This is a genomic window from Alteromonas sp. 009811495, assembly GCF_028865455.1.
In the GTDB taxonomy this organism is placed as follows: domain Bacteria; phylum Pseudomonadota; class Gammaproteobacteria; order Enterobacterales; family Alteromonadaceae; genus Alteromonas.
The window spans coordinates 115,343-576,715 of record NZ_CP113972.1 but is presented as its reverse complement, the minus strand read 5'-3'; the positions used below and the strand labels follow the sequence as shown (position 1 = coordinate 576,715).

At 44.6% G+C, this 461,373-nt stretch carries 418 protein-coding genes, 6 tRNA genes, 4 rRNA genes and 1 riboswitch (2 of these 429 only partly in view); of the genes, 232 read left to right on the top strand and 196 right to left on the bottom strand.

Annotated elements, in window-relative coordinates; all coding sequences use genetic code 11:
* From OZ660_RS02665 to OZ660_RS02560, 22 genes are all read left to right on the top strand, one after another.
* Positions 1-11 carry the final stretch of a hypothetical protein gene (locus OZ660_RS02665; protein WP_274742474.1) on the top strand. Its footprint begins 445 nt before the window's first position, so the window shows 11 of its 456 coding nt (coding positions 446-456); its start codon lies off the left edge, out of view; its stop codon occupies positions 9-11.
* Between the two features lie 140 nt (positions 12-151).
* Positions 152-349, top strand: a complete 198-nt coding sequence (locus tag OZ660_RS02660; RefSeq protein ID WP_274742473.1) for a hypothetical protein — start codon at positions 152-154, stop codon at positions 347-349.
* 484 nt (positions 350-833) lie between these two features.
* Positions 834-1,262 (top strand): hypothetical protein, encoded by a 429-nt coding sequence (locus OZ660_RS02655; RefSeq protein ID WP_274742472.1) that lies wholly within the window; start codon positions 834-836, stop codon positions 1,260-1,262.
* Positions 1,263-1,380: 118 nt separating this feature from the next.
* The gene (locus OZ660_RS02650) at positions 1,381-1,776 is read left to right on the top strand and encodes a hypothetical protein (RefSeq protein WP_274742471.1); all 396 of its coding nucleotides are present in this window, start codon (positions 1,381-1,383) and stop codon (positions 1,774-1,776) included.
* 523 nt (positions 1,777-2,299) lie between these two features.
* On the top strand, positions 2,300-2,647 hold the full coding sequence (locus tag OZ660_RS02645) for a nuclear transport factor 2 family protein (RefSeq protein WP_274742470.1): 348 nt from the start codon (positions 2,300-2,302) through the stop codon (positions 2,645-2,647).
* 1,618 nt (positions 2,648-4,265) lie between these two features.
* Positions 4,266-4,577 (top strand): hypothetical protein, encoded by a 312-nt coding sequence (locus OZ660_RS02640; RefSeq protein WP_274742469.1) that lies wholly within the window; start codon positions 4,266-4,268, stop codon positions 4,575-4,577.
* A 480-nt stretch (positions 4,578-5,057) separates the two neighbouring features.
* The gene (locus OZ660_RS02635; protein ID WP_274742468.1) at positions 5,058-5,468 is read left to right on the top strand and encodes a hypothetical protein; all 411 of its coding nucleotides are present in this window, start codon (positions 5,058-5,060) and stop codon (positions 5,466-5,468) included.
* Positions 5,469-5,591: 123 nt separating this feature from the next.
* Complete coding sequence (locus OZ660_RS02630) at positions 5,592-5,945, top strand: hypothetical protein (RefSeq protein ID WP_274742467.1); 354 nt, start codon at positions 5,592-5,594, stop codon at positions 5,943-5,945.
* A gap of 197 nt (positions 5,946-6,142) precedes the next feature.
* A complete protein-coding gene (locus OZ660_RS02625) occupies positions 6,143-6,808 on the top strand; it encodes a hypothetical protein (RefSeq protein WP_274742466.1) in 666 nt (221 codons plus the stop codon).
* A gap of 623 nt (positions 6,809-7,431) precedes the next feature.
* On the top strand, positions 7,432-7,875 hold the full coding sequence (locus OZ660_RS02620; protein ID WP_274742465.1) for a DUF2513 domain-containing protein: 444 nt from the start codon (positions 7,432-7,434) through the stop codon (positions 7,873-7,875).
* A 138-nt stretch (positions 7,876-8,013) separates the two neighbouring features.
* Positions 8,014-8,592: a hypothetical protein gene (locus tag OZ660_RS02615; RefSeq protein WP_274742464.1), complete on the top strand. Its 579-nt coding sequence runs from the start codon at positions 8,014-8,016 to the stop codon at positions 8,590-8,592.
* Positions 8,593-8,697: 105 nt separating this feature from the next.
* Positions 8,698-9,048, top strand: coding sequence for a hypothetical protein (locus OZ660_RS02610; RefSeq protein ID WP_274742463.1), 351 nt, complete (start codon positions 8,698-8,700; stop codon positions 9,046-9,048).
* A 113-nt stretch (positions 9,049-9,161) separates the two neighbouring features.
* Positions 9,162-9,560 carry a hypothetical protein gene (locus OZ660_RS02605; RefSeq protein WP_274742462.1) on the top strand — a complete coding sequence of 133 codons (399 nt, stop codon included), beginning with the start codon at positions 9,162-9,164 and terminating at the stop codon, positions 9,558-9,560.
* A gap of 567 nt (positions 9,561-10,127) precedes the next feature.
* Positions 10,128-10,442, top strand: coding sequence for an immunity protein Imm33 domain-containing protein (locus OZ660_RS02600; protein WP_226434644.1), 315 nt, complete (start codon positions 10,128-10,130; stop codon positions 10,440-10,442).
* Between the two features lie 801 nt (positions 10,443-11,243).
* Complete coding sequence (locus OZ660_RS02595) at positions 11,244-11,657, top strand: hypothetical protein (protein WP_274742461.1); 414 nt, start codon at positions 11,244-11,246, stop codon at positions 11,655-11,657.
* A gap of 114 nt (positions 11,658-11,771) precedes the next feature.
* Positions 11,772-12,230, top strand: coding sequence for a VOC family protein (locus OZ660_RS02590; protein WP_274742460.1), 459 nt, complete (start codon positions 11,772-11,774; stop codon positions 12,228-12,230).
* Positions 12,231-12,372: 142 nt separating this feature from the next.
* On the top strand, positions 12,373-12,711 hold the full coding sequence (locus OZ660_RS02585; RefSeq protein ID WP_274742459.1) for a nuclear transport factor 2 family protein: 339 nt from the start codon (positions 12,373-12,375) through the stop codon (positions 12,709-12,711).
* 472 nt (positions 12,712-13,183) lie between these two features.
* Positions 13,184-13,474 (top strand): hypothetical protein, encoded by a 291-nt coding sequence (locus tag OZ660_RS02580; RefSeq protein ID WP_274742458.1) that lies wholly within the window; start codon positions 13,184-13,186, stop codon positions 13,472-13,474.
* Between the two features lie 468 nt (positions 13,475-13,942).
* A complete protein-coding gene (locus OZ660_RS02575) occupies positions 13,943-14,350 on the top strand; it encodes a hypothetical protein (RefSeq protein WP_159582028.1) in 408 nt (135 codons plus the stop codon).
* Between the two features lie 618 nt (positions 14,351-14,968).
* The gene (locus tag OZ660_RS02570) at positions 14,969-15,190 is read left to right on the top strand and encodes a hypothetical protein (protein ID WP_274742457.1); all 222 of its coding nucleotides are present in this window, start codon (positions 14,969-14,971) and stop codon (positions 15,188-15,190) included.
* 117 nt (positions 15,191-15,307) lie between these two features.
* On the top strand, positions 15,308-15,655 hold the full coding sequence (locus OZ660_RS02565; RefSeq protein ID WP_274742456.1) for a hypothetical protein: 348 nt from the start codon (positions 15,308-15,310) through the stop codon (positions 15,653-15,655).
* Positions 15,656-15,773: 118 nt separating this feature from the next.
* On the top strand, positions 15,774-16,070 hold the full coding sequence (locus OZ660_RS02560) for a hypothetical protein (RefSeq protein ID WP_274742455.1): 297 nt from the start codon (positions 15,774-15,776) through the stop codon (positions 16,068-16,070).
* A 919-nt stretch (positions 16,071-16,989) separates the two neighbouring features.
* Here OZ660_RS02560 and OZ660_RS02555 read toward each other — a convergent pair.
* Positions 16,990-18,039, bottom strand: a complete 1,050-nt coding sequence (locus OZ660_RS02555) for an IS110 family transposase (protein ID WP_274742431.1) — start codon at positions 18,037-18,039, stop codon at positions 16,990-16,992.
* 526 nt (positions 18,040-18,565) lie between these two features.
* On the opposite strand from OZ660_RS02555, the gene OZ660_RS02550 reads away from it, so the two are divergent.
* The 12 genes from OZ660_RS02550 (at position 18,566) to OZ660_RS02495 (ending at position 27,205) form a co-directional block, all read left to right on the top strand.
* Positions 18,566-19,000 carry a hypothetical protein gene (locus tag OZ660_RS02550; RefSeq protein WP_274742454.1) on the top strand — a complete coding sequence of 145 codons (435 nt, stop codon included), beginning with the start codon at positions 18,566-18,568 and terminating at the stop codon, positions 18,998-19,000.
* 525 nt (positions 19,001-19,525) lie between these two features.
* On the top strand, positions 19,526-19,936 hold the full coding sequence (locus OZ660_RS02545) for a hypothetical protein (RefSeq protein WP_274742453.1): 411 nt from the start codon (positions 19,526-19,528) through the stop codon (positions 19,934-19,936).
* A 115-nt stretch (positions 19,937-20,051) separates the two neighbouring features.
* A complete protein-coding gene (locus tag OZ660_RS02540; protein ID WP_274742452.1) occupies positions 20,052-20,372 on the top strand; it encodes a hypothetical protein in 321 nt (106 codons plus the stop codon).
* A 444-nt stretch (positions 20,373-20,816) separates the two neighbouring features.
* Positions 20,817-21,110 carry a hypothetical protein gene (locus tag OZ660_RS02535; protein ID WP_274742451.1) on the top strand — a complete coding sequence of 98 codons (294 nt, stop codon included), beginning with the start codon at positions 20,817-20,819 and terminating at the stop codon, positions 21,108-21,110.
* 133 nt (positions 21,111-21,243) lie between these two features.
* The gene (locus tag OZ660_RS02530) at positions 21,244-21,585 is read left to right on the top strand and encodes an energy transducer TonB (protein ID WP_274742450.1); all 342 of its coding nucleotides are present in this window, start codon (positions 21,244-21,246) and stop codon (positions 21,583-21,585) included.
* 155 nt (positions 21,586-21,740) lie between these two features.
* Complete coding sequence (locus tag OZ660_RS02525; protein ID WP_274742449.1) at positions 21,741-22,106, top strand: hypothetical protein; 366 nt, start codon at positions 21,741-21,743, stop codon at positions 22,104-22,106.
* A 128-nt stretch (positions 22,107-22,234) separates the two neighbouring features.
* Positions 22,235-22,615 (top strand): hypothetical protein, encoded by a 381-nt coding sequence (locus OZ660_RS02520; protein WP_274742448.1) that lies wholly within the window; start codon positions 22,235-22,237, stop codon positions 22,613-22,615.
* Between the two features lie 104 nt (positions 22,616-22,719).
* Positions 22,720-23,067 (top strand): hypothetical protein, encoded by a 348-nt coding sequence (locus OZ660_RS02515; RefSeq protein ID WP_274742447.1) that lies wholly within the window; start codon positions 22,720-22,722, stop codon positions 23,065-23,067.
* 123 nt (positions 23,068-23,190) lie between these two features.
* Complete coding sequence (locus tag OZ660_RS02510) at positions 23,191-23,526, top strand: hypothetical protein (protein WP_274742446.1); 336 nt, start codon at positions 23,191-23,193, stop codon at positions 23,524-23,526.
* Between the two features lie 1,296 nt (positions 23,527-24,822).
* Positions 24,823-25,128: a hypothetical protein gene (locus OZ660_RS02505; protein ID WP_274742445.1), complete on the top strand. Its 306-nt coding sequence runs from the start codon at positions 24,823-24,825 to the stop codon at positions 25,126-25,128.
* Between the two features lie 1,479 nt (positions 25,129-26,607).
* Positions 26,608-26,820, top strand: coding sequence for a hypothetical protein (locus OZ660_RS02500; RefSeq protein ID WP_274742444.1), 213 nt, complete (start codon positions 26,608-26,610; stop codon positions 26,818-26,820).
* A gap of 115 nt (positions 26,821-26,935) precedes the next feature.
* Positions 26,936-27,205: a hypothetical protein gene (locus OZ660_RS02495; protein WP_274742443.1), complete on the top strand. Its 270-nt coding sequence runs from the start codon at positions 26,936-26,938 to the stop codon at positions 27,203-27,205.
* A gap of 34 nt (positions 27,206-27,239) precedes the next feature.
* Here OZ660_RS02495 and OZ660_RS02490 read toward each other — a convergent pair whose 3' ends face one another.
* Entirely contained in the window at positions 27,240-28,190 is a 951-nt protein-coding gene (locus OZ660_RS02490) for an IS110 family transposase (protein ID WP_274742442.1), read from the bottom strand.
* 800 nt (positions 28,191-28,990) lie between these two features.
* Between OZ660_RS02490 and OZ660_RS02485 the strand changes: the two genes are divergently transcribed.
* The 11 genes from OZ660_RS02485 (at position 28,991) to OZ660_RS02435 (ending at position 35,116) form a co-directional block, all read left to right on the top strand.
* On the top strand, positions 28,991-29,755 hold the full coding sequence (locus tag OZ660_RS02485; RefSeq protein WP_274742441.1) for a DUF4145 domain-containing protein: 765 nt from the start codon (positions 28,991-28,993) through the stop codon (positions 29,753-29,755).
* A gap of 115 nt (positions 29,756-29,870) precedes the next feature.
* Complete coding sequence (locus OZ660_RS02480) at positions 29,871-30,227, top strand: DUF6794 domain-containing protein (RefSeq protein WP_274742440.1); 357 nt, start codon at positions 29,871-29,873, stop codon at positions 30,225-30,227.
* Between the two features lie 103 nt (positions 30,228-30,330).
* Positions 30,331-30,729 carry a hypothetical protein gene (locus tag OZ660_RS02475; protein WP_274742439.1) on the top strand — a complete coding sequence of 133 codons (399 nt, stop codon included), beginning with the start codon at positions 30,331-30,333 and terminating at the stop codon, positions 30,727-30,729.
* A 116-nt stretch (positions 30,730-30,845) separates the two neighbouring features.
* A complete protein-coding gene (locus tag OZ660_RS02470) occupies positions 30,846-31,193 on the top strand; it encodes a nuclear transport factor 2 family protein (protein ID WP_202263409.1) in 348 nt (115 codons plus the stop codon).
* Between the two features lie 107 nt (positions 31,194-31,300).
* The gene (locus OZ660_RS02465) at positions 31,301-31,753 is read left to right on the top strand and encodes a DUF6174 domain-containing protein (RefSeq protein ID WP_274742438.1); all 453 of its coding nucleotides are present in this window, start codon (positions 31,301-31,303) and stop codon (positions 31,751-31,753) included.
* Between the two features lie 539 nt (positions 31,754-32,292).
* The gene (locus OZ660_RS02460; RefSeq protein WP_274742437.1) at positions 32,293-32,817 is read left to right on the top strand and encodes a hypothetical protein; all 525 of its coding nucleotides are present in this window, start codon (positions 32,293-32,295) and stop codon (positions 32,815-32,817) included.
* Positions 32,818-32,918: 101 nt separating this feature from the next.
* Positions 32,919-33,284: a hypothetical protein gene (locus OZ660_RS02455; protein ID WP_274742436.1), complete on the top strand. Its 366-nt coding sequence runs from the start codon at positions 32,919-32,921 to the stop codon at positions 33,282-33,284.
* A gap of 96 nt (positions 33,285-33,380) precedes the next feature.
* On the top strand, positions 33,381-33,722 hold the full coding sequence (locus tag OZ660_RS02450; protein ID WP_274742435.1) for a hypothetical protein: 342 nt from the start codon (positions 33,381-33,383) through the stop codon (positions 33,720-33,722).
* 132 nt (positions 33,723-33,854) lie between these two features.
* Positions 33,855-34,259 (top strand): hypothetical protein, encoded by a 405-nt coding sequence (locus OZ660_RS02445; RefSeq protein WP_274742434.1) that lies wholly within the window; start codon positions 33,855-33,857, stop codon positions 34,257-34,259.
* 133 nt (positions 34,260-34,392) lie between these two features.
* Positions 34,393-34,680, top strand: coding sequence for a hypothetical protein (locus OZ660_RS02440; RefSeq protein ID WP_274742433.1), 288 nt, complete (start codon positions 34,393-34,395; stop codon positions 34,678-34,680).
* Positions 34,681-34,798: 118 nt separating this feature from the next.
* Positions 34,799-35,116 (top strand): ribonuclease E inhibitor RraB, encoded by a 318-nt coding sequence (locus tag OZ660_RS02435; RefSeq protein ID WP_274742432.1) that lies wholly within the window; start codon positions 34,799-34,801, stop codon positions 35,114-35,116.
* Between the two features lie 1,381 nt (positions 35,117-36,497).
* Here OZ660_RS02435 and OZ660_RS02430 read toward each other — a convergent pair.
* The 3 genes from OZ660_RS02430 to OZ660_RS02420 form a co-directional block, all read right to left on the bottom strand.
* Positions 36,498-37,547, bottom strand: coding sequence for an IS110 family transposase (locus OZ660_RS02430; RefSeq protein ID WP_274742431.1), 1,050 nt, complete (start codon positions 37,545-37,547; stop codon positions 36,498-36,500).
* Between the two features lie 186 nt (positions 37,548-37,733).
* Entirely contained in the window at positions 37,734-38,024 is a 291-nt protein-coding gene (locus tag OZ660_RS02425) for a type II toxin-antitoxin system RelE/ParE family toxin (protein WP_202263395.1), read from the bottom strand.
* Positions 38,017-38,238, bottom strand: a complete 222-nt coding sequence (locus tag OZ660_RS02420; protein WP_012518669.1) for a TA system antitoxin ParD family protein — start codon at positions 38,236-38,238, stop codon at positions 38,017-38,019. Before OZ660_RS02420 ends, OZ660_RS02425 begins: the two co-directional genes overlap by 8 nt.
* 238 nt (positions 38,239-38,476) lie before the next feature.
* Between OZ660_RS02420 and OZ660_RS02415 the strand changes: the two genes are divergently transcribed.
* The 17 genes from OZ660_RS02415 to OZ660_RS02335 all read left to right on the top strand — a co-directional run bounded on the left by OZ660_RS02415 (position 38,477) and on the right by OZ660_RS02335 (position 45,976).
* Positions 38,477-38,800: a hypothetical protein gene (locus tag OZ660_RS02415; RefSeq protein WP_274742430.1), complete on the top strand. Its 324-nt coding sequence runs from the start codon at positions 38,477-38,479 to the stop codon at positions 38,798-38,800.
* Between the two features lie 96 nt (positions 38,801-38,896).
* The gene (locus tag OZ660_RS02410) at positions 38,897-39,160 is read left to right on the top strand and encodes a hypothetical protein (protein ID WP_274742429.1); all 264 of its coding nucleotides are present in this window, start codon (positions 38,897-38,899) and stop codon (positions 39,158-39,160) included.
* Between the two features lie 48 nt (positions 39,161-39,208).
* Positions 39,209-39,460: a hypothetical protein gene (locus OZ660_RS02405; RefSeq protein ID WP_274742428.1), complete on the top strand. Its 252-nt coding sequence runs from the start codon at positions 39,209-39,211 to the stop codon at positions 39,458-39,460.
* 244 nt (positions 39,461-39,704) lie between these two features.
* On the top strand, positions 39,705-40,208 hold the full coding sequence (locus OZ660_RS02400; RefSeq protein ID WP_274742427.1) for a hypothetical protein: 504 nt from the start codon (positions 39,705-39,707) through the stop codon (positions 40,206-40,208).
* 71 nt (positions 40,209-40,279) lie between these two features.
* Entirely contained in the window at positions 40,280-40,603 is a 324-nt protein-coding gene (locus OZ660_RS02395) for a hypothetical protein (RefSeq protein WP_274742426.1), read from the top strand.
* Between the two features lie 42 nt (positions 40,604-40,645).
* Positions 40,646-41,059, top strand: a complete 414-nt coding sequence (locus OZ660_RS02390; protein WP_274742425.1) for a GFA family protein — start codon at positions 40,646-40,648, stop codon at positions 41,057-41,059.
* Between the two features lie 112 nt (positions 41,060-41,171).
* Positions 41,172-41,396, top strand: coding sequence for a hypothetical protein (locus OZ660_RS02385; RefSeq protein WP_274742424.1), 225 nt, complete (start codon positions 41,172-41,174; stop codon positions 41,394-41,396).
* 33 nt (positions 41,397-41,429) lie between these two features.
* Positions 41,430-41,564 (top strand): hypothetical protein, encoded by a 135-nt coding sequence (locus tag OZ660_RS02380; protein ID WP_274742423.1) that lies wholly within the window; start codon positions 41,430-41,432, stop codon positions 41,562-41,564.
* Between the two features lie 96 nt (positions 41,565-41,660).
* Complete coding sequence (locus OZ660_RS02375; protein WP_274742422.1) at positions 41,661-42,113, top strand: acyltransferase; 453 nt, start codon at positions 41,661-41,663, stop codon at positions 42,111-42,113.
* A gap of 38 nt (positions 42,114-42,151) precedes the next feature.
* The gene (locus tag OZ660_RS02370; RefSeq protein ID WP_274742421.1) at positions 42,152-42,550 is read left to right on the top strand and encodes an MAPEG family protein; all 399 of its coding nucleotides are present in this window, start codon (positions 42,152-42,154) and stop codon (positions 42,548-42,550) included.
* 79 nt (positions 42,551-42,629) lie between these two features.
* Positions 42,630-43,052: a hypothetical protein gene (locus OZ660_RS02365; protein WP_274742420.1), complete on the top strand. Its 423-nt coding sequence runs from the start codon at positions 42,630-42,632 to the stop codon at positions 43,050-43,052.
* A 130-nt stretch (positions 43,053-43,182) separates the two neighbouring features.
* Positions 43,183-43,614, top strand: coding sequence for a hypothetical protein (locus tag OZ660_RS02360; RefSeq protein WP_202263384.1), 432 nt, complete (start codon positions 43,183-43,185; stop codon positions 43,612-43,614).
* Positions 43,615-43,713: 99 nt separating this feature from the next.
* On the top strand, positions 43,714-44,172 hold the full coding sequence (locus OZ660_RS02355; protein WP_202263383.1) for a helix-turn-helix domain-containing protein: 459 nt from the start codon (positions 43,714-43,716) through the stop codon (positions 44,170-44,172).
* A gap of 134 nt (positions 44,173-44,306) precedes the next feature.
* Entirely contained in the window at positions 44,307-44,741 is a 435-nt protein-coding gene (locus tag OZ660_RS02350) for an energy transducer TonB (protein ID WP_274742419.1), read from the top strand.
* Between the two features lie 40 nt (positions 44,742-44,781).
* Positions 44,782-45,150 (top strand): DUF3703 domain-containing protein, encoded by a 369-nt coding sequence (locus OZ660_RS02345; RefSeq protein ID WP_274742418.1) that lies wholly within the window; start codon positions 44,782-44,784, stop codon positions 45,148-45,150.
* A complete protein-coding gene (locus OZ660_RS02340; RefSeq protein ID WP_274742417.1) occupies positions 45,143-45,607 on the top strand; it encodes a GNAT family N-acetyltransferase in 465 nt (154 codons plus the stop codon). Before OZ660_RS02345 ends, OZ660_RS02340 begins: the two co-directional genes overlap by 8 nt.
* A 39-nt stretch (positions 45,608-45,646) precedes the next feature.
* Complete coding sequence (locus OZ660_RS02335; RefSeq protein WP_159627253.1) at positions 45,647-45,976, top strand: zinc ribbon domain-containing protein YjdM; 330 nt, start codon at positions 45,647-45,649, stop codon at positions 45,974-45,976.
* Here OZ660_RS02335 and OZ660_RS02330 read toward each other — a convergent pair.
* Positions 45,973-46,830 carry a LysR family transcriptional regulator gene (locus OZ660_RS02330; RefSeq protein ID WP_274742416.1) on the bottom strand — a complete coding sequence of 286 codons (858 nt, stop codon included), beginning with the start codon at positions 46,828-46,830 and terminating at the stop codon, positions 45,973-45,975. The two genes, OZ660_RS02335 and OZ660_RS02330, sit on opposite strands and share 4 nt — an antisense overlap.
* A 172-nt stretch (positions 46,831-47,002) precedes the next feature.
* On the opposite strand from OZ660_RS02330, the gene glyA reads away from it, so the two are divergent.
* Positions 47,003-48,265: a serine hydroxymethyltransferase gene (glyA, locus tag OZ660_RS02325; RefSeq protein ID WP_274742415.1), complete on the top strand. Its 1,263-nt coding sequence runs from the start codon at positions 47,003-47,005 to the stop codon at positions 48,263-48,265.
* Here glyA and OZ660_RS02320 read toward each other — a convergent pair.
* The 4 genes from OZ660_RS02320 to OZ660_RS02305 form a co-directional block, all read right to left on the bottom strand.
* Positions 48,258-49,451 carry an NRAMP family divalent metal transporter gene (locus OZ660_RS02320; protein WP_274742414.1) on the bottom strand — a complete coding sequence of 398 codons (1,194 nt, stop codon included), beginning with the start codon at positions 49,449-49,451 and terminating at the stop codon, positions 48,258-48,260. The two genes, glyA and OZ660_RS02320, sit on opposite strands and share 8 nt — an antisense overlap.
* Positions 49,452-49,622: 171 nt before the next feature.
* Positions 49,623-50,942, bottom strand: coding sequence for an alginate export family protein (locus OZ660_RS02315; RefSeq protein WP_274742413.1), 1,320 nt, complete (start codon positions 50,940-50,942; stop codon positions 49,623-49,625).
* An 88-nt stretch (positions 50,943-51,030) separates the two neighbouring features.
* On the bottom strand, positions 51,031-51,828 hold the full coding sequence (locus OZ660_RS02310) for a substrate-binding periplasmic protein (RefSeq protein WP_342455364.1): 798 nt from the start codon (positions 51,826-51,828) through the stop codon (positions 51,031-51,033).
* An 18-nt stretch (positions 51,829-51,846) separates the two neighbouring features.
* Entirely contained in the window at positions 51,847-52,965 is a 1,119-nt protein-coding gene (locus tag OZ660_RS02305; protein ID WP_274742411.1) for a hypothetical protein, read from the bottom strand.
* A gap of 201 nt (positions 52,966-53,166) precedes the next feature.
* Here OZ660_RS02305 and OZ660_RS02300 point away from each other — a divergent pair, with 201 nt between their 5' ends.
* The 4 genes from OZ660_RS02300 (at position 53,167) to OZ660_RS02285 (ending at position 55,105) form a co-directional block, all read left to right on the top strand.
* Entirely contained in the window at positions 53,167-53,439 is a 273-nt protein-coding gene (locus OZ660_RS02300) for a Rho-binding antiterminator (RefSeq protein ID WP_274742410.1), read from the top strand.
* A 63-nt stretch (positions 53,440-53,502) separates the two neighbouring features.
* Entirely contained in the window at positions 53,503-53,889 is a 387-nt protein-coding gene (locus OZ660_RS02295) for a VOC family protein (RefSeq protein ID WP_274742409.1), read from the top strand.
* A gap of 35 nt (positions 53,890-53,924) precedes the next feature.
* Positions 53,925-54,236, top strand: a complete 312-nt coding sequence (locus OZ660_RS02290; protein WP_319003222.1) for a hypothetical protein — start codon at positions 53,925-53,927, stop codon at positions 54,234-54,236.
* A gap of 191 nt (positions 54,237-54,427) precedes the next feature.
* A complete protein-coding gene (locus tag OZ660_RS02285) occupies positions 54,428-55,105 on the top strand; it encodes a YitT family protein (protein ID WP_202263374.1) in 678 nt (225 codons plus the stop codon).
* Positions 55,106-55,559: 454 nt separating this feature from the next.
* Here OZ660_RS02285 and alr read toward each other — a convergent pair whose 3' ends face one another.
* On the bottom strand, positions 55,560-56,636 hold the full coding sequence (gene alr, locus OZ660_RS02280) for an alanine racemase (protein WP_274742408.1): 1,077 nt from the start codon (positions 56,634-56,636) through the stop codon (positions 55,560-55,562).
* Between the two features lie 178 nt (positions 56,637-56,814).
* Between alr and murQ the strand changes: the two genes are divergently transcribed.
* Positions 56,815-57,780: an N-acetylmuramic acid 6-phosphate etherase gene (gene murQ, locus OZ660_RS02275; RefSeq protein WP_274742407.1), complete on the top strand. Its 966-nt coding sequence runs from the start codon at positions 56,815-56,817 to the stop codon at positions 57,778-57,780.
* Positions 57,781-57,784: 4 nt separating this feature from the next.
* A complete protein-coding gene (locus OZ660_RS02270; RefSeq protein ID WP_274743422.1) occupies positions 57,785-59,074 on the top strand; it encodes an exo-beta-N-acetylmuramidase NamZ family protein in 1,290 nt (429 codons plus the stop codon).
* A 149-nt stretch (positions 59,075-59,223) separates the two neighbouring features.
* On the opposite strand, the gene OZ660_RS02265 is transcribed toward OZ660_RS02270, so the two are convergent.
* Together OZ660_RS02265 and OZ660_RS02260 are read right to left on the bottom strand one after the other, a co-directional pair.
* Complete coding sequence (locus tag OZ660_RS02265) at positions 59,224-60,306, bottom strand: mechanosensitive ion channel family protein (RefSeq protein ID WP_274742406.1); 1,083 nt, start codon at positions 60,304-60,306, stop codon at positions 59,224-59,226.
* An 83-nt stretch (positions 60,307-60,389) separates the two neighbouring features.
* Positions 60,390-62,297, bottom strand: coding sequence for a glycoside hydrolase family 3 N-terminal domain-containing protein (locus OZ660_RS02260; protein ID WP_274742405.1), 1,908 nt, complete (start codon positions 62,295-62,297; stop codon positions 60,390-60,392).
* A 303-nt stretch (positions 62,298-62,600) separates the two neighbouring features.
* Between OZ660_RS02260 and OZ660_RS02255 the strand changes: the two genes are divergently transcribed.
* Both OZ660_RS02255 and ggt (OZ660_RS02250) read left to right on the top strand, forming a co-directional pair.
* Positions 62,601-63,977: a Na+/H+ antiporter NhaC family protein gene (locus OZ660_RS02255; protein WP_202263371.1), complete on the top strand. Its 1,377-nt coding sequence runs from the start codon at positions 62,601-62,603 to the stop codon at positions 63,975-63,977.
* A gap of 62 nt (positions 63,978-64,039) precedes the next feature.
* The gene (ggt, locus tag OZ660_RS02250; protein ID WP_274743421.1) at positions 64,040-65,770 is read left to right on the top strand and encodes a gamma-glutamyltransferase; all 1,731 of its coding nucleotides are present in this window, start codon (positions 64,040-64,042) and stop codon (positions 65,768-65,770) included.
* Here ggt (OZ660_RS02250) and OZ660_RS02245 read toward each other — a convergent pair.
* Entirely contained in the window at positions 65,745-66,215 is a 471-nt protein-coding gene (locus OZ660_RS02245; protein WP_274742404.1) for a LabA-like NYN domain-containing protein, read from the bottom strand. The two genes, ggt (OZ660_RS02250) and OZ660_RS02245, sit on opposite strands and share 26 nt — an antisense overlap.
* A 116-nt stretch (positions 66,216-66,331) precedes the next feature.
* Here OZ660_RS02245 and OZ660_RS02240 point away from each other — a divergent pair, with 116 nt between their 5' ends.
* Positions 66,332-67,060 (top strand): PepSY domain-containing protein, encoded by a 729-nt coding sequence (locus OZ660_RS02240; protein ID WP_274742403.1) that lies wholly within the window; start codon positions 66,332-66,334, stop codon positions 67,058-67,060.
* 51 nt (positions 67,061-67,111) lie between these two features.
* Here OZ660_RS02240 and OZ660_RS02235 read toward each other — a convergent pair whose 3' ends face one another.
* From OZ660_RS02235 to OZ660_RS02215, 5 genes are all read right to left on the bottom strand, one after another.
* Positions 67,112-67,528: a VOC family protein gene (locus tag OZ660_RS02235; protein WP_274742402.1), complete on the bottom strand. Its 417-nt coding sequence runs from the start codon at positions 67,526-67,528 to the stop codon at positions 67,112-67,114.
* Between the two features lie 11 nt (positions 67,529-67,539).
* Positions 67,540-68,946, bottom strand: coding sequence for an aldehyde dehydrogenase family protein (locus tag OZ660_RS02230; protein ID WP_159627270.1), 1,407 nt, complete (start codon positions 68,944-68,946; stop codon positions 67,540-67,542).
* A gap of 242 nt (positions 68,947-69,188) precedes the next feature.
* Entirely contained in the window at positions 69,189-70,487 is a 1,299-nt protein-coding gene (locus OZ660_RS02225) for an adenylosuccinate synthase (RefSeq protein ID WP_159627271.1), read from the bottom strand.
* Between the two features lie 225 nt (positions 70,488-70,712).
* A complete protein-coding gene (locus tag OZ660_RS02220; RefSeq protein WP_159627272.1) occupies positions 70,713-70,895 on the bottom strand; it encodes a DUF2065 domain-containing protein in 183 nt (60 codons plus the stop codon).
* Positions 70,896-70,911: 16 nt separating this feature from the next.
* On the bottom strand, positions 70,912-72,087 hold the full coding sequence (locus OZ660_RS02215; RefSeq protein ID WP_274742401.1) for an aminotransferase class V-fold PLP-dependent enzyme: 1,176 nt from the start codon (positions 72,085-72,087) through the stop codon (positions 70,912-70,914).
* A gap of 256 nt (positions 72,088-72,343) precedes the next feature.
* Between OZ660_RS02215 and OZ660_RS02210 the strand changes: the two genes are divergently transcribed.
* Entirely contained in the window at positions 72,344-72,763 is a 420-nt protein-coding gene (locus tag OZ660_RS02210; protein WP_202263364.1) for a hypothetical protein, read from the top strand.
* A gap of 62 nt (positions 72,764-72,825) precedes the next feature.
* On the opposite strand, the gene trxA (OZ660_RS02205) is transcribed toward OZ660_RS02210, so the two are convergent.
* Positions 72,826-73,695 carry a thioredoxin gene (trxA, locus tag OZ660_RS02205; protein ID WP_274742400.1) on the bottom strand — a complete coding sequence of 290 codons (870 nt, stop codon included), beginning with the start codon at positions 73,693-73,695 and terminating at the stop codon, positions 72,826-72,828.
* 231 nt (positions 73,696-73,926) lie between these two features.
* On the opposite strand from trxA (OZ660_RS02205), the gene OZ660_RS02200 reads away from it, so the two are divergent.
* Positions 73,927-74,256: a DUF962 domain-containing protein gene (locus OZ660_RS02200; protein WP_202263362.1), complete on the top strand. Its 330-nt coding sequence runs from the start codon at positions 73,927-73,929 to the stop codon at positions 74,254-74,256.
* Positions 74,257-74,399: 143 nt separating this feature from the next.
* The gene (locus OZ660_RS02195; protein ID WP_274742399.1) at positions 74,400-76,511 is read left to right on the top strand and encodes a S9 family peptidase; all 2,112 of its coding nucleotides are present in this window, start codon (positions 74,400-74,402) and stop codon (positions 76,509-76,511) included.
* 90 nt (positions 76,512-76,601) lie between these two features.
* Here the strand turns inward: OZ660_RS02195 and OZ660_RS02190 are convergent, their stop codons facing one another.
* The 6 genes from OZ660_RS02190 to purE form a co-directional block, all read right to left on the bottom strand.
* Entirely contained in the window at positions 76,602-77,732 is a 1,131-nt protein-coding gene (locus OZ660_RS02190; RefSeq protein ID WP_274742398.1) for a PQQ-dependent sugar dehydrogenase, read from the bottom strand.
* 160 nt (positions 77,733-77,892) lie between these two features.
* The gene (locus OZ660_RS02185) at positions 77,893-78,366 is read right to left on the bottom strand and encodes a Dps family protein (protein ID WP_159627278.1); all 474 of its coding nucleotides are present in this window, start codon (positions 78,364-78,366) and stop codon (positions 77,893-77,895) included.
* 216 nt (positions 78,367-78,582) lie between these two features.
* Complete coding sequence (locus tag OZ660_RS02180; protein ID WP_274742397.1) at positions 78,583-79,119, bottom strand: copper chaperone PCu(A)C; 537 nt, start codon at positions 79,117-79,119, stop codon at positions 78,583-78,585.
* Between the two features lie 73 nt (positions 79,120-79,192).
* Positions 79,193-79,268 (bottom strand) — tRNA-Thr (locus OZ660_RS02175).
* A gap of 61 nt (positions 79,269-79,329) precedes the next feature.
* Complete coding sequence (locus OZ660_RS02170) at positions 79,330-80,466, bottom strand: 5-(carboxyamino)imidazole ribonucleotide synthase (RefSeq protein WP_274742396.1); 1,137 nt, start codon at positions 80,464-80,466, stop codon at positions 79,330-79,332.
* On the bottom strand, positions 80,463-80,957 hold the full coding sequence (gene purE, locus OZ660_RS02165) for a 5-(carboxyamino)imidazole ribonucleotide mutase (protein ID WP_274742395.1): 495 nt from the start codon (positions 80,955-80,957) through the stop codon (positions 80,463-80,465). Before purE ends, OZ660_RS02170 begins: the two co-directional genes overlap by 4 nt.
* A gap of 272 nt (positions 80,958-81,229) precedes the next feature.
* On the opposite strand from purE, the gene nhaA reads away from it, so the two are divergent.
* A complete protein-coding gene (gene nhaA, locus OZ660_RS02160; RefSeq protein WP_274742394.1) occupies positions 81,230-82,510 on the top strand; it encodes a Na+/H+ antiporter NhaA in 1,281 nt (426 codons plus the stop codon).
* Here the strand turns inward: nhaA and OZ660_RS02155 are convergent.
* The 4 genes from OZ660_RS02155 to trxA (OZ660_RS02140) all read right to left on the bottom strand — a co-directional run bounded on the left by OZ660_RS02155 (position 82,472) and on the right by trxA (OZ660_RS02140) (position 88,741).
* The gene (locus tag OZ660_RS02155; RefSeq protein ID WP_274742393.1) at positions 82,472-85,288 is read right to left on the bottom strand and encodes an ATP-binding protein; all 2,817 of its coding nucleotides are present in this window, start codon (positions 85,286-85,288) and stop codon (positions 82,472-82,474) included. The two genes, nhaA and OZ660_RS02155, sit on opposite strands and share 39 nt — an antisense overlap.
* Positions 85,289-85,309: 21 nt before the next feature.
* Positions 85,310-86,608 (bottom strand): amidohydrolase, encoded by a 1,299-nt coding sequence (locus OZ660_RS02150; RefSeq protein ID WP_226433323.1) that lies wholly within the window; start codon positions 86,606-86,608, stop codon positions 85,310-85,312.
* A 270-nt stretch (positions 86,609-86,878) separates the two neighbouring features.
* Complete coding sequence (gene rho / locus OZ660_RS02145) at positions 86,879-88,144, bottom strand: transcription termination factor Rho (protein ID WP_014997165.1); 1,266 nt, start codon at positions 88,142-88,144, stop codon at positions 86,879-86,881.
* Positions 88,145-88,414: 270 nt separating this feature from the next.
* Entirely contained in the window at positions 88,415-88,741 is a 327-nt protein-coding gene (gene trxA / locus OZ660_RS02140) for a thioredoxin TrxA (RefSeq protein ID WP_012517074.1), read from the bottom strand.
* A gap of 100 nt (positions 88,742-88,841) precedes the next feature.
* Between trxA (OZ660_RS02140) and rhlB the strand changes: the two genes are divergently transcribed.
* Together rhlB and OZ660_RS02130 are read left to right on the top strand one after the other, a co-directional pair.
* Positions 88,842-90,128, top strand: coding sequence for an ATP-dependent RNA helicase RhlB (gene rhlB / locus OZ660_RS02135; protein WP_274742392.1), 1,287 nt, complete (start codon positions 88,842-88,844; stop codon positions 90,126-90,128).
* A gap of 27 nt (positions 90,129-90,155) precedes the next feature.
* Positions 90,156-91,667, top strand: coding sequence for a Ppx/GppA phosphatase family protein (locus OZ660_RS02130; RefSeq protein ID WP_274742391.1), 1,512 nt, complete (start codon positions 90,156-90,158; stop codon positions 91,665-91,667).
* Positions 91,668-91,740: 73 nt separating this feature from the next.
* Here the strand turns inward: OZ660_RS02130 and hemB are convergent, their stop codons facing one another.
* The 7 genes from hemB to tatA are packed head-to-tail and all read right to left on the bottom strand — an operon-like array spanning position 91,741 to position 97,274.
* The gene (hemB, locus tag OZ660_RS02125) at positions 91,741-92,742 is read right to left on the bottom strand and encodes a porphobilinogen synthase (protein ID WP_202263352.1); all 1,002 of its coding nucleotides are present in this window, start codon (positions 92,740-92,742) and stop codon (positions 91,741-91,743) included.
* The gene (locus OZ660_RS02120; RefSeq protein WP_274742390.1) at positions 92,739-94,634 is read right to left on the bottom strand and encodes a sensor domain-containing diguanylate cyclase; all 1,896 of its coding nucleotides are present in this window, start codon (positions 94,632-94,634) and stop codon (positions 92,739-92,741) included. The genes hemB and OZ660_RS02120 overlap by 4 nt, the downstream gene beginning before the upstream one ends.
* A 12-nt stretch (positions 94,635-94,646) precedes the next feature.
* A complete protein-coding gene (locus OZ660_RS02115; protein ID WP_274742389.1) occupies positions 94,647-95,423 on the bottom strand; it encodes a TatD family hydrolase in 777 nt (258 codons plus the stop codon).
* On the bottom strand, positions 95,424-95,951 hold the full coding sequence (locus OZ660_RS02110) for a hypothetical protein (protein ID WP_226433329.1): 528 nt from the start codon (positions 95,949-95,951) through the stop codon (positions 95,424-95,426).
* A 25-nt stretch (positions 95,952-95,976) separates the two neighbouring features.
* Positions 95,977-96,735, bottom strand: a complete 759-nt coding sequence (gene tatC / locus OZ660_RS02105; protein ID WP_159627297.1) for a twin-arginine translocase subunit TatC — start codon at positions 96,733-96,735, stop codon at positions 95,977-95,979.
* Positions 96,736-97,035, bottom strand: coding sequence for a Sec-independent protein translocase protein TatB (gene tatB, locus OZ660_RS02100; protein ID WP_202263348.1), 300 nt, complete (start codon positions 97,033-97,035; stop codon positions 96,736-96,738).
* Positions 97,035-97,274 (bottom strand): Sec-independent protein translocase subunit TatA, encoded by a 240-nt coding sequence (gene tatA, locus OZ660_RS02095; protein WP_159627298.1) that lies wholly within the window; start codon positions 97,272-97,274, stop codon positions 97,035-97,037. The genes tatB and tatA overlap by 1 nt, the downstream gene beginning before the upstream one ends.
* 183 nt (positions 97,275-97,457) lie before the next feature.
* Between tatA and OZ660_RS02090 the strand changes: the two genes are divergently transcribed.
* Entirely contained in the window at positions 97,458-98,435 is a 978-nt protein-coding gene (locus tag OZ660_RS02090) for a hypothetical protein (protein WP_274742388.1), read from the top strand.
* Positions 98,436-98,441: 6 nt separating this feature from the next.
* Here OZ660_RS02090 and OZ660_RS02085 read toward each other — a convergent pair whose 3' ends face one another.
* Positions 98,442-100,160, bottom strand: a complete 1,719-nt coding sequence (locus tag OZ660_RS02085) for a cyanophycinase (RefSeq protein ID WP_274742387.1) — start codon at positions 100,158-100,160, stop codon at positions 98,442-98,444.
* A gap of 388 nt (positions 100,161-100,548) precedes the next feature.
* On the opposite strand from OZ660_RS02085, the gene OZ660_RS02080 reads away from it, so the two are divergent.
* The 3 genes from OZ660_RS02080 to iadA all read left to right on the top strand — a co-directional run bounded on the left by OZ660_RS02080 (position 100,549) and on the right by iadA (position 106,196).
* Complete coding sequence (locus tag OZ660_RS02080; RefSeq protein WP_274742386.1) at positions 100,549-103,494, top strand: TonB-dependent receptor domain-containing protein; 2,946 nt, start codon at positions 100,549-100,551, stop codon at positions 103,492-103,494.
* A 74-nt stretch (positions 103,495-103,568) separates the two neighbouring features.
* Entirely contained in the window at positions 103,569-105,029 is a 1,461-nt protein-coding gene (gene yfcC, locus OZ660_RS02075) for a putative basic amino acid antiporter YfcC (protein WP_274743420.1), read from the top strand.
* Positions 105,030-106,196 carry a beta-aspartyl-peptidase gene (gene iadA, locus OZ660_RS02070; protein WP_274742385.1) on the top strand — a complete coding sequence of 389 codons (1,167 nt, stop codon included), beginning with the start codon at positions 105,030-105,032 and terminating at the stop codon, positions 106,194-106,196.
* A gap of 115 nt (positions 106,197-106,311) precedes the next feature.
* Here iadA and ilvN read toward each other — a convergent pair whose 3' ends face one another.
* The 9 genes from ilvN to orn all read right to left on the bottom strand — a co-directional run bounded on the left by ilvN (position 106,312) and on the right by orn (position 115,543).
* Complete coding sequence (ilvN, locus tag OZ660_RS02065) at positions 106,312-106,809, bottom strand: acetolactate synthase small subunit (RefSeq protein ID WP_202263342.1); 498 nt, start codon at positions 106,807-106,809, stop codon at positions 106,312-106,314.
* A complete protein-coding gene (locus OZ660_RS02060) occupies positions 106,809-108,527 on the bottom strand; it encodes an acetolactate synthase 3 large subunit (RefSeq protein WP_274742384.1) in 1,719 nt (572 codons plus the stop codon). The genes ilvN and OZ660_RS02060 overlap by 1 nt, the downstream gene beginning before the upstream one ends.
* A 233-nt stretch (positions 108,528-108,760) precedes the next feature.
* Positions 108,761-109,138 (bottom strand): DUF413 domain-containing protein, encoded by a 378-nt coding sequence (gene maoP, locus OZ660_RS02055; RefSeq protein WP_201283986.1) that lies wholly within the window; start codon positions 109,136-109,138, stop codon positions 108,761-108,763.
* Between the two features lie 199 nt (positions 109,139-109,337).
* Positions 109,338-109,802 carry a hotdog fold domain-containing protein gene (locus OZ660_RS02050; RefSeq protein WP_159627307.1) on the bottom strand — a complete coding sequence of 155 codons (465 nt, stop codon included), beginning with the start codon at positions 109,800-109,802 and terminating at the stop codon, positions 109,338-109,340.
* A gap of 134 nt (positions 109,803-109,936) precedes the next feature.
* Complete coding sequence (locus OZ660_RS02045) at positions 109,937-111,490, bottom strand: tetratricopeptide repeat-containing sulfotransferase family protein (RefSeq protein ID WP_274742383.1); 1,554 nt, start codon at positions 111,488-111,490, stop codon at positions 109,937-109,939.
* A 91-nt stretch (positions 111,491-111,581) separates the two neighbouring features.
* Complete coding sequence (locus OZ660_RS02040) at positions 111,582-114,053, bottom strand: TonB-dependent receptor (RefSeq protein WP_159627309.1); 2,472 nt, start codon at positions 114,051-114,053, stop codon at positions 111,582-111,584.
* A gap of 640 nt (positions 114,054-114,693) precedes the next feature.
* Positions 114,694-114,769: transfer RNA gene (locus OZ660_RS02035), tRNA-Gly, on the bottom strand.
* Positions 114,770-114,820: 51 nt separating this feature from the next.
* Positions 114,821-114,896, bottom strand: a tRNA-Gly gene (locus OZ660_RS02030).
* Between the two features lie 101 nt (positions 114,897-114,997).
* The gene (orn, locus tag OZ660_RS02025) at positions 114,998-115,543 is read right to left on the bottom strand and encodes an oligoribonuclease (protein ID WP_159627310.1); all 546 of its coding nucleotides are present in this window, start codon (positions 115,541-115,543) and stop codon (positions 114,998-115,000) included.
* An 85-nt stretch (positions 115,544-115,628) separates the two neighbouring features.
* Between orn and rsgA the strand changes: the two genes are divergently transcribed.
* The 4 genes from rsgA (at position 115,629) to OZ660_RS02005 (ending at position 119,329) form a co-directional block, all read left to right on the top strand.
* A complete protein-coding gene (gene rsgA / locus OZ660_RS02020) occupies positions 115,629-116,672 on the top strand; it encodes a small ribosomal subunit biogenesis GTPase RsgA (RefSeq protein ID WP_274742382.1) in 1,044 nt (347 codons plus the stop codon).
* Positions 116,673-116,792: 120 nt separating this feature from the next.
* Positions 116,793-117,716 (top strand): archaetidylserine decarboxylase, encoded by a 924-nt coding sequence (gene asd, locus OZ660_RS02015; protein WP_274742381.1) that lies wholly within the window; start codon positions 116,793-116,795, stop codon positions 117,714-117,716.
* Between the two features lie 3 nt (positions 117,717-117,719).
* On the top strand, positions 117,720-118,595 hold the full coding sequence (locus OZ660_RS02010; protein ID WP_274742380.1) for a DMT family transporter: 876 nt from the start codon (positions 117,720-117,722) through the stop codon (positions 118,593-118,595).
* A gap of 11 nt (positions 118,596-118,606) precedes the next feature.
* Positions 118,607-119,329, top strand: coding sequence for a glycerophosphodiester phosphodiesterase (locus tag OZ660_RS02005; RefSeq protein ID WP_274742379.1), 723 nt, complete (start codon positions 118,607-118,609; stop codon positions 119,327-119,329).
* A 32-nt stretch (positions 119,330-119,361) separates the two neighbouring features.
* Here the strand turns inward: OZ660_RS02005 and OZ660_RS02000 are convergent, their stop codons facing one another.
* The 3 genes from OZ660_RS02000 to OZ660_RS01990 form a co-directional block, all read right to left on the bottom strand.
* Positions 119,362-119,790, bottom strand: coding sequence for a MerC domain-containing protein (locus OZ660_RS02000; RefSeq protein ID WP_159627314.1), 429 nt, complete (start codon positions 119,788-119,790; stop codon positions 119,362-119,364).
* Between the two features lie 179 nt (positions 119,791-119,969).
* Entirely contained in the window at positions 119,970-120,755 is a 786-nt protein-coding gene (locus tag OZ660_RS01995) for a divergent polysaccharide deacetylase family protein (RefSeq protein WP_226433341.1), read from the bottom strand.
* 274 nt (positions 120,756-121,029) lie between these two features.
* Positions 121,030-122,139 (bottom strand): murein hydrolase activator EnvC family protein, encoded by a 1,110-nt coding sequence (locus tag OZ660_RS01990; RefSeq protein ID WP_446698960.1) that lies wholly within the window; start codon positions 122,137-122,139, stop codon positions 121,030-121,032.
* Between the two features lie 285 nt (positions 122,140-122,424).
* Here OZ660_RS01990 and OZ660_RS01985 point away from each other — a divergent pair, with 285 nt between their 5' ends.
* The 4 genes from OZ660_RS01985 to gpsA all read left to right on the top strand — a co-directional run bounded on the left by OZ660_RS01985 (position 122,425) and on the right by gpsA (position 124,725).
* Positions 122,425-122,850 (top strand): rhodanese-like domain-containing protein, encoded by a 426-nt coding sequence (locus tag OZ660_RS01985; protein WP_159627317.1) that lies wholly within the window; start codon positions 122,425-122,427, stop codon positions 122,848-122,850.
* 12 nt (positions 122,851-122,862) lie between these two features.
* Positions 122,863-123,123, top strand: a complete 261-nt coding sequence (gene grxC, locus OZ660_RS01980; protein WP_202263336.1) for a glutaredoxin 3 — start codon at positions 122,863-122,865, stop codon at positions 123,121-123,123.
* Positions 123,124-123,185: 62 nt separating this feature from the next.
* Entirely contained in the window at positions 123,186-123,695 is a 510-nt protein-coding gene (secB, locus tag OZ660_RS01975) for a protein-export chaperone SecB (RefSeq protein ID WP_159627319.1), read from the top strand.
* A 10-nt stretch (positions 123,696-123,705) separates the two neighbouring features.
* The gene (gpsA, locus tag OZ660_RS01970; protein WP_274742377.1) at positions 123,706-124,725 is read left to right on the top strand and encodes an NAD(P)H-dependent glycerol-3-phosphate dehydrogenase; all 1,020 of its coding nucleotides are present in this window, start codon (positions 123,706-123,708) and stop codon (positions 124,723-124,725) included.
* 100 nt (positions 124,726-124,825) lie between these two features.
* Here the strand turns inward: gpsA and trmL are convergent, their stop codons facing one another.
* From trmL to OZ660_RS01950, 4 genes are all read right to left on the bottom strand, one after another.
* The gene (gene trmL / locus OZ660_RS01965) at positions 124,826-125,290 is read right to left on the bottom strand and encodes a tRNA (uridine(34)/cytosine(34)/5-carboxymethylaminomethyluridine(34)-2'-O)-methyltransferase TrmL (protein WP_202263334.1); all 465 of its coding nucleotides are present in this window, start codon (positions 125,288-125,290) and stop codon (positions 124,826-124,828) included.
* Between the two features lie 69 nt (positions 125,291-125,359).
* On the bottom strand, positions 125,360-126,328 hold the full coding sequence (locus OZ660_RS01960; RefSeq protein ID WP_274742376.1) for an alpha/beta fold hydrolase: 969 nt from the start codon (positions 126,326-126,328) through the stop codon (positions 125,360-125,362).
* 102 nt (positions 126,329-126,430) lie between these two features.
* Positions 126,431-127,795: an ATP-binding protein gene (locus OZ660_RS01955; RefSeq protein WP_274742375.1), complete on the bottom strand. Its 1,365-nt coding sequence runs from the start codon at positions 127,793-127,795 to the stop codon at positions 126,431-126,433.
* Positions 127,796-127,856: 61 nt separating this feature from the next.
* Entirely contained in the window at positions 127,857-128,603 is a 747-nt protein-coding gene (locus OZ660_RS01950; RefSeq protein WP_202263331.1) for a response regulator transcription factor, read from the bottom strand.
* Positions 128,604-128,799: 196 nt separating this feature from the next.
* On the opposite strand from OZ660_RS01950, the gene OZ660_RS01945 reads away from it, so the two are divergent.
* Entirely contained in the window at positions 128,800-129,627 is an 828-nt protein-coding gene (locus OZ660_RS01945) for a Spy/CpxP family protein refolding chaperone (protein WP_274742374.1), read from the top strand.
* Positions 129,628-129,711: 84 nt separating this feature from the next.
* Here the strand turns inward: OZ660_RS01945 and OZ660_RS01940 are convergent, their stop codons facing one another.
* Positions 129,712-130,122 carry a methylglyoxal synthase gene (locus tag OZ660_RS01940; RefSeq protein WP_159627326.1) on the bottom strand — a complete coding sequence of 137 codons (411 nt, stop codon included), beginning with the start codon at positions 130,120-130,122 and terminating at the stop codon, positions 129,712-129,714.
* A 527-nt stretch (positions 130,123-130,649) separates the two neighbouring features.
* Here OZ660_RS01940 and argC point away from each other — a divergent pair.
* The 8 genes from argC (at position 130,650) to OZ660_RS01900 (ending at position 140,679) form a co-directional block, all read left to right on the top strand.
* Positions 130,650-131,663: an N-acetyl-gamma-glutamyl-phosphate reductase gene (gene argC, locus OZ660_RS01935; RefSeq protein WP_274742373.1), complete on the top strand. Its 1,014-nt coding sequence runs from the start codon at positions 130,650-130,652 to the stop codon at positions 131,661-131,663.
* Positions 131,660-132,466 carry an acetylglutamate kinase gene (argB, locus tag OZ660_RS01930; protein ID WP_274742372.1) on the top strand — a complete coding sequence of 269 codons (807 nt, stop codon included), beginning with the start codon at positions 131,660-131,662 and terminating at the stop codon, positions 132,464-132,466. Before argC ends, argB begins: the two co-directional genes overlap by 4 nt.
* Positions 132,466-133,377 (top strand): ornithine carbamoyltransferase, encoded by a 912-nt coding sequence (locus tag OZ660_RS01925; RefSeq protein WP_274742371.1) that lies wholly within the window; start codon positions 132,466-132,468, stop codon positions 133,375-133,377. Before argB ends, OZ660_RS01925 begins: the two co-directional genes overlap by 1 nt.
* Before the next feature lie 36 nt (positions 133,378-133,413).
* The gene (locus OZ660_RS01920; RefSeq protein WP_274742370.1) at positions 133,414-134,619 is read left to right on the top strand and encodes an argininosuccinate synthase; all 1,206 of its coding nucleotides are present in this window, start codon (positions 133,414-133,416) and stop codon (positions 134,617-134,619) included.
* 35 nt (positions 134,620-134,654) lie between these two features.
* Positions 134,655-136,037 carry an argininosuccinate lyase gene (gene argH, locus OZ660_RS01915; protein ID WP_274742369.1) on the top strand — a complete coding sequence of 461 codons (1,383 nt, stop codon included), beginning with the start codon at positions 134,655-134,657 and terminating at the stop codon, positions 136,035-136,037.
* A 17-nt stretch (positions 136,038-136,054) separates the two neighbouring features.
* Positions 136,055-137,365, top strand: a complete 1,311-nt coding sequence (argA, locus tag OZ660_RS01910) for an amino-acid N-acetyltransferase (RefSeq protein ID WP_202263325.1) — start codon at positions 136,055-136,057, stop codon at positions 137,363-137,365.
* 106 nt (positions 137,366-137,471) lie between these two features.
* Positions 137,472-139,736 carry a bifunctional diguanylate cyclase/phosphodiesterase gene (locus tag OZ660_RS01905; RefSeq protein WP_274742368.1) on the top strand — a complete coding sequence of 755 codons (2,265 nt, stop codon included), beginning with the start codon at positions 137,472-137,474 and terminating at the stop codon, positions 139,734-139,736.
* A 76-nt stretch (positions 139,737-139,812) separates the two neighbouring features.
* Entirely contained in the window at positions 139,813-140,679 is an 867-nt protein-coding gene (locus OZ660_RS01900; protein ID WP_274742367.1) for an alpha/beta hydrolase family protein, read from the top strand.
* 2 nt (positions 140,680-140,681) lie between these two features.
* Here OZ660_RS01900 and OZ660_RS01895 read toward each other — a convergent pair whose 3' ends face one another.
* Both OZ660_RS01895 and OZ660_RS01890 read right to left on the bottom strand, forming a co-directional pair.
* Entirely contained in the window at positions 140,682-141,764 is a 1,083-nt protein-coding gene (locus tag OZ660_RS01895; RefSeq protein ID WP_274742366.1) for a DUF2855 family protein, read from the bottom strand.
* A 23-nt stretch (positions 141,765-141,787) separates the two neighbouring features.
* Entirely contained in the window at positions 141,788-143,206 is a 1,419-nt protein-coding gene (locus OZ660_RS01890; protein ID WP_274742365.1) for an NAD(P)-binding protein, read from the bottom strand.
* Positions 143,207-143,327: 121 nt separating this feature from the next.
* Here OZ660_RS01890 and OZ660_RS01885 point away from each other — a divergent pair, with 121 nt between their 5' ends.
* On the top strand, positions 143,328-143,906 hold the full coding sequence (locus OZ660_RS01885; protein ID WP_274742364.1) for a TetR/AcrR family transcriptional regulator: 579 nt from the start codon (positions 143,328-143,330) through the stop codon (positions 143,904-143,906).
* A gap of 80 nt (positions 143,907-143,986) precedes the next feature.
* Here the strand turns inward: OZ660_RS01885 and yghU are convergent, their stop codons facing one another.
* From yghU to OZ660_RS01865, 4 genes are all read right to left on the bottom strand, one after another.
* Entirely contained in the window at positions 143,987-144,844 is an 858-nt protein-coding gene (yghU, locus tag OZ660_RS01880; protein WP_274742363.1) for a glutathione-dependent disulfide-bond oxidoreductase, read from the bottom strand.
* A 227-nt stretch (positions 144,845-145,071) separates the two neighbouring features.
* A complete protein-coding gene (locus OZ660_RS01875) occupies positions 145,072-146,091 on the bottom strand; it encodes a DUF4382 domain-containing protein (RefSeq protein WP_274742362.1) in 1,020 nt (339 codons plus the stop codon).
* A 329-nt stretch (positions 146,092-146,420) separates the two neighbouring features.
* Positions 146,421-148,112, bottom strand: a complete 1,692-nt coding sequence (locus OZ660_RS01870; RefSeq protein WP_202263317.1) for an NAD-dependent malic enzyme — start codon at positions 148,110-148,112, stop codon at positions 146,421-146,423.
* A gap of 78 nt (positions 148,113-148,190) precedes the next feature.
* Entirely contained in the window at positions 148,191-150,854 is a 2,664-nt protein-coding gene (locus OZ660_RS01865; protein ID WP_274742361.1) for a penicillin-binding protein 1A, read from the bottom strand.
* Between the two features lie 136 nt (positions 150,855-150,990).
* Here OZ660_RS01865 and pilM point away from each other — a divergent pair, with 136 nt between their 5' ends.
* The 9 genes from pilM (at position 150,991) to OZ660_RS01820 (ending at position 160,015) form a co-directional block, all read left to right on the top strand.
* Entirely contained in the window at positions 150,991-152,058 is a 1,068-nt protein-coding gene (gene pilM / locus OZ660_RS01860; protein ID WP_274742360.1) for a type IV pilus assembly protein PilM, read from the top strand.
* Positions 152,046-152,624 (top strand): PilN domain-containing protein, encoded by a 579-nt coding sequence (locus OZ660_RS01855; RefSeq protein WP_274742359.1) that lies wholly within the window; start codon positions 152,046-152,048, stop codon positions 152,622-152,624. The genes pilM and OZ660_RS01855 overlap by 13 nt, the downstream gene beginning before the upstream one ends.
* A 3-nt stretch (positions 152,625-152,627) precedes the next feature.
* Positions 152,628-153,239 carry a type 4a pilus biogenesis protein PilO gene (locus OZ660_RS01850; protein WP_159627339.1) on the top strand — a complete coding sequence of 204 codons (612 nt, stop codon included), beginning with the start codon at positions 152,628-152,630 and terminating at the stop codon, positions 153,237-153,239.
* Positions 153,239-153,763: a pilus assembly protein PilP gene (locus OZ660_RS01845; protein WP_442859679.1), complete on the top strand. Its 525-nt coding sequence runs from the start codon at positions 153,239-153,241 to the stop codon at positions 153,761-153,763. The genes OZ660_RS01850 and OZ660_RS01845 overlap by 1 nt, the downstream gene beginning before the upstream one ends.
* 2 nt (positions 153,764-153,765) lie before the next feature.
* Positions 153,766-155,541 carry a type IV pilus secretin PilQ gene (locus OZ660_RS01840; RefSeq protein WP_274742358.1) on the top strand — a complete coding sequence of 592 codons (1,776 nt, stop codon included), beginning with the start codon at positions 153,766-153,768 and terminating at the stop codon, positions 155,539-155,541.
* Positions 155,542-155,810: 269 nt separating this feature from the next.
* Positions 155,811-156,326: a shikimate kinase AroK gene (gene aroK, locus OZ660_RS01835; protein ID WP_159627341.1), complete on the top strand. Its 516-nt coding sequence runs from the start codon at positions 155,811-155,813 to the stop codon at positions 156,324-156,326.
* A gap of 34 nt (positions 156,327-156,360) precedes the next feature.
* Positions 156,361-157,428, top strand: a complete 1,068-nt coding sequence (aroB, locus tag OZ660_RS01830; RefSeq protein WP_274742357.1) for a 3-dehydroquinate synthase — start codon at positions 156,361-156,363, stop codon at positions 157,426-157,428.
* A gap of 91 nt (positions 157,429-157,519) precedes the next feature.
* On the top strand, positions 157,520-158,938 hold the full coding sequence (locus tag OZ660_RS01825; protein WP_274742356.1) for an SPOR domain-containing protein: 1,419 nt from the start codon (positions 157,520-157,522) through the stop codon (positions 158,936-158,938).
* Positions 158,939-159,124: 186 nt separating this feature from the next.
* Positions 159,125-160,015 (top strand): Dam family site-specific DNA-(adenine-N6)-methyltransferase, encoded by an 891-nt coding sequence (locus OZ660_RS01820; protein WP_202263311.1) that lies wholly within the window; start codon positions 159,125-159,127, stop codon positions 160,013-160,015.
* Between the two features lie 11 nt (positions 160,016-160,026).
* Here OZ660_RS01820 and OZ660_RS01815 read toward each other — a convergent pair whose 3' ends face one another.
* The 3 genes from OZ660_RS01815 to OZ660_RS01805 form a co-directional block, all read right to left on the bottom strand.
* The gene (locus OZ660_RS01815; protein WP_202263310.1) at positions 160,027-160,227 is read right to left on the bottom strand and encodes a DUF2970 domain-containing protein; all 201 of its coding nucleotides are present in this window, start codon (positions 160,225-160,227) and stop codon (positions 160,027-160,029) included.
* Positions 160,228-160,236: 9 nt separating this feature from the next.
* Positions 160,237-160,545, bottom strand: a complete 309-nt coding sequence (locus OZ660_RS01810; protein ID WP_159627346.1) for a hypothetical protein — start codon at positions 160,543-160,545, stop codon at positions 160,237-160,239.
* A gap of 242 nt (positions 160,546-160,787) precedes the next feature.
* Positions 160,788-161,516: a TorF family putative porin gene (locus OZ660_RS01805; protein WP_159627347.1), complete on the bottom strand. Its 729-nt coding sequence runs from the start codon at positions 161,514-161,516 to the stop codon at positions 160,788-160,790.
* A 420-nt stretch (positions 161,517-161,936) separates the two neighbouring features.
* Between OZ660_RS01805 and rpe the strand changes: the two genes are divergently transcribed.
* From rpe to OZ660_RS01765, 8 genes are all read left to right on the top strand, one after another.
* A complete protein-coding gene (rpe, locus tag OZ660_RS01800) occupies positions 161,937-162,614 on the top strand; it encodes a ribulose-phosphate 3-epimerase (RefSeq protein WP_159627348.1) in 678 nt (225 codons plus the stop codon).
* 31 nt (positions 162,615-162,645) lie between these two features.
* Positions 162,646-163,653 carry a tryptophan--tRNA ligase gene (trpS, locus tag OZ660_RS01795; protein ID WP_226434484.1) on the top strand — a complete coding sequence of 336 codons (1,008 nt, stop codon included), beginning with the start codon at positions 162,646-162,648 and terminating at the stop codon, positions 163,651-163,653.
* A 37-nt stretch (positions 163,654-163,690) separates the two neighbouring features.
* The gene (locus OZ660_RS01790; RefSeq protein WP_274742355.1) at positions 163,691-164,284 is read left to right on the top strand and encodes an anthranilate synthase component II; all 594 of its coding nucleotides are present in this window, start codon (positions 163,691-163,693) and stop codon (positions 164,282-164,284) included.
* Positions 164,285-164,473: 189 nt separating this feature from the next.
* Positions 164,474-165,637, top strand: a complete 1,164-nt coding sequence (locus OZ660_RS01785; protein ID WP_274742354.1) for an HDOD domain-containing protein — start codon at positions 164,474-164,476, stop codon at positions 165,635-165,637.
* A 399-nt stretch (positions 165,638-166,036) separates the two neighbouring features.
* The gene (locus OZ660_RS01780) at positions 166,037-167,245 is read left to right on the top strand and encodes an aspartate aminotransferase family protein (protein ID WP_202263306.1); all 1,209 of its coding nucleotides are present in this window, start codon (positions 166,037-166,039) and stop codon (positions 167,243-167,245) included.
* 20 nt (positions 167,246-167,265) lie between these two features.
* Positions 167,266-168,303 carry an arginine N-succinyltransferase gene (astA, locus tag OZ660_RS01775; protein ID WP_202263305.1) on the top strand — a complete coding sequence of 346 codons (1,038 nt, stop codon included), beginning with the start codon at positions 167,266-167,268 and terminating at the stop codon, positions 168,301-168,303.
* A gap of 14 nt (positions 168,304-168,317) precedes the next feature.
* Positions 168,318-169,787 carry a succinylglutamate-semialdehyde dehydrogenase gene (gene astD, locus OZ660_RS01770; protein ID WP_274742353.1) on the top strand — a complete coding sequence of 490 codons (1,470 nt, stop codon included), beginning with the start codon at positions 168,318-168,320 and terminating at the stop codon, positions 169,785-169,787.
* A gap of 99 nt (positions 169,788-169,886) precedes the next feature.
* Positions 169,887-170,693, top strand: a complete 807-nt coding sequence (locus OZ660_RS01765; RefSeq protein WP_202263303.1) for a DUF1338 domain-containing protein — start codon at positions 169,887-169,889, stop codon at positions 170,691-170,693.
* 110 nt (positions 170,694-170,803) lie between these two features.
* Here the strand turns inward: OZ660_RS01765 and OZ660_RS01760 are convergent, their stop codons facing one another.
* The 3 genes from OZ660_RS01760 to parC all read right to left on the bottom strand — a co-directional run bounded on the left by OZ660_RS01760 (position 170,804) and on the right by parC (position 175,944).
* Positions 170,804-172,960 (bottom strand): putative bifunctional diguanylate cyclase/phosphodiesterase, encoded by a 2,157-nt coding sequence (locus OZ660_RS01760; RefSeq protein ID WP_274742352.1) that lies wholly within the window; start codon positions 172,958-172,960, stop codon positions 170,804-170,806.
* Between the two features lie 7 nt (positions 172,961-172,967).
* Positions 172,968-173,507, bottom strand: coding sequence for a heme NO-binding domain-containing protein (locus OZ660_RS01755; RefSeq protein WP_159627357.1), 540 nt, complete (start codon positions 173,505-173,507; stop codon positions 172,968-172,970).
* Between the two features lie 157 nt (positions 173,508-173,664).
* On the bottom strand, positions 173,665-175,944 hold the full coding sequence (gene parC, locus OZ660_RS01750; protein ID WP_274742351.1) for a DNA topoisomerase IV subunit A: 2,280 nt from the start codon (positions 175,942-175,944) through the stop codon (positions 173,665-173,667).
* Positions 175,945-176,447: 503 nt separating this feature from the next.
* Here parC and OZ660_RS01745 point away from each other — a divergent pair.
* On the top strand, positions 176,448-179,576 hold the full coding sequence (locus tag OZ660_RS01745; RefSeq protein ID WP_202263299.1) for a hybrid sensor histidine kinase/response regulator: 3,129 nt from the start codon (positions 176,448-176,450) through the stop codon (positions 179,574-179,576).
* A gap of 5 nt (positions 179,577-179,581) precedes the next feature.
* On the opposite strand, the gene OZ660_RS01740 is transcribed toward OZ660_RS01745, so the two are convergent.
* From OZ660_RS01740 to OZ660_RS01730, 3 genes are all read right to left on the bottom strand, one after another.
* Positions 179,582-180,268, bottom strand: coding sequence for a DUF2982 domain-containing protein (locus OZ660_RS01740; protein WP_202263298.1), 687 nt, complete (start codon positions 180,266-180,268; stop codon positions 179,582-179,584).
* A gap of 189 nt (positions 180,269-180,457) precedes the next feature.
* The gene (locus OZ660_RS01735; RefSeq protein ID WP_274742350.1) at positions 180,458-183,610 is read right to left on the bottom strand and encodes an efflux RND transporter permease subunit; all 3,153 of its coding nucleotides are present in this window, start codon (positions 183,608-183,610) and stop codon (positions 180,458-180,460) included.
* Positions 183,610-184,749 carry an efflux RND transporter periplasmic adaptor subunit gene (locus OZ660_RS01730; RefSeq protein WP_202263296.1) on the bottom strand — a complete coding sequence of 380 codons (1,140 nt, stop codon included), beginning with the start codon at positions 184,747-184,749 and terminating at the stop codon, positions 183,610-183,612. The genes OZ660_RS01735 and OZ660_RS01730 overlap by 1 nt, the downstream gene beginning before the upstream one ends.
* Before the next feature lie 211 nt (positions 184,750-184,960).
* Here OZ660_RS01730 and OZ660_RS01725 point away from each other — a divergent pair, with 211 nt between their 5' ends.
* The 3 genes from OZ660_RS01725 (at position 184,961) to hemL (ending at position 188,051) form a co-directional block, all read left to right on the top strand.
* The gene (locus tag OZ660_RS01725) at positions 184,961-185,608 is read left to right on the top strand and encodes a TetR/AcrR family transcriptional regulator (RefSeq protein WP_274742349.1); all 648 of its coding nucleotides are present in this window, start codon (positions 184,961-184,963) and stop codon (positions 185,606-185,608) included.
* 144 nt (positions 185,609-185,752) lie between these two features.
* Positions 185,753-186,766, top strand: coding sequence for an aspartate carbamoyltransferase (locus tag OZ660_RS01720; protein WP_159627365.1), 1,014 nt, complete (start codon positions 185,753-185,755; stop codon positions 186,764-186,766).
* Positions 186,767-186,770: 4 nt separating this feature from the next.
* The gene (gene hemL, locus OZ660_RS01715; RefSeq protein WP_274742348.1) at positions 186,771-188,051 is read left to right on the top strand and encodes a glutamate-1-semialdehyde 2,1-aminomutase; all 1,281 of its coding nucleotides are present in this window, start codon (positions 186,771-186,773) and stop codon (positions 188,049-188,051) included.
* A 70-nt stretch (positions 188,052-188,121) separates the two neighbouring features.
* On the opposite strand, the gene OZ660_RS01710 is transcribed toward hemL, so the two are convergent.
* From OZ660_RS01710 to glnK, 4 genes are all read right to left on the bottom strand, one after another.
* Positions 188,122-189,048, bottom strand: a complete 927-nt coding sequence (locus OZ660_RS01710) for a Dyp-type peroxidase (protein WP_274742347.1) — start codon at positions 189,046-189,048, stop codon at positions 188,122-188,124.
* A 150-nt stretch (positions 189,049-189,198) separates the two neighbouring features.
* The gene (gene ggt, locus OZ660_RS01705) at positions 189,199-190,890 is read right to left on the bottom strand and encodes a gamma-glutamyltransferase (protein ID WP_274742346.1); all 1,692 of its coding nucleotides are present in this window, start codon (positions 190,888-190,890) and stop codon (positions 189,199-189,201) included.
* Between the two features lie 274 nt (positions 190,891-191,164).
* Positions 191,165-192,412 (bottom strand): ammonium transporter, encoded by a 1,248-nt coding sequence (locus OZ660_RS01700; RefSeq protein ID WP_159627369.1) that lies wholly within the window; start codon positions 192,410-192,412, stop codon positions 191,165-191,167.
* Between the two features lie 32 nt (positions 192,413-192,444).
* A complete protein-coding gene (gene glnK / locus OZ660_RS01695) occupies positions 192,445-192,783 on the bottom strand; it encodes a P-II family nitrogen regulator (protein ID WP_012516988.1) in 339 nt (112 codons plus the stop codon).
* 279 nt (positions 192,784-193,062) lie between these two features.
* On the opposite strand from glnK, the gene OZ660_RS01690 reads away from it, so the two are divergent.
* On the top strand, positions 193,063-193,854 hold the full coding sequence (locus OZ660_RS01690; RefSeq protein WP_274742345.1) for a hypothetical protein: 792 nt from the start codon (positions 193,063-193,065) through the stop codon (positions 193,852-193,854).
* Positions 193,855-193,858: 4 nt separating this feature from the next.
* Here OZ660_RS01690 and OZ660_RS01685 read toward each other — a convergent pair whose 3' ends face one another.
* Both OZ660_RS01685 and OZ660_RS01680 read right to left on the bottom strand, forming a co-directional pair.
* The gene (locus OZ660_RS01685) at positions 193,859-195,412 is read right to left on the bottom strand and encodes a substrate-binding periplasmic protein (RefSeq protein ID WP_274742344.1); all 1,554 of its coding nucleotides are present in this window, start codon (positions 195,410-195,412) and stop codon (positions 193,859-193,861) included.
* 76 nt (positions 195,413-195,488) lie between these two features.
* Positions 195,489-196,208, bottom strand: coding sequence for a helix-turn-helix domain-containing protein (locus OZ660_RS01680; protein WP_274742343.1), 720 nt, complete (start codon positions 196,206-196,208; stop codon positions 195,489-195,491).
* A gap of 146 nt (positions 196,209-196,354) precedes the next feature.
* Here OZ660_RS01680 and OZ660_RS01675 point away from each other — a divergent pair, with 146 nt between their 5' ends.
* Both OZ660_RS01675 and OZ660_RS01670 read left to right on the top strand, forming a co-directional pair.
* Positions 196,355-197,269, top strand: a complete 915-nt coding sequence (locus OZ660_RS01675) for a DUF808 domain-containing protein (RefSeq protein WP_274742342.1) — start codon at positions 196,355-196,357, stop codon at positions 197,267-197,269.
* A gap of 398 nt (positions 197,270-197,667) precedes the next feature.
* Positions 197,668-197,946, top strand: coding sequence for a hypothetical protein (locus OZ660_RS01670; RefSeq protein ID WP_159627373.1), 279 nt, complete (start codon positions 197,668-197,670; stop codon positions 197,944-197,946).
* 281 nt (positions 197,947-198,227) lie between these two features.
* Here the strand turns inward: OZ660_RS01670 and mrcB are convergent, their stop codons facing one another.
* Positions 198,228-200,486, bottom strand: a complete 2,259-nt coding sequence (gene mrcB, locus OZ660_RS01665; protein WP_446698959.1) for a penicillin-binding protein 1B — start codon at positions 200,484-200,486, stop codon at positions 198,228-198,230.
* Positions 200,487-200,824: 338 nt separating this feature from the next.
* Here mrcB and OZ660_RS01660 point away from each other — a divergent pair, with 338 nt between their 5' ends.
* Positions 200,825-202,099: a lytic murein transglycosylase gene (locus OZ660_RS01660; protein WP_274742340.1), complete on the top strand. Its 1,275-nt coding sequence runs from the start codon at positions 200,825-200,827 to the stop codon at positions 202,097-202,099.
* Between the two features lie 22 nt (positions 202,100-202,121).
* Here OZ660_RS01660 and hrpB read toward each other — a convergent pair whose 3' ends face one another.
* The gene (gene hrpB / locus OZ660_RS01655) at positions 202,122-204,728 is read right to left on the bottom strand and encodes an ATP-dependent helicase HrpB (RefSeq protein ID WP_274742339.1); all 2,607 of its coding nucleotides are present in this window, start codon (positions 204,726-204,728) and stop codon (positions 202,122-202,124) included.
* A gap of 99 nt (positions 204,729-204,827) precedes the next feature.
* On the opposite strand from hrpB, the gene thpR reads away from it, so the two are divergent.
* The 3 genes from thpR (at position 204,828) to OZ660_RS01640 (ending at position 206,771) form a co-directional block, all read left to right on the top strand.
* A complete protein-coding gene (gene thpR / locus OZ660_RS01650; protein WP_274742338.1) occupies positions 204,828-205,478 on the top strand; it encodes an RNA 2',3'-cyclic phosphodiesterase in 651 nt (216 codons plus the stop codon).
* Between the two features lie 120 nt (positions 205,479-205,598).
* Positions 205,599-206,453, top strand: a complete 855-nt coding sequence (purU, locus tag OZ660_RS01645) for a formyltetrahydrofolate deformylase (RefSeq protein ID WP_159627378.1) — start codon at positions 205,599-205,601, stop codon at positions 206,451-206,453.
* 87 nt (positions 206,454-206,540) lie between these two features.
* Positions 206,541-206,771, top strand: coding sequence for a hypothetical protein (locus OZ660_RS01640; RefSeq protein ID WP_274742337.1), 231 nt, complete (start codon positions 206,541-206,543; stop codon positions 206,769-206,771).
* Between the two features lie 5 nt (positions 206,772-206,776).
* On the opposite strand, the gene OZ660_RS01635 is transcribed toward OZ660_RS01640, so the two are convergent.
* Positions 206,777-207,295 (bottom strand): YgjV family protein, encoded by a 519-nt coding sequence (locus OZ660_RS01635; RefSeq protein WP_159627380.1) that lies wholly within the window; start codon positions 207,293-207,295, stop codon positions 206,777-206,779.
* Between the two features lie 320 nt (positions 207,296-207,615).
* Between OZ660_RS01635 and OZ660_RS01630 the strand changes: the two genes are divergently transcribed.
* Positions 207,616-209,799, top strand: coding sequence for a M3 family metallopeptidase (locus OZ660_RS01630; RefSeq protein WP_274742336.1), 2,184 nt, complete (start codon positions 207,616-207,618; stop codon positions 209,797-209,799).
* A gap of 290 nt (positions 209,800-210,089) precedes the next feature.
* Positions 210,090-212,000: a methyl-accepting chemotaxis protein gene (locus OZ660_RS01625; protein WP_274742335.1), complete on the top strand. Its 1,911-nt coding sequence runs from the start codon at positions 210,090-210,092 to the stop codon at positions 211,998-212,000.
* Positions 212,001-212,039: 39 nt separating this feature from the next.
* Here the strand turns inward: OZ660_RS01625 and OZ660_RS01620 are convergent, their stop codons facing one another.
* Positions 212,040-212,627 (bottom strand): hypothetical protein, encoded by a 588-nt coding sequence (locus tag OZ660_RS01620; protein WP_274742334.1) that lies wholly within the window; start codon positions 212,625-212,627, stop codon positions 212,040-212,042.
* A 163-nt stretch (positions 212,628-212,790) separates the two neighbouring features.
* On the bottom strand, positions 212,791-213,639 hold the full coding sequence (locus tag OZ660_RS01615) for a hypothetical protein (RefSeq protein WP_274742333.1): 849 nt from the start codon (positions 213,637-213,639) through the stop codon (positions 212,791-212,793).
* A 198-nt stretch (positions 213,640-213,837) separates the two neighbouring features.
* Here OZ660_RS01615 and OZ660_RS01610 point away from each other — a divergent pair, with 198 nt between their 5' ends.
* Complete coding sequence (locus tag OZ660_RS01610; RefSeq protein ID WP_274742332.1) at positions 213,838-215,652, top strand: cation:proton antiporter; 1,815 nt, start codon at positions 213,838-213,840, stop codon at positions 215,650-215,652.
* A 301-nt stretch (positions 215,653-215,953) separates the two neighbouring features.
* On the opposite strand, the gene waaA is transcribed toward OZ660_RS01610, so the two are convergent.
* Positions 215,954-217,264 carry a lipid IV(A) 3-deoxy-D-manno-octulosonic acid transferase gene (waaA, locus tag OZ660_RS01605; protein WP_274742331.1) on the bottom strand — a complete coding sequence of 437 codons (1,311 nt, stop codon included), beginning with the start codon at positions 217,262-217,264 and terminating at the stop codon, positions 215,954-215,956.
* A gap of 106 nt (positions 217,265-217,370) precedes the next feature.
* Between waaA and OZ660_RS01600 the strand changes: the two genes are divergently transcribed.
* Positions 217,371-218,495 carry a glycosyltransferase family 9 protein gene (locus OZ660_RS01600; RefSeq protein WP_274742330.1) on the top strand — a complete coding sequence of 375 codons (1,125 nt, stop codon included), beginning with the start codon at positions 217,371-217,373 and terminating at the stop codon, positions 218,493-218,495.
* Positions 218,492-219,613: a glycosyltransferase family 4 protein gene (locus tag OZ660_RS01595; protein WP_274742329.1), complete on the top strand. Its 1,122-nt coding sequence runs from the start codon at positions 218,492-218,494 to the stop codon at positions 219,611-219,613. Before OZ660_RS01600 ends, OZ660_RS01595 begins: the two co-directional genes overlap by 4 nt.
* Before the next feature lie 55 nt (positions 219,614-219,668).
* Here the strand turns inward: OZ660_RS01595 and rpsQ are convergent, their stop codons facing one another.
* From rpsQ to rpsJ, 11 genes are read right to left on the bottom strand one after another with little or no spacing between them, the layout of a single operon-like run.
* Positions 219,669-219,926 carry a 30S ribosomal protein S17 gene (rpsQ, locus tag OZ660_RS01590; protein ID WP_159627389.1) on the bottom strand — a complete coding sequence of 86 codons (258 nt, stop codon included), beginning with the start codon at positions 219,924-219,926 and terminating at the stop codon, positions 219,669-219,671.
* On the bottom strand, positions 219,926-220,117 hold the full coding sequence (gene rpmC, locus OZ660_RS01585; RefSeq protein WP_012516965.1) for a 50S ribosomal protein L29: 192 nt from the start codon (positions 220,115-220,117) through the stop codon (positions 219,926-219,928). Before rpmC ends, rpsQ begins: the two co-directional genes overlap by 1 nt.
* Positions 220,117-220,527: a 50S ribosomal protein L16 gene (gene rplP, locus OZ660_RS01580; RefSeq protein ID WP_014997065.1), complete on the bottom strand. Its 411-nt coding sequence runs from the start codon at positions 220,525-220,527 to the stop codon at positions 220,117-220,119. The genes rpmC and rplP overlap by 1 nt, the downstream gene beginning before the upstream one ends.
* Positions 220,528-220,529: 2 nt before the next feature.
* Positions 220,530-221,234, bottom strand: a complete 705-nt coding sequence (gene rpsC / locus OZ660_RS01575) for a 30S ribosomal protein S3 (protein ID WP_014947978.1) — start codon at positions 221,232-221,234, stop codon at positions 220,530-220,532.
* A 9-nt stretch (positions 221,235-221,243) separates the two neighbouring features.
* Positions 221,244-221,576 (bottom strand): 50S ribosomal protein L22, encoded by a 333-nt coding sequence (gene rplV, locus OZ660_RS01570; protein ID WP_071816771.1) that lies wholly within the window; start codon positions 221,574-221,576, stop codon positions 221,244-221,246.
* Between the two features lie 11 nt (positions 221,577-221,587).
* Positions 221,588-221,863, bottom strand: a complete 276-nt coding sequence (gene rpsS, locus OZ660_RS01565; protein ID WP_012516961.1) for a 30S ribosomal protein S19 — start codon at positions 221,861-221,863, stop codon at positions 221,588-221,590.
* 15 nt (positions 221,864-221,878) lie between these two features.
* Entirely contained in the window at positions 221,879-222,703 is an 825-nt protein-coding gene (rplB, locus tag OZ660_RS01560; RefSeq protein WP_202263273.1) for a 50S ribosomal protein L2, read from the bottom strand.
* A 14-nt stretch (positions 222,704-222,717) separates the two neighbouring features.
* Positions 222,718-223,017: a 50S ribosomal protein L23 gene (rplW, locus tag OZ660_RS01555; RefSeq protein ID WP_039217760.1), complete on the bottom strand. Its 300-nt coding sequence runs from the start codon at positions 223,015-223,017 to the stop codon at positions 222,718-222,720.
* The gene (gene rplD / locus OZ660_RS01550) at positions 223,014-223,619 is read right to left on the bottom strand and encodes a 50S ribosomal protein L4 (RefSeq protein ID WP_012516958.1); all 606 of its coding nucleotides are present in this window, start codon (positions 223,617-223,619) and stop codon (positions 223,014-223,016) included. Before rplD ends, rplW begins: the two co-directional genes overlap by 4 nt.
* An 18-nt stretch (positions 223,620-223,637) precedes the next feature.
* A complete protein-coding gene (gene rplC, locus OZ660_RS01545; protein ID WP_131093693.1) occupies positions 223,638-224,276 on the bottom strand; it encodes a 50S ribosomal protein L3 in 639 nt (212 codons plus the stop codon).
* 18 nt (positions 224,277-224,294) lie between these two features.
* Positions 224,295-224,606 carry a 30S ribosomal protein S10 gene (rpsJ, locus tag OZ660_RS01540; protein WP_010179497.1) on the bottom strand — a complete coding sequence of 104 codons (312 nt, stop codon included), beginning with the start codon at positions 224,604-224,606 and terminating at the stop codon, positions 224,295-224,297.
* Between the two features lie 559 nt (positions 224,607-225,165).
* Between rpsJ and OZ660_RS01535 the strand changes: the two genes are divergently transcribed.
* Positions 225,166-227,382: a GspE/PulE family protein gene (locus tag OZ660_RS01535; protein ID WP_274742328.1), complete on the top strand. Its 2,217-nt coding sequence runs from the start codon at positions 225,166-225,168 to the stop codon at positions 227,380-227,382.
* Positions 227,383-227,472: 90 nt separating this feature from the next.
* On the opposite strand, the gene acnA is transcribed toward OZ660_RS01535, so the two are convergent.
* Positions 227,473-230,190 (bottom strand): aconitate hydratase AcnA, encoded by a 2,718-nt coding sequence (acnA, locus tag OZ660_RS01530; RefSeq protein WP_274742327.1) that lies wholly within the window; start codon positions 230,188-230,190, stop codon positions 227,473-227,475.
* 277 nt (positions 230,191-230,467) lie between these two features.
* On the opposite strand from acnA, the gene OZ660_RS01525 reads away from it, so the two are divergent.
* Positions 230,468-230,929: a cupin domain-containing protein gene (locus OZ660_RS01525; RefSeq protein WP_159627394.1), complete on the top strand. Its 462-nt coding sequence runs from the start codon at positions 230,468-230,470 to the stop codon at positions 230,927-230,929.
* A gap of 203 nt (positions 230,930-231,132) precedes the next feature.
* Positions 231,133-231,879, top strand: coding sequence for a 2,3-diphosphoglycerate-dependent phosphoglycerate mutase (gene gpmA, locus OZ660_RS01520; protein WP_159627395.1), 747 nt, complete (start codon positions 231,133-231,135; stop codon positions 231,877-231,879).
* Between the two features lie 64 nt (positions 231,880-231,943).
* Here the strand turns inward: gpmA and OZ660_RS01515 are convergent, their stop codons facing one another.
* The 9 genes from OZ660_RS01515 to OZ660_RS01475 all read right to left on the bottom strand — a co-directional run bounded on the left by OZ660_RS01515 (position 231,944) and on the right by OZ660_RS01475 (position 240,332).
* Positions 231,944-232,945: a branched-chain amino acid aminotransferase gene (locus OZ660_RS01515; protein ID WP_274742326.1), complete on the bottom strand. Its 1,002-nt coding sequence runs from the start codon at positions 232,943-232,945 to the stop codon at positions 231,944-231,946.
* Between the two features lie 211 nt (positions 232,946-233,156).
* A complete protein-coding gene (locus tag OZ660_RS01510; RefSeq protein ID WP_274742325.1) occupies positions 233,157-233,690 on the bottom strand; it encodes a PH domain-containing protein in 534 nt (177 codons plus the stop codon).
* A gap of 47 nt (positions 233,691-233,737) precedes the next feature.
* Positions 233,738-234,205 (bottom strand): hypothetical protein, encoded by a 468-nt coding sequence (locus tag OZ660_RS01505; RefSeq protein WP_274742324.1) that lies wholly within the window; start codon positions 234,203-234,205, stop codon positions 233,738-233,740.
* 418 nt (positions 234,206-234,623) lie between these two features.
* Positions 234,624-234,739: ribosomal RNA gene (gene rrf, locus OZ660_RS01500) — 5S ribosomal RNA — on the bottom strand.
* Between the two features lie 140 nt (positions 234,740-234,879).
* Positions 234,880-234,995: ribosomal RNA gene (gene rrf / locus OZ660_RS01495) — 5S ribosomal RNA — on the bottom strand.
* Positions 234,996-235,131: 136 nt separating this feature from the next.
* Positions 235,132-238,005, bottom strand: a 23S ribosomal RNA gene (locus OZ660_RS01490).
* A gap of 562 nt (positions 238,006-238,567) precedes the next feature.
* Positions 238,568-238,644 (bottom strand) — tRNA-Ile (locus OZ660_RS01485).
* 1 nt (position 238,645) lies between these two features.
* Positions 238,646-238,721: transfer RNA gene (locus tag OZ660_RS01480), tRNA-Ala, on the bottom strand.
* A 78-nt stretch (positions 238,722-238,799) separates the two neighbouring features.
* Positions 238,800-240,332, bottom strand: a 16S ribosomal RNA gene (locus OZ660_RS01475).
* Together the 16S, 23S and 5S rRNA genes with 2 tRNA genes alongside form the textbook arrangement of a ribosomal RNA operon.
* Positions 240,333-240,868: 536 nt before the next feature.
* On the opposite strand from OZ660_RS01475, the gene OZ660_RS01470 reads away from it, so the two are divergent.
* A complete protein-coding gene (locus OZ660_RS01470; protein WP_274742323.1) occupies positions 240,869-242,017 on the top strand; it encodes an iron-containing alcohol dehydrogenase in 1,149 nt (382 codons plus the stop codon).
* A gap of 10 nt (positions 242,018-242,027) precedes the next feature.
* Here the strand turns inward: OZ660_RS01470 and OZ660_RS01465 are convergent, their stop codons facing one another.
* The 7 genes from OZ660_RS01465 to OZ660_RS01435 all read right to left on the bottom strand — a co-directional run bounded on the left by OZ660_RS01465 (position 242,028) and on the right by OZ660_RS01435 (position 249,634).
* Positions 242,028-242,792: a 3-keto-disaccharide hydrolase gene (locus OZ660_RS01465; protein ID WP_446698946.1), complete on the bottom strand. Its 765-nt coding sequence runs from the start codon at positions 242,790-242,792 to the stop codon at positions 242,028-242,030.
* Positions 242,793-242,867: 75 nt separating this feature from the next.
* On the bottom strand, positions 242,868-243,485 hold the full coding sequence (locus tag OZ660_RS01460) for a gluconate 2-dehydrogenase subunit 3 family protein (RefSeq protein ID WP_202266676.1): 618 nt from the start codon (positions 243,483-243,485) through the stop codon (positions 242,868-242,870).
* Positions 243,485-245,170, bottom strand: a complete 1,686-nt coding sequence (locus OZ660_RS01455; protein WP_274742322.1) for a GMC oxidoreductase — start codon at positions 245,168-245,170, stop codon at positions 243,485-243,487. Before OZ660_RS01455 ends, OZ660_RS01460 begins: the two co-directional genes overlap by 1 nt.
* Before the next feature lie 44 nt (positions 245,171-245,214).
* Positions 245,215-246,138 carry a hydroxypyruvate isomerase family protein gene (locus OZ660_RS01450; RefSeq protein WP_274742321.1) on the bottom strand — a complete coding sequence of 308 codons (924 nt, stop codon included), beginning with the start codon at positions 246,136-246,138 and terminating at the stop codon, positions 245,215-245,217.
* Entirely contained in the window at positions 246,131-247,348 is a 1,218-nt protein-coding gene (locus OZ660_RS01445; protein ID WP_274742320.1) for a nucleoside permease, read from the bottom strand. Before OZ660_RS01445 ends, OZ660_RS01450 begins: the two co-directional genes overlap by 8 nt.
* Positions 247,349-247,375: 27 nt before the next feature.
* Complete coding sequence (locus OZ660_RS01440) at positions 247,376-248,443, bottom strand: sugar phosphate isomerase/epimerase family protein (RefSeq protein ID WP_274742319.1); 1,068 nt, start codon at positions 248,441-248,443, stop codon at positions 247,376-247,378.
* A 36-nt stretch (positions 248,444-248,479) separates the two neighbouring features.
* Complete coding sequence (locus tag OZ660_RS01435) at positions 248,480-249,634, bottom strand: Gfo/Idh/MocA family protein (protein WP_274742318.1); 1,155 nt, start codon at positions 249,632-249,634, stop codon at positions 248,480-248,482.
* Between the two features lie 298 nt (positions 249,635-249,932).
* Between OZ660_RS01435 and OZ660_RS01430 the strand changes: the two genes are divergently transcribed.
* From OZ660_RS01430 to OZ660_RS01420, 3 genes are all read left to right on the top strand, one after another.
* Positions 249,933-250,940 carry a LacI family DNA-binding transcriptional regulator gene (locus OZ660_RS01430; RefSeq protein ID WP_159628143.1) on the top strand — a complete coding sequence of 336 codons (1,008 nt, stop codon included), beginning with the start codon at positions 249,933-249,935 and terminating at the stop codon, positions 250,938-250,940.
* 43 nt (positions 250,941-250,983) lie between these two features.
* Entirely contained in the window at positions 250,984-251,901 is a 918-nt protein-coding gene (locus OZ660_RS01425; RefSeq protein ID WP_274742317.1) for a sugar phosphate isomerase/epimerase family protein, read from the top strand.
* Between the two features lie 83 nt (positions 251,902-251,984).
* Positions 251,985-252,308 carry a DUF3392 family protein gene (locus OZ660_RS01420; protein WP_274742316.1) on the top strand — a complete coding sequence of 108 codons (324 nt, stop codon included), beginning with the start codon at positions 251,985-251,987 and terminating at the stop codon, positions 252,306-252,308.
* A gap of 11 nt (positions 252,309-252,319) precedes the next feature.
* Here the strand turns inward: OZ660_RS01420 and OZ660_RS01415 are convergent, their stop codons facing one another.
* On the bottom strand, positions 252,320-256,171 hold the full coding sequence (locus OZ660_RS01415) for an ATP-binding protein (RefSeq protein WP_274742315.1): 3,852 nt from the start codon (positions 256,169-256,171) through the stop codon (positions 252,320-252,322).
* A gap of 69 nt (positions 256,172-256,240) precedes the next feature.
* On the opposite strand from OZ660_RS01415, the gene OZ660_RS01410 reads away from it, so the two are divergent.
* Entirely contained in the window at positions 256,241-256,396 is a 156-nt protein-coding gene (locus OZ660_RS01410; RefSeq protein WP_202263264.1) for a hypothetical protein, read from the top strand.
* Positions 256,397-256,399: 3 nt separating this feature from the next.
* On the opposite strand, the gene OZ660_RS01405 is transcribed toward OZ660_RS01410, so the two are convergent.
* Positions 256,400-256,903, bottom strand: coding sequence for an HAD family hydrolase (locus tag OZ660_RS01405; protein ID WP_274742314.1), 504 nt, complete (start codon positions 256,901-256,903; stop codon positions 256,400-256,402).
* A 291-nt stretch (positions 256,904-257,194) separates the two neighbouring features.
* On the opposite strand from OZ660_RS01405, the gene OZ660_RS01400 reads away from it, so the two are divergent.
* Positions 257,195-258,079: a DMT family transporter gene (locus OZ660_RS01400; RefSeq protein ID WP_274742313.1), complete on the top strand. Its 885-nt coding sequence runs from the start codon at positions 257,195-257,197 to the stop codon at positions 258,077-258,079.
* A gap of 135 nt (positions 258,080-258,214) precedes the next feature.
* Entirely contained in the window at positions 258,215-260,008 is a 1,794-nt protein-coding gene (locus tag OZ660_RS01395; protein ID WP_274742312.1) for a GGDEF domain-containing protein, read from the top strand.
* A 10-nt stretch (positions 260,009-260,018) separates the two neighbouring features.
* On the opposite strand, the gene OZ660_RS01390 is transcribed toward OZ660_RS01395, so the two are convergent.
* From OZ660_RS01390 to OZ660_RS01380, 3 genes are all read right to left on the bottom strand, one after another.
* The gene (locus OZ660_RS01390; RefSeq protein WP_274742311.1) at positions 260,019-262,262 is read right to left on the bottom strand and encodes an ATP-binding protein; all 2,244 of its coding nucleotides are present in this window, start codon (positions 262,260-262,262) and stop codon (positions 260,019-260,021) included.
* Positions 262,263-262,335: 73 nt separating this feature from the next.
* The gene (locus tag OZ660_RS01385; protein ID WP_274742310.1) at positions 262,336-263,595 is read right to left on the bottom strand and encodes an acyltransferase family protein; all 1,260 of its coding nucleotides are present in this window, start codon (positions 263,593-263,595) and stop codon (positions 262,336-262,338) included.
* A 45-nt stretch (positions 263,596-263,640) separates the two neighbouring features.
* A complete protein-coding gene (locus OZ660_RS01380) occupies positions 263,641-264,240 on the bottom strand; it encodes a CIA30 family protein (RefSeq protein ID WP_274743418.1) in 600 nt (199 codons plus the stop codon).
* A 274-nt stretch (positions 264,241-264,514) separates the two neighbouring features.
* Between OZ660_RS01380 and OZ660_RS01375 the strand changes: the two genes are divergently transcribed.
* Positions 264,515-266,155 carry an RNA polymerase sigma factor gene (locus OZ660_RS01375; RefSeq protein ID WP_274742309.1) on the top strand — a complete coding sequence of 547 codons (1,641 nt, stop codon included), beginning with the start codon at positions 264,515-264,517 and terminating at the stop codon, positions 266,153-266,155.
* A gap of 2 nt (positions 266,156-266,157) precedes the next feature.
* Here OZ660_RS01375 and OZ660_RS01370 read toward each other — a convergent pair whose 3' ends face one another.
* The 3 genes from OZ660_RS01370 to OZ660_RS01360 all read right to left on the bottom strand — a co-directional run bounded on the left by OZ660_RS01370 (position 266,158) and on the right by OZ660_RS01360 (position 270,024).
* The gene (locus tag OZ660_RS01370; RefSeq protein ID WP_274742308.1) at positions 266,158-267,657 is read right to left on the bottom strand and encodes a trehalase family glycosidase; all 1,500 of its coding nucleotides are present in this window, start codon (positions 267,655-267,657) and stop codon (positions 266,158-266,160) included.
* Positions 267,654-268,919: an MFS transporter gene (locus tag OZ660_RS01365; protein WP_274742307.1), complete on the bottom strand. Its 1,266-nt coding sequence runs from the start codon at positions 268,917-268,919 to the stop codon at positions 267,654-267,656. The genes OZ660_RS01370 and OZ660_RS01365 overlap by 4 nt, the downstream gene beginning before the upstream one ends.
* Before the next feature lie 88 nt (positions 268,920-269,007).
* On the bottom strand, positions 269,008-270,024 hold the full coding sequence (locus tag OZ660_RS01360; protein WP_202263255.1) for a LacI family DNA-binding transcriptional regulator: 1,017 nt from the start codon (positions 270,022-270,024) through the stop codon (positions 269,008-269,010).
* Between the two features lie 299 nt (positions 270,025-270,323).
* Here OZ660_RS01360 and OZ660_RS01355 point away from each other — a divergent pair, with 299 nt between their 5' ends.
* Both OZ660_RS01355 and OZ660_RS01350 read left to right on the top strand, forming a co-directional pair.
* Positions 270,324-272,585, top strand: coding sequence for a TonB-dependent receptor (locus OZ660_RS01355; protein WP_202263254.1), 2,262 nt, complete (start codon positions 270,324-270,326; stop codon positions 272,583-272,585).
* A gap of 194 nt (positions 272,586-272,779) precedes the next feature.
* Positions 272,780-273,451, top strand: a complete 672-nt coding sequence (locus OZ660_RS01350; protein WP_274742306.1) for a haloacid dehalogenase type II — start codon at positions 272,780-272,782, stop codon at positions 273,449-273,451.
* Positions 273,452-273,518: 67 nt separating this feature from the next.
* Here OZ660_RS01350 and OZ660_RS01345 read toward each other — a convergent pair whose 3' ends face one another.
* The 6 genes from OZ660_RS01345 to OZ660_RS01320 all read right to left on the bottom strand — a co-directional run bounded on the left by OZ660_RS01345 (position 273,519) and on the right by OZ660_RS01320 (position 279,397).
* On the bottom strand, positions 273,519-273,779 hold the full coding sequence (locus OZ660_RS01345; RefSeq protein ID WP_202263252.1) for a hypothetical protein: 261 nt from the start codon (positions 273,777-273,779) through the stop codon (positions 273,519-273,521).
* A 543-nt stretch (positions 273,780-274,322) separates the two neighbouring features.
* Positions 274,323-274,826, bottom strand: a complete 504-nt coding sequence (locus OZ660_RS01340) for a chemotaxis protein CheW (protein WP_202263251.1) — start codon at positions 274,824-274,826, stop codon at positions 274,323-274,325.
* On the bottom strand, positions 274,823-276,778 hold the full coding sequence (locus OZ660_RS01335) for a chemotaxis protein CheA (RefSeq protein WP_202263250.1): 1,956 nt from the start codon (positions 276,776-276,778) through the stop codon (positions 274,823-274,825). The genes OZ660_RS01340 and OZ660_RS01335 overlap by 4 nt, the downstream gene beginning before the upstream one ends.
* A gap of 36 nt (positions 276,779-276,814) precedes the next feature.
* Entirely contained in the window at positions 276,815-277,180 is a 366-nt protein-coding gene (locus OZ660_RS01330) for a response regulator (RefSeq protein ID WP_202263249.1), read from the bottom strand.
* 57 nt (positions 277,181-277,237) lie between these two features.
* Positions 277,238-278,404 (bottom strand): methyl-accepting chemotaxis protein, encoded by a 1,167-nt coding sequence (locus tag OZ660_RS01325; protein WP_274742305.1) that lies wholly within the window; start codon positions 278,402-278,404, stop codon positions 277,238-277,240.
* 348 nt (positions 278,405-278,752) lie between these two features.
* The gene (locus tag OZ660_RS01320) at positions 278,753-279,397 is read right to left on the bottom strand and encodes a substrate-binding periplasmic protein (RefSeq protein WP_274742304.1); all 645 of its coding nucleotides are present in this window, start codon (positions 279,395-279,397) and stop codon (positions 278,753-278,755) included.
* A 243-nt stretch (positions 279,398-279,640) separates the two neighbouring features.
* Between OZ660_RS01320 and OZ660_RS01315 the strand changes: the two genes are divergently transcribed.
* Complete coding sequence (locus tag OZ660_RS01315; protein ID WP_202263247.1) at positions 279,641-279,877, top strand: hypothetical protein; 237 nt, start codon at positions 279,641-279,643, stop codon at positions 279,875-279,877.
* Positions 279,878-280,024: 147 nt separating this feature from the next.
* Here the strand turns inward: OZ660_RS01315 and OZ660_RS01310 are convergent.
* The 3 genes from OZ660_RS01310 to mutY form a co-directional block, all read right to left on the bottom strand.
* Positions 280,025-280,100 (bottom strand) — tRNA-Phe (locus OZ660_RS01310).
* Between the two features lie 150 nt (positions 280,101-280,250).
* On the bottom strand, positions 280,251-280,523 hold the full coding sequence (locus OZ660_RS01305) for an oxidative damage protection protein (protein ID WP_159627170.1): 273 nt from the start codon (positions 280,521-280,523) through the stop codon (positions 280,251-280,253).
* 33 nt (positions 280,524-280,556) lie between these two features.
* Complete coding sequence (mutY, locus tag OZ660_RS01300) at positions 280,557-281,615, bottom strand: A/G-specific adenine glycosylase (protein WP_274742303.1); 1,059 nt, start codon at positions 281,613-281,615, stop codon at positions 280,557-280,559.
* Between the two features lie 110 nt (positions 281,616-281,725).
* Here mutY and OZ660_RS01295 point away from each other — a divergent pair, with 110 nt between their 5' ends.
* The 6 genes from OZ660_RS01295 to arcA all read left to right on the top strand — a co-directional run bounded on the left by OZ660_RS01295 (position 281,726) and on the right by arcA (position 288,567).
* A complete protein-coding gene (locus OZ660_RS01295) occupies positions 281,726-282,430 on the top strand; it encodes an alpha/beta fold hydrolase (protein ID WP_274742302.1) in 705 nt (234 codons plus the stop codon).
* Positions 282,431-282,521: 91 nt separating this feature from the next.
* Positions 282,522-283,241, top strand: coding sequence for a tRNA (guanosine(46)-N7)-methyltransferase TrmB (gene trmB, locus OZ660_RS01290; protein WP_274742301.1), 720 nt, complete (start codon positions 282,522-282,524; stop codon positions 283,239-283,241).
* The gene (locus tag OZ660_RS01285; RefSeq protein ID WP_226434115.1) at positions 283,241-284,320 is read left to right on the top strand and encodes a methyltransferase; all 1,080 of its coding nucleotides are present in this window, start codon (positions 283,241-283,243) and stop codon (positions 284,318-284,320) included. Before trmB ends, OZ660_RS01285 begins: the two co-directional genes overlap by 1 nt.
* A 158-nt stretch (positions 284,321-284,478) precedes the next feature.
* Entirely contained in the window at positions 284,479-285,897 is a 1,419-nt protein-coding gene (gene glgA / locus OZ660_RS01280) for a glycogen synthase GlgA (protein ID WP_274742300.1), read from the top strand.
* Between the two features lie 161 nt (positions 285,898-286,058).
* Entirely contained in the window at positions 286,059-287,705 is a 1,647-nt protein-coding gene (locus OZ660_RS01275; RefSeq protein WP_202263242.1) for a sensor histidine kinase, read from the top strand.
* A 154-nt stretch (positions 287,706-287,859) separates the two neighbouring features.
* The gene (gene arcA, locus OZ660_RS01270; RefSeq protein ID WP_014996957.1) at positions 287,860-288,567 is read left to right on the top strand and encodes a two-component system response regulator ArcA; all 708 of its coding nucleotides are present in this window, start codon (positions 287,860-287,862) and stop codon (positions 288,565-288,567) included.
* Between the two features lie 76 nt (positions 288,568-288,643).
* On the opposite strand, the gene OZ660_RS01265 is transcribed toward arcA, so the two are convergent.
* The gene (locus OZ660_RS01265) at positions 288,644-291,784 is read right to left on the bottom strand and encodes a beta-galactosidase (protein ID WP_274742299.1); all 3,141 of its coding nucleotides are present in this window, start codon (positions 291,782-291,784) and stop codon (positions 288,644-288,646) included.
* Positions 291,785-291,889: 105 nt separating this feature from the next.
* Here OZ660_RS01265 and OZ660_RS01260 point away from each other — a divergent pair, with 105 nt between their 5' ends.
* The gene (locus tag OZ660_RS01260) at positions 291,890-292,756 is read left to right on the top strand and encodes an AraC family transcriptional regulator (protein WP_274742298.1); all 867 of its coding nucleotides are present in this window, start codon (positions 291,890-291,892) and stop codon (positions 292,754-292,756) included.
* On the opposite strand, the gene pmbA is transcribed toward OZ660_RS01260, so the two are convergent.
* Positions 292,753-294,084, bottom strand: a complete 1,332-nt coding sequence (pmbA, locus tag OZ660_RS01255) for a metalloprotease PmbA (protein WP_274742297.1) — start codon at positions 294,082-294,084, stop codon at positions 292,753-292,755. The two genes, OZ660_RS01260 and pmbA, sit on opposite strands and share 4 nt — an antisense overlap.
* A gap of 72 nt (positions 294,085-294,156) precedes the next feature.
* On the opposite strand from pmbA, the gene yjgA reads away from it, so the two are divergent.
* From yjgA to OZ660_RS01235, 4 genes are all read left to right on the top strand, one after another.
* Positions 294,157-294,714 carry a ribosome biogenesis factor YjgA gene (yjgA, locus tag OZ660_RS01250; RefSeq protein WP_274742296.1) on the top strand — a complete coding sequence of 186 codons (558 nt, stop codon included), beginning with the start codon at positions 294,157-294,159 and terminating at the stop codon, positions 294,712-294,714.
* Positions 294,715-294,874: 160 nt separating this feature from the next.
* Positions 294,875-297,163 carry an ATP-binding protein gene (locus OZ660_RS01245; protein WP_274742295.1) on the top strand — a complete coding sequence of 763 codons (2,289 nt, stop codon included), beginning with the start codon at positions 294,875-294,877 and terminating at the stop codon, positions 297,161-297,163.
* A gap of 118 nt (positions 297,164-297,281) precedes the next feature.
* Complete coding sequence (locus OZ660_RS01240; protein WP_274742294.1) at positions 297,282-297,713, top strand: hypothetical protein; 432 nt, start codon at positions 297,282-297,284, stop codon at positions 297,711-297,713.
* 50 nt (positions 297,714-297,763) lie between these two features.
* Entirely contained in the window at positions 297,764-299,065 is a 1,302-nt protein-coding gene (locus tag OZ660_RS01235) for an ABC transporter substrate-binding protein (RefSeq protein WP_274742293.1), read from the top strand.
* Here OZ660_RS01235 and tldD read toward each other — a convergent pair.
* The 12 genes from tldD to OZ660_RS01175 all read right to left on the bottom strand — a co-directional run bounded on the left by tldD (position 299,062) and on the right by OZ660_RS01175 (position 313,844).
* The gene (gene tldD, locus OZ660_RS01230) at positions 299,062-300,504 is read right to left on the bottom strand and encodes a metalloprotease TldD (protein WP_202263234.1); all 1,443 of its coding nucleotides are present in this window, start codon (positions 300,502-300,504) and stop codon (positions 299,062-299,064) included. The two genes, OZ660_RS01235 and tldD, sit on opposite strands and share 4 nt — an antisense overlap.
* Complete coding sequence (locus tag OZ660_RS01225) at positions 300,497-301,315, bottom strand: carbon-nitrogen hydrolase family protein (RefSeq protein ID WP_274742292.1); 819 nt, start codon at positions 301,313-301,315, stop codon at positions 300,497-300,499. Before OZ660_RS01225 ends, tldD begins: the two co-directional genes overlap by 8 nt.
* Positions 301,308-305,291, bottom strand: coding sequence for a YhdP family protein (locus OZ660_RS01220; protein WP_274742291.1), 3,984 nt, complete (start codon positions 305,289-305,291; stop codon positions 301,308-301,310). The genes OZ660_RS01225 and OZ660_RS01220 overlap by 8 nt, the downstream gene beginning before the upstream one ends.
* A 26-nt stretch (positions 305,292-305,317) precedes the next feature.
* On the bottom strand, positions 305,318-306,784 hold the full coding sequence (gene rng / locus OZ660_RS01215; RefSeq protein ID WP_159627187.1) for a ribonuclease G: 1,467 nt from the start codon (positions 306,782-306,784) through the stop codon (positions 305,318-305,320).
* A gap of 2 nt (positions 306,785-306,786) precedes the next feature.
* Positions 306,787-307,371: a Maf family protein gene (locus tag OZ660_RS01210; RefSeq protein WP_274742290.1), complete on the bottom strand. Its 585-nt coding sequence runs from the start codon at positions 307,369-307,371 to the stop codon at positions 306,787-306,789.
* 34 nt (positions 307,372-307,405) lie between these two features.
* Positions 307,406-307,882, bottom strand: a complete 477-nt coding sequence (gene mreD, locus OZ660_RS01205; RefSeq protein WP_159627189.1) for a rod shape-determining protein MreD — start codon at positions 307,880-307,882, stop codon at positions 307,406-307,408.
* Entirely contained in the window at positions 307,875-308,747 is an 873-nt protein-coding gene (mreC, locus tag OZ660_RS01200; protein ID WP_202263231.1) for a rod shape-determining protein MreC, read from the bottom strand. The genes mreD and mreC overlap by 8 nt, the downstream gene beginning before the upstream one ends.
* A 37-nt stretch (positions 308,748-308,784) precedes the next feature.
* Positions 308,785-309,828: a rod shape-determining protein gene (locus tag OZ660_RS01195; protein ID WP_014947909.1), complete on the bottom strand. Its 1,044-nt coding sequence runs from the start codon at positions 309,826-309,828 to the stop codon at positions 308,785-308,787.
* A 285-nt stretch (positions 309,829-310,113) separates the two neighbouring features.
* Positions 310,114-310,617 (bottom strand): hypothetical protein, encoded by a 504-nt coding sequence (locus OZ660_RS01190; RefSeq protein ID WP_274742289.1) that lies wholly within the window; start codon positions 310,615-310,617, stop codon positions 310,114-310,116.
* Between the two features lie 91 nt (positions 310,618-310,708).
* Positions 310,709-311,269 carry a histidine phosphatase family protein gene (locus OZ660_RS01185; RefSeq protein WP_226434101.1) on the bottom strand — a complete coding sequence of 187 codons (561 nt, stop codon included), beginning with the start codon at positions 311,267-311,269 and terminating at the stop codon, positions 310,709-310,711.
* 41 nt (positions 311,270-311,310) lie between these two features.
* Positions 311,311-312,843 carry a glycerol-3-phosphate dehydrogenase gene (gene glpD / locus OZ660_RS01180; protein ID WP_274742288.1) on the bottom strand — a complete coding sequence of 511 codons (1,533 nt, stop codon included), beginning with the start codon at positions 312,841-312,843 and terminating at the stop codon, positions 311,311-311,313.
* A gap of 242 nt (positions 312,844-313,085) precedes the next feature.
* Positions 313,086-313,844, bottom strand: coding sequence for a DeoR/GlpR family transcriptional regulator (locus tag OZ660_RS01175; protein ID WP_159627194.1), 759 nt, complete (start codon positions 313,842-313,844; stop codon positions 313,086-313,088).
* 163 nt (positions 313,845-314,007) lie between these two features.
* On the opposite strand from OZ660_RS01175, the gene glpK reads away from it, so the two are divergent.
* The 6 genes from glpK (at position 314,008) to OZ660_RS01145 (ending at position 324,612) form a co-directional block, all read left to right on the top strand.
* Positions 314,008-315,492: a glycerol kinase GlpK gene (gene glpK, locus OZ660_RS01170; RefSeq protein ID WP_274742287.1), complete on the top strand. Its 1,485-nt coding sequence runs from the start codon at positions 314,008-314,010 to the stop codon at positions 315,490-315,492.
* A gap of 306 nt (positions 315,493-315,798) precedes the next feature.
* The gene (locus OZ660_RS01165) at positions 315,799-318,543 is read left to right on the top strand and encodes a TonB-dependent receptor (RefSeq protein ID WP_274742286.1); all 2,745 of its coding nucleotides are present in this window, start codon (positions 315,799-315,801) and stop codon (positions 318,541-318,543) included.
* Between the two features lie 66 nt (positions 318,544-318,609).
* On the top strand, positions 318,610-320,046 hold the full coding sequence (locus tag OZ660_RS01160; RefSeq protein WP_226434097.1) for an SLC5 family protein: 1,437 nt from the start codon (positions 318,610-318,612) through the stop codon (positions 320,044-320,046).
* A 36-nt stretch (positions 320,047-320,082) separates the two neighbouring features.
* Complete coding sequence (locus OZ660_RS01155; protein WP_274742285.1) at positions 320,083-321,630, top strand: tryptophan halogenase family protein; 1,548 nt, start codon at positions 320,083-320,085, stop codon at positions 321,628-321,630.
* A gap of 15 nt (positions 321,631-321,645) precedes the next feature.
* On the top strand, positions 321,646-322,392 hold the full coding sequence (locus OZ660_RS01150) for a SapC family protein (RefSeq protein ID WP_274742284.1): 747 nt from the start codon (positions 321,646-321,648) through the stop codon (positions 322,390-322,392).
* Positions 322,393-322,482: 90 nt separating this feature from the next.
* On the top strand, positions 322,483-324,612 hold the full coding sequence (locus tag OZ660_RS01145) for an alpha-galactosidase (protein ID WP_274742283.1): 2,130 nt from the start codon (positions 322,483-322,485) through the stop codon (positions 324,610-324,612).
* A 57-nt stretch (positions 324,613-324,669) separates the two neighbouring features.
* Here the strand turns inward: OZ660_RS01145 and OZ660_RS01140 are convergent, their stop codons facing one another.
* The 8 genes from OZ660_RS01140 to OZ660_RS01105 all read right to left on the bottom strand — a co-directional run bounded on the left by OZ660_RS01140 (position 324,670) and on the right by OZ660_RS01105 (position 334,618).
* The gene (locus tag OZ660_RS01140; RefSeq protein WP_274742282.1) at positions 324,670-325,758 is read right to left on the bottom strand and encodes a tetratricopeptide repeat protein; all 1,089 of its coding nucleotides are present in this window, start codon (positions 325,756-325,758) and stop codon (positions 324,670-324,672) included.
* 202 nt (positions 325,759-325,960) lie between these two features.
* Positions 325,961-327,244 carry an alpha/beta hydrolase family protein gene (locus tag OZ660_RS01135; protein WP_274742281.1) on the bottom strand — a complete coding sequence of 428 codons (1,284 nt, stop codon included), beginning with the start codon at positions 327,242-327,244 and terminating at the stop codon, positions 325,961-325,963.
* 161 nt (positions 327,245-327,405) lie between these two features.
* Complete coding sequence (locus OZ660_RS01130; RefSeq protein WP_274742280.1) at positions 327,406-328,311, bottom strand: hypothetical protein; 906 nt, start codon at positions 328,309-328,311, stop codon at positions 327,406-327,408.
* A gap of 210 nt (positions 328,312-328,521) precedes the next feature.
* The gene (locus OZ660_RS01125; protein ID WP_202263219.1) at positions 328,522-329,106 is read right to left on the bottom strand and encodes a single-stranded DNA-binding protein; all 585 of its coding nucleotides are present in this window, start codon (positions 329,104-329,106) and stop codon (positions 328,522-328,524) included.
* 230 nt (positions 329,107-329,336) lie between these two features.
* Positions 329,337-330,899, bottom strand: coding sequence for a sodium/sugar symporter (locus tag OZ660_RS01120; RefSeq protein WP_274742279.1), 1,563 nt, complete (start codon positions 330,897-330,899; stop codon positions 329,337-329,339).
* A gap of 337 nt (positions 330,900-331,236) precedes the next feature.
* Positions 331,237-332,376 (bottom strand): galactokinase, encoded by a 1,140-nt coding sequence (gene galK, locus OZ660_RS01115; protein ID WP_274742278.1) that lies wholly within the window; start codon positions 332,374-332,376, stop codon positions 331,237-331,239.
* A complete protein-coding gene (locus OZ660_RS01110; RefSeq protein ID WP_274742277.1) occupies positions 332,369-333,424 on the bottom strand; it encodes a UDP-glucose--hexose-1-phosphate uridylyltransferase in 1,056 nt (351 codons plus the stop codon). Before OZ660_RS01110 ends, galK begins: the two co-directional genes overlap by 8 nt.
* A 168-nt stretch (positions 333,425-333,592) precedes the next feature.
* The gene (locus OZ660_RS01105) at positions 333,593-334,618 is read right to left on the bottom strand and encodes an aldose epimerase family protein (protein ID WP_274742276.1); all 1,026 of its coding nucleotides are present in this window, start codon (positions 334,616-334,618) and stop codon (positions 333,593-333,595) included.
* Positions 334,619-334,913: 295 nt separating this feature from the next.
* Between OZ660_RS01105 and OZ660_RS01100 the strand changes: the two genes are divergently transcribed.
* On the top strand, positions 334,914-335,915 hold the full coding sequence (locus OZ660_RS01100; RefSeq protein WP_159627209.1) for a LacI family DNA-binding transcriptional regulator: 1,002 nt from the start codon (positions 334,914-334,916) through the stop codon (positions 335,913-335,915).
* A 362-nt stretch (positions 335,916-336,277) separates the two neighbouring features.
* On the opposite strand, the gene OZ660_RS01095 is transcribed toward OZ660_RS01100, so the two are convergent.
* A complete protein-coding gene (locus tag OZ660_RS01095; protein ID WP_202263215.1) occupies positions 336,278-337,138 on the bottom strand; it encodes an alpha/beta fold hydrolase in 861 nt (286 codons plus the stop codon).
* Positions 337,139-337,408: 270 nt separating this feature from the next.
* Here OZ660_RS01095 and OZ660_RS01090 point away from each other — a divergent pair, with 270 nt between their 5' ends.
* A complete protein-coding gene (locus OZ660_RS01090) occupies positions 337,409-338,017 on the top strand; it encodes a hypothetical protein (RefSeq protein ID WP_274742275.1) in 609 nt (202 codons plus the stop codon).
* 4 nt (positions 338,018-338,021) lie between these two features.
* Here the strand turns inward: OZ660_RS01090 and OZ660_RS01085 are convergent, their stop codons facing one another.
* The gene (locus OZ660_RS01085; protein WP_274742274.1) at positions 338,022-338,606 is read right to left on the bottom strand and encodes an HAD family hydrolase; all 585 of its coding nucleotides are present in this window, start codon (positions 338,604-338,606) and stop codon (positions 338,022-338,024) included.
* Positions 338,607-338,637: 31 nt separating this feature from the next.
* Complete coding sequence (locus OZ660_RS01080; protein ID WP_274742273.1) at positions 338,638-339,993, bottom strand: MFS transporter; 1,356 nt, start codon at positions 339,991-339,993, stop codon at positions 338,638-338,640.
* A gap of 240 nt (positions 339,994-340,233) precedes the next feature.
* On the opposite strand from OZ660_RS01080, the gene uvrA reads away from it, so the two are divergent.
* Positions 340,234-343,056 carry an excinuclease ABC subunit UvrA gene (gene uvrA, locus OZ660_RS01075; protein ID WP_274742272.1) on the top strand — a complete coding sequence of 941 codons (2,823 nt, stop codon included), beginning with the start codon at positions 340,234-340,236 and terminating at the stop codon, positions 343,054-343,056.
* Positions 343,057-343,214: 158 nt separating this feature from the next.
* Positions 343,215-343,382, top strand: a complete 168-nt coding sequence (locus tag OZ660_RS01070) for a hypothetical protein (protein WP_202263210.1) — start codon at positions 343,215-343,217, stop codon at positions 343,380-343,382.
* A 65-nt stretch (positions 343,383-343,447) separates the two neighbouring features.
* On the opposite strand, the gene OZ660_RS01065 is transcribed toward OZ660_RS01070, so the two are convergent.
* Positions 343,448-344,947 carry an Hsp70 family protein gene (locus tag OZ660_RS01065; protein ID WP_274742271.1) on the bottom strand — a complete coding sequence of 500 codons (1,500 nt, stop codon included), beginning with the start codon at positions 344,945-344,947 and terminating at the stop codon, positions 343,448-343,450.
* 333 nt (positions 344,948-345,280) lie between these two features.
* On the opposite strand from OZ660_RS01065, the gene OZ660_RS01060 reads away from it, so the two are divergent.
* The 20 genes from OZ660_RS01060 (at position 345,281) to OZ660_RS00965 (ending at position 360,519) form a co-directional block, all read left to right on the top strand.
* Positions 345,281-347,437, top strand: a complete 2,157-nt coding sequence (locus OZ660_RS01060; RefSeq protein WP_274742270.1) for a winged helix-turn-helix domain-containing protein — start codon at positions 345,281-345,283, stop codon at positions 347,435-347,437.
* A gap of 366 nt (positions 347,438-347,803) precedes the next feature.
* A complete protein-coding gene (locus tag OZ660_RS01055) occupies positions 347,804-347,992 on the top strand; it encodes a hypothetical protein (protein ID WP_202263208.1) in 189 nt (62 codons plus the stop codon).
* 31 nt (positions 347,993-348,023) lie between these two features.
* Positions 348,024-348,698: a helix-turn-helix transcriptional regulator gene (locus OZ660_RS01050; RefSeq protein ID WP_274742269.1), complete on the top strand. Its 675-nt coding sequence runs from the start codon at positions 348,024-348,026 to the stop codon at positions 348,696-348,698.
* Between the two features lie 35 nt (positions 348,699-348,733).
* Entirely contained in the window at positions 348,734-348,919 is a 186-nt protein-coding gene (locus OZ660_RS01045; RefSeq protein ID WP_274742268.1) for a hypothetical protein, read from the top strand.
* Between the two features lie 38 nt (positions 348,920-348,957).
* Positions 348,958-349,542 carry a hypothetical protein gene (locus OZ660_RS01040; protein WP_274742267.1) on the top strand — a complete coding sequence of 195 codons (585 nt, stop codon included), beginning with the start codon at positions 348,958-348,960 and terminating at the stop codon, positions 349,540-349,542.
* A 527-nt stretch (positions 349,543-350,069) separates the two neighbouring features.
* The gene (locus OZ660_RS01035; RefSeq protein WP_264180795.1) at positions 350,070-350,192 is read left to right on the top strand and encodes a hypothetical protein; all 123 of its coding nucleotides are present in this window, start codon (positions 350,070-350,072) and stop codon (positions 350,190-350,192) included.
* Positions 350,193-350,228: 36 nt separating this feature from the next.
* Entirely contained in the window at positions 350,229-350,354 is a 126-nt protein-coding gene (locus OZ660_RS01030; RefSeq protein ID WP_264180794.1) for a hypothetical protein, read from the top strand.
* Positions 350,355-350,390: 36 nt separating this feature from the next.
* The gene (locus tag OZ660_RS01025; protein ID WP_264180793.1) at positions 350,391-350,516 is read left to right on the top strand and encodes a hypothetical protein; all 126 of its coding nucleotides are present in this window, start codon (positions 350,391-350,393) and stop codon (positions 350,514-350,516) included.
* A 42-nt stretch (positions 350,517-350,558) separates the two neighbouring features.
* Complete coding sequence (locus OZ660_RS01020; RefSeq protein WP_269752172.1) at positions 350,559-350,684, top strand: hypothetical protein; 126 nt, start codon at positions 350,559-350,561, stop codon at positions 350,682-350,684.
* Positions 350,685-350,968: 284 nt separating this feature from the next.
* Positions 350,969-351,889 carry a HEAT repeat domain-containing protein gene (locus OZ660_RS01015; protein ID WP_274742266.1) on the top strand — a complete coding sequence of 307 codons (921 nt, stop codon included), beginning with the start codon at positions 350,969-350,971 and terminating at the stop codon, positions 351,887-351,889.
* A gap of 14 nt (positions 351,890-351,903) precedes the next feature.
* Positions 351,904-352,809 (top strand): hypothetical protein, encoded by a 906-nt coding sequence (locus OZ660_RS01010; RefSeq protein ID WP_274742265.1) that lies wholly within the window; start codon positions 351,904-351,906, stop codon positions 352,807-352,809.
* Positions 352,803-353,507 (top strand): ABC transporter ATP-binding protein, encoded by a 705-nt coding sequence (locus tag OZ660_RS01005; protein ID WP_274742264.1) that lies wholly within the window; start codon positions 352,803-352,805, stop codon positions 353,505-353,507. The genes OZ660_RS01010 and OZ660_RS01005 overlap by 7 nt, the downstream gene beginning before the upstream one ends.
* Positions 353,507-354,634 (top strand): ABC transporter permease, encoded by a 1,128-nt coding sequence (locus tag OZ660_RS01000; RefSeq protein ID WP_202263203.1) that lies wholly within the window; start codon positions 353,507-353,509, stop codon positions 354,632-354,634. Before OZ660_RS01005 ends, OZ660_RS01000 begins: the two co-directional genes overlap by 1 nt.
* A 13-nt stretch (positions 354,635-354,647) precedes the next feature.
* On the top strand, positions 354,648-355,316 hold the full coding sequence (locus OZ660_RS00995; RefSeq protein ID WP_226432574.1) for a hypothetical protein: 669 nt from the start codon (positions 354,648-354,650) through the stop codon (positions 355,314-355,316).
* A gap of 2 nt (positions 355,317-355,318) precedes the next feature.
* Positions 355,319-356,461, top strand: coding sequence for an efflux RND transporter periplasmic adaptor subunit (locus tag OZ660_RS00990; RefSeq protein ID WP_274742263.1), 1,143 nt, complete (start codon positions 355,319-355,321; stop codon positions 356,459-356,461).
* Positions 356,461-357,141, top strand: coding sequence for an ABC transporter ATP-binding protein (locus tag OZ660_RS00985; protein ID WP_274742262.1), 681 nt, complete (start codon positions 356,461-356,463; stop codon positions 357,139-357,141). The genes OZ660_RS00990 and OZ660_RS00985 overlap by 1 nt, the downstream gene beginning before the upstream one ends.
* Positions 357,128-358,354, top strand: a complete 1,227-nt coding sequence (locus OZ660_RS00980; RefSeq protein ID WP_274742261.1) for an ABC transporter permease — start codon at positions 357,128-357,130, stop codon at positions 358,352-358,354. Before OZ660_RS00985 ends, OZ660_RS00980 begins: the two co-directional genes overlap by 14 nt.
* A gap of 21 nt (positions 358,355-358,375) precedes the next feature.
* Complete coding sequence (locus OZ660_RS00975) at positions 358,376-359,203, top strand: SDR family NAD(P)-dependent oxidoreductase (RefSeq protein WP_274742260.1); 828 nt, start codon at positions 358,376-358,378, stop codon at positions 359,201-359,203.
* A 166-nt stretch (positions 359,204-359,369) separates the two neighbouring features.
* A complete protein-coding gene (locus OZ660_RS00970) occupies positions 359,370-359,786 on the top strand; it encodes an acyl-CoA thioesterase (RefSeq protein ID WP_202263197.1) in 417 nt (138 codons plus the stop codon).
* 34 nt (positions 359,787-359,820) lie between these two features.
* The gene (locus tag OZ660_RS00965) at positions 359,821-360,519 is read left to right on the top strand and encodes a 2OG-Fe(II) oxygenase family protein (protein WP_159627231.1); all 699 of its coding nucleotides are present in this window, start codon (positions 359,821-359,823) and stop codon (positions 360,517-360,519) included.
* Between the two features lie 54 nt (positions 360,520-360,573).
* On the opposite strand, the gene OZ660_RS00960 is transcribed toward OZ660_RS00965, so the two are convergent.
* Complete coding sequence (locus OZ660_RS00960; protein ID WP_274742259.1) at positions 360,574-361,788, bottom strand: MFS transporter; 1,215 nt, start codon at positions 361,786-361,788, stop codon at positions 360,574-360,576.
* Positions 361,785-362,699 carry a dihydrodipicolinate synthase family protein gene (locus OZ660_RS00955; RefSeq protein WP_274742258.1) on the bottom strand — a complete coding sequence of 305 codons (915 nt, stop codon included), beginning with the start codon at positions 362,697-362,699 and terminating at the stop codon, positions 361,785-361,787. The genes OZ660_RS00960 and OZ660_RS00955 overlap by 4 nt, the downstream gene beginning before the upstream one ends.
* A 103-nt stretch (positions 362,700-362,802) precedes the next feature.
* Between OZ660_RS00955 and OZ660_RS00950 the strand changes: the two genes are divergently transcribed.
* A complete protein-coding gene (locus OZ660_RS00950) occupies positions 362,803-364,107 on the top strand; it encodes an aminotransferase class I/II-fold pyridoxal phosphate-dependent enzyme (protein WP_274742257.1) in 1,305 nt (434 codons plus the stop codon).
* A 40-nt stretch (positions 364,108-364,147) separates the two neighbouring features.
* Here OZ660_RS00950 and OZ660_RS00945 read toward each other — a convergent pair whose 3' ends face one another.
* The 3 genes from OZ660_RS00945 to OZ660_RS00935 all read right to left on the bottom strand — a co-directional run bounded on the left by OZ660_RS00945 (position 364,148) and on the right by OZ660_RS00935 (position 366,364).
* The gene (locus tag OZ660_RS00945) at positions 364,148-364,633 is read right to left on the bottom strand and encodes a DUF3299 domain-containing protein (RefSeq protein WP_202263192.1); all 486 of its coding nucleotides are present in this window, start codon (positions 364,631-364,633) and stop codon (positions 364,148-364,150) included.
* Positions 364,634-364,723: 90 nt separating this feature from the next.
* Positions 364,724-365,254, bottom strand: coding sequence for an inorganic diphosphatase (ppa, locus tag OZ660_RS00940; RefSeq protein ID WP_202263191.1), 531 nt, complete (start codon positions 365,252-365,254; stop codon positions 364,724-364,726).
* A gap of 135 nt (positions 365,255-365,389) precedes the next feature.
* Positions 365,390-366,364: a class 1 fructose-bisphosphatase gene (locus OZ660_RS00935; RefSeq protein ID WP_274742256.1), complete on the bottom strand. Its 975-nt coding sequence runs from the start codon at positions 366,362-366,364 to the stop codon at positions 365,390-365,392.
* 312 nt (positions 366,365-366,676) lie between these two features.
* Between OZ660_RS00935 and mpl the strand changes: the two genes are divergently transcribed.
* From mpl to OZ660_RS00920, 3 genes are all read left to right on the top strand, one after another.
* Positions 366,677-368,026 carry a UDP-N-acetylmuramate:L-alanyl-gamma-D-glutamyl-meso-diaminopimelate ligase gene (gene mpl, locus OZ660_RS00930; protein ID WP_274742255.1) on the top strand — a complete coding sequence of 450 codons (1,350 nt, stop codon included), beginning with the start codon at positions 366,677-366,679 and terminating at the stop codon, positions 368,024-368,026.
* 75 nt (positions 368,027-368,101) lie between these two features.
* Positions 368,102-368,734, top strand: coding sequence for a flavin prenyltransferase UbiX (locus OZ660_RS00925; protein ID WP_274742254.1), 633 nt, complete (start codon positions 368,102-368,104; stop codon positions 368,732-368,734).
* Between the two features lie 2 nt (positions 368,735-368,736).
* Positions 368,737-369,546, top strand: a complete 810-nt coding sequence (locus tag OZ660_RS00920; RefSeq protein ID WP_202263187.1) for a S1/P1 nuclease — start codon at positions 368,737-368,739, stop codon at positions 369,544-369,546.
* A gap of 89 nt (positions 369,547-369,635) precedes the next feature.
* Here OZ660_RS00920 and rraA read toward each other — a convergent pair whose 3' ends face one another.
* The gene (gene rraA, locus OZ660_RS00915; RefSeq protein ID WP_202263186.1) at positions 369,636-370,121 is read right to left on the bottom strand and encodes a ribonuclease E activity regulator RraA; all 486 of its coding nucleotides are present in this window, start codon (positions 370,119-370,121) and stop codon (positions 369,636-369,638) included.
* A 345-nt stretch (positions 370,122-370,466) separates the two neighbouring features.
* On the opposite strand from rraA, the gene OZ660_RS00910 reads away from it, so the two are divergent.
* From OZ660_RS00910 to OZ660_RS00870, 9 genes are all read left to right on the top strand, one after another.
* Positions 370,467-370,979: a phosphatase PAP2 family protein gene (locus OZ660_RS00910; RefSeq protein WP_202263185.1), complete on the top strand. Its 513-nt coding sequence runs from the start codon at positions 370,467-370,469 to the stop codon at positions 370,977-370,979.
* Between the two features lies 1 nt (position 370,980).
* Positions 370,981-372,048: an MJ1255/VC2487 family glycosyltransferase gene (locus OZ660_RS00905; protein WP_274742253.1), complete on the top strand. Its 1,068-nt coding sequence runs from the start codon at positions 370,981-370,983 to the stop codon at positions 372,046-372,048.
* A 51-nt stretch (positions 372,049-372,099) separates the two neighbouring features.
* A complete protein-coding gene (gene lptM / locus OZ660_RS00900) occupies positions 372,100-372,288 on the top strand; it encodes an LPS translocon maturation chaperone LptM (RefSeq protein ID WP_274742252.1) in 189 nt (62 codons plus the stop codon).
* Entirely contained in the window at positions 372,288-373,538 is a 1,251-nt protein-coding gene (gene lysA, locus OZ660_RS00895) for a diaminopimelate decarboxylase (protein ID WP_202263182.1), read from the top strand. Before lptM ends, lysA begins: the two co-directional genes overlap by 1 nt.
* 35 nt (positions 373,539-373,573) lie before the next feature.
* The gene (dapF, locus tag OZ660_RS00890) at positions 373,574-374,404 is read left to right on the top strand and encodes a diaminopimelate epimerase (protein WP_202263181.1); all 831 of its coding nucleotides are present in this window, start codon (positions 373,574-373,576) and stop codon (positions 374,402-374,404) included.
* Positions 374,401-375,096 (top strand): DUF484 family protein, encoded by a 696-nt coding sequence (locus tag OZ660_RS00885; RefSeq protein ID WP_202263180.1) that lies wholly within the window; start codon positions 374,401-374,403, stop codon positions 375,094-375,096. Before dapF ends, OZ660_RS00885 begins: the two co-directional genes overlap by 4 nt.
* Before the next feature lie 5 nt (positions 375,097-375,101).
* Positions 375,102-376,022, top strand: a complete 921-nt coding sequence (xerC, locus tag OZ660_RS00880; protein ID WP_202263179.1) for a tyrosine recombinase XerC — start codon at positions 375,102-375,104, stop codon at positions 376,020-376,022.
* Between the two features lie 11 nt (positions 376,023-376,033).
* On the top strand, positions 376,034-376,774 hold the full coding sequence (locus tag OZ660_RS00875) for an HAD-IA family hydrolase (RefSeq protein WP_274742251.1): 741 nt from the start codon (positions 376,034-376,036) through the stop codon (positions 376,772-376,774).
* Between the two features lie 163 nt (positions 376,775-376,937).
* Positions 376,938-378,398, top strand: a complete 1,461-nt coding sequence (locus OZ660_RS00870) for a sensor domain-containing diguanylate cyclase (protein WP_274742250.1) — start codon at positions 376,938-376,940, stop codon at positions 378,396-378,398.
* Between the two features lie 27 nt (positions 378,399-378,425).
* Here the strand turns inward: OZ660_RS00870 and cysE are convergent, their stop codons facing one another.
* The gene (gene cysE / locus OZ660_RS00865; protein ID WP_202263176.1) at positions 378,426-379,232 is read right to left on the bottom strand and encodes a serine O-acetyltransferase; all 807 of its coding nucleotides are present in this window, start codon (positions 379,230-379,232) and stop codon (positions 378,426-378,428) included.
* Positions 379,233-379,563: 331 nt separating this feature from the next.
* Between cysE and uvrD the strand changes: the two genes are divergently transcribed.
* Positions 379,564-381,735: a DNA helicase II gene (gene uvrD, locus OZ660_RS00860; protein WP_226432556.1), complete on the top strand. Its 2,172-nt coding sequence runs from the start codon at positions 379,564-379,566 to the stop codon at positions 381,733-381,735.
* A gap of 43 nt (positions 381,736-381,778) precedes the next feature.
* Entirely contained in the window at positions 381,779-383,056 is a 1,278-nt protein-coding gene (locus OZ660_RS00855) for a GGDEF domain-containing response regulator (RefSeq protein ID WP_202263174.1), read from the top strand.
* Here the strand turns inward: OZ660_RS00855 and rarD are convergent, their stop codons facing one another.
* The 3 genes from rarD to OZ660_RS00840 all read right to left on the bottom strand — a co-directional run bounded on the left by rarD (position 383,057) and on the right by OZ660_RS00840 (position 386,108).
* Positions 383,057-383,971 (bottom strand): EamA family transporter RarD, encoded by a 915-nt coding sequence (rarD, locus tag OZ660_RS00850; protein ID WP_226432554.1) that lies wholly within the window; start codon positions 383,969-383,971, stop codon positions 383,057-383,059.
* A gap of 170 nt (positions 383,972-384,141) precedes the next feature.
* Entirely contained in the window at positions 384,142-385,479 is a 1,338-nt protein-coding gene (locus OZ660_RS00845; RefSeq protein ID WP_274742249.1) for a magnesium transporter, read from the bottom strand.
* Between the two features lie 131 nt (positions 385,480-385,610).
* The gene (locus tag OZ660_RS00840; protein ID WP_274742248.1) at positions 385,611-386,108 is read right to left on the bottom strand and encodes a thioesterase family protein; all 498 of its coding nucleotides are present in this window, start codon (positions 386,106-386,108) and stop codon (positions 385,611-385,613) included.
* 278 nt (positions 386,109-386,386) lie between these two features.
* Here OZ660_RS00840 and recQ point away from each other — a divergent pair, with 278 nt between their 5' ends.
* Positions 386,387-388,228: a DNA helicase RecQ gene (recQ, locus tag OZ660_RS00835; RefSeq protein WP_226432551.1), complete on the top strand. Its 1,842-nt coding sequence runs from the start codon at positions 386,387-386,389 to the stop codon at positions 388,226-388,228.
* On the opposite strand, the gene OZ660_RS00830 is transcribed toward recQ, so the two are convergent.
* A complete protein-coding gene (locus tag OZ660_RS00830) occupies positions 388,225-388,893 on the bottom strand; it encodes a glutathione S-transferase (RefSeq protein WP_274742247.1) in 669 nt (222 codons plus the stop codon). The genes recQ and OZ660_RS00830 overlap by 4 nt on opposite strands.
* A gap of 127 nt (positions 388,894-389,020) precedes the next feature.
* Between OZ660_RS00830 and OZ660_RS00825 the strand changes: the two genes are divergently transcribed.
* The 4 genes from OZ660_RS00825 to OZ660_RS00810 all read left to right on the top strand — a co-directional run bounded on the left by OZ660_RS00825 (position 389,021) and on the right by OZ660_RS00810 (position 394,883).
* Positions 389,021-389,338 carry a hypothetical protein gene (locus tag OZ660_RS00825; protein WP_274742246.1) on the top strand — a complete coding sequence of 106 codons (318 nt, stop codon included), beginning with the start codon at positions 389,021-389,023 and terminating at the stop codon, positions 389,336-389,338.
* A 268-nt stretch (positions 389,339-389,606) separates the two neighbouring features.
* Positions 389,607-392,447: an EAL domain-containing protein gene (locus tag OZ660_RS00820; protein ID WP_274742245.1), complete on the top strand. Its 2,841-nt coding sequence runs from the start codon at positions 389,607-389,609 to the stop codon at positions 392,445-392,447.
* A 212-nt stretch (positions 392,448-392,659) separates the two neighbouring features.
* Positions 392,660-393,274, top strand: coding sequence for a GTP cyclohydrolase II (gene ribA, locus OZ660_RS00815; protein ID WP_202263166.1), 615 nt, complete (start codon positions 392,660-392,662; stop codon positions 393,272-393,274).
* Between the two features lie 145 nt (positions 393,275-393,419).
* The gene (locus OZ660_RS00810; RefSeq protein WP_274742244.1) at positions 393,420-394,883 is read left to right on the top strand and encodes a DUF3300 domain-containing protein; all 1,464 of its coding nucleotides are present in this window, start codon (positions 393,420-393,422) and stop codon (positions 394,881-394,883) included.
* Between the two features lie 42 nt (positions 394,884-394,925).
* Here the strand turns inward: OZ660_RS00810 and OZ660_RS00805 are convergent, their stop codons facing one another.
* Entirely contained in the window at positions 394,926-395,801 is an 876-nt protein-coding gene (locus OZ660_RS00805; RefSeq protein WP_274742243.1) for an ATP-grasp domain-containing protein, read from the bottom strand.
* 271 nt (positions 395,802-396,072) lie between these two features.
* Here OZ660_RS00805 and OZ660_RS00800 point away from each other — a divergent pair, with 271 nt between their 5' ends.
* The 3 genes from OZ660_RS00800 to OZ660_RS00790 all read left to right on the top strand — a co-directional run bounded on the left by OZ660_RS00800 (position 396,073) and on the right by OZ660_RS00790 (position 398,982).
* The gene (locus tag OZ660_RS00800; RefSeq protein ID WP_274742242.1) at positions 396,073-397,554 is read left to right on the top strand and encodes a methyl-accepting chemotaxis protein; all 1,482 of its coding nucleotides are present in this window, start codon (positions 396,073-396,075) and stop codon (positions 397,552-397,554) included.
* Entirely contained in the window at positions 397,555-398,082 is a 528-nt protein-coding gene (locus tag OZ660_RS00795) for a DUF6436 domain-containing protein (protein WP_274742241.1), read from the top strand. It abuts the gene before it with no gap.
* A 159-nt stretch (positions 398,083-398,241) separates the two neighbouring features.
* Positions 398,242-398,982 carry a glutaredoxin gene (locus OZ660_RS00790; RefSeq protein ID WP_274742240.1) on the top strand — a complete coding sequence of 247 codons (741 nt, stop codon included), beginning with the start codon at positions 398,242-398,244 and terminating at the stop codon, positions 398,980-398,982.
* A gap of 8 nt (positions 398,983-398,990) precedes the next feature.
* On the opposite strand, the gene OZ660_RS00785 is transcribed toward OZ660_RS00790, so the two are convergent.
* The 6 genes from OZ660_RS00785 to OZ660_RS00760 form a co-directional block, all read right to left on the bottom strand.
* A complete protein-coding gene (locus OZ660_RS00785; protein ID WP_274742239.1) occupies positions 398,991-399,968 on the bottom strand; it encodes a histone deacetylase family protein in 978 nt (325 codons plus the stop codon).
* A complete protein-coding gene (locus tag OZ660_RS00780) occupies positions 399,965-401,806 on the bottom strand; it encodes a bifunctional acetyl-CoA hydrolase/transferase family protein/GNAT family N-acetyltransferase (protein ID WP_202263160.1) in 1,842 nt (613 codons plus the stop codon). Before OZ660_RS00780 ends, OZ660_RS00785 begins: the two co-directional genes overlap by 4 nt.
* Before the next feature lie 120 nt (positions 401,807-401,926).
* Positions 401,927-402,436, bottom strand: a complete 510-nt coding sequence (locus OZ660_RS00775; protein ID WP_202263159.1) for an alpha/beta hydrolase family protein — start codon at positions 402,434-402,436, stop codon at positions 401,927-401,929.
* A 57-nt stretch (positions 402,437-402,493) separates the two neighbouring features.
* Positions 402,494-405,595 (bottom strand): efflux RND transporter permease subunit, encoded by a 3,102-nt coding sequence (locus tag OZ660_RS00770; RefSeq protein ID WP_274742238.1) that lies wholly within the window; start codon positions 405,593-405,595, stop codon positions 402,494-402,496.
* Between the two features lie 21 nt (positions 405,596-405,616).
* Positions 405,617-406,759 carry an efflux RND transporter periplasmic adaptor subunit gene (locus OZ660_RS00765; protein WP_274742237.1) on the bottom strand — a complete coding sequence of 381 codons (1,143 nt, stop codon included), beginning with the start codon at positions 406,757-406,759 and terminating at the stop codon, positions 405,617-405,619.
* Between the two features lie 334 nt (positions 406,760-407,093).
* Complete coding sequence (locus tag OZ660_RS00760) at positions 407,094-407,744, bottom strand: DNA-J related domain-containing protein (RefSeq protein ID WP_274742236.1); 651 nt, start codon at positions 407,742-407,744, stop codon at positions 407,094-407,096.
* Between the two features lie 216 nt (positions 407,745-407,960).
* On the opposite strand from OZ660_RS00760, the gene OZ660_RS00755 reads away from it, so the two are divergent.
* A complete protein-coding gene (locus OZ660_RS00755) occupies positions 407,961-408,677 on the top strand; it encodes a DUF1499 domain-containing protein (RefSeq protein ID WP_274742235.1) in 717 nt (238 codons plus the stop codon).
* A gap of 90 nt (positions 408,678-408,767) precedes the next feature.
* On the opposite strand, the gene OZ660_RS00750 is transcribed toward OZ660_RS00755, so the two are convergent.
* The gene (locus OZ660_RS00750; RefSeq protein WP_202263154.1) at positions 408,768-409,370 is read right to left on the bottom strand and encodes a LysE/ArgO family amino acid transporter; all 603 of its coding nucleotides are present in this window, start codon (positions 409,368-409,370) and stop codon (positions 408,768-408,770) included.
* 192 nt (positions 409,371-409,562) lie between these two features.
* Between OZ660_RS00750 and OZ660_RS00745 the strand changes: the two genes are divergently transcribed.
* Both OZ660_RS00745 and OZ660_RS00740 read left to right on the top strand, forming a co-directional pair.
* Positions 409,563-410,447, top strand: coding sequence for an ArgP/LysG family DNA-binding transcriptional regulator (locus OZ660_RS00745; RefSeq protein WP_274742234.1), 885 nt, complete (start codon positions 409,563-409,565; stop codon positions 410,445-410,447).
* Between the two features lie 152 nt (positions 410,448-410,599).
* Positions 410,600-413,470 carry a M14 family metallopeptidase gene (locus OZ660_RS00740; RefSeq protein ID WP_274742233.1) on the top strand — a complete coding sequence of 957 codons (2,871 nt, stop codon included), beginning with the start codon at positions 410,600-410,602 and terminating at the stop codon, positions 413,468-413,470.
* Positions 413,471-413,510: 40 nt separating this feature from the next.
* Here OZ660_RS00740 and OZ660_RS00735 read toward each other — a convergent pair whose 3' ends face one another.
* Entirely contained in the window at positions 413,511-415,085 is a 1,575-nt protein-coding gene (locus OZ660_RS00735) for a diguanylate cyclase (RefSeq protein ID WP_274742232.1), read from the bottom strand.
* Positions 415,086-415,345: 260 nt separating this feature from the next.
* On the opposite strand from OZ660_RS00735, the gene OZ660_RS00730 reads away from it, so the two are divergent.
* Together OZ660_RS00730 and OZ660_RS00725 are read left to right on the top strand one after the other, a co-directional pair.
* The gene (locus tag OZ660_RS00730) at positions 415,346-415,957 is read left to right on the top strand and encodes a hypothetical protein (RefSeq protein ID WP_274742231.1); all 612 of its coding nucleotides are present in this window, start codon (positions 415,346-415,348) and stop codon (positions 415,955-415,957) included.
* A 218-nt stretch (positions 415,958-416,175) separates the two neighbouring features.
* Positions 416,176-416,643, top strand: a complete 468-nt coding sequence (locus tag OZ660_RS00725; RefSeq protein ID WP_274742230.1) for a hypothetical protein — start codon at positions 416,176-416,178, stop codon at positions 416,641-416,643.
* Here OZ660_RS00725 and OZ660_RS00720 read toward each other — a convergent pair.
* On the bottom strand, positions 416,640-417,995 hold the full coding sequence (locus OZ660_RS00720; protein WP_274742229.1) for a serine hydrolase domain-containing protein: 1,356 nt from the start codon (positions 417,993-417,995) through the stop codon (positions 416,640-416,642). The two genes, OZ660_RS00725 and OZ660_RS00720, sit on opposite strands and share 4 nt — an antisense overlap.
* Positions 417,996-418,195: 200 nt before the next feature.
* On the opposite strand from OZ660_RS00720, the gene OZ660_RS00715 reads away from it, so the two are divergent.
* Positions 418,196-418,957, top strand: coding sequence for a hypothetical protein (locus OZ660_RS00715; RefSeq protein WP_274742228.1), 762 nt, complete (start codon positions 418,196-418,198; stop codon positions 418,955-418,957).
* A 14-nt stretch (positions 418,958-418,971) separates the two neighbouring features.
* Here the strand turns inward: OZ660_RS00715 and OZ660_RS00710 are convergent, their stop codons facing one another.
* The 13 genes from OZ660_RS00710 to gmk form a co-directional block, all read right to left on the bottom strand.
* Complete coding sequence (locus tag OZ660_RS00710) at positions 418,972-420,153, bottom strand: NAD(P)/FAD-dependent oxidoreductase (RefSeq protein ID WP_274742227.1); 1,182 nt, start codon at positions 420,151-420,153, stop codon at positions 418,972-418,974.
* Between the two features lie 3 nt (positions 420,154-420,156).
* On the bottom strand, positions 420,157-421,188 hold the full coding sequence (locus OZ660_RS00705) for an ABC transporter ATP-binding protein (protein WP_226432533.1): 1,032 nt from the start codon (positions 421,186-421,188) through the stop codon (positions 420,157-420,159).
* On the bottom strand, positions 421,188-422,708 hold the full coding sequence (locus OZ660_RS00700) for an ABC transporter permease (RefSeq protein ID WP_274742226.1): 1,521 nt from the start codon (positions 422,706-422,708) through the stop codon (positions 421,188-421,190). Before OZ660_RS00700 ends, OZ660_RS00705 begins: the two co-directional genes overlap by 1 nt.
* Entirely contained in the window at positions 422,705-423,739 is a 1,035-nt protein-coding gene (locus OZ660_RS00695) for an extracellular solute-binding protein (protein WP_274742225.1), read from the bottom strand. Before OZ660_RS00695 ends, OZ660_RS00700 begins: the two co-directional genes overlap by 4 nt.
* A 9-nt stretch (positions 423,740-423,748) precedes the next feature.
* Entirely contained in the window at positions 423,749-424,558 is an 810-nt protein-coding gene (locus OZ660_RS00690; protein WP_274742224.1) for a hypothetical protein, read from the bottom strand.
* Positions 424,559-424,871: 313 nt separating this feature from the next.
* Positions 424,872-425,345, bottom strand: coding sequence for a peroxiredoxin (locus tag OZ660_RS00685; protein ID WP_202263142.1), 474 nt, complete (start codon positions 425,343-425,345; stop codon positions 424,872-424,874).
* Between the two features lie 9 nt (positions 425,346-425,354).
* Complete coding sequence (locus OZ660_RS00680; RefSeq protein ID WP_274743417.1) at positions 425,355-426,143, bottom strand: class I SAM-dependent methyltransferase; 789 nt, start codon at positions 426,141-426,143, stop codon at positions 425,355-425,357.
* Complete coding sequence (gene recG, locus OZ660_RS00675) at positions 426,136-428,208, bottom strand: ATP-dependent DNA helicase RecG (protein ID WP_202263141.1); 2,073 nt, start codon at positions 428,206-428,208, stop codon at positions 426,136-426,138. The genes OZ660_RS00680 and recG overlap by 8 nt, the downstream gene beginning before the upstream one ends.
* A gap of 158 nt (positions 428,209-428,366) precedes the next feature.
* On the bottom strand, positions 428,367-429,074 hold the full coding sequence (trmH, locus tag OZ660_RS00670; protein WP_226432528.1) for a tRNA (guanosine(18)-2'-O)-methyltransferase TrmH: 708 nt from the start codon (positions 429,072-429,074) through the stop codon (positions 428,367-428,369).
* A gap of 3 nt (positions 429,075-429,077) precedes the next feature.
* A complete protein-coding gene (locus tag OZ660_RS00665; protein WP_274742223.1) occupies positions 429,078-429,464 on the bottom strand; it encodes a RidA family protein in 387 nt (128 codons plus the stop codon).
* Between the two features lie 24 nt (positions 429,465-429,488).
* Positions 429,489-431,600, bottom strand: coding sequence for a bifunctional GTP diphosphokinase/guanosine-3',5'-bis pyrophosphate 3'-pyrophosphohydrolase (spoT, locus tag OZ660_RS00660; protein ID WP_274742222.1), 2,112 nt, complete (start codon positions 431,598-431,600; stop codon positions 429,489-429,491).
* 144 nt (positions 431,601-431,744) lie between these two features.
* Positions 431,745-432,017, bottom strand: coding sequence for a DNA-directed RNA polymerase subunit omega (gene rpoZ, locus OZ660_RS00655; RefSeq protein ID WP_014947805.1), 273 nt, complete (start codon positions 432,015-432,017; stop codon positions 431,745-431,747).
* Positions 432,018-432,176: 159 nt separating this feature from the next.
* Positions 432,177-432,818 (bottom strand): guanylate kinase, encoded by a 642-nt coding sequence (gmk, locus tag OZ660_RS00650; protein ID WP_202263135.1) that lies wholly within the window; start codon positions 432,816-432,818, stop codon positions 432,177-432,179.
* Between the two features lie 250 nt (positions 432,819-433,068).
* On the opposite strand from gmk, the gene OZ660_RS00645 reads away from it, so the two are divergent.
* Positions 433,069-433,743 carry an alpha/beta hydrolase gene (locus OZ660_RS00645; RefSeq protein ID WP_274742221.1) on the top strand — a complete coding sequence of 225 codons (675 nt, stop codon included), beginning with the start codon at positions 433,069-433,071 and terminating at the stop codon, positions 433,741-433,743.
* A 6-nt stretch (positions 433,744-433,749) separates the two neighbouring features.
* Here OZ660_RS00645 and OZ660_RS00640 read toward each other — a convergent pair whose 3' ends face one another.
* On the bottom strand, positions 433,750-434,811 hold the full coding sequence (locus OZ660_RS00640) for a GGDEF domain-containing protein (protein WP_274742220.1): 1,062 nt from the start codon (positions 434,809-434,811) through the stop codon (positions 433,750-433,752).
* Between the two features lie 263 nt (positions 434,812-435,074).
* Between OZ660_RS00640 and hemC the strand changes: the two genes are divergently transcribed.
* The 4 genes from hemC to OZ660_RS00620 are packed head-to-tail and all read left to right on the top strand — an operon-like array spanning position 435,075 to position 439,100.
* On the top strand, positions 435,075-436,013 hold the full coding sequence (gene hemC, locus OZ660_RS00635) for a hydroxymethylbilane synthase (protein ID WP_274742219.1): 939 nt from the start codon (positions 435,075-435,077) through the stop codon (positions 436,011-436,013).
* Between the two features lie 10 nt (positions 436,014-436,023).
* On the top strand, positions 436,024-436,764 hold the full coding sequence (locus OZ660_RS00630) for a uroporphyrinogen-III synthase (RefSeq protein ID WP_274742218.1): 741 nt from the start codon (positions 436,024-436,026) through the stop codon (positions 436,762-436,764).
* Positions 436,765-437,925: a uroporphyrinogen-III C-methyltransferase gene (locus tag OZ660_RS00625; protein WP_274742217.1), complete on the top strand. Its 1,161-nt coding sequence runs from the start codon at positions 436,765-436,767 to the stop codon at positions 437,923-437,925.
* Complete coding sequence (locus tag OZ660_RS00620) at positions 437,922-439,100, top strand: heme biosynthesis HemY N-terminal domain-containing protein (RefSeq protein WP_274742216.1); 1,179 nt, start codon at positions 437,922-437,924, stop codon at positions 439,098-439,100. Before OZ660_RS00625 ends, OZ660_RS00620 begins: the two co-directional genes overlap by 4 nt.
* Before the next feature lie 74 nt (positions 439,101-439,174).
* On the opposite strand, the gene OZ660_RS00615 is transcribed toward OZ660_RS00620, so the two are convergent.
* Positions 439,175-440,803: a P-loop ATPase, Sll1717 family gene (locus OZ660_RS00615; RefSeq protein ID WP_274742215.1), complete on the bottom strand. Its 1,629-nt coding sequence runs from the start codon at positions 440,801-440,803 to the stop codon at positions 439,175-439,177.
* A gap of 282 nt (positions 440,804-441,085) precedes the next feature.
* A riboswitch (TPP riboswitch) is annotated at positions 441,086-441,197 on the top strand.
* A 207-nt stretch (positions 441,198-441,404) separates the two neighbouring features.
* On the opposite strand from OZ660_RS00615, the gene thiC reads away from it, so the two are divergent.
* The 8 genes from thiC to OZ660_RS00575 all read left to right on the top strand — a co-directional run bounded on the left by thiC (position 441,405) and on the right by OZ660_RS00575 (position 450,366).
* Complete coding sequence (gene thiC, locus OZ660_RS00610) at positions 441,405-443,303, top strand: phosphomethylpyrimidine synthase ThiC (RefSeq protein ID WP_274742214.1); 1,899 nt, start codon at positions 441,405-441,407, stop codon at positions 443,301-443,303.
* A complete protein-coding gene (thiE, locus tag OZ660_RS00605) occupies positions 443,300-444,844 on the top strand; it encodes a thiamine phosphate synthase (protein WP_274742213.1) in 1,545 nt (514 codons plus the stop codon). Before thiC ends, thiE begins: the two co-directional genes overlap by 4 nt.
* Positions 444,834-445,580 (top strand): HesA/MoeB/ThiF family protein, encoded by a 747-nt coding sequence (locus OZ660_RS00600; RefSeq protein WP_274742212.1) that lies wholly within the window; start codon positions 444,834-444,836, stop codon positions 445,578-445,580. The genes thiE and OZ660_RS00600 overlap by 11 nt, the downstream gene beginning before the upstream one ends.
* Positions 445,577-445,786: a sulfur carrier protein ThiS gene (thiS, locus tag OZ660_RS00595; protein WP_274742211.1), complete on the top strand. Its 210-nt coding sequence runs from the start codon at positions 445,577-445,579 to the stop codon at positions 445,784-445,786. The genes OZ660_RS00600 and thiS overlap by 4 nt, the downstream gene beginning before the upstream one ends.
* Before the next feature lie 4 nt (positions 445,787-445,790).
* Entirely contained in the window at positions 445,791-446,564 is a 774-nt protein-coding gene (locus OZ660_RS00590) for a thiazole synthase (protein ID WP_274742210.1), read from the top strand.
* A gap of 16 nt (positions 446,565-446,580) precedes the next feature.
* A complete protein-coding gene (gene thiH / locus OZ660_RS00585; RefSeq protein ID WP_274742209.1) occupies positions 446,581-447,699 on the top strand; it encodes a 2-iminoacetate synthase ThiH in 1,119 nt (372 codons plus the stop codon).
* Between the two features lie 116 nt (positions 447,700-447,815).
* On the top strand, positions 447,816-448,898 hold the full coding sequence (locus OZ660_RS00580; RefSeq protein ID WP_274742208.1) for a hypothetical protein: 1,083 nt from the start codon (positions 447,816-447,818) through the stop codon (positions 448,896-448,898).
* A gap of 241 nt (positions 448,899-449,139) precedes the next feature.
* A complete protein-coding gene (locus OZ660_RS00575; protein ID WP_274742207.1) occupies positions 449,140-450,366 on the top strand; it encodes a threonine/serine ThrE exporter family protein in 1,227 nt (408 codons plus the stop codon).
* Positions 450,367-450,381: 15 nt separating this feature from the next.
* Here OZ660_RS00575 and OZ660_RS00570 read toward each other — a convergent pair whose 3' ends face one another.
* From OZ660_RS00570 to OZ660_RS00555, 4 genes are all read right to left on the bottom strand, one after another.
* Positions 450,382-451,287 carry a YcjF family protein gene (locus OZ660_RS00570; protein ID WP_274742206.1) on the bottom strand — a complete coding sequence of 302 codons (906 nt, stop codon included), beginning with the start codon at positions 451,285-451,287 and terminating at the stop codon, positions 450,382-450,384.
* 91 nt (positions 451,288-451,378) lie between these two features.
* A complete protein-coding gene (locus OZ660_RS00565) occupies positions 451,379-452,767 on the bottom strand; it encodes a YcjX family protein (RefSeq protein ID WP_274742205.1) in 1,389 nt (462 codons plus the stop codon).
* Between the two features lie 180 nt (positions 452,768-452,947).
* Positions 452,948-453,709: an MBL fold metallo-hydrolase gene (locus OZ660_RS00560; protein ID WP_274742204.1), complete on the bottom strand. Its 762-nt coding sequence runs from the start codon at positions 453,707-453,709 to the stop codon at positions 452,948-452,950.
* 40 nt (positions 453,710-453,749) lie between these two features.
* Positions 453,750-454,673, bottom strand: coding sequence for a LysR family transcriptional regulator (locus OZ660_RS00555; RefSeq protein ID WP_274742203.1), 924 nt, complete (start codon positions 454,671-454,673; stop codon positions 453,750-453,752).
* 176 nt (positions 454,674-454,849) lie between these two features.
* Between OZ660_RS00555 and OZ660_RS00550 the strand changes: the two genes are divergently transcribed.
* On the top strand, positions 454,850-456,070 hold the full coding sequence (locus OZ660_RS00550; RefSeq protein ID WP_274742202.1) for an acyl-CoA dehydrogenase family protein: 1,221 nt from the start codon (positions 454,850-454,852) through the stop codon (positions 456,068-456,070).
* Positions 456,071-456,145: 75 nt separating this feature from the next.
* Here OZ660_RS00550 and OZ660_RS00545 read toward each other — a convergent pair whose 3' ends face one another.
* Positions 456,146-457,051, bottom strand: coding sequence for a hypothetical protein (locus OZ660_RS00545; protein ID WP_274742201.1), 906 nt, complete (start codon positions 457,049-457,051; stop codon positions 456,146-456,148).
* Positions 457,052-457,281: 230 nt separating this feature from the next.
* Positions 457,282-459,375: a TonB-dependent siderophore receptor gene (locus tag OZ660_RS00540; protein WP_274742200.1), complete on the bottom strand. Its 2,094-nt coding sequence runs from the start codon at positions 459,373-459,375 to the stop codon at positions 457,282-457,284.
* A 295-nt stretch (positions 459,376-459,670) separates the two neighbouring features.
* Between OZ660_RS00540 and OZ660_RS00535 the strand changes: the two genes are divergently transcribed.
* Complete coding sequence (locus OZ660_RS00535) at positions 459,671-460,243, top strand: outer membrane beta-barrel protein (RefSeq protein ID WP_232369650.1); 573 nt, start codon at positions 459,671-459,673, stop codon at positions 460,241-460,243.
* Positions 460,244-460,348: 105 nt separating this feature from the next.
* Here the strand turns inward: OZ660_RS00535 and OZ660_RS00530 are convergent, their stop codons facing one another.
* Positions 460,349-461,373 carry the 3' portion of a S41 family peptidase gene (locus OZ660_RS00530; protein ID WP_274742199.1) on the bottom strand. 4 nt of this gene lie beyond the right edge of the window, so 1,025 of the gene's 1,029 nt are visible here — the last part of the coding sequence; its start codon lies beyond the right edge, outside the window — the gene reads right to left on this strand; its stop codon occupies positions 460,349-460,351.

Sequence of the window (461,373 nt, the reverse complement as noted above, 5' to 3'; positions counted from 1 at the left end):
GTAAACAGTAGGTATAACAAACCACTGTAGTCACTCGCTGGCGCTCGTTGGGACACAAACACGCAGGCTCCCTTCGCTTCGCTCCGTATTATAGCCTGCGTATTTATGCCCCTAAGTGGGGCGTTATGTGTAGAAGGGAACTCGAAGAACAATGGATCAAAATAAAGAATTGACCAAGGAAGAATTTGTTTTAATGCTGAAACTGATAAAAAGGCACGCTGAGTTGTCAATGGATCAGTGGGAAACATGGAAAATAGATTCAGAAAAAGGGAAGCTATTTATTGAGTTAAAACTTTCAAATGTTCACGATGAAAATGCTTATTCTGACCTTAGCGAGATGCTCAAATGAAGACTCGTGAAGGTATTTTAAGCACTACACATAACAAGCAAATTATGTCGTGCGCTAGGGCGCACTGGGACGCAAACACGCAGGCGGCTTCGCCATTATCGCCTGCGCGTCCGCGCCCCATATTTGGGTGTTATACACCACCCATTTTTTAGTAAAAATCAGGCCAAAGTTCAGAGCTTTTTTACAACGGCTTTGGAGTTTCGTTTTAGCTTTTTGTCAGCATCGAAGGTAACTTGAAAGTTCTGCTTTTCAACTCACGCCGCTCTCTTTTCTGGCTGCTTGCTAAAGTTAAAATCAAAGGTTGTTTTGTTCGGTACTTTTACTCTATTTTCTTCAACATGCTGGCAGTTAAGAAACGGTTTGTGTATAACAAAAAAATTAAGTCGCCTGCTAGCGCAGGCTGGGACGCATTCACGTGGGCTGCTTCGCATTTTAGCCCACGTGCCTGCGCCCCTTATTTAAAAGTTATGCATCAGGAAGATTCATGGATCGACTGCCTCTTTCACCAGAACCGGATAACCAACATTTGTTATTAAGAATGGCGGCGTCAGACACCTTTAGTCTGGCATTAACTGTGGTTTTGTTTGGAAATGCTCTATCAACAATTCGCCCAGAAAGCATTCTTTGGGGGTTAGCTGGCCTAGTTTGTCTTTACCTTTTCGTAAATGACTGCACAGAAAAAAGTGAAGTCACTGTGTTAATGAAGAATATTTCTTCATTTAGGGCATACTCAATCTTAACCTATATCACAGTTGCTCTCTCAGGCATCATGGTAACTTTTGGTGCTCCTGTAATTTTTAATACCATTATTATTATTCCTGTTGTTACAAATGCATTGATAATTCGGCCATTTGTATTCGCAGACTTATACAAGAAAAACTATACAAGGTTGTTTGGGATCGTTGATGCATAACAAAAAAATAAAGTCACTCGCTGTCGCTCGTTGGGACGCTAACACGCAGGGCCGCTTCGCTATTATGCCCTACGTGCCAGCGCCCCTTATTTAAAAGTTATATGCCAGTAAGCATCTCATGATTTTAAATAAAGAATTAAAACAACTAGAAGAAAAACTAACTCTTCAAAGTTCTTTAGATATAAATCAGGAAGCCAATGAAAACCTGGTTTCATTCGGTTTTAGTAAGCAGGATGCTACTCTAACCACTAAAAGGGATATTGAGTTGTTTTTATCTCGTGCTTTGTCGATATACAGTTCAAGTAATAGTGGTAACGAAAAATTGTTTTACGCATGGCTCGATGAAATGTCGTCACAAATTCGCGTAAGTGCGGTCTCAACAAATCACAATACATTACCATTTAGAACTGAACTAGAGTGTTGTACTTTGGAGGAACTTGCTACTTCTATAAAACGATACGACAGTGGTGCGTTCACTAGTGGTAGTATTAGGATTTTTAAGAGTAGCATATAACAAAACACTAAAGGCACTCGCGCTGCTCGCTGGGACGCTACCACATAGGCTGCGTCACTTCGTTCCTAATTTTAGCCTATGTGTTATCGCCCCTTAGTGGGGTGTTAGGCGTCATTTACTTACAGCATTAAAAAGTGGGTTCAACCGTGACATTCCAGCATCAAGGTTGTTTTGCTAGGTTGTTTTTGCGGCTAGCGCTTGTTGCTGTGTAAACGACTTTAGCAACGCGCTTTTCATCAACATCGAAACGCCAATATTCAGCACCGCTTGCTTTCTAAACTCGCTCTTTTATCCTGCGATGTCCTTAACATCTGGCATTTCGCACAGGGTTGTTTTATCTTAATTTCAATAATTTAAACACGCGGTCTATTTGGTTAGTGGTGACAGCAAAGCTGCGTACTTTCAGTTGTACGCCTAACAAAACGCTGTTGGCACTCCCTTCGGTCGCTGGGACGCTAACACGGGGCCGCTTCGCGATTATGGCCCCATGTTAGCGCCCCAAAGCTTAGCGTTAGGTAGCAGTATGGAATTCGACACTATAAGAAATTTGGAATTAGAGCTAAATGATCTTGCTACCCGAAAAAACAAGCAACGTCTAGAAGCTTTAATAGCCGATGAATTCGAGGAAGTCGGAAAATCAGGCAAGAGGTTTTCTAAATCGGATATTATCAACGAACTGGTCAACGAAGAATCAGTGGCTTTTTCAGCCCACGATTTTAGCTTCGTTGTACTAGCCAAAGACTGTGTTTTGGTTAAGTATCTAACCACAATAAATCAACAAAGTGCATATCGGTGTTCTATATGGAAAAAATCACAAAGCAATTGGCAAATTCAATATCACCAAGGCACTCCGATTAAACATGCTACCTAACAAACGCATTAACACTCGCTGCGCTCGTTAGGGACAAAAACACGTAGGCTCCCTTCGCTTCGCTCTGTATTATAGCCTACGTATTTTTGCCCGTTATGCGGGCGTTATACACCACCCATTTTTTAGTAAAAATCAGGACAAAGTTCAGCACTTTTTTACAACAGCTTTGGGAGTTTGTTTTAGTTTTTAGTAAGCATCAAAGGTGGAGTGACAGTCCTGCTTTTCAACTCAAACCGCCCTCTTCTTGGCAGCAAGTAAAAGTTAAAAACGCTGGTTGTTTTGTTCAGCACTTTTACCCTATTTTCTTCAACATGCTGGCAGTTAAGAAACGGTTTGTGTATAACAAAAAAATTAAGTCGCCTGCTGGCGCAGGCTGGGACGCATTCACGTGGGCTGCTTCGCATTTTAGCCCACGCGCCTGCGCCCCTTATTTAAAAGTTATGGGCACAGTGGATGATCCAGAATAGAATTTTACTTTTGCTTCTATTTTTAATATCGGGATGCTCAAACGAGCCTCAAGAGTTAACTCCTGAAATGCAAAAGCAAGCCACCGAAACTGTACTCGAATATCTGAAACGCAATAATCTGCCAAATGAAAATTTAGAGTTTTCCATTTCAAAGAATAGAGATATAGCAGACTTTTCTTACATGTATCGGGGCGGTGGGCGTTGTATCAATTTCATTGTCAAATGTTATGGTTCCAACTGCAAAGAGCTTCAGAAGTATCCATATGATAGGCATGGGGAAAAGTGCCCATAACAAACGCATTAACACTCGCTGCGCTCGCTAGGGACAAAAACACGTAGGCTCCCTGCGCTTCGCTTGGTATTGTAGCCTACGTATTTTTGCCCGTTATGCGGGCGTTAGGCGTCATTTACTTACAGCATAAAAAAGTGGGTTTAACTGTTACATTCCAGCATCAAGGTTGTTTCGCTAGGTTGTCTTTGCAGCTTGCTTTTTCGGTAGTTTCAACTGCTTTAGCAACGTGCGTTTCATCAACACCGCAAAGCCAACATTCTGCATCACCAGTCTTCTAAACTCGCTCTTTTATCCAGCAATGTCGTTAACATCTGGCATTTCGCACAGGGTTGTTTTATCTTAATTTCAACAATTTAAATAAGTGGCCTTATCGGCTAGTGGTGGCAGCAAAGCTGCGTACTTTCCTTTGTACGCCTAACAAAACGCTGTTGGCACTCCCTCCGGTCGCTGGGACGCTAACACGGGGCCGCTTCGCAATTATGGCCCCATGTTAGCGCCCCAAAGCTTAGCGTTATACACCACCCATTCTTTAGTAAAAGTCAGGCCGAAGTTCAGTGCTTTTTTACAACGGCTTTGGGGGTTCGTTTTGGTTTTCGGTCAGCATCGAAGGCAGCTTGAAAGCACCGCTTTTCAACTCAAGAAGCTCACTTCTTTGGCAGCAAGTAAAAGCTAAAAACGTTGGTTGTTTTATTCAGTACTTTTACCCTATTTTCTTCAACATGCTGGCAGTTAACAAACGGTTTGTGTATAACAAAAAAATTAAGTCGTGCGCTCGCGCGCACTGGGACGCATACACGTGGGCTGCTTCGCATTTTAGCCCACGCGTCTGCGCCCCTTATTTAAAAGTTAGGTGCTCATCGTGAATTCATTTAATAAATCCAAAATGAATATTATAGCCAGGTCCACTAACTACATTGGTCTTCTGGGGGTTCTAGTTTGGGCACTTACTGCATTTGATAATCAACAATTCAGTACAGGAAATAAATCCATATTATTCGCATGGCTAGCAATAATTTTGTTTTTACATTTTCTATTGGGCCTGATAACTAAAGAGATTGCTTTTGGTCAGTTTGTAATTGAACAGTCGAAAACTGAAATTGGCTACATCACTTGCCTTGTTTTAATGGGTCTTTTAAGTTTTGGGTTGGCGTTTCTAGCTTATGCTATATAAAGGTTTTATCGGGCACGCACCTAACAAAAAAATAAAGTCACTCACTTCGTTCGCTGGGACGCATACACGTGGGCGGCTTCGCCATTTTCGCCCACGTGTCTGCGCCCCTTATTTAAAAGTTATACACCACCCTTTATTTAGTAATAATCAGACCTAAGTTCAGTACTTTTTTACAACGGCTTTAGGGGTTCGTTTTAGTTTTCGGTCAGCATCAAAGGTAACTTAAAAGCTCTGCTTTTCAATTCAAGCAGCTCCCTTCTTTGGCAGCTAGTAAGAGTCAGAATCGCTAGTTGTTTTATTCGGTGCTTTTACCCTATTTTCTTCAACATGCTGGTAGTTAACAAACGGTTTGTGTATAACAAAAAAATTAAGTCGTGGGCTAAAGCCCACTGGGACGCTAACACGCAGGGCCGCTTCGCTATTTTGCCCTACGTGTTATCGCCCCTTATTTAAAAGTTATGAGTCACTGAAATTCAACTTATGTATGAAGTATTATTAGAAAAAGGTTTGAGCGAAATACAGTTTGGATTTCGCCCTAGCCAGGTTAAATCAATTTTGGGTACCGAACTCTTTTATGAAGAGTGGATGGGGGGAAACCTAGAAAACTTCCTTTATTACCAAGGGCTTTTAATTGGCTTTAAAGGTGACATTGAAAACTGTCCAACTGAAAATTCATTCGTATGCATGTTTCAAGTAAAAGCCATACACCCCGTAAGTATTTGGGGACAGGAGATTTCTCAAGCAACGAAACAAGAAATTGAATCACTTTTGATAGCTAAAAACATAGAATACGCAACACTCTCAAACGGCAGCATCGAAAGTGCGGATAACAAATTACAATTCAGCTTTAATATCGCTAACACTTTAGATGAGGTGTACTTTGCAAGCTAAGACTCATAACAAAAAAATTAAGACACTCACTTCGTTCGCTGGGACGCATACACGTGGGCTGCTTCGCATTCTAGCCCACGCGCCTGCGCCCCTTATTTAAAAGTTAGTTGCCACAGGGAAATCATGCTTAAGAAAATCTTGAAAAAACTCCAATCCTTTGGAAAACCTGACCCGTCAGCAATAGTTGGCGAATTAATTAAAGCAGACGAGATGTGTAGGTTAGAGCCAGAATTATCCTCTCAATTTCAAATGACTTATGATGAGTATAGGGAAGCTCTAAAAAATGAATATGAGGGGTTAGATATGGCAAATGAAATCGCAAATACCCCTGCAATCGGTGAGCTAACGATAGAGCAGCATGCACGTAAAATAGTTCAGGCATATCACAGTAGCCAAAAACTAGATCCTTGGTACTCTTCAATTATCGAGGGTTCAAAGAGTGCGTCATCAAGGGCGTTTCAAGCTTATGGCAACTAACAAAAAAATTAAGTCACTCACTTCGTTCGCTGGGACGCATACACGTGGGCTGCTTCGCATTTTAGCCCACGCGTCTGCGCCCCTTATTTAAAAGTTATACACCACCCATTTTTTAGTAATAATCAGGCTAAAGTTCAGCACTTTTTTACAACAGCTTTAGGGGTTCGTTTTAGTTTTTGGTCAGCATCGAAGGAAGCTTGAAAACACCGCTTTTCAACTCAAGCAGCTCTCTTCTTTGGCAGCAAGTAAAAGCTAAAAACGTTGGTTGTTTTATTCAGTACTTTTACCCTATTTTCTTCAACATGCTGGCAGTTAAGAAACGGTTTGTGTATAACAAAAAAATTAAGTCGCCTGCTGGCGCAGGCTGGGACGCATACACGTGGGCTGCTTCGCATTGTAGCCCACGCGTCTGCGCCCCTTATTTAAAAGTTAGGCCCTTCGAGAAACTAATGAGTTTAGTGCTTGTAGAAAATGAATATTATGATGGCCCTAGGGTTGGTATCACGTTGTTAAATGAGGCTCCGTTTCGGTTTATTGCGGATTTTAAGCAAGAAGAAGGATATCTAGATACTTTTACTTTATACCCAATTTCTGAATCTGAAATGGAATTGGAAGTAGAACAATGGCGCATATTCGTAGATTGGAACAACGAATATGAAGCGGGAAAAGCATCAGTTGAAACACACCCCGGTCAAGGCGGTATATCGTCTAGATGGGATGAAATCGAGTTATTGCTAGAGCAATCAAGAAAGATTGGAAATACACCATCTTTAAAAGCAACTGCGGAATTTATCAGTAATGGACAAGGCAATAGATATGGCTATGATGGCCCATGCTATAGTGCTGAATGGTCTTTTTTTTAAAACGGGCCTAACAAGGCGCTCAAATCGCAATTGCCTGCGGCAATCGCTGGGACGCAAACGCAATGCGGCTTCGCCATTTTCGCATTGCATTTACGCCCCTTAGCTTAGTGTTAGGTGCTAAAAAGGAATTTATGATGACTCTGATTGATATGCCTAAACCTCTACTAATCCTTGTCATTGTTTATACAGCTTACTCGCTGGTGTCTCTTATGTCCTTTTCAAACATGTATCTCTCTATCATCCTCATTGCGATCATATTTGGTATAAGCGGACGATTTCGCAGCGCACTTGTAGGGCTACGCATATTTGTAGCGCTGCAAATTTTCGTTGCAGCTATTCTGCTTATGTTTCTCGTTGCATTTTCAACCGTCGAGATATCTCAAACTTTCAAACAATTTAATGAACTATCATACGCAGAACTTTTAATTTTCTATTTGTTTTTAGCTTTTCAGTGTTATGTTTCTTACTCTAGAAAAACAAGGATGTATGTTGAACGCACCTAACAAAAAAATTAAGTCACTCACTTCGTTCGTTGGGACGCATACACGTGGGCTGCTTCGCATTGTAGCCCACGCGTATGCGCCCCTTATTTAAAAGTTATACCCTCAAAAGGATATTGAAACATGCGTATTGATTTAGCCTATCTAAAAGAGCTCTTATCAGAGTTCCTAAACGCAGAAACAGCGCATATTAGCGTTGTAAAATTGCAGGACAATGGATTTCCAATTAGTTCCTCAGACAATCCTGAATACTTAGACGAAAAGTTCGTTTTTCATATGCAGATTCTGATGGATAATCGATTAATTTCTGACAGAAATTTACATTTGTCTGGTTTGGATTCAATAGGCATTACAATGGGCATAAGCGGTCCCCCTCTGATCTTCGATAAAGATATTAGGTTAACTCAAGCGGGCCACGATTTTGCCAATGCTTTAGATAAGCAAGAAGTGTTTGAGAAACTTAAAACTGAGTTCAAAGATGCTCCATTTAAAGTAGTTTTTGATGGTAGCCAAAAGTTGCTTCAGCACTATTTTAAGAAAAAATTGAATGATATTTTGGATGAGTAACGGGTATAACAACCCAATTAACTCGCTCACTACGTTCGCTGGGACGCATACACGCGGGCCGGCTTTGCCATTATGCCCCACGTGCCTGCGCCCGTTATTGGAAAGTTAGCTGCCATGTTTTACAGCAAGGATGTTTCTATGAAAAAGCTTATCTTAATTTTTTTCCTAATTGCACACACAGTAGAGGCCCAAACTCTCTATCCAAGCGAACACGACACACCAACTGGCAAAGCCGAGCTAAATTCTTTTTTCGTGCACTGTGATGATGATTGTTATTTTACTATGTTCTTAAAAGTCCAAAGACTAGATTTTGAATCGTCAAATGAATCAGGAGCTATGTATCGAGTTTGGAACGAAAATAGAGACCAGTATATTCTATTCGGTATCGACGCAAATAAAACAGAAAAAGAACCTCAAATTACCATCGTATCTTCGAAGGATGGTAAAAAGCACATTCTAGGAACATCAGAATTGGAGGCTTTTGAAGGATTTAGGTTTGAATGGAAGAATGGATTTTACGAGTTAAAAAACCTAAGAAGTGTTCCCTATGAAAATTATTCAAAAATAGAAGAGAGTGGATTAGGATTCAAAGGGAACTTGGACTTTAAACCACATTCCATCGAATATTTATTTTTAGGAGTCAAGCTTACCCAGTTTGTCGATGCTACTTCCCAGAATATTAATCCTGAATGGAAAAAGGTTGGTAGTGGCAGCTAACAAACAAATTATGTCACTCGCTGCCGCTCGCTGGGACGCAAACACGTGCGCGGCTTCGCCATTATTGCACACGTGTTTGCGCCCCATATTTGGAAGTTATACGCCATGGTGACAAATTCAGATATTTTTAAAGGTGCAACTCTTGGCCCAATAGTAGCCTTTCCGATAATGCTACTTTTCACCATTGACCAAAATGGTTTATTTCAAACTCTAGCCGGCAGTTTCGTATCGGCTAGCCTAAGTTTAATTGTTATTTATCCAATCAACTTCTTATATGGTGTTCCCGTTGCAATTGCTTTAAACAAACTAAATCTATTTAAACCACAGTACTTATGCTTGGCTTCATTGGTTCCAATAATTTTATTTTTTGGTGCAAGTGCAGAATTGATAATTCTCGCTCTTAGTATAAGTTTGTTTAGTTGGTGGGTTGCTCATGGAGCAGGTAATAGCGTATAACAAACCACTCAAGGCACTCGCGCTGCTCGCTGGGACGCTAACACATGGGCTGCGTCACTTCGTTCCTAATTTTAGCCCATATGTTATCGCCCCTTAGTGGGGTGTTAGGCTCTATGTCGATAATAGCTATTTTATTGAGTATTTTATTATTTTTTCCAGCAGCTATTGCAGCCTTTATTTGCGCTATGGCTACTGCTTTTTCAATCCTATCTCCAATATTTATTATTCCTTCCTTATTGGTGAGCGCGCTTGTTTTTTATATTTATTATCGTCAGTTTCAACTTTGTAAAAAACTTGGAAGGAATGAAGTTTTGGATGCAAAAATGAGTTCAAGCCTGATACTTGCAATATCTTGCCTATCTGGAGTTAGCGCAATACTGTATATGTATAGTTACGTTAAAAATCTGGACACTGTGCTTTTTAATCCAGATATTCTTTTTACGGCGGCTTCAATCTCACACACTTTGGCTTCTATTGTTTTGTTGTTAATTTATACAAAGCGAAAAGCCTAACAAAAAACTGTAGTCGTTCGCTGGCGCTCACTGGGACAATAACACGCAGGCTCAGTCGCTACGCTCCAAGTTTAGCCTGCGTGTTATTGCCCCTAAGTTGGGCGTTATGTGCCTTGAGGATCTTAGTTGAAATCGAAAACCATAGTTAAGTATTCAATTATATCAATCACATTCTTAATTGGACTTTATCTAATTATTGACCAAATTTTTATACGTGGTCGTCTAATTGAAACTTATAAAGGTGAAGTTATTTCGGTTTGGGACAACACGGGCATTTCGGGCAGGAATAAGCCCAACATATACCAAGCATCAGTGAGACTGAATAATGGTAATGTAGTCAACATTGTTTGCCGGTGTCCGTGTGTAGTTGGTCAAAAACTAGAAGTCAAAAAGTTTATGCCTTTGATAGGGTGGACTGAAAATTATTACAGCGGCACATAACAAACAAATTATGGCACTCGCTGCCGCTCGTTGGGACGCAAACACGTGCGCGGCTCCGCCATTATTGCACACGTGTTTGCGCCCCATATTTGGAAGTTATGCGTCAGTTAGGCAATGAGGATTTTAATGGAAATATGCCAGAAACTTGGAGTAAAACCCTCCCCGCCAATTTCTGCAACCAAAGTTGGGATTGCTTTAGACACCATTGGCAAACTTCCAATTAATGGCATTAGACACGCTCCAGAAAATGGTACGAACGGTTGGTATTTTTGGTGTGGAGAAACCTTATCGTCCGAGAAAGACTTCTTTTCACCGTTGCACACCGAGCATCTAGATAGGTATCTTCCTCAGGTTATTAAGTATTTGGATTTACCGCCAGGCTATCGGTTCCTAATAGATGATGCCGGCTATGAGGACGTATGGTTTGACAAAGAACTGTGAAACGCATAACAATCGTTTTAAGTCGTGCGCTGGCGCACACTGGGACACAAACACATGGGCTGCTTCGCATTGTAGCCCATGTGTTTGTGCCCCTTAAACGGGCGTTATACACCACCCATTTTTGAGTAAAGGTCAGGTCAAAGTTCAGCGCTTTTTTACAACAGCTTTGGGGGTTCGTTTTAGTTTTCGGTCAGCATCGAAGAAAGCTTGAAAGCCCTGCTATTCAACTCAAGCAGCCCTCTTCTTTGGCAGCAAGTAAAAATTAAAAACATTGGTTGTTTTGTTCGGTACTTTTACCCTATTTTCTTCAACATGCTGGCAGTTAACATACGGTTTGTGTATAACAAAAAAATCAAGTCGCCTGCTGCGCAGGCTGGGACGCATACACGTGGGCTGCTTCGCATTTTAGCCCACGCGCCTGCGCCCCTTATTTAAAAGTTATACACCACCCATTTTTTAGTAAAAATCAGGCCAAAGTTCAGCGCTTTTTTACAACGGCTTTAGGGGTTCGTTTTAGTTTTTGGTTAGCATCAAAGGTAACTTAAAAGTTCTGCTTTTCAACTCAAGCCGCCCTCTTTTCTGGCTACTTGCTAAAGTTAAAATCGCTGGTCGTTTTGCTCAGTGCTTTTACCCTATTTTCTTCAACATGCTGGCAGTTAACACACGGTTTGTGTATAACAAAAAAATTAAGTCGTGCGCTGGCGCGCACTGGGACGCAAACACGTGGGCTGCTTCGCATTTTAGCCCACGCGTCTGCGCTCCTTATTTAAAAGTTATACGCTATAAGCATCAAGGATAGAAATGCAGCTTAAAAAACCTAAGTATTTTCTTATTACTCAAAAATTAGGGCTTAAGTTACCACTAATTTGGTGTGGTTCAGCGTTATTAATCGGCGTGTTTACTCAAGAAATAGCAGCTGCAATCTTCATTTCATTCTCATCTTTTTTCTTAACTTGGCTTATTTGTAAACTTACAGGCTTTTTCTTCAGCTTCCAAGAACACAGCGGCATGCTAAAAAACCAAATTTACGATAACGTTTTAAAAGCAATTTGGTTTATAGCCCTGTTTTGCCTCGTAGTGAATTTCTTTAAATCTCTACTCTTAAAAGCAGGAAGTGAAGCATTCTTGGGCTGTGTATTTTCAATCGTTTATTTTGCCTTTATGCTTTCTACATCAAACCGCTGGGGTATGCACTTCGTTGAAAAACGCGTATAACAAAAAAATTAAGGCACTCACTTCGTTCGCTGGGACGCATACACGTGGGCTGCTTCGCATTTTAGCCCACGCGTCTGCGCCCCTTATTTAAAAGTTATGTGCCAGGGAAAGTTTATGTATAAAGGTTTTAAAGCATTGGTGTTTGCAACGGTCTTTTTTGCGACCCTCTTTTCTAATGCAACTCAAAGTAAGGATGTAAAAATGTCAGGCCCGGCCCAGAATGGTGTGCTCATCTACTCAAGCAACTTGTCCCACCTTGCAGAGTTCTATGAACAACTATTTGGCATGCGTGTTACCAAAGAGACTAAAGATTTTATCAGCTTGGATAGAGATGGATTCAATCTCATTATCCATGTCCCACCTTTCGATATGCCTCAAGACTCCTTTAGCCCAATTAAATTATTTTTGTCTGTTGAAAATATGGAAGCCACAAGAGAAAAAGCAGTCAACTTGGGCGGCAAGGCCTTCGATGGCGAGTGGGCAAATCCAATATTCAAAGTCTCCAACATAGCAGACAGAGAAGGCAATCATATACAGATCAGGGAGTTCAAAAATCCCAACAAAGGCTTATAGGTTGGTTTGTGGTCAAGGCACATAACAAAAAAATTAAGTCACTCACTTCGTTCGCTGGGACGCATACACATGGGCTGCTTCGCATTTTAGCCCACGCGCCTGCGCCCCTTATTTAAAAGTTAGGTGCTTCTAAGGATTGGAAATGAATAATTCAGAAAAATTTAAATCGTATCTTCTTAGCTATCAAAACAAAGATATCGATGCGGTTTCAAAACTCTTTGCACCCGATATTCATTTAAGAGATTGGAAAATCTCTGTTCATGGTAAAGCTATCGCCATATCAGAAACTCAGAAGAATTTTAACAATGCTTCAAGTTTGGAAATCGAAATCTTAAATATTATGGAAAACGAGAACTCAGTCTCTGGAGAGCTCAAGATTATAGTTAACCAGACAGAAGTACTTTACGTTGTAGACGTTGTAACATTCAATAACGCAGGTTTAATTTCATCAATCAGGGCTTACCTTGGCAGGGAAAACTAGGATGTATCTACACGCACCTAACAAAAAAATTAAGGCACTCACTGCGTTCGCTGGGACGCATACACGTGGGCTGCTTCGCATTGTAGCCCACGCGCCTGCGCCCCTTATTTAAAAGTTATACACCACCCATTTTTTAGTAAAAGGTAAGTCAAAGTTCAGCGCTTTTTCACAACAGCTTTGGGGGTTCGTTTTAGTTTTTGGTCAGCATCGAAAGAAGCTTGAAAACTCCGCTTTTCAACTCAAGCCGCCCTCTTCTTTGGCAACGTGCAAAAGTTAAAAACACTGGTTGTTTTGTTCAGTACTTTTACCCTATTTTCTTCAACATGCTGGCAGTTAACAAACGGTTTGTGTATAACAAAAAAATTAAGTCGCCTGCTGGCGCAGGCTGGGACGCATTCACGTGGGCTGCTTCGCATTTTAGCCCACGCGTCTGCGCCCCTTATTTACAAGTTATATGAACAGGAAAAATTGAGTGCAACTCCCATTTTCAACTTTTTTATTTTTAACTCGTTTAGTAGGTTTGTGCTTTATCTTTGTCGGACTAATATTTGGCTATTCGGCGGCAGAGTTACTTATTGACCCAGAAGCTACAGTCATCGTTAATGGCATTGAAAGAAATGACAGGGAAGCTAAAGGCACATTTTTGTTCATGCCCATCATTTTAATTGGCGTTGGCTTTACTCTTTGTAAAATCAAACCTAAAAGCTGGCACAAATATCGTCAGGCTAGGTCAATTTTTTGGTCCTTTTTTCATGGAAAGTAGTTCATATAACAAACCACTCAAGGCTCTCGCTTCGCTCGCTGGGACGCTAACACATGGGCTGCGTCACTCCGTTCCTTATTTTAGCCCATGTGTTATCGCCCCTTAGTGGGGTGTTATACACCACCCATTCTTTAGTAAAAAATAAGTCAAAGTTAGGCGCTTTTTTACAACTGCTTTGGGGGTTCCTTTTGGTTTTCTGAAAGCATCGAAGGTAACTTGAAAGCCTTGCTTTTCAACTCACGCAACTCTCTTCTCTGGCAGCTAGTAAAAGTCAAAATCGCTGGTTGTTTGGCTCGGTACTTTTACTCTATTTTCTTCAACATGCTGGCAGTTAACAAACGGTTTGTGTATAACAAAAAAATTAAGTCGCCTGCTGGCGCAGGCTGGGACGCATACACGTGGGCTGCTTTGCATTTTAGCCCACGCGTCTGCGCCCCTTATTTAAAAGTTATGTGACTCAGGATATTCATGGATAGAAACACTAAAAAAGCACTGAGATGGGATTCTGGTTACAGAACTAAACCAATCAAACCAGACAAAGCTTCCTTTTCAAGTGGCAAGTATTCTATGGCGTATGCTTGCCTCGACTGCAAAACCTCTTTTCAACGTAGCTTTCCTGGTGCTCCATGCGATTATCCATTGCACGGCCAGTGTGTTTCTTGTGGTGGTGTTACTTATAATTTAGGCCGGCATTTCAAAGCACCAAAAAAGTCTGATATCGCCCAATGGAAAAAGGTGGCATACCTCGTCCACCATGGTTTCTATTTTCAAAAAATCAGGCCTATCAAAAATAGCTATTGCAACGTTTCTTACCCTTCAACGTTGGCAGAAGCTAAAGTGTTTGTTAAAAAGTATAAAAAGCATGCTCTTATTTAGGATAAAGTCACATAACAAACAAATTATGGCACTCGCTGCCGCTCGCTGGGACGCAAACATGTGCGCGGCTTCGCCATTTTTGCACACATGTCTGCGCCCCATATTTGGAAGTTATATGACAAAGGTACTTTTGTGTTTCCAGTCTTCTTTTTGATTTCATTTCTTCTTGGAAATTTCATAGGTTTTCGAATTGTTCTCCACCTACTCAAAGTGACTGAAAATGTAAACAAGCGTAGTATGTTACTTACTGGTTTATTTTTAATTACACAGGCTTTTTCAGCTTCAATTACCTATTTGACGGGTTTAGTAGAGCCAGCATCAGTTGTAATATCGATAGTGTTGTTTTCGTTCATTTTAAAGCGCTTTATGGTTTTGAAACTATGGCAAGTTATCTTGATACCCATCGGCGTATCATTAGTCTCTGGGCTTATATTGGCTATCTTGCTAATGTCTACAGTGCAATTATGGGGTGGTTCAAGGGTTTAATCAGCATGTCATATAACAACCCAATCAACACACTCACTTCGTTCGCTGGGACGCATACACGCGGGGCGGCTTCGCCATTATGCCCCACATGTATGCGCCCGTTATTGGAAAGTTATGTGCTACAAGGAATACATGATTAAACTCGATGTTATTGGCATTATAGAAAGAGGCGATGATGCGGGATCTCAAGTCAAAGTAATTGACGACAGTGCAAATACTGGAGGCTTCCTAATAATTACCGGCAAAGATTTAAAAAATCAGCAACTAGAAGCGTTTGATGACTGGGTTCAAAATGAACATGAATTACAAGAATTTTTTAAGCAGTCAGGCTGGCTAATTAGATGGTTATCCTAGGAGCGCACATAACAATCGTTTTAAGTCGTGTGCTGGCGCACACTGGGACACAAACACATGGGCTGCTTCGCATTGTAGCCCATGTGTTTCTGCCCCTTAAACGGGCGTTATGTACTAATGAATATTCGAACATTTTTAGCTTTATTTTTACTTAGCGGCTGTTCAAGCATAGACAACAAGACTAGCTATGGAGTGAACTACGAAGTACCAATTGAAGCATCGTGCCTTGTAGATGTGGTAGCTGAATATAAGCCGTTTAATCCTGTTACAATTCTGAATTCATCTCTGGAATTCACATATTTTGAAAACAGTATTAATTTAAGTCTTCATTCTCAAGACTTAATCGGCGGTTATCAGCTGACTATAGACGGCATGTTTCTAGGCAAGAGTTACCAGCAGTTTGTTCAAGAGGCAGAGCGAACTTCTAAAATTGTCAAACATATCATAAGTCAAGGTTGTACATAGTGAACGCACATAACAAAAAAATTAAGTCGTTCCCTTCGGTCACTGGGACGCATACACGTGGGCTGCTTCGCATCTTAGCCCACGCGTCTGCGCCCCTTATTTAAAAGTTAGGTAACAGATGGATTTGAGTTCAATAGATTTAGCGAAAAAATACCACTCGTTAGAAGACGAAGAATGGGAGAAAAGCGGCGGTACATTTATCATAATCGCTGCTGGTAGGTTTGATTTTAATAATAATGAGTTTAAATCAGCTAACGAGTTACTAACGCATATTGAGCAACAGTCTCCTAAGAATGTATTAGTCCTGTATGACAGCACCACCACTCCATCACTCATTGTATCTGTGGTAGATCTGTGTAAAAAAGCTAATGTAGACAAGTTAGAAATAAAGAGTACCGAGGGATATGGACGCTAAGTTACCTAACAAACAAATTAAGCCGCTCACTGCATTCGCTGGGACGCATACACGTGGGCTGCTTCGCATTTTAGCCCACATGCCTGCGCCCCTTATTTAAAAGTTATATGGCTTCATCAAATGAATAGGACTAATTACAACAATCTCAAACTTAGCGTAAGAATGATGTTCCTGTTCATTACTTTCGTCATCTTCGTTATTAGTGCACTTCCAGTTGCCGGGTTTTATTCTTTTATATCAGAATACCTCAACATAGATCCTGACTTGCCACTGAAAGCCCAAGAAAATTCAACTGAATTTGTTGTATATATGTTAGTCTTTTTTGTGCTTTCGGTATGTCTGTCCGCTATAGTCGTTACATGCTTAATAGCGAAAATATGTGGGTACAATATGCAGCAATGTATCGACTATTTTTACCGTTACGAGAACTTGCCGAAAAACTGGTTAAAGCGTTAGTGGTAGCCATATAACACATATGAGCCTCCGGGCTGTCAATGAAAAAAGATAGCCCCTTGACCACTATTTCAAGATCAATACCGTTGCCTTTTTAGAACTCGTTTACTTCGTCTGTCATGGCTGATGTTAGGCGAGTTGCCTACGTCAAACACATATAGAGGCTCTTGTTGTTGCTCTTTTCAATTCCTTTTGACTGGCAACGGCACTAGACATTCATCGGTTAACCTTCCTCTGTCCTATTCAAATCTAAGTGGCTGCATTGACCAGTTAGTATCAGGTTCAGTGAAGGTGTAAGCAAATTCGTAAAAAGGTAGAGATGCGCAACAGTGGCATGTCTAATCAAACGCAGCAGGTTATGACCTGTTGGTATACTTATCGATGCTGCTTGATGCAGAGTACTGTGCGATAAGTTGATGCTCGTCGTTTAACCAGTTAGACGTTGCAGCTCATGCCACTGTGCGACTTACCCGTTTAAAAAGCGTTCTTCATCGAATACCTGCTGGTTCTTCAACATAAAGTAAGCACATCGCCCGATTTTATGAGCGAGTGCAGATAAGGCCTTCGCCTTGCTCATTCTCTTTTGTAACTTGGCTAGATATCGCTTGGCGTTGTCATTACCTTTAAGGTACAACACCGCTGCTTCGCTAAATGCCCACTTCAAGTGTGCGTTGCCAATCTTATTACCCTGCGTACCATGTGTTTTACCGGCCGACTCTGCTTTGCATTTTACTAACCGTGAATACGAGGCAAACTTCTGAACTGATGGAAACCGTTTAATATCGCCAACTTCATACAAAATGGTCAGGGCTAAAATTTTTCCGATACCTGGAAACGACTTAAGGATATGTAAATCTGTTGCACGGTGTGTTTGTGCCTGAGTCTTCACGTAGTGTTCAATCTTGTAGAGTTCACTCACCATGGTTTCGATAATATTGAGGTTTAAATCCATGCTCTTTTGCACAGCTTCATCGGGAAAAAAGTGATGCATTTTTTCTCGGTCAGGTGAATTTTGCAGATTCAAACGAGACTCCAGCGCAGGTAGATTGTATTGACTGATCGTGCTGGACACGTGCGCTTTCAGTTGCGCACTCATTCTCATTATGTGGGTTCTACGACGAAGCGCATCACGAATTGAGCGGTGCTCTTTTGAGTGGGCATGCGCGAGTGGGAAGTTCCCTCCGCGCATTAGCTTCGCTATTTTTAGTGCATCAATTTTATCGTTCTTCGTTTTACCTGCATGAATCGCTTTCATGTAAAGCGCATGGCCAAGAATAAAGTCAATATTGTGCGCTTCACAAAAGTCAGACACCCAATACCAGCAATGCATGCATTCCACGCCAACAACTACGTTGCCCAGATATGGCCTTAAAAGTGCTAACAGTTTGTCAGGTGAATCATCGATTTTTTCGTGAACGAGAATATTGTTTTCATTATCAATAATGCAGACATAAAGCAGTCTTGTGTGAAGATCGATTCCACAATAGTACGGATGTGTATTAGTATAAAAGTTCATTGAGTTTTCTCCCTTGGTTTGGTCGCCTATTAGGATAAACTCTGTTTATGCTGATAGGGAGGAGGCTCAATGATTATCAAAGCGCTGAACACGTTCCCTTCGGTCACTGGGACAGTAACGCGGCGGCGCTTCGCGATTATGCCGCCACGTCACTGCCCGTTAGCTTAGCGTTATACACCACCCATTTTTTAGTAAAAGCCAAGCCAAAGTTCAGCACTTTTTTACAACGGCTTTGGGGGTTCGTTTTAGTTTTTGGTCAGCATTGAAGGAAGCTTGAAAGCCCTGCTTTTCAACTCAAGCAGCTCTCTTCTCTGGCAGCTAGTAAAAGGTTAAAGCACTGGTTGTTTTGTTCGGTACTTTTACCCCAATTTCTTCAACATGCTGGCAGTTAACAAACGGTTTGTGTATAACAAAAAAATTAAGTCGCCTGCTAGCGCAGGCTGGGACGCATACACGTGGGCTGCTTCGCATTCTAGCCCACGCGTCTGCGCCCCTTATTTAAAAGTTATCTCTCAGGAGGACTGTTTTGAATAGGATATTTTTTCTAATCCTTCTTTTTTGGACATGTGGGGCCATTGCAAACCCAGAACCAACCAGAGTTTCACTTTTAAAACTTATTGCTACACCCGAAAAGTATTCCGGAAAACTTGTAGCTGTAGAAGGATACCTACACGTCAAATTCGAAGACTCTGTTCTCTATCTAACTAAAGATCATGCGGATAGGCTAATGGGCAAGGAAGGACTGTGGGTAAATTACTCAGATGAAATAAGCTTTCTACCCACTAGTGAAAATAATTTAGGTTACTTTGATGCAAAGTGGGTAACTATAATCGGAGTTTTCGAGTTCTCTGGTGAGCAAAACCATGGTCATATGAGTTCTAACTCCGGAACTCTCAACGAGGTTTCAAGGGTTATAGAACAAAGGCAATGGTATGATGGTTCTATTGAAATTGAGAGATAACAAAAAAATTAAGTCACTCACTTCGTTCGTTGGGACGCATACACGTGGGCTGCTTCGCATTATGGCCCACGCGTCTGCGCCCCTTATTTAAAAGTTAGGCGTCATTTACTTACAGCATTAAAAAGTGGGTTCAGCCATGACATTAGAGCATCAAGGTTGTTTCGCTAGGTTGTCTTTGCGGCTGGCTCTTGTTGCTGTTTAAACGACTTTAGCAACGCGCTTTTCATCAACATCGAAACGCCAACATTCAACATTACTTGCCTTCTAAACTCGCTCTTTTATCCAGCATTATCGGTAACATCTGGCTTTTCGAACAGGGTTGTTTTATCTTAATTTCAACAATTTAAATAAGTGGCCTTATCGGCTAGTGGTGGCAGCAAAGCTGCGTACTTTCAGTTGTACGCCTAACAAAACGCTGTTGGCACTCCCTTCGGTCGCTGGGACGCTAACACGGGGCCGCTTCGCGATTATAGCCCCATGTTAGCGCCCCAAAGCTTAGCGTTATGAGTCACTGAAATTCAACTTATGTATGAAGTATTATTAGAAAAAGGCTTGAGCGAAATACAGTTTGGATTTCGCCCTAGCCAGGTTAAATCAATTTTGGGTACCGAACTCTTTTATGAAGAGTGGATGGGAGGAAACCTAGAAAACTTCCTTTATTACCAAGGGCTTTTAATTGGCTTTAAAGGTGATATTGAAAATTGTCCAACTGAAAATTCATTCGTATGCATGTTTCAAGTAAAAACAATACACCCCGTAAGTATTTGGGGACATGAGATTTCTCAAGCAACGAAACAAGAAATTGAATCACTTTTGATAGCTAAAAACATAGAATACGCAACACTCTCAAACGGCAGCATCCAAAGTGCGGATAACAAATTACAATTCAGCTTTAATATCGCAAACACTTTAGATGAGGTGTACTTTGCAAGCTAAGACTCATAACAAAAAAATTAAGACACTCACTTCGTTCGCTGGGACGCATACACGTGGGCTGCTTCGCATTCTAGCCCACGCGCCTGCGCCCCTTATTTAAAAGTTATGTTTGCCGATGAAATTAGCACTTTTAGTTTTAATCCTTGCATTGCTTGCAGCCTGCGTAAACCTACCGGGAGAGAATGTAATAATTGTTTCTGGTACTGTCGGCAGTGAATGCACTTTAAAAGTAAAACCAACTGATGCTAAAGACTATTCCTACCAATTCAGAGAAATAGAAGGAAAATTCTCTGTAGACTACACTGTTGCAAATGCAGTGGATACATATGAAGTTACCGTTCTGTGTGCAGGCAATACTGTTTTGTATAAAACAATCCAGTACCCAAGCCAAGTAGAAATGTTTAATCTAGGTAGTATCGCCAGCACGCAAACATAACAAACCAAGTCAGCGGGACACTAACACGTAGGCTCCCGTCACTTCGTTCCTTATTTTAGCCTACGTGTTATTGCCCCTGCTTGGGGCGTTATACACCACCCATTTTTTAGTAAAAATCAGGCCAAAATTCAGTACCTTTTTACATCGGCTTTGGAGTTTCGTTTTAGCTTTTTGTCAGCATCGAAGGTAACTTGAAAGTTCTGCTTTTCAACTCAAGCCGCCCTCTTCTTTGGCAGCAAGTAAAAGTTTAAAGCACTGGTTGTTTTGTTCGGTGCTTTTACTCTATTTTCTTCAACATGCTGGCAGTTAAGAAACGGTTTGTGTATAACAAAAAAATTAAGTCGCCTGCTAGCGCAGGCTGGGACGCATACACGTGGGCTGCTTCGCATTTTAGCCCACGCGTCTGCGCCCCTTATTTAAAAGTTATAACCCTTAGCGTAAATTATGAACAAAGATGCTCATTTAAAGTTTTTAGCAGATGTCAGATGTGACGTATCTCAACATATGAAGTGGCGAAGAAGGCTGTTTGATAACCCTGACAACACAAAATTTGAAGTATCTCCCGAATCAATCGAAGATCTTTTCCCGACTTTGGCAGAGTGTATTCGCTCTGAAGGTCTACGCTTCATGGTAGAAAAGGAAGATGGAGATAGTGTTAACGCAGTTGTGTTTAAGTTTTATCCGACTTTATATCCAGAGTACGTAAAGGTCTCATTTAACAACCCAGAGGCGAGGTAGTAGTGAGAACGAGTTATAACAAAACGCTCAAGTCGCATCCCGCTGCGCGGGCTGCTGGGACAAAAACACAATGCGGCTCCGCCATTTTCGCATTGTGCTTTTGCCCCTTAGCTTAGTGTTAGGTGCTTTGGTGATGAAGAAAACATCTTTGCTTCTATTAATGTTAACTGTGCCTGTGTGTCATAGTAATAGCGAATCTGCTTTGAATAAGTGCAATGAAAAAGTTATTCCAATTGCACCGTTAGAGCTTGTGTGGCCAGGCTTGCCTGCTGGAGGCGTAACTGAAAACAACATCTCTGAAACAGTGACATTAAAATTTACTGTAAACAATCATGGTCAGCCAATGGACATAGAAGTAATCAATTCAACCTCAAGAGTTTATGACCGTGCGGCCAAACGAACTATTGCCAAAACAATATTTATTTCTCCTTTACAAGAATGTGTTAAATACATGAAGGTAAAATATGAAGATTAGGTTTTGGTGGGTAAAAATGAACAAACACGCACCTAACAACACGCTTAAGTCGTTCGCTGCACTCACTGGGACAATTACGCAATGCGCCTTTGGCATTATCGCATTGCGTAATTGCCCCTTAGCTTAAAGTTATGTGTCAGGAGTAACAATCAAGCATGGAAGAACTTTTTAAAAAATACACAGAGGCTTTTGACGCTTTTAACTCAGAGGTCATAGCGAGCCTTTATCGCCTTCCCTGTGCTATTTCAGACGCAGACGGTACTCAAACATTTACGGATAGACCAGCGCTTATTGAAAAGTTTGCGTTAAATTGTGAATCTATGCGCAACTTTGGCTATCAAAGCGCTCAGTTCAAAATTATGCAAGAGCAGCAACTTGGACAAGACAAAGTAGCAGTTACAATTGCTTGGCGTGTTAACGCAGGCAATTCAAATATAGACTTCCGCACTTTGTATGTCTGTCATTTTATAGACAACAAGTGGTTTATATTCAGCGCAAATGTATATCAAGGTAGTTTTTAAAAGTGCCACATAACAAGCAAATTAAGCCACTCACTTCGTTCGCTGGGACGCATACACGTGGGCTGCTTCGCATTTTAGCCCACGTAAATGCGCCCCTTATTTAAAAGTTATGCGCCACGGAGAATACGATGAACAATCAAGCGCAAATAGGTTTATTGAGTATCTTATTAATCTTGATTCTGTTCTTCGCGCTCGGCATGGACGATAGTCCTGAAAATGCGTTAATCGTTTCAGACGGAGAAAAGAAAGACTGCCCCACATACTGTCACAGAAACGATATCTGCGTGGAAGAATCAATATACATAATCGGCGATAACTTGGTCAGGCGAAAAGGTAGAACTGTATCTCTAGATAAACTCGTTACAATTCTTTCTAACGACCAATGCATTGTAAAAGATATACTTATTTACGCCGAGCCTGAGATTGAATATCAGGTGTCTCTAGAAGTCACTAATCAGTTAAACAAGAGCTTTCCAAATGCAGAGATCACTTGGCGCACTGGCGCATAACAAAAAAATTAAGTCACTCACTTCGTTCGCTGGGACGCATACACGTGGGCTGCTTCGCATTGTAGCCCACGCGTCTGCGCCCCTTATTTAAAAGTTATGTGCTAATGAATATTCGAACATTTTTAGCTTTATTTTTACTTAGCGGCTGTTCAAGCATAGACAACAAGATTAGCTATGGAGTGAACTACGAAGTACCAATTGAAGCATCGTGCCTTGTAGATGTGGTAGCTGAATATAAGCCGTTTAATCCTGTTACAATTCTGAATTCATCTCTGGAATTCACATATTTTGAAAACAGTATTAATTTAAGTCTTCATTCTCAAGACTTAATCGGCGGTTATCAGCTGACTATAGACGGCATGTTTCTAGGCAAGAGTTACCAGCAGTTTGTTCAAGAGGCAGAGCGAACTTCTAAAATTGTCAAACATATCATAAGTCAAGGTTGTACATAGTGAACGCACATAACAAAAAAATTAAGTCGTTCCCTTCGGTCACTGGGACGCATACACGTGGGCTGCTTCGCATTTTAGCCCACGCGCCTACGCCCCTTATTTAAAAGTTAGGTAAACCTGTATATGGAAATTTTGGTTGCTGTAATTAGCTTACTTTTTTTCGGGGTATTCCTCGCTGTAGCTCTAGCGCTATCTAGAGTTCCCGTTTTAGGCAACGCTTTAGATTTCTTTGCAGAATTAGCCAGCGGACCTCGCTTTGTATATCTTGCTTGGCCGTTTCTATTATCAACCGCTTACAGAAAAGAGTTAATTCTCGAGCATAGAAATAGAATTAAGTGGTTAGCTTGGGTAGAGTATTTTTTGGCAACAATTGTGTTTCTTGCAATTTGCGCCATAGGGCTTTTAATCATACACCACAATGTAAAGAGGCTCTTACTGCAAGGTGCTCTTTTTGAGTAGTTTACCTAACAATCGCATAAACTCGCTCGCAAGCTCGCTGGGACAAAAACACGTAGGCTCCCTTCGCTTCGCTCTGTATTATAGCCTACGTATTTTTGCCCGTTATGCGGGCCGTTAGGTGCTACAAGTGAAATGTCAGTGTCAAAGCATGGATATAAGAGTTACTGGCTGGAGAAATGATAGTTACTTCGGTTCAATGCCTGAGATGCAAAGTTATGGGAATGGTTGGCAATCTATTCTCAAATGTTCAACTTGTTCTCAACATTGGCTAGTTGATCACTTCGACAAAGTACAGTCACTATTTGCTTTGAAAATTGACTCTCCAACTGATGTCAGCAAAGATCATCTATTGAGGAAACACATAAGTGCGTTACTTAAAAAGTACAATGGTTATTCAACTAACAATTGTCAATTTGCTGACTGTAATGAATTGACATTAAAAGGAAAGGCTTTTTGCCCTAGATGCTTGATTACAAAGCAAGGGGTCTATGAATAAGCTCGCACCTAACAAAAAAATTAAGTCACTCACTTGGTTCGCTGGGACGCATACACGTGGGCTGCTTCGCATTTTAGCCCACGCGTCTGCGCCCCTTATTTAAAAGTTATACACCACCCATTTTTTAGTAAAAATCAGGCCAAAGTTCAGAACTTTTTACAACAGCTTTAGGGGTTCGTTTTAGTTTTTGGTCAGCATCGAAGGAAGCTTGAAAACTCCGCTTTTCAACTCAAGCAACCCTCTTCTTTGGCAACTAGTAAAAGTTAAAAGCTTTGGTTGTTTTGTTCAGTACTTTTACCCTATTTTCTTCAACATGCTGGCAGTTAACATACGGTTTGTGTATAACAAAAAAATTAAGTCGCCTGCTGCGCAGGCTGGGACGCATACACGTGGGCTGCTTCGCATTGTAGCCCACGCGCCTGCGCCCCTTATTTAAAAGTTATACACCACCCATTATTTGGTAAGTAATAAGTCAGAGTTCAGCGCTTTTTTACAACAGCTTTGGGGGTTCCTTTTAGTTTTTTGGTCAGCATCGAAGGTAACTTGAAAGCGTTGCTTTTCAACTCAAGCAGCTCTCTTCTTTGGCAGCTAGTAAAAGTCAAAAACGGTGGTTGTTCTGTTCGGTTCTTTTACCCTATTTTCTTCAACATGCTGGCAGTTAACATACGGTTTGTGTATAACAAAAAAATTAAGTCGCCTGCTAGCGCAGGCTGGGACGCATTCACGTGGGCTGCTTCGCATTTTAGCCCACGTGCCTGCGCCCCTTATTTAAAAGTTATGTGACCAGGTAACCCAAAGATATGGATTTCACGAATAAACTCATCGGTGGCAATTCGCCATATATTCAGTCACTAAATTACAACCTTTCTAAACGAGAGATTGTTATTCACTTGCTTAGTTCAGCAGATTCTTCAACCGTTTCATTGGTTGTAACATTTCCTAAAATCACAGAATTCAAAGAAAGCTTGGAGGAAATAGATGACCAACTCGTAGACTCCATTATTTGGATAAATTATCTTAGTCAAAATCAAGTTTGCATCAAAACCGAATTACGTGAAATTATGTTCTCAATGGACGGAGTGCCGCATGCAGAGAAAGTCACATAACAAACCACTCAAGGCTCTCGCTTCGCTCGCTGGGACGCTAACACATGGGCTGCGTCACTTCGTTCCTAATTTTAGCCCATGTGTTATCGCCCCTTAGTGGGGTGTTATACACCACCCATTATTTAGTAATAACCAGGCCAAAATTCAGTGCTTTTTTACAACGGCTTTGGGGGTTCCTTTTGGTTTTCTGTAAGCATCGAAGGTAACTTGAAAGGCTTGCTTTTCAACTCAAGCAGCTCTCTTCTCTGGCAGCTAGTAAAAGTCAAAATCGCTGGTTGTTCGGCTCGGTACTTTTACTCTATTTTCTTCAACATGCTGGCAGTTAACAAACGGTTTGTGTATAACAAAAAAATTAAGTCGTGGGCTAAAGCCCACTGGGACGCTAACACGCAGGGCCGCTTCGCTATTATGCCCTACGCGTTATCGCCCCTTATTTAAAAGTTATACACCACCCATTATTTAGTAATAATCAGACCAAAGTTCAGCGCTCTTTTACAACAGCTTTAGGGGTTCGTTTTAGTTTTCAGTCGGCATCGAAGGTAACTTGAAAGCCCAGCTTTTCAACTCAAGCCGCCCTCTTCTTTGGCAGCAAGTAAAAGTTTAAAACACTGGTTGTTTTGTTCGGTGCTTTTACTCTATTTTCTTCAACATGCTGGCAGTTAACAAACGGTTTGTGTATAACAAAAAAATTAAGTCGCCTGCTAGCGCAGGCTGGGACGCATACACGTGGGCTGCTTCGCATTGTAGCCCACGCGTCTGCGCCCCTTATTTAAAAGTTATACACCACCCATTTTTTAGTAAAAAGTAAGCCAAAGTTCAGCACCTTTTTACAACAGCTTTTGGGGTTCGTTTTAGTTTCAGGGAAGCATCGAAGGTAACTTAAAAGTTCTGCTTTCAACTCAAGCCGCCCTCTTCTTTGGCAGCAAGTAAAAGTTAAAAGCGTTGGTTGTTTTGTTCAGTACTTTTACCCTATTTTCTTCAACATGCTGGCAGTTAACATACGGTTTGTGTATAACAAAAAAATTAAGTCGTGGGCTAAAAGCCCACTGGGACGCTAACACGCAGGGCCGCTTCGCTATCATGCCCTACGCGTTATCGCCCCTTATTTAAAAGTTATACACCACCCTTTATTTAGTAATAATAAGGCCAAAGTTCAGTGCTTTTTTACAACGGCTTTGGGGGTTCGTTTTAGTTTTCGGTCGGCATCAAAGGTAACTTGAAAGCCCTGTTTTTCAACTCAAGCAGCTCCCTTCTCTGGCGGCTAAAAAATGCCAAAATCACTGGTTGTTTTATTCAGCACTTTTACTCTATTTTCTTCAACATGCTGGCAGTTAACATACGGTTTGTGTATAACAAAAAAATTAAGTCGTTCCCGTTGGTCACTGGGACGCATACGCGTGGGCTGCTTCGCATTTTAGCCCACGCGCCTGCGCCCCTTATTTGGAAGTTATGTGCCAAATAGAAAAAGGACAATTTGCTATGAATACTATACGGATATTAGGCGTTATTTTAGGCTTAGTCTTGATGTCCCTTTATGGCTATGTATTTCTAACGGTGCATTTAGCTGCACTAGGAAGTGTATTAGGCTTTTTGGTAGGTATTTTGTTTATTCATTTCGGCGTTACAGGTAAAGATTCAGTTCAGTCGCTGTTTAAAAAGTTAACTGGTCGTAATTTTAGCAATGGCACATAACAAAAAAATTAAGTCACTCACTGCGTTCGCTGGGACGCATACACGTGGGCTGCTTCGCATTATAGCCCACGCGTCTGCGCCCCTTATTTAAAAGTTATGTTCCAAAGGTAGGACAATGAAATACCTTATCTTTTTTAGTATGTTTATTTCTCTTCAGTCATATGCATGTGGCAAAGAGAAGGCTTTTAATATTGGCTTGGGCGCAATTATCAGTAAGTATTCCGAGTATAGTGTGAAGAAAGATATTTTCACCATTAAAGATCATGGTCAGATTTGGCTTGTTTTACGAAAACAAGAGGTTTTCAAATCTGAGCCAAAAGAATACCCAAGGGCGGTTGTGCAAAAGGAAACGTGCGGTGTGGAACGAGTACTGTGGTCGAAATGAAACATAACAAACGACTATGGTGTCAACTTAAACATTAAGCCGCTTTTTCTTCCCACATAACGCCATTTCTAACCATTGAGTTTAGTATGACAACCATCTTCCTCACACAGGCAATGATGGCGACTTTCTTAGGCTTACCAGCGGCAACCAACCTCTCATAGGTGGCTTTAAACTTAGCGTTACACTGCATCGCCGACATCATGGCCATAAACAAAACCGTTCGGACTTGGTGACGTCCTCCTTGAGTCACTTGCTTACCTTTGTATCGGCCACTTTCTTTGTTCATGGGGGCTACGCCAACAAGGGCGGCTACCTGTTTGCTATTCATCAAACCAAGTTCTGGTAAATAGCTGATGAGGGCCGCAGCCGACACCTTGCCAATGCCCGGCATACTTTGAACCAGTTCACTTTTTGCCTGGTATTCTGGGCAGCTTTGAATTAAATCGGCTAATTCGTCGTCCATCTTTTGAATTTGCTTTTTTAACACGGTGAGCATTGCCTTTATACTTGATTGAACAGTTTTTGGCATAATTTGAAGGCGGTTTTTCTCACGGGCCTGCATCTCTAAAAGCTGATTTCTGCGGGCTACCGCGTCAGCCATCTTCTGAATGTTCTCGGGTTTTAGTGTCGACAAGGCAGGTTGAATTACCTCACTAAAATGCGCTATCAACGCCGCATCAAGTTTGTCCGTTTTAGCTTTACGGCCAATCGCACCAGCGAAGCGTTTAACATGAACAGGATTGACGACACTAAAAGGTAATGCTGCTTTCGCGCAAGCAGATACAAACGCCATTTCATAGCGGCCTGTCGCTTCAATAACAATGCGCTCAACCGTTAATTGCCTTAACCTTTTTAACGCTTCACCTATCCCTTTCTTGTCGTTGCTTACTTTTAAATATTCCTCCAACGGACGGATATGTATATCGAGATAATCTTTACCTACATCTACACCCACGTTTATGTTTTGCACTACTGATTTTTTCATAATAAGCTAACTCTGGTTTGCTAAATGCGAGCTCGGGGCCCAGTCGACTATTCGAGTATGTTGCTTGGAGCACTGCGTGGTGTTCATGTTTGTTATCGGTCTCTCAATTGAGGAGCCTTCGCTCAATCGAACTGCCACACAGCCAACTTTGGTTGCAGCCAAAGTCTGGGCCTCACTTTACCCATCTTTGAAAAGGAAATGTGGTGTATTTAGGGAAAAATTATCCATACAAAACACTAAAGGCGCTCGCGCTGCTCGCTGAGACGCTAACACATGGGCTGCGTCACTTCGTTCCTAATTTTAGCCCATGTTTCATCGCCCCTTAGTGGGGAGTTATATTTCACCAAGGCAACTTGAGGCTAATGCTTTCCGAAGAAGATAGAAAAGAATTCAATAAGTATGCTGGCAGTGACTGGACCAAGAGGAAAGTCTTTGGCCGAGAAACAAGATTATTCCTTTTGAAGCTTACTCCCTGTATTGCTCTAGCGTACTGGATTTATACTTGGTGGGAAGATGGAGTAATTCCAAGCAGAAAGGGAAATCCGCCAGTACATTATATCCATGAACCAGATATGTTTTTATTGTATTTCTGCAGCGCTAGTTCTGCTTTAGTGCTTTTGGTTTTATATTTAGCTCTAAACTATTTTGCTGCTCTTCGCACTCATTGTTTAAAGTGAAATATAACAAGTCAATTAACGCACTCACTTCGTTCGCTGGGACGCATACACGCAGGGCGGCTTCGCCATTATGCCCTACGTGCCTGCGCCCGTTATTGAAAAGTTAGGTTTTTAGGGAAAGTCATGAGTAAACTTAAGGAAAGCTATACTGAAAATAAGTGCAAGGGGCATATTGTTTATGAGCCTTGTGCATCTTGTGGCAGAGCAACTAGGCATATGGTCATGAGTTCGTTTGATTATGCTGGTAGCGACGAATATGAAGACGGCTCTTATTCCGTAGATTGGTCTAGTTCTCACCAAGTCATTCAATGTCAGGGATGTATGGAAACATCATTTCGTCAGTTGAATTGGTTTTCTGAAGATATGCACCAGATTGGACCTGATGAATATGATGATGGCGAAAGGATTACCCTTTACCCGAAGCGCTCAGGGAACACTCGCCCGATCAAGGACTTTTGGGAAGTTCCTACAAATTTGAGGCGCATTTATAGAGAATCTATCGACTGTTTCAATAACGACTCATTTACCTTAACTGCCGCTGGGCTACGAGCCCTAATTGAGGGGCTTTGCGCTGAACTCATTATAAATGATGGCCCAAAACAAATAACAAAAAAAGATGGTACGACGGAGATTAAACGGCTTACGAATCTTGAAGGGAAAATCTCAGGTCTACATGAAAAAGGTTACCTTACCGAAAAAAGCGCAAATCTTCTTCATGAGCATCGTTTTATGGGAAACGAAGCCGTTCATGAACTCGCGCACCCATCAAGAGAAGAACTTTCTCAAGCAATCGAAATTATTGAGCACACCTTTGACTCTATTTTTGAAATACCTGCTAAAGGAGATGAATTAAAGACGCACAGAGTACGACGAGCAAAAAAAACCTAACAAGCGCATTAACACTCGCTTCGCTCGCTAGGGACAAAAACACGTAGGCTCCCTTCGCTTCGCTCCGTATTATAGCCTACGTATTTTTGCCCGTTATGCGGGTGTTAGGAGCCACATGAAAAATTTAATTATTGGTCTCTTTTTAGTTGTTCTTTTTTCGTGCGCTATGACGGATAGTTCCGCACTTTTATCAGCAAAAGAAACTAATGCATGCCAAGAAGCTGCCAATTCGATTTTTGGAGAATTAGATGAAGCTAGCGTTAAAACATTGCAGGAAACAAAAAAGGAAGAATTAGGAAAGTTTCATTTTTCATGGGGGATGGGTATTAGGAACTCTTTAGGGTTATGGCAAGAAAAATCTGAAATCAGATTGTCATGTGCAAACGAAATTGGCCAAGATGACATTCATGCGGATAATGCTTCAGGCATAATTATGGAAAAGGTATGGGCTCTTGTTAACAATGGCTCCTAACAAAAAAATTAAGGCACTCACTTCGTTCGCTGGGACGCATACACGTGGGCTGCTTCGCATTTTAGCCCACGCGCCTGCGCCCCTTATTTAAAAGTTAGGCTCTATGTCGATAATAGCTAATTTATTGAGTATTTTATTATTTTTTCCAGCAGCTATTGCAGCCTTTATTTGCGCTATGGCTACTGCTTTTTCAATCCTATCTCCAATATTTATTATTCCTTCCTTATTGGTGAGCGCGCTTGTTTTTTATATTTATTATCGTCAGTTTCAACTTTGTAAAAAACTTGGAAGGAATGAAGTTTTGGATGCAAAAATGAGTTCAAGCCTGATACTTGCAATATCTTGCCTATCTGGAGTTAGCGCAATACTGTATATGTATAGTTACATTAAAAATCTGGACACTGTGCTTTTTAATCCAGATATTCTTTTTACGGCGGCTTCAATCTCACACACTTTGGCTTCTATTGTTTTGTTGTTAATTTATACAAAGCGAAAAGCCTAACAAAAAACTGTAGTCGTTCGCTGGCGCTCACTGGGACAATAACACGCAGGCTCAGTCGCTTCGCTCCAAGTTTAGCCTGCGTGTTATTGCCCCTAAGTTGGGCGTTAGGTAGCAGTATGGAATTCGACACTATAAGAAATTTGGAATTAGAGCTAAATGATCTTGCTACCCGAAAAAACAAGCAACGTCTGGAGGTTTTAATAGCCGATGAATTCGAGGAAGTCGGAAAATCAGGCAAGAGGTTTTCTAAATCGGATATTATCAACGAACTGGTCAACGAAGAATCAGTGGCTTTTTCAGCCCATGATTTTAGCTTTGTTGTACTAGCCAAAGACTGTGTTTTGGTTAAGTATCTAACCACAATAAATCAACAAAGTGCATATCGGTGTTCTATATGGAAAAAATCACAAAACAATTGGCAAATTCAATATCACCAAGGCACTCCGATTAAACATGCTACCTAACAAACAAATTATGGCACTCGCTGTCGCTCGCTGGGACGCAAACACGTGCGCGACTTCGCCATTATTGCACACGTGTCTGCGCCCCTTATTTAAAAGTTAGGTTCAAGTTGATTTTTAGTTCTAGAGATTCTTTTTCAATCGTTTTCGTTGGGGGCATTGGACTTCTCATTGTTGGCATTTGGGTAATCTTTCAACCAAACAAAAAACATGCAGATCTAGAAAATGCCAGAGAACTTTGGAATATTAATAAACCTGAGCGATATTCTTACACCTTAACTACAGGGTGCATGTTCATCGAACAACATGAAATAGTTCATAACGAGTATGGACATATAAGCACCCCGTTGGGCGGTGCACCAAAAGCTATGCCTGTTACAATAGAAGATTTATTTACACAGGTGGAAAACGCCAATTTAACAGCTTATAAGGCGCTAACGGAATATCATCCATATTTTGGGTATCCGGTACTTTTCAAAACAGATGGTAGCAAAGAAGTATTTGACGATGAATGTTTTATTCAGGTAACAAATTTCAAGGTCTTAGATAGCTCAGAAACCTAACAAAACACTAAAGGCGCTCGCGCTGCTCGCTGGGACGCTAATACATGGGCTGCGTCACTTCGTTCCTAATTTTAGCCCATGTATTATCGCCCCTTAGTGGGAAGTTATGTTCTTCAAATGGGTTTAGTGGATTGAATAAAAGCAGCAAATTTAAACTTTGGTTATTAGCATTAGTCGTCTGTATCGTTGGCTTTCAGTTTTCTGCGCCAAGCATTATTTTTTATGCTAACCCGTTTTATGTCGGCAGCTTCGTTTGCGCTATAGCAGTATTGATAAATACGCTGAATTACTTCTGTCCACAATGTAAAAGAAACCAGGTTGTGGATTCGTTGAGGCGGTTTAAGCTACCCAATGATACATGCCGCAATTGTGGTTATGCCTTTGGTAAAAATGGTGTTGAGTAACTTCGGTGGCTTAGAACATAACAAGCGCATTAACACTCGCTGCGCTCGCTGGGGACAAAAACACGTGGGCACCCGGCGCTTCGCTTGATATTGTAGCCCACGTGTTTTTGCCCGTTATGCGGGCGTTAGCCACTTATGAAAAAGCCTAAGATTTCTCAAACTAAACGAACTAATAATTTGGCAACGGAAGGTTCCTCTTTACGTCGTTATGCAGACTTTTTACCTAACGCTGCATTTCACGGTGTCATTTTCCTCATTATAGCTATCGCATTTTTTGAGTTTACTTTCCCAACAGCAAAAAACGCATGGTTTGCTGTGGCAACCCTTGTTTTCTCTATGATATTTGGTTTTTTAACGTTTAAGTTGCAGTTTCGTGGAACGCGTGCGGTTGTTTTAAAGTCGGATGAATTTCGTGAACCCTTAAAGAAATATCTTAAGAAGTTAGATTTCATAACTCATTATGACAACAAGGAATTTATCGCTGCTCAATATACAAAACTCGGGCATTATGTGAAAGACGACTTTTATGTCATATATTCAGAAAGTTGTGTTTTATTATTTTGCATCAGTTATCGACCTTTTCCGTTTTCATTGGTGAGATCTAGAAGGATCATCAAGGATGTATTAAGTGAAGTGTCTGTGGCTAACAAACCGCTGTAGTCGGTCGCAAGCTCCCTGGGACAATAACACGTGGGCTCAGTCGCTTCGCTCCAATTTTAGCCCACGTGTTATTGCCCCTAAGCGGGGTGTTAGCAACCACTATGCAGAAATATAGATGTGCGAACTGTAATGAAATCTTCGATGAAAAGAATATCAGAGATATACATTGGAAAATTCATAAAAACGCTATTGGGTGCCCGCACTGTTTAAGTCTTCTCACTGTTCCAAATGAGAAAACTTATCCAAAAAAGTTGATATACAGCACTATATTTAGCGCGGCCATTGCTCTAACTATTTATGGCGTCGTCAGAGTATTGAATGCCAATGATGAATGGCTATTACTCACTTTTCCTTTTCTAGCTTGGACTTTATTTAAGGGAGTAAATATGAGAATTACAGGTTGGAAAAATCTCAATGAAATTCATGAAACTGAGCTGGTTGAGGTGGCTGCTAACAAACCGCTGTAGCCGCTCACTGCGTTCGCTGGGACAAAAACACGCAGGCCCCAGTCGCTTCGCTTCTAAGTTTAGCCTGCGTATTTTTGCCCCTAAGCGGGCTGTTATATGCCAGTGAAAAATTTTAAGTTCCAGCTGTTTTTAATTAGTTTGCTAACTTTGGTCTCATGTTCAAAGGAGACAGGCGTAGAAGAACGAATAGTTTTTTGGAAAAGTGAACTATATAAAATTATTCCTACTGGTACTCCGCAGGAAGAAGCTTTAAATAAACTAAAAGAAATTGATTCAGAAGCATTCGTAAATTTGTTGTCGGGAAATATTTCTTCTAATTTAGAAAATATAGAAAGCAATGGTATCCCCTGCAAAGATTGGGTTTTAATGGCTACAACAGAAATTCAAGACAATGCTGTCATCAAACATTCAATCTCTAGTACCGGGCGTTGTTTATAGAATGGCATATAACAAAAAAATAAAGTCACTCGCTTTCGCTCGTTGGGACGCTAACACGCAGGGCCGCTCCGCTATTATGCCCTGCGCGTTATCGCCCCTTATTTAAAAGTTAGCTCTCAAAGGATTGTTGAAGTGTTGAAGATTTTTTTACTCGTTTTCGTTCTGGCAGCGATAGCTTATTTTATCTATCCAAAGTCACCCGAGGCTCGGGAATGGCTTATATCAAATAACAACAAGCACGCTCTTGCAGGAAATAGATTTGCTAGTACGCAGGACGCTATTAATTTTGTTGAAAACCTGTATAGCATTGGAGCAGTTAAAGTGACTATTCCCAATAGTGCTATCTATGACAGTAACAACCGAATCCAACAAGAAGGCGGCCCTTACGCAGACGCTTTGGAAATATCTTTGCCTAGTACACAAAGCGAAAGGGAGGCAATATTGAATATTGCAAATCAAGAAGCTATTAACCAAGGCATGGTCTTTAATCCCGAAAGTGATGTTATAAACAATAAATTGCTACTATGGTGGGATTGAACAGAAAGCGAGCTAACAAAAAAATTAAGTCGCCTGCTGGCGCAGGCTGGGACGCATACACGTGGGCTGCTTCGCATTATAGCCCACATGTCTGCGCCCCTTATTTAAAAGTTATGTTTACTACAGGATGTAGATGTCTATTTTCACTAAAAAATGCTCACTATGCGGCGTAAATAAATACATTTGTTTTTGGGGCGATATGCCCATGCGCAAATGGAAGCGTCCAGTTTTAGGAATACTAAGTGCTTTGGTATTAGTCGGTGGCGGTTACGCAATCTACGAAACTATTCAAATTGAGGGCGAGCCTGATTTATTTTTTAAACTATTAATGAGCTTTGTTGGCTTCATATTCTTATGGGGTTTAATAAACTCTATTTTTGGCTGTGATCGCTGTGTTGCAAAAACTTTTGGTAGTGCGTAAACATAACAAGCCAATTAAGTGCGGGACTGCTAAAGCTTGGCTCAGGACCGCTACGCTACACAAGTTTAGCCAAGCATTATCAGCCCCTTATTGGGGCGTTATGTGCCAAGGAGGCAAATTGATTTTCCCAGATGATGTTGATGGTGACGTTTTAAGAAGGCTTGAAGAATCTGGATTCGACTTTCAAAAGCCAACCACAATAGATTTTAACGTCGATTTCGACTCTTGGCCTCCTCACCCTGACGCTGTTTCAAAGTTAAAAGAATTCGCTGGTGCAATTGAAATTTACGAACCGGACGGGGAGTATAGCGGTTATATCCTATTTAACATTCACCAAATTCTCTCTTATAAGTTAGTAATAGATACGCAGGAAAATGTTACCTCTCTAGTGGCCGAATATGGTGGGATTTGCGAATCTTGGGGTGTTTTGAGCTAATGGCACATAACAAAAAAAATTAAGCCACTCACTTCGTTCGCTGGGACGCATACACGTGGGCTGCTTCGCATTGTAGCCCACGCGTCTGCGCCCCTTATTTAAAAGTTATAGGCACAATGGATGATCCGGAACAGTTTTTTACTCTTGTTGCTATTTCTAATTTTTGGATGCTCGAACGAACCTCAAGAGTTAACTCCGGAAATGCAAGAGCAAGCCACCGAGACTGTACTTGCATATTTGGAACGCAATAACCTTCCAAATGAGAATCTGGACATTGCCATTCCAAAAAATAGAGACATCGCCGACTATTCTTACATGTATAGGGGCGGTGGACGATGTATTCATTTTATTGTTAAGTGTTATGGACATACCTGCAAAGAGCTTCAGTGGTATCCATATGATAGACATGGAGAAAAGTGCCCATAACAAACCGCTGTAGACGCAAGCGGAGCTTGCTGGGACAAAAACACGTGGGCTGTCCTCGCTTCGCTCGATATTATAGCCCACGTATTTTTGCCCCTAAGTGGGGTGTTATACGCAAAGATGAAGTTTCGTAGAAAAATTTACATTAAAGTTTATCAAGACCGATTTGTGAGTCGAATATTTGGTAATGAGCACGAAGAAATTACTTTGTGCAATGAATTATCAAACTCACGAACTTTGCTCGGTGATTGGAGGACATTAGAAAGCTCTCTGAAGCAGGTGTTGAGTAAGTATTGCCAACTAATTCATAAAATTTATAAGCCAGTTCTTCTCATCCATTTGATTCCAACTTTTGAGGGCGGCTATACAACGTCCGAATTGAGGTTATTTCAAGAGCTAGGTCAGTCAGCAGGTGCTCATTTCTGCTTTATGTGTGAGGATAAGTATGGTCCGTTATCCAATGAGCAAATAAAGGCTGTTTTTCGGGTCCTTTAGCTGTTTGCGTATAACACATATGAGCCTCCGGGCTGTCAATGAAAAAAGATAGCCCCTTGACCACTATTTCAAGATCAATACCGTTGCCTTTTTAGAACTCGTTTACTTCGTCTGTCATGGCTGATGTTAGGCGAGTTGCCTACGTCAAACACATATAGAGGCTCTTGTTGTTGCTCTTTTCAATTCCTTTTGACTGGCAACGGCACTAGACATTCATCGGTTAACCTTCCTCTGTCCTATTCAAATCTAAGTGGCTGCATTGACCAGTTAGTATCAGGTTCAGTGAAGGTGTAAGCAAATTCGTAAAAAGGTAGAGATGCGCAACAGTGGCATGTCTAATCAAACGCAGCAGGTTATGACCTGTTGGTATACTTATCGATGCTGCTTGATGCAGAGTACTGTGCGATAAGTTGATGCTCGTCGTTTAACCAGTTAGACGTTGCAGCTCATGCCACTGTGCGACTTACCCGTTTAAAAAGCGTTCTTCATCGAATACCTGCTGGTTCTTCAACATAAAGTAAGCACATCGCCCGATTTTATGAGCGAGTGCAGATAAGGCCTTCGCCTTGCTCATTCTCTTTTGTAACTTGGCTAGATATCGCTTGGCGTTGTCATTACCTTTAAGGTACAACACCGCTGCTTCGCTAAATGCCCACTTCAAGTGTGCGTTGCCAATCTTATTACCCTGCGTACCATGTGTTTTACCGGCCGACTCTGCTTTGCATTTTACTAACCGTGAATACGAGGCAAACTTCTGAACTGATGGAAACCGTTTAATATCGCCAACTTCATACAAAATGGTCAGGGCTAAAATTTTTCCGATACCTGGAAACGACTTAAGGATATGTAAATCTGTTGCACGGTGTGTTTGTGCCTGAGTCTTCACGTAGTGTTCAATCTTGTAGAGTTCACTCACCATGGTTTCGATAATATTGAGGTTTAAATCCATGCTCTTTTGCACAGCTTCATCGGGAAAAAAGTGATGCATTTTTTCTCGGTCAGGTGAATTTTGCAGATTCAAACGAGACTCCAGCGCAGGTAGATTGTATTGACTGATCGTGCTGGACACGTGCGCTTTCAGTTGCGCACTCATTCTCATTATGTGGGTTCTACGACGAAGCGCATCACGAATTGAGCGGTGCTCTTTTGAGTGGGCATGCGCGAGTGGGAAGTTCCCTCCGCGCATTAGCTTCGCTATTTTTAGTGCATCAATTTTATCGTTCTTCGTTTTACCTGCATGAATCGCTTTCATGTAAAGCGCATGGCCAAGAATAAAGTCAATATTGTGCGCTTCACAAAAGTCAGACACCCAATACCAGCAATGCATGCATTCCACGCCAACAACTACGTTGCCCAGATATGGCCTTAAAAGTGCTAACAGTTTGTCAGGTGAATCATCGATTTTTTCGTGAACGAGAATATTGTTTTCATTATCAATAATGCAGACATAAAGCAGTCTTGTGTGAAGATCGATTCCACAATAGTACGGATGTGTATTAGTATAAAAGTTCATTGAGTTTTCTCCCTTGGTTTGGTCGCCTATTAGGATAAACTCTGTTTATGCTGATAGGGAGGAGGCTCAATGATTATCAAAACGCTTAAGTCGTTTCCTTCGGTCACTGGGGCGATAACACGCAGGGCTGCTTCGCGTTGTAGTCCACGCGTCTGCGCCCCTTATCTAAAAGTTATATACAATTGGTCAGAATAACTTTTTAACATCGCGGTAAAAGTTTTCATGAGAACCAAGAGCTATTAATTCAAGTATTACAGTGCCGTCCTCGTAGCTGTAACCTAATAGGGTTAACTGCTTAACCATCTTGAACTTGTGCACGCGAAGAAAAGCAAGGTCGCCTTTTTTCTGATCACCTAGAAGAGGATCGTCGATCAGTTCCTTTACAGCTTTATCTAAATCTTTTTTCTGATTCTTATGTAACTTCTTTACTGCTCTCTTAAAATTAGCTGTCTGTAAGACACTCGTAATCTTAGCCAAAATCGTATGGCTCCAATTTTCCAGCCTCTTTTTCCGCTTTGGAAATAATTGCCTGTTTCACGAATTCGTATGGTAAATCAGGGTTATCTTCCATCATTTCACCTATTTTTGCCCAGTGCTCAATCTGTTTTGGCATAGTTCGGTTCAGTGCTTTGCCCATAATGGTAGCTTTCTCAACTAGATCTTGGTCTAGTCTTACGCTCGCTGTTGCCATAATATTTCTCCTAATAGTTCATCACGACATTGTAGCAATACGCTACAGGTGTGGCAAATTGCGTATAACAAACGAATCAACACTCGCTGCGCTCGCTAGGGGCAAGAACGCATATGACAAACATATTAAACCGTTCGCAAGCTCGCAAAGAACAAAAATATGTAGGCTACCAGCGCTTCGCTTGATATTGTTGTCAGCGTATTTTGGAGTAAGATTAACTCTTTAGGGAAGTATTAAAATGGAAGTTGTAGCTAAGAAAATTTCTAAGAAATCTTTATTTAAGATTCTTTTCATAGGCGTATTTTTGGGGTTTGCTGTATTTTTTATAGGGTGTGGTATTGGCGCTTTTTTCGGGCTTGAAAGTGTTCGTTGGAATAATGAGCCCGTGTTTGGAGTATCTGGTTTTCTACTTGCTCTCGCAATGTGGCCATTTTTCACTTTTTTCATGTCACTATTCATTTGGCTTTTCTGTATCTTAGGTCTTTGGGTTTACTCATTTTTCAAACCAATTGAAGTAACTTTCAAACAACCTATTCAAGGCAATAATGAACACAGTGTATAGCAAGCCACTATAGGCACTCACTTCCTTCGCTGGGACGCATACACACAGGGCGGTTTCATCCTTTATTGAAAAGTTATGTTACAAGGAAGGCTAAAATTGAACGGATTTAAAATACCACTAAAGTTGGTGGAGGCCTTCGGTCCTTTCGAAGAATTCAAGCAAGATGCTTCTATCGTAAACCTACACCTTAAAGACGGTAGAACGTTTAAAAATGCTCTTTTGGTGTACCCAAACGAACTACTTGCTATCGAAAACCAAGCAACCTTACCATTTGCCATTGAAGAAATTGAATGTATCGAACAAACACCTGACAATTTGCTTATAAGAACGACTAGTAAGTGGCCTTTTTTTACTGCATAGTTTTGCCCATTATGCGGGCCGTTATAAACTTTTTAGGAAAAGAATATCATGAAGATTAAATTAATAGCGGCTCTGCTGTTGTGCGCCTTTTTAAATGGCTGTGCGTCGACTTCTTACAAAGCAGCGAGGGATTTTCTTGACGGCGCTAGCTCAAGCGCTGAATCAAGGCGCATGGAAGAATTGAATAATAAGTATCGCAAAAAAACTGACCATAAAAACGACTTCATTGAAGACACAATGTCTGGTGCACTTACCGCACTTTTCCGAGGTATATTTAGCGCAGATGAAGACAACGATTAAAGCGACGCTTTCTCGTTATGTGTGCAAACAACAAATCAACACTCTCACCGCGTTCGTTGGGGCGCTAACACGCTGAGCCCCTGCGTGTTTTTACTCATACGCAAGCGCCCCTTGATGGAAAGCTATATGCAAAGGAATTATTGTGTCTTCTGAGGATTGGTACAGAAACAAAGTTTGGGATAGCGCAGTTGAAGAGCATTTTTACTCGAAATTGAATCGAGCAAGAACGCAAAGAGAGCAATATTTGGTTATCCAAGCACTTACCTTGGCTGAAAGTCATCCATTGGTAACGCTTCGTTTGATCAACGAATACTTTGAATCAAGAAAGAGTGAGTTCGAAGACCTCCGTGCACTATTGGCTAAAGCAAATGCATTTTTTGCATTGGCTGACTTTGAAAAAAGTGTCGCTACTTACAAAAAGATACTTGATAAAGAAAAAGAATTTCCAAACTACCAAACAGGGGCATACCTTGATTATCCGTATTTGGTGGCAACGCAACGAATTGACAATGAGTTCGCCTGCGCGCTTGATGTGTTGGAAAAAAATGTTGATAGGCTCACCTTTCCAATACAATATTTTAAGTGGCACGCATCTAGAGCATTAATCAATAATGATGGTGTTGAAGCAAAGAAGGCCCTCGATGCAGCCAAAATAAAGAAATCAGTTTTTTGGTTTCACCAAAATGTTGGTTTAGTTGGTAAAGGATATAACAAAACAATTAAACAGCTTTGCAAGATCTGTGTTTAGCAGATAGCAGCTAGACACTGAATTACGCTGCGCGAAACCTTAAAGCTATAAGACCCAAAAGGAAAAGTTAGATGAATACAAAATGGATGATACTAACCCTTGTTACTTTTGCTGTATCTGCCTGCGCCTCAATGACGTGGCATGAAGGCTCTATGATTCAGTATTCTCAAGTTCAAGCGTTAGAAAATAATCAATATCAAATTGAAGTCATGGGTGGCTGGGATCATGACCAAGTAGCTTTAGAGAGAGCAGTGATAAAAAAAGCTAGAACCGAGTGCAACGGTAATGCTGAGATTATATCAAGTCGGATGGGAACTTATTTTTCGGCTAGCCAATATGCATCTGGTGATGCCCCTAAAATACTCAGCAGAGTTCGATGCGTAGACAATAGTTAATAATTAAAAGCTTAGTTTATAAACGACATAAGGGAATTACTCATGTACCAAGGCTCTTGCCTATGCGGCGCAATCTCAGTCGAGCTCAAGGGGCCAATTGAGAGCATTATTCATTGTCACTGCTCCTTATGCCGCAAAAATAGTGGTACTGCATACGCGACCAACGGTTTCATTAACACCGAAGACTTCACCGTACTTGACCCACAAAAAAAGCTTACTTATTTCGAATTCAAAAAGGGGAAATTACGGCACTTCTGCGCGGTGTGTGCTTCTCCGATTTATAGCTCAAACACGGAAAATCCAACAAAGCTTAGAATACGCCTTGGTATTTTAGATTCCGACATTGAAGAAAGGCCTTTATCTCACAATTTTGTTTCATCGAAAGCAAACTGGGACAATCTGGATGCCGACCTACCACGATATGACAGTTTCGAACCAAGCAGAGAGAAAGCTTGAGCTATGCATGTAAGTAACGGTGTTAGCACATAATGTTGAGTCGCAGTCCAGTGCAAACACGCTTGTATTTGTGTACATTTTTGTTTAACTCAAATTGAGAAGGTCTTTTTCAATGGATGATGTATTAGAGGGAATTGGGCGTTTTTTTCTGCAGCTGCTTAAATGGATTTTTGTTGATGCTATTTTGGAATTTTTTATTCGAGGCATTGGATACATTAACCTAAAACTGATTACATTTGGAAAATACCCAAGACAAGGAAGGGATGAAAATTACACAATTGTTATGGGCTTTGTTTCACTTGTCGGTATACTATTTTTGATTGCACTGTCCAATTAACGTCGTGTTTAACTTTTTAAAAAGGAAAGGATTATGACAATCAAGGCGAAAAAAATGCTGGGCTATGCTGTGGTAGCATTACTGCTTGGTGGTTTAGGGCTCTATGCATCAATGGAAGACTACCAAAAGCAGAACATGGTTGCATTATTCAGCCAAACCTTTTCTTGAAGTTAGAAATGCTTGCAACAGCCAGTGCCAAAAAGAGCACAGTGAACAACCCGCTCGAAAATTGAATAAAATTTTATATAAAGGAACGTTATTAAAATGGACTCTAGTGCAATAACGCTTTCACAATACGTTAAAAGACGCACTGGGGTGCCGCTAGGTTCAAAGCATTCAATGAGAAATATGCTTTACCGTGCGTTGGGCGCAAAGTCTTTCCCGTTGTTTTGGCACTATTGGAACCCTATTTGGAGCTATTATTTATCCCGAAATGTAATGAGGCCACTCAATCAAATATTGCCTAACACACTTGCTGTGTTGGTTACATTTCTTGTCAGTGGCGCTTTACATGATGTTGCGGTGTCTCTTGTTAAGCTGAAAGCGATTGTCTTTTTTACACCTTGGTTTGGTTTGATGGGGTTGGTTGTAATTGCCTTTTCTAAATTAGGTATTTCATATGGGCGCGCTGCTTGGTCTATAAGGGCAACACTCAACATGCTAATCATTGTTGTAAGCTTATGCACAACGTACTTAATAGAAGGTATGTATGCTTAAGCTTGTGTTAGAGCTAGGCTATAAGGATAACGTTGCGAATGGATAGCATTCTTCTACCTGTTTATGCGCACCTTACCTGGTGCACCTTGCTTTATGGGTGTCTTACGATTGCAAGAGCGCCAGCCATTTGGGGTTTAGGTTCAAAGCCAGATGGTTCAAATCCATTTGCACACATTCAGCCTAAAATCAGTGCCAATCTTTCTAATCAATTTGAATGGCCCGTTTTCTTTCATATTTTGTGTGTCATTCTGTACTGTTCGAATACGCCGATAAGCGCGATTTTACTTAGTCTCGCTTGGTTATTTGTGTTTGGCCGTGTCGTTCACAGCATAGTGCAAATATGTGGAACGAGCATTCGATTGCGTGGCATAGCATTTATGATCAATTTTGTTGCGGTACTGGCAATGTGGACAGTGTCTTTCCCTGTCTTATTTTGAGTTATTTGGCAAAAAGCAAGCTATGATAATACAAAGTATCGCGTACCGTTTGTCGCTATAACGTCTTAGGAGTATAAAAATGGAATTTGTTAAAAGCAGTGCAGTTGTCAAATATGCAAGTAGCTTGTTGATGGGCGTTTTATTTGCTTTTTTAGCGGTGAATATTATTGGTTTCGGCGCGGCAATTGCCATTCCCAAAGCGCTGTTAACACCGCTGGTTTCTTTATCTAGTACTTTTGGGTTTACACTTGTTAATACCATCACTATCGGAATACCCCTTGCGATAGCGTATGCATTAATCAGCGTATTAGCAAAACAATTTGAAGCTAGCGTAAACCACCTAGTGCTGGTATCTCCTTTTGTATTTTTGATGCTGTCATACCTACCAAGTGTACTTTTGCGTTCACATGATGTGGCGTATAGCCTTTCTTTGTTTATAGCTAACATCGCGCCCACACTATTACTTGCTGTATATCTCGCAAAAAAACAGCGCGGCCTATAGTACCTGTAATAGATTTCACGATTGATGTTTTCACTGTGCAGTAATAGATTTTTGCGGTATGTTTTTACTGCGCTTTGCGCTGCGACAATAGCTAGTTACCAATAATATAATCATTTACAGGGAGTAACCTTTGAAACTATTTACTGTTTTTATCGCACTCTTTTTCTCAGTTTCAGCACTTGCAGAAGGCTTTAAGACTGAAGAAGAAGCACGCCAATTTTCTGATAGATTACTTGATCACTTTGTGGCCGGAGAGTTTGAAGAAGGCTTAAATGCAGCCAAACCTTATTGGCCGCTTCCGCCCGTTGAAGTTGACGGTATGGCAAATCAAATCACACAACAATGGCCAATGATTGCTCAGCGTTTTGGTAAACCCTTGTCTAAAGAGTTTATAAAAAAGGAGCGTATTGGTGATTCGTTTATCCGATTCTATTACCTTCACAAGTTTGAAAAGCATGCTATTTACTGGCAGGTCGATTTTTATAAGCCTGTAGATATCTGGAAAATAAACTCTATGATTTTCTTAGATTCGTTAGATTTTCTATACGAAGAAGATAATTAACCAATAAAACAACACTGTCGTGTATTTGTCGGGCTATTTTCGTGCCCGACATTGTACAAATTCCCCTACTCTCCTAAGTAAGCACACAGGAGGTACGAAATGATTCTCAAACAACTAAGAATTAGCCAACGCTTGTCGCAAGAACAACTTGCACAAATGTCTGGTCTGAATGTCAGAACCATTCAACGTATTGAAAGTGGCGCGAATGCCAGTATTGAGTCTCAGAAATGCCTTGCTGCAGCACTTAATGTGGATATTGATACCCTTAATCAGGAGAGTTTGAAAATGGATAAACGTTCAGATAACTGGAAAGCGTTACCACTTTTCTTAAAAATATGGTTTGCAATTAACTTCTTAAAGTTAAACCCTGCTAGAGCTACCGCAGTGCGTATCGAGGTGACTTGCCACATCTTTGGATTTTGCTTTTGCTGTTTCGGCTTTATTAACGAACCATCGTTAGCTGGAGGGCTTTTGATGTTAGCAACAGCTTACCTATTTACCTTACTTAAATGGCAAGGTGACAAATACCAAATCTGGCATACCACCTTGCAGCAATAAGTTTGAAAAACGAAACCACTTTGCTAAAGTGAATGCTGTGCAGTCTTACCCTTACTACACAACAGTTGAGTGTACGGTATGCGCAGCACGGTTTTTCAAGTTTAGATAATACGCATAAATTCAAGGAGCGAATAATGAAGTATGCCTTTTTAGCATCAGTCTTTACCCTATTGTCATTCAATGTGTACGCCGTAGATGTTTTTGGTGCAGTTGAAATTACACACTTATCGCCTGAGAAAGCAGAGCGTATATGGGAAAGAGAAAAGCAGGTGATGCCGCGCTACCCTAAAGCCATGGCAATGAAAAGTGTTCGTGGATGTAGCGTCTTTAAGTTTGATGTAACAGAAGAAGGTAAAGTAAAAAACCTTGAGCTGGTATCTTCTTTGCCTGAAGCGAAGCACTTCAAACCGGTAAAAAAACTTATCAAGGGATGGGACTGGAAGGTAATTGAAGGTAAAGCTAAGGCGAATGAGCAAAAGCTAGTTAGACTCGATTTTTGTATGAACCGCGAGTCATCTGAAAGTGTTGAAGCACAATGCAAAGCCCAAACACAGCTTGCCTGCGAATAATATAATGTGGCAGCACGCTGTCACTACATGAGAGAACACTATGAGTTCCTTTTCAAAACATATTGCCTTTTCGGTATTACGTGAAGTTGCGGTAGCTAAACAGCTAGAACAACGCAAGCAATACCACGCCGCGTTTATCCACTTGGAAAATGCGCATGTTTTAGGACAGTCATCAACCCGCTGGCACGTTTACACCCATGCCTTAATGTTGAAGTGGGGTATAAAGCAACACAACTTTTCAGAGGTATTCGGTCAAGTTATTCGCATATTGGGCGCAGCAAGCAAAACCGCTTTTGGTTTAGTACCTGCAGGGAACACTGGCGGAAGCAATATTAGCCCGTTTAAGCGCTTACCTATTGCGCCAGCGCTGCAACGAAAAATTACGCGGGCGCAACAACACAGTGACTAAGCTATTCATAAAAATTGATGACCTTTCTGGCGGTGAAGTTATCGCGCTACTTGAAGAACATTTAGCGGATATGTTTGCTACCTCACCACCAGAAAGCGTTCATGCGCTAGATGTACATGCACTAAAAGCTGATAACATTACATTTTTCAGTGGGTGGATAGGTAAAGATTTAGCAGGCTGCGTTGCCATTAAAGCCCTCAATTCTAACGACTGCGAGCTTAAGTCTATGCGAACCTCAAAGACCTTTCGAGGGCAAGGCGTTGCGTCGCAACTATTACTTTTTGCCTTAGAACATGCGAAAATAGCGGGGTTTAGCTCGGTCAGTTTAGAAACAGGCACTCAGGATTATTTTTCTGCCGCCCGTCAACTATACAAAAAATTTCAGTTTGAAGACTGTGGGCCTTTTAGCCATTACACACTAGATCCAAACAGTCACTTTATGACCCGGGCCCTTTAGAAAATTTGGCACTTAGTTGCCACCATCGAGAAATTTATTATGTCGTTACCTCCTTGCCCTCATTGTCAGTCTGAATACGTTTATGAAGATCAAGCTCTGCTTATTTGTCCAGAGTGCGGTCACGAGTGGAACCCAAATGACGTAGAAGAGGAAGTCTCGGCTAACGATGCTAATGGAACGCCGTTGGTTGCTGGCGACAAAATCACGTTGGCTAAAGATCTCAAAGTTAAAGGTAGCTCTCTTATTTTGAAAATTGGGACTAAAGCCGTTATTCGTCACGTTAAAGAAGGTAAAGACCACCAGCTAGATTGCAAAGTGGATGGCGCTGGCGAAATGATGCTAACGGCTCAATTTGTTAAGAAAGCCTAAAAATTAGCAACCTCATTAATGATGGTGTCGGCCAGCAAACTGATGGCTTTTGAAGTCACTTTTTGAGGATTAACCAAACACACCCCCATATGACCGAGTTCTGGCAAGTCAGCTGAACTCGGTAAAATATGTAAACTGGGTGGTACTGAACTTTTTGCCAACACCGTAATACCCAGCCCTTCATTGATTGCCGTTTGGATACCATTCAGATCAGCAATGGTATACACCACCTGCCATGGTTTTTTCGCGGCGCTAAGTAAGTTAATTGCGCGTTTACGATAGGTACATGGATTAGGTGCTGCAATAAGCGGTAACTTATGTGGAATGCTATTTACGAATCGCTGACTGCCCACCCACACCAATTGGTCGGTTGTAATGTAACCATCTTGTTGAGGGTCTGGGGTTTCTTGCAATGATAAAATCAAGTCAAACTGGCTTTTTAGTGGCTCGCTAAGCAAGTCTTTACTTAACGCGCAGTGCACTTCTAACGAGATTTCAGGATAGGTTTGTGTAAATCGACGAATGATCTTTGGCATCAAAATTGTCGAAAACTCGCTTGGGATCCCCAGTCGAATATTGCCGGTCACTTGCGGCTTGCCAAACTCTGCCATGGCTTGATCGTTAAGCGCTACCATTTTCTCGCCATAGGCAAGAAGCTTGCTGCCTGCCACTGTCAGCGACAATTTGTTCTTATCGCGGGAAAACAATTTTTCTCCTACCATTTCTTCTAATTTTTTGATTTGTAGACTGATAGCAGGCTGCGTGCGCTGAAGCTGTTCAGCACATTGTGTGTAGCTACCCGTTTGGGCAATGATCACAAAAGAGCGTAAAAAATCGATGGACAAATTTTTCATAGTCGGCACAAGTTCATCAGGCACACATTTAATAAAGTTATGATGCCATATTTTTTATTAATTTTATTTATTCTTTTTCGACTTCTACTATCGATTTACACAACAAGTAAGGCGTACCGACCACTGTTTCTCTAAAACAAAGGTCAAAGCGCTATAAAAATCGGGAGCAAGAATGAACAACCTAAACCACAACTTGAGCGACATCGACCCAGATATTGCCGAATTTATTGCACAAGAAGATACTCGCCAAGAACATCATATCGAGCTTATCGCATCGGAGAACTATACCAGTCGTGCGGTAATGCAAGCACAAGGAAGCCAACTCACCAATAAATATGCTGAAGGTTACCCTGCCAAGCGTTATTACGGCGGCTGTGAAGCAGTCGATAAGATAGAGCAACTTGCCATTGATAGAGCAAAAGCGTTGTTTGAAGCTGATTATGTGAACGTACAACCCCATTCAGGTTCGCAAGCTAACACTGCCGTTTACATGGCACTGCTAAACCCAGGTGATACCATCCTTGGATTGAGCCTTGATCATGGCGGACATTTAACCCACGGTGCCAAGCCTAACTTTTCAGGCAAGCTGTATAACGCGGTTCAGTACGGGCTTAATACTGAGACAGGCGAAATAGACTACGAGCAAGTACAAGCCTTAGCACACGAACATCAACCCAAAATGATAGTGGCAGGCTTCTCTGCATATTCACGTATTGTTGATTGGCAGCGTTTCAGAGATATTGCCGACAGTGTGGGGGCTTACTTGTTGGTTGATATGGCGCACGTAGCGGGCTTAGTTGCTGCTGGCGTGTACCCGTCACCGATTAATGCGGCGCATGTTGTAACCACCACAACCCATAAAACGCTTCGAGGCCCTCGCGGTGGTCTCATAATGTGTAAAGCGAACCCAGAACTAGAGAAGAAATTTAATTCATTAATCTTCCCTGGAATACAAGGCGGACCGCTGATGCATGTTATTGCGGCAAAAGCTGTGGCACTTAAAGAAGCGATGTCGGCAGAATTCAGAATTTACCAAAAACAAGTGGTAACCAATGCACAAGCAATGGCAAAAGTCTTTATGGAAAGAGGCTTCGAGGTTGTATCAAATGGTACTGACAACCATATGTTTTTACTTAGCCTAATTAATAAAGGGCTTACCGGTAAAGAGGCCGATGCCATACTCAATGGTGTTAATATCACCGTAAATAAGAACACGGTACCAAACGACCCACAATCGCCGTTTGTGACCAGCGGCATTCGCATTGGTACTCCGGCGGTAACATCGCGCAATTTTTCAGAAGATGACTGCATGCAGCTGGCTAACTGGATTTGTGATGTACTTGAATCGCCTAACGATCCATCGGTAGTAGCACGCGTTAAAGACAGCGTAGCGAGTATTACGGCAGCTCGCCCGGTTTACGCTTCAATCAGCTAAACCATTTCCAGCCAATAAAGACCAGCAGAAAGCCAAATAGGTAGATAAGCCCCACATAGCTAAGGGCTTGGACAAACCTACTTGGCGCTGCGTCTTGATGAAGTGCAGTTTGCTGCACCAATTTATGATTGAGCCATGCAAACACAGGCGTGGTAACAAACGCCAATGTCATGGCAAACCCCAACATGGCAAGTAACGCTGATTTAAAGAACATTACAATGACAAAACTGACTAATGCCATAACAAGCAGTACTGGCGTGACTAATGCGTTGCGCGCCTTTTTGTCGTTATTGCGCAACAAGGTGATAGCCTCTGCCACCACGCGTGCGTAACCGTCATACACGGTAAGCGCCGAGCCGAAAATACATAGAAAAGCAACGAGTGCAATTAGCCAGTGCGCCCATTGCCCTATGGTCGATGAATACATGCTGATGAGCTGATGCGAGAACCCGATGCCGCCTGTACTTAGTGGTGCATCACTACCGTATAAAATTAGCGCGCCTAAGCCTAAGAACAACAGCGCAAGCAGTGCTGTAACGCCATAACCTAAATTAAAATCAAACAGCGCTGATTTGGGCGTAACTGCCGTGTTAGTGCATTGGCGCTTTAACCAAAGCGATGTAATTGATGAAATTTCAATAGGCGCTGGCATCCAGCCCATAGTCACAACCAGAAAACCCAAGCTCGCTATAGTGTAAGGTGAAGGCGGGTTTGCTGGCACTTTGGTGCCGTCATAATTAACTAAGGCCACAATGAATACGGCAACCGTTGCTACGACGAGTACACCCATAATCGCTTTAGCAATATTGTCGAGCCCTTCGAAGTGCCCTGCCAATAAAATAGCTAAAATAAGCCCAAGCACTAGTGATGACGACAGCGTGATGGCCATGTCGAAAGGAATAAAGTATGACAATAAGCTGGCTGCAAATAGCAGTAACGCAGCTGAGTTCACGACAGATGCTAGGCTATTTAGCCCTAACGCTAAGCCCAGATAGCGCTTACCCATTTTAAGGTAACCTTGCTGCAGGGTTTGCTTTGTACTAATGGTGTAGCTTACGCCTGCTCTAAAAAAGGGGTATTTGAGTACGTTTACCAAGAGGATCAGTAAAGCCAATTGCCAGCCAAACTTTGCGCCAGCTTGAGTAGATGCCACTAAGTGACTGCCGCCTACAGCGGCTGTTGCCATCAGCACACCAGGGCCCAATAACTTTAACCATGCGATACATCGCGCATACAATGACAACTGAACCCCAGACTCCACCCTAACCTCTTGATGACAATGAAAAAGCCGAATGCCACCTTATCAGGTTAAACGCGAGCAGAAAAGCCGCTATACCTGTGGTGTAGTAGACAATGTCTAAAAGGTGTATAGCGCCCCAGTAAACATAAATGCACTGTTGTCACTGTAGTCTCCTCGTTTAAAGCCATCACCTTTGAAAAGGTAGGCCCCGCCAAGTGACAACCGCAATGAAGGTAAAACCTGATAGCGCCACCGCGCTTCTAACTGATGGCCGATGAAACTATCTACGTTTTGCGGTGCTTTGTTATACCAATACGCCTTGTAGCCCAGCAAAAGGTTATGCTGAGAGCCAAAGGTAGACACGCTTCGAAGCCCAACTGTTTTTAGGTTCCTACGTGGCATCCCTTGATACACATCAGTCGGGCCGAAATCAAAACGCCTGACACCATATAAACTATCGAAGTTTGAAATAGTATCGTCAGTAGTATCGTTATCGCCGCTAATGTAATCAAACTCAGCGCGTAAAAATGTGCTGTCAGTAATCTTCTTTCCCAAATAGCCAAATACCAAGTACGCAGACACATCTTTTTGCGTTATATCATCTGGCGCGGCAGTTTCATGTGCATGCCCTACCTGACCTATCAGTTCGCCGTTCGCTTTCCAGCCGTCTGCGAAAGCAGCGGTATAATCAACCGACAAGGTATATAAATCGCGGTTTCGAGTAGCCAGCGTGTCGCTATCATCTTCTTTAAACCAATAGCTCTGTAGCTTTAGATTTTTGTCCGCAGATGTTGCGTATACGCCAAATAGCTTTCGCTCACTAAAGCTTTTGTCAAACGCTCGCTCGTTGCCATCAATACTTTCGCTATCACCCGGTAATCGTGTTACGGGTAACAAGTACACACCATTGACATTCCAATCGAAAAGCTTGCCCTCGACAACTACACCATCGTAGCTGTTAGTCGCATTGCGGTAGATAGTTTTTGCCAATAATCGGCGGCTGCCATAATCAAGCTCCATACGTCCAGCTTTTATTGCAAATATGGCTAAAGCCTGACTAACGTCATCACTATTGGCTTGCGACACAAACGGTTTGTATGTGGCAAACATCTGAACTGGCTCTAACGTGTTTACCTGATTAGACGATAAAGTAGGGTCATCCTCATCAAGAAACGCACGCGAATCTCTTACCTCAAGTGTGGCGCTGATATTTTTGTAAGACACCTGTGTTGCTAAGATAAGTCGCGTTGATAAACGCTGATTACTTTGCGAACGTTGCTCTCGTTGGGCCGGAAAAATAGGGTTATTCAGTGACTCGTAACGCAATCGAAAAGAGCCCGAGACATCAACGTTAACCTCGTCATTTTTCGCGTATGCATGCAAAGGTAAAAGAAGAGTAAGAAGACAAAGCGGAATAAAACCAAAAGTGCGATGCATTAAATGCCAACTAATTTATACATAATAACAACAGTATATCGTTAATTGATGAATAAACACCGCGCTTTTTTACTCATTTTTACCCACGCTAACGTCGGTCATAGTTCACTTTTTTCTCAGGGTGCTGATAGTACCCTTCCTTCAACAAACGCTTAAAGCGAGTTAACTTTCCATCAAGTGTTAGCTCTTCAAGCCCTTTGTTGAATAACGACAAGATAAGCTGACTGTCGGTATCGCCTTTGGGGACTAATAGGTGGGTGGTTACGGTAGAAATAAATGGCTTAACAAGTGACACTTGTCTGCGCTCGGCGCTGGTAAATTCGCGCTCCAACAAATACCACCCCGTCAATTCATCAATAGGGAACACATCAATTTCACCGGCTATTAGCGCCTCGAGACTCTCTTTATCGCTCTTAAACTTAACAATGTTGTTGTTATTTTTGATAAAAGCCGATAGTTCGTCGTTGTATAAGTAGCCTTCGGTTATGCCCACTTTCTGCGACGCTAAATCATCTAATGTCTGCCAAGTTTTTAAACCAGTGTCAGTGTGAGTATAAAATACCAAGCTCTCAGCACTGATTGGCGCTGAGTGGTGAAACTCCTTTTCGCGTGATCGTACAAAGTTACCATACGACAATGCATCGTAGTCGCCACGCAGTGTTGCCTCTAACGCCTCATCCCATGGTAATGACACAAACTCTACTACTACGCCAGTTTCCAAAAAAGCGTCAGCAATAATATGATTGATATAGCCATCGTGCTGCATATCGGTTGACGTGTAGGGAGCGTATTCTGCAGTGGCTATTTTAAGCTTCATCCATGCATGTGCAGCACTTTGCATAGGCACAAATGCAAGAAACGAGGTCGCAAGTAAAAGTGTTCTTATGATCATGTTGAAATGCCCCTAAAAGTAAATACCAAGGTTAATGTTTAACCGATGGGTTGTTTCTTCTCTACCGTCTAAGTCGAGTCCTACTCCAGGGCCACCTGAAAACCACATATTCTTACCTTGAATGCTATCGACATACACAAACAATTTGCTCCAACCAAAGCTACATCCATTAATCCACTGTGATGAACGCTTGCCTGAGGCTTCCTGCCCTTTAGCTGCGCTAAATTCTGAATAACAAGTGACAGACTCTATATGATCAAACTGATAAGGCACTGAGTAAACGAAGTTTGCTGAATAAGTTTCACCATCGGCGGCTGCCAAGAAAGGAAAAGTGAACGCTGATAGCGCTATACGATCGTCAGCCTGCCCTTCTGGCACAGCTAAGTCGTATTCGTAATCAATATATTGCAACTCTACTTTTACATTTCCCTGAGTATGACGAAGGTGGACCGCGTAAGCGTTCATGTCTCCATCCTCAAGGGTATCTAAGTTAAGAATGTTACCGTATTGATAAGACACTCCGATATCGGTTGTCGCCCCCCGAATAAAGCTGGCTGAATAATTTGCGCGTAAGTTGTATTGACCATCTTCTTGGTTGCGATACTCACCGTCATCGGCAACATCAAATGAATATCGTGAAAACTTCGCTGCGTCGTTGTATTCGTCGTTCATGAAATACGCCGCTTGAAAGTCCCAGTCGCCGCGTTGATGATTTATCTTTATACCCGCGTCGTAGTCATCTTCAAAACCTAGGTAGTAATTGACCGAAAACCAGAAATTATTACTCGCAAAAGGCTGTAGACCAAACGGTGTTTGTGTAATGCCTGCAGTAATGTCTGTGCGCTCGTCGTAATGGTAGGTCAAATCAGCAAAACGTACGGTATTAAAGTCGACATTCTCATACCAGCGGTATTCAGCTTTGTAGCTAAACTTATCGGTATCGCCCGACACACCCAGCTTAAATGACTCAAATTCAAATCCATCTCTAAATTCTGGTAGCTGCCAGTCTTGATGACCGTAGTTAACCCTTGCGTGTCCGGTAAGGTTAAAAGGCAACTCATCTGCCCACGCAGTACTTACCGCGCAGAATGAGAACAAGGCCAAAGCAAATGCGGGGAGTAGCTTTCTCATAACGCTTCCTGTGTTTATTTGAGTGGGAACCCTTTTGTAAAAGCGCACTCTATATCTATCATGGAACGACATAGCTTAAGATGTATGAGCAGTGGTGCAGCTTGTAAAAATTCCCGCTAACGTAGTAGGTTGTACCACACTAGGATTATTCCTTCGGTACTTTGGTTACTGAGCAAACCTTACAAAAAGATCATTTGAAAAATGGAAAAAAGCGAAACTATTGCCTGCCACTTATACGACTATATTGAAATAGCCTGTATGTACCAGCTGCACGTTGCTGCCACGTTGAAAGACGGAAATACCGTGACAGGAAAAGCACTTAATACTGCTATAAAGCAGATACAGGGCGTTGCCCAAGAGTGTTTAATGATAGACACGGCTGACGATAAAGGCATTCACTACATTGTCATTTCCAAACTGACAACCCTTAGTGCAATCACAGAAAATCCACACTTCGACGTAGTACACTTTTAATCGCAGCAACGCTGCGCTAAAGTGCTCACGCTATTTCGCTTCGGTTTATTTTTGAGTATAACTATGACACAACACGTTGCTGCTATTACTTTTTTTGTTGATGATTACGACAGTGCCATTGCGTACTTTACTGACGTAATGCAGTTCACACTAACGGAAGATAAAGTAACCGGTGAAGATAGTCGATTTGTATTGGTTACGCCGCCACAAAGCAGTACCAGTTTACTCCTTGCAAAAGCGAATTCTGAAAAAGAACGCGCTCTCATTGGTTGCCAGGCTGCAGATAAGGTATTTCTTATTTTAAACACCGACGATTTTTGGCGTGATCATAAGCACCTTGAACAAAACGGTGTAACATTTTTAGAAACCCCTAGAGAAGAGGTCTATGGCACCGTCGCCATCTTTAAAGACCGCTATGGCAACAAATGGGATCTTATTCAAAGTGCGTAAGGGATACGGTTTATCTGTTGTAGAGGAGACATCTAGTGCACGCTATGAAGCGCTCAATTATTGCTGATATTGTGGCTGTTGCCGCTATTGCTCTGCTAATCACTACCACGTTTTACTGGATTGAAGCGCGTAAAGAGGTTATCTACTTATGTGACAACTTTACGCCTGGCGTGTCTAAAAAAAGTGTTTTACGCCAGCTAGATACGGCCAATCTTCTCATCTGGGACACCACCTTTATAGCAAATGGTAGCAAGGTTGAAGCGTATAGCCCCCTTCATTTAGGGTATATGCAGTGCAGTGTTCAGTTTAATAAACAAGACATAGTGGTATTCTCGATAGTCGAGTAAAGAGCTGTAACGAACCCTTTTGGTGCAACGTTTACATCACTGCAACACCTCATTCACTGGCGTGCTAAAAGTCGTAAAGGCAAACTTACCATCTGCTCGTGAGCGCCCTTAGTTAACTTTCCCCATTGCTGTAACCCTTTGTGCTGTAAACGTATAATTACGCTGTGTCTTCTTAACGCAAACTTTTTCCTATGCAAAAAATCAAACATAGTGTCATCGAGGATGTTTTCGCCCTGGTAAGCGCAGGCTTGTTTGTTGCGTTTGGCGTGTTTCTTTTTCAATCTCAAGATTTAATGGTAGGCGGTGCCGCGGGACTAGCGCTTTTGGGTACCTATGCCGTAGATATGAATTTCGGATTACTGTTCTTCTTAATTAATCTGCCGTTTTATACCCTAGCGTGGACACAAATTAGTAAACGGTTTACGTTAAACACGTTTATTTCCGTTACCACGGTATCGGTGCTGACTGAACAAATCCCAGCGTTTGTGGACATCAGCCATGTGAACCCATTTTTTGCGGCTGTGTTCGGTGGCATTTTGATTGGGGTCGGTATGCTTATTATGTTTCGTCATAGCTCAAGCTTGGGTGGCGTTGGCATTATGGCGTTCTATTTACAACAACGCTTTAATATTCGCGCAGGTACATTTCAACTTACCGTAGACACCAGTATTTTGCTTTGTGCCCTGTTCTTCATTCAGTGGCATTTGGTGCTTATCTCAATTTTGGCGGCGTTCTGTTTGAATATGGTTATTTCACTTAACCACCGTCCTGAGCGCTATTTTCCCAATCAAGTAGAAAAGCAGCAGGCACAAACAGTGTCACCACAGCATGATAATTTAGAGACCGACATGCACCCTCAAAACGGGTAATGGCGTAACGTCATGTAACTAGCAATGTTGACTAGATGAATAAAAATAAAAAGCCCGATGACACCTAGGTGCATCGGGCTTTTTTGTATCTCTCATTTGTATCTTTTAAACGTCGAAAACCAGTGACTATTGCTTCTTCTGAACGGGTCTAGACGGTCGACTTACTACTCCACGATTTACTCTAGGACGAGAAAACGAAGTACGCATACAAACCTCACTTATGAGTGTTGCTCAGCGCAGTTGAAGGTGAAACATTCACCGCAATCCTGTTACCAAGCATCAACAGTATAGACTCAACTGGTAGGGTTTCGTCTCATTCTTTTGGTGAATAGTGCTTTATAAAATTGTATATAGAGGGAGTGCAAAGTGGCATGCATTACTTAGATCATTGAAGGCTATAGACTTTTACTTTTGTCTGTAGCAACAATGCTTAACAATAATTAATGGTATTAGACTAAAGATATTTCACGATGCGGGGAACGCGCTGAGAAACGCGTGTCATGAGTTCGTAATCGATAGTACCTGCACATTGCGCTACTTCGTCAATGGGCACGTGCTCTCCCCATAACTCAACCATGTCACCAATTTCTACCTTTGGAATGTGCGTAACATCAATGGTGATCATATCCATAGACACTCGCCCCACTAAACTAGCCCGTTGCCCTTTTACCATGACCGGCGTGCCGTTAGGACAATGTCGCGGGTAACCGTCGGCATAGCCAATACCCACTGTCGCTATGCGACTAGGCTTTTCAGCAGTCCATGTTTGCCCATAGCCCACACCTTCACCTTGAGGTACATCTCGTACCGCCAAGATACTTGCTCGCAGTGTCATAGCTGGAAGTAGAGTAATATCGGTAAGTGCCTGCGTAGACACCTTACCGCCATATACGCCAAGACCAAGTCTATTCCAGCGACCATGGCTAGCCTGCCAATTTACGGTTGCGGGGGAGTTCGCTAAGCTCAGTGGTAAATTGAGTGGCAACACCACGCGCTCAAAAGCGCTTAATTGGCGTTTAGTAAATTCATTGTCCACATCGTCGGCACAAGCAAAATGTGTAGCGATAACGGTTTCGTCGCTAAGCAAGTGGCGATAGGTAGTGACAAGCTGAGCCACGTCGTCTAACGCAAAGCCTAGCCGGTGCATACCGCTATCTACTTTAAGCCAAATGTGCGGGCGCCTATCGGCAGGACAAGCCTCAAGCCATGCTAGCTGCGCTTTACTGTGCATAACCAAAATACAGTTATGTTGGTAAGCCATTTGACACTCTTTTGCTTGATGAGCGCCTTCTAATACCACAATAGGGGCTGTGATCCCGGCGTCGCGAAGCGCAATAGCCTCTTCAATTATCGCCACCGCAAATCGCGAAGATACATGCTGAAGAATACGCGCCACATTTACTGCACCATGCCCATAAGCGTCGGCCTTGACCACTGCCATAGATTGGCTAGCAGGCGCAGCGGCCGCAAGTTGCTTAAAGTTATGTAGAAGCGCATCGGCGTGGATAATAGCTTGCGTTTGACGACTCACAGAAAAACACGTTCCTTCAAAGGGTAACTAAACATGATAAACCGAAAGTGTATCATGAGTTGCTTAAAAGCGTGCCTATTCAATTGCCTTCACTGTTAAAGCCGTTATGCGTTATGCTTGGCATCTTCGCGCTAAGGGCTAAACAAGCCACGCATTCAGGACATTAGGGGTTTTATTCATGCCATCGGACTCACCAGCAAACAACTCGCTTCACGCACTTGCCCATTCATTGAATCGCATTGTTTCTGAAGGCAGAAACCCAGATACCCTCGATATTGATACCCTGTCTACTACAGACATTTTGTCGCGTATAAACGCCGAAGACGCCAAAGTGGCCAGTGCAGTGGCCACACAAATTGCGCAAATAGCAAAGGTAGTCGATGCCGCGGCGCACAGTATTCAGCAAGGCGGCCGTCTTATTTATGTTGGCGCTGGCACCAGTGGGCGACTAGGCATACTAGACGCCGTAGAGTGTAGGCCAACATTTAGCGTTCCAGACGATGTGGTAGTGGGGATAATTGCAGGAGGCGAGAGCGCCATACAGCATGCGGTTGAAGGTGCAGAAGATAACGTAGACGCCGGGCAACGTGATTTAGCGCAAATCGCATTAACACGTGCCGATACGGTGGTGGGTATATCTGCGAGTGGGCGAACGCCCTACGTCAGCGGTGCGTTAGCTTATGCTCAGTCTGTTGGGTGCGTAACAGGTGCCATAGCCTGTAGTCCTGATGCCGCTATATTTGAAAAAGCAGATATTACAATTTGTCCTGTGGTTGGCCCTGAAGCATTAACAGGTAGCACACGAATGAAATCGGGTACTGCACAAAAGATGGTACTGAACATGATTAGTACCACCACCATGATAACGCTGGGTAAAACCTACGAAAACTTGATGGTTGATGTGAATGCCAGCAATGAAAAATTGAAAGCTCGCGCATTGCGCATTGTAATGCAAGCCACAGACTGTGATGAAGATACCGCTCAGCAGGCGCTATTGGCATGTGATAACAAAGCCAAAGTAGCCATTTTAATGGTGTTAACTGGCATGAGTGCGAGCGAAGCGCATTCACAGCTACAAGACACCAATGGCTTCCTTCGAAAAGCGGTTCTTTCGTCAAAACAAGCAGCAAAGCAAGGCGAATAGCGTGATGTTGAATAAACACAACATTCGCCAACTTAGATGGGGCTTGTGGGTGTGCTTCACCCTGTTTATTACCGCAAGTTGTAGCAGCAATAACCTCGTTAAAACAACGCACATTGCTAGCACCGCTAAGCCAATAGTCGGTGCTCAGCAGTTTGACACTTACCTGCCCTTACTCACAAACAAACGTGTTGCGTTAGTGGTTAATCAAAGTGCGCTGGTAGAAACTGATACTGAAAATCCACACACCACGGCACAGCCCAACAGGGTGCATTTGCTAGACGCTTTATTACAACAAGGTGTAAACGTGCGCGCGGTTATGTCACCAGAGCATGGTTTTCGTGGTAATAAAGGTGCGGGTGAAAAAGTTGAAAGTGCAGTCGATAGCAAAACTGGCTTACCCATTTACTCGCTGTATGGCAAAACGAAAAAGCCTACCGCAGAAATGTTGCACGGCATTGATACCTTGGTGTTTGATATTCAAGATGTAGGCGTTCGATTTTACACCTATCTAAGCACGCTACATTATGTTTTAGAAGCGGCGCATGAGCAGAATATTGATGTTGTTTTGCTAGATAGGCCCAACCCCAACGGAAGGTTTGTTGACGGACCTGTATTGGAAAGCCCTTTCTCTTCATTCGTGGGCATGCACCCCATACCCGTGTTGCACGGTATGACCCTTGGCGAATTAGCTCAAATGATGTTGGGAGAACAATGGGTCAAGGTTTCCACTCGCAGTACATCATCGCTTACTGTAGTGCCTGTGAAGCATTACTCTAGGTATCAAATGTACTCGCTTCCTGTTGCACCCAGTCCAAACCTACCTAACGATGAGGCCATTCGCTTATACCCCACCTTGTGTTTTTTTGAAGGCACAGATGTCAGTGTAGGTCGCGGTACACACTATCCGTTTCAGCTTATTGGTCACCCCTCTGTGTCGTTAGGTAAAGCACAGGTGCCTGTTGCTGCCAATAACGCAGCCCCTTTCCCTAAGCACAACAATACACTTTTACATGCCAACATACTGATAAATGCACATGACACGCAAACGGCCCCACTGATTGAAGGGCTTAATGTCGAATTTTTGGTTAACACATATCACCACTTTATAACGAGCAATCGAGCGGACAACACCTTTTTCACTCGACCTGATTTTTTCGATAAGTTAGCAGGCACTAACACCTTTCGAATGATGATAGAAGAGGGAAAAACACCCCGTGAAATTCGGGAAAGTTGGCAAGAAAAAGTGGCAATTTTTAAGCAAAAAAGAAAGCCCTATTTGCTTTATCCAGAGTAAGAGTCGCGAAAATTCCACAACGAGAGACGCACAAACCAACCCATGTTAGTGAGTGCTCACAATTATTACTTAAAAGTGTTTCTTTTGGCGTTCAATAACTAAGAAGTTAACACTTACATACCTGAAAGAGCACATTATTAAAAAGGATTCTATTCATCCGACGTATCCCGTTGTGTAACGATACTAGACAACCTAGCTTCCATTTTTGCTTTTCGCGTCTTTAAAGATTCTCTGTCAATACGCTGTGTATTACTGAGCGCTTCATCGATGTCAGCAATAGATTGTATGAGTTGTGATTTCAACGCTTCACGGTTTGCAGCGTCTTCAGCTTTATCGAATATGACGTCTTCTGGCGCCTGAGTTCCTAATGAAGATTCGCTGTGTTTAATGTGATCTTTGCTCTTTGAGATCTCGGGTGTTTTAGCAATCATTTTAAGGCCATCAGGCTGGGGGCGCTGGTTTATAAAACCGGGAGAAACTATTTCTATATCCGCATTGTGTAGTGCGTCTAAAACACACTTATGTAACCTGGAGCGTGCACTCAGTAAACTCTTTACTTCTAGCAGTAGCCCAGACACGCGATAGCTTACCGAAAAGTCGCCTAGCGCAATTACCTGCACAAAAGGCTCTTTAAGCTCTGCGCTATCGGCCGCTTTTAGCAAATGCTGCTCAATGACGCTATGGTGAATATCGTAACCTAGGCTAATTTCAACACTGACTATTGCCCCAGAAGCACGTGTTACCGTTACCGGTGAATTCACCATCAACGTATTAGCAAAGGCGATGAGCTCTCGACTCTCTGTCTGAACTTCTATGTCAAGTAAACCCATTTCTGTTACGCGCCCGCTATAGCCCTCTACTTTGATAAAGTCGCCCACTTTAAATGGGCGATTTACTCTAAGTACAATGCCCGCCATTACATTGCCAACCATTGTCGTGGAAGAGAATGCGATAACCCCAGACACCAGCACACCAATTAGTGCTATTACTTGGTTGCGAGTACTTTCGCTTACGGGCAGCGCCATCGCTATTACTACAGCACCAACAATGGTCAATATAAGCAAGGTTACTTGCCGGGGTAGCTTTTGCTCACTTGTAAGGTGACTTTGTTTACCAAGCAAAACATAGTGAAGCACCGTCAATGTGCCGACCACAAAAACCAGTGCGATACACAGTGGCACGAAAACACGCAGCTCGCTGAGTAGTGAAGCGAATGAATTGGCTGTATCCACTTTTATTGTCCTTTTTGGTGCGCTATTTTGCTTTGTAAGTGTATGTACGTTTTTGAAACTATGCTGCTTTTGTTGCCTGAAGGTTATTGTGCCGACAGGGTTACTGGTGTACGTCCTTGTGCTTGTATTTTCCCCATCATAACGCGAACTAAGGCATCGAATACTTCACTTGTGACACTTTGTCCTTTGAAGTTTCCCTGCGAAGATGCGTCTTGTACATTAATTACGTAACTATAGGTTGCAATCGCAATATCTGTATATGGCCGCACCCGCTCAGCAATATAGGGCATGCGTAGTGGCACAAAAACCACTTTTTTCCCCGTATTTTTTGCGTGCTGCATTATTTCTTGCGCAAAATTATGCACTTGAGATTGCTTGGCTCGCTGCTTGACACTGTGCGAGCTATCTAACCCACCCAACTCATAATTTGCATGAAGTGGAGTAATATCTCCCACAATAACGACGTCAGTGTCGTTTACTAATCGCTTAATCATTGATGCGGTGGGTAACTGAACTAAAGGTATACACGCAAATTGAATTTTAGAAAGCACTTTCCCATTCCCAGCGAAATGCTGGAAAAGCGCATTTTCAAAGGCGATACAGCGAGCTGTATCAGGCATAAGCGCAAGTAACTTTTCACTGTTTAAGGGCAGTTTTTTGTGGCCGTATAGAACCGTAACCGACGCCTCAGAAAGCGCTTTCTTTATCTGTTCACCCTTGCGTGTTAAAGCACTTGCATTGCGTTTATCCAGATTCTCTTGAACTTCATTTAACCACCAAGACATTGGCTTTAACACGAACTGCTGTAATTCGAAGCGCTGCTTTGTTTTAGCAATGCGGTTAAGCGAAGCGTTAAGTGCATTTCTGCTTTCTTTATTAGAAAGTAACGCTTTAGTGACGTTATCAATTAACTGGCTAAACTGACGGATGTCGTTTTGATTTCGAATTGTGTAGGGCATTAACGCAATATCTGCCCCTGCATTAAACGCGTTGCTCATTGCCTCCTCGGGCGTGAAGAATTGCGAAATACCCGCCATATCAAGCGCATCAGTCACGATTAACCCGTTATAACCAAGCTGCGTACGCAATAGCTGCTTGAGGATTTTTTCAGATAGCGTTGCTGGCACAATTTGCTGGTTACCGTGTTTATCAACAAGCGTTGAACTATCTAGGGATGGATATTGAATATGCGCACTCATCACCATCGCGGGTACCGCATTGCTATTAATGATGTTAGCAAACGGAGCGACATCGCCTGCCATGGCTTTCGCTTTGTCATGCATAACCTTAGGTAGCCCACTGTGACTGTCTACATGAGTATCACCGTGCCCCGGAAAGTGTTTAATAGCGCTCAGTACACCAGTTTGTTGCATAGCACCTACAAATGCTTGGCCAAGTGCAGCAACGTGTTGCGGGTTTTCAGAAAAGCTACGCACGTTAATAACGGGGTTTTTCGGTTCACTGTTAACATCTACCGATGGCGCAAAATTAGTATTGATCCCCAACGGCAACAACGCATTGCCAATATGTTGTGCGACATTTTCGGCAAACGCAGTACCGTGTTTTTGAAACGTCGCGCCTATTGCCATATTACCTGCAAATGGTGGTAACACCGAAGGTGGTAAACGCGCCACTCGTCCTCCCTCTTGATCTACCGCGATAAATAGTGGAGGACGCCCTTTTTGAAGCATGTGCTTTTGCATTGAATAATTCAGTGACACTAGTTGTTTAGCGTCTACGATGTTCTCAGCGAATAGGATAATGCCACCGATATTGTGTTTGCTTAAAACGTCGAGTAATTCAGGAGGCATTTCAGTTAGTGGGGTACGACACCGCGTTGATGGCGTATTGTCTTGGCAGAAATAGCGAAAATCGAGAATAATTTTCTGCCCTATCCTGTCTTTTACGGTACGAAGCTCACTATCTGAAAGCTTGAGGTTCTCTATCTTACTTTGGGGTATCGCGTTCTGGGCCACCGCGTTTGGGGACACTGGGCTCTTGAACACTGAATTTTGGGCAAGCGCATTACTGCTAAATATGCATAGTAATGTTGCGGTGAAATAGCACAAACAGTGCGTGAATAATGATGAAAAACGTAAAGAGAATTGCAATGTTGATCTTATCCTTGGTAACACGGCACACAATACGGTACGCTACCATAAATCAATACGTTCCGGCACAACGAACTGCTCGGATAACCCTAAAATGCGCTGGCTTTCTGATATCAAAAATTTAATTAGCGCGTTTAGCCATGCCCGTTTAACAACACACTGATAATAAGATTGGAAAGAAGTATGGATTGGATGTCAGTCATCCCCCCACTAGTGGCAATTGCCGTTGTTTTTTGGAAAAAAGAAGTCATCTTGGCCTTAGCACTTGCCGTGCTGTGCGCTGAAACACTCATTTTGGTGAATGGTGATATTGCTGGTAGCTATATGGCACCTATCAATGCGATTGAGCGCGTTGTAGATACTGCCTCAAGTCCGGGAAACACCAGAGTATTAATTTTCTCTGTATTGGTAGGGGCGCTACTGGCCTTCATTCGAGATTCTGGCGGTGTAACCGCTACGGTCAACTATTTAGTAAATAAAGGGGTTGCTAAAAGTCGTAAACAAGTGGGCGGTTTAACCATGTTTACCGGCATCGCCGTTTTTATCGAGTCAAATTTAAGCGTGCTTACAGCAGGTATATTTGCGCGGGGATTATTCGACCGTTTTGGTATGAGTCGGGCGCGGTTGGCCTATATCATCGATTCAACGAGCGCCCCGGTATGTATATTGATCCTGCTAAATGGCTGGGGTGCTTTTATATTGAGTTTACTTGATGCCTATGAGCTTCCGGCATCGTCTGCCTCCATTTTATGGGGTAGTGTTGCGTTTAACTTCTATGCCATCTTCACACTACTCATTGTGGCTTACACCATTTCAGTAGATAAAGTACACGGCCCCATGCGTGAGGAAGAGCACGCCATGACTCGCACTGAAGTTACACAAAGTGCCGAGCCGGCCACCAAAGCTCGTTTTATGTTAGTGCCCCTTCTAGTGATGGTGCTTAGCATGGTGGGCTTTATGTTTTTTACTGGTAACGGGGTGTTGTCAGAAGGCAGCGGCAGTAAATCAGTACTTTACGCCACTGCGTTAGCAACGGCAGTTGCCTATGCTTTACTGCTTCTACATAAGCGGTTTACGCATCAAGAAGCCGTTGAAATAGGTTTTAAGGGAATGGGTGAACTGCTTCCACTGGTCACTATAGTATTACTGTCGCTAACACTAGGTAACAGTTTAAAAGTGTTAGGTACGGGCGTGTTTGTAGCGGGAATTGTGGGTGAATACCTTCCGCTAGTGCTTATTGTCCCTATGCTGTTTATTGCTGGCGCGATTATGAGTTTCACAACGGGAACCTCATGGGGCACGTTTGCAATATTGATCCCAATTGGTGTTCCACTTATTCAAAGTTTGGGGCTCCCCCCTTCGTTGGTAATTGGCGCGATTTTAGGTGGGGGCATATTTGGCGATCACTGCTCGCCGATTTCCGATACCACAGCGGTATCCTCGCTTGCGGCCGGATGCGACGTGCTAACGCACGTTAAAACTCAATTCCCCTACGCACTGTTTGCTGGTGCACTAACACTTGTCGCCTATTTTATTGCTAGCGTATTAATGATTGGGTAGCAGGTTACCCGCTCAATTTACCAGCTCAATGTCGTTAAAGGAGGTCAGTCATTGTGAAACGGATTAACAGAAATCTAAGGCCACTTTTTGCTTTTTTAGTATTAAGTACCCTTATTGCATGTTCACACTCGCCACAGGAAAAAAGCACTGAAGCCAAAGCGTCAACAGTATCAACGAGTGCTAGTCAACATGCTGTTGCTATGCCTGACAGTTACAGTGCCGATGCTGCAATGCAAGTTCTGCAAGAAGGGGGGAACGCAATAGATGCTGCAATTACCGCGCAGTTTGTTTTAGCGGTAACCCTACCTGAAGCGGGTAATGTGGGCGGTGGCGGCTTTATGACCATCAAGTTTGAAGACACTACTGACTTTCTAGACTATCGCGAGATGGCGCCAGAACGCGCGCATCGGGATATGTATTTAGACAATGAAGGTAACGTTAAGACCTACGAGTTATTATTTGGTGCCAAAGCATCAGGTATTCCAGGCACCGTGGCAGGCATGTGGGCGGCGCATAAGAAGTACGGTACATTGCCCTGGGAGCGGCTTCTAGCACCTGCAGTGGCACTGGCCGAGGACGGCTTTATTGTTCACGAGAAGCTGGCCAATAATATTGAGCGATACATTGCACGCACCACAGAAAAAGGCTTGGTAAGTAACTTCAACGACTACTTTGCGAAAGCTACTGCCAACTCACTGTTTAAGCAGCCCGAACTTGCCAACACCTTAAAAGCCATTCAAACAAAAGGTAAAGATGGATTTTATAAAGGAGAAGTTGCCAAACACATTGTTGACTTTATGCAGCAAAATGGTGGTCTTATCACTTATGATGACTTACTTGCCTATAAGGCAGTATGGCGCAAACCACTTCATCTAAATTGGCAGGGATATGAACTTGTTACCGCTCCCCCTCCTAGCTCAGGCGGTGTCGCTGTTGCTCAATGGATAGGTATGCTTGAGGCATTTAGCCAAACTCATGAATTACCCGCGCAAAACAGCGCCGAGTACATTCACATCATGTCTGAAATTGGCAAACGTGTATTTGCCGATAGAGCCGAATATATGGGAGACCCAGATTTTATTGAGGTTCCGGTGAATGCATTAACTCAACCTGACTACATCGTACGAAGAGCGTTGGACATTCAACCAAAAAGTATTTCTTCTACGGAAAATATCAAACCGGGACTAAAAGAAAGCGAAGATACCACTCACTTTTCCATTATGGATAAATGGGGTAATGCAGTGGCGAATACTACCACCATCAATCTTACTTTTGGTAGCGGCGTTGTTGTAACAGGCGCGGGCTTTTTGCTAAATGATGAAATGGACGATTTTAGTGCCAAGCCGGGCGTACCCAATTTCTTCGGTGCGGTAGGAGGGGATGCGAATGCCATTGAACCATACAAGCGTATGCTATCGTCTATGACGCCCACTTTAGTGACAAAAAATGATGACGTTGTATTGGTAACCGGTTCCCCTGGTGGCACTACCATTATATCGTCGGTTACACAGTCGTTGTTAAATGCATTGCTATACGATATGCACGCAGAAGCCGCCGTGAACGCGCCGCGTTTTCACCACCAGCTCTTACCAAAAGATACTATTCGCATGCACAAGGGGTTTGATGAGCACACTCAACAAGCTTTAACCGAGTTTGGCTATACCCTTGATGAGCGGCGTTTTGGTGATGTACATCTGATAAAGCGCACGCCAAGTGGTATTGAAGCCGCTTCAGAAAAAAGCGGCAGAGGCAAAAGTATCGTGATGCCTACAACAATAGCGCCTCTTCAATAGGCATAAATCGCGACGCTGCTTTTTGTAAACTTTCAGCGGTTAGTGTAGGAACGCCATAAACACTAACCGTTTTTCCTTTCTTTTTGAGAGTGTTCACTAGAATATCAAAATCGCCGTCACCTGATACCAAGATGACCTCGTCAACATCAGTCGCATGTTCAAGTGCATCTACTGTTATACCAACGTCCCAATCACCTTTTGCAGAACCATCACTTCGCTGAATGAAAGGCTTAAGCTTTACGTGAAAACCGATAGCACGCAGAATATTCTGAAACTCTCTTTGCTTGTTATCCCCTTTATCAATGGCATAAGCGAAAGCGAGCTCAATATCAGCTTCATTGCTTACGGCTTGCCAGAAATGGTTGTAGTTGAAATTGCGCTTGTATGCTTGGCGACAGGTGTAATACACATTTTGGACATCAACTAATACTAAGACCTTCTTCACGTGAAGCACGCTCCTGTGATTAACGGGTGTTTCATAATGCCTTTAATAGTTGCGTATTACGAGTCATTCTGCTTGTATAAAGTGTGATAAATAAAAATAAAAATAAGACAATTACAATGAACAAATTTATGCGTGCGCTTCACAATTACCTAGGGCTTATCTTGTGTATACAAATCGCCTTATGGTTTTTAAGTGGCTTGGTAATGGCCTATCTTCCCATAGAAGAAGTAAGAGGAAACCACCTGCGCAGTAAAGTGACTACCCAATGGCATAGCGCTTTAGCCAGCCCATCTAGCATACTTAGCACCCACAGTGAGAGTGCAACGTTATCACTTACCCACAGGCTAGAGGTTCAAGACGGAGCGCTTGTCAGTACGCCGGTTTATCAGGTCAAGGATAAAGACAAGGTTTACCGGTACAATGCGCTAGATGGTAGACAATTGATGTCTATGAGTGAAGACACAATCAAGATGCTCGCACTTGCTCAATATCGCGGGAATGGCAATATTCAATCGAGTGAATTAATAACCACACTTCCGCAAGAAGTGCAGAACCTTACAGCACCGCTATGGCAGACGGTATTTAATGACGAGTTTGACACTCACTTCTACCTTGACCCAAACACGGGGGCCGTGTTGAGAGTGCGCACTGATACATGGCGCCTGTTCGATTTTATGTGGATGCTTCACATTATGGATTATAAAGATCGCAGTAACTTTAATAGCCCGCTGCTTATAGGGTTTTCTGCTAGTGCCCTGCTTTTCACCTTAACAGGCATTGTGCTGCTGTATCATCGTTTCAAACCACGCAGACGACGCAGTATATTTAAACGAGGCGCGTATTAATAAGATTGCGTTGAGGGAAGGAAAAGCGTCCTTCCCTGATGGCAGGTAACGCTAACTAGCAAAAAGCTGCTTAATATCGGCAAAAGCCTTAAATTCTAGGGCATTACCAAAGGGGTCTTTGAAAAACATGGTCGCTTGCTCGCCGGGTTGCCCCTTAAACCGGATATAAGGCGCAATAACAAACTCTATGTTCGACGCTTCTAACTTTTCAGCTAAATGTTGCCAGTCGTCCATTGTAAGAACAACACCAAAGTGAGGGACGGGCACCGCATGATTGTCCACACCATTGTGCGACGGCGGCGAAGGCATTTGCTCTACACAGTGTGTTACCAACTGATGACCAAAAAAGTTCCAGTCTATCCATTGTGTGTCACTACGCCCTTTTTCACACCCCAATAACTCACCATAAAATGCATTAGCGTCATCTAAGTTTGTGACGGGTATTGCAAGATGAAATGGCTGAGGCATAACAACTCCTGTTACAAAAACTTCTTAAGTAACGATAATTTTAACTTTGAAAATGGTGCGTACCTAAAGGGTACATCAAGGGCAAACGATCGTTTCATTACGGTCTTCAAGTGACTGAACGTATCAAAACCGTGACGCCCGTGGTAGCTGCCCATGCCACTGTTACCTACCCCACCAAAAGGAAGTTCAGGGTTAGTCATAAACATCATGGTGTCATTGGTACACACACTACCTGAACTGGTATGGCTTATAATATGGTCGAGCACCTCATCGTTATCACTAAAAGCGTATAGTGCAAGAGGCTTTGGACGGTCATTAACAAAGGCAATGCCCTCATCAATACTGTTTACAGTGATGATTGGGAGGATAGGACCAAAAATTTCCTCTTTCATCACAGGGCTGTCTAGCGAGGGCTCAAGTACTAAAGTTGGTGCCATAGCAGGACGTGACTCGTCCGTATCGCCACCGTAGACAACATTAACGCTATCAAGGTAGCTTTCTAACCGCTTAAAATGACGATGATTAATAATATTGCCGTAATCGCGAGACGCTAAGGCCTCTTTGCCATACTGCTTTTTCAATTCTTTCTTAATGGCATCGATAAGCTTTTGTTCAAAACCTTTTTCTACAATGACATAGTCAGGCGCAATACAAGTTTGCCCTGCATTCATCCACTTGCCCCAAACTAGACGTCTTGCCGTAACCGTTAAGTTGGTATTCTTGTCAACAAAGCATGGGCTTTTACCGCCTAGCTCTAAAGTCACGGGTGTAAGATGACGCGCCGCCGCACTCATCACTATTTTGCCTACGGCTTCACCGCCTGTATAAAAGATATGATCCCATTTGCACGCTAGCAGCGCTGTCGACTCGTCCTTACCCCCTTCAATGACTTCAACACAAGACGCATCCATGTATTGTGGAATTAACTTAGCCACAAGTGCAGATGTTTCTACCGCTAATTCTGACGGTTTAAGCACTGCACAGTTACCTGCTGCAAGTGCGGCAATATAGGGCGCGAGTAAAAGCTGTAACGGGTAGTTCCATGCGCCGATAATTAAGACGGTGCCAAGGGGCTCTGGTTGCTGAAAGCTTTTTCCTGGCCACGCCACCATGGGTGTAGACACTTTACGAGGCTTCACCCATTTATCTAGGTGCTTTAAGGTATGATCGATATCAGATAACAGAAAGCCTTGCTCAGCGACCATCGCTTCGGTTTCGCATTTGCCTAAGTCTTTTTTCAGCGCCTGCAAAATATCATGCTGGTTTTCTTCCAGCATACGCTTTAGGGCCTTAAGCTGAGTTTTGCGCCAATCCAACGATTGTGTTTTGCCAGTAATATAGCTGTTATTCAGCTTTTGCACGGTATCAACAAAACACACACCCGATTCAACTGCATGAAGAGAAGGTCTATTTGGCATAAGAAGGCTCCAATGGCTTAAGCAAGCACGAAACAATTTACTTGGTATCTTATATTAATAGGGATGTTGGCCTTCAACGCAACTAAATTGTTAATTAATGTTTAAGCGCCGTGTTGTTTTGGCCGTAGTTTTCGGCGTAAGACATTGATTTTCTGTAGGGTAAGATCAATAAAGCCCAGCATATGCTGGGCTTTACAAATAATAAAAACAAACCTATTTCGGTCTGCGCGCTTCAACGCCTCTTAGGCGTCGTAAGGATGACGCAATACGATGGTTTCGTTTCTGTCTGGACCTGTTGATACGATATCAATAGGAACACCAGTAAGCTCTTCTAAACGCTTAATATAGTTCTTAGCAGCTTGTGGAAGCCCTTCAAACTCAGTCACACCAAAGGTGTTGTCTGACCAACCTGGCATTTCTTCATATACTGGCGTTACTTTTTCGTAACCGTCAGCGGCCATTGGAGGTACATCTTTTACGTTACCTTCAGCGTCTTTGTAACCAACACAAATTTGTAGGCTTTCTAGGCCATCAAGTACGTCTAGCTTGGTTAAGCAGAAACCTGTGATTGAGTTGATTTGTACCGCTCGCTTCATTGCTACCGCATCAAACCAGCCGGTACGACGCTTACGACCAGTAGTCGCGCCGAACTCATGACCTTTAACACCTAGGTGTTGACCCACTTCACATTCAAGTTCAGTTGGGAAAGGGCCAGAACCTACACGTGTGGTGTATGCTTTCACAATACCAAGTACATAGTCTAGTTTAAGTGGGCCAAAACCAGCACCTGTTGCAACACCACCAACAGTGGTATTAGAAGACGTAACATAAGGGTAGGTACCGTGGTCGATGTCTAAAAGCGTACCTTGTGCACCTTCAAACATAATAGGTAGGCCAGCATTGTGTGCTTTATCTAGCTCGTCAGTTACATCAACAACCATTGCTTTTAGGATGTCAGCAACGTCCATTGCACACTTTAAGGTTTCGTCAAAGTCTACCGCTTCAGCACCATAGTATTGGGTAAGCGTAAAGTTATGTACGTCTAGTACTTCTTTTAGCTTAGCTGCGAAGTCTTCTGCGTTGAATAAGTCGCCAACACGCAGGCCGCGACGGGCTACTTTATCTTCGTAAGCCGGACCAATTCCGCGACCTGTTGTACCAATTGCTTTCGCGCCACGTGCTTTTTCGCGCGCTACATCTAATGCAATGTGATAAGGAAGAATTAACGGACACGCCTCACTGATTTTCAATCGCTCGCGCACAGGAACGCCACGCTCTTCAAGCATGGTAATTTCTTTCATAAGCGCGTCAGGGCTAAGCACAACACCATTACCGATAATACAGGTAACGTTATCGCGAAGGATGCCTGATGGGATTAAGTGAAGAACGGTTTTTTCACCGTCAATTACTAGAGTGTGACCTGCATTGTGCCCGCCTTGGTAGCGAACAACATACTTTGCGCGATCTGTGAGTAGGTCTACGACCTTGCCTTTACCCTCGTCACCCCATTGAGTGCCGAGTACCACAACGTTCTTTGCCATGAATCATATGTGTAAGAAAATTAGGCGGGGATTCTACAAAATTCTTGCGCAAGGATCACCCCCTTTTCGAACAAAAATACAACGAAATCGCTATTATTTTTGAGCATTACATACAGGCCAACTAGCAAGGTCGAGTCCTGTATTTTTTATGCGCGCTGTAAGACATTAATTTTCATAGCATTACCAATCAAAGCCATGAAAAAAGCTGAACACTTGGTCTATTTACTACGTAAAGTACAAAAGTAGCATCACACCGATGATGACAAGCGTGCCGCCTATCTGTCTTAGCTGATTACTCGATTGCTGACTAATCTGCAGTAGATAATTTCGCCACTTGTTAGGGAACAGCAATGGCCCAATACCTTCAATTATGAGTACCAGTGCAAACGCCGGTAATAGCCACTCCATACTTAATCCTTTTTGACTATAGTGCGCTTAACGCGTTCAAGTTAATGTATTCCGGGGTATGGTAAAGACCAAGGCCGAAGCGCAATCGATTACCTCGGGAGTCGGTTAAGATCCCCTTTTCTTTTAAGGCCGCTGAAAGCGCTTGAGTAACCTTGGCATCGGCTAATTCAAACGTAAGAAAGTGGCCACGACAATGTGCATCTTTAACCACCAAGTTAGCCTCGTTCAATACGTCGTGCCCCTGCCGTTTAAGCTCATTGAGAAAATGCTGTTGCATTTGCATTACATAGTCATTGATGGTCGCAACGCTTAAGTTGTTCTCTTCAAACAGGCGCAATACTGCCCGCAGGCGATAAAGTGCTGTGAAATCCATCGTTGCACCGGCAAAGCGCATTCCATCTTGGCTGTATTGCACTGCGTCTTTACCCGCTATTTGACGCGGCTTGTCTAGATCACCAAATTCGGCAAACCATCCTGTATAGGCGGGACGAAGCTTACACCCTGTGGGGATGTGAGCAAAACACGCTCCCTCACCTGCTTGCGCATATTTGTAGCTGCCCGCTAAATAAAATGCGCGATGAGCGATATCACTAAGATCAGTTGGTTTTGCCATAAAGCCGTGATACCCGTCGATGACAACGATGGCATCGTCATTGGCTACGCTGTTTACAACATCATTTAGGTCATTGACGACATAGCCTGAGTTGAAAAACACGTGGCTGAAAAACACAAGGTCGGGATTATGCTGCGCTATTGCCGCTTTAAAGCGTGATGAAAAGGTATCAAATGGCTGAGTCTCTACTGAAATTAGCTCTATTGCGCCTTGCTCTTCCAAACGGCTTGCTTGGCGCTGAAAACTGTGGAATTCGCTATCGGTAGAAACAACTTTTATCGGCTTAGCGGTGTCGAAACAACTCATTATGCGATAAAGCAATTCATGTGTGTTTGGTGCAAACACCACCTGCCCGGGCGCGTTGGTATTTAAAATAGTACTGATGCGCTGTTGCAGTTCCGGCACTAACGTTTCAAAAAAATAGCCCCACTTATGATCGACATATTTAGCACTATCGTCCCAGTACTCAAGCATGGCATCGCGCGTACAATCAGGCCAAAAATAATGACTGTGGCAAGCGTAATGCTGCTTTGTTGTGTTGGCTGAGAGAAACCCCGTATAAAACTGCTGATAAGACATGGACAGCTACCGTGAAAAGAAAAACCGCATAAACCCTATCAAATTTGCGTCGCTCTCGCATAGTGTTGGGCAGCGAAGCGCGTGAGTTTGTCAACGCAAAGTGTAAATTGAACTGACCGCTTTGATGTACAAACAACCCAAAAGGTTTAATTTCTTATACCTATTACTACTGCAAACAACCCAAAGTCTGCTATACAATTACTTAAGGCGTATTAATATGGATACGCAAAGGTCTTTTGGCTTTATAAGGTTAACTATGCGCTTTCCTAAATACGGGAACTATTCTCTTGATATATCAGGCAATATGCTTGAAGTTTTTGCGACCGGCGCATGGAATTTACGCACAACAGAGCTATTTGTTGAAGAGATGCACGACATCGTCTCTAAATTCGATAACCAGCCGTGGGCTGCAATAATGGACGGCAGACGCTGGGTATTGGCCACGCCTGAATGCCAGACATGTCTGGCAGATGCTATTAAAGTCAATATTACGCGAGGCTTGTGCCGCTCAGCCTATGTGCTGGATGCGGGTATGGTAAAGCGCGCCCAATTAGAACGAACTCACCCTGCAAAACAACGAGATTTTGAAGTGGTCGGTTATGAACGAGAGTATTTTGATAAGTACTTTCAGGCGCTCAATTGGTTACACAAAGAAGGCTACTCGCCCATAGAGTGAAACCATTAAAACGTGGGAATAATTAAAAATGGCCTGCAATGCAGGCCATTTTGTATCTTGAATTAGTAAAGCAGGCTGTATACTTTTCGGCGGTATTCCGACTTTAGCGGATCGCCATCGGGCAATGCGTTCATCATGTCCATCATCAGCTTTCGCGCATCGCCAAAACCCAACTCCTTCTTTAATACGCTATACAAAAGTGCTAAGGCGTCTTGGGCCTTGTTGGCTTGCTGTAACTGTACAGCTAAATCAATTTTTAACTGAAGGTCATCAGGGTTAGCCTCAACGGCCGCCATTAATTGTCTAATTTCTGGCGTATCAGCCGCTTGCTCAGCCAGCTCAATTTTACCTGCTAGCGATTTATATCGAGAGTCTTGGTCAACAAGCTTAATTTCCTCAAGCAGTGTCTTAGCCACATCGATTGAACCTGTTTCTATATAACAATCGATAAGCATGTACTTGGCGTTCACGTTATCAGGGTTAAGTGAAAGCGCTTCTTTTGCTGCTGGTAAGGCTTGCGCATAATCACCAGCTTGAATCGCTTTTCCTGCCGTTGCCAGTAAGTCGTCTTCTGGATTTGGTAGGTATTTCGCAAGCATTTCTCGAATTTGTTGTTCAGGCTGTACACCGGCAAATCCGTCTACAGGTTGACCATTTTGTACTACCATTACTGTGGGCAAACTGCGAATACCAAATTGTGCAGCGACTTCTTGCTGCGCTTCACAGTCTACCTTGGCCAAAATCAAATGCTGACCGTACTCGCCAGCCAGCTTTTCTAGTATTGGCATAAGGTCTTTACACGGCTCACACCAGTCAGCCCAAAAGTCGATAAGTACCAACTTCTCTTGTGATGCTTCAACAATAATTTGCTGAAAGTTTTCTACGGTAATATCAACAATGGTTGCCTGATGATTTGCAACGAAATTTTCCATAACACATGCCTTTATATAATGCTCTTCTGGGGTGAAATATGGGGTATCAGTCTATAAAACTCAAGAGCGAGCCAAGATATCCTCACTTTGTCAGCTTCGCGACATTCTGTATAGACCAATAATGTTAATTTGCTGTTAACTAAAGCTATGTAATATATTTATAGATAAGAAAATAACCTGTTTGAACAGAATTCCTTATTAAACCGAAACCTCGCAACTACAAGGTGAACTATGAGTGTTAACAGCGAATCATCGACGCAATTTACGTCTTTCAGCGAGTTTTATCCGTTTTATCTCAAGGAGCACAGCGACGCAACATGCAGAACACTGCACTTTATAGGCTCGTGGCTAGTACTTGGAGTAGTAGCGCTATCTGTTTACACATCAAACTACACACTGCTTTGGCTAGTGCCAGTTGTTGGTTACGGATTTGCTTGGGTAGGGCATTTTTTCTTTGAGAAAAACAAGCCTGCCACCTTTAAATACCCACTTTATAGCTTCATTGGCGATTGGGTCATGTTTAAAGATATTCTGTTGGGCAGAATTAGCCTAAAAGGCTAACGCGTCTTCATACAACATAGTCTGCAACCTATCAGGTATAGCTGCTGCTTCGGCGCACAATCTTTACACAAATAAAAAGAACGCGATAAGGTTAGAAAATAACTATCGCGCTCGTACGCGTGTAAAAAAATAAGGAATGCAATATGTTGACGTCTCGACACGTTTCCCGATGGAGGCTGGTTAAATCCTCTATCGCCCTTTCACTTTTGTTATCTGCTTCTTCAGCAGTAAATGCCTTGCAAGACGCTGACAACACGTCTTCTCCGTCAACCTCTGTTAACCCTTTACAGTACGAAGACACCTTCAATTTAGAGTTCGTTGCCAATCCACAATTCATCAGCGATGACACGGTTATATATAGTCGACAAAGTATGGATATTATGACGGATGGCCGACAAAGTCGTCTGTGGCAAGTTAACATAAAGTCAGGAGAGCACCGCCCGTTTATTGCTGACGACGTCAGTTTGTCGCAAGCAACATTGTCACCCAATGGTAATTACATTGCCTACACCAAGTCAGTGAAAGGGCAAGCGCAACTGCACCTATATTATTTAGATACCAGACAGTCTGTCCGCCTGACCAATCTCACCGAAACACCACGACAAATCACGTGGTCAAACGACAGTAAAACACTTGCCTTTACCTTGTTTGATGAAGCACCACAAAAGCCGATTTTCACTGGTATGCCTGCAAAGCCGAAGGGCGCCAATTGGGCAGAGACTGCGACCTATATTGATGCAACACAATATCGCGGTGATGGCAGGGGCTATCTTCGCGAAGGGTATGATCAAATTTTTGTGCTCCCCATCGAAGGTGGTACACCGCGTAAATTAACATCGGGCAATTTCCCTAGTGGCGGCACACTATCTTTTTCTAATGATAATGAGTGGGTTTATTTTGCCACGCCACACCGTGAAGATTACGCGCTGCATCCGCTTGTTAGTGACATATACAAAGTGAATATTGAAACGCTGGATATTGAACAAGTCACCGCTATTGAAGGCCCAGAAGGTCGACCGTCTATAAGCCCTGATGGTAAGTATCTCGCCTTTACGCAATTGAACGACAGGAAGCTGTCTTATCAAAATAGTGACTTAGTGGTGATGGAATTAGAAAGTGGTGAGGTAACGCGCTTAACCACGTCGCTGGACCGTTCGTTAGGTCAATTTGTATGGCGACAAAATAGCCGAGGCTTAGTATTTTCTTACCCAGATAGCGGCGAAACTAAATTGGCTGCGGTTAATCTAAACGGTGACGTTAAGCCCCTTGATATTGCTATTGGAGGGCAAGCATTTGGACGCCCATATACCTCTGGCGATTTCGCAATAAGTAAAAAAGGTGACATTGTTTACACCACGGCTTCGCGCACGATGCCGGGTGATTTAGCCTTATATCGCAAAGGTAAGCAGGATAGCGTTCTTACCCATCTTAATGATGACGCACTAGGTCATAAGACGCTGGCAAAGGTTGAAGATCTTACGGTTATCTCTTCTTATGATGAGCGCGAAATTGATGCGTGGGTAGCTTATCCTCCCGGATTTGATGCCACTAAGACTTACCCACTCATTTTGGAAATTCACGGCGGGCCACATGCGGCTTATGGGCCTCACTTCGCCATGGAAATTCAATTGATGGCAGCAAAAGGCTACGTAGTGGTGTGGTCAAATCCACGAGGTAGCAGCTCTTATGGAGAAGACTTTGGTAATCTTATTCATCACAACTACCCCTCCAACGACTTCAACGATCTGATGGATGTTGTTGATGCCGTGGTAGCAAAAGGCAATATAGACACCGAAAACTTGTTTATCACAGGGGGTTCTGGTGGCGGTGTCTTGACGGCATGGTCGATTGGCATGACGGACAGATTTGCCGCAGCTGTGGTGGCAAAACCTGTAATAAATTGGGTTAGCTTTGCACTGACTGCTGACGCATACCCTTATTTCAGTCAATATTGGATGGCCGACAAGCCCTGGAACATCGCAGATAAACTGTGGAAGCGCAGCCCCTTGTCACTCGTTGGGGACGTTACAACCCCTACCATGTTACTAACGGGTGAAGCAGACTACCGCACACCAATTAGTGAGTCAGAGCAGTACTATCAAGCACTAAAACTTCAGGGTGTTGACGCTGCTATGGTTCGAATCCCAGGCGCCTCTCACGGCATTGCCAGTCGCCCGTCACGGCTGATTCAGAAAGTCGGAAATATTTTGGCGTGGTTCGAACGCTATGCGACGGCGCCAAAAGAGAAAGATTAAGCATTAGTTAAACGAAATAGCCGGGTTAGATAACCCGGCTATTTTTTGGTTTCTTGTACCCATCCCGCTTGGGCTGGGGTATTTTACGTACTACTTAGAAAGTCTTAATACTTTGCCATTTGGCGCATCTGTCAGTAGGTAAATCGCACCATCTGGGGCGACTTCAACGTCGCGAATACGTGCTTGGTTGTCGCGAACATATTCGAATTGCTCGCCAGGCTTGCCATCTTCAACTTCTATGCGGCGAAGGTGAGTAAACTTCAGTGAGCCTACCAAAATATCGCCTTTCCACTCTTTGAACATGTCACCGTTGTAGAACGTAATACCGCTAGGTGCGATTGACGGATCCCAATAAACCCACGGTTGTTCCATGCCATCCATGTGAGTTTTGTCACTAATGATCTCACCACTGTAATCGATGCCGTAAGTGATGACGGGCCAACCGTAGTTCGCGCCAGCACGAATAATATTGATTTCGTCACCACCTTTAGGCCCGTGTTCCATTGCCCATACGTCGCCAGTTTGTGGGTGGACTGTTACGCCTTGCACATTGCGATGGCCATAGCTAAATACTTCAGGCGCATCACCGTCTGTAAACGGATTATCTGTGGGAACACTTCCATCTCGATTGATGCGCACAATCTTGCCAAAGTGATTATTGGTGTTTTGCGCTTCTTGCATGTATTTATAACGGTCGCCCATGGTAACGTAAAGCTGCTTGTCGGCATCAAATACTAGACGGCAGCCAAAGTGAAAACCGTTGTCTACTATAGAGTCAGCGCTAAAGATGACCTCGACGTTATCTAGACCTGTCGCCGTCAATGTCGCTTTTGCGACACTGCTACTACTCCCCTTTTTACCTTCAACTTCACTTTCTTTGCTGTAACAAAAGTACACCGTGTTGTTGCTGCTAAAATCTGGATCAATGGCAATATCGAGCATGCCGCCTTGATTGTTCGCTACCACAGCAGGCACATTGGCTAAACGCCCTGACAGCTTACCCTCTTTAGACAATCGCTGAATACCACCTGCGCGCTCGGTTACCAGCAAGTCTCCATTAGGTAAGAACGCCATGCCCCACGGATGTTCTAGCCCTTCTGCAAGGGTAGTGACGGTAATGTCTTTATCGGTAACACCATGGTCGTGGTTTTCGTGAGCAAATGCTGATTGCCCAAGCGCTAGCACGCTGGTAGTCAGCAATACAGAAGAAAGTTTTGTCATTAGAAGCCTCGGTTTAATGTGCAGTAGCGCAGCATGGCTACATTCGTATTATTGTAATACGCGCGAGTATACAAAAAAGGGCACAGCTATGCTGTACCCTTTAGATAATTCACCTAACTATCGCGCTAAAAGCGCAGTTTTAGGACGATAAACCGTTACCTTATTTTGGCAACGTTGCACGAAGCATCCATGCCGTTTTCTCATGGACACGCATGCGATCACCAATAAGCGCGGCAGATGATTCATCATCAGCGTCCTGTGCTAATTTCAGTGACGCTCTGCAGGTTTTAACCACTTGCTCATGACCATGAGTAAGTAGACGCACCATTTCAATTGCTTCAGGTACACCCTCTACTTCTTCAATTGAGCTTAGCTCTGCAAACGACTTGTATGTACCTGGCGCTGCTACACCCAATGTACGAATACGCTCTGCAATCTCATCAACCGCCTGGGCAAGCTCAGTATAATGTTCTTCGAACATTAAATGGAGTTCGCGAAACTGCGGCCCTTCGACATTCCAGTGAAAATTATGCGTTTGAAGATAAAGCGTGTACGAATCGGCAAGCAGCTTTTTAAGCCCTTCAGCTACTGCATTACGGTCGCTTTCTGAAATACCAATATCAATCTTGCTCATGTCACACTCCTTAAATTAATTCAGAAAATGAATTAAAAAAACAAAATACAATTCAATTTTAAAATCTACATGAATAGTAACGTAGTTTTTAAGAAAAAGATTTTGCATTTAATTGATTGTGCTCATCGGCTTACTCAATGAAGCGTAGTACAAGCATCACAACGCGCTTCACAATACCCATCAACAGCCCTGTATTTTAATGATGGTGCCTGTCTTTTAATGGTGGTGATGATGACCTGCGTTTTCATCCTTTTTCACCGGTAATACAACGTGTAGTTCACGTTGCTCGTCGAAAGTCAGTGTTAGAGCAACATCACTGCCTTCTTCAAGCCCTTTAGACAGTCCTAACAACATGATGTGATAACCACCTGGCTTGAAAGACACCATGGCATTGCCATCCACGTTCACGCCTTCTGTCATTTCTCGCATTTTCATGACATCGTCTTGCATTTCTGTTGTATGAATTTGTGCATCACTTGCAACAGCACTGTCTACTGAAACCGCCGTCAGGGTAACGGGTTCGTTATTTTGATTATGCAAAGTAAAGTACACGGCCCCCGTTTTTGCCATGGCGAATGTAGCTCGGGCGTATCCGTCCATCACCATAATACCGGTTTGCGATTGATTTGATTCTGCTGATTTAGCGTGCTCATCGTTTTGGTGTTGATGTGCAAATGCAACAGACATTAAAGCTGATACAAAAATTGATGAGACAAGAAAAAGAGATTTAACTAAAGGGGGATACTTTGACATACATAGCGCTCCGATGTGCTTCGAAGTTCAGTGTACGTAATAACGCGATAAGAAAAAAGCGCTAAAAGAAAAATGGTGCCGACTGCCGGAATCGAACTGGCGACCTACTGATTACAAGTCAGTTGCTCTACCAACTGAGCTAAGTCGGCACACTAAATAAAACCGCTGCCTAGACAGCGGATGCGTATTCTAGCGATAAACGCGTTGGTGTCAACCTTTTAATCGCGTTGCTTCACCAACTAATTTTGGAAAGTATTCCAATGGCAAATATTGGCTTAATGCCATCAGCTTCTCACCTAAGCTTTCGTAGCTATTCGTGGTCACGTTAATATGGCCCATCTTGCGCTTCTCGCGCACCGATTTTCCATACCAGTGAAGATGACTGCCATCGATGCTGAGTAACTCGCGAGAAAAACTGCTACACCCAATAATATTCACCATAGCACTAGGACCAATAGCAGATGTGTCGCCTAGTGGTAAGCCGCAAACCGCACGAAGGTGGTTTTCAAATTGACTGGTTACCGCACCCGACTGACTCCAGTGCCCTGAGTTGTGTACACGCGGTGCAAGTTCATTAACAAGAAGTGTTTTGCCAACTTGGAAAAGCTCTACTGCCAATACGCCCACATAGTTCATGCCTTCTGCTAATTTAACAAAAATATCATGAGCTTGAGTTTGTAGCGCGTCATCAACGTCAGTTGCTGGAGCAACTGATACATGTAACTGACCTTGATGATGTAAGTTTTCAGCAAGTGGATAGGTGCGCACATCACCATTGGCGTTACGCACACCAATTAATGAAAGCTCTCTATCAAACGCTACCATTTTCTCGACAACAAGAGGTACGTTCTCAAGATCCAAACCGTGCAGCGCTTTTTTCAGCGCTGGCAAGTCTGTAGCATCGGCTAAACGCCATTGCCCGTAGCCGTCATAGCCATCGCGACTGGCTTTTAGGATCAACTTGCTTCCCAGTTGCGCAACGCAATCGTCAAGCTGATCTAAATGCGTCACAATCTTGTGCTCGCAATTAGCCACGCCCATCGACTCCAATAGCTTTTTCTCACGTACGCGATCCGCACCTACTAATATGCTTTCGATGTTTGGCATAAGCTTGTTTGTTTTCGCGGCGTCTTCTAATAAGCGCTCTGGAACATGCTCAAACTCGACAGTAAGCGCATCGGCACTTTCTAGTGCTTGCTCTAATGATATCTCTAACGGCGTCTTACTTACTGGATGCACAACAGTATCGTTGTTTACGTCTACAGCTTGAACGTCAATACCTAGAGGGCTTCCTGCCAGATACATCATTTGTGCAAGTTGACCTGCACCGTAAACTACTACTCTCATTCATCTAACTCCAGCGTATTACTAGAAGCCAGTACTGTTTCAGTTTGAGATTGTCTAAATGCAATAACGGCATCGCGTACTTTTTCATCGTGCAACGCAACGACCTGAGCGGCCAATAAGCCTGCATTTGCTGCACCAGCTTCTCCTATTGCTAGGGTGCCAACCGCTACGCCTTTTGGCATTTGAACAATAGAGAGTAATGAATCTAGACCGTTAAGGGCTTTTGATTTTACTGGGCAACCAAATACGGGCAAGTGCGTATGTGCAGCAATCATTCCTGGTAAATGGGCTGCACCGCCTGCTCCAGCAATAATTGCGCTAAAACCCGCTTCGGCAGCGCCTTCTGCAAACTCTACTAGCAAATTAGGAGTACGGTGTGCTGACACCACCTTCGCTTCAAATTCAACACCAAACGACTTCAGCATTTTGGCAGCCTGCTGCATAGTAGGCCAGTCTGAAGTTGAACCCATAACAATCGCGATTTTTGCCATCTAGAGATCCTCGGGGTAGGTAAAATGGACGACTTCGGAAAGGCCGCGATTGTAGCGTAAAACGGTTCAAAATCCCACCGCAAAGATTAAGGTAATACATGTGTAAACATAACCGCTAGGCATTTGAAAATTGATCTCAGTGCTACAACATACCCGTATTAACTAAACTTAATGTTAACGGAATAAAGGTCACCTCGCCCGTCGATTGGACTAAGGTGGCGCTGTGCGACTTGTAAGAAGGCGTACGGTCAAATGTGAGAAGAGGTGAAGCGATGTCCAAGCAGCATGAGCCAGATGTCATTGACGAGGTTATTGAAGAAGTGCATGACGTTGTCTCTGACTTTCTAAATAGAGAGGCTGCACCCGGCATTTTGTTGATGGTAGCTACTGTGCTAGCCCTCATTATTGCTAATTCACCTTTAGATACGCTCTATGACCAGCTTATTACCATGCCAGTGCAAATTTCGGCAGGCAGTTGGGCTATCGACAAGCCGCTTTTACTTTGGATAAACGATGGCCTTATGGCCGTTTTCTTTTTTCACGTGGGTTTAGAGCTTAAACGCGAGGTTTGCGAGGGTGAACTCTCTAACCCCAAAAATATTGTATTTCCCGCCGCTGGCGCAGTGGGCGGTATGGTGTTGCCAGCGCTCATTTACGTAAGCATTAATTGGGATAACCCAGTAGCCATTGCTGGGTGGGCCATTCCCGCTGCCACCGACATTGCTTTTGCTTTAGGTATTCTCGCGCTGCTAGGCAGTCGCGTGCCCACCAGCTTGAAGGTGTTTTTGGTGACGCTCGCTATAATCGATGATATTGGCGCTATTGTCATTATTGCTCTTTTTTATACTGAGCACATTACAATAGGGGCACTGCTTATCGCCGCTGGCTGTTTATTGTTGTTGTGGCAAATGAATCGCCGCAACGTCGTGGATATACCTGCCTATGTGCTGGTTGGCATTGTACTTTGGGTTGCCATGTTGAAATCAGGCGTACATGCTACGCTGGCAGGGGTTGTATTAGCTGCGTTTATTCCAATGCGCGACTCAAAGGATCCTTCCTATTCGCCGGTCACTCGATTAGAGCACAGCCTAAATGGCTCTGTGAGTTTCGCCATTCTCCCCATATTTGCCTTTGCCAATGCAGGTATTAGCTTTGGCAATATCAGTCCAGAAGGTATCTTTCACCCCGTAACCTTTGGCATCTTTTTAGGTTTGTTGGTCGGAAAACAAGTGGGTGTTTTTGTTTTCTGTTTCGTTATGGTCAAACTGAAAATGGCAAAGCTGCCTGACGATCTTAATTTTAAGCATATTTACGGTTGCGCATTGCTCTGCGGCGTGGGATTTACCATGAGCTTATTTATCGGCGGTTTAGCGTTTGAACAGACGGGTATTAATCAAATTTTTGATGAGCGCGTAGGTATTCTAGCGGGTTCACTCGTTTCTGCATGTCTTGGATACCTGGTGTTACGACTTGTTAGCGAAGAAAACGCCAATAAAGCCAATGGTGACGTTGCCTCAAACGCTAGCAAGTTCACGGGCAATACAGTCGAATAGCACCGTCTTGCGTATAGGTTTACTCAAATGTGCATTCATGCCTGCAGCTATGCAGGCATTTTTGTCTTCAGCAAAGGCATTGGCCGTTAACGCCACTATTCTGACTTTATCTTTGTTACGCCCTTCTTTTCTAATCAATCGTGAGGCACTCTGTCCGTCCATGACGGGCATTTGGCAATCCATAAGAATAATATCGAAATCGTAGCGCTTTTCAGCTTGTACTGTATCTGCGCCATTACGCGTGCGTAAGCATTTAATGCCCTCTGATGCGAACATATCCATTACTATTTCGGCATTAATATCGTTATCTTCAGCCAGTAACACGCGTAAATCACAAGGCAGAGAAGCAACCTTTTCAGGTTCATTGAACGCAATGCCATTACCCACCTCACAAGGAACGTAAAAGGTAAACGTAGTGCCTTTACCCACTTCACTTTCTACCTGCATGCGGCCGCCGAGCAACTCCACCAAACCTTTTGATATTGCAAGGCCTAGTCCTGTGCCACCAAAATATCGTGTGGTCGATGCATCGGCCTGTTCAAACTTATCGAAGATAAGGTGTAATTTGTTTGCTTCAATACCAATGCCTGTATCTGATACTGCCACATGTAATACCCCCACTTCGTAACTCACGTCTACGGTTATGCCACCGTCGACGGTGAACTTAATTGCGTTACTCAACAAGTTATTTAACACCTGACTGACTTTTCCAGCATCTAAATGAAGTGCTGAAGGTACAGAGGATGAAATTGATAATGCGATATCGAAACCTTTGCTTTGTGCCGTGTGCCTATACAACTCACACGATGCATCGAAAAGCTCCTGAACATTCGTATTCTCTGGGTCTATGAGCATTTTACCCGACTCGATCTTAGACCAGTCTAAAATGCTATCCAAAATCATTAGCAAGTTTACCGCAGAGCGCGAGATCGTGCGCGCTCGCGCCGCCGCATGCTCAGATAAATCATACTCTAGCAGTAGTTCACACGAGCCTATTATTCCATTCATTGGAGTTCTAATTTCATGGCTCATGTTCGCGAGGAACTGTGTTTTCGCAATATTTGCAGCTTCAGCTTCTTTAAGGGCGTGCGCCAAATGCCGTGTTTTTTCCTCGATACGCGCTTCTAGCGATTGGTTTAGCTCGTTTAATTCTACGTTTAAACTTTTTTCGTTTTGACGGGCTTTCTCCAAGTCATTAAATGCATCCACAAGACGTGTTTCTAGACTCATAAACTCATCGTTAAGCGAGGATAGCTCTTGAATATGAAGCGCTCGACGTGGCACCTTTGCTGTATTGGCTTTATTGGGCTCAAACTCAGCAATATAGCGTACTAATCGACGAATAGGTGCGCCAACCATCTTCGCAACGATATAGCCAGTAAAGGTACCAAATGCAGATAAAACAAGCAGCAATACTAGGTCTTTCAATAAGTAGCCACTCATAGAACCAAGCAAAAGACGCTTGTTGAATAAGTAACTGACTTTCCAATCTACATTTGAAAGGTTTCCAGTAAATCTAAGCAGCACTGTCTCTTCGTTCTCGCCAATCACCTCAACTGGACAGTTAGGCTCACAGCCATAAAAAGGCGCTTTACTCAAAGGTTTCATGCCCAGTCCAGGGGACGCATAAATGACTTCGCCTTTTTGATCTTCTATCAACATCGAAAAACCACGTAGGCTAAGTGCGTCAATGCCTTGAAAGCTTTTCAGTGAAAGTGAGCCCTCAATAATACCCTGCGGTGTACCATTGCTATCCATCAAGGGGGCAGATAGTGCGATAATGGGGTCGTTTCCAAACCCTCTACCTTGAAATACATTGGAAAGGAATGGCTGGCCATTTTGCATGACCTCATAAAAATAGGGACGGTAGGCCACATTCGTTAAGCCGCTCACACGTGCCTTGTCCATCATATCTAGGGGGTACGCTTGGGTAATATCGCCTTGCGCATTGGTCACCAAAAACGTTAAAAACTCAGGGTATTCCTTTGCAAGAATTGCCATTTGCGCATTTGCAGCGTCATCTTGGCGCGCTTGAAAAGCGCTACTTGATAGCATTTGCGCCGCACCGGAAATGGCACTTTGGTGACGTCGAATAAAGTCAGACAGCTGATATTCAAGTACTTGAACACGTTGCGTCATATAGCTGTGGATCTGGCGCTCTTGTTGACGTTGGAACATGCTTACCGACAAGTAGATAACAGCCATGGACGCCACAAAAAAACAGCCAGCAAAAAAATAGCCAAACAGAAAATGTAGTGTTACGCGTTCAAAACGATACGATGTCTGTCGCTTTAATCCATGTAGCGCTAAGTAAGCAAAGTGCCCTGTAATAAGGCCAAATACACCGCTCACCCAAGTGACTAATACACCTGAAAATAAAACGTTAACGTTGTCACCATCGTACAGTGAGTGTTCTAGCACAAGTACAGGCAGAAAGACGATAGACCAAAAGCCTGCGCCTATTTTGATGACTTGCTTAAGCGACTTTTTGTAACCGAAAAGCGACAAAACAATTGGCAGTAATGTCAGGCTTTCTTTGCCAACAATACTTCCCTCGGTAAGCCACAGAGGCATACTAATAAGCAGGGCAATAGGAATTGAAACAAAAGGGGAAAAGCGCAGGGCAGCATAAACCGATACACCTACGCCAAATACGGCAATACCACTGCTGTCAAATGGAGCAGGAATCGCATTTAATGCGACGCCCACCAGACAAACAAGCAGTGCTTCTAAGACCAGATGCCACGAAAATGAAAAAGTGAAACGACTATTTTTCAACGCGTGCCTCCGGCCATTAGCTTAGTGCTTAGCCATATAATCTAACGTAAAGTTAGTGAGTAGTTTTACGCCCAACTTCATACCAGAATCGTCGATATAAAACTCTGGTGTGTGGTGAGCAGGGCTGTCCTCTTCAGATACATCAAGTGGCTTTCCACCCACCCACACATAAAGACCAGGCACTTGTTCTTGAAAGAATGAGAAGTCTTCTGCACCTGTCACTGGTTTAGACAAGAGGGTGTTTTCTTCCCCTGCTGTACGCTGCATGGTTGGTAACATTGCCTGCGTTAACTCAGGGTCGTTAAATGTAATCGGGTAATAATAATCTAACGGTAAGGTAAGCTCTGCTTCAGCCCCCATACTTTCTGCAATACCCTTCACTTTTCGCGGTAGGGCCTCGTAAATATGCTCACGCGCAGCTTTGTTCAGTGTGCGAATTGTCCCCACCAATTCAACTTCATTTGGAATAATGTTTGAACGGTTACCACCGTGAATTGAACCAATAGATACCACCGCGGCATCATCAATGACCTTAATTTCACGGCTGACGATAGTTTGGATAGCCATGATCATTTGCGCAGCCGTCACTACAGGGTCAACGCTTTTCCACGGATAAGCACCATGTGCTTGCTTGCCGTGAATAACAATTTTAAAGGGATCGACGGCAGCCATGGTACCGCCAGAATTATAGCGTACTTTACCAACGTCGGTATTAGCGCTGATATGAAGACCAAAAATAGCGTCTACATCAGGGTTCTTTAATACGCCCTCTTTAACCATAACCTCGGCACCACCCTTCTCGCCTGCAGGCGCACCTTCTTCAGCGGGCTGGAAAATGAATTTCACTTTCCCTTTAAGTTCACCCTTAATCTCAGTCAGAATTTTTGCTGCGCCCATAAGCATTGCCATATGCGTGTCATGACCGCAGGCATGCATAACTGGCACTTCTTTACCGTTGTACTCGCCCATTTGCTTAGAACGATACGGTAAGTCATTTTGTTCTTTAACCGGCAGTCCGTCCATGTCAGCACGAAGCGCTACTACAGGGCCTGGTTTGCCTGAATCTAAGATGGCAACTACACCGGTTTTTGCGACACCTGTTTGAACGTCTAACCCTAAGCTACGTAAGTAATTGGCTACATATTCTGCGGTTTTAAATTCGCGATTAGATAACTCAGGAAACTCATGAAAATGATGTCGCCACTTAATAACGTCAGGCTCAACTTTAGATGCTAATGCCTCAACATCAGCGCCGTATGCAAGTGAAGTCGATACAGTGAAAAGCCCTGCAAGGGTAAGCGATAGCAATTTCCGATACATATTATTGTTTCCTCTGATGTTTTGGACAGAGTAGATCATCTTGAAAAAGAAAACATCACTTATCACAGTACATAGCAATTTTTGCCACTAATGGTGGTTATATATTTGCGGTTATTTACCAATGCCAAAATACGCCATTGGCATCTACTTGGGTAGTAGACTGAAGTCTAGGTTAACTTTGTTGTTTTTGTTCTGGCTTTATTCTGCCTTTTTTATAGGTAAAAAAAACGCCACTAAGAAGTGGCGTTTTTTAAAATGTTCAAAAGTGCATTAGCTCTTTTGTCTGCGCATGGCGTCGAAGAACTCATCGTTTGTCTTAGTCATAGACAGCTTACTGATAAGGAATTCCATGGCGTCAATTTCTGACATTTCATGAACAATTTTGCGAAGGATCCACATTTTCTGTAGTTCATCTTGCGCAGTAAGTAACTCTTCACGACGTGTGCCTGAGCGGTTAAAGTCAATAGCTGGGAATACACGCTTTTCCGCAATTTTGCGATTAAGGTGTAATTCCATGTTACCGGTACCTTTAAACTCTTCGTAGATAACTTCATCCATCTTAGAGCCAGTATCGATAAGCGCAGTCGCGATAATTGTTAAGCTACCGCCCTCTTCTACGTTACGTGCTGCACCAAAGAAACGCTTAGGTTTGTGTAGTGCATTAGCGTCTACACCACCAGTAAGTACTTTACCTGATGATGGAATAACCGTGTTGTACGCGCGTGCAAGACGGGTAATTGAGTCAAGCAAGATAACCACGTCTTTTTTGTGCTCAACTAATCGCTTGGCTTTCTCGATAACCATTTCCGCAACCTGAACGTGGCGGCTAGCTGGTTCATCAAACGTTGATGCTACTACTTCGCCTTGTACAAGGCGGTGCATTTCAGTTACTTCTTCTGGACGCTCATCAATAAGCAATACCATTAGCTCACACTCTGGGTGGTTAGCCGCAATCGATTGTGCAATATTTTGAAGAAGCAATGTTTTACCCGCTTTAGGCGGAGCAACGATAAGACCACGCTGACCTTTACCAATGGGTGATGCTAGGTCTAGTACACGTGCGGTGATGTCTTCTGTAGAGCCATTACCACGTTCCATACGCAAACGGTCGGCTGCGTGAAGCGGTGTAAGGTTCTCAAATAAAATTTTATTGCGAGAGTTTTCCGGCTTATCGAAGTTTACTTCGCGGATTTTTAGCAGCGCAAAGTAACGCTCGCTATCTTTTGGCGGACGAATCTTTCCTGCAATAGTGTCACCCGTGCGCAAGTTAAAGCGGCGGATTTGGCTTGGCGATACGTAAATATCGTCTGGCCCTGCAAGATACGATGAGTCAGCTGAACGCAAAAAGCCGAAACCGTCCTGTAATATTTCTAATACCCCATCGCCAAAGATGTCTTCACCGCTTTTCGCGTGTGTCTTTAGGATTGAGAAAATGATGTCTTGTTTTCTGGCGCGTGCCATGTTTTCCAGGCCCATTTCCTCGGCCAGGGCAACCAACTCGCTTATTGGTTTATTCTTTAATTCAGTTAAATTCATACTGGTGGGTCTTTGTGCTTGAACTTCGCTTACAGGACTAATTGTCACTCTGTTCTAGTTTAGATTTGATATCACCCGGATATGGGCGTAAGCAGAATGCTGCTCGGATGAGCGCTGAAGAAAAGTTAGCACTATATTTAATCAACGTCCAGCGTTTTACTGCCGAAATGTTAATTATTTTGTTATTGATAGGCTCGTTCGATTCATGAATGGGCTTAAAACAAAAAAACCGGCGCCATTTTGGCCCCGGTTTCTTCATTGCGCAATTAATTATAGATTTTCGTTAAGAAACTCTGTTAATTGTGCTTTTGATAATGCACCAACTTTTGTTGCAGCAACGTTACCGTTTTTGAAAAGCAGCAATGTAGGAATACCACGAATACCATATTTAGGTGGAGTTTCGTTATTTTCATCGACATTCAACTTGCCAACTGTTAACTTGCCATCAAACTCGGTCGCAACTTCTTCTAAGATAGGTGCGATCATTTTACACGGGCCACACCATTCGGCCCAGAAGTCAACCAGTACAGGACCTTCAGCATTGATAACATCTGCTTCGAATTTATCGTCAGATAACTGGATAATTTTGTCGCTCATTCTTTTCTCCATTTTTGGTCAGTTGCTGATTTGTCTCAGCCCGACCATAAGTGTTATATAGAAACTGTTTTTTAATGCAAGCACTGATAAGCTATAAGCTATGCCTACTCACTTAACTGATACTCATTTTTCTGACCTGCCGATAAACGGCAAGGTTGTTGACGCCTTGGCGGCAGCTAATTTTTCACATTGTACACCAATTCAGGCGCTCGCTCTGCCTCCGTTATTAGACGGTCATGACATAGCAGGCCAGGCACAAACCGGAACCGGTAAAACCATCGCCTTTTTGGTAGCTACATTTCACTATTTGCTAAGCAAAGCAGAAAATGCAGCGAACAGCAAATCAAATGGCCCGCGCGCTATTATTATGGCGCCAACCCGAGAGCTAGCCGTTCAAATTTATAATGACGCCAAATTGCTTAGTGAGCACACTGGATTGTCACTTGGTTTGATTTATGGGGGCGAAGGTTACCAAAGTCAACGGGAAACTTTGGAAGAAGGGGTAGATATTATAATTGGTACGACAGGACGCATACTGGATTACTACAAACAGAATGTGTTTACGCTGAATAATATTCAGGTTGCCGTACTCGATGAAGCCGATCGCATGTTCGATTTAGGCTTTATTAAAGATATCCGTTTCTTATTCCGCCGTATGCCGCCAGCGGCTGAGCGTTTGAGCATGCTTTTCTCTGCGACATTAAGCTATCGCGTACAAGAGTTGGCTTATGAGCATATGAATAACCCGACACACGTTCAAGTAGCGCCAGAACAAACTACTGCGACACGTGTAACGCAAGAGTTATTCTACCCGTCTGATGACGACAAAATGCTACTGCTACTAACGCTACTTGAAGAAGAGTGGCCGGAAAAGGCGATTGTTTTTGCCAATACTAAAAATAGCTGTGAAAAGGTGACCGATTGGCTTACCGCTGATGGCCACCGCGTTGGCCTTTTAAGCGGCGACGTGCCACAGAAGAAACGTCTCGGTATTTTAGAAGATTTCACTAAGGGTAACTTGGATATTTTGGTGGCTACCGACGTTGCGGCACGCGGCCTACATATTGATGCGGTTACCCATGTATTTAACTATGACCTACCCGACGACGCTGAAGATTACGTACATCGCATCGGTCGTACCGGCCGAGCAGGTCAAAGCGGTGTAGCAATTAGTTTTGCTTGTGAAAAATACGCTTTGAATTTACCTTCTATAGAACAATACATTCAAAAAGCGATCCCGGTTACTGATTATGACCGCAGTGCATTGCTTGAAGATGTAACGCCACCAAAGCCACGCAGAAGACGTCCTCCTAATAATAGAAATTCGTCTCGACGTGGTAATGGACGCGGACGCGGCAAGCCGCAACAACGCAGCCACAAGGCGTAAAAGCAGTAAATGAAATAAGAGTGTTATATGCAGGCAGAACTTCAGCACGACGCACAGACCTATGGCGAGTATTACGCCGCCGTTGATTTAGGCTCTAACAGTTTCCATATGGTGATCGTTCATGTGGTTAATGGAAGCGTGCAAATTATAGGGAAAGTAAAACAGAAAGTGCGGTTAGCGGCAGGCTTAGACGACGCGATGGCACTGGATGAAGTTAGCATGGAACGCGGTTGGCAATGCCTGCAAGTGTTTTCAGAACGCTTACAAGATATACCTTCTTCTAATATCAGGATTGTGGCTACTGCGACGCTGCGCTTAGCCACCAATGCCCATGTCTTTATTCGCAAAGCCGAGGAAATCCTCAACCACAAGCTAGACGTTATTAGCGGCGAAGAAGAAGCTCGTCAAATATACTTAGGGGTAGCTTATACGTCGGCAAACCAAGGCAATAGCCTGGTTATTGATATTGGCGGCGCGAGTACAGAAATTATTATCGGCAATGACATGCAACCCATTCACCTAAAAAGTTTGGACATGGGGTGCGTCACCTTTATGGAGCGTTATTTTGAAGGTGGTAACATTACTGCGGATAATTTTTCCAACGCAAAGGCCGCCGCACGGGCATTGATTGACGAGGTCGCCGATGCCTTTTTGTGTTTCGACTGGGAAAACTGCTTAGGCGCTTCGGGCACACCTCAAGCAATAACTGAAATTTTGGTTGCTCAAGGGATCAGTGACGCCATTCGCTTAGATTACCTCTATCACTTAGAAAAACAGTGTGTGGAATGCGAACACATTAAAACTCTGAATATTGACGGCTTAGAAGACAATCGCAAAGCTATTTTTCCTTCGGGCTTAGCGATTCTTATTAGCTTGTTTGAAGCGCTTGAAATCAAACATATGAATATCTCAGGCGGCGCGCTACGCGAGGGTTTGATTTACGGCATGCTCGACAACATTAAAGAGAATGATCGTCGACAGCAAACCCTGAATCAAGCGATGCATCGTTATCATGTAGATACAAAGCACGCCAACAATGTAAGGCAAGTTGCTCTGACGCTTTGCCACCAACTGTGTGCACAGCAAAATATTTGCCATTTGGATACTGAAACCATTTTAGGTGCAGCTGCGCAGTTGCACGAAATTGGGCTTCACATTGAATATAAGCGACATCACGAGCACGGCGAATACATCCTTAGCCATATTGATTTACCCGGCTTTACGCGACTACAACGTGCAGCCATTAGAGATCTTGTTGCTCAGCATCGTTTGAGCGTGGACAAATCGCTGTTTGATAAATATCACGAAGACTATCGCCCCATGCTCAAAGGAATGTTGCGTGTGTTACGCATTGCTGTTGTCCTTTGTCTGCGACGTCAAAACAAGCATATACCAGAAGTGAGTTTGGTCTGTAATGACAGCAATTGGACGCTTACTTTCCCTGAAGGCTGGTTAAAAGCCCATCCTTTGATTAATGCAGAATTGGCAAATGAGTGCTGGCTTCAACATAAAGCTGGCTGCGAACTTATCTGCCAATAACCTAAGTGACTTATCCATAAAAAAGCCGCGAATAATCGCGGCTTTTTTATTGTTCTATAACGTTACAACCATGCTACGACTTAGCGAGTAGCGCCGCTGCTTTTGGCGCGAAATACGTTAATATGCCATCTGCGCCTGCACGCTTAAATGCCAAAAGTGACTCGAGTATAACCGCGTCTTCGTTTAGCCACCCATTAGCAAAAGCGGCTTGGTGCATGGCGTATTCACCACTCACTTGATATGCGAATGTAGGCACTTTAAAGGTTTCTTTACAGCGTCGTACAACATCAAGATATGGCATGCCAGGCTTCACCATTACCATGTCTGCACCTTCGTCGATATCCAGTGCTATTTCATGCAACGCCTCGTCAGTGTTTGCAGGGTCCATCTGATACGTCTTTTTATTGCCACCTTTAATGTTTGCAGCAGATCCGACTGCATCTCTAAAAGGCCCGTAATACGCTGATGCATATTTCGCTGAATACGCCATAATGCAGGTATTTATGTGACCGGCTTCTTCTAGTGCTTTTCGGATACTGCCAATGCGTCCATCCATCATATCTGAGGGGGCCACAATATCGGCGCCAGCGTCGGCATGTGATAATGCTTGCTTAATAAGTACATCGACAGTTTCGTCATTCATCACGTAACCCGATTCGTCTATTAAGCCGTCTTGGCCATGAGAAGTAAAAGGGTCAAGCGCAATATCCGACATTAGCATAACGTCGGGATAGGCCTTTTTAAGCGCGCGCATAGCCTGCTGTGCAAGGCCATCTGGATTAAATGCTTCACTGGCACAATCTGTTTTTAACGACATTGGGGTAACAGGGAAAAGTGCTAGCGTACGAATACCTAGTGCAACCCAATTTGCCGCTTCTTCCAGCAATAAATCAATAGATAGACGCTCTACTCCCGGCATAGAAGGCACGGCTTCTCTTGCGTTTTCGCCAGGTAAAACAAACACGGGATAAATTAAGTCGTCTGCTGTTAAAGTATGTTCTGCGACAAGCCCCCGCAGTGCGTCTTTAGCACGTAATCTGCGCATTCTGCGTAGAGGGAAAGAAGAAGATGTCATAGTTTGTCCTGTAAATAATCGTGTTTTACGTTGTTTCTGCCAGCTGCTTTTGCCTGGTATAACAATTCATCAGCATGCCTGAATAACACTTGTGCGTGATCTTCGTCGCGAATAATGGTGGTTGAAACCCCAGCACTTACGGTTAAGCCTATTTTCTCACCATTGTATAGTAATGGCGAATGTTCAAGGGCATCTCTCATCGATTCTACTACGTGTCGCGCACCTTCAAGATCCGTATTAGGCAATATAATGGCAAATTCTTCACCCCCTATGCGACATAAGTCATCGGTTGGGCGTTGAATAAGTGTCTGAAATAGCCGTGTAACGTGAATTAAACACGCATCACCACCATCATGCCCGTAGCCGTCATTAATTTGTTTAAAGTGGTCTACATCAATAATAGCTAGTGACAACGGAGTTTGCTCTCGTCTACTGCGCCGTCCTTCGGAACGCAGCCGCTTGTCGAAGTGACGACGATTATGAACACCCGTTAGCGGATCTATAGCATTAAGGCGTTCTAGTTCCTGGTTAACTTCCGATAGCTCTCTTAGGGTAATTTCAAGTTCAAGGGTGCGCTCTTCAACCTTGTATTCAAGATCGTCTTGATAACGCTTTTGAACCTCTAGCAAATTCTCTTTAGCAATATTGGCCTGCTTCTCTTGCTCTAGCGCAAACTGCTGTGCAGAAATCAGGTCTTCGCGGCTATGACTGTAATTATTTGCAAGAATAAGTGCCAGTATCAGTGTTTCCACTGCACCGCCAATGATAAGTAGGTTGTTTGATGAAATAGGTAACTCAATCAGATTTACGTTATCTAGGCTGGCACTCAATCCACTAACCAAAAGAAAAGCCCATGCAATTGTAAAATAGCGCGCCACGACAACGCCCTTTATGGCTAACCAAATGCCTAAACCAAGGGTATAAATGACTATGATGCTTAACAGCAGCAAATACACTTTTATCATGAGGTAATAAGGGAATATGAACCCCGCTACAATGTTTACCGCGCAAACCCAAGCTATGCTTTGCGTTATCTTGTCGAGCTTTACACTGAATTCTCTTATAGGAAGGAGACTACGTGTGAACATTGCTGCAAACATAATGGTCGTGCTTGAAAACAAGAGTAGCGCTTTGCTTTGTAGCCACGCATTATCAACCCACACATAGAGGTAACCATAGCCGTGGAGTGTTGCCAGTGTTAAGGCTAAGCTCAGTACGTACCCCGAGTAATAAAGAAACGACGCGTTACGCGCGGCAAACGTCAGAAAGGCGTTACTTACGCCCATCGCCACAAGCACGCCAAAGAAAATACCAAGAGCCAAGTTTCGTGCCGCAGAGTACGTAAGAAACTCTCTTTCTTCCCATATTCGCAGCGGCAGCCTAATTGTTCCTGATGTTTGAACGCGAATAAAAACACGTTGAGATTCAGCACTTAATGGCAGTGGGAACAATGGCGTTATGTGTTTGATAGGACGTAAGGTAATAGACTGGCTATCGCCTGCGGCGTATGTCGCAGCCGGTACAGTACCAATGCTACTAAAAATCCCTACATCGAGATGGTCAATTAACGGGTAATCGATGTGTAGTAAATAGCGTTGCTTATCACTTTCTGTTGGCGGTACAACTAACGAAAACCAGTGAACTTGGCTATTCATGCCTAAATTTACTGGTGAGGAAACGGATTGCCATAACGCGGGGGAAACACGAGTAATTGTTGAAAGGCTATAACTTTGGTCAGATTCGGTAAGATACGTTAACTGGGAAAACTGTGGTGTTTTACTTGCGTGTGGTGAAAGGCTCGACACCACAAAAATAAATGCGATAACGGCAACAAGAGTAATTGCGATAAGCCCAGCGTCATACCTTGGCACCGCTTTCATATTTATTCGCATACAAACCTACATCTACTGGAGTGAAAACAACTCACAAGTATTAGCATAACTGCAATTACGCAATATATCAGTCTCTAACTGCAGATACTCGCCTAATTGATTAGCGATATGAGGTAAAAACGCAGGCTCATTGTTGCGTTTACGCGGCCTTAGCGTTTTCGGAAACAAATAAGGCGCATCGGTTTCAAGCACCAATCTGTTTAGTGGAATGTGCTTGACCGCTTCTCTCAATTCAACGCCGCGCTTGTCATCGCACACCCAGCCTGTAATTCCGATATAAAGGCCCAGTTCGAGATAGTCTTGAACTTGTCTTTCATTACCCGTAAAGCAGTGAGCTATACCGCCTGCGAGTACAGGCATAAATCGGCGCAAAATAGCCATTTGCTGTTCGAAGGCATCGCGTTCGTGAAGATACACTGGCAGCCCAAGCTCCTGAGCAATAGTTAATTGGGTTTCAAAAACAGAAACTTGCGTGTCTCGTGGAGAAAAGTCACGATTAAAGTCTAAGCCACACTCGCCAATAGCAACACATCCTGGTTGCTGGGCAGCGCGCTTTAACAAGTCGTAATGATGCGGCTCTACATCTTTTGCATTGTGGGGGTGTACACCTATTGTGTAACACAAATGCTCTGGATATTGCTGGTAAAGCGCAGAGGCACGCTCCCACTCATTGGGATGAGTAGTAATAACCAGTAATTTAGTGACGCCTGCATCCTTGGCGTTATTGATTACGTCGTCGGCGTCAAATCGACTATCCAGAAGATTGACGCCAGCATCGAACCACGCCATCTACTTAAGGCGCTTCACTTTTATTCGCTTGTTAACACCTTCTACACCCATAAAGAATGCGCCAAGAAAGCCACGATCAATCGTAACCGTTTGGCCAACTTCGATATTAAGGTAGGTATCATCGGTTTGTTGCCACACTGAGCCGTCGCTAAATGTCACTACGTACTTCCCGCGCAAGCTCTTAGAAATATCCGTTATCGTTAACGACACTTCACTTAATTGGTTTGTTGGCTTCTTCTTGTTTTCTAAACCAAATTCGCTGGCCGGATCTGCAGGCGTGTTGGTTTGTGGCGCTTGCGCTACACCTTGTTGGCGAATAGCAGGCAACGGCTGCACTGTGCCCACAAGCTCGTTCGCACCGTCAAACTGGTCTAACGACTTGGCAAGGCGGTCATAGCACACCAAACGTTTAAGACTATTATCGGTACTACGGCATTTTTGTAAGGCTTCTCCCACTGTCTCAGCCTGTGCTGAGAACGCGCCAAAGGCGCATAGCATAGTGATTAGAGAAAGAGCGCGTGTTTTCATTTTTATTCCTTTCTATATATAACTGCTATGTGTTGTCAGGGCGCTGCTCGGGTTCGTCCTCATCAGACTTAGATCGACCTGCATACAAGCCGCCAACAATGACACCCACTTCAAACAATAACCACATGGGAATGGCAAGTAGGGTTTGTGAGATCACATCTGGTGGCGTCAGTAGCATACCTACAACAAAAGCACCTACCACAACATAGGGGCGCTTTGCGCGTAGGGATTTTGCGTCAGTGACCCCAGTCCAACACAATAAAATAATGGCAATCGGTATCTCGAATGAGACACCAAAAGCAAAAAACAGTTTCAGTACAAAATTAAGATAACTGGAAATATCGGTACTTACCGTAACCCCTTCTGGCGCCACACTGTTAAAAAAAGCAAAGGCAATAGGGAAAACCACAAAGTACGCAAAGGCCATACCAGCATAAAACAGCAAGGTACTTGATAACAGTAAAGGTGCGACCAAGCGTTTTTCATTGCGGTATAAACCGGGGGCAACAAATCCCCATACTTGGTACAGCACATAGGGTATTGCAATAAAAAAAGACAGTACCAAGGTGAGTTTGAACGGCGCAAAAAACGGCGACGCCACATCGGTTGCAATCATGGTTGCATTTTCAGGCAAGCTTTCGAGCAAAGGCAGTGCAAGCAACTGATACAAATCTTGCGCGAAGGCAGCCAAACACAAAAACACAACCAACACACTCAAAAGGGCTTTGAGTATGCGACTACGCAGTTCAATCAGGTGAGAAATTAAGTTGTTAGCGTCAGACATCTATTGTTTTTTATAAGGTTCTTGAACCGATTCAGCAGCTTTCTTAAGCTCATCAACACTTTGTTCAAGTTCAGGTGAAAGGTTTTTGAGCCCTTGTTGCTCTGCTTTTTTCAAATTTTCATGCAATTCATGCACTCGCAATTGATGCTCCACTTCTTGCTTAAAGCCAGTGGCAACATTGCGAACGCTTCGAATTGTATTAATAGTCGAGCGCATAGCTCCCGGTAAACGTTCTGGCCCTAAAATCAATAGCGCCAGCACACCGATAACTAGTAGCTCCCAAAAGCCGATATCGAACATTAGGATTTTTCTTTAACGTCACTCGATGTTTTAGCAGATACCGTGTCCGCCGTTGATTTTTCTTCAACTTGCTTGTTCTGCTCAAAGTCTGCGTCTTTGTCGTCTTCAGTTACCGCTTTTTTGAAGCCTTTAATTGCGCCACCTAAATCAGTACCAATACCTTTAAGACGTTTTGTGCCAAACAATAACACTACGATAACCAGTATGATCAGCAGTTGCCAGATACTAATTCCACCCATAAAAATAATCTCCCTTACATCAATTTCCACAGTATGCCATTGCACGGCGATGCTTTCACCTGAATATTTGTGACAACGAATAATCATTGACGTTTTGTTGATGAAGCGCGATGCTCTAGTAGTGAGTTCTACTCTACTCGCAGTCTGGTTTTTATTGCCAATTTAACAAGGAGTTAGTTAGCAATGCTGTGTATTGTGGCCGTTTGTTCTTCATTATTGTTGCTGCCTAATCAGGGTGTGGCTAGCGATAGTGCGTCGGTCAATAATCCAGATTATCAGATAAACAGCGCTCAAAATGAGGCAGAAAAGAATAATCGATGGTTTGATATCTGGCAGCGTAGTTTTACTGATTCAATGGATTTTACGGTCAAACAACTCGATGGCCTTTTTCTCGATGATGACGCGCGCGCGTCCCACAAACAGGCACGCGCTGAAGGCAGAGTTCAGCTTGCATGGGAGCCTCGCATTGGCATGCTCTCCGACACCGATTTGCGATTTAGAATAAGAGTACAACTTCCCGCGCTTGAAGATAGAGTGGATTTGCTGCTCAGCGATAATGAAGATGAAACGCAAGACAATACCATTCGCGCCGCGAGAAATACTGATAACAATGATCGGGACCGTACCACCATTGCACTGCGTTTCAGACCAGAGCAAGATTCACATTACTCTTTTCGTGTGGGCGCAGGTAGACGCGACCAGCTTTATGTAAAGGCCCGCTATCGCGATGCTTTAGCCCTGTCTTCTCAATGGGCAATGCTATATGACAGCGAACTTTACTTTTACTCACGGGACCGCTTAGGCGCAGAGACTGGCGTTGCGTTTCAATACGATGTGAACGAGAAGCACCTTTTCCGCCAGAACAATCGATTTTATTTTAGAGATGATACAAACGACTGGCTTTGGCGACATGAAGTGCACCATCTGTATTCGGTGGATGAACACAATGCGATCGTTCCCCATTTTATGGTTGAAGGACTCAGCCAGCCGAACTATCGCGTTGAAGAAATATACGCAGGAATGCGTTGGCGCAATAATACATTACGCGATTGGCTCTTCTTTGAAGTAGAGCCCTTTGTATTATGGTTACGTAATGAAGACTTCAAGACGTCGTACGGTGTTGCACTGCGCATTGAAGCCTATTACGGGAAAGATACCTAAATACGCTTATGGCTCGAACACCAAAAATGGTACATAGGCATAACCACAATAATTGTTACGCTGAACGACTGACTGCGCGGAACGTTTAAGTACATGAGTTGTGCCAAGGTGCTCCCACGATGTTTCTTCAGCGTTGCGACAAAGACGCATTACCTGCTCCCGCCACACACCGTCAGCGCTACCTTTTTTATTGGCATGGCGCGGTATTGCGTTATCTTGTTTCACTAAGTCGATATTTAGTACCCCTTCGCGAATTGTGCCTTTGCTGCCCGAGGGCACAAAGCTCGCAGAGCCGGCTATTATGCGTTTAGCCTTTTCTTTATATCGCGTTTCTTCTATGCGCCCTTCACTAAGGTCGACAATAAACACGCCACCTTTACCGATAACACTGAAACTAAGTTGATTTGCTTGCGTCTCAGGTTCGACAAGTAATGCGGTTGTTTCATCAACCCCAAAGCCAAATTGTTGCTGACTCTGTGCCGTCGCAGCGATTAGCCTTACTTCTCGGTCGCGCTCTGAAAAATGGGTGTCTAATAGACCGTAACGAAATAAGCCCAATCCACCCACAGGGTTAAGTGTAACGGCATTATCCAAAAGATGATTCTCACAACCACTGCCGTCTTCACAACGCTGGGAGACGGGTGGTACGGCGAAAACCCCACTGGAAAGAACACCTTCTGAGTCGCCACTTGTGAGCATAGGGATAGGTCGTCCATTTGCAAAACCACCAGCCTGAACTGCCGTACCTGCACTTGTGCCGCCGACAACAATGGCATCTGCCTTCCACAATGCTCGAAGATGAGTTAAAAAGGTACTCGGTTCACCGGTAGGTGTTGTAAGTGCGGCAAGGGTTTTACTTTGATCGCCGCCATTAAAAAATAATCCGTCGAGATTAGACAGCGTATCAAGTGCCAATGTTTCATCTAGACACCAAGCCGTTTGTTTTTCAGCACGCTCTGGGTACAAGCGCGCTTTGTCGAATAATGTAAACTGCGCCCTGAAATGGGGTAAGTTTTCACAGCCCTTGCCGCCCATATCGCTTACAAATTTAGCGTGCTGTAAGGCAGGTGTTAATGGTATCCACTCCACATCGATATCTGCGTTACTAAATACCCCTGTGTAGAAATCTACGGCTTCAAATGGGTCCCGGGATGATGCGGTGATCACGCCTACTCTTACTCGCCGCTCAACCCTCTTTTTGCGATGCTTGTCTTTTGCCGCTTGTAGAAAAGCATTGTATACATCAACCGACGCTTTTTCTTTGGTATGCGCAAGGGATACCCGCTCTTTAAGGCGCTCTCCCTTCGAATCTACCTGACTGACTTCTAATGAGTCCAAAAGTAAAAAATAGCTCGCATCCGAGAGGCTGCGAATGTCATCGTTGTGAAACCCTGCATCATTAAGGGCGTCAAACAACGCATTCTTCTTATACTGCGCACCACCCAAAGATGAATAAATATTCGATAATGATGAATACAAAATTTCATCAAATTTACCAAACTCAGTACTGTTCTTTCGGTATCTCGACAGCGACTCTGCATTAACTTCGTAGAGAGCATGTGTTTTCGCGTTAACAAAAACATGATCTGAATCGCAGTTTTTGGCAGACAGACTTGCACATGTCTTAAGCGCACCACCCGCCAAAATCAAATTAGGCGAAGCGAAAGAATAACAAGAAAAAACATATATATAGAAAAAACATGACAACTTAACAGGCAATTTCATGGGCGCCCTGCAGACACTGTTTAAAATGTTCAAAAAAGAGACTTTCATTTAATCCAACGGCGTATTTATTTGATTGACTTTTATTCACCGTAGTGTTAACTAATTATTAATGTCAACGGTTTCGTTAACACCGTTAAACACTATTTTACCCAGACGAAATGCATAATTCGTCACAGCACTGGTTTTATTCGATGATCAAGAAAGCTGCCAATCTTGGCAACTATCGCTATCAAAACTTTTACTTGTCGGAGTGGTTCGACGAGTAGCCTCCAAGCCCTTCAATTAATTGAAGCGGCCTCGCTGCGTCTTGCAGCAAATTTCTCTTTAATCAAGTGTTGAATCGCGCGTAAAGCGGCATCAGACCGTGCGTGTTATGGGAATTACAATAATGAAAAAATCGACGTTACTTCACAGAATCAGTGTGTCTGTTGGCACGCTCAGCTACCTATCTCTTTGTATTGCTGGTGCGGCGTTCGCTCAAGAACCCGTCAATGAAGACGAGACCGTTGAACGCATTCAGGTGACCGGTAGTAATATTCGCGGTGCCAATATGGAGGGCGCGCAGCCACTCACCGTTTTGACTTCAGATGATATTGCTCGCACAGGCGCATCAACCATTTCAGAGCTTATGCGTACGGTGACTCAAGCTCGCGGTGGCGTAGGCACGTTTGATACAACACAAAGTGGCGCAACATCTACATCAACCCCACCAGGGCAAGCGGCTGCGTCGTTGCGCGGAATAGGTCCGTCATCCACACTGACGTTAGTGAATGGGCGTCGAATCGCAGCCAGTTCATTCGCCGCAGGTACAGAGAACTTTGTTGATATCAACAGCATTCCAGCATCAGCGGTAGAGCGTGTTGAAATTCTTGCTACGGGTGCATCGGCAATTTACGGCGCAGACGCTGTGGCAGGCGTTATCAACTATATTCTCAAAGACGATTACGAGGGTCTTGAGCTTTCTACCAACTACGAAAACACCACGAACAGCAACGATCACGGTGTGCTGAATTTTCAAATGTTGTGGGGCAAGAACTTTGAAAACAGCAACCTCACTGCCTTTGTCGATTACTACGACAGAAAAGCAATTCGCGCAGTAGACTTTTCGCAGACCCGCGAGCCTATTTTGCAAAGTAGCTATTCATATCTTGCGAAAGGCCAACCCAACATTTACTTCAACAGCGCCAGAGACGGTAACGAGATGCCAGCACCTAATTGTGCTGACGAGTTAACCATTACCGAGTTTGGCGAAGAAATATGTGCTTACTATGCTAATGAAGATGACTATTTTGAAACGCCACTTGAGACCCTTTCTGGTGGCTTCACCTATACCTATCAAGGTGACAATCTAACCTGGCGTACAGACTTGCTGGCTTCACATACCAAATCAACGTCGTTTTCTACACCAGCGCCTATCAACCAAGTTGATGACGAAGAAGGCGCGTGGATAGGTGTGGACGCCCTTGATGTATTGGACGAGACAACGCGAAATAGCATTTTTGATAACCTATATGTTGACCCTTTTGATACGGTGGCCGGTCGTGAACTTGAGGGTTTCCAATACGACGCACGCTTCTCATCGCCGCGCACCGTTGAAATCGAGACAGATGCCATCCGTTTGGTGACCTCAGTACTAGGATATTTTGGTGACTGGGAATGGGAAGCCGGTGCACTGTATTCTCGCAGTGAATCAGAACAAGTTGCCACGCAAGGTATCTACAACCGTTATTTGTATACCGCAGCCGCCCACGGCGAATTGTGTGAGAATGGCAACATTGCCCAATACAACAGTGATGATGACAGCTTAAGCTGTGCGGGCAGTAACTTACTTTCTGCGTACAACCCATTCTTAGTGGGTGACGCCCAAAACGACGCTATTTTAGGCCTTACTCAAGCACGTCCGACGCGCGATGGTACCAGCGAAGTATTTGGTGTTGATGCTAAAATCAACGGAGAGATTGCTCAATTCAATGGCAACGCCGTTTTACTTGCAGCAGGTGTTGAGTTTAGACGCGAAGAAATTACCGATATGCCTTCCCTTGACTCTCAAGCCCGTGCAGAAAATGATTTTCTTGTCGACGTCTTTGGTTTTGGTTCAAGTGCATCTGCTGCCGATAGAAACCAGATGGGTATTTTTACCGAAGTATTTGTGCCTGTTTCTGACAAGTTCGATATTAGCCTTGCGGGACGTTTTGACGATTACAATGACTTTGGCAGTACCTTCAATCCCAAAGTGGGCTTTACGTATCGACCACTTGATAACCTTGTGCTGCGAGGCTCTTGGTCTACTGCATTTAGAGCACCTTCACTAACCCAAGCTGGCGTACAGCTGCGAACTACCCGTGCCTCGTTTGACTGTAGCGTTAATAGCGCAGTCGCTGATTTATATTGCGAAGGTCAAGGTACGGTGCGCGGGAACAACGTACTTGAGTTAGGCAACCCTGCTCTGCGCGCTGAAGAATCTGAGACGTACTCGTTTGGTTTTGCCTACAGCCCTACTGATAATACGCATATCACGGTAGATTACTGGACATTCGACCACGAAGATATTGTTGATACCAACATGACAGGCGTGCTCAACGAAGCGATTACCGACGCTTCACTGCGCCATTGCGGTGTATTAGACGAAGGTGAAATCGGCATCTCATATCTAGAAGATTTATGTTTGGTCACTGACAGCCAAGGAAACACCATAGAGGATGACGGTGCAAACCTTACTGAGATTTTAGATGCATGGGTGGCCTTTGATGACCCGCGCTTTGCAGAGCTCCCCTTATTCAGAGACCATATCTTATTGCTAGATAACACCGGTACTCAGGAACTTGAAGGTATTGACTGGAACGTTACGCACGACATTAACTTGTCTCGCGGCACCTTAGAGCTGGGGTTGTCTGGTACCCACTATCTTACTTACGATCGCAACAGACCGGGCTCAGATCAGATAGAGTCGCTCGCAGGCACATTCTTGTACCCTGAAACCGTTGCAACCGCCGAGCTTTTCTATGTTGAAGAAGACTGGTATGTCGGTGCTTACGTCTTCTATACTGGCAGCTACGATGATGACATTATCCGCTTGCGAGGTCGCGAAATCGACGAGCTAATAGATATTGGTGCGATTACCGAAGAAAACCAAGAACGAGATGTCAGCAGTTGGACAACGGTAACGCTTAGTGCAGGTTATTACTTTGACAACGCCGACATTCGATTAACTGTGGACAACCTATTTGACCGCGATGCACCAACTGCATATGGTTCTGGAAGAGGCTTTGATGCATATAACCACGACCCATTTGGTACGCGCTACACGCTTGCGTTTAGCTACTATTTTCAATAAGTGACACCAAGGGGGCGTAACGCCCCCTTTCATTCTCGGAGGTAAGGTTGCAACATTCACCTTCAACATCGCGTATGCCAGACGCATTTGTCATCTTGTTTTTTGTTATTCTGATTGCAGGTCTTGTTTCTTGGCTTGTACCTGCAGGTTCATTTGATACAAAAGACATTGTCACATCCTCTGGCGACGTAAAAACGGTATTAGATGCCGATAGTTTTACTTATAGTGAGACACATCACGGATTTGTGTTGTTTGACGGTTCTGGCAATACAACGGGGATCGCTAACTATGCCTTTGATGGTATGGTGTCAGGCGACAAGTGGGGTGCAGCGGTAGGCGTTATTGCCTTTATTCTTATTGTTGGTGGCGCCTTTGGCATTGTTATGCAAACAGGGGCTATCAATAACGGAATAATGGCACTGATAAACCGTTATCAGCACGCCGACAATTTACTGCTACCGGCACTATTTTTATTGTTCTCATTAGGCGGCGCAGTGTTTGGTATGGGTGAGGAAGCCATAGCCTTTTGTATCGTTCTGGTACCCTTAATGACCGCAATGGGCTACAACGGCATTATGGCCGTACTCGTTACCTATGTCGCTACCCAGATAGGTTTTGCTACCAGTTGGATGAATCCATTTTCTGTCGCCATTGCACAAGGCATCGCTGACGTACCTTTGATGTCGGGGCAAGGGTTTCGCATTGCAACGTGGGCGATATTTACTCTAGTTGGACTATTATTCACCCTGCGCTACGCGAAGAAACTAAAAGTAGTAAATACAAATAAACTCGCAAGTGAACACCCACACTCTAACACCATACCGAATGAAAGCGCTGTAGAGCCTGATGATGCGAAAACATCATTTAGTACAGTAGACAAGATCATTCTTGTTGCGTTTTTTGCCTGCATTATTTGGGTTATGTGGGGGGTTATTGTACACGCTTATTACATTCCACAAATTGCTTCACAATTTTTCTGTATGGGCATTATCGTAGGCGCTATTGCATGGTTTGGCGGTCGTATGCGAATGAACGATATTAGTGCCGCCTTCGTAAGTGGTGCCCAATCATTACTGCCAGCGGCGTTAATTGTGGGTATGGCAAAAGGGATTGTGCTGGTGTTAGGTGGCGACGATGTCACCACGCCTTCGGTACTCAATACATTGCTGCATCATACTGGTAGCACGCTGGCGCATACAGGATCAGTCATGAGTGCTTGGTTAATGCTGGTATTTCAAAGTATCTTTAACTTCTTCATTGCTTCAGGCTCAGGGCAAGCCGCCATTACCATGCCGCTTATGGCACCGTTATCCGACTTAGTTGGCGTGACCCGTCAAGTTGCTGTACTGGCATTTCAATTGGGCGATGGCTTAACCAACCTTATTATTCCTACCTCAGCTTCGCTTATTGGCTGCTTAGGCGTAGCTGGTGTTAGCTGGACAACATGGGTAAAATTCATCGCTAAATTTTGTGCATGCCTTTTTTTGCTCGCGTCACTCACTGTTATCACCGCCGTTCTAATAGGTTTCTCTTAAATGCTCACGCTGATTAAAAATGTAGAATGTTATGCACCTTCCCCACAAGGAAGTGTTGATATTCTTATCGCCAACAATGCAATTGCCCATATTGCACCTGACATCTCGCTTACCTCTTCGCTTGTAAACGTTATTGATGGGAGCAATCTTATTGCGCTGCCTGGCTTAGTGGATAGCTTGGTCCATATCTCTGGTGGTGGCGGTGAGGGAGGTTTTCATACCCGTACCCCGCAAATGTCGTTAACTGAAGCAACATTACATGGTGTAACAACGGTGATTGGTGCATTAGGCACCGATGCCACCACTCGCACTTTGCCTGACCTTGTTGCTAAAGCAAAAGGACTGAATATTGAGGGGATTAGTGCGTATTGTTACACCGGTTCGTATCACTTACCTGCCCGTACGATTACTGGCAGTGTTACCGACGATATAGTGCTTATTGATGCAATGATTGGTATAGGCGAAGTGGCGATTGCCGATCACAGAGCTGCCGAACCTACGGTGCAGGCATTGGCCGAAGTAGCGGCGCAAGCGCGCACTGGCGGTATGATTTCAGGTAAGGCGGGCATTGTTTATATCCATACCGGTGATGGGAAACGTCAACTTTCACTTTTACACGATGTGATTAACAATACCGACATACCCGCAAGCCAGTTTTATCCCACTCACATCAACAGAAATCAAGGTTTGCTAGAGGCCGGCATTGCCTGGACGCGCTGTGGCGGTGTTATTGATATGACCACAAGCACCAATGAACAGTTTATTGAAGAAGGCGAAATTCCGGCTGCTGATGCCATAGCATATTGCCTAACAAACGGCGTTACTGCACGGCATTTAAGTATGAGCTCAGATGGTAACGCGAGTTTGCCCGTCTTTGATGATAATGGCATGTTAGTGGGCTTGGAAGTTGGCAAAGTCGGGAGTTTATTCGACGCGTTCAAAGCGCTGGTTTTGGAACATAACGTTTCACTTGAAAACGCCATTCAAGTGGTCAGTACAACACCTGCGCGTATGCTGAAACTTCACCAAAAAGGAAAACTAGAGCCAAATAGCGATGCAGACATCGTGCTATGCAACAAGACAACCTTAGATATTGTTCATGTTATTGCGAAAGGCAAGCACGTTGTGGTCCAGGGTAAGGCCATTGTAAAAGGCACGTTTGAATAATTGTAATTGGAAACGCTAACTGAAACAGGAGAACGCTTAGCGAGGAGCCAGGCATTCTCTAAAAAGCAAAAAAGGGCGTAAACGCCCTTTTTTGTTATTACATACGGATTTGCGCTTAAGGACGAAGTGCTCTATCACCACGGGCTAAACCACATACACCAGTTCGAGAAGACTCAATAATTTCAGCGCATTGCCCCATAGTGGTTGCAAAAGCGTCGAGCTTATCCGTGGTGCCTGTAATTTCAATGGTGTAGTTGTTTGCATTCACATCAACAATGCGCGCGCGAAAAATATCAGCGTTGCGTTTCACTTCAGCGCGTACCGCCTCTGTACGCGTCGCTACTTTAATAAGCATTAGCTCGCGCTCAATGTGAGCACCTTCAGTTAAATCTACCACCTTGAGCACATCAATAAGCTTGTTTACTTGCTTCGTAATCTGCTCAATAACTTTATCATCACCATGTGTAATGATGGTAAGACGCGACAAACTCGCATCATCCGTTGGCGCCACACAAAGCGAGTCGACGTTGTAACCGCGCTGTGAAAATACACCTACAATTCGTGAAAGTGCGCCAGGGGCGTTTTCCATTAATACTGAAATAATACGTTTCATCAGGTTCGCTCCGTCTTGCTCAAGCGCATGTCATCCATTGCGCCATACTTAATTTGCATTGGATATACGTGTTCGTTTTGGTCTACTGCAATGTCCATGAACACTAGGCGATCTGTGTAACTGAAACATTTCTCCATAGCCGCATCTAACTCGTCGAGTTTATCGACTTTAATACCTATATGACCATAAGCCTCTGCCAACTTCACAAAATCAGGCATTGAATCCATATAAGAATGTGAGTGACGGCCCTTGTAAATCATATCTTGCCATTGACGCACCATGCCCAAAGCACGGTTGTTCAACGAAATAATCTTTATGGGTAGGTTGTACTGCAAACAGGTAGACAGTTCTTGAATATTCATTTGAATACTGCCGTCGCCTGTTACGACCACTGACGTTGAATTAGGGTGCGCAAACTGAACGCCCATTGCAGCGGGCAAACCAAAGCCCATCGTGCCTAGACCACCTGAGTTAATCCACTGGCGAGGCTTGTCATACTTATAATAAAGGGCAGCAAACATTTGGTGCTGACCTACATCAGAACTTACGTACGCTTTACCATCGGTGTGCTTGTACAAAGCTTCGATAACGCGCTGTGGCTTAATCACCTCTTCGCCTTGTGCATAGTTAAGGCACTGGCGAGTGCGCCATGTTTCAATCTGCTGCCACCAGTCGGCTAATTTGTCTTTCTGACCAGACAAGTCTTTCTTGTTTACTTGACCGAGAATTTGATCAAGTACTTTATCTACCGAACCCACCACGGGAATGTGCGCGTTTACGGTTTTCGAAATAGACGCTGGGTCTATATCAACGTGAATAATGTCTGCATGAGGACAAAACTTATCGACATTGTTCGTCACACGATCGTCAAATCGCGCGCCCAATGCAATAATGCAGTCTGAATTGTGCATGGTTTTATTGGCTTCAAGCGTACCGTGCATACCCAACATGCCAATAAACTGTTTATGCGTGCCTGGCATTGCTCCTAGCCCCATAAGGGTACAGGTTACGGGAGCATTTAACTTCTCAGCCAATTCAATCACTTTTTCAGAAGCGTCGCATGCCACCGCACCGCCACCTACGTAAAGTACTGGACGCTCCGCTTTGAGCAGTGACTCAACCGCTTTTTTGATTTGCTTAGGGTGGCCCTTTTCGGTTGGGTTGTATGAACGCATAGTCACGTCGCTTGGGAAGACATATGGATGCTCCTCAGCCACGTTTACAATGTCTTTTGGTAAATCAACAACAACTGGGCCCGGACGACCGGTATTTGCAATGTAATATGCCTTGGCAATTGCTTCAGGAATATCCACTGCACGCTTTACTAAGAAACTGTGTTTTACGATAGGACGCGAACACCCCACCATGTCAGTTTCTTGGAATGCATCTTCACCGATGTGCATTGACGGCACTTGTCCCGATAGAATAACCATCGGAATAGAGTCCATGTACGCAGTAGCAATACCGGTAATGGTATTGGTCGCGCCTGGACCTGATGTGACGAGCACTGTGCCGGTTTTGCCAGTTGAACGTGCATAACCATCCGCCATATGGGCGGCTGCCTGTTCATGACGCACGAGGACATGTTTGACATCTTCTTGTGCGAACAACGCATCATAAATGTCTAGTACGGCACCACCTGGGTAACCGAACAAGTGTGTCACTCCTACATCTTTTAGCGCTTCTACCACCATGGCTGCGCCCGACATCATTTTCACAGTGCTTTCTCCTGTAATGGGTTGGGGTTTGTCAGCGTACGTTGACGATGCCCCGACTATAACTAAGGTAATAGGAAGATAAAACACTAAATTACGCAAAAGTGAGATATATATCCCAATATTCGCAATAATTAGGATAAATATTTCGACTTAAGTGTAAATTTGACAAATATTAGGATAATTATTTACACCAAGTTAACAATAGGGAGAAGATGTACTTGGTGTAAGGATGGTTAATCGTCAAGATCGATATCTAGGTCACTGTTATCGCTTATATCGTCGTCATCGTCAACATCTTCTGCTGCCGCTCGTTTTGAACCATAAATACTGGCTGTTTTAGGGCGATTGATACGCGCTTGATACTTAAGCCATGCTTTTTCTTGGGGCGTTGCTGGCTCGCGATGACCAAGGGCTGACTCCAAGTACTGTTGCTCCTCATCAGTCTCTGGCGTTATTTTTCCGTCAACGAGTGCGGCAAATAAACTGCCATGGGTTTGCAACATCTTTGCTTCGTTTATCGAAAAGTCTCCAGAGCGTGCAAACCCGTAAGGATAATTCTTTTTGTCTGCAAAGGGCTTTCTTGTAACTTGTTCTTTGGTGATCACTGACATCTTAACCTCTTCCACAACGAATATGTAATGTAATGAAATAGACTTCTGATCTAGCGCCTTAATCGCTTCACTCGTTATTCTTAGTTGTGTTTTGAAAAACTGTCAAACAGAAAAGCCACCATCGTAAAAACTTAATAAAACCGACGTATTTGTCCTCAATAAAAAGGCCGCTAAAGCGGCCTTCTTTTTTCATTTTTGATTACTTACGCTTTTCGCTCACCCATACGGTTATGGTGCCTTCAACTACCACAGTACCCGATGCATTATATGCTTTAACTGAAATAGGGAGATCACCTGGCTTCCATGCATCATCCGGTACTTCAGCGACGCAACGAATATCAGAATCAGCTTTAGCGGGATACTTCACTTCCATTCCTTTTGGGATCCAACGTAGATGCTTAGGAATTGACGCCTCACACATAAACCCCATCGCCATCTCTAGACCGTTACATATCGCTATAACATGAACAGTACCAATATGATTTTCTACTGCTCTACGTTTTTTAATGTGTACTTCACAAAAGTTGGGCTTTATATCGGTAATGATTGGCGATACGGTTCCAAAATACGGCGCACGGCGCGCGGAATACCAACTAAACAGCTTTTTGCCAAAAGGCAGCTTAATAAATTTGTTGTAGGTATTGAGTACATAGTTTTTTGACATAGTTATCACGCTGACTTAATAAAAGTCTCAAAAAGGTTAGCGAGTGCACTGTGACTTGCAGCGCAGCCAATCTGGTTAGACCAGTTGATTACTACATTAACATAATTGTTACGTTTATACAGCGTAATTAGGTGCTACTTGATGCCCAGTACTGTTTGTAATGATGCCGTATGTTCTTGGTAATGTTTCCACCGGCCAATAGAACGGGTATTAATGGGCTCCCTTACTTGTACTTTACTGGCGGTAGAAACGGGCAGATTGTTATTTTCTACCTCGAGACACTGTTCTTCCCAAGGCAGGTTGCAGAAGTCTAACAACGCTTTCACCTCTTCCTGGGGGTTATGCGCTAGGTCTTCGTAAGTCTGCAAGCGAATGCTGTCTGGATATCGCAGCGCAAAAGTTGAAACCCAGTGCTTAAACTCAAGATAGAGTTGTCCGATTACATCTAAATCATACGCATAGGCGTAATACGGGCTGTTTATAGAAAACAGTTGTCTGAAATTCCCCACGCAAGTATCCATTGGGTTTCGCATTAAACAGATGATCTTCGCATTGGGCAATGCACGTCGAATAAGGTCAATATAAAAGAAATTAAAGGGCAACTTGTCTACCAAGTGCTCACTGCCTTGCCTTAAAAATTGTGTTCGCTCGATATAGGTTTTGCCGATCGCACCTAAGTCGCTCTCATAAGCACTTACAATAGTTGGAGTATCGAGTACGCGTTGACTGTTCGTCCCAGTAACCTGCTTTACTGCGACACCAAAATCTTGTAACTCGCCACCAGAAGCCACTTTGGAATGGTGACTTAAGATTCGTTCGACCAATGTGGTGCCACTTCTTGGCATACCCACTACGAAAATAGGAGCGTCGCTACTTTCATTGCTAGAGGCAGTGGTTGTATCAAGGTGTTGATGCAACTGGGCAAATATAGACCTGTAATCTTTTAATGCGCTTAAACTTCGTTGACGGTGTGGCACTTTAGCATGGGCAAGTGCCTTATAGGCGTTATCATAGTCTTTGATTGCTTCAAACTCTTTTGCCAGCGCGTGGCCAATATGAAGTCTCCCTTCAGCGTTATCTTTAACCTTTTCGGCAAGACCATTCAATCGCGCTAAATGGTTACTTTCTTTATTTACCCCACCTAAATCAGAGAGTGCAAAATGCGCTTGGTAAAAATCTGGCGCGAGCGTAATCGCACGCTCAAAGTGTTTTCTTGCAACATTAAAATGGCCCGCAAATTTCGCGCTTACTGCAAAGTTATAATTGAACTGCGCGTTATCAGGTGCCAACTCAAGGGCTTTTTCGAAATAATTGGCGGCTTTGTCGTGTAAACCCACACGAGATAGCGACACACCTACAGTGTCTAAATCAAGGGCTCGAGATAACGCATCAACAGGGGCGTTCTCGACACATTGTAGCGCTTGACGCATATCACCTTTTAACGCATAGCACTTCGCTAGATAGGCGTAGGTTATTGCTCGTTTCTCTATGCTGTTTGATTTATTAAATAGCGCTATGGCTTTTTCAACTTGCCCGATTTCCACATGAATGATACCTAACAAAAAGTAAGCATGAGCATGTGGACCACTTTGCTGTATAACGTCGACACAGCACTGATGGGCACGCTGATAATCACGTTGAGAAAGATATTTGGCGGCGTCGTCAAGACGGGGATGCGTTGAGTTCATAGCGTTAAATTTTTGCTTTTATAGTAAAAAGGCACTTATACCAGAAGCATAAGCGCCTTTATTATGCGTATAGCTTGTTTAGCTCACTATACTACAGACCGAATTGATACTTAAACATCAAGCCTATAGTACGCGGGGTCAACACATAGTGGCCGTAATTACGCTGAAGCTCAATACCGTTCGGTTGAAGCGTTTCGCTAAATTGGCCTAAACCTATATCGCCTACGTTACGGCGAGTTGAAGTAAACGCATACTTGTCGAATAGGTTGTCGATGTACAAGGTTACCGACCACTCTTCATCTGAAATAGTGGCGTTTAGGTTACTTACTGCATAACCCGGTAATGCTTCGCCATCTTGACGCAGACCTACCGTGGTATACACGTCGCTCTGAGCAGTAATACCGTAGTTAACATTCAACATTTTATCGTCGAACACTTCTTGGCTATAGGTTACACCGAAAGAGAACTGGTGTTCAGCTGTACCCGGTAAGCGATCGCCATCTTTACCGTCGTAGTAATCTTGAAGTGCAGTGCCCTGCTCATCAAAAACACCAAACAAGTAAGGTGCATCGGCCGTTAGTTCAGCTTTGGTATAAGCATAGGTAGCATACGTCGTAATATTGTCACCGATAATAGCGCGCATCGAGAACTCGGCGCCTTTAGACTCCGCACCTTCTGCGTTTACAGTAATTGGCTGCTGGCCATTAATGGTAGCACCCGACACTTGTGGGTCTTGCCAGTCTACGAAAAACAACGCAGTGTTAAGTTGTAATTTGTTTCTAAAGAAACTGGTTTTTACACCTAACTCGTAGTTTTTGGTTGTATCCGCTTCGTACAATTGCTCTTCTTCAAGGGCACATACAATTTGGTTATTTAATTCATCGACATTATCTGGGCAAGCTGCAACACCGTTGGCACCACCAATTCTGAAACCTTCACTTACTGTTAGGTAACCCATGGTACTGTTAGTGAATTGATAGCTAGTGTTGAATTTGAAGAGCGTGCCACTGTCGTTTGCTTCTGTCTCACCATAGTCAAGTACGATAGAGTCAGAGGCTCTGCCTTCAAAGACTGAATTGTACAGTGGTAAATCTACTGCTGAGCGCGAGTACACGTCGTATTCATAAGCACGCAAACCTAGCGTAACATCCCAATCATCGGTAATTTCATACGACACTTCACCGAATAAGGCTTTCTCTGTAACTTCAGATTCATCGACAGAAAAATATTCGAGCGCATCAGGACGATAGTTTCCATCAACTCCCCACACTTCAATGGCATACTTATCAAAGTTTGGCGTAAATTCCTTACTGAAGCCTTCACTCTCTAGATCATAGTAGAAGCCTCCCACAATCCACGACAGTGGACCTGCGGTTTGAGAAACTAAACGTAGCTCTTGAGTAAATACTTCGCGCTCTGATACTTCTTCTGTATAGGCTGAAAAAGCTGGAAATTCTTCGTAGCTATAATCTAAACGAATAAGTAGGTCGGTTTGATCGCGCTGACCGTTGGCTTCGAAGTTTGACAGACCGGTTGCTGATACTAACTCAGCAAAACCTAGATCGGCTTTCATCTCTAAGCTTAGCAACTCATCTTCTTTGTCGCGTGGCTCTTCATAACGATAAGCAGACTCATACTTACCGATTACTTCGCTTAACGGGTTCTCTGACGACAACGCGTCATAGTGCGTAATTGAACGGCCTTCAACTTCTTGTTTTTGATAGAAATAAGTTAAAGTACCATCGAACCAGTCATTCGGTGCCCAGCGAAGAGCAATACGCCCCGTAAGCGTGTCTTCACCATTTGCATCTTCAACACGTTTCAAATTGTTGTTAACAGCGTCTTCATCAGACCAGTCTGGGTCAGGCAATGATACGCCCGCTTCTCTCACTACATAGTTGTAGTCCAAGAAACCGGGGTTACTAAAGTAATTCACCGACGCACGAACACCTAACTCGCCTTCAATAATAGGCGCGTTAAAGACAATGCTGCTCTCGCCGCCAGCTTCGTCACTTTCTCCTACGCTAAATAGGTCGCCAGTCACTTCACCTGACATAAATTCTAGGTCAACATTTTTGGGAATATAACGAATTGCGCCACCAAGTGTACCGGCACCATAAAGCGTGCCCTGAGGACCAATAAGTACTTCGACGCGATCTACGTCAATAAGGCGCATGTTCAAAAACAGTGGGATATCGCCAAAATACGTTGCAACGGTTCCACCATTTGAACCTGGACCAGAAGAGTTAGTGTTAAGGCCTCTAACAATAATTGGCGAGTCGTTACGTCCACCTTGGTCTGTAACCGTAAGACCAGGTACCCAACGCGCAACGGCGTCTAGATCTTCGATGTTTTGTTGATCGAGTACGTCAGAGGTTAATGCTGAAATATTGATAGGCACTTCTTGTAGTGTGCCGCTTCGACGCGTTGCAGTAACTTCAACAGTTTCAATTTGCTTTTCGTCTATTTCAACAGTTTGTGCATACACGTTCGGGCCAGCGCAAGCCGCAAGCACGGCACCAGCGATAGCAGAAAAATGAAAAGGAGCACTTTTCTTATACATTTTTTCTCTCTCTATATTGATGATACTCATGAACCACCAATTACCATTCCATTGGAGAAACAGAATCCTTCTGTAAATTGCGTTTCAAGCGTTGTGAGGTTGATGTCCGGCCCAGCGAGACGCTGATGTTATTATTATTTAATCAACATACCACAAGTATGCTCAGCAGAAAGCATGCCGGAAATTGCCGCGCATTCTAATACAAATGCATATAAAAACCACCCAAAACAGGGTAATTATTCAATATTAGTGAAATTATTCCCAATTTAGGTGCATTAAGGAAGAATATCCGCACTATTGCACCATGATAAAGCACCACGATAGCGCGCAACAAAAAAGGCCTAGAGAAAAGAGTAGTTCAGATATAGAAATAACGCACCAAAAAAGCGCATTGCAAAATGAATAAATAGTCGCATTTTATTCATTTTGGTGAATAGCCACAGAAGCAGAAGATCACCACTTGCACAAGCGCATGAAGAGGTCACACAAATTCAGCTATATTGGTTTATTTTTATGAAATGCTCGAAAATTTGGAGCGGGAAACGAGATTTGCAATTGGCCGACACTCGGTCGCGGGCCCATCGAGGAGTCGCATAGATACAACTGTGTCAGCTTGATACTGAAACGGTGTTTGAAAATTTGGAGCGGGAAACGAGATTCGAACTCGCGACCCCGACCTTGGCAAGGTCGTGCTCTACCAACTGAGCTATTCCCGCATAGAGTCGATGCTTTGCATCTTTTTGACTACTTACATGAGTAAGTGAATTTGGAGCGGGAAACGAGATTCGAACTCGCGACCCCGACCTTGGCAAGGTCGTGCTCTACCAACTGAGCTATTCCCGCAACAAAAGAGGTACTTCGTTTGAAGTGGTGCGCATTTTACAAAAATTTTTGACTAACGCAACCTTTAATTCCACTTTTTTTGCACCTCGATGTTTGAATGCTTAAATCGTAAACACTTTCTCACGATAATAGCGCATTTCTTCAATGGACTCGCGAATATCATCAAGCGCCAAATGCACGCCTTTCTTTTTAAATCCATCTAGAATTTCTGGTTTCCAGCGCTTTGTGAGTTCTTTAATTGTACTTACGTCGATGCTGCGGTAATGAAAGTATTCCTCAAGCTCTGGCATGTATTTCACCATAAAGCGTCGGTCTTGCCCTATTGTATTACCACAAAGTGGTGATTTACCGGCATCAACCCATTGCTCCAAAAATGCGATGGTCTGTTGAGCGGCCTGCGCCTCATTAACGGTGCTTGCTCTACAGCGGTCAGTTAACCCACTTTCTCCGTGTACTCGTGTGCACCATTCATCCATATTGTCTAATACACTGTCTGGTTGATGCACTGCAATTACAGGGCCTTCGGCTAAAATATTCAGTTGTGCATCAGTCACTATGGTGGCTATTTCCATCACTACACAAGTTTCTGGATCAAGCCCGGTCATTTCCATGTCAATCCACACTAGATTGCTATCGTGTTTACTCATTGTGTTCCTCTTTGCGCTACAGACATGGCAACCATGCCCTACAAACGGTATTATTGACATAGTATACGTGAACTAGAAAAGAATCGTGGCGAAAAAACCAAAACTTACACAACGACAAAAACGCCAAGTGGCGGCAAATAGAAGCAAGCGCTTGCGTGAGAAACACGCATCGAAAGGTGCGGTAAACCTTGACGAAAGCGCATTTGAAAGTGGCACGGTTACAGGCCGCTTTGGTAAACATGCTGACGTTGAAGACGCCCAAGGCGTTATATCTCGCTGCCATATTCGTCGTACCGTTGACTCTGTGGTATGTGGTGACAAGGTTCTTTTTAGTAAAGGCGATGATGCGGAGTCTGGCGTAAGTGGCGTTATCGAAATTGTAAAAGACAGACATTCTGTGCTGACTCGCCCAGACTACTACGACGGCATTAAGCCTATTGCTGCCAATATTGACCGCATTATTGTTGTAAGCGCCATACTGCCCTCTCTGTCTTTAAATATTATCGACCGTTACCTAGTAGCTTGTGAAGATATTGGCATAACCCCACTTATTGTTTTAAACAAAGTGGAGCTTTTAAGTGACGATGAACGGGACACCGTTAAGGGCCAACTAAAAACGTATAAAGCGTTAGGCTATGAAGTACTCTTCACTAGCTGTAAAACGGGCGAAGGCATTGATGCGTTAAACGATTATCTTAACGACAACATCAGTGTTTTTGTTGGTCAATCGGGCGTAGGAAAATCTAGTTTAATTAACCAAGTACTACCTGACGCTGATGAATTAACCGGGGAAATTTCTGATAACTCGGGGCTAGGCCAACACACCACAACAGCTGCCAAACTATTGCACTTACCGGCGGGCGGCGATTTAATCGACTCACCAGGGGTGCGCGAATTTGGCCTGTGGCATATTCCTACCGAACGCATTACTTGGGGTTTTAAAGAGTTTAGGGATTATCTTGGCGGCTGTAAGTTCAGAGACTGTAAGCACCTTAACGACCCTGGCTGTTTGCTAAGAGAAGCTGTTGAAGAAGGTAAAATCAGCGCCGAGCGCTTTGAAAGCTACCATAGAATTCTTACAACAATGGAAGAACAACGCCCTAGCCATAGCCAACCACCTGGCGCGTAGCGCGTTCTTTGCTAAACATACGCTGCTTATAGCTAATTTGTCATATCCATAATGTTAAAGTTGCCCGAAGCTTCTTCAGTTGAGGTACAATTGCACGGGTAAAAGAAATGGAGATATTTTGTGTTAGATTGGCTTAAAGTTAATTTACAGTACGTCACCCCGAAGCACTTGCTGTCGCGTCTTGTTGGCAAGCTTGCTGAAGCTGAAATGGGCAGCGTTACCACCTTTTTTATTAAGACGTTTATTAAACAGTACAACGTCGATATGACCGAAGCGCTGTACGAAGACCCTACGCATTACCGCAGCTTTAATGCATTTTTTACGCGCCCTTTAAAACCAGATGCGCGTAGTATTGATGACAATGACAATGTGCTTATCCATGCTGTAGATGGCACGGTAAGCCAGTTTGGTGACATTAACAGCGACAGTATTTTTCAGGCAAAAGGTCATGATTTCAGCCTGACTACTTTATTAGGCGGCAAACCTGAAATTGCAGCGCCGTTTAAAAACGGTAAGTTCGCAACCATCTACCTTGCCCCACGCGATTACCACCGTATTCACATGCCTGTTGAAGGCACGCTAACCGATATGATTTATGTGCCAGGCGAACTGTTTTCAGTAAATCCACTGACGGCGCAAAACATCCCAGGCCTTTTCGCACGTAACGAACGTGTGGTTGCACTTTTTGATACACCGGTGGGTAAAATGGCCATGGTACTTGTGGGTGCCACCATCGTTGCAAGCATTGAAACCGTCTGGTCTGGAACGGTTACGCCACCAGCAGGTAAAAACGTGCAGCATTGGTCTTACGAAAAAGACAGTGAAGCGGCCGTTAAGCTTGAGAAGGGCGCGGAACTTGGACGTTTCAAACTTGGCTCAACCATTGTTGTGTGCTTTGAAAAAGACATGATTGAGTTTGAAGACATGGCGCCTGGCATGGTGACGAGACTGGGTGTCCCAATGGCAAATATGCGCAATGGTTCTGATGATACTGAGGCAGGCGCTCTGTCAAAAGAAGACTCGGCAGAGAACGCTAACAGCTAATTTATGGATGCTGTTAAAAAAAGCCTTATATCGCTTCACTTAACGGTGATTTTACTTGGTGGCACTGCGCTTTTCTCAAAGCTTGTGCCATTAAGTGCTAGCGACATCACGCTTGTGCGCTCTGTATTTGCTTGCATTGCGTTGTTTGCTTTTCTTAAGCTTGCCAGAAATAAAATTACGCTTAATTCAAAAAAAGACTACACCGTAGCAGTGGGATTAGGCGTATTAATGGCGCTTCATTGGGTCACCTACTTTGCCGCCATGCAATATGCAGGGGTATCTGTGGGTATGATAGCGCTATTTACCTTTCCTGTTATTACAGTGCTGATTGAGCCGTTTTTTGAGCGCGTTCGCCTTGTTTGGCAAGACATAGTCTCAACACTAACGGTTATTTTCGGTGTGTATTTAATTGTGCCGGAAACGTCTTTGGAAAATGACATTACCCTTGGGGTGCTTATCGGTATAGCATCTGCCGTGTTGTACTCATTTCGAAATCTCATACATCGCAAGCATTTTAAACACTACAGCGGCGCGCAAGCGATGGCGTGGCAAACCCTTGTGATCGCACTTATTTTGCTTCCCTTTGGCAGCGAAAGTATTACTAACGCTTCCACCGATGCTTGGTTATTGCTGTTACTTTTAGGTACCGTTTTTACTGCACTACCCCATGCATTAATTGCGGCGAGCCTTCGTCATTTGCGCGCAAAAACCTTTTCGCTTATAGCCTGCATGCAACCTTTGTATGGCGTGTTTTTAGCTATTCTGTTACTTGATGAAACTCCCACAATCAGTGCGTTAGTGGGCGGTGTGTTAATTACTTCAGCGTCGGTATATGAAACGCTTAACACGCACAAACTCCATAATAATGCCTCAGACTAAGGCGGCAGACTATGCGTATTTATGCTCATCGCGGTGCCAGTAAACAAGCACCCGAAAACTCGCTAAAAGCGTTTAAACTTGCCTTTGAGCAAGCCGCGGATGGTATAGAGTTTGACGTTTATCAGCACGATAGCGGGATTATCGTATTTCACGATAGAACGCTTATGCGCAGGGCAAACGTTAAAGGCTACCTACTTGAGACCCCCTTCAGCGAATTGTCTACTTTAGATATTGGTGAGGGAGAGCGCATACCTACTCTTATTGACACCCTTAACACGGTGCCACCAACAAAGTGGTGCAACATCGAAATAAAGCACTTAGTTGATGTAAAACGCTGGGTTGAAGATGTAAAAAAAGCGGTGAATGCCAGCCACGTCAATGTGAGTAACCTACTGGTATCGTCATTTAATCATCACTGGCTAAAAGCAATCAAAGCGCTGTGGCCCGAGGTTAAAATTGGCGCGCTGTCGGCAAGTTATGAACTAGATTGCACTGCCAGTGCTCGCGCGCTAAATGCCTACTCGGTCAATATTGCGTTAGATGCCGTTGATAAGTCGTTTGTTGAAACTGTTCTTAATGCAGGGTTTAACGTGTACGTTTATACCGTTGATGAACCTAAGGACATGCTCATGTTAGCAAAATGGGGAGTAACAGGTATTTTTACAAATGTGCCTGATATAGCCAGACAAATATTAAAAGCCAACGGCGAGAGCCGAGAATCTAACGAAGAGTAATCAGCGCATTACCCCGTTGATTGGGACATTGTCTACTTAAACTCTGTTGAGAGGTGTTCCGTAAAAACGGTGTTTTTACAGCATTTACATTGACGGCAAAGGCGCATATTCACCCAATGTCCAGCCACAATCAGCATTGCACCAATGGCAATGGTGAAGGGTTCATACTCATGGCCAAAAATATCTTTAAACCAATAGATTGCGCCGCCACTAAATAGCAGCCCTAGCGGATAAAATTTACCGTGATAACGCAATGCACCGCTTAACAACGCAACTGCACCGACAAGAATTGAAAACGTTAAAATGGTACGTTCGAACCACACTTGCGCAAAAAAGCTGGAACCGATAAGTGGAAGTAACGGTATTAGCACAGGTAATGCAAGACAATGCAACGCACACAAGCTCGACACCCAGATGCCAAGTTTGTCTAGTTTTGTTGGATTCTCTTCAATTGGATTCATTAACTCGTATACCGAATATTGCGCCAGAGACGTTATAATATAACAAACTCAGCAAAATGAAAAATAATCGTACATTAAATTTTGATCTGAGCGAGAAGAAAATAGACTAAACGGTTAGCGTTAATAAGCTCAGTCTCACACCACATCCATGATATAACCCGTAATTACAAGCACTAAGCTCACTCATTAGGTGCAGACGCCGATAAATCCGGTAACCCAGTTGCGGCTAATGCCTGTGATGGTGCGAAGTAATCGGCAACAGAAATGAGGTTGAAACCTTCACTTTCAAGTGCAGGTAAATGTTTTTGCAGAAATGCAATAGTTTGTGGATGGGGGTGACCAATCACCACCACTTGCCCTTTTTTCTTGGCAATCCGCTTCATGCGATTGAATTGCCGTAGTAGAAATTCGTCACTGAGTTCGTGATCAAGAAATACTTGGCGACTGACGCTTGGTACACCAAGACGTGAAGCGACTTGCTCGCCTTTGGTTAACACCGTCGTGCGACTATCGACAAAAAAGAGACCTTGTCGCTTTATCTCTTTCATCAATGTTTCCATTGCCTCTTCTTGGCCGGTAAATGCGCTGCCCATATGATTGTTTACGCCAATGGCGTTAGGCACACTTTTTATTGCTCGGCGCAAAGTATGTGTTATCGCACCAGCATACATGTCAGTCGATAGACCTAGCGGCCCCATATTGAGATCCTTTTGCGACTGCATGGGCATGTGTAACATAACCGCGCGTCCTTCTTGCTCTGCGCGTTTGGCGATATCACTGGCCAGTGGAGTTTGAGGCAATATCGAAAAAGTAATTTCTTTAGGAAGAGAGAAAGCAGCGACGTCGGACGGCCTGTAACCAAGGTCGTCTAATATAATGATGATGTCAGACTTTGCCATTGCTGCGTGGCAAAGTAGCCCGCTTAGCACACACAGCAGACTTGTTATTATAAGACGCAAACGCATCTACAATTATCCATTTATTTATCGTTATTTTTATATCAAACAGTTGGCCGAACACCTTCGCTGATACGCCCCTAATGACACGTATAGCCACCACTTCTGTTTGTACTTAACAACTTGCCTTAGCGCATGGCAATGTTATTTGTTAAGTTACCTTACTAGAGAATACCAATTACTCGGCCAGATTCAACTTATTGAGAATAATAATCAGGTATCAAATGTGCCCCACAGGCAATAAGCGTTATGTTTGCATATAGGGCTGGCGGCGCAGTGCGCGCTAATTAAACCAAGTGCGTGGATTTAATGCTTTACCTTTGTGACGAATCTCAAAATAAAGATTGGGGTATTCTTGCCCACCGCTTCGCCCGACCAGCGCAATACGCTCGCCGCTTCGCACTTCGTCACCCGCTTGTTTGAGAAGTGCTTGGTTGTGGCCATATACGCTCATATAACCATCGCCGTGATCGATAATTGAAACTAAACCAAAACCGCGCAACCAGTCGGCATAAAGTACCTTTCCCGGTGCAATACTATTAACCGGGTCGCCTTCAGCACCATCGATAATGATGCCTTTCCAACGCACTTGGCCTTGGCGACGGTTACCGAACAAATTGCGGATACGACCATCAACCGGCGCTTTCAATTTTCCTTTGAGCTTCGCTAAGCCATCTAAGGAAATCTTCGCTTCTCGCGCGGCGCGCTCAGCGGCAAGTCTTGCGGCTTCTATGGCATCTTTCAGCGCTTTTTCGTCGGCTTGTAACGATGCTATCTTTTGATTTTCGCTGGCGATAGTTTGATTAATTTTCTTTAGCGTTGTCTTTCTGTCGTCTTGACGCGTAATCAATACGGCACGCTGGTTTTCCTGATCTTTTTGTAAATTTACTAATGCTAATGCTTTTTCTTCGAGCGCTTCATTCACCTCTTCAAGGCGTGCAACATTTCCTCGAAAACTTTCAATCTCTTTCTGGCGCGCTTTTGCTACGTACTGATAGTAAGTAATAACACGCTCAAAGGTTCGCGCATCATCTTGGTAGAATAACATTTTGGCATAGTCGTAGTGCCCTGCCATGAACGCGCTCTTTAACTGGCTAGAAAGCAGAGACTGCTGCTTTCGAATGGCCGTTTTTAGCTCGCTTTGTTCCGCTTGCAACTGTGACTGTTCTTGTTCAACATCGTTTAAGGACTGCTTGGTAAGCGCAAGCGCTTTAGCCACTTTAGCAATCTCTAACTCTGAGGCTTTTAGTACATCTTCAAGCTCTTGCGCACTGGCCTTGTTGTTTTCCAGAACTTGTTGTCTTGCGCGGAGTTCAGCTTGAAGCTCGGCCAATTTTTCTCGCTGCGCCGACGGGTCCTCGTCTTGCGCGACAACACTACCACTTACTAGCATCAGCGCAATAACACCTAGCGCCGTTAAAAGTGGAAGCTTTATTCGAAAAAACGTCATTAGCCTTAATGATCCCTAGCGTAAACCGCTATTATCTGAAATTTGCAATTACTAGAGTCAGTGTATCTGAGGGTAAGACAGTTGCCCAGTGCAATTTGGTTGTAATATCAATCATCTAAGCTTATTCACTGCAAGTGTGCTCAATGTAAGCCAGAGTAGACTGGTTTCTCGCCCATTTTTCTATATACTTTGCTCTCTTTTCATGGTCTGTAGACAGGGTTAGAGGTAATGGATCAACTAATTGAATTTGCTGGCAACAATATTGTGCTTGCTGGTATTTGGGTTGCACTGATTGCCATGCTGATATTTAGCTATATCAGTGCTTGGACATCATCGGTTAAAGAGTTAAGTACTCACGAAGCAACACTTCTTATGAACAAAGACGACGCCATTGTGTTAGATACGCGTCCAGCAAAAGAGTTTAAGGCCGGACACATACTCGGTGCTAGGCAGCTAAAACCAGAAGAAGTGCGTGAGAAAAATTTCAAGAAACTTGAAAACAGTAAAGATAAACCCATTATCGTAGTATGCGCTATGGGTAATCAGGCTCGTGGTACAGCAAATGCGATGCTAAAAGAGGGCTTCGCGAATGTGAATGTATTGAAAGGCGGTATGAACGCATGGCAAAGCGCCAGCCTTCCCGTTTCTAAATAACAGGTAACCTTTATGAGCAAAGTAGAACTATACACCAAAGGGCATTGCCCTTATTGCCATCGCGCAAAAGCGTTATTAACGCAAAAAGGTGTAGAATTTATTGAATACCCCATTGATGTTAAACCAGAACTTCGTGACGAAATGATTGAGCGCGCGAACGGCGGTTGGACAGTGCCACAAATTTTCATCGACGATCAGCACGTTGGTGGCTGTGATGACATGATGGCCCTTGAAGCGCAAAGTAAACTTGACCCAATGTTGGGTCTTGCGTAAAGCGTCAGCGCATACAGCAACGCACTACATTAAATTAAAACGACAATTAAATAGGAAATACCATGGCTGACGAGAATCAGACAAATAACGGCGAAGCAGCTGCAGCACAACCTCAACAAGGCCCGCAGTTCAATATTCAACGCATCTACACAAAAGACATTTCTTTTGAATCGCCAAATGCACCGGCTATTTTCACTAAAGAGTGGAAGCCAGAAATTAAACTTGATATCGACACTAGCACCAATAAGCTAGAAGAGAACGTGTTTGAAGTGGTGCTTTCTGTAACAGTAACGGCGTCACTAGGTGAAGAAACCGCGTTCCTATGTGAAGTTCAGCAAGCTGGTATTTTCGCTATTGGTGAAATGCCAGATCAAGCGAAAGCACACACGCTAGGCTCTTTCTGCCCGAACATGCTGTTCCCTTACGCTCGTGAAACTATTTCAAATCTGGTTAACCGTGGTACTTTCCCTCCACTTAACCTAGCGCCAGTAAACTTCGACGCAATCTTCGCAGCTTACATGCAAAAACGCGCTCAGCAAGCACAGGGCGAAGCGCCAAAAATGGACGCCTAATTAGGTGAACATGAAACACGTGAACATGAAGTCGAATTCGGTTTCAGTATTGGGGGCGGGATCTTACGGTACCGCCCTTGCTTTTTGTTTAGCGCGAAACGGTAACCCCACTCTTTTATGGGGGCGGGACGAAAAGCACATTGCTGAAATGGCTGAACGTCGCGAAAATTCGCGATACTTGCCAGGTGCAACCTTTCCTGAAGCACTTTCTGTTAATGCCAATTTAGAAGATGTGGTGTCAGCCAGCCAAGACATCTTGGTGGTCGTGCCCAGCCATGCGTTTAGCGCCATGTTGCACAGCTTAAAGCCACTTTTACAACCACATCAACGCATCATCTGGGCGACAAAAGGTCTTGAGCCTAAAACCGGTCGTTTACTGCGCGATGTGGCAGAAGAAATACTTGGCACACACTATCCTCTTGCAGTGTTATCTGGGCCCACTTTTGCTAAAGAAATGGTGGCTGGATTACCCACGGCAATATCGTTGTCCTCCACTGACGACACATTAAGTGATGAGTTTGCCGCAAAGTTGCATTGTGCAAAGTCATTTAGAGTGTATAAAAACTCAGACTTTACAGGCGTTCAACTAGGCGGGGCGGTTAAAAACGTTATTGCTATAGGTGCGGGCCTTGCTGATGGCCTAGGATTCGGCGCGAACGCTAGAACTGCGTTAATCACTCGCGGATTGGCAGAGTTAACGCGTCTTGGTGTAAAGCTTGGAGCCAACCCTGAAACGTTTATGGGTATGGCCGGACTGGGCGATTTAGTGCTCACCTGTACCGACAACCAGTCGCGAAATCGACGTTTTGGTTTGGCGCTAGGCCAAGGTAAAAGTGTTGAGGTTGCCATTGAAGAAATTGGCCAAGTGGTAGAAGGATATCGCAACACCGAAGAGGTTCATGTGTTATCTGAAAAGGTTGGCGTTGAAATGCCTATTTGCGAGCAAATTTATGCGGTGCTTTATCATGGCAAATCACCTAAAGAGGCAGCATTAGCCTTGCTCGGACGAGACTTGAAACAAGAAGCGTGATTCACAATTTAAAAAAGGCTGCATTTGCAGCCTTTTTTATGAGTAACTGTATTAGCAACGATAGCAGCTAGATTGCCAACTAAAATGGAAACTAGAGCAACTAGCGTGCCCCTTCGTAACCAAATTGGCGCCAACTTTCATACACAAACACTGACACCGCGTTAGATAAGTTCATACTGCGACTATCTGGCAGCATTGGAATACGTACACGCTGCTCTGGCGGTAAGGCTTCGATAACCTCATTGGGTAAACCACGGGTTTCTGGTCCGAATAATAACGCATCACCTTTTTTGTATTGCACGTCACTGTGAAAAGCTTTGCCCTTGGTTGTGCAGGCAAATACTCTGTTAGGCTTAGCATCTTCAAGGTATGCATCTAAATCAGCATGTCGTTTAACATGCGCAAACTCATGATAATCAAGGCCAGCGCGACGAACGCGCTTATCATCCCAATCAAAACCAAGTGGTTCAATTAGGTGCAGAGTAAAACCGCTATTGGCACACAAACGAATGATATTTCCGGTATTAGGTGGAATTTCTGGCTGATAAAGGACGATATCTAACATGCTTAATGAAACCGACTAAGTGAAAAAAGTGGGCGCATAGTACAATACTATGCGCTATAGCAACATGACCTAATTAGCAGATAAGAAATCTAGTACGCGGGCAAGTGTACGCTCTCTGATGTCATCAGATTCAGTAAAGAGTTCGTGATAAGCGCGCGGTATGATTTCTAGTGTTGTATTTGGCATTTGCTGGGCTACACGGCGTTGTCGTTTATTGTCGATAATGCTGTCGCCGTCAGCGCTTAATAATAGGGTTGGCGTTGTAATGGCTCGCGCACTGCTCTCTATGGTATTCATCGCCTCATGCGCCGCTTTTAACCATTCAGTCGTCACACCGCCAAGCTGAATTTCTTGTTCTTCGTCGTAGAGCTCTCTAAATAAGCTGTATCGCGTTTTACTGTGGGTAAGCTTATTCAGTGAATAGGGAAATGCGATATAAGGTGTTTGACCGAAGAAATAGCCCGAGTCTCGCTTCTTCATTCGGTTTACGGCTAACCCAGTTCGAATGAGCCCGTTTGCAAGCCAATTAGGGAGCGCTGGTTTGATGCCAAACATCGGTGAAGCTAACACCGCTCTTGCAAAGAGGTTAGGCATCCGAATAAGTGTCAATGCACCAATTGCGCCCCCCATCGAGTGACACACTAGCTGTAATTCACCCTGTTGTAGCGGCTTTACGATAGTATCGACAAACGTTATTAAGTCATCGACATAGTCATCAAAACTGGCCACATACCCATGCTGAGGATCGTGAGTCATTCGGCCAGAGAGACCTTGCCCCCGATGATCAAGAATAAAAACGGCAAACCCATTTTGGTAAAGGTCGTAGATAAACTCTTTGTACTTTAGGTACGACTCTATACGCCCAGAGCTAATCACTATGGTGGACTTTGGCGACTCTGGAACACAGTACGCGTAGCGAACATTAATGTCATCTTTGCCGGTAAATGCGCCTTCGGTTACATTATCTCGCCAGAAAGGATTTATTTGCGTGGCAAATGTCGTTGCTAAGTTGTGTTCAGATGTGAACGTCCAGTTCATACAGGCACCTACTTTTACCAAAATGAAGAGTGTTTACTCACCGCCACGCGTCAGATTCAAGTAGCATTACTACATCAGTAGTCTAACCTTACTGTCTCTTTACTATTGCTTTTTAAAGGCAAGTGTAACGTGAAGACCACCTTTATTCGCGGGTGCGGCCGTTATCCTTCCATGATGCAACTCCACCGCCGCTTTTGCAATGGATAAACCTAATCCAACGCCACCAGACTCCCGCTCTCGGGCTAAAGAGGCTCTGTAAAATGGTGCAAATATGCGTTCGCATTCCTCTTTTGACAAACCATCGCCATCATCGGTTATGTGAATAAACCAATGTGTTGCATCGGCATTAAAGGATACTTCGGTCAGATAGTGACTATGGCGAATTGCATTACGCAGAACATTTTCAACCGCTCTACATAACATCATACTATCCACACACACGGTATACTCAGGAATCGCTTGTATGAGCAGCTGCTTATTAGAATTTGCTGCCTCAAAATTCGCATCGGTAAACACGTCATTTAGGGCAAGACTAAGCGGCATCGTTTGAAGCGACACTTCTCCAGCCTCGGCACGGCTGAGCGCGAGTAGTTGCCCAATCAGCGCTTCCATTCTGTCAGCCTCACGCTCCACACGCGTTAGCGTTTCAGGGTCTACGTTTTGCTGATGTGCTAACCCCAAAGCCATTTGAAGTCGCGCGAGTGGCGAGCGCAATTCATGCGACACATCGGCGAGAAGACGCTTTTGCGCCCCCCACATCGATTCCAGCTGTTCTGCCATGGTATTAAAGTCGCGGGCAAGTTGCCCTAGCTCGTCTTGTCGGTTAGCGGCCTTGTCAACCCGCGTATGCCAATCACCCCCTGCGAGTTTTTTTACTGAGCCTTGAATATGTAAGATTGGATTAGTCAATGTTCGAGCAAATAGCCAACTCAGTACGGTGGTTGTGACAAGCGCGATAATAAGAAATAACAGCACTGGTGGTGCTTTTCTTTCTGGCATATCGAATTTAGCTGAGAACAGTGCATATCTTTCGCCGTTTCGCTCAAAGAAGACTGGGCCAACGAGTTTGATTGCCCCGCGTTTAATCGCAATGGGAGAGGATTGACTAACCAAGCGCTGCAAATCTCTCTTGTCATTTGCGCGAAGCGGCGGCCCACCAGCAATAGTCAGTTCCTCTGTGGCAATGTTGATTGCAGCTAAGCGTCCGCGCAATCCCCGAGAGCTACGATTGAGTAGTTCTAATAACGATGCATCCGCTAGTCGAGGGCGTGCTAATCGCTGTGATATAGCGTTAAGCTCGGCAACATCACGAGGTTTGACATCAACGACTTCAAGCTCTTCAAAAAACACCCTGCTTCCCCATATGGCAAGAAGTGCTGTGACTATAAACGTCACCCAAAACCATAGGAAAAGCCGCCCCATAATCGCGCGGGCTGGATTTACTCTCTTTAGAACGTTGCTTAGCATGCTAACTACCTTTTTAGCCGCTCAATTATTTGCTGACTGCGTGGGGCTATTATTTGCCACGCTATTCTTTGTTGAGCAGCAACATGTAACCGACACCACGAATGGTTTTTATTTTCTCATCATGCGCCGCACCTGCGATTTTTTTGCGCAAATTACTGACATGCATGTCGATACTGCGGTCGAACGCCTGTAAGGGTTTACCGAGGATCTTAAGGCTAATTTCTTCTTTGGTGACGCGTTTAGCAGCATTTAGCATGAGCAGTCTTAAAATGGAAAATTCAGTAGTAGTCAATGTTAACTCTGTCTCATCAACTTTTGCTGACTGACTACTTGGGCTTAAGAATATGCCATTAATCACAAGATCTTGCTCGATCGCACCTCCGCCAAGCGAAGCAATATTATGTCGACGCACGATGGCTTTAATACGCGCCACTAATTCTCGATGGTTAAAAGGCTTAGGCAGATAATCATCAGCCCCCATTTCTAACCCCAGTATGCGATCGTAATCATCGCCACGAGCCGTAAGCATTAGAACAGGTGTAGTATGACTTGCTCGTAACTTTTTCAGTACGTCGAAGCCGTCCATTTTTGGCATCATTACATCAAGCAATATTAAATCATAATGATGTCCTGATACCGCTTCAGCCAAACCGGCTTCGCCATCATTACAAACCTTAACTTTGTACCCCATACTATTGAGGTAAGTTGAAAGCATATCGGTTAGCTCAATATCATCGTCGATGACTAGCACAGATTGTAATTGATAGTCTGAACTCATAATTTTTAACTCGCTGACTGCCTGATCCATATCAGAACTCTCCACCATTAAAGCGCCTTTGTATGGTTGCTTCACCATTTATTACACTGACACACTTCTACTATAACTTTTCAGACCTTTACAATCTCGATTCGTTACGCCCTTTACATAAGCTTTACGTTACCTTGACTGCATTGTTTTTAAATGGCGTTACTCTTTGTATTGTCCGAACAAAAAGGAGACGACGATGAAAAGAGTATTAATTGCCAGTGCGATTGTTGCCACAATCAGTGTATGTGGCGTGGCATCAGCAAAACACGCTGGCCACGAAATGCGTCATCATGAGCCTGTTCATAATATGATTAAACACTTGCGAGGCCTGTCGCTATCTGATGCGCAGCGCGAGGAAATAAAAGGTTTAGTGAGTACGTTTAAAACTGCTAACCCTCGCCCAGTGTTTGCGGAAAATGATATCCCTGAGTTTGAGTTAGCAACAGCTTCAGAGGCACAGCTCACTGAATTTGTTACACAGAAGATTACCGCAAAAGAGGCGACATTTTTCGCGCTTGCGCAGTTGCGTCACGACATCTTTAATGTGCTTACGTCAGAGCAGCAAGCTTTGATGCTAGCACGAGAAGAAAAGCGCGAAGCCAAACGCGAGTCGCGTATGCAGGCGCGTCAAGAAAGTAACGAAAGGCGTGAGGCCCATTTCGCGAAACGAGGGCAGTCGCACGAGCGCGGCCATCCTATGCCCTTTAGAGGCCTCGATCTCAGTGACGAGCAAAAGGCAACGCTTGCAACACTTAGAGAAGACATGAAGGATGCTATGGCGACACATCGTGAGACCATGCGTAGTTTTAAAGAAGCGCAGCAAGCGTTAATTCGAAGCTCAGCGTTTTCAAAAGATGCATTTGATGCGTTAGTTGCTCAGTATAAAGACGAGCTGGTTAACGCAGGCATCGCAAAAGCAAAACACCATCAAGCGATGTTTGCCGTGTTGACCGAAGCGCAGCAAAGCATACTTAAAGAAAAACGTAAGGAAGAAAGAGCGCTACGCGATATGTTCAGGTCCTAAACGCTAACCTGAATACGTAGTTATGAAAAAGCGTTGATGCTACTCATCAACGCTTTTTGCTTAATTTTTTCTGTTCAAGACCGCTTAAAAATTGGGTTTTACTGGTTTGTAATCCGGTGATAAAAACAAAGGTGATGTTACCACGAGGTCTGCAGTTGCTGGTGTACACGCCACAGGTACATTCCACACAGAGCACAAACGAAGTAATGCTTTTACATCAGGATCGTGCGGTGCGGCATTAAGCGGGTCCCAGAAAAAAAATAACGCATCAAGCTTATTTTCAGCAATAAGCGCCCCAATCTGTTGATCACCACCAAGCGGCCCGCTCTTATAACGCGTCACATCAAGCCCAGTTTCACTTGCAATAAGCCCTCCCGTTGTACCGGTAGCCACCAAATTGCATTGTTTAAGCACGTCAATATGTGTCTTTACCCATGCAAGTAGCTCAGGCTTTTTATGATCATGAGCGACAAGCGCTAGCGTTAATTTACTCATTTTAGTCGAGCCCTACTGTTTGTTCTTTGTCTTTTCTTCGTTTTTTCTTTGTATATGCAAGCGGCACATCCACATGTAGCGCTTTTAATATAAATATTCAGTTTAATAACTTCAACTGTCAACTTCTTGTAATAACTTTAATTGTATTATGCTTATTACTCTTATTGGTCACTCTCGCCCACAGCAAGCAAAATATTTATACATTTATATTGCATAAACATTCAAAATGAATAAACTAGTAGTCGGTTAAAGCATCTAGCCCAATATTTGGGTTAATCGAAATAGGAACTTGTGATGACACAACCAACTCACGCTATTGATTATCTGGTCAACAGCGATAAAGAGTTAACCTCTCCCCTGGCTGGCTACGTGCGGCATAGCGCGCGACGACGCGCATATTCGTCTATGCTTTTGCGTTAGCACACTTTTTACCTTTGTAATGTGGTAGCGGTTAGGCAAAGGAATACGCCCAATCAGTTTACAAAGGTAAAAAGTGATTTTTTTCTTCCTTTATTGAATTTTTAGTTATGTATAACGTTGCAATTATTGGTGCCAGTGGTTACACAGGAGCACAACTTGTCCAGTTGGTGATGCAGCACCCTGCACTCGCACTTAAAGGTACTTATGTATCTGAAAATAGTGCCGATGCAGGTAAGTCCATTGCCCAGCTACATGGCAATCTTGCCCACGTAAATGCGGTACTTACACCTATTTCAGATGAAGCGCTCTTAGAACTGTCACAAAGTGTGGATTTTGTCTTTTTAGCCACACCTCACGAGGCTAGCCATGACTGGATGCCAATTCTGTCGTCAGGACGTGCAAAGGTACTCGATTTATCAGGTGCGTTTAGGTTAAAAGATACTGACGTGTTTGCGCAGTTTTATGGCTTCGCCCACACTCAAGAAGAAAGCCTAAATAAAGCGGTTTATGGCCTTGCCGAATGGTATGCCGGTGATATTGCCAGCGCGAATATAATAGCCGTACCAGGCTGTTACCCTACTGCCAGTTTAAGTGCGCTTAAACCATTAGCAAACAAGCTTCTACTTGATGATAGCGTAAGGCCCGTTATCAATGCCGTTTCGGGTGTATCCGGTGCCGGTAGAAAGGCCAGCCTTACTACCAGTTTTTATGAAGTAAGCCTGCAAGCCTATGGCGTATTAGGACACCGTCACACACCAGAGATAGAAGCCTATCTTGGTTCGCCAGTCATATTTACCCCACATTTAGGTAATTTCAAACGCGGTATTTTGGCCACTGTTACCGTAAAAGTAAAAGCAGGTGTAACCAGTGCTCAACTTGAACAAGCGTACTGTGAAGCCTATGCTGATAAACCTATTGTGCGTTTGCGCGACAGCTTCCCTAAAATTGATGATGTCGCGCACACCCCGTTTGTTGATTTGCATTGGAAGTTAGATGAAACATCGGGATATGCCGTGGTTACCGCAGTAATAGACAACGTCATGAAAGGCGCAGCTTCGCAAGCTATTCAATGCCTAAATATCATGACAGCACAGCCAGTAGAAACAGGGTTAGTACTATGAGCCGTTCACCAATAGTTATTAAAGTTGGCGGTGCATTACTTGATGATGCACCTGCTATGGCCCGCTTATTTTTAAGTGTTAAAGAAGTGCAAACTGCACGCCCTGTTGTTGTAGTACACGGTGGTGGCCCATTGGTTGAAACGCTTATGGCAAGTCTTGGGCTACAAAGTACTAAAATTGATGGCCTACGCGTTACTCCTGATGAACATATGCCATACATCTGTGGCGCATTAGCAGGCTCGGCCAATAAGCAATTGTGCGCCGCCGCCATCGCCAGTGGTTTAACGCCGGTGGGTCTGTCACTACTAGATGGCAATATGGTGGTCTGCGAGCCACTTGCCGATCAATACGGTGCGGTAGGTGTGCCGTCAACCGCAGATGCAGCGTTTCTAAAGAACGTACTCGCGCAGCATACCTTACCTATAATTAGCTCAATCGGTTCAAGCCCCCAAGGCAGATTGCTTAACGTTAATGCCGACCAAGCTGCAACGGTAATCGCTGAGCTTCTAGATGCTGAATTGCTGCTACTCTCTAACGTAGATGGCGTGTTAGACGCGGATAAAATGCTGATACGCGAACTCGATGCACAAAGCATTGCACACTATGCCGGTGAGGGCGTCATCACTGACGGTATGAAAGTGAAAGTCGATGCGGCTCTTGCTTCTGCAAACACCCTTCAACGCCCCGTATTTATTGCCAGCTGGATAGCTGACATTGCCGATATTCTTAACCAAAACACAGGTACACAAATAAGACCTACAAATGCTGCAAATACGAAAGCGCAGCAAGCTGGAGACGTATAATGAAACAGGACCTACTTACCTTTGCAGACTGGACACCAGATGCAATGCAACAGTTGCTGCAACTAGCAGTAGAAATTAAACAAGCACCTGCAAGCTACAGCAATGTACTGGCGGGTAAGTCTGTGGTTGCCCTGTTTGAGAAACCGTCTTTACGCACCCGCGTGAGCTTTGATATTGGTATTAATAAGCTTGGTGGTCACATGGTGTATTTAGATGTGCAATCGGGCAAATTGGCTGGTCGTGAAGATGCTGTTGATACTGCGGCGAACTTAGCCTGCTGGGCCGATGCTATTGTGGCGCGCGTTTTCTCGCACACTACCCTAGAAACCTTTTCTAAGGCCGCGAATGTACCGGTGATCAATGCGCTTTGCGATAAGTATCATCCGTGCCAAGGACTTGCTGACTACCTCACTATGTTTGAACGTTTCGGCAAGACTGAAGGATTAACCATGGCGTACGTGGGTGACGGTAACAACGTGACACATTCTTTGCTGATTGTGGGCGCATTACTTGGCTGTAACCAAGTGGTCGTAACGCCAAAAGGTCACGAAGCTGATGCTGACATTGTGGCGCAAGCGCAAGCTATTGCAAATAAAACCGGTGTATCTATTGTGCAAAGCCATGACTTAAGTGCCGCAAACGGTGCAGATGTCATTTATACCGATACGTGGCTATCTATGGGTGATAACACACCACTTGCAGACATAAAAGAGAAATTTGCACCGTATCAGGTGAATGAAGCGCTGATGGAAGCGACAGGTGCAAGCTACGTAATGCATTGTCAACCCGCCCATCGCGATTTAGAAATTACTGGCTCATTGATTGATAGCGATAAGTCGCTGTTAATGCAGCAAGCCGAAAATAGAATGCATGGCCAGAACGCCATTCTTACTCAATTACTTAGCGCCTAGCAAGACGCATAAAAGACGCTTAAGAGGATTACTTAGATGCAAAACGTTAAAAAAATTGTGCTGGCCTACTCTGGCGGGCTTGATACTTCAGCCATCATTCCATGGCTTAAAGAAAACTATGGCTGCGAAGTTGTCGCGTTTGCGGCAGATGTTGGTCAAGGCGATGAAGAACTTGAGGGCCTTCATGAAAAAGCCATCGCATCGGGCGCAAGTGAGTGCCACATTGTTGACTTGAAAGAAGAGTTTGTTAGTGAGTACATCTTCCCGACCATTACAACTGGCGCGGTATACGAAGGTGAGTACCTGCTTGGCACATCGATGGCGCGTCCAGTGATTGCGAAAGCACAAGTCGAGATTGCTCGTAAAGTAGGTGCTGATGCCCTATGCCATGGATGCACAGGTAAAGGTAACGACCAAGTGCGTTTTGAAAGCACCTTTGCCGCACTTGCTCCTGATCTAACCGTTATTGCACCGTGGCGTGAATGGGATATGGTGAGCCGCGAAGACCTACTTGCCTACCTTGCCGAGCGCAATATTCCAACTACCGCATCAGCAACAAAGATTTACAGCCGCGATGCAAACGCATGGCACATCTCACATGAAGGTGGAGAGCTTGAGGATCCATGGCAAGAGCCTACCAAACAAGTGTGGACCATGACTGTCGACCCTGAAGATGCGCCAGATACCCCAGAGCGTGTAACGCTGTCTTTCAACGAAGGCAAGCTAACCCATGTTGATGGTGAAGCACTGTCTCCGTATCAAGCGTTAGTAAAATTAAATGCCGTAGCTGCCGCGCACGGTGTTGGACGTATCGATATTGTTGAAAACCGTCTTGTCGGCATGAAGTCGCGCGGCTGCTACGAAACCCCAGGGGGCACCGTACTGCTTAAAGCCTATAAAGCCCTTGAGACAATGGTACTGGATAAAGCAGCACTTAAGTACCGCGAGCAAATTGGTCTTGAGTTTTCGCATGTGATGTACGACGGCCGTTGGTTTACTGCGCTTAACGATGCGCTATTAGCCGGTGCAGCTTCGTTTGCTCAGAAAGTCACTGGCGACATCGTGGTTAAGTTATACAAAGGACAAGCAACGGTAACGCAGCGTCGTTCGCCTAACAGCCTTTACTCTGAAGACTTCGCTACCTTTGGTGCCGATGACGTTTACGACCAAAAACACGCTGAAGGTTTTATTCGCCTGTTCAGTCTATCGAGTCGTATTGCGGCGCTTAAAAACCAAGGTTAATGAGTTAGGTATTAAAAGCATTTAAGGAGCATCACATGGCGTTGTGGGGTGGCCGGTTTGAATCCGGTGCAAGTAGTATGTTTAAACAGGTTAACGACTCGCTGCCGTTTGACCAGGTTATGGCAAGCCAAGATATTCAAGGCTCTATAAGCTGGTCGCGCGCTTTGCAAAAAGCAGGTGTACTGACGACTGATGAGCAAGCACAACTTGAAGGCGCACTTAGCGAGTTAAAAGCACAGGCCGAAGCGGGTGAATTAGATTTCAACGCGTCAAGCGAAGAAGATATTCATAGCTTTGTGGAAGCCGCGCTAATTGAGAAGCTTGGTGACATTGGCCGCAAACTTCATACTGGGCGAAGCCGTAACGACCAAGTAGCCACTGACTTTCGTCTGTGGGTACGCGAGCATATTGCCTCACTGCGCGATGATGTACTGGGTGTTATTAAGTCTCTGCTTAATGCCGCAAGCCGTCATCAGGAAGCGATTATTCCGGGTTATACTCACCTACAGCGTGCACAGCCTATTCACTTTGCGCACTGGTGCTTAGCTTACGTAGAAATGCTAAAGCGTGATTTAAGCCGTTTAGATGACTTAAAAGTACGTATGAACCAGTGTCCTCTTGGCTCTGGCGCCTTGGCAGGCACTACCTTCCCCGTAGACCGCCACGCTATTGCTGAGGAGCTTGGTTTCGACTCTCCCTGCCTTAACAGCTTAGATGCCGTGTCTGACAGAGACTTTGTGCTGGAACTTTTGTTTGTAGCAAGTACCAGTATGATGCACTTATCACGCCTTGCTGAAGATATGATTTTTTATAACTCAGGGGAAGCTGGATTTCTTCAATTAGGCGACAGCGTGACGTCTGGTTCATCGCTGATGCCACAAAAGAAAAACCCCGATGCTCTTGAGCTTATGCGCGGTAAATGCGGTCGCGTATTTGGGTCGCTACAAGCCCTACTCGTTACAATGAAAGGCCTTCCCCTTGCCTATAATAAAGATATGCAAGAAGACAAAGAGGGGGCGATTGATACGGTAAATCAATGGCATATTTGTTTGTGTATTGCCAGTGAAGTGCTGGACTCACTACAACTTAACGAAGAGCGCTGCCGTGTCGCTGCTACACAAGGCTTCTCTAACGCAACTGAACTGGCTGACTACCTGGTAGGCAAAGGTGTACCGTTTAGAACAGGTCACGATATTGCAGGGCGTGTAGTGCTTCAAGCCATTGACAAAGGCTGCGCAATTGAAGATTTACCCCTTAGCGATATGCAAGCTATTTGCGACAAGATAGAAGACGATGTTTACCCAGTGCTTCAACTGGAATACGGCGTAAATCAGCGCAATATTCTAGGTGGCACCAGCAAAGAAACCGTGACAAAAGCACTGTATCAAGAGCTGGAAAACTTGGACAAGCAAGGCTAGTAGCAAAGGACACGCAAATGGTATTAGCACATCACGATGGTATTAAGCTGTTTCGCAGTTCGTTACCGTACATTAACGCGCATCAGGGCAAAACTTTTGTGCTAATGTTCGGTGGCGAAGCCATTGAACACCCGAACTTCCCCAATATTATCCACGACATTGCCCTTCTAAATAGTTTGGGCGTGCGCGTTGTGGTAGTACACGGTGCTCGCCCTCAAATTGATCAGCGTGTGGCACTTCGCAATATTGAGGGTCGTTTTGATAGTGGTGTGCGTATTACCGACAAGCAAACTCTTGAGTGCGTAAAAGATGCCGCAGGCTCTGTGCGCTCTCAGGTTGAAGCGTTACTCACCATGGGGTTGCCGAATTCGCCCATGCATGGCTCGCAAATTCGCGTGTGCTCAGGCAACTTGGTAGTGGCAAAGCCTATGGGCGTGCGCAATGGGGTAGATTTTGAAAATACCGGCCTTGTGCGGCGCATTGACACCACCGGCATTAATGACCATCTTAACGACGGTTCTATTGTTCTGCTCTCACCTATGGGCTACTCATCAACAGGTGAAGTGTTTAATCTGTCTCACGAAGATGTGGCAACACAAGCCGCTATAGCACTTAAGGCAGACAAGCTCATTGTGTTTTCCAACTTCGACGGTATTTACAATCGTGAAGGTAGACTACTGCGTACTATCGAGCGCCCGCAGCTAGAGCAGCTTATGATGGCTGGCGACATCACCACAGAGGACACTGTACTTAGCGCACTGACCACCAGCGTCGCAGCCGGTGTTCCTCGTGCTCACTGCATCAGCTTTGAGCAAGACGGAGCTCTGCTACAAGAACTCTTCACTCGCGACGGTACGGGTTCGCTGGTAATGGAGCATCATTATGAGCAACTGCGTGCTGCCACTATCGATGACGTAGGTGGCATTTTAAAATTGATTAAGCCTTTAGAAGAAAGCGGCGTGCTAGTGAAACGCTCTCGCGAGCGTCTAGAGAACGAAATTAATCAGTTTATTGTGATTGTACGTGACGGCATGATCATCGCCTGTGCTGCACTTTACCTCTACCCTGAAGATGGCTGTGCTGAGCTTGCATGTGTTGCCACTCATCAAGATTATCGCGGCAAAAACCGTGGAGAACGTATTCTTGATGAAGTTCGACTACGTGCGAAAGAAGCAGGCATTGATCGTATTTTTGTGCTTACCACAGTGACTGCACACTGGTTTTTGGAGCAAGGTTTTGAGCCTGCCGATATCAGCGCACTGCCTGCTGTCAAAAAAGAACTCTATAATTTTCAGCGCAACTCAAAGGTGTTTACGTTACCAGTGTAACCAAACACCTTAAATAGTTTTCATTTAGCACTATCCCAATGCCTTTGAAGAGGTTATATTAAAATCTCTAGTATTGAATAAAGAATTTTAAATCAGTGGTTTACTAGTGCTAACTCGTCTAAAAAGCGCATTACAACGATACTTACTTCTGGATAGCGAGCATCTCAATACCACTGATGCGAGCATTTGGCGCCTGAGCGTACTTCGCATAATCTTATTGGTGGGCGCAATTTTGACGTCCGCGATTGTAGTCCACTCTTCATACACGGCCTATATGAAGGGCATGTATCATGTTCTTGTGCTAACTATTGGCTTTTCCCTGCTACTGTATGCAACGTTGGCCATTAAAAGGCCGCAAGTAAAACTTGCCTCTTATTGCCTTGTTTCTACTGTGGTCGCGGCGTCTTTCTGCATTGTGTTTTTTACAGTTGACTTCACCATAGCGCGCTACGGTTTTTTGCTGCTGTTTACGCTACCCATTATTGTCAGGTTAATGTATGGCACTAAAGCTTCTGTTTTGGTCATGTTATTCAACATTGTGCCCTACATCTTGCTTATTAATAACCAGTCGCTTTCGCCGCTTGCCGGCATAGATATCACCTTACCAGAAACACATACTTACATTGCATCAGTGTTATTTTTGTTCTTTAACTTTTGTATTCCGCTGGCCGTTTTACGCGTAATGTCATCGTTGGAAAAGCAGTCTTCAAGCAACCTCCAACAAAGTCGAAAGCTCAACAAATTAGTACACCAGTATCAGGAGATTTTTAACAACGGCGGTACACCCTCTTTTTTCTGTGATGAGCAAGGACGTATATTGCAGGCAAATAAAGCTGGGCGAAAACTGATACGCAAATTCAAAAAAGCACAGCATACACATGCGGATAACATAGAAGATATCTTTGAGCTATCTTCGCCTTTTGGAAAAGGTGAAAATCAGTCTGCGACCATTAAGGGCGACTCAGATTGCGAGTTTATTTTGCAATTTGCCAGCCTAACACATCATCAAAAGCAGCTTATTCATTGCCACGACGTATCGTCGATGAGAAAGAGTACGCGCGAGTTGGATGCTATTCGCAAGCAACAGTTTGAAAAGCTGTATACGAATGAGCTTACATTACTCAAAAACCATAATTATTGGCGTAAATCAGACACAGAAGAAACCATTATCAACAAGCATGTGGTGCTACTGAAGTTAAGCAACCTGCGCGACATTAATTTACGCTACGGTCATTCAGTTGGAGATGATGTTCTACGTGATGTCGCGTCACAGCTAAAAAAAGCACTATCGTCTTCTGTTGAGCTGTATCACTTTCCTGGCGCTAAATTTCTCTTCGCTTTACCTAATTTACAACTGGCTGGCCAAAATATAGAAACTTGGCTGGGTCGCCAACTTCCTCGATACTCAGTGATCAGCCTAGGTAACGAAGACAGAAACTTTCAGCTAGAATGGCGTGCAGGTTATGCTATTCCCACCAAAGAAATCAGCCCTGACACTGCAGTGGAATGTTGCACAATTGCACTTAGTCAATGTACCTACCAGATACCTTTTGCACCATTCAGTGCAAATGCAGTGAGAGTTATCAGAGAAAACACACAACACAAAGACAAGGTTAAGTCACTGCTCGATAATGGCTGCCTGGCACTATTTCTTCAACCGCAAGTCGATACCGAAGAACATGTGGTGAGCTACGAGGTACTTGCAAGACTTAATGATCGCGCCAGCAATACTATCCTTCAGCCGGCTCAATTTATCCCAGTGGTCGAAGAGAACGGCTGGGACATACTCTTTACCCAAAAAGTGATTGATGGCACTGTCGAACTTATTACCTCGTGGCCAAAAAACCTGCCATTCGCGCCACTTGCCATTAACTTGTCAGGCCCAGAGCTATTAAGTGACGTTTTCTACGAAAAGCTACTTAGACGGTTCTCAGAAAATCCTGTGCTATGTAAGCAAATCAAGCTCGAACTTACCGAAACCTCTGTACTTGCAAGCCACAATGAAACCAAGCGACGCCTTAAGTCACTAGCCAACATCGGCGCCACGATTATCATTGATGATTTTGGTACTGGGCATGCCTCTCTTTCTCAGCTAATCGACATGTCTGCCTCTGTTTTAAAAATTGACAGAGAATTCATTGAGAGTATCGAAACCTCTGAACGGCACAGAAAAATTGTTGAAATGACGGTGAATCTTGCCAAGAGCTTAAATATGAAGACTGTGGCTGAAGGCGTTGAAACAATAGCGCAATTTGAAGCATTACAGGTCATGGGAGTGACCATGTTTCAGGGTTATCTTTTTGGGAAACCCGCCCCCGTGTCACATTGGGTTGCCCAGGAATCTATACACACTCATCACGCAATAAAATAGTTTTTCCATTGCAATTTTCCTCACAAAAAGCTTTACTGGTTTGACCAGTTGAAAAAAGATAAAAGTAGGCCTTTTTGTGAACAGTACTTCATCTAAAGACATCGCTATAGCGTGCAGCGACAGTACCCGTTTAACCGCCACATTGTACTCACCTCAGTCTTCAGCAAAAGGCGCTATCATGATTGGCCCTGCCACTGGCATAAAACGCCAGTTTTACAGTGCTTTTGCCACTTATTTATGCGAACAAGGCTTTGGTGTTATTACCTTTGATAACCGAGGTATAGGTGAATCAGCTCACTCAACGGTGAGTAAAAGTGACGCTTCATTAGTTAAGTGGGGCGAGCAAGATATGCCAGCCGTGCTTGAAGCACTCAAAATGGCTTTTCCCAACGTACATTATTTTCTAGTAGGCCACAGTGCTGGCGGGCAATTACTCGGCCTCATGCATAACGTGCACGACTTGACTGCGTTTTGTAACTTTGGCAGTTCGTCAGGCAGTTTGCGCAACATGCGAAAGAGTTACTTGCTTAAAGCGCATTTCTTTATGAATTTTTATATACCCGTGAGCAATCTACTATTCGGTCATACCAAATCTCAATGGGTGGGCATGGGAGAGCCACTACCTAAGAAAGTAGCTCGCCAATGGCAGCAGTGGTGTAACGGGAGTGGCTACGTGAAAACGGCATTTGGAAACGATGTCAAAACGCATCACTACGACAATATTTCGCTGCCGTCAAAGTGGATGTTAGCCACCGACGATGATATTGCTAACATCGCCAACGTGCATGACATGATAAGCGTATTTCCAAATATGGAAGCAGAAGTAGAAGAGCTTGAACCACAAGCGCATGGTGTCAGCGAAATTGGCCACATGAAGTTTTTCTCTCGAAAATGCCAGCACTTGTGGCCAAAAGTTTCAGACTACTTTAATCAATATCTGTAGCGCTACCCCAGCGTATAAACACGGCCGATATTGGCGGGGATATTCCCGCCACAGTGCTGAGCGAAGTCATCAGCAAGCGCTTCAAGTCCGCTACGCTCTTCAACCTTAAGCCACGCATTACTCCACGTAATTGCTTTGAAAATGAAGGCGCTGCTTTGTTTAGAAAATTCAGCGGCGCCTATTTCCGCGACACGCTGTTGTATGTGGGCTGGCGCAAAAAAGAACGTGTTGTCTGTTTGCTGTTCATCAGTCACATCATGCCAATGCGTTAACCCCACTTGTATGTAGCGCATGTTTTGTTGGCCGATACATTCTGTAAGCGCTTCTTTCACTTTTGCACTTCCCGACATATCAACAACCACACTAGGCACCATAGGAAGTGAAGCAAGGTCGTCGTAACTAATGACCTCTTCGTAAACATCGACACGTTTTACCATGTCCACGTGCTTTCTCGATGTGATACCAGTAGCGCTTATCCCCTTTTCTTTTAGCGCAAAAGCGAGCCCCAAGCTGGTTTTACTAGACGCACTCACTATAACAACCTGCTCGCGTTGCGCTACGTCTATGGCACTGACCGCCTCCCATAGGCAATATGAGGTAATAAATAGCGGCCATAACAACATTTGCAGGTTGTCTTGATAAGGCTGAGAACTATCAGGCTTCCCATTACTCGCAGGAAGTAAGCGATAAAGGTTGTATCCTTGCGGCAGCGGCAACCTGTGGCTACTGCAGTCGATTAGGTTTTTATCGCTGACTTTGGCATTACTCATAGTCAACTTAGTTGCCGGAGGAAAGTAACCAAAATAGCGGCTGCCGACTTTTACGTCGTCCAGTGTTGAGTGCGTTACTTTTCCTATTCCCCAAACTGGGATAACACCCCATGGGGTATCTGCCGGCGCATCAACAGGAGGAAAAAACTGCCAATAACCCAACTTTTCACCCACCATAAAGTACGTGAGGTTATTGGCAGTAAACGCAAACCGTTCAACTTCAAACGCTACACAGGCTGTCGTGTTTCTTTCGTTGTCAGCCTCGGCAATGCGTATAGTATTTATGTTCTGCTTGTCGACTTGAAACTGATTCATCGTATTTGTCCCTTTGTCATCAGTTAACCAAACTGCCCAGATGCTTTGAGCGTTTGAATATATGTCATTAGCTTTTGCATAGCTGGCATACTAGCCGCCTTTAAACGCCCTAACACCGCTAACTTCTTAACATCGTCTTTTGCAACACCGTGTACAATTCGGGAGAACCCATCCAATCTACATTGATGGATCCACATACGTAGCGCTTCATCTTCTGACCAAATCTTCATATTCCGCAGCATGGCAGCAGTCATCGGCAGCCAGTCAATATCGCGATTGGGGAGAGGAACGACCTGAGTGAGTAGCTGTTTAGTAGCCTCATCGCTATATGCCGCCTCCACATGCGCAATTAGCGCCGCGCTGAACACAGGCTGATATGCACGTACTGTTTGCGGTGTGATGGTGTCTCCACTAAATACAGGTTTAATCTCTAAGTTGGTGATGGCTGATGCCGAGCAGTCTATCACTAGGGCGTTCTCAGGCATTGCCCAACTAGCATTCTCAAATTCCAATGCCTCTTTTGAGATATGCTTTACCCTGCCGTGGCGCACAACTGATGTTAGCTTTTGCAGTGCCTCTAGCTCCATTTCACTAACAGTTGCACCATGAAACATACTTGGCCTGACCGACTTATCAAGTCGCAACAGCACGCCGCTCGACTCAAGTCGGTCAAACATATCATCTATCGACTCAGACTGTGCAATTGCTTCCATTTGATTGGCTTGAGCACCAATAGCGTCAAAGAAAAAGCGCTCTAATGGCTGCGTATTCTTTCTATTTAACAACCATGCATCACGAGAGACTACCCAATGGATATTACCTGGCGAGACCTTGTTTTGCAGCAGCCATAAACAGGTATCTATACCGGTTTTCCCACCGCCCACAACAACATAATTTTCATAGCCATTGGCATGCATTGTTACCGTGTTAACGGGTGTAAATGCAACATCGTCATCCCGCGTAAAGCTTGGCGTATGGGTTAACGGAATATTAGTATTGAGGTAAGTAGCATCTACAATCTTCTTGTTTACGGTGACTTCGTATTGTGTGCCGTTAACCAATGAAGCGAAGCGCTTCTCGCCGTGATATTCGCACAGCGGGAAATATTGCACTCTGCCACTTGGCAAAAAGGTTTCGTTCATTACGGCATCAAAATAAGCACTGACCTCTTGTCCAGACGCCAACCCCATTAACCCCTCATTCATGCCGCACTTATCTATAACGCCTCGATTTAATTCTTTTGAACACACACCATAAAATGCAGAAGGTTGGTGTAGTGTGACAAATGGGTAGGCCAAATTCCAATGACCGCCAGGCTTCGCATGTTTGTCGATAATCAATATGTTAGCGTTGGTTTCATGCAACAGTACATCGGCAAACGCCATCCCCACAGCACCCGCACCTACTACTAAATAATCGCAAGTTAATTGCTCAACTTTCATATATGATGTCCTTATATCAACCTGCGGCCAGGCAGGTTATGTTTGAACCAAGAAATATAACAGCGTTATAAATCACTTTACATAACGCTGTTATATTGCGCAACATGTAAATGCAGTGTTAATGAAAAAAGAGACAAGACAACGGATCCTCGATGCCGCTTCAGCGCTATTTTTAAAGGGCGGAACCCACGCGCTAAGTGTACGCGCAATTGCACAGGGGGCGGGTATGTCGACTATTGGCATATACAGCCACTTCAAAGGTAAGCAAGGTATTTTGGACGCGCTCTATATCGAAGGTTTCGAGCTGGTAGAAGCAGAAATGAATGCCGCTGTTGGCAATACACCCGCAGAAAGAGTGATCAACGGATGCGAAAGAATACTGACATTTTCAGAAACGCACGCGGCTCACTATCGTCTTATTTTTGCGTCGAACGTAAAAGACTACACGCCTTCAGATGACGCAATTGCCGCCGGTCAAAGAGCCTTTATTACGTTGACAAAACTCACCGCGACTCTGGTTAAAAAGGACCTATCCGTAGAAGAAAAACAAGATATCGCCATGCAGGTTTGGGCACTCAATCACGGTTACATTACGCTTAATCAACATGAGATTAGTAATCGAATAGCATGGAACAATTGGAAGGAGCGAGCGCTTCAGGCCATTAGGCTTCATGTTTATGCGTTAGTTGCAACGCAATAGCACTCACCTTCTCTCGAGATTGGTGAGCGCTACGCTCGCGAGCAGATTACCTGTGGCTAGCTGATTGGGAATGGCATCGTCTACCTGTTAGCCAGCGCCTCGTCGATGTCACTGGCACTGTGTCTGTTGGGGAGTTGACCGTCTTCACCCCATGTTTTGTTTACAATGCGACCGCGTTTAACACCCTCACGCTGTTCGATTTTCTGTGCCCAACTTAATAGATGCTCGTACTCGTGCACTTGTAAAAATGTTGCTGCATCATAGAGATTGCCTAGTACAAGGTTGCCATACCACGGCCAAATCGCGATGTCGGCAATTGAAAATTCGTCGCCAGCCATAAACGCATTATTCGCAAGATGTTTATCAAGTACATCAAGTTGGCGTTTTGTTTCCATAGTAAAGCGGTTAATGGGATATTCCATTGGGTACGGGGCATAACTATAGAAGTGCCCGAAGCCACCACCCAAGTACGGTGCAGAGCCCACTTGCCAGAACAGCCAGTTAAAACACGCCGTTCTTTGCTGTGGTTCGGTTGGAATAAACTTACCAAATTTCTCAGCCAAATAGACAAGAATAGAGCCCGACTCAAACAACTTAGTTTCTGGTGACGTTGTAGTATCAACCATCGCGGGAATTTTACTGTTGGGATTTACATCAACAAAACCTGAAGAAAACTGATCGCCCTCACCGATATTAATTAGCCACGCATCATACTCAGCTTCATTTACGCCAGCGGCTAAGAGTTCTTCAAGCATTATAGTGACTTTCTGACCATTTGGCGTTGCCAACGAATATAGTTGAAGGCCATGCTCGCCGACGTTGCGCGTCTTGTCGTGCGTAGCACCTGAGACTGGACGATTAATACTAGCCCACTTATTGCCGTCATCTTCATCTTGGGTCCAAACTTCAGGTGGCGTGTAACTGTCTGTTGTTGACATATTGGGTCCTCAGTAATTTTTCATAAAGGGAATGACACTCTGGCGCACAACATTTCGCTTCAGAGCTATTAGGTATTACATAACAACAAAGAACTGCTTTTAAACACTTATAGTTCAAGACCGTCGACTAATACACAGCAATTTACGTTAACCGACATATAAAAAAACCGAGCACTCGGCTCGGTTTTGGAATAAAAGGCGAGCAGTCCGTTGCCCGCAAACTGGGACTATTCGATATTTACGGTAGTAACATCACCGGCTGTAACCGACACTACATCAGAAGATTGTATGAAGAACCCATCTTCTTCGTCCTCGTCGGTTTCTGGTTCATCGAATAAGGCGGCACACGAAAAGCTCACTGTGTACTCACCCTGCGGTACAAAACCTGCTGTGAAATTGAATGTTTCGTTTTGGTCGTCATAAGTGACAGGAACCACTGTAAATGGCCTTACTTCGGTGTCGTCTACACCCTCGTCAGCATCATCACCTAACGTGTCGATAAGCGTTTGTTCACCTTGGTATACATAAACTGCATTTCCTGCAAACATATCTGTTTTAGTCGCACATTTTTCGTCCATAACAAGTGCGCTGTCTACTGTCCCTTCTAACGTACCAACGTCGTCATTAAGGGCTAAGCGTACACCCCTTGGCTTTAACATAATGACTTGCTGGCCTACCGGGTCGACAAGACTTTTTCTCAAATCAAATTCAACGGTATAGGCCGCGTCGAAATTTGGTTGGGCGGTAAAACCATCTAACTTTAATTCGCCGCTAGGTACACGGATTGGGAATGTTCCCTCGTCCATTACAATATAAGAATCGTCTGTCACACTTAGGCGTAGTTGGTTGTATTCACCGACGGGTATCGCCGTGTCTTCGACGATGACTTCAAATTGAGCGCCAGGAAGGCTCAATAGATCAATGCTTCTCGGGTCATTATTTTCATCAGTAACCGAAAAACTAATGGGCTCTCCGTTTCCGATAAGTTCTACCTCATCAAAATACACAACAACTTCGCTAGCGTTGTCTACAGGAGCATCAGAGACAGCCAGTGAAAATGTGGTGGTCGTAGGCTGAGTATCTGGAGGTGTTGTGTCGTTGCTATCATCGCCGCCTGACCCACCACACGCTGTTAATGTGGCAAGTGCCGCAATGACTAGGGAAGTAGAGAATGAGCGCCTCATACTTTGACGAATGCGATTTGATTGAAACAGCGCTTTAATACTTTTCTTTTTCATATTTTTCATAACAACACCTTCTCTATCTTCGCTGAAGAAATTCCGTTCTTAATTCAGCTTTACTTGTTTTACTATTGCTTTATAACCACTAACAATACAATGAACATGCCAACAACAATAAAATCAATATATTCAGAATCTTAGGTAACAATATAGGCAAGAGAGATGTAAATTGATTATGAAGATGTTGCCCATATGCAACACTTTTTTACTGATTGCAATGGAACGATTAACTGCGGTTTTTTGATAAACATCAGGCACAAAAAAAGCAGGACTAACCTGCTTTTTCGTAAATACTATTGAGCGATGCCATCTATCTAATTGGCGCGAACATGATGTTAAATACTCACACGTTTATACGGTCGGTATTCCGCCTTCCAGAAATTACGCTCAATACTTTCGCGCAATGCTTCGTCAGACATTTCAAGTGCCAACCCTTGCTCCATAGCGACTCTAGCAACTTCAAAGGCAATGTCTCTGCTTAGCTGTGCAATGGCGCCTAATGGCGGTAGTAAAGAACCCTCGCCAGTATTCACCAATGGTGATGCAGCTGCTAGCGCATTACTTGCCGCCATCAACATTTCGTCGCTTATTAATTTTGCTTTTGCTGCTACAACACCTAAACCAATACCAGGGAAGATATAGGAATTATTGCACTGAGCAATCGGGAATATTTTGCCGTTGTACTCAACTGGCTTAAATGGGCTTCCCGTTGCAATGATGACTTCACCATCGGTCCATTCAATAACTTGTTCAGGGCGTGCCTCAACTTGTCTAGACGGATTACTTAGTGGGAAGATGATGGGTAATTCGCAAGACTGCTTCATTGCGCGGATCACTTGCTCAGTAAACAAACCTGGTTGACCTGAAACACCAATCAGTACATCTGGTTGCGCACAGTGCATGACGTCTAACAGTGAGGCATAGTCGCCACTAAAGGTCCAGTCAGCTAAGTCTTCTGTCTTCTGCTGAAGTTTTTGTTGGAAGTCACGCAACCCTTCCATGCCTTCAGTAACCAGACCGAAACGGTCAATCATAAATACTTGTTTGCGCGCTTGCTCATCACTAATGCCTTCAAACACCATTTGCTGAATAAGCATTTCAGCAATGCCGCAACCAGCCGAGCCCGCACCAACAAATACCACTTTCATTTCACTCAGCTTTTGTTGCTTGGTGCGACATGCCGCTAAAATTGTACCTAGTGTTACTGCTGCCGTACCTTGAATGTCGTCGTTGAAGCAACATACTTCATTGCGGTAACGATTAAGCAGCGGCATGGCATTAGGCTGTGCAAAGTCCTCAAACTGAATCATAACGTCAGGCCAACGACGTTTTACTGCTTTGATAAACATATCGACAAATTCGTCGTATTCTTCTTGTCCAATACGAGGATGTCGCGCGCCCATATACATAGGGTCGTTTAATAGTTTCTCGTTGTTGGTACCCACATCAAGCATCACTGGTAAGGTGTAGGCTGGACTAATTCCTCCGCATGCGGTGTATAGTGACAACTTACCAATGGGGATCCCCATACCGCCAATACCTTGGTCACCCAAACCTAAAATTCGCTCGCCGTCAGTCACAACAATCACTTTCACTTTGCGCTTTGTCGCATTGCGCACGATATCATCTAGCTGATGACGCTCTTCATACGACACGAACAAGCCGCGGGAACTGCGATAGATATCAGAGAACTGCTCACACGCATCACCCACTGTTGGGGTATAGATAATGGGCATCATCTCATCAATATGCTTTTGAATAAGACGATAGAATAAGGTTTCGTTATTATCTTGAATTGCGCGTAAATAAATGTGCTTATTGAGCGCCTCATCAAAGCTGCTGTACTGCATGTAAGCGCGCTCCACCTGCTCTTCGATGGTTTCAAAACGAGGTGGGACAAGGCCTGTAAGGTTAAAAGCAGCGCGCTCTCGTGCGGTAAATGCGCTGCCTTTATTCAGTAGGGGCGTTTCCAGCAATGAAGGGCCGGCATGAGGAATATAAAGATATCGCTGTGAATCTTCTGACATTGGTTTTCCGATTTTATGTTCAGGCAAATACATCGCCACGGCCTGAAGTGGCACGCCTAACGCGTGCCTTACTTATAATTAGAATATCTCTTCTGGCTCTGGCGCAGTAGTCGTATCCTGTGTGGCTGGATCAATCACTTCATCGTCACGAACGTAAGTGGTTGGCTCGGTGCCTTGCAGGAAATATTCAAATAGTGTCGTATGGTCTGTTCTTCTGGTCAACTTTCCACTGGTACGATCAATGCGAACCCGCACAATATTTTCAGGTACGGGCATAGGCGTATGGGGTTTATCTTTCAATGCATATTGCATAAATCTTATCCACGCAGGGCCCGCGGCTTTTGCACCGTCCTCAGTACCAATGAGGGCATTACCAATCCAGTTGAATTTTTCAGGATCTTTATTAATGAGATTCTGATTACGTGTCGCTCTTCCTAACTGACGCCCCATGTTGTCAAACCCAACCCATGCCGTAGCAACGATATCTTTGTGAAAGCCACTAAACCACGTATCGCGAGAGTCGTTGGTAGTACCTGTTTTACCTGCAATATCTGTACGCTGTAATATATTTCGAGAACGCCATCCAGTGCCAAGCCAATAGGTTTTTTTATTCCAGTTTCCGTTGGCTCTTACCGCAGTTCGCATCATCTCCCCGACTAAGAAGGCGTTCTGCGCCGTTATGACCTGAGGTGCGATAACTTTTTCCTCGCTCTCATCCGCAAGTGCATCGCCTATTAACACATCTTGATTGAGTTCAGCAGCTAGCAGCGCTTCAATATCAGCTTCATCACTTTCTGGCACTATTTCAGGTTCGCTTTCATTTTCGCAACGATTACATGCCCAAACTGGATTCGCTCGCCATAGTTCCTGACCGCTTTCATCGAGTACTTTGCTGATGAAGTGCGGGTTGACTAAATAGCCACCGTTTGCGATAACCGACATCCCTCGCACCACCTCTAACGGAGTGTGTGATCCCGACCCTAACGAAACCGTTTCATCAAAGGGTATATCTTCGGCATCAAATCCAAAGCGAGTAAGATAATCGGTAGTTTCGCGCAGACCAACGCCACGAAGTAATCTTACCGACACCACGTTCTTTGATTTACCTAACGCTTTACGCATCCGAATTGGGCCATCGTATTCTGCTGGAGAATTTTGTGGGCGCCACGCTACGCCAGTTGCCGCGTTCCACTGGTTTATTGGTGCATCGTTAATAATTGAGGCCAGAGTATATCCGCTGTTGATCGCCGCCGAATACACAAAAGGCTTTATGTTTGAACCCACTTGACGTTTGGCTTGGGTGGCACGATTAAACTGGCTTTGATAAAAACTGTAGCCACCAACCACTGCTTCTACTGCGCCATTTTGCGGATTTAAGGCAACAAACGCTCCACTCACTTCAGGAAGTTGAGAAATACGCCACTGCCCTTCCTGCTCGCGAATGTAGATGACCGCCCCTTCTTGGGTAATGTCAGATGCGGTTTTGGGGTCACTCCCTTGACGGAAATCAGTAATGTATTCACGGGCCCAATCTAAACCGTCCCATGTAATCGTACGCGACTCACCATCAACAGAAAGTACATCAATTGATTGCTCACCTACCGCCATTACCACAGCTGGCATCAACGGCTTAATGTGTGGAATTTCACTGAGTACTTCAAGTAGCGACGTTTCATCCCATTCACTGCGATTTGTTCGACTACTAATATCTATACTCAACGAAAGCGCGGGAATAACCTCATCTTTACTTTCAGGGGTGGGTAAATTCCAAAGGTAACCAAGAGGACCTTTATAACCATGGCGTTCATCGTAGTCATGAAGGTTACGTACCACGGCGTTCTGGGCAGCAATTTGAATATCTGAATTAGCGGTTGCATACACTTGATAGCCACCGGTTTCTGCTTCTTCTTTGCCGTAGATTTCCACCATTTCATTGTAAATCGTATCTGCCAAGTAAGGCGCGTCAACTTCAATTTCAGCGCCGTGTTTACGCGCAGTAACAGGTGCACTAGCAGCTTCATCAAACTGTGCTTTGGTGATGTATTGCTCATCGAGCATTCTAAGCAGTACAACCTTGCGCCGCTCTACAGAGCGTTCTGGCCCACTAATAGGGTTCAGTACTGAGGGCGCTTTCGGCAGTCCGGCTATAGTCGCCATTTGCGCTAAGTTAAGCTCGTTAAGAGGTTTTCCGTAGTACACCTGCGAGGCAGCCCCAAAGCCAAACGCGCGATGCCCCAGCTCGATTTTATTGAGGTAAAGTTCAAGGATCTCTTCTTTTGACAGCTCTTGCTCCATATGCAAAGCGATAAAGATTTCTTTTACTTTTCGAATGTAGGTTTTCTCACGCGTAAGGAAGAAACCACGTGCAAGCTGCATGGTAAGTGTACTTGCGCCCTGACGCTTTTCGCCAGTTAGTACTAAACTTACTGCTGCACGCACAATACCTATGGGGTCAATTCCGTGATGTTCGTAAAAACGACTGTCTTCGGTGGCGAGTATCGCGTTGATCAATTCTTGAGGTACTTCCTCAAGTTTTACGGGGATCCGCCGTTTAACTCCATATTGCGAAATAAGTTTTCCGTCTTTGGTGTATATCTGCATGGGCGTTTGCAGGCGTACATCCTTAAGTACAGTGACACTAGGCAGGTCTGGTTTGATATAAAAGTAAATACCTACCAGTGCCGCACAACCCAAAAGGCCTGATAGAAAAACGAATAAAATAAGCGGTTTGATGTACTTCACTGTAACGGATACCAACACATTTTGTTGAAATGACGTATATTTTATACGTATGTGTCATCTATAGAACCATACGCATAAGACTAATAGAGTAATATTGTACTGTAGAGCAATAACCTTTGAAACTGGACACTTGCAAATGAAATCGCTGTTTAACAAAAAGCTGCCGCCCATTGTGGGCTTAGATATAGGCACGCGTCAAATAAAAGCGGTGTGGCTTGAACAATCAAAAGATGGGTATGTACTGCAAGGCTATGCATGTGAACCTATCACTAAAGTTGCTTTTTCTGAACGCGATATCAAAGACTACGAGTCTATCAGTATTGCACTTAAGAAAGTAAGAAAAGCACTTAAGACAAAGCTGAAGCTTGCGAACGTAGCTGTGGCAGGCACGTCTGTGATCAGCAAGATTGTGTATATGGATCCAGACCAAAGTGATTATGAGCTCGAAAACCAAATAGAAATTGAAGCTGACAGTCTTATTCCTTACCCGCTAGAAGAAGTTTATCTAGATTTTGAAGAAATTGGTCCAAGCGCAACCCATTCAGGCAAAGTAAACGTGTTACTCACCGCAGCGCACAAAGACTTAGTGGATAGTCGATTGCTGCTTGCGCGAGAAGCGAATTTTGAACCTAAGATTGTCGATATGGAAAACTACGCCATTGGCAACGCATTAGAATACTTTCACCACGTCGATGCGCCAGAGCAACCGCTTTGCTGTGTAAATGTTGGCGCATCACTGTTACAGATTTGCGTGATAAAAGATGGCAATGTGGTTTACACCAAAGAACATGCTTTCGGACTGAATCATTTAATTAATGACATCAGTGCTATTCATATGATGGAGCGCGAAGAAGCTGAGCGCCAATTATTAGATGGCACTTTAGCAGGTAACTGGGTTGAAGATACGCTGCCGATTTTTGCAGCCAATCTGCAACAAAATATCAACCGAGCGCTGCAAATGTACATGAGCACGCTACACGCAGAGCGCCCAACAAACATACTGCTAAGCGGCGGAGCGGCCACTATCGAGCCGTTAGTTGATATTCTAAATCAAGATCTGGGTTTAGAAGTGAATTGCTTTAATCCATTTAGTGGTATGACAATAAACCCTAAATTAGACACCGAGCGCTTACATAAGATTGCGCCGCAATTAGCGATTGCCGCGGGGCTTGCAAGCAGGAGTTTTACACAATGGCACATGTAAACCTTCTACCTTGGCGCGAAAAGCAGCGTCAGCATCAAAAACAACAATACCTAGGCGCTTTATTTGCTGTTGCCGCTATCGTTGGACTTATATTCTGGTTTATCGGTCAAGCTATCGATCAACAGATTAGCAATCAAAATTCACGCAACAATTATTTAGAACAAGAAATTGCCATACTCGACGAGCAAATTGCACAAATTAAAAAGGTCAAAGATAGTAAGAATGCCATAGAGCAGCGCATGGCACTTATTGAGCAACTTCAGGCTAGCCGTAATGTTGCACCTATTGTATTTGATGAACTCGTTAAGCTTGTGCCATCTGGTGTTGCGTTTGAGTCAATGACTCGAACGGGTAACAGGATAGAGATTGAAGGCACAAGTGATTCAAATAACCGCCTTTCAGATTTTATGCGCGGCTTAGATAATTCGAAAATTTTCGTTGCCGCAGAGCTTTCTACAATCAAATCAGACAGTAGTGCTGCACGCGCTATGAGTAGCTTTACGCTAACATTTCTGATTAAACCCAATATTGCTCCTCTTGAAAGCAGTCAAAATGGAGCGCAGTAAATTATGAAATTTGACGTAGAAAAACTTAAAGAACTCAACGAACTCGATTTCGAGCAAATTGCTATATGGCCGCAAGAAATTCGTATTGTTGTAGGCGCGTTTGTGGCTATTATCGTAGGCGCATTAAGCTATTACATGCTGATTAGCCCTAAGCTTCCCACGCTGGACGCTGCTGAATTAAAAGAGCAAGAGCTTAAACTGCAGTTTGAAGCTAAGTATCGTATTGCGGCTAACCTAGAAGCCTATCAAGAGCAGCTTGCTCAAATTAAGAAAGACTTTTCTTCCATGTTGAAAAGCCTCCCCACCAGCAATGAAACACCGGGGTTGCTCGACGATATTACCTATGTGGGTACGTCATCGGGACTGACATTTGAGCTATTGAACTGGCAACAGGAAGTACCGAAAGAGTTTTACACTGAACTACCCATAGAGATGGAAGTGAGTGGCGGTTATCACAATTTTGGTGAGTTTGTGTCTAAAGTGGCTGACTTACCTCGTATTGTGACTCTGCACGATTTTGATATTACGCGCGGCACTGACGGGCTTTCATTGAAACTTCAGGCAAAAACTTATCGTTCTGAAAACTCGTCAGAAATTGAGGGAGAGGTAAAATAATGCGTTATCTTACAGCTCTCTTAGCCTTATTTTTGGCAACTGGATGTTCACCAAAGCTTGACGATCTGCAAGCATATACACAAAGTGTAAAAGATAGGACAACACCACAAATTGAACCCTATCCTGAGTTCGAAACGCATCCGCCATTCACTTATAGTGCAGGCGCGCTTCGTAGCCCCTTTGAACAACCTCGTCGAAATACCGCCCCGGTAAGCAAGCCTCGTGTAGAAAATTGCTACCAACCTGACTTTCAACGAGCAAAAGAAGCACTTGAAGCATATGGCGTAGATGCACTTTCACTTTCAGGAAATTTTGAGGTTAAAGGCGTGCAATGGGCCTTGATTAGAAGTAACGATGGCGTGTTGCATAAAGCCAAAGTAGGAAGCCGTATCGGCTTGTTTTATGGAAAAATTACGCAAATTGGCAGTGATTCAATTACTATTGAACAGTCATTACCAGATGGTGCCGGCTGCTGGCAAAGGAAAACAACAACAATGACTACAGCATCAAAGGCGGGAGAGTAAACATGGCCGAGCGATACATATTCAACAAATCTCTGAATCGTAGAGTACCTCGTTGGTACTGGCTTGCCGCGGCGATCGCTACCTTGCTATCTCTCACACTTGTTATGGCACCAGTTAAAGCACAAGAGCCACTATTGGTCGACCCACAAGCGCAAGCGCGTCAGGCGCAAGTCACGACTACAGTCACCAATATTGACTTTACGCAAGGTGCAGACCGCGCGGCAATTACACTGGTTTCATTTACAGGCGATACGCCCAAACTACAGTTAGTTGAGTCACAAGGGAAAGTGTCGGTAACACTGGCCAATACCAAGCTTGGTGAGGACCAACTTGTCGAGTTAAATGTGGCTGATTTCGGAACCTTGGTTTCAACAATTGAAACCTTCGAAGATGACAACGACGCACGTATTGAAGTGAATTATGCGGGCACGGTAGTTGTTCAAAATACCATTAACGAAGGCGTCCTTAGAATCGAAGTAAAAGCCATGGACGCTGAGCAACAAGAAGCACTTGAGAGCGAAACAAAGTACACGGGCGACCCAATTTCTCTTGATTTTCAAGACGTGCCTGTAAGACAAGTATTGCAGATTATTGCCCAAGTTAATGGTTTTAACCTTGTTACTACCGATACTGTCACAGGCAATGTCACAATATCTTTATCTGGCGTTCCTTGGGATCAAGCACTTGATATGATCCTTCGCGTTAAAGGTCTTGATAAGCGTTTAGAAGGTAACATTCTCCTTATCGCACCTGCAGAAGAATTGTCAGCGCGTGAAACTCAAGCGCTTCAGTCAAAGAAACAAGTGTCTGATTTAGCACCACTACAAACGGTCAATATCCCCGTAAATTATGCCAAAGCAGCAGCCTTAGCGACTATTTTAAAATCTACTGAAGGCGGTATTTTGTCTGACCGTGGTGGCGTCACCGTAGACGAACGCACCAACACGATCCTTATTCGCGATACCTTAGCTTCAATTGATGAAGCCAGAAAAATGATTGATGCCCTAGATGTCCCTGTAAAACAGGTACTCATAGAAAGTCGCATGGTTACCGTGCTGGACAATGTTGATGAACAATTAGGTGTGCGTTGGGGGTTTAGTGATCGTCAAGATGACAATGGCGTATCGGGTTCAATTGAAGGCGCTGAAACTATAGCCGGTGGCGTTATTCCCACAATTGGCGATCGCCTGAACGTTAATCTACCCGTTGCGAGTACGTCAGCAGCAAGCATCGGGTTTCAGGTAGCCAGCTTGGTTGATGGCACTATTTTGGATTTAGAGTTATCTGCACTTGAGTCTGAAAACAAAGGTGAAATTATTGCCAGCCCGCGTATCACAGTAGCCAATCAGCACGAAGCTTACATAGAGCAAGGTACCGAGATACCCTATGTTCAAGCAACATCATCAGGTGCAACATCGGTAGAATTCAAAAAAGCGGTACTATCGCTCAAAGTGACACCGCATATTACTCCTGACAACCGCATTATTCTTGATTTGGTTGTGACACAAGATACGCGAGGCGAAACCGTTTCTACATCAACGGGTGATGCCGTTGCCATTGATACTCAAGAAATAAAAACGCAGGTATTGGTGGAAAATGGCGAGACCATCGTACTAGGTGGCATATTCCAGCAGACCAGCTCTGATGGTGTGACAAAAGTACCCCTATTTGGCGATTTGCCAGTCGTGGGCGCGCTATTTAGAAATACCTCTCAGTTACAGCAAAAACGTGAGCTACTTATTTTCGTAACGCCTAAAATTGTAACTGAACGTCCTTAACGCCAGAATACGAGCCTAAAAGCGCGCTTTTTACAGCGCGTTTTTTTGTTTTTGACACTTTTTTGTAAGTAAATTTACAGGTATACGCTAATTGTTAGTAACAAAACTTGCAACGCCTTGCAGGAAACTGAGATAATCGCGCTCTCGAAATTTAAGCGAGGTTTAAGGAGTGGTGCTTATTGGACACTAAATAGGCACGAGTCAATGGGTAGGCTGGTAAGGCAACAGTGCACTGCCCCTAACATGATTAAGTTGTGATATAAGCAAATATGGCTGAAAAACGTAATATCTTTTTAGTTGGCCCAATGGGTGCTGGCAAAAGTACCATCGGTAGACATCTGGCAGACGAACTTCACCTAGATTTTTTTGATTCGGATCAGGAAATTGAGCGCCGTACTGGTGCTGATATCGCTTGGATCTTTGATTTGGAAGGTGAAGACGGTTTCCGCAAACGCGAAGAGAACGTCATTAACGACCTGACAGATAAGCAAGGTATCGTACTTGCCACAGGCGGCGGCTCTATAGTAACTAAAGCGGTACGCAATCGTTTATCTGCCCGCGGTATTGTTGTTTACTTGCAAACCACTATCGATAAGCAAGTTGCCCGTACACAACGCGACAAGCGTCGTCCTTTGCTACAAAATGAAGACCCTGAGAAGGTACTTCGTGATCTTGCAGAAATGCGTAACCCACTATATGAAGAAGTGGCCGATTACGTGGTAGATACAGACGACCAATCTGCACGCGCAGTAGCAAATCAAATTATTAGCAAAATTGGTCTATAAATAAAAACACTATAAATTAGGAGGTGCTACGCCCATGTCAACCTTAACTGTGGAACTTGGAGACCGTAGCTATCCTATACAGATAGAGGCTGGGCTGCTTACGCAACCTGGCCTTTTTCGTTCTTATATAAAAGGCCCTCTAGCGGTTATCGTTACCAACGAGACGATAGCGCCACTGTATCTCGACACTGTCGTTAAAGCTTGTGGCGATGTCCACGTCGAAACCATTGTGTTACCCGATGGCGAACAGCATAAGAACTTAACCCAGTTTGAAGTTGTAATGACGCGGTTGCTAGAACTCAACGCAGCCCGTGACACCACATTAATTGCATTAGGTGGCGGTGTAATTGGTGACTTAACAGGCTTTGTTGCTGCAACCTATCAGCGTGGTGTGCCTTTTATTCAAGTACCCACTACCCTATTGTCACAAGTCGACTCTTCGGTAGGCGGTAAAACTGCTGTAAATCATCCACTTGGTAAAAACATGATTGGTGCGTTTTACCAACCGCAGTTTGTCGCCATTGATACTGACACGCTTACCACTTTACCTGCTCGAGAGTTTGCAGCAGGTATGGCTGAAGTTATCAAATACGGAATTATCTACGACGCGAGCTTTTTTAATTGGTTAGAGCAAAACGTCACGCCCCTTACTGCGCTAGACAAAAATACGTTGAGCCAGGCTATCTTTCGCTGCTGTGAAATCAAAGCTGATGTGGTAGCAAAAGATGAGCGAGAAGGCGGATTACGCGCCATACTTAACCTCGGTCACACGTTTGGCCACGCAATCGAAGCTGAGCAAGGTTATGGTAACTGGCTTCATGGTGAAGCCGTAGCCGCTGGTACTATACTTGCTTGTAAAGCAGCAGAAGCGCTGTCATGGTTTACACCGTCAGAAACACGTCGTGTTAGTGCGTTATTTGAAACGTTCAAGCTTCCCGTAGCAGGGCCTAGCGACATGAATAAAGACGACTATGTTAAGCACATGAAGCGCGATAAAAAGGTTGAGGCAGGTAATATTCGCTTTGTACTTCCACAGGGTATCGGTAAAGCGGTTGTGACAAAAGACGTAACCGACGCGATATTGTCTGAATTACTATCTTAACCTTCATCGACACGCTTTGGCTTAAACGTACTGTACAATAAATATGTTTAAGCCACTTGGCTAATTTCGTATATCGAAGGGGCGAACTTCCGTGCAAAGTGAACTGCATGAACGTTTGGAGTACTTGGTAAATTATTCATCACAACTGATTTTTGTCAGTGGTGAGTCTATTGCTGAGCAACAAAAAACGTTAGAGGCGTTTGTCTTTCAGCAACATGATGACACCGAAATTGCCTACCTGACCGCGCAAGAGAATATGGACACGTCTGACTATCGTCGTCAGCTCTGCCGTCAACTACTCGGGCAAGTGGTTGGAAGTTTCGTAAGACCTCTAAATGAACTTCTTGTAGATTTAAACGGCCATGAAGGGCCTATTCTCATAGCAATCACACAAGCGCACCACCTTCCTGACAAATTGCTACAGGAATTATGGGATTTAGTGCTACAAAGCCGGTTTGCGGGTAACAAACAACACATGAACGTTTTGCTTTTTGCCAACAGCCAATGGGCAGAAAATGCGAAACAGTGGCTGCCTGCCAAAAATACTGAAACGCCACTCATTATAAGTAGCCAGTCGGTTATGAGTGAGCAGCCCACGTTTGAGTCGGACCTCGACAAAATGATTGCGTCTCGACGTGAAGCATTTCAAGCGCACCTAGAAAACCGACAGAGAGAAAATACACTCACGTTTAGCAACCCCTTAAAATCCAAGTGGCTATATGGTGCTATAGCAGCCATTTTTCTTGTTACGTTTACTGGCTTGGTCTACTGGCAATATGGCAGCAATCTATCAGGTCTGTTTGCGCCTATCGAAAGCGGCAATACCAATACTACAGCTTCTCAAGCAGTACCAGGCTCAGCCTACGACTCGTTGCTTGAAGAAAATACTGATAACCAAGACACTACCCGTAATGACACAAAGATTACTGGCGATAGCACCTCTCCTAATGATATTGCTACTATCGACGTTGTTACAGTGAGTGAGAGTGAACAGGAAGCACCGTTGTTAAATGACGATGCGAACTTGGTCACTGACTGGAACACGGCTGTTTCATCTTTAGGGCCAAGCAACAAAACACAAAGTGCCATTACTGATGATTCCCAGCGCCCAAACCAAGATAGCGACGTCATTGAGCCAACCACCCTTGTTGATGAAAAGCCAATCGCTGTTGCGAGTGCTAATAACGAGAACGAGAAAGAGAACGAGGCTAACACTGAAAACGTATGGATAGGTCCATCTCAGTATGCCATTCAGATGCTAGCGATGAAAGATGAGCGAGTACTCGAGCAATTTTTGTTGGAGTATGGACTTTACGATAAAACCCGCGTTTACAAGACCCAACGCTACGGTGGTGATTGGTTCGTTGTAGTTGATAAGACACTCTATTCCAATTTTAATGACGCGCAGCAAGCACGCAGTACTTTGCCCGACTTTCCAGGCAAACAGAACGCTTTTGTTAAGAATGGCGAACAAGTACTCAAAGAGTTAGCTCTGACTGACAATCCATAAATCACCTATTGCCTAATAGTGCGCTAAAATCGCGCGCTTATCTCACTTGCTGGTTGTTCACATTAGCGATGAAAGTTACAATCTACCTTTAGTGTGGTGATGTCAAAAGACCCTTCCCCGGCAATGCCTTCGGCGACGTTAGGAATAACCACCTTCTTCAGTCCGTGTAGGTAGTAACGTTTAAGCATGATGCAAAAGAAAAACCGGGCCTTTTTAAAATGGGCCGGTGGCAAATATAGCTTGGTAGAGCACATTCAAGCCAGATTACCGCAAGCTAACAAACTTATTGAACCGTTTGTTGGTGCCGGCTCTGTATTTTTGAATACGCAATACAAACGTTACCTTCTCAATGATATCAACCCTGATCTCATTAACCTGTACAACTTTTTAAAAGCACAACCCGATGCATTAATTAATGATGCGCGTGAATTTTTCTGCGACAAGCGTAACGACGAAAAAATGTATTATGCATTGCGAGAAGAGTTCAACAGTACACAGGATGAGTATTACCGAGCCATACTCTTTTTGTATCTGAACAGACATGGTTATAACGGTTTGTGTCGCTACAGCCTGCAGGGCCGATTTAATGTTCCTTTTGGGCGCTATAAAAAACCATACTTTCCCGAAGATGAAATGTTCGTTTTTTCTGAGAAGTCACAAAAGGCTACGTTTACCTGCTTGCCTTTTGAAAAAGTGTTTTCAAGGGCGCGAAGAGGCAACGTGATCTATTGCGATCCGCCTTATGCACCTATTAGTAAAACGGCTGCTTTTACGAGTTACGCGGCTCGCAGCTTTGGACAAGATTCTCAAGAAAAGCTAGCAGAACTTGCAACCCGAGCCTCTAAAAAGCGCGGTATTCCAGTGCTGATTTCCAATCACGACTTGCCGCTAACACGTTCACTTTATCATGGTGCTGATTTCAGCATGCTTTCAGTAAAGCGTTCAATTAGCCAAAATGGTGCTAAGCGACAACCTGTAGATGAGATATTGGCTTACTTTCCGCCAGCGAAGGTGCTGCCTAAAGCGAAAGTGAGAAAAAGAAAAGCGAAGTCACCTGTAGTGGTGCCCTCTATATAAGCGCGGTTTGATTAAGTACTGTAGCCGCTGTACCACTTCACAAACATAAACAGCAAAACCACAAAGGTAATTACTAACACAACGCCAATAATTGCAAAACTAATAAAGGTGCCTTTTGTGAAGTCTCGTTCGTAATTTTTGTGACTTTGAACACCAAACAGACTAGCAATTACACTCCCCAGAACTGACCAAAAACCAGTACCAGATTGCATAATCACACCTTAAGCGTCGTTAGGCGAAGAAGAGAAATCAACGCTGCCATCATCACTGTGCAGCAGTTCGAGTAGGTCAAGAAAGTGAAACTGAAATGACGGCGACTTGCCTGCTATCCAAGAAAACCAACTTACCTCTTCAACGCCATCTTTATGACGGGCACATTGATTTTGAATGTGGCTTGCCGGAAGTTTAGGATTAAACTCGGTAACAGGTTGATAGTTACAGACAGACGAGCGCGATTGAGGCGCAGACGACAACGCTACACTAAGTAACGCGGCGCTACCGCACACTGCAAAAAAAGGGAGAACTTTCATCCTGAATACTCCTAGCACTCGTTTAAAAATTAATCTCATTATAATCAAATCGAACGTTGGAACAAGACTATTGTTACTAAAATAAGTAAGTGCTCAAAAATACGTTTTCTACACTGTAAGCTTTTGCTAACACCAATACTGCGAAACCTTATTCTTAAGCACAATATAAAAAGCCTAATGACAGCATTAGGCTTTTAACTCAACGTTCATTGGGCCTACCTTGGCCCAACACTAACTCACAATTACAGTTGGAAATCCATCGAGTAACCCACAGTGAATTTCACTGCGTCGTTATCAAATTCGTCTTCACCACCCATATCGTCTAGATCGGTACCTGTAATAGCGAAACTAAAGCCATCTTTAGACAGTGAAATACCATAATCAACGTAGCCTTCTACACCGTTGAACGCTTCTGCAAAGTCACCTTCGTGATAGCCTACGTGTAAACCTAACTCTGTGCCATTAAGTACTTCAAACGCATAATCAAGTGAAGTATAAGACGCTTGCGCGAAGCCAAAGTCTTGGCCTTCGCCTTCATCAGCTTCTGTGTGTGCTAGTAGATAAACGGTTAGGCTCAGTCCACCCATACCAACGCTACCGTATACTTCAGCAAAATCGAAGTTAGCTTCGTCGTCGTAGTTGTAGTAAAGGTAACCGAAGTCGTAGGCAACACCGTCTGACTCACCAGAAAAACCGAAATACATATCGTGCTCGTATGAGTACACATCACCCGCACCGTAGTTTACGTTAGACGCCCAAGTACCCGCATAAAAGCCACTTTCGTGCGCGTAATCAATACCACCTTGAACAGCAGCTTCGTTAGTGGTTTGTGTAAGACCACGCCAAATGTAGTTGCTGCTCACGCCTGCGTTTGCAGTGAACTCGCCTTCAGCATAGCTTGGCATCGCAGTTAATAGGCACGCTGAAGAGATAGCAGCGGCAAGTAATGTTCTTTTTGTAGATGTTTTCATGTGTGTTCTCCAGTGAAATTCAAATTTGTTGTTGTAATTTGTTTTTCTGTCTTCTTATTTTTGGACTGGATAACGCAAACTTAATGCCCATTTATGGTTCATCTTAAAAAACGCACAACAAACCAATAAGTAATTGAATTTTATTCATTTAATTTTATTAAAAAATCACACCGCGCTAATACACATGCAGACAAACTGAATAAACATGCACCAACTTAACGCGACCTCACCAAAATTGGGCAGTGCATTGTGGGTATTTGCGACTGATTTAGTGCGCATCGAAAGACTGTTTATTGCAATACGTAGTAAACAGATGCGCTTTTGGGTAAACTTTCGCTGAATTCACGCGTTTGCAACTCGTTGAGCTTATTCAAGGTTCTATCGGGCAACGCATTTGGATGTTCACTTAAAGGATGCACCATGAAACCATTTTTGATAGCCCCTTCCATATTGTCAGCCGACTTTGCTCGACTGGGCGAAGACGTAGAAGCAGTATTAAAAGCGGGAGCAGATGTGGTGCACTTTGATGTCATGGATAACCACTATGTGCCCAACCTCACCTTTGGACCAATGATTTGTGAAGCACTGCGCAACTATGGAATAAGTGCGCCAATCGACGTTCACTTGATGGTGAAACCGGTCGATGATCTCATTGAAAAATTTGCTAAGGCTGGTGCGAGCTATATCAGCTTTCACCCAGAGGCATCTGAACATATAGATCGTTCACTCCAGCTAATTATTGATTCGGGTTGCAAACCAGGTTTGGTATTTAACCCCGCTACGCCGCTACATTACCTTGATCACGTTATGGATAAGCTACACCACATCCTAATAATGTCGGTTAACCCTGGGTTCGGCGGGCAGAAATTTATTCCCAGCACCCTCGATAAAGTGCGAGCCGTTAAACAGCGAGTTAAAGAAAGTGGCTACGACATTCGAATAGAAATTGACGGTGGCGTAAAAGTAGATAACATTCGCGACATAGCTGAAGCGGGTGCAGACATGTTTGTAGCAGGCTCAGCCATTTTTTCTCAAGATGACTATAGCGACGTTATTGGCCAAATGCGCCACGAACTCGCGGCATTATCAAAAGCATAACATTTTAAAAACGTAATACAGGTAAAGACAAATGAGTAATAAACCCGTTGTATTAAGTGGCTGTCAGCCTTCTGGACAACTTACCCTTGGCAACTATATGGGTGCACTTAAACAGTGGGTTTCCATGCAAGACGATCACGATTGTCTTTATATGATTGTAGATCTTCATGCAATTACTGTAAGACAAGATCCTAAATTACTCGGCGAAGCCTGTCTTGACGGCTTAGCACTTTACCTTGCTTGTGGTATCGACCCGCAAAAAAGCACTATTTTTATGCAATCACATGTCCCTGAGCATGCACAGCTTTCGTGGGTACTGAACTGCTATGCGCAAATGGGCGAGCTTAACCGCATGACTCAATTCAAAGATAAGTCGGCGAAAAATGAAAACAATATTAACGTAGGCTTATACAGCTATCCGGTTTTGCAAGCTGCTGATATTTTGCTTTACCAAGCAGATAAAGTACCAGTAGGAGAAGACCAGAAACAGCACCTTGAACTTACTCGTGACATTGCTACACGCGTGAATAATTTATACGGTGATGTATTCCGCCTACCTGATCCTTACATTCCAGATTTTGGTGCTCGCATCATGAGCTTGCAAGAGCCTGAAAAGAAGATGTCAAAGTCTGATACCAACCCTAATAACTTCATTGGTCTTCTAGAAGAGCCTAAAAAGCTGACTAAAAAGATAAAGCGTGCAGTCACTGACTCTGACGAGCAAGCAAACATCTACTTTAACCCAACAGAAAAACCTGGGGTTTCTAACTTGCTTACGCTGCTGTCTTTATCAACCGGGAAATCTGTGAAAGAGCTTGAGCCAGAGTACACTGATAAAATGTACGGTCATTTAAAAGGTGATGTGGCCGAAGCAGTTGTTTCGCTTTTAGAGCCTATTCAGCAGCGCTATGCCGAAATTCGTGCGGACCGCGCTTATCTTGACGAAGTTATGCGCCAAGGTGCAGAAAAAGCCAGCGCGCGCGCCGCACAAACCCTTAAGAAGGTCTACGACGCTGTTGGGTTTATTCCAAAGCCGTAACGCATCGTATTTGTAATGACAGAGGTTTATCGCGGCTGTGTTGCTGTTAATTGACAACTTTGATTCGTTCACGCATAACCTGGCGCGGTACTACACAGAACTAGGTGCTGATGTTGAAGTGATACGCAATAATGCGTTATCACTTGCCGATATTGAGCACCTATCTCCCTCACAGCTTGTTATTTCTCCGGGCCCTTGTACACCTAATGAAGCAGGTATTAGCCTTGCTGCCATCAAACATTTTGCTGGAAAGCTCCCTATTATGGGAGTGTGCCTCGGCCACCAAGCGATTGGGCAGGTATTTGGCGCAAAAGTGGTAGGCGCTAAGGAAATAAAGCATGGAAAAGTATCTGCGCTTCAACATACAAATCAAGGACTGTTTGCCGGCCTTCCAGAACGCTTCGATGTCACTCGCTACCACTCACTCGTACTGGAGCCCAATACACTTCCTTCGACACTGCGTGTAGACGCTTGGTGCGAAACCGCCTGTGGTCAAAGGGAAATTATGGCTATTTCACACACCCAATATCCTATTTGGGGTGTACAATACCACCCAGAATCGCTGTTAACCCAGCATGGCCATGACGTTTTGCATGCATTTTTAAAACAGCCGGCGGTTTCTCTTAAGTAAATTCAGGGTGGGCCGATAACCTATTCGCAATTCCCTGTTTTATCATTTACTTTTGACTGAGTATAAGAACAGGGGCATATCAATCCACCCGCAGGGTACTTTACCCACGCCGGGTTTAGCGAAGTAGTAGGCCCCATGTACGATAGTGTTGCCGTTGTAAAGAAAGTAATGAGTAGGAGTGTTTTTAACATGACGATTGGGGCTTCAATGCCACCTACAATCGATGATCGCTTTGAAAATATGATTGTCTCCCCTGAGCGTGTTTTTGAAATGCTTGGGCGTCGTCGTGTTGGTGAAGTCACCTATGAGCAATCTGAGCAAGGCGATGCACGCCGACGTCTCTTACATGTAGAAAAAGTTGCTATCGAGAACAAACGGCTTCAACAAAAATCAGAAGCGAGTTACGTCGAGAGTATAAATCATCAACTACATGAAATACTCCTTGGAGAAATGACTGAGTATTTGAGTCACACAGCCGAGTTATGCCAAGCGACCCTTTCCATACCAGAAAATATGGGTGAGTTGCTCGATGCATTATCGGTAAGGGCATGCACTATTTCGAAGCTAGAACCCATCGCCGCTAGCATGCCGCGGCTTTATGACGATCTCATTGCAGTGGTAAATACTCCGCGTTTTCGCCGCAAGGACTCTCGTGGGCGCATTATTGTGGTAGAAACGTTAAGAACAGCACTGAGTTTCTTGGGCATAGAGAACTTAAGGCTGTTAATCCCCTACTTCGTTCTTAAGCGTGCGTTACCTCAAGTGACCGACCCATACCCTCAAATAAAGCAAAAGTACCTAGCCTATGCCACTGGCGTTGCACTAACCGCAAAGCATTTGGCCGGTGAAACAGGCTTAAATAAGAATGAAGCCTATACACTGGGTATACTCAGCAATTTGGGTCGCTGTGCGGTCACTCGTTTGTACTTTAAACTTTTCGACAAAATACAGATGCATTTGCTACAAGAATGTCAAAAAGATAAAGAGCAGAAACGTCACGCTGCGCTACTTAAAATTACACCTTCTGCAAATCACTTAATAGCACTACAGCAAGAGTTTGCCGACTCGGTTACCGCAGACATTTTTGCGCATATGCAAATGACACGGTTACGCTTAGCTGACGCTATGCGATTATGTGCAGACAATGCGCCAGTGGAACGAAAAACGCTTAGTAAAACGCTTCATCAAGCTCGCACTTATGCGCAAGTACGTATGCTGCATCAACTCAAACTGGTTGAAATGAAAGAAATTAAACCACTTTTTAGCGAGCAGAAATACCCAACTGGGAGCCTTGAAGTGTTAAAATCTATTGACGTTTTCACCCTCCCTTTGGTGAAAAACGAAGCTCATTAGTAAATTTTTATTGGATATTCATGCACTCATTATTCGAATGAGTGCTACCTTTTTACTCAATATCAGGCGAATTTTTGTAAGGATACACTGACCCCCAATGTACCTTTACGCCTTTCTCGTACTGGCATTCCTTGTTAACACTAAAAGCTATATATCAGTATTTAATAGTTATTCACTTTTAATGCAAATTAAGCCACAGTCCTTATAAATAAAGGGCTACAGCCATTTACAGTGAAGACAAATGTTAAAAAAAATGGCATACTGTTAGCCAATTTCGATTAGTTTTTACGCGCCTAAGTCAGCTTTTGTTGCTTGTGAAAAGAATAAACGCTTTCGTCATAAGAGTAACAAACTGCAAACCACATTGTGTGTTTGGCGCCCAACGCAGAGGTAACAAAGATGAACGTAACTCGCGCTACATTTGATGATGTAATGGTTCCTAACTATAACCCGGCAGGTATGGTACCCGTTCGTGGTGAAGGTTCGCGTGTTTGGGATCAAGATGGTGCTGAGTACATCGACTTTGCAGGCGGTATTGCAGTAAACGTGTTAGGTCACTGCCACCCAGAGCTAGTGAAAGCATTAACCGAGCAAGGCAGCAAACTATGGCATTTAAGTAACGTATTTACTAATGAGCCAGCACTTCGCCTTGCTAAGAAGCTGACAGATGCGACGTTTGCAGAGAAGGTTTACTTTGCAAACTCAGGTGCAGAAGCAAACGAAGCTGCACTTAAACTTGCGCGCCGCTTCGCATTAGATAATTTCGGCGAAGAGAAAAACCAAATTATTGCTTTCAATAAAGGCTTCCATGGCCGTACATTCTTTACCGTAACGGTAGGTGGTCAAGCGGCTTACTCTGACGGTTTCGGTCCTAAGCCAGGTGCAGTAGATCACTGTGATTACAACGACCTTGCTGCCTTTGAAGCAATGATTTCTGACAAAACTTGTGCGGTAATGATGGAGCCGCTACAAGGTGAAGGCGGTATCATCCCGCCAGATGCTGACTTTGTAAAAGGCGTACGCGAGCTGTGTGACAAGCACAATGCACTACTTATTTTTGACGAAGTACAATCAGGTGTTGGCCGTACAGGTCACCTGTATGCATACATGGGTCTTGGTGTAACACCAGATATTCTGACTACAGCTAAGTCACTTGGCGGTGGTTTCCCAATTGGTGCAATGCTAACCACAACTAAAATTGGCGCGCATCTGAAGGCAGGTACACACGGAAGCACATACGGCGGTAACCCACTAGCGTGTGCTGTGGCAGAAAAAGCATTTGATATTGTTAACACACCAGAAGTTATGGAAGGTGTTCTTAAGAAAGAGGCATTGTTCCGTGAATTGCTTGGAGCGATTAACGATAAGTACAATGTTTTTGAAGAAGTTCGTGGTCAAGGGATGCTTCTTGGTTGCGCGCTAAATGAAAAATATCAAGGTCGTGCTCGCGACTTTATGATGGCGGCAACAAAAGAGAATCTAATGTGTCTTGTTGCTGGCATGAACGTTGTTCGTTTCGCGCCATCACTGGTAATTCCAGATGAAGACATCAAAGAAGGTCTTGCACGTTTCGAACGCGCGGTAGCTGCCGTTGTAAACGCCGAATAATTACAACACGAGTAGCGAACATGAATATCATTCGCCCTATCACAAAAGCAGATTATAACGCGCTGAAAGAGATAGCTGTCGAGTCGGGCATAGGCTTTACGTCTTTGCCCGTTAACGACGAGTTACTACAACGCAAAATTGATCGTGCCGAAACTGCGTTTAACAAAGCAAACGTTACCGAGCCTGGCGATGAGTCATACTTGTTTGTAATGGAAGATACCACCACCGGCCAGGTGGTCGGTACGACAGGTATTGAGGCTGCCGTTGGCATAGATGATGCGTTTTATCATTATCACTTGAGCAAAGTGGTACATGCATCACGTGAGCTTAACATCCATAACACAGTGGATATCCTTACTTTCTGTAACGATTACACTGGCGTAACAGAGATTTGTACACTGTTCCTTCGCGAGCAGGCACGTGGCGGCATTAACGGACGCTTTCTATCAAAAGTACGCTTCTTGTTCATGATGGAGCACCGTGAGCGTTTCTCTGAGACCGTTATTGCAGAAATGCGTGGTGTAAGTGACGAAGAAGGTCGTTCACCATTTTGGGAATGGCTTGAAACGCATTTCTTCTCGTTGGATTTTCCAACTGCTGATTACTTAACGGGTATTGGCAATAAGGTATTTATTGCCGAGCTTATGCCTAAATATCCTATCTATGTGAACTTACTCAGTAAGGAAGCACAAGATGTGATTGGAGAGGTGCACGAGAAAACACGCCCTGCACTACAGCTTCTTGAAGAAGAAGGCTTTTCATGTCGCGGTTACGTAGACATTTTTGATGCAGGGCCGACGGTAGAAGCAAACCTTAGCCATATTCGAACGGCACAATCGAGTTTGAAACTACCGGTGGTTATTGATGACAGTGCAGCGGCCCAAGGCCAAACGCATTATATAATCAACACCTCAATTTCTGATTTTCGCGCCGTAGCCACCGAGATGACAGTAAGCGAAGAGCAAAACGTTGCTGTATTGTCTCGCCAAGCTGCTGCGGCACTTAACGTTAAAGAAGGTGAAGAAGTTCGCTTTGCACCTGTAACGTTTAGAGACTAATAAGGACACCCACAATGCTACATACACATTTTATAAACGGTGAATGGGTTGCCGGACAAGGTCATGACCTTAAGTCAATTGACCCAGCTAAGAACGAAGTAATTTGGGAAGGCAAGTCTGCTACTGCCACCCAAATTGACAATGCGATTAATGCAGCGCGTGCCGCATTACCTGCGTGGAGCATGAAAACCGTAGAAGAGCGCCTTGAAATCATCAAGGTATACGGCACCAAGCTTGAAGAAGCGAAAGCGCACCTTACCAAGGTAATGGCTAAGGAAACAGGCAAGCCTGAATGGGAAACGGCCACCGAAGTGGGCGCCATGATGGGTAAAATCGGCATCTCAGAAAAAGCGTATTTTGAGCGCACCGGTAATGTTGAAAACCCTATGCCTGTGGGCAAAGCATTTATTCGCCATAAACCACATGGCGTGGTGGCGGTATTTGGTCCTTACAACTTCCCAGGTCATCTTCCTAATGGGCACATTGTACCTGCGCTGATTGCAGGCAACACCGTTGTATTTAAGCCAAGCGACCTAACCCCAATGGTTGCGCAAGAGATGGTTAAACTATGGGACGCGGCAGGTCTACCAGCCGGCGTGCTTAACCTAGTACAGGGTGAAGTTGAAACAGGTAAAGCACTTGCCTCTCACAATGACATCGACGGCCTGTTTTTCACCGGTAGTTCGCGCACGGGTAAAATCTTGCACGAACAATTTGCAGGTCACCCGGGCAAAATTTTAGCCCTTGAAATGGGTGGCAATAACCCACTAATCGTTAAAGATGTAGCAGATGTTGATGCAGCGGTGCATGATATCGTGCAATCTGCATTTATTACTTCAGGTCAGCGCTGTACTTGTGCACGTCGCCTGTTTTTACCTGCAGATGCACAAGGCGACGCAATACTTGCACGTTTAATTGAAGTTACTAAAAACATCAAAGTTGGCGATTACGACGCTGAAGATCAGCCATTTATGGGTGCAATGATTTCAAGTAATGCTGCTGCGCTAATGGTAAAGGCTCAACAAGAGCTAGAAAACCTTGGCGGTAAGGTATTAGTTCGCTTAGAACAAAAAGACGAGAACAAAGGGTTCGCAAGTCCGGGGATTATCGATGTGACGGACATGCTGTCTTCGCTACCTGATGAAGAGCACTTTGGCCCACTACTTAAAGTCATTCGTTATACCGACTTTGACGCAGCCATTGAAGAAGCGAACAATACCAGCTTCGGTCTTTCAGCGGGTCTGTTAGGCGACAACGAAGAAGACTATCGTTATTTCTTTGCGCGTATTCGCGCAGGTATTGTTAACTGGAACCGCCCAATTACGGGTGCCAGCAGTGCCGCACCATTTGGTGGCGTGGGCGATAGCGGTAACCACCGCGCCAGTGCATTCTACGCGGCAGATTACTGTGCGTATCCAGTCGCTTCTGTGGAACTTGAAAAAGTTACCATGCCTGGAGCGTTAAGCCCTGGTTTAACAATGTAATACTACTGTGGCTAACACTGTATTGGTGATAGCCACATTATTACCCTACATATTCAAACCTACTTAAAAAAAGTAGAAGACAGAAAGGACCCTACAACTATGCATAGCAGCATCGATACGTTGTTTAGCAACATGTGGGACGATTACGTGACTATCACTCCTTCTGCGCACAAAATTCACGCGCTGTTAGCTGGAGAAGAAAACACGAACGACATCGTTAACGACCATGTTGCGTTTAGAACATTTGCGCTTGATAAAACGCGTCTAGACAAGCTCGCGGCACATTTTCTTGCATTGGGCTACGAAGCGAAAGGCGACTATGACTTTGAAGCCAAAAAGCTAACGGCAAAGCATTTTGAACATCCAGACGATACCAAGCCTAAAGTATTTATCAGTGAGTTACGTGTAAACGAACTATCAGAAGATGCGCAAGCCATTATCAAAAGAATGGTCGAACAAATGCCAGCTGAAGTGGTTGAAGCAGATAACTTTTTGTACTCAGGCAAGCATTGGGACGTGACAAAAGCAGAATATGATACCTTGCTTAACGAGTCTGAATATGCGGCGTGGATGGCGGCATGGGGATTCCGTGCGAACCACTTTACGGTAAGTGTAAACCATCTTACTCGTACCAACGAGCTTGAAGACGTTAATACCCTATTGAAAGAAGCAGGCTTTGTGCTTAATACATCAGGCGGCGAAATCAAAGGTGGTCCAGACGTTTTCTTAGCACAGTCGTCTACCATGGCTGATCGCGCTGACGTCGTCTTCAGTGACGAAACGGTATCAATTCCAAGTTGCTTCTATGAATTTGCACAGCGCTACGACATGCCAAATGGTGAGCGTTACCAAGGTTTCGTGGCTGCCTCTGCAGACAAGATCTTTGAAAGCACTAACGCCAAATAAATCGCGTTAAGTCTTAAGCATACAAAAAGCCCATTCACTTAATTGCAGTGTGTGGGCTTTTTTTTTAGCCAATAAGTGCCTCTTATTTTAGTGCTCGTCATGGGCAAGATTTAACGTGACGGATCGTGAGTGTGACGAGCAAGAAACTGATCGTAAGGCATAGGTTTGTCAAAATAAAAACCTTGCATCAAATGCACGTCGGCTTGTTCAATAAACGGTAAGTAAGATTCAAGTTCCACACCTTCAACGACCACATCAATTTGCAAGCTTTTAAGCATCGCAACTAACCCTAAAAACAATGCATTTGCCTTGCTGTCTTTGTGAATACCTTGCACCAAGCTTCTATCTACTTTCACCACTTCAAATTGAAAGCTACGCAAATAGCTCAACGACGAAAATCCGGTTCCAAAGTCATCAAGTGATAACTTAAACCCCCTCTCTCGTAGTTCGGTTAATGCGCGAAGCGCCTGCTTTTCATCGCGAATAAATACCGATTCTGTTAATTCCAGTTCGATGCACTCAGGAGAAACATGACTTAACGAACAAATATGCACAGCTTCATCAGGAAAGTTTGAATCTAGCAACTGATTGGCTGTGATGTTTACCGACATGGGAATAGCTTCGCCCTGCTGTGATTCCATAATGGAAATATAATCACAAGCAGACTCTAACGCTTGCAAGCCTATGGCGCGGTCGAGTTTCTGTTCTTCTGCTATCGGAATAAAAACGGTGGGGGAAACCACGCCGTGTAAACCTGATATCCATCGACACAGTACCTCTCCCCCTTTGAGTTCACCATTTGATGCATACTTGCCTTGGATATAAAAATCGAGCAAGTGATTTTCAACAGCGCGTCGTAAGTCATTGGCCATGCTGATTTGCTGAGTCATACTTTCATATAACCCAGGTTCGTATACAAACGCTTGCCCTTTACCAAGCTCTTTTGCTTGATACATGGCCGCATCGGCGCATTGAATTAAGCTCTCTATACTGTCGCTATGCTCAGGGTACTGCGCTATCCCAATACTTGCAGATAAACGCATTTCCGTGTTTTTAGCGTAGATTACGTCTTCTTCTATTTGCTTAATCAATTGCTGTGACTTTTCAACAACACTATCAATATCTTGTTCAGGCAATACCACAATAAACTCATCACCGCCCCAACGTCCTACTTCACCAATTGGGCCGAACATTCCCGTGAGTAAAGCACCAATGCGTTGTAGTTCGGCATCACCGCGTTCGTGTCCAGCATTGTCGTTAATCGCTTTAAAACCGTCTAAGTCGACAAAAACAAGTAGAAAGTGCTGCGATTCATTCGCATATTTTGTCACCGCTTCACGCAACGCGTTTCGATTAGCAAGCCCGGTTAAATCGTCGTGCAGTGCCAGTTGGCGCAAGCGAATTTCGCTGCGTTTCTTATCGCTTATATCGCGCATTGTCGCGATAAGGTAGGAAGAGGCCTGCTGAAACGTGTCAAATAGCGCCAGTGAAACATCCACCACCTTGCCTTCACCTTTTTGAGTGACAACTTTCGACTCGAAGCGAACCTGCTTTTCGTCTACCAACCGCGTTTGATCAACCTTCTCTTCGGTTAATAGCTCGTTGAAATTTAAGCCTAGACATTGCTCTTTTGTACCTGCACCTAGCAACTCAATAAACGCTTCATTGCACTCCGTTATTATCAAGTTGGGAGTCAGTACCAACATAGGCTCTCTAGAACTGGCAAACGCAGAGGCCATCAAATGAAACGATTGTTCTGCTTTTCGCTGTTGAGTGATATCTTTTGTGGTACCAACAATATGAAGTGCTTCTCCTGCTAATCCTCGTCGAAGCACCCGCCCCCTTAAACGTACCCACTGGTAGTCACGATCTAGTTTTAAGCGAAATGAAAACTCAATGCGCTCACGATTACCGTGCAGTGCCATGGTCCAATGAAACTGCAAATTCTCCATATCGTCTTCATGCACGCGCCGCATTAACTGAATAAGCGTACCTGACCACGTTGAAACGCTTTCAGAATGTAGCGAAAAAGAACGGATTTCCATCACATCCGTTTCAGCTTGCCAACTCCAAAATGACTCTTGTGACGCCCACAGTGCAAGCTCGAGGTTCTTCTGGGCAAGCTTGCTTTGCTGTAGCATGTTGTACATGTCTAGACTTTTTTGGGTCAGAATAGCTTCCGCTGACTCCCGTGCAACACGTTGACGTTTTAACCGCCTTTGCAAAACGGCAAATTGCTTTTCTGTGTAAGTCGATTTGCCTGACATAACTGTATTACTGCAATAGTGAAATGCTAAATTCGTAAGTATGAGGCTTATCTATCTGATAGGTTTCCCGCGCTAATTTACACCCATAGAAGTCGGCAGCGGCATCCATAAGCCCTTCGGCTAAAGAAAAAAGTTCTCGCTCTGAGTAGTATTGAAGACGCATTGCATTATCGGTGCGTGAAAGCACCGTAAATCGGGGAAGATCCGCATCGGGATATAACTTCTTAACCTGTACATGGATATCACCATCTAGATGCTCAAGCATATCCAGCATTCCATTGGCATTTGCAAGTACTTCGCCGTGCACGGCACCAAGCTTACCAAAAAGGTAATAGCCAAAGTCATATAACAGTTCATTGGCCGATTTACCTGTTTTTTCCACTAAAACACCAAGCAAGCGTTGCATTTCTTCAAAAGGGTAGTAACCAACCGCTGTGTAAGCTCCGTCATTCTCAAGCTCTGCTTCAACAATGACATCGTCAGCAAACTCTGGTGACACCTTTTCTTCCAGCATATCAATTAACGATGTAAAAACTATGCCTAGCATGTACGTTCCTCATTCAGTTTCTTTAATGAGTGTAGTCCAGCTAAGCATAAGAACAACTTAAACTTTCTGGTAAAATTAACATTCGTCAATCCACAAAAGCTTTTCAATACGCATAAAAAAAGCGCCCGTATCGGCGCTTTTTTCATGCGTGGTTTACTCAGTCTTCTGTTGAAGAATCACTTTCCTCGAAGACCACTTCAACGCTGTCTACACGCTGTAAGCCGCGTGGAAGTTTATTTCCGCGACGTCCACGTTCGCCTTGATAATGGGTTAAATCGTCCGCAGTAAGCGTCATGTTGCGCTTGCCTGCTGATACTTTGATAGACGCACCATCAGGCACCACGGTCAGTACTTTGACAAATTCTTCGCGAGACTTCGCCTTGGCTGAAGGAATATTGATGAGCTTATTCCCTTTCCCCTTCCCGAGGCTTGGTAAGTCTTTCAGCGGGAACAATAACATACGACCTTCGTTTGAAATACTCAAACACCAGTCAGATTCAGGATTAGACACAGCAGTAGGCTTCATCACTTTGGCCGCAGTGGGCAATGACAAATACGCTTTACCCGCCTTATTTTTGCTTACCATATCTTTGAACGTACCCACAAAGCCGTAGCCTGCATCAGAGCCGACTAAAAACTTACTTTCATCCTGCGCCATAATGACATGTTCGAAGGATTCTCCGCCGACAATACTGAAGCGCCCTGTTAGCGGCTCTCCTTGGCTTCTGGCCGATGGAAGCCCATGCGCATCGCAAGCAAAGGTACGCCCTGATGTGTCCATAAAGACCGCAGGTTGGTTACTTTTACCTTCAGCACTCGATAAGTAAGCATCGCCAGCCTTATAGCTTAGACCTTCTGCATCAATGTCATGCCCTTTCGCACAACGCGCCCATCCCTTTTCAGACAGTACAACTGTGACTGATTCAGCAGGTACTAGCTCTTTTTCAGATAGGGCTTTTGCTTCGCCACGCTCTATAATTGGTGAGCGACGGTCGTCACCGTATTTTTCAGCGTCAGCGAGAATTTCTTTTTTAATCAGCGTCTTCAAGCGACGATCTGACCCTAGCAATTGCTGAAGCTTGTCACGCTCTGCTGCCAATTCATCTTGCTCACCCTTAATTTTCATTTCTTCGAGCTTCGCAAGATGACGAAGTTTCAATTCTAAAATGGCTTCTGCTTGTTTATCACTTAAGCCAAAACGCGACATTAATTCTGGCTTTGGCTTATCGTAAGTGCGGATAATTTCGATAACTTCATCGATATTTAAGAACGCAATTAACAAACCTTCTAGAATGTGCAGTCGAGCAAGCACTTTATCTAAGCGATACTGCAAACGACGCGTCACCGTGTCTTTGCGATATTGCAACCACTCCCACAGGATAGTGCGCAAGTCTTTCACTTGTGGACGCCCATCAAGTCCTATCATGTTCAAATTCACACGATAGTTCTTCTCCAAATCGGTGGTAGCGAATAAATGTTGCATTAATTGTGTTACATCAACGCGGTTAGAGCGAGGCGTGATGACCAAACGTGTTGGGTTTTCATGATCCGATTCATCGCGAAGATCGCTTACCATCGGTAGCTTCTTCGCCTGCATTTGTGCGGCTATTTGCTCAAGAATTTTGGCTCCTGACGCTTGGTGCGGAAGTGCGGTAATAATGACATCACCATTTTCTTCCATATATACAGCGCGCATTTTTATTGAGCCGCGCCCTGTTTCATACAGTTTTTGTATATCCGCTTTCGGTGTAATGATTTCAGCTTCGGTTGGATAATCAGGCCCGTTTACGTGCTCAAGCACATCTTTTAACTCGGCCTTGCTGTCATCAAGTAGCATGGCACACGCATTGGCAAGTTCTCTCACGTTGTGCGGGGGAATATCCGTTGCCATGCCCACGGCAATACCCGTCACGCCGTTAAGAAGTATATGGGGTAAACGCGCTGGCAATACACTCGGCTCTTCTAAGGTACCGTCAAAGTTAGGGACCCAATCTACCGTGCCTTGACCTAACTCATTGAGTAGTACTTCCGCGAAGCGTGACAACTTTGCCTCGGTATAACGCATCGCAGCAAATGATTTTGGATCGTCAGGTGCTCCCCAGTTGCCTTGACCGTCAACTAAGGGATAACGGTACGAAAATGGCTGAGCCATGAGTACCATTGCTTCATAACAAGCTGAATCACCATGAGGATGAAATTTACCTAGCACGTCACCCACCGTACGCGCCGATTTCTTGTACTTTGCGTTCGCGCTTAGGCCAAGATCTGACATAGCATAAATAATTCGACGCTGCACAGGCTTTAAGCCGTCTGCAATATGGGGAAGCGCCCTATCCATGATGACGTACATGGAATAGTTAAGATAAGCGTCTTCGGTGAAACGTCGCAGAGGAAGTTGTTCTACCCCGTCGCGGCTAATGATGATCTCGTCACTCATGATGTTTATTCATTTTGTTATTTATACTGAAGTGTTCGCAAGAACCTATTATTACTAAGCAGATATTTTAGCGCAATTACCCGCTAGCTTATTGTGGGGTAAACCGTGTTTAGGTGCAATCCTTGTTATACAAACTGTTAAGCTGAGTGCATTGGCCTTTACCGTAGACTTTGTCATTACACTAAGACAGTGGTTTAATACAAAAAAGGGTAGAGCCTAGAGCGTGTTGACCTTTGCGGTACACTTTTTGTTCATTCCAAGCGAGTATCAGGCAATGAACGAGTTGCGTGGTTTGGTTATTCCAAATTAGCGACGAGTAAAGCCGCATGAGGCTCGCTTGGATGAACCTTTCAGGCAGCAATTGTTTAGCATTTATACTGCGTCTGCGCACACTTATGTAGATGGCTACACGACGTGTGCACTTCCTTGTCTAAATGCTAAACACTTTGCTGCAAAAACGTACGGCAAAGGTCAACACGCTCTAGAAATACAAAGAATAAATCATGACGACTAAGCACTATTTTCGCGTTTTACTACTATTAGCATGCCTTGCGTGTATCACGGTGTCGTCGTTGGCTCGGGCACAACACATTCAGCAGCTTTTTGACGAACAGAGCACTCTCGATTTATCTGACTCCTTGTATTTTTTGTTTGAAACAGACTATCAACTCACCATTAGCGACGTGTCACGCCGTCGTAATGACTTTTTGATGCACCCCCACGACAATCCAAATTTTGGCTTTCGCAATAATGGTATGTGGCTACTTACCCGTGTTGCCAATGTATCGAATGAAAAAGACTGGGTGTTCACAATTAACTTTAGTCAACTTGATAGCGTTGACTTTTACGTCGTACAAGACGGCAAAGTCATAAAGCAAAGTCATCAAGGCAAAGCCCAGAAAGAGCAGCGTTTTCGTGTCCCCACGCTGCGCGTTCAGCTTAATAATAGTGAACCTATTGAACTCTACATCCGCATAGAAAGTCGCTCCTCAAGTTTGATTGCGCCTTTAAGAGTGCAAGCTGAACCATTGCATAGCAGCTACTTTCAGATGGACAGTCTCCTGTGGGGTTTGTTCTACGGCGGCTTATTAATTCTTGCAGTATACAACTTAGCACTGTTTTTCGGCGTGAAAGAAAAGAGTCTGATTGCCTACGTCGGCTATATCCTTGCGGTTATTTTATGGCAGTTTGTGTGGGGAGGGCATACTCACTTAATATTTAGTTCAGGGATCCCATTATGGCTTGTCGGTCATAGTGAACTCATTTTCGTTATTATTGGCATTAGTTCAGGCCTCTTCACCGTCACGTTTTTAGAAACTGAAGAGCATGCACCTACTGCGCATCCAATTATAAAGATATTGCTTGTGTGCCAAGTACTCACAGGGGTGGCATGCTTTATTGATTTACTTCCCCCCATATGGAAAAACAACCTGGTTTATGGCGTGGGGCTTATCGCCATTTTAAGCTATATTTCTGCGGGTTTTGAGGCGTTTTTCAATAAGTTTAAACCCGCGCGCTACTTTATTTTTGCTTGGACGATGCTCGCCACTGGCGCCATTATTGGCATGTTGAGTTTAGTGGGCGTGTTGCCGTCAAACGACTTCACAACGTACTGCTTCCAAGTGGGCGTTTTCTTAGAGTCAGGCTTGTTCTCATTCGCGCTAATGGAGAAAAGCCGCAGTCAGTTAGAAAACGAAGTGGAGCAAGCGACCAACGACTTGCGCAACAATATGGAACTCATTGAAGAGCAAAATGCACGTCTAGATATTGCCCGTAAGGATGCAATTAAAGCAAGCAATGTGAAATCACAGTTTCTTGCCAACATGAGTCATGAAATCAGAACGCCTCTTAACGCCATTTTGGGTTTTAGTAAGGAGTTGAATAATGCCGCTTTACCGCCTGATCAACAAGAGCAGGTACGCATTGTCAATACTGCGGCAGATAACCTATTAACCATTGTTAACGACGTGCTCGATTTTTCAAAAATTGAAGCGGGTAAGCTTAAAATCAACAATCAACCGTTTGCCCCTAACAAGTTACTCGAAGAGATGGTCACCATTATGGCGAAGTCATCTCACAGTAAACGTATTGAGTTTGTTTTCGACTTAGGGCCTTTACCAGAAAAGCTTATTGGCGATGTTTTTCGTATTAAGCAGGTTCTCAATAACCTGTTGAGCAATGCGCTTAAATTCACTTCTCACGGCATCATTCGCTTTGCGGTACATGGTCGTTCTCTTCCACACGGTATTCACGAACTTAACATTACCGTTGAAGATACAGGTATTGGAATTAGCCGTCAGGATCGTAAAAAGCTATTTAGTGCCTTTTCGCAAATTGATGATGCGCTTAACAGAAGCTATCAAGGTACTGGGCTTGGCTTGGTCATTAGTAAAGAGTTAGTGCGGTTGATGAACGGCGAACTCACGCTTAAAAGTACAGTTGGCCAGGGTTCAACTTTTTGCGTTTCGCTGCGCATGAACCAACTCAGTCAAAAGTTTTCGCTATCTTCAGATGAAGACTGGCAGAACAAGCGCGTGGTGCTATTCGATCCAGTCCCAGCCACTCGCCGCGCTAGCGCCAATATGCTTAGCGCGCTAGGCGCAAATATCATTTCTGTTGAGTCGTTAGATTTCCTTGCAACGCTCAATGACCAATATGACTTTTTGATGGCGACGGTGCCAGTGTCTAAACTGGCTTATCGCGATAGTTATCTTAGCCGCTTCGTTCATTTTCCTGCTAAAAAACGGGTGTTGTGGTACTCAGGTCCAGAACCTTTTGTACAGTATCCTAGCCTACCTCAACATTTTTACTCTCAGGTCAGAATGCCGATGACGTTAACCAAATTGGACAACTTAGTTCATCAGCAAAGCACACCCGTCAAAAATGCGATGCAAGAACGTATCGAGATTCTGCCGCGGGCAAAAGTGTTGGCCGTTGATGATATGGAAATGAACTTAAAACTATTGCATACATGGTTAGACAATTCGCCGGTCGCGCTTACTACGACGATTAGTGGTCAAGATGCCGTTAATCAGTGTCAAACTCAAGAATTCGACTTAATTCTAATGGATGTGCAAATGCCAGGGATGGACGGATTACAAGCCACGCGAGAAATAAGAAAGTCACCTTTGAATATGGGAACGCCTATTGTTGCGGTAACTGCACATGCCTTTAAGGAAGAGCAAGAGCGTCTGCTTGCTTCGGGTATGGATGATTATTTGCCAAAACCAATTGAAGTTGAGCTACTGATCGATTTGATAAAAAGTTGGTGTCATGACGTTGAGCCTAGCAATATTGTCTTCCCCTCTATCGATTGGCAACTTGCACTAAAGCGTGCCAATCAAAACCAAAATACCGCAAGAGAACTGCTAGAAAACTTCATTTCATTGCTGCCAAGTGCCATTGAAATCATAGAGTCGATGTGGAGCGCGCGTGACTTCACGGGTCTTAAAGCCGAAGTGCACAAACTGCACGGAGCTTGTTGTTACACTGGATTGCCGCGGTTACAGGAGTTGGTTAGTGAACTAGAAAGCGCACTTAAACGTGAATTGGTTGAGGAGGTTCAATCACTTATTCCTGAATTGATAAAAGAATCGGAAAAGGTACTGTCTGAAAATAATGGCACTCACTAGTGCCATTAGTCTTGCTGTCTTGCTTGTTGGCAAGACGCAATCAAACGCGCAAAGTCTTGCGCGTCTCTGTCTAATTCAGAGCTTGCAATAAAAATATCGAACCCGAGACGCTTTCTAAGCTCAACCATACGGTGCGCCAGCATTGCTTTAATGCCATTGATAACCGTTCCATCTTCCATTACGTATTGTTTATCGTCAAACATGGATTGCTCATAGCAACTACCAGATGCACAATTTTCATCCGTATTTTGCATTAACAGAGGACGCTGCTCCATCAATAGATGGGTCGCTAATCGAGGCGAAATGGTATGCAGAAAATCAGTATAACTCTTAAGCTTAAAGCCGACGGTTTCCAGCGGAACATGCTCTAGTCCGTGCCGCACTCTCGGGCAATCTGCACGTTGCAGATTATCCCAGTGAATACGCCAACTCCCCAAACGATGCTGATAAGTTATGTAGTCTTTCGCTATCTCAAGGCTGTAGTCTGGCTCGCGAAGTTTGAAATAGCCAACGAGCAAACATACCAGCGCCGCACTCGTGATGAAAATGCCCGCTAAGAAAAGCCAATCAGGCATAAAAGATAGCCAAAGGGCGGCAATTACCAGGCCCACAGCACCAATTACTAGGCTTGTAATACCATTACCTTTAGACGCAGCTTTTATGTAAATAGAGGCTTCGCTATTTCCAGACATAAAAATACACTACCAACATAATTATGGCCCACACCACATACAACCTAATGCGCTTACATTTAACGCATTCAGTATGCCACCAACGCTTAAACACATTCATTAAATCGCACCCGTTTGTACGTTTGCTGACTATGGGTAGTTTACCCGATTGCGTAAAAAGGTTATGTGCTTTTTCACCCACTCTATCGGCTAAGCTACCACCACGTTGCGGTGACGGTGACGGTAACGCTGAAAAGCCGCAACAATCGTTGGTGTAAATACCAAAGAAAGAATAACCGAGAAACCTACACCACCGGCCAGCACAACCGCGAGTGGTGGCCAGAAGCTTCCGTCACTAAATAGAAGCAAAGGTATGAGACCACCTACTGTTGTGAAGGTAGTTGAGAGTATATGGCGGCTGCAACTCATGGTTTCTTCGACAATGGCTTTAGTGTCGCCACGCTTCGCTTGAGGATTCGCATTTATTGCTGCGATAACGACGATTGAACCGTTAATGGCCACGCCAATAAGACCTGCACACCCTAGCAACGGATTAAAGCCAACAGGTAAACCTGAAAGCCACAAGCTAAACATTCCTAGTCCTACCGATAAAATAGCAACGAGCCCAATAACACCCGCCATACGTAAGCTGGTAAAAGTAAGAATAAGTGTTGTCACCATAAGTACGAGAAGCACGGGTGCATATGTCGCAAGTTTGCCTAATGCTTGTTGCTGCTCATCCGCGTCTCCGGCTAAGTGAATACGGTAGCCTTCTGGTAAAACTAACCGAGTCTCTAGCAGATCGCGCAGTTGGTTGCTAGCGTCGATAGCAGGTACACCTGGCAGTAAGAATGCCTGAATACGGTTTAATCTTTCACCATCTAATCGCGTGATACTGCTTGTAGCAGGTTGCAATGATAGCGTGGTTACCGCTGCTAGCGGTGACCATGAAATAGCATTGTCACCTGCCACTGGAATTGGCATCGCATCCACACCTGCCACATTTTGTCTAAAGGCTTTGTCGATACGCACTCGAACAGGGATCTCTTCGGTACTTTCCAGTACTGACCCGCCAGTAATGCCTGAGAAGTTAACTTGCATTTGACTCGCTAACTCAGAAAGCGTCAGGCCAAGATAGGATAAATTGTCACTATCGGTGTTAACTTTAAGTTCGGGCTCGCCCATAGATATACTGGCAATTGATTGTGAAATTCCGTCGACTTCAGACATCAACATTCTTACCTTATCACCAAGGTCATTTAGAATATTGAGATCTGGTCCAAAAATCTCTACCTCAACAGGGGCTGCAATGGGTGGACCTTGCCCAAAAGCGCGCACCACAATCTGCACTTCAGGATGAGTGGTATCCAAGTCTCGCTGCAACTTGCCTACTAAGTGCGCCGCACTCTCAACCGTGTCAGTCGTAACAACAGCATTGGCGAAATAAGGCATGTTGTCACGGGTCATCATTTGATTGTAATAGACCGAAGGAGCAGACCCCCCCACCAGCCAACTCACTTGTTCAACGCCATTTTCGGCGCGTATCACTTCATCAATACGTTTAACATAGTGGGTGGTGTTCTCGATACTGCTGCCTTCTTTGGTCCACAAGTAGACTTCAAATTGATCGCGATCAGCGCTTGGGAAAAACACATTTGCAAGGGTTGATGACAACGCAAAGCCAGATAAACAAAGCACACTCACTAGCGGTAAAACTAGTAAAGGTTGTTTAATCCATCGTCCTAATTGCTTACTGAATGCGAAACTCAATGAAGGGGTTTGAATACCCACTTTCCACCAAGACGTTGATGCTGCTGATTGGGGTGATGCACCGTCATTTTTGGGTAAAAATCGCGCAGCTAATGCAGCAATAATCGTCAGTGAGATAAACAAAGAGCCGATTAATGCCATGACGACACTAATTGCAATAGGCCCTACAAAGTCACCAATATTGCCATCGAGCAAAAAGATGGGCATAAAGCCTAAAATTGTAGTTAACGTTGAGGCAAGCAGTGGAGCGAATAGGTGTGACACACTTTTCGCCATTGCACCAACACGAGTAAGGTTAGGATCCTGCAGGTTTATTCGTATCTCATCAGTAATCACAATCGCGTTATCGATAAGTAAACCGATTGCGATGATCATGCCGAAAATCGACATTTGGTGGATTTGCTCGTTATAAAAACTAAGGCTAAACAACGCGAAAGCAGCACATAATGGTAGCGCTAATCCAACAATCCATGCGGCTCTGAACCCCATAAACAATAGGATGACGAGCATGACCACAGCGCAACCCATTAATAAATTCATCGATAAATCGGATAATCGTGTAGCAGTATATTCATTCTGCTCAAAGGCAACAGTAGCCTGCAGCGTACCGCTAAAGTCTGCATTGAATTTATCTACGACGTCCAATGCATTCTTAGTCCATACGTCAGAGCGCAATGAAGGCTGCATACGAGCTGCAACGAAAATTGATTCGTCGCCGTTTAGAAATGCAACTTCATTGCGAGGCGTGGTGTAGCTTCGCGTTACAGTAGCAATATCTTCTACGCGTAAGTAACGTCCCTGATTATTTACCAGTGGTATAGACGCGATCATATTAACGCCGTCTAGCCCCTCTCCAACGGTAAAACGCAAGTTACTTTGTTCACTGTTAAGCATACCGGCGGGAAGTTTGGGATCGGCCCGACTTATCAAGACGCTCACTTGCTGTAGGTTTAAGCCCGTCGCGGCCAACTTAACCGGGTCAATATTCACGCTAATTTCTTCAGAAGGCTCGCCATATACCCGCACTAACTCGGTGCCATTAACATTGCGCAACCTGTCAGTAAGCTCTTGTGCCAATCTCGCCGTCAAGGTGATAGGTGTGGTGTCAGGATAGGTAGCGCGCAGTGACAATAGTAAAGTGAATGCGGTGGCTCCCCGCTTTTCATCAAAAACCGGCGCCATTGCGCCTTCTGGAAACGAGGAAGAAGCTGCGCCAATCGCGTCGCGAATTTCACTGAAGAGTTCTTCATTACTGCTATTATCAACCCAATCTTGCGTTTCAATGAGAATAACGGAAATACCAGCGCGAGATGTGGATTTAACTTCTTTTATCTCAAAGATTTCACGCAACCTGTCTTCTAATACGTCACTCACAAGCGCCTCGACACGCTCGGCAGAAGCCCCTGGGTATTGGGTAATAATAAGTGCATTTCGCGTATCAATTCGGGGGTCTTCAATACGAGGCAATGAGCCTAATGCCGACAAACCAGCCGTTATTAAAATAACTAAGCTCAGTACCAATAAATGCCCTCGTCGGTAAAACAGTGTGTACCAAGGGTAGGCTTTATCGCCTTCGTGGCTAAAAGGATTCATTAACGCGCCCCAGCTTGTTGTTGGCTTGGAAGAGACACCATTTGCCCTGGGGCAAGTTTATGTGTGCCTTCGTTGACAAAAATATCACCATCTTTCAGCGCGCCTCTGACAAACGCATTATTGCCATCGGTATAAACAACCTCAACAACCCGTGCTTCCAACTTAGATTGTGTATCATTAGTGATTACAAAAACACGCCATAAGCCCCTAAGCCCATTACTTAGTGCGTTTACCGGCAGCCATGCACCTTTTTCTTCATGCGAACGAAATCCAGACAAAATAGCCATATCGCCGGGGCGCACAAATTCATTGCTATTTAAGGTAACCAATATATCGACGGTGCGTGTTTGCACGTTTCTGGTAGGCAATACTTGGGTGATCGTTGCTGCAACATCAGTTTTCCCGACTCGCACTAACACTGGCTCATTAACATCGAATTGATCGATTACATCAGCTGGTACAGCAAATCTTGCTTGATATTTATCAATACTGGTCAGCCCAAGAACCGGACTACCAGCAGCGACAACACTGCCTTCATCAAAGAAACGTCGATTTACCACACCATCAAATGGAGATACTAATGCCGCTTTGCTTATTTCCACATCTAGTGAATTTATCGCCGCTTCAATTTCGGTCAGGCGTGCTTTTGACACATCTAAACTTGCTTTGGCCTCATCGAGGCGCTGTGCTGACTCGAGCTTTTTTTCAACAAGCGATACGGTACGCTCATTGTTAACCTTTGCTAATGCCAAGTCTGCTTTTGCCCTTGTGAGGCTGGCCTGTAGTTCTTGGCGACGTGCTTTTAGACGTGCAATGTCTTGCTGCGCAAGCACATCGCCTTTCTTAACCATGTCCCCTTCTTCTGCGAGCATGGCGACAACTTGACCACCTACATCAAAAGACAAAGATGTCGCTTTTGGTGATTCTATTAACCCAAACACATTCACGGGGGTATCGAAGCCTTCCTGAATTCGAACTGTACCCGTTGAAACTGCTACTGGAATACGCGCTTCTGGTGTTTGCGTGGCATTTCCAACGCCTGCCATCATGAGCAAAATAACCAGTGCTGCAATAAAAATAGAAATCGAGATAACAAGTTTAAAATGGCCGCCTTTCGTTGGCACCTGCGCAGCAGTCATAACTTTTCCTTTATCTTTCCTGAGGCGATTTGTTTTTATCGGCAACAAATACACGCTCTTAAGACCTAACTATATGTTGATACGGCTTTTATCAACAATCGTCAATGTGTGTTTAGCGACGTTTGCATACTCTTGCATACGCTTAATACTATGCTAATATATAAATACTAGACCGTCCAGTTTGATTATTGTTAATTTTAAGAGAGATACAGTGGCAACCACCAGAAAGCAAGGTAGACCAAAAAGCGAAGAAAAAAATAGCCTGATCTTAAATGCTGCGTCGTGTTTGTTTTTAAAAGACGGGTTTGCCAATACCTCTATGGATACGGTTGCCAAAGCATCTGGGGTTTCTAAACAAACTGTTTATTCGCATTTTGAAAGCAAAGACACTCTATTTCAGGCTGCTATCACATCTAAATGTCGCTCTTATCAGCTTGATACTCAGCAACTTATCGAAGCCTCTTCAGGGGCATTATCATTTTGTGAGTGTATGACAAAAGTGGGCGCACAGTTTGTACGCCTTTTACAAGATAAAGAAGCGGTTGCCATGTTCAGAGTGATTATTGCCGAGGCTGTTAATAATGCACATGTTGCAACGCTGTTTTATCAAGCAGGGCCACTAGCGTCTCTTGCAACACTGAGTGACGTAGTTGAACAATACGGGCAGGGAAAGCTTACGAAAACTCGCGCTCACGAACTTGCACTCGACTTTTGCTCATTGTTGAAAGGTGAATTTCACACCATGATGCTGTGTGGCATTCAAGCACCTATGGAAGAACAAGCTATCGAGCCCTACGTCGCTCGAGCGGTAGAGAAAGTGAATTTGTTATTTACGCACTATATGTCACAGGCCAAATAAGCCAGTGTTGACTGGGTTTTGACACCTACCACTCTTTGCGCTTATTTTTTGGCAAAGCTTGCACTATTTATCCCTCTTGTCATGATGACTTAGCGGTGTTCGTATTATACACTAGCGCCGTTTTCGTTGATGATTGAGTGACTCATGTCTGACTTTACCGGTAACCACATTCTTTCGGTTAATCAATTCGATCGCGAGGCCATTGAGAAAGTGTTCTCAGTTGCCGATTCCATGCAACCCTACGCTCGACGTCAAAAGCGCACTACCGTACTCGACGGTGCTATTTTGGGTAATCTCTTTTTTGAGCCAAGTACTCGAACTCGCGTGAGCTTTGGCACAGCCTTCAATCTACTTGGCGGTGAAGTAAGAGAGACTACTGGCATGTCAAGCTCGGCGCTGGCCAAAGGCGAATCACTTTATGATACCGCCCGTGTTCTAAGCGGCTATTCTGACATTATCGCCATGCGACACCCTGCAGCGGGCTCAGTTGCTGAATTCGCAGAAGGCAGTCGTGTCCCCGTCATTAATGGCGGTGATGGCGCTAACGAACACCCGACTCAAGCACTGCTAGATTTATTCACTATTCAGCGCGAATTAGAATACAACGGCCGCGGCATTGATGGCCTTCATATCGCCATGATTGGCGACTTGCGTTATGGCAGAACGGTGCACTCGCTATCACGCTTGCTGTGCCTATTTAAAAACGTGCGTTTTACACTTATTTCGCCAAAAGAACTAGCCATGCCGCAGCCGGTCATTGACGCGATAGAAAACGCGGGTCATCAGCTTACGATTACCGAGACATTAGAAGGTAATATGGATGCTGATATCTGCTATCAAACCCGTATCCAGGAAGAGCGCTTTCCGTCGCAAGAAGAAGCCAATAAATATCGCGGTAAATTCAGACTTAATCAGTCTATTTACACCAAACACTTCCAATCAAAGACCGTTATTATGCATCCACTTCCGCGAGACTCACGTATGGAAGCCAATGAATTGGATAACGATCTAAACCTCAATCCAAACCTTGCCATTTTCAGACAAACCGACAATGGTGTGCTGGTAAGAATGGCACTTTTTGCGTTAACGCTAGGTGTTGAAAACTTAGTGACGAAATACGAACGCGATGTGGTTTGGTACAGCAATAAGAGTAAGTAATTACATGCAAAAATCTGAAGCCCTTTTTGCCCGTGCGCAAAAAACTATCCCTGGCGGCGTTAATTCACCAGTGCGTGCGTTCAAGGCCGTAGGCGGCACGCCACGCTTTATCACCAAAGCTGACGGGGCATACATGTGGGATGCCGATGGCAAACAGTACATTGACTATATTCAGTCTTGGGGCCCAATGATTTTAGGTCACAATAATGCCAAAATTCGTGAGGCTGTTATTGCCGCTTCTCATAATGGATTGTCATTTGGCGCACCTACTGAAGCTGAAATTATTATGGCTGAAATGGTAAGCGAACTGGTTCCTTCAATGGAAATGGTTCGCATGGTGAACTCAGGTACCGAGGCGACCATGTCGGCTATTCGCTTGGCCCGTGGTTACACCAGCCGCAACAAAATTGTGAAATTTGAAGGTTGCTACCACGGTCACGCCGACTCATTGCTTGTAAAGGCTGGCTCTGGCGCCCTTACCCTTGGCGTACCTAGTTCTCCGGGCGTACCTGCCAATGTGGCAGAGCATACGTTGACGGTTGAATACAACAACATCGATAGCGTAAAAGAGATTTTCGCTGCTCATGGTGATGATATCGCATGTATTATTGTTGAACCTGTAGCGGGCAACATGAACTGCATTCCTCCTGTTGAAGGTTTCTTGGAAGGATTGCGTGCGGTTTGTGATGAATACGGCAGCGTACTTATTTTTGACGAAGTGATGACTGGCTTTCGCGTATCACGCGGCGGTGCACAGGAGCGTTACAACGTAAAACCTGACCTTACGTGTTTAGGCAAAGTCATCGGCGGCGGCATGCCAGTAGGCTGCTTTGGTGGCCGCAAAGATATTATCACCCATATCGCGCCAACAGGCCCAATTTATCAAGCAGGCACCTTATCAGGTAATCCAGTAGCAATGGCTGCTGGTTTGGCTGCCATGCAGCAAATTCAACAACCAGATTTGTATGACTCTATTTTTGAGAACACGCAGGCACTGGTTGATGGTTTCCAGGCCATTGCTGATAAGCACAATATTAGTTTAACCACGAATATTGCCGGCAGTATGTTTGGTATTTTCTTTACCGATGTGGAGAAGGTGACTAACTACAAGCAGGCCATCAACTGTAATACTGAACAGTTTAATAAGTTTTATCACGGCATGCTAAATGAAGGCGTTTATCTAGCCCCTGCATCTTATGAAGCAGGCTTTGTCTCTAAAGCCCACGATGCGTCTATTATCGAAAAGACACTAGCGGCGGCAGACAAGGTATTTGCTACCCTTTAACACTGAATTAATAAAGCAAAAGCCCCGATATCGGGGCTTTTTTGTATCTTTTTCTCGACTAATTAAATCACTAATCGTGAGATAACTTGGCTTGCTGTCGTATAAAGGCGATAGACGGCGCAAAAAATGCAGCCCCTGTCTCGGCGCTAGTAAAGTCTAACCAACGGTCATAATCACCTTCGCCATTACCGTAAATTTGGCTATGCAACATATCTTTAAATGGTCTGGCACTTGCACTGCAACTTACAAAAAACAATCCTTGTGACGCCATATCACCATACGGCATGCCTTGTTTTATCAGTCGTGGCTCATCGCCATCAGGCGTCGCGCTACTTGCTCGCACGTTATGTGATGAAGCAGATTGTTCGCTACTCACCAAATTATGTTCTTGAGTAGTACCCATCACTTGTTCTTGCTGGCGACTTGATAAGCTTCCCCAACGCCGCAAATCGTGACGATAGCGCTGTACGTGTACGTAGCTGCCACCCGCAAAGTCGGGATCATCCTCGCCGATCACCGCAATTTGTCTTCGCTTCATTCCCCGCGGATTGTCTGAAGCATAAAGAAAACCATTTAGATCTCTTCCATCGAGGTAGCGAAAGCCGCGAATTTGCTCAACCAGCTCAACGTGAATACGCAGTAAGTCCATTACCTCAATACCAACGGCATGGCAAATGTCTAATCTATCAGCGCGAATTTGAATAAAGATATCGCAGGGCATAGTGGGCGCACTTCTATCTTCGCACTGCATATCGGGAAACGGCGTTAGCTCGACGGGGATAAGTCCAGGATACACTTCAGTCCAATAACTAGTACCAATGGCCACCACGCCTGTCACCATGGCTTCATAATGCTCGTTTTCAAAGTGTTCAAAAATATCTAACACACGAGACAATTTGGCTCTTACTGCTTCACTGTCATCATCAATAACATTCAGCATTAAATACTGTGCGTGTAGGTTAGGTTCCGCGCAAATGCCTTTTTGTGGTTGTGTCATTGCCGCTCTTATTTTTATTAAAGTGTGTATACCCAGCTTATAGAGGGCATTACTGCTCACTCACGCCCTATTTTAAGACAAACACCAGCCACTAAACGGTACAACCCTTTACCGCGTGTGCGTGTAATGCCTTTTATTTAACTAGTGTGCTTAATAGCCCGCTGCTTGTCCATCTTTTCGACTCTCAGACGCCCCAAAATAAACACCTTTTTGCTTGTCCCACGCAATGGCTTGGTAGCCGCCAAATGCGCCTACTACGCGTTGTAATTTATGCCCGCGTTCCATTAACTCTCGCTGGACGGTTTCACTGAACCCCGATTCTAGGCTTACATATCCGCCATCCATCATTAGCGCTCCCGTCGGGCTGCTTGAGCCGCTGTGTAAAATACGCGGGGCATCGCCAGCTTCTTGTAAATTCATGCCAAAGTCGAGAATATTCACAATGATTTGTGCATGCATTTGCGGCTGTGTACCACCGCCCATCACACCAAAACTCATCACAGGTTCGCCGTTACGGGTAACGAAAGCAGGAATAATGGTATGGAACGGCCTCTTACCGGGGCGATACTCGTTAAAATGCCCCTCTTCCAGCGTGAACATTTCACCGCGATTTTGAAGAATAAAACCCAGCCCCGGCGGCGTCATTCCAGACCCCATACCGCGATAGTTACTTTGAATAAGTGACACCATATTACCGTCTTTGTCGGCAACGGTTAGGTAGATGGTATCCCCTTCATAAATACCTGCATCGACACGCATGGCTGCTTTTTCATTATCGATAAGTTTTTGCCTTTCTTTGGCATAGTCTTTTGAAATAAGCCAATCTACGGGAATGTCATTAAATGCCGGGTCTGCGTAAAACTTTGCTCTGTCTTCAAACGCTAACTTTTTCGCTTCTACAAAGGTGTGGATATAGTCAGCAGAGTTAAATCCCATGCCTTCAATATCGTAGCGCTCGAGTACATTCAAAATTTGAAGTGCAGCGATACCCTGACCGTTTGGCGGTAGCTCCCAAACGTCGTATCCTCTGTAATTAGCCGATACAGGTTCTACCCAGTCAGAAGTATGCGATGCTAAATCTTGGTATGACAAAAAGCCGCCCTGAGCTTTCATGTACGCATCAATAGTGCGAGCGATATCGCCTTTATAAAACGCATCTCTTCCGCCCGTTGCAATTTTTTCATAGGTTACCGCAAGGCCAGGGTTTTTAAATATGTCGCCCTTTTTCGGTAGCTTTCCATCTATTAAGAAGGTCTCAGCAAAGCCATCATAATGGCCTATTCGCGCGTGATTCATTTCCCAGTAATAGGCAATAAGCTCAGACACAGGAAAGCCTTCCCGCGCATACTTGATAGCAGGGGTCAGTAACGTGGACATTGGCAATTTGCCGAATTTCTCATGTAGCTCAAACCATCCATCAACGGCGCCTGGAACAGATACGGGTAAGGGCCCAAATTTAGGAATGGTGTTGTGGCCGCGCTCTGCAAATACCTCTTTGGTTAACTGCCTAGGAGAGCGCCCAGAAGCGTTTAAACCCACTAATTTTTGCGCTTTGGCATCCCAAACAATGGCAAATAAGTCTCCACCTACTCCGCAGCCTGTTGGCTCAACTAGGCCTAGCATGGCGTTTGCGGCTATGGCAGCGTCAACGGCACTACCACCTTGTTTTAAAATATCTAATGCCACCTGCGTGGCTAAAGGTTGACTGGTAGCGGCCATGCCATTTTGTGCAATAACTTCAGAACGACTGGCAAAGGGTTCGCCTGTTATTCGATCGTATGCATGGTTAGATACACTGACAAATACGAGTAATGCCGCGACTAAGCGCACCTTTAAAGCCATAGTTTTCCCTTAACAGCAACAGCACCTTTTTCTTATACGTAAACACTAGGTGAGCGTTTATAGCAAAAGGCACCCTTATTATTGTTTTTCTACACCTAACTCGATGAATGAAAAGCGCTACTTTTTCTTCATCATACCCACCCTAGTGTAGCGTTATTGTCACAATACGGCTAATACCAATACTAAAACGAAAAAAGCCCCGCAGATGCGGGGCTTAAGTGAAGTAATGTAGGCATTATTATTGTTGTTGTCGTGTTGCCTAATCGTGACTTACTTACGAACGGCTGCTTGTAAAGTCTGGGTATGCTTCCAAACCACACTCGCTCATATCTACACCGTCGAATTCTTCTTCTTCGCTTACACGGATACCCATAACCGCTTTCAGCACTAGCCATACCACTAGACTTACTACGAATACCCAAACAAAGATTGTTGCTGCACCGATAAGCTGTCCTGTAATGCTTGAGCCGTCATTAGTGAATGGAACAAGGATAAGACCTAATAGACCTACTACACCGTGAACAGAGATTGCACCTACTGGATCATCAATCTTAAGCTTATCAAGACCAACAATGCTTAGTACTACAAGGATACCACCAAGACCACCGAATAGTGTTGCCTCTAGTGGCGTCGGTGTAGAAGGCTCTGCAGTAATTGCTACAAGACCCGCCAACGCACCGTTAAGCACCATAGTAAGGTCTGCTTTTCCGAATAAGATACGCGCTACAATTAACGCTGCAATTGAACCACCCGCAGCAGCTGCGTTAGTGTTCATAAATACAATGGCTACTGAGTTTGCACTTTCAACAGTCGCTGTAGCAAGTACAGAACCACCGTTAAAACCAAACCAACCCATCCAAAGAATAAATGTACCTAGAGTAGCTAGCGGAAGGTTAGCACCCGGGATAGCATTCACTTTGCCATCTGCAGTGTATTTACCTTTACGTGCACCAAGTACAAGCACACCTGCTAATGCTGCCGCAGCACCTGCCATGTGAACAATACCTGAACCTGCAAAGTCAGAGAAACCTAGGTCGCCAAGTGTATACATACCAAATACGGCTTCGCCGCCCCATGTCCAAGCGCCTTCCATTGGGTAGATGAAACCTGTCATGACTACCGCAAACGCTAGGAATGCCCAAAGCTTCATACGCTCAGCAACTGCGCCCGATACAATAGACATTGCCGTTGCAACAAATACTACTTGGAAGAAAAAGTCAGCAGAAGGTGCATAGGTTGCTGGTTCTTCAGCTACACCTGTTGCGCCATCAGCCATAATACCGCTTAGGAAAGGACCCCAGTCGCCGCCACCGTACATAATGCCGTAGCCACAAACCATATACATGGTACAAGCGATAGCAAATAGTGCGACGTTTTTAGTTAGAATTTCAGTGGTGTTTTTCGCTCGAACCAGACCCGCTTCAAGCATCGCAAAGCCCGCAGCCATCCACATGACTAGCGCACCGCAAATTAGAAAGTAAAAGGTATCTAGCGCATACCCGAGTTCAAAAGTGATTTCCATTATTGTGTTCTCCGCAAATTCTTCGTTGTGGCTTACAGCGCGTCGCTATCCGACTCACCAGTTCGAATACGAACGGCGTGTTCAAGGTCGTAAACAAATACCTTGCCGTCACCAATTTTGCCTGTTTTGGCTGCGCCAACGATGGCTTCGACCAGGCGCTCTACTTGGTCGTCCTGAACTGCAATTTCCAGTTTGACTTTAGGTAGAAAATCCACCTGATATTCCGCTCCGCGGTAAAGTTCTGTGTGTCCCTTTTGACGTCCAAAGCCTTTCACTTCAGTCACGGTTAAACCGTCGATACCGATTTCTGAAATGGCTTCACGAACATCATCTAGCTTGAACGGCTTGATGATAGCTGTGACTAGTTTCATGAGATGCTCCCAGTTTATTTTGGTTATTTGTGCTATTCGCGTGTTTCTTGTTGTTGCTAAGCTAAACCAAGAGCCATGCCATAAATAATTATTCATATAAATCATATAGATAATCATATTTAAACGTTCTATCAGAAAAAACATTGCACCATATCTGTGCACACAAGCGTATTTGCCCAACGATGATGCGCAAAGTAAGAGAAGTGGGATAAGCGTACTAATAAGTAAGACGAGTGTAGGAGGGAACTATTTGTTTGCCGCTGATGTCAGTTATGTACTATGACGACGATCACTGATACTTTTTTTGCGCCAGAGCGCGATATGGAAGTCCGCAACACGGCTAAAAAAGCAACGTGGAAGTCGCTTTTTGTGTCATCGTGTGTGCATGTTTTAGGGTTTGCTTTAGTCATCGTGCTGTCGCAATACTCACTTGAAAAAAGGCGCGAGCAGGTAAGTAAAGAGGTAAACGCTCAGCCGATAAATGCGGTGCTGTATATCCCAAGAAAAACAGCAACGCCTTTAGACACTAAGGTACAAGAAAAAGAAGCGTCATCGATGCCAAAGCCGTTAAAAGTTGATGAGACAGACGTGCCAGTTCAGGTAGTAAAAGAGCCCACTCAATCAAACTTTATTGAAGAAAAACAAGAACCTGAAACAAAACCCAAGACAAATGCAGAACCACAAACTATTGCACCTACAACACCGTTGCCTGAGACATCATCGTCAAATGCTAATCAACGCGCAGGACAGTTCAACTTTTCAGCCAAAGAGGCAGCTTCACAATATTTTGATGCCTACAATAATGATCAACTTGCTCAAGAAGCTGTCGATGCAGCCCGAGAATATCAGCACAATAAAACGCACCCTACGATTGTTGATCCCAGAAAGGATAATGACGAGCAGGCTATGCCGCCGCGTCCTGTTAAACGGGTAGATTGTACCAGCAGCGCGGCTAAAACATTGGCTGTACTCAGCGGTATAACTGGCGGCACGCTTCAATGCACCAATTTGGGTGATCCTAATAGGTTTATTGACGCTCGGATTAAAAAACGTCCCAATGAGGGGCGTTAATCATTTACTCCAATTGCCCCAGAACAATGACGCCGTCTTGTTCAAACATATTGAGTGACGTTTTCTTTGAATATGCTTCAAGCCACTTTGAATAAAGGGCTCTGTATTCGTCTGATTGTTTAAAGTTATCTGCGGCAAACTTAAGTTTGTTAACCAACGCTTGATTGGTACCTTTTTTGGACATCGCCAAATACGTTGTTGCTTTTTGATAAGTAAATAACTTTTTGAAACCTTCACAGGCACCATTGAGCCCATCGCAAATAATGTTTGCACCACCGTCAGATAAAAACAGATAGTCCGCGCCACCATTGGTGAGCTGCATTACCACCTTATCCCAGGAATTCTCTGTCACATCTATGTGACCGGCCGCTTTTACAAGCTCTTGACGAAAGTCTCCCTTTAACACAGCAATGCGACTGCCTTTAGGCAAGTCTTCTAGAGAAGTCGCATCTCCTTGATAATCTGCCCGTACAAACATGGAATAGGCATTTTCTGTGATAGGGGTAATCCAATAAAACGCATCTTCGCGCTCAGGTGTTCTCGCTAAAGAGAAAACGAGAACATCGGGCTTCATCGAACTTTCTACGAAAATTCTCTGCCAAGGCGCCGTTAAGATCTCAGTCGGCAAGTTGGCTTGTTGCAATATATTCTGCACCAATTCAATAGCGTAACCTTTTAATTTACCGCGCTGCCCTCTCTCGCTAAACAAAGGTTCTAAGTTCGTTATAACCCAGAGGTGGGAAACATTACTTTCATCTTTTTCAATTCTACCTAACGCGATCACACCTTCAATTTCATTAGCGTCGGCGGATATTGTTGTCAGTTTTGGCAGCCAACGTTGAACGAGCTCATCGAAAGCTGGCGTTTGAGCAAAAACGCGCGCCGTTTTGGTCAGTCTATCTGCCATTGCCTTATTCGCTTTTGTCTTTGGCATTGCAATATAGCTGTATTGAATATCATGGGTGTGCTGCCTTGATAGTGTTGTGCAGTCAAGGCCATTCTGTTTACAAATGACATCCATGCCAAATTCAGAGAAAAACACGGCATCAACATGCCCTGTCAGTACTGCATCAATGGCTTGTGTCCAAGTGTCGTATTCGACCATCTCAAATTGTGCATATTCGCGCCCCAACTGGGCTCGATAATCACCACGCATGACAGAAACAAGAAGGGTTTTATTTTGACTGGCCAACGCAGTTAAGTTGACAGGTTTTGCGCCGTAAATACCGATAACATTTGCCGTAAGAGGGGCCAGCCAGTAGAACTTATTTTCTCGCTCGGCGGTACGCCCTATCCCCGTTGCGACGACACGCTCTCCTCGTTTCATTCGCTCAATCAAACGAGCGAAGGGCAATGGCGTTACTTCAGCATCAATGCCTGCGGCAGTGAGAATAGCGCGCGCGTAGTCGACAGAATACCCTTCAACCGTACCGTCTTCTTGGAACTCGCTAAAAACAGGTGTGTTGCCTGAAAGAACAACAAGGGACTCTTCAGCGTTAGTATTAGCCATAGACAGATTCACTAACAACAAGCTACTTAACACTAACCAACGAAACACCAATACAATCTCTCCTTGAATAAACTCGTGCCATAGTAGACTAAATAGTGAACGAAAAACAAACGGTATTGAGAAGTTATGAGCGCTTATAATAACCTGGCGGCTGGCCAAAGTAGGCTTTGAAGCGACGCGTAAACGACGTAACATCGTCATACCCCACGCTCAGTGCCACCGTTAATATAGGGGTATCAGTATTGCTTAATAAGGCCTTCGCTTTTTCCATCTTCGTTTTTACTAAGTAATTGCGTAAGCTCAATCCCGTTGTTTGCTTGAAACGCACCTTAAATTGCGTTTCTCCCATACACGCGATGTCGGCTAAGGTTTTTAAGTCGTGTTTATGTGTGAGATCTTGATGGATGTGACTTAATACAGGAACTATACGCTTATCCGTATTTGCGCCTTTTTGAGATGTGCTAAGCAAAGCATAAAATAGAGCAATGACTTCGTGCCTTGCATCGTCTGTAAAATGGTTGAGCTGAATATCGACAAAGTTCAAAAACGCTTGAAACGGCGCATTAACTTGAAAAATAGGCTGCAGATTGTCCTTAAAACCGTCAGGCACGTGATGTAAATCTGCAACAACAAATTTGCACAGCTCATTGGCTCGAAAAGTATGTACTTCGTTAGGCGCAATACATACTCCTTCACCTACCCCGACTTTCCCATCAAAATTATCTAAGCCAATTTCGATGTGACCGTTTATTGGTAACACCAACTGATAGTATTCATGAGAATGGCTATGCATGGTTTTGGTGTACGAGCGAATAGACAATGATGGAATGGTGTGTTCAGGCATGGCAAGGTTACGCGCTATTGCATACAATGTAGGTGTTGTGCAGTTTCGCAATAAGACATAGTCAGTGCAAATATCAAATGTCGGTTGCCAACGACGAGCGGCAAAGCGTATGCTTTAGACATAATAAAGACACAAGGAAAACTACCGTGGCCGCAGCCAATTTACTCGCGCTATTAGATGATATTGCTACGTTAATGGACGACATTGCCACTATGTCGAAAGTTGCCGCACAGAAAACTGCTGGTGTATTAGGTGATGATCTCGCCGTTAATGCTGATCAAGTACAAGGCGTGAAAGCAGATAGAGAACTTCCCGTAGTATGGGCAGTTGCCAAAGGCTCGTTACTGAATAAAGCGATACTCGTGCCTGCCGCACTTGCCATCAGCACTTTTGTTCCCTCATTGATCACCGTCTTATTAGTCCTGGGTGGCCTTTATTTGTGCTTTGAAGGCGCTGAAAAATTGCTGCATAAATATCTCCCTCACGAAGAAGAAGTCAAACACCGCGAAGCAAGAATTGAGGCGCTCACCCATGAAGATGTTGACATGGTAGCGTTTGAAAAAGAAAAAATAAAAGGCGCCATACGTACAGATTTCATCTTGTCAGCAGAAATTATTGTTATCGCCCTTGGTACGGTCAGTGATGCCAGTTTAACAACCCAAATTGGGGTACTTATTGCGTTAAGTTTAGCGATTACGCTTGGCGTTTACGGATTGGTTGCAGGGCTGGTTAAGATGGATGATGTAGGCCTCTATATGTTGCGCAAGTCACTCACTGGAACAATGAATGGTGTACAACGTTTTATTGGACGGGCATTACTTGTTACTGCACCAGCGCTTATGAAAACCCTAGCAGTTGTCGGTACCGTCGCTATGTTTTTAGTTGGTGGAGGCATACTGACCCATAGTATTGGCTTTTTGCACTATATAACTGACTGGTTTGTCGGCCTTGCGCCCTCTATGTCGTTAGTTATGTCTATTGCAGCTGACGGCGTAACGGGCATAGTAGCGGGTACGATCATAACCCTTTTTGTTGCTCTTGCCAGTAAAGTGAAACGCTAGCAGTTAACCTAAGCAACTGGCCTAAATTGCTATGATGGCGTTGTAATAGCGACGCCATCCCCTTAATTATCCATGTAATCTCCCCTGTTTATCCCATCAATACACCTACCTGAAGGTCAAATACTCATACTTTCTTTCGCCTTAGCCTTTTTGACCAACTCTTTTTCAAAATAACTAAATTTTAGTCTTTAGCCTTTCGTCTAACTATCACATAAATTTTTATTTAAAAAATAAAACCATATTTATCAGTGGCTTAATTGAATTTTAAAAATTGGCACATCCCTCGCAATAAACTAATTGTTAATTGATAACGACTTAATATCGAAACCTTTGCAATACGATAGCTGCCACGCAGTATGTTTCAGTGCAGTGTCTAACTTTTTATTTTGGAGATTATTATGTTTACCGCTCGCAAACTTTTCACTGCATTGACTTTAGCCACTAGCGTAATGAGTGCAGCTGCTTTTGCTCACGAAGATAACTTAACAAGCTACACCGACTACATGGTAGAAAGTGCAGTTATGGATGTTAAGCAAAATATGGAACTTGGTGTGACTTATGACGTGCTTACTGCAAGTCACAAATTTGAGCCAGAGGTAAGTGAAGAAAATACCTTAGTGGCTGAGATTACCATTACACCAATTGAGCCTATTAGCGTAAACGACAACGACGCATAAGGAATTTGCCATGTTAACCGCCAGTACATTATTTATGTTGGTACTTGGCCCCTTTATCGCCTTTATGGTTAGCGCCCTTTTGTTTTCGACAGCACGACTGTTTTTGCAAAAAGGGCACTGAAAACGCCTTAAACGGATATCGATGAAAAAGATGCCAGACCGATAACGATTTGTTCCCTTTGCCTTCCCTGGGCCTGTGCTCCAGAGGGAGATAGAAAGCACCGAGTAATCCACTAAAGCCAAGTGATTGTGTTTTCTATCTTCTTACTGGGGCTTTTTTTTTATCCGAAGATCCGTTCCCACCAACTCTTTTCTTTCTTAGTATCCTTACCTTTAACCGGACGGCCAGAACAGTCTTGTTGCGGTGGCGGTAATACATCTAATATCGCAGGCACACTTAAGCTACCCGCACAGCCAGCCACGACTACCGCGCCACTGCGCGCATCAAAGTGAGCAATACCAAGTCCTTCTGGGAATCGGCGGGAAAGCGACTTGGGAGATTGAGAGCGCATATAATTGATAAATACCGGTAATGCTCCACCAGCACCCGTAAGATTCACAGGTTGGTTATCGTCGTTACCTACCCAAACAGTGACAACATTATTTCTATCGAAACCACTAAACCAACTATCGCGATAGTCGTCCGTAGTCCCCGTTTTGCCCGCCATGTTGATGTTGCCAAAGTTAGCGCCTACACGCTTTGCGGTGCCGTCAGTTGTGACTTTGTACAAGGCATAGTTCAGAAGATATGTTGCTGCTTCATCTGTGCGCTGCGAATAATACTCGGCTTTCTTCCACAACAGCGCATTTTCTGCTGTCACTACCGATGTCACGGTATGCAACGGAATGTAACGGCCATCATTCGACAATGTTTGATACATTTGGTTAGTGGCAAACGGTGTGAGTTCAAATGCGCCAAGGGTTAACGAAGGAACTCGCTCTGATGGCGCGGTGACTCCTAAGCGCTCGATGGTATCTGCAATGGCATCAAGCCCTATTTGCATACCTAAATTCACCGTTGGAATGTTCAGCGACTCAGTTAGCCCTTGAAGTAATGGCACTTGCCCTCTAAACGTTTTGTCGTAATTTTGTGGCGACCATTGTTGGCCATTTTTGCTTTCAAGGGTAATAGGCTCATCAGCGAGGGGCGTTGCCAGATTAAATTGCGTCGGATCTTCCAGTGCAGTCAAGTAAACGGCTGGCTTAATTAATGAACCAATAGGTCGCTTTGCCTCAAGGGCGCGGTTGAAGCCTTTAAACTCAAAGTCTTTTCCGCCAACGATAGCGCGAACTTCACCACTGGCGCTATCGGTCACCACCATAGCCCCTTGTAACTCAACTTTTCTGTCTTTTTGCAACCCATTGAGTGTACCGGCCAGCGACTTCTCTGCACGACGCTGAGCAACAATGTCCAAGGTCGTAAACACTTTCACACCTGAATCTCGCAAACTAGGCTCAGCCAGAATGTCGTTGAGTTCACGGCGCACCTGCTCCATAAATGCTGGATGTTTTCCGCTTGCTAAGCTTGCGCCACTCGCCAATCCAAGCGGCATATTAATGTACTGCTCGTACTGCTGCCGATTTATTTCATTTTCATCAAATAGCATTCTCAATACTAGGTCACGACGCTCTTTAGCGCGCTCAGCGTACTTACGTGGATTGTAATAAGAAGGCCCTTTGATAATCGCAACCAAAGTTGCAATTTCTGGCACACTGAGCTCGTTAGCTGGACGGTCAAAGTAGAAGTAACTCGCCAACCCGAATCCATGTACAGCCATGTCGCCATTTTGCCCTAGAAAAACTTCGTTGAGGTAAGCTTCGATAATTTCTGACTTACTGTAACGTGCATCTATGATCACCGCCATTAACGCTTCTTTGGCCTTTCGCACAATTGAGCGTTCCCGCGTTAAGAACATATTCTTCACAAGCTGCTGGGTGAGTGTACTGCCGCCTTGTACTGTGCGCCCCGCGGCAATGTTTGCCATTAACGCTCGCAAAATAGAAAGCGGCGCAACGCCATGGTGATTATAGAAATTTCTATCTTCCACAAGCGTTAGGGCTTTCGGCAGCATGTCTGGGATAGTGTCGAGGGTAACCAGCATTCTGTCTTCGTGCGAGCCACTGGTCATACGCGTAACTAGCCAAGGTTCAAGCCTGACTGTTCCAAAAGGCCTGTCTTGTGATCTATCATAAATTTCCCCAATACGCGCCCCACTCCATGTGACGACTAGGTGACGTAACGGCTCTGCGCCGTCGGGAAATTGAAACGCTCGGCGCTGCACATTAAGCACCTTATTTTGATAACTGTACTCACCGCTGCTATTGGCAAATGCAACCTTGCGATAGCCAAGCAACTCAAGCTCATCGATAACTTCTTGAGGTGTAATTTCTTCGCCTTTACTTATCGCTAATGGACGGGCAAATATTTGGGCAGGAACCTCCCACTTATTACCCGAAAATGAATGCTTGATTTGCGCATCTAGGTAAAACGCGTAAGCGCCCACTACAACCAAAACTACAAGGCATAAACGCCAAAACAGCGTAAATAACCAGCGACGCTTAGGCGAACGCTTCGTTTCTTTTTCCGTTGAAGATTTTTTAGCTGATGATGTACGAGTAGATTGTTTTTTTGCCACAAGAAAACGCCATGAAGAGATTGTGAATGCTATCGCTATACTTGCGAATTAAGCGCGAAGAAGAATGTCTGTATAACATTACCATTGTGACCCACCAGCAACAACTTTTTGCTATGAGCCTTTCAATAAAACGAAACAACCAATGTATACGCGTCATAGCTTTTAAAAGCACAAGTGAATTTTACTCGCGTTTAACAGTCACAATGCGATAGCATGCTATAACGCAACACAGGAATGGTACTATGCGCTCAATTTTTCAGTCTTCTTTTTCTTCTCGACTTTTGCATTCTCGTCGCAAGCTGCGCACATCGATTGCACTGTTAGTCAGCTGCATGTCGCTTAACACTGCGTTGGCTAATGAACAGTTTTCCACATGTACAGCTGCACTTGCAGACAAAGCAGCAAAAGACGGGGTTAGCCAAACGACTATCGACGCAATCTTTCCCTACCTTGTCCATCAAGATCGTGTTATTGAGCTGGATCGCAGTCAGCCCGAATTTGTACAAACATTTCCAGGCTACTTCAGTAAGCGAGTTACCGATTGGCGTACCAACAAAGGTAAAGAGATGTATGCCAAGCACAAAGCGTTACTGCATAAACTAAGCGATAAGTACGGCGTGCCGCCTCACTATTTACTTGCGTTTTGGGGGCTAGAAACTAACTTTGGCAGCTATAAAGGCAAAATGCCTGTTCTTGATTCCCTAGCCACCCTTGCCTGTGACAAACGCCGAAGCACCTATTTTACACAAGAGTTTCTCGTTGCCGTTAAGCTTTTTGAACGTGAGCAGCTTACTAGAGAGGAGATGGTTGGCTCATGGGCGGGCGCGATGGGTCATACGCAGTTTATGCCTTCTGCTTACACTAACTATGCCATTGATGGCGACGGTGACGGACAAATTAACTTGTGGGCAAGCGAAGAAGACGCGCTGTCCTCAGCAGCAAACTTTTTGTCAAATTTAGGTTGGGAAGCCGGTTACAGATGGGGACGCGAAGTTAGACTACCCAAAGACTTTGACTATCAGCAATCTGGCTACAAGAATCGCAGACCACTTTCTGACTGGCACTCGCAAGGCATACAAAAGGCAGATGGCAGTGAGTTGGGAGAAGGCGATACCGACGCCTACGTGATTGTTCCTGCGGGCCACGAGGGACCCGCGTTTATTGCATATAAGAACTTTCGCGTGATCATGCGTTGGAATAATTCTGAATTCTACGCCATTGCCGTTGGTGTGCTTGCCGATAGAATAGCTGGCGCGTCAGGTATTAAAGCTGACCTACCAGATTTGCCTGCTTACAGCCGTAAAGACATTATCGCGCTACAGAGTAAACTCAATGCGCTAGGCTTTGATGTTGGTAAGCCCGACGGTATTATCGGCCCTGCCACCCGTGAAGGCATTCGCAATTACCAAATTGCCAACAACATGATTGCTGACGGCTTCCCAGGTCTCAACGTCATGGCAGCGCTTGATGTTACGCTTGAACGCGACAAAGCAAAGAGCAATGAAAAAGCTTCATAAAAAGGACCGATAAAACGAAACTCTACATATGTTTTTTAGTTTTATTGGTTGGCACAGCATTGGCCGGATCGTCCGGCCAAAAATGCTTGGGGTAGCGCCCCTTCATCTCTTTTTGAATCTCTTTGTAGCTTCCTTGCCAGAATAATCCTAAATCGCTGGTTGTCTGAAGCGGCCTTCCTGCAGGTGACAATAACTCACAGATAACAGTAACTCGGCCATCCGCCAACATGATGGGTGCGGTTTGTGAATACATCTCCGGCATTTTAACAGACAAGACCACATCACCACTTTTGTGATAGCAAAGCGGCGCACTGCGCCCCGTTGGAATAGTAACAGTTGTCGGCAGCTGTTTCGCTAATGCGTTTTGCTGCGGCCATGACAATCCGTTATTTAGCGTTGCTTTCCATGGCAGCTTTTCCAACGCCTTAATCGAATGACACTGTGCTAGCGCGTCTTGTAAAACATCTTTAGCGTTATGAACCAACGCCCCTAAAGAACGCGGCCATGCTGCATTACCATGGTACGCATCGCTCTGGGGCAGATTTAGCTCCCCAGCGAGTGCTACTCGATGCCACCATTGCCAATCTTCTTCTTTTAACGGCCAGTCCTCTATTGCAAGATTTTCGAGATAATCAATCCACGCATTGACCAACGCATCACGCCAAAAAGCGCTATTTTCCGCTTTCTCTTGACCCGATACGGGTAAGCTATTGAGAGTAATTTCATAAAATCCTTGTGTGACTCGCGCTTCCATTTGTCCCGTTTCAGCATTCAGTCGAACACTGCGCTTTTCACTAAATGCGTCTTCAAATGCCACTCTCAACCACGCCTCTGGCACCGCTTGCGCTAAGCGAATTGCAACCATACTGCCAAGCAATTGACCTTCCAACACAGCAACCCACTGTGCATTATTAACGCCGCTTCGCGTTTTATCGTTTAACACGCCTTTGGTGTTTTGCAACTGTGCACCTTTGCCACTGGCCAGTTTGTACTCTAGCGCATTGGTTGAGTCAGCCCGTCCACCGTTGGCGCTGCGCAAGTAGCCTACTTGCAGCGGAAATGCGATAGCGATACACAGTCCAAGCGCGTCTGAATCTATCGCCTCAATGGTTAATTGTGACGCTTCAATACCAACGTATTTTGCATAGCGCTTGGCTTGATTTAGTAGCTGACTGCGTGTATTTGAACTTGCTGAAAGTAATGCGTCGTGTAAATCGCTGTTTTGAGCTAGTCCCGCAGTATTTTCACTTAACGCGACCACAAATGGCGCGGCATGTTTCAACAAGACATTGGTTGGTGTATCCAGCCCTTTAATACCGTGGTAACAAGTCAGCAGTAAATGCGCCAAATGAGGCTGACACGGCAGTTGCGCAAGCCTTCTTCCGTACTGCGTTATAAGGTTATTGTGCTCTAATGCTTTTATGCGAGTGAGTTTTGCTTGTGCGCCATTCATTTGTGCAAGTGAAGGCTTAGTGAGAAGTGCCAATGTATCAGGCGTACTTCCCCATGCATAAGTATCAAGTAAAAAGCTACTGATATCCTCTTTTTCGATTTGTGCTGCACTGAACTTGGCTAAACGCTCGAAACTATCTTTGCTGCATAACCTATAACAGATTCCCTCACTTACGCGCCCCGCCCGCCCCATTCGCTGAATAGCAGATGCTTGCGATACGCGTTGCCAAGCGAGTTCTGTGATGTCGCTTGCAACATGATATTGCGCGCTGTTTTCCCACAAACTGTCGATAACAACACGTACTCCTTCAATTGTTAAACTGGTTTCGGCAATATTAGTCGACAAAATGATTTTACGTCGTTTTTGTGTATCAGGCGCAATCGCTGCATGCTGCGCCTCTTTACTTAGCGCACCATAAAGGCAATGCAGTGCGATATCTCTTTGTTCGATAAACGCAGATAGATTTCTTGCCACGGCATTGATACTTGCACGCCCGGGTAAAAATACAAGAATATCACCGTCGTGGGCCTCTACCGCGTGTTTCACGGCGTCTGTAACGCGCGGTACAACATCACTTGCTAGACTATCTTTGGTATAGCGAACGTCTACGGGAAAAGTACGTCCTTGTGTAAAAAGTGTCTCTACTTCACAGTCGCTGTGTGTTTTCAGTAGATTACTTAACGGGTCGACATCAAGTGTTGCCGACATGACTACCAGGCGTAAGTCATCGCGTAGTCCAGCTTGCACCTCTAATGCCAGCGCCAGCCCAAAATCACTGTGAATGCTGCGCTCGTGAAACTCATCGAAAACAATAATGGCTATGCCTTCTAATTCGGGGTCTTGCTGGATCATGCGAGAAAGAATGCCTTCGGTAATGATCTCAAGTTTTGTATCACGAGATACCTTTGTTTCCCCTTTAATGCGATAACCAACTGTTTTGCCTACAGGCTCACCTAACAGCTTCGCCAAGTAATCTGCTAAATTTCTTACTACAACTCGGCGAGGTTGCATAAGCAGTACTTTTCCCTCAGTGCACGCTTGTAATAGCGCTAAAGGCAGAACGGTAGATTTACCTGCTCCGGGCGGTGCTCCAATAATGACATTACGCGCTGAAATAGCCTGTATAAGCGGTGTAACTAATTCGTAAGCGGGCAAATGTGAAAGCGGCTGTAACATAAAGAAAATAAAGGTGATATAAACTACGTAATGCTATTGTACCTGTTTTTTGCTCATCACGTTTTCCTTCACACTGATTAAAAATAACGAGGTAACATTATGCGTTGTTTTATAGGGTTAGATTTAAGTACAACCGAAAAGCTTGCGCTTGATAGTTGGCGACAACAAGCATTACCTGAAGTCATGCCGCGCGACAAGCGCGTTGAGCTTACTCGTAAAAATAAGCGCGGTGACATCAGTGGTGTTGCATCAAATAAACATGGCTTGGTACAGCCTTATGCAGTTCCTGCAGCGAATTACCACATCACATTATGCTTTTTGGGCGACATAACCCATCGCCAACACGAGGCGTTAGTTTACGAACTCGATAATATTGTTAGCGAGCCGTTTTCACTTACCTTAGATGTGACAGGTCTGTGGAACGGTCCCAAGATTCTATTTAGTGCCCCATCCTCACCGCCCAAAGCACTAATGGAATTAGCGAGATACACCCGAAAAGCGGCACGCAGCGCTGCAATAGAGGTAGAAAGTAGAGAATACAAACCCCACGTCACACTGGTGCGAAAGGCAACGAGCGCACTCCCGCTGCCACTTTATAGTCCAAGTGTTGATGTTCATGCTTCTGCTTTTCATTTGTTCGAGTCACTCTCAACCCCACAAGGCGTAACCTACCCCATACGCCATTCTTGGGCACTAAAGCACACTATGTCGGTACGTGAAAAGCTACGCAGAGGAATAACAGACGAATAAAGGACGACATTCATTATGAGTTATTCAAATTTAAGCTGGTACTGTATGACCATTGCGGTTTACTTCAGCAGTTCTAAGCGGTAAAAAGGGGTCCTGTTTTTAGAATTTTTGCAAATATCCATGCAACAAACATTTAGATTAGTCATCGACTGCCCCGACCAAATCGGGCTAGTTGCCAGCGTATCTCAGTTTCTCGCTGACCATAACGCCACCATTGTTGAAGCCAGCCACCATACCGATTTACAAACCGGTCGCTTTTTCATGCGCCATGAAATTAGCACAGACTCGCTAAAGTTAGATCATCACAGCTTTGTTAAAGAGTTCACCCCGCTTGCCAACGAATATCAAATGAATTGGAAACTAAGCGACTCAAACAAAAAGCAGCGCGTTGCGTTATTAGCAAGTCTTGAGTCTCACTGTTTAGTTGACCTGCTTCACCGCTGGCATACTGGTGAACTGCATTGTGATATTCCTGTCATCATCGCTAACCACCCCCAAATGAAACAGTTTGCAGATTGGTACAAAGTACCTTTCCACTGGGTTGACTTTAAAGCGTTGGGTAAAGAAGCGGCGTTTGCACAGATCGCTACCTTGTTGCAAGAATACAAAATTGATTTAACGGTGCTTGCCCGTTTTATGCAGATTTTACCCGACACGCTATGCCAAGAGCTGCAAGGTAAAGCCATTAACATTCACCATAGTTTTCTACCTAGCTTTGCCGGCGCCAAGCCTTATCAGCAAGCGTACGACCGGGGTGTAAAATTAATTGGGGCAACCTGTCACTACGTAACAAAAGATCTCGACGAAGGCCCAATCATCGAACAAAGCGTCAAACGCATCAGCCATAGCGACAGCGCACAAGACATGGTGAGAAAAGGTAAGGATTGTGAAGTTACCGCACTTGCGCACGGCGTGCGCTATCATTTAGAAGACCGTGTGATTATTCATCGCAATAAAACAGTCGTATTTGCATAACGATGTACTAACTCATGACCTCAATCAATATCCAATGCAATGGAGTTATGTAAGCTAGCAGTATGGGTAGTAAAACGATGAACTGTCATGATAAAAGTGTTGAAATGGGTAATGGTCAGTGGTGTTTTGCTTTTTATACTGGGGCACTACATCATCAGCTATTCCGGCCTTCCTGAAAAAATAGGGGTTAAGGGCATTTATCTTGGTGCGTTCTGCATGGCCATTGGACTTGCCATGTCGCTGCCTACAAAAATGTACTTAACCTTTCTTTTCGTTACGCGTGAAAATCGTTTACATACGCATACTAAAAAGCACTAGCGCTACTACACAGCACTTACGCGTATCGCTTTTCTAAGTCGTAGGTAGTACCACATATTAGAGGCCGCAAAAAGTGCTTCTGTAATAGCCAGCCCCCATGTTTGAGTGATAATGCCGTAAATTGTGAAGTTTAACGAGCCGACAATCATGCAAACGCGAAGCCCTGCTTCTTTGCAGTGAAGCTCACCGAAACGATACGCCATAAAAGTGAATACCGGCATAGTTTCAATAAAAGATGTCTTTCCTGTTAGGTTGTTCACAGTGAGCACGATACACATCATTGAGATTAGCGTAACGTAAGTTGCAAGAGGCGATAGTAACTTTTGTTTAATTAGACGATAGCTGGTGCTTAGCCCTGCTACGGTAATCACAATAGCGCCACCCCACGCTTGCTCGAAAACCAATAAAGATCCGATTGCGACACATAATCCAAGATTTAATAGCAATAATTTACGTTCGGTATTAGACCAAAACGAGGCGAGAGCAAAAGCAACAGGAAAAGTGTGCAATAGTAATTCGAACATTGTGTGTCACTTAACTTGGCGAACAATCCATTACCACAGATGCGGTAAACCAAAAAACGCGCGCAGTGTAAATTCCGTACAGCGTAAAGCCAATAAAAATTTAGCGTATTTCGACGAATTACATGGCACAACGACAACGCACATAAACCGTTATGTTGCAGGGAATTACGTTAAAGGACATTTAACTTATATTTACATTGTCTTAAGATGAAGTGAACCTGTTGTGCTATGCAATACGTTTTTAGCGATGTAACGCGAAATAACGTACTGCATAGTTCGACAGCGTAAGTACAAAACCATAACAAAAGACAGGAATATCCATGGGTAAATTTAAAACATCGCTTACTGCTATCGCGGTAGTGATTGCATTGGGCGCATGCTCACAACAAGCGCCAGAAAGTACCAGCACAGAAGCGCCAAGCGCTGCAAGCACAGAACAAGCACAATTCGATAATGTTTTACTTCAAGAGTTTAAAGGCCCATATGGTGGGGTACCTGCTTTCGATAAAATGAAACTTGAAGATCTAAAACCAGCACTTGAAAAAGCCATGGCACTCAATTTAGAAGAAATTGAAGCTATTGCGAACAATGAAGCGCCCCCCACTTTCGAGAATGTAATTGTGGAAATGGAGCGCGCTGGTGCTGAGCTCAGTCGCGTTTTTACTTACTACGGCATTTGGAGTGCTAACAAATCAAGCGCTGAATTTCGTGAAATTCAAGCTGAAATGTCACCTAAGCTTTCTGCGTTTTTCACTCAGATTACGCAAAATGAAAAACTATTTGCGCGCGTAAGAGCGGTATATGAGTCTGATGCGTTGAAAACACTAACGCCAGAAGAGCAGCGTATTACGTGGATGACTTACAACAATTTTGCGCGCAATGGTGCAACCCTAGATGGCGACGCTAAAAAACGTTATGCAGAAATCAACCAAGAGTTAGCGACACTTCACACGAAGTTCTCAAACAATATTCTTGCCGATGAAGAAAACTATGTAACCTACATTACCGAAGCGCAGCTCGATGGATTGCCAGCCTCTTTCGTTAAGGCTGCCAAAGCGGCAGCAGAAGCGCGTGGTGAGGCTGATAAGTACGCCATTACCAATACCCGTTCTTCGATGGATCCATTCCTAACGTACTCTACAAATCGTGAGTTACGCGAAAAAGTATGGCGCACCTACTATAACCGTGGTGACAATGCTGATGACTTCGATAACAACGAAATTATCAAACGCATACTTACACTTCGAGACGAACGCGTTGAGCTATTGGGCTATGAGAATTATGCACAATGGCGCTTAGAAGATCGCATGGCGAAAAGCCCAGAAAATGCCATGGATTTGATGATGAAAGTATGGCCTGCAGCTATTGCCCGTGTTGAAGAAGAAGTAGCAGATATGCAGGCAATTGCTGACGAGGAAGGCGCAGACATCACTATCGCACCGTGGGACTACCGCTTTTATGCAGAGAAAGTGCGCCAAGCGAAATACGATTTAGACTCAAATGAAGTCAAGCAGTACTTACAGCTAGATAAATTGCGTGAAGCAATGTTTTATGTGGCTGGACGCCTATTTAATTTCAACTTTACACCTGTTGAAGAAGGTAAAGTGCCAGTCTTCCACGACGATGTTAAAGTGTGGGAAGTGACAGATAAAGACAGTGGTGAGCACATTGGTCTGTGGTATCTCGATCCGTTTTCTCGCAAAGGCAAGCGCTCTGGCGCATGGGCAACGACATACCGCTCTTACACCACATTCGATGGTAAGAAAACCGTACTGTCTTCAAATAACTCAAACTTCGTAAAAGGTGCTGAAGGCGAAGCAACCCTAATTTCGTGGGACGATGCCGAAACATATTTCCATGAGTTTGGGCATGCGTTGCACTTCTTATCGTCAGATGTTGAATATCCTTCATCTCACTCTGGTGTTCGCGATTACACAGAATTCCAGTCACAGTTGCTTGAGCGCTGGTTAACAACCGATGAAGTGATTAACCAATTCTTGGTTCACCACGAAACTGGCGAGCCAATTCCGGCTTCTCTTGTTGAGAAAATTAAGAAGGCTGCAACCTTCAACGAAGGCTTTAAAACAACAGAATACATGGCCTCTGCCATCATGGATCTGAAATATCACACGACTGATCCGAGTAAGATTGAGCCTGACGCGTTTGAGCGTGAAGAGCTTAAGAAGCTAAATATGCCAGAAGAAATTGTGATGCGTCACCGTTCTCCACATTTTGGTCACGTCTTCTCTGGTGAGGGCTATGCAGCTGCATACTATGGCTACATGTGGGCAGAAGTGCTTACCGCTGATGCCGCAGAAGCATTTATGGAAGCCCCTGGTGGTTTTTATGATAAAGAAGTCGGTGATAGATTGGTTAAGTACCTATTCTCGGTACGCAACGCGATGGACCCCGCTGAGGCGTATCAAAAGTTCCGCGGCAGAGATGCCAAGGTGGACGCACTAATGCGAGACCGTGGCTTCCCGCTACCTAAAGATAGCGAGTAGTCAGCTTAACGTCCTAAAAGAGCCACTCTATGAGAGCCACTCTATTGAGTGGCTTTTTTATTGACCCACTGGTCAGTTTTGAAGCACAATTATCGAGTGTCTTCATGAGTGCTGTTCAAAAATCGTAAAAGATTAACTTTTATTGTCACCATGCCGATATAAACCACTGTACACAACTATAATTATAACAGTGCGTGGTTATTTTCTAGCGTTTGCTAGATATTCCTTGGACGTTGCGGTGCCTGCAATGCCACGTCATTTTTCAGCATTAACTAACGTGGTCGAAAGTCATGACTTTCAGTATAAAACAAAAACTTATCATCTCATTGGTTGTTGCAGTTTTAGCAGCAGCTGTACTAGTAGGCTCTATAAGTCAATGGATTGCGCGTGACCTTGTAAAAGAAAACGTAGAGCAAAACCAATTACCGTCGCTACTGCAACAAATTGGCAACCGCGTAGATCGCGAGGCCAGTGTTATGCTTACTGTTGCCCATAGCGTCGCGTCAAACCCAGATATACTTGCATGGTCTGCTGCTGGCGCAGACAATGCCGGCGAAAAAAGATTAGTCAGCTATCTCAATAATATAGTCGCATTCAACGAATTAACCGTGGCCTCATTCGTAGACAGAAACACCTACAAATATTGGAACCAAGACGGCTTTTTACGTGAGCTTAAAAATGATGAGTTTGATGGGTGGTTTTTTGCCTATAAAGACTCTGGTCAGCCTGTATCACTAAGCCTTTACAATGAGCCAGGCCAAGGCTACAGACTTTTTGCAAACTATCAGCAAGTCAACGGTCGCGGGATGTCGGGTGTTGCAAAATCCGTAGACGAATTACTCGATATTATCAACGCCGTAAAAATTGCTGAAACAGGCTTTGTTTATCTTGTTGATGGTAGTGGCACTATCATCGCGCATCCAGACACCAACCTATTGGGTAAAGCAAAATTATCCTCTGTGAGCGACTCCCAAGCGGCAAGTAAACTGCTAACCAAGCAACGTTTTGCCATGGCAACCAGCGAGCACGATGAAGGTACGCTCTTGTTTGCGAGCACCTATGTCGAGAAAGCGGGTTGGTATGTAATTGCACAGGTACCTGAAAGCGAGCTCTACGCATCAATCAACGCAGGCAGCCGCCAAATCATTTTGTGGGCATTAGCGATTGCGGGTGCGTTTACGTTTATCGGTATTTGGCTCGCAGGCAGTTTAACTAAGCCTTTAGAGTCGCTTGCAGACGTTTTTCAGCAGCTTGGCCGTGGTCAAGGTGACCTGCGCTCGCGTATCCCAATGCCTGAACAAAAAGAGATTGCTCGGTTGGTCGAAGGCTTTAATAACTTCATCGATCACTTGCATGGCACCATCTCTCAAGTTGCCAAAACTAGTCATGCATTGAAAACATCTGCAGAAGATGTCGCTAAGCAGTCACAGCAAACAGAGCTTTCGACTAAAAGCCAACGCGACCAAACTTTACAAGCAGCCGCCGCGCTTACCGAGATGGGAAGCACTGTTAACGAAGTAGCCCACTCAGCAACGCAAGCAGCGCAAAACGCAAATACAGCAACTACCAACTCGGCTCATGGCAGACAAATTACTCAGCGTGCTGTTCATGCAATTAAGGGGTTGTCTCAACAGATTCAAGATGTATCAGGTGTTATTCAATCGCTCGATGAACACACTGCAGCCATTGGCGGCATTTTGGATACCATTAGAGGCATTTCAGAGCAAACCAACTTACTGGCACTTAATGCGGCGATTGAAGCAGCACGCGCGGGCGATCACGGTAGAGGATTCTCTGTCGTCGCAGACGAAGTGCGTACTTTGGCGCAACGCGCTGCCAGTGCAACTGATGAAATTCAGGTAAAAATTGATAAGTTTCAGCAAGACTCAAAATCAGCGGTGTTGCAAATGGAATCAAGCAGAGAACGCACCGAGGATGTGGTATCTGCTACCGATGAAATTGACAAACTTTTACAAGATATTGCCGATGAAATTGCGCACATCAATGATGTTAATACTCAGGTAGCAACCGCAACTGAAGAGCAGGCCACCGTGGTCGAAGATATAAGCCGAAATATTAACGACATCAGTGCATCAAGTGAAGAAACACTAAATGCCACTCAGGTATTGGTAAGTGTTAGTGACAAGCTTGATGAGCTAGCGCAAGAGTTATCGACAGAAGTCAGTCGCTTTAAACTCTAGTTGCGGTACTCATTTACATTGACATGCATGCGCTGGCACCTAGAAGGTAAAGGCGTATTGCACTTTCACTTGGTTGTCGCGACTAGTTCGCCAAGGTAGGGTAAGGGAAGCACCATCAGCTTCCCACGATTCTTGTAACGCGCCAATGGTGAGAAGGTGAGAATCTTCTTTGAATGGTACTTCCAGATAAATGCCTGCGGTTCTGCTTGTGGGAAGTTGTATTGTATCAGCCACTGGAATGCGCATTTCATGGCGAGGACGCACTTTGTGACTCAATCCCACACGGTAATCGCCCTTATCCCACCAGCTGACCAATTCAAACTCATGACTTCTCACCCGCTGTGACAAAACACCATAATCCAAAAGCCCTTTGTTATAGTGCACTACCGCTTCTACATTGAACTGAGGTGAAATTTGCTGACTTAGAGCAAGTTGATATTGCTTCTGCTTACAGCCTTTGAATTGGATTTTGTTTTTGGTAAGTGAAACAGAAAACACATTGTCGTCAGAGGTATATTGATTTATCCAACGCTCGGCTTTTTCGACCGCAGAAGCGCTCGCCACTGTTGATACTAACAGACAGGGACACACACATACTGCTAAAAGTGGCTTGATAATACGACGCATATTCGCTGCCTCTTCACTGTGATCGAAAACAACTTTCTCTCTTCACAATTTCAGTATAGACAGGAAATGTATTGGTTGGGTATTAGCCATTTTACTAATAGACTAATTGTGATAACTAACCTCGTGAGTGCGTATAATGTACGTCGCTTTTGTTGACGTTAACTCAACGCACTACCGCTCGATTGAGCGTAGCTTGTCTCCCTTCTGTCGCTTCTTCACTAAACCAGTAGTCTCCTGATGAGTCGACGCACACGCCTTCTACTTGCTTATAAGATTTAAGTGGCCACACATTAATTACCGAAAATGTCGTTGATACTTGAGCTAGAAAAGCAGAAAAATTCCCGAAGGGGTCTGATTTGTATCCAGTAAAAACATACAAATTACGCTTTTTATCAAAATCAGCACCCGTTATTACACCTGGCAGACCTTCAATATCGGCAATGGGGCTTAATATCTGCGACGATTCACCTTCGTTGATACGATAAACATGGGCTACACCGGTGCGCCAGCTTTTCGAAAATAACAATAAGCCCTCTGGCGCCTTTACCATTGCTTCCGCGTCGTAATCGTGGGCATAGGGCATATTAGCGGAAGGATCGTTTTTAGCGTATTGAAGTGTGAGTTCGCTAAAGTCGTTCACGTCGCTACGGCTTACTTTGTAAATACTTACTGTCGCTCTACGCCCTTTATTATTGCCAACATCAGCAATATAGTAAGCTTTATCGTCTGCAGAGATAGCCTCCCAGTCGCTGTTGGTAAGCGCTAACTTATCTTCATTATTTACGCTACCAGTGCGGGAAATCGAAAAAACCACAGGGGCGTTACCAGAGTCATTTAACGAATAAAGCACCTCATCTTCACAATATAAACCAGAGGTTTCAGCGAGTACGAGTGGCAGTACAACACTGTTTTCTATTTTCAATTCGGCAGATGGCTTTGGATAGTGGATAGCACACGCCGCAATTGTGAAAAATAAAGTGACTACAAAAAAGTAGCGAATGTGCGTATTCAACCGAGAACTCCAAATAATAGTATCTGGAGATAATATCAGAACGGACGAACGGAGGCGGTGCTTTTTACAGCGTATTTCAGTGTGTTGGTCTAAACTTTATACACCGCCGTATAAAACCGCATTAGTCTAAAGTATCGTTATGACAATTACTTAGGCTGATATACATTGGAATAATACAAAAACACTAAGGACATACTTTTGTCAGATCCGCTACTTTCTCTTGTTGCCGTCGGCTTATTATCTATTGGCTGCCAGTATCTTGCCTACAAAGTCAGGTTGCCTGCTATTCTACCGCTATTAATTGTAGGTATTGTTGTTGGTCCAGTGTTTGGCGTGCTTGATGCAGACGCGCTATTTGGCGATCTACTTTTTCCAGTTGTTTCCTTATCAGTCGCTATTATTTTATTTGAAGGCTCGCTAACGCTTAAGTTTGGCGATATTGCAGGCCACGGCAATATGGTACGCAACTTATGCTCCATTGGCGTATTGGTTACATGGATAGTCGCTGCCACTGCTGCGCACTACAGTCTTGATCTGTCATGGCAGCTGTCATTTTTGTTCGGTGCAATTGTTACCGTAACCGGTCCTACGGTAATTGTCCCCATGTTGCGTACCGTACGCCCAAAAACAAACCTGGCAAATATTTTACGGTGGGAAGGGATTGTTATCGATCCTATCGGTGCTTTGCTCGCGGTGTTGGTATTTGAGTTCATTGTAGCGTCTCAAGAATCTGCAATAACGCATACGCTCATCGCGTTTGGCAAGACAATTGGTATTGGCTCAGTTCTCGGACTTGCTTCTGGGTACCTGTTGGGTATTTCAATCCGTAGAGAGCTAATTCCTCATTACCTTCTCAATACTGCTGTACTCACAATCATTCTTGGCGTATTCGCAGCGTCTAATTACGTCGCGCACGAGTCGGGGTTACTTGCTGTGACCATCACAGGTATGGTGCTAGCCAACATGAAAGATGTTGAGGTGGAGGATATTTTAGAATTTAAGGAAACACTCAGTGTTTTACTTATTTCAGGGCTCTTTATATTGCTTGCCACACGTCTCAATCTTCAGTCGGTCATTGATGTAGGCTGGGGCTCAGTGGTCGTGTTAGCCGCTATCATGTTCGTCGCAAGGCCTCTTTCCGTATTAGCGTCATCAATAGGCACAGGGTTAAAACTGAATGAATTGGCCCTACTGAGCTGGATTGCACCACGGGGAATTGTCGCCGCGGCTGTCTCTGCGTTGTTTTCTTTGAAGCTCGAAGAAATAGGCTACGAGGGAGCAGGTATCATTGTACCAATAGTGTTCATGGTTATTATTGCAACGGTAGTAGTACAAAGCTTAACGTCTCGAACTGTGGCATCGTTGTTAAAAGTGCGCGCGCCCGCACCTACTGGTTACCTATTATTTGGCGGCAGCAAGTTTAACCGGACTTTAGCCGCAGAAATGATGAAACAAAAAATAGATGTGACGATTGCAGACACAAACTGGGACGCTATTCGCGAAGCCAGAATGGCCGACATTCCAGTTTACTTCGGAAACCCAATGTCAGATCACGCTGCCCGACACCTTGATATAGCAACATTTGGCACAGTACTGATTATGTCACCGTACAAGCAACTTAACCCACTTATTGCTTATCACTTCGAATACACGCTAGGTAAAGACAAAGTATGGGCATTAACCAACAACGAACAGTCAGCACGACCGAGTCACCAAGTAAGCGAGCAGTACGCGAAAAAGCTAACCTTGTTCGATGAGGGCGTAACATATGGCTACCTTGCCTCTGCGATAGCAAGAGGTGCAATGGTGAAAACCACAAGGCTTTCTGATGAATTCACTTATGAACAATACAGTAAGCAGTATGGTGTAAGAGCAACGCCACTTATCGCGATAAACAGCGAAGGCAAAAGTTATACATTCATCAATGGCAATAGCATTGAACCCAAAGCAGGTTGGCGAATTATTAGCCTTATTGAGCCGGAGCGCAGCGAAGAGAAAATCGTAGAGTCTTGAAGTAAGAAAACCTCCTGCCCATCGGCAGGAGGCCTCTCCCTGGAGAACGCGTGACACAGTGCTTCGTTGCCAGAAGCGTTATTGTTAATGTTTTACCATTGTCACACTGTCGTGCTTTTTATAGCAATACCAAGGCCAAAAAAGAAATATCTATTTAGAACAGCACGTTAAGCTAAATCAACGTGTTAAACGAATCACAATTTCAACGTATTTAAACCACTTTAGTGCATTCAACGCACTATTGCGGGGTTCAAATTTTAACCAAGACATTGAAAAACTGGCATTTCTTTTAGTAAACGCTTCACTGTAGATACTGTTTTATACACGTTAGCGTTGTCTCAAGCGCTCCACTATTTTCATCTAAAACATCTCGCCCAGCCTTACCTGCTTTAGAGCGATTGTCAGGATCAGACAACCATGCACTCAGTTTGTCTGCTATTTGTTGAGCGTCTTCCACAATACTTAGCGCTCCCCGTTCCTGTAAATATCCGCATATAACAGGGTTATTGTAGGTGTGGGGGCCCATCATAATGGGAATGGAAAAAGCTGCAGGCTCAAGAGCATTGTGCCCGCCTCTATCGGCTATCGAGCCGCCTACAAACGCAAATGTGGCAACAGAATAGGCTTGATTCAACTTCCCCATTTCATCGAGTAGCACGATATTAATGTCGTCAGCGACGTCGCTAACTTGTGAGCTTCTCACAAAAGATAGGCCGCGCTTTTCTAGAATCTTGGCCACAACGTCAAACCTTTCAGGATGTCGCGGTACAATAACCACACGCGTACTGGGACATAGCGTCCACAAGCGTTGTACTGCGTCAAGAATGGTGGTTTCTTCAGGTTCATGGGTACTACCCGCCACCAAGATAGGTTTAATTGAATGCTCAAGTCCTAAGAAATGCTGTTTCTCACCTGATAGCGACGCGACTTGGTCAAACTTAATATTATTGGTTAACGTGAGTTTATTACTCGGCACACCTAACCAAGCATAGTTTTTAAAGTCTCGCTCGCCCTGAGCACAGATGTGATTAAGCTTCTCGAGCATGGGATTAAACAACTTCCCGATTTTTTTGTAACGACGCGCTGATCTATCAGTCATCCGCGCATTTATAACCATCACTGGTATTTCGCGCTTCCAACAGGCATGTATTAGATTTGGCCACAATTCGACTTCAGTAATGAGTACCGCTTTTGGCTTAACCCGCTTTAGCATACCTGCCATGGCCATGTGTAAGTCATATGGCAAATAGAAGTGATGCACCTTGTCACCGAAAATGGCTCTCACTCGCGCAGAGCCTGTTGGTGTTGTTGTTGTAATGGTTATCTGGGCTTCTGGCTCATCTTCAATTATGCGTTTAATAAGACAAGACGCGGCAACAACTTCGCCTACCGATACGCAGTGAAAAAGGTACCCACCTGACTTAGCAGGTGTAGCAACAAAACCGAAACGCTCAAAGCGTCTGTGATTGTAGTCTTTGTTACGTGTTTTACTTCGCAACATCAACTGCAGAAAAGCAAAGGGAATGAGCAGCGTTAAAATCGATGAGTATATCCAGCGACAGACATCTTCGATAAAAGTAGGTTTGTAGCCGTTTTTGTCGGCAGCAAACATAGTTAAGTCCTTAGCATTACACGGTGTAATGTAGCAGTCATTAAACTGACTCTAAACTGTGTTGTTATTTTTGGCTATTGTCACGAATCGCTCTAAAAGACTTTCAATGCCACAACAACATCAGCGAGTTCTGTTTATTCGGTTAAGCGCAATAGGCGATATTGTAATGGCTTCAGGTCTGCCGTCTAGCATTAAACGAAGTTACCCCGATTCAAAGCTGACTTGGCTAGTTGAAGCGCCATACAAAAGCCTTGTGCAATCACACCCCTATGTTGACGATGTCATTACTTGGCCCAAATCAGACTGGCAACGACTGGTAAAAGATAAACAGTACTGGCAGCTATGTAAAACCGTATGGGCATTTAGGCAACACTTGCAGCAACAACATTTTTCAGTTGCGATAGAAGCACAAGGACTAATCAAAAGTGCGTTTTTTGCATTTATCAGCGGCGCCAGAATGCGTATTGGTTTTAAGAGTAAAGAGCGCAGCCATATTCTGCTCAACAAGGTAGTCAATAAACCCACGTCACCGAGCATTTCAAGTGAATATAAGAAACTCGCTTTCTACATTCATACGCTCGTAAATGGGACTTCTTTAAATGCAAAAAGTGAAGTGCGTTATGCCAATACTATCAGTGCGTTTGATTATGATATGTGCATTGCGGTGAGTGAAGATAAAGCAAAAAGTGCGCAAGCAACTGCAGCAACCTTAGGCCTAGATACACCCTATATTGCTATAGCCCCCTTTACAACTCGCCCCCAAAAGCATTGGCCACTTACTCACTGGCAGACGCTTATAGCGCTTATACGCAGTGAAACAACCATGCCTATCGCAATTTTGGGTGGCCCCAAAGACGCCGCTCACGCTGAGGGGTTAACGTTTGATAACGATAATGTCGTTTCACTGGCAGGTAAAGTGAGCTTAGATGAGTCCATAAGCCTAATTAACACCTGTTTTGCCTTTGTCGGTGTGGATACAGGTTTAACGCACGTAGCGACATGCTACAAAAAGCCGACTGTAGCCTTATTCGGATCAACGCGCCCCTATACCCAAACAAACAGTATTTATACCCATGTGCTTTTTGAGGATATGGATTGTGCACCATGCAGAAGAAGACCAAGCTGTGATGCCAAGTATGACTGTATGAAAAATTTGTCACCTAAAAAGGTCTTTAGCAGTTTATTGCCGTATATAACAAGTATTCCAGTAAAGACTAAGGACGTCACTTGAGTAACAGCGTACTCCACATAGAACTTGGACGTCATTTGTATGGCGGTGCCAAACAAGTTGCTTACTTGATTAGGGCACTAGAAACAAATAGTGTCATTGAGCAGCACTTGTTATGTACTGATGACAGTGACATTAGTAAAGTCAGATTTAACAGTTGCCGCGTACATCCAATTGCTTACAAGGGTGAGGCTGATTTCTTCTGTATAAAGCGAATGTTGGACGTTGTTAAGTCGGTCAACCCCTCTATTATTCATGTTCACAGTCGTCGTGGCGCAGATGTTTGGGGCGCAATACTTGCTAAAATCACCGGAATTCCCGCCATCTGTACTCGGCGAGTTGATAATCCTGAGTCAAAATTTGCCTATTACAAATACAAGCAATACGACGCAGTCATCAGTATTTCTCATGGCGTCCAGCAAGTGGTTTCACTGCACTGCGAAGGCGTAGTTCATCAAGATGTCATCCACTCAGCAATAGACATTGATGAGTACTCCCAAGGCGCTGACAGGGCGTGGCTAAACAGTACGTTTGATATACCCGACGAACACCTCGTCATTGGCAATTTCGCGCAGTATATCTCTAGAAAAGGCCAAGCCGATATCATTCTGGCGATGCAGGATGTCATAGCACAAAACCCAAATGTTACCTGTTTACTCTTTGGCAAAGGGGCATTACAAGAGAGCTATCAAGCACTTATTGACCGTCATAAACTACAGAACAATGTAAAACTATGCGGCTTCTCAAAAGATGTTGCCAAAATACTGCCTTCTATTGATATCGTCATTCATCCGTCGTATACCGAAGGCTTAGGCGTCATTTTATTGCAGGCTGGTGCGAGCAAGTGTGCCGTAATAGCCAGTCCTGTCGGCGGTATACCAGAGGTTATTAAGCATGATGAGACGGGACTTATGGTTGCACCAGGTGATATTGACGGTATAGCGGAAACCCTGCTTGACCTTATGGATAACAGTGACAAGCGTACGCGTTTAGGTAACGCATTGTTCGAGCACGTATGCAGCAAATTTAGCATCGAACCAATGATGAAAGCCTACAGTGAACTGTATTTTTCTTTAATCTCCCAATCGCCTGATACTTCGCTCAAACATGTCGTAAAATAAAAACAAAAAAGCCGCTCGAAAGCGGCTTTTTTAAGACTTTGAAAAAAGTTAGCGATTAAACGCCAGCTTTTTCTACAACGTCAACTAAAGTCCAAGTTTTGTTCTTAGACAATGGGCGACATTCACGTACTGTTACTACGTCACCTTGGTTGCACACGTTGTTTTCGTCGTGGGCGTGAAGCTTAGTAGAGCGTTTGATGAACTTCCCGTAGATTGGGTGCTTAACAAAACGTTCAACTACAACAGTGATGGTTTTATCCATCTTGTTGCTAACCACACGACCTTGTACTGTACGAATTTTTTGCTCAGTCATTACGCATCAGCCTTTTGAGTCAGAATGGTTTTAACACGCGCGATGTTACGACGTACTTTTCTCAACTGATCAGTTTTTTCAAGCTGACCTGTTGTGTGCTGCATGCGTAGGTTGAACTGTTCGCGTAGCAGGTTAATCAACTCTGCGTTCAGCTCTTCTACGCTTTTGTCTTTCAGTTCAGTCGCTTTCATTACATCACCGTCCGAGTTACAAAGGTTGTTTTAAATGGCAGTTTAGCCGCTGCCAATTCAAACGCTTCGCGTGCTAGAGCTTCAGGAACACCTTCCATCTCATAAAGAACACGACCAGGCTGAATTTGGCATACCCAGTACTCAACGTTACCTTTACCTTTACCTTGACGCACTTCAAGAGGCTTCTCAGTAATTGGCTTGTCAGGGAAAACTCGAATCCAAATTTTACCTTGACGCTTAACGTGACGAGTCATAGCACGACGCGCTGCTTCGATTTGACGCGCAGTCATTCGACCACGGCCAACTGCTTTAAGGCCGTAAGTACCAAAGGCAACAGTATTACCCGCTGCTAAGCCGCGGTTGCGGCCTTTGTGCATCTTACGGAACTTCATGCGTTTTGGTTGTAACATGATTAGCCCTCTCGCTTAGCGTTGCGGCCTTTCTTCTTAGGTTGAGCAGCTGGTGCTTGCTCTTGAGTTGTAGGTAGACCACCTAGAACTTCACCTTTGAAGATCCATACTTTAACGCCGATGATACCGTAAGTAGTTGACGCTTCAGAGGTTGCGTAATCGATGTCCGCACGGAAAGTGTGCAGAGGAACGCGACCTTCACGGTACCATTCAGAACGTGCAATCTCTGCACCGCCCAAACGGCCGCTAACTTCAACTTTGATACCTTTCGCGCCTAGACGCATTGCGTTTTGAACCGCACGCTTCATAGCACGACGGAACATAACACGACGCTCTAGCTGGCTAGAGATGCTGTCAGCTACTAGCTGGCCATCTAGCTCTGGCTTACGTACTTCAGCGATGTTGATCTGAGCTGGCACGCCGGCTAGCTTAGATACGTAGTTACGCAACTTCTCTACGTCTTCACCTTTCTTACCGATTACAACGCCTGGACGAGCAGTGTGAATAGTTACACGGATGCTCTTAGCAGGACGCTCGATCACGATCTTAGAAAGTGAAGCGTTCTTAAGTTGTTTAGTCAGATACTGACGTACCTGATGATCGTTATACAGGTTGTCTGCATAGTCTGCAGTATTAGCGTACCAGGTAGATGTCCATGGTTTGCTGATACCCAGGCGTATACCTGTAGGATGTACCTTCTGTCCCATTATCTACTCCTAGTTATCCGCTACAACCACAGTGATGTGACTGCTGCGCTTGAAGATACGATCAGCACGGCCTTTAGCACGTGGCTTGATACGTTTCATAGTTGGACCTTCGTCAACGAAAACTTTAGACACGCGAAGTTCATCGATGTCTGCGCCTTCGTTGTGCTCTGCGTTAGCAATCGCAGATTCCAATACTTTCTTTACTAGCGCTGCGCTTTTCTTCGGGCTGTACGTAAGAAGCTCAAGAGCTTTCTCAACGTGCATTCCGCGAATTTGATCCGCAACCAAGCGTGCCTTTTGAGCCGACGTGCGGGCAAAACGGTGTTTAGCTAATGCTTCCATCTTCCTACCCCTTAACGTTTAGCTTTCTTATCCGCGACATGGCCGCGGTAAGTACGCGTTGGCGCAAATTCGCCCAACTTGTGGCCGACCATTTCGTCACTAATAATGACAGGTACATGTTGTCGACCGTTATGGACCGCAATGGTCAACCCAATCATATCTGGGATGATCATAGAACGACGAGACCAAGTTTTGATTGGTTTACGTTCGTTCTTTTCCACTGCAGCCTCTACCTTCTTCAGCAAGTGAAGGTCAATAAAAGGACCTTTCTTGAGAGAACGTGGCATGGTGAATCCTCGCTATTACTTGTTACGACGACGTACGATAAGCTTATCAGTACGCTTGTTGCTTCGGGTTTTCTTACCTTTAGTAGGAACACCCCAAGGAGTTACTGGGTGACGACCGCCAGATGTACGACCTTCACCACCACCGTGTGGGTGATCAACCGGGTTCATGGCAACACCACGAACGGTAGGACGAACACCACGCCAGCGTGTAGCACCAGCTTTACCTAGTGAACGAAGCATGTGCTCTGCATTACCAACTTCACCAATGGTGGCGCGGCAATCAGAAAGAACTTTACGCATTTCGCCAGAGCGTAGACGTAGGGTAACGTAGTTTCCGTCACGTGCTAGGATCTGAGCGTAAGCACCAGCAGAACGTGCGATTTGTGCACCCTTGCCAGGCTTCATTTCAATTGCGTGTACAACAGTACCTACAGGGATGTTACGCATAGGTAGTGTGTTACCAGACTTGATCGGAGCGTCCGAACCAGACTGGATTGCATCACCTGCTTTCATACCCTTAGGAGCTAGAATGTAACGACGTTCACCGTCTGCATACAATACTAGAGCAATGTTCGCAGAACGGTTTGGATCGTACTCTAAACGCTCAACTTTAGCTGGAATGCCGTCTTTGTTGCGTTTGAAGTCGATTACACGATAGTGTTGCTTGTGACCACCACCGATGTGACGAGTCGTGATACGACCACCGTTGTTACGACCACCAGACTTGCTGTTTTTCTCTAGCAAAGGCGCGTAAGGTGCACCTTTGTGCAGGTCAGGATTAACGACCTGAACAACGTGACGACGACCGGCAGAAGTTGGCTTAGCTTTCAATAATGGCATTTCTAATCCCCTTCTTACTCAGCACCACCGACAAAGTCGATGTCCTGACCTTCTTTAAGAACCACGTAGGCCTTTTTCCAGTCGCTGCGCTTACCGAAAGACATGCCGTGACGCTTGGTTTTACCCTTAACGTTCACAGTACGAACACCTTCAACTTCAACTTCAAACAGTTTTTCAACTGCTGCTTTGATTTCAGCTTTGTTCGCGTCTTTAGCTACTTTAAATACAACTGTGTTGTTCGCTTCAGCAGCCATAGTAGACTTTTCTGAAACGTGAGGTGCTACTAGCACCTTCAGTAGACGTTCTTCTCTCATGCTAACGCCTCCTCAAGTTGTTTAACCGCATCAGCAGTCATTAGCACTTTTTCAAATGCAATCAAGCTCACTGGGTCGATGCCTGCTACGTCACGTACGTCAACTTTATATAAGTTGCGCGCCGCTAGGAACAAGTTCTCATCAACTTCAGGAGTAACGATTAGAACGTCATTTAGTTCATATTCGTTAAGTGCAGAAATAAGAGCTTTAGTCTTAGGTGCGTCAACACCGAACTTCTCTACAACAACCAAACGGTCTTGACGGATTAGTTCAGACAAGATGCTCTTGATCGCACCGCGATACATTTTCTTGTTAACTTTTTGGTCAAAGTCACGAGGCTTAGCTGCGAAAGCACGGCCACCGCCAACCCAAATTGGGCTACGGATTGTACCAGCACGCGCACGGCCAGTACCTTTTTGACGCCATGGCTTCTTACCGCCACCACGAACTTCAGCGCGAGTTTTCTGCGCTTTTGTACCCTGACGAGCACCTGCACCGTAAGCTACAACTACCTGGTGTACCAGGGCTTCGTTGAATTCACGTCCAAAGGTCGCTTCGGATACTTCAAGAGCGCTTTGCGCGTCTTTCAATGTTAATTCCATCAGTTCACTCCCCAGACGTTACGCTTTAACAGCTGGCTTTACGATTACATCGTTGCCAGTTGCGCCAGGTACGGCACCTTTAACTAGGATAAGGCCGTTCTCTACGTCAACACGTACAACTTCCAAAGACTGAGTAGTCACTTGCTTGTTACCAAGCTGACCAGCCATTTTCTTGCCTTTGAATACTTTACCTGGTGATTGGTTTTGACCAATTGAACCAGGAGCACGGTGTGACAAAGAGTTACCGTGTGTCATACGCTGAGAACTGAAGTTCCAGCGTTTGATAGCACCTTGGAAACCTTTACCTTTTGATGTACCAGTTACATCAATCTTTTTAGTGTCGTTAAAGATTTCAACAGTGATTTCACTGCCTACTTCAATATCGGCACCTTCGTTGTCTTCTAGGCGGAATTCTACTAGAGTGCGTCCAGCTTCAACACCAGCTTTAGCAAAGTGACCTGCTTCAGCTTTGTTGATGCGGTTAGCTTTCTTAGTTCCAGCAGTAACCTGAAGAGCGCGATAACCGTCAGTTTCCTCAGTACGAACCTGAGTAACGCGGTTTGGGGTCGCTTCAATAACAGTCACAGGGATAGACGTGCCATCTTCAGTGAAGATGCGAGTCATACCCACTTTACGACCGACTAGACCAATCGCCATTGTTATAACCCTCTCTTATTAGCCCAGGCTGATTTGAACATCAACGCCAGCAGCCAAGTCCAAACGCATCAACGCGTCAACTGTTTTATCAGTTGGCTCGATGATGTCTACCAAACGCTTGTGAGTACGGATTTCATATTGATCACGCGCGTCTTTGTTAACGTGCGGAGAAATCAGAACTGTATAGCGTTCTTTGCGAGTAGGTAGAGGAATAGGACCACTTACCTGAGCACCAGTGCGTTTCGCAGTTTCAACGATTTCAGCCGTAGACTGATCGATCAACTTGTGATCAAACGCTTTCAAACGAATGCGAATTCTTTGATTTGGCATCGATTAAGCTCCAATCGAAAGAACAAAAAAATTCACCCTTTCTCTTCCATTTATTCCGGAAAGAAAGGATGTGCGTAAACCGATGGTTCCCAATCGGAACCCTGTTCTTTTTTCTAGCACGCCAGCAACAGGCTAATCAGTAAAGATGAATCCGTTACTTCGGCAACCACCCTAAAAGCAGTGAGGTCGCGGCTAAAAATTACATGCCCTAATTGGGCATTGGGCGCGAATTATACAGAAAGGAGACTGTAATGCAAGGCCAAGTTTGCTTTTTGTACGAAATAAATGTGCATTTATTGATCGCCAGCGTTTCATCAGAATGTGACTTCACTTCATGCCTGTAAAGAAGGCCAATCTGTGAGTATTCTGTTATTTTAAGTTAAATATCGACAACGTCGTCGAACTTGTCTTGTTTATAGTCTATACGAATGTATATAAGCTTCTGTAAGTAGTATTGTTCGTTTCGTGTTATATATAAGTGCTTGATTGGACGATCGGTTAACTCTGACGATGCGTAGCATACATACAGGGCGTGTTGAACACTTTGAATTGAGAAGATATGGAAGTAGTAGATAACCAACAAACGTTTGCGCAAATAAAACGTATTCTAAATAATCACTCTACGCTACTTGATGCGTATAGCCTGTTAGAACCAATCATACTCGATTTGTTTGGCGCGCAACGCATGAGTATTTTTCAACGTCGTCGCCAGCACCAGGATTTGGTTGCGCGTTTTAAGACAGGGAAAGAGACGCTAGAAATTAAAGTCCCCATTAGTCCAATGTCGATTGCTGGGTACGTAGCGCTTTCACAAAAAGCTATCATTGTAGCCGACCCGTATAATCCATCTCTTCTTCAGAACATTCATCCTCGTTTACGCTTTGCTGATAAATTTGACAAAGACAACGATTTTAAAACGCAGAACATTCTTTGTGTGCCGATCATGAACGCCGGTGTAATGATGGGTGTGATTCAAGTTATTAATAAAAATAGCGGTGCCTTTAGCGAAGAAGACCTCAAACTCGGCAACGCGCTTGCGCTTATACTTGGTGACAAATTTAGATTTGAACTAGGCGGTACAAACAATCCCTTTGACCTTTTAGTTCATAAAGGCCTTTTAGAAGAAGCAACATTAAAAGAATTGCAAGAATCAACGCCTGATATTCGTGCATTGGTTCAGCGTCTCATTTCTGAGTACCGTATAGCGGAACAGGAAATTGGTAATTCGCTCTCTATTCATTACCAAGTACCTTATATTCCCTACCTGCCAGAGAAGTACCACAAATTCGAGAATGACAGTCGCCTGAATGTCTCTTATTTAAAGCGCAATTACGTTGCTGTTATTGCTGATGCTCACGATAAGCCTATCGTTTTAATGGCGGAGCCAAATAACGCAGCGCTATTAATGGAAATTGAAAGCGCTATGGGTATCGATACCTATGAGATCGCGGTTAGTCTCCCCAACCTGATACTACAGTACTTAGGTGAAAATAGCGGTGGTGGCGCACCGGGCGAAATGAGTGACATTCTTGATGAGATAGGTACCTCTACTGAAGAAAATGACGAGCATGTTGACGAATTATCGGATGATGCCCCTGCGGTTGTTCGTCTGGTAAGCCGAATACTTCACGATGCTAAACGACTAAACGCATCTGATATTCATATCGACCCTGAGAAAAACGCACCGACCCGAGTACGCATGCGTGTCGATGGTGTGTGTCGCGATATGAACCAAGTACCTAATTCTCATCACAGTGCAGTAATTGCGCGTATTAAGATAATGTCTAACCTTAACATTGCGGAAAAGCGCGTTCCGCAAGACGGTAAGTTGGCATTTAGGATGAATGGACAGCTTGTGGAAGTGCGTGTTGCAACAATACCAACGGTTGCGGGTGAAGGCGTTGTGATGCGTATATTGGCATCGGGCGGTGCTATGCCCATAGACAAGATGAACTTAGCGCCAAACAACCGTGCTCGCCTTGAGGAAATGATTAAAAAGCCTCATGGAATACTATTGGTTGTGGGCCCAACTGGTTCCGGTAAAACCACCACACTTCATGCCATCTTAGGGTACTTAAATACCCCTGAGAAAAAAATATGGACCGCTGAAGACCCGGTGGAGATCACCCAGCCAGGATTACAACAAGTACAAGTAAGCCCCAAAATAGGTTTTACCTTTGCGAACGCCCTGCGCGCATTCTTACGTGCCGACCCTGATATTATTCTTATCGGTGAGATGCGTGATAAAGAAACCGCACACGCAGGTATCGAAGCCTCGTTAACTGGTCACTTAGTTTTGTCAACGCTTCACACAAACTCAGCACCAGAAACCATTACCCGACTTTTAGACTTAGGCCTTGATCCGGTAAACTTCTCAGACGCCTGTGTGGGTATACTTGCCCAACGACTTGTTCGAACCTTATGTGGAAATTGTAAAGAAAAATACGTCGCCACTGATACCGACCTTGCGTTCATTGAGCGTCAATACGGCAAAGAACATATGGCCGAACTTAATATTACTGCACCGCTTGAAATTTACCGTGCTAAGGGCTGTGAAGAATGTGGTAATACAGGCTACAAAGGAAGAACAGGCGTACATGAACTATTAGGTATGACTCAAGAGTTACGCTCGCTTGTTTATAAGGAAGCCAGCGTTGCTGAAATGAAAAAGCAAGCGACCAACGACGGTATGCGCACGCTGGTTCAAGATGCAATATTTAAAGTCATTAAAGGCGACACTGATTTGGCTCAAGTACAGATAGTTGGAGGCGAATAACCCTCTTGGTACGTACCGTTAAATACATAAAAAAGCCCAGCTAAGCTGGGCTTTTTATTTTTTGATGTAAGTTGATAATAAAATCAGGCGTTACTTTTTCAAGTATTCTCTAATAACGTAATGCAGAATGCCGCCATTCTCAAAGTACGTAAATTCATTCGATGTATCGATACGAATGTCCATCATGAACGACTTACTTTCACCTTCATCACTATTAACCGTAACACTCACCTCTTTTTGTCCGCGCGATACAGCGTCAATAGAGTAAGACTCATTACCCTTCAAACCTAATGAAGAGGCGCTATCACCGCTTTTAAATTGTAGGGGCAAAATACCCATTCCAATTAAGTTAGAACGATGAATACGTTCATAGCTTTCAGCCATTACCGCTTTAACCCCCATTAATGAAGGTCCTTTCGCTGCCCAGTCGCGACTTGAGCCAGTCCCGTATTCTTTACCACCTATGACAATTGCAGGCACACCATCGTCTTTGTAGCGCATAGCTGCATGGAAGATAGACATGCTATCACCGCTTGGATAATGGGTGGTGGCACTGCCTTTGGTACCAGGCGCTAATTGATTCTGCAAACGTACATTCGCGAAGGTTCCGCGCATCATAACTTCGTGATTACCACGCCTAGAGCCATACGAGTTGAAGTCACTTGGCTCTACACCTTGAGCTTGTAGGTATTCACCTGCAGGGCTGTCTTTAGCTATCGCGCCAGCAGGAGAGATATGGTCAGTAGTAATTGAGTCACCTACCTTAACCAAACACCGCGCATTTTCAATCGACTTAAGCGCCTCAGGCTCTTTACCCATTACTTCGAAAAATGGCGGATGCTTTATGTAGGTTGACTCAGGCCAGTCGTAAACTGATGTTTTACTGACTTCTAGTGAATTCCATTCACCGCTACCTTTGAAAACATCGGCGTATTTCTCTTTAAACAGATCGCCAGTTACATTTTCAGCAATGTACTTTTGAATTTCATCTTCGCTTGGCCAGATATCTTTCAGATACACAGGCGAACCATCATCGGCTTTCCCCAGCGGCTCTTTGGTTATATCGATATTCATATTGCCAGCTAGTGCGTAGGCCACGACCAATGGTGGTGACGCCAAATAGTTTGCTGCTACGTCAGGGTGAATTCGCCCTTCAAAATTTCGGTTTCCAGACAATACAGACGTCACTGTTAGTTTGGCTTTTCGAATGGCATCGGTAATGGCGTCGGGTAATGGACCTGAATTACCAATACACGTAGTACAACCATAGCCCACTAAGTTGAAGCCAAGCGCCTCTAGAGGGTCCATGAGCCCAGCATCTTCTAGGTACTGTGTGACAACTTGTGACCCCGGAGCCAACGACGTTTTGACCCAAGGCTTACGGGTTAAACCTTTTGCGGCCGCGTTTCTGGCAAGTAGGCCTGCGCCAACCAATACAGATGGGTTCGACGTATTCGTACAGCTTGTGATCGCGGCAATAACAATAGCGCCATCTTCAAGGTTGAATTTACTGCCTCTGAACTCAACAAATGAATCGTGATCTTCATCAACCTCTGCAGTAGTGCCTAAACCGCCCTCAGCCACAAAGTCGGCTTCTTCATCGACCACTTTAATGTCGATTTGTGAACGATGCCATTCTTTGAAGGCCTTAGCGGCTTCATCTAATGCAATCTTATCTTGAGGGCGTTTGGGGCCAGCGATAGATGGCACGACATCGCTAAGGTCAAGTGATAACGTTTCATGATACTCAGCATCTTTTGAATGGTCGTCATGCCATAACTGACTAAATTTCGCATACGCTTCAACAAGTTCTATTTGCTGTTCGTCTCTGCCGGTTAACTTAAGATAATCAAGGGCAACATCATCAATTGGAAAAATACCACATGTAGCGCCGTATTCCGGAGCCATGTTAGCAATTGTTGCACGGTCGGCGGTGGTAAGGTGCTTCAACCCGGGACCGTAAAACTCCACAAATTTACCCACTACACCGTGTTCACGCAGTTGCTTTGTAATGGTCAATACCATGTCAGTAGCCGTAACACCCGAAGGTAGCTGACCTGATAATTTAAAGCCGACTACTTTTGGCAGTAGCATGGTAACTGGCTGACCGAGCATGGCCGCTTCGGCCTCGATCCCACCGACACCCCAACCTAATACACCTAAACCGTTAATCATGGTGGTGTGTGAATCTGTGCCGACCAAGGTATCTGGATACACTAAGGTTTCGCCATTTTCTTGTTTGGTAAACGCACAGCGTGCGAGATATTCTAAGTTAACTTGATGGACTATACCGCGCCCAGGGGGAACCACTTTGAAGTTGTCAAAACTCGACTGCCCCCATTTCAAAAATTGATAACGTTCTTTGTTTCGCTCAATCTCAATATCGGTGTTCTTCTCTAGGGCATTTTCTTCAGCGAAGTGGTCAACCATAACAGAGTGGTCTATAACCAACTCAACCGGATTAAGCGGGTTGATTGCTTGTGCATCGCCACCGAGCCTATCAACTGCATCTCGCATAGCGGCTAAATCAACAATTGCAGGAACGCCTGTAAAATCTTGCAAGATTACACGGGCAGGCACGAACGATACTTCGTGGTCAACGTGGTTAGTCACATCCCACTTTGCGACTTGTTCAATATCGTTACTTGATACGAACTCTTCATTTTCGTGACGAATTAGGTTCTCAAGTAAAATTTTTATGCAGAAAGGGAGTCGGTCGAGCGCATACTGTTTACCGATACCATCTAAGTTAACTGCCTTGTAGGTATTCCCCTTCACCTCTAGCTGTGAAAAAGACTTGTATGTCATACGCTCTCCATCCTTATTTGCCTGTTCAACGGTTATTTTAATAAGCGTAGGTTTTTACCCCAGACGCTTAATAGTCTTATTTGTACGCAAAACACATGAAAAAAAGTTCACATTGGATAATAGCGAGGTGACTTATAAGAGCACTTACCATTTACATTGATATAACATTCTTGTTTTCTTATAAAGGCGCAAACGGTATGCTTAAGTTCGATTAGAACAGCCTTGCGCTTTGCTAACTAATGCGCAGCCAAAAAGGCGAAAGAGTAACGACACAACTATGACCCACCCACTAGTAAAAAAGTACAACTTAACACCGCACCCAGAAGGTGGCTTCTATCGTCAGGTATTTCGGTCTGAACATGAAACCCAATCATTCGTTCACGGTGATACTCGTCCTGCACTTACGCACATTTATTTTCTATTACTTAAAGGGCAGGTAAGCCGCTTTCATCGCGTTTTACACGATGAAGTTTGGAATCATTACGAAGGCGCACCACTGCAACTTTTGCAACTGCATAAACAGCAGTTGTGGGAACGACGCATTGGTGGCGAAGGTAATGAGTACGTGGAGGTAGTTAATGCAGGCCATTTTCAAGCGGCACAAAGTATGGGCGACTATTCATTAGTTGGGTGTACCGTGGCGCCAGGGTTTGACTTTGCCGACTTCAGTTTTATTGAAGAGCCCTCAATGAAACAATGGTTAGACGTAGCACATCCTGATTTAAGTCGTTTTATTTAGGCAATCGTAAGTAGGCTGGCAGAACATTTGGCAGTCTACATTTATTTTATAATTACTCGTCATACCTGCACTTTTGTCTGCGTATAAACTGGATTTTTTGATGCCAATCAAGGATGATATCGGCAGTTTTTAAAATATACGTCTGAACGTCCATAGTGACGAACTTCAGACTATCTCACTCTAACGCCGCAGGTAACCCAACTATGTATAAATTGGTACTTATTCGTCATGGAGAGAGTCAGTGGAACCTTGAGAACCGTTTCACAGGCTGGCACGACGTTGACTTGACTGACACTGGCGTAGCGCAAGCGAAAACCGCTGGTCAGCTACTTAAAGATGCTGGATTTGCATTTGATCAGGCTTATACGTCTGTGCTTTTACGTGCTATCAAAACGCTGAACATTGCGCTTGAAGAAATGGGCCAGCACTACTTACCAGTTGAGCGCCATTGGAGACTAAACGAGCGTCACTATGGTGGATTGACAGGTTTAGATAAAGCAGAGACTGCCGCTAAACACGGTGAAGAGCAAGTTAAGATTTGGCGTCGTAGTTTCGATATTCCACCGCCAGCGGTAGAAACAGACAGCGAACACTTCCCTGGCCACGACCCTCGTTATAGCCATGTTGATGCTGACATTCTTCCTCGTGGAGAGAGTTTAAAGCTTACTATTGAGCGCGTACTTCCGTATTGGCACGATGTTATCCGCCCAGATATCCAAGCTGGAAAGCGTGTTATTATTGCTGCTCACGGCAATAGCTTGCGTGCACTTGTTAAGTACTTAGATGGCATGTCAGATGAAGAAGTTCTTGGCCTGAACATACCAACTGGTGTACCACTAGTTTATGAACTAGATGAAAACCTAAAGCCAATTTCAAAAGAATACTTAGGCGACCCAGAAGCTATTAAGGCGATGATGGATGCCGTGGCTAAACAAGGTAAAGCAAAATAGGCCGTTACCGTTTAGATATAAAAAAGCCTGCTTATGCAGGCTTTTTTATTTGTGTCTCATCAAACTAGCGAGGTACTTTCACCAACCAGTTGTGAGTGTCTTCTGCTTTACCCCACTGGATATCATTTAGCGCCTGCCTTAACTTCATAGTTACTGGGCCTGCCTCACCACTTCCAACCTGATACTCTTTATCATTATGGATAAAAGTACCTACTGGTGTAAGAACCGCCGCAGTACCTGAAAGTGCCGCTTCAGTATTCGGTTTTGCTGATCGTTCTAAAAGCTCTTCTACAGTGATGTCACGCTCACTTACTTTCATGCCGTGATCTTTTGCAATTTGAAGCACCGTAGCGCGCGTCACACCGTGTAAGAAACTTGAATCTAATCCTTTAGTGATAATTTCATCGCCATCAATAAGTAAGAAGTTAGCTGCACCAGTCTCTTGTACATCACCATTAGGGCAAAACAATATTTGGTCAGCTTGAACTTCAGCGCGCGCTTTTAAAATAGGCGGTAAGGCGCTGGCATAGTTACCACCACTTTTAACCATTCCCATGTGCGGTGCGCAGCGCATTCCTGTTTCATCCAGTAGCAAGCGTAGTGGCTTTGCACCGCCAGCAAAATAATCGCCAACTGGCGATAACAATACATACAACATTGAACTTGCTGATGGCGCTGCTGCTTTACCTATAGATGCTTCTGTGCCGATATGCGTTGGGCGGATATACATCGAACCAGGAGGCTCAGGTACTTCAGACGCGTACTTCGCAACAATATCAATAATCATTTTTTCTACTTGCGCTTTGTCTATTTCAGGCAAGTTTAAAAGACGACTACTTTGAGCAAAGCGCTCAATGTTTTTGTCCATTCTGAAAATGTTAATACTACCATCTTCATGTCTGAAAGCTTTTAGGCCTTCAAAGCAAGTGCTCGAATAATGGAGCACATGTGCACCAGGATGCAATTGAATACTATCTGCGCTGACAAATTCGGTGTCAGTCCACTTATCTTTGACAAAGGTAGCAAGTGCCATTTGTGGCATAAATACTGTACCGAATACGGCCATTGGTTCGTCCTATTCACTTCGACTAAAAAAATATCCGATAGAGTTTACCAAAAAACAGTCACTTTGCTAAAAGTAAGTAGTTTCTAATAGAGCTTTTATTTAAGAAGATCGTCTAGAAATACTGACGGCAAACAAATACCAGACTCAAAAGAGACAAAAGCCAGCTATGAATGCTGGCTTTATTCAATTTGAAGAAAAATTCACGGTAGTGCTATTTACTGTCTAGTGCTTTTTCTAGTAGTAGCTCAATACGTTTAACGCTGTCAATTAGCACCTTCATATCATTGTTTTCATCTGTTTTCTGCTCTGGCATTGCGTTATTACCCGTTAACAACTTGTCTTTCTGCGCCAATATGGTTTCTCTGAATGTGTCGGCGTCATTGATACCAATCAAAGAAACCAAGGCGCCTTGAGCTGACTGCCCAGCAGTTTCAAATGACAGACGATAAAGATTGAAGACGCGCATTAGTGGTCCTTGCACCATAGCGACATCTGTTATCTTCTCTAGCGGAATAGACTTCTCTTCTTTATTAAACACACCTCGTTTTACCACGAGTTTTCGCTCAGTCACAATCGCTGACATCGCGGCTAATATTTTGCTACTAATCAGAAAGAATAGAGGAATAGATATAATTAAGACTGGTATTCCTACTACAGTGATAGTTGAAACCAATAGTAAGCTTATTAACCAATAAGTTTTTACGGCTGGGTTGAAGGTAGCACTGATTATTATTCTTTCAGACATTATAAGAACCTTTTATCCTAATAAATTGAGTATACCGCTGCTAGGGTTCAGAAATGATAAACGACCTGCGCATTGCCATCGAAACGATTCGTATCGTTTTGTGACTCTTTTCCATAGCCGGCTTCTACTCTAAAAGCCCAGCCTTCACGTGAGGTATTGAGTCGATACTCATATGACATTCCTATGCCTTGCGTTGTTTGGGCATCAGTTAGCGCCAATCTAATAATAGGGCAAGTCAGTTCATCTTCGCAGCTGTATTCTGCATCTCTCGCACCCACAGCACCAAGGAATATGCCTACAACATGGTTTTCGTATTGTTTTTGTGCACCCAGAGTAAAGCCGTCATCTAATCCCAATTTATAATTCACGTATAGCTCTAAATCATCATATTTTGTAGAAACCGTAGGGACAAGAAAGAAAGGCCAGCCACCACCTAAACTCACATCAATATCCTGAGCGATACCGTTAGATGAAAAGCAAGTTAGTGCAATTAGTGATACTCGAAGCTTATGCATGATATTCCTTTAATACGCTCAAAAACGAATATGGTAGTAGCGAGTTGGTGAATGAAAGGTGAAAACCCACTACGTTATAAGCGCAACAATACCAGCAGTTTGTAAACTAAGTTATTGCAGAAAAACGAAAAATTGTAAGTAAATAAGTAGAGCATAAGAAGCAAAAAACCCAGCTTTCGCTGGGTTCTTTGTTTTAGAATTAGGACCTGGCAGTGTCCTACTCTCACATGGGGGTGAAGAACGCTGCACCGGAGGTGCATGACGGATGCCTAATGGCATGCGGCAAGTGATGAACGGTCGAGCTCTGCGAGACCATGGGAGCCCCCTTCGGGATGGCTGACCGCGGGAGTAGCACGTTAGTGCTAGTCCTTAAAACAAAAAACCCAGCTTTCGCTGGGTTCTTTGTTTTAGAATTAGGACCTGGCAGTGTCCTACTCTCACATGGGGAAGCCCCACACTACCATCGGCGCTAATACGTTTCACTTCTGAGTTCGGAATGGGGTCAGGTGGTACCGTATCGCTATGGCTGCCAGGAAAAACTGGTTTGCAGTTTGCTAACTGCGCAAAGCTGATTGCTCTCAACTTCACTGAATTCGTTTAGCCTTTGTATATAAAATACAGTGGCTTCTATATAAAGCAAAAAACCCGCCGTAAGGCGGGTTTCTTTAATTAGGACCTGGCAGTGTCCTACTCTCACATGGGGAAGCCCCACACTACCATCGGCGCTAATACGTTTCACTTCTGAGTTCGGAATGGAGTCAGGTGGTACCGTATCGCTATGGCTGCCAGGAAAAACTGGTAACAATTTGGGAAAGATAATATTAATTCAATCTGTGAGTAACTGTCTTTTCACTCTACTTTCCGCTCATTTTTCAGAGCTTAGCTTGTCTACAACACTCAAAAGCCTAAAGCTTCTTGGGCGTTGTATGGTTAAGCCTCTCGGGCAATTAGTACAGGTTAGCTTAACGCCTTACAACGCTTCCACACCCTGCCTATCAACGTCATCGTCTATAACAACCCTTCCAGACCTTAAAGGTCAGGGATGACTCATCTTTGGGCCGGCTTCCCGCTTAGATGCTTTCAGCGGTTATCCGTTCCGAACATAGCTACCGGGCAATGCCATTGGCATGACAACCCGAACACCAGCGGTTCGTCCACTCCGGTCCTCTCGTACTAGGAGCAGCTCCCATCAATCATCCAACGCCCACACCAGATAGGGACCGAACTGTCTCACGACGTTCTAAACCCAGCTCGCGTACCACTTTAAATGGCGAACAGCCATACCCTTGGGACCGACTTCAGCCCCAGGATGTGATGAGCCGACATCGAGGTGCCAAACACCGCCGTCGATATGAACTCTTGGGCGGTATCAGCCTGTTATCCCCGGAGTACCTTTTATCCGTTGAGCGATGGCCCTTCCATACAGAACCACCGGATCACTATGACCTACTTTCGTACCTGCTCGACGTGTCTGTCTCGCAGTTAAGCTAGCTTATGCCATTGCACTAACCTCACGATGTCCGACCGTGATTAGCTAACCTTCGTGCTCCTCCGTTACTATTTGGGAGGAGACCGCCCCAGTCAAACTACCCACCAGACACTGTCCACAATCCCGATAAGGGACCAATGTTAGAACATCAAACATACAAGGGTGGTATTTCAAGGACGGCTCCACACAATCTAGCGACTGTGCTTCAAAGCCTCCCACCTATCCTACACATGTAGGTTCAATGTTCAGTGCCAAGCTGTAGTAAAGGTTCACGGGGTCTTTCCGTCTAGGTGCGGGTACACAGCATCTTCACTGCGATTTCAATTTCACTGAGTCTCGGGTGGAGACAGCGTGGCCATGGTTACACCATTCGTGCAGGTCGGAACTTACCCGACAAGGAATTTCGCTACCTTAGGACCGTTATAGTTACGGCCGCCGTTTACCGGGGCTTCGATCAAGAGCTTCGCATACGCTAACCCCATCAATTAACCTTCCGGCACCGGGCAGGTGTCACACCCTATACGTCCTCTTACGAGTTTGCAGAGTGCTGTGTTTTTAATAAACAGTCCCAGCCACCTGGTCACTGCGGCCCCCATCTGCTTACCACGTAAAGTGTTCACAAACAGGGGCGTACCTTCTCCCGAAGTTACGGTACAATTTTGCCGAGTTCCTTCACCCGAGTTCTCTCAAGCGCCTTAGTATTCTCTACCTGACCACCTGTGTCGGTTTGGGGTACGGTTCATATAATCATAAGTTTAGAAGCTTTTCCTGGAAGCAGGGCATCAACAACTTCACTCCCTTGGGAGCTCGTCTCGCGTCTCAGCTTTAAGAACCCGGATTTACCTAAGTTCTCGGCCTACTCGCTTTCACTTGGACAACCAACGCCAAGCTTGCCTAGCCTTCTCCGTCCCTCCATCACTGATTATATAAGTACGGGAATATTAACCCGTTTCCCATCGACTACGCATTTCTGCCTCGCCTTAGGGGCCGACTTACCCTGCCCTGATTAGCATGGGACAGGAAACCTTGGTCTTCCGGCGTGGGAGTTTTTCACTCCCATTATCGTTACTCATGTCAGCATTCGCACTTGTGATATGTCCAGCAAGCTTTACAACTCACCTTCATCCACTTACACAACGCTCCCCTACCCAGCATGTAAACATGCTGCCGCAGCTTCGGTATATTGCTTAGCCCCGTTACATCTTCCGCGCAGGCCGACTCGACTAGTGAGCTATTACGCTTTCTTTAAAGGGTGGCTGCTTCTAAGCCAACCTCCTAGCTGTCTATGCCTTCCCACATCGTTTCCCACTTAGCAATATTTTGGGACCTTAGCTGGCGGTCTGGGTTGTTTCCCTCTCCACGACGGACGTTAGCACCCGCCGTGTGTCTCCCGGATAGTTCTCATTGGTATTCGGAGTTTGCAAAGGGTTGGTAAGTCGGGATGACCCCCTAGCCTTAACAGTGCTCTACCCCCAATGGAATTCGTCCGAGGCTCTACCTAAATAGATTTCGGGGAGAACCAGCTATCTCCCGGTTTGATTGGCCTTTCACCCCCAGCCACAGGTCATCCCCTAACTTTTCAACGTTAGTGGGTTCGGTCCTCCAGTTGATGTTACTCAACCTTCAACCTGCCCATGGCTAGATCACCGGGTTTCGGGTCTATACCTAGCAACTAAACGCGCAGTTAACACTCGCTTTCGCTACGGCTCCGTTATTCACTTAACCTTGCTACTAAATATAAGTCGCTGACCCATTATACAAAAGGTACGCAGTCACCCCGAAGGGCTCCCACTGCTTGTACGTATACGGTTTCAGGTTCTATTTCACTCCCCTCACAGGGGTTCTTTTCGCCTTTCCCTCACGGTACTGGTTCACTATCGGTCAGTTAGGAGTATTTAGCCTTGGAGGATGGTCCCCCCATATTCAGTCAAGATAACACGTGTCCCGACCTACTCGATTTCACTGTAAAGAACTCGTCGTGTACGGGGCTATCACCCTGTATCGCTCCTCTTCCCAAAGGATTCCACTAAATTCTAAACAGCTTAAGGGCTGCTCCCCGTTCGCTCGCCGCTACTAGGGGAATCTCGGTTGATTTCTTTTCCTAAGGGTACTTAGATGTTTCAGTTCCCCTCGTTCGCCTCGTTACACTATGTATTCATGCAACGATACCTATAAATAGGTGGGTTTCCCCATTCGGACATCTGTGGCTCAAATGCATTTTGTCGGCTCACCACAGCTTTTCGCAGACTTACACGTCCTTCATCGCCTCTAACTGCCAAGGCATCCACCGTATACGCTTCGTCACTTAACCATACAACCCCAAAAAACCTTCAGTCTCGCTTCCTATACTTCGTAGATTATCCTCACTCACTCAGTTACATACTTTATGTATGCGCCTTCGCTCGTTCGTCTATCTACTTGTCTAGAAACCGATACTTCGCTTTTACCCGCCTTTTGAATTCAGGTTGGGTATTGTTGTATGCATGACAAGCTAATCGGAAGAATTGCCTTGCTATCAAATCATCGATTGATAACAAGCAATTCAGTCAAGTAGAGTAAAAAGTCATCTTTCGATTTCTCAGTTACTCAATTTTGATTGATTACTATTAATATCAGCTTTCCAAATTGTTAAAGAACTTTTCTTGCAATCGGACTTGCCGATTGCAACACAAGGTATAGGTTGCGAAGCAACACCCTTGCACTTTAGAGTAAAAAACCCTAATCAATGCTTACTGAAACAGTAAATATTCATTAGGATTTAAATTCCGTTTTGACACATTTTCTGCCATCTATTTTCTTCTTAGACAAGGCATCGGATTGCGTAGCGTGCTAGTAGCACGTGAGCGATTCGATAACGCCGTATAAGGAGAAAATGGTAGGCTTGGGCAGACTTGAACTGCCGACCTCACCCTTATCAGGGGTGCGCTCTAACCAGCTGAGCTACAAGCCTGTGGTGGAGCTAAGCAGGATCGAACTGCTGACCTCCTGAATGCAAATCAGGCGCTCTCCCAGCTGAGCTATAGCCCCATAAACTTGTGTCGTTCTTCATTTTAAACAAGACTATCTGTGTAGGCACTGCATCAAGTGCGTCTATCGACGTAATGGTAAGGAGGTGATCCAACCCCAGGTTCCCCTAGGGTTACCTTGTTACGACTTCACCCCAGTCATGAAACACAAAGTGGTAATCGTCCTCCCGAAGGTTAGACTAACTACTTCTTTTGCATCCCACTCCCATGGTGTGACGGGCGGTGTGTACAAGGCCCGGGAACGTATTCACCGCAGTATTCTGACCTGCGATTACTAGCGATTCCGACTTCATGGAGTCGAGTTGCAGACTCCAATCCGGACTACGACATTCTTTAAGGGGTCCGCTCCACATCACTGTCTCGCTTCCCTCTGTAAATGCCATTGTAGCACGTGTGTAGCCCTACACGTAAGGGCCATGATGACTTGACGTCGTCCCCACCTTCCTCCGGTTTGTCACCGGCAGTCTCCTTAGAGTGCCCAACTTAATGCTGGCAACTAAGGACAAGGGTTGCGCTCGTTGCGGGACTTAACCCAACATCTCACGACACGAGCTGACGACAGCCATGCAGCACCTGTGTCAGAGTTCCCGAAGGCACCAATCTATCTCTAGAAAGTTCTCTGCATGTCAAGTGTAGGTAAGGTTCTTCGCGTTGCATCGAATTAAACCACATGCTCCACCGCTTGTGCGGGCCCCCGTCAATTCATTTGAGTTTTAACCTTGCGGCCGTACTCCCCAGGCGGTCTACTTAGCGCGTTAGCTTCGCTACGCACGATTTAAAATCACACACAGCTAGTAGACAGCGTTTACGGTGTGGACTACCAGGGTATCTAATCCTGTTCGCTACCCACACTTTCGCACATGAGCGTCAGTCTTTGGCCAGGGAGTCGCCTTCGCCACTGATGTTCCTCCAGATATCTACGCATTTCACCGCTACACCTGGAATTCCACTCCCCTCTCCAAGACTCTAGTCTGCCAGTTCTAAATGACCATCCCAGGTTGAGCCCGGGGCTTTCACATCTAGCTTAACAAACCGCCTGCGTGCGCTTTACGCCCAGTAATTCCGATTAACGCTCGCACCCTCCGTATTACCGCGGCTGCTGGCACGGAGTTAGCCGGTGCTTCTTCTGTTGTTAACGTCACGGCTGGCAGGTATTAACTACCAACTTTTCCTCACAACTGAAAGTGCTTTACAACCCGAAGGCCTTCTTCACACACGCGGCATGGCTGCATCAGGGTTCCCCCCATTGTGCAATATTCCCCACTGCTGCCTCCCGTAGGAGTCTGGGCCGTGTCTCAGTCCCAGTGTGGCTGATCTTCCTCTCAGAACAGCTAGAGATCGTCGCCTTGGTGAGCCTTTACCTCACCAACTAGCTAATCTCACTTGGGCCTCTCTTTGCGCCGGAGCCGAAGCCCCGTTTGGTCCGAAGACATTATGCGGTATTAGCAGTCGTTTCCAACTGTTATCCCCCTCGCAAAGGCAAGTTCCCAAGCATTACTCACCCGTCCGCCACTCGTCATCTTCTAGCAAGCTAGAAATGTTACCGTTCGACTTGCATGTGTTAGGCCTGCCGCCAGCGTTCAATCTGAGCCATGATCAAACTCTTCAATTAAATATATCGAAATATGAATCGTCGTTGTGACACTCTTAACGAGTGCCCACACAGATTGTCTTGTCTAAATTTTTAAAGAACATTCACTAGAAGCCTTGCTTCTTAGTGACTCACCCTGTTCGAGTGAGGTGCGCATTATACGCTGGAAGTTTTCGCTGTCAACACTTTTTGAAAATTTATTTTCTGAAGCGTTTCTTCTAAACTCCCGTCTTTACTGGCCTATGTAGGTAGTAGAGACTTACTTCTTAAGAGCAATTTGTTTTGCTTTCCTGTCGAAGCGGATGCGCATTTTAGGGATCTGAGCGCTCACGTCAACAAGTATTTTAAAAAAATCCTTATTTTTCGATCGTTTGCGCAAACTATGAACAGATCGTTGTAAAAACGGGCTAATTCATACCGATTTTACCCATCTATAAGTTCAGTTAATTGGTATCTGGCTACCCGTGCTTTAGATTAGATGCTATAGCTTTCTATTAACGAGCATTAAAACACGTAAATAAAGAAAGCATTTGCACAGTCTTTATAGTGAGGGCGCGATGAATATTTCTGAGTTTAAAACCGCAGGGAAACTTATTACTGGTTTAGGTGCTTTGAAAGCGCTTAGTGATGAGATGGCACGACTATCGATAAATGCCTTTGCCATTATCACTGACAAAGGCGTATCAGCATCAGGTTTACTCGACCAAGTTACTCCATTACTTCCAACCGCTGCCACTATAGTCATTGATGATATCCCCCCAGAACCTGAAATCACCGTTATAGAGAACAAGCTTTCACTACTTAGAGAAAAACAAATAGATGGTGTTATTGCATTAGGTGGCGGTAGTGCTATTGATAGCGCAAAGATATTAGCTGCTACTTATGATTACACTGGTAAGCTGTCAGATCTCTTCGGTGAAAATACATTATCACGTCGTACCTTGCCACTTATCGCTATACCCACCACGGCAGGTACAGGTTCAGAAGTCACTAATATAGCAATACTATGTGACCCCAAATTGCAGATGAAAAAAGGCATTGTGAGTCACTGCTTATTGCCAGACGTTGCCATTGTTGCACCGGAGATGACAAAAACCTGCCCCAAAGCTATAACCGCAGCCAGTGGAATAGATGCCTTTGTTCATGCGTTAGAAGCCTATGTATCGGTTAATGCCACACCCATTACCGATGCGCTTGCTGAAAAAGCGTTAAAACTAATATACAACGCCCTGCCACATGCCTATGCAAATGGCGAAAATTTATCAGCAAGGGAAGATATGGCCACCGGCAGTTTAATGGCAGGGCTAGCGTTTGGTAACGCAGGCGTAGGGGCAGTGCATGCACTGGCGTATCCGTTAGGCGGACGTTTTCATTTATCTCATGGGATGAGTAATGCCGTTATGCTACCCCATGTATTAAAAGTGAATGCGCCTTTTTGTGCAGACAAACTGTATTGCGTAGCAAAGCAGTTGAAACTTTGCGATAGACATCACACCAGAGACGAAGCAGTAAAACTATTACTCAATGCCGTTGAGAAGTTATGTAGAGATGTGGATATTCCCCAATCGCTTACCCACTTTAATATACCAGAGGATTGTGTTGGTGAACTTGCCAGTGAGGCGAGTAAAGTTACTCGCCTACTGCGTAATAACCCAAAGCAGCTTAGCGTAGAGGAAATAGAGGATATTTACCGACACGCTTTTTAGCTTTGCATTATTACAACTCTCTCACCCATATGTTTTTAAAGCTTACATAGTTTCCGTGATCTTGAAGCTGTAGAGGTGCACAGCCATGTGCTTTGTATTTTGGCGCGCCTATCCACTCTGTTGTACCTTGTATTTCGGTATGGTTTTGTACCACCACGCCATTGTGGATAACGGTAACATAGCCCGGCGAACTTAAGCTCTCACCCTCAAAGCGCGGTGCTTTGTAAATAATATCGTAGGTTTGCCAATTGCCCGGAGCCTTCATGGCATTCGCTAAAGGAATAGTTTGCTTGTATACACTTGCAGCCTGACCATTAGGGTAGGTTTTATTTTCAAACGAATCTAACACTTGTACTTCGTAGCGCTGCTGAAGGAATATGCCACTATTATTACGCTGCTGACCTTCCATTCCCTCTTCTGGCATCGGTGCCATCCATTCAACATGTAGCTGAATATCGCAGAACGACGCTTTGGTTTTAATATCTCCCGCGCCAGGCTTTACCGTTAGCACGCCATCTTGCATAGTCCAGTTTGCATCGCCGCCTTTTAGCGATTCCCACGCATTTAGGTTGTCACCTAGCAGCACGGTGGCATCTGAAGGTACGTTGTTAGCGTTAAATGACACCACTTCAGGTACAGGCTCCCAAACTTCTGTTTTGGCTGCCTGTTGTTCTCGTGTAAGCCTGTCATCGTCAGACGCGCATGCGGTCGTGGTCATTAATACTGTAAGCGGTGAAGAAAATAGTAATGCTTTTGCTACTGAGTGTTTGTTCATTATGTTTGCCTAATTTCGTGTAAGTTAATGATGCTAAGGTATGTGCAACATCTTGCTAAACGCCCGCAAGCTAAGTTATGTCGCCCACGCTTTATCACCCTTCTTATAAGGTAAAGCCCCGTCGTACTTACCCGGAATAGACACATAACGCAGTACTTTTGTAGCGCCTACTTGCGACGTGAAAAAACAATACAAAGTTAATTGTTTTAGCAAAGTGAAGTAATGAGGTGTTGGCTCGTCGGTTCCTGGCTCCCATTGACTAGGCTTACCGGTTTCTACTCCTTGCCATACACCATTTGCCAGATTGGCTGCTTTCGCCTCTACATCGAGTTCAGTGAACAGGGTTTCACGCTGCTGAGCATCAAGTTGCAAAAATGCTTTTCCATATCGTGTTTGGCATAACTTTTCGATGGTTTTAATACCGTTTTGAAACGTTTTTTGCAGCAGAGGTGTGTAACAGTCGGTTATTAATACTGCCATGGTCTCTCCCACATTCGCCGCTTTCGCCCCGGGCGTGTCTGTCTGTGGAATGATTACTTCGGCCATTTCATTAAAAAGCGTCACATCATTTTCAGAAAACAATGTTGCACTTAGCGGAACCGGCGTTAAATCTTTATACGCAAACGCACTGCCTGCAAACATGGCGGTGCCTGTTGCAGTAGCTATAAGTTTAAGTAGTGCTCTTCTTTCCATTACAAGTTACCTCGCTTAAGCTCTTCCACTGCAAAATCTGCAGCGCGCGCGGTTAATGCCATATAAGTAAGTGATGGGTTAACGCAACTACCCGAAGTCATAGCGGCACCGTCTGTCACAAATACATTCGGGGCATCCCATACTTGATTGTGCGCGTTCAGTACTGACGTTTTCGGGTCACGTCCCATACGCGCTGTACCCATCTCGTGAATACCCATACCTGGTGCATAATCGGCATCCCAACCTTGCACGTTTTTAAGGCCAGCCGCTTCAAACATATCAATGGCGTCTTGCTGCATATCCTTACGCATTTTGAGTTCGTTCTCTTTTATCTCTACATCCATAGCAAGAACTGGCATTCCCCATTTATCCGTCACTTTCTTGTTCAAATAAATGCGGTTGTCGTGGTGAGGTAGCATTTCACCAAAGGCAGTCATACCAATCGTCCACGAACCTGGTTCACTGATGGCATCTTTAAGCCCAGCCCCAATACCCATCTCGGCAATATCTTTTCGCCACCCTGAACGACTGGCACTACCCTGATATCCGAAACCGCGTAAATAATCGCGCTTGTCATCTCCCCAATTTCTAAAACGAGGAACATAAAAACCGCTTGGACGTCGCCCATAGGTATACTTGTCGTCAAAGCCTTCTACGTCAGCAGATGCGCCAACTCTGAAATGGTGATCCATCACATTGTGACCTAACTCACCACTGCTGCTGCCAAGTCCGCCTTCCCATACATCGGTAGCAGAGTTCATCAATACCCAAGCAGAATTAAGGGCCGAAGCATTTACAAACACTATCTTGCTTTTGAACACATAGGTTTGGTTGGTCTCGGCGTCAATGATCTCCACACCCGTTGCGCGCTTTTTGTCTTTATCGAACAGGATCTCTTTTACAATAGAGAACGGACGAAGGGTTAAATTTCCTGTTTTCACCGCCGCAGGTAGTGTAGATGCTTGCGTACTGAAGTAGCCCCCAAACGGGCAACCCAGCCAACACTTATTGCGATATTGGCAATGCACACGCCCTTCTTCGGGTTTACCTTTGGTCATGTTTGAAGTACGGCCATGTAGAATGTGTCGGCTACCCTTGAACGCTTCTTTTACTCTTGCAGCAACGGTTTCTTCCACAATATTCATGGGCATAGGTGGTTGGTAAATACCGTCTGGCAGTACATCTAAGCCATCGCGGTTTCCACTGATCCCCGCAAACTTTTCTACATAGTCATACCACGGCGCCAGATCGTCGTAACGAATTGGCCAATCGACAGCGATACCTTCTTTAGCATTCGCCTCGAAGTCTTCTCTGTTAAGGCGATAGCTTTGACGCCCCCATAAAAGTGAACGACCGCCAACGTGATAACCGCGATACCAGTCAAAACGCTTCTCTTCCGTGTAAGGGTTATCTATCTCGTTTGCCCACATTCCCAATGTTTTTTCATTAAGCGGATAGTCGCGCTTAAGCACTGGGTATTCCATTTTCATTTTCTGCGTAGGCAAGTCGCGATGGGGGTAATCCCAATCTTCTTTGTGTGCGTTTTTATAATCCTTTATATGCTCGATGTTTTGACCGCGTTCAAGCATTAACACCTTAAGGCCTTTTTCGGTAAGCTCTTTGGCAGCCCACCCGCCACTGATACCAGAGCCAATCACAATTGCATCGTATTCATTCGTTGCCATAACACATCCTTTATCGCTTAATTCGTCGCTGTGCCTGTTGCACGTTACACATCACAGATTTGGATCGCGTCTTTGAGCGATACAATTCTGCCGGCCTTGGTTTTAGGTGTGGGGATAAACTCTTGTGCCAAATAGCCCTTAAACCCTGTTTCAACTATGGCCTTAGCAATAGCTGGGTAATTCAGTTCTTGAGACGCATCTATTTCATGCCGACCTGGTACGCCAGCGGTATGATAGTGGCCAAAATACTGATGGTTATCGCGGATAGTGCGAATGATATCGCCTTCGTTGATTTGCATGTGGTAGATATCGTAAAGCAGAGAAAAGTGCTTACTGTTAAGCCTTTTGCACAGCTCTATGCCCCATGCTGAGTTATCAGCCATGTAATCAGGGTGATCAATTTTGCTGTTAAACAGCTCCATAAATATCACCACACCGCGTTTTTCTGCATGAGGTAATATGCGCTTTAAGCTGTTAACTGCATTTTCTAACCCTTGTTCCCGTGACATGCCTCTTGCATTACCGCTAAAACAAATAAGATTGGTGTAGCCCGCATCTGCCACTAGGTCGATATGCTTTAGATATCGAGACTCGAGTTCGTCATGTAACTGAGCATGAATAAACCCATCCTCTAGACTGATTTCGGCACCATTACACATAGATGAGTCGATGCCGTATTGTTTTAGTATTGGCCAATCTTTGGGGCCAACTAAATCAATAGCACTAAAGCCTAGCGACTTAACGGTTTTGCAAAGCTCCTCGATAGAAAGATCGCCATAGGTCCAGCGACTTACCGAGTGGTTCACGTTACCTTTCAGTGTAGAAATCGCGGCATCGTTATGACTGGTACCGTTTTGAGATTGGTGCCCAACCGCAAAGCCCGGCATAGCAGCCAGTACGCCTGCCCCTGTCACCGCCATGCTTTGCAATAGCTTTCTGCGAATTTGATCGTGATTACTGCTATGCATCTGCGTTCACCTTTTCAGACTTAAACAGGATAGCGAACAGCACTAACACGACCGCGGCAAAGCCTGCAGGGAACAACCACACCTGCTGCCAGCTATGCGCACCGCTAGCTAATGTATAACTGTCGGTAATAGCACCTGCCACGGCGAAACCAACCAGCATACCTACGCCGTACGTGGCCAACGTAATTAGGCCCTGTGCTGCACTTTTTACTTTCTCGCCTGCTTTTGCATTTGTATATATTTGTCCTGAAACAAAGAAGAAGTCGTAGCAAATACCGTGAAGTGCAATACCTGTGATTAGCATAAACAAGGCTTCATCGGCATTGCCAAACGCAAACAGCGTATAGCGAATAACCCAAGCAGCCATTCCAATAACCAAGGTAGCTTTAATACCAAAGCGATTCAGGAAAACAGGCAATGCCAACATGAACAAGACTTCTGAAACCTGCCCCAAGGTCATTTTACCCGTTGCGTTCTCTACACCTATTTCCGTTAAGAATGTATTGGCATTCTGGTAATAAAACGCCAATGGAATACAAATAAGAACTGAAGATAAGAAGAAAACCAAAAAGTTTTTATCTTTTAACAATGCCAGCGCATCTAGTCCAAGCACATCGCGAAGGCCAACCGCTTTATCGCTACTTTGTGGTGGTGTATTAGGTAAGGTAAAGCTGAAAATACCCAACGCTAGTGAGGCAATACTGCACAGTAGGAAGGTGTTTTTGAGCATACCGTCGGCAATAGACTGCGCAGAATCCCATGAAAAGACATAGCTAATCATAAGTCCTGCCACAATCCAGCCGACAGTGCCCCACACACGAACTTTTCCAAATTGCTTTGATGGATCATCCATTTGCCCAAACGACACAGAGTTCACCAACGCTAATGTAGGCATATAAGCAATCATATAAGCCAATACGTAAGGATAAAAACTCGCAAAGTCGCTGGCTTGATACATAAAGTACATCAACGCTGCACCTACTAAATGCAACAAACCCAATATGCGTTCAGCATTGAAAAAACGGTCGGCAATTAAACCCACGATAAAGGGCGCAATAATAGCTCCCCAACTTTGGGTGGAAAACGCCATACCAATTTGGCCTCCGTTGGCCTGAAGCGTGTTCGACAAATAAGTGCCTAGTGTTACAAACCAGCCCCCCCAAATGAAGAACTGCAAAAACATCATGATGCTTAGACGTAGGGTAATCATAATTATTATTTTCCTTATGCGCTTGGCTTAACGCGCTAGCCCCAAAATGCGTTTATTCTTTTCATCGCTTACATCACCACCGGCAAAATCGTCAAACGCATATTTGCTTGGTTCGATAATATGCTTCGCAATAAATGGCGCTCCTTCGGCCGCACCTTGTGCGCTGTCTTTTAAGCAGCATTCCCATTCAAGTACTGCCCAGCCACTAAAGCCATATTGGGTAAGCTTGCTAAAAATACCGTTGAAGTCGACCTGTCCGTCGCCTAGAGAGCGAAAACGACCCGCTCTGTCTTGCCAGTCTTGATAACCGCCATACACACCATTTCTACCATTGGGGTTAAATTCAGCGTCTTTGACATGGAACATCTTAATGCGGCTGTGGTAGCGATCGATAAAGTCCAGATAATCTAGCTGTTGCAGTACGAAATGACTCGGATCGAACAGAATATTAGCGCGAGGGTGGTTATCTACTGCTTTTAGAAACTGTTCAAACGACGCACCGTCGTGTAGGTCTTCACCTGGGTGAATTTCGTAGCACACATCTACGCCGGCCTCATCAAATGCATCTAATATTGGCTTCCAACGTTTAGCCAACTCGGCAAAACCTTGCTCCACCAAACCTGCGGGGCGCTGCGGCCACGGGTACACCAAATGCCACATAAGCGCACCAGAAAAGGTGGCGTGAGCTTTAAGCCCTAGTCGCTTACTGGCGATGGCAGCACATTTAAGCTGATTTGTGGCCCATTCAGTGCGCTCTTGCGGCTTGCCGTGCAAGTGCTTAGGTGCAAAGTTATCGAAAAGCTCATCATAGGCAGGATGTACTGCCACTAACTGACCCTGAAGATGGGTAGACAGCTCGGTAATTTCCACGCCAGCTTTGCGGCATGTTTCAGCTACCTCGTCACAATACGCTTGGCTTTCGGCTGCCTTTTCTAAGTCGAATAGCTTTGGGTCGGTTGGTACTTGAATACCTTTATAGCCCAAAGAGGCTGCCCATTTGGCCATATTTTCTAACGTATCAAAGGGGCTACTGTCGCCCATAAACTGCGCTAGAAAAATAGCGGGGCCTTTAATCGCTTGTTGATTATTCGCCATGTGTGCACCCTTTATAGTTGTGGATATGCGTTTGCATTAGTTAGTGCCTTCGTCGCTGATAGACGTCCATTTTGTGTCGCTGCCACTGCTGGCAAGCATAGCGTCAATAAACACCATACCGCGTAAGCCCGAATTAATACCCGGCACGCCATCTGCTTTGCCTTTTTGATTGTTTCGAACTGCCTTAGCAAAATCGGTATACAAATTTGCCATTGCTTCTAAATACCCTTCTGGGTGACCTGCTGGCACTCGGCAGCGAGACGACGCCTCGTCACAAAGCCCAACTTGACCTTGTCCCGCGCGAAATACCTGAAATGGCGTATCGGTAGGGCGGTATATCACCGAGTTAGGCTCCATTTGCCGCCACTCAAGCCCACCTTTATCGCCATACACGCGAATTTTTAGGGCGTTTTCTTCACCTGCACACACTTGCGAGGCAATCAATACTCCCGTTGCCCCACTTTTCGTTTTGATAAGCGCAGCACCATCGTCGTCTAAGCGTCGCCCTTCAACATGGGTGTATAGCTCGCCGCTTAATGCAGTAACAGGGTCGTTTAAAACAAATTCAACAAGACCAAAAGCATGTGTACCAATATCGCCCATGGCGCCTGTTGCGCCGGAAATAGCAGGGTCGGTTCGCCATTGCGCTTGCTTGTTATGGGTTTCTTCTTCACCCGATAGCCAACCTTGTGGGTACTCTACGTAGACCTTTCGAATATTACCTAGCATGCCACTGGTTACCATATGGCGCGCCTGCCATACCATGGGGTAACCCAAATAGGTATGCGCCAAGCCGTATAGGCTGTTATTCGCGTGAATAACATCTTGCAGCTCTTTGACTTCAGCGAAACTTACGCCGGCGGGCTTTTCACAAAATACATGAAAACCTGCATTAATCGCCGCAATAGAAATAGGTACGTGAAGGTTATTAGGTGTAACGATAACCACTACTTGCATGCGCTCGTCTTCAGGTAACGAAGACTCAGTTTGCAACATGGTTTGCCAGTTGGCGTAACAACGCGAAGGGTTAACGTTTAATGCAGTGGCCGTTTTAACATTATTGTCTTCATTACGACTAAATGCGCCACACACTAATTGATATTGCCCATCTAGCCCTGCCGCATGACGATGCACTGCGCCAATAAATGCGCCTTCACCGCCGCCGATCATTCCCATTCGAATTGGTTGCATTGCGTGATCCTCTGATCGATTTTGCATATTTCTCATGCTTTGATGCGTTAAAATGTAACCCGTTACATTTTGTCATGTCAACACGAAACACATCATTTTATTAAACTATTATTTACAAATAACGCCATTTGACATGAGTAAAGCCCGTTAACTCGCTAGAAGTTACCGAAAAGATTAGCTGCATTTTACAAAAATAATACAAATAGCATTTGATATTGACGAAAATATGCGTATTCTTTTGATTAAATGAAAACGGTTACATTTAATCGCTAATCGCGATGCAGAACGATCAACGTAAATGGCAAATATAAGAGATGTAGCAGATAACGCCGGCGTATCTGTGGCAACAGTGTCGAGAACACTGCAACAACCTGAACGCGTGTCGCCAAAAACGCGCAGTAAAGTAATGGCAGCCGTGCAAGCTGTGGGTTACAAGCCTAACCTGATGGCCGTTAAATTCCGGTCTGGGAAAACGCATAATTTAGTGGTGTTAGTGCCAACAGTGGCAAATGTATTTTTTGCTCGGGTAATTAGCGGCATGCAAGAAGCGGCTGCAGAGCTAGGTTATTCTATATTGCTGGCTAACACCTTGGGTAATAACGATATAGAAAACCACTACGCCAAAATGGTGAGCACGTCGCAAGCAGATGGGCTAATTCAGCTTCGTGCGCACAACCCGTTTGACGCGAGCATGATAAACGACAACGGTTTACTTCCCATGGTGAATGCTTGTGAAGTGATTGATGATGGGCAGTATCCAGTGGTGAGTTTAGACAACCGTGCAGCGGCCAAAGCCATGACACAGCACTTAATATCGCTTGGCCATAAACGCATTGCCATGATTAAAGGGCCCAATTCTAGCCCGTTAACTCAGGAGCGTTTGAACGGATACAAAGACGCGCTGCGCGACGCTAATATCGACTTTGATGAAAGCCTGCTGCTAGACGGCGACTTCACTCTGCAAGCAGGTTACAACGCCGGTGTAACCATTAGCGAACTGAATAACAGGCCAAGTGCTGTGTTTTGTGAAAATGACGAAACAGCTATTGGTGCCATGCAAGCCTTTAAGCAGGCTGATTTACACGTACCAAATGATATTTCGGTAGCAGGGTTTGATGACATTGCCTTTTCGGCCTTTGTTGACCCACCATTAACTACCATTGCGCAACCAGCTGAAGAGTTTGGACGTACGGCAGTAACCCTATTGGTTGACTTACTTAACGGTAAAATTAGAAAAGCACCGAAAGTAATTATGCCATTTGAACTCATTGTAAGAGAGAGCACTGGCTCGGTATCAACACGTTAATTACTACCCCTGTAATCAGGTAATACAGCAAAAGGACAACGCCATGAACTTTATCAATGTTAGTAGCAAAGGCTCGAACTACGGCACGGCTTTAACACGTCGACAATTTATAAAGTATTCATCGGGCGCATTGGCAGCGCTGGGCACACCCGCTGTATTAGCGCACAATCACAAAGGTAAAGATGCTATGCATGCACAACACACCAGTGCTGTTGGCTTACAGCTTTATACCCTGCGCGACATTATGAAAGTAAGCGTGCCTGCAACTCTTAAATTAGTAGCTGACATTGGTTACAAAGAAATGGAGTTTGCAGGGTATTTTGATCACAGTGCTAAAGATATTAAACAGCTACTAGACGACAACGGATTACGCGCACCGTCGGCGCATATTATGTTAGACGCCTTTGACAACAACCTAAATCAAGTATTGGACGACGCCCAAACCGTAGGGCACAAATATTTGGTTGTGCCTTGGCTAAGTGAAGCGCAGCGCGGCACAGGTATTGCGCCCTATCAGGCATTAGCTGAAAAGCTAAATAAAATAGGCGAAGCGTGCCATAAAGCAGGCATTACCCTTGCCTACCATAATCACGACTTTGAATTTGAAAACCGTGACGGCCAAATACCGCTAGATGTGCTTATTACTCAAACCGACCCGAATTTAGTTGCTATGGAACTAGATTTATACTGGACAGTAAAAGCAGGCAAGAACCCCGTAGATTATTTTAAGGCCTACCCGGGGCGCTTTAAGCTATGGCACGTAAAAGATTTAGCCGAAGATGGCGGTTTTGCCGATGTGGGCAAAGGCACCATTAACTTCAAAGACATATTTGCACACGGTGAATTGGCGGGTATTGAACATAAATTTGTAGAGCGCGACCACACCACCGACCGTATAGCCACAGTAGAGCAAGGCTTTAAAGCGGTGAGCGCGCTAAATGCAGCCTTGGGTAAAGCCTAATACCGATTAAAAAGCGCTTTTGTGTAAAAACACAAGCAGGTACTATGCGGGGCTAACTAAGCAAACTTATAAAGCAGTATATTATGAGTGATTTGTTTAGCGCCCTTTCGCGCGCTTTAAGCCCCTACTACACTGAAATGAGCATTATGCTAATGGCCACAATTTTGGTGGTATATGGCGATATTATTAACGGCCATGTAAAGCGCATACTAGCGCCCTACCATTTTGTTATTCGCATTAGTTTATTTGTAGTGCTATGTGCCTTTGGCTATGGCGCACTTACCCTTTGCGGCGCACCCTTTTTGAAACACGTAATAGCCTACTTACCTTGGCAGTACCAAGGCGCAGGCTATGTGGCATCGTTTATGTTGATTGGCTTTTTGGCTGAGAGGCGTAGGTATATCTAGCCTCTCGTTGGCTAGGCCACTGTTTTCCTATACTGCTCGATGTACTTTTTAGGCGGTACCTTCATCACTTTTTTAAATGAAGTAGAGAAATAGGCGGCCGTTCCAAAGCCAACATCAAGGCATGTATCTAAAATTGAATGACCTTCAAGCAAAATAGGTATGGACTTTTCTATCCTAAAACGTGAAAGAAACTCACTAAAGTTATATTCAAATAATTCGGCTAGTCGCCGGTTTAAGCTTCGAGTGCTCATCAAAAGCTGCTCTGCCGCTTGGTCTCTGTTGAATTCTTCTCTATGGTAATTTTTCTCAAGCACAGCAATAAAATTGAGATAAAACGCCATATCTTTCTCGTTGTTTATCTCTGGAATTTCTAAACAACCAAATTTAAAGATTGGCTTGTTGCCGCCGTTCTCATCAATGCTTTGTGCATCACGTACCGACAAGAAGTGCGCGATCCTTAGCGATATCTCTTCGCTAGACGCTGGCTTTGCAAGAAAATAGTCTACTTTAACTTCTAGTGCCGCTTTTTCTAATTGAGGGTCTGTTTTTGCCGATAGCATTATCACCGGGATATTGCTATGGCTTGCGTGCGCTCTTATTTCACTCGTAAGCGTTAAGCCGTCCATCTTCGGCATAATTTGGTCTGTTACAACCAAGTCCACCAAGAAACGTTGCATCACATCCAATGCTTGCTCACCATTGCCGGCAACCAAACAGCGATAATTTGTCGACAGCAAATCAAACATATACGTTCTAAACTCTCGGCTGTCGTCAACTATCAGCAGCGTCTTCTGACTAGTAGTTTCACCTTTCAGCTCAAGCTGAGCTGCTTCAGTATTTACAAACTCAATGTCATCTACGGGTAGCCTTACAGTAAATTTGCTGCCTTCACCAGGTTTACTCTCAACATCAATCTTCCCTTGATTAAGCTCAGTTAAATTTTTGACAATTGATAAGCCTATACCTTGCCCTTCTTCTTGTGTTTCACCTCGTGTAAATCTCTCGAACACTTTTCCAAGTAAACGTGCATCCATCCCTATGCCATCATCTGAAACAATAATCTTCAATACTTTTTTGTCGATAGAAACTATGACTCGAATATTGCCATATTCGCCTGTGTACTTGATGGCATTCTGAAGCAGGTTCGTTATGATCTTCTCTAAGCTATCATTGATAAGGGAGATATACCTCGTCCCTTTAACCTTAACTTCGAGATTTTGCCGCTTTTGTTTTGCTAAAGGCTCAAGTGAGTTAATAATAAATCGAATATGCTCAACCGAGTAAGTTTTGTAATAGTCTGATGGGCTTGATGCGCGAGGTATATCATTTCTCATTTGTTCGATAAGTTGCTCTACCCTTCGCATATTCTCTTTTATTAAAATAAACTCTTTGTTTTCCTCACCCTTTTCATTTGATAATTGCTCTAGAGACCCTTTGATTACCTGAATAGGCGTACGTAAATCGTGCGTAATTTCACTGATTTGACGTTCTTTGCTTCGAAGCATTTTTTCAAACTTTGACTGTCCGTCTGTAATTTCGAATCGAGTAAGATTGGTGTAGAGATTGGTAGACTTGAATTTTTCTATTAAGCCATTTAGAAAACCAAATTTAAACAACATGACAATTGTCGTAAGAATCAAAAAATATAAACTATAGCTTACTGGTGAGGCCCATAATGGCTGAGCTAGGGTAAATTTAAGGTTTGTAACAGGCCCACTATTATCAGGCGAGAACACTCGAGCTTTTATTATGTGTTCTCCAAAATCAAGATCACTCAGTGATACCTTCATAGTAGGACTGCTGTGAAGCATCCACCCTTCACTATCTAGCTGTAGCTCCAATTTTTGTGACAAATGTTTGATAAAGCTATTCGTAGCGAAATTAAATGTAACCTCCTCTAAAGTGCTAGAAAACTCGAGGGAGGTTTCTCTGGGGAAAAAGCGTTGCTGTATATCACCTTCCTCAACCCAATGCACAGAAGTTAGTACAGCACTAGCAGGGCTGCTTCTTTCTTTGTTAAGTTCGACAAGGGCACGCGTCTCATCTATGAGATAAGAGTATTTGTCCCCTTTCACGAGAAGCTGGTCACCAACTACACTAAAACTCTTATACTCAAAATCAGTATCAAAGATTCCGTGGGAGCTTCCTAATTTAAAGATGCGTTGAGACTTAGCCTCAAAAGCATATAGTCCCATATTAGTTGCCAGCCAAATGTTCTTGCTGGAAGTGACTACTGCATCTCTTATAAACCTTAGTCCGTCGATATGAAACTCTTCTGGGCTTTCAACTTCCCCTGTATCCTTCCTTATTTTTCTTATACCAGCGCCTGATGTACATAGTAAAAATGCATCCGATACTTCAATCAAACATTGAACTCCAGTCCATCTTCCAACGCTTGATCGAATTGTTCTCCAACTATGCTTTGAAAGCTGAAAATGGATATTGTCATACACATCAAACGAAGCGAGTTCACCACTTGAAAGTAATATGGATTCAACAACCAAACGGGGAGCTTGAAGCCGGTCCTCTAATTTGGAGCCTCTTACAAGGAAGTAGCTTGCTTCCATTCCGTTATCTGAATACAAGTAGAAACTGTCATCAGTAACGTCCACGACATGTTTGAATACATCTTTACACTGAAGAGGAAATACTTCTCCAATAGACATAGTGAAGACTTTTCGAGGGAGCATTTCACAGTGAGAATACTCAGAATCAAGACTAGATGGAGTCAACGCTCCAGTGACAACGTTTAACTGATAAAACTGCTTGTCCGTAGATACATAAACGCTTTCATCTACCGTGACGACTTGATTGATATTACTGCGCAGCACTACCTCACCGTCTGAGATAAGATTTATAGCTCTAGTTGCTGGGGATAAGGCTATGAGCCCAAGTTGTGAAGAGGCTATCAGTAGCGAGTCTTGAGGACCCTGAATAATTCTAGTGACTGTCCTAACTGCTTCCGAACCCAATACGGGATTCAAGAATTTGGGGCGAATAAGTCGGCCTTGCTCTAGTTTAAATACTGTCCCATCAGACACCCAAACTTCATTTTTATCAGTAATCCATACATCTTGTATAAATGTCCCTTTTACGCCAGAAGATTTCGCAAAATATAAGCTATTAGTTGCTTTATCAACAACATATAACCCTTCTGGACCACCCACATATATCGAACGCCCACCATCTTTCACAAACGTAATACTGCTTAATAAAGGAAAATCTGATGCGACTTCTTTTTCCTGAATTGTATTAGAATCATTTGAAAGCTTAATTAGTCCATCCCGAACGGCTATCCATGTGCCACTGCTAGTAGAGTCAATTGAGTATGCTTCTACTACACCAAGGCGGACGAGATGTTCGCTGAGAGCTTTAATATTTCCCGAGTATCTATCTAGAACAATTACTTCGTCTATGAGGGATAAAAAGTAATGCTCCTTAGAAGAGTTGACTGTCCAAACAGACGTGGCCCACTCAAACTCCGAAAAGACTTGTTCTGAGTGCTTTGTTTTCAAATTTAATTTGAAAAGACCAACGCCATATTCGACTATCCACAGGTCGTCACCATCGAGGTGTATATCAGATATAATTCCTGTGAGCGTACCAACCTTGCTATACGTTATTCTTTGAGACTGAGCACCCACTATTTCAAAGACACCGTTTTCTGCAGCCACAAAAACAATATCACCTCTAACTTCGATATCTCTTATCACACCAGACGGGATACCAGCGAAGCTTGTTCGTCCTTCTAGACTTGCCCCGATGCCGTGGCTCAAATTCGGAAAAAAGAAAGAGAAAAATAGTATTAATGGGACACTTAGCCGCCATTGATTACATAAATTAGAGAGTGTCCTTGTTCGCATGCTCATCATCCTTAACGCACATTTAATCTCCAATTGCTCTAAGAGCTAAAATAATTAATGGAGAAAACTATGAATATCGAACAAAAATCAATCATGCAAGAACTTAACGAAGAAGACTATACTAAAGTATATGGTGGAATTAGTGCCGACGCTGTGTGCCCTGATTACCTATCAATCTTGCCTGTTGGCCCAATTAGGCCAAAGAAACCGGAAACAGATAGGTAAACCCTAAACCAACAACCACTTCATCCCAGCATTTTCGGCGGCTTGCTGGTCATAAATAAAGTCGCCTACGTACAGGCAGTCTTCCGGTTGAAGCTGCCATGTATCCGCTACCATCAATAATGCGGTTGGATCTGGCTTGGCGGGGGCGTCTTCGCGGGTTAGCACGTAATCGATAGGTATGTTGTTGTTGGCAAGTTTTATGGCTGTGGCCTGTCGGCAGTTGCGAGTTACTATGGCCATGGGCAAATTATGGGCCTGCGCCTTTTCTACCATTTGCTTACCAATAGCTAGCCATTTGGCGTTTTGCGCATCGTCTAGTTCGTGCTGCAAAATGGTATTGTGAGCGTGGGCTTTGGTTTTTTCGCACGTAATAGCATCTACAAAGGTAAGAATATCTTCGTGCTGCGGGCAGCCTATGTCGGCGCGCATTTTTGTGAAATTCAGGCTCGACTCTACTAACGTACCGTCTAAGTCGAAAATTACCCCTTTAATACCGTCTAGGTTCATGCCTTGCCCTTTATTTATTTAATAATGCTGTTTCGCTTGTGCGCTTGTTGCATCGCGTCTAGTTAGCCTTTGCAATGTGTCACACTTTGCCAGTTTCTGTATTGCTTAAACAGTTACGTTTACATTAAATGTTTTATTAGCACTGTTTGTATTTAAGTTGTATTTAAGGCTTGCACCTTTGCGCTTATCTTTTGTTTTTTGTGCTTTTGTGGCAACAAATTAAGTTTACCGCAACAAGGGCTTGCATTAGCATAGCCGCTCTTTTTCTTGCATGCTTTTTTCAGGTGTTTAATGGGTGTTTTTGCTGCGCTAGGTACAGCGCTTTGTTGGGCTATTGCTGCACGATTATTTCGCGGTACAGGCAATGCGTTTTCCCCGCTTACCATGAACTTTTGGAAGGGCCTTATCTCCATTGCTATTTTGGCGGTGGTACTCGTATTTGTTCAGCCAACAGGCTTAACCACTCACACTATTTTATGGCTGTTGCTAAGTGGCCTTATTGGCATTGGTATTGGCGACACCTGTTTTTTTAAAGCCTTACATAGTATTGGCGACAGCCAAGCAGTACTGGTGGCCGAAACCCTTGCCCCGCTTTTCACCGCGCTATTCGCCATGGCCTTTATTGGCGAATGGATAACCTGGCAGCAATGGGTTGGCGTGGCGGTAGTGCTATTGTCTGTCGATATGGTAATTAAAGCACGCAAACGCAGCACTACCCACGTGTTTGCCACCAGCGGTTATTTGTACGGCGTTGGCGCCGCGCTATGTCAGGCCGTTGGTGCGGTAGTAAGTCGTGACATATTAAGCTCAGGTGAAGTAGATGCTGCCAGTGCCGCCTTTTTGCGTTTAATTGGCGGTATGTTTTTTGTGGTACCTTTTATTGCCTTTACCAAAACCAAGTACATGCCAACCATTACGAACGGTAAACGCATTTGGCCTGCCTTTATTATGGCCACCTTATTGGGTACAACTGCCGCTATTTACCTACAAATGTTCGCGTTTGCCTTTGCCAAGGCAGCTGTGGTGCAAACGCTTATTGCAACCAGTGCACTAATGTCGCTAGCCGTGGCATGGGCTTTAGGCGAAAAAGCCACCAAAGCCACTGTGGTATGGTCGGCTATCGCACTAATTGGTGTGGCTATTTTGGTAAGTTTTGGCGCTCCCACTACGCATTAAAACAGGTATTGCCGGCAACACCTGTGCTAGTACTATTCATAATTCGTCACAAAAAAGCGTCAACTTTTCTAGTACAAAAGTAGTAGTTGCGGCGTCAAATCGTTATGATGAAGAAAAAATAAAAACGTTTTCTTCATGCGAAATATAGTTAGCTTATTGCTCTGGGCTCTTATTATTGGCCTTTCTTCTTTGGCGCAGCGTGCTGTCGCCGCCGATAATATCGATGCCGTTATTCAAAAAATGCAAACCCCGTCGTGGGACTGCCCAACTCCGGCATTATTGCCCGAGCTTAATGCCACATTACAGCTAGATACTTTGTCTACCCAGCAACGCTTTGCCCTGTCAGCGGCTAAGGGGCAGTTTTTAATATGTGAAGGTAAACTGACAGAAGCGCTTAAATTGCTTGATGGCATTACTGCTCAAAACAATATTGATAAAAGCTCGTACGCGTATGCCTCTGCTATTTATCAAATTGGGTTTATTTATGATATGCGCGAGCACCCCAATCGCTGTGGGTACTACACTACGGCGCAAGAAATTTCGTCACCTACCCAACACAGTGATATTTTCACCAGTGCATCGCTGGGGCTTATTACCTACTGCTCTGAAAATGCCGATGAAGCAGAACGTCTCAGCAAAATGTTTAATGTTCTACAGCGTTATTCTGACGATGGCAGCCCTGCTGAACTAGCGCACATTCATAACTCAATTGGCCTGTTGTATGGCAACCTTGAACAGCACGCGCTTGCTGCTGAACAGTATTTAAAAGCCCATGAAATGGGCCTAAAAGTATATAAAGGTAGTAATAAACTCAGTATTCTAATTAGCGCTATCGTGTCGCTACTGGCCAGCGGCCAAACCGATGAAGCGTACCAACGCATTTTGGAGTATGGCACTATTAATAGCGAAGTGAATACACCACTTACTAATTATCACTATCAATATGCGCTGTCGTATTACTACCGTAAAACCAAAAATTATAATCAACTGGCTTACACGCTTCCCGACTTTGAAAAAGCCGTTTCTGGTATTTCTAGTTCACTGGCCACACTGTTTTACAACTGGCATGAAACCGAAGTGTGTTTGTTTAATAACGACTTAGAATGTGTGCAGCAGTATGTCGACAGTTTTGCAGAAAACGACACCTTTGTGCCTGCCAACTTTAGAAGCAACCTTGACTATTTAAGCTTTAATTTGGCGATGTATATTGCGCTGGGTGACTTAGAAAATGCGAAAAAGGCTAACCAACTTTTTGCGGCTGAAGCGGAAAAACGCAGGGTCACTAATCAAGATTCTGCGCGTATACTCAGCGCCGCAAACCTACGGAACCGAATTTACGATTTAGAGTCGGAAATAGAAGCGGCTGAACGATTACGTCAAAATACCTTGATAGCCGCCATTGCTGTATTCGTGCTTATTGCACTCATTGTTGGCTATGTCTTGCGCAAAAAGCACCTTGCCAGTAAAGCAATAGACCCTGTTACTCAACTGCTTAATGCTAATACAGCTATTAGCCGCATAAACAGTCTTGATGCTCCAAAGAGTGGTCGTGCTATTGCTATTGCTATATTCGATATTAGTAACTTGCGCGAAATCACCGGCAAACTGGGGGCAACCCAAAGTGATGCTGTATTAAGACAAATTGCCCAAACCCTACAAAACAGTACTCGTGGCAATGATATTTTAGGTCGCTTCGGCACAGAGCAATTTATTTTGTGCTTGCGCAATATTGAAGAGCGCAGCGCTCGTTCATTCTTCGAGCGTATGCAAACGGCACTAGATAGTACCTTCGATAGTCATGTTAGCGACGAACACGTTAGCGTCGACTCCAATATGAGCATTTTTATTGCGCACGAGAAAATTTCAGATTTAAATAATATTCTGGATGAATTGGTTATGTCTATTGATATGAGTGGTCGCGCCGCTTAGTGCAATTGAGTTAGGTGCTGAACTTATCTAAGTACTTATAGAGTTTATTCATTTCTATTGGCTTGCCGATGTGAGCGCTAAAGCCTACATTTAGAAAGCGCTCAACATCGGAACCCATTGCATCGGCAGTGAGCGCAATAACAGTAAGATCTTTGCGTATTTGCTTTATAAGTGTACATGCTTCTACGCCGTCCATTACCGGCATTTGAATATCCATCAGCACAATATTAAACTGGTCATTACGAATAGCATTTACGGCCAATTCACCATTTTCAACAACTGAAACAGTAGCCTTTGTGGGTTCAAGCATCGACTCTATTACAGCGCGGTTAATCGCATTATCTTCAGCTACCAGAATACGCATACCCTCTAAATCTGGAGCTTGCGTAGGCTCGGTATTATTCGCTATCAATTCGGCTCGCAGTAACGGCAACGATACCGCTATGGTTGTCCCTTCTCCTTCGTGACTCGTTATTTGAATATCGCCGCCCATCATTCTTACTAAATTAAGCGTGATCGACATCCCCAGCCCTGTGCCACCAAAGCGCCTTGTTGTGGAACTATCAGCCTGCGTAAAGCGCTCAAACAAGCTACGCTGTGCTTCGTCGCTCATGCCTATGCCGGTATCAATTACGGTTAACGTTAAAACGTCATCGTGCTGATTATCCTCGGCATCACACGCTAGGCGAACTACAACGCGGCCTTTTTCTGTAAACTTTACCGCATTCGACACTAGGTTAAGTACAATTTGGCGAATGCGCACTGGGTCGCCTAACCAACCATCTTCAAAGGTGTCATCTGCTTCTGTTTCCAGTGAAATACCTTTTTGACGAGCATCCTTTGTCATATCTGAAACTACCGAATCTACCACTGCATACATGGAAAACGGATGCGCCTCTAACGAAAGCTTATTTGCTTCTATTTTTGAATAATCAAGAATGTCGTTAATAATGGTTAATAAGGTATTCGCTGAGTAAATAGCTTTACTCACCAAACCACGTGTTTTGGCCTCGCCGGTTGTCCGCTCTAGAACTTGCAATGTACCAAGCACACCGTTCATGGGCGTTCTTATTTCATGGCTCATGTTGGCAAGAAACTCGCTTTTCGATTTGTTAGCACTGTCGGCCTGCGCTAACGCGAGCCTTAATACCATATTATTCGCCCTAGACTTGAGAATAATATAGATGGTCATCATCATGATTATTCCCATAAAGGCACACGCGATAAGCAATACTGATTCTAATGAAAATACCGCCGGGTCTTCATTTACAATTTCAGCGTCATCAGGTAATGCTGATGCATCAATATTCCACATATCAAGCTGCTTGGCATTAAACTGTAAGCGAATAGCGGCATTGTCTGCATGCGAAAACTCACTCCCTCGTGCAATATCAATTGCCATATCGGCCAAACGCTCTGGCACAACAACCGCGCCCCCCGCGTATCTATCTACATTGTGCGCAAAGATAGTAAACACTGGGTGCTCTTGCTGTGATACAAGGTAGTCGTGCACTGCTTTCCAGCGTCGCTCGTAATATTTGTAGTTAATATAAATAATCGGCGTGCCAGGCGCGCTTTGTTTAAGTTTAAATAGTGTTTCAGTTGGCGCTTGCAAGGGGTTTAAGTAATGCACGGTTACGCCTTGTGGTGTACTATTTAAAAACTTATTCACAAGATTCACATCAACTGTCATTTCGAGTGAACCATAAACAAACAATATTTCTTTCGTTTCTGGCAAACTGGTCATTATCTGCCTGAACGATGATTTTGGATCGTAGTCTGACGGCACTAATGTGCCCTTTTTAGGCTTCCAATCAATATGCAGAAAATAGCGATTACTAAATGGCAACAGGTCAGGGTTACTGTCTATAAATACGCTAGCATGCCGGCCTATGGCAACAATACGACGGATATCAACGTCGTTTTCGGTTTTCAACAGGCTTTGTATTTGATAGTGAAAGTTATCGATGACTGTTTGTTTTACATCTTCGCCCAAGGTATCAACGGCGTCGGCGTAATAAGGCGGCACGGTAAGTACCAGCACATCTTCGTAATCGGCAATGCCATTCATTAGCCGATACATTAATCGCACTTCAAAGTCAGATTCGTTGAAGGAATTAACGACTATAACACTGTACGATTTCTTTGGCGTTGATTGCGCGACAGCATTCTCAGTGCCCATAAGCAATGAAAAAAAGCAGACTAATGAAAAGAGTAATGGCACCGCAATGGCGCGAAAACCAAAAACATTCATTCGAAAGAAATTAGCTCTATGAAAAGTGATGTAATTTTCTCAGTGTAGCCTACCTTTATCTGAATTTGCGTTATTAATTTTGCACGGGCAACTTTTGACTCATTGATGGGGAGCTTTTCTGAAAAATGTTACCCGTCAACACCCGCCCAATTAGCGTTTTGCGAACTAACAGGGCGTAAGTCACAAGTGCAAAGCATACGGTCACAGCACATATACTGAACCATTTTACCGCCCAGTGTAGTGGCAACTCAGCCACGGCAACTTGCAACCCCACCACAATGGGTAAGTGAATAAGATAAATCCAATACGATGCATCGGCCACATAACGCACCCACCCACGCTTTTTAGAAAACAGCTTTTTGCACATTGCTATCGCCAACGGCACCAGCGCCCACATTACCAATGCGTAGCAAATACAAAACACCATTTTAAGTTGAATGAAATACGGGTGCCCTTTTTGCATTTCATATGGGGTCAGTGCAACAGCAGTAATAAGTGCCACCGTGCCAATACACACTTTTGCCACCGTCACTTTGGTAAAGGTAGTAAACGCTTGTAGGTTACGGTAAAGCACATAGCCAAGTGAAAACCAACCGAAGTACAGCAAAAATACAGGCCAATGTACATATAGCGATTTGTCAGGTGTATCTATTCCCCACCCTTGCATAAACCAAACGCTTAACGCAGTGGGAAGAATAAAAACTAAGCCTCTTGTTATCGGCACCAAAATTAGCCGAAGGGGTTGCGTATCATCTTTATTGAATTCAGGCCAACACCATGAAACCAGTTTTGCTCCTAAACACGCACTATTAATGTTTGCCTTGTTAAGCGTAAAGCGTATCGCTATAAAACTGGCCGTAATCAACAGCAAGTAGTACAAAAACCAAAGGTGAGTGCCCACTAAAAAACCACTGGGAAGTGCGTTAAACGTATCTAGGCCCTGCAAAAAAGCAAATGCAATATCAACCTCGCCTTGCATACTTTGCCCACCGGCTACCCACCCGCTTACAATAAGTGGGCGAAGTATGAACCAGCCAACTATCAGCGGCAGCGCTAACTTAATTGCGCGAGACTTAACAAAGGTTGCAATGTGACTTCGCTGAAGACTCATACAGGTAAAATAGCCTGCAATAAGAAAGAATAGGGGCATACGAAACGTATGGCTCACAAATACAAAAACAGCCACAGCATAGCTTGTTGAAATATCCATCACAGCCCACCCTATAAAAATGGGCATAAAAGACAGGCTAGCGTGAAAGATAACACCAAGCAGCAGCGCGATGCTGCGCACCGCGTCTAAATAGTAAAGTCGTTGATGTTGTCCGTTTTCCATTAGGTTTGTTTACCTTGTTGTTCGCGTTGCGTTAACCGTGCGGCTTTAATAAAAACCAACATCATCCACTTCAAAATTAAAGGCAGCTTTTTGCATGCTATAGGCAACTATGCTTAAGCTATTAAGCGTGTGCGGGTCAAGAGCTGTTTGCTCAGACCACGTGCGCTTCATTGCACTAAACGGCACGTGCACTTCATGGAAATCGCCATCGGCTTTAACCACAATAGGGGCCGCATGGTAGTCAAAGTTGGTAACCAGCGTACTGTTTGCAGAAAGACTTACATTGCCACTTGTTACTTTAATCAAAAGCCTTATGCCTTTATGCGCACTCGCATCGAAAGGCTGGCCCATTGCGCTAAGTGGAATAACGGTACTTGCCCAACCGGGTTGACCTCTTGGCGGTGCAATGTCACCTTCTACGCGCAAGATACCGTTTGAAATTAACTGCGTGGTTGTTGTGCTACCTCCTGCCAACGTGTCATCAAGAAATTGTCTATCAAACCCTGTTGATGCAACGCTACTATCGGAAAAATCATCTATTGTGGTGTTAAGTTGATTCTCTGCTTGTGCGCATGGCGTTGTTAACAACACACTTACTGCACCTGCCATCACTAGCTGTGTAAAAGCCTTAAATGATAATGTCATCACGGTAACTATCCTCTTTTGCGGTTCTATTAATCTGTTTTGAAGTTAAACATGTCCCAATTGAGAAAGCGGATGCTATCTACATGGGCTTGTTTATTAAGTGCCGCACTAAAAGAAATAGGTGACAGAGAAAAGTATATTTTTTTGAAAAATAATTGCTGCGGGCGCAATATCGCAAAGTAGGTGATAAAAAATAAAACGAACTAAAAAAGTGTGTCACCTTTTTCTTATTGAATGCACTTATTAGATATCCGCACTACAACGTAAAGAAAATATGTTTAGAAAACGCCTAGTACTTAATAGCGCCGACGACGCCAGCCTCGTTATGCATTCACTTGGAGGTAACCGCGACGCCTTTTGCGAAATAGTTACCCGATACCAGAATTTGCTTTGCTCACTGGCCTACTCTTCGGTAGGCGACTTAAAGCAAAGTGAAGATATCGCGCAAGAGGCATTTATTGAAGCATGGATGAAGCTAGATACGCTGCGCGACCCTGAAAAATTAAAAGCGTGGTTGTGTGGTATTTTGCGGTTTAAGGTCAGTCACCACAGACGAAAAGAGCAGAGACATAGTGCTCATCATCAAAGCACCGTTTTTGATGATACTAACAGTACACATACCGATGCAGTAGCCTTCAGTGAAGCAAAAACGGTTAACTTAGATGAGCAAGCTATTGCTCAGCAGCATGAAGCATTAATGTGGCAAGTACTAGAAGGTATGGACAATCACTATCGCGAGCCGTTGGTGCTGTATTACCGCGAGCAGCAATCGATTGAACGTGTTGCCCAAGAGCTCGACCTAACTCTGGACACCGCTAAACAGCGACTTTCGCGAGGCCGTAAGTTACTCAAAGCAGCCATGTCATCAATTGTGGAAGAGTCGCTTAAGCGCAGTAAGCCCGGTGTGGCATTTACCGCAGCAGTGCTCAGTGCCATCAGCTCGGTATCACCGCCAGCCAAGGCTGCAGCCTACGGTGCTGGGGCCGCTAAAGCCACTAGCTATTTGTCACTTTCTGCGTTTATTGCATTGCTGGCCAGTGCATCAGGTTTTATCAGTGCTTTTTTTGGGTTGCAAGCGGCCTTAGCGCAAACGCGAACACTGAACGAACGTAAATTAGTAATTCGCATTGTAACCCTATTTATGACATGGGCCATTTTGTTTGTTGCTGGCATGATTGGGTTGAAGTACGCGGCTCTTACTAAGCCGCAATTTGCGCTTGCTTTCACGGTTCTGTCCCAATTGCTTGTGCTTGCATTTGTTGTGGCGTATTTGCGTCTGTCGTATCAGATGATTGCATCAATGAAGACGTTGCGAATGCACGAGCGGCTATTTAACCCACATGCGTTTAACGATGAAGCCGAACAAGAGAAGTCTTCACGCAAAGCGCTCATCAGTCGCATTCGACTTTTTGGCGTACCGCTTTATCACTTTCAGTTTGGCATGCCTGAGCAAAATGAAAAGGCGGCTTATGGCTGGATTGCAGGCGGTAGTTATGCATACGGGCTTCTGTTTGCCTGGGGCGGTATTGCGGTTGCCCCAATAAGTGTAGGCATTGTATCTGTCGGCGCAGTCACGGTGGGCGCCGTTGGAGTTGGTGTGTTAAGTTTGGGCACAGTTGCTATTGGCGTGATTGGTTTTGGCGCCTCGGCCGTTGCATACAATGCATATGCATCGCTATCGTCGTTAGGTTGGCAAAGTGCTTTCAGCCAAGGATTTTCTGTTGCACTCGACGCCGCAATAGGGCCATTTGCGTACACTGAGCATACCAACAGTGAAATGGCTGCCGATATTGCGCAGCTGTCGCTCTTTGATCAGCATTATTTGTGGTTACTTGTGGCTATTGCCGTGCTTGTTATTGTTCCCGCCGCATGGCATTCGCACGCAGTGCGAAAGCGCATGCAAGTAAAAGAATAGGTTTACTGATTATCTTGCAAATAGGTTTGAAAGCGGGTGTACACGCCGTTAGTCCACCCGAAACCTAACTGAACTTCATATTCACCACCACCCGCTTTGACGGTAGGCTCACACACATTGTACTTCTCAAGCAGCACACCGCTTTGTAAAAAGGTATCTTCAATCGTGGTGCAAAAACGGCGCATAATGCTGGCGGCCATGCGTTCGAAGCCATAGTTACGCAGGCCTTCAACGGCAAATAACTGAAGAGGTGCCCATCCATTTGGTGCATCCCATTGCTGTGACGTTGTAATAGCAGTGGTAACCAAACCACCAGCTTTCAACAAGTGCTCACGGAGTGTAGCTTCAACTACCTGTGCTTGATGTTTGTCGGCAATGCCTACAAATAGCGGCACTGTCATGGCAGCAGATACCACTGACGTTTGCGTATCAGTTGGATAGTGGTAATCGAAATAGCCTTTTTTGGTTTCGCTGTATAAGTAGGTATTAATCGCCTCTACTCTGCGCGTCGCCGCCACTTTGTAACGTGCTTTCTCGTTGCCCTCGGTTACATTGGCTAAGGTATTTTCTAGTGTGACTAGCAATGCATTGAGATCAACGGGAATTATTTCTGTCGTTCTAATGCTGGCAAGCTGATTCGGATCTTCAAGCCATCGAGAGCTAAAGTCCCATCCAGACTCACAGGCAGCACGCACATGCTGATAGAAAGCGGCTTTGTCTGCACCAATGGTTTCTGCCGTTTCAATATCTTCGCGGTACGACTCCGGTCGTGGTGTAGCTTCAGTATCAAAATAGCGATTTAACACTGCTCCACACGGCATAGTTATTACCCGAAGCGGTGAGACTTCATTGTATTGCATCCAAAACGCATACTCTTTTTTCATGCCTTCGACAGCGTACTTTTTTTGCTGTGGAGAAAGGTGCGCCTCAAGCAACTGATAAAATAGGGCCAAAATTGGTGGCTGGCTACGAGAATAATAATAGGCGCGGTTACCATTTGGAATGCAGCCAACTTCTAATAGGATATCAACAAAGTTCTCAAGCATATTGATAGCCATGTCGATGCGTCCTGCATCCATTAAACCAAGTGCGGTAAAATAGCTATCCCAGTAGTAGATTTCGCGAAAGCGACCGCCGGGCACAATGTAAGGTCGGTTTAACGCAATAAGACTGTCGTTGTACTGTGTGTCCGGTGTACGCGTAAGTACGTCCCACATTTTTTCAATATAGTGCGAAACGCTTTTAAATGAGGTGTTCGATGTTTCATTATCGGAACTTGGAATATCAAAGTGCGTTTGAACAAACCCAAGTAAGTCTACCTGCGTATTGTTTTGCTTAGCCAGTTGGCACACCCTATCGTAGGCTTTAAGGGTTGAAGCAATATCCGTTTTTACAACAGCGTCGGCAAAGGTTTTGCTATCGGGAAACAGCTGCGCCAATTGAACATCTTTAAATAAATCGCTTTGGAAGAAAGACAAGCTGTCTTGCCACGTATGACTCATGCTGGATGCTCCGAATTGCGCTGTGGAGATAACGCTTTTTCCGTTAACGTTGTCGACGCTTTCTTAAAGAAGAACAATGTAATAACCAACAAGCCAATTGGGATAAGCGAAAGGTAAAATGCTTGCTGCCCACCCACTGCGTCGAAAACAAACCCGGTAACAATAGAGCCAGTTGTGCCGCCAAGAGCAGAAAATACCACGATAAGTCCGGTCATAGGAGCGTGCTGAGCTTGAGGAAGCGCACTTAACATTACCGAATTAATAACCGGGTAAATGGGCGCCATCATCAAACCAATTAAAGGGATGAGAAAGGCAGCAAGCGGCGCATCTGCCCAACTAGCAATAGGCATGTTAGCTACGTTTTCTGCAAGCGGTAAACTAAGTAGCATGACTAACGCCATACCTGCCAAACATATATTTAAGAAAGGATACCAGTTCATTCGCGTAAGTACGGCCCCAGCCGTTAGCCTACCAACTGCCAAAGCAATAGCAAAAATACTGGTTATTTGAATGCTTACCTGAGTGGGCAAACCCAACACCTCTTTGTTGAATGTGGGTAACCACGAGCCAATTCCTTGCTCAATAAGTACATACAGAAAAATAGAAAAGATAAACACAAGTACTAACGGTTTGTAGGCCAGCTTTAACATGCCAACAAACTCGCTGCCCAATGTGCTGCCTTGGGTATATTCAACGCGTTTTATAGGTGCAATAGCTACCACCATACATGTGAACGCCACTAATGCCGCAAGTAGGTAATACACATTTAGCCACGACAGCGATGCATCGTTGTTAGGATCGATAAAGCCCGCGAAAACCCAGTAGCCCGATAACACACCCAGCATAAATATACCTTCTATAGTATTCATTAACGAGGAGTGCGCTTTTGTTGATGAAGACAGTTGACCAATAATGGCATATACCGACACTTTAACTAACGCAAAGGCCGTACCGATACAGGCAAACAATACTTTAATAAACCAAAAACTGGCGATAGACGGGGTAAGCGCGCATGCCACAGTCACCAACGCAAGCCCCACTAGCATGGCGAGTTTATAACCCACTCGAGGAATAAAGCTGGCAACTAAAAAGGACACTATCGCAATAGAGAGATCTTTAAAGCCTTCCAGTGTGCTGGCCTGAGGTTTACTTATGTCGAAACTATTGATGGACTGCAGAATTACTGTACCCACACTGTTTAGCAGTATGGCAAAAACGTAGTAACTGATCGCTATTGCAGCAATAATCATTAAACGTGACATGTGTAAACACTCTGTTAACTGAATTACGCTGGAGTGTAGTCTTAAGAAAACAAAAATGCAAACGTTTGCAATCTGAATTTAATAGATACTATTTCGTTGAGCGCCTAGCAACTAATGTGGTGTCGACCACTTGGCTCTGGGTGGGCTTGCCTTCAAGTTGATTAATTAATTGCTCAACCATTAATGCTGCGGCTTGCTGTGTATTTTGTCGTATGGTGGTTAAAGACGGATGCATTAGTTCGGCCAGAGAAATATCATCATAACCCACAATACCTACGTCACTGGGAATACCAACGTAGCGTTCTTTCAATGCTTTGAGCGCGCCTAAGGCCACCATATCGCTAACGCAAACAATCCCGTCGAAATCGAGGCCATTGGCTTTTATGCGCTCGTTTATATACTGATAAGCTGCCTTCGACGTAATATCTATGGCACAGGTACACTGCGTGTCCACTTCAACGTTTACGTCTTGGTGTGCTTTTACGTAGCCTTTGTGACGTTCCTGCATTTCAGCGTGCTCAGGGTCTCCGAGAAACAGGACTCGCGTGGCGCCTTGGTTGAGTAAGTGCAACGTAGCACGGTAACCACCTTCAAAGTTATCTCCACCCACAATAGGATAAGGCGCGGGGGTCTTGGCATCTCCCCATACCACAATAGGCACGCCGCTTTGCGCTGCTAAATCAATTTTTTGTGTCGATTTTCCCTGACCAATCACCAATATGCCGTCGGCCCGTTGACTACGAATAAAATAATTAGCCCAGTCGTCGCTGGCCATAAACGAATTCGACAATAACAGCTCGTACCCTTTGGCATTAAGCGCTTGATTCAGCTCGCCCACTAGCTTGAGTAGAAAGGGATCGGTAGTACTCTGTTCGGTGTTATCAATAAGATTAAGAATAACCGCAATAACATTGGTTTTCTGCGTACGCAATCGGCTTGCTGCCGCATTGATACTGAAGTTATGTGTCTTCGCTAACTCTTGTATTTTTTCGCGCGTTTCTTTTTTGATAAGCGGGTTATCTTTCAATGCGCGTGATGCGGTCGAAGTAGACACTCCAGCCAATTCAGCCAATTTTGCCAGCGTGAGTTTTGTATCAGATGCCAATTTATATGTTCTCTAGTTATTAATAATTATTGCAACAGGCTTACTGTGTTCAAAAGCTGTGTGTTTTGGTCGATAGATCACGTTGCCACAGCATACTACGCAATATAACCCACATTCTTCATGCGTAAAACCTTGTTAACAAGATCCAACAATTAATTTGCAATCGATTGCATTTTATTCTTGCAATCGATTGCAAACAGATCTATTTTGTTTCCAATCGTGATGCGTATAACAATTTTTAAACCTGTTTAACGCATTCAGTTAACAACGCAAATAACATATTTTCGGGAGCACACACCATGAAAACGTTGTTTACAAAAGGAATGCTGGCGAGTGCAGTAGCGGTAGCACTAACGCAGCCCACTGTGGCACAAGAAGAAGCCACACAGCCAACTAATGACAACACCGAAGTAATTATTGTCAGTGGTACGCCAGGTGGCGCAGGGATCAGAAAAATTGACGCAAGCTTCGCTGTGACAAACATTGATGCGAGTGACATTGAAAAGCTAGCACCTAAATCAACTGCAGACTTATTCAAAGCCATTCCAGGGGTTTGGGTAGAAAGCTCAGGCGGTGAATCAGGCGCCAACGTTTTTGTAAGAGGCTTCCCAGGTGGTGGTGATGCACCGTTCTTAACCATTGCGTTAGAAGGTTCACCTATTTACCCCGCGCCTACACTGTCATTTTTAGAAAACTCTCAACTGTTTCGCATCGACGAAACAATTGAAATGGTAGAAGGTTTACGCGGTGGTCCAAACCCTGTAGTAAGTAACGGTCAGCCGGGCCTTACCACTAACTTTCGCTTAAAGCGCGGTAGTGACGCTACTGAAGCTCTGGCGAAATACACAATATCAGACTACGGCTTAAACCGTGTAGATGTTGTAGCCAGTGGTGCATTAGATGATGACTTGTACTACATGGTAGGCGGTTACATTAAAAGCTCAGAGGGAATACGTGATGCTGGGTTTAACTCTGAGCAAGGTAATCAATTTACGGTTAACATCACAAAAGTATTTAATAAAGGCGAGTTGAACCTCTATACCCGCCAGACAGATGATCGCGGCACTTGGTATTTGCCAACACCACTTAACATTGATGGTATCGACGCGAACTATACGCAAATTGGCCCACTTAATCGTCAAGGCACCATTGCCTACGGACCAGACGGTGCAACATCAGAATCATTCGACTTCGGCGAAGGCCGTGGATGGGATGGCCATGTAAGTGGCGGTAGTTTAAAACTAGAACTTGGTAACGACTGGCACCTTGTTGATCGTTTTAATCTAACTAAAGGCGAGGCCAACACCTTTGGTCTAGTGCCTAATGGTGCAGCAACTACGGTTGCAGCAGTAGCAGATAATGGTGCTACTGCAGTTGGCGCAGTGACTGGCACTGAGTATGCTGGCGATACCCCCATTCAACAAATTGGCCGTTGGGTTGTATTGAAAGATATTGAAGCGTTTACTAACGATTTAGCGGTTTCAAAAAGCTGGGAAGATTTTGACGTATCGTTTGGAATTTACAGCGCAACCACCAAAGCCAACGACTGGTGGAGTATAGGTAACACGGCTTATCATGTTCTTCAGCCAGGTGGTGAACTGTTAGATGGTATTGAGTGTAACACCCAAGCAGAAGGCTGTGACTGGAACTACGATATTAACTCTGTAGGTGACGCCAATACTTTTGCACTCTATGCAACCTCTACCTGGTACGCCTCTGACGATTTAAGCATTGATTTGGGTTTGCGTCGTGAAAATCACGAAGTGAACTATTCGGTTGACGAGGGACTTGACGGTGTTATTACCAAAGCTCTTGAATACGATGAAACGAAAACATCTTGGACGCTAGGTGCAAACTACGCGCTTACCGACAACAGCGGTGTGTTTGCGCGCATGAACCGCGGTTACAAGATGCCATACTTCGATGACTTCCGCGACAACTGGGGTGCATATACAGGTGGTAACGACCTAATCCAACAAGTTACGCAAGGCGAGTTGGGCTATAAGTTTATGAATGAAGACATTCAGTTCTTTGCGACCTTGTTTGCTAACGAAGTAGAAGGTGACACTTTTGTACGCCGCCCTGGAGCGCCGGCTGAAATTTTAACAAACGAAGCATACGGCGTTGAGCTTGACGGCCGTTACAGCCACGATTCTGGTTTCTCGGTAAGTGTAAACGCAACATTGCAAGAAACTGAAATTACCGCAAGCGCAAATAATGAAGGCAACGAAGCACAGCGCCAACCTGGCTGGCAAGTGCGTGTTACCCCAAGCTACGGTTTCGACATTGGTGATATGTATGCAACTGTTTATGGTACCTTGTCGGCTGTTGATGACCGTTTCGGCAACAATGAAAACACGGTAGTGCTTGAAGGCTACGAAAAAGTAGACGTAGGTGTAACACTTGAACCTACTGAATCGCTTCGCTTACAATTCTCGGTTGACAACTTAACTGACGAACAAGGCATTACAGAGGGCGACCCGCGTAACCCAGATGCGCCAAACGGCCGTTACATTATGCCAAGAAGCATGAAATTAAGCGTGTCTTACTTGTTCTTCTAGCAGTTATCTAACGCTATTTCTCAAAAGCCGATGCATTGCATCGGCTTTTTCATTTCAACTTACAGCAAAAAACCTTACTTTTATCTTACGCCCCATTCTTTTGATCGCAAGTGGTACTACAGTGGTATGCAGGTAAACATATTTCATTGTTTGTAGTGGCGTACCCACTTTTTAACCTACCAACGAGGTTCACCATGACAACGCCAAAAGTTATTTTTTTCGACATTAACGAAACACTGCTAGATATGCAGGCTATACGACATGGCTTAGCCGACGTGCTCAATGGTGACGACATCTTGGTTGATGTGTGGTTTGCGAATCTATTGCATCATAGTCTTGTTGATATCGCTTCTTCGCAATATCACGATTTCATTGATATTGGTGCTGCTGCATTGGTGATGGTTGCACATAGCAAAGACATCTCACTGGATATCGAACTTGCAAAAAAAACGATTGCTGAGCACATTACTGCATTACCGGCTCACGATGATGTCGCCCCTACTCTTAAAGCGCTAAAAGAAGCTAACGTTAAGCTAGTGGCTTTGTCTAATTCATCGCAAGCGGGCTTAACGAAGCAGCTAAAATTTGCTGAAATTCATCACTATTTTGACCATGTACTCAGTGTCGAATCTATTCGCGCATATAAGCCCCACCCGAATGTTTACCATTGGGCGTGTCAGCAAGCAGGGATTGCTAACAGTGATGCTATGATGGTAGCTGCTCATGGCTGGGATGTAAGCGGTGCGAAAGCCACTGGTATGCAAACGACCTTTGTATCAAGACCAGGAAAAATGATGTACCCGCTGGGGCTAAAGCCAGACTTTACTGTTAGCTCACTATACGAACTTGTCGAGTTGATGAGTTAAGTTTTTAATGGATTGGATCAAAAAAGCCTTACTGATGTAAGGCTTTCGATTTTGCATTAGCTAGCAATTAAAGTTTGGCGATTTCTTGAGAGTTCGCCTCATAACCTTTTGTGCTGCATGAGTTGCGCTTGGTTTCTAAGGCATTCAGCTGACGTTTTAGCCATGATTTTTGAATGCCAGATTTGGCAGTGTCCATCTCGCTGCTAACACGGGTAATTTCTTTACCTACGTTAACACACGCTTTTTTATTTGGTTCGAAGCCACCGTTAGCTAATACAGAAGAAGAAAATACTAAGGCAGATAATGCAATAAGTGTTTGCTGTTTCATAAGAGTCCCCAACTACTCGTTATAATCCCGGGTTTAGTTTTATACCGTTAGAACTGGGCAACTTATTGCCCTCAAATCTGATTAGAAATATAGCAGCCCATTTCAAAGCGTTGGGTGTTACAAAATATACGTTGTAATGAAAACAGCGATAAAATATGCAACCATTCCACTTAAGTTGTTGTTATTTTTTATTGTTATTACAAACAACCAACTCTCAATATTCGCTATATTAAAATCATTTTTGATAATTCTAACGGACTCAATAACCGGCCTATCCGTAGTATCGGCTACAGCAACAGCATTCTGTAGCAACATTACCCATTATTAAGCTGCGCTATTAAATCACTGATAAGAAGCACCTACAAGCATACTAGGAACGTGGTTATATAACCCAATACCCTTTACTTAATGACTACAACACTCTGGGGCTTAAAAAGTGATTATGTTCGCTCAACTGTTTATCGAGCCTCGCGTACTCGCGCCGGCTCAACAATCTGGTTGGTTTTTACTCAAATTATGACAATTTGGATCTCTTAACTCTTATCAAACTTCACCAAGAGCACTTTCAGATGCCACCAAACCCAACTCGTCGCTCGTAATTAGGCTTTCTATATTAACCAGAATCACCATGTGCTCATCAATATCAGCTAAGCCATGTAAATAGCGACTGTCAAAAGCAACACCAAACTCAGGAGGGGGTAAAACCTGCTCTTCTTCAAGACGGATAACGTCAGATACACCGTCTACAACGATACCGACTATACGCTGTTTTATATTAAGCATAATGACGATGGTGAACTCGTTGTACGTAGCTTCGCCAACATTAAATTTAATGCGTAAATCGACAATAGGAACAATGTCACCACGTAAATTAATTACGCCTTTTATAAAAGCGGGTGCGTTGGCAATTTTCGTAACTTGCTCATACCCTCTAATTTCTTTTACCGTAGTAATATCAAGGGCGTAGTGTTCATCGCCAAGCACAAAGCTGAGGTATTCTTTGTCTTGCCCCCCAGTAACCGCTTGTTGAAGTGAAGATTGACTCATGAAAGCAGTTCCTCTAATTGACTTGATGTGTAAGTAGTGGCGATTGAATCTGCGTCGATAATAAGCGCTACTTTGCCATCGCCCATAATAGTTGCCCCCGCAATACCGGCAACTTTGCGATAATGTAATTCCAAGCTTTTTATGACTACTTGTTGTTGACCGACCAATGCATCAACCAAGATACCGAAGCGCTTTTTGCTACTTTCAAGCAAAACGACAATACCTTCTGTCGCTGATTTCTGAGCTCCATCAACATCCATAAAGTCATAAAGTGGAACAAGTGGCCAATATTGGTCGCGAACATACAGTACAGTGTCATTACCCAGAGTTTTCAGCTGATGTTTTTGCGGTTGAAATGACTCGACGATATTCAGTAAAGGAATAACAAAAATCTGTTCGCCCACAGACACACACATACCATCGACGATAGCCAATGTAAGCGGCAAATGAATAAAGAAGGCCGAGCCTTCGCCAGCATTGGATTCAATTTCAATGCGACCGCCAATCGATTCTATATTTCGACGTACTACATCCATTCCTACGCCCCGGCCTGATACGTCGGTAATGGCATCGGCTGTGGAAAAGCCAGGTTGAAATATTAACTGCCAAACGGCTGAATCTGGCATGTCGTCAGACACCGATAAACCGTTACTTCTCGCCTTATCTAAGATTTTCTCGCGATGAAGTCCACCACCATCATCAATAATACTAATAATGATGCTGCCCCCCTTTTGTTCAGCGCTTAAAATGACGGTGCCTGTTTCAGACTTGCCGTTACTTCTGCGCGCAGATGGGCTTTCAATACCATGGTCTATGCTGTTTCTCACTAAATGGGTTAGTGGGTCGACAAGCTTTTCAATTAGGCTCTTATCTATCTCGGTATTACCGCCTTGTAAGACAAGTTCAACTTTTTTGTCCAACTTACTTGCGAGATCGCGCACCAACCGCGGGAATCGATTAAATGTAGCGGTTAACGGCAGCATCCGCATCGACATTACAGATTCTTGAATTTCACGGGTGTTACGCTGAAGCTCATCAATAGCTAGTTGCAGTCGCTCACCTATTTGGCCATCAACTTCATGACCTATCATAGAAAGCATAGACTGAGTAATTACCAGTTCACCTACCAAGTTCACCATTGCATCTATTTTTGTGGTGTCGACTCGAATTGATACGGTCTCTCGAGAAGCCACCGGTTTAGCTTGCTGGTTAGCTTCAGAAGTACTTTTGGGCGCCGTGGGCGTAGGTTTGTTTGACAAAGGCTTCGGCGTGTTGCTCTCTGCAGCGCTTTCATCTTTAGGCGCGATTGAAGGCACTTTGTTTTCTGCGTTAACAGGTAGCTCAGCATCATCAAAAAAGCCGAAACCGTCGTCTTCATGCGCACTTGATTTGCTTTGAGGTTGAACGTCTTCTTCATCAAAAAATCCGAAGCTATCGTCTGATGTTTCGCTTACAACTGCACTTGGGTTTTGCACTGTGTCATCGTCGTCGAAAAAACCGAAACCGTCATCGTCTTCAGCCGTGGTGTGCGGCGACTTATCACCACTCGCACCGCTTTGTTCTTGTCCATCTATGGCAGCATTTAACACCGTAATTCGCTGGGCAATATCATCTTCAGGAACAGGAGATTGTTGTCGGTAGGCCGTGAGTGTTGCCTTTAGTACATCCAGCGTCTCTAGCAGTACATTGACTATTTCAGTGGTCACACTGAGTTCACCGTTGCGGGCTTTATCTAGCAAGTTCTCCATTACATGTGTAAGGTTCATCAATGCATCAAAGCCAAAAATACCGCTACCGCCTTTAATAGAATGTGCCGCACGGAAAATACTATTGAGTTCTTCTGGATCAGGGGCGTCAACATTTAGCCCCATCAGCAGCTGCTCCATATCGTCTAGGTGTTCTTCACTTTCCTCGAAGAACACGCTGTGAAACTGCTCAATATCGATGCTCATATTGAATCTTTCCGGAATAAAAAGAAAAAGGTGTGCTTATCCCAACACACGCTTGGTAACGTCTAGCAGTTTGTTGGGGTCAAAAGGTTTCACCATCCAGCCCGTTGCGCCCGCAGCTTTGCCTTTTGCTTTCATATCATCACCGGCCTCTGTGGTTAGCATAACAATTGGCGTTCTTGCGTAGCTTCCTAACCCTCGAAGACTTTTGACCAGCGTTAAGCCATCCATGCGCGGCATATTCTGATCAGTTAATACAAAATCAAAACTTTGACCTTGGCACTTATCCAACGCTTCTTGACCATCCTGGGCTGTAGTTATGTCATATCCAGCACTTTTTAGCGTCATTTCTACCATTTGACGAATCGAGACAGAATCGTCCACTACTAAAATACGTTTGCTCATATGCTCACCTCTCCTCATGTTGTCTAATGTGACAACGGTTTATTCCTTATTAAAAGCCTAGAACAACTCTACGTCGCCGGCCGCCATTGACGTGGCAGAAACCGGGTTGTGGTCATTTTTTCCTTTCGCGGCTAACCCTTTTTGATACTCGTTAAGTGATTGAATAAAGTCAGTTAGATTGTCTGGGTTAAGTGTTTCAAGCTTTTCAATCACAAATTTTATAATGTCTTGAGTGTATTCGATGTGCTGACCATTAATATCGCCAAACTGCATACCCCGAATGGCGTTATTGATCGCTTCATTAAGTTGCTGGCCAATATCTTCTATTTGTTTCGTTGTTTTTAGGTCTGCTTCCGTCTTTTTGATAATTTCTGACAAGCGTTCGCTAATATGATCTTTCGCATTCACTACCTGCGAAATATCTTGTGAAGCAACAAATTCGGCGGTATCAGTTAATTTATCTACAAGGTTTCGGATGTTCTCCACTTGCGTTTTTATCACATCGCTAAATTGCGTAGAGCGAGTTGATAGCGCGCGGACCTCGTCAGCAACTACCGCAAACCCTCTCCCCGCTTCACCCGCTCGCGCTGCTTCAATGGCTGCGTTTAGCGCCAATAAATTGGTTTGTGCAGCAATATCGTCAATACCACTTAGCGCGTCGATAACGGTTGGCATGGCTTGCTGAATTGTTTGCACTTGGCTCATAAGCTGTTGTGTTGAGGACGACATTTGCTCTGTAGATGAAATGAATTGCTTGAGTGTTGCGTCGGTTTCTTTGGCAAAAGAGCGCATTCTGTCTGGGTATGACAAGGTATGCGCTTCGTCAACATTTAGTAAATCTTCGATGCATTCAGACTGGTCAGCCTCTAACGCTTTAAGGCGGTTAAATGCTTCTGACAAGGTTACCACTGCATCGTCCTGAGTGGATTTAATAGCAGATAAGTTGGAGGCGCAGGTACTCAATGACGCCGCTACTTTTTGACCTAACGCTGAAATATTGCTGTCGTTGTGAAATGACGGCGTCTGCCGCTTCTGATGTACGCTATGTTGAACCTGATGGGGTTTAGACGATTGAAGGTATTGATGAACCAAAAGCCCTAGCAGGAAAGCGCTAAATGCCAGTGCGCTAAGTAAATCAGAAACGAATAAATACAAAATCCAAGACAATAAAAGCCCTACACACGCAATAATGCTCGCGTTTCTCATTTGCTTGGATGTATTCAAGCTTGAAGATACCTCGTTTACCGCCAACTTGCGTTCCTCTTTTCTTTCGCCACGTCCTTCACATTCACCAATGCAATGCTATTTTTGCTTACTAGGATGTTGTTTGTTAGAGCGTTGAGAAGACAGCGTTACGCCATTCGCCATCAAAACAATAAGCACTACTTTTGTCTAAGTTCGCTTATGGTTTTAAGCGTAGTACTCATTTTCAAAAGTTGACAAGAATGCGCCGACTTTTTTTGCAAATTCGATGACATAGCAACTATTTGGCTGTTTTTGATTGCCGTTCATTACAAGTTAATGAGCAGTTGCAGGTATGCTGATGCAATAACTTTTACGCTATAAGAGGAGCTAGTGAAAAAGTTCCATAATGTTGCAGGCAGGATTAAGGTAAAGCGTGACAGGTGTAACAACCAGCACACTTTTTGAAAATTGTAGCGCATCATCATTTTGCTGAGCAAAAGACAAATTATCACTTAAGGCATAATCTACACGACCACTTTTGACGAGACGCATACCGGTGTCGATGTCTTCAACAAACACTACACGTATGCCTGCATCGGTAAATTGTTGTGCAAACGCAGAATCTTCTTTTGTGCGCAGCAAGGCTACACTTTTACCAGTGAGTTCATCGAGTGATTGCCATACAAATGTACTTTCTTTAGCTAGGCGCACCAATCCAACGCTCACTTCGCTTTTGGACAAAACAATCGACTGCGACTTGATACTTTCATCGGCAGGATAAAAACTTGCACACCAATCACCAGAACGAATTATTGCCGCTGCTCGCCCAGGAGGTGCATACACAGGTCGCCATGTTATGTCGTCACTAAGGGCAGCTTTTCGCAACAGTTCAAAAGCGATACCGTTACTTGGCTCTTCAGAAGTTGTAAATGGCGGATACTCAATAGCAAGCACGTCAATTGTTTTTGCCCAACTCGCAATAGGCAGCAATAACAGCGCAACAATGATAGTAGGTAAGCAGGCTAATCGCATAAATAAGGTTGAGAGATATTAGGTAGGTAAAATAGTAGTAGAACGTTTGCGCTCTTGCATCTCAATGTTAAGGCTTCACCGCTAATTCTTCATAAAAACTTCAGCTTTTTTCCAGTAATTTTCATCTTTTCTACAGGTATTAAATACCAAGGACTCTTAGTCTTTGCTTCAAGTAACGAGCAGGTATACCACCTCGTTTTTTCGTCGTTAATGTAACCACAGATAACTTGAAATGGTGCCAACATGAAAATGCCTATACAACTATCAAACGCTATCTATTATCACGTCAGCAGAATCGGTTTCGTTGTACTCTTGTTTGTCGCCCTTTTCTTATTACTGAGTGCGTTCAAGGGGCACCTACCAACAGGAAAACAGTTTCGTACATCGGGTATATCACTTCACTGTCTAGAAAAAGCTGATCCTCTTAGCCAAAGGCTAAAAAAGAACACGACGCTTAAATGCTTATTTGGCTATGTTTAAGTGTTTGAAATGTAGTGGTTAAAAGGGCAAGGCTTTAATGATGGTGCGCAGACGGGATTGTAACGCGCCAGGCACTGGCACCGACACGGTCGGTGCTTTTAATACCGTAGAATCAAAAAAGCCCCGCTAATGCGAGGCTTTTAAGAATGGTGCCCAGAGGCGGGATCGAACCACCGACACGCGGATTTTCAATCCGCTGCTCTACCAACTGAGCTATCTGGGCGAAACTGGTTAGCGTTCTAGGTGTTTAGTACCTGTCCTGCTGTGGGTGCGTATTAAACGGTTTTCCCTCTAACAAGTCAACCGTTTTTCTCGCTTTTTTTTCGGTTTTATTACTGTTTGCGCATTGTTTAAGCAAAATATGCTTTTTTGCTTATTTTTCAGGCGGAACATAGCCTTCAATTGTAGGTTCTATGCCTTCAAACAGGTAAGCCGACATTTTTTCTTCCAAAAACGAACGCGCATTTGGGTCCATCATATTTAATTTGTGCTCGTTAATAAGCATGGTTTGCTTTTTTTGCCATTCTGCCCACGCTTCTTTCGAAATATTATCAAAAATACGTTTACCCAGTTCACCCGGGTAAAGTTGAAAGTCGAGGCCATCGGCTTCTTTTTGAAGCTTTTGACAAAATACGGTTCTTGCCATGGGTTATCCTTGAGGTTCTTATATCGGTTGTAGCTAGACTAGCTGTTTAATAATTTTGGTAGTGGGGGCAGCTAGCCCTACTTCAATAGGTTCATTAAGCATAAACCATTTTGAAGACATTTCTGCCACCTGCTTTGTTGGTGGAGAGTTTACCACGGCAACTACTGGGGTTATATCTAAATGAAAATGGCTAAAAGTGTGCCTGAAAGGTTCTAGCGGCTGCGTTTGAGCAACCTCTATGCCACGTAACGATAACGCCTTTATTCCTTCCTCGATGGTTGTGGTTTCTAAAAAGCCATACAGCCCACCCCACAAACCAGACGACGGTCGCTGCTCTAAGTAAACCTGTTGATTGAACTGCGCCACCATCATGAAGGTTTCTTTCACTGGCAGTACTTTTTTAGGCTTTTTACCCGGATAACTAGTTTGTTCGCCTTGCGCATAAGCAATACAGTCTGCCTGTAATGGACACTCGTCACACTTTGGTTTGCTGCGGGTGCACACCATAGCGCCTAAATCCATCATTACCTGGGTGTAGTTCGCGCACCGCGTTTCTGGCGTGTTTGCTTCAGCGACTTCCCACAGCGCATTTTCTACCGTTTTTTGTCCAGGCCAACCGGCAATTGCATAATACCGTGCCAAAACACGCTTTACGTTACCGTCTAAAATAGGATGTCGTTGATTTCGAGATAACGACAAAATTGCGCCCGCGGTAGAGCGCCCTATGCCGGGTAAAGCAATAACGTTTTCAATGTCATTGGGGAACTCGCCATTGTACTGGTCAACAAGCACCTTTGCTGCTTTGTGTAAGTTACGTGCACGGGCGTAATACCCTAAGCCGGTCCAATGGTGCAGCACGTCGTCTTGAGATGCATTTGCCAATTCAAATACGGTGGGGAACGACTGCATAAAACGTTCGAAATAGGGAATAACGGTTGCCACTTGGGTCTGCTGCAACATAATTTCTGAAATCCACACCTTGTACGGTGTGACATTCTGTTGCCAAGGCAAGTGCTTGCGTCCGTGCTCATCGAACCAAGTGAGAACACGTTGGGCAAAACTGCCACTATATTTAGAAGTCTGTTCACTCATATTTACTACCAGTAATGGACACTGCCATTACCTATTTATCTACTCAGTGATTTATAAAAAAACGCGCTATGGTAGCATGTACGCGAATACTATTTTGTTAAGGAGCCGGCGTGTCGGTATCAAAGCCCGTTTTGTATTTTCCTGGCACCTTGTGCGATGAACGCATATTTATGCCATTGTGGCATGCTCTGCCTGCTCATCAACGTCGATATGTTCCTCTTCAGTGGGCAGCATCAAAAGACGACATGCTAGCCTTAAGCAAAGACAGAATACTAGAAGGCGAAAAGGTTCACCTTATAGGGTATTCCATGGGTGGCTATATTGCAGCGCTCATTGCTCAACAACGCCCAGAATCGGTCGCCTCTCTTACGCTGATTGGTTATAACCCCAACGGGCTATCCAAAGAAGAAATAGCCAAACGCCAACAACTTACCGCTATGCTTAAAAAAGGGCAGTTTAAGACCGACAACGATGCTTATCTTGCGCGCTTTATTCATCCGTCACGCATCGATGATGAAAATGTTGCGGGTGTTGTAAAGTCTATGGCCCAAGATTTGGGAAAAACAACCTTACTCAACCATACAAATGCCACTACACCTAGAGAGAGTACGACTGACATTCTCGCTAAGATTAATGCACCTTTGGCATTTATCACTGCCCAGCAAGACAATATCGCGCCTGCTGAAGCCATTGCGCGCGTTTGCCAGCAAATCCCCGGGGCATCATTACATCCGCTTGAAAATACAGGTCATATGATACCCCTTGAGCAAACTGAAGCGTTAGCCGCTATTATTGCAAAGCAAATTAGCGATTAAAAATACAGCATTTTTGCCATTATGCCGTTGCATAAGCCGCGGGTAAGTGGATAATGCGCCACCAGAAAATTTGGTAAGAAAGGCATTGCAAATGAGGCAATTCAAAAGTCAGGCGGAAGCAGAAGCCGCCGGTGTATATGTAAGTAAGGTAAAAAGCTATGTAAAGCGTGAAGGCCGACTTACTAAAGGACAAGAAAAAGCGCTGGCTGACTATTGGCCAACGATGGGTATCGACTATGCTGACGCGCCTTTATCTTTGTCTGATGTGTTTGGTCGCACTGCACCTGTCGTTGTTGAAATTGGCTTTGGAATGGGCAAGTCATTAGTCGAAATGGCAGCCGCTTCACCGGATAAAGATTTTATCGGTATTGAAGTTCATCGCCCAGGTGTTGGTGCGTGTTTATCTGACGCAGGTGATCAAGGCGTGGAAAACTTGCGTGTGATGGAGCACGATGCTGTAGAAGTGCTTAAGAACATGATCCCAGATGCTAGCTTGTCTCGCTTACAGCTCTTTTTTCCAGACCCTTGGCATAAAAAACGCCACCACAAGCGCCGTATAGTGCAATCTGAATTTGCTGAACTTGTTCGCACCAAGCTTGCTATTGGCGGCTGTTTTCACATGGCCACTGATTGGGAAGCGTACGCTGAACACATGGCCGAAGTTATGAACAACGCACCTGGCTACACCAATACTGCTGAAGAAGGCGATTATGTTCCGCGACCTGAGTACCGCCCTATCACTAAATTCGAAACGCGTGGTCAAAAGCTCGGGCATGGTGTATGGGATCTAATTTACGAGCGCACTAAGTAATGATTCTATCTCCTCAAAGCCAGCTACTCGAGCGTAATATCACTTTGTTTGACGAAGGTCAGTGGGCCTTTATCAACCCGTCAGATGCTTATTTTCTAGATGGATTGAAGTCGAAAACGGTAACCGTTATTCATCAATATTTTGATATATTCTCGGAATGCGTAAGAGTTATTCCTTCGGTGTCATTCGACAGCAGAGATATTGCCGAAGACGGTTTTGAGGTAGTGCAGAAAGTTGGCAGTCACACTCATATTTTTACGCCTTTTGTAAAACAAGAAAATTCCCACACCGATGTCATGCTTTTCTTACCCAAAGCAAAAACTCACTTTCAAATGTTGTTGCGAATGGCAGCAGGAATGGTAGGCCAAAACGGGCGTATCCATGTTGTAGGTGAAAATAAAGGTGGAATTAAGAGTGCTGCTAAATTAATGCAGCAATACGGGGCGACACAGAAAGTAGATTCGGCGCGTCATTGCAGTCTTATCACACTTATTGTTGAGCAAGCGCATTTAGCTTTCGATCCAAAAGACTGGACCCATTTCAACGACTATCACGTTGAAGGTACCAACTGGGAAGTGGCCGCGATGCCAGGCGTATTTAGCTACAAAGAGTTAGATGCAGGTACTGAGTTGTTACTAGAGAAGTTAACGCATAGTCTAAGTGGTAATGTATTAGATTTTGCGTGTGGTGCTGGCGTAATAGCAAGCTACTTAATGTTGAAATATCCTCACCTGAAACTGCATTTAACCGATGTCAGTGCCCTTGCTATATACTGTAGCGCGCTAACGCTCAAAGAAAACGGATTAGCAGCAACCTTGTATGGTGCTGATGGGCTACATGGGTTTACTCAGAAAGTACAACACATTGTAACCAACCCACCATTCCACACGGGTATTAAGACAGATTACACTATTACAAAGCGTTTTATCGCGGATGCTAAAGCAATTTTGTCATCACAAGGCACATTACAAATGGTCGCTAATCGTTTTTTACCTTACCCAGGGTTATTGTCTGAGCACTTTCAAACTGTTTATACCACGGCACAAACCTCACAATTTTCTGTATATCAAGCAGCATAGCCGTTAAAAAACGGTTATGCTTGTGCTAATTTAGCTTATCTGCATACAGCGATTGCGCCACCATCTTTGCTTCACATGTGTGGCGTCCCAGCATCTTTTCGATTGATTTAACACGGTTTTGCTAGTGCTCTGCACTTATTGCACTAAGGGGATTACCTGTGAATATTGTATTTGCGATTTCAGAAGTAGAAGAGTTAGTTAAAACAGGTGGCCTTGCTGATGTAGGCAAGGCACTTCCTTTGGCACTTCACGCATTGGGCGAAAGCGTTAGTATTGTTATGCCCTACTACAAAGTGCTAGCTGAACAATTTGACCTTGCGTGTGTGACTGAAAAACAAACACTGTTTACCGAAGGTCAGGTTTATCAGTTTGATATTCGCTACATGCAATGGCACGACATCCCTGTGTATTTTGTAGATTCACCAGAGCACTTTATGCGAGATGGCTTGTACTCAAATGCCTACGATGCCTATGATGACAATGGTGAACGCTTTAGCTTTTTCAGTGGCGCGGTATTACAAACATTACAAGCGATTGATAAAAAGCCGGATATTATCCATTGCCACGATTGGCATACGGCAATGCTGCCTTTCTTGTTAGCGCATGATAAATCTGGTTTTTACGCTAATACTAAAACGGTCTTTACAATTCACAACGCTGCATTTCAAGGGGTTCACAGACTAGACGAGATCCCCTTCTTGCGTCACCACCCAAATATTCTTGCTCAGGTGCATGGCGGCTATATCAATATGCTACAAAGTGGGATTGAATTTGCGAGTAAGGTGACAACAGTAAGCCCTAACTATGCGAGAGAACTATTGACCGATTTGGGTAGCCACGGCTTACATGAACGATTAGTCAGTCGCACGAATGACTTAAGTGGCATCTTGAACGGCTGTGATTATACGCAGTGGAACCCGCAAACGGACAAATACTTACCTGAGCACTACAGCGCTGAAAATTTGCACCCAAAATCAACCTGTAAGCGCGTGCTTCAAGAAAAGTCTAACTTACCACAGCAACCTTCAGTGCCGCTTATTGGCATGGTTTGTCGACTTACTGAACAAAAGGGCTTTGGTTATATCCTGCCTATTTTAGATGAGTTGGTAAAACACAACTTACAAATGGTTATTGTAGGTACGGGCGACCCTAAAGTGTGTATGGATTTAGGTGAATTTGCACAACAACATCCTACTCAGTTTGCCTTTATTAATGGCTTTAGTTCAGAACACGCGCATTTAGTTGAAGCGGGCGCTGACTTTTTCTTAATGCCTTCACAATTTGAGCCTTGCGGACTAAATCAAATGTACAGTTTAGCCTACGGCACGGTTCCTATTGTACGTTCAGTAGGTGGCCTCAAAGATACGGTTATTGATCACTCACATACCGATGGTACGGGTTTTGTGTTTGATGACCCTACACCTTGTGCACTGTTATCATGTATTCGCCGTGCCCTGCTAGCCTTTTACGAAGACCCTGCGGCCTTTAGAGCCATGCAAATACGGGGAATGAATACCCGATTCACTTGGGAATCAGCAGCACAGAGCTACCAAGCATTGTACAAATCGGCCGTATAGTTACACTGGCGCTTTTTGGCAGCGAGGATCCGCGCTTGTTTATCAACTTAATTTAGACAAGCCGAAACATTAATTATTGTTTATACGCATCTTTCTTTTTGCGCAATTATGCGCCACTATTAATTTAATAAAGATGCGAATGGATAACACGCAAAACAAATATGACGGGAAAGGCAGTTAAGTTTTCAATTCGTAGCCTATTTTTGTGGGTGGTAATGTCGATCGCCGCGTTCTCGCTTACCGTGCTTTCCGGCTTGTCTATCTATACCCAAATCAAAACATACCGTCATGAATTAGAATCTAACGCTATCATGCTAGCCAAACTTGTTGCTCGCAGTTCGGCCAGCTACTTATATGATGAAACCCCAGAACGTATAGAACTAGCCCTTAAAAATCTCAGCGCGACCGAACACGTATTGAATGCACATGTTTATCGCGTAGACAATTCGGGCGCTGCGCCAGAAATTTTTTCTTCTTATAACCGCGAAGGTCAGTTACTACTAGGCGGCAAGGAAAACCAGCTACCTGCCCTATTTTTAAACCCTAGCTTGGCAGACTCTGGTCATTACCTAGAGCTTAGTACCAAAGTATTCGACGAAGAGACCAATATCCAACTAGGGTGGGTTTACTTACGAGTATCGTCAGACAATTTTAATCAGCTGGTTGGCAAGTCAATATGGTTAAACCTGATAGTGGCATTGGTTCTTCTTGGAGTAAGCTTCTATTCAGCGGTGCGTATGCAGCGCGTGGTAACGGGGCCAGTTGAAGAGATTGCCAGTTTTCTTCAACGCACTTCACGCCAGCGAGATTACTCTGCAAGGGCAGAAGGCTCAGCCATTCACGAGCTCGACATACTCGCCGATGCTGTTAATGTCATGCTACTGCGAATGCAAGAATATATGCAAAAGCAACGGCAAGCCGAAGAGCAGCATAGAAAGCTCAATGCGAGCTTGGAAGATATGGTAAACCATAGAACTACGGCACTGAAAGACGCGAACCAAGAGCTCATTCAGACTCTAGAAAAACTGCATCAATTCCAACGCCAAATTGTACAAAACGAGAAAATGGCGTCGCTTGGTGACATGGTGGCAGGTGTTGCCCACGAGGTAAATACACCGATTGGTTTGGGTGTTACTGCATCGACTATGATGCTCGACCGCTTGGCTGTTATTCAAAAAGACTTTGAAAATAAAACATTGAAAGCCAGCGCGATGAAGCGCTTTTTAGATGAGAGTAACGAAAATCTCAATATTATTTATCGAAACTTAAACCGCGCAGCCGAATTAATATCTAGCTTTAAGCAAGTAGCGGTAGATCAAACCTCGGAGTCGAGTCGAAGTTTTTGCGTTGCACAGCTAGTTAATGAGATACTATTGTCATTACAGCCTCGACTAAAAAAATTAAAACACAACATCAACGTCGATTGCGACCCTACCCTTAGCGTTGAAACGAAGGCTGGCCCGATAAATCAGATCCTGATTAACCTAATTATGAATTCGGTTATTCACGGTTTTGAAAACATAGAAGAAGGTGCGATTGATATTCGCGCCGAAATGGTTAGCAGTAATAAATTAAAACTAGTTTATACCGATAACGGAAAAGGTATTTCACCGGAAATTCGCAAGCGGATCTTTGACCCCTTTGTCACCACTAAGCGTGGACAAGGTGGCTCAGGTTTAGGAATGCATTTGGTATACAACTTGGTGACACAGGCTTTAAATGGGTCTATCTCTATCACCAGTGAAGAAGGCAAAGGCGTGGAATTTGTTATTATTTTCCCTGTCGCTAATGCCAAGACATCTGATTAGTTGTATAAAGTATGAACTTTTCTTGAAATTTATTGGCTAACCCCAATACCTTAACAATAAGAATATTCACAAGTTGCTTGCAATCAAGTACATGAATATTAGAATTTAACCAGTTAGTTGCTTAAATCGTATTTTAGAAAGAGTGTAGAACACCATGCAGACGCCAAATGTGTTAATCGTAGAAGATGAAGTGGTCACCCGTACCACGCTTAAAAGTTTGTTTGAAGCGGAAGGGTACAATGTATTTGAAGCTGAAAATGGTGATCAGATGCATGATTTCTTCGAAAATCACGCTATCAATTTGGTAATCATGGACATCAACTTGCCAGGTAAGAATGGCCTAATTTTGGCACGTGAAGTACGTGACCGCAAAAATGTAGGTTTGATTTTCTTAACGGGCCGCGACAATGATGTAGACCGTATCTTAGGCCTAGAGATTGGTGCTGACGACTATTTAACCAAGCCGTTTAACCCTCGCGAACTTACGATCCGTGCACGTAACCTATTGTCTCGTACAACTAACTCTTCAGAAGATGACGATTTACCAAGCCGCGTGAGCTTTAATGGCTGGACACTAGACGGCGATAGCCGCTCGTTAATCTCACCAAATGGTAAAGAGTTCCGTTTGCCACGTAGTGAGTTTAGAGCGCTACACTTGTTCTTAAGTAATCCAGGCAAGATTTTAACGCGTGAACAACTTATTATGGAAATGACAGGCCGCGAGCTTCGCCCGAATGACCGTACAGTAGACGTAACTATCCGTCGTATCCGTAAGCACTTCGAGTCAGATCCTACTGATGAAGAGTTGATTGTTACTATTCACGGTGAAGGTTACCGTTTCTGTGGACAAGTTGACGGTTAATTACCAACAACGTTCCGATTAAATAGAAAAGCCGCTACTGTGTAGCGGCTTTTTTTTGCGTTATTGCAGCGCGTATTTAAGATTTTGCGTTGAACGTTAAAGCATAAGTATAACGCTTCTGTTCTAGCAAGAAGGCTTTATGCGTACTTGGGCTCCATGAGTCATCGCCGCCCACGCCCATATGTGCATGGTCGATATACACAAATACACAGTCTTGCTTAACCAAGTCACTGGTATGTTTCGCATTGTCTAACTGGGCTTGGCCATATTCGCTGACACTAAAATGAAAGTCACCCGTTACATTGAGGCAGCCAACTGAAAGCGCTCGACAGTCACAACGTAGCCCATTATCAGAAGGAAATATATAATGGGTTTGCATGTCGTTAAGCGCTAGTTTGTACTCACCAAAACGCGCACTGGCAAGTCTATCTGGGTAGTTTTCATGAGGCCCTAATCCTTGCCACCTTACCTGCATGTGTTCGCTTTCACCGTCAATAACACCGTTATCTAAATATGCGAAGACAGCTGGCACTGCGGCTTGCATGCCAATTCGAGGCATAGGTGGAACACTATCATCAAGTAGAACCTCGACTGAAATAGTAAGCTGTGCCGCTGAGTTGATGGTATAGATCCACTTGGTTGCTGCCATTACCTTTTCATCAAAGCGGTATTCGAATAACGACGTTATACGCACATCTTCCGCGCCTTGCTGCACATCAACACTGGTACAAATGCGGTTCCATTGACCGATACCTGCACGGCGCCAGCGCGACTCCCATGCGTTTGGATCAGGATTATCCACCTCACTCACACCGATATCATTGTCTAATGGCGCACGAAAGAAACTATCTTCAAAGGGAGCGCTAAGCGTTTCAATGCCGTTGTTTAACCACGACGTTAGTAAACCGCTTTTGCTGTTAAAACTAAAACTGTTGCCCTGTGTTTCTATGCTTACAACAGCATCATTTACATTAATCGCGAAGTCGTTTGTGGTTTCGGCTGCATTTCCACGCTTGAATGCCACTATTCCAGCCCTATTAGCCAATGACACTTGAGCGGTATCCATAACATGATTGGCCTGTGCCCATGCACAGTCGTTTACCAGTACCACATCAATATTGAGATGATAAATTGCACCAGCAACATAAACAAAGTTTGGCGTAATGGATAGACGAGTACTGGACTGCGGCGCAATAACAAGCGCAGACTCACCCTCTTGTATTACTTTGCCGTTTTCCAATATTTGCCAACGTGCTAGTTCGTTGTCAGTTTGTCTAAACAAATAGTCACTGCTAACTTTTAGGTCTATCGTGTCACTTTGGTTAAGCAATTCAACACTTAAGTGCTGCTGGCAGAACTTCGCCTCATACAAATGGGGATGTGGTGTTCTATCAGGAAATAGCAAACCATTGATACAAAACTGCCTGTCATTTTCTGTATCACCAAAGTCACCACCGTACGCCCAATACGCTTTTCCATCGTCAGTGTGCTTTGTCAGGCCTTGATCTACCCAATCCCAGATAAATCCACCTTGAAGACGCGGATAGTCTTTAAAGGCTTTCCAGTACTCATCAAAGCTACCTAAACTGTTACCCATCGCATGGGCGTATTCACATAATATGACTGGGCGGTGCTCACCGGGCATCGACAACCACTTTTTGATAGACCATTTAGGTACAGCATCGTCTTTTACGTCAGTATCAACACGTGCATACATGGGGGCGATAATATCTGTGGCTGTGGTGTCAGCACCACCACCTTCGTATTGCACTACGCGTGACTTATCGAAAGACTTTGCCCACCCATACATAGCATCATGGGTAGGGCCGTGGCCGCATTCGTTACCCAATGACCAAATGATGATACTCGCGTGGTTTTTATCGCGCTCTACCATTTGTGTGAATCGCGCCATATAAGCGCCAGCCCAAAGTGGATCACGTGATATACGTCCCATAGGAAACATACCGTGGGTTTCGATATTGGCTTCATCTACAACATATAAACCGTATTCGTCACATAACTCATACCAGCGAGGATGATTAGGGTAATGCGCTGTACGTACTGCGTTAAAGTTGTTCTGTTTCAGCAGCTTGATATCTTGTAGCATGTCCTCTTCATTGATGGCATGCCCTTTGGTTTGATGATGTTCATGGCGGTTCACACCGCGAATAAGAATAGCTTTGCCATTGACTAAGAGCTGACCATCCTTCATTTGTACATTTCTAAAGCCAATGTTGTACGCTTCAAGGTCGACAATGTTGTCGCTATCATCAAATAACGATACCACGATGCGATAAAGATACGGTGTTTCTGCCGTCCAATGCTTGGGTTCACTAACCGTTAGGTGCTGGAACACCACGTCATCCCACCCGCCTTTCTCATCAATACGCTTGTTATTCGTACCGGTTATCACCTGTTCCGTTACCGGCTTGCCCGCATCAAATAGTTGAATGCCCACTTTGTAATTACTAGGTGCTTTAATGGCGGTACGAACTGAAACCGCACCATCGCGATAGCATGCATCAAGGGAAGGCGTTACAAACACATCTTGAATATGATGATGTGGTTTAGCGACCAAGTTTACATCGCGAAAAATGCCGCTTAGCCACCACATATCTTGATCTTCAAGGTAACTACCATCTGACCAACGTATCACCATAACCGCAATACGGTTTTCTCCTTCAACTAATAAATCAGATAAGTCGAATTCCGCTGGCAACCTACTATCTTGCGAATACCCCACATAGCTGCCGTTGCACCATAAATGAAATGCACTATTCACGCCTTCAAACACAATATGATTGCGCTTTGCTAAACCTGCTTTGGTCATGCTGAAAGTTGTGCGATAACACCCAGTAGGATTTTCACTGGGCACCATAGGTGGATTTACCGCAAAAGGATATTTCACATTGCAGTATATGGGCTTGTCGTAGCCCTGCAGCTGCCAATTTGACGGCACTTGGATGCGTTGCCACAACGCAGACTCCGTGTCGGGTATCGCCTTTTCAATTAAGCTTTCTGTCACGCATTGTGGGGCATCGAAAAGGAGAAAGTCCCATTCACCGTTTAAACTTCGCTTTTGTGCGTTGACGTTGTGAAGCGCATCTTCCAATGACGTAAATCCATTATGAGGGCTATGGGCGTTTACTCGGTTACGTTGGAAAACCACAGGATTTTGCCAATCGTTTTGTGAGACGATTTGCGCGACGGTAGTCATAGTGTGTCCTTTTGCAATTCAATAGTGTGAAATATAGCTAAATTCTATTGATTCCATTATGCTCTATTCTTTCAACTGTTTATCCAAAACTATCATTTTACAATTATGCAACCTTCGTTTTCAGATGTAGTAAACATAGGCCCATATTGCATAGAGCGCTTCATAGATAACAGCAACGCGCCTGAAATTAGCGATTTACACATTGAGCTAGCAGGTTGCTCAAATTTATCAGGCGACTATGTAGTAGGCCGTGTTGCGCCGCCCAATCACACACTTTTTTACTCGCTCAAAGGCAGTGGTGTTTTTCGAACTCCATCAGGCATATTCGAACTACACGCGGGAGAGTTGATCGTATTGCCTGCTAAACAAAGCTTTGAAGTGAGTATTGTGAGTGATAGCTGGGATATTATTTGGCTTAATTTGGCAGATTCACCGATGTGGAAAGCACTGCCAAGAAGACAAGCAAAGGTCGTGAAACATGCCAATTTAGACGGCCTACATTTCGCTATGGAATTGCTGTATTTAGAGCGCGATAAAACCAACAGGCAAGCGGCAATGGCAATTGTTTCGCGCTATCTTAGAAAGATAATAGAAACAGAAATATTCAGTGAAAGAAATACTCGCGCTCACACTCTGGGGAAAAAAGAGGTACACACCAACCGACTGAATGCGCTTTTTGCCAATGTTGATAAACAACTACAGTTTGAATGGAGCGTTGAGAGCCTGAGTGAAAAAGCACATTATTCTGCGCCACACCTTCATAGGCTGTGTGTAGAAGCTTATGGCAGAAGCCCGATGCAACACGTGATATTTTTGCGTATGCAAAGGGCTAAGAACTTACTTAAAAACACCCAGTGGCCGGTGTCTTATATTGCAAATTATGTGGGTTATGCCAACGTCTTTGTATTTTCAAAACGCTTCAAGAAATCAGTTGGCATGTCTCCTAGACAATACAGAACAAAGGTGGATTAACTTCCAGCTATCTTCATCTGATTAATGAGGACAGAACCCGTTTGCACGCTACCACGCACATCTTTTTCAGCACCAATAGCCACAATACCGCTGAACATGTCTTTTAAGTTGCCCGCTATTGTGACTTCGTGTACAGGGTATTGAATAACACCGTTTTCTACCCAGAAACCTGCAGCGCCACGAGAGTAGTCACCGGTTACCCCATTTACGCCTTGCCCCATCAATTCGGTTACTAGAAGCCCTGTACCCATTTCTCTTAACAGGTCTTGATCAGAATGACCGGTGTCTCCTACAAGCCAATTATGGATACCACCAGCGTGACCGTTCGATTTAGTATTGAGTTTTCGCGACGAATACGTGGTGTACAAATACGTAGCAAGTTGCCCCGCATCAACAATAGTCATATCAGAGCATGCCACACCTTCGTTGTCGAAGCTTGAGCTTGCAAGGCCAGACTTAATAAACGGGCGCTCTTCAATATTGAGCCATTGTGGGAAGATTTGCTTGCCTAAACTATCTAATAAGAAGCTAGAGCGACGATAGAGGCTACCACCACTTATTGCACCAACGTAATGCCCAAACAAACTTGACGCTACATCGCGATGTAAAATAACAGGCACGTTAGCCGTGTTTATTTTTCTTGCCCCTAAACGCTCTACCGTTGCTTTGGCGGCTTCTTCACCAACCAATGCGGCCGATTTGAGCAAAGGTGCCTGACGATTAACAGTGTAGGCGTAGTCGCGCTGCATATCGTTGTCTTGCGAACCAATGACCATGCAACTTAGCGAGTAGCGTGAACTTGGATACCCAGCATTAATACCGTGGGTATTACCGTAAACTCGCATACCAAGGTTGGCGTTATACGAGGCGCCGTCAGAGTTCGTGATACGCGGATCGTAGTTCATTGCCGCCGTTTCGGCCTCAATGGCCAATTCAATGGCCTTTTGCGTGTCTAATTCCTGAGGGTGATAAAGGTCTAAATCAGGAAACTCTGTGGCAATAAGTTCGGCATCCGCCAAACCAGTGCAAGGATCTTCACTGGTATAGCGCGCAATATCTACGGCTTTTTCTACAGCTAATGTTAATGCTGCTTTGCTTAAATCCGCTGTTGATGCACTGCCCTTCCGCTTACCCACATACACGCTAATGCCCAAGCCACCATCATTGGTAAACTCAACATTTTCAACCTCTTGCATACGTGAAGACACCGCAATGCCTTGTACTTTAGACATACTGGCTTCGGCTTGTGTTGCCCCTTTTGAAAGGGCTAATTTCAGTACATCATCTACGACATTTTGAATGTCGGCTAACTGCTGCTCAATTTGCATAGTAAGTTTCGCTGTCTTAATTCGACTGTGATAGTTACAATTTAGCTAAAGTGTAACACTAATGAGTTTGAAATGAGTGATCAGAAATACAATTCGCCTGAAGATCCTTACTTCGAAGATGCGCAAGCGGATGAGTTCGAGGAAGAAGACTTTGTCAGTAAATCAGAGCTAAAACGTCAGGCTAAAGAACTGCACAAGCTAGGTGAAACCCTAGTGAATCTAACCGATGCGCACATCGCAACCATTCCCATGGACGAGGAATTAGCTGATGCGGTTGCTATTGCGCGCAAGGTTAACAAGAAAAAAGATGGCTACCGCAGACAATTGCAGTTCATCGGTAAAGTACTTCGCCAGCGCGATACCGCGCCAATTGAAGAAGCTCTTGCGAAAATAACCCATCAGCATCAAGCGGCTAACGCGGCATTTCACGCGCTAGAAAAAGCGCGAGAAGCGGTTATCGAGCAAGGCGACCCAGCAATTCAGAAACTGATTGAAGCTCACCCTGAGCTAGATAGGCAAAAGTTGCGTCAATTTCACCGCCAAATTAAAAAAGAGCGTGAAAAAAATGCGCCGCCAAAAGCGTTTAGAGAATTATTCCAGTATTTAAAAGACGTAGTACACGAAGAGTAATTATCAAGACGGCATGCGCCATTCTGCAGCGTATGCCGTTTCTCTTAAACTGAACCTTGTCTAAAGCCACAAGAATTTAAATTTTTTTCTTTTGCGCCCCGCACATTTGCAGATAACTGCTACGCTTAAAATAAAGAGACATTCTTTAAGGAATACGTAGTTGCTGCCGCCTTCCAATTCGCTTACAGCCCGAATTGTTTCACTTATTTTTGTCATTTTCACTACGGTCTATGTCATTGCCTATTACTTTGCCAGTGACTACGTTTACACAACTCGATTGAACCTCTCAGAACAGAACCTGAGTCAGCAAGTACAAATAATTAGTGAGCGCACCTTGTCGTATTTTGATAGAGACCAAAAGCTCATTGAAATTGGTTTGGAAAAAGGGGTGTATCAGCAATGGATGCGAAATGCGAATGATGAGGCGTTGAGTGAGCAGGCTATAAATGAGCTCAGAGTGGTATGCCGTCTTGTAGATTGCTTTGGTTGGTTCTTAGTGTCTGACGACTTCAGAAGTGGTTTCTCGTTTAACCAACAAGATGGACATTATATTGCTGATCAACTACTTCCAGAAGACGAAATATGGTACCGCCCAATTATAGATTCAGGCAAAAACTTCATTATCGACTCTAGCTTTGAAGCGAAAACGCAAGTGAACGGCGTATTTTTAGACTATGTCGTTAGAGAAGATGAAACGTTACTTGGGCTGGTGGGTACTTATGCTAAAGCTACCGACGTTTATGATTACCTGCTTTCACAGCAAGAGCAAACCACAACAAACCTGATAGTAGATGACAGAAATGTTGTAAGAGTCAGCGCTTCTCACAACGGGGAAGACCCAGTCAATCAATTTGCCAATGAAAACTGGTCTGGCGTATTTTCAAGTGAAGTAATCGACTCGCTCAAGCATTTCGCGAAAAATAGAGATACACGCACTCACCTTTTCACTCTCACCATTAATGACCATGAATATTTGGCAGCCTTTAAATATATTGAGCAAGTAGAATGGTATGCCGTCAGCCTTTATTCGCTATCGGGTTCTAACGGAGACTTTGCATTAGTCGCGGCAACCGCCGTATCCATCGCCATTCTCCTGTTCTTTGTGGCCATTACCGCATTAGTGCTTAATATGCAGGTGGTGCGCCCTCTGAATCATCTTAACAGCGTAGTAAATGCCATAGATAACGGGGATTTCAGTGTAAAAGCTGGAAAGGTTGGTACTGATGTCATACAAAACTTGGCAACACACATTGATATGATGACAGATACTATCGCCGAGCAATTCAAATCGCTGAGGATGTCGAATACGGCGTTACAGAAGGCCAGAGTGGATGCAGATCAAGCCAACAAAGCCAAATCAGAGTTTTTGTCTAACATGAGTCACGAAATTCGCACACCAATGAATGGCGTACTAGGCATACTACAGATTCTAGAAAAGAGTGACCTGCCCCAAGCATCTCGCGAATTAGTTTACAAAGCCACCTATTCAGCAGACGCCTTACTAGTCATCATCAACGATATTCTCGACTTTTCAAAAATTGAAGCCAATAAACTCACCTTAGAAAGTCGCCCTTTTTCAATGCGTGAAGTTGTTGACAATGTGGTGTCAGACTTAAGCCTTAATGTTGAAAAAAAGGGCATCAGCCTTAGCGTTGATATAAACGCAGATTTCGAAGATGGTTGGCAAGGTGACTATGTACGTGTACGCCAAATTTTGCTCAACCTAGCATCAAATGCTGTTAAGTTCACTGAAACAGGTGGTGTTAGAATAGCGCTTGATATGTTTCATGTAGACGAAAAAACGGTCGTTGTTATGGCTGTTTCCGACTCGGGCATTGGCATGAGCACAGAAGCTCAGCAGCGGATATTTGACCGATTTACGCAAGCCGATACTTCAACGACAAGAAAATACGGCGGTACAGGCCTTGGCATGGCCATAACCGTAAGCTTAATTGCCCTAATGGACGGCACCATTGAAGTAAATAGTATTGAAAACAAAGGCACTACTGTTACTGTCAGCTTGCCCCTTGAACAAGTTTCGCTGAGTGAAAACCTACAACAGCCCGTGCACGATGAAACGTTAGACCTGTCTGGTAAACGAATTTTGGTTGCAGAGGACAACGATATAAATCAAACCATCATCGCCTCTATGCTGGAAGACACAAACGCAAAATTGATTTTTGCGAAAAATGGCGAAATTGCAGTCGAAGCCTTTAGAAAGTACTCGTTTGACGCAGTTCTCATGGACATTCAAATGCCCGTAATGGATGGTATTGAAGCCTTTTCGTTGATAAAAGAGATTAGCCCCAACGTGCCTATTTGGGCACTTACTGCCAATGTAATGAAAGAAGAAGTCGAATACTACACTAAACTTGGCTTTACAGGGCATATAGGCAAGCCCATTAACTTAAAGTATTTACACCTTGTATTAAGTGAACTTGCCAAGTGAGCGTTTGGCATTACAATGAGAGTAAGCCCAAAGTACGGTATTACGTTGAAACGAGCATTGTCAGCACGCTTTAGCGCAAAAACCAGTGTTAAGTAGTCGCGGTTTAAGCGAGAGCATTATGAAGATATTCTCAAACCCAAACGCCAAACTCAAAAGTAAATATGGTCAATATCATATTGCTGCGTTGGGGAACATTGTAGGCGTATCAGCTGAAGGCATAGCAGATACCGAGGCAATCGCTCGTTATGGGCGGGATATGATGGATGTTATTAATCAGTTTGGCGGCGAGCGGTGGGCGTTTTTAGGGTTTCTCCATGGCTCAGCCCTACTTACCAAAGGTGGCGAACTGGAACTGCAAAAATCAATAGAGTGGCGAGTGAGTAAAGGTATGACACTTGGCGCGCTCGTCATTGGCGAAACCACTATACAGTCTATGGTTGAGGCGCAATTTAGCCGCATATACCAGCGGGCTGGTGTTGAGCTTGGTGTGTTTTGTGATGAAGATGACGCTATGGTCTGGCTGGCAGAGCGAGGCTTCAAATCGTCTTAAATACCCAGAGTCTTACTAAGTTGTTCACTTTATCTTTTGTGCGCAAGCACATGAGAAAAGCAGGATTATTTCTCTTACTCACTTTTGTTTACTGCGCACCGAGTATAGCCAATCAAGAGGTCATTACCTTTGCCGTAAACCCCTCCTCCGCCAAGCAACAAGAGGTTTATCACCTGCTCGCGCAGCGCTTTGAAGCACAGAATCCTCATATCAAAGTGCGAGTATCTTCCCAGTCTCTAGAGTCTCATAAAGTTCGCATACTTAATTATCTCAAGGGTAAAGAGTTAGAAATTGATGTACTGCTTGCCTATGGTGGCACGCAACTTCACAGCTTAATAGACAGTAAGAAAATCACACCACTTGCGTCGTTATGGTTAGAGCATAACTTGGATGCACGCTTTTCAGCACCGATAAAAGAGCTGGTAAGTAAAGAGAGCATGCCTTATGCGATTCCTATGGCTTACTACCAATGGGGCTTTTATTACCGCAAGTCACTTTTTAACAGGCTTGGTTTAACAGTTCCTAATGATTGGCCAACATTTATTGCGCTTGTTAACACGCTTGATGAAAAACACATAACGCCTCTTAATTTTAGTGGTGGCTCATCGTGGTCAACATTAGGCTGGTTCGATTATTTGTCTTTGCGACTGCTTGGACGAGAGAAGTACTTAGCACTCGTTAGAGGTGAGCTATCATTTACCACACCCGAAGTAAGAGATGTATTTGTTCACTGGCAGCAGCTTATTGAGCACAAGGCGTTTGATAGCGCACACGCTGAAATGACGTGGTCTGAAATATTACCGTTTTTCTATAGAGAGCGAATTGCCATGATGTTAAACGGTAATTTCTTTCTTGCGCACGTTCCTGATACTATTCGCAGCGATGTAGGCTTTTTTCCCTTCCCCACAATTAATCCAGAACTTCCCCGTTATGAGAGCGCGCCTACCGACGTAGCGGTACTTACGACCACCGGTGCTAGTAAACCTGCTGCCCATAAATTTATGGTGTTTCTTGCGACGTTAGAAGCGCAAACGATGTTGGCCGATTATGTGGGGAAAATAGCGACTCACTTAGACTATGACGCAGAGCCCCGTTTTCTCCTCGGCATTGGTAAGACGCATCTGCAAAATTCAGATGGGTTGGTTCAGTATTTCGACCGAGAGGCAAGTGACGCATTCAGTAACGGCGCAGCAGCGCTTTTTGTAGCGTTTATTAAAGAAGAGCTTTCTGTTGATTTACTCATTGCCAAATTGGAAGCGATGCGCACTCAAACGCACATAAAAAAAGCCCCTGACAGTGTTGTACCATCAGGGGCGTTTGATTCAATGAACAAGGCAAAAGGCCCTGATTAAGCAGTACCACCTACGGTCAGTTCGTCGATTTTTAATGTGGGCTGACCAACGCCAACTGGCACGCTCTGACCATCTTTACCACAAACACCTACCCCTTTATCAAGGGCAGTATCGTTTCCGATCATTGATATTTTCTGCATTACTTCAGGACCATTACCGATAAGGGTTGCCCCTTTCACTGGTGCGGTAATCTTCCCGTTTTCAATCAAATAGGCTTCTGCACTCGAGAACACAAATTTGCCTGAGGTGATATCAACCTGTCCACCTGCGAAATTAGGCGCATAAATGCCTTTGTCGATAGACGCTATAATTTCTTGTGGGTCGTATTGCCCATCTAACATGTACGTATTGGTCATTCGCGGCATGGGTAAGTGTGCATATGACTCCCGACGACCATTTCCTGTTGGCGCTACCCCCATCAACTTGGCATTGTGCTTATCTTGCATATAGCCTTTAAGGATACCGTCTTCAATAAGCACATTGTGCGCTGTGGGTGTGCCTTCATCGTCTACCGAAAGAGAGCCACGTCTGTCATGTAATGTACCGTCATCAACAACTGTTACCCCTTTTGCGGCAACACGTTGACCGATACGCCCTGAGAATGTCGAGGCACCTTTACGGTTAAAATCGCCTTCTAAACCATGTCCTACTGCTTCGTGTAGTAATACACCCGGCCAACCGTTTCCAAGCACAACAGGCATAGCACCTGCTGGTGATGCTACCGCTTGCATGTTAACCCGCGCCATATGAAGCGCATCATCTGCTAAACCTTCATAAAACGGTTTACCCTCTTCGTCACGGGTGAAAAAAGAGTATGCATAACGGCCGCCTGCACCTGCAGATCCGCGTTCACGTCGTTCACCTTGCTCTAGCAGTACTGAACAGTTCAAACGCACAAGCGGGCGAATGTCCGTTGCCAAGGTACCGTCGCTACCTGCTACTAAGATTTCTTCGTAAACACCACTTAAGCTCACTACCACTTGGTTGGCCGAAGGTTCTTTTTGTCGAATGTAGGCATCTACAGCTTTAAGCAGCGAAATTTTTTCAGCGTCTTGCATTGCAAGAATTGGGTTATTTTCACTATAACGCGCTTCACTGGGCTTTTGACCTAGTGCCGCTACGCGCTGAGTTCCACCGCTTGGAGCAATACCTCGCGCTGCTTTACACGCCTTACCCAGTGCGTCTTCGCTGATTTCATCTGAATAAGCAAACCCGGTTTTTTCACCACTGATTGCTCGAACGCCTACACCGCGCTCTATGTTGTAGCTACCTTCTTTAATAATACCGTCTTCCAATACCCAGCTTTCGTGCTGGCTTGACTGAAAATATAAATCGGCATAATCGGTATCGTGGCGATGAATTGTCGCTAGGGCTTGCTCAAGCTTAGTGATATCTAGCCCTGAGTCAGATAGTAAATGACGCTCAACAGATTTAGACAAAGTGACTCCTGAATCGGTTATGTTCGGCAACCGGCATATTCTGTTTAATGGTTTCTCTTTCTGCAATATCAACGCGCGTAGATGCAACACCGCACTCGGTTGTTAGCTCGGCAAGGGTATCGCCCCAAGGTGACAGTACGACGCTGTGACCATAGGTTTCGCGGCCATTTTGGTGAACACCCACTTGATTTGCAGCCACTACAAAGCACTGCTTTTCTATAGCTCGTGCCTGCAACAACGCATGCCAGTGAGCTTCTCCAGTGCGCTGCGTAAAAGCCGCAGGCAACACCAAAATATCGATATCACCCATTGCAGTAAATAATCCTGGAAAACGTATATCATAGCACACCGCAAGTCCAATGTTGCCAATTGGGGTTTGTACCGTGACCACTTCATTACCCGCAAGCGTAGTTGCCGACTCTTTGTAACTTCCCGTATTGTCATTTACTGACACATCAAACATGTGGATTTTACGATAGTCTGCAAGACATTCTCCGTCGGGCCCAAACAGCATACAAGCGGCCGAAAATTTGTTGGGATCGTCGGTAGTGAGCGGAAAGGTACCCGATACAATGTAACAGTGATGTTGCTTCGCCAGTTGTGATAAACGAGATTGAATGGGCCCGTTGCCCTTTTTTTCCGCCACACTTAACTGGCCTTTGTCTTTTCCGCCAAAATAGGCAAAACACTCTGGCAGTACAACCAAGCTATCATTTTCAATGTTGGCAGCAGCCATTGCATTGGCAACAGTCTCTAAGTTGTCATCTACATTAGGGGCCGAGGTCATTTGAAGTGCGATAAGATTAGCCATCGATTACCTCCATGTTTAGCCTGCGAACATCGTCTTCGGTCAACGGTCTGTCCTGTGGGTTTGCTGGCGGCGGTGTATTTTGTGCCGGCAAACTAATGTCTTTGCTATTGCGCTCTACTTCGTCAAATTTAGGCTCTTTTATTGTGCCTGTAACACGATAGTTGACGTTTGATATTACCTTTGCAGAAGTAAGCACTTGATCTATCGCCAATGCTGCCAATGCGGTAGGCGGTGTTGCTAAAAAGTATACGAGGAAAGGCAGGTTACCGGTCACATTTGGCGCAAAAGAAACATTGTAGTTGAGCGCACCTGAGTTTAAGTCGGTAAAACCAATTATTTCGATGTCCCCTGCACCACCATCAATTTCGGTATCATCGGTGTAGGCTTTACCATTGACAATACTCAGCGTACCGCCCATATCATCGTAGAAAAAACCTTTCGCAAATACGTCTCTAAAATCGAGACTGAGTTTTCTGACCAAAGAATTCAAACTGAATAACGTAAATATACGCGAGCCTTTGTCACTTAACTCTGTTAGATAGCCATCGGACAACGACCAGTTTACATCACCATTTAAGTTCGCCAATGCAAAGTTCATTGGTGATTCAGGCCAATGGATATCAAATTTTACATCGGCGCTTGAGTCTTTAATGCCCGACTCGACGCCAAAGCCTTTAAGCATTTGACCCACATCAGGCGAAGTGAGCGTTCCGTCTAGTGACGTTTCGACACCTTTAGACGTATTTTTCCAATGACCACTTGCCGTAATGTTGGTATCTCTAGAACGCACCAGTAGCTGACGTATTTTGAGTCCCGTCTCTTCTTTTGCCACATCTAAGGTGACTTCCCCAAAATCAATACCGTGCACGCCACAGCTTTGGCAATAGAAGTAAATGGGTGGCAACGAACTGGGGTCTATATCGTACGGCGACACTTCAGCGCCCACTGTGTCGGCTTCACCATCGTTTGCTAGCTCTATCTCTTCAGGTTTTTCCAAGGACAAATAGTCGGCGTTAATCTCTATGCCTTGAGTATCCAAATCGCTGTTAATGCGCACAGTTGCCCTTGCCTGCGGCGAACCAATGTCCAAAATCCAGTCTTTGTCGCGCTCGGTCGCATTTAACTCAACGTTTTTAATGGCATGGCCAGAAAAGTGTAGTTTGTCTGTTTTGGCGAAAATACGCGATGGCGTACTAAACAAGCTATCTCGTTTTTGCGTTTTCTCTGCGTGAGTTGCATTTACGTGAAGCTCAGATTCTCTAAGTTTAGATTCTTGATGAAGCGACCCCCTACCCGATACCAACATATCAATAGTCTTAAACCACTCTTGCACATCAGCATCGGGTAGATTTGCCGCTATGCTAAACCCGGTACCTATGTTAGTGATATCGCTCTCTCCAATCGCTAAATGGGCACGAGAGAACTGCATTTCTTGATGAGGTAATACCCCTGTAAAGCGAATTTCACTTCCTAATTTCGCGTTAACATTCGACGCTTTGCCATCACCTTCACTTTCGATATAAAGCGGAAGATCGCTACCAATTGCGGTGTTAAATGGTGACGGTAACACGCTTTGCATAGCGCCTAAGTCTGCATTTAACGTTGCCTTGTAAGAAAAGTCTGCTTTACCCAGTACTAAATCTACGTCTGTTTGCCACTTGGCCTCGCCATCGATGTAGTCCGTTAATTGCGTATTGACGTAATTTGCCAACGGATGAACATGCCAACGCCCACCTAACTCAACGTGAAGATCATAGTTGTCGCCTTGTCTGCCACTAAACGCCATTTCTACCGGCTGATTTAAGAAACTAGCGGCTAGACCATCGGCATCAATGTCCCCGTTCGTAAACGTAATATCGCCGGTTGCGTTATCAAACAACATTCCTGTGCTGGCAATATAAACAGGATTGCTAGACAAATGGGCAGTCCCCGACGCAACGACGTCTTTTCCTTTAAGTGGGATATCAAGCTTAATATCAGCAGATAACGGCCCTGAAACTTGCACTTCATCATTAAGTACTTTGCCCAGAGAATTTTTGATAGATGACGACATCATGAGGTCGGTTAGCGCCTGGCCTGTGCCCGCTCCGTTGGCATAAATAAGTAACCGTTCGCCCGGCTTAAAGCTAGGTATAGTTGCAGACATCTTGCTAATTTGCATTTCGCCTAGTTGCGCCGAAGGGCTTTCCATTACAAGGGCGTTATTGACAAAATATAAGGACAAATCGAGCTTTGTTAGTGCAGGCCAATCAGGAGCAAATAAAAAGTCACCTTGCTTTATATCCACATAGGCCTGAAAAATGCCCGAATTATCGTCAAATGGAAATGCAGAGGGTTTTCCATGCCACAGCACGCGAGCACTTTCGATTGCCCCTTTGCCATTGAAAGCACGAGTAAGATAGCTATCAGTGTTTTTACCCATGCCTATTGTAGGGAACAAGTCACTCACCCCACTAAGCGACATTGGACTGATATCCGCATAAATCGACATCAACCCTGTTGAGGTGTTTATCTTAAATTGTGGTTTGAGGGTCACGCTGTCACTATCAAATAGCATGTTATCCCCTCTAATGATCCACTGCGGGGACGCTGCTACTTGTTGCTTAGTTTCTTCTTGGTAAGACGTGTGCGGGTAAATGAAGAAATCAGCTTGCAACGCATTTATGTTTAAATCTTTTTTAATTACGCCCTTAGAACTCAACACGCTGTTAGTACTATTTAGGTAAACAGCACCGTTGTTTTTATACCAATAAAAATCAACATCAAGAGACGAAAGCCCAGGTACGTTGTCGCTCTTTGACCACTGAAGATCAACGACTTTTGCAGCCAGCTCTGGTTTTCCATTGTGCAATTGAAATTGCAGTGTTGCCAATTCACCTTTTGGATCCAACGCGCGAATTTCATCTTCGCTAGTGTCATCCATGAACAACGGCAGTAACAACAAGAAAGGATTTACTTGCACCGGCTTTACGGTATTAACTAACACGTCACCATTGTGGTTAATACTGCCAATTAGGTCAGTGGTTAATGTTTCGTTGCTTGAATTCAAAACAAGCTGGTCGACACGCACATTCCAGCCCGTATCGGTGGGCAACGCTTGCAAGCTCCCGCCCGTGATACCCGTTACTGTTTTAACCGTCTCATCGCCCCATTGCAGAAGGCTGTTGTTGAGCTCTGCCTGTACGCTGTTAATTTGGGTGTCATCAAGGCTCACCCACACTTCAAAATTAGCGCGACTTTGCGCCAAAGGACGCTTGGTATTAATAAGGTCGCTCACCCACGGGGATATATCTAAATCCTCTGCCTTTGCGTAGAAGACGCCGTTAAACTTCTCTCTCGTACCGTTAATATCTATGATGAACGACGCAGAGTTGGCGGCTAAATCTGCCACCTTCATGCGTCCTAGCCCTTGGTGACGCTCTTCAAAGTTGTTCCACGACAAGCTTTCAATATCGAAAGTACTGACTTCATTTTGTCGCGATACTGATACGACACCATCTTCAAGGGAAAAGCTCTGCAATTGCTCTAGGAATAAGCGTTCTAGCGCATTTACTACTGGAAAGTTGTTTTTGCTGTCGCCAGATAGCCTGTCAGCATCGATATCAAGATGTAGGCCGCGCAATTCGAATCGTGTAGAAGAGACAAGTTGCAGGCGTAGCGACTGCCAAAAATCTAATTCAACGTAGATTTGACGGATATCAAGTGCCACAGGAGAGGCATCGTCTTTAGCAAGCGATACCGAATTAAGGACGATGCTTGGCCCATTGCGTTGCCACACCGCGTGTACACTATCAATTGTAAGATTGACCCCGTACTGCTCGTTAATATAGTTCTCTAACAGGTGTTTATTGTGCTCGATATGCGGCAGGGCATAACGGGCAGCACTTAACACCAGTGCAAACACTACAAGTAATACGGCGAGTAGCAGCCAGAACTTCTTTAGCAAATAAGCGGCTACCGACGAAAAATTTGTCACACTTTGCCTTTGTATAAGTTAATGCGTTACATCATGACGACGTCGTACTTATCCTGGTTGTACAAAGTTTCGGTTTGTACCTTAATTTGTTTAGATACAAACACTTCCAACTCAGCTAGCATGTGAGACTCTTCGCCCATTAACGCTTCAGCCACTTTAGGCGACGCGTAAACCACAAACTTATCGGCGTCATAAGCACGGTTTACCCGTACAATCTCACGCATAATTTCAAAGCAAATAGTTTCAATGGTCTTCACTGTGCCACGCCCTTTACATACGGGGCATTCACCACACAGTATATGCTCTATGCTTTCACGGGTGCGCTTGCGGGTCATTTCAATAAGCCCCAACGCCGTAAAACCGTGAATGTTTATCTTAGCTCTGTCCTTGTTTGTCGCCACCTCTAATGAATGTAAGACCCTTCTTTTATGGTCTGGTTCAATCATATCGATAAAGTCGATTAGGATCATACCGCCCAAGTTGCGCAGTCTTAACTGGCGCGCAATCGCCTGCGTCGCCTCAATATTGGTGTTAAATATGGTTTCTTCTAAATTACGGTGGCCAACGAATGCCCCCGTATTAATATCAATAGTGGTCATCGCTTCGGTTTGGTCGATAATGAGATAACCACCGGATTTTAAATCCACCCGTCTTTCCAACGCTCGTTGCGCTTCATTTTCGACATCGTACAAGTCGAAAATTGGTCTGTCTCCGGTGTAGTACTCAAGCTTGCCATTCATTTCAGGCACATATTCTTTGGTAAACTGATGAAGCTCTTGAAAAGACAGTTTCGAGTCAATGCGAATACGGTCGAGCTCTGTGCCAACAAAGTCACGCAATACACGACGCGCAAGTGGCAAGTCTTCGTATAGTACGTTGGACTTGCGCTTTTTCATGCGCGATTGAATTTTATCCCACAAGCGACGCAAAAATGCGGCATCAGATTGCAGTTCAGTTTTACCCACGCCTTCTGCAGCGGTGCGAAGAATAAAACCGCCATTTTCGTCACAAAATTCTTGAACCAACCCTTTTAAACGCTCGCGCTCCGCTTCTTCTTCAATGCGCTGCGAAACACCTACGTGGGTAACCGACGGCATGAACACTAAATAGCGGCTTGGAATGGTAATATCTGTGGTTAAGCGAGCGCCTTTTGTTCCAATAGGATCCTTTACCACCTGAACAACGATATCTTGTCCGTCGCGCACAAGCTCGCGAATGTCTTGTTTTTGAATATGACTGGCAGACACTTCTTCCGCAATTTCATTATGAATAACAATGTCTGAAGCGTGCAAAAACGCCGCCTTTTCTAACCCAATATCCACAAATGCTGCTTGCATACCAGGCAAAACACGGCTTACTTTACCACGATAAATGTTGCCCACTAATCCACGCTTTGTATGTCGTTCAACGTGAATTTCTTGCAAAATTCCATTCTCAATCAGCGCCACACGTGACTCTGATGGCGTAACGTTAATTAGTAGTTCAGCACTCACCACTACACTCCAAATGCATTGAGCAGTTGACGGGTTTCATAAAGGGGCAAGCCCACTACAGCACTTGCACTGCCGTTAATTGAAACGACGAATTCACCGCCGATCCCTTGAATTGCATAACTTCCTGCTTTATCCGCAGGTTCACCTGTTTCCCAGTATGCGTCAATTTGGGCATCCGTCAATGATGCAAATTCAACATAGGTATTAATTACTTCGGTACACTGTTTCACGTTACTTACCGCGCTGATAGCAGTAAGTACTTCGTGTTTATTGCCTGATAACATGCGAAGAATGCGCTGTGCATCGGCCTTGTTTTCTGGCTTACCTACACTATTACCATTAAAAGCAATGAGGGTATCACTGGCCAAAATAACCGTTTCGTTCGTCATTTCGCCCTGCTGCGTTAATTTCGCCTTAACAGCAAGCGCTTTTTCTGCGGCTAATCGTTTAACTAAGGTATCGGGAGATTCACCGTCTTTAGGTGTTTCATCAATGTCTGCTGGCAAAATGCGATGTGCAATGTTCATCTGCTTAAGCAACGCAGTACGCCTTGGTGATGCTGACGCGAGTACAACCGATTTAGTCATGTGTCTGCCTTAATTGAAAGTATGTACTTGCTGCTTAGGATATTGAAAACTGTCGACGAGTTCGACGAAGTAACCAGAAAATCCAAGGCCACACCATCATTGACGTAATAACAGGCCACAAATAATCAACCTGGAAATAAATATCGGTAAGAAGGTGCTGCACCCAAAACGTGAGCAAGTGATAAAGTGAAGAAAGCAGGCCGATAATAATAGCTTGTTGCCATACTGAGTAATTGCGAAGTCGCTGGTAATTTGCAGCGAGCACATAAACACAAATACTCAAACCAAGACTGTGTATACCTAGGGTTGTCCCAACGAGGATATCCATGGCGATACCCGTAACAAAAGCGACACCCACATTAACACGTTGCGGTAGTGCCATACTCCAATAAGCCAAAACTACCAGCACCCAGTCAGGACGATAAACATCAACCTGAATAGGCAGTGGCACTATTTGTAGTACCAACGAAATCGCTATACTTATCCAAATTACGAGGTTACGTTTACGCATCGGTTGACTCTTCTACTGCCTCGTTATTTTCTTCTGCATTTGTTTTTTTCGTGTACCAAAGTAACAACAAGTGTCGCAACCTATCTAACTTAGCGACCGGCGATACAACCACTTGTGCAAAAGGACGACTTTCGTCACGTACAACCTGAGTAACCTGGGCCACTGGATAGCCTTCAGGGAAGACTTTTCCTAAACCCGACGACACCAAGATATCCCCTACCTTGATGTCTACGCTATGTGGCACGTGCTCAAGATACAGTTCATTTAAGCTACCGCTGCCATTCGCAATAAAGCGGATATCGTTGCGTAGTGAGCGCACGGGAATAGCGTGAGTAACATCGGCAATCAGCAGAACCCGACTATTCGTTGTACCTACTTCCGTGACTTGTCCCACAATGCCTTTGTCATCAATAACGGGCTGTGACAGATAGACGCCGTCTATTGCCCCCTTATTAATAACCACTTGTTGGCTGTATGGGTTTTTATCCACCGCCATTAACTCAGCAACCATCTTTCGAGAATCAATGCGTAGAGGCGCTTGAAGTAGCTCTCTCAGTTGTCGGTTTTCTTTTTGAATAACGTCAAATTGCTGCAGTTTTTCACTCATTAACAACAGTTGGTTATTGAGCTTCTGATTTTCGGCAAGTAACTGCTCTTGAGAAGTGAGGCGCTGAGCACTTTCATTAAGCATAAGCCCAGGCAAATTCGCAATGTATTGCAACGGACTCATGATGGAGTTGAGGTAAACGCGCGTAGACTTAAAACCATCAAGCTTGTGATCGACAAATATCAACAGCACCGACAAAACCAATGCCAGTGCGAGTCGATTATTCAGCGATGGGCCGCGCGTAAAAATAGTATCCATGATACAAATAAGGCAACCTTAAGGTTGCCTTTCCTGCTTACTCGTAACTAAACAGGTCGCCACCGTGAAGGTCAATCATATCGAATGCCTTACCGCCACCGCGCGCTACACAAGTTAGCGGATCATCCGCAATAACCACAGGAATGCCCGTTTCTTCCATAAGCAATCTGTCTAGGTCTTTAAGTAGTGCACCACCACCGGTTAGTACCATACCGCGCTCAGAAATATCTGACGCTAGCTCAGGAGGAGACTGCTCAAGGGCAACCATTACCGCAGATACAATACCTGTAAGTGGCTCTTGCAGCGCTTCTAGGATCTCGTTTGAGTTGAGCGTAAAGCCTCGTGGTACACCTTCAGCAAGGTTGCGGCCGCGCACTTCGATTTCACGCACTTCTTCACCAGGGTAAGCTGCGCCGATTTCGTGTTTGATACGCTCAGCAGTGGCTTCGCCTATAAGTGAACCGAAGTTTCGACGAATGTAGTTAATAATGGCTTCATCAAATTTGTCACCACCGATGCGCACTGACGATGAGTACACCACACCGTTTAATGAAATAATGGCAACTTCTGTTGTACCACCACCGATATCAACAACCATTGAGCCCGTAGCTTCAGATACGGGTAAGCCAGCACCTATTGCTGCCGCCATTGGCTCGTCGATAAGGTAGACTTCACGTGCCCCTGCGCCTAGCGCAGACTCTTTGATAGCACGGCGCTCAACCTGTGTTGAGCCACAAGGTACACATACCAGCACGCGAGGGCTTGGGCGCAAGAAGTTATTGTCGTGTACTTGCTTGATAAAGTGCTGAAGCATTTTTTCTGTTACATAAAAGTCGGCAATTACGCCGTCTTTCATAGGACGAATCGCACGGATGTTCCCAGGCGTTCTACCTAACATGCGCTTCGCTTCAGCACCGACAGCTGCTACGCTTTTCGGCCCGGCTGCACGCTCTTGACGAATAGCTACAACGGATGGCTCGTTAAGTACAATACCTTGGTCTTTTACGTAAATCAGCGTGTTAGCTGTTCCGAGGTCTATGGACAGATCGTTAGAGAACATGCCTCGAAGCTTTTTAAACATGAAGAGTGTATTCCTGTTTTTGTGTTAACGCGTATATGCAAAGGTGAGATGGCGACGCTTTAACATGAAGTCGATATTTATTGTCACACTTTAACAATGGGGGCAAATTTGGGCAAGTAATGCCTTTATTTGTTGTTAAATTATATTCATTTAGCACTGCAAGTTCTCAATTTTGGTCTTGCAGAGGTGTAGTGTGCATCGTTTTCCCCTTATTCAAAGAGGTTTACCATTTTACATGATAAAAGACTACGCAAGGGCTAAAAGGTTCCCATTGTCGAGCAACGATTAGAACTCTATATCAGTTGTTTTACCTGAAGCAGGGTAGTAGTCAAAATAGGCGCCACTGCTTAAACTATAACGACACCAATAGTTGTCTTCGCTATCGTCCGTGTCGGAATAGTAGCGAGCGTGTACCTTAAAGCCATCAACGTTCAACGGCGATGCCACTAAGCCCGTCCATACTTTCTCACAACCTTCGTCAGTAAGCGCTGCGGTGGGCCATCCATTGTGATTCATTCTTACTGGTTTACGATTAATTTCTTTTCCTGCTTTATCATAATGAATCAACATGATCATCGTGGTAGGCTGCTGTACGCGCCATTGCCAGTGTGACGAGATAACATGATCTCTGAACGTTGAGGCGCTACTTAAAAAAGCATTTTCGGTTGTGTTGCTTTCATCAGTATTAAAAACATTGATTAACACCCCAAGCGCAATAGCAAAAATTGCGGCAATGGATGCCTTCATTATATTGAGATATGGAGAAGTGTCATTTGTTGTATTTTTCATTGTTCTCTTCCTAATGCCGACATCAATACACTGTACTAACGGGCGATATCGCTATTTTATCGGCATAGAGAACAAAATATAAAGCAGATGTTTATTGGGAAAGCACCGTTATTCCCCAAAAATCACTATTTTTCTGCTTTAGTTGCCACCCTTTTGCCATTAGCGCCTTGCGGGTGAAGTAGTTAGTCATACCATGGCCAAACAGCACCAAACGTTCATGTTCTAATGATAAATCTTCAATGCGAGCAACCAGATTATCTACTCGAGATTTCGCTGCTTCAAAACTTTCAAAACGGCCTTTCTTGCCCAAAAACCATAACGCTCTACTTACAACAACCCAATGCCATGTACGCAGTTGCACAGGTAGTTTGTAGTAAGGTATGTCCATTTCTCTTAGGTCGTCGCACACTTCGTCGGCTTTTTTCACGCCATAATGTGTTGCTGTAAGTTGGGCGCGTACAAGCGGGCTCACCATGATATAGCTGTTATCAAGGTGAGTCGTAGTCTCGGGTTTACTCTGCGGATCGAGTTCGGATTTATTGTACGCTTTTATCCACTTTGCGTATTGCGATGCAGTTACTTTGTCATTGTGGGCAGACAAGGGTTTGCCATGACGAATTAAAACGATTTCCTTTGGATGATAATGTGCCATAACGTCCCTGTTAGCGTGTAAGTACAATTAAGCGTTGTGAATTAGGCGCTAGCTAATTCGACATTGTGCGTTTCGCCGTCTACGTTGGCACTAATATAAGTAGCCAGCTCTGCTTTTTGTTCTTCAGTTAAACGCAGCCCATGCTTTGTTCTGCGCCAAATAATGTCTTCCAGTGACATGGCCCATTCATGATTAATTAGGTAGTCAACTTCTGCTTGGTATAACCCTGCCCCAAAGTCTGTGCCTAATTCATCGAGTGACGAGGCATTTTTCAAGAATTTGTTACACAATAAGCCGTACTGTCTTGCATAGCGCTGCGCTTGAGTAATCGGCAACCATGGATAGGTTTGAGTTAACTCAGCCACCAGCGATGCTTGGCTTTCAAATGCGCCGCCGGGTAGCGGCACTTCTTTGGTCCATGCTTTCTTTGCTTTCGGGAAGCAGGTGACAAGTTTATCAACCGCATGCTCAGCTAATTTCCGGTAGGTCGTAATCTTTCCACCAAAAATATTAAGTAAAATCGGCGCGCCTTTCTCACCTTTAAGCTCAACTTTGTAGTCACGCGTCAACTCTTGTGCAGAGGCGTTCTTTTCTTCAAGTAAAGGACGCACACCGCTGTAACTGTGAACAATATCGCCATGACTTATCTTGGTTTTAAAGTAGTTATTTACTACATCAATTAAGTAGTCAGTTTCCTCGTCAGAGATAGACGCCTGTGAAGGGTTACCTTTATAGTCTTCATCCGTTGTGCCCACTAAGGAGAAATCACCTTCGTAGGGGATCACAAACACTATGCGCCCGTCTTTATTCTGCAAAATATAGGCTTCTTCACTATCGTAGAGTTTCGGCACAATAAAGTGGCTGCCTTTAACCATGCGCATTGCGTTGGGGTTTGCAACATCAACCAATCTATCTAAAAACGAAACAGCCCAAGGACCGGCAGCGTTAACAATTGATTTCGCCTTTACTGTAAACGTTTTCCCTAAATGCGTCTTTAATTCCACATTCCATAGTGCGCCATCCTTTTTTGCGCTCACGCACTCTGTGCGAGTGTAAATGTCTGCCCCTTGATCCTTAGCCGCGAGTGCATTTAGCACCACTAGGCGTGCGTCATCTACCCAACCATCTGAATATTCGAAACAGGTCGAAATCTCATTGACTAGCGGACCTTGGGGCGTTGTAGACACCTTTCTTGAACGCGGGAGCATGTTTCGTTTAGCCAGTGAGTCATACAAAAATAAGCCAATTCGAATCATCCAAGCCGGACGCAAGTGCTTTTGATGAGGAAGCCTGAAACGCAATGGCCACATGATGTGTGGCGCTTTTTGAAGCAGAACTTCACGCTCTGCTAGGGCTTCTTTTACAAGTCTAAACTCATAGTGTTCTAAATAGCGAAGACCGCCATGAATCAATTTGCTACTTGATGATGAAGTCGCACCAGCAAGATCGCCTTTTTCGCATAGAGCAACAGACAACCCTCTACCTGCTGCATCAAGTGCAACACCAACGCCATTAACACCACCACCGACGACGAGTACGTCTACGGTTTTGTCTGCTTGCTTACTTTGATTCATGTTATGCCCCTTTACGGCCATTCTTTTATTTGGCTATTTGACAACCAAAAAGAAAACATGTCAACACAAAACGAACATTTTCGAACATTAAAGAAAATTAAAAACCAAACCCAGCTGTTATACTGGCCGATGAATGAATAGCTAGAATTGGGCCGCGATTAGCACCGCGTATAAACCGCAGAAATCTACTTAAAATAAAGAAGGTAAAATGAGTGTGAGTGGGGTTTATGACAAGAAAATGATTATGCCTTTACAAAGGTGATTTTGTTTTCTTCTATAATTTTGCTGATACTTGGCGGCGGCGTTTTATCGCAAACCAAACAATCTACCTGTGATATGTGGCCTTGCTCAACCATAGCGCGACGCTCAAACTTGCTATAGTCAGCAGCCAAAATCACGTGCTGCGTATGTTCCAATATCGCTTGAGACACCTTTACTTCACGAAAATCGAAATCGAGAAGTGCGCCATCGGCGCTAATCCCACTGATTCCAATAATACCGTAGTCCATTCTAAACTGACTGATAAAATCACAGGTTGCTTCACCAATTATGCCGCCATCGCGATAGCGCACCTCACCTGCAGCAATAATCACCGAAAAGTCTTCTTTGGCTGAAAGAATAGTGGCTACATGAATGTTGTTTGTCACAACATGCAAATTTTTGTGATTAAGCAACTTTGTGGCAATCATTTCGGTTGTCGTACCGATATTGATAAACAGTGAGGCACCGTCTGGGATCATTGCGGCAACGGCTTCTGCAATTTTCTCTTTAACCTGACTATTTTGCGTTTTTCTTTCCTGATAAGGCGTATTTTCCCAGCTGCGATTAAGGCCAGCACCACCGTGATAACGGCTGAGTACACCATTTTCGGCTAACTGGTTTAAGTCTCTGCGGATAGTCTGAGGTGTCACGTCGCACGCGGTGACCAAATCATCAATAGACATAAAGCCATGTTGTTTAATTAATCCAACAATTTTTTCGTGCCTTTGCGTTTGGTTCATCAAGCATACCGTTATGAGTAAAAATGGAGTTGTCAGTATACTTCCTTCTGTTTCAACTTCCCATGCCAATTCGAAAATCAAATGTTCGTTTTCGAAAATATAGCGTTGTTAATCCCGTGTAAATGATGCAAACTCTATGAAAACTATCTTCAGGAGTGACGTCATGGGACAACATATTCTTGCCATTGACCAAGGCACAACAAGCTCACGTAGTATTATTTTTTCTCCAAATGGAAAAATAGAGGGTATTGCTCAACAAGAGTTTTCACAAAAGTACCCCAATGATGGTTGGGTTGAACACGACCCTGAAGAAATTTGGGAAAGCGTTGTCACCACCTTAAAAGAAGTGTTCAACAAGTGTAGTGTTACACCTGCAGATATCGCGTCGGTTGGTATCACTAACCAACGAGAAACCACGCTGGTTTGGCATAAAGAAACGGGTAAGCCAGTGTATCCTGCCATTGTTTGGCAAGACCGTCGCACGTCGCAACTTTGCCGTGAGTTAAGTAATGATGAAGGGCTAGTCGATTATATTACACAGACCACAGGGTTGTTACTCGACCCGTATTTCTCAGCAACTAAAGTCGCCTGGATTCTAGATAATGTAGAGGGCGCTAGAACACAGGCTGAGAATGGCGAGCTACTCTTCGGTACTGTTGATACCTTCCTTATTTGGCGATTAACTGGTGGAAAGTCTCACAAGACAGACGCGACCAATGCATCGCGCACTATGCTGTTTGATATCAATAAGCAATGTTGGGACGACAAACTGCTTTCTACGTTCAACATTCCACCATCAATGTTACCTGAAGTTATGGATTGCGCCGCAGATTTTGGCGTGATTGAAGAGAGTATTATTGGTAGCGCCACGCCTATTCAAGGTGTTGCAGGCGATCAACAAGCCGCATTAGTGGGACAAGCTTGCTTTGAAAAAGGCATGGCCAAAAGTACCTATGGCACAGGTTGCTTTATGATACTTAACACTGGCGATGCCCCACTTAAATCAAAGAATAGATTGCTTACTACTGTAGGTTATCGACTTGATGGTAAAACTACCTACGCGCTTGAAGGCAGTATTTTCATGGCCGGCGCTACCGTGCAATGGTTACGCGACGGTCTTAAACTCATTGATGATGCCGCAGAAACTGAAGCGCTTGCTCAGCGAGCAAGACGCGACAATGGCGTATTTTTAGTCCCCGCTTTTACTGGCCTCGGTGCGCCCTATTGGGACCCTGATGCACGAGGAGCCATTCTGGGATTAACTCGAGACACAGGAATTAGTGAAATCGTGGCCGCAGGCCTTCAATCGGTGTGCTATCAAACTAAAGACTTACAAAAGGCCATGGAAAGTGATGGCGCTAGACCAACCAATATACGTGTAGACGGTGGAATGTCGCGAAACGATTGGGTAATGGGCTTTTTGTCAGATATTTTGGGTGCGGAAGTCGAACGCCCAGAAGTCACTGAGACCACTGCGTTAGGCGCCGCGTTTCTAGCAGGGTTGCAAGCTGGCGTCTTCAACAGTGTTGATGATCTCACTCAATGTTGGAGAAGTGATAGCGTTTTCACACCAAGACTTTCTAAAGCAGAGCGAGATCAGGCATATGACGGCTGGAAAGCTGCTGTAGAGCGCATTCGTTGTAGCTAATTTCTGCTTATTTTTCTGATTGTTAATAAAGTGCGGTTATAGCCCGCACTTTTTTTATACAAAAAAATTTTTTTATAACATTGTAATTACATTGTCATTTTGTGCTAGTATTGGAAACAAGGTAAACGTTTCACCTTTTACCTTAAAACAGAAACGTTATATTTTTCATAAAGTTACAAATAATAATCGCGAAAATATAACGTTAAATGTGTAAAAGTAATGTTAATAAGCTTGATCCGCACATACTAAAAACGTAGTTTTAGTGCTAAATACGTTAAAACGTAGCCTACTCACGGAGAAAACACAGTGACACATAAAATTAACACATCACAATTAGGCCCAATTGCGAGACGCTCACTTTTAGGTGTTGCTATCGCCTCTGCCCTACACGCTCCAATTACATTCGCTCAAGAAGAAAATAATTCTCAAAAAGAGCAAATGGAAGTTATCGAAGTAAAAGGTTTTACCAGCTCACTTAAAGCGTCAATGCTTGATAAGAAAGCATCAGACGTTGTTTATGATGGTATTACTGCTGAAGATTTAGGTAAGTTCCCTGACCAAAACGTTGCCGAATCACTGCAAAGAATCACCGGTGTGGCAATTGACCGCTCTGGTGGTGAAGGTCAATTTATTACTGTTCGTGGTTTTGGTCCAGATTTCAATACTGTGTTAGTAAATGGACGTCAAATTGCTACGGAAAACCAAGGCCGTGCGTTTAGTTTTGATACTTTGCCTGCTGAACTTATCAGTGGCGCTAAAGTTTACAAAAGCCCGCTAGCATCAATGCAAGAAGGTGGTATTGGCTCTACTGTTGAAATCACTACTGCACGCCCTTTCGCGTTTGACGGCTTTAAAGCTGTAGCCAGTGTGAAAGGCATGTACGAAGACATTTCTGAAGAAACATCACCACAAATGTCTGGCCTCATCACCAATACCTTTATGGATGGTAAGCTAGGTGTTCTAGCCGCAGCTTCATTCCAACAGCGTGAACTGCAAACAAACATGCTTGAAACGCGCTACTGGCGTCCAGGTGTAAGTATTACTAACCGTTCTGAGCTTGATAACCCAGCTTACGCTGACAGTGCGCAATTTAACGGTGTGTATATCCCGCAAAACTTTGACCAGATTGTTGACCTTGTCGATCGTGAAAGAACCTCAGGTACACTTGTTGTTCAATATGCGCCAAATGATGACATGACGCTAACGTTAGACGGCTTGTATTCAAAGTTTGAGGTTGATTCGGATGCACACAGTGTGGGTCACTGGTTCTCTGATAGCAACTTGGACAATATGTCTTTCACAGACAATGGTAGCCTTTCTGGTGTAACCAGTACTGTTGTAGACGGTGTAGGTGGTGCAACTGACTTTATCCGTCGCCGTTACGGTAGAGACGTAGATATTCAGGCATTTGGCGCTAACTTCGAGTGGATTGTTAACGACAACCTTACCGCAAACATCGATATTTCAACTTCAACGGCTGAAGATTCTAGTGGTGGTGCGAACTTCTTTACTGTTGTAGGTTACAACAACGAATACAGTGTTGATTATTCTGGCTCAACACCAACGCTTTCAGTAGCCGGCGGTGATGCAGCATTACAAACACCTTCGTTAGGCCGTATGCACTACAATGAGCGCAATGGTTTCGACGTAGAAGATACTATCTCTGAGTACCGCGCAGATTTCACTTGGGTTCCAGATTCAAACAATGCGTTCTACAAAGCAGATTTTGGTGTTTATTATCAAGATCGTGAAAAAACGAATACTCGCCTATTCGCCTCTGCATGTAACGTATACTGTGGTTACAACTTTGACCTACCTGACGAATTGTTAACGCTATTTACTGCAAAGAACTACTTCAGCGGTGTACCAAATCAGTGGTTAACTTACGATCCTGAGGCGTTCTTCAACTACGCAACTTCAGATGCAGCGGTTCAACAAATCTCTGATGCAACAGGCCTAGCATTTGATGATGTTCGTGCGACTATTGACGCAACTAATATCGCCAACCCACAGCCTAGCAATGACTCGTTCGCGGTTACTGAAGAAGTACTAAGTGCTTATGTTCAGTTCTACTTCTCTACAGAAGTTTCTGACATGCCTTTAGACATAAACTTTGGTTTCCGTTACAGCGAAACAGATACCTCTGTTGATGGCACAAGTCAGGTTGTTAGAGATCTAGAGCCAATTCCAAACGATCCTTCAGATTTGAACATCGTTTATGAAACAGATTTCGGTACTGCAATCAATGAAACCAACAGCTACTCTTCATTGTTACCGAACGTTAACGTGAAGCTTCAGTTAACTGACGATCTTTACTTACGCTATGCGTACTCAGAAACGTTAACTCGCCCGATGATGGACGACCTAGTACCAGTATTTAACGTTACTGTTTCACGTCCAGGAAACTTACAAGCGCAAGCGGGTAACACAGCACTACAGCCATACAGCGCAACAAGCTGGGACGTATCACTAGAATACTATTACGATGATACAAGTTACTTCTCAGCGGCGGCGTTCAACAAAGAAGTTGAAGACTTCATTGCTGGCGACGTAGAAGATGAGTCACTGTTCCTAGAAAGTGGTGAATATGTATTTAGCGTACTTCGTCCACGTAACGGTGAAACCCTTGAAGTAGAAGGTTTAGAATTAGCGTGGTTGCACACGTTAGAAAGTGGCTTTGGTATTCAAGCTAACGCTACTATCGTAAATTCTGACGCAGAATTTAGCCTTCCAGGTCTAGGTAACTCACAGAACATCACCCTGTTCTACGAAAAAGATGCATTCCAGGCACGTGTTGCACTAAACAACCGTGAAACCTTCATGCAAGAAGCAGTAAGTTCACTAGGCGGAACAGAGCCTCGTTTCACAGAAACTTATACTCAGGTTGATATGAGTGTAAGCTATGACATTAACGAGTCTCTAACGGTATTCTTCGAAGGTATCAACATTACCGACGAAGAGCTTACACGTCGCGGACGTTTCTCTGAGCAATTTGTACAACAAGTTGCAGATGGTGCACGTTACGCAGTAGGTGTACGTGCTAGCTTCTAATTATCATTAGACTGTTAAGGGGGCATTGCGCCCCCTTTTTACCTTTATACTGCTGAGGAGTTTTTCGTGTCAGGCAGCCTAACCCAACTTATCGTTTTTATCTTTATTACCGCGCTTATTGGCCTTCTTACCTATTTAAAGTGTCGCGGTCATGGGCATAGTAAAGCCAACGAAAACAAAGAATATTTCCTAGCTGGTGGTGGACTCACATGGGTTTTCGTCGCGGGCTCAATTACATTAACAAACTTAAGCACCGATCAGCTTGTGGGCATGAACGGTAATCAAATGGCATTACTTGCATGGTGGGAATTCGCTGCAGTAATCGGCCTCATCATTCTGGCAAAAGTGTTTCTACCAGTTTATTACCACTACAATTGCACAACCACAACTGAACTGCTCGAAATGCGCTATAACAACAAACATATACGCGCACTTATTGGGTTACTATTTTTCTTAGGAAGTAGCCTTATTTTCATGCCTGCAGTGATCTACTCGGGCTCGCTGTTCATGATTAATATGTTCAACGTAGACTTACCGCTCATGTACGTAGCAACCGCTTTTGCTTTAATCGGTGCACTTTATGCTATTTTCGGCGGCTTGCGCGCGGTTGCAGTATCAGACACTTATTCAGGCGTATTACTGCTTACAATGGCAATTGTTGTTGTGGTGCTTGCCCTATTCGCCATCGACTTTGACTTTTCTGGTATTCCGAAAGAGCGCCTCACCTTGATTGGTGATAACGACTCTCCGCTTCCGTGGCATACGTTGCTAACAGGCATGATATTTATTCAGGCGTTTTACTGGGGAACGAACCAAGTTATCACTCAACGAGCAATGGCAGCCCCTAATTTGAAGGAAGCGCAGAAAGGGGTATATGCAGCAGCAATAATCAGATTCATTATAGTACCGTCAATCATTGTTATACCGGGTATTATTTCATTCAAACTGTACGGCGACATCAACGATGCAGCCTATGGCACAATTGTAGGTGACGTACTACCCAGTTGGCTATCAGGTGTATTCGCAGCGGCATTGGCTGCGGCAGTGCTAACTACCTACAACAGTAATTTGAATTCAGCTACTGCCCTTTATGTGTGTGATATTCACGAAGCTTACTTTCAAAAAGAACCGAATGTTGCGCGCTTAAGTGGGATTGTTACCGCGCTATTAACTATAGTTTCGCTATTAATGGTACCTGTCTACGCACAAGCGGAAAGTATTATTAACTTGTTGCAGGAATTGTGGGGGCTAATCAGTATGCCTGTCTTATCAATTTTTGTTGTGGGCTTACTCTTTAACAATGTAAACGCATATGCGGGAATAATATCTGTCGTCTTCGGCGTGGGTCTTTATTCTTACTTTAGCTTTGTACACGCTCCGTTTGGCCTACATTATATACACTTAATGCCTATCACATTGGCGTGCTGTATCGCCCTAGCTCTATTCTTAAATAAAGCACTGTTTAAGCAAAAGGCACAGTGGCGTGGTAGATTGATTGACTAATACAGTAATCATTTAAGGGTGCTGAGAAACTCGCTTATGTCACAAGTAAATCGTGTTGTTATTGTAGGCGGTGGAACTGCTGGCTGGCTGACAGCCGGCATATTGGCGGCTAAATATGGCGCTAGCGATGATCGTGGTCAGCGCCTCTCTATTTCGTTAATTGAATCAAGCACTGTGCACCCAATTGGCGTTGGAGAAGGCACATGGCCTACCATGCGCAACACGTTATCTTCAATTGGCTTAAGTGAATCACAACTCATCAAGCAGGCCAGTGCGTCCTTTAAGCAAGCCAGTAAATTTGTAAACTGGCATAAGGGAGAGGCTTCAAATGCTTACTATCACCCTTTTAGTGCACCGCAGGGCTCAGCACGATTAGACATATCACCTTATTGGTTGCTGAAAGACGCGGATAAAGGGCAATATGCCCATGATGTTTGCTTTCAGCCGGCCCTATGCGAAGCGGGATTAGCGCCGAAAGTTAGCGCCAATGGCAATCAGTCTTTCGTCGCTAATTATGGCTACCACCTCGACGCTGGCGAATTTATCACGCTTTTACGGGAACATTGCACGCAGGAGTTAGGGGTTGAGCACATCGTAGATGATGTGGTGTCGGTTGAGCAAGATAACAGCGGTATTGCAGCGCTTCAAACAAAGAAGAATGGTCTACTTCAGGGTGATTTCTTCGTTGACTGCACAGGTTTTGAAGGGCTATTGATTGAAAAAGCATTAGGCGTTGGGATACAAGATGCCTCGCATCAGTTGTTCGCTGATACTGCTCTTGTTAGTCAACTACCTTACGATAATCCCAACGCGCCAATAGCATGTCATACATTGTCCACCGCACAAGAAGCCGGCTGGATTTGGGATATTGGTCTTCAACATCGAAGAGGCACGGGTTATGTATTTTCGAGTGACTACCAGTCTACCGATGCAGCCAGCGAAACGTTTGCCAATTATCTTCGTTCGTTGACTAACGCGCCTGTTGATGAAGGTTCGTTTAGAACTATTTCATTTAAGACTGGTTATAGAAAACAATTTTGGGTAAAAAACTGTGTGGCAATTGGCCTGTCGAGTGGTTTTTTGGAACCTCTTGAAGCCTCGGCATTGATGTTAATAGAGCAGAGCGCTGCCATGCTGGCTGAGCAACTGCCTACCGACACTTCGGCCATGCATTTCGCTCAACGTCGCTTCAATAGCTCATTGACGTACATGTGGGAGCGGACTATTGAATTCTTGAAGCTCCATTATGTGCTAAGCAATAACCAAACTCCTTTTTGGCAAGACAACCGCAGTGCCCAGAGCATACCTGAACAACTTGCTTGCCTATTAGAAGAGTGGCGTCATCGCCCCATTTTGGATAGTGACTTCCCCTCTACTCATGATGTGTTTAGTGCACAAAGCTATCGCTATATCCTCTATGGAATGTCTGACACTCAGTACTCTTCACATTCACTTCGCGGCTATATGCGGACAATGAACCAACAAACATTCGCAACAAAGCAATTCCAATTAAACCACTCGCTAGTTGATCAGTTGAAAGGACGTCTCCCTTCTCATCGCGGGTTAATAGAACGCTTTTTTTAAGGAATCGGACCTTCTATGAATACCTATAATTTTATTCCTCTTGATACCAAGGTACATCGCGAGATTTCGGTACAACCAGACAACAGCTTTGCTCACGCTAAAAACTTTAATCTAGTCAATATTGGGTTTAATGAATTGGCGTCGCTGAGCGGATGTTTGCCTATTGTTGTTGTGAACGACGAAGCGACAGACAAACAATCACTGGCGGGTGTAGTTGGTTTTGAAACCTATGGAAATCTTTTTTGTTCAGAAAACCAATGGCAAGGCCATGCTGTTCCGCTGAGTGTCCAAACGTATCCATTTAACTTCGCTATTGATAACAACAAAGTCACCGTGTTAGTTGACGATTCATCAGATAGAGTACAAGACAAAGCCGATAAAGAATACGCATTGTTTTCATCTGACGGTGAACCAACGCATACGCTTAAACACTATCAAGCATGCTTGAGCAATTTAATTGAAGGCCAGCAGCAGGCTCACACATTTATCACCATTTTGAAGCAGCACGATTTATTGTCACCACTGTCAGTTACGTTAACGCTTAAAGATGGTCAAACCGTCACATCGACCGACCTATTGTCAATCAACGAGGAAAAGTTTGCTAAGCTTGATGAGGCAACAATTGTGCGCTTTCATCAGCAAGGTATAGCAATGGCAATCAATGCTATGTTGCTTTCCCTTCGTCAATACAACCGGTTGGTACAATTAACTCAACGCTTCGACAATCCTGCTGAGAAAGTTGGCATTAAGCTTTCCCAATAGTAGAAGCAGTACTCATTACTAAGCAGTTTTAACCGATTTACTTTCATTACTCACACCGCATTGTTCAATGTGGTGTTTAAAGAGGTTTTTATGTCGTCACTTTCTTCATTCGTTCGTCTCTCGAACGATAAAACCACACTTATCTTTGACTGTCAGGGACGAATGCCAAAAGTTATTTATTATGGTGCACCCTTAAGTAGCGCGACAACGCCTGAAATGCTAAGTGTGTTAAACACGCGCCAAGAAGCAAAGTGCGCACCTGTGATTGAGCCACCAATTACGCTCGTGCCAACACACGGCGAAGGTTGGACAGGACAACCTGGCTTAGAAGTGTCCGGCAACACCGATCAATGGGCAGCTGGCTTCAGTCTTCAGAAAATTAATCGCACAGACAACGCGGTGGCATTTATTGCAACCGACGAAGCACGCTGCATGAGATTAACAACAACCGTCGAGCTCGATGACCACACATCGGTCGTAAAGTATGTAACGAGACTAGAAAATACCGGGGATAGCACGTTAAATCTTCATTATCTTAACGCAGCTAGCCTTCCTCTACCTACCACGGTATCTAAAATTAAGACATTTGAAGGACGTTGGTCGGCAGAGTTTCAGACTACCGATCACGATCTATTTTTTGGTAGTTATGTTCGCGAAAACCGTCGTGGTAAGACATCACATGATACCTTTCCTGGTTTGATCGCCTCTGCGCCTGGCACGGGTGAACTGCAAGGCGAATGTTACGGTTACCACTTAGGTGCATCGGCAAATCATAGACTTCGTGCAGAATTAATGGCTGACGGAAGAAGTTACGTGCAGTTTGGCGAATTGTTGTTTCCTGGTGAAGTGACTTTGGCTGCGGGCGAAAGCTATACCACCCCAGTACTTTACACCGGTTTTGGTGGTGCTGGCTTTTCGTCACTTTCACAGCAGTTTCATCGTTTTGTTCGCACCAACATACTCAACCACAGTGCTGACTCTAAACCTCGCCCAGTTCACTACAATACCTGGGAGGGTATTTACTTTGACCACAACGAAGACACGTTAAAAGCACTGGCAGACAAAGTTGCTCCATTAGGCATAGAGCGATTCGTGTTAGACGACGGATGGTTTAAAGGAAGACGACACGACAAAGCAGGCTTAGGTGATTGGTTTGTCGATGAAGCAATCTATCCGCAAGGTCTAGATGGGCTTATTGATCACGTTACCGACTTAGGCATGGAGTTTGGTATTTGGTTCGAACCTGAAATGGTTAACCCAGATAGCGACTTGTACCGCGCTCATCCTGAGTGGGCATTACAAACCGAGAACAACCCTCAGGTTCCATTTAGAAATCAGTATGTCCTCGACTTAACTAACCCAGAAGTCGTTGAATATCTCTATAAGGTGATTACCGATGTGCTCACAGCATATCCGAAAATCAGCTATATCAAATGGGACATGAATCGCGATGTAAATCACCCGGGCAACCTTCAAGGTAAACCCGCAATGCACGGTCAAATGGCCGCGTTATACTCGCTTATAGACCGTGTTAAAGCAGCTCACCCAGGCATTGAAATAGAAAGTTGTTGTTCAGGTGGCGGACGCGTAGATTTAGGCATATTGCCACACACAGATCGCTTCTGGACATCAGACTCTAACGATGCACTAGACCGCTTATATATTCAGCGCGGTTTCTCATACTTTTTCCCTTCAGAAGTAATGGGCGCTCACGTAGGCCCGCGCGACTGTCATATTACAGGGCGCAACTTGCCTATTGAAATCCGAAGTGCTGTCGCTTTATTTGGCCATATGGGCATTGAGATGGATCCGCGAGAGCTTACCGAGCACGAGCAAAAAGTACTAACAGACGCCATTTCACTGTACAAGCAGTATCGCCACATTACCCATAATGGTGACTTATATCGTCTGGATGACGACGGCTTGAACGTGAAGTTTGGGTATATGTCAAAAGATAAAAGTGAAGGCATATTTGCCTATAACAGCGTGAAAGAAACCCTTCGAACTACACCAACTCGTTTTTACTTTGCCGGTCTTGATGCCAGCAAGCAATACATTGTCGAGCGCGTATGGCCAGAGAAGCTAAAAGAATATACGCCGTCGATTCTGCAACAAACCGACGGACAGGTATTCTCTGGTGAAGTATTGATGAAATACGGTATGCAACTTCCTGTACTTTTCCCTCAAACCGCGCTGATTTACACGGTTAAAGCGGTGTAATGTAGCAAGCCAAACATTTTTGTTGTCCCGACAAAAAGCGGGTTTAGGATGTGTGCCCTAAGCTCGCTTTTTTATTTGCTTTTTAAGTCCTTTCAATATTTTGGCAAACCGCTTGTCTTCTTCACCGCTAATTTGTGACAAGGTCGCTTTCGCTTGCTGAACATCATTGGCATTTAACCGAAGCTCGGCCAAACGCAAGTTAGCCCAATTCATACTTGGCAAGTGGGCAGTTTCAATACTTGTGGTATTGTACTCTTCAATATATTGCTCAAGTGCAGCTATGCCGCTATCTGTATATTCACCGCTTTGCACTGCAAGGAGCCCTATGCGGTACTTGCCATAAAGCAAATTGCTTTTGTTTTCAGCGTAAGCTTCCCACTGCTCAGATTCTTTATCTGTCACAGTCTCTACAGATTCATTCAACAAAACTGATAAGGTTTCGAAGGCTTTTTGAAAACGCTCATCAGTTAAATAGTGCGTACCTAGTTCAAGGTTGGCGCGGATCTTTGCCTCATTTTGCTGAGCAAGGGTGGCATATATTTCGACGGCCTTGTCTACCTGATCGTCTTGAAGGTAAAACTTCGCTTTGGCGAATTGCCCTTCAAGGGCATCGAGGGTGGCTATTTTATCAGCAAGCTTTTCAGCTTCATCCATATCTCCCCCAGCAATAGAGGGGGCCATTAGGTGAAACTGCATGAGCGCTTGATATACACCGACTTCATCAGGTGCTAACGTAACGGCAGTTTCCAAGCTCTGCTTGGCCTTTTCAGCATAGCCAAGTGCAGAGAAAATACTGTTGGATGCTTGCGCCCCCATCACATTCGCGTGAGTGTGATAAGCACGGTAATCGTTGCTGTAATTTTTCACAAATTCATCAGCCACTTCTTCGGCGTCATCTAGGTCTATATTCATTAGCGCAGAAATAAGTATATTGTATTGCTTGGGCGTTTTCGCCTTCACATCTTCAAGCGCCTCTATGACGAACTCATAATCACCTTGCTTAAAACGTGCATCAAGCATCTCAATACTCGTGCTATCTGTATTTTTTATGCTGTCATTATTTAGCGCGAACGCGCCTGCGCTGGTAAGTGCAATCGATACGGCTGCCGCACATAACAAACGTGAAGATACTTTTTTGACGTTCATTCCAAGTCCCTTTGTAATAGGTGCAATGTTAGTGGTAGATGCAATGTCTAGTGGCATTGAATGCGTTTGTATTAAGATAGATAACGCTAAATTAACCTAGCCTGAACAAATTTCCATCGATTATTTGTAACAAAAAGCATGTTTAAGAAAAACGGGCTCAATTGGTGAGCCCGTTTTTTTTAGTTAAAAGTTGCTGAGTGATTTACGGCTTGCTTTCCATCTTCAATCCGAGCGCCCAACGATTGTCAAACCCTTTCCATGGTGCAGGTGTTTCGCCACCAACAGGCACTTGGTCACTGCTGCCCGACACGTTTAAGAATTCACAGTAATCTTGCATTTGCTTTACGTGGCAGTTCATAAGTGCCAATGCAAAGTGTTCATTAATGGCATTGAGCTTCTGCACTTCCCAAGCGGGCTCGATGTAACTGCCCAAATCAAATTCGCTACCGTAGGCTTCTTTAGGTGCTGGATGCGGAGCTACGTTATGGCGCGCGTTCTTAACGGTAAGAAGTTTAGTGTGAGAGTTCCCCGTATTGTCAAACAACCAACGGATACCGTCATAACCCGAAATATCATCGTTATCACCTGCTACATATAAAACAGGTACCTTAATATCGTTAAGTGACTGAACATCAAATAACTGATGCTGACCACCCCACGGAGCCAGTGCTAAGGCCGCCTTCCACGACGGTAGTACCGCATCATTACTTTCTTTTCCACCAGCACACGTATTTAAGGCCTGCTTCACTAATTGGACAGCGGCTGGGTCTTGTGTACCAGTAAAAGTAGCGGCAGTGGTATCATTAAATGCATAACACCCACCAACAGTGCTTACTGCGCCGTATCCTCCCATGGAATAGCCGATCACCCCCGCTTTTTCACTATCCACACTGTCTTTAAAAAATGGGTGTTCTGTTATTGCATTTAGGGTAAATACTTGGTCTTTAGCACGGTTAAGGAGTGTGCTTGGAAAACCAGAATATGGGCTTTCAGCAAAGTTAACATCTTTGTTGGTTGAGTCGGTGTGATCGATGGCAGCTACCACATAGCCATGTGACGCTAAGTGTTCGCCAAGGTAGTGCATTAACGTGCGATAACCTGTATATCCATGTGAGATAACGATGACTGGATATTTGGCTTCTGTCTTTGCAATAGCAACATCGCGATAAGCGTTAGCTTGCACCTCAAACGTTATGCCGCTGCGTGTTTCGTCACTGTATTGTGTTAGCACAGTTTCTTCTTTGGTTGGGTACCACACCTCAAGCATAAGGCTTCGTTCTGCCTGTCCTTTTACAAAGTCTGGTACTAACTGAGGGTAGGTAGCTTCAACCGTTTTAACCCCAACGTTGTACGCACCATCTGCACTGAGCTCGGGCATAACATCAGCAGGAAAGGGCTTGTAGAGATTTTGAGCGGCAAAAGCAGGCATTGTAGCGGCGGTCGACGCTAGCAGGCTTGCACCAAAGAAAAGGGATAACGTTTTCATAATTATTAACTTTACGGGTAATTTGTAGGCAATAAGTAATATTACCCTGCTTATGGCGGTTAACAAGACTGACAACATTGTTATTGCTTATTTTTGGCAATAAGGCGTGCTAATACAGCACTGCGTCATTAAGGTAAACGTATCCCCTTTAGATACATGAATTAGTCAGCAATATCGAATGTATCTTCCGCATCTTCCCAACGTTTATTAAATATCGGCTTTAGCACCTGTGGATAGCCATCAGCAACGAAGTTAATTTCGCGAAGTTCTCGGCTTGCAATGTGGCTTTCCTTAATGTCTAGAAGTGCTTGATTAAGCGACTCAGTCACCTGTTTACCCAGTTCTGTTTTAGCACAAAACAGCCGTTTTGTTCCGCGTATTTCATTCGATAATTCAGAGATTTGATAAACGCCCATTGAAGAATATTGTTCCGGTATCAGGCTATTAAGTTCTTTATGACCAACGTAACCAAAATCTATGCGTCCAGTCTCTATAAGTTCGATAGTGTGGAGCCCTAAATCTTTACCTAATCCATTCAATGTAACAATGTTAAAGGGTTTCCCCCACTGCTTTACAGCGTTGCTATAGGCGTTTTTTACTTCGTTATAGAGTACCGTTTTATAGCGCTTTTCTAGCAACCTTTGCAGAGAAACCTTTTCATACAATTTTTCATCATCGCTCACCTGGCTTGCTTCTTTGCTTTTTATGGCTTGATTGAGTTCAGACGACGTGACCATTAATAGGGGCAAATTAATGGATGTTGGTTCGGAAAAATACCCCCACGCTAAGCGGTCTTCCCGATAAGACGCACCAAAAAAGCAATACACCATACTGGGGTCACTGTTTGAGCTAATCATTGCCCATGCGCGTTTTATCGGATAGGTTTCAAAGCGGTGCGTATATTGCGGCAAATATGACGCCAAGTAAGACATATTCTTGAATAAGGGGCCATCGTTAATCTCTACGCCGTCAACTTGCATGCCTACTTCAGGTGGTCGCAACCAAACAGCCGTAGGTTTGTCGTTCTCAGTATTTTCTATCTGATGGCCTTGGACGTGTTGGGGCATACAAAATGCCAACACAACCAGCATTACACTTTTAAATAAAAGCATTGAAACTATTTTCAACAAAATACATGCCTAAAAAACGATCAAAAAAGAGCGCAAATTCTAGAGTAATCACTTCATGATTACAGGACATGCGTCTCACACATAAGTCGTTAAACGAAAAAAGCCCTTCAAAGAAGGGCTTTTTAAATTGCGTAGAACTGCTCGAGTTTAGAACGGAATATCGTCATCAAAATCGAAGTCTGGTTCTGCCATTGGTGGTGTCTTAGGCTGAGACTGGTTACCACCTTGAGGCGCTTGATTATAACCACCACCTTGGTTTGAGTTGTAACCGCCTTGTTGGCCACCACCTTGCTGCGGCGCTTGATTATAGCCGCCTTGTGCAGGTGCTTGGTTGTAACCGCCTTGATTGTTTTGAGGACGCTGATAACCACCATTACCGCCGCCACCTTCACCACCGCGACCACCTAGCATTTGCATTTGATCTACGATGATTTCAGTTGTGTAGCGATCTTGACCTTGTTGGTCTTGCCACTTACGCGTTTGCAATTTACCTTCAACGTAAATCTGTGAGCCCTTCTTCAGGTACTCTCCGGCAATTTCTGCTAAGCGACGGTACATAGTAAGGCGATGCCACTCAGTGCGCTCTTGAACCTGACCTTGTTGATCTTTCCAGCTTTCGCTAGTTGCAAGGCTTAAGTTCGCAACGGCGTTTCCGTTAGGCATGTATCTAACTTCAGGATCATTGCCAAGGTTTCCAACAAGAATAACCTTATTAACGCCTTTCGTTGCCATTGATGTCTCCTGTAACGTTTGTGTATGGCTTATTGCCTTACTGTACTAAGCAGCACAACTGCAACAAGCGCGAAAGTTCATCGGTATTAGCCGGCTAGTATATCGTATTTTATCGACAAAATTGGAAGTTTTTCACCGACTCTGGCTTTCTTATTAAATGCTAACAACATTTTTTGAAAGCGTCTTCTGCACTTTCGCCTTGTTTTGAGATATGACTTAGTGCCTAACCATTACCACCATGTAATATAGAACGCTGCGGTAAGCAGAACAACCGCAAGCGATGCCACGTTAAAGCCAGTAGTGGTACTAAACTGCACTTCGTTTAGGTCGACAGCGTTTTCACTTACCCCTTTTTTCTCTAACAAAGAGACAACCACGGCTAAACCTACACATAGCAAGAAAACAAGTCCTACACGGTCGATAAAGGGCAACTCTGGCCAAAACTCTCTAAACACGATACTTAGCACAAATGAGCCCAGCGCAGCCAAAAGACCGCCATTTGCAGTGGTCTTCTTCCAAAACATGCCCAGTACGAATAAAGCACAGATGCCAGGTGTAAAGAACCCTGTAAATTCTTGAATATATTGGAATGCTTGGTCGAAGTTACCGAGCAGTGGCTTCGCAACCACCATAGCAATAACCAGTGCCGCAAAACTAACAATTCGCCCTACTTTCACGTAATGCTGTTGCGATTCATTAGGACGCTTATCTTTATACAAATCCATAGTAAAAATGGTAGAGACACTGTTAGTCATTGACGCGAGTGAAGATACAATTGCGGCAACAAGCGCAGCGAAAATAATACCTTTTAGGCCAACAGGCATGAGTGTCATAAGACTTGGATAGGCTTGGTCAGGCTTTTGCAGATCAGGTACGATAAGCACAGCTGCAATACCTGGCAACACAACGATAAGTGGCATAAGTAGCTTCAGGAATGCCGCAAACGCAATACCTTTCTGTGCTTCTTGCACACTTTTGGCTGCCAATGTTCGTTGAATGATATATTGGTTAAAGCCCCAATAGGAAAGGTTCATGATCCACATGCCACCAATCAATACCGAGATACCAGGTAAGTCCATATAGTGCGGATTGTCTTTCGACAAAATCATATCGAACTTTTCAGGTAATTTATTGGTTAAGTCGACAAAACCTTGCAGCGCCCCATTTCCATCACTAATGAGATTAAGCGCAGTGTATGATAAAAACAGTCCGCCAAACACCAATAGCACAACTTGGATAATATCTGTCAGTGCGACCGCTTTAAGTCCACCATATAGCGAATAAGCCAGTGAGAATAAGCCCAAGAACATCATGCCATACATCATGTCTACGCCAGAAATAGTATTTATGGCTAAGGCGCCTAACCACAATACGGCAGTTAAGTTAACGAATACATAAACGCCTAACCAGAAAATGGCCATCACTTTTCTTACACGATGATCATACCGCTGCTCTAAAAATTGCGGCATGGTGTAAATTTTATGCTTAAGAAATATGGGTAGGAAGAACTTACCAACTAATAGCAATGTAATGGCAGCCATCCATTCATAGGACGCTATCGCAAGACCTAATTGATAGCCCGAGCCGGACATCCCAATAATTTGCTCTGCCGAAATATTTGCAGCGATAAGCGATGCACCAATTGCCCACCAAGGAAGGCTTGAGCCTGCAAGAAAGTAATCGTTGGTATCTTTTTCGTGACCCTGCTTTTCACGTGATACCCACCACGCAATACCAATAAGCGCGACGACGTATATCACAAACAACGTGATATCTAATGATGCTAATTTCATAGTTTTTCCCAAAGTTCTAATTTTGGGTGCGGCGGTTTAAGTCAATGCAGGGTACACAGGTGAAAAATTGTTTTTATTATTCTTAAGGTTTTGCCACACCAGTGTCGCATCTTTAAAAGATGCCAATTCGCTATGCGATGCATGTAAAAATGGAGAACATTTATCGCATTCACATTGCGGATAATATTAGTATCACACTTTGTTTACTTTTTTTAACTAAATTGTTCCAAATTAGCGTTTTTATAAAAAAAGCCGCAATCAATGATGCGGCTTAAGGGACACAGACAACCGTACGGGATAGATTGTTCTGATATAAAGGAGTAATAAAACAAGTCTGTTAGGCGAAAGCACCTTGAGTAGCGGTACAAACGTAGATGTCGGCGTTGTACCCTGTTTCATCAAAGTATTTGTTGGCGACCACTTGCTTAACGGCTTCAACCTTGTCAGTAGGTGCAAGCGCAACAACGCAACCACCAAAACCACCACCAGTCATGCGCACGCCACCAGACGTCCCCAAAACTTCATCAATTATTTCTACTAAGTAATCAATAGGGCGTACTGTAATTTCAAAATCATCTCGCATTGAAACATGCGACTCAGCCATGGCTTTGCTCACGGTTGCAATATCGCCGTTTTTCAGCGCTTGGCTGGCTTTAAGCGTACGCGCATTTTCAGTAATAATATGTCTTGCACGACGGTATACTACTTCAGGCATATGCGCTTTCGCTGTTTCCAGCATGTCAATGTTAGCTTCTCGCAACGACGCTACCCCTAGCAGTGACGCTCCCTGCTCACACTGTTGGCGACGCAAATTGTATTCGCTGTCTACCAAACCGCGTTTTACATTTGAATTGATAATCACAATTTGATGTGAATCAGGTAATGGTGAGTGTTCAATCGCTAAAGACTGGCAGTCCAAAAGCATTGCCATGCCCTCATTGCCCATCGCAGAAATCAATTGGTCCATAATGCCACATGAACAACCAACAAACGTATTCTCTGCTTTTTGGCCTAGCAACGCCGCTTTAACACCATCAAGCGGTAATTCGTACAATGCACTTATTGCTTTGAGTATTGCTACTTCAAACGACGCCGAGGAACTAAGACCGGCACCTTGCGGCACATTGCCCGTTACCAGTAAATTAGCACCGCCAAATTCAGGCATGCTTTCTTTAAGTACTTTAACCACACCGCGAACATAGTTAGCCCAACCTTGCTCTTCGTCATACTGAATATCTGACAACGCAAACTGGTTTTGCTGATTATCATAGTCCATTGCGGTAACACTAATTTCGTTGTCATCGCGTTTTGAGGCAGCAACCCACGTGCCGAAGTTAATCGCAGCAGGAAAAACAAAACCTTCGTTATAATCGGTGTGTTCACCAATAAGGTTTACACGTCCCGGTGCATGGGCAACAAGCGTCGGCGCTTCGCCGTAATATTGCTGAAAAGTTGAAGATAGTGTTTGGTTATCCATTCGCATTCTCACGTTTTTTATAGTGCACAGTTGAAAGTGCTTTAAGTCTGTCTGCTGCTTGCTCTGGGGTTAGGTCACGCTGTGCTTCGGCCATCATTTCATAGCCAACCATAAACTTGCGAACGCTTGCCGAACGCAAAAGCGGTGGAAAGAAATGCGCATGTAGTGTCCACTCTGGGTGTGCTTCATTGTCAAATGGCGCACTGTGCCAGCCCATTGAATAAGGGAAAGAAGTGTCAAACAAGTTGTCATATTTCGCGGTGATATCACCGATGATTTGCGCCAGTGAAAAAGCCTGTTCCTTGTTTAGTTCGGGAATCGACTGAACGTTAAAACGCGGTAGTAATAAGGTTTCAAATGGCCAGGCGGCCCAATAAGGTACAACAACAACCCAATCATCATTTTGGCAAACAACACGCTCTTGTTTAGCCACTTCCTGTTCGGCGTAATCGGCTAAAAGCGGCGTATTATTATCTGCATAATACTGCGTTAGTTGGACAAGCTTTTTAGCAGGGTCAGTAGGCAAGTGCTGTTGTGCCCAAACCTGCCCATGAGGGTGTGGATTCGAACACCCCATCATAGCGCCTTTATTTTCGAAAACTTGCACCCAGCGATAGCTTTCGCCTAAATCTTTGGTTTGTGCTTGCCAGCAAGCAACAACTTCTGCGCGCTCTTCGTCTGTAAGTTCGGGAAGTGTTTTGCTGTGATCAGGAGAAAAGCAAATAACGCGGCTACATCCCTGCTCTGTCTCGAACTGAAAGAGCCCTTTCTTTTCACTGGTAACCTCAGTGTCTTTCTTAAGTGCGGCAAAATCGTTTTCGAAAACAAAAGTCCCTGTATAGGTCGGATTTACTTCACCGTTTACCCGAGTATTACCTGGGCATAAATAACAGGTTTCATCGTAAGACGGTTTTTGCTCATTGTTTGGTTCTTCAGATTGACCCTGCCAAGGGCGTTTTGCACGATGCGGTGACACCAACACCCATTCACCCAGTAACGGGTTAAATCGACGGTGCGGATCATTAGTAGGATCAAATGGCGTTCCCATATTCACTCTCTCTGAATTGGCCTTATCGTGGTCTGAACACAACAAGAGACAAAAGGGTTAAACGTTTACCCAACAATAGTATATTAAGAATCCCTTTTTATCAATTCTGTAACAAAGAAAAATATTTGTTAAATTCATAACAATTAGTTTTCTTTTTCCCAGTGAGAATTAATCGCCAACAGAGAACTCATAGCGCATCGACATCTGCACCACTTGACCTGGATAAACAATGCTACTTGGAAAATGAGGTTTGTTTGGTGCGTCAGGAAAATGCTGTGGCTCTAAGCACAACGCGCCGAGTTGTTGCTCTGTTTGTAAGCTTCCTGTGTAAAACTGCAATCCAGGCAGCGATGTGTATAACGCCATATTAATTCCTGTGTCTAGCGCTTTAACGCGAGCTTGTGGTGCGTTTTGTTCAGCGTTGCGCAGCACATAATTATGGTCGTAACCACCCACCATTTGAAATAGTGGGATGGGGTCTTGGCTAGTCGCTCTTTCGTGGATCTTCGTCAACCGTCTAAAATCGAACGCCGTGCCAGCCACGTCTATAAACGTGCCTGTAGGTAGTAAGGTAGTATCAGCATCAGTGACTTTATCTGCATCAATCTGTAGCAATGTTGAGCCCACGTGATTGTCATTACTCAATGTAAAATAAGCGTGCTGTGTAAAGCTGAGCGGCGTTGCTTTGTCTGATGTGGCGGTGATTTCCAACGACAGAATATCGTCATTCGTTAACGTATAACATGCCTTTACTTCAACGTTGCCAGGAAATCCCCCTTCACCATCAGGGCTACTGAGTGTTAGCAATACACTTATTCGCTCGTCAGTTTTATCAACAGCCGCTTCCCATACTTTTTTATGAAAACCTGCAAGACCGCCGTGGAGATTGTGCTCGCCACCGTTTTTATCAAGTACGTAGTGTTTCCCCTCTAGCCAAAACTCCGCGTTTCCGATGCGGTTTGCGTAGCGTCCGACAATGGCACCGCGGTAACTTGGGTCATCAATGTATTCATCAAGAGAGTCAAAAGACTGAACACAATGTTTTCGTTTCCCCACATTGTCGGTCAAGATGATGTCTTTGATTATGCCGCCGTAATTCAACAGTTTTACTTGCATATCATTGGCGTTAGTTAGGGTGAACTCCTTCACCAATACCCCATCTATTTCACCAAAATTTGAAATCTCTATATTCATAACAAACTATTTACCTTTAACGGGAATAATCCAAACAAAGATGGTCTCAATCGTTTAATTTCAAGCTCAACATAAACGTGTTTTTACGCATTTCTTTACGCTGAGGTTATACGTTTTCCGTACTTATTTACAGCGATTTAGCGAATTCTTATGTATGGTATAACCACTTTGCGGTTTTCGAGACATGCATTCGATTGCAAACTTATCTTTTTTTGTAAATATAATGTACGCTATGGAAAATTGGGTTTAATACTTAACCCACTACGTTACCCCCAAAAATGAAGTTTAAAAGATAATGGCAACAATAAAAGACATAGCCCAAGCTGCAGGTGTGTCATTAGCTACCGTATCCCGGGTTATTAATAATGGTCCAAAGGTAGGTGACGAGACTCGCCAACGCGTAAAAAAAATAATGGAAGAAATGGGCTACCGCCCTAATGCCAATGCAAGGGCTTTGGTTACAAAGCGCAGTGCGTCATTAGGCGTAGTTATTGCGGAATTGCACGATCCTTTCTTTGCGATGCTTGCTCATGGTGTGGAATCAATCACGCGCAAGAACAACGTACAAATACTGTTGAGTGCGGGCTCGATTGAAAAGGAAACAGAGCTGCGAGCAATTGAAACACTTCTAGAACACCGCGTTGAGGCTATGGTTGTACACAGTAAAGCACTGGATGACGCTACCCTTATTGATTTTGCCAATCAGGTACCGGGTTTTGTGCTAATTAACCGATACATCCCACAAATAGCTAATCGCTGTGTGTGGCTGGATAATGTTACAGGCGGACGACTTATGGCGGAATACGCCATTAATCAGGGCCACCAGCATTTAGCAGTGATCAGCAGTCAATATCGCATTGACGACCCTAATCACAGACTAGAAGGCATTCATAACGCGGTTAAAGAAGCCAACCTGACATTGCCCGAAAGTATGGTGGAATACGCCACGCCTGACCAAGAAGGTGGTGAATTGGCTATGCAGAACTTACTTGCTACAGGTGCTAAGTTTACCGCAGTATTGGCCTACAATGATGCTATGGCATCAGGCGCAATGACTATGCTTCAAGACCATGGCATTGCAGTACCGGAACAAGTTTCAGTGATGGGGTATGATGACGTATTACTAGCCAAATATTGTCGACCCAAACTCACGACGTTGCGATACCCTGTTGAAATGATGGCTGCCAAGGCCGCGGAACTTGCGCTCAAATACGCTTCAGGTAGTAAACCGGAAGAAGGGCTGACATTTAAATACACTCCCACCGTCGTTAAACGGGACTCTGTGGTTCGCGTCTAGCGCGAGCCCATATTTTCCCCTTCTTCGTCTAATAAGTGTGTAATATGCAGCATTGTTAATCGAAATATGCTGCATAAATCATCACGCTACTTCTAAAAATTTCATAGTGTAAATCTATTGACAATAACTAGCATGTGATCGTAGCGGTTTATATTTTTATCCCCAATCAACAAAATTCCACGATCCTTTGAACACTTAGGATCAAAAAGCAATGTGATCGTATCAAACTTCGCTACAGCGCTTGATTTTACTGATATTTCGTGATCCGACCAGATAAGGCTGCTATGATCGTGATCGCTTGATGCATAAGGCTATTAACAGACTTACCAACAAGGTTACCCACTACTTATCCACAAGGCATTTTAGCGAGAAAGACTGGACAAAAATCGACGATATTCGCTGATTGCGAAATCTGATTTCAAGGTTGCACTGTGGGTAACACCAGGAATAATAGAGATGCGCTTTTTGTCGCTTGCTGAAACGTCTAATAACTGTTGGCTAATGGGGTAAGGCGTAATTTTATCTTTCTCGGCTACAACCAACCACAGTGGGCCATCGTAGTGGCGCAGTATCGGCGCAATTTGCATACTGTGCACTTCATCGTGTAAACGCATACTCGTAAACGAATTAGAAAACCCAGGTACCATGTTGGCAATAAGGTCAGATATATTGTTAAACGCACCATCTAACACTAAGCCGTCTATTTGACGATTTGCGGCCACATAGCTGGCAAAATAACTTCCAATACCGCGCCCGTGAACAATAGTCGGTAGACTGTTATCGAACGTGTTTTTTACGTAATCGAATTGCGTCAAGGCATCTTGCTTAATCGCATCAATACTCAGATTTTTCGCTTTCTCGCTTGTCCCCACTCCCTGATAATCGAGCCATAATATGTTGGCTGGCAGCTTTCCAATGCGATGTAACACGCTGTTGTTCTCGCTTATCGACATCCTATTGTCAGCAAAAAAGACCACGTTCACTATTGGGTCGGGATAGGAAACTGCGACCCCCCTTAACATCAGTCCCTGCGTATTTTTAACCTCAACACGGGTGATGCCGGCCGAGGTACCATCCTGCTGAATAGCGGCGTGCAATTTGGTGGTATCGAGGGGCTTTTGTGCTGAGTCTTGATAAAAAAAGGCAGAAGGTGAAACATTGATCGCACAACCGCTGACGAAGAGACACACTAAAGCGCTTAAAATGAGCTTGCGTAAAACCATAAGTAAAACTATCCGTGTTGAAAAACTGTTGTTCGCATCACATCTGAAACTTACGTTTACTGTAGCACAGTGTTGATAATTTCTACATCGATGGCTGAAACAGTTTGCAACAGTTCAGGTATTTGTGATGATGATTTATTTACTTATACTGCCAGTTAAGTATTTAGTTTGCCGTTACGGCTTATTTCATTGTGACTAAACTTCGCGATAAACACTTTATTGGTTTCAAGCGAGATTCAGGCAACGAGACAAAACAAGTAGTGAATTAATATGATAAAAAGCACAAAACAATCGAAGCGTTTTATTCGTAGTACGTTAGTGTGTTGCAGCCTCTCATTTCTCGTTGCTTGTGTATCAACACCTGAGCCTGACTTAGACTCAGCGCTCGTTCCAGCCTCACAACGAGAAGCGCATCAGGCCAGTCTTTCAAAAGCCAAAGCCTGCCCGATGTTTCTTGCAGAACTCACCGATGAAAGGGCAAGCAAAGACTTATTGGTCGGAAATGATAATGTATCGAAAGATGCGCTTTATTCAATTCTTGAACAAAGCCTGCTTGAAATGAATGTTACGCCCCATACGAATGCTGATAATAGTGTAAAAGTATCGTTAGAGCGCGCATTTGTGAAAACTTTAGGCACCAACTTAGTTGCCACTGTTATCATTGATGTGCAATACAAACCCCACTACGCAGACGAATACTCACCGAGTGTCTCTTACCGCGGTCAAAGCATGCAAGTACATTCAAGTACCTCAATCAATGAAGAACACGACATTGCTGAAGAAGCGATTAAGGAAGCAATAGCGCAAGCTACTCGTCGTGTAAAATCTTCTTTGTTACATGAATGCGATGACGTTGTAGAAAGCGCAAACGCAATCTAGCTGGCTAACGTACTATACGACCATTTTTGACCATAATGCAGGTCATACCGCCAGCGATAGCCGCTTGTTTACCCATATCGGTATCTTCAAACACTACGCATTGGTGTGGCGCAACATTCATCGAATCTGCAGCTTTTACAAACGTTTCTGGGTGAGGTTTACCATGAGCAACATCATCGGCAGTAACCAACGCATCAAGTTGCGCCAATATGCCATGCTCTGAAAGTACCCACTGCGCATGCTGTCTATCTGAGCCTGTACCCACGGCTATCGGCATACGCGTTTTATAGTGATTAAATACTGCTAAAGTATCTTGAATAAGGGTGGGTGTGTGATTGAGCCCTTCATAGGCCTTTTTTTTAAATTCGGCAACCGCTAGAGGAGAATGCGACATGTTGTAACGCGCATTCATCAGTTCTACAGTTGCCAATGATGGAACGCCCCCAAGACTATACTGATAGTCGTTGTCAAAAGGGTATCCAAACACCTCACAAGTGCGCTGCCACGCTTCAATATGTGCCGCCATTGAATCAACCAAAGTGCCGTCCATATCAAAAATAATGGCTTTAAAAGACGTTAAATCTATCATCCTTCACCCCTGTTTTCGGCAATTAGCCCAGCTACGTTGCGTCTAACACTTCTCGTGCTTTTAGCGCATCAAAGTCTCTATCGACCTTCAAATATACTGCGCCATTATGGTGGTTTAATGTCACGTCGAGTACGCCAGGAACTGCGCTTAACCCTTGCTTAAGTACTTGCTGAGAGCGCTCATCTAGTACTGCATCGGGTTTTGATGCTTGCATCATTACGCGTTTCACCCGGCTCACTTCTTTCAATCCCGCAATAATGAAGAGCCAAAGTACTGTGCATGCTGCGCCAACGCCATAAGCAATGTCAGGTGTCCATATATCGGTTACAAAGCCCGAAACAATACCGCCTAGAAATGCGCCAAAGAACTGAAAGCTGGCATAAATGCCCATTGCAGTCCCCTTTTTTCCTGCCGGTGCAATACTTGAAACTAACGCTGGAAAATTTGCTTCCAAATAGTTAAAGCCAGTAAAAAATAGAACGACTGCTGCAGTAACCATCCACCAACTGTGTGTCTGCGTACTCAGTGTGAAGAACGCCGCTCCCATCAATACAATCGCAGTGAAAAGCAGCGATTTTGGCGTGCGTCCACGCGCGGCTCCCATCATCAGCACAAGACCCACAATTGAGATACCTAGAACCGGCAGATAGACACTCCAATGACTTTCCAGCGTCATATCAAAATGCAGTAGCGTAACGGGCAGTTGCACGAACAACAGCGTAATTAGCATATGTAGCAACAGCACGCTTACGTTTAAGCGCCATAGTTGCGGCGATAACAACAGCTGTTTTAGTTGGTCTTTTTGTGGCAGCGTATCACCACTACTGAGTTGCTCTGAATCAGGAACAACCCATTTGACTAGGGGCATACAAAGCACCGCTAGCAACCCCGTAATGGCAAAAACACCAGCCAACCCATAACTGTTGGCTATTAGTGGGCCTAAAATAACCGCGAGATAGAAAGAAAAGCCTATGGCAATGCCGATAATGGCAAGTACCTTGGCGCGCTGGCTTTCACGGCTGACATCGGTAGCCAACGCCATAATGGCACCGGCAATTGCGCCCGCGCCTTGTAGTATACGACCCACTATCATCATTATCATATTATCGGCACTTGCGGCGACAAAACTGCCTATCGCGAAAACACATAAACCCAATAATATAACGGGCTTTCGTCCCCATTTGTCTGACATCATGCCCATGGGAATTTGTAATGCAGCTTGTGTTAAACCATAGCCACCAACCGCTAGTCCTACCAATAATGGTGAGTAATCTGGGTAGTCCATTGCCGCCACTGCAAGAACTGGCATTACCATGAACAAACCCATCATGCGTAAAACATAGACCGAAGCGAGCGCAAGTGCAGCGCGTAATTCCAAAGCGTTCAAAGCGTCAGTGTTCCTCAAAAGATGAAATAGCGCGTAGAGTATCTCTACAATAGAAAATTTAAGGTCGCGAAGTGTAGCACAATTTGTTCACCTGCCCACGTACCTTAACATGGATTAATACTTGGCTTAGTGGGTTGGCGAATGTGATCCCCTGCGCCTTTACGAAGTATAACTTGATTGTCATATCACTTTACTTGACAGCTATGGCATACTGATTCTTTTTCTCTCATTTAGGCTTCAATGGATAAAATCGAAATTCGCGGTGCTCGCACCCACAACTTGAAAAACATCGATTTAACACTGCCACGAGACAAACTGGTGGTGATTACCGGCCTGTCGGGCTCGGGGAAATCGTCTCTTGCATTCGACACCTTATACGCAGAAGGCCAGCGCCGATATGTTGAGTCTTTATCGGCGTATGCGCGTCAGTTCCTTTCCATGATGGAAAAGCCAGATGTTGATCATATTGAAGGCCTATCGCCCGCAATATCCATTGAACAAAAATCAACATCACACAACCCGCGCTCGACCGTGGGAACTATTACAGAAATTTACGACTACCTGCGATTAATGTTTGCGCGCGTAGGTACTCCTCGCTGTCCAGATCACGATGTACCGCTTGATGCACAGACCGTTAGTCAAATGGTAGATAAAGTGCTGGCGATGCCAGAGGGTAGCAAGTTAATGCTACTTGCTCCTATCGTGAAAGAGCGTAAGGGGGAGCACGTTAAAACCTTGCAGAATCTTTCTGCTCAGGGCTTTATTCGAGCGCGCATCGATGGCGAAGTGTGTGACCTCTCTGATCCACCACCACTCGACCTACACAAAAAGCACACCATCGAAGTCGTTGTCGACCGCTTTAAGGTGCGTGATGACATGGCGCTGCGCCTTTCTGAGTCATTTGAAACCGCGTTGAGTCTTGCAGGTGGCAACGCCGTTGTTGCCGATATGGATGATAAAGACGCTGAAGAAATTGTGTTTTCAGCTAATTTTGCTTGCCCGCACTGCGGATACAGCTTGAGTGAACTTGAGCCGCGTTTGTTCTCGTTTAACAATCCGGCGGGCGCCTGCCCTACATGTGACGGTTTAGGTACAAGACAGTTCTTTGATCCTATGCGAGTGGTTGGCAACGAAGAGCTCAGTTTATCTGGAGGCGCAATTCGAGGGTGGGACAAGCGCAGTTACTACTATTTTCAAATGCTGCAAGCTGTTGCAGATCATTACGGCTTTAGCCTAACTGTACCGTTTGAAGAGTTAGATAAAAAGCATCAAGACATTGTGCTTTATGGCTCAAAGGGAAAGTCACTCTCATTTAAATATATTAATGAGCGCGGCGACATCATGGAGCGCAAGCATCCGTTTGAAGGCATTATTCCCAATATGGAGCGTCGATATCGTGAGACTGAGTCAAACTCAGTGCGCGAAGAGTTAGCTAAGTATTTAAGTCAACAGCCATGTAATAGCTGTGAAGGCACACGCTTGCGCGTTGAAGCACGCAATGTATTTATCGAAGGTACTAATTTGCCGGCTATCGCTGATATGTCGATAGCTGATGCTTTCGGTTTTTTTGAATCATTAAGCCTTGAAGGTCAAAAGGCGCAAATAGCAGAGAAAATCCTAAAAGAAATTCTCGACCGTTTGCGTTTTTTGGTCAATGTCGGCCTTAATTACCTTTCAATGTCTCGTAGTGCCGATACCCTATCAGGCGGTGAAGCCCAGCGTATTCGCTTAGCAAGCCAAATTGGTGCGGGTCTTGTTGGCGTCATGTACGTGCTAGATGAGCCTTCAATCGGTCTACATCAGCGTGACAACGAGCGACTTCTTGGGACGCTCACGCACCTGCGCGACTTAGGTAATACAGTACTGGTCGTAGAACACGATGAAGATGCCATACGCGAAGCCGACTATATCGTTGATATCGGCCCAGGAGCAGGTGTACATGGTGGGCAAATTATTGCAGAAGGCTCGCTGGAAGACATTAAGAATAGTGAACATTCACTTACCGGAAAATACTTGTCTGGCAGAGAGAAAATTGAAGTCCCTGCAACTAGAAATCAGGTTAAAGACGACATCTGGCTAGAGCTAAAAGGGGCAACTGGCAACAACTTGAAGTCGGTTGATTTGCGTATTCCTACCGGTGTGATGACCTGTGTGACTGGTGTATCGGGGTCAGGTAAGTCAACCCTTATCAATGACACCTTTTATAAAATTGCGCAACGTGAGTTAAATAAGGCGACGACTTCAGAGCCCGCACCACACGTTTCAATGACCGGTCTTGAACACCTTGATAAAGTGGTCGATATCGATCAAAGTCCCATTGGCCGAACACCGCGTTCTAACCCAGCAACCTACGCAGGTATCTTTACACCTATACGCGAAATGTTTGCAGGTACACAAGAATCTCGCTCTCGCGGTTATAAACCAGGAAGGTTTAGCTTTAACGTGAAAGGTGGCCGCTGTGAAGCATGTCAGGGTGATGGTGTCATAAAAGTAGAAATGCACTTCTTGCCTGATGTGTATGTGCCTTGTGATGTCTGTCAGGGTAAGCGCTACAATCGTGAAACGTTGGAAATTAAGTACAAAGACAAGAATATTCACGAGGTTCTTGAGATGACGGTGGAAGATGCACGTCATTTCTTTGATGCGATACCCGCAATCTCAAGAAAATTGCAAACGCTCATGGACGTGGGTTTGTCGTATATTAGATTGGGACAAGCTGCAACTACTTTGTCAGGTGGTGAAGCACAGCGTGTAAAATTGGCAAAAGAGTTGTCAAAAAGAGACACTGGCCAAACCCTATACATTCTCGATGAGCCTACAACAGGGTTGCACTTCCACGATATTAAGCAATTATTAGCAGTGCTTCACAGGCTGCGTGATCACGGCAATACCGTTGTGGTTATTGAGCATAACCTTGACGTTATCAAAACCGCAGATTGGATTGTCGACCTTGGTCCAGAGGGAGGATCCGGAGGTGGCCAGATTATTGCAGAAGGAACACCTGAGCATGTGGCAGAGCAAGACGTTTCACATACAGGACGCTTCTTAAAACCCATGCTCTAACAAGCAGATCAGCATGTTACGGCGACAAAATGGCCAAACGCAGTCATTTTGTCGCATAAATTGATAAATATAACGCTGGTCAGAGCTTGTTTTGGTGAATCATGAGATACGATGATTCGTGGAATTTATTGCAGTAAGAATTGCTGGAGCAACAACGCATGAACCAAACGCCGCCATTAGCCTTAGTGAAGACTTGGTATCACCTACTCTCATCTTCTGAAGACAACGATGTAAAAGCACGTGCCCAAGAAATGTTACTGAAAGCCTTTGAGTCACCAGAAGCTATTGCTGTTTATTTGAAGCAGCACAATATTCTTCAGCATTAAGCAACAAAAAAAGCGTTAGTGATGTAACTAACGCTTTTTCGTTTTTATCCTTTCTACGCTTCGCTTCAGTGCTTAGCAGCCTGAATAGCTAGTCCTTCACATACCGAATTAAATGCATCATTTTCTAATCGCGGTAACCCCGTCAGTAAGTTTTCATATAGGGCATCAACGACAATTGGCGACAAACTCATACCGCCTGTGATCATGACAACTTCTGGCTTTTCGACACTGTTTTCTAAACACTCCACCACTAATGCTTTTACTTTATCGAGCCAAGGTTTAAGTGCTTTTTTAAGTGCATCTTGTGTTATCTCTACATCAAAGTCTTCTTCGATGTAGTGTAGTGGTAACGTAATATTTTGCTTACTCGACAACAATTCCTTTGCCAAGCGAGCCGAGTTAACCACACGCGCAGATAGCTTGTTTTCCTGCACAATCAACAGTCTTTCTAATTGCGCTGGCTCTTTTATCACCGACATAGTTTGCGAAATATCTAAACCATAATCATCAGAGAAAAATCGCGTTAGCGCAGGAATGTTGTCGACAGCACACATATCCGAAAAGTATGTTGGTGGTACAGGCAGGCCATTTATCATTTTAAGGCCCATTCCCATTTCTGGCGCAATAGCTTTTAACACTAAGCTCTTATCGCAATCCATTCCCCCCAGACGACGTCCTGTTACCGACAAAACATCATCTTTTCTGTCTAGTTGGTTAGTGCGTTCTGGAGAAAGCTTAATACAACAGATATCGGTAGTACCACCGCCAATATCCACAATAAGGGTGGTAGTATCTTTAGGTAGTGTTTGCTCAATTTTATACGCTGCCGCAATAGGCTCATCCAGAAAATTAACGCCAGAGAAACCAGCTTTCGTTGCAGCCTGGGTCATGATTTGAATGGCCTGTGCGTTGCCTTCTTCGCCACGCGTTCCATGAAACTTTACTGGTCGTCCAATGACCGCACTGTCGACTACCTTACCCAGCTGCTGCTCTGCACACTGTTTAAAGTAGGCAAGTTGCTTGGCGATAATGCCGATAAAGGCTTGTTTTTGATCACCGTCTAGCGAAGCACCTAAAAAGTTTTTAGGTGAATAGATTAGTCTGCCCTTATCTGGCATCTTCAAAAAACGTCTGAACCCTTCTTCACCAAACGCAAACTTACCGTGCTCAACAAGGCGTAACAGTGGAATTTCATCAAGTGACATGGCATGCATCAATTGAGCAATCGCTTTGCGCTGCAAGGCTGGCTTATTGTGCAAATCTCCGCGAAGTGAATTTATGCGGTCATTATACATAGCCTGTTCTTTGGGATCTTTCGCAGCGTAGTAACCGTCTTTCGCTTTATCTATCTGATCATTGATTGCGCGTTGAAGTTGGGCAACTTTCGCTTCAACCATCGCGTCTGGCGGTGGCGGCAACTCATCCTCAAAATAAATAAATACCGAAGAACGGATTTTGTTACCTTTCTTATCTAACGGGTCAAGTTTAATGTGCTGATGGGATGCACCATCAAAATACACAACCTCAGAATTTGATGTACCGTAGTCAATCCCAATCGCAGTCATAGTTCCGTTGTCATATCCAGCATTGAATGATTAAAAATAGCGGGTAAGTCTACTATACAAAATCATTCCATCCTATGAACTTACCCATGAATATCGCCAATTCGTTGAATTACTGCACTCTTTGGCGAAGTAAAAACAAGGCTATCAGGTACGTCCACTTAGGTTGTGTGAATGTTATATAAACCCACAATACGCTGCTCTCCTTTAAGCATTGAAACTTTCATTAATACTTTTAAACAAATCACGTGGTGTAAGACGCTTTGAGAATGCCGTAAAAGTGTGTATTGTTTAAACAAAGCAAAATTAAAATTAAAGACAATTAGGCTAGCTGGCATGAGTAACACGGTAGTTGTACAGGGCAAGGGAACTGAAAGTTCGCAAACTGATGTCGAGCACGCGGCTACCCCTGAAACCTTCAGCTTTGAGCAGTTTACTGTCGATACCCAGCGAAACTTACTCTTAGAACACAACCAAGAAGTCGCAATTGAACCTAAAGTTTTTGATTTACTGGTGTTTTTATGCCGAAACGCCGATAGATACGTATTAATCAATGAACTGCACGAAAAGGTGTGGGCCGACCGTGTTGTAAGTGATGCCGCTGTCAGGCGAGCAATTAGCAAATTGCGTACACTGCTTGGCGAAACGGATAACCACTCACTAATTAAGTCGATGCATAAGCGGGGGTACAAGCTAGATTGTACCGTTTCACATCATGCGCAAACTCACAGTCCAAACGGTAATACAGCCAGTGTGCTACACGCTGGAATTACATCGCGTGCACGCTCGTTTTTAACGGTTTTTCGTCACGCTGGCCGGATTCCCTCTTCGGCACTGGTTATTGCCATGTTGCTATTGGGTGCCATTTTATTCTATTCGCTGCAAACAGCAGTGCCAAGCCAAACAAAACTGATTAACTTCTCGGGAGAGAAGATAAGCGCAAGTGCTAACGACGACGCAAGTGAAATCGTATTTGCAGGCAAACTCATTGGCGAGCAAGGCTTTCAACTGTTTCATGCAAACTTAGAAAACCAGAACATCCGACAATTAACACAAAATGCCAATAATGTTACTGAAGTGAAATTTTCTCGCGACCAGCAAAATATTATTTTTATTGATCTGTCTTTGGGCGGATCCAAAATACTCAGTAAAAACATTAGCAACGATGCTGAAACCACAACATTAGTAGAAGGCTTCAGTATTGTTTCCGATTTTGATGAGTCCCACGATGGCAGTGGTTTGTACTTTGCCGCAGTGAAGGATGCACAAGGGACGGGACAAGTTTATTATCTCGACTACACCTCTGGAAATATTGAGGCAATTACATTTGCTCACGATACGAATTCAAACGATTACCGCGTAGATGTTTCGCCTAATGGCGATTACTTGCTTGTGACTACGTCAATGAGCGGCTTGGAAGAGCACGTACTTTCACTGTTCAATACACGCAATAGAGCCATCGTTAAACGATTTTTTCACAGCAGCGGCTTATACGAAGTCACCTGGCTCAATAATGAAGAAATTATGCTACTTGATAGCACAGAAATCGTAAAAGTTGAGATTGAGGGTGCTGCACAAACGTCTATCGCCCTTAATAAAGATAGCAATACCATCGACATTGAACCTTTAAGTCGTGACGAATATATGGTGGTTCGCAATTCTTTGTCTGACTCGTATTTCATTGAAGTTAGTCTTCCTTCATTTGACACCGCCACACAAAAAATCATCGCAACACCAGGCGACTCCGTGGATGAGGTTCGTTATTTGGGTCAATCTGGTGAGTTGCTTTACGTTGTTAAAGACGGCGCTCGTTCTGAGCTTGTAAGAAGAGAAGGGAAAGAGCAAGTATCATTGTTGCAGACAACTATGAATCTTAGTTTGCTTGATGTAGCCCCTCAAAACGATTTCATTCTTCTGACCCTCGATGGTCTTCTAGCACTTTTGGAAGTAGACACCAATAATGTGAAATACATCACTACCGGTGGCCATATGATCGCACATGATGGTGTGTTTAATGCCAACGGTGATGGCGTAATTTATGGTGTGAAAGAACAAGGCATCTGGAAAATAAAAGAATACCAATTAGATAATCAAAAAACGGTAGATTTATTTTCAGATTTTAGAGCAGCTAGGCAAGTTAAAGATAAAGTATTTCTTTTAAATGAAAATTATGAACTAAGTGTTTTTGATCATAAAAGTAAAACAATTAAAGCATTGCCCTTTTCACTACCCTCGGCAGAAAATACGAATTGGTATGCTGATAACCGATATATTTACTTTAGCGACTTTGATGGACGAGATGCACATTTTAATGTTCTCGACCATAATGGCGAACGTATTAGCGAAAAAACCTTCAATGCGTCTTCTATTAGCGCATCTTTCGATATTGACGAAAGAAGAAACAAAGCAATCCTCAAAAGCTGGCCGTACTCGGAAGCTGAAATTCTATTGGTTGACGCAGCTGCGCTCTCCTCTGTTAATCCAAAGCATTAAGTGAAAACGCTTTTTAATGGTGACATTGCATATCGAACTGTAAAACATTCTGTAACCATGATGTCAAAGCGATGAAACCTGCACACCTACTCCACTTTTATTCTCTTTAAAAAGCGTTTTTTCTGTTAATTCCCCTAATTATTTTTGGCTCTCCCATTTTCTCACCCACTCAAATAACAACAAAATAAAACTTAACATTCAACTACTTACAAATGTAACCAAACTGTGACCATCAAAAAATAGCTTGGTTACACATAAGGTTTTATAAAAATCATGAAACAGTATTGCCATGGTTATTCCATAAACAGCCATTGTTGACCAGTATGAACTCGAACCAAACAAAACAACTCTACTGAGGAATACAACATGACTACTTCACGCATTAACGTAAAAACAGTTTTCACAGCAGCACTACTTACTCTTTCACTTGTTAGCACAGTTAACGCGAAAGAAAGCACAACATATGAAGTGAGCGTTACCGACCAAGATGGTACTACAACGTCTGACCCAGCGACTATTTGCATCATGGTACCTAAGCTATGTAGAAGAGACTAATTTTTCACGAACTACGATGTGGGTGATTAAAATGAAAAAAATTAAATTTCTGATAGATGAAATTAAAAAAGTAAAAACCAAGCCCCAACTCATTAGTTTTTTCAAAGGAATAACCTCTTTGGAGGCCTATTGTTGGGCGGGAATAATAATTCAAGAAAATGAAACAGCCACTTGTGTAAATAAGAAAATAATTGGTGATTTACCAAGTGATAAATTAGAAAAAATACTCTCTAATTTTCCTAATAAATTTTCTTATAGAAAGTTAACTGAAATTGAATTTATTTTTAGAGAAGAGATAGAAAATTCAATTTTAGTTGACGATGAATTATCAGGAATTTTGCTTTTACCTTTTCACGGTGCTGGTAATGATTTTGGATATTTCGTTTTAGGAATATCCAAACGTGGGAGCAATCCAGTAACGCGAATTTCTGAAAAACTTGGCTGGTTTTGGTCCATTATCGTTCCCTATTTATACGCGGCCTATGACTGTGCATGGAAAGAGGACCAAGTACACATTACCAAACGAGAACTCGAATGCATACGGTGGGCGTCAGAAGGTAAGACGTCGTGGGAAATAAGCCAAATTCTCAATATTTCTGAGCGCACCGCTAATTTTCATATTTCGAATTACATTCAGAAAACGGGGAGCACTAACAGACAACAGGCCATTGCGAAGTGCCTGTTGAAGGGACATTTAGTGCTATAGCCCTTGATTCACTACACAACAGAAGGTGATTGAAAATGGACAAAAATAAAGCGTTTAAGGAAATGGGAATCTCAATGAAAGAATTGCGAATTCTAGAGCGCTATTGCAGCGACGATGTGGATGCGTCAAACGATGAATTTGCATCGTGTAACGATAGCTATGACTACTCTGACAGTACGTTCGAAGAGGGCGACTTCTCAATTTCAACCTGCGATTATTGAATAGGACGATGATGATGAGTGAGCTAAAGAAGACAGCAATGCAGATTCAATCTTCAGCGCGAGATTGGAAATATTTTCTGCTCATTCTATGCGTATTACTCAGCAGTATTGTATTGCTTGAAGCGACAAAAAAGGCACGCGCGCTTACCGCTGCTTTGACGGCACCAACAGTAACCGAAGTATATTCACCTGACGATGCAGTAATTGTAAATATCAGTGCTGAAAACGGGCAAACTGTGGATGCAAACGAGATCCTAATGACCTTATCAAGAGAGAACTCGCAGCAAAAGCATATAGTCACGTCTCCTATTTCGGGGACTTTCTCTTTTAAGAAATCTGCCGGTGATTATATTCGAAAGGGCGATATTGTAGGGGTGGTTATACCGAACATCGACTCGAACCAACTTTACTTTAAAGTGCTCAATGGTGATGTAAGCGAACTGAACACAGGTGATAAACTCGAAATAGTGATTGAGAAAGAAACATATCTAGGCAGCTTAGCTATGATCATCGGCGACGTAGATAAAACGTCCTATCCTAAGCTTTTAATACAAACAACCGCTGCACTTTCACTAAACAACAAGTCAGCTCAAAAAAAATACACTATAAAAAAGCAAACTTAAAACCAATAAAATCATACTGTTAGAAAAAAACATGTAACCAGATCTGATCCCCCCTGTCAGATCTGTCAGTTATGTCATTCGAATATTTCCGAATAATAGCAACTGTTCCTGCAGACAAGCAGAACAGAAAATTGCTAATGACCAAGGAGATATTCGATGAAAAATGTACCTTCGCTAAATCAACCAGTCTCACTGTATGGCGCGCACTGCCAGGCTGATACCACGCTAAGTATTCCAATCGGTGTCTTTATTGGTCTTGGACTCATTATCCGATGAACGTTTATTTCAGAGCTAATCGCTATCGCACAAACGTTTTAGATACAAAACACTATATTAAACAGCTAATTAGATTAACGTTTTTTGTATTGCTGTTGTTAGTCGTTAGCTTTTTAAGAAAAAAAATATAAGCGAAATTTTGGGACGCGTAATGTTGGGCATTCAGGTGACAACAAAGGTGCTTACTTACGCCTAAACCCAGAATTGATTGTAAAGAAACCAACTAAAAGTCATTTAGATAGGAAAGAATTATGAAAAATTTACCTTCACTTTGCCAACCAGTATCACTGTACGGTTCTCACAAAGAACATGAAACGGTAGTTATTGGCGTAGGGATACCTATTGGCATTGTTATAGGCATTTACCTTCGATAACCAAAACGCAACACCAACAACACTAAGGAGAAACACATGAAATCTATCCCAACACTAAATCAACCGGTTTCGGTTTACGGCTCACAGGCTGAACATGAAACTGCGGTGGCTATTACTGTCGGTATCGCTATTGGTATCGCGGTTGGTATCTACCTTCGCTAAGTAAAAACAACATTTTAATCAAAAGAGGAAATACACATGAAAACTATCCCAGCGCTTAATCAACCAGTATCTGTTTACGGTTCACAAGCCGAACATGAAACAGCAGTCGCAATAACGGTAGGTATTGCTATTGGTATCGCGGTTGGTATCTACCTTCGCTAATTAACACTCACTTTTATTAACAAACAAAAAAAGGAAAAACTTATGAAAGCTATCCCAACACTAAATCAACCAGTATCTGTTTACGGCTCACAAGCAGAACATGAGACAGCAGTGGCTATAACTGTAGGTATCGCTATCGGTATTGCGGTTGGTATCTACCTTCGCTAAACCTTAGCGTTATAGTATTAGCCTAAAAACCTCGTAAAAATATGGCTGTACGCTGAAGTATCGAGAATTGCACCAACACTTGGGGACCATCCAAGAGTAGCGATAGCTTGGTATAAATCTGGATATTTCAGCGCTTTCTTTGTTTGATCATTGGTATTTACTGTAGGTAATTATGCCAAACCTACCCTATTTATATACTGTTAGATGTGACAGTTACATAAAATAGCCATGTCCTCATAATGAATTTACCCATTGGGTCAGTTTATATATTACGAGGATATAAAATGAGCACCGAAAAATCCGTCCATGACATTAGTGAACTTCAATTAAATGTTCACCAAACCTATAAGCAGCATCCCTTACTTAACGCTTTGATGGCGAAGCTAGAGAATATCGAGCACTTTTCGTTCTTCGACTTTAGTAATGACTTTGAAGCACTTGTTGCCTCAGACTTTCTTGACTTTGTTATTGCCAAAGAAATCGGGGCGTTTAATTGCGAGGAGTACTATCAACTTCCGCTCTATCACGGAAATGACAGAGTAAAAGGTTGGTCTATTTTAAATACGCCGTATTTCAGACTTACCACCTTCTCATTTAATCAAGCCGGTATTTCAGTACACCGAGAAAACAAAGTAAAAGAACAGTTTTCATTAAAAATAACCCCACACAATACTTTGCTTTATTTTGCCAAAGCGAAGGGAACCATTCTTGATATTTATGAAATAGCATCTGAGTTAGATAGCCAAAATGCCAGTCAAACTATCAAGCTGAAATCAACAATCACATTGAACGATGGCGATGTCATTAAGCTAAAAGCAGGAATGAATGCTATTCATTTCCGTGAAGTGAACGATGACATGGTTTATCACGAAGTATCTGATTCAAAAAGCCCTATTAAAGTCATTGGTGAATACAACCTTGCATCGCTTCAGCTCGTTGGCGTAAGTGCAGCGAATATCGCCTCTTCACGCGCAGAAATGTTTGCAGAAATGGTCGCCAACCTTAATCACAAAGCCTCAATCCCTGTTCTCGAAAAATTGGGAACGCATACAGACCATTTCGTTCGCTGGAGCGCGGCGATGAACCTTTACACGTTAGATCAAAACGCGGGTGTTCAACTTATTCACAAGCTCACATCAGACCCTCACCCAGATGTACAAGCAACGGCCAAGCGCTGCTGTGAAATGTTTGCCGAACAACATTAATAAGGACTACCACCATGGCGATTGAATTAAGACCACAAAATACAAACGTTATTTCCCTTGAAGAATTCATAGAGTACGCAGAAGAACACGTTGATATGCGTGATGAGCAATCACTTAAAGATGCTGCCCCTATGATGAAAGCACTGGGTAATAACCGTGACTTCCTTGCCGACAAGATTAATGAAGAATTAGTAAAGCTGGCTAATTTCCAGGAAGACAATCATTACGGTGCACAAGTATTGATGCTCGGCCGCTGTAAAAAATTCTTTATGAGAGCGTGCTTTTGGCCAAGTGCCCAAGACAAGTCTTACAAAGAGAGTGGACCAGAGTCATTTTTCTATTACCTTCCGCACGACCATAACTTTAACTTCTTGTCAGTAGGTTATTACGGCCCTGGCTATAAAAGTGAATATTATGAATACGATCATGACAAAGTCATTGGCATGCCGGGTGAAAAAGTTGATCTGAGATACATTCGTACCTCTCAATTAGAGCAAGGCAAAGTCATGCTTTATCGCGGAAAGAAAGATATTCACTATCAAATTCCGCCTGAATCTTTCTCGATTAGCATTAACTTAATGGAAGATAGCCTAGATCTTCCGCGAATTAACCAGTATCGCTTTGACCTTGAGAATAAGCGCATTCACAGCCTAATTAATCGAAACAGTGGCCCTGTACTTGCCGACATCGCTGCCAAAGTGGGTAACGACAATACCCGTCAGTTGCTGAGTGATTTAGGACAGCGTACTACCTGTCTACGCACTAAGTCTGCCATCGTCAAGTCACTTGCGACACGTCTGCCACAGTCACAAAAAATTGATTTTATCGAAAGTCATCTGACCGGCAAGGACGATTACTTTAACGCTCAATTACGCCATCAGATTAGTGAGCTTCAAGTTAGGGAGACATCACTATGTTAATCGCTAAACAATTAGGTAAACGCTTTAAAGCGAACCGCAAGCAAGAGCAATGGGGGGTAAAGAACCTCAACTTAGTCGCAAACCCTGGTGACGTCATTGCCCTACTGGGCAGAAATGGGGCTGGAAAATCTACGCTTATGCGATTGTTGGCAGGTATCTACCAACCAAGCGAAGGCAGCGTTGAAATAAGCGGCAATCCTAATGGCCAAGTTCAACTACTTACGCCAGCTGACAATCTTTACCAAAAGCTAACCGTGTTAGAGACACTTCACTACTTTTGCGACTTGTACGAAATAGCGCGTAGCAGTATCGAAAGCACCATTGATGATGTAACTCGACGATTCAATCTTGCATCGTTTTTGGACAAAAAAGTCGGCGACCTTTCAACGGGCATGAAACAACGGGTGAGCTTAGCGAAAGCATTTCTTGTTGACCCTCAAGTGATCATGTTAGACGAGCCTACCGCGGGATTAGACATTGAATCGAGCTACAAGCTTATAGAGATCATTCAAAACCTAAGTGGGCTTGGCAAGATCATCATAGTGTCGACTCACAACATGTCTGAAGTACAACAAATCGCAAATCGCGTGTTGATGCTAGAGCAAGGTCGTCTTATCTACGACAGACCAATGAGCGATTTCGAGGCAAGTGGAGACAGCCTTGAAGCGTCATACATGAAAACGCTGGAGGCTGCATAATGTTTAACTCTGCCATTGTACGTTCAGTATACGCGAAAGAGTTTCGCGAATTTTTGCAGGACACGCGCACACTTATCATTGTGTTCCTGATACCCCTTTTGTTTGTACCAGCGGTGACACTGATTACCTACAGCACAAGTATGGGGGTTGAAAATAAACCCAGCGCTATTGCCGTACTTCACAACGATTGCAGCGAACTTCCCAATGATATTGCAGGGCAAGTGCAATGCTTTGGACCTGAGGCCAGAACGACCATTCAAGACAACCTACGCGATGGTCATCTAGACGCGATGCTAGATATGAGCTCGGGCACGTTATTACTTGCCAATGCAGCGTTAACCGCTGAACCATTGCAGCAAAAAATGGAGCAGTTCTATCTACGTAGTACTTACGCGCCTACGCCGCCATTACAAATCGAAGATCTGCAAAGCGACACCAGTGTTGTCAATATCATTGGTACTAGCCTAGCTAATATTATTGTCATGCTCATTATCGTGTTTAGCTTTGTTGGTGCACTGAATTTCGGTATGGACATCACTGTAGGCGAAAAAGAGCGCGGTTCATTTCGTTTGTACAGCGAGTTTAAAGATAAAATCCAGTCAATATTTGCAGGTAAGTTAGTGTTCACTTCTTTCTGTGCAGCATTGACGGCTGCGCTAGGTATAGTAGGGATCTTACTATCAAGTGTTGCTGTTGATACCGTTTACGGCAGCGCAGCGAGCACAAGTGCAAGTGATATCGACAAGATGTCAGCTTTCTTCCAATACCTCGATATGCTCAATACTACCGATATCATCGTCGTATTTTGTTACCTCATTCCAAGTATTTTTCTCATTTCGGCATTAACCAATCTACTGGGTTGCATCGCCAAAAACATGAAAGAAGCTAAGTTACTTGGTGTCTTGCTAATGATGGCACTAATGGCGCTTTCAAAAATTCACCTTGGCGATGACATGTTTTTCTTTACGGCATTTATCCCTGTTTTAAATGTGTTTAGCGGCGTCAATATGGCACTCGCCTTAGAAGTCGACTATGCGCACCTACTGGTAGCCACGTTAGTGAACATCGCTATTTGTATGAACACCTTGTTCGATATCAAGAAATTAATCCTTAAAGAAATCGTTTAGTCAGGAGGCGGTTATGAACTTTTCTATTGCAAATTACACGACCGAAAAATCGGTTAAATGGCTCCCCCTTGTTTTAGCAGCCGCTATCATCTTTGGCTTCTGGAGTTGGTATTTCAGCGCGGTGGACGGCACTTGGTTATCACAAACTATGTTTAACGCGAAGGCCGCTGTCGCAGACATTACGCCTGAAGAACGCGACATGCTAAAAGCGATGATCACACCAGGCCTACTAAAGACATCAACCATGTTTGGTGCACTTGGAGGCCTAATCTTGACCGCACTGTTAATGTCGACATACGTAACCTTGTTTAGCCGTTTTGCGATGCCAGCCGACAAAGAGGTACCGTTTGCGCTGTCATTTAACATTGCCTCACTTGCTTCTCTTGGCACAGCACTATTACACGGTATGTATGCGCTATACGTGCTACTCAGTCCTGAGAATAAAGTGAGTTTGTATCAGGTTGACTTCCTTACCCTTAACAACTTGATCTTCAACTTAGCGCCGACACATCCCATGTTTTCGCTCGCTAATGGCATATCGCTAAGTTCAGTGCTGTTTGTTGGTTTGTGTGCTTACTTGCTGCATAAACGCACGCATTACCCAATGGGTAAAGCCGTAGCAGTATATGGCGCACCTTATCTTGCAATCGTCGGCACAATCTTATTTCTAGCGGTGGTGTAACGATGAAAAACTCAAAACTTGTATGGGGACTAGTGCTGTTAGGCATTAGCTCTCCCTTTCTGAAACTTGCAGCAGAGTCTGATAAGCAGAAGTACGTCGAGGTTGCGCAAGTGACTAAAGGTGACTTGGATGAGCACTTGGTTGCCACTGGCAAAGTGTCTTATGACAGAGAGCTCAACCTAGACTCTAAAGTGGTTTCTACGGTTACCCAGGTGTTTGTTGAGGTTGGCGAGCGCGTAAGTAAAGGCGATACGCTGCTAGAGCTCGATAGCTTCACGCTAGACAGTCAAGAAGCCCTACTGAAAAAGCAATATGACAGCTTGGATATTGAGCTTTCTATCGCGCGAGGTAAGGCACAAGACACCGAAAGACAACACCAAATCAATCAGACACTGATGTCCAAAGGTCTTATTGGTAAAGAAAAGCTCGCACAAAGCCAACAAGCATTAACCAATGCGAATCTGGAAGTAAAACATATATCTTCGCTGTTAGCAGCCAAGCAAGTACAGCTAGACGAAGTACAAGGTTCGCGACGCTATCTCACCATTAAAGCCCCCATGGACGGTCTTATCATCGACTTAAACGCGGTAGAAGGCGAAAACGTTTATCCCAACCAGATGAATGTAGATTTCAACTTCTTGGTATCAATGGCTGATAACTCATCAGTGTTTGCTGATGTACAAATTGATGAGCGTTCGCTCGCTAATGTACACATAGGACAGTCAGCGAGCGTCTTTCTCGCATCCTACCCAGACACGCCCATTGAAGGAAAGATTAGCTTTATCTATCCCACGGTGGATAAGAGCTCTCAAGGGATACGCAATAAAGTGCGCGTGGAGCTTAATCAAAATGCGCTAGCCGGTCTGAATTTCCGTCAAAACATGAGCTGCTTAGTAAAAATTAAGCTAGCGACAAGTAAGGAAGGCACGCTTGTTCCCATGAAAGCGGTTGTTGAGCAAAACGATGCAAAATTTGTGTATGTGCTCAACGGCAACGCAGTACGTCGCCAGTTAATTCAAGCAGGCGAGTCTGACTTTCAGTTACAGCGCATTGTGTCGGGGCTTAGTGAGAGTGACAAAGTAGTAGTGGGGCCAATGGACGTACTGCTCAATCTCACTGACGGCGAGTCGGTAAGGATCTTGTGATGATTGAGTTACACAGCATTGACAAGTCGTTCAGTGGTGACAATGGCAAAGTGGACGTGCTACGCCAACTGTCATTACGAGTAGAAAAGTCTGAGTTTGTAAGCCTACTAGGGCGTTCTGGTGAAGGTAAATCTACCTTGCTGAATATCCTTGGCGGCTTCGACAAATTCGACTCAGGTTCATATCAATTCGGCGACATGGAAGTTAGTGCGCTTGATAGCAATCAACTTACCGACTTTAGAATGTGTAACATCGGCTTTGTCTTTCAGAGCTTTCACCTTATCAAGCACCTCACCATCAGAAAAAATGTTGAGTTGCCGTTGCTGTTAAGAAAAATCAGCGAAAGCGAGCGAAAAGCACGGGCGCTTGCCATGTTAGAACGGCTCAATATTGCTGATAAGGCGGATTGCTACCCTCGCCAGCTTTCTGGCGGCCAATGCCAGCGGGTTGCCATCGCAAGAGCCCTTGTTGGCAAACCAGGCCTTATTTTGGCCGACGAACCCACCGGCGCACTAGACAGAGAAACAGCCGACAGCATTCTCGAATTGTTCCAGCAACTGAACAATGACGGACATACCATCATTATGGTGACACACGATCCTGCCGTTGCACAAAAAGCCCATAAAGCCTTTGAACTATCGCACGGTAAATTAGTGAGGAAAGTGTATGAAAAACATTAATTTTTCTATTGATGTGATGACTCACGTGTTTGAAAGTCTGCGCGTAAATGCGCTAAAAAGCAGCCTTATCATCGTGAGCGTTGCTATTGGGGTAATGGCGCTCATTTTAGGTCTCACCTTTTCTTCAACCTTATCAAAATCTCTCGTTTGGCAATTTGAAAACCTGGGCTCCAACACGTTAACTGTGTCGTCCTATTTGCCATTAACCGAGCAACTAAAAGGTAAAAAAGCCCACATCAGCCACAGTGAGTACGAATACATAAAACGTAACGTCGCTGACAAGACACAAAATATAACACCGATCATTCAGGTACCAGGTGCTCGCGTTCAGTACGCAGGAAGAACACTACAACCTAGCGCCTTGGGCACAACATACAGCTACATGCAAATGCGCAGTCGTTATGTGGCCCAAGGCCGTTTCATCAACGATGCAGACAATACGTTACGCCGTCGCTCAGTGGTTATTGGGCAAACCGTCGTTGATGATTTATCGCTAACGGACCCCGTAGGCGAATATATAAAAGTGAATGACGAATGGTTTGTCATTGTTGGCGTTATGCAAGAGAAAGGCAGTCTTTTTGGCATGGACTTAGATGAAATCATCATCATGCCTTACCAAACTAGCCAAGCGTTTTTACCCGCTGACGATCACCAAGATGTACTCATTCAAATGAATGCGAAAGATGTTTCGCAAATCAACAATCTCAAGAGACAGATTTCGGGCATGTTGAGGGAGCTTCATCACATTGAAGCAGCAAAGCGCGATGACTTCAAAGTAGAAACCACCGATGAACTGCTCAGTACATTCAACAGTGTGATTAAGATAGTCTCAGTAACACTCATTGCCGTTGTCGCACTATCGTTGGTAGTGGCCTCAGTCGGCATGACCAACATCTTTTTACTTAGCATTACAGAAAGAACCAATGAGATAGGACTGCTAATGGCCCTTGGTGCCGGTCGCAAGTTTATCTCTTCACTCTTTATTCTTGAGTCCAGTGTACTTACGACCGCTGGCGGCATCATCGGCATGTTTTGTGGCTATGTTTTAGCGCTTTTGATGAGCATGTTTTTACCTGACAAGTACACCGTCGAGTTCCCTATTACCACGGGCTGTATTGTCGTTCTATTCTGCTTTTTACTCGGAGTGTTAGTTAGCCTAATACCTGCGTCGAAGGCCTGTACCCTATCGCCCTCTCGGGCATTAACACAATAAAGATTTAATGGAGTATAAGTGATGAAAAAAACAGTTTTGATTACCGGCGCAACAAGTGGCATTGGGCAACAACTCGCCATTGAGATGGGTAAGCTTGGACATGACTTAATTCTACTTTATCGCGATGCCGACAAGCTCGAATCAACACTATCGCAGCTTAGCTCAGTTGCAGATAATGTAAGTGTACACGCCTACTTAGCCGACTTGGCAGATATTGACTCGGTAAAGCGTGCTGCCCGTGCCATCGGTAAAAAGCATGACCAAATTGATGTTCTGGTCAATAACGCAGGTGCCTTTCACATGACAAAAGAAATGACACCCAGTGGCCATGAAAAAACTATGATGGTTAACTATTTCAGCCACTTTGTACTTACTATGATGTTGTTAGATAACCTGCGAGTGTCGAAACAGGGGCGCGTTATCAATGTTTCCTCTGAGTGTTACAAAATGCGCGCTTACAGTATGGATGATCTTGAGATGGTGCCTAAATACCATTGGGGACTAGCGTACAATCGCTCCAAGCTTGCTCAAGTTCAGCTCACCAAAATGCTTAAAGAGAAACTCAAAGATGACAATGTTACGGTAACCAGTGTAAACCCAGGGGCCATCGACACTAACATCTACGAACCCATTTCAGGCTTTATGCGCTTTATGCTTAAGTTCTCGCTAAAACCAGTTGAAAAAGGCGTAACCGACATAATCGATATCGCACTGCGTGATGATAGCTCTGATGTAAATGGCGAGTTTATTAGTAAAAGCAAGAAGGTTGCTATCGATAAGCGTTTTCTCGACCCTCAACAGATGCAAGTTTTGTGGCAACAGTCAGAGGACTTACTTCACACCAACTAGCATTCATTGATAGCGAGATAAAACACCCGCTTGCGTGTTATCTCGCTATCACCACGTTTCGCTTATGGCGCAATAAGAATAACAACACCAATAGATTAAGCACTGAAATCACAAAAACATAATGCTAAAGTGGGCGCTAAAGAAAACATAAAACCTACACTTAGTTATGACAACAACAGCACCGTTAGTCACATCGTTTGATGTGCGTTTTTGCGAAACCGATGCCTTACAACACGTCAGCAACACAGCGCTTGTTGCTTGGTTTGAAGCAGCCAGAGAACCAATTTTTCGAATGTTTACACCAGAACTTGATCTTAAGAATTGGCCTCTTATTTTAGCCAGTTACAAGGTCGACTTCCTTGCCCAGATTTTCTATGGCAAACCGGTAACAGTGAAAACATTCATTAGCCGACTGGGAAACAGTGCGTTCGACGTTTTTCAAGAGCTTTGGCAAGACGACAAACTGTGCTCGACGGGTGTCACTACCATGGTGCATTTTGATTATAAAACACAGCGTTCTGCGCCCATCCCAGATGAAATAAAGTCTACGCTTCAAAGCCACTTTAAAGACATTTCAAAGTAGTAAACGATATTAAGAATAATAGGCCTTAGGCAACATGAGCGATTTGATAGAAGTTATAGATAACGCCCTACCCGCTGAACTTTGCACTCAGCTTATAGACAGGTTTGAGCAAAGCCCAAATGTGACGCAGGGTCGCACTGGTGGCGGAGTAGATTTGGATAAGAAGCGCAGTATGGACGTGTCGATTAGCCGCAATAGTGAATTTCAAGATCTCTATCAGCAGGTTATGCAGCATACCGGTAAACAACTTGTAGCCTATATAGAAAAGTACTTCTATGCTTTGGTCGGCCCCATTGGATTAACAGTGCGCCACCCTAAAACTGGCGAGCCAGTAAAAGTTACCGGTGAAAATTTTGAAGAGGTTGGCAAACCTAATTTAGCTAACTTGGTCAATTATCTATATCGCGTGGGCGACATCAACGCGCAGCGCTATACAGCAGGTAGCGGCGGCTATCCATACTGGCATTCTGAGGTATATCCACAATTGCAGCACAATGATGCACTACATCGTGTTTTGCTATTTATGTACTACCTCAATGATGTGGAAGATGGCGGTGAAACCGAATTCTATTATCAGAACCGAGCTGTAAAACCTAAAGCCGGACGTATGGTGATAGCGCCTGCGTACTTTACTCACACGCACCGCGGTCAAATACCTAAGAGCAACGACAAGTATATTATTACGTCTTGGCTTTTATTTAATCGTGCGGAGCGCATTTATACGCCGAGTTGATGGCGCCATACTTTAAACGTAGATGACGGTGTATGAAGAGTATATCTGCGCCGTCTAGTTCTCTGATGAATGCACACCCTTTGGTTTGCAAACGCTTGAATTCTGGCGAGGCAGTGCAAAGCAAAGTAGCAAAGACAGCGCAAGAGTACCCATTGAAGTGATTAACGGTAGTTTAAGCGCAATATCGACTAATAACCCCGCAGTAAATGCACCTAGTGATGCGAAGCTGATTTTTGCTGCCGCCACCCACATGTATATTTGCGCGGCCCCCTGCTTTGGCGCATAGTCACTACGTGCGGCCAATGTTACCGCAAAGAAGATGGCATTAACGACACCACACCACCAATAGGCGATAAGCCCAGCGGTAAACGACACACAAAGCGCAGTAAGCATTAAAGCAACAAGCAATATGGCTCCTACATTACGCAACAGCAGTAACGCTTCGCTACGCAATGGCCTTAACATCAGGATGAGTGCGCCGCATAAACAACCCACACCATACGCCGTTACTAAGTACGCCCCATTTTCTGCTCCCTGCATCCAGCTTTCACTAAGATAAACAGCAAGCACAGGTAATGCGGCAAGACTAAACGAGGCACCTGAGGTCATTAAAAGCGTACGCTTAAGCGGCCCAGATTGACGTAGCATGGCAATGACTGAAGCGATACTTTGAGCCTGAATCGCCACACTTTTATCATGGCTTCGCTTTATGGGAATAAACAATGTAAGCACGCCTGCAAAAAGCGCCACGCTCATCACAATACGCACGCTTATGGGTATGGCGTAAAGTTCAGTAAATAGCGCTGTTACAAAGGGGCCAAGGGTAAGTCCCAGTCCATAGGTAAAGGTATCCCAGCTTTGCGCTTTGCGTTTTTCGCCAAGATCATCGCCAACTAATTTAACCACTTGAGTACTTAATCCCCCCATCATGAAAGCACTACAGGTACCACATATAAGTAACGCGACGATAGTAGGGATTAAACTGTTGGCTTCAAAGCCTGAAACAGCAACTTGAAAACTGATGGCAAATAAGCAACATGCACCAGCAATAATTCGCCTTGGATCTGTCGCGCTGTCCAGCCATCTTCCATATAAAGGACCTAAAACATGCGGTGCAGTTAAGCATGCCACCAATAGCCCTGCCGTTTTACCATCCATTTCTGCTGAGCGGGCTAGTAGTATGGTTGCAACCGCAGCCCCTCCAGTCACAACACGCGCAGGAATAGCTGCTAGTAGATATCGTAGCAAGTTAGTTTGACGGGTACTCATGCAAGCGCCAGTGTTTCAATTAAACCTTCAAGCGTTAAAAAGTCGTCATCATCTATTGGCAAAAACGGTGCTGGTAGATTCACGCGGTCGCTAAAGCCTAAAATAGCCGCTGCTGCGGCTACGACACGCAGCCCTCCCCCATTACGGGCAAATAGCGCCCAAAGGCGATTGAGCGATGCAGAATATGCTGTAGCTTCATTCGCATTGTCGGATTGAGTTAGCGCAATTATGTGCTGCACGGTTTTCGGGAAAATACCACCTAAAACGGAAAGCCATAAGTCACAGCCTTGTGCCATGCCCGCAGCGCCAAAGCTATCACCACTTACGCCGATAGCAACGTGCTGTGGCACTAGGGCTCTAAGTGTCGCTAAACGCTCAGCACCTTTTTGACCATTTGCTTGAGCATTTTCAGGAGAAAATGGCATACCGGGTATCTTTATCGCCCCTATATGGGGAAGTTGCGTTATTCGCTGGTACAAGCTATCGCTAAACGTAAAATTGGTCACACGGGGATTTTCATATACACATATAGGCACCGACGTAGCTTGGCTCACACTCTGATACAACCCAAACACTTCTTCTTCATTGAGTGGTTGATATGACACGGGGGCCAGTAGAACAGCGTCAACACCACCATGTTGCACGGCCTCAAGATTTTCAAGAACATCACGGGTACGCAGCGACCCTATTCCTGCCATAACGGGCGTACCTTTTGCGCTAGCAACGGCCGTTTTGGCAACCTGCTCTAGCTGGGCTTTAGACAAATACGGATACAACCCCGTTGAACCCATCGCGCAAATAGAGTCGACGCGGGCATCCACTAAATTATCTATTAGGCGCTCAAATGCCTTATAGTCAATTTCTTCATTAGTGAAAGGTGTAATTGGAAATGCAGATAAACCGGTAAACATTTGCGCCTCGCTTTGTTTAAAATATGGAAAAATGCCCCGCGAAATGGGATAAAGAGCACCACATGTTCACCCATGACAAAAATCATATTGGCATAGGACAAAAATGAAAGTCAAGATTACAGGTGATTCTGCACACACTATTTTTGAGTCTGTGCGCCAACTCACAAAAGAGGGAGCCCTCGTTTCTGGCGATGTACTTCCCCCTGTCAGAGAGCTAGCACAGCAGTTGGGTGTAAATAGAAATACCGTTTCATCTGCCTACAAGAAACTATCCCAAGCTGGTATTGCTCTTACGCAAGGGCGATTAGGCACGCGTATTTGCGAAGACATTAGTGCTGGTGAGCAAGAAGGTAGCACCCAAACATCCCTTTTTGATTTAGCTGATGGAAGCCCGTGCAAAAGCTGGCTTCCCGACCTCAATAAAGTTGCTTCGCTTACACCTCTTAACCAATATCTTTATGGTGAGGATACTATTCTTCCTAGTGTTAGCGCCTATGGTAAAGCATGGTTTCGCAATGCCTGTCCTGATGACTTCGCACTAACGCTTTGTAACGGCGCCATTGATACTCTTGAGCGCATGATAGCGGCCTACCTTATTCCAGGTGACAAGTTTGTTGTAGAAGACCCCTGTTATATCAGTTCAGCCAATGCCATTAGACTGTCTGGCATGCAGGTAATAGGCGCTGCTGTCGATGCAAAGGGCATGCGGCCAGACGCATTAGAAAGTGCACTTGAAAAAGGAGCTAAAGCGGTATTGATTACGCCACGTGCGCATAATCCTACTGGGGTTTCTATCACTGCAGAGCGTGCTAAGCAGTTACAAGATGTTCTGCGTCGTTACCCAGACGTAGTCGTGCTAGAAGACGACCATTTTTCACTGTTAGCCACCACAGTACATCACAGTGTTATTCCTGAATCTACTCGCAACTGGGCGATATTTCGCTCGGTATCAAAGGGGTTAGGCCCCGATCTTCGGATGGCATTTGTGGCGGCTGATACAGAATCAATTAAGCGCATAAATACGCGTCTTGCTCCGGGCATGTCTTGGGTAAGCCGCGTGCTTCAAGCGCTGGTTTATACGTGCTTGACCAATGATACCTTTCAAAAGCAATTAACTGATGCAAAGGAACAATGTAAGCATCAGCGAGATACGCTCATAAAGGCGCTGAACAAAGAAGGTGTTGCATTCACGCACGCCATTGATGGATTAAATGTGTGGCTCCCTGTTAATACCGACAGTAAAACCGTCGCCTTTGCGCTATCGCAAAAAGGCTGGTTAGTGAGACCGGGCAGCTCATTTGATGTTGATGAAGTCTCGCACGCGATTAGAGTCAGTATACAAAAGATAGAACCTAAGATGGCATCACAATTTGCAAGCGATTTCGCTGCTGTTTTGAATGATAGATAAACGCCTTTTCCATATAGGCTGATAAGAAAAAGGGTTCTTTTTAGAACCCTTCTACTGCTTCACCTTTAAGACGATAGCCGACTGAAGCGATATCACCTTTCCAGCCGTCGGTAGAAAGCTCGCCAGTCACCCAAATTGCATCGTAGATATTATCGATATGCACGCCCTCTTCAAACTTCACGTACACAATTTGATTAGAAGGCGGAGGCGGCACATGGATACACGCACCAAAGTACGGCACCAATAAGAACTCGGTAGTGAGCTCCCCGGTTCCTTCAAGCGGTACAACAAACCCAGGAATTTTTACGCGTTTGCCATCGTAGGTGTCGACTACTGGCGCGTCGGGTTGTAGCTGACTCATTTCACCGTTATGTTGCACAGCAGGTGGAGCAAGCTCATTAAAACCTTCTGGCACCAAGTCTTCCCAATACACTTCTACTGCTTGTGATGCTGCGTTAGCATTCCACGAAGGCAGAGCAATAAAGACTGCAAACAGGATGAATAGTGATTGCTTTATTTGTTGCATATAACTCTCTACATCTTTATTTCACCAGCTCCAACAAAAAGGGCTGGTTTATCACCAGCCCTTTTTAACATCAATTCGATGAAGCGTGAATTATTCTGCTTCGAAACGCGCGATGCTTGCGGTAATTTCTTCTTTTGCAGCTGCAGCGTTCGCCCAACCGTCAATTTTAACCCACTTACCAGGCTCAAGATCTTTGTAATGCTCGAAGAAGTGCTCAATCTGCTTAAGTAGAAGCGGTGGGCAGTCTTCAATTTCTTTAACATCACGGTAAATAGTAGAAAGCTTGTCTACTGGAACAGCAAGAACCTTTGCATCTTTGCCTGACTCATCAGTCATGTTAAGTACGCCAACTGGACGACACTTGATAACAGAACCCGCAAGTAGAGGGAAAGGTGTCATTACTAGTACGTCTACTGGGTCGCCATCTTCAGACAAGGTGTTGTTTACGTAACCGTAGTTCGTTGGGTAGTGCATGCAAGTAGCCATGAAACGGTCTACAAATAATGCACCAGTATCTTTGTCTACTTCGTACTTCACCGGGTCAGCGTGCGCTGGAATTTCGATGATTACATTTACTTCGTCTGGCACATTCTTACCAGCAGGAATAGCACTCAAGCTCATTCTTTGATCCTTTCAATGATAAATTAGAAATTTGGGGCTAAGTATACGGTGAGTGCGGCAAAATAAAAACGGTTTACGACTGTTGTCGTAGTAATCTCTTTAAATTTCGCTAAATTTTGCCGCTATAGATGCTATTTAGTGCTTTTCTCGATAACTAACGCACATATCAACTTCGTCTTTTGAGCCGATAATACAAGGCACTCGTTGGTGAATTTCCTCTGGCATTACTTCAAGAATTCGTCCGGTTCCGGTTTCTGCTTTACCACCAGCTTGTTCCATCAGAAATGCCATTGGGTTTGCTTCATACAATAAGCGCAGTTTACCCGGCTTGGACGGGTCACGGTTGTCATAAGGGTACATAAAGATACCACCGCGACACAATAAACGGTGAATATCACCCACCATAGCCGCAACCCAGCGCATGTTGAAATTTTTGCCGCGCGGGCCTTCTTTACCTGCAAGCAAATCAGCGATGTAAGCTTGCATTGATGGCTCCCAATGACGCTGATTAGACGCATTAATAGAAAACTCACTCGTTTGCTCTGGCACTTGAATATTTGGATGAGTAAGCAAGAAACCACCGTGGGTTTTATCTAGCGTGTAAATATGCGTTCCACGACCTGTCGTTAACGCTAGCATTGTCGAAGGACCATACAAAACGTAACCTGCTGCCACCATTTGCGTTCCCGGCTGCAAAAAGGCTGACGGATCGTCAGGCTCCATCCATTGAGGCGCGTGTGTGATGGAGAAAATGGTACCAATTAAACTGTTGATCTCTGTGTTTGACGAACCATCTAATGGGTCAAAGCTTACAAGATACTTTCCTTCTGGGTTACACGGAACAACATCGTCTTCTTCTTCAGACGAAATTGCTTTTACGTAGCCAGACTCTCTTAGCGTATCTTTTAGGATGTGATTTGAAATAACGTCGAGCTTTTTTTGCGTTTCGCCCTGTACGTTCTCAGAAAGAGTCGAACCCAGAACGCCTGCTAATGCGCCTTGACTCACGCGGAAAGATATTTCTTTACAACCCGCTAGCAGTGTACGAATGAGCAAAATAAGCTCAAGCGGCGCACCGTCTTGTTGCAATTGGGAGTTTAAACGTTTCATTAAATGTAAGCCTTTTTTTCGTATGTAGGGTTTTTATGTCAAAAGGTGCACAGCTTTCCTTACCGGCTTATCGCTTCTGACATATACAGAACACTGCGTTTGTTAAGCGCATTGCCTGTGTATAGATTGTAACCGCGTTCGACGTGAAGTGAAACACGCTAATGGTGATGCATTCACACACCATACCAGTATGACAATGCTTTCTATACCTTACCGGGCAAACAATGCAGCGTTTACTAAATTGCATTATCCCTCACTAATAAGGTTCTGATACAGTAGCCATATCACATGACAATTCGTTGAGAATGCACTATGCATGTACATATTTTAGGCATTTGTGGAAGTTTTATGGGTGGCATTGCCGCCATTGCAAAGTCACTAGGCCACAAAGTTACCGGCTCTGATGACAACGTGTATCCGCCAATGAGTACCCAACTAGAGGCGTTGGGCATTGAATTAACCCAAGGCTACGATGTTGGCCAGTTTGAACCAGCACCTGACATGGTCGTTATTGGTAATGCGATGTCTAGAGGCAACGCGGCCGTTGAATACGTGTTAAATCGTAACTTGCCCTACACCAGTGGTCCACAGTGGTTGCTTGATAACTTGCTTAAAGATCGCTGGGTAATTGGTGTCTCAGGCACACACGGAAAAACCACTACCAGCAGCATGGTGGCATGGATATTAGAGTTTGCAGGATTAATACCCGGCTACCTGATTGGCGGCGTGCCAGAGAATTTTGGCGTATCAGCCCGCGTTGGAGAAGGCCCCTTTTTTGTAATAGAAGCTGATGAATACGACAGCGCCTTTTTCGACAAGCGTTCAAAGTTTGTGCATTACCGTCCAAAAACGTTAGTTATAAACAACTTAGAGTTTGATCACGCGGATATCTTTGCCGATTTAGCTGCCATACAAACCCAGTTCCATCACTTGGTGCGCATGGTGCCTGAAAATGGCTTGATTCTTACCCCCAATAATACTCCAGCTATCGAAGATATGCTCTCGCGCGGTTGTTGGTCCTCACGCCAATCGTTGGGCAAAACCTGGGACAGTGAACTTATCAATAAAGATGGCAGTGCGTTTCATGTGCTCCACAATGGCAACAAGGTAGGTACAATCGAGTGGGCGTTGATGGGCAAACACAACGTCGACAACGCGCTAATGGCAATTGCAAGTAGTCATCACGCAGGCGTGACCTTACCTGATGCCATTGAAGCGTTATCGACGTTTAAAAACGTGAAGCGTCGCATGGAGGTCAAGGGCACCGTTAGCGGAATTACGGTGTATGACGACTTTGCACACCATCCCACCGCTATCGAAACCACCCTAGACGGTTTGCGCAAGAAAGTGGGCAATGCGCGCATTTTAGCCGTATTAGAACCTCGTTCTAATACAATGAAAATGGGTGTTCACAAAAACACACTGGCTAATTCGTGGCAAAAAGCAGACGACGTTTTCTTATTCGAGCCTAGTGGAATGGATTGGTCACTCGTTGATGCTGCAGCGCATAGCAGTGCCCCTGTTCATTGCTACAAAAACGTTGAACATATTGTGCAAGCGTTAAAAGACACAGCAAAACCCGGCGATCACATTTTAGTGATGAGTAACGGCGGGTTTGAAGGGATCCACGGACGTATCTTGTCTGCACTAAAGGATTGCTAAATAGGCTATAACTTAAGAGAACCTGACTTGAAATGTCGAAATTAATGACAAAGAGACAGTCTCAGAGGTAAACAAATGAAACACGACAAGCAAGTTACACTTGCTATCACAGGCGCCTCCGGTGCGCCTTATGCACTTACATTAATGCAGTCTTTGGTGAATGCTGATTATCAAGTATTTGTATTGATATCATCGGCAGCAAGGGTGGTGTTTGCTACCGAAGAAAACGTAAAAATACCCGCACGCCCAGAAGATGCGGCCGCATTTTTTACCCAGCATTGCGGCGCCAAACCTGACCAAATTAGGGTATTTGGTAAAGAAGAATGGTTTTCTCCTGTCGCGTCAGGATCAGCGGCGCCATCGAAGATGGTGGTTTGTCCGTGTTCAACAGGCACCTTATCAGCGATAAGTATTGGTGCCAGCGACAACCTTATAGAGCGCGCTGCGGATGTAGTGTTAAAAGAGCGTGGGCAACTAATAATGGTGGTACGTGAAATGCCATTGTCGTCAATTCACCTAGAAAACATGCTCAAACTGTCACAAATGGGCGCCACTATTATGCCTGCTGCGCCGGGCTTCTACCACAACCCGCAAATAATAGACGATTTGGTAGACTTCGTGGTGGCGCGTATACTAGATCACCTTTCAATAGAACAATCGTTGGTGGCCCGATGGGGTTATCAAACCGCTAAACATTCAGAGGAATAACCATGTTCGCGTTTGCAAACAGGATTTGCGCCGTTGCGCTAGGAACGTTGCTTGCCACGGGCGTTGCATCACCTGCATTTGGCTGGGGTCAAACAGGTCATCGCGTGACCGGTGCTATTGCACAGCAATACCTAAGCCCATTGTCACAAGCGGCAATGATGGAGCTATTACCTAACAGTTCGCTTGCACAAGCATCTACACATGCAGATGAAATGCGCTCAGACCCAAGTGAGTTCTGGCAAAAAACCGCAGGCCCCTGGCACTATGTTTCTGTACCTGAAGGTAAAACCTACGTTGAAGTGGGCGCACCTGACGAGGGGGACGCCGTTACCGCGTTAGAGCAATTCACCAATACCCTTAAAGACCCGAGCGCAACAACTGATGAAAAGCGCTTAGCGCTGCAGTTTATCGTGCATATTATTGGCGACTTGCATCAGCCTCTTCATGCAGGAAATGGCACTGATCGCGGTGGGAACGATGTTAAGGTGCGTTTTTTCTGGCAAGACTCCAATTTGCATCGCGTATGGGACTCACAAATGTTAGAGCAACGCGGTCTATCTTACACCGAGTGGACAGCCCAACTAACGCGTAGTATTACGCCACAAGACATCCGCAATTGGGCGAGTACTGACGTACTAGAGTGGATAAAAGAGAGCACTGAGATACGCGACACTATCTACCCAGATAACGCAAACAACATGAGCTACGATTACCTCTACAACAACTTACCCACTGCACAAAAGCGCATACAAATGGCCGGCATTCGTATTGCTATGTATTTGAATAAAGTATTCGAAGAAGCCAATCAATAAGTGGGTTATGTCCTGTACAAGTTTATAATACCGCGTACAGGACAACCATAGTCACGCGACTGTCTTGGTAAAAAGGAATGGCGTACAGCCTAATCTAAATCAAGTGGCTCTGGAGACAAGATTACACCTGTGCTATCGGCGTAAAGGTGGTCTTCGGGCAAAAACGTAACGCCCCCAAAATTAACCGGTAAATCTACCTCACCTATGCTTTCCCCCTCGGCATTAACCGGAATAGCTGCAACTGCCAGTACACCGATATCCAACTCGGCTAAACTGTCTACTTCACGCACGCTGCCATAAATGACAACACCTTCCCAGTCGTTATCTATGGCAATTTGCGCAGAGGCAGCATCAAACAAAGCACGGCGCGTTGAACCACCACCGTCAACCAAAAGCACTTTACCCGCTCCAGGCTGTGCGAGAACGCGATCAATTAACCCTCTATCCTCAAAGCATTTAATGGTAGTGATTTCCCCACCAAAGGAATAGCGACCACCAAAGCTTGCAAAAATTGGGTCGACGACGTCTACGCTATCTGCAAACAAATCACATAGTTCAGATGTGTTGTATTCCATTATTCCGCCTTTGTTGAATAGAGAGATAAAGATGAAAATCTAAGTCTAGCATAGCATTAAAAAGCCTATTGCAAACGACTGATTTATAGCGATTCATCGAATTTTTGACTTTGATAAAAAATAACGCAAACCCTGTATTTTCAGTCTGCATTGAGCACAAATTTTGCTTAGATTTTGCTTAGTACTATTTTAGAGAATAACAATACGGTGATTATTCACGGACTTTTTGTCGCACCAGTCATAAAAAGGAAAATGTAAGAAAAGTTTCTTTTTTCCGTCACCCACTGGTCACAGACCCACTTTAGCCTGTGCAGTAATTAACCGATAGAGGACAAGGCGATGCTAATGAAATCCTTGACTAAGGTCGACACCGACCTATTTTATCGCCTCTACAAACTGACACTAAAAAGAGACTGTCGCAGTATTATCTGGTTGTCAAAAACTGGCGACGGCTATTTGTACTTCGTTATCGGCATGCTGCTGTGGGCGTTTGAGCCAGAGCATGGAGAGCTTTTCCTATATACAGCGCTGATGGCATATGCGCTGGAGTTACCTATCTATGTGTTGCTTAAGAAAATGTTCAAGCGCCCACGCCCTTGCGATTTTCTAATGAATTTAACAGCACATGTCACGCCTTCAGACAAATTCTCTCTTCCTTCTGGACATACTGCAGCCGCATGGTTAATGGCAAGTATAGTGGCGCACTATTACCCGCCTTTCGCTCTGCTCGCGTATTGCTGGGCAGCACTAATTGGACTATCAAGGGTCCTATTAGGTGTGCATTATCCGTCTGATGTATTTGCAGGTACGTTATTGGGTATCACTATTGCATCACTGAGTATTTCTATTTTGGGGTAGTATGAAATTATTGTATGGCGTGCAAGGCACCGGTAACGGTCATATTGCGCGAGCACGAATTATGGCGGCAGCGTTGGCGCACCGCGACGATATTGATGTCGATTTTGTCTTTACTGGCCGTGCGCCAGAAAAGTACTTTGATATGGACATTTTTGGTGACTATCGCACCTTCACTGGGCTTAGCTTTATTACTAAAGGCGGCAAAGTTGATAAATTGGCCACGTTGCGCAATGCGAAAGTGGGGCAATTCGTTAAAGATGTCAAAGCGTTTGATGCCAGTGGTTATGATTTGCTTGTAAATGACTTTGAACCTGTCACCGCTTGGGCAGCGAAACGACAAGCTATACCGTCTATTTCCATCAGCCATCAAGCGGCATTTTCGTACGATGTGCCTAAAAGTGGAAATACCATTTTCGATACCCTACTTATGAAAATTTTCGCCCCTACACAACTTCAATTAGGGGTGCACTGGTATCATTTCAATCAGCCTATCATTCCGCCATTTGTGTCTGATAAACCGGCACTTTCTCCAGCAAAAGGCCACGTGTTGGTATATTTGCCGTTTGAAGATATCGACGATATACAGCAGATGCTTGAGCCGTTAAGTGACCAAGAGTTTCACTGCTTTCATCCCGATATGCCTGAAAAACGAGAAGCGGGGCATATTCATTGGAGTCCAACGTCTAAAAACGCATTCCAAAAATCACTGCAACATTGTAGTGGGGTTATCGCCAATGGTGGTTTTGAGCTATCCAGCGAAGCATTACAATTAGGAAAGAAGCTGTTAATCAAGCCGTTGCATGGCCAGTTTGAACAATTGTCGAATGTTCTTACGCTAAACCAGCTTGACCTATGCCAGACGTTGTTTCAACTGGACACAGACATTGTTGAAGAGTGGCTTGAAGCGCCAGATAATGAAGCCATCGCCTTTCCCGACGACCCAAATGTGCTAATTGATTGGCTTAAAAAAGGTGACTTCAGCGACACGCAAAGCCTGTGCGATGCACTATGGAAAAACGTGCAGTATGGCGATAAAACACGAGAACGATTATTGGCTCTTGCAATTTGACGCCGCAATGCGATGATAACGGCATTTGTCGTCTTCTTCGCGGGATTTTTCGTGTTAAAAAAATCGGTTATTTTTCTGTTAACGCTCACAGCTTTAGGTGGTTGTGGCTATAAGGGTGCCCTATACATTCCAGAGGCGCCTGTTCAAAACGAATCTGCTCAACCGACCTCGCCAACCTCAACAACATCATCAGAGCGCGATAACACCGTCCCTGCATCTACATCTGGAGAACTGAACTAGTGGATTACTTTGCCTATAGCGAAGGGCAGCTTTACGCTGAAAATGTGGCTGTTTCTGACATTGCTGCCACACACGGAACACCGGTATATATCTATTCTCGTGCAACGCTTGAACGCCATTGGCACGCATTTAATGACGCTATTGGTGAGCACCCGCATCTTGTCTGTTACGCTGTAAAGGCAAACTCAAATATTGGTGTTCTCAGTGTATTGGCCAAACTAGGATCAGGTTTCGACATTGTTTCTGCCGGTGAACTTGCTCGCGTTATTGAAGCGGGTGGCGATGCAGGTAAGGTGGTTTTTTCAGGTGTAGGGAAAAAACATGACGAGATTCGTTACGCACTTCAACAAGGCATTATGTGCTTTAACGTAGAGTCTGAGCCTGAACTTCATCGAATTAACCAAGTTGCCGGTGAGCTTGGTGTTAAAGCCCCCATCTCGTTGCGCATAAATCCCGATGTTGACGCGAAAACGCATCCGTATATTTCAACGGGTCTTAAAGCCAATAAGTTTGGTATTGCGCGAGAACGCGCACTCGCGACTTACGAGCTGGCTGCGTCCCTACCGCACTTAAATGTGGTCGGTATGGATTGCCACATTGGTTCTCAGTTGACGGAAATTGGTCCTTTTGTAGATGCGCTAGAGCGTCTTCTGGTACTCATTGATGAACTTGCAGAGCGCGGTATTATCATTGAGCATTTAGACGTGGGCGGTGGACTTGGTGTTACTTACAATGAAGAGCAACCACCTCACCCCAAAGCCTATGCACAAGCAATGGCTGAGAAAATGGTGGGCCGTGAGAATTTAAAGCTGATACTCGAGCCTGGTCGCGCCATTGCTGCAAACGCGGGCATTTTAGTCACCGAAGTTGAATTTATTAAAGAAGGCGAAGAGAAAAGCTTTGCTATTGTTGATGCTGCAATGAATGACTTGCTACGCCCAGCACTTTATTCAGCATGGCAAAAAATTATCCCTGTAAAACAAGAAGCCACCGTTACGTCACGTAAATACGATGTAGTAGGCCCAGTATGTGAAACGGGTGATTTTATTGGGAAAGACAGAGAGTTAGCCATTGAGCCCACCGATTTACTTGCGGTGCGTAGTGCCGGTGCTTATGGCTTTGTAATGGCCTCAAACTACAATAGCCGTTGCCGTCCCGCTGAGATTATGGTCGATGGTGACAAGGCAATTGTGGTACGAGAAAGAGAAAATCAAAAAGATCTCTGGAAAGGTGAGTACAAACTTCCGTAAACTAGGGTCAAATAAATAAGATAGATGCGCTGTTAATGCAGGTTCAATTTTCAAAAATGCACGGTTTGGGTAACGACTTCATGGTGATTGATAACGTTACGCAAAATGTATTTTTCTCAAAAGAAAAAATTCAACAATTGGCAAACCGAAACTTTGGCATTGGTTTCGACCAATTGTTGATGGTTGAACCCCCTTATGATCCCGAACAAGATTTCCATTATCGTATTTTTAATGCAGATGGCTCTGAGGTGGAACAATGTGGTAATGGCGCACGCTGCTTTGCACGTTTTGTTAAGCAGAAAGGGCTTATTAATCGCAATAAAATTGTCGTAAGTACAAAAGCGGGCAAAATGGTGCTGTACCTCGAAAAAGATGGTCAGGTAACCGTAAACATGGGCAAACCTGAGTTTGAGCCTGCCAATATTCCGCTTAAAGCAAATAAACAAGAAAATACCTACATACTGCGCGTGGGCGAAAGCACCCTTTTTATTGGTTCAGCCTCTATGGGTAACCCCCATTGCGTGATGGAAGTAGACGATGTAGACACTGCCAATGTAGCCGAAATTGGCCCTTTGGTTGAGAAACACGAGCGATTCCCTGAAGGTGTCAACGTCGGTTTTATGCAAATTTTAAACGACTCGCACATTAGATTACGCGTATTTGAGCGTGGCTCGGGTGAAACCCTTGCGTGTGGCAGTGGCGCATGCGCCGCAGTTGCAATTGGCCAAATACAGGGTAAATTAAGCAAAGATGTACGGGTTGATTTACCCGGGGGCAGCTTACGTATTCGTTGGCCAGGGCCAGACAATGTACTTAAAATGACAGGCCCAGCAGAACACGTATACGATGGAACGATAAATTTATGAGCGATGTATCAGGGCAATCTAGCGCCACGAAAATCATAGAGCCATTTACAGACACTTCAGGTTTGTCACCTGAAGATGTGAGGGCCTTCTTGTTAGAAAACCCTGAGTTTTTTGCTCAGTATCCCGATCTTCTTGAAAAGATAAAGCTACCGCACGAGCATAAAGGCAGCGTGTCGTTAGTTGAAATTCAAAGCGAGCAGTTGCGTAAGAAAGTCAGACAGCTTAATTACAAGCTCACGCAACTGGTCACCATTGCTAAGCAGAATGAAAAGATATACCGCGTTTATACAGACTTAAACGTTCAGTTGTTACGTTGTGAAAGCGTGGCAGAAGTGCAGTTTACGCTTGAAGACGTTCTGCAAGAGCGCTTGCAGCTATCCTCTGCCGTTATTAAGAGTTTCAAGGGTCCTCACGCAATACCTGAGCTGCAGAGACGCTTGTTTACTGAAAAGCGCTTTAAGAACACCAATTTCTTTTTTGGCCGCCTCTCTCAGCATGAGCGCCAGTTGTTATTCTCAGAAAGCCCCGCTGAGTCAGTTGCATTAATGTTACTGGGCGATAATCGCGACCTTGGCATTTTGGGTATTAGCAGTAGCGATGCAAGCCACTTCACACCAGACATGGATACACTACTTCTCCAACAGCTTCAGCAAGTGCTCAATATCATCTTGCCTGAAATGATGGGATACTAAATTTCGTGTCTACGGACGCTCTCATTAGTGATTCTTGTCAGCACTGGCTGGAAAAATTTCTTCTCCATCTGCAAGTAGAGCGCGGGCTTTCACCTCATACGCTTTCAAATTATCGGCGTCAGCTAACAGAAGTCGCCAAATTACTTGGGCTTTACGAATGGTCTGGGCTCACGCCAAGCGATATAAAACGCGTTATGGCAGACGCGAAAATGTCTGGTCACAGCGCGCGTAGTATCGCGCTTCGCTTGTCGGCATTACGAACCTTCTGTCAATATCTCATTGACCAACAACAATTATTCAGTAACCCTGTTGAAGGGATCCAAGCCCCTAAACAAGGAAAGCCCCTCCCCAAGCAACTCAGCGTTGATGAAATGCAACAGCTGCTCAACGCCACACCACAAAGTAGTGATGATGACGAGGGTATGCAGTTGCGGGATATCGCCATGTTCGAGTTGCTTTATGGGTGTGGCCTGCGATTAAGTGAACTTACCGGATTAAACTTAGCTGATTGCCTGAAAGATGGCACAGTAAAAGTGATGGGGAAAGGCAGTAAACAACGAATATTGCCCCTTGGCCGGCAAGCCCAAAAAGCCCTTAATGCGTGGCTTAAAGTACGCCCCGCTTACGCATCAATGTATGAGAGCGCTGTTTTTGTCAGCAAGCGGAAAACACGTATTTCAAACCGGCAAGTGGCGAATAGGCTAAATAAGATGGCCGAGGCTCAGTCGCTGTCGCAAAAAGTCAGTCCTCACAAACTGCGCCATTCTTTTGCAACACACGTACTAGAGTCGAGCGGTGATTTACGTGCGGTTCAAGAATTGTTGGGTCATGCCAATTTATCTACCACGCAGGTATACACTCACCTTGATTTTCAGCACCTCGCTAATGTTTACGATGCCACGCATCCACGCGCACACAAAAAATAAAGGCCTATACCATGCAGTTTTTTAGATCGTTGAACAACGTGAAGGCCATGACCTTCGACCTCGACGATACGCTTTATGATAACGAGCCCATTATTCGTCGAGCCGAGCTAGCTCTTCAATCTCATATAGCTCAACATCATCGCCAGGCAGCTGACCTTACGCCACAAGACTGGCTTGAGCTCAAACGCGCAGCCATCGCTAAAAATCCTCGTCTTGCATCTGACATGGGTCAATTACGTCGTGTTGTGCTTAGCGCTGCGTTGTCTGGCACACCTGCTAATGCGTTATCAGTTAACCCTACCCAAGATGCAAACTTACGTAATGCTGTTGATGATTGCTTTCATTGCTTTTACGACGCAAGAAGTGACTTTGCGCTGACAGTCGATGTTCATGACACACTCGATAAACTGAGTCAGCACCTACCGCTCATTGGTATCACCAATGGCAATGTAAACACGCAAAAAGTCGGGCTAGACCGCTATTTTGAGACCATTTTACATGCCAGTGTGGCGCGCCCAATGAAGCCAGCTGCCGACATGTTCAATGAAGCAGCGTCGCGTTTGAAAGTAAAACCAGCGCATATCTTACATGTGGGGGACAACATCATTAAAGACGTGCTGGGCGCTATTAATGCAGGCTATCAGGCGGCGTGGTTTGCCTGTAACCGTCCTATGCAGTTGTCGTTGGAACCAGTATCAGTACTACCGCACGTTCAGCTTGATTCGTTACAGGAACTCGTTCAATTTGTATAACGATTTCCGACCTTTTGCGATACGTTAAAGGTCGATAAGTCTCATTCGTAGGGCGTATAGATTTCTTTGTTCACCCGTTATACACTGAAATTTGTGTCGTCGTTTTTGTGTCCTCATGGAAAAACCAGCAGTCTCGAAGTCAAGGTCGCAACATGCGCCCAATGTGGATCAATCAATCACCCGTGTACATGAGCATACACAGAAAGGTGGTTCACTGTGGCCATTTAAGCCCATGTCTGGGCTATATTGCGACGTATTTCTTATCCTATCTTGGCTTGCAGTGTGGCAAATTGGACGCTTAGTTGAATACACTGAACACGCCAGTGTGTGGTTTCCTGCTGCTGGCTATACACTTGCATGCTTTTTAGTGATTGGTTGGCGCGCGCTCGTGCCTATTATGATAGCTGCCATTGCCATTACCGTCTGGAATGGGCATCACTACTCCCTACCGCTGAGCAATAGCGAACTCATGTGGGGCGGCTTTTTGTTTGGCATTGCCCACATCATTCCATATTTCGCTGGGGCAAGCGTACTTGGTCACCTTTTAAGAAAACCCGACGTTACTACACCTTTGTTAATCGTTTCATTTTTAATGATTGGTTGCGTTTCTTCCTTAATTGCCACACAACTCGTTATTGGTTCTCTTGTGGTCACAAGTCAAATGCCTGCGGCAGATGTGAAAGACGCCATGTTACCCTTTTGGATTGGTGATATGGCCGGTGTTGTAGTACTTGCGCCACTGTTTACTGGTTTTTTAGTGAAGGTGTGTGCTGCGCCTAAGATAGATTTACTGGCATTCTCCAGTAACAATCCACCTCATTTAACACGCTATTTCAAGAAAGTGGCGATTAACGTAGCGCTAATCGTTTTGGTTATGTTACTGGCAAAAATTACGCAGTCTCGCGATAGTGCATTTGCTATATTTTTTCTCGCCATTACCCACATGTGGATAGCCTGCACCGAAAGCACTAAACGCAATGTCATTAGCCTGGCCATTAGTAGCCTTTGTATTGTATTACTCGTGCATACACTCGCCTTAATGGACTACGTAAAAGTGTATCAATTCGCCCTAAACGTTATTGCTGCCAATGCCTTATTTGGTATAGCCATTCCCCAATTACAAGCGGACAATGCGTTGTTAAAAGACCGCGTATTTGTAGATTCGCTTACTCAGGCTTACACACGAGAATATTTAGCACAACGCAGTGCACTTGAAATGGCACAAAGTCGTGAATCTGGTAATTCACTTTATTTCGTCATGTTCGATTTAGATAAGTTTAAGCGAATTAATGATGAATTGGGGCATGTTGACGGGGATGAAGCGCTGCGCAATTTGAGCCAAGTGACCAAAAGTGCGCTACGTAAAACCGATGTATTTGCGCGTTTCGGAGGTGATGAATTTGTCTTGCTTTTGCCTAATATCAGCAAACAAAACGCGCTTAATTTAGTAGAAAGAGTACGTGAAGGCATAAATGCGATCACTGTTTCCAATGTCGCATTGTCATCGAGCTTCGGCGTCACACTGATGCAACAAGACGACTCACTAGAAACTTTAATTCAGCGCGCTGATCGCGCGCTTTACGCGTCAAAAGAAAAAGGCGGTAATACCATTACTCTTATTTGAGACCAACGCGCAGCGCACGCCTTTGATTTAAACCTGCGAGTTGTCTTCAAGTACGTTTTGTCGCATTGACTCACATGGACTCTGACAAACCGGTCTCCCAACGACTTTGGCAGGCACACCCACCACGGTAACGTGTGGCGGAACATTATCAAGCACGACACTACCCGCGCCCACTTTTGAACCTTCGCCAATTTCAATATTACCCAAAATTTTAGCACCTGCGCCAATGAGCACACCTTGGCGTATTTTTGGATGACGGTCGCCCGACTCGTTACCTGTACCACCTAGTGTCACACTTTGTAAAATAGACACATTGTCCTCAATAACTGCGGTTTCACCTACGACAATGCCGGTCGCATGGTCGAACATGACTCCACTGCCAATGCGTGCAGCAGGATGAATATCAACCCCAAAACTTGCTGAATTTCGGCTTTGAAGAAAGAGCGCCAGTTGATGTCGACCATGCACCCATAAATAGTGAGCCATGCGGTGAACTTGAACTGCGTGAAAACCTTTAAAATGCAGCAGTGGGGTTAAGTAGTCATTCACTGCAGCATCGCGGTTTTTTACGGCAAGAATATCGGCTGTAGCCGCTTCACTGATGCCGGGTTCAAGTAGATAGGCTTCATCAAATACTTCTCTAATGGCCAGTGCAGGCATCACGTCATCAGCCATTTTATTCGACAAAATGAAGCTTAATGACGACTCAAAATTATGATGCGCTAACACACTGGCATGCACATAACTCGATAGCAACGGTTCACTATCGGCAACAACTTGCGCTTCTTGTTTAAGCGTCGACCAAAAGTCGATGGGCGTAGAAAGTGCTGTCATGAGCATGGTCCAATTTGGTTTGAGCGTTGAAAAGAGAGAAGCTGTTCGTACCTATATCGATTGAATGTATTCAACTTAGCAACAATCCTGTGGATTGTGCGAAGTGTAGTGTACCTAAGTTTACTGCGTTTCAGTACTCGTGTTGTACCCATCAAGCGCAGAATTCGATCAACTTATCGAACTGTTTCGTTATTAGTTATTACTAAAGATTGGGGCTCACGACAGAAAGCCAAGTCATGCGGTTCAACGGGTACAAAACTGGACTGTATAAATTCACAGGCAGCTGGCATAATACTTGTTTCTTAAAAATCGCTAAAATAGGTGTCACACTATGGATGTATCTCGACTGCTAGACGAGCTTAACGATAAACAACGTGAAGCGGTAGCAGCCCCATTATCGAATGCCCTTGTATTGGCTGGCGCGGGTAGTGGTAAAACGCGCGTACTGGTACATCGCATTGCATGGTTAATGGAAGTCGAAAACATCGCACCATTCTCAATTTTAGCCGTTACGTTTACTAATAAAGCAGCAAAAGAAATGCGCGGCCGCATTGAATCGCTGATGGGGCGCAGCCTCCACAATATGTGGATTGGTACTTTCCACGGTCTCGCTCATCGCTTGTTACGCGCTCACCATGCTGAGGCTAACCTACCCGAAAACTTTCAGATTATTGACTCAGACGATCAATACCGTCTTATTCGACGTATTCTTAAAGCCATGAATTTGGACGAAAAGCATTGGGCTCCGCGACAAATCCAGTGGTACATCAATGGCAATAAAGACGAAGGGTTACGCCCTCAGCACATAGAAACGCATGGCGATCATATTCAAAAAACCATGCGCGAAGTGTACGCGGCCTATCAAGATGCCTGTGACCGTTCGGGTCTCGTCGATTTTGCTGAGTTATTGCTACGCGCACATGAACTGTGGGCGAAAAACCCAGAAGTATTGGCTCACTATCAACGCCGTTTTCGCGCGGTACTTGTTGACGAATTTCAAGATACCAACAATATCCAATACGCTTGGCTACGCATGCTTTGCAGCGGTGAAAATAACAACATCATGATTGTAGGTGATGACGACCAGTCTATATACGGTTGGCGCGGTGCTAACGTAGATAATATTCAGCACTTTCTTAAAGACTTTAATCAACCAACCACCATTCGTCTTGAACAAAACTACCGTTCTACAGGTAACATTCTTAAAGCTGCCAACACGGTTATTGACAACAACACCGGTCGTTTAGGCAAAGAGCTATGGACTGAAGATGCTCAGGGTGAGCTGATTTCTGTTTATGCCGGTTTTAACGAACTTGATGAAGCCCGTTTTATTGTGTCGAAAATTAAAGACTGGCTTAACCAAGGTAATGCCCTAAGTGATACCGCTATTTTGTATCGCAACAACGCACAGTCGCGCGTGCTAGAAGAAGCACTGCTGCACGAGGGATTAGCTTATCGTATATACGGGGGCTTGCGCTTCTTCGAACGCCAAGAAATCAAAGACGCTCTGGGTTATATGCGTATGGTTAGCCACCCGCACGATGACGCAGCCTTTGAGCGTGTAGTAAATACACCCAGTCGCGGTATTGGAGAAAAAACCCTGTCTCAGGTGCGTGACACTGCCAGAGCCCACAACTGTTCCATGTGGCAGGCCTGTCAGCTACTTATTAACGAAGGCGGTTTCAAAGGTCGCGCGTTAAACGCAATGCAAAGTTTTGTGCTGCTGATTACTGAATTAGAACAGGCCACGTTGGACGAGCCTTTGGATCAGCAAGCTGATAAGGCAATAAGGCAATCGGGTCTTTACGCCATGTATCAAGCGGAACGTGGCGAAAAAGCACAGGCTCGTCTAGAAAACTTAGAAGAGCTAGTCAGCGCCTGTAAAACCTTTATTGTGCCAGAAGAGGCGGAAGAAATGACTCCGCTGGCGGCATTCCTCGCCCACGCATCTCTTGAAGCTGGAGAAACTCAAGCCGATACAGATCAAGACGCAGTGCAAATGATGACTATTCATACCGCGAAAGGTTTAGAGTTCCCGCTTGTGTTTATGGCGGGGGTTGAAGAAGGTATGTTCCCAAGCCAAATGACAAATGATGAACCCGGCAGAATGGAAGAAGAACGCCGCCTGTGCTATGTAGGTATGACGCGTGCTATGCAAAAGTTGTATATAACTTATGCAGAAAGTCGTAGATTATATGGTCAAGATAAGTATCATACGGCGTCACGATTTATTCGTGAAATGCCAGCCGACTGTGTTGAAGAAGTGCGATTAAAATCAACCATTTCGAGACCGGTTCACAATCGTTTTAGCCAAGCTACGTCACATGCAAGCTTTGAAGAAACGGGGTTCCAGTTGGGTGAACGTGTGGTACATCGCAAATTTGGCGAAGGCATTGTACTGAATTACGAAGGTAGCGGAGAACACGGTCGTGTTCAAGTAAACTTCGATGAGTTTGGCAGTAAATGGCTCGTCCTCGCCTACGCTAAGCTGGAGAAAGCGTAGAACTAAAAGTGTGGCAAGGTAGCCCAAACCATAGTTGAAATGTATGCAGCAAAACGTGCTGATCATCGAAAACGGTGAAAGCAACCTTGAATTAATTGCGAAACTTGTGCGTCGTGCGGGACTTACTCCTGTGGGCGCAACATCGCTAATTGAAGGGCGTGCACGCTTTAAACAAAATATGCCCGAATCGTTTCTGTGCGCTATTGTTGCCTACTCGTTGCCTGATGCCAAACAAGGGCAAGCTATCGATTTTGCTGCTAATGCGTTCATTCCTACTATTGCCACAACAGAAACACTCGACAGCGCTATTCGCGACAAAGTGTTAGAGCGCGATGTCGTCGACTATGTGCCAAAAGAAAATTCGCAAAACTACGACTACTTAAGCCGCCTTATTGGTCGGCTAGAAAAAAACAAATCCACCGGCGTTATTGTCGTGAGTACAAATCGCTTATTGCGTACCCGCACAGTGTCGCTATTGCAACGCCACAACTTTATGGCCTTTGAGTGCCTTACCGCCACAGACGCTATGCAGCGACTGGCAGAACACAATAATATTAAGCTTGTTATTACCGACAACACATTGCCTGATATGACAGGTACCCAGTTTGTTGCGAGTCTACGAAAAGCCTTTTCAAAAGAACAATTGGCCATCATGGGCATTGCTGGCGGTAAAGGCATGCTGATGTCAGCGCACTTTATCAAAAGTGGTGCGAATGACTTTTTACGCGTGCCTTATTGCCATGAAGAATTTCTCTGCCGCGTGATGCAAAACGTAGAGTACATCGAAAGTGTTGAAGAAATTCGTCGTGTAGCCAACACTGATTACCTTACAGGCTTACCGAATAGACGTCATTTTTTCTACATGGTGACGGTTCAGCATCAGTTGCTTTCACAGCATCACGCACTTGCGCTTATTGACCTGGACTTTTTTAAGTCAATCAACGACACACATGGGCACGACGCCGGCGATATTGTGTTAAAAGCGATGGCTGCTTTGATCGAGTTTTATTTTCCTGACGAAATTATTTCCCGCTTCGGTGGTGAAGAATTCTGTATTTATCTGCCAAACACGCCTCTTGATGAAGCCTGCGAGCGACTAGAAGCGTTTAGAAAAGTGGTTGAAGCGGAAGTCATCCAATTGCCCAGCACCGACATTAAAGTTACGTGCAGTATCGGTGTTTGCGGTACTCAAACCCAGCGCATTGACAAATTACTCAGCCTTGCCGATAAGCAGCTTTATGCCGCTAAAAACAGTGGCCGAAACCGAGTAATGTGCGAAGAGCCTGACGCCCCCCAACTCGAGCAGGCGTCATTGCTCTAGTTATTCTACGGCGAGCTTTTGTGCTTGTTTTTGTTTGCGGTAGTGCACTAAAGAATCGGCACTAAACAAAACAAGTGCACACCATACAAACCCGAATGTTACCAAACGCGCTTCTTCAAGAGGCTCCGAATAGAGATAGACGGCAAGAATAAACATCAGCGTTGGACCGATATACTGGAAAAAGCCCAACGTTGAATACATGATGCGTCTTGCTGCCGCGGTAAAGCACAACAGTGGCGCCGTGGTTACAATGCCGGCGGCTAAAATATACAAGTTCAAGCTGGTGTCGTTGGCAAACAAGTTGCTGTACTCAGAGCCATAGAAACACCAATAAAAAAGCGCTAATGGCGATAACATTAGGGTTTCTATAAACAAGCCAGGTAAGGAGTCCACCGCCACTTGTTTACGCAATAAGCCATAAACACTGAAACTACCTGCTAATACCAGCGCAATCCAGGGAACCTGCCCATAGGAAAATACCAGAATTGCTACGCCAATAACGGCAAGCCCTACTGCCACACGCTGCAGGTTTCTAAGCCTCTCGCCCAAAAACAATCGACCTAAAAACACGTTTATCAAGGGATTAATGTAGTAGCCCAAGCTGGCATCTAAAATATGATCATTGTTAATAGCCCATATGAACAACAGCCAATTCGCCCCTAATAAGAGGCCTGCGACGAACAGTATTTGCATAACGCGTTTGTTTTTAAACGCCGCCAGTACTTTTGGCCATTGCTTAAGTGCCGCGATAAGCCCGACAAGTAGAACAACCGACCAAATGACACGATGCATCAAAATTTCAGCCGCGGGTAGTACCATAAGTTGCTTGAAATAAACGGGCGCAACACCCCACATGCTATAGGCTGCAATTGCACAAATGACACCGACCTGTGCGGCATTGGTTGGCTTAGACAAAGAAGTCTCCGACATTCAAAAAGGGCGAGAGGCGCGTATTGTTTATCAGTCGTTTCTAATACACAACCTCTTTTGATTTCCTATCAGGCAAAACGGTGAGGAAACGCGACGTAAGGGCGTACCTTTGCGCGATACGCTTTACGTTGATGCTCGCCCTAGAGAAAAACGACTTATAAAAGGAAAAGTGTTCCGAGCCCTAAGAAAGCAACAAAACCAACAATGTCAGTCACGGTAGTGAGAATAACCGAGCCTGATAATGCTGGATCAATTTTCAGTTTATCGAGGATAACGGGCACAAAAACACCAGCCAGCGCCGCAGCCACAATGTTAAAGAGAATGGCTAAACAGATGACCACACCTAACATCACATCGGTAAACCAAAAATACGCCACTATGCCGATAACGAGTGCCCAAATAACACCGTTAACGCCACCGACCTTGAGCTCTTTCACCATAAGAGCGCGTAAGTTAGCTGGCGTGACCTGCCCTAAGGCAAGTCCTCGCACTATCAGCGTAAGCGTTTGACTGCCAGCAATGCCGCCCATACTCGCTACCACGGGCATTAATACTGCCAATGCCACGACTTGCTGCAATGTACCTTCAAACAATCCTATAAACCACGACGCCAAGAAAGCGGTCAGTAAGTTTATTCCTAGCCATAATGCTCTATTGCGCGCGCTTTTCGCCACAGGCGAGAATAAATCTTCGTCTTCATCCATACCTGCCGATGCCATCACTTGGCGCTCGTAAAACTCATTAACCAACTCACTGGCAGAGGTAACATCTAGACGCCCTAACAGCTTGTTGTTCTCATCCACGACTGGCAGCGAAGCCAACCCAGAACGTTGGACCAATAGCGAAGCATTCATAGTGTCATCAGCCCCCTGAATGGTCGTTACGGTTTCTTCTGATAAATCGAACAACGACACGTGATCTTGGGCGGTAAACAAGTGACTGATTTTCACTAGCGCTGAAAATTGACCGGAGCGGTTTACCAAAAAAATACTGTCACAATGCTGAGGAATATCGCGACGTAATAGTCGTAGCCCTTCACGTACCTTGGCATTAGAAGGCAAGACTAATTGCTCGTGGTTAACCCAGTGTCCAATTTGATTATCGGGGAACTGCGTGGCTTCTCTAAAATATTTTCGCTCTTTCGAGTCGAGTGACTCATACGCCATATCCACTAAACGCTTTGGTAGCGAGTCAAGCAGTTCGAGTAAGTCTTCAGCGTCAATATCTGCAAAGATAGAGGCCCACTCATTGTGTGGCGTGTTATCGATAAGAATTTCACGCGGGTCGCTACGCATTTCGACTAACACATCGAGTTTACGGTCGCGGGGGATCCCCTCCCACACTGCCAAACGTTTTTCGACAGGAAGTGATTCAAGCAAAGTGGCAATATACACATCATCTTGGCCACTTAGGGTGGCCAACAACGTTGCGGGGTCGTCACCCATGCTGTCGGTAACGATTTCTTCGATTAAATCTGGTAATGGCTCTGCCATGCTACACCTCCTGTTAAAGCACTTTTGTGTCGCACTCTTTCGAGACGAAAGCGCCTGCGCACTTCTCTTGTGGGCCAGTTGCCATAGATGGGGCGTAAGACAGCGAAATACGTTGTGATCGCGAAGTAGTATTAACCTAACATGTAAGTACCGGTGCCAAACGCGATATGATCACCTTTTTCGTTGTGAAGCTCCATTCTGCACACGACCAACTTGCTCCCTTTTCGAATAATAGATGCGGTTGCGATAAATTGCTCGCCCCTTCCGGGTCTTAGATAGTCAACGCGCATATCTACCGTTCCCATAGTGGGCAAACGGACCTGCAGTTCACTGAGCGCATCTTCCTCGGTTTGCTTGATGGTTTCGATAATGGCTACCAGACCACCAATGGTATCGAGCATAGTTGCGGTGACGCCGCCATGCAGAATTTTTTGCATTGGATTACCCGTGAGGGATGGTTGCCACTCAAGCTGCAATTGCACCTGTGTATCGGCGCCTTGCCCTTGCGTAATAAACTTCAATCCTAGCAACTGGTTAAACGGCATAGTATCACGAAAAAGCGCAATTACATGCGTTATCATTGCACTGTTTGTGAGTTTATTTGGTGTAGCAGAGCTATCTGTTTTCATATCATGTTCCATTAAATACAGGCAGTTACATCACACTACTACTATTTCTGTCTCGCGATAAAATTCTTCACAACAATATACGCTTATTACTTTCATTAATTGGATTAGTCGAAGGCGCACGCGCCCAGCTCGCACGCTCATTATTTGTTCGCTTTAACGATACATCAGGCAACGAAAACCCAACACACTTGCAGTATGACGAATTTACGCTGAATTTTAGTCTAGTTTTTGCAATTGCCCCGTGAAGCGCGCGACAAAAACGCGTAAAATCCCGCACCATGACAACTGCTATAGCTAACTCAACACCTGCTAGCCCAATAATCAGTTCACCAACACCAGAACGCGTTTTAAAAGACGTGTTCGGTTACGATGAATTTCGCGATGGGCAAGGCGAAGTAATACACCATGTTTGTAATGGTGGAGATGCCTTGGTGTTGCTGCCCACAGGTGGCGGCAAGTCACTTTGCTACCAAATTCCAGCATTAGTGAGAGAAGGTACAGCCATCGTCGTGTCTCCGCTTATCTCGTTAATGCAAGATCAGGTTGAACAACTCAATGCCCTTGGTGTTCGCGCAGCCTACTTAAATTCGACACTAGAAGCCGATGAGCAAGCGCGAATTAATGACGATTTACAAGCCGGAAGACTCGACTTGTTGTATGTGTCGCCTGAACGCCTAATGCAGTACTATTTTCAACAGTCGCTAAACCATGCCGATATTGCGCTGTTTGCCATAGACGAAGCACATTGTGTGTCTCATTGGGGTCACGATTTTCGACAAGATTACCGCGCCCTTGGGCAAATTAAGTCTCGCTTTCCCACTATTCCCGTTATTGGGTTAACCGCAACAGCAGACTCTGCCACACAGGTCGACATACTGACTCAACTTAACCTTAACGAACCCTTGGTATACAAAGGCAGCTTTGACCGCCCCAATATTCGCTATCGCGTAATGAGCAAGTACAAAGCGTTCGACCAGGTAGTTGCCTACGTCAAGCAGCAAGAAGGCAGTGGCATCATTTATTGTAATAGCCGCGCCAAAGTCGATGACTTACACGCCAAATTATTTCGCCAAGGCTTTCGCTGTGCAGCCTACCACGCAGGGATGGACAACGACGAAAGAGAGCTAGTACAGCGCCAGTTTCTTAACGACAAAATTGACATCGTTGTGGCAACTGTTGCCTTTGGTATGGGCATCAACAAATCTAATGTGCGCTATGTTGTTCATCATGACGTGCCTCGCAGTGTAGAAAGCTACTACCAAGAAACTGGACGTGCTGGGCGTGACGGGCTCGAATCAGAAGCCCTATTATTGTTTGATGAAAAAGACGCAGCGCGGGTGAAGCAATGGATTGAGCAAGGTGAAATTGCCGAGCGCAATCAAATTGAACTGCAAAAATTTGCAGCCATGGAAGCCTTTTCAGAAGCGCAGACCTGTCGTCGGCAGGTTTTACTTAACTACTTTTCACAATTTAGTGACAGCGCTTGTGGCAACTGCGACATCTGCTTGGACCCACCAAAGATGGTTGACGGCCTAGTCATTGCACAAAAAGTACTGTCTTGTGTACTTCGTCTATCTCAGCAGGCTTCAAGCCAGTACGTTATTGATGTGCTCAGAGGAAAACAACTACGCCGACTGCAAGAGGCGGGGCACCACCAGCTGTCTACATACGGAATTGGCAAAGATAAGTCAGACAGCTACTGGCACAACATCATTAACCAGCTGGTTCACAAAGGGCTTATTCGCGTTGATATTACTGCCCACGCCGCGCTAAGACTTACCGAAGCTGCCCGACCTGTGCTAAAAGGCGAAGTAGCCGTGCAATTGGCGGTGCCACGACTTGAGTTCAAACCAGACAAGAAAAAAGCAAAACAAGCACCAGCAAATTACGACAGAACCTTATTTACCCGTCTTAAGCATTTGCGAAAAGTATTAGCGGAAGAGAATGAAGTGCCTCCTTATGTGGTATTTAGTGACGCCACCTTAGTGGATATGGCGTGTAAATTACCTACTACCCGCAATACCATGCTTGAAGTCAGTGGTGTAGGCCAAACCAAGCTAGAGCGCTATGGTGAGGCCTTTATTCAGCTAATTAGCGATTATATAAGCAGAGATAGTTAGGCGTACGCGTATTCTCCACCCTTCTCAAGCGCCGCTTTATAAGCGGGGCGTGCGTGAACGCGTTTTACGTAGCTCTGAATTGCTGCGAAGTCTTTTGCTCTACCACTTGCCACCAAAGATTCTAGCGGGAAGATCATTTGTACGTCGGCGCCCGTTGGCTCATCGCCCGCAAACCACGTATTTTTGGAAAGGTACGATTCAACATAGCGTAAGCTTTGTGCCAAGTTAGGCCCGTAATACGCATTTAAGATGCCATCGACCAATTTATCTGTAATGGGTTTGATAAAAAACGGTTTTGAGCCTTTTTGACGCGCTTTCTCTAGTACCAAGTTAGCCACCAGAGGTGGCATCAGCGAGCCTTCTGCAAAATGTAGCCAAAACCAATACTGCTGCAACGCTTCAGCCTCAGTGGGCGTTGCAAATACGTCTTTAGCGTAGTTGTGAACCAAATACTCAACAATGGCCCCCGACTCTGCAATTGCACCGTGCGGAGTGGATAACACTGGAGAGCGACCAAGAGGGTGAACTGCACGTAGCGAGTCTGGTGCAAGGTTTGTCACACTATCGCGCTGATAAAACGCGATGTCATAATCTACTTCAAGCTCTTCCATTAGCCATAAGATTCGCTGAGAGCGCGAGTTATTTAGATGGTGCAGTGTTAGCATAGTTGTTCCTTAAGACGCTTCGATTAACGCTATTATTATTGTGATGTATTATGTCTATTGTTATACACCGTTTTTTGCACGCTGGTTTAATTAAGGCGCGCCTTTACAAATTTTAGGTAAGTCCATCATGTCACAACTGACGAAAAACGCCGTTTTAGATAACACAACCCTTACTGAAAACAGTGTTGAAATACGTCTACCCTTACCCCCGACGCCTTTGAAAACACAACAATGGGTTAATGAATTCTCGGCCTTGTTCGGTTTTACGCAGTCAGAACCTGACTGGGGAGCAGACCGTTTTCAAGTGGTACTGAATGCACAAACTGATGACGCGTCGCTAAGGTGTATTCTGTGCGTAGAGTGGCTGTGCGAAGCCATATGGCTTGAGCCGATTGGAACTCATAATGATCCTCATCTACTTTTACGCTATTTACATCAAGCATAGCCATCCGATTCATTCACCATCGCAGGCTTGTTAACAAGACAAAACCATAAATGGTTAAATAAAGGTAACTCATCGCACTGAGGTAAGCGTAGTCATCAAATGTTTTTGACGTTTGCCCAACTCTAGTATTAATCTATTTAAAAACACATATTTAATTACTACAAAAACAATGAATCATTTTGTATGTGCAAGCCAAATTTGTGCAAGCCAATGCTGTGCAAAATCACTACGCCATGGACTTAGCGTGTCTAAGTTTGGTCTTTAATCAATGCCTTTCATCTCTCTAACAAAGACCACCCTATTATTTTTGCTTTGCCAGCTAGTGACGAATGTGGCTTTTGCCAGTAGCACTACGCTTAGTGTTGACGAGTCATTTGAGCGCGCCACAGTCAATGACCATGCATCAATTATTATTGCACCGAATAGCGCCACTTATTTTGATATATTGAGGGGTGCAGTAAACAGCAATAGCGTTGTTTCTAAAGAAAAAAATCAACGTTTGTGGTTCTCAACTAATTTACACCACAGTGGATACAGTGCCATCCCTCTTGTGCTTAATATCGACCGATTAAATGTTGATGATCTACAGATTTATCTGCTTGATGACAGCGAACGCATCATTCGCTCTTATCGCTATCAAGCCAGTAAAGGTGATTACTCATTACGCCAGCCTCTGCCCACCATACGATTACCCTTTACGCTGCAGCCGTACCAAGATGCAAGGCTGCTTATTGGTATTCAAGACAAAGGGCTTACGCAATTTCCCATGGTTATCTGGGAACGCGATCTGCTAAAGCAGCATGACACCAACATGCTCACTTTACTTGGCGCGGTATCAGGTATGCTGTCGTTAATTGCATTTTATTTCTTGTTTTCGTACGTTCAGCAACGCATGCCCACGCGCTTTTGGTTGACTATGTCTTCCTTGGTATTGCTCGCGTTACTTTTTATTACCCAAGGCGGTTTATCGCTGTGGCCAAGTTTAACTAATGCCATAGAACTTGCGTTTATTGTGTGCTTTTGCATGCTATTGCTGTGTATCGGCAAAGTCACCCATCACCTGTTTGAGCGGATTCCGTTTATCCTTAGGGCAGTCAATTTCATAATTCCTATTGCCGTTACCGTCTATAGTTTTACCTTAGACACTTATGCCATCACCTTAGCAATACTATTGATGATGGCCTGCATGGGGCTCTACCATGTTTTTCTGGCTCAACTGTTTAGAGATAAAGACAGTATTGCAGTTAGCCGCACATACTCAGTGGCATGGCTGTCGTTCTTTGCGTTTTATGCCTTAGTGGTATTGAATCTCTTTGGCGACTTGGTCTACACCGTACAATCGACCATCGGCATGCTGTTCTTCCTTACCACAGGGTTTATGTGTTTTGGTTTCGCGGTTATCACAAAAGAACGCTCACTCAATCAAAAAAAGCTCTCAAACCAAGCAGAAACTATTGAGAACTTAAACCACTTCTATGACCTCTTTAGAAATTCAGCGGAAGGTCACTATACGTCCACTTGGGACGGCGAGCTTATTTCGGTTAATCCAGCCATGTGTAAGGTGTTTGGTTATCAAAATGAAGCACAGATGCTTAGCGAAGCGGCAAGCACAAAAGCATTTTATGCCAACCCTGAAGACCGACATATTCTACTTGGAGAAATATCTCATCAGGGTCACGTGACAGGAAAGGAAATTAGAGGCAAACGACAAGATGGTAGCGAATTTTGGTTCTCACTTTCCTGCCAAATAAGAGAGAACGACGATGGCAACTTTTTGTTTGGTTCAATAATCGATATTACTGAGAAAAAACAATCTGACCTTAGTCTTCAATATTTGGCCACTCACGACTCGCTCACAGGTGTCTATAACCGCCGACAATTTGAAACCGAATTTAAAGCGAAGGTGGCTAAGTGTGGCGCACTACCAACCTGCTTACTGTTTCTCGACTTAGACCGTTTCAAAGTGGTGAACGATACTTGCGGTCATAAAGCCGGTGATGTACTTATTAAAGATATTGCCCGATTGATTGAAAATAGCCTAAATCCAAACGCCTTACTTGCGCGTTTAGGCGGTGATGAATTCGGTATTATTTATACCGATACTGACGAAGATGAAGTGTATTTAAGTGCTATCAGGATCCTTAACGCGGTACAGGCCTATCGCTTTATGTGGGATAACCGCATTTTCAATTTAGGCGTTAGTATAGGCATGGTGGTGTGTGATGACCCTACCGTCAGCGCTGGCAATTACCTCAGTATGGCAGATGCAGCGTGCTACTTTGCCAAGGAGCAAGGCAGAAACCAAGTTCACAAATATAATAAAGATGACGAAAGTATGCAGCGCTACCAGCGAGAGCTCGACTGGGTCTCATCAATTAACCTAGCCTTAGAAGAAGGTCGTTTTGCACTTTACTATCAATCGCTTAGGCCACTTAACAAACCGAACGATGGTCACTATTACGAAGTACTCTTGCGACTTCATGAAGCCGATGGACGCATTGTAGAGCCTGCTAATTTTTTACCCACAGCAGAACGTTTTGAAATGAACGTAAGTGTTGATAAATGGGTCGTTACCAATACGTTTAAATGGTTGGCTGATAATCCGCAACATTTGGCTGAGCTTAAACGCTGTAGTATCAACCTCAATTGCCACTCTCTAGCTGACAGAGACTTTACGCTATTTATATTAAATGCGTTTGAAACTTATGGTATTCCCTATCATAAAATTTGCTTTGAAGTTATCGAGTCTGTAGCCATTATCAAGATGGAAGACACGCTTAACTTTATGCAAACTTTTAATCGTTTAGGTTGTTCTTTTGCCCTGGATGATTTTGGCAGCGGCTTTTCCTCATACAGTTACTTGAAGAGTTTACCTGTAAGCTTGGTGAAAATTGACGGTATGTTTATCAAAGATATGCTCAACGACAGTGTCGATACCGCTATGGTTGCCTCAATCAACGATGTGGCAAAAGCAATGGGAATGCAGACCGTAGGCGAATTTGTAGAAAGTGATGCAATAATGGCGCAACTGGGCAAAATGGGAATTGATTTTGCCCAAGGCTACGGTGTGTCTAAGCCTGCTCCACTATCAGAATTTACGCCACTGTAATAACGCATAAAAAAGAGTGATATCACAACACCCCTAAATTGGACGAAAACGCGTATAATAGAGGTATGTCTTGGCACAATATCCCCATTTGTTAATCGGGGATTTAAAAATCAAGACGTTAAAAAACGCAATCGATAAATGTGTGGGTGCTCGTCTTGCAAAACCAGAAGTTATCCCCACTTATTGCATACTGTCCAAAGTGTAGAAGTAACATGAGTAGCAAACAGCCAAAATACGAATATGTCAGCACAGCAAAATTACCCACTCGCCTTGGTGATTTTAAAATTCATGGCTTTGTAGAAGCCAGCGGCCAAGAGCACGTGGCGCTTTCCTATGGCGATTGGAAAGAAGACGATGTCGTGCCAATTCGTATCCATTCTGAATGTCTAACCGGTGATTCACTGTTTAGTACGCGTTGTGACTGTGGCTTTCAGTTAGAGAAAGCCATGCAGAACATCGTTGATAATGGCAGTGGTGTACTTCTGTATTTACGTCAAGAAGGCCGTGGTATTGGCCTGCTTAATAAGATTCGTGCTTATAACTTGCAAGACAGTGGCATGGATACGGTAGAAGCGAATGAACATTTGGGTTTTGATGCCGACTTGCGTAGTTACGATATCTGCAAGTTGATGCTGGACACCTTAAACGTGAAGCACGTTGAGCTAATGACCAATAATCCTAAAAAGTTGGCGGCACTTAAAGCACTAGGCATTGATGTAGTCGCTCGCAAACCCATTGATCATGGCATCACAAAAGACAATAAACATTACTTGAAGACGAAAACAGAAAAGCTTGGACACGCTTTCGACCCTCACGTTTTCAAATAATCGCAACCGAAAAAAGCCCGCAACCTTGCGGGCTTTTTTTATCTATTCAGGTTACGTTAATTAAGTACTGGTTATAACGTATACAGACTTACCACATTGCTCACATGATTTGATTATCGGTGACAAAGCAATGTAAGGAGAATGTATGAAATATATAACCTTATCTGTTCTTATTGCGCTGTCTAGCGCAAGTGCCCTTCCTGTGTTAGCACAGTCGAGCACTGTGCCAACGACCTCTGAACTTTCAGTTGTCACCAGCGAACAGCAATATTCAGATGCCGAACTCGATAGTATTTTGGCACCCATTGCGTTGTATCCAGATAGTTTGCTTACGCATATCCTTATAGCGGCAACATACCCGCTCGACGTTGTCGCTGCGGACCGTTGGCGTCAAAGCAATCAGCATCTTACTCCTGAGCAAGTTGAAAATGTGCTAGAGGGTGTGACCTGGGATCCCAGTGTTAAAGCATTGGCCCCTTTTGCTGATTTACTCAATACCATGGCAGAAGACCTCGAATGGCTGCAGCAATTAGGCGATAACGTTCTGATAAGCCAAGCGCGTGTACTCGATCGCGTTCAGGTATTGCGACAGCACGCTCACAATACCGGTAACTTGGTTACTAACGACTATATTGAAGTAGAGACAGAGCGACAGCGCGACCGTGAAATTATTTATATTGAGCCGCGCCAACGTGAAGTCGTGTATGTACCCTACTACAACCCACATGTTGTATACGGCCATTGGTGGCATGCGACAGCACCGATATTCTGGAGTCACAGGGTAAGCTACCATCATCACCATAATGTATACTGGGCGCCACGCGTGCGCTTATCAACAGCGTTTTACTTTGGTGGCGTTCATTGGCATAACCGCCATGTTGTAATCCATCGCACGCCAGTACGTCGCTATTACCACGGCAGCCCGAGAAAGCGCGTTATCAGCAATGGTTATCAACGCTGGGAACACCGCACAGATCATCGACGTGCTCGTTACTCGTCACGGGTTGTTCACAGTGCGCCAGCGCGTTATCAGCACAAAGGGGTAGTACGAAGTCATACTCCGGTACGTCATAGCTCGGCAAGTCATAGCCCAGCGCGTAATGTGGTACCACCAAAAGCAGTGACAGGCCTAAGACAGCGAGATATACGTCTTGATAAAGCGCAAAGGCATACCAGTGCCGATCGCAAGCAGAATATTGAGCATGCCTTAAAGCGCAATCAAGACGTCGTTAAGCAGCAAAGACCGTCTCGTGACGTTGCCATGGCCCAATTGAAACGCGATAAACGCGTAACATCATTGCCAGATCGAAAAGCGCCGCAGCGAGTGGAGCGCGCCTACTCTCAACCCAAGGCGCACAAGCCACAGAGAATAGAAACGTCAAAACCGCAACCGATGCAACGTGTATCGCCGGACAGTCAGTTAAGGAAGGCAAAGCCTGAGCGAAAAGTTCAGCAAGTCGCTCAGCAGCGCATTAAACCTCAACGCACTGTTAGGCCACAGCAAAGTGCTAAACCGCGTCGTATTGAAAGGCAGACCTATAGCGCAAAACCACAAGCTCGCGTATCACATGGTGATAAGTCGTCACAACGCAAGTTCTCAAAAGACTAACCCTTTTGGCTCCGGCAGTTGATCTGCGCTGTCGGGGCTCTTTTACTGCTGTTGTGAATCATGAAATGCCAGCATGGCGTCTACAAAACGTTCGGGCGACGCAGCATCCAAGTTAAAATACAATGAAGGCTCTATTAACTCTAGTTCCATAATTGCCCACTTATTGCGCTGGCGAACAAGATCGACACGCGCATATAGCGCAGATTCAGGCATTGCCGCTAACGCCTGTGTCGCTATTTCACGTTGCTCACTGTCAGCATCAATTGCATACAAGCTTCCACCGTGCTCTTCCTGTACCCGAAAGTCGCCCTTTTCAGGCACTTTTTTAATTGCATGACTATAAATACCACCGAAATAAAAAAGTGAATACTCACCTTCATCAACCACACTATTCAAAAAGGGCTGAATCATGAAGTCCCGCGACTTAAATACAGTTTCCAGATGCGCTGATTGCGCCAACCATTCGGTGCGATTTAATTTAAACGTATCATCAGCGTTGGCACTTAGTACTGGCTTAATCACAATAGTGTCGCTTTCAAATTTTTCGAAGGCCTGAGCAATCATGGTCTTATCAAAACTGCTATACCATAGCGTATCAACGATAGGCACCTGATGTTTTTCTATATCTTTTAAGTAGTGCTTTTCTATATTCCATTTAATGAGTGCTAAACCATTAAGCAAAATAGCCTTGGACTGTTCAATTTTTTTAAGGCAAGACAAAAATGCCTTAGCATGTTGTTGATAGTCCCAAGTACTTCGCACGATGACGTAGTCGTAATCATCCCAATTAGCGGTCTTGCTGTGCCAAGATACCGTAGACACTTGCCACCCCTTGTTCTCAAAATAAGGAATTAACAGTTCGTCGTATACAAAAAAGGCTTCAAGATTATCGGTAGATAGAAAAGCGATATGTGGCATAAAGCACCTTATTAAAATGATCTTTTACGATAGATAGCGAGTAACAACCGACTTAATTGTATTCGTGCTGGTGAGCAAGATATTGTTGCCGTTTCGTTAGCTCAACAAGGACGTATTATTAAAACCATCTGTGCTTAAGATTAGTCAATTAGTCTAAAGCGATACTAAAGTTAAATGGTTCAAAATCGAGTACCTACGTACAATCCACCGAAAATAGCACACCTTTATTTTATAACCTACACTTAGCCTAGAGATTCGTTTGGAGATTGGCATGCAGTATCCTTGGTTGCTGGAAGGTCAGAAGATCTTTCGCGTTGTCATTATTGCTCAAGTCGTAATAGCCGTAATAATTGGTCTTATAACCGGTGAGCTATTACCTGCTTTTCTTTTCGGTATACCTATTGCCGCCGTTCCATTGGCACTTAGCTTTCAAGACCCCTATTCGACAATAAGTCGGCACGCAATGGCCATCGCTGCACAGCTACTGACCGCATTGCATATCCACCAGTCTTTTGGCCTTATTGAAATGCACTTTGAGATTTTTGTCTTGCTGGCGTTTCTATCTTACTTTCGCGACTGGAAGGTCGTTGCCACAGGTACGCTGGTCGTTGCAGTTCATCATATAAGTTTTTTCTTTTTGCAGTCGGGTGGCGCAGGGCTATTTATATTCGAAGAAGGTCACGTGACTTTTTCTATCCTTCTAATGCATGCGGCATTTGCTGTAGCAGAAGGGGGTGTACTGATGTACATGGCTAAACAAGCTCACCAAGAAGGCGCTGGAGCCGCAGAGCTTCGTTTAACAATTGAAAGTATGCTTAAAGATGACGGAAAATTAGACCTAAGTGTCAATATCAATAGAAGCCACGCGATTGTAAAGCCATTTGGCGCCCTCATCGACCAAGTAAAAGAGTTAATAGAGCTAGCGTCTTCACTCACTAACGAAGTTGTTCGTGGTTGTAGTGAAATGGAACAAGCGGCAGGAAGTATGTTCGAAATCAGCCGCAACACAGACCAAGAAATTGCGATGGTCTCTGCATCATCAGAAGAAATTGCACAATCTATGCAAATGTCGGCAGAGCAAACCACTTTGGCAAGCGACAGGGCATCGGCGGCTCAAAAATCATCACAGCTTACGCGCGATTCAATATCAAGCACAAGTAGAACTATAGACTCATTGCGCAACACACTAAACGACGCGGCCAAAACTAACTTGGCCCTCAATGAGCAGTGTTCGAATATCTCTGACGCCATGCGCTCGATTACCGCTGTGGCAGAACAAACCAACTTGTTGGCGTTGAATGCCGCAATAGAGTCAGCAAGGGCGGGAGAGCACGGTCGCGGTTTCGCCGTCGTTGCCGATGAAGTGCGCACGCTTGCTATTCGCTCCAAGGAAAGTGCAGATCAAATTACCAGTATCACCGAGCAGTTAGTCACACAGACCGCGAGCTCTGTGGAGCAAATGCAAACGTGTATCCAGCTGGTAGATGAAGCGGTAACCTCAAGCGAGAATGCCACTGGTGCCATGACAGAAATTATGCAGCAAATTCGCGATGCCAGTGAAAGGATGACAGAAATTGCAACATCTGCTGAAGAACAAGAATCGGCTTCAGCCTCGATCGCAAAAAGTACATCACGCCTTAGCGAATACACCTCAGAAGAGTTGGCAACCGCAGAATCACTTGCAAAAGAAGTTGAAGTACTTGCGAAAATTTCGCAAAAAATGCAAAACGCCATCGAACGCTTCGAGCTTTAAGTGATCCCCAAGTCGCTCGGATGGACATTACTGGTATTGTGGGCAGTGAGTATTCTGACTGCCCTACTTTTTTATGGTCAGCGCCAGTTAAGCGAGTTTGACCCAAACGGCAATTTGTTACATCAATCTACCTCACCCACATTCGATGAGGACGTCATTGCACTTTTAAAGGATAACGGCGTTTCAGCGGGTACTATCGTGCATATTGGCACTTCACAGGACTGCTACTGTGAAACGCTAACCGCTCCCCATCAAACTCAACTGATTGAGCGTTTTAATTTATTAGATTTCAATCTGATGACCTTCAATATCGAAAATACACCATCGCTCAAGCGCATATTGACTCGCGTGCCTGCACTGATGATTGTTGATAACGAATTCAGACTTCGCTACTTAGGTCCCTACGCAACAGGTTACGGATGTTTTACCGGTAAAAACTTGGTGGAAAGGATCGTAACCTACACCCAGTCTTCTCCATATCAAGGCGCTGTCGTTAACGCCGATGCCGAGGGCTGCTTCTGCTCATAGCCTTCGCTTTTTAGGATTGGCATGCAATATGAAACATCAAAGAAGGAAAGTAAGAGCATTGTCCTGCATGTAGGTAGTTATAAGTCACTCTTGGTTCTGCTCTGCGTATTAATTGCACACTGGCGATTTCGTTGTGTGAAATATCTACAGGAGACAAAAGTGAGTAAAAAAGCAATATTGTATCGCATGGTAACCCCTGACCACATTTGCCCGTTTGGGTTAAAGTCAAAAGACTTGCTAGAACGCAAAGGGTATACCGTTGACGACCATCACCTTTCGGACCGCGAGGAAACCGACCGCTTTAAAGCCAAGCACGATGTGAAGACAACGCCTCAGACCTTTATTAACGATAAGCGCATAGGTGGCTATGATGACTTACGCGATTATTTTAATTTAAAACAGGAGGATGAAATAGGCTCGCGCTATACGCCTATTATTGTAACATTCTCACTGGCAGCACTGGTTGTGGCTGCATTAATGGTTAGAGGCGCGCTAAGCGTAACACTTGAAACAGCAGTCATGAGCTTTATTGGTGTAGCAATGGTATTGCTGGCGTTACAAAAACTACAAGATGTCATCGCGTTTTCAAATCAGTTCATAACTTACGATCTTTTAGCAATGAAACACATTAGGTATGCCTATATTTACCCATTTGCAGAGGCCTACGCAGGTCTTGGAATGCTAGCAGGGTTACCCGCCTATGCCGTTTCGCCTATCTCAATTTTTATTGGTGCTATTGGTGCCATGTCAGTCATTAAGGCGGTTTATATTGATAAGCGCGAACTCAAATGTGCATGTGTTGGTGGAAACTCTGACCTTCCTCTTGGTTTCATCTCACTCACTGAGAATCTGGCAATGTTTGGCGCAGGCATATACATGATAGGTCGTTGGTTTGGTTAACAAGGTTATTACTCAGTCGTTTTGGGCTGGCTCATTCCTTTTAAATGGGCAACTACACTTCGTCCCAGTGCACTTAAATTATACCCGCCTTCAAGCATACTGACGATCCTGCCTTTACAGCTTTTGTCCGCAACTTCACGTAATTGCTGACTTATCCAGAAATAATCATCTTCTACTAAACGAAGGTGGGCCATTGGGTCTTCTGCGTGAGCATCAAAGCCGGCAGATATCAAAATGAGTTCTGGCTGAAAGTTGTTAAGCGCATTAAACCAATGCCCTACCTTTTCTCTGAAAACCTCTCCCGTTGTACCTGCTTCTAGGGGTACGGCGAGAATATTACTTGCAGAAACGGGGGAGCCGCAGTGAGGATAAAAAGGATGTTGAAAGCTGCTTAACAGCATGATGCGCTGATCGCCTGCAACAATGTGCTCTGTCCCATTGCCGTGGTGCACATCAAAATCGACAATGGCTACGCGCTTTAGGTCATAGTTTTGCAGCGCATAGCGAGCCGCAATCACTATATTATTGAAAAAACAAAAGCCCATAGCACTATCGTAGGTGGCATGATGGCCTGGCGGGCGCGTAGCGCAAAAGGCTTGTCGATCTTCCCCCGCCATTACCCAATCCACTGCATTGCATCCCGCGCCTGCTGACTCTAACGCCGCGCTCAAACTGTGCCGCATCAAGCCGGTATCTTCATCAAGCCAGGCAACCGTTTGTTTATCACTTGAATACACGGTTTTCTCTTCGTCACTAAAGTTAGCTTGCGCAGCGCGCTCGAAAACGCTTTTAATGTAATAGGGGTCGTGAGCAAGTTGCAGGTAAGGCTCAGCGATAGCCGATGCATCGGCATGCTCGCAAATCATGTCGAGACCTGAAGCCAATAACTGGTCATCAATGGCAAATAGTCTATCTGGGGATTCAGGATGCGTTTTTCCCAAATCGTGTTTCGTGCCATGCTTAGCGCGATAAATTCTTATTGTCATTCAAGTGATGCCACATCTAACACCAGCTCTACATCACTGGGATCACCGGTAAATTGTCGTTTAAAGTGTGCTTGCTCAAAAATTGCAATCATGGGTTTGTTGTCGCCACGCACGTAGGCCATCATTTTGTTTATACCGCGCTTTTTTGCCACCCCAATCAGTTCATTAAGTAACCGGCTGGCCATACCTTTACCTTGTTGAGTTTCGCGGGTAACAAATGCTGCCTCACAGGTATTGTCCGACGGGTTGTAGTAAAAGCGCCCAACGGCATGAATGGTAATTCTGGACCCTTCCTGCCTAACAATACACAATGCAGCATCGGTGCTTTGGTCTACTGACACCAAGTTACACGACTTTTCACGGGACATTTGTTTCGGGTCGTAGTTGTACCGCAGACGCAGCGTTTCTTTTGTATGCGAGTAGAAGAACTCCTGCAACCGACGTTCATCAGCGGGGTTTAATGGGCGCATATAAAATGTTTCACCCTGAATATGTAACTTCTTAAGCTGAATAGCGCCTAATTCGGGAATGTCTGTGGGGTATTTCTCTTGGTAGTGCGGCACCCAATAGTGCTGTCGAACGTCTTCAAGTAATGCGGCACGAAACTTTGGATGTGCCACCCGAATAAGTTCTAGTGCGCGCTCGCGAATACTTTTCCCTTTTAACGAGGCGATACCATATTCGGTTACCACATACTGTACGTTACCGCGAGAAGTTACCACTCCTGCCCCTTCACTAATACGCGGAGTAATACGGGAAACGCTTTCGCCTTTAGCCGTTGATGGCAGCGCAATAATAGCTTTGCCTCCTTTGCTAATTGAAGCACCTGTAACAAAATCGACCTGCCCGCCTATGCCACTATAAAAATCGTATCCCAGTGAATCTGCGACGACTTGGCCAGTTAAGTCCACTTCAAGCGCGCTGTTTATTGCCACCATATTGTCGTTCTTGGCAATATTTGTTGGCTTATTTACATAGCTGCTGGGGTAAAACTCTATGTGAGGGTTACTGTCAATTAAGTCATAAAGCTTGCGTGTGCCTATGGCAAAACTTGTCACTATTTTACCTGGGTGAAAAGTTTTCTTTTTATTGGTAATCGCACCCGACTCCAGTAGCTCAATAATACTGTCTGTGAGCATTTCACTGTGAATGCCTATATCTTTGTGGTTACACAGGTACTTCAGCGTTGCGCTTGGAATTTTGCCTATACCAAACTGTAGTGTTGCGCCGTCATCCACCAGCATAGACACATATTGTCCTATACGTTCAGCTACCGAATCAATCGGAGGAGGACTGACTTCTACCAATGGCTCCTCGGCTTCAATACAGGCATCTATTTCACTGATATGAATATAAGAATGGCCCGCAGTACGAGGTATCTGAGGGTTGATTTGCGCAATCACTTTCTTACTCTGACGAATCGCTGACATGGCAATATCTACAGCAGGTCCTAAGGAACAATAACCAAATTCGTCAGGTGGGCTCACGTTCACTAGGGCGGCATCGAGTGCCAAGGTGCCGTCACTGAACAAACTCGATATTTCTGAAAGAAACACTGGTGTGTAATCAGCTCGCCCTTCATCCACGGCTTTACGCATGTTTTCACCGCCAATAAAGAACGTATTGGCCTTGAATAAGTTCTTATATTCTTCTCTTACCCACCGAGTATCGCCAAGCGCTAGCATATGAACGAGTTCTATATCGCTAAAGCCGTCGCTATTATCGATAAGGTGCTGCACGAGCGCGTGAGGTACGGCGGCATTGCCGCCCACAAAAACCCGACAGCCAGATTTTATTAACGAAGGCCAATGGGGGGCTTGCGGTAAACTGATTGTCATATCCGTTGTGCCTTTGTCGTCGCCATTGTTTTATCATGCCACAAAAACGGCAAGCTGCGGGACTGTGACTTGCTCGATGACTATAAGCGATTAGTCGTAGAGAGCAGTACTGTTACGGCCTTAATACGCGTGTAAAAGCTTAAACTTCTCTAGCCAGTTTCTAAAAAATGGGGATATCACAGATTTGCTGTTAGCCAGTCGGTGGCCATCGTTTAACAACAATAACTGAGCTTTTTGATGACGTGCGTATTTTAAGCTGTTTTCTATCGGGATGATGTCATCGTTCCAGCCGTGAACAACACTTACATACCCATCGTATGGAAATCTCTGTACTTCATAGCCAGGCATATACAGCGCAGGGGCCATCAGAAAAACGCCTCTAGCCGATATATGGCTAGCGGCAGCAAGCGATACATAACCACCCATACTAGAGCCGACTAAAATGACGTCGTTGCACTTTTCTTCAATGGTTTCTTTGAGACGCTTAAGACGGGCTTCGGGGCAGTCGAGATCGCGATAATCAATACTCTCTACCGCAAAGCCCATGTCAGTTGCCACATTTGACAGTGTGGTAATTTTACTGCCCCATGGGCCACTTTCTTTGCCGTGAGAAAAAACAACGGTGGTCATCACCAATATCCCTATTTGAAAAAATAAAAATGTTTTTTCTCACTGTAGCGCAACTTCTTATCGTTTGTCTTCTTTGTGGAACAATTTTTCAACAAAGACATAGAACATAGGCACAAAGAAAATAGCTAAGAATGTCGCAGCAAACATACCTCCCATCACCGCGATGCCTATTGCATTTTGACTTGCCGCACCCGCGCCACTTGCTAAAGCGAGTGGCGTGACGCCTAGAATAAAGGCCATAGATGTCATCAAAATAGGACGGAATCGCTGGGTAGCGGCATTGGCTACGGCGGTCATAAGGTCTTCGCCATTCTCATATTGCTCTTTGGCAAATTCGACAATCAAGATAGCGTTCTTCGCCGCCAATCCAACTGTTGTCAAAAACGCCACCTGCAAGTAAACGTCATTAGGCAAGTTGAAAAGATAAGCGGCAGTTACTGAGCCTAAAATACCTAAGGGCACGACTAACATAACCGCAAAGGGTACAGACCAGCTCTCATAAAGTGCAGCTAGACATAAGAACACAACAAGAATAGAAATGGCATAAAGCATAGGCGCCTGTGAACCCGCCTGTTGCTCTTCAAACGATAGTCCTGACCACTCAATAGCAAAGCCTGGGGGCAACTGAGAGACTAGCTTTTGCATTTCAGCCATGGCTTCACCCGATGAAATGCCTTCGGCCGGACTGCCTTGAATATTCACTGATGACACGCCGTTGAAGCGTTCAAGCTTCGGTGAGCCATACACCCACTCAGTTGTGGCAAAGGTGCTAAAGGCTACCATTTCGCCGTCATTGTTGCGCACAAACCACTTTTCTAAGTCATCTGGCGTCATGCGATGTGGCGCGTCTGCCTGCATATAAACACGCTTAATACGGCCCTTATCAATAAAGTCGTTAACGTAGCTTGAACCCCACGCTATTTGTAGCGCACTGTTAATTTCACTTAGGTTTAACCCTAGTGCCGACGCTTTTTCACTGTCGATGTTAATTTTAAATTGAGGCACATCGCTTAAACCGTTGGGGCGTACGCCAGCCAGCTTAGGGTTTTGAGCCGCCATGCCCAACAACTGGTTACGGGCATTCATCAACGCCTCATGACCATTGCCTGCACGGTCAACCAGCTGCATATCAAAGCCAGTTGCATTGCCTAGCTCCATGATTGGCGGAGGTACAATAGGAAAGGCTGAAGCATCCTGAATTTGACTAAATGCACCAAAGGCTCGCCCGACTACTGCAAATGCAGAATTACTTTCATCGCGTTCGTCCCAGTCGTTAAAGTTCAAAAACGCCATACCCGCATTTTGCGCTTGCCCAGCAAAGCTAAAGCCAACCACCGCAAACATACCGTTAACGGCTTCTTGCTCGTTATCCAAAATATAGTCTTCAACCTGTTTGACCGATTCAAGGGTACGCCCAGCTGTCGCGCCTGGCGGCGTGCTTACTAGCACCATCATACGGCCTTGGTCTTCATCAGGTAAAAAGGCACCGGGCAATTGATTAAAAATCACAACCATACCGCCCACAAGTAACCCGTATACCACAAAGTAACGCTTCAAGCGGCCAGCCATATGTGTTGTGGTGCGCTGATACGCATCTCGACCTTTGTTGAAATTGCGATTAAACCATCCAAAGAAACCTTTGTTTTTGTCATGATCTTCTGGATGTTTCTTTAGCAGTGTTGCGCAAAGTGAAGGTGAAAGCACAATAGCAACCAATACCGAAAACCCCATTGCTGACACTATGGTAATAGAAAACTGTCGATAAATAGCCCCTGCCGAGCCGCTAAAAAATGCCATCGGAATAAACACAGTAGACAGCACAGCGGCTATACCGACTAATGCCCCGGTTATTTGGCTCATCGACTTTTTGGTCGCTTCAGCAGGCGATAACCCCTCTTCTTCCATGATGCGTTCTACGTTTTCAACCACCACAATCGCATCATCTACCAACAGGCCAATGGCAAGCACCATGGCAAACATGGTTAACACATTAATACTAAAACCAAAGGCGAGCAGTACTGCGAATGTACCCAGCAGTACTACAGGAACAGCGATGGTAGGAATAAGTGTTGCGCGCCAATTCTGTAAGAACAGCAGCATAACTAAAAATACCAATACAACCGCTTCAATAAGCGTATGTACAACCGACTCTATCGACAGCTCAATAAAGGGGGAGCTATCTAGCGGATAGACAACTTTTACACTGTCGGGCAAGTTTGCTCGGAGCTCTTCCACCCGCGCTTTAACTGCCTCAATGGTGTCCAATGCATTTGCACCTGAGGCCAAACTAACCGCCATACCCGACGCAGGGTTTCTGTCGTAGCGAACTATGACATCGTAACTTTCAGCACCAAGCTCTACACGCGCCACGTCGCGCACACGCACCTGCGAACCGTCAGTATTTACCCGCAATACAATGCTTTCAAAGTCGTCGACAGTCTGAAGCCGACTTTGCGCCTGAATGGTTGCGTTTATTTGCTGGTTTTCTATTGCCGGCATACCACCTAACTGACCCGCCGACACATCGGTGTTTTGCACTTGAACCGCAGCTTGTACGTCGTTAGGCGTCAGGTTATAGCTGTACAATTTATCGGGATCTAACCAAATACGCATTGAACGCTGAGCACCGAATACTCTTACGTTGCCAACGCCGTTCACACGGGAAATGGGATCCCTAAATTGTGATATCAGCATGTCGCTTAAATCGTATTGAGTCATAGTGTCATCTTCAGAATAAAAGCCAATTACCAGCGCAAACGCACTGTTTGACTTAGTTACCGTGACACCTTGTTGCTGAACTTGATTAGGTAACAGAGGTAATGCGCCTTGTACCTTATTTTGCGTTTGTACCTGCGCAATATCCGGGTCTGTCCCAGGTTCAAAGGTCAAATTAATCGACATACTGCTGTTGGAGCTACTTGCTGAAAAGTAGCGCAGGTTGTCAATACCTGACAGGTTTTGCTCGATAACTTGTGTTACTGAATTTTCGACGGTCTCGGCGGATGCACCAGGGTAGGCGGCGCTGATACTCACCGTTGGCGGTGCAACCTTAGGATATTGCTCAATAGGCAAAGTGGAGATGGCGAGCACGCCTGCCATCATGGTAATAATTGCCAGTACCCATGCAAACACGGGCCTGTCTATAAAAAAACGAGCCATAATACGTAATTCCTTGTTTGCTTAGCGAGAACCGCGTGATGAAGGTTGCCAATCTGAAGGATTCACTTTTGCCCCCGGTTTCACTTTCTGATAGCCGGTAACAATTACGCGTTCGCCCTCACTCACGCCGCCTTTTACCACGTATTTATCACGGTAAATTTTTCCGATATCTAGCGTGCGACCTTCCACTTCATTGTTTTGATTAACCACGTAAACCGACAGTGAACCGTCTGGCTGACGGGTTGTAGCGCGCTGTGGAACTAACAGCGCGTTTTCTCGCCCCGTAATCACATGCCCTTTCACAAACAAGCCTGGTAATAGCACATCATCTGGGTTTGGCATTTCTGCGCGCAGCGTCACAGAGCCGGTAGTTTCATCGACGGTAACTTCAGAAAACTTAACACTACCTGTTTGCCCGTAACGCTCACCAGTGGCTTCATCGACGGTAAGCTCAACGTCCATGGCACCTTGTTTACTCATTGCTTGACGTAACGTCAAAATAGCAGAGCCAGACTCTTGCATATCAATGAAAACAGGGTCGAGTTGCGTGATGGTTGCCAGTTGTTGAGCTTGATTGGTGGTTACAAGCGTACCCTCGGTTACAAATGAACGACTAATACGCCCACTAATAGGCGCATATACCTTGGTGTAGCCCATATTAACCTTTGCGACATCAACCGCTGCTTCAGCAACACTAATAGCGGCTTGCGCTTGGTCTTTTTGAGCGATTACATCGTCATATTCTTGCTTACTCACCGCATTTTGTGCCACAAGGTCGTCATAGCGACGCGCCTTTGCTTCTAGTGTTTTCAAATTAGCTTGCGCACTTTTCAAGTCCGCTCTCGTGCTATTGAGCTGTGCTAGATAACGCGCCTCGTCAATCTGATAAAGCTGCTGCCCCTTTTCAACATAGGCACCTTCTTCAAACAAGCGCTCTGTGATAACACCATCTACTTGCGGCCTAACTTGAGACTGTCGAGATGGACTTACTCGACCTGGCAATATCATTTCATGCACTACAGGTTGCTTTGTGAGTGTAACAACCGACACCGCAGGTGCAGGCATGCCTTGCGGCGCCCCTTGCGCTTGCTCGCTTTCATTAGAACAAGCGGCTAAACCAAACAGCGCAACAAATGCTGCAGTGACATAAACTATGCGACTCATAGACTTTCTATTTCCCAATAACGAATGACAGCAGGAAGAATTGCCTCCTGCCTACCTAAGAATAATGTGCTTTTAGCTACGCGCTTCCAATGCCCTAACATGTGTCTTGTCGGTAAAAACCCGATAACGAAATAGGTAATGATAAGATTGAGTAAACGCCAACTGCTTATACGCTTTACACCGTATATAGCTCATATTGTGCGCATATCTTTACACTAATGATAGTGAAGCTAGCCGAAGTTGCGTAACTTATCGGTCAGTAACGGTTAACGGTAAAAATGGTGCTTAAAATATACGAATAAACAGGAGTACCTAATGCGTCCTTATCCTATTTTTACGAATAGTGCTGCCTGAGTATTTGAAATGCGCGAATAATGGATTGTGCTTCAGCTTGACTCCCACCCTTGTCAGGATGAGCCTGTAACAATGCTTTCTTGTAATGCTTTTTTAGTGTGGATAATGGCATATCGCCGTTTTCAACAGAAGGCAACTGCAACAATGTATGCGCTTCCTCAATTTCTTGTGGGGATAACACGCAAACACTACCTTTTGCCATACTCTGCCAAAACTCATCAAGCAAGCTTTCTACTTCATTGCGATTTGTTTGCTGAAAGTTATCCCAGTTAAGGTAATACTCAGCAAGTTTATCTTTGCCTTGAAGCTCACCTGCGCCATGCGATGCATGTGATATCTCGTGCAGTTGTATATTAAGTGTATGTATATCTAGATTGCCTGCTCCCGTTTGCTGCCAATGCGCCTTTAAACGATAAAGCGCATGAAAGAGTACAAAGTGAGTTTTAAACAGCATGAGTGGGTCGCGCAGTGCGTCGTCGTCAAAAAAGTAGTAAGGGGTTTGTTTCAGACGGCTAATAAGTGAAAATTCACTGGTGCCAGCATCGAATGTTTCACGCATAGTAGAGAGTATATCTATTAGCAGTTCGACATTGAGTTCATACCCCTTTATGGCTTCACTGTTGTTATTCAAAGGCATTACTCCATGTTATTCGCGTTCAACTATTCAATGCGCTATGTTAAAGGTGCAATCAAACACTATCAATGTAGGATAGTAAGTTGAGATGGTAGCTCATGTTTATTGCCAAGGTGGCGATAGCATTTTTTATCATGCAAAAGTAAACCAAAAGTCATTTTAGACTGTTAAAGTAGCACCTTTACTAACGACAACAATAAATTTGGAGTTCTCTTGAAAGCACTCATTGCCCTTGCCAGTATTCTTGGCTTCTTTATGGTCGTTTTGCCCGGCCCACTTTATCAATATGCAGGTGTCAGCCTAAGCACTGCTTTCACATCGTTGCGTTTTGGTGTGTATGTAGGTGGCGCAGCGCTTATTCTTATTATCTTGCAAGTACTCATTAATCGTAAAAACGTTAATTGGGGCAGCACGTTGGTGTGCGCCATTCTCGCACTGGTTGCGGTTGGTATGCCAGTAAGCATGATGAGCAAAGCAAGCGCAGTACCGCCTATTCATGACATTACCACCGATGTAACCAATCCACCTGAGTTTGTGGCTATTGCACCACTTCGCGAGGGTGCACCAAACCCTGTGAGCTATGAGGGCGGAGAAGTCACTAAGCAGCAATTAGAGGCATACCCAGAAATTAAAACCCAATTGCTCCCTCAGCAGCCTGAAGAAGTGTTTGCAGCAGCTGAAAAAGCCATTGAAGCTATGGGTTGGGAGCGAGTAACGCAAGGCGCGCTTCCCAATACACTAGAAGCAACTGATACAACGGCTTGGTTTGGTTTTAAAGACGACGTCGTTATTCGCTTAACCGCTAAAAACGACGACACCTTAGTCGATGTGCGCAGCAAATCTCGCGTCGGTAAAAGCGACCTAGGTAAAAACGCAGAACGCATCAACGCCTTTATGGCAGAGCTACGCAAGCAATTGAGCTATAACTAACGCCTGGTTCAAGAAACGCAAAAGCCCGCTTTACGCGGGCTTTTTAAGCAAATGAGCTGTCTGCTTAACGCTAGGCTAGCTAGGGCGTAATTACAAGCTGGCTAATTGCAGACTTACCATCCCCAATACCGCCGCGTTCAGGCGATTGAACCAACGCCAGAAATTAGGACGCTGCATGTGATGCGCAAAACGAGCCGTAAGCGTACTCAAACCGACAAACCATACAACCGAAGCACCAATGGCACCGCCCACGAACCACCACTTGTTTTCTTGCCACTGACTGGCCAAATTGCCCATTAACAGCAGTGTATCAAGGTAAAAATGCGGGTTGAGCCATGTTACAGCCAAAGCGATAAGAAAGGCTTTTTTAAACGATAATTGCTTTTTTGCCATCTCTAACACCAAGGCATCGTTTGCCATCGAAGACTTAATTTTGTTGTAGGCAATCCAAAGTAAAAAGGCGACACCTGCCCACTTGGTAATTGTCACTAGCGTCGGGTACTCCTGTAGCAACAACCCAAAGCCCATTGCACCTAGGCTTATTGAAATGGCATCGCTAAGAATAAACAACAATACAAATAGGGTTGTCCATTGTCGCTTCATCGATTGCTCTATTAGAAAGCTATTTTGCGCCCCTACCGCAATAATAAGGGTACCGCCCATTACAAAACCGCTTGTTGCCGCCGCCAACATAACCTACGCCTCACACACTCTATATTTACAATTTATGTTAGCCCGCTCTCTGAAATGAAAACGGCTAACACCAAGCTTTTCTCTACAACTGACTTGATTTTATACACCTTTTAAAACTAAATTAAATTAATGATATTTGTTTTTGATTAACGAAATTAATAGTTATAACGGTTTTTTCACAGAGGCTTGAATATGCTGGACTACGATGCATTGCGTTGCTTTCACGAGGTATTGCGTTATGGCGGTTTCGAAAAAGGTGCGCAAGCGCTAAGTCTTACTCAGTCTGCCGTTTCTCAAAAAATTAAGCGCTTAGAGCAGAGTGTTGGCGGGCCAGTATTAGTGCGCACCAAGCCACTACGCCCAACACCTCTGGGCAACGAGCTACTTGCCCACATTCAGAAAGTCAGTGTGTTGGAAGAAGCATTAAATATACAAAGTGGTTTAACCGCGAGCGCAGCGCCGCTTAGTGTCGCAGTGAACAATGATGTGTTGGCTACGTGGTTTTCGCAAGTTCTGGCGATGTTTAGCGACACTCGGGCAAACCCCGTGCATATCGTTAATGCCGACCAAACACAAACCCGCGACATACTACAGCAAGGCCGTGTTATGGCGTGCATAAGCCAAACTGGAACACCTGTTACGGGCGGTCAATCACTTCGCTTGGGAACAATGAAGTATCAACTTTATGCTTCCCCCCGTTTTATTGAGCGTTACCTTTCAAAAGGCATTGACGCTGAAGCGGTAATGCAAACCCCTGGCTTATTGTACGACGAATACGATGTCACCCTACTGACCGACTATCAACGAGAATGCTTAAACATGGCGCCGTCGTTTACCACCTGCCATTGGTACCCGTCATCACACGGCTTTGTCAAAATGGCGCTAGATGGCGTGGTTTGGGCGCTACTTCCTACACTACAAGTGACCCAAGAAGTGAATGAAGGCAGCCTCGTTTCCCTCTTCCCAGACAAAGAATTAGGCGTACCACTTTTCTGGCACTGGATAACATTAGATTCTGCGGCTTTAGGCGACCTCACCAAAGCCGTAAAACACGTTGCCAAGCAACAACTGAAATAAGCCAATGATTGACCCTTGAAAAGATGATGCGTGAGGTCGCTATTACGCAGTGCTTCATCGCAGACCGATTGACCGAGCAAAAAACACACTACACTATGTAGATTGTTGTAGTTAAAACGAAATCAAATTAAAAAAACAACAAGGAAACACACATGCAATCTATGAAAAAGTGGTTTTTACTACTGCTGAGCGTCGCGGTTTTACCCGCCTACTCCGCAGTATTAATGAAACCTATCGACGACCCAGACTTAGCGTATTCTGGCGAACTCTTGTCGGGTAGCTACAATAGCCAAATAACCCATCCAGATACGTTACTTGGCTTTCCAATAGGTTCTAGAGTTGCCACACCAGAGCAAATCCATAACGCGGTGGTTACATGGGCATCGCAGTCAGATAAATTGCACGTTGTAGAATACGCACGCACACACGAAGGCCGCCCATTGCTTGCGGTCTTTATTTCAACACCAAGTCGCTTAGCATCGCTTGATGAGGTTCATGCTGATATTCAAAAGCTTGCCGACCCACTTTCAACAAATGACACCCAGGCGAAGGCAATTATTGATAGACTCCCTGCCGTTGCGTGGATGGCTTATTCAATTCACGGCAATGAAACCTCTGGCGCAGACGCCGCGCTTACCGCTATTTATCATTTAATTGCCAGTGAAAGTGGCGAAGTCGATGCGCTACTTGATGACATGATTGTTGTTATCGACCCTATGATGAACCCTGATGGCAGAGCGCGCTTTGCCAAGTCGCTAGAGCAATATCGCGGTACTGCACCAAATGTTGATGATCAGTCGTTATTGCACCGAGGTGACTGGCCTTACGGTAGAACAAATCATTACTTTTTTGACTTAAATCGCGACTTTTTCTATCTCACACAACCCGAAACGGTAGGACGCGTTGGCCTGATTAATCAGTGGCGACCACAGCTAATGATTGATGGTCATGAAATGGGTAGTCAAGATACCTATTTGATGGGTCCGCCACGCCAACCATTAAACCACAACATCGACCCTAACTTACAAAAATGGGCACGTACCTTCGCAAAAGACCAGTCTTCAGCGTTTGATGAAAAGGGCTGGCGTTACTACACCGGAGAATGGTTTGAAAACTGGTACCCCGGTTACTCTAACTATGCTGAGTATCGCGGCACCATGCATATTTTGTACGAGCAATCTCGCATGGCAGAAGATGGCGTTAGACGTCCAGAAGGCACGGTTCAAACGTACATCGAGTCAGTACACCACCAATTTGTATCGACTATCGCCAACCTTAAGACACTCGATAAACACAGTAAAGCGATGTATCAAGACTACTGGCAAGGCAGAAAGAACAATGTTGCCGCAAAGGGTAAGTTTGCTAACCGTACCTATGTGATCCTCGCAAACGATAATGTGGGTAGAACTAACAATTTGGTAGCCAAGTTGCTCGCACAAGATATTCAAGTTTATGTTGCCGATAAAGCCATTAAGGTAAGTAAGGCCGTTACACAACAAGGCACAACCGAAAAGGATTTTGTGATCCCTAAAGGCAGTATCATCGTGCCTAACCGTCAACCCGAAGCGCCTTTAATTGCCGCTATATTAGAGTTTGACGCTGGAGTAAATGATGCTGTGCTACTTGAAGAGCGTCAACGCACGCTGCGTGATGGTTCATCGCTGATGTACGACACTACAGCATGGAACCTAACCATGATGTACGGCTTAGAAAGCGTTACCGTACCAGAGCACCTAACGCGAAATCTAACACCATACTCTACGTCAACACCACAAAGTCAGGTAAACGACAACGCTATTGCATGGTTAGTCGATGGTGCAGACGACCGCTCTGTCGCCTTCGCAGCGCGATTAATGGAGCGTGGCGTTTATGTGCGATTTGTTGATGAAGTCTCAGAGTATGAAGGGAAACGATTTAATAGAGGCTCTATTGCCGTTACTGTTACCGACAACCCAAGGGTTGATGATTTAGCCGGTGCTATCGCGCAAACCGCTGCCGAGTTAAATATCGCCGTTTATTCAACGGGTACCGGATTTGGTGAAGGCGATTTACCTGAATGGGGCGGTGAGCATTTCGCGCTACTTACAAGGCCACAAGTCGCTCTTTTGAGTCATGGAAACGTGTCAAGCTACGACGTGGGTGCTACGTGGCACAGCATTGACTCTCACTTGGGTATTCGCCATAGCCAACTTGATATTAATGCGCTAAACCGCACCGACTTGCGCCGCTACAATGTACTTGTGCTACCTACCAGCTACGGGGCACTAGATAAAAAAGCACAAGCTACGCTCAAGGACTGGGTGAATGACGGCGGAACATTAATTGCTCACAGCCGAAGTGCCGCTGCCCTAGCCGGTAAAGACGGTATAGCAAAGGTTAAAACGCTTGAAAACAGTTTCGATAAAGCCTTTGACTACGATGTATCTTTAATGCGCGAAATGATGGCCCTTGATAATGAGGTGGCCACCAAAGCAACTATGTCACATACATTGGATACCGAATTTAGCTTCCCATGGGATAACGCCCCTAAGCCGTTAAGTGAAGAAGCGCTTAAACGCAGAGACAAATGGTTGAAAATCTTTATGCCAAGCGGTGCTTTCGTCGCTGGTCGCACAGATCAAAAGCATTGGTTAACGGCAGGTACACCTGACGTGTTGCCGCTGCTATATAGCAGCCAGCCTTTGCTTATGTCAGGCGATGACAGCCAAGCTATAGTGCGCGCAGGAGTATACACAGATGCGCCAAAGGCAAAAGAAGACGAGAAGAAAACCGCCTCGCATTGGTTCAGCTTGCCAGAAGGTAAGACGCTTAACGTGAGAATGAGTGGTTTGCTGTGGCCTGAAGCGCAGCAGCGCGTGGCCAACACAGCGTATCTCACCCGTGAACAATACGGAAAAGGGCAGATCATTCTGTTTTCAGGTCAGCCTAATTTTAGAGGCGCTGCCCATGGTACTAACCGATTGCTGCTTAATGCCATTGTGTACGGGCCAGGCCTAGGCAGTCGAGCACGTATCTCGCTTTAGCACTTTTTAAGGTAGTGGCGTTTAACGCGCCACTACACACCTAAAAGGTTCCTTGAATACCTTCTGTAACCAATGTTTTTTTGTGCTTTGCTTTGGTGACATACATAAGGGCATCAGCCTTGTCCAATAGCTCATCAACACTTTTACACTTTTCGTTAGTAATATAGGTACCAACACTTGCGGTGATAGGAATGGAATAGTTATCCGTGCGTATGTCGCGTTCCAGCAAACTGTCTTCAATGCGCTCGGCAAGGCGCTTTGCTTGCTTTTCGCTGTAACAGTGACTTAATACTACAAACTCATCTCCGCCTAAACGTCCAACTACATCTTGGTCTCGACACCGACTTTTAAGTATTTTGGCAATGACTCTTAAAATGTCGTCGCCTGTAGCATGACCATAAGCATCGTTGACGGCCTTAAAGTCATCAAGATCGATAAAAAGCAGTGTTAGAAAACCGCCTTCTTTATTGAATGTATCCAATACATTGCGCGCTACCCCTTCCCAACCACTGCGATTAAGCACTGCGCACAAAGCATCGGTAGATGCCCGCTTAAACGCGGCCAGCCTATCGTCGTCTAGCTTCTTCACTTTTCTTGAAGTGGCAACCGCAAAGATAAACGCTTCCAATGTAATACCGATGATAAGCCCGTAACGATATAGGAATGGAGACGTTTCATCCAAGATTAAACGAAACGACATGGCACTAACCATGATGGCAATGCCACTCATTACCAAATAAGAGCAGTGCACCTTTCTTACGCACGCGTAAACGCAACCTGAGAAAGTACACACCATAGTAATAAGGGTTATCAGGCTAAGTAATTCATTCACTTTCATGGCATTTGCCGATGATAAAAACACCTGCAAGAAAGCCAAAAACATCGCAAGATAAGCCATACCAATAATGAAATTTCGTTGCCAATGGCGCAGCAATGCTTTGAAGTCCAATAGCTTGTCTAGAAAATTCACTGCAGCAAAAACGGTTATACCAGCAAAGAATAAGTGGAACTGAAAGTCGTTGAAGAAGTTAACGCTTGGGAAAACGATATTCATCAGCCCTTCTTGAAGCAAAAAAAAGATAGCCGCGTTTAGCACATAAAAGCTGTAAGAGTAAAAACCGTTATTTTTTATGCTGTTCCCTAAAATACCCACGTAGACGGTAAGCGCAAGGCAAAAGCCAATGAATACACTCAGGGTTAAGGTGTGTACCGACACCAATTTTTGATATTCAAAAAGCGAACTTACTTTGATGTTAAGCGGTACGCGTACTTGTGCGCTAACGTCTAGCACAAAGGTGTGCTGACCTTGGGGAATAACGAAGCTTGCTCTGCTGCTTCGTAGCGATTGTACTGGCTGCATTTTGTCGTCGTATAGCTGAGCAAACGCGATGTAATTGCGTTCGAAGTGAAGAATAGAAGGCTGAGAAACATTACACGATAAGGAAATACGCTGAAGGCCTTCGGCCAATACTAGGCGGTCGGCAGGTGTTTCAACGGTTTCTGGTGCTAATTCATTGGACGTTAAAAGGCAATCTGCAAACACGGTGGAGCTTGCCACGAGCAAGGCCACTGAAAACCAAAAACGAATCAAATGCCGCGTTACTTGCACTGTCATAGATTTGCCTTGTCATTACCACCATACCAAATCCGTCTGACACATCTCTCCTTTCAAATTATTGCCATATACCTTGCCGTATTGACGAGAAAGGCGGAAACACGATTACTAAAGGGTAGTCCAAAATTGTAGGTTCAGAGAACTAATCAATCGTTATCGATGAATTCTCACTTCCGTTATTTTATAAAACTTGGTTCACCCTATATTCACTTTCAGTCTATTAACCTTTGCGCTGTTCTCAACCTAATACGGACATTGTTATGAAAAAGTTATTTATTCTTCCAGCGCTACTTAGCGTTCCTTTGTGCTTTAGCGCTAGCACGTTTGGCCAAACCACGCCGATTTCCTACGATTACGTGCAACTTGGTGCTGTGCAAACCGATTTTGCTGACATTCCTGAATTTGATGCTAAAGGATTTCAGCTAAAGGCAAGCAAAGAGTTGGGCTACAACCTTTTTGCAGAAGCTATGTATTTTGACGCTAGCGACGAAGCGAGTAACGCAGAGTTTGATTTCGATTTTGATGTAGAGAAGTGGGAGGTCTCACTAGGCTATATCCACCGCTTTTCTGCCGCTACTGCTCTTGATGCACAAGTTGGTTATGGTGATATTGAACTGGGCTTAAGCAATGGACAGGAGTCTGCATCAACAGGTACGAATTACTATATGTTAGAAACCAATATTCGCCATATGGTAATGAAAAACTGGGAGCTTTTCGCCGGCCTTGAATGGCAATTCTGGGACGAAGGAAGCGACCAAAAGGCATACAACCTTGGTACTCAGTATTCATGGAGCAACCTTGCGGTTGGTGCAGAATATACGAAATACTCAGATTCAGAAGTATTCGGCATTTATGCCCGCTATCAGTTTTAAGAGTCTTTTTGCACAAAAGGGGGCTCGCCTTCTTTTGTGCGCTTTATCAAATACCTAAGGAAAATAGCTGGCAAATTGAAGAGGCAGTTCAACCAAGCACTTTGCACTATGGTTTAACATTGATGACTAAAAGGTAAGCATAGTTGAATATTTTCACCTACGATTATAAGAGTCATAACAAAACTGAACACGTGCAATATTAACAGTGTTAACTCGCTATGCTTAAAAGTGTAAGTATTTTTGCCACCTTTAGTCTTCTACTTGGATACCATGCACATTCTAAGGCAACACCCCATGATTGGCATGATTCACCACACCATTTTTCAGTGTTACTGGCATCGACGGATGTAGATGACGCTGGCAGCGCATTTACGGTTGGTTTTGACTATGAATACCGCGTGAGTGATTTCTTAGGACTTGGCGTAGTGGCGGAATATGCGTTTGAAGATATTGACGCCTATACGTATCTACTTGTTGCCGATTTACACATTACTAATAGCTTTATCGCCCAAATAGGTCCAGGTATAGAGTTTCATGGCGGCGATAAAATAGAAGTGGCACGTTTAGGCTTACTCTACGAGTTTGAAATATCTGGTCTCACCCTTTCACCACAGCTTCATTACGATTACCACAAAGACCATGCCGACGCGATTGTGGCAGGCGTCGCCATCGGCTTTGCTTTTTAGAGCGTATCACTATCACCCTTGTTGGCTATAAGAAGCTTCGCTAATGCATGATAAGCAGGCAGTGAGGTTGGGTCAATATAGCCATTTTTCGCCTTGGGATGAGATGCGAATCTCACAAGTACCATATTGGCTGTAGGATCGATATAGATGGTTTGCCCATGAACACCTCGTGCCGCAAACGCATTGTGTTCATTGTGAAAAACCCACCACTGGCTTTTATAACTGGCCCCAGGAAGCGTAGGAAATGCATTGGTGAATTTTGCGCGGTCCCCGCCTTTTTTTATGCTTTGCACTACATGTGAAGGAAATACTTGCTTAGCGTTTATCGCACCTTCATTAAGTACTAATAATCCCAGCCGCCCTAAATCACGTAAACCCGCTGATATACCTCCACCAGCAAAAGCCACGCCTTTTCCATCAACAGTTTGATACGCACTTTGCTCTGCCCCCATGGGCTGCCAAAGCAACTCGCTGGTTAGTTCAGTGACAGAGCGCTTAGCAACTTTACTAATGATCCAACCCAACATATCTGAATTTATTGTTTTATAGTGAAAGTATTCACCGTGTTTGCCCTCTACTTGAACCGTTTGTAAATATTCCCAATAACCGTTCGGACCTTTGTACTCTTTAGCTTTAGGCAACGGGCTAGCAGCACGAGAATAAGTCCAAATTGCTGCGTTAGGATCAGCATAGTCTTCAGAAAACGCTACGCCAGTGGTCATATCCATTACTTGTCTTACGGTTGCGTTAGCAAATGCACTACCGGCAATTTCAGGCACTATCTCTTTGACTCGCATTTGCTCATCTAATTCGCCGTTAGCGATTAGTATTTCTGCCAGTAAACCTGTGACTGATTTTGTCATCGACATAGCTGCATGCTGACCATATTCGTCTAAACAACCAAAATAACGTTCATACACTACGCGCCCTTCGTGAATCACCAATATGCCGTCGGTGTAGTTAGCAAAAAGTGACTCTTCCCATGTCATCGATAGGTCACTGTTCAACGGCGTAAACGACAACGAATTGATTTTTTGAGCCATGTCATCTAAGTCACTTTCAGGTAGATAGTTAAGAGGTAAAGCGTTACCTAACCCTCTACTTATCTCGCGTGTAGGCAAAAACTCCCGTAAATGACACACCGACCAACGAAGCTTTGGAAAACTAAAATAATTACTGTCTGGCTGGGTAATTAACTTTTCATCTGATGGGGGGAAGCCTTGCATCCACCCCATTACATTAGGGTCGGATGATTTAGCATCAAGCGGCACATGGTCACTGCCGTAGGCACTGGTAGTCGTTAACAAAATACTGGTTAATACAATCCGCTTCAATCTGGCTAGTCGTCGCATAACACATGTCCTTGTTTTCGGTTAATGAAAGCGTAGCGCGATACCCAAAGACTGCCACTTTTTACACGCGTATTAGTATGCTTCCCGCGCTTTAGATGAACTAACGATAAAAAAGCAACGCAACGAAAGTGCACTTGTATGTTGAGCAAAGTAACAGGCACTGATATTGTTTTGAGATACGTTTTAACAAGGAAGTATTAATGAAGTATGTACTATTTGCGCTTTTGGCTATCAGTATTTTCACTGCAGGCTTTTTTGCGGGTGAATACAAGGCGTCTTCCACAATAGATAACACCGCATTAAATAAAAGATCTGCGCAAAATGACGCGCACAACGACATCGCTAGCGACATGTCAAAAGACACTAACATTGCAGGCTCTCACCACTGTGATGATGTCATGCCTTCCTCAAATCATGCTCAACATCAACGCAACGAGCAGGATGCATCAATCTCGAATATTGCGGTAGATATTGCTTCACCAGAAATCTCACTAGATGGAGTAGCGAGCAACGAAGTGAAATACCCGTTGGCGCAACAAGAACTAGTACAGTGGGCCAAGCGCCATAAAACCGAGCTAAAACGCGCGATGACTGAGCATATGGGAGAACAAAGCGCAGAAATGATGTTCGAACAAATTTTAAAGAATAATGACTTTTTAAATGATCCTATAGCCGAGCATTCTATTGAAGAGGATTTAGGAACACGCCAAGACATAGAGCAAGCAATTGAAGACTATTTGATAGTGAATAGCAGTGATCCAGAAATGACTATTCTTGACGTTATTTGTATGCAGGGACGTTGTGAAATAACCCTTGCAGCGCAAGACCAAGTTGCACTTGTTAGATTGCATATGTCACTAACCAATAACGGCGTTCCTGGTGTAAGTGGTACAAGCGCACCAACCATTTTCATGATGCCAGAAGGTGGCGTATGGGCGTATATGCTAGTGCAGTATCATTAGACTATATGGCAGGTTTACACCACCTGCCCTGCAGCCCAACCACTGCTCCATGCCCACTGGAAGTTAAAGCCTCCAAGCCAGCCTGTAACATCAACAACTTCACCAATGAAATAAAGGCCGTCTACGTTCTTCGCCATCATGGTTTTTGATGACAATTCATTGGTATCAACCCCGCCAATGGTTACCTCTGCGGTGCGATAGCCTTCTGTGCCGTTTGGTTTTATTTGCCAATTTTCAAGTGTATTTGCAATGGCATCACACTCACCGTGACTGAGTTGCTTAACAGGCACGTTGCGCCATTCGTTGTATTCAATAAAGCTCTGTACCATTCGCTTTGGAAACACTTTACTTAAACACGTGGCAAGTAGTGCATCAGGTGTTTTTTCCCGCGCGGCGTTAATCAACGCGTGAGTGTCCTCATTGGGCAGTGTATTAATACTTAATGTATCGCCCGCTTCCCAATAGCTAGAAATTTGTAGCATTGCTGGGCCGCTTAGGCCCCGATGAGTAAATAACATAGCCTCTTTGAACGTAGTATCGTTGCAGCTTGCGTACACATCGACCGCTATACCACTTAGCTCAGCCAATGTATCTTTGTCTTTATCGTGCAAGGTAAAGGGCACTAGCGCAGCGCGTGTAGGCAGCACATTCAAACCAAATTGTTCGGCAATTTTATAACCAAATGGCGTTGCCCCGAGTTTGGGCATGCTCAAACCACCTGTGGCAATAACTAATGATTCACACTGATAATCGCCGTTTGACGTAGACAGTAAGTACCCACTTTCACTTTTTTCAACCGACAATATCTCGCAACGAGTGGTAATTGTCACTCCCGCCTTACTGCATTCATTCAGTAATAAATCAACAATGTCTTTGGCGCTATCGTCGCAAAATAATTGGCCCAGTGTTTTTTCATGATAGGCGATTCCGTGCTCGGCAACGAGTCCGATAAAATCCCACTGGGTATAGCGGCTAAGGGCTGACTTACAAAAATGGGGGTTTTGCGAAAGAAAGTTTTCAGGGCTTGCGTACATATTGGTGAAATTGCAACGCCCCCCGCCAGACATCAGAATTTTTCGCCCCACCTTCTTGGCATGATCGAGCACTTCAACGCTGCGGCCGCGAGCCCCTGCTTGAGCGGCACAAAAAAGCCCTGCAGCCCCTGCACCAATAATTATAACGTCGCGTTTTATCACAATTTAGTCTCGAGGAAATACAGCCAGTGGGTGTGTAGTAATAAGTGCCATGTGCGCACGAGTACCGGGCTTAATCGCATTTTCGTGGCTAACTCGAACCTTAAGCTGACTACCATTATCTAGCGTTACCGCATATAAACGGCTTTCGCCTTCATAGCGCACCCAATCAACAATCCCATTGGGTTGTGGGTGCGTTGCACTTAAGCTTAGATCATCAGGGCGTACCAACAAGTCAACATTGCCATTTGCACCTTGAAGCGGTGTCCCAGGCACATTGCCAATATCGGTAATAACCACATTGTCGGGGTTATTTGCGCTGTTATCGAAAGTGGCCTTTAGAAAACTGGCTTCCCCCATAAAGCGTGCAACAAAACGACTGGCAGGCATGGAATAGCAGGCTTCAGGTGTATCAAGTTGCTCCAGTACCCCTTTATTCAAAATACCCACGCGGTCGCCAACGCTCAGCGCTTCGTCCTGATCGTGCGTGACCCAAATAGCGGGGACACCGGCTTTTTTAAGCGCATCGCGAATTTCCCAACGCAGACTGTCTTTAAGCGCTGCATCTAGGTTAGAAAGGGGTTCGTCTAACAATACAAAAGCGGGTTCATGCGCCAGCGTTCGCGCCAATGCAACCCGTTGTTTTTGACCGCCAGAAAGACGAGCAGGCTTGGCATCGCGAAAAGCGTCTAATCCAAGTAGATTCAGCCAGTGGTCGGCCAATGCCGTGTCTTTTAAACGAAAGCAGACGTTTTGTTGAACCGTTAAGTGTGGAAACAGTGCAAAGTCTTGAAACACCATTCCCACATTACGTTTTTCTGGTGGTACGTGTTTGTTTGCCGTACTTTCCCAATTCCCAAGGCGCATGCTGCCCTCTGAAATAGGAATAAGCCCTGCTAAGGCTTGAAGAATGGTAGTTTTGCCACATCCTGTCGGTCCCACTAACATCAGAATTTCGTCTTGCCCAAGTTCTACATTTAACTTGTCGACTACGCGGGTAGACCCATAATTCACTGACAAATTACTTACACTTAGCATTACGAACGTTCTTCCTCAGTAACGGTAAATTGCGCTTTGCGCTCGCCTGATAGCATAAGGACAAGCCCTACACCTGACAGCAACACAAGCAACAACCCAGGTACGGCAGCACGGCCAAAATAGCCGGCTTCATAAACACGCCACATGTAGGTGGCCAGCGTTTCAAAACCCGTTGGTCCAAGCATCAGTGTGGCTGGTAGCTCGCGCATGGCTTCTAAAAATACCAATGCCGCACCTGCAATCATACCACGAAGCGTGAGAGGAAGCGTAATACGCATAAACGCCTCGCGAGGGCTTGCACCTAACACGCGCGCCGCTTTAACTAAACCCGAGTCGATATTTTCAGATGTGGTTCTGACACTGCCCACCGCAAGAGGGATAAAACGCAGTACATAAGCCATTACTAGCAAACTCAAGGTTTGGTATAGCGCGGGCAATTGAAGGCCAACATACACAAGGGCCGTGCCCATTACGATACCTGGAACACCAAAACCAAAGTAGGTAATACGCTCCATAAAGCGTCCAGCTTTGCCTGCAATCGCGGCATTCGCAACAGGGATTGCTAATAGCACTGCCACAAGCGCAGCAATAAATGAAGCATGCGCAGAATTCCACGCATAACTAAGCTCAAAGCCCCCTGTACCCTCGCGCACTAGCCATAAAATGAACACGGCAAGTGGCAAGACAATGGCCATGAAAACCACGGGAAAAGCAGCAAGTAGCATTGAGCTGTACTGCCAGCGGGCTGGAAATAGCATCAAATGCTTACCGGGGCGTTCTTTTGCGCCGCCAATACGGCTTTCAACGAATAAAATAAGACCCACGATCACCATTAACTGAAGACTGAGCATGGCAGCTTGGCTAAGACCAAATGCGTTGTACTCAACAAAGATAACTCGGGTAAAAGTATCTAAGCCCATAATGGCTGGCGTACCAAAATCTGAAAGTGCATACAATGCTGCAAGTAGTGCCCCAGCGGCCACACTATTAACTACGCGCGGCAGTACCACGCGCCATAGGCTCGCAGCTAGCGACAATCCCAATGTGCGCGCGGCGTTCACTAAACTAGCATCAAGACTCAGTAAGCTTGCACGTGTCGTCATCATCACGAAGGGGTAGGTGTATAAACTCATCACCAAGGCAGAGCCCCACAATCCACTGATAGGGGGTGTGGTTATGCCCAAAACATTTTCTATTTCACCGCCGCGCCCGAAAGAGAAATACATCGCAAATGCACCAATATAACTTGGTAAGGCGAGTGGCGCTGCCAGTAAAATTAGCCAAAACCGTTTAAATGGCATGTGGACGTAAGCGGTAAAAAACGCGAGGGGCACACCAATTAACACAGCCCCAATAATGGTTAATACAACTAAAGAAAGGGTATTGCCCAAAACGCGTAAGTTGTGGGTATCGAACAGTTGCGCGCTATCTTGGGCAAGAGAAAACAAAACGCCGACGGGCAGTAAAGCCATCAGCGCTATTAATAATGCCAGTGGATACGACTTTGGCCAATTTGTCACAGTACGCCTACTTCCCTCATCATATTAAGAGTAGGTCGTAAGTCGGCCAGTTTGCGTAAGTCCATATCAGGTGGCGACAGCGCACTTAAACTTGCTAATCCTTGTGGCTGCTCAACGCCTTGTACGAGTGGAATTTCATAGGCTTCGCGCGCTAAGTAAGACTGTACTTCTTGACTTAACAGGTAACGAATAAAGTTAACTGGCAAACTGCCTTCACTTAACGCCACGATACCCGACGCATTCACTAAACAACCTGCGTCATTGTTGGTATAGGCCAACGCCACATTGGCGTCAGGCTTACCCGACTTCAGTCGCAATGTGTAGTAATGGTTTGCAAAACCAATATCAACTTCACCGCGTTCAACACCCATGACTACGCCTAACTCGCCCGCATACTTTTTGGCGTTGCGATTAATGCCTTTTAGCCATGTTTTAGTGGCTTTTTCACCCTCTAAGATACGCATAGCGGTTACAAACGACTGAAATGATGAATAGGCTGGCGCCCAACCAATCTTTAAGTCGCTATCGGCTAATGCCATTACGCTATCGGGTATTTGCTCGGGTGAAACACGTTGCGTATTGTACGGCAAGGTGCGCACGCGCCCGGTAACCGGCGACCAGCTTGGATACTGAAATCCATCTTTAAGCTGTGCAGTAATATCGTTAGGCAGCGGTTTTGCTGCACCAGCGTCAGTCACTACGCCAATAGAACCAGTATCTACAGCCCAAAACAAGTCGGCGCGTTTCACACCCGCTTTTGTTTCAGCCACAATGGTATTGGCTAATGCGGCTGACCCACCGCGGCGTACTTTTAGGTTTAGCTTTGGGTTGCGCTTTTCAATTGCTTTAAGAACATTCTCATAAAGACCACCTTCACCACGGCCTAGGTATAAGGTTAAATCGCCTTCTAACTTGGGAAGCGACTCAACCGATACGCTGGAAGTTTGAGTAAGTGCTTGAACCGTGCCCAGCGGCAAACTGCCCAATGCACCAGCTGCAACTAAGCCTTGTAAGAATGTTCTTCTTTGCATAAAGCTTCCTTAAAATACGTCTTTGCGGCTTTTTTCTGCTTCAACAAGCAAAACACGCGCACGGTCTAACTTCGTTTGCATGGTTTCAACCACTTTTCGCACGCTATCAACGCCTTTATCTTTTGAAATAGCTTGAGGCAATGTGACATTGAAGTCTTTTTCTAAGTCTTCAACCAGTGCAGCATCTTGTGCAATCAAATCGCCTTCTACACCTTCAAAACGTTGCAGATACGTGTCGTGCACTAATGTGGTCGCTACTTCGTGTAGTTGCTCTGCATACTTAGCAACAACGCGATCTAAACGAGTTTTGATATCGTCAATAACTTCAGGCCCCGTAGTTGGCTCTTTCTCAGTTGTTTTAACTGCGTCAACTAGGCCTTTCTTCTGATATTGGGACGCAAGTTTAACCGCGCCTAGCGCTTGCCACAAGGCATGATTTAGCTTCTCTTGCTCTTCGCGAACCACTTGAATAGGCTTTTTGCCATCAATGGCCATTTTTACACCATAAATGCCTTGCCAAATCGAGGCATAAATTGGCACGTATTGGGTTTCGATTGCAGAGTGAAAATCCACTTCTTCCCAATATTCAATAAGGGCGTCAGTTTTAAGCGCTTTATCTTTCGCTTCATACGCATCAACAACACTGCCAAACTTGCTCTCTAGCCAATGTACTTCCTCTGTATACTCACCGATATGAGCATGCAAGTTATTCACGTGATCGCCAATTTCACCATTTGCCATTGCCTTGCCAGACACCATTGCCAATGTCACAGCAGACGCTAAAACCAACGCACCCATTTTCTTTAGTGTTGTTGTCATGATAATTCCTAAAACGTTGTCTTTTCGCGAAAATGATACTTATTATCATTAAGCAAGTAAAGGTAACTAACTCAGCCAATCTACCGATTAACTTATTGGCCTTCGTATATACGCAGGGGCATTATACCTAGTCACTGGCCGCTCTTATATAAACATACTGATATATAACGCGTTTTGTTATGCGCAAGATCATAACAACTATACAAAAAGAAAGGAGATGACCTTATGAGATTGTGTTATTAGCTGCCCAATAAAAAAAGCCCGTAACCGAGGCTACGAGCTTTAGCGATATGAACCTGTTATGTCATAGAGCTTACAGACTATCTAGCATACTCTGTGCATCGCTTACGTCGAAACGACCTGGGTCTTCAACGTTAAGCTTTTTCACTTCACCGTCTTCAACAAGCATTGAATAACGCAGTGAACGCATACCGCCAAAATTACCGGTATTCATGTCTAAACCAATTTGCTTGGTGAAAAAACCATTACCATCTGCAAGCATAATAATTTCTTCGGCGTTATTTGCTTTTCCCCATGCATCCATTACGAAGGCATCGTTTACGCTTAAGCAAATAATATGGTCAATGCCTTTGGCTTTAATTTTGTCGGCAAGGGCCACATAGCCAGGCAAATGCGCTTGAGAACAGGTTGGTGTGAATGCACCAGGAACTGCAAACAAAACAACACGTTTTTCTGTAAAAAGTTCATTCGTACCCGGGTTAGTTACTTCACCATTTTCTAAAAGGCTAAAGTCCACCTCAGGTAGAGTGCTACCAACTTGTATCATGATGTTCTCCTAGTTGTTCTGACACAAATACACGTCAAATCGATGTTTTTTACTTTCTATTGCCATTGATGGCTTTTGTCCGGCCAGCACGTCTGCACTGTTTGGGCGTTTTACTACCACTCGGTGCGTAGCTAGCTTTAGTGCTGGCGGTAACAGCGCATCTGCGTCAGGATCGTGTCCTAACAATTGCTGAAACAGCCGCATTTCCTTTTTCACCAAGGCTGATTTCTTTTTATGTGGAAACATGGGGTCTAAGTAAATAGCGTCCACGCTCTCACCATTGAAGTATTGCATTACCTCAGCACTATTTCCATGCAGAAGTGACATTCTTGCCGCAAGCTCAGGGTAGTCCAAATTAAGGCGTCTAATTCCGTCCTCTAATAATGCAGCAACAATCGGTGAGCGCTCAATCATAGTCACATGGCATCCCACACTCACCAGCACAAAGGCATCGCGCCCTAGCCCGGGCGTTGCGTCTACAACATGCCATTGTTCATTACCTTTTAAGCCGATGGCTTTTACGATGGGCTCTTTACGGCCACCACCATGTTGCTTCCGGTACAAACTCGCCGGCGACGCAAAATCAACTTCAACCGGTAATACCTTTTTTTCACTCGCGTCGCTTAACCCCAGCACGTTGTTATTAACTTGCAAATAAAAGCCGTCCTCAGGCGGCTGATTAGATTCGCTATACGTAAAGCCCCACTTGTCACCAATAACTTTCGCAAGGTGAGTATCAGTATCAAAACACGCATTTGCAGGTTCGCTGGTTACTACTAGTGGCAGTGTGTTAAGCATGGCCATACTGCTCCTTGTGCCCAATCCAGCGGTTAATAATAGCTTGCGCGTGAGAAGGGTATTTGTCCCACAATGTGTAAGCAATTTCTTGGACTTTAGGGATGAGCGCGGCGTCGCGCACCAAGTCGGCAATTTTAAGCTCGGCCATCCCCGTTTGTTTTGTGCCCATGAATTCTCCAGGTCCGCGGATCTCTAAGTCGCGTTGAGCAATATAAAATCCATCGTTAGACTCACGCAATACACCTAAGCGTTGTGTGGCTGTTTTAGACAGTGGACTTTGGTACATGAGTACACACTGACTTTCTACAGCACCCCGCCCTACGCGACCGCGCAACTGATGCAACTGAGCCAACCCAAGTCGCTCGGGGTTTTCAATAATCATAATGCTGGCATTAGGCACATCTACGCCGACTTCAATTACGGTTGTGGCAACAAGTAAGTCTAGTTTACCGTCTTTAAAATCTGCCATTACCTGCGCTTTTTCAGCTGGTTTTAAACGCCCGTGTACCAAACCAACCTGTAAGTCCGGCAGCGCTGTGCGCAAGGTTACCGCGGCGTCTTCAGCCGCTTGACACTCAAGTACTTCAGACTCATCAATTAACGTACAAACCCAGTACGCCTGCCTGCCATTTTCTTTACATGCTTGGCGCACACGCTCAATGACATCGGCGCGGCGCGTATCAGGCAACACTACCGTTTGTACCGGTGTACGCCCCGGCGGCAGTTCATCAATAATCGAGGTATCTAAATCGGCATACGCGGTCATTGCAAGCGTTCTTGGAATAGGCGTGGCTGTCATTATCAACTGATGAGGATAGCGCCCTTGCTGCTGACCTTTATCACGCAATGCCAAACGCTGATGCACACCAAAACGGTGCTGTTCGTCTACAATAACGAGAGCCAGCTGCTGATAGTTTACACTTTCTTGGAAAATAGCGTGGGTTCCCACGAGCATTTGAATATCGCCCGCTTCTAATCGCGCGAGTACTTCATTGCGCGCTTTACCTTTTAGTTTGCCGGCAAGCCAACCTACTTCGATGCCTAGAGGCGCTAGCCAATCTCTGAAGTTATTAGCATGTTGCTCAGCAAGCAGCTCTGTGGGCGCCATTAAGGCAACCTGGTGACCAGCACCAATAGCTGATAGCGCGGCTAGTGCAGCAACTAGCGTTTTACCCGACCCCACATCACCTTGCACTAGGCGCATCATGGGGCGCGCGTGCTGCATGTCCTTTTGAATATCTGCTACTACTCGCGCCTGTGCGCCTGTCGGAGAAAATGGCAGCTGAGAGAGCATTTTATCGATAAGCACCTGATTGACTTCAATAGGAATGCCCGGCTGTGCATCAGAGAGCTTACGCACTTTAAGCACGCTTAGATGGTGTGACAGTAGCTCTTCTAAAATAAGCCGGTACTGCGCAGGATGCAGACCTTCTTCCATTTCGTGAACGTCGACATCTGGTGGTGGCCTATGCACTAAATGCAATGCTTCGTTTAAGCTGATTTGCTCATCGTAAATGCCGTCAGGCAACAGGTCGGCAAGCGCACCTTTATCTAGCAATGCCAGTGCTTGCTCAGTTAAGTTTCGTAAAGTTAATTGCTTCACGCCATCCGTGGTGGGATAGACAGGTGTGAGTGATTCTTCAGTTGGCGGCGCATCTTCATCTACCAATTTAAACTCAGGGTGCATCATTTCAATGCCCCACTTGCCCGTTCGCACTTCACCAAAACAGCGTACCGTATTCCCCGGTGTCATCATCGAACGCTGCACTGCACCAAAGTGAAAAAAGCGCAGTGTAATGGTGCCTGTACCGTCGCTTAACTTCACCACCAGCATACGCTTTTTACCGTACTGGATATCTGCGCTCATCACTTCGCCTTGCACACTCACATGAGTAAAGGGGCGGCATTCAGCCACACTGTATATGCGTGTTCTATCTTCGTAACGATGAGGCAGGTGAAACAAAATATCTTGAAGGGTAAATAAGCCAATTTTGTTGAGCTTTTCTGCCACCTTTGCGCCTACGCCTTTAAGCGCAGTAATCGGTGTAGTGGCCAGTGCTTGCATTGGTCGAAGTCCTTCTTCTATAACATTGATGCTGGCGCTAAGCGCCTAAATTTAAACGAAGTGTAAAGGATTGCGACTAGGTTGGCGAGTACGCTTTAGGCCAGTTTTTAAAAAACCAAAAGCCTGTGGTGGGTACAGGCTTTTCATTCACTGACGCACTACTGTGATTCTAATGCGTCAGCTTCTGCTTGTGTGATTTGCATTTCTTTCCACCAGCTATCGGTGGCGTCCACTTCACCTAATGCGTTGATAGGTGGAAGTGGTAGTCCTTTGCGTTGGCAAAGTTTAAACAATCGAGGGTAGCCATTTTCAAAAGCAAGTGCTTGGCACTCTTCTTCTGGCAAATGTTGCGTGTTGTACATACCCGCAATCGTGCGTTGACGTTGTGCTTCGTACAACACAAGCGCAGCAGCTACCGACACATTCAACGATTGCACCATGCCCATCATGGGAATAACAATATCCTGATCAGCCATTGCAATAGCTTCATCAGTGGCACCGTACTTTTCTTGCCCAAACAAAATAGCAGTAGGTTTAGTGTAATCAATATCGCGAAAATCCACTGCGCTGTCAGACAAGTGTGTGACAAGCACTTGCATACCCTGCCCTTTCAATGCAGACATGGCATCGCTGATATTATCGTGGTTGGTTTGACGCACCCATTGCTGACTGCCCATCGCTGTGCCACGACGAAACTGATATTTCTGTTCCCACACGGTGTGAACGCGATGAATACCCACCGCGTCGCAGGTGCGCACAACGGCCGATACATTATGTGGCTTGTGCACATTTTCAAGACAAACCGTTAAATCGGTTTGCCTTCTTTCCAGCACATCTCTAATTCGCTGGTAACGCTCAGGTGACATGACTTACTCCGGCAATTCCATCACGCCATCGATTTCAATTTGCGCGCCTTTTGGCAGTGCAGAAACCTGAACAGCAGCACGTGCAGGATAAGGCTTGTTGAAGTAGCGACTCATTATTTCATTTACCGTGGCAAAGTGACCTAAATCGGTTAAAAAGATGTTCACTTTCACCAAGTCATTTGTTGTTCCGCCCGCAGCAGCACATACCGCTTTGATGTTTTCAAAAACCTGAACAGCTTGCGCTTCAAATTCGCCTGAAACCATTTCCATGGTTTCAGGCACCAAAGGAATTTGGCCAGAAAGATATACTGTAGTGCCCGCTTTAGCCGCTTGGCTGTATGTACCAATAGCAGCAGGTGCCTTATCGGTCTGAATAATAGACTTAGACATAATAGTTCCTAAAAATGGTTAAACTTAGTGTCGAGATTGACTATGACGAGACACTTTCTGAACCTCTGGCATGGTGCGAATTTTTTTCATTACACGGGCCAAGTGCACACGGTTATGCGTGGTCAACTCTAGGTCAATAAAGTAGATATTACTCTCTTTTTCTTCAGTTTGCAGACCAATGATATTGGAATCGCACCCTGAAATAGTGTTCGTTAATGTTGCCAGTGTTCCTTGGTGATTAATCAATTCAATGCGAAGCGACGCTTTGAACTCGCCTTGTGGCTCATCATCCCACTGCATAGGCAGCACGCGTTGGGGTTCTTCTCTGGCAAGCTTGCGAATATTGTTACAGCCGGTTTGATGAATAGTCATACCGCGCCCTGGGCTAAGTACCGCCACAATTTCGTCGTCAGGTATTGGGTGACAACAACGTGAGTAGTGCACCAGCAAGCCCTCTGTGCCACGAATAGCCACATTGCCTTTTTTGTCTGACAAGTCTGTTGTGCTTTCACCTAGTAGGCGGCGTGCTACGATAGCGCTTAGCTCATTACCAAGCCCAATATCTACTAATAAATCATCAAAGCTATCGTGTTTAGTTTCTGCTACAACGCGGTCGATATCGTCTTGTGGTATATCGTCTAACTTCACGGCACCGAGCGCATGACGCAATAGGCGATTACCCATGTTCACCGCTTCTTGTGAATGCTGTTTGCGCAGATACTGGCGAATACGCGTTCGCGCCCGTGCGCTCACCACAAAGTTAAGCCAGTTAGCATTTGGCTTAGCTTTCGGTGACGTAATAATTTCTACCGTTTGACCATTTTCTAGTGGCTTACTTAAGCTAAAGTTTCTGCGCTCGACGCGCACGCCCACACAGGTATTGCCCACATCAGAGTGAACGGCATAAGCAAAATCAACGGCCGTGGCGCCCATTGGCAGTTCGATAATACGGCCATCTGGCGTAAACACATAAATTTCGTCAGGGAATAGGTCGGTTTTAACCGATTCGATAAACTCAAACGATGAACTGGCTGACTGCTGCAGTTCCAATAAGCTTTGCATCCACTTACGCGCGCGCAATTGCGCGGTAGTGCCGTTGTCACCAGGTTCTTTATACAACCAGTGTGCCGCAACGCCTTTGTCCGCCATTTGATCCATTTCCTGCGTACGAATTTGAATTTCAACAGGGATACCGTGTGGACCAATTAATGAAGTGTGAAGCGACTGATAGCCGTTGGTACGTGGAATGGCAATATAGTCTTTAAAACGGTTTTCGATAGGCTTGTACAGGCCGTGCATTGCACCCAATGCGCGGTAGCAGTTATCAACTGATGACACCACAATGCGAAACGCGTATATATCCATTACCTCATTGAACATCAGTTCTTTGTTTTTCATTTTACGGTAAATGGAATACAGGTGCTTTTCGCGGCCAAGCACGTTTGATTCAATTTCGTAGGCTTCAAGGCGTGTATTCAGTTCTTGCCTAATGTTTTCGATAATCTCTTTACGATTACCGCGAGCCTGACGCACAGCTGATTTAAGTGCACGGTGACGCATAGGGTACATGGCTTGAAAACCTAGGTCTTCCAGCTCGTTTTTAATATCGTGAATACCCAAACGGTGTGCAATAGGCGCGTATATTTCCAGCGTTTCAAGGGCAATACGTCGGCGTTTATCGGGGCGAAGCGACCCCAATGTTCGCATGTTGTGCGTACGGTCGGCCAGCTTGATCAAGATAACGCGAATATCTTGCACCATGGCCATCATCATTTTGCGGAAGTTTTCAGCCTGCGCCTCTTGCTTAGTGCTAAACGCTAACTTATCGAGCTTACTTACACCTTCCACAAGCTCGGCAACAGTATCGCCAAACGCCTCAGCTAAGTCGTCTTTGTCGTAGTGGGTATCTTCGATAACATCGTGAAGTAACGCAGCCATGATAGTTTCATGGTCTAAATGCATATCGGCGAGAATACCCGCCACCGCAACAGGGTGTGTAATATAGGGGTCGCCGCTTGATCGCATTTGGCCGTCATGGGCTTCTTGCGCCAAAATAAAAGCATCTTGTACCAGCTGAACCCGTTCGGCTGGTAAATACTCAACAACTTTCTGCTTTAAACCTTCAAACAAATACACAGTGCAGCGTGACCCTTATATAACGTTACAACCCTAAGAATACGTTTTATTGTGCTATAAGCCAATACGCCAAAAGTAAAGCGCCAGTGCTTTTTTCAAAGCACTGGCGCTAAATTACTCGTAAACAGCCCTAAAGGGCATGTTTTACTGATCAGATAGAATATTTGCTACTGACGCAAATTCAGCATGTTCTTGCTGTTCTTGTGCTTGAAGCTCTGCTTGCTCAAGCGTAGCAGCAGTCACTAAGCCTTCTTCGATTTCGCGAAGTGCAGTTACAGTTGGCTTGTCGTTTTGAACGTCAACCATAGGATCTTTGCCTTCAGTGGCAATTTGACGTGCACGGCGTGCAGCAACAAGCACTAGGTCAAAGCGGTTACCAATTTTATCTACGGCATCTTCTACAGTTACGCGAGCCATGTATTTCTCCGAAAATTAGGTTGAGCAAGTTATTCAAAAAACGGCCGCGTAGTATACATGGTTGTACCTCGCGATCCTAGCGTTTTGTGTGAAATTAACACAGCGCGATCGCACTGATCGCACGCTATTGGTTTAAAACACGTATTTGCTATTGCTAGCTTACGCGCTACCGAGCAATTCGTCCAACAAAGGCTGATGACGCATTTGTTGTTTAACGGTTCTTAGTCGCTGAGCTGTTACGATGGCTTCAAGATCGCTAAGCGCAGTGGCAAAGTCATCATTAACAATTACATGGTCAAACTCGTTAAAGTGTGACATTTCCGCTACCGCTTGTGACATTCTGCCCGCAATCACCTCATCGCTATCTTGGCCACGATTATTTAAACGCTGCTCTAGAACATCTAGCGAGGGGGGCAAAATAAAAATACCACATGTATCTGGCATCAGTTCTTTCACTTGGCGCGCGCCTTGCCAATCAATGTCTAAAAATACATCAATACCACGGTGTAACGTTTGTTCAATGGTAACGCGCGACGTACCGTAGTAATTGCCAAATACTTCAGCATACTCGAAGAAAACTCCCTGCTCGATAAGGGCTTCAAACTGTTCACGACTTACAAAGTGATAATGCACGCCATCTTCCTCGCCCGGACGAGGTTGACGCGTAGTATGAGACACAGACACCTGCATTGGCGAGGTAGTACTGCCCTCGTACTTTTCCATTAACGCTTTAATAAGACTAGATTTGCCAGCACCGGAAGGTGCAGCAAGAATGAACAAATTACCAAGTAGTGAAGCCATAGGGTATTAAAATTCTGTCAAAGTATGGTGATTTCAAACCGCAATGATAGCATAGGTAAGCGCACTGCAGTAATAACGATTGTATTAAGCGACAAAGGCGCTCAAACGCGACACTAGATTGCGTAATAGTGTTTAGCTACAAATACACGTTCACTGTAATGTGGCAATAAAGATAATAATAAACCTTACAGCGCTTTTGCGCTTATGCGCTCTAGCCAACAAGCAACAAGACCTAACAGGATATACTAGAATGACCCAGCAACTTCTGCCGTGCGTAGAAATAAACCCCGCGACTACGCCTGATGCCTGCGTTATCTGGCTACATGGGCTTGGTGACTCTGGTCACGGATTTGCCCCTATCGTCCCTGAACTTCGCTTACCTGATAGTATGGCGGTTAAATTTATTTTCCCCCATGCCCCCGAGCGACCTATCACCATTAATAATGGTATGCGCATGCGAGCGTGGTATGACATTAAGTCACTCGACTTTAACAGTCGTGCCGATTTAACGGGTGTGAAAGAATCAGCAGACCAAGTAGAGCAATTAATTCAAGCGCAAATTGATAGTGGCATTCCAGCAAACCGAATTGTACTCGCTGGCTTCTCTCAAGGCGGCGTGATTGCGTTGCATCTTGCGCCGCGCTTTTCACAACAGTTCGCTGGCGTACTGGCCCTGTCAACATACATGTGTGAACCGTCATTGCTTGCGAGCGAAGCAACTGACACTAACCGTGCCACGCCTATAATGATGGCACACGGCGATCAAGATGAAGTGGTACCAGTATTTATGGGTAACGCTGCATTTAAAACGCTGTCAGATAATGGATTTAATGCTACATGGCAAACCTACACCATGCAGCATAACGTGTGTATGCAAGAGTTAAACGACATTAGCGCCTGGTTACAGAAAGTACTCGCAAGTTAGTGTCTGTTATTCCACAACTTTGTTTCTGCCGCTATTTTTAGCGGCATATAGGTTGTCATCGGCCTGCTTTAATGTCGCATGAATGTTGTTATCTGTTAGGGCAGTAGCAACACCAAAACTAGCTGTAATGGCGTGATGAATATCCCCTTTTTCAAAGGGGTTCTCTTCTATAGTTTGTCGCATCTTTTCGGCTAACTTCACGGCTTGGCTTAAACTGGCTTTAGGAAATAGCACTAAAAACTCTTCGCCACCCGTTCGGGCTACCACATCCGTATTGCGTACAGCTTGTTTCATTAGGGCGCAGAAATGAATGAGCACTTCATCGCCTATATCATGGCCGTATTTATCGTTTATGCGCTTAAAATGATCAATATCTACCGCAACCGTACTGAGCGGAAAATAGCTGCCGGGGTCTTGCATAGCCCTTTCGAAAAACACGGCTTCAAGAAAGCGTCTATTGGGAAGTTTTGTAAGAGGATCGGTATTCGCCTGACGCATGCGCTCAAGGTTTTCTTTGAGCATTTCACGACGACTTTGATGCCAGAAGTATTCACCAATAAAAGCCACACATACAAAACAAAAGGTCGCTATGAGAAAACGCGATACATGCTCTGGTGCATACTCTGCTGCGATTTTATCTTGGTTGTACAGCATTAAAATAGCCAGTCCGAGCGTAATGGCCACGTACAAGATGGCGGGTTTATACCTCACAACAATAATTTGAATAAACAAAAGTGGGAAAATAAAGTACAACCCCGTGTTGTTTAATCCGCCGGTATACACCAGTGCATTTATGGTAAAGCAAACGATAATGCCTGCTACATAGTAGAAAAGATCATGTCGGGGAAAAACATGAGACAGTACTACGTTGGCATAAATAACAGCAGCAGAACCTGCGAGCGAGCCCACGAGCAACATATCGCCGCCATTGATGTTAATCCACGCCATAATTGCCATTATGGTGCCGCCAACATACGATATGAAGTACAGCGTTAAACGTCTGCGTTTCGCTTCCGCCTCATTTTGCTGTGTACCCCGTAACAACTGCCTTACCGATGAGTGTTCCATTACTACACCTGCTCCCCAATTTCACGCCTGCTTAACACATTGTCTTTGTTCAGAATAAACCGAGCCTTAGTCATTCACTAATTTGCCACCACAGCATAGACTGATTTGCGACATATCTCCAAACAGAAAACTATGGGTATTTTCAAACATTAAGCCTTAGAATGAGTATACTAGTGCGAAGTTAGTGCATAACGTTTTTGCAACCCAAAGCTACACGCTCTAGCATACACACAACTGTTAAATTTAATTTGTTTGGAATCACCATGAGTCACCTTAACACTACCCGTACCATTCGCATTGCAACAAGAAAAAGTGCACTGGCACTTTGGCAAGCAGAATATGTGAAAGCGAAGCTTACAGAGCATTACCCTTCGCTAACGGTAGAGTTGGTACCAATGAGTACTCAGGGCGATAAAATTTTAGATACGCCATTGGCCAAAATTGGCGGCAAAGGGCTATTTATTAAAGAGCTTGAAATTGCCATGCTTGAAGGGCGAGCCGACATTGCCGTGCACTCTATGAAAGATGTTCCAGTGGCATTTCCTGATGGGTTTGGGTTGCATGCTATTTGTGAGCGCGAAAACCCATTTGACGCTTTTGTCTCGAATAATTTCGATAGCATAGATGCACTTCCGCAAGGGGCCGTTGTGGGCACATCAAGCTTGCGCCGTCAGTGTCAAATTAGAAAATACCGCCCTGATTTAGTGATTAAAGACTTGCGCGGCAACGTGAATACACGACTCGCCAAGTTAGATGCGGGTGAGTACGATGCAATTATTCTCGCTTCTGCGGGCCTAATTCGTCTTGAAATGGAAACGCGTATTCGCATGCCACTGCCTGCCGATATTTCGTTGCCAGCCGTAGGACAAGGCGCAGTGGGCATTGAGTGCCGCAACGACGATGATGAACTTATCGCACTACTTCAAGCCCTAAACCACGACGACACCCATACACGTGTAACCGCTGAGCGCGCCATGAATGAACGTCTGGAAGGGGGATGTCAGGTTCCTATTGGTAGTTTTGCAACGCTAGATGGCGACACGCTTACCTTAACAGGGATGGTGGGCAAACCCGATGGTTCAACACTTTTATTTGCCTCTGCTACGGCATCAAGAGAACGCGCTAATGACATTGGTATTGAAGTCGCAGAGGCATTACTTGCCCAAGGTGCTGGTGAGATTTTAAAAGCGTTGTATAACTAGCGAATTTTTGATGCTACTTTTCACTCGCCCGTTGCCAAAATTAAAAACAAGTGCCAGTGCTTTTGAAGACGCGGGTATTGATGCGGTAGGCGTTGCCACATCAGATATCGTTTACATTCCCTCAGAAAGCCGTGCAGCGCGCGATTTCATTTCAACTACAGCGTTAGATGCCGTAGTAGTAACCAGCGTGTATGCCGTAGAGGCTACCGTAGAAGGCATAAAGCAAAAAAGTAGCACTGATACTCATTTGACAACCTTGATTGCGGTGGGCGACGCCACCGCCAAGAAATTACACAAGGCTTTTAGTCACACGCCAAATGTGACAATACTCACGCCTTGCGACCATACATCAGAAGGTATATTGGCAATGCAGCAACTCAATGAGCCAAATTGCCAACATGTAGGTATTATTAAAGGTGAAGGTGGACGAGATGCCATTGCGCAAGGACTGGTGCAACGTGGCATTGAAGTAAGCAGCTTTTGTGTTTACAAGCGCGAGCAACTTACCTGTCCAGTTTACACAAAACGGTGGAAAATTAGCGACGTTAGCGGCATTATCGCTACAAGCGAAGCAATGGCGAACCAATTAATTACGCACTATGGCAATATACTTTTGACCCTGCCATGGTTAACCGTAAGTGAGCGCATTGCCAATTCATTGAAGAACATTGGGGTGGAACGCGTGTTTGTTTGTTCACGCGCTACCGATCAGGCCTTAACGGCTTGGGTAAAGGATAACTGGGAGTATTAAATGGCCAATAATAATGAGAGTCGTCCTCAAGGCGATGAGTTGGTAACGGTTAGTGCCGAAAAAGAGGTTATCGACTCAAAAACGGATACGCCTTCTTCGCCCAAGCAAGCCAAATCATCAGGTAACGGGCTACTTTGGTTTGTCGTTGTCATTCTGTTTTTGATAGTACTTTCAATGGCCGGTGCAGGTTATTGGTACTACATGCAGCAACAAACTGCACAACAGCAAACGCTAAACGCCCAGCAAAAGAATGCCAGCGATCTTAACGCAATGGTACAAGAGCGCAACCAGTTGAATGCGAAACTGGATGAAATTACCAAGAGCAATAATGCGCTCAACAATACACTTAATGCATTACAATCGGAAAATGAAACCCTTGCTCTGCAAGCAGAGTCAGCCCTAGAGCAAATTAAGAATATGGAAGGTCGACGACCTGCAGATTGGCTTATTGCCGAAGCAGATTACCTCGTTCGTATGGCTGGTCGTAAGCTATGGTTGGAAAATGACGTCCGCACTGCCATTTTGTTGTTAGTAAATGCTGACAAACGCTTAAAATCTTTGGCCGACCCATCTGTGTTACCCGTTCGCGCTGCCCTTGCTGAAGATATTCAAACGCTTCAACAGCTAAATCCAGTGTCACCTAGCTCGGTAGCGCTCGCGCTAACTGGCATGGTTGCACAAATTGATAAACTACCATTAGATACTTTCGAAAAACCGAAAGATGTGGATGCCCAAGACAATACATTGTCTGAATCTACCGATGATTGGAAAGCCAATTTAGCTAAAGTATGGGATAAATTGGTAGGCGACCTATTTACCGTTAAAACCATTGAGGGCCCGGTTGAGCCAGTATTGTCGCTGGAAGCACAGTATTTACTCAAAGAGCAACTGCGCTTACAGTTAATGCATGCACAGTCGGCTGCGTTGAAGGGCGACGCAGGCCTATACAATCAATCGCTACAATATGCTCAAACCCTGCTTATCGAAAAATTCGATATAGAGACTAGCCAAGTCACTGGTTTTGTTAACGCAATTCAGAATTTGCTTAATACCGACGTGTCTCGCCCTCTTCCTTCAGAGTTAAAAGCACAAAAGCCGCTTGAAGGGTTACTTGATAACCGAGTAAAGCAAGTGTTTGGACAAGGAGCTAGCGCACTATGAGATGGTTAATGATTGCGTTAGCGGTCCTTGCCGCATTTATTATTACGCTCATTGTCGGGCCAATGATTTTAGGCGATAAAGGCTATGTGCTCATTTCCCTTGGCAATAAGGGAATTGAAATGACGGTGATAAGCTTTAGCCTGTTTCTTATTATTGGTGTAGTAGGTGCTTATGCCTTATTGCGTCTAATCATGTGGGCATTAAGCTTATTTACAGGTTCACATAAATGGTTTGGTGCACTGGGAGAACGCAAGCGAAAGCGTGCGTTTTACGATGGCTTGCATGCCATGGCAGCCGGTGACTTTGAAACTGCTAAAAAAGCATTAAGTAAAACCACCAACGGTGACTTTGAAGGCGTAAATTATTTAGCCTCTGCTCAAATTGCTTTCGCCAACAACGACTTCGACAAAGCGCGTTATTTCCTAGAACAAGCTAGCGAATTTCCCAATGCAACACTTGCCGCTACCGTGATGCACGCACGTATCGACATGGTAGATGGCAAACACGAAGCTGCACTTGCGAAATTAGATGAGCTTGATGACAAGTCTCATGAAAACAGACAAGTTGTGCAATTAAAGGCGCAGATACTTGCAGCACTAGGACAGTGGCAAACATTACAAAATAACTTAGGTAGCTGGCGAAAAGCGCTATCAAAAGAAGATTACACTGCGTGGAGTCAGCGCATCGCAAAAGGGAAGTTTGCAGAGATTGCCAGCAAACAAGGTGCCGTTGAGCTTAAGACCTATTGGGACAATTTACCTCGTAAACTTCGGCACGACGACGCTTATCGTGCGGCGTACATTCAGCAACTGCTCGACCAAGGTATGCACGCTGACGCTCAGCAGTTACTGGTTGATTGGCAAAAACGCGGCCTAAATAGTGCGTTGTTCCCACTTTTCACGCAACTGAACATTCCGGACTCGTCACCGTCACTACGCCTACTGGAAAGCTGGATAAAGCAAGACGAAGATAACGTGGCGTTATATTCAACACTTGGCCAAGTAGCATTTAACTCGGGTGACGACGTACTTGCAGAAAAAGCGTTGTTAAAAGCGACCAAAATGAAAGCGCGAAAAGAAGATTTATTGCTGTTGTCAGCCATAAGCGAACGTAATCAAGACACGGCAACTGCCCTTCAGCTTTACAAAGAAGGGCAGCAAACAGCTAACAAATAAACTAATTTTCATTTTGTTTATTGATAAGAAGCAAATCGTAGAGATTTGCTCTTGTTACCTCCAAGGAGCTGGAATTAACAGTTGGCTAGGCTGTTATTAGTCACGATATCATATGACATTATAGATTGAAGAATTCTTACCGGTAGTAGTAGGTCCTTGTGCGGGTTGACTATAATGTGATCAACTGGCCTAATATCATATGTCGTGTAGAAAACTGGACTTACAACTGCCAATTCCCACCCGCCTTTGTAAGGTAACCTCTCTAGATATGAAAACTTAAGTTCATAGGCTTGGCTACCGGTTGGTGCTTCGTTAATCCTTCTTACTCCAAGTCCTAAAAAACCAATTCGATGAAGGATATAAACTAGGTCTTCACTCTCATGTTTGATACCTTTATCCTTTCTAGAAATTTTCAAACCTTCTTTCTCAATAAACTGAATAAGTTGAGCCCGGTTCCATATTCCTGGTCGTGATTTGAACGCAGATATTACTTTTTCAAGGTTTTCATAAATATTATTGAAAATAGCTCTAAAATCTTTCTCAGCTTCTTCTGTAAACTCTCTAACTGATTTTCTAAAGATGTCATTCCAGTGGTGTAGAGAGAACTGTTCGCCTAGATCAAATAAGTCTATATCAGCTGGGGCTTCATGCTCGATTCGAGTTAATACTTTGTCGCACAAAGCAAGCATATGTCTTGGAGTATAAAATGTATGCCTCAATAAGTAGTCAAAGCTACTTTCGTCCCTATTCAATTTATTTTTTATACTCGTCGGAAAAATTCTATTCCAAGTTTTATCTGAGTCAATTGAATAAATATCATCTTTTGATCTTTTGTGATGTTTTCTTACATTCATCTCCATTGCTATTCTTTTGTTAACTAACCCTAGCATGTCCTTTGGATCATCCCAGTTTAAACAATTACTTTTTCCAGTAATCCAGTCTGCCCCCCACATAGTTGAATGAAAATAAAGCTCACTTGGAATGGTTAAGAAAATACGAATTTTGGCTCCACTTTCAATGAAATTTACATTGTTTCTTCCCATTAAGATGAGTAGACCATTTACAAAAAGTCTGTCATACCTTGAAAATGAAAAACCAATTTGATCAATATCATCTATACATAGAACAACGCTCTTATTTATCTCTTTTGTATATTCAATTAGTGCGTCCTTAGCGTCTTCGTACTCTACATCTCCCTCGAGGGTATTTAAAAGTTGAGAGATATCTGGCACTAGAGAAATTTTTCCCGTTTGCTTGCTAATTAAAGAAATAGCTTTTCTAAGCACCGAACCTTGATGCAAGCCATATTGACACAAAAAGTTGTATATAGTTTCTAGGTTTCCACCACTTATGAATTTATTAGCTTCACCGACAACACTTCGCATTATTTGGGCAAATAAAATAAATTCTATAGTATTAGAAATACTCTCTTCTATTAATCTGTCATCATCCTTAACTTCGTTGATAGCAACTAAGACTTTTTGAAATAAGTTAGTTTTTCTTGGGCGTATGGTAATAACTTGTGAGTTTTGACTATCTGAGCCAAGATATTCAACTAATGTAGACTTACCTGAACCTTTTCTGCCGTATATCAACCAAACATTATTATCATGAACCTCATCATAGACATCTGGAGCCTGCCATATATAACGTAATTCATCTCCTTGAATTTCTCCGATTCCTTTCGATAATTTAATAGGCATTAAACTCTCCTTTAGAAACTATGCATATTTTTGTGATTTAATAAATCATGAGTGGTTAAAAATTAACCACTAAAAATAGTAGCTAGCATTACTGCACTATGCAACTAGATATCTATTTGAGTTTTCAGAGCCTAAATGCAAGCGAGAGAACATCAGCACATTGCGCTAATTAGATTCTGCCTTGCGCAAATTGGTGGAGTAAGATTTCATGCGTCACGAGTATTGATTAACAGCGAAACTCTATCCTTGAAATCTATTTCATTTTAAGTATATTTCAACACAAGTTACTTGTCGGAGTGCTTCACTGGATACCCAGTAAGCTGAGACCGCGAAAGCGGGATCCGTTGAACCTGATCAGGCTAATACCTGCGAAGGGAACAAGAAAATATAATGCTGAAGTAGAAATATTGTTGTGCTGCTGTGCTTTTGTAGTAGCACGCGCTGTTACTGTGGTTTAGATGCCTTAGCATCTTGATGTTTTAGTGTTGCACAGCGCAAAAAGCCACGTACTGCGATAACTTTCTTGCTTCAATCCTGCGTTATATTCTCCTTCACTCCTGACAAGCATTTTTAAACCTAAACTTTTTAAGGCCAAAATGCTATGTCGACACGACGCGAACAGCGCCAACAAGCGCAACAATTTATCAATGAACTAGCGGGCGAAGCGTACCCTAACTCTACACGCTATTACGAAACCGGCAGCCGCGATGATATTAACGTGGCTATGCGCCTTATTCACCAGCACGACAGTTTGGTAGGTGGTACAGAAGAAAACCCGCTTTTTGAAGCCAACCCAGCTATTCCTGTTTATGACACGTCAGGGCCTTATGGTGACCCAGCGCAAACCATTGATGTTCACAAGGGCTTGTCACCACTTCGCCAATCATGGATTGCAGAGCGAGACGACACATTTGCACTCGACGGCGTATCGTCATCATTCGCTAAAGAACGAGAGAACGACATTTTCACCGAAGACTTTCGCTTTATTCGCGAACGTAAACCGCTGAAAGCCAAGCAAGGCAAGAACGTTACGCAGCTGCATTACGCTCGCCAAGGTATTGTGACCCCCGAAATGGAATACATTGCCATTCGAGAGAATATGGGCCGACAGGCCATTAAAGAAGCAGAGCTAACTCAGCAGCACAAAGGCGAACACTTTGGCGCCAACTTACCAGAGACCATTACCCCTGAATTTGTGCGAGATGAAGTCGCTGCGGGCCGCGCCATTATTCCGTGCAACATTAATCACCCTGAACTTGAGCCAATGATCATCGGGCGCAATTTTTTGGTGAAAATTAACGCCAACATTGGCAACTCCGCGGTGACCTCATCGATTGAAGAAGAAGTGGAAAAGCTAGTGTGGTCTACCCGCTGGGGTGCAGACACCATTATGGATTTGTCTACCGGCCGTAACATTCACGAAACCCGTGAATGGTTATTGCGTAACAGCCCCGTGCCGCTAGGTACCGTGCCAATCTATCAAGCGCTAGAGAAAGTTAATGGCGTAGCAGAAGACTTAACCTGGGAAATGTTCAAAGACACCCTTATTGAACAGGCAGAGCAAGGCGTTGACTATTTTACCATTCACGCAGGCGTACTGCTTGAGTATGTGCACCTTACCGCCAAACGCGTAACGGGCATTGTGTCACGTGGCGGCTCTATCATGGCTAAATGGTGTTTAAGCCATCACAAACAAAGCTTTTTGTATGAACATTTTCGCGAAATTTGTGAGATTTGTGCGCAGTATGACGTGTCACTATCACTTGGCGACGGTCTTCGCCCCGGCAGCGTGGCGGATGCAAACGATGATGCACAGTTTTCAGAGCTGCGCACGTTAGGCGAGCTAACCAAAATTGCATGGGAATACGATGTTCAGGTAATGATTGAAGGCCCTGGGCATGTGCCAATGCACATGATTAAAGCGAACATGGAAGAGCAGTTAACGCACTGCCACGAAGCGCCGTTTTATACACTAGGCCCACTTACCACAGACATCGCGCCGGGTTACGATCATTTCACGTCAGGTATTGGCGCTGCCATGATTGGATGGTATGGCTGCGCCATGCTGTGCTACGTCACGCCAAAAGAACACTTGGGGCTACCAAACAAAGAAGACGTCAAGCAAGGCTTAATTACCTACAAAATTGCGGCTCACGCGGCAGACTTAGCAAAAGGCCATCCTGGCGCGCAAATACGAGACAATGCCATGTCAAAAGCGCGCTTCGAATTTAGATGGGAAGACCAATTTAACTTGGCTCTAGACCCTCATACGGCCCGCGCTTATCACGATGAAACGCTTCCTCAGGCGTCAGGCAAAGTAGCGCATTTTTGCTCTATGTGCGGCCCTAAGTTTTGCAGCATGAAAATTTCGCAAGAAGTGCGTGATGTAGCAAAACAAGCTGAGGAGAAACAGCAAGGTATGCAGAATATGGCTAAGGCGTTTAATCAATCGGGTGCAGCGCTTTACCATGCGGCAGATACTAAGGTGAACTTGCCATGACACAGCCCGTAGTGAATAAGCGGGTTGTGTGGTGTGTTGGTGGGATTGATTCTAGTGGCGGTGCGGGCATCTCTCGCGACGCTATTACACTGGCAGACCTTGATGTACACGCCTGCTTACTGACAACTCAGCTTACCGTACAGTCAAATACAGTGATGCTAAGTCGCGATATAACAAAGGTATCTGCTTTGAATGCGCAGTGGCAAGTGTTGGCACAGGATGCCTTGCCCAGTGCAATAAAAATTGGGGCTATTGCCAATGATGAGCAAGCACAACTATTGTGTACTCGTATACAAGCCCTTGGCGCAGCACGCCCTTTTGTCGTTTGGGACCCAGTGCTTACCACTTCGTCGGGCGGTCAATTAAGTGAGCTAAGTACCCATGCAATAATGCAGTTACTACAAACTGTCGATGTCGTTACCCCTAATACTCAAGAACTTGGCGTGCTTGCACAGCATACTGACGACATTACCTGTGTGGAAGATGCACTGACGTGCGCTAAGCAGCTCATCACCTTCGGCGCTCATGCAGTTCTTGTAAAAGGTGGGCACCTAACCGAGCCATTAGGTGCTACTTTAAATAGCACTCAGGTGTTCGATATATTTGTCACTGCCAATTACACGCGAACATTTGCGCTCAAGCGAAATAGCAATGGTGAGTTGCGCGGTACAGGGTGCATGCTTGCCAGTGCTCTGTGCGGGTTTGTTTTGCGCCATTATGATTTGCTTGATGCACTCACCCTCGCCATTGCGTACGTAAATCATGTACGTCAGTATTGTTCACAAATCCCTGGGCTTACCTTCAACGCGCGCACTATTGGGTTTCCTCAATGTCCAAGTGCTTTTCCCGATGTGTACGCTGGCACTAATCACACGGCCAGTGCGCTTTCACAGATTAGTAAGTCGTCTTCCCTTTTACCCTTTGCGCCACTTACAGAACGCGAAATGGGTATTTACCCTGTGGTTGATAGTGTCGAATGGCTAAAAGAGCTATTGCCTACAGGTGTTAAAATAATACAGCTGCGAGTAAAGCACGGCCCGCCGGATGCCATTCGCGACCAAATCAAGCAAGCCATTGATATGACCAGTAATACGTCATGTCAGCTTTTCATCAACGACCATTGGGAATGGGCCATTGCGTTGGGCGCTTACGGCGTACATTTGGGTCAAGAAGATTTAGAAAATGCCAATCTGCATGCCATTCAACAAGCAGGGTTGCGCTTAGGCATTTCTACCCATGGCTATGAAGAAATTCAACGCATCAAACGCTTAAACCCCTCTTACATTGCATTAGGTCATATATTCCCTACCACCACGAAGGATATGCCCTCAAGCCCACAAGGTGTGTCTCGACTTGCGAATTACGTTTCGCTTTGCGAAGACATTCCTACCGTGGCAATAGGGGGCATTACACGTGCCCGCATTAACACTGTCGCTCAAACTCACGTAAACGGCATTGCTGTCGTCACGGCGATTATACAAGCCGACAATCCTAAAGACGCGTTTCACGCATTGGCGCGGGAGGCAGGCTTTGCTTACTAAACAGGACATAAAGCGCTACAGCAGACAACTCGGGCTTAGCGAAATTGAAGAGCAGGGGCAGCAAAACATTATGCAGTCTCACGTGGTGGTCATTGGTCTTGGTGGATTAGGTACGCTTGCCTCACGCTACTTGGTAGGCGCTGGTGTAGGTAAAATTACATTAATTGATGGTGATGTTGTCGACATGAGCAACCTACAACGACAAATTGCCTACAACGAAATGCACTTGGGCGAGCTTAAAGCCAAAGCGCTTTGCAATGAGCTCAAAAAAGTTAACCCACACACAACCTGCAATTATAAAAGCTTATTTATTGATAGTAACAACTTACCAACCTTACTAAGCAATGCGACTTGCGTACTTGATTGCACCGACTCAGTTGCCACGCGCCAGCAAATAAACCATGCCTGTATAGCGTCTTCAATCCCGTTATTTATGGCAAGTGCTAGCGGTGTAACGTGGCAAGCAATAAACATCTCATCACAGGTTAAAAACACAGGCTGTTATGCCTGCTTAGTCGAGCATATTACTCTTCAAGAGGATTGCATCAGCCAAGGAGTGCTTGGACCTGCGGTAGGTATGGCCGCCTGCCATCAAGCTGCGCAAGCGTTACTTTTTCTGTCTAAACGCTACAGTGCGGATATCCAATGGGGGCGCTACCTCAACTGTCATGTTGCACAAGGCAGCATGCAGTCGTTTTCGCTTTTACCTTCATCACATTGCGAGGTTTGCCAGTGACTCAGATACATATCAGCGTTAATAGTCAGGCCATGAATGTTATTGCGCCTATATCTTTAAGCGAGCTTATCGCATTGAAATCACTCGACAGCATAGGTACAGCCGTTGCGGTGAACAACACCATTGTCAGTAAACGAGAGTGGTCAACAACCCACTTAAATTGTGGTGACACCATCGATATATTCACACTTGTAGCCGGAGGCTGAGATCATGTTAACACTTGCCAACCATTCTTTTTCCTCTCGATTGCTTACTGGTACAGGAAAATTCAGTGATCCCGATACAATGCAAGATGCCCTTCGGGCCTCGCAAAGCGCTATTGTGACACTGGCGATGAAACGCGTAGCCAGCAATACATGTACAGACATGACACTGAGTGTTTTACGCAATCTTGGAGTCACCCTATTGCCAAATACCTCTGGGGCTAAAACTGCACAAGAAGCGATATTTGCTGCTGAACTCGCCTATGAAGCAATTGGCAGTCAGTGGATAAAGTTAGAAATACACCCTGACCAACGGTATTTGCTTCCCGACCCCATTGAAACCCTTAAAGCCGCTGAAGTACTGGTTAAAAAAGGTTTTCATGTTTTGCCATATTGCGGCGCCGACCCCGTACTTTGTAAACGGTTAGAGGAAGTTGGCTGCACTGCCGTTATGCCATTAGCTGCGCCAATTGGTAGTAACCAAGGCCTTCAAACTAAACCCTTCTTACACATTATTGTTGAGCAGGCGACAGTGCCTGTCATTGTAGACGCAGGCATAGGAAAACCCAGCGATGCCATGGCGGCCATGGAAATGGGTGTAGATGCCGTGTTGGTCAACACTGCCATTGCTACAGCGTGCAATCCCGTTGCCATGGCCAATGCCTTTGCCAGTGCGGTAGAAACCGGCCGGCAAGCGTTTGAAGCCGGGCTTGGTACAACACACCGTACAGCGCAAGCATCTAGCCCGCTAACGGCTTTTTTAGACCGCGCGCTAACGTAATGTGGGAGTGCACAGTATGAAAGTAGCCGACGCTTTGCTACAACAAGATTTATCTCATATTGCCCTAACGCTTCACAGTAAAACGCGCAATGATGTGGAACACGCCCTTGGCAAAGAGAAACTCGAGCTTGATGACTTTATGGCGCTTATCTCACCTGCTGGCGCAAACTACTTAGAAGCAATGGCAAGCCGTGCTTACCACCTTACCCGCCACCGCTTTGGCAACACAATGCAGTTATTTGTGCCGTTATACCTCTCGAACCTATGTGCCAATGAATGCACCTATTGCGGATTCACCATGAGCAATAAAATTAAGCGCACCACATTGTCAATTAGCGATACGCTATCCGAGGTTGCTGCAATTAACGCAATGGGGTTTTCGCAATTACTGCTTGTCACAGGTGAACACGAAACCAAAGTAGGCATGGAATATTTCGAGCGCACCATTGACGCTATTCGCGACAAAGTAAGTTATTTAATGATGGAGGTTCAGCCGCTTACGCTAAATCACTACAAAACATTAAAAGAAAAAGGGTTAGACGCGGTGTTGGTTTACCAGGAGACCTATTCACCCCAGCATTACGCCAAAGTACACACGCGTGGTAAAAAGCAGGATTTTTTGTGGCGACTAGAAGCCAGTGATCGCATTGGCCAAGCGGGTATCGACAAAATTGGTATAGGTGCCCTACTCGGCCTTGGCGACTGGCGTGTAGACAGCGTAATGACCGCCTTGCATGGCCGACTAATTCAAAAACATTATTGGCAAAGTCGAGTCTCTATTTCGTTTCCCCGATTGCGCGCATGCGAAGGAAACCGAGATAGTGCACAGCACTCTCAACACTTGCCAGATGAAAAGCAATTACTTCAACTAATATGCGCACACCGGTTGTTTAACCCGCATGCAGAACTTTCTTTATCAACCCGCGAGTCGGCAGCTTTTAGAGATGGCGCTGCCCCTTTGGGAATTACGTCGATGAGCGCGGCATCGCAAACGCAACCAGGTGGCTACAGCACACCAACCACAGCACTAAATCAATTTGATATAGACGATAATAGACCTGTCGATAAGGTAGTCAAAGCTCTCGCCGTAAATGGTTTAGAGCCTGTATGGAAAGACTGGATGCCCTTTGGTTAGTGAAGACAAACATTCGAACACATATAAATTGACAGCAAAGCCTCCGTTTGAAACAGTAGTAACGCTATTTAGAAAGGACAAATAGCGTTTTTATTCAAATACGGATGAATATACCTATGAAAAAATGGATTACAGTAGTAGGCAGCGTAGTGTTTTTGGTTACACTACTCATCACCCAAGGCGCCTCTGCGCAAAATTATCAAGCCATAATTTGCAACAACTGCGACAAGACCGAAGCAAAAGCATTTGCACTTCTTGGTGAGTTCAACGTAAAGCATTCATGTAGCGAAAAGCGCCCTTCTAAGACCGACCACGCGCAAGCCTGTATCGTTAAGACCAATCCAATATTAGTTGCCAACGCATCAACAAAGAAAATTTGGGGCTTTCACGTATTTTACGCCGGCCTAGGTACTGCACTCGACGATATACGCTTAAGCGCACAACCTTTCACTGTGAACAACAAAACTCAAAAGGTAATGAAAGAGATTATCAAAACCTACGCACAGCTAGACGAGGTAATTCAGTCGGTCAATCATAAGCTTACAACCCCATCAAGCGTGTTAGAAACCGTACAGTCGGCGCCTTCAAGAAACTGCAGTGATAATTCGTCCATTGCCCCTGCAATTGAAGCCGCATTCTCCCCCCGCATAATCGGAAAATTATTAGACCTTGCCCAAGACACCTACCAGCATAAATACCCTGATCAGGGAACGCTGTTTTCGAACAGTCATTTTACCGGCAGCAACTTTTCTGTTAGCACCGATAACATCAATATTGAGGGCACAAGGGAGGTAATAAACAAAGATAGATTAATTGTGGCGGACTTTTCGGATGCTAAGACAAGTAAGACTATAAACCGCATTGCATACAACGTTTATTTGCAAAACCATGTTCTCGGTATCTCGGTTAACGAAAATGCCTCTAGAATAGATGGTATTGCGATTAGCGCCCTAAGTGCAGGTGCCTTAACGAATACTCACCCGTGCATGCTCGAACACCTCAATAAGTATTGGGAAGCGAGCATACAATCAAGCACTTCGGGCGGTAATTTTGGGGATGGTGGCTTAACAGATTACGGTAGAGGCTTTAACTTTATTCCTCAACCAAGTAATGGCGGTGGTGGAAGTGAAACCTGTACGTGGCGTTTTTATAACCCTCAAGGCGAACCTACATTTACTATGCAAGGGGCGTGTCCTTAGCAACAAATAAAAGGTTTCAAAAACATACAACTACACCTTTAGCGCGGAAAAAACGCCAACTGAAAAAGCATTAGTTTTTCTTACGCAAAATAAGAAAAAATATGTTTTGATTTCCGCGCAAACCCTCCGTACAATCCGCGCAAATTTTAGCCAGACATGCCAGTGTGTTCGTCTGGCTTTTTTATTATATTTAACCCATATTGGGGTTGTCATAGCCGTTTTATGTTTGAAGGACAGTGCGTTGGATACCGTTGAATTTATTCAAATCCGTAGATTTATCGTGAAGCTTGGAAAAATGCTGCACAAGTACGGTACGCCTGCGTTTCGTTTAGAAGCCTATTTAGGCGAGGTAGCAAAGTACTTGGGCGTACACGCTTCGTTTATTTCTACACCGACGTCGCTCACGTTTGTGATTTGGAGCGATCGCCACGAAGACGAATATAATCACGCCGCGCGCCTTTTACCTGGCGACCTTGATATGAACGCGCTGTCGTTAACCGATGAACTGGCCAGTGAATTATTGGCGGGAAAGTTATCACTTAGCGAAGCTGATAAACGCTTAAATGAAATTGACGCAATGGGCAGCCCCTATGGCAAATTCATAACGGGTGTTGCGTTTGCCATGGCGACAGGTGCGTTCGCCATGCTAATGGGAGCAAGCTGGAGCGAAATTGGATGGTCTGGCGCACTGGGTATTGTGGCTTACCTTTGGACACTTTGGGCACAAAAGTCGAAGCGGGTTAACCTTATGCTTGAACCCGTCACGGCCTTTGTTGGCGGCATTTTAGCCTGTGCTGTAGGCAGCTATATTGACCCTGGCATTAACATTCCATTAGTGGTGCTGTCGTCAGTCATTGTATTTGTACCTGGTCTTGCACTCACCATGGGGCTTGCCGAATTGTCTTCGCGCAATATGGTATCAGGTACAGCCCGTACCATGGATGCCATCATGCAACTGTTTAAGTTGTATTTTGGTGCGTTTCTTGGCGTATCAGTTGGATTTAGTGCATTTGGCGAAAACATTTATACGCCTGCAGAGTCACTGCCTTACTGGGCGACGTGGTTGGCGGTATTTTTATTGTGTTTTGCACTTGTTGCGATATTCCGTACGCGCTTGAAACATATTCCGTGGGCGCTTGCCGCAGCATTTATCGCGTACAGTGCTACTGCATTTAGTTCAGATTATATGAGCCCGGGATTAGGGGCTTTCGTGGGTGCTTTTGCCTTGGGTATCTTTGCTAATGCGTTTACCCGAATTGCCAATCAACCGGCCACTATTGTGGCTATGCACGGATTAATTGTGTTGGTGCCTGGCTCTAAGACATACATTGGTTTGAACTCATTTATGACAGGGCAAGACTTTGTTAAAGCCGATCACCTTGGCCAAGAAGTGTTTTTGATCTTCATGTCATTAGTGGCTGGACTTATTTTTGCCAACGTTGTTATGCCAACTAAAAAAGCGCTTTAACTGCCTGTAGATTGGCTACTTAAGCAGTTTTATAAGCGCTCGTCCTAGCCTTGCGTTTAGCGCGCCTGCGGCAATGGCTTCGGCTGAATTTTCCATAAATTTAGCCGACAAACTGCCGCCAATTTGATTGGCCACTTCATCTGTGGCTAAGTCAAACACGCCTTGTGCTGCAATGTTTTGAGCAAGCACTTTAAGTAACTTCCAGTTGCCCACTGTACTGGGGCGAAGCCCGTAAACTCTTGCCAAACGGCGAATGGTCCTAAAGCTTATCCAAATTACCGCAAACGTTTGAATGAGATTATTGGGGCTAATAAACGCCAGGCTCCCCGCGGTCACAGATTCCTTGTTTAATACTTTGTGCGCTTTGGCTTGCACTTGTGTTAGTACGGTATCTTCATATAACCCTAAATACTCGGCCGATGTCATGTCGCTTTGCAATTGCTGCTGATAGCGCTCAAAGCAGTGTGCAGCGTAAGACCCTTTACTAAATCGCTTACCATGATGTAGTAACACACTTTGCACTTTCTGCGGCGAGGTTTCACTGCCTTTGCTCGCAAGCAACTCGCGAATAGCACCCGCATCATCCATTGCGGTATTCACTTGCTTATAGCCTCGCCACTCTCGAAAACTTAAAAAACTAAAGCAACTGACAAAGCCCGCTAACATAACGCCTAATACACTTGCCCCGATGGGGTGCTCGGCCATATTTGCCATTAATGTGGTGTAGGCTTCAAAAACAAAAAAGCCTAACAATGACACTACACCAAAGCCCAATGTTGCCGTACCCAACGACACGCCTTTTTCTTTAGCGTCTACTTCCCATACATCTTGTGCCACCTGCTGCGGCAGTTTTGTCTCGGGCTGAGCAATATCTAAAGTCTGTGTAGTTACTTTCGTTTTATATTGTGGTTTTTCGTTCATGCTAATACCTTCATAAGCGCGTGTGCGTTATTGCCTAGCAGCACGTCGGCCTGTTTACGCTTGGCGCTTTTGTGTTTAAGCCCAACACGCTCTAAATCTCTTCTTTCCCGAGTAAAAATTGCAGTAATCTGTCTATGCCTTTTCCTGCCAGAATGCGCGCCTTAAAGTCGGAAGGCACGGTTACGTGTGGCACGGGAAAATGACTCCCCTCTTCCATCTCTTTCAATTTACGTGGCACCGGCTCAAATGTGGATTCTACATACTGCCCTTCGCTATTTTTGTAGCGTATAGCGTTATCGCATCCCCCTTCGTCAGTAACCTGCATAGCTGATACCAAAAAGTGTTCAAATTGAATAGGCTTATCGGTAAATCGAGCCCTTGCCCCTTCTGTTATCTGAGTGAGTAAACTCAACAGATTATCTCGTTGACTATGAGGAATAAGATCAGCTTTAGTGGCAACAAATGCGACTCGGCCAATTTGTTCTTTTTTCAAAATAGTGCGCGAGAACCACCCGCTTTGCCCATAGACGAAGGTATCGGCTAAATGACTTAGCGTTTCTTTAAGCTGATATAGGTGCTGTCTACTGTGATTTAGCCCTTCAAACAAATCGATAAGAATGATTTGTTTGTCAGTTTCTTTGAAAATGGACTGCTTCAATGGCGTGAGCCATTTCGTTTGAAACGTTGAAAAGTGCTTGTTAAACGCAATAAACCAAGGGTGTGACACGTCGCTTGTTATACTTGATGGCAGTGGCGTAAAACCAAATTCACGCCAATTAAAGTCACTGGACTCCAGCAAAAAACTTCCCGGCTGCAACAGCGATATGCCATTGGCTTTTGCCTCTACCAAATAACTTCGATAGGCATTAAGTAGTTGTGTTATGCGCTCAGGGGTAGGTGCTTGCTCAAAATCGAACTGATTAACAACGGCCTTCCACGCATTCGCGTAATATTGTTGAGGACCACTGCTAAGTTGAGCCCACGCCGAGTCTGACCACTGTGCGTAGGTTTTACTTAGCATAGGAATGTCGGTTATCCACTCTCCGGGATAATCAATAAATTCAAACACCACGTCTGTGTGCGGCAATACGTAGCGCTTAAGCGACGCGGTTTGCTTAAGCCGAACAATTAACTTAAAACCATAAGCTTCTTCGGTGGCATCAGGCCAAATACCTTGCTCTAGTGCTTCGATGTTGTCTAGATGAGGAAAGGGTTTATAGCCCTCGATGGGCGCTATTTGCATGTCTAACACTTGTGAAGGCGGGAGATAACGCAGTAATGGCAAGCAGGCATAGCCCTCTTCACTTCGACTTTTCAGCATAGTGATAAGACTGGTAAACAGCATCGACTTGCCACTGCGACTAAGCCCTGTAATGGTAAATCGGTGCGTTTCTTTGCTAAAGACATCAGCCAGTTTGTCGCCAGTTAACGACGCCACAGCCCGTGTTTTATCAAACAGCGTAGCGATTTTTTTTTGCATACAGCCCGCATTACTCCTTTTAATTACCTTGCTGTGCCCTCTACTGAGCGGCACCTTCTGCGTATTTCGCAGTTGCCCCTACATAACACTGTGCATAGTTTAAATGTGGTTGTAAAGCGGGTAAAAGCAAGGGTAATGCCACGTAAAACCCTTCGGTAATGCGTTTACGGCAAGTTTGTTTTAGTGTTCTCGAGTAAGGCCAAACAACTTTTTCTTGATGCGGTTTTTGCTGGAATGCCAGTGATTCTTGGGCTTTCGCGGTGCATTTTCTATAACGTGTTCAAAGTCGATATCGTCTTTGTTTGTTGGCTCAACGTGCGCACAAAAGAATGTATCAATTTGTGACTGAGCTAGCTTGGTTAAGCTGTCTCTATATTGATTAGGATGGCAAAGAGGATATGGCGGTACTAATTCGCCTTTTACTTTCACTAACACGTCAGCAATATAAGCCTGCTGGCTTGGTACGTGAACAACAGATAAATCATGGTCGGTGTGACCTGGTGTGTACATTATCTGCCAATTAGCGAAGCCAGGTAGCCGCTGTCCGTCTTGTAATAATAGATCTGGCGTTAGAACAGGGTTATACCACACTGGCATTTTGGGTTTTCCAATGCGGCTTGCCACCCACAAGGTAAGCAACAAATCGATACTATGGGCCACACGCCCGGTAACCCCACTATACCAGTGAGGCGCTTTAGGATGTGCGGCTACTTGCGCCCCTGTGCGCTCGCGAAGACGTATCGCGCCCCCGGCGTGATCAGGGTGCATGTGCGTCACCACCACTAACGCTAAGTCGCTCAGTGGCCGCCCAAGGGTTTGAGTAATATAAGCACATACCTTATCCACATCTGCACGACTACAGCCATCTAGCAACAATAACTTATTATCCTCTTCAACAAGATAAATGTGCTGTATATAGCCAGGTAACGTGTGGATCTTCATAGACATACTCAATCAAATAATGCGCGCATGCTATCAAACATTACTTACCATGACCAGATTCGGCGAAAAGATGTAACATTAAATCTTTCAACCACATTAAGCCTGGCTCCCCCTCATGCTGACTATGCCAGTATAAGTGCGTTTCAAGTGCAGGAAGCCCGTAAGGTAGCTTTGTACTTATTACGTTGTCGTCAACCACTGCATCAGCTACCGAGCCGGGAAGCGTGAGCAGCGCGTGAGTACTTGAAACCACATCAGCAGCAGCACGGTAGTTTTGGCAGCGCCATAATGAGGGTCTACTCACACCCAGTTGTTGTAGCGCAATTTCTTCAACCGAGGCCCCCTTTGCACGGTTCGACACCGTAATATGACGCGCTGCAAGATATCGGCGTTTATCCAGTGTGGTCACTAGAGGGTTGTTTTTATTCATCAACACTCTGTAGGTATCGCGGCGCAGCAAAGAATGCGAGATGGGAGCGGCGACAGCCCGTCCGATATCAATCACTAAGTGCAAACTGCGATTGCTTAAGTCACTGAGCATAGTGTCGCGATGAAGACGAGTACTGACAACTTCAACATTTGGCGCTTCTTTTTCTAACCTTGCCAATAGCGTAGGTAGCACACCCAGTTCAAGTGACTCTTGCATCGCAATCACAAAACGCTGATGGCTGTGGGCTGGATTAAAGTTTGAAAACTCACCCAATGCTTTTCGAATGTTGCTAAGCGCTTGCAAGATGGTCGGCGCAAGACGCTCGCAGGCAGCGGTTGGCAGCATACTTTGCTTTTCTTTAACAAATAAAGGGTCGCCTAGTATATCGCGAAACCGTCGCATAGCGTGGCTAACAGCAGAAGGTGTAATATGCAGCGCTTCGGCTACTCGCGTCATGTTTTTGTGCTGCCATAAGGCTTCGAACACCTTAAGTAAATTGAGATCGAGTTTTTCAAACTGCCGCTGCTTACTCATTTCTTGCCCCTGTCCACTACTCTGTTTTTTGCAATATCTGCTTGGCATCTTCCTATATGCCAACAGCCTAGCACCATGAACAAAATTCACAACAATAGAAGATTATATTTCATTTCATTCACTCAACAACTTTCACTACTATAGGTCAAAACGCAACCAATTTGATTAGGTGCCCTATGGACTTTTCGCATAACGATAAAACCAAAGCCTTACTTGAGAAACTCGACACTTTCATCGCAGAGCATATTGAGCCTATTGAGAATGAGGTATACGACTTTCACCACAAAGAAAACAACCACGGCGACTGGAAAAACTGGAAACTTCATCCCGGCACTGAAGCACTAAAAGCGAAAGCGCGAGAAGCAGGGTTAGCGAACTTGTTTTTGCCCGACGCCAAGCTTGGGCAAGGGCTTACAACATTAGAGTATGCGCCCATGGCGGAGCGCATGGGTAAATACCTTTTTGCGCCAGAAATATTTAACTGTAATGCCCCAGATACAGGCAATATGGAAGTGCTTTATCATTTTGGTAACGACGCGCAAAAAGATAAATGGCTAACGCCTTTATTGGCAGGTGAGATTCGCTCTGTATTTGGTATGACCGAACCTGATGTGGCATCGTCAGACGCAACGAACATGGCAGCCACCATTATTGAAGATGGTGACGATGTTGTGATTAATGGCAAGAAATGGTGGTCTACGGGCTTAGGGCACCCTAACGCAGCAATTACCATTTTTATGGGGCTATCTAACCCTGAAAACGATAAACATAGCCGTCATAGTATGGTCGTTGTGCCACTTGATACACCAGGGATCACCATTAAGCGTATGCTTGACGCCTATGGCGATTATGATGCCCCTTACGGTCACGGTGAAATGCACTTTGACAACGTACGAGTAAGTAAAGACAACCTTATTATGGGCCTAGGCAAAGGGTTTGCCATTGCACAAGGTCGCTTAGGGCCAGGGCGTATTCATCACTGTATGCGCGCTATCGGCATGGCTGAAAAAGCCCTAGAACTTGCTCTTAAGCGCGGCCATGAACGCGTTGCCTTTGGTAAGCCTATTATTCGCTTGGGTGGCAACCTTGAACGCGTTGCCGATGCACGAATGGCAATAGAACAAGCGCGCTTACTAACTCTTCACGCTGCGTGGAAAATTGACAACTTGGGCGTAAAACACGCCATGACAGAGATTTCCGCTATCAAGGTCGTGGTACCCAATATGCTGCAAAGTGTAGTAGATATGGCGCTACAAATTCATGGTGGTGCAGGCATGTGTAGCGACTTCCCACTTGCGCGATTTGCCGCAGGCGCTCGAGCACTTCGTCTTGCTGATGGTCCAGATGAAGTACATAAAGGTATGGTATCGAGACTGGAACTTAAGAAGTACCAATAGTTAATCAAGCAGATAAAACGCGACGAATGTCGCGTTTTATTTTTCCCATATCTACTTTACAGTACTTTGAGCGCGCTAATGGTTATTAGCAGTGCTTGATTCATTGGGGTTGAGCGTAAAGTCTGTGCCGTAAACTTCGTTATAGTAACGCAGCATTTCTTGTTTGAACGATGCAGGCATAGCAGACAAGTGCACGTCTAAATAGGCACGCTGTTTTGTTACTTTTCTGAGTTGCTTTGAAATAGCCCTTATTGCCTTCTCGCCTTCATCGCTTTTAGAACACAACACATAGCCAACGCCATATTCGGGAATCTCTTTTAAAGAAACGGCGTGAATAGCAGTATCGATAGCGTTTTTCTCGCGTACTTTTTCAAATACCGGCGGATACTCAAGTAGCGCATCAATGCGTTTAGAGCCTAGCATGTCGATAACGCCTTCCCCCATATCACTGCCACTTCGTTGCCATAAACGCAGTTTATGTGCATCTTTTGCTAGCTCCTCATCAATTGCCTTGCCGTAGGAACGCCCTGCGACTGTACCTAGTCGAAAGTGAGGATACCGCGTTAAAAGATCTGAAAGTGCAAGCTGCGCTAAATCTACAGGTGCAATATTGTGTTTTTTAATAAACGCGTCGAGTACATAAAGCTTAAGGCCTGGCACAACAACCTGAGGCTGGGTGCTCGCCAAACTGTATTGTGCTCGCTCTTTGTTATAGATGCGGTCGCTTACGCACACATTACGACTTTCTTGAAGACGGACAAGGGCGCGCTTCGATGTAGTTTGCTCAAGGGTAAAGGTAATATCTTGAATGCCATCAAGGATTAGATCACGCGTTTGTTCATCCATAGTGAGAACCTTGTCATCAGACGCGTGCCATTGCGATAACCATAACGCAGAAGTCGCCAAGGTTAACGTTGGATACAAAGTGAGTATTGCGCCTAATGAAAAGGCGCAGTAGCGCATGGCAACACTTGTCAACAAAGACCTCTCCCTCACGTCTAAAAAATCGGCGGCACTGTATAGCAAGGCGCCTAGCATTGCTACTTTTTCGTACAACGCAACTGGTCAGACTGTGAACCAATAATGACAGTTTTTGTAAACTCTATTGTGTATATGCCGAGCTTGTTAGCCAAGTTAAAAGCAAAAAGGAGCCATTACAGGCCCCTTTACTTATAAGCTTACCAATACCAAAGTATCTTAAATACTATTGGTTAGAAGGTATAAACGGCACTTAACTGCGCATTAATTCCCGCACCGTAAAAACCGATTGTATGTAAGCTATTGATGTACTTTTTATCAAAGATATTATTGATATTCATACGGACAGTAAGGTTGTCAGTAAATGCTTGTGATGCATACACGTTACCTAAGAAATAGGCGCCTTGCTTTACATTATAATCAACATTGCTGATCTCAGACTGCCAACGACCACCTACACCTAGCTCAATTTCTGGCGCTTGAGGCACGGTATAACCCAGCTGAAAAGTAACAACATCTCTTGGCGCCCATAAGTTGGCGTCGTTACCCTGTTCGTCTTCAACATCAATATTGGTATAAGACGCATTCGCGCGCAGTGCCTCGGTAATTTGCCCTGCCACTTCAAATTCAAAACCTGTCGACTCTACCGACACACCTTTGTAGTAATACATTAACGTATCTGGGTTAGTGCCGGCATAAGCCGCTAGGTTATTTTGCTTAGCAGTAAAATACGCAAACGTAGTTAATAACCTGTCGTCAAACCATTGTGCTTTAAAGCCCGTTTCAAAGTTTTTGCCTTTGGTCGGCGCTAGGTATTGACCGTTAATGTCGTACTGTTCTTGTGGTTGATACACATCAGAATAACTCACATAGGCATTTACACGGTCAGTAACGGCATAAGTGGCGCCAACATAAGGACTTATCTCACTTTCTTCGTTGTCGATAACAGCGCCCGCATTTTCCCCGCTGCGCTCAAAATCTATAGCGTTAAACCCTGCAATAACAAATAAGGCGTCATTTATGGCTATCTTTGTTGAGCCGAAGTAACGCGTAAGCGTTTGCTCTATATTGGAATATTCTGACTGCGCCAACCATTCTGGCTCTGCAATGGCATCAAGACCGTAAGGAAAAGCTGGAGTTGGGCCAAATGCAGGTGTTGTCGCGTAATCAAAGGCATGTACAAACGACACATCATCACTGGTGGCATGGCTCACGCCGACATTAAACTCGTGTTCACGACCAAATAACACATACTCACCAAATAAGCGTCCTTCTACCAAATGCGAATCACGCTCAGAGTCGTAACGCCCCGGCCAGCCCGTTAAGCCTAGACCAGCCTCTTTATCAATGGCGCCATAGGCGTAAAATAGCTTACTTTGATCTTCAAAGCCGCGGTAGTTATAGCTAAGTAGTAGTTGCCAGTCATTGTCGAAAACGTAATCAAGCTCGGCAAAGGCGTTTGTGGTTTGGGTATCCCACTTCGTCCATTCTTGTGTTGTGGTATCACTTACATCCCACTCGGCTTGCGTACCATCAGTATAGTTAAACACTAAACCGCCCCACGTATTGCCATCTGTGTTGGCATCTTGATGGGATAACCCAAATGTGACCGTGGCATTATCGGTTAGCTGCCCATCAACTACACCGTAAAGAAATGTACGGTCGTTCTTCAGCCCTTCAATGTGGCCTTCTTTGTCTTCTATACTTCCCACAACGCGTGCCGCCCAGCGGCCATCTTCAGTGAGTAGAACTGAATAGTCAGCCTGCGCGCGCTTAAAGTCGAACGAGCCAAAGCTAGCGCCCACTTCTCCGCCAGTTTCATTAGTTGGACGCTTTCTTACGTAGTTAATTGTACCTGATGCATTACCTACACCAGTAAGTAAGCCGTTTGCACCACGAATGATTTCAATTTTTTCATACCCGTAGGCATCAACAGCGCCCGTGACAATACCCCAATCGTTGGGCAAGCCGACGCCGTCAATTTGCGTGTTTTTTATCTCAAAGCCGCGAGCGGTGTAGTTTGTGCGATTAGTCTCCCACTCCTCAACATTTATACCCGGAGCAAGTTTAAGTGCGTCGTTAATGTTAAATGCGCCAAAAGACTGCATAAGATCTTCTGACAAAATACTAATTGATTGCGGCGTTTCGCTAATTTCCATCGACAAACCTGTTGCACCGCGACTTACCCGATTTTGACGTACACCGACAATGCGGATCTCCTCTACATCAATATCTTGTGCTGCTTGAGTATCGTTTGATACGTCTTGAGCATGCACTGAAAAGGCCAGAGCTAAGGGCGATAAAGCAAATAAAGAAAGTCGTTTCATGGTGTTCTCAGCGTTGTAATGATTTTGTGTGGCTGAGGATTATACCGATACAGCACAATTATACAAATGATAATTATTATCATTAGCTTTACTAAAAACAGTTTGTAAAGTAAGTACGATAACCACGTGATTAACGTTATTTTTAATGGTCGCCTAGCCCAGATTATTACTCTCGTTACATTCTGTAACACTAAGCTAATGAAAATTGATGATTTCTATCTCATTTCCTCTTACATTCTTGGCGTTGCCTATTATTGGTCTCCCAACCAATAGCTTTTACAATAAGGAAATATCAATGAAAAAACTTGCACTCGCTGTAGCACTGAGTGTTGCATCTGCAGGCGCGTTTGCCGCTGCACCTGCGTGGGATTTCGTTCAAGGTAGTTACGTTATTACTGACTTTGACGAGTCTGACTTTTCTTACGAGCCAGATGGCTTCGCGTTCTCAGGATCAAAGCTAGTTACAGACGACGTATTTGTAACGGCTGAGTACTCAATGCAAGAAGACGACATTCTTGGCATCGACGTTGACCTAGATATGCTAACGATTGGCCTTGGCTATCGCTATGCATGGTCTGAAAAAACTGACCTATTCGGTATTGTTAGCTACGAAGATGTAGAGCTTTCTGGCTCTGGTCAATCTGCTGATGAAGATGGTTTTGGTTTAACAGCGGGTGTGCGCTCAATGGTTACTGACAACATTGAAGTACGTGGTGCAGTTAAATATATCGACCTAGATGAAGACGATGACACGTCTGTACTTGTTGGCGCAGACTACTTCCTAAGCCCAATGTTTGCTGTAGGTCTAAGCTATGAAACGTCTGACGACCTAAGCACTTTTGGCATCAATGCACGTTATAACTTCTAAAGCGTAATCACTTTCGTCGACGAGTTATAATAAGAACAAAGCCGCATTCACTCAGTGAAAGCGGCTTTTTAGTTTGTAGGCCAATAATGCGGTATTTATGCCCCGCTACTTCCTCGTTATTGCGTTACTGTCTATAAGCAGTGTATTAATTTCGTCTTTTTGGTAACGGTTAGTCACCGACAAAGCAAGTGATTCAAGGGCCAAGATATAGGCTTTTTCCAAAGCATTGTCTTCACTTATCAAAATATCTGGCTGAACACCACGGCCTTCCCAATTGCTTTTAGTGATAGGATTGATGGCCTGCGTAGTCGGCACCCCTATTCGAAAATCACCCTCTAACGCAAACCATCTCCATGGATTAGCGCCGCCTTTGCTCGGCATACCTACAATAGTTGCTCTGCCTAAGTGCTTTAAGTTGTAGGCAAATTCCTCTGCGGCTGAAAACGTATCAGGGCCAATAATAATATAAAGCGGTACTGATGCTAATTGCGCGTTCGTAATTGTAGGCTCTGTATAAAATGGGTTAAGTGCGTCGGTGTAGCGAGTATAAAACGAATTTAAATGTACTTTTCCTTCTACAAAATAACTTGTCAGCCAGCTAACAGTTTCACCGCTGCCTCCGCCATTTTCGCGTAAATCGATAATTAGCGCATCAACGTCACTCAGCATACCCATTGCGCTCGCAATCTTTTTCTTAGTGTGAGCATTAAGCTCAGCAAAGCCCCAAAACTCTAACACGCCAACGTTGCCCTTTTTGACAACCACCTCCCTAAAGCCCGCATTGTTACGTGCTAAACGCTGAAACCAGGGTTCTTTTTGTCTCACTTGCTCTGACTGGGATTGATTTTGTTGCTCGGATAATGGCACATACTGCACGGTAAAGTGTTTATCGAATTGCGCTAAGTGTTGAGTGAGTAACTCTGCTACTTGCTTTTTAGATGCTGCTTGAGAAATAGTTTGTTGCAAAGTAACGTTGTCTAAACTTGTGTTAATCGCTGGAATGTTTTCAGATAGCACATAGTATTCTTGAATTGTGCTTTTGATGTTGTTTAGCAGTGCGTTCTGATTATCAGCAACAGCATGCCCAGCCATAAAGAGCAGCCATAGGCTTGACAGGTAGGTGGCTATTT

Coding starts and splice junctions, on each gene's coding strand:
- OZ660_RS02660 (WP_274742473.1), top strand. CDS start 152: ATGGATCAAAATAAAGAATTGACCAAGGAAGAATTTGTTTTAATGCTG.
- OZ660_RS02655 (WP_274742472.1), top strand. CDS start 834: ATGGATCGACTGCCTCTTTCACCAGAACCGGATAACCAACATTTGTTA.
- OZ660_RS02650 (WP_274742471.1), top strand. CDS start 1,381: ATGATTTTAAATAAAGAATTAAAACAACTAGAAGAAAAACTAACTCTT.
- OZ660_RS02645 (WP_274742470.1), top strand. CDS start 2,300: ATGGAATTCGACACTATAAGAAATTTGGAATTAGAGCTAAATGATCTT.
- OZ660_RS02635 (WP_274742468.1), top strand. CDS start 5,058: ATGTATGAAGTATTATTAGAAAAAGGTTTGAGCGAAATACAGTTTGGA.
- OZ660_RS02630 (WP_274742467.1), top strand. CDS start 5,592: ATGCTTAAGAAAATCTTGAAAAAACTCCAATCCTTTGGAAAACCTGAC.
- OZ660_RS02620 (WP_274742465.1), top strand. CDS start 7,432: ATGCGTATTGATTTAGCCTATCTAAAAGAGCTCTTATCAGAGTTCCTA.
- OZ660_RS02615 (WP_274742464.1), top strand. CDS start 8,014: ATGAAAAAGCTTATCTTAATTTTTTTCCTAATTGCACACACAGTAGAG.
- OZ660_RS02610 (WP_274742463.1), top strand. CDS start 8,698: ATGGTGACAAATTCAGATATTTTTAAAGGTGCAACTCTTGGCCCAATA.
- OZ660_RS02605 (WP_274742462.1), top strand. CDS start 9,162: ATGTCGATAATAGCTATTTTATTGAGTATTTTATTATTTTTTCCAGCA.
- OZ660_RS02600 (WP_226434644.1), top strand. CDS start 10,128: ATGGAAATATGCCAGAAACTTGGAGTAAAACCCTCCCCGCCAATTTCT.
- OZ660_RS02595 (WP_274742461.1), top strand. CDS start 11,244: ATGCAGCTTAAAAAACCTAAGTATTTTCTTATTACTCAAAAATTAGGG.
- OZ660_RS02590 (WP_274742460.1), top strand. CDS start 11,772: ATGTATAAAGGTTTTAAAGCATTGGTGTTTGCAACGGTCTTTTTTGCG.
- OZ660_RS02585 (WP_274742459.1), top strand. CDS start 12,373: ATGAATAATTCAGAAAAATTTAAATCGTATCTTCTTAGCTATCAAAAC.
- OZ660_RS02575 (WP_159582028.1), top strand. CDS start 13,943: ATGGATAGAAACACTAAAAAAGCACTGAGATGGGATTCTGGTTACAGA.
- OZ660_RS02570 (WP_274742457.1), top strand. CDS start 14,969: ATGATTAAACTCGATGTTATTGGCATTATAGAAAGAGGCGATGATGCG.
- OZ660_RS02565 (WP_274742456.1), top strand. CDS start 15,308: ATGAATATTCGAACATTTTTAGCTTTATTTTTACTTAGCGGCTGTTCA.
- OZ660_RS02560 (WP_274742455.1), top strand. CDS start 15,774: ATGGATTTGAGTTCAATAGATTTAGCGAAAAAATACCACTCGTTAGAA.
- OZ660_RS02555 (WP_274742431.1), bottom strand. CDS start 18,039: ATGAACTTTTATACTAATACACATCCGTACTATTGTGGAATCGATCTT.
- OZ660_RS02545 (WP_274742453.1), top strand. CDS start 19,526: ATGTATGAAGTATTATTAGAAAAAGGCTTGAGCGAAATACAGTTTGGA.
- OZ660_RS02540 (WP_274742452.1), top strand. CDS start 20,052: ATGAAATTAGCACTTTTAGTTTTAATCCTTGCATTGCTTGCAGCCTGC.
- OZ660_RS02535 (WP_274742451.1), top strand. CDS start 20,817: ATGAACAAAGATGCTCATTTAAAGTTTTTAGCAGATGTCAGATGTGAC.
- OZ660_RS02530 (WP_274742450.1), top strand. CDS start 21,244: ATGAAGAAAACATCTTTGCTTCTATTAATGTTAACTGTGCCTGTGTGT.
- OZ660_RS02525 (WP_274742449.1), top strand. CDS start 21,741: ATGGAAGAACTTTTTAAAAAATACACAGAGGCTTTTGACGCTTTTAAC.
- OZ660_RS02520 (WP_274742448.1), top strand. CDS start 22,235: ATGAACAATCAAGCGCAAATAGGTTTATTGAGTATCTTATTAATCTTG.
- OZ660_RS02515 (WP_274742447.1), top strand. CDS start 22,720: ATGAATATTCGAACATTTTTAGCTTTATTTTTACTTAGCGGCTGTTCA.
- OZ660_RS02510 (WP_274742446.1), top strand. CDS start 23,191: ATGGAAATTTTGGTTGCTGTAATTAGCTTACTTTTTTTCGGGGTATTC.
- OZ660_RS02505 (WP_274742445.1), top strand. CDS start 24,823: ATGGATTTCACGAATAAACTCATCGGTGGCAATTCGCCATATATTCAG.
- OZ660_RS02500 (WP_274742444.1), top strand. CDS start 26,608: ATGAATACTATACGGATATTAGGCGTTATTTTAGGCTTAGTCTTGATG.
- OZ660_RS02495 (WP_274742443.1), top strand. CDS start 26,936: ATGAAATACCTTATCTTTTTTAGTATGTTTATTTCTCTTCAGTCATAT.
- OZ660_RS02490 (WP_274742442.1), bottom strand. CDS start 28,190: ATGAAAAAATCAGTAGTGCAAAACATAAACGTGGGTGTAGATGTAGGT.
- OZ660_RS02485 (WP_274742441.1), top strand. CDS start 28,991: ATGAGTAAACTTAAGGAAAGCTATACTGAAAATAAGTGCAAGGGGCAT.
- OZ660_RS02480 (WP_274742440.1), top strand. CDS start 29,871: ATGAAAAATTTAATTATTGGTCTCTTTTTAGTTGTTCTTTTTTCGTGC.
- OZ660_RS02475 (WP_274742439.1), top strand. CDS start 30,331: ATGTCGATAATAGCTAATTTATTGAGTATTTTATTATTTTTTCCAGCA.
- OZ660_RS02470 (WP_202263409.1), top strand. CDS start 30,846: ATGGAATTCGACACTATAAGAAATTTGGAATTAGAGCTAAATGATCTT.
- OZ660_RS02460 (WP_274742437.1), top strand. CDS start 32,293: ATGAAAAAGCCTAAGATTTCTCAAACTAAACGAACTAATAATTTGGCA.
- OZ660_RS02455 (WP_274742436.1), top strand. CDS start 32,919: ATGCAGAAATATAGATGTGCGAACTGTAATGAAATCTTCGATGAAAAG.
- OZ660_RS02450 (WP_274742435.1), top strand. CDS start 33,381: ATGCCAGTGAAAAATTTTAAGTTCCAGCTGTTTTTAATTAGTTTGCTA.
- OZ660_RS02440 (WP_274742433.1), top strand. CDS start 34,393: ATGTCTATTTTCACTAAAAAATGCTCACTATGCGGCGTAAATAAATAC.
- OZ660_RS02430 (WP_274742431.1), bottom strand. CDS start 37,547: ATGAACTTTTATACTAATACACATCCGTACTATTGTGGAATCGATCTT.
- OZ660_RS02420 (WP_012518669.1), bottom strand. CDS start 38,238: ATGGCAACAGCGAGCGTAAGACTAGACCAAGATCTAGTTGAGAAAGCT.
- OZ660_RS02415 (WP_274742430.1), top strand. CDS start 38,477: ATGGAAGTTGTAGCTAAGAAAATTTCTAAGAAATCTTTATTTAAGATT.
- OZ660_RS02405 (WP_274742428.1), top strand. CDS start 39,209: ATGAAGATTAAATTAATAGCGGCTCTGCTGTTGTGCGCCTTTTTAAAT.
- OZ660_RS02395 (WP_274742426.1), top strand. CDS start 40,280: ATGAATACAAAATGGATGATACTAACCCTTGTTACTTTTGCTGTATCT.
- OZ660_RS02390 (WP_274742425.1), top strand. CDS start 40,646: ATGTACCAAGGCTCTTGCCTATGCGGCGCAATCTCAGTCGAGCTCAAG.
- OZ660_RS02385 (WP_274742424.1), top strand. CDS start 41,172: ATGGATGATGTATTAGAGGGAATTGGGCGTTTTTTTCTGCAGCTGCTT.
- OZ660_RS02380 (WP_274742423.1), top strand. CDS start 41,430: ATGACAATCAAGGCGAAAAAAATGCTGGGCTATGCTGTGGTAGCATTA.
- OZ660_RS02375 (WP_274742422.1), top strand. CDS start 41,661: ATGGACTCTAGTGCAATAACGCTTTCACAATACGTTAAAAGACGCACT.
- OZ660_RS02370 (WP_274742421.1), top strand. CDS start 42,152: ATGGATAGCATTCTTCTACCTGTTTATGCGCACCTTACCTGGTGCACC.
- OZ660_RS02365 (WP_274742420.1), top strand. CDS start 42,630: ATGGAATTTGTTAAAAGCAGTGCAGTTGTCAAATATGCAAGTAGCTTG.
- OZ660_RS02355 (WP_202263383.1), top strand. CDS start 43,714: ATGATTCTCAAACAACTAAGAATTAGCCAACGCTTGTCGCAAGAACAA.
- OZ660_RS02350 (WP_274742419.1), top strand. CDS start 44,307: ATGAAGTATGCCTTTTTAGCATCAGTCTTTACCCTATTGTCATTCAAT.
- OZ660_RS02345 (WP_274742418.1), top strand. CDS start 44,782: ATGAGTTCCTTTTCAAAACATATTGCCTTTTCGGTATTACGTGAAGTT.
- OZ660_RS02335 (WP_159627253.1), top strand. CDS start 45,647: ATGTCGTTACCTCCTTGCCCTCATTGTCAGTCTGAATACGTTTATGAA.
- OZ660_RS02330 (WP_274742416.1), bottom strand. CDS start 46,830: ATGAAAAATTTGTCCATCGATTTTTTACGCTCTTTTGTGATCATTGCC.
- glyA (WP_274742415.1), top strand. CDS start 47,003: ATGAACAACCTAAACCACAACTTGAGCGACATCGACCCAGATATTGCC.
- OZ660_RS02320 (WP_274742414.1), bottom strand. CDS start 49,451: ATGGCAACAGCCGCTGTAGGCGGCAGTCACTTAGTGGCATCTACTCAA.
- OZ660_RS02315 (WP_274742413.1), bottom strand. CDS start 50,942: ATGCATCGCACTTTTGGTTTTATTCCGCTTTGTCTTCTTACTCTTCTT.
- OZ660_RS02305 (WP_274742411.1), bottom strand. CDS start 52,965: ATGAGAAAGCTACTCCCCGCATTTGCTTTGGCCTTGTTCTCATTCTGC.
- OZ660_RS02300 (WP_274742410.1), top strand. CDS start 53,167: ATGGAAAAAAGCGAAACTATTGCCTGCCACTTATACGACTATATTGAA.
- OZ660_RS02295 (WP_274742409.1), top strand. CDS start 53,503: ATGACACAACACGTTGCTGCTATTACTTTTTTTGTTGATGATTACGAC.
- OZ660_RS02285 (WP_202263374.1), top strand. CDS start 54,428: ATGCAAAAAATCAAACATAGTGTCATCGAGGATGTTTTCGCCCTGGTA.
- murQ (WP_274742407.1), top strand. CDS start 56,815: ATGCCATCGGACTCACCAGCAAACAACTCGCTTCACGCACTTGCCCAT.
- OZ660_RS02270 (WP_274743422.1), top strand. CDS start 57,785: ATGTTGAATAAACACAACATTCGCCAACTTAGATGGGGCTTGTGGGTG.
- OZ660_RS02255 (WP_202263371.1), top strand. CDS start 62,601: ATGGATTGGATGTCAGTCATCCCCCCACTAGTGGCAATTGCCGTTGTT.
- OZ660_RS02240 (WP_274742403.1), top strand. CDS start 66,332: ATGAACAAATTTATGCGTGCGCTTCACAATTACCTAGGGCTTATCTTG.
- OZ660_RS02235 (WP_274742402.1), bottom strand. CDS start 67,528: ATGCCTCAGCCATTTCATCTTGCAATACCCGTCACAAACTTAGATGAC.
- OZ660_RS02230 (WP_159627270.1), bottom strand. CDS start 68,946: ATGCCAAATAGACCTTCTCTTCATGCAGTTGAATCGGGTGTGTGTTTT.
- OZ660_RS02225 (WP_159627271.1), bottom strand. CDS start 70,487: ATGGCAAAGAACGTTGTGGTACTCGGCACTCAATGGGGTGACGAGGGT.
- OZ660_RS02220 (WP_159627272.1), bottom strand. CDS start 70,895: ATGGAGTGGCTATTACCGGCGTTTGCACTGGTACTCATAATTGAAGGT.
- OZ660_RS02215 (WP_274742401.1), bottom strand. CDS start 72,087: ATGTCTTATCAGCAGTTTTATACGGGGTTTCTCTCAGCCAACACAACA.
- OZ660_RS02210 (WP_202263364.1), top strand. CDS start 72,344: ATGCGCTTTCCTAAATACGGGAACTATTCTCTTGATATATCAGGCAAT.
- trxA (WP_274742400.1), bottom strand. CDS start 73,695: ATGGAAAATTTCGTTGCAAATCATCAGGCAACCATTGTTGATATTACC.
- OZ660_RS02200 (WP_202263362.1), top strand. CDS start 73,927: ATGAGTGTTAACAGCGAATCATCGACGCAATTTACGTCTTTCAGCGAG.
- OZ660_RS02195 (WP_274742399.1), top strand. CDS start 74,400: ATGTTGACGTCTCGACACGTTTCCCGATGGAGGCTGGTTAAATCCTCT.
- OZ660_RS02190 (WP_274742398.1), bottom strand. CDS start 77,732: ATGACAAAACTTTCTTCTGTATTGCTGACTACCAGCGTGCTAGCGCTT.
- OZ660_RS02185 (WP_159627278.1), bottom strand. CDS start 78,366: ATGAGCAAGATTGATATTGGTATTTCAGAAAGCGACCGTAATGCAGTA.
- OZ660_RS02180 (WP_274742397.1), bottom strand. CDS start 79,119: ATGTCAAAGTATCCCCCTTTAGTTAAATCTCTTTTTCTTGTCTCATCA.
- OZ660_RS02170 (WP_274742396.1), bottom strand. CDS start 80,466: ATGAGAGTAGTAGTTTACGGTGCAGGTCAACTTGCACAAATGATGTAT.
- purE (WP_274742395.1), bottom strand. CDS start 80,957: ATGGCAAAAATCGCGATTGTTATGGGTTCAACTTCAGACTGGCCTACT.
- nhaA (WP_274742394.1), top strand. CDS start 81,230: ATGTCCAAGCAGCATGAGCCAGATGTCATTGACGAGGTTATTGAAGAA.
- OZ660_RS02150 (WP_226433323.1), bottom strand. CDS start 86,608: ATGTATCGGAAATTGCTATCGCTTACCCTTGCAGGGCTTTTCACTGTA.
- rho (WP_014997165.1), bottom strand. CDS start 88,144: ATGAATTTAACTGAATTAAAGAATAAACCAATAAGCGAGTTGGTTGCC.
- trxA (WP_012517074.1), bottom strand. CDS start 88,741: ATGAGCGACAAAATTATCCAGTTATCTGACGATAAATTCGAAGCAGAT.
- rhlB (WP_274742392.1), top strand. CDS start 88,842: ATGCCTACTCACTTAACTGATACTCATTTTTCTGACCTGCCGATAAAC.
- OZ660_RS02130 (WP_274742391.1), top strand. CDS start 90,156: ATGCAGGCAGAACTTCAGCACGACGCACAGACCTATGGCGAGTATTAC.
- hemB (WP_202263352.1), bottom strand. CDS start 92,742: ATGACATCTTCTTCTTTCCCTCTACGCAGAATGCGCAGATTACGTGCT.
- OZ660_RS02120 (WP_274742390.1), bottom strand. CDS start 94,634: ATGCGAATAAATATGAAAGCGGTGCCAAGGTATGACGCTGGGCTTATC.
- OZ660_RS02115 (WP_274742389.1), bottom strand. CDS start 95,423: ATGGCGTGGTTCGATGCTGGCGTCAATCTTCTGGATAGTCGATTTGAC.
- OZ660_RS02110 (WP_226433329.1), bottom strand. CDS start 95,951: ATGAAAACACGCGCTCTTTCTCTAATCACTATGCTATGCGCCTTTGGC.
- tatC (WP_159627297.1), bottom strand. CDS start 96,735: ATGTCTGACGCTAACAACTTAATTTCTCACCTGATTGAACTGCGTAGT.
- tatB (WP_202263348.1), bottom strand. CDS start 97,035: ATGTTCGATATCGGCTTTTGGGAGCTACTAGTTATCGGTGTGCTGGCG.
- tatA (WP_159627298.1), bottom strand. CDS start 97,274: ATGGGTGGAATTAGTATCTGGCAACTGCTGATCATACTGGTTATCGTA.
- OZ660_RS02090 (WP_274742388.1), top strand. CDS start 97,458: ATGCTGTGTATTGTGGCCGTTTGTTCTTCATTATTGTTGCTGCCTAAT.
- OZ660_RS02085 (WP_274742387.1), bottom strand. CDS start 100,160: ATGAAATTGCCTGTTAAGTTGTCATGTTTTTTCTATATATATGTTTTT.
- OZ660_RS02080 (WP_274742386.1), top strand. CDS start 100,549: ATGAAAAAATCGACGTTACTTCACAGAATCAGTGTGTCTGTTGGCACG.
- yfcC (WP_274743420.1), top strand. CDS start 103,569: ATGCCAGACGCATTTGTCATCTTGTTTTTTGTTATTCTGATTGCAGGT.
- iadA (WP_274742385.1), top strand. CDS start 105,030: ATGCTCACGCTGATTAAAAATGTAGAATGTTATGCACCTTCCCCACAA.
- ilvN (WP_202263342.1), bottom strand. CDS start 106,809: ATGAAACGTATTATTTCAGTATTAATGGAAAACGCCCCTGGCGCACTT.
- maoP (WP_201283986.1), bottom strand. CDS start 109,138: ATGTCAGTGATCACCAAAGAACAAGTTACAAGAAAGCCCTTTGCAGAC.
- OZ660_RS02050 (WP_159627307.1), bottom strand. CDS start 109,802: ATGTCAAAAAACTATGTACTCAATACCTACAACAAATTTATTAAGCTG.
- OZ660_RS02045 (WP_274742383.1), bottom strand. CDS start 111,490: ATGAACTCAACGCATCCCCGTCTTGACGACGCCGCCAAATATCTTTCT.
- OZ660_RS02040 (WP_159627309.1), bottom strand. CDS start 114,053: ATGTATAAGAAAAGTGCTCCTTTTCATTTTTCTGCTATCGCTGGTGCC.
- orn (WP_159627310.1), bottom strand. CDS start 115,543: ATGAGTAAACACGATAGCAATCTAGTGTGGATTGACATGGAAATGACC.
- OZ660_RS02010 (WP_274742380.1), top strand. CDS start 117,720: ATGGATGCTGTTAAAAAAAGCCTTATATCGCTTCACTTAACGGTGATT.
- OZ660_RS02005 (WP_274742379.1), top strand. CDS start 118,607: ATGCGTATTTATGCTCATCGCGGTGCCAGTAAACAAGCACCCGAAAAC.
- OZ660_RS02000 (WP_159627314.1), bottom strand. CDS start 119,790: ATGAATCCAATTGAAGAGAATCCAACAAAACTAGACAAACTTGGCATC.
- OZ660_RS01995 (WP_226433341.1), bottom strand. CDS start 120,755: ATGCGTTTGCGTCTTATAATAACAAGTCTGCTGTGTGTGCTAAGCGGG.
- OZ660_RS01990 (WP_446698960.1), bottom strand. CDS start 122,139: ATGCTAGTAAGTGGTAGTGTTGTCGCGCAAGACGAGGACCCGTCGGCG.
- OZ660_RS01985 (WP_159627317.1), top strand. CDS start 122,425: ATGGATCAACTAATTGAATTTGCTGGCAACAATATTGTGCTTGCTGGT.
- grxC (WP_202263336.1), top strand. CDS start 122,863: ATGAGCAAAGTAGAACTATACACCAAAGGGCATTGCCCTTATTGCCAT.
- secB (WP_159627319.1), top strand. CDS start 123,186: ATGGCTGACGAGAATCAGACAAATAACGGCGAAGCAGCTGCAGCACAA.
- gpsA (WP_274742377.1), top strand. CDS start 123,706: ATGAAACACGTGAACATGAAGTCGAATTCGGTTTCAGTATTGGGGGCG.
- trmL (WP_202263334.1), bottom strand. CDS start 125,290: ATGTTAGATATCGTCCTTTATCAGCCAGAAATTCCACCTAATACCGGA.
- OZ660_RS01960 (WP_274742376.1), bottom strand. CDS start 126,328: ATGAACTGGACGTTCACATCTGAACACAACTTAGCAACGACATTTGCC.
- OZ660_RS01955 (WP_274742375.1), bottom strand. CDS start 127,795: ATGCTAAGCAACGTTCTAAAGAGAGTAAATCCAGCCCGCGCGATTATG.
- OZ660_RS01950 (WP_202263331.1), bottom strand. CDS start 128,603: ATGGATCAGGCAGTCAGCGAGTTAAAAATTATGAGTTCAGACTATCAA.
- OZ660_RS01945 (WP_274742374.1), top strand. CDS start 128,800: ATGAAAAGAGTATTAATTGCCAGTGCGATTGTTGCCACAATCAGTGTA.
- OZ660_RS01940 (WP_159627326.1), bottom strand. CDS start 130,122: ATGAGTAAATTAACGCTAGCGCTTGTCGCTCATGATCATAAAAAGCCT.
- argC (WP_274742373.1), top strand. CDS start 130,650: ATGTATAACGTTGCAATTATTGGTGCCAGTGGTTACACAGGAGCACAA.
- argB (WP_274742372.1), top strand. CDS start 131,660: ATGAGCCGTTCACCAATAGTTATTAAAGTTGGCGGTGCATTACTTGAT.
- OZ660_RS01925 (WP_274742371.1), top strand. CDS start 132,466: ATGAAACAGGACCTACTTACCTTTGCAGACTGGACACCAGATGCAATG.
- OZ660_RS01920 (WP_274742370.1), top strand. CDS start 133,414: ATGCAAAACGTTAAAAAAATTGTGCTGGCCTACTCTGGCGGGCTTGAT.
- argH (WP_274742369.1), top strand. CDS start 134,655: ATGGCGTTGTGGGGTGGCCGGTTTGAATCCGGTGCAAGTAGTATGTTT.
- argA (WP_202263325.1), top strand. CDS start 136,055: ATGGTATTAGCACATCACGATGGTATTAAGCTGTTTCGCAGTTCGTTA.
- OZ660_RS01895 (WP_274742366.1), bottom strand. CDS start 141,764: ATGAATCAGTTTCAAGTCGACAAGCAGAACATAAATACTATACGCATT.
- OZ660_RS01890 (WP_274742365.1), bottom strand. CDS start 143,206: ATGAAAGTTGAGCAATTAACTTGCGATTATTTAGTAGTAGGTGCGGGT.
- OZ660_RS01885 (WP_274742364.1), top strand. CDS start 143,328: ATGAAAAAAGAGACAAGACAACGGATCCTCGATGCCGCTTCAGCGCTA.
- yghU (WP_274742363.1), bottom strand. CDS start 144,844: ATGTCAACAACAGACAGTTACACGCCACCTGAAGTTTGGACCCAAGAT.
- OZ660_RS01875 (WP_274742362.1), bottom strand. CDS start 146,091: ATGAAAAATATGAAAAAGAAAAGTATTAAAGCGCTGTTTCAATCAAAT.
- OZ660_RS01870 (WP_202263317.1), bottom strand. CDS start 148,112: ATGTCAGAAGATTCACAGCGATATCTTTATATTCCTCATGCCGGCCCT.
- pilM (WP_274742360.1), top strand. CDS start 150,991: ATGAAATCGCTGTTTAACAAAAAGCTGCCGCCCATTGTGGGCTTAGAT.
- OZ660_RS01855 (WP_274742359.1), top strand. CDS start 152,046: ATGGCACATGTAAACCTTCTACCTTGGCGCGAAAAGCAGCGTCAGCAT.
- OZ660_RS01850 (WP_159627339.1), top strand. CDS start 152,628: ATGAAATTTGACGTAGAAAAACTTAAAGAACTCAACGAACTCGATTTC.
- OZ660_RS01845 (WP_442859679.1), top strand. CDS start 153,239: ATGCGTTATCTTACAGCTCTCTTAGCCTTATTTTTGGCAACTGGATGT.
- OZ660_RS01840 (WP_274742358.1), top strand. CDS start 153,766: ATGGCCGAGCGATACATATTCAACAAATCTCTGAATCGTAGAGTACCT.
- aroK (WP_159627341.1), top strand. CDS start 155,811: ATGGCTGAAAAACGTAATATCTTTTTAGTTGGCCCAATGGGTGCTGGC.
- aroB (WP_274742357.1), top strand. CDS start 156,361: ATGTCAACCTTAACTGTGGAACTTGGAGACCGTAGCTATCCTATACAG.
- OZ660_RS01820 (WP_202263311.1), top strand. CDS start 159,125: ATGATGCAAAAGAAAAACCGGGCCTTTTTAAAATGGGCCGGTGGCAAA.
- OZ660_RS01815 (WP_202263310.1), bottom strand. CDS start 160,227: ATGCAATCTGGTACTGGTTTTTGGTCAGTTCTGGGGAGTGTAATTGCT.
- OZ660_RS01810 (WP_159627346.1), bottom strand. CDS start 160,545: ATGAAAGTTCTCCCTTTTTTTGCAGTGTGCGGTAGCGCCGCGTTACTT.
- OZ660_RS01805 (WP_159627347.1), bottom strand. CDS start 161,516: ATGAAAACATCTACAAAAAGAACATTACTTGCCGCTGCTATCTCTTCA.
- rpe (WP_159627348.1), top strand. CDS start 161,937: ATGAAACCATTTTTGATAGCCCCTTCCATATTGTCAGCCGACTTTGCT.
- trpS (WP_226434484.1), top strand. CDS start 162,646: ATGAGTAATAAACCCGTTGTATTAAGTGGCTGTCAGCCTTCTGGACAA.
- OZ660_RS01785 (WP_274742354.1), top strand. CDS start 164,474: ATGACGATTGGGGCTTCAATGCCACCTACAATCGATGATCGCTTTGAA.
- OZ660_RS01780 (WP_202263306.1), top strand. CDS start 166,037: ATGAACGTAACTCGCGCTACATTTGATGATGTAATGGTTCCTAACTAT.
- astA (WP_202263305.1), top strand. CDS start 167,266: ATGAATATCATTCGCCCTATCACAAAAGCAGATTATAACGCGCTGAAA.
- astD (WP_274742353.1), top strand. CDS start 168,318: ATGCTACATACACATTTTATAAACGGTGAATGGGTTGCCGGACAAGGT.
- OZ660_RS01765 (WP_202263303.1), top strand. CDS start 169,887: ATGCATAGCAGCATCGATACGTTGTTTAGCAACATGTGGGACGATTAC.
- OZ660_RS01760 (WP_274742352.1), bottom strand. CDS start 172,960: ATGTCAGGCAAATCGACTTACACAGAAAAGCAATTTGCCGTTTTGCAA.
- OZ660_RS01755 (WP_159627357.1), bottom strand. CDS start 173,507: ATGCTAGGCATAGTTTTTACATCGTTAATTGATATGCTGGAAGAAAAG.
- parC (WP_274742351.1), bottom strand. CDS start 175,944: ATGAGTGACGAGATCATCATTAGCCGCGACGGGGTAGAACAACTTCCT.
- OZ660_RS01745 (WP_202263299.1), top strand. CDS start 176,448: ATGACGACTAAGCACTATTTTCGCGTTTTACTACTATTAGCATGCCTT.
- OZ660_RS01740 (WP_202263298.1), bottom strand. CDS start 180,268: ATGTCTGGAAATAGCGAAGCCTCTATTTACATAAAAGCTGCGTCTAAA.
- OZ660_RS01735 (WP_274742350.1), bottom strand. CDS start 183,610: ATGAATCCTTTTAGCCACGAAGGCGATAAAGCCTACCCTTGGTACACA.
- OZ660_RS01730 (WP_202263296.1), bottom strand. CDS start 184,749: ATGACTGCTGCGCAGGTGCCAACGAAAGGCGGCCATTTTAAACTTGTT.
- OZ660_RS01720 (WP_159627365.1), top strand. CDS start 185,753: ATGTCTGACTTTACCGGTAACCACATTCTTTCGGTTAATCAATTCGAT.
- hemL (WP_274742348.1), top strand. CDS start 186,771: ATGCAAAAATCTGAAGCCCTTTTTGCCCGTGCGCAAAAAACTATCCCT.
- OZ660_RS01710 (WP_274742347.1), bottom strand. CDS start 189,048: ATGACACAACCACAAAAAGGCATTTGCGCGGAACCTAACCTACACGCA.
- ggt (WP_274742346.1), bottom strand. CDS start 190,890: ATGGCTTTAAAGGTGCGCTTAGTCGCGGCATTACTCGTATTTGTCAGT.
- OZ660_RS01700 (WP_159627369.1), bottom strand. CDS start 192,412: ATGGAAATCACTTTTGAACTCGGGTATGCGCTAGATACCTTTTACTTT.
- glnK (WP_012516988.1), bottom strand. CDS start 192,783: ATGAAACTAGTCACAGCTATCATCAAGCCGTTCAAGCTAGATGATGTT.
- OZ660_RS01690 (WP_274742345.1), top strand. CDS start 193,063: ATGACGACGATCACTGATACTTTTTTTGCGCCAGAGCGCGATATGGAA.
- OZ660_RS01680 (WP_274742343.1), bottom strand. CDS start 196,208: ATGCCTGAACACACCATTCCATCATTGTCTATTCGCTCGTACACCAAA.
- OZ660_RS01670 (WP_159627373.1), top strand. CDS start 197,668: ATGTTTACCGCTCGCAAACTTTTCACTGCATTGACTTTAGCCACTAGC.
- OZ660_RS01660 (WP_274742340.1), top strand. CDS start 200,825: ATGCGCTCAATTTTTCAGTCTTCTTTTTCTTCTCGACTTTTGCATTCT.
- hrpB (WP_274742339.1), bottom strand. CDS start 204,728: ATGTTACAGCCGCTTTCACATTTGCCCGCTTACGAATTAGTTACACCG.
- thpR (WP_274742338.1), top strand. CDS start 204,828: ATGCGTTGTTTTATAGGGTTAGATTTAAGTACAACCGAAAAGCTTGCG.
- purU (WP_159627378.1), top strand. CDS start 205,599: ATGCAACAAACATTTAGATTAGTCATCGACTGCCCCGACCAAATCGGG.
- OZ660_RS01640 (WP_274742337.1), top strand. CDS start 206,541: ATGATAAAAGTGTTGAAATGGGTAATGGTCAGTGGTGTTTTGCTTTTT.
- OZ660_RS01635 (WP_159627380.1), bottom strand. CDS start 207,295: ATGTTCGAATTACTATTGCACACTTTTCCTGTTGCTTTTGCTCTCGCC.
- OZ660_RS01630 (WP_274742336.1), top strand. CDS start 207,616: ATGGGTAAATTTAAAACATCGCTTACTGCTATCGCGGTAGTGATTGCA.
- OZ660_RS01625 (WP_274742335.1), top strand. CDS start 210,090: ATGACTTTCAGTATAAAACAAAAACTTATCATCTCATTGGTTGTTGCA.
- OZ660_RS01620 (WP_274742334.1), bottom strand. CDS start 212,627: ATGCGTCGTATTATCAAGCCACTTTTAGCAGTATGTGTGTGTCCCTGT.
- waaA (WP_274742331.1), bottom strand. CDS start 217,264: ATGTTTGCTGCCGACAAAAACGGCTACAAACCTACTTTTATCGAAGAT.
- OZ660_RS01600 (WP_274742330.1), top strand. CDS start 217,371: ATGCCACAACAACATCAGCGAGTTCTGTTTATTCGGTTAAGCGCAATA.
- rpsQ (WP_159627389.1), bottom strand. CDS start 219,926: ATGACTGAGCAAAAAATTCGTACAGTACAAGGTCGTGTGGTTAGCAAC.
- rpmC (WP_012516965.1), bottom strand. CDS start 220,117: ATGAAAGCGACTGAACTGAAAGACAAAAGCGTAGAAGAGCTGAACGCA.
- rplP (WP_014997065.1), bottom strand. CDS start 220,527: ATGTTACAACCAAAACGCATGAAGTTCCGTAAGATGCACAAAGGCCGC.
- rpsC (WP_014947978.1), bottom strand. CDS start 221,234: ATGGGACAGAAGGTACATCCTACAGGTATACGCCTGGGTATCAGCAAA.
- rplV (WP_071816771.1), bottom strand. CDS start 221,576: ATGGAAGCATTAGCTAAACACCGTTTTGCCCGCACGTCGGCTCAAAAG.
- rpsS (WP_012516961.1), bottom strand. CDS start 221,863: ATGCCACGTTCTCTCAAGAAAGGTCCTTTTATTGACCTTCACTTGCTG.
- rplB (WP_202263273.1), bottom strand. CDS start 222,703: ATGCCATTATTGAAAGCTAAGCCAACTTCTGCCGGTCGTCGTCACGTT.
- rplW (WP_039217760.1), bottom strand. CDS start 223,017: ATGAGAGAAGAACGTCTACTGAAGGTGCTAGTAGCACCTCACGTTTCA.
- rplD (WP_012516958.1), bottom strand. CDS start 223,619: ATGGAATTAACATTGAAAGACGCGCAAAGCGCTCTTGAAGTATCCGAA.
- rplC (WP_131093693.1), bottom strand. CDS start 224,276: ATGGCGATTGGTCTAGTCGGTCGTAAAGTGGGTATGACTCGCATCTTC.
- rpsJ (WP_010179497.1), bottom strand. CDS start 224,606: ATGCCAAATCAAAGAATTCGCATTCGTTTGAAAGCGTTTGATCACAAG.
- OZ660_RS01535 (WP_274742328.1), top strand. CDS start 225,166: ATGGAAGTAGTAGATAACCAACAAACGTTTGCGCAAATAAAACGTATT.
- acnA (WP_274742327.1), bottom strand. CDS start 230,190: ATGACATACAAGTCTTTTTCACAGCTAGAGGTGAAGGGGAATACCTAC.
- OZ660_RS01525 (WP_159627394.1), top strand. CDS start 230,468: ATGACCCACCCACTAGTAAAAAAGTACAACTTAACACCGCACCCAGAA.
- gpmA (WP_159627395.1), top strand. CDS start 231,133: ATGTATAAATTGGTACTTATTCGTCATGGAGAGAGTCAGTGGAACCTT.
- OZ660_RS01515 (WP_274742326.1), bottom strand. CDS start 232,945: ATGGCCGTATTCGGTACAGTATTTATGCCACAAATGGCACTTGCTACC.
- OZ660_RS01510 (WP_274742325.1), bottom strand. CDS start 233,690: ATGTCTGAAAGAATAATAATCAGTGCTACCTTCAACCCAGCCGTAAAA.
- OZ660_RS01505 (WP_274742324.1), bottom strand. CDS start 234,205: ATGCATAAGCTTCGAGTATCACTAATTGCACTAACTTGCTTTTCATCT.
- OZ660_RS01470 (WP_274742323.1), top strand. CDS start 240,869: ATGAATATTTCTGAGTTTAAAACCGCAGGGAAACTTATTACTGGTTTA.
- OZ660_RS01465 (WP_446698946.1), bottom strand. CDS start 242,792: ATGAACAAACACTCAGTAGCAAAAGCATTACTATTTTCTTCACCGCTT.
- OZ660_RS01460 (WP_202266676.1), bottom strand. CDS start 243,485: ATGGAAAGAAGAGCACTACTTAAACTTATAGCTACTGCAACAGGCACC.
- OZ660_RS01455 (WP_274742322.1), bottom strand. CDS start 245,170: ATGGCAACGAATGAATACGATGCAATTGTGATTGGCTCTGGTATCAGT.
- OZ660_RS01450 (WP_274742321.1), bottom strand. CDS start 246,138: ATGCATAGCAGTAATCACGATCAAATTCGCAGAAAGCTATTGCAAAGC.
- OZ660_RS01445 (WP_274742320.1), bottom strand. CDS start 247,348: ATGATTACCCTACGTCTAAGCATCATGATGTTTTTGCAGTTCTTCATT.
- OZ660_RS01440 (WP_274742319.1), bottom strand. CDS start 248,443: ATGGCGAATAATCAACAAGCGATTAAAGGCCCCGCTATTTTTCTAGCG.
- OZ660_RS01435 (WP_274742318.1), bottom strand. CDS start 249,634: ATGCAACCAATTCGAATGGGAATGATCGGCGGCGGTGAAGGCGCATTT.
- OZ660_RS01430 (WP_159628143.1), top strand. CDS start 249,933: ATGGCAAATATAAGAGATGTAGCAGATAACGCCGGCGTATCTGTGGCA.
- OZ660_RS01425 (WP_274742317.1), top strand. CDS start 250,984: ATGAACTTTATCAATGTTAGTAGCAAAGGCTCGAACTACGGCACGGCT.
- OZ660_RS01420 (WP_274742316.1), top strand. CDS start 251,985: ATGAGTGATTTGTTTAGCGCCCTTTCGCGCGCTTTAAGCCCCTACTAC.
- OZ660_RS01415 (WP_274742315.1), bottom strand. CDS start 256,171: ATGCGAACAAGGACACTCTCTAATTTATGTAATCAATGGCGGCTAAGT.
- OZ660_RS01410 (WP_202263264.1), top strand. CDS start 256,241: ATGAATATCGAACAAAAATCAATCATGCAAGAACTTAACGAAGAAGAC.
- OZ660_RS01405 (WP_274742314.1), bottom strand. CDS start 256,903: ATGAACCTAGACGGTATTAAAGGGGTAATTTTCGACTTAGACGGTACG.
- OZ660_RS01400 (WP_274742313.1), top strand. CDS start 257,195: ATGGGTGTTTTTGCTGCGCTAGGTACAGCGCTTTGTTGGGCTATTGCT.
- OZ660_RS01395 (WP_274742312.1), top strand. CDS start 258,215: ATGCGAAATATAGTTAGCTTATTGCTCTGGGCTCTTATTATTGGCCTT.
- OZ660_RS01390 (WP_274742311.1), bottom strand. CDS start 262,262: ATGAATGTTTTTGGTTTTCGCGCCATTGCGGTGCCATTACTCTTTTCA.
- OZ660_RS01385 (WP_274742310.1), bottom strand. CDS start 263,595: ATGGAAAACGGACAACATCAACGACTTTACTATTTAGACGCGGTGCGC.
- OZ660_RS01380 (WP_274743418.1), bottom strand. CDS start 264,240: ATGACATTATCATTTAAGGCTTTTACACAGCTAGTGATGGCAGGTGCA.
- OZ660_RS01375 (WP_274742309.1), top strand. CDS start 264,515: ATGTTTAGAAAACGCCTAGTACTTAATAGCGCCGACGACGCCAGCCTC.
- OZ660_RS01370 (WP_274742308.1), bottom strand. CDS start 267,657: ATGAGTCATACGTGGCAAGACAGCTTGTCTTTCTTCCAAAGCGATTTA.
- OZ660_RS01365 (WP_274742307.1), bottom strand. CDS start 268,919: ATGTCACGTTTAATGATTATTGCTGCAATAGCGATCAGTTACTACGTT.
- OZ660_RS01355 (WP_202263254.1), top strand. CDS start 270,324: ATGAAAACGTTGTTTACAAAAGGAATGCTGGCGAGTGCAGTAGCGGTA.
- OZ660_RS01350 (WP_274742306.1), top strand. CDS start 272,780: ATGACAACGCCAAAAGTTATTTTTTTCGACATTAACGAAACACTGCTA.
- OZ660_RS01345 (WP_202263252.1), bottom strand. CDS start 273,779: ATGAAACAGCAAACACTTATTGCATTATCTGCCTTAGTATTTTCTTCT.
- OZ660_RS01340 (WP_202263251.1), bottom strand. CDS start 274,826: ATGAGTCAATCTTCACTTCAACAAGCGGTTACTGGGGGGCAAGACAAA.
- OZ660_RS01335 (WP_202263250.1), bottom strand. CDS start 276,778: ATGAGCATCGATATTGAGCAGTTTCACAGCGTGTTCTTCGAGGAAAGT.
- OZ660_RS01330 (WP_202263249.1), bottom strand. CDS start 277,180: ATGAGCAAACGTATTTTAGTAGTGGACGATTCTGTCTCGATTCGTCAA.
- OZ660_RS01320 (WP_274742304.1), bottom strand. CDS start 279,397: ATGCGATTAGCCTGCTTACCTACTATCATTGTTGCGCTGTTATTGCTG.
- OZ660_RS01315 (WP_202263247.1), top strand. CDS start 279,641: ATGAAAATGCCTATACAACTATCAAACGCTATCTATTATCACGTCAGC.
- OZ660_RS01305 (WP_159627170.1), bottom strand. CDS start 280,523: ATGGCAAGAACCGTATTTTGTCAAAAGCTTCAAAAAGAAGCCGATGGC.
- mutY (WP_274742303.1), bottom strand. CDS start 281,615: ATGAGTGAACAGACTTCTAAATATAGTGGCAGTTTTGCCCAACGTGTT.
- trmB (WP_274742301.1), top strand. CDS start 282,522: ATGAGGCAATTCAAAAGTCAGGCGGAAGCAGAAGCCGCCGGTGTATAT.
- OZ660_RS01285 (WP_226434115.1), top strand. CDS start 283,241: ATGATTCTATCTCCTCAAAGCCAGCTACTCGAGCGTAATATCACTTTG.
- OZ660_RS01275 (WP_202263242.1), top strand. CDS start 286,059: ATGACGGGAAAGGCAGTTAAGTTTTCAATTCGTAGCCTATTTTTGTGG.
- arcA (WP_014996957.1), top strand. CDS start 287,860: ATGCAGACGCCAAATGTGTTAATCGTAGAAGATGAAGTGGTCACCCGT.
- OZ660_RS01265 (WP_274742299.1), bottom strand. CDS start 291,784: ATGACTACCGTCGCGCAAATCGTCTCACAAAACGATTGGCAAAATCCT.
- OZ660_RS01260 (WP_274742298.1), top strand. CDS start 291,890: ATGCAACCTTCGTTTTCAGATGTAGTAAACATAGGCCCATATTGCATA.
- pmbA (WP_274742297.1), bottom strand. CDS start 294,084: ATGCAAATTGAGCAGCAGTTAGCCGACATTCAAAATGTCGTAGATGAT.
- yjgA (WP_274742296.1), top strand. CDS start 294,157: ATGAGTGATCAGAAATACAATTCGCCTGAAGATCCTTACTTCGAAGAT.
- OZ660_RS01240 (WP_274742294.1), top strand. CDS start 297,282: ATGAAGATATTCTCAAACCCAAACGCCAAACTCAAAAGTAAATATGGT.
- OZ660_RS01235 (WP_274742293.1), top strand. CDS start 297,764: ATGAGAAAAGCAGGATTATTTCTCTTACTCACTTTTGTTTACTGCGCA.
- OZ660_RS01225 (WP_274742292.1), bottom strand. CDS start 301,315: ATGGCTAATCTTATCGCACTTCAAATGACCTCGGCCCCTAATGTAGAT.
- OZ660_RS01210 (WP_274742290.1), bottom strand. CDS start 307,371: ATGACTAAATCGGTTGTACTCGCGTCAGCATCACCAAGGCGTACTGCG.
- mreD (WP_159627189.1), bottom strand. CDS start 307,882: ATGCGTAAACGTAACCTCGTAATTTGGATAAGTATAGCGATTTCGTTG.
- mreC (WP_202263231.1), bottom strand. CDS start 308,747: ATGGATACTATTTTTACGCGCGGCCCATCGCTGAATAATCGACTCGCA.
- OZ660_RS01195 (WP_014947909.1), bottom strand. CDS start 309,828: ATGTTTAAAAAGCTTCGAGGCATGTTCTCTAACGATCTGTCCATAGAC.
- OZ660_RS01190 (WP_274742289.1), bottom strand. CDS start 310,617: ATGAAAAATACAACAAATGACACTTCTCCATATCTCAATATAATGAAG.
- OZ660_RS01185 (WP_226434101.1), bottom strand. CDS start 311,269: ATGGCACATTATCATCCAAAGGAAATCGTTTTAATTCGTCATGGCAAA.
- glpD (WP_274742288.1), bottom strand. CDS start 312,843: ATGAATCAAAGTAAGCAAGCAGACAAAACCGTAGACGTACTCGTCGTC.
- OZ660_RS01175 (WP_159627194.1), bottom strand. CDS start 313,844: ATGAACCAAACGCAAAGGCACGAAAAAATTGTTGGATTAATTAAACAA.
- glpK (WP_274742287.1), top strand. CDS start 314,008: ATGGGACAACATATTCTTGCCATTGACCAAGGCACAACAAGCTCACGT.
- OZ660_RS01155 (WP_274742285.1), top strand. CDS start 320,083: ATGTCACAAGTAAATCGTGTTGTTATTGTAGGCGGTGGAACTGCTGGC.
- OZ660_RS01150 (WP_274742284.1), top strand. CDS start 321,646: ATGAATACCTATAATTTTATTCCTCTTGATACCAAGGTACATCGCGAG.
- OZ660_RS01145 (WP_274742283.1), top strand. CDS start 322,483: ATGTCGTCACTTTCTTCATTCGTTCGTCTCTCGAACGATAAAACCACA.
- OZ660_RS01140 (WP_274742282.1), bottom strand. CDS start 325,758: ATGAACGTCAAAAAAGTATCTTCACGTTTGTTATGTGCGGCAGCCGTA.
- OZ660_RS01135 (WP_274742281.1), bottom strand. CDS start 327,244: ATGAAAACGTTATCCCTTTTCTTTGGTGCAAGCCTGCTAGCGTCGACC.
- OZ660_RS01130 (WP_274742280.1), bottom strand. CDS start 328,311: ATGCCCCAACACGTCCAAGGCCATCAGATAGAAAATACTGAGAACGAC.
- OZ660_RS01125 (WP_202263219.1), bottom strand. CDS start 329,106: ATGGCAACGAAAGGCGTTAATAAGGTTATTCTTGTTGGAAACCTTGGC.
- OZ660_RS01120 (WP_274742279.1), bottom strand. CDS start 330,899: ATGAAATTAGCATCATTAGATATCACGTTGTTTGTGATATACGTCGTC.
- galK (WP_274742278.1), bottom strand. CDS start 332,376: ATGGATAACCAAACACTATCTTCAACTTTTCAGCAATATTACGGCGAA.
- OZ660_RS01110 (WP_274742277.1), bottom strand. CDS start 333,424: ATGGGAACGCCATTTGATCCTACTAATGATCCGCACCGTCGATTTAAC.
- OZ660_RS01105 (WP_274742276.1), bottom strand. CDS start 334,618: ATGAATATAGAGATTTCAAATTTTGGTGAAATAGATGGGGTATTGGTG.
- OZ660_RS01100 (WP_159627209.1), top strand. CDS start 334,914: ATGGCAACAATAAAAGACATAGCCCAAGCTGCAGGTGTGTCATTAGCT.
- OZ660_RS01095 (WP_202263215.1), bottom strand. CDS start 337,138: ATGGTTTTACGCAAGCTCATTTTAAGCGCTTTAGTGTGTCTCTTCGTC.
- OZ660_RS01090 (WP_274742275.1), top strand. CDS start 337,409: ATGATAAAAAGCACAAAACAATCGAAGCGTTTTATTCGTAGTACGTTA.
- OZ660_RS01085 (WP_274742274.1), bottom strand. CDS start 338,606: ATGATAGATTTAACGTCTTTTAAAGCCATTATTTTTGATATGGACGGC.
- uvrA (WP_274742272.1), top strand. CDS start 340,234: ATGGATAAAATCGAAATTCGCGGTGCTCGCACCCACAACTTGAAAAAC.
- OZ660_RS01070 (WP_202263210.1), top strand. CDS start 343,215: ATGAACCAAACGCCGCCATTAGCCTTAGTGAAGACTTGGTATCACCTA.
- OZ660_RS01065 (WP_274742271.1), bottom strand. CDS start 344,947: ATGACTGCGATTGGGATTGACTACGGTACATCAAATTCTGAGGTTGTG.
- OZ660_RS01060 (WP_274742270.1), top strand. CDS start 345,281: ATGAGTAACACGGTAGTTGTACAGGGCAAGGGAACTGAAAGTTCGCAA.
- OZ660_RS01055 (WP_202263208.1), top strand. CDS start 347,804: ATGACTACTTCACGCATTAACGTAAAAACAGTTTTCACAGCAGCACTA.
- OZ660_RS01050 (WP_274742269.1), top strand. CDS start 348,024: ATGAAAAAAATTAAATTTCTGATAGATGAAATTAAAAAAGTAAAAACC.
- OZ660_RS01045 (WP_274742268.1), top strand. CDS start 348,734: ATGGACAAAAATAAAGCGTTTAAGGAAATGGGAATCTCAATGAAAGAA.
- OZ660_RS01040 (WP_274742267.1), top strand. CDS start 348,958: ATGCAGATTCAATCTTCAGCGCGAGATTGGAAATATTTTCTGCTCATT.
- OZ660_RS01035 (WP_264180795.1), top strand. CDS start 350,070: ATGAAAAATTTACCTTCACTTTGCCAACCAGTATCACTGTACGGTTCT.
- OZ660_RS01030 (WP_264180794.1), top strand. CDS start 350,229: ATGAAATCTATCCCAACACTAAATCAACCGGTTTCGGTTTACGGCTCA.
- OZ660_RS01025 (WP_264180793.1), top strand. CDS start 350,391: ATGAAAACTATCCCAGCGCTTAATCAACCAGTATCTGTTTACGGTTCA.
- OZ660_RS01020 (WP_269752172.1), top strand. CDS start 350,559: ATGAAAGCTATCCCAACACTAAATCAACCAGTATCTGTTTACGGCTCA.
- OZ660_RS01015 (WP_274742266.1), top strand. CDS start 350,969: ATGAGCACCGAAAAATCCGTCCATGACATTAGTGAACTTCAATTAAAT.
- OZ660_RS01010 (WP_274742265.1), top strand. CDS start 351,904: ATGGCGATTGAATTAAGACCACAAAATACAAACGTTATTTCCCTTGAA.
- OZ660_RS01005 (WP_274742264.1), top strand. CDS start 352,803: ATGTTAATCGCTAAACAATTAGGTAAACGCTTTAAAGCGAACCGCAAG.
- OZ660_RS01000 (WP_202263203.1), top strand. CDS start 353,507: ATGTTTAACTCTGCCATTGTACGTTCAGTATACGCGAAAGAGTTTCGC.
- OZ660_RS00995 (WP_226432574.1), top strand. CDS start 354,648: ATGAACTTTTCTATTGCAAATTACACGACCGAAAAATCGGTTAAATGG.
- OZ660_RS00990 (WP_274742263.1), top strand. CDS start 355,319: ATGAAAAACTCAAAACTTGTATGGGGACTAGTGCTGTTAGGCATTAGC.
- OZ660_RS00985 (WP_274742262.1), top strand. CDS start 356,461: ATGATTGAGTTACACAGCATTGACAAGTCGTTCAGTGGTGACAATGGC.
- OZ660_RS00980 (WP_274742261.1), top strand. CDS start 357,128: ATGAAAAACATTAATTTTTCTATTGATGTGATGACTCACGTGTTTGAA.
- OZ660_RS00975 (WP_274742260.1), top strand. CDS start 358,376: ATGAAAAAAACAGTTTTGATTACCGGCGCAACAAGTGGCATTGGGCAA.
- OZ660_RS00970 (WP_202263197.1), top strand. CDS start 359,370: ATGACAACAACAGCACCGTTAGTCACATCGTTTGATGTGCGTTTTTGC.
- OZ660_RS00965 (WP_159627231.1), top strand. CDS start 359,821: ATGAGCGATTTGATAGAAGTTATAGATAACGCCCTACCCGCTGAACTT.
- OZ660_RS00960 (WP_274742259.1), bottom strand. CDS start 361,788: ATGAGTACCCGTCAAACTAACTTGCTACGATATCTACTAGCAGCTATT.
- OZ660_RS00955 (WP_274742258.1), bottom strand. CDS start 362,699: ATGTTTACCGGTTTATCTGCATTTCCAATTACACCTTTCACTAATGAA.
- OZ660_RS00950 (WP_274742257.1), top strand. CDS start 362,803: ATGAAAGTCAAGATTACAGGTGATTCTGCACACACTATTTTTGAGTCT.
- OZ660_RS00945 (WP_202263192.1), bottom strand. CDS start 364,633: ATGCAACAAATAAAGCAATCACTATTCATCCTGTTTGCAGTCTTTATT.
- ppa (WP_202263191.1), bottom strand. CDS start 365,254: ATGAGCTTGAGTGCTATTCCTGCTGGTAAGAATGTGCCAGACGAAGTA.
- OZ660_RS00935 (WP_274742256.1), bottom strand. CDS start 366,364: ATGAAACGTTTAAACTCCCAATTGCAACAAGACGGTGCGCCGCTTGAG.
- mpl (WP_274742255.1), top strand. CDS start 366,677: ATGCATGTACATATTTTAGGCATTTGTGGAAGTTTTATGGGTGGCATT.
- OZ660_RS00925 (WP_274742254.1), top strand. CDS start 368,102: ATGAAACACGACAAGCAAGTTACACTTGCTATCACAGGCGCCTCCGGT.
- OZ660_RS00920 (WP_202263187.1), top strand. CDS start 368,737: ATGTTCGCGTTTGCAAACAGGATTTGCGCCGTTGCGCTAGGAACGTTG.
- rraA (WP_202263186.1), bottom strand. CDS start 370,121: ATGGAATACAACACATCTGAACTATGTGATTTGTTTGCAGATAGCGTA.
- OZ660_RS00910 (WP_202263185.1), top strand. CDS start 370,467: ATGAAATCCTTGACTAAGGTCGACACCGACCTATTTTATCGCCTCTAC.
- OZ660_RS00905 (WP_274742253.1), top strand. CDS start 370,981: ATGAAATTATTGTATGGCGTGCAAGGCACCGGTAACGGTCATATTGCG.
- dapF (WP_202263181.1), top strand. CDS start 373,574: ATGCAGGTTCAATTTTCAAAAATGCACGGTTTGGGTAACGACTTCATG.
- OZ660_RS00885 (WP_202263180.1), top strand. CDS start 374,401: ATGAGCGATGTATCAGGGCAATCTAGCGCCACGAAAATCATAGAGCCA.
- OZ660_RS00875 (WP_274742251.1), top strand. CDS start 376,034: ATGCAGTTTTTTAGATCGTTGAACAACGTGAAGGCCATGACCTTCGAC.
- cysE (WP_202263176.1), bottom strand. CDS start 379,232: ATGACAGCACTTTCTACGCCCATCGACTTTTGGTCGACGCTTAAACAA.
- uvrD (WP_226432556.1), top strand. CDS start 379,564: ATGGATGTATCTCGACTGCTAGACGAGCTTAACGATAAACAACGTGAA.
- OZ660_RS00855 (WP_202263174.1), top strand. CDS start 381,779: ATGCAGCAAAACGTGCTGATCATCGAAAACGGTGAAAGCAACCTTGAA.
- OZ660_RS00845 (WP_274742249.1), bottom strand. CDS start 385,479: ATGGCAGAGCCATTACCAGATTTAATCGAAGAAATCGTTACCGACAGC.
- OZ660_RS00840 (WP_274742248.1), bottom strand. CDS start 386,108: ATGAAAACAGATAGCTCTGCTACACCAAATAAACTCACAAACAGTGCA.
- recQ (WP_226432551.1), top strand. CDS start 386,387: ATGACAACTGCTATAGCTAACTCAACACCTGCTAGCCCAATAATCAGT.
- OZ660_RS00830 (WP_274742247.1), bottom strand. CDS start 388,893: ATGCTAACACTGCACCATCTAAATAACTCGCGCTCTCAGCGAATCTTA.
- OZ660_RS00825 (WP_274742246.1), top strand. CDS start 389,021: ATGTCACAACTGACGAAAAACGCCGTTTTAGATAACACAACCCTTACT.
- OZ660_RS00820 (WP_274742245.1), top strand. CDS start 389,607: ATGCCTTTCATCTCTCTAACAAAGACCACCCTATTATTTTTGCTTTGC.
- ribA (WP_202263166.1), top strand. CDS start 392,660: ATGAGTAGCAAACAGCCAAAATACGAATATGTCAGCACAGCAAAATTA.
- OZ660_RS00810 (WP_274742244.1), top strand. CDS start 393,420: ATGAAATATATAACCTTATCTGTTCTTATTGCGCTGTCTAGCGCAAGT.
- OZ660_RS00805 (WP_274742243.1), bottom strand. CDS start 395,801: ATGCCACATATCGCTTTTCTATCTACCGATAATCTTGAAGCCTTTTTT.
- OZ660_RS00800 (WP_274742242.1), top strand. CDS start 396,073: ATGCAGTATCCTTGGTTGCTGGAAGGTCAGAAGATCTTTCGCGTTGTC.
- OZ660_RS00785 (WP_274742239.1), bottom strand. CDS start 399,968: ATGACAATAAGAATTTATCGCGCTAAGCATGGCACGAAACACGATTTG.
- OZ660_RS00780 (WP_202263160.1), bottom strand. CDS start 401,806: ATGACAATCAGTTTACCGCAAGCCCCCCATTGGCCTTCGTTAATAAAA.
- OZ660_RS00775 (WP_202263159.1), bottom strand. CDS start 402,436: ATGACCACCGTTGTTTTTTCTCACGGCAAAGAAAGTGGCCCATGGGGC.
- OZ660_RS00770 (WP_274742238.1), bottom strand. CDS start 405,595: ATGGCTCGTTTTTTTATAGACAGGCCCGTGTTTGCATGGGTACTGGCA.
- OZ660_RS00765 (WP_274742237.1), bottom strand. CDS start 406,759: ATGAGTCGCATAGTTTATGTCACTGCAGCATTTGTTGCGCTGTTTGGT.
- OZ660_RS00750 (WP_202263154.1), bottom strand. CDS start 409,370: ATGTTGGCGGCGGCAACAAGCGGTTTTGTAATGGGCGGTACCCTTATT.
- OZ660_RS00745 (WP_274742234.1), top strand. CDS start 409,563: ATGCTGGACTACGATGCATTGCGTTGCTTTCACGAGGTATTGCGTTAT.
- OZ660_RS00740 (WP_274742233.1), top strand. CDS start 410,600: ATGCAATCTATGAAAAAGTGGTTTTTACTACTGCTGAGCGTCGCGGTT.
- OZ660_RS00735 (WP_274742232.1), bottom strand. CDS start 415,085: ATGACAGTGCAAGTAACGCGGCATTTGATTCGTTTTTGGTTTTCAGTG.
- OZ660_RS00730 (WP_274742231.1), top strand. CDS start 415,346: ATGAAAAAGTTATTTATTCTTCCAGCGCTACTTAGCGTTCCTTTGTGC.
- OZ660_RS00725 (WP_274742230.1), top strand. CDS start 416,176: ATGCTTAAAAGTGTAAGTATTTTTGCCACCTTTAGTCTTCTACTTGGA.
- OZ660_RS00720 (WP_274742229.1), bottom strand. CDS start 417,995: ATGCGACGACTAGCCAGATTGAAGCGGATTGTATTAACCAGTATTTTG.
- OZ660_RS00715 (WP_274742228.1), top strand. CDS start 418,196: ATGAAGTATGTACTATTTGCGCTTTTGGCTATCAGTATTTTCACTGCA.
- OZ660_RS00705 (WP_226432533.1), bottom strand. CDS start 421,188: ATGCTAAGTGTAAGTAATTTGTCAGTGAATTATGGGTCTACCCGCGTA.
- OZ660_RS00695 (WP_274742225.1), bottom strand. CDS start 423,739: ATGCAAAGAAGAACATTCTTACAAGGCTTAGTTGCAGCTGGTGCATTG.
- OZ660_RS00690 (WP_274742224.1), bottom strand. CDS start 424,558: ATGACAACAACACTAAAGAAAATGGGTGCGTTGGTTTTAGCGTCTGCT.
- OZ660_RS00685 (WP_202263142.1), bottom strand. CDS start 425,345: ATGATACAAGTTGGTAGCACTCTACCTGAGGTGGACTTTAGCCTTTTA.
- OZ660_RS00680 (WP_274743417.1), bottom strand. CDS start 426,143: ATGCTTAACACACTGCCACTAGTAGTAACCAGCGAACCTGCAAATGCG.
- recG (WP_202263141.1), bottom strand. CDS start 428,208: ATGCAAGCACTGGCCACTACACCGATTACTGCGCTTAAAGGCGTAGGC.
- trmH (WP_226432528.1), bottom strand. CDS start 429,074: ATGTCACCTGAGCGTTACCAGCGAATTAGAGATGTGCTGGAAAGAAGG.
- OZ660_RS00665 (WP_274742223.1), bottom strand. CDS start 429,464: ATGTCTAAGTCTATTATTCAGACCGATAAGGCACCTGCTGCTATTGGT.
- rpoZ (WP_014947805.1), bottom strand. CDS start 432,017: ATGGCTCGCGTAACTGTAGAAGATGCCGTAGATAAAATTGGTAACCGC.
- gmk (WP_202263135.1), bottom strand. CDS start 432,818: ATGGCTTCACTACTTGGTAATTTGTTCATTCTTGCTGCACCTTCCGGT.
- OZ660_RS00645 (WP_274742221.1), top strand. CDS start 433,069: ATGACCCAGCAACTTCTGCCGTGCGTAGAAATAAACCCCGCGACTACG.
- OZ660_RS00640 (WP_274742220.1), bottom strand. CDS start 434,811: ATGGAACACTCATCGGTAAGGCAGTTGTTACGGGGTACACAGCAAAAT.
- hemC (WP_274742219.1), top strand. CDS start 435,075: ATGAGTCACCTTAACACTACCCGTACCATTCGCATTGCAACAAGAAAA.
- OZ660_RS00630 (WP_274742218.1), top strand. CDS start 436,024: ATGCTACTTTTCACTCGCCCGTTGCCAAAATTAAAAACAAGTGCCAGT.
- OZ660_RS00625 (WP_274742217.1), top strand. CDS start 436,765: ATGGCCAATAATAATGAGAGTCGTCCTCAAGGCGATGAGTTGGTAACG.
- OZ660_RS00620 (WP_274742216.1), top strand. CDS start 437,922: ATGAGATGGTTAATGATTGCGTTAGCGGTCCTTGCCGCATTTATTATT.
- OZ660_RS00615 (WP_274742215.1), bottom strand. CDS start 440,803: ATGCCTATTAAATTATCGAAAGGAATCGGAGAAATTCAAGGAGATGAA.
- thiC (WP_274742214.1), top strand. CDS start 441,405: ATGTCGACACGACGCGAACAGCGCCAACAAGCGCAACAATTTATCAAT.
- thiE (WP_274742213.1), top strand. CDS start 443,300: ATGACACAGCCCGTAGTGAATAAGCGGGTTGTGTGGTGTGTTGGTGGG.
- OZ660_RS00590 (WP_274742210.1), top strand. CDS start 445,791: ATGTTAACACTTGCCAACCATTCTTTTTCCTCTCGATTGCTTACTGGT.
- thiH (WP_274742209.1), top strand. CDS start 446,581: ATGAAAGTAGCCGACGCTTTGCTACAACAAGATTTATCTCATATTGCC.
- OZ660_RS00580 (WP_274742208.1), top strand. CDS start 447,816: ATGAAAAAATGGATTACAGTAGTAGGCAGCGTAGTGTTTTTGGTTACA.
- OZ660_RS00570 (WP_274742206.1), bottom strand. CDS start 451,287: ATGAACGAAAAACCACAATATAAAACGAAAGTAACTACACAGACTTTA.
- OZ660_RS00565 (WP_274742205.1), bottom strand. CDS start 452,767: ATGCAAAAAAAAATCGCTACGCTGTTTGATAAAACACGGGCTGTGGCG.
- OZ660_RS00560 (WP_274742204.1), bottom strand. CDS start 453,709: ATGAAGATCCACACGTTACCTGGCTATATACAGCACATTTATCTTGTT.
- OZ660_RS00555 (WP_274742203.1), bottom strand. CDS start 454,673: ATGAGTAAGCAGCGGCAGTTTGAAAAACTCGATCTCAATTTACTTAAG.
- OZ660_RS00550 (WP_274742202.1), top strand. CDS start 454,850: ATGGACTTTTCGCATAACGATAAAACCAAAGCCTTACTTGAGAAACTC.
- OZ660_RS00540 (WP_274742200.1), bottom strand. CDS start 459,375: ATGAAACGACTTTCTTTATTTGCTTTATCGCCCTTAGCTCTGGCCTTT.
- OZ660_RS00535 (WP_232369650.1), top strand. CDS start 459,671: ATGAAAAAACTTGCACTCGCTGTAGCACTGAGTGTTGCATCTGCAGGC.